The organism is Desulfosporosinus meridiei DSM 13257 (assembly GCF_000231385.2).
Lineage (GTDB): Bacteria > Bacillota > Desulfitobacteriia > Desulfitobacteriales > Desulfitobacteriaceae > Desulfosporosinus > Desulfosporosinus meridiei.
Genome location: NC_018515.1, coordinates 4,284,205 through 4,745,577 on the forward strand (window position 1 = coordinate 4,284,205; position 461,373 = coordinate 4,745,577).

Here is a 461,373-nt window from a genome sequence, read left to right on the forward strand (position 1 = left end):
AATAAGCGATATAAGGAGCTGAGAAAAAAAGCAGCAAATACAATAGGCAGGAACCGGCAAGACTTAGGAAAAACACCGTGGAAAAATCGGTCTCGTCAACATCCTGGTTCTGTATAAGGGCCGAACTAAAGCCCCTTTGCAGAAGGATATTAGACAAATTGATAAAAATTGTCAGCAAAGCTATCGTCCCAAAATCCTCTGGCAGGAGTAACCTCGCCAGAACAAGCTGAATTATTAATTGGATTCCTTGAACTCCCAAGCTCTCAAGCAACTTCCAAAACAAGGATGAAATAACAACCTTCTTTGTGTCATTATTCTCGTAATCGTTAATTTCAACACTTCCCAACTATCATTGCCTAATAGATTCAGGCTTTGCCATACAACAGCCTATGACGCAAACCGCTGACTCTTGTCGTTACGACAAGGAAAGGGTACTTCAGCAAGGTAAGCATGATTTTGAAGGCAACAGAGGTTTTATTAGGAAAGACACTGCACATATATTGGAAGTTATCCCACTTATCTTTATCAGGCTTTATGATTGTCTTACCCAAGGCAATCGTGGTATACAAAATCAGAAGCTTTGAGTAATTCAGCTTAACCCCCAGCACATCTTTGGCAAAGTCCTGCATAGCAAGACATTCGTCGAAAACAAAGCGATTAACATTGATTTTAGACAGCTGGGCACTCCAGCTATCACCCCCCGCATAAATACGCCGGTGATGGCTCATGACTTCCTCGCAGCAGTAAGTATCCCCCCGTAGGGAAATGAGCATCGCTTTCTTGACATCCCCTGTTGCTTTGATCTTCCCAAATTTATCCTCCGCCTCAGGATCACTAAACTCAATGGCTTCTCTCCTGTGCATGAGAGTGGCAGTTTGCCCGAATAATAATCTCTTTTTTTGGTGGGTTTCCAAGGTGTAAACCCCCCGTTTTCTGTAGCCGTAAAAGTAGCGGCTGGACAACATTTTTCCCTTTTCATCGACTTCCCAGCATTCATGGCTGGTTGCCATATATTCAGGATGCTCTTCCAGAAAATCCACTTGCTTTTGCAATTTATACGGATCAGTCCAATAATCATCCCCTTCACAATAGGCTATATATTTACCCCTGGCTGCAGGAAGAATAAACTTATGGGTAATAGAAACATGTTGGGAATATTGATTTTCCCTTTGGAGTATGGGTTTAATGATCTCAGGATACTTTCCAGCGTATTCCCTGATAATTGCTGCTGTAGTGTCCGTTGAGGCATCGTCATGAACAATAATTTCATAAGCAAAGCTTGTCTTTTGCCTCAACATGGAATCAAGAGCTTGCCTTAAGTACTTTTCATGTTGATAGGTCAAGCAGCTAACACTGACCATAATCTTATTAATAGCTTGAATTTCATCACACATTAATCTGTTTCATCCTTTCCTTGCTGCTGATTTTTTGCTGCCTGTTCCAACTGTAGACCACAGCAATGGCGGCCCAGAACTCAGGTACATACCAATAGGAATCGGAGAGCAGCAGCTTTAAGGAGCAAACCAAAAAGATTAAAAACAAATCCAGCCAATCCTCGTCCCGGCATTTAATCAGTGTCCTGACACAATGGTATAAGAGAAAGAAGATTAACAATCCCCCCCCCAGGACACCAAAGGTTAGCAAAATTTCCAGGAAGATATTATGGGGGTACCCCCAAAAATAATAATTCCCGATGACATAGCGATCGCCGTACAGTCCGTAACCGAAATGACCCATATTTTTAAGCAGCTCGATGGACATCTCATAGATTGCTGCCCTGCCATTATCATCACCTATGGAGCCGGCTAAGAGCATGTTTATACTTCTCGCTGAGATACCATGACTTTGCAAAAAAATCACAAGCAGCCCGATTAGATCCTCAAGTTTTAGATAGATCAGCAAAAAGGCAGGTACCGTCAGTCCCCAGATGACCTTGACTTTACTCGTCATAAAACCTCTTATCAACATCACCGTAAAAAACACCAGAATCCACAACAAAGGTGCCCGCGAACCCGCCACTAAAATCATAAACAGACACATAATGCTAAGCACCCAGTGCCATAGTTCCTTATCTTTCATTGCGTAATACAGAAACACCATGGAAGGCAGCATCATGTCATAGCCAAAGCTCATGCTATAAGATAGTTCTTCATAGCCGTTGGCCGTCAATGCTAACCAACTGCCCACTCGCATGGCATTCGCAAACTTATACAAGCCATATACAACCAAGATATAGGAGATGGATTTTAGATTTTTTAGCAGCTGCTTCGGATCATTGACCAATCGCACCATAAAATAAGCATACAAGGCACGATCCGGTCTGAAGATGTAATTAAAGACCCCGTAAAGGGGATGGTGAAACCAAGCTTCATATTCAGGATGAACCATAATTGTCATTCCAAAGGCAACCAATGCCGCCGCCCAAAGCAGCAGGAAATCAAGCATACGTCTTCTCTCTCCACTTGCCAAGGGCATCAGCAAGAGAGGAAAGTATATAATAATAGAAGTTAAAATCCAGGCATAGTCTTCCAATCCATACAGCCTGAACAGCCGGGTCGTACAAAATGAAATCATATCTGAGGCCAAGAACATCATAAAACACAGATTAGCAAGAGTTTGTTTTGATAACCTAAATCCAAGGGCTGTTACATTTTGCTTCGGCTCCAGCTGCAGCTCCATATCCATCCTCCACTTTATCGAGTATCTAAACTTTTTAATTTTTCCGTCAAGCTCGATAAATAGCCTTATACTGAACCTTACCGGTCTCATTGCGGGGTATTCTATCCAAAACATCCACAGCAAAAGCAGACCTGATTATCCCGGTTTTTTTACTGATAAATCTTTGTACTTCATCTTTGTATTGCTCCTCTGTGATATAGATATCCATGCGTCGATCTGTGCCTGTACAGACACAATCGATCTGGAACTCATCCTTAATTAACCTTTCACACCGGTCCAGACTGACCCGCAGCCCATAAAGCTTCAAAAACCTGCTTTTCCTGCCGATGATGTAATAGCATCCGTCCCTATCTCTTCGGGCAATGTCCCCCGTATGAAATTCTCCCAGCCATTCATCACCCAACAGCAAATCTTCCCGGTCAAAAGCATACCCCATGGTCACATTCTGCCCTCTATAGCCCAACTCGCCCTCGGCTTCCTTTTCCTTTATTTCCTGACCCTTTTCATCCAGCAAAAACAACTCACCCCCGGGTATCCCTCGGCCAATGCTTCCGATCTTAGCTTTAGCCAGCTCCGCAGGTAAAAAGGCCAGACGGGCTGATGTCTCGGTTGTGCCATAAGTAGCGAAAAATCTTTTCCCGGTACGGCTGGCATAGTCCGCTATCTCGGCAAACATGGCAGCCGTCAGCTTTCCTCCTCCTTCGGCGAAGGTGGTTAAGTATGGCAAATCCATGCGCGTGAAACGTAGCTTAAATAAAACCTCATAACTGAAAGGAACTCCTGTAAAATTAGTGGCACGCTGATCCTTAATATTACGCCAGAAATCAGGACTCATAAGATTATGCTCCGTCAGCAGCACGGATGCACCTACGTAGAGATGACTGTTAATGACATTAAGCCCCATGGTATACTGCATGGGCAAATCCACAATGGCACGATCGTCCTTTGTCCAGCCGAAAAAAGCGGCAACATTTTTGGCGTTTGCTTCAAGATTACTGGTTTTATGACGCACCAATTTCGGGCTGCCGGTTGAGCCGGAGGTTGTGAGCAGCATGGCTAAGTCGTCATTAATGGGATATATGTCATGTTTCATAGGAACAAGAACAAATCCATAACTTTTATATAGGATGGATAAGTTAAATTTAGATACAAGGCTCTCGGGCATCCATAGGTAAGCCGGTGTGTATTCCCCCAGCAAATGGGCCAGTAACTTGAAGTCTATAGCTGCACCCAGCAAAAGAGGAACAACCTGATTAGCCAAACAGCCTATGTAGCCAGCCAGCCCGCCAATGGTATTCTTACACAGACAAAAAACGATGGACCGCCGTGGCAGCATGGCTCCGAAGGCTATGGTAAAGTCACACAATTCGCCATAGCTTAATGACCTGCCCGTATCATCAATGGCGGCAATTAATTCCCGGCTTTGTCTATCAATACCTAAATACATATCATTTCACCTCACATTATTGTGCAGCCATCGACGGCAAGAACTTGTCCTGAAACATACCCGGACAAATCTGAAGCAAAAAAAACGCAGGCTCGTGCTATATCTGAAGGTTCCGCCAGGCGCCCCATGCTGATGTTGGCAATTCTGCCTTTTAACTTTTCAATATCTGCACCCTGCATCATCTCTGTTTTGGTGAGACCCGGCGCAACGGAATTCACCCGGATATTTTTCGAGGCAAGCTCTTTGGCGGCAGATTTTGTCAAAGCTATCACCGCACCCTTTGTTGCCGAATAGACCAGTTGACCCGGGTTGCCTCTGATACCGACCATTGACGAGATGTTGATAATGCTGCCGCCCCTTTCTTGTCTGGACATCAGCCTGCTTGCCATTTGCAGCATTTCAATGGTGGCAAAGACATTAATGGAAAACATTCGTTCCATATTTTCCGGGGATATCATCCCGATCAGCTCGTTATATTCAACCCCTGCATTGTTCACAAGGACATCGAGCCGTTGTTTTTCCTTTCTTATCTGACTAAAAGCATTCCGAACCGCAGCCGGATCAGTTATGTCAAAATAAAGGGGGGTAATTCCCTGACGCATACTGCTTTCCGTAAGCCAGGAATCTAGCGAACCTTCTCTGGCGTCATTGGCATACACAAAAGCACCTTCAGCGGCCAAGCTTTCAGCGATTGCACGACCGATACCTCTTCCCGCACCGGTGACAATACATACCTTATCTCTTAATAAGCCTGTCATTCTTACCTCCTGAAATCATTCTAAAAATCATTAAAGGAAATCTTATACTTTTCCAGTATCCTCATACCGTTCTCATAGGAACCAAATGAAAGTATATCTTCAATTTCAAACAGAACATTAAAAGTATCTTCAAGCTCTGTTATCAAGGACAGGTGAGCAATTGAATCCCAATTCTCTACATTATTAAAGGTAAAGTCTTTGTTTAACTGACTGTCATTGATATTGAATAAGGTGGTGAAAATCTTGTTGTATTTTTGCCGGTTATTCATAGCTCGCATCTCCTTAATAAACTCCGTAAAACTCCTTAAAAACTTGAATTTTACCGTGTACTTCTGGCAGGATTCCCAAAAACCTTGGTATTGTTCTCTACATCATTGATCACAACACTGCCCAGACCAACATAAACGTCATCGCCAATTCGTTTACTGGGCACAATTGCTGCATGACTGCCCAGAAAAACCCTCTTGCCCAATTTGACCTCTCCATTAACACCACAGTGGGAAGATATGGTGGTGTAATCCCCAACCCAAGCATCATGGCCAATCTTCGAAGACAACAATGTGACAAAATCCCCTACATAGGCGTCGGGTCCTATCCCCGAATTGGGGTAGGCCACCAAGCCAATACCATAGCCTGCGCTTTCGGCAATTCTGGCGGTGGGATGAATAACGGATACAAATTCCGCACCCCGCTCCATAAGCAGCTGGGTTACCTTTTCTTTAAGCACCGGTGAAGCAATGCCCAAAGCAAAGCATTGATTTTCCTCAACCTTCCAGTCTGCTATTTTGCCGATGATTTGATAGCTGCTTTTTTTATCAGTCAATTTATCTAAATTGTCATCAATAAAACCCAACACATTCCAGGTAGGCTTATTTTCATTGATGTCCTTCACCCACTCCAGAACTTCCCGCCCGTGCCCTCCGGCACCAACAATAATCAGATCTTTCACATCATAACCCCGTTTATTCTCTAGCATTTTCGAACTTCTCCCATTCCAGGACAACCAGTTTTTGATTGATTCTTTGCTTTTTGGGTTTTAAATCCTCCGAATAGGCATTTAGGTCTAATAATCTCTTTTTCACGTAATCGTCAAAAATTCCTATAACCCTGGCCGGGTTCCCCCCAACAATAGTATTTTCCGGAACATCTTTGGTAACAACACTCCCTGCCGCTACAATTGCCTGAGGACCAATCCGGACATTATATAAAATGGTAGAATTAGCACCGATAAAGACATCGTCCATGATCTCAATACAACCGATTTTTTCTGTAAACTTATGATCAGGAAATGCTTTATTCAGTATGTTATGAGTTACATCATGGGTGAGAAAAGTCACATTCGAGGCAACCATAATATTGTTATGGAAACGAATTAATCGACCATAGAGGGGAATTTTTCTGGACTGAATCATAACATTCTCGCCCATGGCGTTGTAAATTCTTTTCTTTTTGGCAAATTCCGCCCGCCGAAATCCATTGCTGATCAATGCCATTCTCACCATCAGCCAATAACGCTTAATGTGCATCCTATTCTCCCTCATTATTAACGCCTATCCTTAATCCTTATATGGCAGAGGTTCATCTTACAAATATCTCAGGCCCTAAATGTTCTATTCTCAGCCCCACCAAACTCTTCCATGGTCTGATTCCCAGACTGATTAACCCCGCTCCTGAGCAGAACAATCGCCAAAGTCTTAAGGAAAATCCTTAAATCCAAGCAAAAGGAAATATGCTCAACATACCAGACATCATATTTAAAACGTGTCTCCCAGCCAACCTGATTACGGCCATGAATCTGTGCCCAGCCGGATATTCCCGGTGTCACTTCATGCCGCCGCATCTGTTCAGGCGTGTAACGCTCTAAATACTGCACCATCAGTGGACGGGGACCAATGAAACTCATATCCCCTTTTAAGATATTAAAAAGCTGGGGCAGCTCATCCACACTAAGCTTTCGCAAAATCCCACCGACAGGAGTCAGACGTTCCATATCGGCTAAGGGACGACCATCTTTCTCCCTCTCCAGGCGCATGGTACGAAACTTGTAAATCGTAAATACTACACCATCTTTACCTGGCCGCTCTTGTTTAAAGAGTAGGGGACCCCGAGATCCTAACTTAATGGCAATGGCTGCACAAAGCATAATCGGGGCTGCAATAATCAACAAAAGAATTGAAAACAATAAATCCAACACTCTCTTGACCTTAACGTAAGACGGCATGGTCACTCTACACTCCCAGTTCACATCATCTTCAGCCGTGCTTCAGAATCAGAGATAGAGGCATTGCCAATAGCTCTCCGAACCTCAGCCACAACCCTATCGATTTGCTCCTCAGTGATATTGTTAAAAAACGGAATTGCCAAAGTACCCCTGGCAACATGCTCTGTAACCGGCAAATCCCCTTCCTTATAGCCAAACATCTCTCGGTAGAAAGGCTGAAGGTGTATCGCAGTGAAGTATGGCCTGCAGCCGATCCCCCGATCTAAGAGATTTTGCATGACAAGATTTCGATCAATCCAGGGTTCAAACCTAATGACAAAAACAAACCAACTCATTTTCGCTCTCTCGTCAATGGCCGGAAGAATAACCCCTTTAACATTCTTTAATTTTTCCATATACAAATCTGCGGCTCGCTGACGTTTAGCCAGAATCTCATCAATACGTTCTAATTGGGCAATACCAAGAGCGCAACAGATATCACTTATCCGATAGTTGTAACCGAGCCGAACATGATCGAGCCACTGAGTATCAATGCCCCGTCCTTGATTGCGAAGACTGTAACATAACTCAGCCAGGTTTTCATTGTTCGTAACAACCACTCCGCCCTCACCCGTTGTCATTTGCTTATTCGGATAAAAGGCAAAGACCCCGGCATTAGACATCGTCCCGGCTTTCTTGCCATTCCACTCTGCCCCAATCGCCTCGCAGGAGTCTTCAATAATAGCTAAGCCATGTTTTAGGGCAATACGTCGGATGTCATTCATGTTGGCAGGCTGCCCAAAAACATGAACCGGTAAGATGGCTTTGGTTCTTGCGGTAATCTTCTCTTCAATTTGTGCTGTATCCAAGTTATAGGTCTTCTCATCAATATCTACAAACACAGGTTTAGCCCGTTCAAATAACATACAATTACTGGAGGAAATAAAACTAAAGGAGGTAGTAATTACTTCATCACCATCCTTTATTCCCAGAGCAGCTATAATCATATGTAAACCACTGGTTCCGCTATTACAGGCTATTGCATACTGGGTTCCGGCGTAAGCTGCCATTTTTTCCTCAAACTCATTTAATTTGGGCCCTAAACTTAACTGATTGGAGTCTAAGACCGCCAGTACGGCTTGTTTTTCTTTCTCTGTGATATCTGGTCTTGCTAACGGAATCATCTAAAAACCCTCCCTATCTCTTGCTTCCCCGGAAGTTGTTGGAACCCCGGCACAACCTCAGCCAACTCTTGGATGATCTCTTCCCTGGTCAAGTACGAACCCCTTTCCCTAATCAACTGAACCAACCCCTCAATCCCTGCAACATTAATTCCATTGGGCTTTGCGACAAAAATTCTCTGATGTTTCGTACTCGTAGTCCCCTCTTCCGCCGTGAGCAGCTCCTCAAATAACTTTTCCCCGGGACGTATGCCTGTATATTCAATCTTAACGTCCACATCCACATCGAACCCTGACAACCGGATTAAGTCTCTTGCCAAATCAACAATTTTGACCGGCTTTCCCATATCCAGAATGAAAACCTCCCCGCCCCGAGCCATGGCACCGGCCTGAATCACCAGCTGGGCCGCTTCCGGAATCGTCATAAAGTAGCGAACCATCTCAGGATGAGTCACTGTCACGGGACCACCCTTGGCAATCTGCTTCTTGAACGTGGGAATGACACTTCCCCGGCTCCCCAGGACATTGCCAAAGCGGACGGCGACAAAACGAGTCTGGGATTGTTCGTCGAAACTTTGAATGATCATCTCGGCTACACGTTTGGTGGCCCCCATAATACTCGTCGGATTGATGGCCTTATCTGTAGAAATAAGGACAAAAATTTTAACATGGGCAGCATCCGAGATCTCTGCCACGTTATAAGTTCCTAGGATATTGTTCTTCAAGGCTTCTTCAGGATTTCGCTCCATGAGCGGAACATGCTTATGAGCAGCGGCATGAAAAACAACTCCCGGTTTGAACCTGCGAAAAACCAATTCCACCTTTTCTCGATCCTTCACGTCCAGGATTTCTGTAACCAGGTTAATCTCGGGACATTCCGAACGCAGTTCTTGCTCGACATCAAAAATGCTGTTCTCGCCCCGTCCCACCAGGATAAGCTTCTGCGGGTTAAATCGACATATTTGCCGGCAGAGTTCCGAGCCGATGGACCCACCGGCTCCTGTAATTAAGACGGTTTCTCCCTCTAAATAACCCGCTACTTCCTCAATATCAAGATTCACCTGCTCCCTTCCCAATAAATCTTCGATCTGCACTTCGCGGATTTTTAAGCTGTCCACCAATCCGCTGAAATAGTTGTAAATGCCGGGAATGATCCTAATGACAATCCCACTCTTTTCGCAAATCTCCGTCATATCCCGAATCACATCCCCCGGCGCTGAAGGCATGGCAATAATGACCTCTTCAATTTCATGGGATTTGACAACTCGTGTGATATCCTTCCTGGTTCCCAAGACGGGAATTCCCATCAATTTAAGCTTTTGCTTTTCCGGAGCATCATCGATGATCCCGATGGGGTAACCTTCACGATAATTGCTGTTTTTCAGTTCACGAACCGCTAAGGCCCCGGCATCTCCTGCCCCAATAATCAGCACTCGCTTCGGTATTCCGGACAAATGCAGATTGAAAACACTATCTTGTAATATCCGTCCCAGGAAACGAGAGCCTCCGATTAAAAACGTGGTGGTCAGCCATAATAACACGGCTACCGTGTTGGGATAACGCATCGGGGCTAAAAAATAAATGACGAGTATTACACTACTCGTTCCAACCGTTACGGCATAAACGATTGAAAGAAGTTCATTGATACTGGCATACTGCCAAAGCCGTTTATAGAGGCCAAATAATGAGAAGATGACTAAGTAAATGAGGGTTCCGGCCCAAGCTGTGTGATAATATGTCAAGAAATATTCCTGAGGAATATCTCCTTCAAAACGCAGGTAGAAACTTCCAAATGCCGCTAAGTTAACCAGTACTCCATCAATTAACATTAACGCTAAGGATTTCCGGTTAAATTTCATGAATAAACCTTCCTTTACAGTAGTACAATACGGAATCATCGCCTCCTTACTCAAATTTTTCTGCTTCGTTCAACGTTTTGTTGATATCATCGAGAAAGACGGCTAGATAGTTCTCTTAGAATATTAAGGACTCAATCGATTCTCAAATGCCTTCGTCTGTTTTAGTACAGTTATGAGCCAACCCTTTGGTTTGAATTTATTATAAGTCGCTTCCAATATTTGTACATCCGTAGAAACTACGGGAAAAACAAATAAATTTCCAGTATTTACTACAGGGTGCCTTCGGGGTCGGGCAGCTTCGCCACATCCGCTCACCAGCATTCCGAGGCTCGCCTACTCGCCAGCGCGGGAGCTCCGCCAAACCTCCAGGTAATACCTGATGTGAACCCGTGGCTCCGCTGCCCCGCGCCGGCTTGCAGGCTTCACCGCCTCTCCATGCAATGGGTTCACTCCTGTGGACGAAGCTGCCCTGACTCTCGGGTCTGACTGGGGTTTTTCAGAGTAGCCTTTCATGCCGCTTACACTCCCAACAAACTGGCTGAAGGAGCGCTTGTCTGCTAAGCGGATGCGTCAGTGGAGCCGCGCTAAGGCGAGCGCCGACGGTTCGCGTCCCCGTAGCGCGCCGCAGGTTCACATGCAGAAATATGGAGCAGTATCATTTTAGTTGAGTCAGAAAACTCGTAAATCTGGAAAGAATGGTTGTGAAAGGATGGATATTCCAGATGCGAGATTATGACGATGACTTTAAAGAAGAAGCTATCAAATTGTCCTATGAATTAGGACCCACCAAAGCCTCCAGACAATTAGGCATACCTTCAACGACATTACGTACATGGCGCGACAAATTAAATAAACATGGCGATCAAGCCTTTGTAGGTAGTGGTCACCCGCGTATCGACCCTAAAACTGCAGATATAGCTGCATTGGAAAAGAAGATCAAAGAACTGGAATCAGCTAACGATATTTTGAAAAAAGCATTAGGTTTTTTCGCCGAGAGCCAAAAGAGATAGCTGCACGAGAACTATTCAGATTTATACGGGTACAAAAGATTAAAGAACCAACTAAGCATAGTATCAAAGAATTTTGTAAGGTACTAAAAGTTAGTGAGGCCGGTTATTACAAATGGCTACGCCTCCAAAATCGCCCCTATAAATATAATGACCTTTTGGCTAAAATCCTTGAGATTCGTGCAGAAAATCCGGACTATGGACCCTATCGAATTTATTTGGAGTTGAAGCTTTTTCACAATTACACCCAAAGCTATTATCTGATCCTGAAACTTTGCAAAGAGCATAAGCTTAGACTCAAGAAGAAGTTCTATGCCAAAGGGATTACCAAGGCAGATCCATCAGCACAAGCCAGTGAAAACTTGATTCAACAAGATTTTAGTGCCTCGTTACCTAATCAGAAGTGGCTGGGGGACATCACAGAAATCCCAACTTCTGACGGAAAGCTCTATCTTGCTGCAATACTAGACTGTTTTGACGGAAGCATTGTCGGGTTTAAAATGGCTGATAACATGAGAGCTGAGCTTTGCGTCGATGCCTTCTTATCTGCCGTCAAAAAATATCCAGCTACTGGAATGATCTTTCATAGCGACAGAGGAAGTCAATATACCAGTAAACTTTACCGAGAAACTTTGGCCCGGTATGAGGCAGTCCAAAGTATGAGCAATACCGGGAAATGTTTTGATAATGCTAGAATGGAATCGTTTTTTGCTACACTAAAGAAAGAGAAAATCTATAAGTACAAAACAGAAACCATGAGCATGAATGTTGTTAAAAGCATGATCTTTAGGTTTATAGAAGTCTACTATAATCGTAAAAGAATTTACACGACTAATGACGGCTATCCTCCTCTGATCAAGCGTTTAAACTATTACAAAGAGCAGTTAATAAAAGCATCTTAAAAAATGGGCAGTCAAGGTCTTGCTCCTCAAAATTGTCGCAAGACCCATCTCAATTATTTTATGGTGAAGTTCGTCAAGGTCAGGTTGTATTTTCCAGAGAAAAGATTTCTGGAAAATCTCCACCTTACCCTTGACTTCACACCAACTACCGGATATCAACAAGGGCAATCTTATGCCAGAATTACGAGTTTAGGGACTAAACTAAATTTGACAATTCCAATACCCAGAGGTTCGGACGCGCTCGCGAACCGTCCAGCGAGCCAGCGGCGCAACTCGCAGACGCGTGCAGACAAGCGCTCCGCCCCAAAGCTAGACAGAAGAACCGTCCCCTGTCTCCCAGGAGGTGTCTTCAGGCTAGTACAAAAAAAAACGCTTTGAACGGGCTTAAAAAGACGTTCAAAAGCGTTTTTTCTCACTATTAAGAGTCTATAACTGGATTGCTAATCATTCTTTAGCTAATCCTATCCCCCATCCCCTGATCCTTGGTATAAATCAATACCGCCTCTAAGCGGGATTTAGCGCCTAACTTTGACAAGATATTGCTGACATGGAAATCCACAGTGCGGTTTTTAATCTCCAAGGCAGCTGCGATCTCTTTATTGCGCAAGCCCTGGGCAATTAATTCGATGATTTCTTGTTCCTTGGGAGTCAGAAATGTACCGGATATTTTTTTTGACTCCATGGTATTCGTTCTCATCTCTTCGCCGACAATTACAGATCTAAGATAGGGGGCCATGTTTTGAGAAAAATAGTACTGACCACTACTGCTTGAGACCTGCAAGATTGCCGCTGTCATTTCACTTTTTGTACAGTCTTTAAGCAGAAAGCCATTAGCGCCTTTATTTAAGGAAGCATTAACATACCCCTCCGGGCTTTGTCCCGTAAGCATAATAATCTTAACATTGGGAGCTATCCCTTTAATTTTTTCGATCAAATCAGTTCCGCTGAAATCCGGCAGATTAATATCCAGTAATACCACGTCCGGATGTTTTGTCTGCACTAGTTTTAAACATTCACTGCCATTCTTAGCCGTTCCCACGACAGAGATATAGGACTCAGACGAAAGCAATGATACAGTACCTTCCGCAAAGAGTGTATGGTCATCTACTACTACAACTCTTAAAGATTCCTCCAAACTAGAAGCCATAACTTCCTCCCTCAGTAATTTTAAGTAAGTACACTATCGTAATTAGACTATAACCTGTGAAACCCTGACTCTGTGAAATTGTCAGCTCTATCACACTCTAAATCAGAATAGACGCCTTAAGCATCACTCCCTGACCGATCTTTGAAGTGATAGAAAACTCCCCACCCAAGCTTTCTATCCGTTCTTTCATGCCAATGATTCCGAAATGATGGCCCGTTAATGACCAATCGGCTATCTCCTGGGGGTCAAACCCTTTACCGGAATCCTTCATAATCATTTCGATTTTCTGATTGACCAAGGAAATGGTGACATTAACTCTGGATGAACCAGAGTGCTTGATAACGTTATTAATTCCCTCTTGCAAAAATCGAAAGGCTACCAGTTCAATATCCTCTTTAAACCGAGCCTCTCTACTCATTCCCATGACTTCCAGGACTATAACCAAAAGCTCTTTTTGCATTATTTGCTCAAACATGACCTCGACAGCAGGAATAAGACCCAAATCCCGCAAAGAAGATGGGCGCAAATTACTGCAAATTGAACGAAGTTCATAATTCAAATCCTCTATCATATCCTGCATTACTGAGATCGCTTGAAAACTATTACTTTCACTGGAGAAATTAGTAATTAATTCTTTCATCCTGCGGTTTAGATCTAAGCCTATCTGTAATGATCCGTCATGTATTTCCCGCGCCAGAACTTTCTTTTCTTCCTCAAGGTTACTAAATAATAAGCGATTAATGACTTCCAATCCCTGGCTTCTTCGTTGTGTTTCCCGAGACTTTTTCTCCATGACATTTATTTCCCTGGACAATTGCTTCATGAGATGGATCACTTGGAGGCGTTGACCTAATTGATAACACGCAGTAGTGAGTAACAGTACTTCATTTGCTTTAAATTTGATATAAGAACGACGATGGCCCAGGAACATTCCGCAGGTAAACTCTTCGGAAACAAAGGGTATGTACAATTCCGCAGGAAAATTGCCAGAAAAACACTCGATGGAATGCCCCGTGTTTTTAGCTATTCGATAATAATCTTCCATGATGGATTGTTCTGTTGTATTGCCCAGATATCGTCCTGCCGCACTTTTTGTGTACCACCCTTTCTGATCCTCTGCTATAACAAAGGCACCTTCCAACCCCAGCTGACTCACTAACTCTTCGACGATTAAAGCTTCATTCATCGAGGATGGATTCCCGTGTAATTCAACAATTTTAGTTTCAATCCCACAACTTCCCTGAGTAAAGACGCACTTATCAGCGGCATAATCCACGAAAGCTTTAAAAAGGTTAAAGATGACCAGGGCCATCCCGGTTAACGACAACCATAATAGAAAAGTCTCAAGGTTTAAATCCTTAATCACTCCTATTAGAAATAAAAAATAAGTAAAAAGCACACATGTCAAAATACCGGAAACCAGAGATATAATGAGGGACTCGAGAAACATACGGCCATCCGGCAAACTCTTATTTAGGACAACATAACTAAGGGTAATTGGAACAATTACAATAAAAAGAGCACTAACCTTCGGATTAGCGATAAGCGGGGCATCAATAAGGATAGGAACCGCTGTAAGGATTACAAAGGGCAGCAACCCCATGGCCAGACCCGCAAGCACAATGGCTCCCTGATTCTTCTCCGGCTTATCAGCGGGTAATTTAATAAGCCAAACTAAATTCCCTAAAACTGTAACCGTACCGATCAGCCCATTAACGAGGGGGAGCTTTCTAATTTCAACAACCTCAATAACAACCCCTAAGCCATTTAAAACAAGGATCGTAACAACAAGGGCTGAAATAAGGCCTAAGACCCAAATGATAAGTTGGTTTAATCGATTAACCTTGTTAGTAAAGACAGAAACAAACTTCACTAATAGGACCGGTACGAGGGAGAAACCAATGGCCTCTAATTCTCTCGCCAAGACTAATCCACGACTGGAGACTGGGGCTAAGATTATGACCAATCCGGCCAGCCAATTTAACCAGAACAGAGCATGAGCTTTTATAAGGAAAGGACGCTTTAATACTGTAACCAGGCCTATCAGCCAAAAGATAACTCCTAAAGCCGCCATCGGGAGTTCACTTAACAATGTATAGGTAAAAGGCGGGTTCTCTATTTGGACAACACTCATGGGCATTTCAGGACTTTTTACCGTAAGGGTTGAAGCTCCTTCTGCCTCCCCCCACTTTTTAGTAGAAGGATACTTTCCCGGTTCGTCGTTGTTAACTTTTATAACCATATCCCCTGCACGAATTCCCAATCGATAACCCTCGCCATGGGGATCACTAAACTTTACGGTCCAGTTACCGTCAATACTTTTAAGGCTTAGGCCTACATAGGGTTGATTGAACAGAATAACAACATAGACAAGACAAACTATAATAAAGGCGACATTAGCAGTTCGAAGTGCTAGCCGCCTAAACATTTTATCCAACAAGCTGAATCAACTTCTCTTTTCTTTTTTCCGAAATTGGGATACGGTTTAAAATCTCCAGCGCACGCTGCTTATACATCTCGTGAATTACTGAACAATAATGACCAGCCCCCTCATTGATAACCAATTCTCTTAACTGTCTTTTTTCATTGGTCCCGAATTTAGCTAAACCTTTGCTTGCCAAAGTACTAAGGTACTTTAACTCTTCAGCTTCTATCTCATTAAGAACATTAAGAAGATAAACAAAGGGGAGAGTTTTCCTGCCTTTAATGAAATCACTTTTAGTTTCCGGATTTAGAAAGTCATCGAGATCATTTTTGATTTGACTCATGATTCCTAAACACATTCCGAATTGTTCTAACTGATCGACAAGTGCTTGATCAGCTCCTCCTAAGATCGCCCCAATTTTACAAGCGCCGGCAGTTAAGCCGCCAGATTTTTTATGAATAATCTCAAAATATTCTTCAAGAGTAATTTTCTCTTTACTGTCATTCAAAAACTCCTGAATTTGTCCGTCACAGGCTTGTAACCCCATCTGGTTAAGAACCTTGCTTGCTTCCTCGAAATACCTGGAATTAGATAAAGTCGAAAGGGCTTGGTAGCTAAGAACCAGGATACAAGCAGCGAAATTAACCGCTTGGGCAGGAGGAACTTTACGCCAGGGCAGACTGTTATTATCTTGGTCTTGAATATCGTCCAAAATATCAGCTGCCAAGGCGTAGAGTTCCATAGCAACGGCTCCCTGCAAACCTTCTTCTAAGGCCCCCCCAGTGCTGTCGCAAGTTATAAGCGTTAATTGGGCCCACCCATACCTGCCCTTGATTCTAAAACCGGCATCAAGCCAACAATCAATTATGCTTACGACACCCTTGCTAAGCCCTGATCTGCTCAAAAGCAGTTCTATTTCCTTCGCAATATTTCCGTCCATATTCATGGTATAACTTTGTCCCCTTTTATACCCAATAGAGAGTCGGTTTCATGATAGCCGCTGAAGAATTACCCGACAATTTTTCTTGCGAGAACACTTTTGCTATGGCGTTCAATTCGCAGTTAGTCATTTCGCGGTTAGATTTTAACTTTGGTATTTCTACTGAGCTGCGATTTGGGTTTTTAGCTAATTCGTGAACTAATTCAGCAATGTTGTCAAAGTTCAATTAAATTACCCCTTTCTCTTTAAATAAGTTTGACATCCTTTCCTAAATTCCTCCTATTTCGGGAAATATTACGAAAATCTACATATTTGTTTCCTTCTACTCCACTCATTATCTACAGATCAGACATCTTGTTCCCCTTCTTCTTCCTATCCTCTAAAGAGTTATAATAGTTGTAATAGTAATACTCATTGGTATCCATCTCCACTTTATTGAGAACCGCCCCGAGGATCTTAATCTCCAACTGATCCAGCAGTCCCTTGGCTTTTTGCGCATAACCCTTGTCCACTTCCCCCGAGGCTAAGACCAGGATGACACCATCAACCTCCTGGGCGAGAATCAGTGCATCTGTAACGGCAATAACGGGAGGAGTATCGATGAGAACCATGTCAAATTCCCCACTGACTTCCTCGATTAAACCTTTCATCCGGTTGGACCCCACAAGCTCGGCAGGATTTGGAGGAATGGGACCAGCTGGAAGAAGCCGAACACTTGGCACAGCTGTATCCCAGACAGGTTTTCGATAGTCCTGATCCTCAACCAGGTAAACCGATAACCCCACTCTATTATCTACCCCAAATAGTTTATGTTGAGTGGGATTACGTAAATCAGCGTCAATAATCAGCACAGATTTTCCGGATTGAGCGATACTTACCGCAAGATTAGCGACGGTATGAGATTTTCCCTCCCCGGGACCTGAGCTTGTTACCGCTATTATTTGAGTGTTTGAATCCACACTCGTAAACTGAACATTTGTTCTAAGCGCCCGATAGGCCTCCGAGATTGGAGATTTTGTTTGCTCAAAGGTGATTAACGAATAGACCAATAAAACCGTCTCCTCTTGCCCTTATTTTCCTATTTTATAATCTGGAATGATTCCCAGCACTGGAATCCCTAAAAGCTTCTCAATATCACTTGAGGTCTTAACCGTGTTATCCAGATATTCCAGCAGGAAGACCAAGCCAAGAGACGCCATAAGACCCGCAACAAAGGCAATCAGTATGTTCAGCAATTTATTGGGCTTAATGGGCTTATCCGGGATCACTGCAGTATCCACAATGCTTACACTATCTACTTTTTTAATTTCAATGACAGCCTTAGAAAACTCTTGCGCCATTGTGTTGGCTATCGAGGCTGCCAGCTCAGAGTTTGTATTGCTCGCCTGGATTTCCAAGATTTCTGTCGTCTTCACTGGATTTATGGAGATCAGACGGTCGAGTCCTTCAACCGTAAGCTCTAAGTCCAGTTCATCGATCACTTTTTGTTCGACGGTGCGACTCTGCGCGATCAGAGCATAGGTTTTGGCAAGTTGTTGGTTCGCTAGAAGTACATTATTATCGAGCATCTTGACTGCCTCTTGCCCAGACTCCGCAGCTTTCTTTCCCACGATCAAGGTGGTTGAAGCTCGATAAACCGGTTTTATGACATAAAAACTAATAACCCCACTGGTGAGTGCCGCGATGAGTGGCAGAGCCACCACGATGATCCATCGTTTTCGCAACAAATCCCAATACTGCCTTAAATCTACTTTTTCTTCCATGTCGACCCTCCCAAAAGTTATACTTTCTGCCTAGTACAAAAAAAGCAGAGAGCTGGAATCCCCAACTCTCTGTATAATCCGATATGTCTCCCGCAACCAGCGTATGCAGTACATGCGTTGAGGCAATCAAATTAATTAACAGTCACTGCGATCCTAATTAATTCGTTCGCTTCTACTTGTAAGTCATTCCTCCTATAGGCAGTAATGAATGTTGTACCTTTTGTAGTACCGGCTTTGATAGAAGAGCCGTCCTCAGCAACCGTTACAATTGCTGAATTATCAGATTTCCAAAACAGCAGACTTCCAACATTTAAGGAACCGGTATCTATCCCTTTAAGAGAAAGAGCAAGTTTGGGTTTATTAGCACGTTTCTTCAAAGTAAGCGGCGTCCAGGGATCAGTGATAGTTCCATTGATTTTGCATTCGATCTGAGAACGGATAACAGACATAGCCATTGCCTTTTGAGCGGCATTCGTAGGGTCAATAACCGCCCCTACCTGTTCTTGGGTTTCAACAAGTAACTCGATATTCCAGTCAATATCTGCAAGCTTTTGATTAAAAACGTAATACTTACTATTTTCACGATCCGTAACCTTGTGTAGGGCTGTTCTCAGTAATTGAACTAATTTGCCCTTGATTAGCTCAGCCGAGATTTCTGTACTGGAATAGCCTAGGATTGCCATTAAACCGAAGGGATTTTGTTTGACTTCTTGTTTGATCTCTTTTTGCAGCTCATCTTGGGTAGCCAGTATAAAACTATAGAATAGTTCAATTTTAAAATCATCTCCGAAAAGCGTCCTGAATGTTCTCCCATTCTCAGTTTCAAACGATATGAGCGCACTTTCCATAGCAGCCTTATCATCAGAATAATTGAGCCCTTGAAGATCTAGGAGGGATTTAACGATTGCCGCTTTTGCATCCTCTCTCGTAGCCCCTTTTGCTTCGAATCTTGCAACCACTTGATCCGTCAAAAGTCCATCCAGGGCACTGCTTAACGTCCCATCTTGCACTGCAATCAATAAGTTTGTTCTAGCTTCCTTCAGGGAATCTTTTTCACTGGGATTAAGATAGCCACGGTAGGACAGCATTTCAGTTACGATTTCCTGAAGAGATGCCGTATGTGAGAAACCACCACGTTGGGCGATTAGGGACCCAATTTGGGTTTCAGTTTCTGCGCTTGGGCTAGGGAGAGTTGGGACTGTACCCTCAGCCACAGCATTGAATGGAATCATAGTAAGTACCATACCCGCAATAGCTAATGAAGCTAAGGCTTTTTTTGTTTTTTTCATGAAGTGAATTTCTCCTCTCATTACTTTGAAGATTATCCTCTTACCATTTATTCACTTAAACTACATTGTTTAAAATTTATTATAGGATTGATCCGATCTTTGTACATCCGTATAAACTACAGGTAAATAAAAAAAGAACCCGGTGGTTCCTACAGGTAGAACTATATTCTTATGATATTTAACTTTAAAACTGCCGTAAATAACTCTTTTTTTATTTACAGTATTTCAATTAACCCTTCAACGTTATAAGATGCAAAGAAGAATAAATCATATTTAGTTTAGAAAGGGAGTATAGAAAATTGTATAAGAAGCTTCTTAGCTTGGTAGCCGCAATAAGCCTTATCGCAACTACGTTCATTGCTCCAGCTGGGGCAGCTCCGACAAAAAGCACTTACACGATTGCATTCCAGCAACAAATTCCCTCTGACTATGATCTAATAATTTCTAAAGCCGGCGGCAAGGTACTTAGGGTATTGCCTGAGGTGTCAGGACTTGAGGTACAATCCGATAACCCATACTTTTTAGATAATCTTAAAATGGTTAAGGGAATCCAAGCCGCAGATGTTGCCATGGATTTAAAATTAGATATGGAAATGAACTCAGTAACTGCTAACGCTCAACCTGTTACAGATATTCCCCAAGGGGATCAAATAGCTAGCTACTGGGACTATCAATGGGATATTCAGCGAATTACACATAACGGAGATTCTTATGCACTGGAGACCGGCGGTGTGGAAAACCTTGACGGAACAGTAATCCACAAGGCGGTTGTCGGTATCATAGACTCAGGGATTGATTTTAACCATCCTGATCTGAAGCCTAACATTGTTGGCGGGCAGAACTTCGTACCGGCCAATGCGGAGGGAGACCTGACTGAAACCGGTGATCCTAATGACTATAGGGATCGCTTCGGACACGGTACCCACGTTGCCGGTTTTATTGCCTCAAATGGCAAAATGAAAGGGACTGGGCCCAATTTAGGAATCAGGGCTTATCGGATCTTCTCTGCAGGCGGGAACACGTCAACTAGCTGGATTATTGAGGCTATCCTCCAAGCGACTAAAGACAAAGTAGACGTCATTAACATGTCCGTGGGTGGATTCGATAGTATCTCTCGTTATACCTACCTGGATGACAAAAATGCCTATAATGACGTTGCCGATGCACTCTTATACAGGCGAGCCATTCAATACGCAGTCAATCATAATGTCACAGTTATCGTTGCAGCTGGGAATGAGTCTCTTAACTTAAACAACCCAAAGGAAATCACAAATTACATGAACCAAGCCTACGGGTACTTAGGACTCCAGTTTAAAGGGGCTGCACGCCAAGTCCCGGGACAGATCCCGGGAGTTATTACCGTATCCTCTTCTAACCAATGGTCTAAGGATAAAATTGCTTTCTACTCTAATTATGGATCCCGCTCCATCGATGTAGCCGCCCCGGGTGGTGACAATGGATCCATCTATGCCCAAACCGGTGATCTCAACCTACGGGACTTCCACTACCACACCCTTAGCACCTACCCGACCTACCTCGAGCCCTATTACACATCAAATCTGCGGGGCTATGCTCTATTGCAAGGTACCTCAATGGCTTCCCCGAAAGTTGCAGGGATTGCAGGAGTCATTAAAGCCCATAATCCAGGATTAACCCCAGCCCAAGTCACTGCCTTGATTCAACAGACAGCGGTCGATTTAGGCAAACCCGGAACCGATGCTCTCTTTGGCGCGGGCGAGGCCAATATTTACAATGCCTTAACCCAGCGCACAATTTCACAAGCTCCTCATATACAACAAAAAGGATCTCTTCATTGACCATGTACTAAGTCTCTTGCTTCAAACTAGTTTCCTGTCTTGAATCTTAATGACGCGGCCAGCGGGGTGTTTGTCGTGGGTAACAATGACAAAAGCGACACCGTACTCTTTATTTACTTGTTTAAAAATGCCATAAACATCTTCTGAACTATGTAAATCCAGGTTTCCCGTTGGCTCATCAGCCAGGATGACCTTAGGGTTATTAATCAGCGACCTGGCAATGGCGACACGCTGCTGTTGACCCCCGGATAGATCAAGGACATTGGAGCAGCGATACTTATATAGCCCTAACATATCTAATAAGCGATTCGCCCTTTCCTTTATCTCAGATCCGTTGTTTCTTTGTATTGCACTAGGCAGGAGAACATTGTCAAAAACATTGAACTCCTGTAATAAAAAATGGAATTGAAAAATAAACCCTATAGACTGATTCCGTAACTTAGCCAACTTATGCTGCTCCATAGTTTTAGTATCAGATCCGTCGATGATGACTTCCCCACTGGTGGGCCTATCCAGAGTACCCATAATATTTAGAAGGGTCGTTTTACCGCTTCCGGAGGCCCCGACAATCGAGTTAATGCTGTGTTCCTTGATTTCTAAATTAATGTCGTAAAGAATTTGCGTCTTTACTCGGGTTCCAAAGATCTTGTTAACATTGATTAATTCAATAACATTAGGCATATTTATCCTCACTCACAAACTGAACATACATTTGTTCTTATTTTCTCATTTCATTGTATGAAATTCTATCTTGACCTCCCTAGCTGTCTAAAGCTTTATGGTCATCGATAGATTTCCCAGAACACTGCCATTTTTCTCGAACTTCCCTTGAATTTTAACACTCTTGCTGTAAAACGTCCTAAAGCTTCTTAAGCTAATTCCATCTCCGCCTTGGGTTCCCGGAATTAAGTCATCGAGGTTTATTAAGGTGGCCTGTCCTCCTGAAAGAGGAATGGTTTTATCGATCATATTCAATTTCAAGTCACATGACTTGTCGACGGTGATACTAAAGCCGGTCACTTGAGTCGTATCCGGAGCACCACTCAGGTTAAAGGTTGAGTCATTACTCATGTCACTTGAGTTGTAAGCAGGAACGGTTAACACTTGAATGTTAAGAACCTTAATGGGCTGAGTTGGAGTCAACGTTGCGGGGAAGAAGATTTCTACTGATAACCCTAAAACCCACGCCAGTCCAATAGCCATGCTTATGTAGAATAGTCGTGGCCATTTTTTACCCATGTTGTAAATTATCCCCCTAAACATCTGATAAGTTAATGCGAATCAGTCTCTAAAGACTAATTCAAAAACAGAGAGCTGGAATCCCAACTCTCTGTATCATCGGATATATTTTCCCCAACCAAAACTACATGCTCAATACCTATTATAGGATTGTTCCGATCCTTGTACATCTGTATAAATTACAGGGAAATTAAATAAATTTCCAGGCAGTTTCTACAGGGTCACCTATAATTCCATTGTTGGAAATCCATATAGCTTAAGGTTTCTAGAATCCCGTTCTCAATCTTTTTACTTGCTTCCTCAATTGCAGCCAAAGAATATACAGGCTAAGGCGGCCATCTCAGAGGAAGTAGCCGCTCAACTCCCCAATGTCAGGCGTTTTTTGGCTTAGATCAATATCAAACAGGTATAGCCATAGCCACGAAGCTGATGAGAATTGCTCCTTAAGGATCTTGCTATATGACGAACAATAAAAACCAGGAACCTTCAAGCTTCTCTTGAGGGCTCCCAGTTCTTCCCTTGCGCTGATTCAGAGACAAGGGATTACTCCCTGAGTTCCTGCAACTCTACTGTTCTAGTTTCTTACTATAAACAGTCTTAAATGAAAGTAGTCTTTTTTGCATAACATATGCTCACTTTAAGCTAACATACGTTTCTCTTCCATTAACTTGCCATCCCGAATCCTAAGTACACGTGAACATATGCTCAAGGCCGTTAATCTATGGGTAATAACCAAGCAAGTACAGGGATAGCCCAAATTCTTTATCCCCATCAAAACATCCATTTCTGTCTCCATATCCAGAGCAGAAGTAGCTTCATCTAAAATCATTACCGGGGCTTGCTTTAGGAAAGCTCTGGTAATGGCAAGCCTTTGGGCTTGTCCCTCAGAAAGCCCAAGACCATGCTCCCCGATGACAGTGTGTAAACCTTCAGGCAGCTCTTCTATGAAGCTCCAAGCACATGCCGCACGGGCAGCTTTTTCGATCTCTGCCAATGAAGAATCAGATTTTCCACATCTTATATTATCTTCAATAGTCCCACTAAAAAGAGTGTTTCCCTGTGGTACATAAGTTACCCATTCTCTGGTAGCTGCCGAAGCTTCATAACATCCACCCGAAGTATCTGTAAAGTACACCGTCCCTTCTGAGGGGCGAAGCAAGGCCAGGAGAAGTCTGACAAAGGTCGTTTTCCCCTCGCCGGAGTGACCAATTAATGCAACTAGTTGACCCGGCAATATTTCCGTTGTGATATTATCCAACACCGGTTCACCAGCAGAATAATAGAAGCTAACCTTATGAAAACTCACTCCCACATCTTTAAGTCTCGGAACATCATCTGAACTATTTTCCATTGGCATTGTTTCCAGTTCCATCAACCGACCTGCTGAAGCTATCATTGTAATAATCTGAGGCACAGTCCTGGCCAGTCCTACAAATGGGGTTTGAACCTGCTGTACCAATTGAAGAAATGCAGTCATGGTACCAAAGCTGATCGCCTGCTGAGAAAGCCTAACTGCCCCCCACCCAAACGCCAAAAAATATCCTGCCCAATATCCTAAGGACATTGCATTATTTGCAGCAAGGGTTATCCGATTTCGTTCAAAAATCCATTTCATGCGATTTTCATGAAGGGCTTGTAAGGAATCGTGATTGTGTTTCTCCAAACCAAAACTCTTAATAATAATGAAATTTTGAATTGCTTCTTGAATATAAGATCGATAAGAACTCTCCGATTCCTGAACCTTCACCTGAAGGTGTTTAAGCTTTCTCCCCCATAGCCGACTTAAAATTACGGTAAAAGGCCCTAATACAAAGGCCATAACTGCAAGCTTCGGTTCAAAATAAAGTAAGGTTAAAAAAGAAGCTCCTAGTTGAACCCCGAGAGCAAAAAAGCCCGGTATAACATTGACCAGACAATTTGTAATGTTATTCACGTCACTAGTCAACCGTGTTAAAAGATCTCCACTATGATACGCAGAAAGGGGTAACCATTCCGTTTTTAACAATCGGTTAAAAAAGCGTTGCCGTAAAACATTGGAAAAGGACTCCGAGATACGTACCGAAAGAAGTGATTCCCACACCACCATTAGCATACTCATAATAACAAGCCCGGCAAAAATTGCTCCCGCTATACCCGCCATATTAAGCTTAGCTTCCACGGCATAATCCACCATATTTTTCGAGGCAATAGCAGTGGCTACACTCATTAAGGCCCCTAAAACATCTATCAGTAGAATAACCGCAATACCTGGTAAAAATGCCTTAATTTCAGGCTTGATCCATCCTGCGAATTCCCATATTTTAAGTATTTCACTTTTTAGGATCATACTCTTATTTTCTCCCCACTATTTCCGGAATACCAGTATGAAGCCCCTAACCTTGAATTAATTTCCGCTGGAATCTTAAAATAAAGCCCCTGAAGGGCCGTAGATAAAGCCAAACCCTAGAAAGCACAATCCACCTAAAGTCTTGGCAGGCAATTCGATTATCTTTTCTCCATATTGCAGTTACCATCGCTACCACTTGGTAAGGATATAGTGGTCCCTCAATCCATTGTTGAGCATCACCAACCATGAAGAAACAATTCTTGTCTTTCCGAATTATTCTGTGCATAACATAGTGACCATCAGTTCTATGAACGATAGCAATGTCTCCCTTAGACAATTTCTCAAAGCTTCCTTTCGTTAATTCCACACTATCAATCCCTTCCCGCAAGAAAGGATACATACTATTGCCGGATACAGTGATTCTGGCGTTCTGACCCAGTTCAAGTATTCCTGAAATTAAAGGAAGCATGCCAGCAGCTTTGATCGTCTTTATCGGAAACATTTGTAGACCAACTCCAGCTTCTTATTATTCAATTAACTCTTTTTCCCTTATATCTTCAATAAATTCTTGCACATCCCTTTGGGCAGTCTCTGCGTCAATGCAGTATTCCGTGAGTAGGGCTTGAACCAACTCTTCTGCCGAAGCATCTTTCTCTAATAATTTCCATAATAATGATCCGCTCTCACTAAGCATCATGATCCCATTAAACTTCACAACTCGTTCTCCCAAAGGTACTATCACCCACTGTCCTGCAACTTCATGCAGCATAAATCCATCTCTAACCTTCAAGATTCTTTCCTCCCAGTACTTTAAAAAATCTAAGTCACCAAAACTATAAATTACCTCGACATTGCTTCTCTTTCTACATACTACAATATAAATATCGTTGAATATTCGACTGTTAGCGTACACGAGTTAGAGGAGGAATCTCTATTGAAGTATCCTGAAATGCATTATGAGTCAAACATTCGTGTACTAACTCTACTGCCTGGAAATCCGGTCTGCACTTGAGCAGATAGACAGGAGTCTTCGCAAGCATCTGTCCTAAGTTATTAAGACACTTCTCCATGATTGCCTGATTATAATAAGGCAAAAAACATCTTGGCATAATATACGGAACTACCTTAGTTACAGGCATTCTACTAATTGAATTTTGCGACGCCTGTTCTAAGAGAATTATAGCTGTCAAAGGAGCACTCTCGTTCAGAAATAGTTCCTTTTTTCCGCTCCAGGGTGTCCCGTGAACATAGGTCTTATCATTGTCTAATCTTAAAGCCGGTCTGTCATCATTTAGAATCCGAGCACCCTTGTACTTAGTCCAAAGCTCCGCCTGTGTAGACTTTCCCGTTTCAGATGGAGCAGTAAAAATAATCCCTAACCCCTCCCAAGATATCGCCGCAGCATGAATTACTATGCCTTGGTAGAAAATAATACGATTTCTTAAAATTATTTCACTAAAAAAATTAAAAACTCCAACTTTAGCGGTTTGATTATGTTTCAAAAAAGTTATTTCCGCCCGACTCCAATCTTGATTCGCATCTGCCCTGCCTAAAATCTCGCCAGTATTTTCATCACAAACATAGATTGAAGTATTATAATAACCTTCAGAAAGGCAAACCCATTTGGCTTCATTATCAATTAAAAGTAATCCTTCGGGCTTTATTATTTTTTCACTGTCTTTTGTCACTATTTCCAGATTTATTTCTTTGGAGCCTTCTGCCAAAAAAGGTTCCAGCGAATTAAAAATTTCACTTTGGTAGGATAATATCCTTACTGAAACACCGGCGATATTATATGAATTTACCCTGATGCTTATCCCCCCTCTCCATAAAAATATGACCTGACATATGTGCCAGGCTGAGAATAGAGTTATCTTTTCCCCGGACGGCCCGGATGACCGGGGTGACCAGGATGACTGGGGTGACTGGGGTGCCCGGGATGTCCGTGACCTGGGTGACCGGGAAAACTCGGTGGGATTGGTGTTGAGGCTGTACAAGCCAAACTTTCTTCTGCTCTAAGTTCAACATAATATACCCTGGGTTTAGTATAAGTCTTCATTTTCGCTCCTCGTTTCTTTTCTTATTCTAAAGTTAATCATTTGAGTTTCCATTACATTTAAGATTCACCCTGTTTCCTCTGTCTTTTAAAGAAAATATCTATTTACGAAAAACTTTCATCCAAAAAAGTACAGAGTTCTCATTATTTAGTGGTTCCGATAAAGAACCTCTTTCCCATAAAACCGAATTGGAAGCCATACTTGCCAAGCTTTCTTCTACTCTAAGTTCAACATAATTAGTTGTCGGTTTAATATATTCTTTCATTTTTAAACCCTTCTTTATCAATTGTTAGCAAATTATATGCTGATACTCAGTTTAAGTATGCTAACTCTTCCTCATAACTTGGCTGCATTCTGTGGTGGTGCGATGTTGTTATAAAAGCGCTTAGCATTGAAGAAGTAATTGTAAGACCCAAAATACTTTTTATAATCACGTTTCTTAACTCTATTTAATACAACTCCTAAAATTTGAACATTCGAGTCTTCAAGCTGTACTTTGACACGCTTTAAACATTTTAGAGTAGTTGAACCCATTCTCACAACCAACAAAGCTGCGTCAACGTTTGAAGCCACAACAGCTCCATCACCAACGCTCATCAGGGCTGGAGTATCAAAGATTACGATATCGTAGGCATTTCTCACGTTAGCCATTAAAATCTTGAAATTAGTTGAGCATAACAATTCAATAGGATTCGGATGTGCATTACCGCAAGAAAAGTAAGTAAAATTCCTAATGTTAGTCTCACTGAGGGCATCAGTCAGTTCAACATCACCCATGAGATAATTAGAGAGTCCAACATTTAACCCCTGATTCATCCTCTTTGCAGCAGCCGGCTTACGCATATCCGCATCTACAAGCAGTACCCGCCAGCCTGATTGGGCCATCGAAATAGCAACACCAATGGCAAGCGAAGTTTTCCCCTCTTCTGGACTGCAGCTTGAAATACAAATTGTCTTTAAAGGTTTCTGGTCGTTACTAATAAGAATGTTAGCAGTTAACATCGCGTAGGCGTCATGAACAGCTTGATTTTCATGATCGTATACATAAAATGTTTTCGTTCCCATTAAATTATCTCCTCAATCAGATATTATTTTCAGGAATAATTCCGATTACCCTTACTAGCAAACCCTTCTCAATGTCTTCTGCCGAGCGTACTGTCGTATCAAAGTATTCAATAATATAGATTATCCCCAATGCGGCTAATAATCCCAGCAGCAACCCTTGAATAATCTTCTGCACACCCTTATTGACAGGATAGTCTGGTACCAAAGCTTCATCTAATATTCCAACACTATCACTATTCGAAAGTTGACGAATCTGAGTTGCAAATACACGTCCCGTTGCATTTGCAACATCCGCAGCAATAGTTGGTTCATACCCTCTGGCGCTAATAGTGAAGATATTAGAATCTTTCTTAAGCTCTATACTAATCATTGACAAAATTTCGCGTTCCGACAGGTTATGTTCCTTAACCTCCTTGGCAACTAGTGAAATAACCGATCTACTATAAACAACTTCGTAATACTCCTGAACCAATCTCTGACTAAGTTCTAAATCCGAAAAATCCAAAAACCTATTCTCTGCCGACACTTTATCGAGATTCATTATGTATAATCTTGTTTCTGCCTGGTACAACGGCTCTGTATAATACACATATAATGAGCTTATTCCACCACCTAGTACTACTAAAAGAACAATCAGCCGCCACTTACGGGCGAACGAATCTAAAAGCCTACTAATCTCCATTTCATACATCCCTTCGTGATATGAATACTATAAGTTGTCTTACAAAATGCAAACATACTAACTGGTAAATTTTGTAAGTTATTAAGTTAAATATTCCATATCAAGGGCTCATATCCTTTAAGAAATCTTGGGATATTTTGCTATTCTTTGACTAAATCTTTGGATTCCTATGTCTCAAAACCTTGACCCAGCCTAGTGCTAAAGACGACAATATTATAATATAATTAAGTTTAGTACTTCATTTAAAGAAATCTCCACAATAAGAGTAGACATGGAGGTCCCTAATGAATGCATCTCAGGAACAACTCTTACATTTACTAACATTAATGATTCATGGTGGAGAACCAAACTCCGGATTGTTTTCCAAAGTCAATGAAAACGAACTCTTTGAAATAGCCCTTCGACAAAATGTGTCTTCCTTATTACACCCTATCATAGAAGCATATTCAGCAGAACTAAATTTGGATGAACAGATTAAGAGGGATTGGAAGAAAAGCACAATCCTTATAGCCGTTCAGCAATTGCGCATTACTTCTCAACTAGATCCTATTCTCAACCTTTTTAAAGAAAATAATGTATCCACAATATCTCTTAAGGGGCTTGTCTTTAAGCAGCTATATTCCCAGCCTGAACTTAGAACTATGTCTGATCTAGATCTGCTAATTAGCGTTGAGGATATTCCAAAGTCGATTGAACTATTGAAGAGGTTGGGTTATGATGTACCCGATAATTTCAACGTTAACGACCCTGGCCATATGCATATCGAAATGTACAAGCCCGGATCCCTGCCTGTAGAACTCCACAAAACTCTCTGGAATCCTCGATATATGAAAAAAAGGGATAATCAACAATGGACAAATCAGCTATGGAAGAATAAACGTCTTACCGAAGTTGGGGGAATTCAATTTACTGCTTTAGCTCTAGACGATGAACTGATAAATTCGGTCATACATATGGCAACCCATCTAATCTACTCTGGTATCAAGCTTCGGCACCTCTGCGATTTTGCACTGTTTTTAAAAACCTACCGAGATAAATTCGACTTTGAGTATATCAATAGCACTCTAAAATCCATGGACCTTTTTTCGTTCTTCAATTACCTTCTCCTAACCTGTAATTCTTATTTAGCTTTGGAAGTCCCTATTGCTATTATTCAAAAAAACCAATGTAAACTACTAATAAATGATATATTCGCCACCAATAGTGTTGCAGAAGCTGAAGGTTGGTTAGAGCTTTCAGGTCGTTATCCTTTTTATAGAAATAATCGTCTTCTTTTCCCTCTTGCCTTTTTAATAGAAGTTTGCAGACAACTAATTAAGAAACGAAAAAGCATGTTTATTAGTATCTCCTACTCAAAGAGATCTTTCAAAGCATTTAGTACAAGAACCCACCTATTACGTATTATTGGATTACATGTCAGAATTAATAAATTCTAAATGCCGGATATCCTACGGGCTTGTTCCCTTCTTGAGATACTGGTACTGCGCAAAAGTATATTGCGAAGAATTACGTAAACTAGATACATAGAATTATATATCTTTCTTTGTTGCCCAATTAGCTTTAGACTAAACCTCTCAAAATTCCCTAAGATATTCACAGCTTTATTCATGCTATGTTCGTTGATAAAAGTAACTATCTCTTCTATTCTGGGTTCATCTTCACCTGATATTTTTACTATCAAACACTTGTTGTAAAAAGCTAACGCAGAGGAAATCAACTGTTTGTACATCTGATTTTTGTATTGCGGTATCACTTCTTTCAAATCATTATAACGGTTCTGATAAGCTTTAAATAAATCGTAACTGTTATCCAGAGTCTTTTGGTTAGAAATGCCCTCTTTTCGAAACAAATAATAATATTTATATTCATTAATTAGAACAATCTTCTCAGACTTAGCAAACAATTTATAGGTAGTTGCCATATCTTCAAATTTAGCCCCAACGGGATATCTTATTTGGGCAAATAACTCTTTTCTGTATAATTTATTCCAAGTGTAGTTCTTTACTTTTGTGTCATGAATTAATTCCTTTAAAGCCTCTTCCTGTGAATAAACCATGTCTGTTTGAAGAACGTAAGGTATCTTTATCTTATTTTCTTTTACTATATAATAGCCGCATATAGTAATATCGGCCTTAAGCATAATAGCGTTTCTATGTAATACCTCGAACATATCACTTTCTACCCAGTCATCACTATCCACAAAACCAATATAATCACCAGTCGCTATATCAAGTCCGCAATTACGAGCTTCAGATAACCCTCCATTCTTTTTATGGATCACTCTTATCCTATTATCACTGCAGGCATATTCATCGCAAATTGAGGGACAGTTATCTGGAGAGCCATCGTCAACCAGTATAATTTCTAAATTAGAATATGTTTGCTTAATCACAGAGTCGATACATTTTCTTAGGAATTGTTCCACCTTATAAATAGGTATTATTATGCTTATCTTGCAATTGCTGAATTCTAGTAGCTTGTTACCCATTTTATTTCTCCCTGTGTCTTTATATACATTATTAATGTCCTATCCATAAAGAATAAGGCAAACAGCCTTGAGCATCTCGAACCAGATCAAGGGCAAACAGCAAAATAGCATATACATAAGGAACCACCTGATAGTCATACCTTAATCCTTCTTCTGGCCGACTTCCCGACCTGGCCAACATTGATAAGGCAATTATTATGAATATCTGGAAATATAACGAAACTCTCCCTCCAAAATTAGCAAGACGGTATTCCGTAAGAAAGAATATAGTAGCCAAAATTGTAATTTGGACTGTAAAATACTGAAACTTTTCTGAACTCCTTAACAAGCCTTGCTTGTAATTGTTATAAAATAATAGGCAAATTATGAGCATTGCCATAAAGCCAGAACCTATTGTCATATCTGAGGTTATTTGGTAGGTAAGAGAATACTTTTTATAGGGATCCCATAAATTAATAAGTAAATCAAATAAGGTAATTAAATAGTTCATAAAGAATAAAATAATTACGGGAAGGATATATTTTATAACTCGAATAATTTTTTTGATATTTACATGATCTAAGGCGAGGGAATAAAGAACAAGGGCAATTATTGCAGATTTATGAAAAAAGACAGCCAACAATACAAATAGCAAGTATTTTAGAAAAGACTTATTAATAATATATTTACTTGCAAAGAAGATGATTGAAACAGCTAACATCTGCCTAGTAATATTCATCGTTAAGAAAAAAAACAAACAACTATACATAAACATCATTGTGCTCATCTTAGTTTCTTTGCGATAAAAGTAAATCCCTAACAATATAAAGAAATTTGTTAATGCTGCATAGACTGCGAATAACAGTTGAGGTGAACCGATCAAAATATATGAAATAAGAGATAATACTCTAAAAGAATACTCTATAGAATATTGGGGTATGTCCGCAAGGCTGCCAGATCTTACTATTACGTTATACATATCAATATACCCAAGGTAATCTATGCCCACATCGTACCTTAAAGCAGATGGTAATGTAATAACTAAAAATGCCAGAATTAAATATATTTTTTGAGAACTCCCTCCTTTTTCAGCCAGACCCATTAATACTGTAGAGAGAATTACTATAGTAATATACAGCAATACGCTTTCGAGTACTGACAATTCCATGTTTCGTCCCCTAACAAGTATTTAAGTTTACTTATAACAATCGATAAATTCCAAATGACTTTATTAATTGAAGAGTCCGATTAAAACCCATTCTATTAGTAGCATATCTATTCTCCTTAAAACGTTTTTTATATAGGTTGTAACCTTCACCATAATCTCTCAAGCAGAATTTGCATAATTTAACTATACGCAAATAAAACATAACCATCGAAATAGCTAATAAGGCTCTTGGTAGAGTAAGTTTTTTAACAACAAACTTATTAATTAAGATATTAAGATTAATTTCAAATTCGTTAGCACGGGTAAGAAGGCTCGGATTATGTATTACCTTGATATGGGGATTGTATTCTACGTAATATCCTTGGTTATACGCACAAATACAGGCAAAAAGTTCCTCACAACCATAAAATAGCTTTTCCGGATATAAGTGTTTCGTTGTGACATAATCCTTCCTGATGAAATGACTAGCTCCAATAAACGAAAAAACGTTATTTGGATTTTCCCTACTCCCTATATCTCTAAGCAGACATTTTTCCTTCAAATCATATATTTCCGTGGCAATTGCAAAAACACCATTATTCTTAAGCATATAATCATAGGCATAGCTTAACTCTTTGCTATTATCATCAAAGTAAGCATCGTCATCCAAAAAGAAGACAACCCTGCTACGGGCCATATTAAAACCATAATTTCGGGCTCCGGCTACACCAAGATTGCTATTCATAAAAAAAGGCCGAATCTTAATATGGGGCGGCGTGATAATTTTATTCAGCATTTCCTTGGTATTATCACTAGAATTGTTATCCACTATAATAATCTCGCAGTTCATATCTGCGAAGGTAATGCAGGAATCAATGGCTCTTTTTAATTCCTTTTCTCGATTACATGTAATAATTACAATGGATAATAAGTCGTTGGTATACACTTTTCTCACCTTTATCCTTTGAATCAAAACTTGTTCTTTTCCAGACCCTCAAACTTGAGAGAAATATTCATTTATATGTTCAATATGTGTTTTGGCAATATTCTTCATGGTATATCTTTGAATTTTATTGAGATTATTTACCGACATCATGCTTGCAAGGCTGTCAGTTTGCATAATTTCACTAATCTTTTCAGTCAAGGCAGTTGCATTATCAACGGGAACAATAAATCCATTAATACCATTTTTAATTAGTTCTACACCGCCTATACACTGATCTGTCGATACAATGGGCAACCCACAAGCCATAGCTTCATTAATCACAAGCCCCCAAGTATCCTTTCTCGTTGGTAAGACAAATAAATCTGCTGCTTGATAATACTTAAAAAGCTCTTCTTTAGGCAGGTATTCTATTAGTTTCACATTTTCTAATCCATTAGTTCTAATAAACTCAAGATAACTACTTTCCATACTCCCCCCTCCTATCATAAGGAGCTGATAGTCACCTTTAACGTTTTTCCAAGCCTCGAGTAAGACATCAAATCCTTTTCTATAAACAAATTGACCTACGGTTATAACAGTTTTTTTATCCTCTAGCTTTAACTGTCGTTTCAAAATTTGTTTTGCTTCTATTGATAGAGGCTTTCTCAATATGTCTGCCTCCGTCAAAGAGGTAAATTGATGATAGCGAATATTTTCCTCTCTGGCACCAAATGTTCTAAAATATCTCCTGGAAGATTCGCCGGATCCAAAACATAAGGCGGCTCGTTTTATTAAAAACTTTTTAATAGTATTTTTGAAAAAGTTCTTTTGAATAAATGCACCATCGTTATTTATAAAACACGGGACTTTATGATAAATACTGGCTAGCATTAACCGCACCCCATTAGGCACAGCAAAATGATAATCTAAGACAAAATCGTATTGCTTTAAGTTCTTAAGGCTCCGGTTAAATCTCGCTAAGGCCTCTGGAGTATCAAGCACACAATAATTCAGACTGGAATCTTTCACCATATAATCCACATGTCTTTCTTGATTAATATGTTGATTAAAATAGACAGACAATTCATATTCCTTGGCAAGTTCCTCAAATACTCTCACTCTATATGGTGCAGGAATCTCAGCAAAAACTATGGCTCTCTTCATACTTCCCTCCGAATAGGACTTCGAAAATTGTAATCCGCGTCATCAATTCATAAAAGACATGTCTGACCATCGTATTTATTTACACTAACAGGATACATAACAATACGATCACGTTTTTGTCCATCCGGGAACTGTATGTTTCCGAACTGACATAACCCCATTGGCAGAAAATCCTTTTTGAGAGCAATTATGTCCTGGAATCCTTCGCTTAAGTTCCCTACTATAATATGAGATTTACGGTCCTTTACGCCTTTCGCTAACTCATAAGAGAACAAATTGCGTATTCTTCCATATGCTCCGCTTGGTTCGACAGATGTAGAAAAGATAAACTTGTCAGCATTTTTAGTACCATACATACAAGCACCGGGCATGTCATAGAGTATCTCTGTTTTCCAAGCACTTGAATCTAATGAGGCTAATACAATTGAATTATTTTTGTGAGCTGAATCCATTGCATATAATATCCCTTCCTCAATTGGAAAAGCTACACAAACCCGATAAAGTTGACTTCCATAAAGAATTGGTTCAACCTCACGGAAATCATTTCTTGCCCTCCATATTCCAGATTCGCTATCCTTGTCTCCAGTTAGTATAAGTACACAATCCCTGTACTTATCAGCAATGATGCCGTGTATATGCCTAATTTTTCTTTTCGGAAAGGTGAATTTTTTCTCCCAGGTCATGCCTCTTCTCGTATATACTGAAACCTCTTCCCTACCTGCATTTCCCCAGTATTCTCCATAGGCAATACAATCATGGAAACCCGTAATTCCTTCTATTTTGCAAAAATTCAAAGGATTACTCATCCCTTGACGAAATCTATGTTCACAAAGTATTTTTCTCTTTTGAATATCTACGAAATATATTGCTCCGGCAAAAGATACTAAATATTTTCCTTCGCTTATTTCTAATGTCGTTCTGGGCTCTAGGCGCATTATTCTTTCAGTTAACCTTTGCTTAGATAGGATTTTCTGCATTTTGGTCATTGGAAGGGCTCCCAAATAGATAGGCTTATCAGTAATCGAAGGGTGGTAGTACAGTTTGCCCATTCTAAAGGATAAGCATTGTTTATCTCCAATATATAAGGGCTTAAAATTATTAACTATCCTGACTCTCATGCTTTCCTCCTTCGACTAATAGACCAAGACCCGTACTAAGACCTAGCCCAGTTTTTTAAGACTTAACCATTTGTAACAGTTTCATGAATAAGCGATCACTATTAAAGTTTTCAACGGCAAAGGTATATCCTTTTAAGCCCATTTCATAATTTGGCTCTTTAAGAAAATTAATTAAAACCTTGGCAATTGCTTCCGGAGAATCCGGTTCCACAACAAATCCGCAATCAGCCTTCTCGATTATCATCTTACCTTCCCCTCGGCCTGCATAAACTATGGGTCTGCCGGCAACCATGTAATCCATTATCTTGGACGGCAGAGCTGAATCATACATGTTATTCCCCCGCAGGTGGGCAAACAAACAATCGGCCTCCAGATAAAATCCGCTCAGCTTACTCTTGGGGACGGAAGGATAAAATTCCACGTTGGTTAGCTGAAGACGTTTAACCAACTGAGTTAAATACTCTTTTTCAAGACCATCACCAACGATCTTATAGATAATATTGTAATCTTTGGTCAGCTTAGCAGTTTCTATCAAAACATCCAGCCCTTGAGGAATCCCTACTAAACCTGTATATAACACTATAAAGGCGTACTCATTAGCTGACTTAGGAGTATAAGGCTTAAGTTCACTTTCCATAAATCCATTGTATAAGATAAAAACAGAGTCTTCGGCAATACCGTTCTCTAATAGAAAGGACTTTTGTATTTCGTTAGAAACAACGACAATTTTACTAGTTGACGCTAGTTTTAACATGGACTTCTGAACTATTTTTCCAACTATGTTTAGCTCCCCAACCTTATTAACAAACGCGTAATTCCAAATTAAGTCGCGAATTTCCAATATGAAATAGCTGCCCTTTAACTTCGCCAAAAACCAACCGGCATACCCTAACATCACTGAGGGTGTACTAGCATAAACATAGTCTGTCTTCTTTGAGAATAAACCCGTAAGAAAGCTAAAAAACCCTAACCATAGTTCAGATATCATTCTTTTGAACATCTTTTTTCCGATAATGGGTTTGAACCGCATTATCTTTGCAGAAATTTCGGACTCTTCCACAAAGAACTTTCCCTTGTATCTCTCTGGCAAAGTTCTGCTGGGATAGTGAGGAAACCAGGTGATCACTGTAGTGTCTATTTTGTTCTTTCTAAGGCAATCAACCAGGCGAAAAGCTCTGTAAGAGGCAGCGCCTGTCTCTGGCGGGAACATTTGGGTCAACAATGTCACAGATTTCATCGGACATATTCCTTTCAGACCATTATCAAGATATATCCATATCAAGGTAATAGTTCTTTTTATCTAAAGACAAGTGAATTGACCCCTGCTCTTGTGCTATTTTGAAACATTCCACTTGATAAGCTATGAGTACATAGCCAAAATACAAAGCACTCGTACCCATACGTAAAGTCGAACGTTCTTGTTTTAGTCCGAATTCCGGGAAATACAGACTCTTTAATATATCCAGCTTAAATCCGGCATCAATAGCAAAAGGCTGAATTACTAATTGATCTGCAATAATACCCGTTGGAGTTAGGACAGGATCTAAATCAGGATGGAAATGTAAATGGCTGAGATGCAATCCATCTCCTTCTCCTTCTTCCTCTCCCTGAACCCTATCCAAAATAACCCAAAACCCATCCTGGTGCCCTATTACAGTCCTCCTATGTAAAGAGTCTTTGGAGTCATACTGACTTCTTTCAGCACTCACAATGCAGTATTCATTTCCTTCCTTCCAACCGCAGCTTTTAATTTTCCCACGCCTTGCCATTCGAAAACTTGCCCATAGTTCAGATTGTTCCTTACCATTGATTGCAACAGTATTATGACTAAAGGTAGAGCGACAATTATCTCTGAAAATGCCCGGCTGGTACTCATATACGCCGGTATCAACGAGGTAACGTTTATCCTTAAGAGAAAGCTCAAAACTCAACATATCATTATGGGCGTGGGCCGGTAAATAATCCGGAGCTAAATCACCACAGTCTAGAATCATTTTGCCGAAGTTATTATTCAAGCAAAAATATCCGGTATCCGGTCTTGCCGCCAATCCTCCGTGTCTCAGTTCGCTCAAGTAATTCATGTTCTTCGTCGGATTTGACAACAAGTAACTGATCCTGCCTGGCCGGGCATAAATTGACGGGGTTTTATTCAGCAATCGAGCGCCTACAAAAAGGATATCTGATGATTCGGCAGCTATATTAAAAGCTGAATCATTGAATAAGCTAATATCTCCATCCGGGTGGGTCATTACCTCTAGAAAATCCAGCATTAATCCTAACTTCTCTATTAATTCTTTAGGTACCGGTATATCTAAGAGCCTCATAAAATAAATAATCTCAATCATATCCTGGGTGACAATAGCTTGGTACATTGGCGATCGTTCAAAGTGACCGCCATCTTCTAAAATCTGCTCCTCTAATTCTTCTAAGAGTTTTGATACAGATTCTTGAGCTATTTGAATAGACTTTTTAGTTTTGAAGAAAAACCCCAGCACGATTAGAGCTTTTAAATTTTTGAGAAGATGATTACCTTTAATGTCCAACTCCAGATTTTCAGATAAATAGAAGAAATCCCTATATAGATAGGTCATTAAACTTGATGCCGAGTTGAAAGGGGCTTTCATACAATTATTCGTCAGCAAAATCATAAAAAGGAAATTCACTAGCCTTAGGCTTACCACATACGGTGAAGCAATTACCTTATGTTTATAATCGTAGGCCTCTATCCAGTCACCTAAAATAGATTTTAATTTTTCCCACTTCACCATATCTTTTTCTACATTGATATAAATAGATATAGGAAGTAAAAAATCAAAATAGTTTAGATTGTAACCCCAAAGTGTCGAGGGGTAAGCATTTGTCCAATTTATTTTATTTGAGAATCTGACCTTATGATTTAAGAACTTGAATACCCTATTTTCAATTATCTCTTCTGCTGTAGTAACAATTTTTTGATATAGATCTTTATCTTTAATTTCCTTATCAACTTTAATTGAGCATTTCTTAATGTTTTTTTCAACTATTGCTTCGTTAAACCTATGGTTAAGGAGTAAATTCTGGCACCTCTTTGAGGGGTCAAAGATTCTATAATAAATATTTCTTTTGATTAATAGTTTAATCCGAAAATATATTTGACTAGCTTTATAATGTCTTACTGTATGGAGATATAAGAGAATTCTATTCTTCACATTACTCTCTCTTTCTAAATATCCCATTATAGTCTAAGAATCTAATATATGGATAATCCACAAGCTTTATTGAATAGAATTCCGAATGACTTACCAGAACGACTACGATTGTGGCCTTAAGTAAGGCTTCTTCTAAAGTGCATAATTTAACATGACTTAAATTGATATCATCTGGTAGATTCTTAATATGTGGTTCAACTATCAAAAAATCTCTATCATCTTCTGATAATACATACTTCCTTACAATCTCTAAGGCCGGCGATTCTCTAAGGTCGTCTATATCGCTTTTATAGGCCAATCCCAAAAAGGCGATTGTCGATTGTCTATCAAATCCCAGAGCTACTTCTTTAATTCGATCATAAACCCACATCGGCTTCGAATCATTGACCTCCCGAGCGGTACGAATTAGCCTTGTCTTATTGGGCATTGAATCTACGATAAACCACGGATCGACGGCAATACAATGCCCACCTACACCTGAACCCGGCTGAAGAATGTTAACTCTGGGATGTTTGTTGGCCAAATCTATCAAGTTCCAGACATTGATATTATACTTTTCACAGATGAGTGAGAGCTCATTGGCAAAAGCAATATTTACATCGCGAAAGGCATTTTCCGTCAACTTAGTCATCTCAGCAGTTCGGGCATCGGTTAAATGAATCTCCCCTTTGACAAAAACCTTATATAAATCCTTTGCCCTCTCCGCTGCTTTGGGGGAAAGCCCTCCGATAATCCGGTTGTTGTTAACTAGCTCGTGAATTATCTTGCCGGGTAACACTCGTTCCGGGCAAAAGGCAAAGAGCAAATCCTCTTTACCTAAATCCGGCCGAGCGTTAAAAATAATGTCAGCTACTCGTTCAGTTGTGCCGACAGGAACAGTTGACTCCAAGATTACAAGGTTATCCTTCTTCACAACCTTTGAAATACTTAGAGCGGCAGCCTCAACGTATCTTAGGTCAGGTTGCTTATATTCATTAAAAGGAGTAGGTACTGCTATGATATAAGCATAAGCTTCTACCGGATCTAATCTGCCAATCAGCCCACCGGATTCAACTGCCGAAGCGACTACGTCTTCGAGATCTGGTTCAACTATGTGGATTCTACCTTGATTAATAGTATCAACAACTTTAGGCTTTACATCCACACCTATCACCGTAAGACCATTCGCCGCAAACATTGCGGCAGTTGGCAATCCAATGTATCCCAGACCAGATACACATAACGTTAAATTCATAATCTTCTCCCCACGTTCAAGAATTCACACTAACTAGCCACCTGACTGCAACTATTCGGAAATTATGTCTGTACTTTCTACACAAATTAAGGATTAATGTAACTGTAAAATTTTGTAAGTTTGCAATGAACTACTTCTACGTTAATATAAATAATCCTTGTTAATCTATAAAACTAATTATTTCTATATTTATACATATAAAAACAAGATTCTGTTTTCTTGATTATCAAAATTACAAAATTTGAGTATCTATTATCACTTTCTTATTTAATACAAAAAAAATACCGCCATACCAGCGGTTTAAATTGACGACCCTCATATTTATGGATTAGAAATATGTCTTCCCAGAGAAAATAGTCTTACAAATAGTTTTCTAGTTAAATCTTGCAATTCACGACGATATAAAACAAAAAGGCATCCCAATATAATCATTTGTATACCTAAGAATCTATTACCGTAGTAAGCAAGCATCATTTGGACAATCAATAGCAAATATGTCGCAAGTTCTTTGGGCAAATTATTCTTTATTCGTATATATTTAATCATGATATTATACCGTATTGCCCAAACAAGAGTAAAACCCACTGCTGTTGCAAGGGCTGCACCATAACCGCCAAGTTTCGGGATAAACAGAAAATTGCCTGCTGAATTGATCATTGCCCCAACCATTGCAGTATGGGCAATAATTTTTGTTTCCTTAATTGCTACAAATATATGTTCACAAGCAAGTGAAAGTTGGCTCATACACGCCGCAATTAAGAGTGGGGGTACAAATTTCCATGCCACATAAAAATCTTTTGCAAAAAGAAGCTGGGCAAGGGGAATGTTAAAAACCATAATTATCGAACAACATGCAACCATCCCAAAACTGATTGCAGAATAACTATTTCCTAGGAAATGATCTGAATCCTGTGAATCGAATTCTTTAATTGCAGAGATGGAAAATGCTTTTGCTATTACATTTCCCAAAACAGAAAGAATTGTTGGGATTTTATAAGCCACAGCAAGGACACCTGTAGCAGATACTCCACAAAAAAAGGTCAAAACGAACTTATCTAATGAATCATTAATCCACCAGGATAGCGCACTAAATATCATTGGAATACTAAAATATATCATTTCTTTTCTAAAGACGCTGTCAGCAAAACCTATACGCACGTAAAGGAAGAGCCTAGCCCCAAAGAAAAGCAGTAAGACACTTGCTGCAGAACCAATTGAATTTGCCATTAAATAACCAAAAATTCCTAAATTTAAAACTAACAAGAATAGAAGATTGCAACAAATATTAATTACTATCGCTACAACACTACTGACTGTTAATATTTTGATCTCATTAATTCCACGACAAAAGTAAGAAAAAATATTATTCAAGGCACCTAAAAAATAACTAATGATAATGAACAACAGATAGATCCAGTTTAATGGAAAAACGTCCAGCATTTTTAGACAAATGCATCCAACAATTAACACTGCTCCACCAATAAAAGATATTGTTATACCCACGCCAAATACATCACACTTATCGTATCTATTATCCATGGCATAACGCATAACTGCATCTTGCACTTGTAATGTCAAAATCGGCAATACAAGTTGAACTACATTCGTCAATAAATCAACAGTGCCATAATCTGCCGTAGAGAGACAGCTTGTATATAAGGGAACCATAAAAAAGGATAAAACACGCGGCAAAAATCCGGCCAAAAAAAAGAGACCTATGTTCTTGATAAGATAACTATACTTTTCCTTCATTATGTTTGAATCCGTCTTTCTTAAGTAAATCCATAACCATTTCCGTATTTGCCCTATGTTTAATAATCAACCGAGTTTGTTAGCTAATCCAAGCTTTTTAAGCATATATAACACTGTGTTTTTTAATCCTATAGTACTAATTTTTTTCTTAACTCTAAACGGGAAATCAATTATACGTGTAATTATGGAAGCACATTTCTGTCCAATAAGTCTTCCTAACTTTCTTTCAATATTATGATACATAATTTCTTCTTTTTGCTTCCAGGACATCTGATAATGGTGTATTGATCGTGTATTATTTGTAATTTTTGTATCTCCCGTAAAGTAATCCATAGGACAAAAATACTCTTTCGGGTATATATAAATACCCTTCACACATTGTATTCCCTCTCGATTAGTCAATCCATGATGTTGGAGTATTTGGGTTGTGTGCTTAACAATTGTTGTCTGATTTAATGACCCATCGGCATTTCTAAAGTGTATATCATTATAATACTCAAGTATTGCTCCATATAAGTAATTGCGCTTTTCAGCTGCTAACCCCAGGCCTGGAGCTACAGTTCCAGGTACACTATCTGCCATATCTACTTCGAATCCCATAAAAGGCCCCCGCGACACAAGATCATCAATGTTTCCGATTAGTTCAACATCTGTGTCAAAATACAACCCGCCTTCATGAAACAAAATCCAAAACCGCGCATAGTCGCTTACAAAAGCCCATTTTTTGGCCTCGTAAGCCTCCTTTACATAGTCACAACAATCAATTTTAAAGTTGCTTTCATTCCACTCTTTAATAACATAATCAGGACAATACTTCTTCCAACTTTCAATACACCTCATAGTTAGTTCCGGTAAAGGATTCCCCCCAAACCAGCAGTAGTGAATAACTTTAGGTATCATAATTTCTCCTTAGATAGGGTTAATAAAAATGTAAAATTTTTCAAATTATCATTAAGCTACTTCTACGCGAACATAAATAATCCTTGCAAATTATCAAAATTAAATATTTCTATATTTATACATAAAAAGACAAGATTCTGAGTTAGCAATAGAGCGAGCATAAAAATAAGTCACCTACTAGCATTATTTGCTTGAGGGTGACTTATTTTTATAACATTCCCGCCCTGTTTTCAAAATTTGTGGGTATCTCTTCTACTTGGTAATATTGAACGAACTAGCTGGCAGTACGGCATGAAGATTTATCTTGAGCATCTAGAGAGAAACTTTTCCCATTAAATGAGAATGATTTTGACACATTAATACCGAGTGAGGTTAGTAATTCTGATGTTGATCCCAAGTCTGTTTCATTGTATTGGTTAACTGAAATAGACCCATTTGCAACTGAATAATGAAGTCTAAATCTATTAGCCATTAAGCCCGCTTTTTCCTGTTGAGCAGGTGAATAACTAAAATACACATCGGTAGCCAGCTTATTCCTAGGACTATCAATAGGTTCCTTATCGGTAATTGTCATTGAAAAACTAGTTGAAGCCATACATTACCATTTATGCACTATATCGTCTCAACCTTTTAATCAAAGGGTAAATCAATGCACAGTTCAACCAAACAGCATAAATTATGCAAACCATGCAAAGAAAAATGCAAAGAATCAAGCTATCAAAAAGCATTGTAATCCCAATCAATACCAGACATAGTCCCCCTAAGAGGATGAACTCCTTCCAATTCACTGCCAGAGTAAAATACCGTTTCGTATGCTTGAGCCGAATGATAAACAGGAACTGATATGCCGCAAAAGTTGAAAAACTTGCTGCCTGCAAACCAATGAACCGAATCAGCGCAATATTGATAGCGACATTCAATAACGCAGCCAATATTGTTGTCGCAAGACTTCGCTTCGTTTCTTTAGAAATCTGATATCCCAAACCCAGAAAACTACACAATGCACTAAACATAGCTCCCATAAATAAGAAGCCTGTATAGAGCCAAGCCGATTTATATTCAGTAGCTACGAACAGTTCGATGACGAGTTTTGTTGCAGGAATAGCACACATACACAATGAGAACAGTAGCACATAATATCTGTGAAAAATATTGCTGAAAAATTCATTGCGGTTCGATGTTTTGTATTCTTTAATAGCTGACTCTTGCCATGCTAAGTAAAAAATGCTTGTAATGGTCGTTAGTATGGTTGGGAACTTGTTGGCCATAGAATAAATTCCGTTGAACTCCATGCCTAAATAGAACAGGATTATATATCTGTCACATGAGTTCACCACCCACCAGGAAATCGCGTTTGGAACCAAGGGTGCAGAATATCGCAGCAGTTTTTTAGCTACAACCTTGTCCAATCCGTATTTCAGAACGCCGCGCAGTTGTTTTATCCAGACAAACAGAAAGACAATGCATGCAACATTTGCAATAATCATGGAAATCAGCAATGCAATCACGCCAAGTCCCAGTACCATTAGTCCAATGACCTGACAAATCAACATTATTAGGCTGTTCAATATACCGCAGAATGCATATACCTTGCTCTCACCCAGGCCGCGAACAGTGTCTTGCAAATAGGTAAAGAACATCATGCTTGCGAAATATAGTCCGATCCAGCCTGCATATTCCAAGTGATATACCCATACTAGCGCAATAAAACATAGTCCAGCTGCACTTGTAGTCAGGCAAAGGAACTGAAATCCGGTGCTTAGAATTTTCTGCCTATTTTCATTTTCTCCGCCTATCAGATAACGATATACGCCGTCATTGATTTGAAAAATGATAAGCGGCTGCAGCAATGCAACAGTAGCAAGGATCAAGTCATAGTATCCCATATCATCCGGCCGGATAAAATTAGAGTAAACCAACACCATCACATAGGCAAGGACTTTCGAGCCAAAATTGCCAATTGCAAATACAACAGTTTTTTTAATTAGCGTTTTTTCCCTATTCATTAAATATCCCTTTTGTTATTTTTGTTAATATTCTTCCATTACCATTTTTAGTGCACGTTTATGTACATCAAGCATTCTTTTAACTTAGTGTTACTCACCTGCGCTATAAATCTCCTTCTGCCCCAACTTAGTTTGGCAAATCATAAGAAGTTTATCTCATTGAAGCTGTTCTAATTAAATTGGCCAAAAATTCTTATATCGTTTCAAGGTCTATTTGCTTGGTGTTACGGATTAAACAAATCGACTGCGTTTTTGCTACCGAACCGAAAATGATCTGTGTGGGCCAATAGAAATAATCAAGGTGAAGAGCTAGCTAAAGGCAAGCTGAAGAAACACAGTGTCTGCAAAACTGAGAGGTAAAGCCAAAACGAGTTAATAATAACCGTAATAAGTTTCTTCCACGAGGTGCAACCAAACAAAATCGGAGCTCTGCTTATTGTCTTTATTGGATCCTCACCACGTTAAAGAACTCCTTACACATCCATAAGTCATCATACGAACATCTGCGAATTGTGTGAACTCCCGTAATATTGATATAAAAGCGCCGTCGCGTAGATAATCAGTCCTTAAACCGTGCCTCAAATCACAAGAGTTAGTTCCACCCGCCTAATTTTTCTTGTAGCAAGGCGACGTACCGATTCATTACATTCTTTTTGTGTTCTACCAACTGTAAGGAAAGTGTCTCCACCTTCTTCCCCGCTTTCATTTCTTCTATCAAACGAATGACTTCCGATATTGGTGTGCCAATGTCTATTGAAGAAGCTAAAAAACCATCCGTCGTCTTAGATCTACTGTCGTGCCGAATCATGATTCCTGGTATGCCTAAAGAAGCACCCATACCTATGCCATGCACACGGCCACCAATCACCAAATCAAAGGATTTGAAAATATTAGCATAATCTTTCGAATCATATGAATAGTAAATATCAACTCCAGGAAATTCCCTCATAGCCTGATCCAATTCGTCGATATAATGACAGACAATACCAACATCATATCTTTTGATAATTTCCGGGAAGAGTTTCATCAAGTAGTTATGCATCACATTTGAAACGTTATTCCCAGAAATCGTGTAGCTTGTGGCGTAGATCAATCCTATTCGATTAACATGCGTTACGACATGATTACTGTTTGCGGCCAATAATGCTGGACAAGGAACATATTTCGCACCATACTTCTCCAAAAGTTTTTCCGTATCTCTTTCACGAGTCGTTATTATTTTTGCTTTTTGCAAGACACGGTCAACCGCAGGAATAGCGGAGGAAAACGCCGATCGGTTGCCTGCGCCCAGTCCTAAAAAAATTGTTGGAATACTTGCAGCTTCTATTGCTTCGTACATAGGAATCAATCTACTCCCGAACCATTCTGGAGAACCCGCAAACAAAGCTAAATCGATGTTTTCTGGATTCATGTCATCCTTATAAGAATTGTCAAAGTGGCCAATCCTTAATGCTTCTTGAAGAATGCCTTTTCCCCTAAAGTTTTTCTTGTCCCACCAATGTGTCAACCTCATTTTTCTGGATGGATTTCGCCATTTGCTTCCTCCGCGAATGTCTGGATTTCGATTAAAAATAATGGGATTATATCTGTCTCCAAAGGCTTCCGTAAGTATATTCAATGTACCCTGCATAATGAATTCATCCCCAGGATTCCATTGACGTGTCGTTGAGATCAACACATTTTTTCTCATTTCTTACCTCCTAAACCGTCAAAACCCATTGCCGGTTCTCTTCACCATATCAACGTAATCTTTTACTGATTGTTCCAGATTGAAATTCCGCTCAATGACTTCGTGCTGATTTTCCAAGAGTTTTTTAAGGTCAATTTCACCACTAAGCAATTTACAAATGATCGTAGCATAGTCTACTGGATCAATGCAACGGAAATAGCTGACGCCATTTTCTGCAGGTATTCCCTCAATCCCGATGTCGTTGGTCAAAATCGGTATACCCGCAGAAAGCGCCTCAATCACTTTTACCTTTATTCCTGCCCCAGTCAGCAACGGAGAAACAAAACACATACTGTGGGCGAAATAAGGCGTTTCGTCCTCAACAAAGCCGGTTACAATTACTTTTTCGCTTTGGCTGTGAATAAGTTTTGCCGGCGGCCGGTTTCCTGCAACAATGAAGCGTACATCCTTATCAACCAACAACGGCATGACATTTTCAACAAACCATATTGCGGCCTCATAGTTTTCCGGTCGGTACATGGCACCCCAAAACAGGATATCGTGATTGATTTCAGTACGCACAATATAACGCATGTCGTGGAAGTATGGTGTCAAAACATGGATTCTATCACTATCAATACCGTGTTGAACCAGAAGAGCCTTATCTTTATAACTGTGTGGCATTACGACAGAACAGCAATTGAGCGCAGATAATTCCGCCTTTTTTAATTTCATATAATGAGATTTCAATCTTTTTTGCTTATATCCTGATGCCTGTAAGTACTTTCGCTCTGCACCCAAAAAGCTGACATCATGTTCGGAAGCAATCAGCTTAACCTTCGGATAGGTTCTATAGATTACCGTCGCAAGCAAGGCGAAATCTGTCCACTCCAGTTCAATTACATCCGGTGAAGCATTACTGGCAGATAATTTTGCTAGATGTTTCATAATCTCGGTCTTTTTGTATGTTGAGAACAAAGCGCCATATGTGGATATTTTCCCCATGGCATCCACAAGTACTCTTGTTACATTTATATCCATTGAACCACTGCTTAGCAGGATGGTATGTGGAATCTGATATTCTTCCAAATCATATAGATGCAAATCACTTTTCCGGCTGAATCCGAGAATTGACACCTCGATCCCCGGCTCAGCTGCCAATCTTTTAATATAATAATTATAAGTTTTACCACCCGCATGGCCAATCCTTTCGTATGGAATGACCGGCGAAATCGATAGAAACCTCATTATTCCGCTCCCTTACTGCACTCCTATGGTAATCGATGCAGCATCTCTTCCAATAAAGCACATACTCTATCTACAGTTTATTCTTCTTAATAAGTCCAAACACAAGAATTCTTAGCTGGTTGATGAACGTGTAAGCTATGTAAGTCTACGGATCAAGCATAGAAGCAAATATGCAACGATGATGGTTCAACAGAATCCACAGTATTTGTCTTGAAAAGCATATACCGATACGACCATAAGATAGCTAGAATAAGCAGTACATCCAACCCATCATTCGTTTTTTGATTATCTTCTCAATTCCTTTCTCTCCATGCAGCCCTTCCCTTATTGAACAGCATATTTGCTACCAGCGGTATCCCAATTTCTAGAATACAATAAGCTATCCACCAAAAACCCTCCTTTTCAAGTACGGTGTATGCGGCAACATAATAATCAGGGAGCGTACTTTATACAACAGCTATATAGTTTAAACTACTGTTAGAATAGATAGAGATTTTCCCAAGTTTATTATAAAAAAACCTGGATGAATGTTTAATGGGAAAACACAAACAATAATATAAGTGATGAATTCAAGCAAGATGCTGTAGACTATTATCATTCATCTGGCAAAAGCCTAGTACAAATAGCCAGCCATAGACCTTAAAGTTAGCAAGTCAGCCTTAAGTAAATGGATGACAAGTGCTATTACAAATAATGGCACTATTAATCACAGGGGTCGGGCTTTCATCGATTCTGATTTCGATAATAAGCTTAAAAACGTTCTTAATAGAGACTTTAATCCGAAGGCAGCCAACACTGTTTGGGTTACGTATATACGTATGTTTACACCCTATCTGGATTTGTTTATCTGACGCGTGTGATGGATCTGTCCTCTATGAATATCATATGCTGCAGGTATCGGATAGTTTATCCACAGAGCATGTATTAAAGGCCATTGAAAAAGCTAAAGTGATTCAAAATCAGCCTGTAGTGACCCATAACGATAGGGAGTTCAGATCCAAAATCTTGATAGAAGACTAAAGTTTTAACATAGCAAATGGATCAGCAAGATTAGCATATGCTTGCCTAAGCTAATTGTTCTAATTATTGCTTTGTTTGAAACTCACGCTATCTGCAAAGCCTGAAATCGAACAAGTACAAAAAACAAAGGATTTGTAAACACCCAGCTGAGCTCAATATACCACAATCATATACTTCATATGCTTACACGTACACGCTTACTTATAAGACTTAAACCAACAGCTATAAAATAGAACAGTGGCACTATAAATATAAGTTTATAACGTGGGGTTAAATATTCTATACTGTACGGAATCGAATAAAACATTAGGCAGTTAAGAAATAGTATGCTCCAAAAACTCCAGTCACTAGTTCTTTTCCTCATTAGTATAAATCCCAAGAAAGCAAGAACTACATATGGTATATTCCAAACAGACTGAAGAAAATATTCAATCGTCACCCATGATGGGTCTCTAGCCAGATGAACCAAGTTCTCAAATTGATTCATCACATTTGGGAACAGAAGTAAATGCACCATTTCAGACAGGTTTACCGCACCAATATTATATGCCCATCCTAACAAATTTCCGATGTAATGCACTATTGAAGAACCAGCAAGCAAAATCCCGCATAGAGCCATGTTTACTATGCTGCCAATTCTCTTGTGGAATATGTAATATGCTAAAAGCGGTACAATATATACAATAGTAAGTGGACGTATCAGTAAACAAAGAGTAGACAAAACTCCACACTTCAAATATTTTTTTCCTGTATTTTCTTGAATAGCAATAGCTAACAACTCAACCATGAGCAGCAAATAAATTGATTCTCTCAATAATTTGTAGGCACTAAACTGTATAATTGGGCAAAACAGGAAAGCAAAGCAAACCGATATATACGGAATTTTTTTTGGCTTCTCAATACGATTCTGTATTGCAAGCACTGTATTCGACAAATCAATTCCTGCAATGAATACCATCATGCATTGGACCACATAAAACAGATATAAGTTCACATGTATATCAAATATTGTCGGATAATATATTGCAGAACTCACCCAAGCAGCATATAAGTATTGCCCTAGATTACTTATTGATAATGCCCTATTGCTTAAATCGTAGTCTAAGCTACTTGTAACTAGTAGATATAATCTATCCCACGATATCCCTGAATGCATTGCATCAGCTGCTCTAAAAATCCAACCTGTATCATTATCATATGGTATACCATACTCCCAACCCACCGAATTTTCGACATACAGTTCATATGCAACCATTGCAACTATGTAGATAATAAAAAAAGAAATTAGAATCTGACGCTTATACCTGCTCAAGGCATGCAATTTCTTATAAAAAATATAGCCAAAAATCCACATATAGAGCAGTATCATCTTATTTCTCCATTCCATTGCTTTATGATTAAAACTTAGTTATCCTTACCCCATCATTCTCCGACAAGCTTGTACATTTTCAATCGCTTCTAGATATGCATAAGCATTTTTCTCATCTGGCTCTAAGTAAGCGCCCTCAGCCCATTCATTCCATGCGTTTATGACGATAAATGGAACCTGCTTTTCACAGCACTTGTCCATCAATAGTTTTAAATATTTTCTAAATTTTATTGGATCAGCACCCTTTATTATTTGAGCATTATATCGCTTACGCGCTGTGTTATCCCAATCTGCAAATGCTCCCGGTATGACAAGCGGCCCTATATCTTCACGAGTAATAATGCTCTGCCACGCTTTGTCATAGTCACAGGTATAACCGATGAGGCCTTTCCCTACTTTGTTCAAGACTCTGTTTAATAGCTTACTTGTTCGCGTGCGAAGCAGCCGCAAGACAAAATCAAATTTGGAAAAGCCCTTTGCAAAAGTATAAAAGGGTTCCCTGCGGTACACGGCGTCAAACTGGCCAAGTTGGTCTGACGTATGCGCATCTTCAGTTTTTACAAAAAATATCCCATCAAAACCATTTTCCTTCGCCCATTGATTCCAACAATCCATAAATTTCTCAATTTCCTTGAAATGCCAAGCCGCAAAAATAAAATATACTGGTTTATTATTGACTTTTATATATCGATTATCTTTGAAATAGGCAAGATTGTACAGAAAGAACTCCTTCCAATCCGCTTCGTCTCCATAGTATTGTGGCCATAGCATTTTGGGGTTCTGCCCAAACCACATTTTTCTCCAATCGTGATTGGCCCAGTACATGCAGAATGGAATATTAAGTTTAGGACTTTCACGAACAATTTCAGTAGGTTTATTCAAAAGCATGCTACCATGAATTCCATTTTTGTCCCCATATTCGCTTTCATTGCAAGAGTAATATTGATAAATCACAAATCCATCGATGCCGTACTTTTTTGCCATTTCAATCTGTGATTGGATTTCTTCTTTTCTACTTAGGTCATAATAATGATTATTTAGGGGGACTTTAGGCTGATAATGCCCTTTGAATAAAGGGATTGCCTGTTTACAAGCTGTCCATTCTGTGTATCCTTGTACCCACCAATCGCTATTGTAGTTTGTCTCATAATATTGCGGCAGATACAGCGCCAAGATTTTTGTCTTATCCATCTTCTCTACCCTTTCAGTTTCTCATGGCAATTCTTAACAACCCCAACAAATTTATCCGCTACAGCCTCCGCAGCGTACTTTTTGTATCCGAACTCATACGCATTATGGGCAAATCTAGCCGTTTCCTCCCGTGAAAATCCATTCGCTTCCCTCACTGTCTCAGCAAATCGTTCAATGTTCCCCGCAGGAACAAGAAAGCCCGTTTCACCGTCAGCCACCTGTTCACTGATCGCTCCGACGTCAAAGGCAATGACCGGCCGTGAAAAGCGACAGGCATCCGTAATTACTCCAGACTGCGTTGCACTGAAATATGGTAATACGATCCAATCTGCATTTTGAAAACACGCCTCCATCTCAATATCAGATACTTCACGATCCACTATTTCCACATTGGGATGCTGCTTGAGCTTCTCAACAATTTCTTGGCTCTCTTCATCCGGTTCGCCTACGATGTGATAATTAATATCCGGCGTCTTCTGCACAATTTGATCCAGAAGATCAAACCCTTTGTATCGGCGAATGCGGCCGAAGCACAGGAATGTTTTGCTATATGTAATTGGCTCTTCTTTTCGAAATGAGCGCCACAGCTCAAAGCAGGTTATATGCTCTTGTTTGATATGATATTTTTGGGAAAGTAATTCCTTATACTTGTAATTCCGCAAGATGACACGGTCAGCCAATTTACTGGTAACGTAATTACAAACAGCCATTGCTTTATTTCCATCATGAGGAATCACATCATGTACAGCCTGAATTTTTACAACTTTCCTGCAGGCTATCATCAGAAATGCGTTCCACATATGCATATTTTCAAAATATATATATCGAATCTGCTTCTCCCAAATCAAGCGCACCATCTTCATAATAATATCAAACCGAAAAGAGCCTTTGGCAAATCCTGGGCGCAAAGGGCACTCAAAATAGAAGTTATTATCCGTATGCGGCGCAATCGCAGATTTAGGATTGTTGATGCCAATCGTATATACTTCATGTTCAGGATAAAGTGCTTGAAACATACTGTATAAGGTGTTCTGATGATCAGCATTGTTTGAAAATGTAATCAAGCAGATCCCGTTTCTTTCCATGTGCTTACCCCCGTTTATAATACCTTTCTCCAACAAACCAGCATGTTAAAACAGCTACTTCATGGGAATCTTCTAACTCCATCCAGTTTACGTTTCAACTTTGAACATCGCCAACGATATCATGTCACCAATATGTTCATATATCATTGTTCTTTCTTTAGCCTTATTCAGCAATATTTTTCTTTGTTCCAAAACTTCGCTCTTGCTTCTTGCTTTCTGGTATATTGCCAAATGTGCTACATTTACTCGCTCACCCAAAAAACTTGTCTTCCAGCATGAGACACCAGCAATGATAAATCGGCAGGTGCATTTCCTGAATCATATAGGTTTCCGTTTCCGGCACCTTTACAGCCACGTCAGCTACTGATGCAAGTTCTCCGCCTTTAGCTCCAGTTAATCCAATCACCTTGATACCGGAAGCTCTGGCAACTACAGTGGCATTCATAACATTTTTACTATTTCCTGAAGTTGAAATTCCCAAGAAAACGTCACCCGGTCTACCATATCCGAATAGCTGCTGTGCAAATACACTAAGCCCATCTACATCATTGATGTATGCCGTAGTCAATGCCTCATGGCCAACAAGAGGAATCGCCATTAGGGAACATTCGAGGTTGCTTGCCAACGCTATACCTCTTTCAGTGTCAATTTTCTTCAGCTTTTCCGCAAATTCTGCACTGACGGGACGGGGGATTTTAAATCGTTTCATAAGTTCTCCAACAATATGTTCGGAGTCTGCAGCAGAGCCTCCGTTTCCGGCAATCAACATTTTGCCGCCACTCTCATAACATTCTTCCATTACAAGATACGCATCTATAATATCTTGACTGATACCTTCAAGTACTGGATACCGCGAAATGAGTAAATCAATGTGCTTTTTGAGCTTCTCTTTTAATCCTCTCATGCTCTTATTGTCCTCCGAATTTTTCTTCAGAAAAATCCATCAAGCCGTCATACTTCTCTATATCATCTATTTCAACCCGACCACCCACCAACGCTGTGTGACAGCCGCCGGCGTTTCCAGCCTTCATGTCGCTCTCTCCATCGCCAATCAACCAAGACTGGCTCAAATCAATATTAAAGCCTTCTGCCGCTTTCAAAAGCATCCCCGGCTTTGGTTTGCGACAATCACAGTCGAACTTTAATTCTGGAATCTCTCCCTCATACCCCTTGTGTGGATGATGAGGGCAGAAGTAAATTGCGTCTATGTAGGCTCCTTCCTGTCCAAGCAGTGTCTCCATTTTATTATGGATTTCTCTGAGTTGCTCATATGTGACTTCGCCTCGTGCAATAACCGGCTGATTGGTAACAACTATTACAAGGTATCCGGATGCGTTAATCTTCTTTATAGCCTCAGCTACACCTGATAGCAATTCAAAGTCATCAATATTTCTCAGAAAACCCATATACTTATTGATGGTGCCATCACGATCTAAAAATACAGCCTTTTGTTTATGGCTCAGGTTTTTTGCATGAACTTTTCCAGATTTAATGTCTTCTGTAACTTTACGGAAGCGATCTGGCGTTCCCATGTCCTTTACATATTCGGGGCTGTCATATATATAAAGTTGACCTGTAGGAATAAGCGGCTCCAACACATCGCGGTCGAGATCTGTTTTTTTAAGTTCCCTAAACAATCCAATGCCTGCAAAATCCTCAAAAATACGTGCCGACAACAAGTGAATTCCGGCATTGACTCGGTTGCGATACCACAACCGTTCATCTTCCTTGTGTAACCAGTTCTGAACACAGCTGGTATCATCCGCAACGATGATACCGCTATCATACGGGTGATCGTTGGGGTGAGTAAATAGAGTGACTACCCCTCCACGTTCCTTGTGGTATCGGTAGAAGCGATCGATGTTAATATCAAAGATGATGTCTCCATTAAGAAGGAGAAAGTCTTCCTTCAGTTCGTCTTTTATCAGGTACAGTGCACCAGCAGTTCCTAGGGGTATGTCTTCAATGACGTATTTGATGGACACACCAAATTTAGAGCCATTTCCAAAGTAATCAGTTATGACATCGCCTAAGTGTCCTACTACCAGGATAAGATCTGCGTATCCCTGTACTTTTAGACTTTCAATTTGATATTCTAATATCGGCTTATTCATTATCGGGATCATTGGTTTCGGCACTTCAGAATTGACCGACGCAATTCGTGTTCCTTTGCCGCCCGCCATGATAACTACTTTCATAAGAGTCCTCACCTTTTATCCGACTTTCACTCGCGGTTCATAGTTTTCAGATGTGTAATGAATTACTCTCGTCCCGCTGTTTTCAAACTCAAAAGGAACGTACAACTGATCACACATTGCTTCCTTTACTGCAGCTTGATAATCATGTTGCACATAAAACACAAGGAAACCACCACCACCGGCACCAAGCAATTTGCCGCCCAATGCACCAGCCGCAATCCCTTTGGCATAAAGGCCATCAATGCCGTCAGTGGATACCTTAGCACCGGTCTGACGCTTTAATCTCCAAGTGTGATCGAGCAGGCGACCGAAGTCGTCTAAATCTGCATTCTTATCTTTCAACACTTTCTCTGCTTCATCAACCAACGCATACATCTCTTTTAGCTGTACGAGCTTATCTTTCGCTGTAACAGCATTGGCTGCCTGAATCTCAGCAGAGAATCTGGTGAATCCAGTAAAAAACATCATTAGATTACTATTGAGCTGGTATTTTCTCTCCGGAGAAATAATGACCGGCAGTACCTCATACCCATCCGCATTAAAATTAATACGATTGAAACCTCCAAACGAAGCCGCAATCTGATCCTGCCAACCACCAGCCTCATTACAAAGAACACGCTCAAGATAAATTGCTTCATCTGCCAGCCTCTTTTTGTCCGCATACCTACCTTTAAGAGCATAGAACGCATTCAGCATCCCTACTGCAAATGAACTGCTCGTTCCTAATCCGGAACGAGCGGGAAGATCAGCTTCATAGGTAAGACGAATCTCATAGATATCCAGCATCCTCATAGCATTACGAATAGCCGGATGCTGGATATCTTCAACATCAGAAATTCGCTCCATCTTGGAATATGCTAACTCAGTACTATAATCAAAGAATTGAGGCAGATGACGGACGTTCACATAGCAGTATTTGTCAAATGTAGTGGACAACACTGCTCCACCATGCTCCTTGAAGAACTTTTCCATATCTGTTCCACCACCAAAAAATGACATACGGAAAGGTGTTCTTGTGATAATCATCTTTCTTTCTCCTTATCATTTTATTGAAGCCCTTTACGACCGCAATCCTCATACCAGTCCCTCAGCGTTTCCTCAAAAGAATAATAGAACTCATATCCGCTGGCGGCTAACTTTTTACCGCAAATATTGGTGGAAACCATCAGTTTCTTTACACGTGCAGGATGAAGCCCCAACTTCATTCCCCCAAAGGGAACCATACACACGGCGGCAGTCATCAGTATCCATCCAGGAATCAATGGAACAAAACGTTTCATGTCTGTGGCTTTTTGCATCTCCCTGCAAATCTGCCCAATAGTGTAGGCTGGCTCAAAGGTGCAGTTGAAAACGTCCACTCCCGGAAAATCGTTGTCAATCATTCGATATTTCATGAAGCGGGCAAGTTCTTTCACATAAATACAGGATTTCACCGTATCCTTACGACCGGGATAGAAGAAATAGTGCTTCCTCTGTCCCCAATACAGACGGGTAAAGTTGCCATGCTCTCCTTTACCGTAAACCACGCCGGGACGAACGATGGTGAGTTCGCGCTTCGGGTCTCCTGCCTGCCATTTCTCGTGAATCTGTTCCGCAACAAGTTTGCTGGTGCCATAGGCAGTATTCGGAGTGGGGAGTGTTGTTTCTTCTTTGAGTTCCTCGGCTGCCCCATAGGGCGCAATAGAACTGGTAAACAGGATTTTTTTGATGTCGTGCTCCACAGCAAAAGCCGTCACATTTTCCGCACCATAAAGGTTAGTTTCAAAATACTGGTAATCCAGATGACCAGGAGTGCGATGTACTGCGGCAAAGTTGAAAATTATGTCATCTGTCGTTGCCGCGATATCGAAATCTATGGGTTTCCGAACGTCACAGCGTATATACTCAACTCCCTCGATCCTCTCTACAATACCGGGGACAACACCTTCTTCTCCTGGCATGACAATATCAAGGGCATAGATTTTATCGCTGGGGTTCACTGCTTCTGCTTTGAGCAGATTAATCAGATGGGTTCCGATGAAGCCGGTTCCTCCAAATATGATATAGTTCATTGTTCACTCCTAGACCGAAAAAATCTGAATGTACTTTTCAATCCCAGCAACTTTTGGTCTTTATCGCTGAGATTCAGCTTGGTGCCATCTTCTAAGCGATAACCTTCAATACTGGCCGTCCCTGAATATTTACCCACAACCTGCGGCCAGATAATCCCGATTTCCGGATCATTCCAAGCAAGTCCTCCCTCGTCACCGGGATGATAGAAATCTGTAACCTTGTAACAGAACTCCGCAGCTTCACTTAAAACAAGAAATCCATGCGCAAATCCTTCGGAAATATAAAACTGCTTTTTATTCTCCTCCGTCAATTCAACTCCAAACCATTCGCCGTATGTTGAACTGCCGGAACGAAGGTCAACAGCAACATCAAAAACACTACCTTTAATAGCCCGAACCAGCTTACCTTGTGGAAATTGTTTTTGAAAGTGCAGCCCTCGCAGCACACCTTTTGCAGACATGCTCTGATTATCCTGCACGAACACCATATCTAGCCCGACTTCATGCATATCGTTCCGGTTATAGGTCTCCATAAAATAGCCGCGGCTGTCACCGTAAACTGCTGGTTCTATAATATACAATCCTTCGATTGGAGCTTTTGTTACCTTAATCTGACCCATAAATCTTTTCTCCATCTGCATTCTTGTTGTTTAATACTCAATCTCTTTCAAATATCTACTCAAAGCATCCTGCCATGTCGGAAGCAGTTTAAAGCCGTTTTCGACCAGCTTGTTCTTGTCCAGTCTGCTGTTAAACGGACGTGCCGCTTTGGAAAGACCATATTCTTCCGTAGTCACAGGTATGATGTTTGTCTCGTATCCTGCCTGTTTGTAAATCTCGCAGGTAAAGTCATACCAAGAGATGTAGCCGCCTTCGTTTGTCGCATGATAGTAACCATATTTTTCCGTTTCAATCATATCTACCAGTAGGCACGCCAAATCCAATGTGTATGTCGGTGTACCGATCTGGTCGTTGACCACGCGAACTGTCTCATGTGTCTTACCGGCTTTCAACATGGTTTTGATGAAATTCTTGCCATGGACGCCAAAAACCCAGGCGACTCGGACGATGAAGTATTTATTAATGTTGGAAGATACATCCAACTCGCCTTCCAATTTAGTCTGTCCGTAAACATTCAGCGGTTTATAATCCTTGCAGTCCGGCCGCCAGGGTTCAGTACCCTGACCGTCAAAGACATAATCTGTAGAAATATAAATCTTTTTAATATCAAGCTCTTTGCAAACCCTAACGATATTTTTAGTACCCGTTGCATTGACCAGTCGGCACTTCTCCGCATTGTCCTCAGCCGCATCCACCTCGGTCCAGGCAGCACAATGAATTACGCCCTCCGGATCAGCCTCCGTGATTACTTTTTTAACGGCTGCTGAATCTGTGATATCCAGTTCATCAATATCAACACCAAGAGCTATGTGTCCCCGTCTTTCAAGTTCCCTAACAACATCAATGCCAAGCTGTCCTTTGGCTCCTGTTACAAGTACTTTCATACAAATTCTCCTCTTATACAGGGCTTAATTTAAACTTACAAATCTGTACAAATAGGGATTAGCTAAGTCTTCCACCATACATTTTGTCAAAATACTTAGTGTACTCTCCGGAGAGAATATCTTCCCACCACTTCTTATTAGCTAAATACCACTGAATAGTCTTACCGATACCATCCTCAAACTTTGTTTCAGGAATCCAACCAAGTTCTTTATAGATTTTGGTCGGATCGATGGCGTATCGCTTGTCATGACCTGGGCGGTCAGTAACAAATGTTATAAGACTTTCAGGCTTACCTAACTCACTCAGAATCGTCCTTACTACCTCAAGATTAGTTCTTTCGTTATGACCGCCTATATTATAGACTTCGCCCAAACGACCTTTTCTCATTACCAGATCTACCGCCTTACAATGATCCTTTACATAAAGCCAGTCTCTGACATTCTCACCTTTTCCATAGACCGGCAATGGCTGATCAGCTAAAGCTCGGCTAATCATAAGAGGAATTAACTTCTCTGGAAAATGGTATGGCCCATAATTGTTTGAACATCGTGTGATCGTAACAGGCAGTTTATATGTTCTATAGTAGGCAAGAACCAATAAATCAGCGGCAGCTTTACTAGAGCTATATGGACTGCTTGTGTGAATTGGGGTGTCCTCAGTAAAAAACAGATCCGGACGGTCTATGGGTAGATCACCATATACTTCGTCTGTAGAAACTTGATGGAAACGATTAATGCCATATTTTCTGCATGCATCCATTAGAACTCCGGTACCGATAACGTTAGTCTCGAGGAAAATTTCTGGGTTTTCTATACTTCTATCTACATGACTCTCGGCTGCAAAATTGACCACAATGTCCGGACGTTCTTCTTCAAAGATTGTATAAATAGCTTCCCTATCAGCAATATCAGCCTTTACAAACTTGAAATTGGGATTCTTCATTGCCTTTTCCAGTGTCAAAACATTTCCCGCATACGTTAAATTATCAACACAGATGATTTTATCTTCTGGATGTTCTTCTAATTCATAATACACAAAATTAGAACCGATAAATCCGGCTCCACCGGTTACGATAATTCTCACAGTTGTTTTCTCCTATTTATATTGCTTCTATCTTGTCAAGATACTTTCCATCTAGCACATCCATCAAATAAGCACCATATCCGTTCTTTTTCAGAGTTTGCACTGACTTTAACAACTGTTCTCTGTCAATCCAGCCATTTAGATATCCGATCTCTTCAAGACAAGCAATTTTACGATGCTGATGTGTCTCCACAGTCTTTACAAAATTCGTAGCTTCGACAAGACTCTCATGAGTACCTGTATCTAGCCAAGTAAAGCCTTGACCGAGCAATTCAACATTAAGTTTGCCTTTTTGAAGATAAATTCGATTAACATCAGTTATTTCAAGTTCTCCACGAGCAGAAGGCAATAAGCTTTTAGCATATTCAATCACACGATTATCGTAAAAATAGAGACCCGTCACACAGTAGTTTGATTTTGGTATAGGTGGCTTTTCTTCTATTGATATTGCTCTCCCATTCTTGTCAAACTCAACGATACCAAAACGTTCTGGGTCGTCTACATAGTATCCGAATACTGTAGCAATCTTGTCATCAGCATGCGTCACAGCCGCTTTAAGACGTTCTTTAAGACCATGACCTGCAAAGATATTATCCCCTAATACCATAGCTACATTGTCATCACCTATAAACTCCTCACCGATGATAAAAGCTTGGGCCAAGCCGTCCGGACTTGGTTGAACTGCATAAGACAGTCTTACCCCAAACTGGCTGCCCTTACCTAGAAGGGCCATAAATCTTGGAGCATCTTCGGGAGTGCTTATTATGAGGATATCTCGTATTCCTGCGTCCATTAGAACACTTAATGGATAGTAAATCATTGGCTTATCATAAATCGGCAGCAACTGTTTTGAAGTTACCATTGTTAAAGGATAAAGCCTGGTACCGGAACCTCCTGCAAGAACTATACCTTTCATTCTCGTCCTCCTGAATACCCAATACTGGAGTAATAAGTTTCTAACTCGCACCCTTCCTCCCCAACACCACCGGCACCGTCCTAGCCAATATCCCCAAATCCAACCACAACGTCCAGCGATCTACATACTCAGCGTCCATCTCCATCCACTGATCAAAGTCCACTTCATTCCGCCCACTAATCTGCCAAATACATGTAATTCCCGGCTTCACTGCCAACCTCTTCCGATGCTTAGAATCGTACAAATTAACTTCGCTGAGCAAGGGCGGCCTTGGCCCAACTAAACTCATATCCCCTCGAAAAACATTGTATAACTGAGGCAGCTCATCAATACTTGTTTTACGAATAAACCTGCCCACTGCTGTCACTCTCGGATCATTGGTAATCTTAAACACTGGTCCACTCATTTCATTCAAATGTGCCAATCGTTCCTTAAGCTCTTCGGCATTTACAACCATGGACCGGAATTTATAAATATTAAAGGCCCTTCCATTCAACCCAACTCTTTCTTGAGCAAAAATTATTGGCCCCTTGGAGGTTAACTTTATAGCTATCGCTACTAAAGCGAAAACCGGAGTAAGAACTATAAGACCGGCACCTGATAAAATAACATCCATCCCCCGTTTTGCTACCTCATGCCAAGGCCGTCTGGGGTGGCTGTCATACACAACCATTGAGAGCCCCCCAAAATCCATGGGCCTGCTGCGAGAAACCTTCGTCACAATGTCGTCAAGAAGTACCGCCACCGTTTTACCCATGACATCTAGAATTTCAATGGACTCTTGAACACCCTTTTCCGTAATCAGCGCTGTAACAACCGTTAAATCTACGATGTTCATGCGAATAATGGATTCGAGATTCGAGTAATCCCCCAGATAAGGTATCTCAAGACCGTTTTTAGCAGGGGCGATGTACCCTATGACTCTATAGCCTAACTGTGGATTATCCTTAAGTTTCTGTAGGTAAAGCTCAGCAGCAGAGCCTGCACCCAGAATCAGCACATAACGTGTATTTCTGCCTAGTTTCCTTCCTGCTTGCAAAGCCAACCGGGTCACAATATGCATTCCAATGGTTAAACCCACTGCAAAGGCCCCAAAGTAAAAAAAGAAGCGTGTGCGCAGTAAATACGGGCTATGAAGATAAATAGTTGTCATACTGACTGCGAATGAGAAGAAGTGGGCTTTCAGAATCTGGCTTAGTTCACGCCGCGCAGACATAAAGCGGCGTGATTGATAGACTTTTAAGGCATTACTGGCAATAATCCAAGCTACTAAGTAAATTAAAAATATCGCAAAGTATCCTGGCCAGCTATTATTTGTCACGACATTCTTGATTTGATAGATTTCTATGACCAAAGAGAAGGCCAATGCTATTAGAACAATGTCAACGAGTTCAGATATGTTTTCAATGATCCCCCTGTCCCTTAGCACTGTCTCACTTCCCTTTTCCATTTCCTTTTTCTATACATAATCTTATCCCATCTAAAACCGATTGATTTAATAGGCCCTCCGTCCTAGGACTAACCGCAACTCCATATATTTCCCTATAAGAAAGTAATATCCTTCACGAACTTTTCACAAAATTCCAACACCATACCCACAATTCCAGTAATCTTCGTCACAATCCGATCTGATCCTACGCTTCTTCTTCCCAATATCCTTCTATCCTCGAAATAACTCCCAAAATTTTCTCTTTTTCTTCTTATTTGGTTGCTGTAGGAAATACTCCCTTTCACCTACCAAGCCTTCCCCCGTCAAAATTGCCTGAGGGTTCTCCAACGTAACTTCCCGAACCCCCTCTTCTCTCGCGATCTCCTTGACACTTCGCAGTGCTTGAAGATAAACCCCATCCTCCTGCGAAGTCCGATGCGCATCCGACCCAATAAAGTGAATCAAACCACTCCTCAGCATCCTTTCCGCCAACTCCTCAGCCTGGGGCCCATACCTCCCGCTCAGACTTCTCAGGTTCAGCTGAAAAAGCACCCCTTTATTCGCCCAGTCAACCAAGTACTCCGGCCTCTCAATCAAGCCCTTATTCCGCTCCGGATGAGCCAGCACCGGAGTCAGCCCCTGCACCTGCAAGTCAAAGAAGACTTGTTCCGTATACTGGGGAATCTCCAGCATGGGCAGCTCTAAGAGCAGATACTTGCCCGTATTCCCCAGGGTCATCAGCTTGCCTTCACGAGCCCATTTGCCTAGGTCGGGGCAAATATAGTTCTCTGCCCCAGGCAGAATTTCCACCGGGATTTCTGCCTCAGCCACATGCTTGCGCAACAGCTCCACAGCAGCCAGGATCTCTTCAGGGCTTAAGAATCCACTGCCTTCCATAACATGAGGAGTAACAATCAGGGTCTGGAATCCGGAATAGAACAATTGACGAACTATTCCCAGGGAGTGGGTCATGGTCTTGGCGCCATCGTCAAGACCGGGGAGGATGTGGTTGTGTGTATCAATCATCTGTCTTCTCCTAACCTTTAAGCTAAATTCTAGCAAAACTAAGTAACAAATCTTCGAACATATGTTACAATAATGTAAAATATCTAATATTATCTAATTTACACATTTTAATGAAGCAGAAGAGGGAGTACTATGGCAAGCAAGAATATCTTAATCGTTGATGATGACCCCATTGTTTTAAGAATGCTGGAGTCTGCCCTGAGCAAAAACGGGTATCATACGTTTAAGGCAGAGTCCGGTGAAAATGCTCTGAGGATTCTGGATGCTCTGGCCATTGATCTAGTTCTCTTAGATGTGGTCTTACCCGGGATGGACGGACTGAATACTCTTAAAAAGATAAGAAATCACCCCACCTATGGCTTTGTCCCGGTGCTCATGCTGACCAGCAGGGATAGTGAAATTGATCACGTCATCGGTTTGGAATTGGGAGCTGATGATTACATTTCCAAGCCCATCCGCTTCCATGAGCTGATTGCTCGGATCAAGGCAGTTCTGCGCAGGGCGGATTCCAATCGGACATCCTTCTCTAAGGTAGTCTTCCGCGGTCTGGTCATGGATCTGTCCAGTCGACAAGTCACCGTCAACGATCAGGAGATAGAGCTCTCCTTCAAAGAGTTCGAGCTCTTATGCCTTTTAGCCAAAAGACCGGGCCGAGTCTTCACCCGAGCTGAAATTCTGGATACCGTCTGGTCGGAAGAAGGCTTCTGGGAAACTCGCACAGTGGATGTCCATATCCGCAGAATTCGCAAAAAGCTGGAGGAGATAGGCCAGAGTCCCCTGCTCATCGAGACTGTCCGGAATGTGGGCTATCGTCTGCCAATGTCTCTTTAACCTCCTGAAGCTCCTCCACTAAAGGGGGCATTAATTCCTTGAGTTCCTGGTAGTGTTTATGGGATTTGTTCCACTCCCCAGCCTGGGCTGCCCGCTCCAGTTCACCGGCAGTCTTAAAAACCTTCATAGCATACAGACAGGATAAAGCGCTGGCCAGTCGATGGGCGCTTTTTTCTAATTTCCCCAAGTCATAGGCCTCCAGATCTGTCCTGATGATCTCCAGCCAAGTCTGGTAATTTTCCAAGAAGTTCTCAATACTTAAAAGCATGACTTCCTGACCAAAAAGCTTTGCTTCCTGGCGGAATATCTCCTGATTGATCAGTGTACCTGCCTCTGGGATATTTGCCGATTGCCGGCACTCTTCCCCGCACCTCTGACCGGGTTCTTCGTCGGGTATTTGATTCTCCAAGCCTGCTGACCGGCGAATCTGCTTTAGGATCAGCAGCAGTTTTTCTTCTTGGATGGGTTTTGCCAGATAGAAATCCATCCCTTGCCGGAGAAGTTTGTCTCGATCCCCCAGAATAGCCGAGGCCGTCAAGGCAATGATAGGGACATGCTTCCCTGTAGGTCCTTCCAGGTCCCGGATAATTGTCGTCGTCTCTAAGCCGTCCATAATAGGCATATTCTTGTCCAGCAAAACACAGTCATAGTCCTGAATTTTCAGGGCTTGAAGCAATTGCAAGCCATTATTAACGATGGTCACCGCACAATTATGATAGGTTAGGATGTGCTTGATATAGATCTGATTAGCCAGATTATCTTCGGCGGCTATGACTCTTAAGCTCTGCAGATCCTCTCGCTCTTGATTCTCCGTGCTAACTGCTGCCTCGTCTAGGGCTATCTCCTGGGGATCGGCTATGCCTAAGGGCAGGAAGAGAGAGAAGGTACTGCCCGCCCCTTCCTGACTCTCCACTTCAATTCGCCCGTGCATTAACTCGGCCAGGTGCTTGACAATGGTCAGACCCAGTCCCGTACCGCCGTATTTTTTGGTAATGCTGCTGTCGGCTTGGGAAAAGCTTTGGAAGATGGTCTGAAGCTTTGTTGCAGAGATACCGATGCCCGTGTCCTTAACCAGGAATTGTATTTCCAGTCTGGTTTCTGCCAGAGCCAGAGATTTGAGCTTAAGCTCCACAGACCCATGATGGGTAAACTTGAGGGCATTATTCAAAAGGTTATTGAGAATCTGACTGATTCGCAAAGGATCTCCCCTCAGATAATCCGGGAGGTCAGAGCTTACCTCCGTATGGAGGCTAATCCCTTTTTCTTCCGCCTGGGCTTTATAGGTTTTCAGAATAGGTGTGAGTAAGTCCTTCAGGCCAAAGGCTCTCTCTTCGATCACAATTCGGTTGGACTCAATTCTGGAAATATCCAAGATGTCACTGATGATTCCCTCCAAAGATGCTGCCGAGGATTGGATTAAGTCTACATAGTCCTCCTTATATTGGCCCTCTTTTTTCAAGAGACTGGTCATTCCTATGATCCCTTGGAGGGGGGTTCTGATTTCATGGCTGACATTGGCTACGAAGCGGGTCTTATTCTCGTTAGCCTCAGCGAGCTTGCGGTTGCTCTCCTCAAGGGCCAGGTTTTTTTCCTGCAGGGCTCGGGTATGATGGGCAACAATCTTCTCCAGGTTTTGATACTCTTTGGCATTTTCCAAGGCAACAGCGATCTGGGAGGATAATACCTGTAAAACCTGCTGGCGTTCGCTGGTGAAAATACCGGGGGCCAGGTCGTTTTCCAGATAAAAGAGGCCAATCACCTTTCTTTTGATAATCACTGGCAGACAGAGGACGGAAGCTGGCTGCTCTTCGCCGTCTAAGGTCACTGTTTCTCCCGTTCTGGCCACATAGGTTATGAGCTTAATAGGCAGATCTGTGCTTTGGGGGTGGATATCCAGGGAATCTAAGAGGCGGATGGAGTTATCATCGGCTTTCCCTTCCGCCTCTATGGTTAACTTGTTGTCATAATTCTGGATGAATACCACTCTTCTGGCCCCGGAATTTTGAAGCATGATTCGAATGAGCAGCTTGAGTAAGTCCTCCAGGACGATTTCGCCGGAAATGGCCTGACCGATCTTCAGAATCGCAGTCAGATCAATATCCGGGATCTCAGCGGTGCCTGTGATGGCCAGAGGATTCTGCAGGAGGAGCATGGGATAACGGTTTTGCAGGTCTGCTACTTTAGCCTTGGCTCCCCATTCCCGATAGCAGCTTATGGCATGGTGGAAATAGAACTTGGCCAAGACCTGTCGGCCTTCGGTGAGATAATATTCCCCTGCTAATTCATTAGCTAGGGCTTCTTCCTGGATAAAATGCTGGGTTTCCGCATGCTGGATAGCTAAATCGTACCAATCGGCTGCCTTGAGGTCTTCTTTGTTCAGCCGGGCAAACTCGGCTTTCACTAAATACAGCTTATGCAGAATATTTTCCGGTGCTGACCGAGATAGCTTTTCTAAGGCCTTAATACTTTTTTTAATTCTTCTTATGCTCAAAAGCCGTTTGGAATAGCTTAGTCTTTCATAGTTGGCCACAGCGACCAAGGCCCCGTAAAAATGCAGCAAGGGCAAGCAGAAGGTTCCCAGAACTCCATCCAGGTATTCGTCGAGGAAGGGCAGACTTTCCAGGGCTTTCTCCGGCTGCCGGAAATAGTAGTACTGAATCAGCCGGTGAAAGTAGATATTGAAAACAATGGTCCGGTCATTAGACTGGGTGTAGATGGGCAGCAAACTGCGTTCATCGAAATCCTCTCCTACCAGGGCACAGGGGTCCGGAGATAATCCGGCAAAATTCAAAGCAGTCTGGCGATAAATCTGACAGAGGCGCTGGGAGGTTTCATGTCCGGTCTTGATCATGGCCTGGCGATGGGCCTGCATTTCTGCTTCGATCAGGGAGAGCTGACGTCCGGAAAAATAGGAACAGACAAAGTACTGCATGATGGAGTGTCCGGCGGAGAGTAAGTCTCCGGAGGTAAATCCGCTCAGATAGGTCTGAGGAAAGTCCTCCAAGGCATCCCGGAGAGGGTCTTTGCAATGCCGAATCACCATGTTGAAGATCATCCGAATCTTGCTGTCAAAGCGATATACTCCCAGCTTATCCTGGAGACGGAGGGCCAGTTCTCCGAATTCATAGCCTTTATCGGCTTGCTTAAAGAGCATGTTGATGATATAGCCATAGGCAGAATAGGCGACGATGGTTTCTTCGGTGATCCCATGGTTCAGGGAAAGGCGCAGGGCCTTTAAGACCATCAGGATTACGGCGTAATAGGAGGCGGAATAACTGCAAATCCCCGTGGTGTTGAAAATTCGCATGGCGGTTTTATACTTTTCGTCCGTCATCAGGGGCAGACTTAACAAGTCTGCACTTTGCTTCCCTCTTAAGGCCCAGATGGTTCTTAAATACTCCAGGATAATATGACCCAGATGGGGCCTCCTGGGAAAGGGAACCCCTAATAACTTCAGAGTGTTTTCGGCGAGGGCCATGGCTTTTTCGAATTCATTCTCAGCGGTATAGGTAGCAATCATGATTTCTGAGATTCTGGCCTGAGCCAGGACGTCTCGGCAGTGCACCAGGGTTTCTGCCGCCACCTCTTCCATCCGCTCAAACCGGGTGCATACATAGGCCATTTCCGCCAGCTGAATATGGAGCTCCAGCATGAAGGGATATTCCGTCCTCCAAGCTTCTGAGGAGGTAAGCTGTTTAGCCAGGTTGAAATAATCCAGGGCTGGTTCATAAGCGGAGGAGGCCTTGGCCTTCAGGCCGGCGCGAAAATTCAGATTGGCCAGAAAGGATCTCTCAGCGAGGTCTAGGCTTAAATCTACCGCCAGGTTAAGGTGATCGACGAGTTCAAAGAGACGGTTTTCCAACTCCTGTCCCTTCAGCTTACTATAGAGGAGCTTGCCAATCTTGCCATGGGTGGCAGCTTTTGTTTCTTTTGCCAGGAGGGAATAGGCCGCCTGCTGGACTCGGTCATGTAAAAAGCTGTATTGGCTTTCTGCTCCTTGAATCAGTCCGGACTCCACTGCTGCCTGCAAAATATCCTTAAGCTCTTCGCCGGGCTTTCCCGTGACGATCTCCAGGGTATGCAGATCAAAGCTGCTGCCGATACAAGCGGCCAGTTTCAGGAGGTCTACCATGGCAGGAGAGAGCTTGCTGATTTTCGAAATCATCAAGTCCACCACATTGTCCGTGACCTTACACCCTAAGATAGCCGGCAGATTCCAGGTCCAAGCCGACTGCCGGGCCTCCAGACTCAAAAGCCCTTCCTCCTTCAGCATGTATAAAAACTGAATCACAAAGAAGGGATTCCCCTTAGTCTTGGCGTGACAAACTTCAGCGATGGCTAAGGTCTCTTGGCGGGGACGGCTCAAGGAGACTGCCAGCAAACTATTGACATGATCCAGAGTCAGGGGCTGCAGGTTTATGGCCTCAGCCTCTAACCCTTGTTTTTCCAGTTGGCGAAAGAGCAAATTCAGGGGGTGAAGGGCAGTAATCTCCTGATCCCGATAAGCGCCAATGATCAGGATGGATCCGAACCTGTCTACAATGAGTTGTTCGATAAGGCGAAGGCTGGATGGGTCAGTCCATTGCAAATCGTCGAGAAAAAGGACGAGGGGGCTTTCCGGGGTGGCGAAGAGTTGAATGAACTTCAAGAAGACATCGTTGAGTCTGTTCTGAGCCTCCGAGGGAGCAAGCCGGGCGGCAGGCGGCTGGGGGCCGATGATCAGGCTGAGCTCCGGGATGATCTCGACGATGAGCTGGGCATTGGGGGAGAGAGCACTGACTAACTTCTCTTGCCAGGCGGCGAGGGTTGTTTGATTTTCTGATAGTATTCGTCTTAAATGAGGTTGAAATGCCTGAATAAAGGCTGTGTAGGGTACATTGCTTTTATACTGATCGAATTTACCCACTAAATAGATTCCGCCCCCTTCCCTTACATAGTCTAAGAATCCTTTGACGAGAGAGGTTTTTCCCACTCCGGAATAACCTGAGACGAAGATAAGCTCCTGCTGGCCTTTGAGCACCCGTTGATAAACCTGCTTAAGAGTTTCCAGCTCTTTCTCCCGGCCAAACAGCTGATTGGGTATGGCCAGACCTCTGGGCTTATCCAGGAGAGCGATTTCGAAGGGTTCGATCACCTCGGCTCCTCCCTGCTCTTTCCTCTCCAGGGCTGCCAGACATTTTTGCAGGTCATGCTGAAGGGCGTAGGCAGTTTGGTAGCGATCCTCCAGCTTCTTCTGCAGGAGTTTGTGAAGGATGTGGGATAGGACTAAGGGGATTTCTGGGTTCAGCCGATTTAGGGGGCGGGCTTCTCTGGCCAAATGAGCGTAAACCAATTCCAGAGGGTCTGCTGCCTTAAAGGGGGGTTGGCCGCTGAACAGGTGATAGAGTACTGCTCCCAAGGAATAGAGATCTGTCCGGGTATCAACCTGTTGATTGATTCTGCCCGTCTGTTCCGGGGATATATAATGCAGGTCGGAAGGAGGTAAACCCGGCAGACTCATGTCCTTCAGCTTAACTCTTCCCCTGTCGGAACTAACCAAAATATTTCCCGGGTGGATATTCTTGCAGATAATTTTCTGGTCGTGGAGAAGAGCTACGGCTTCAACCGTCTTAAGTCCGATGGTTAAAGCACTCCGAAGATCTAAGGTAGTCTTTAGCAGTTCCTGAAGCTCTTCGTATAATTCCGAAGAAGACTCTCCTCTTTTATCTGCCGGAATAACTTGCAAATCTGTTGCGTCCTTCATACTCTCCTCCCTTCCCAGAAGTTAAATGACTCAAATTACACCATTTTGCCTATCTCTTCCTAGTTATGTTCAATCCAGGAAATTAACTGTTGGAAATAATTCTACTTTTGTAGTAATTTTCCTGCTTCTTTCTTACTAGATCCTCCTTATTTATTTAGCCAATTAATCAAATTATAGATTATATTGCAATAATTTTAATCACCCAGGGGGTGATCTCTGCCATAATATTGATTAAAAGTAAAAAAACAACTTCCTCCTTAGGGAGAGAAGTTGCTTCTAAGCTTTAATTGCTTTCATTAAACTGGTCTCAGAGATTATTAGGACTTCTTTTTCTTTTTCTTGGGATCGTCTGAGCCATGATAGTAATAGTAGTAGTAGTATTCGCTGGTCTTCAGGTCTGCCTTATTGATTACTGCTCCAAGGATCTTAGCCCCTACCTTGTCCAATTGTTCCTTGGCCCGTTGAGCGTATTCTTTGTTGACTTCTCCGGAAGCTAACACCAAGATGACTCCATCGACTTCCTGAGCCAGAACGGCGGCATCCGTCACGGCAATGATGGGAGGGGTATCGATCAAGACCACATCAAATTGTTCACTGACTTCCTCGATCAAACGCCTCATCCGCTGGGAGCCTACGAGCTCAGCGGGATTCGGGGGAATAGGGCCTCCGGTGAGGACTTTGACGCCGAGTACAGGGGTTTCCTTGATAAAGTCTTTCTCCTGATCATCCTGAACCAAAAAGGTTGAAAGGCCCTCATGATTTCTCAGTTCAAATAATTTATGTTGGGTGGGATTACGCAAATCAGCGTCTATCACTAAGACGGATTTTCCTGACTGTGCTATACTCACTGCCAGGTTGGCAACGGTGGTGGATTTCCCTTCCCGGGGGCCTGAACTTGTGATCATGATTTTTTTGGTCTTTGTATCCACACTAGTGAATTGTACATTCGTCCTGAGCGTCCGGTAAGCTTCTGAGATGGGGGATTTCGTTTGTTCGTGCGTTATTAATGAAAAAGCCAAAATAAACTTCTCCTCTTATCCTTGTTTTCCTGCCTCGTAGTTTGGAATAACCCCTAAAACCGGAATTCCTAAGACATTCTCCACATCTCCTGAGGTCTTTATTGTGTTATCCATGTACTCCAGTAAAAAGACCAATCCCATAGAAGCCATCAAGCCTACCACAACGGCAATTAAGATGTTTAATTCTTTATTGGGCTTAACCGGCTTATCCGGAACCACAGCTGTATCGACTATACTGACACTGTCTACTTTTTTTATTTCAATGACTGCTTTGGAGAACTCAGAAGCCATTGAATTGGCAATGGCAGTAGCCAGATCCGGATTAGTGTTCGTAACTTGGATTTCCAGGATTTCTGTTGTCTTCACCGGGTTGATGGTGATCAGTTCATTCAGCTCAGCAACAGTCATGGCCAAATCCAAGTCATCGATGACACTTTGTTCAACAGTGCGGCTCTGGGCAATGGCTGCATAAGTCTTAGCCAGCTGCTGATTAGCCAGAAGGACACTATTATCCAGCATCTGTACAGCCGCTTGTCCCTCTTCGGAAGCTTTCTTGCCAACAATTAAGGTAGTGGAAGCTTGATACACTGGCTTTATGACAAAATGACTGATGATTCCGCTGGTCAGAGCTGCGATAAGCGGCAGAACCACTACGATGATCCAACGTTTCTGGAGCATTTCCCAATACTGCCGTAATTCTATTTCCTCGTCCATTTCTACCTCCAAATTAGCACAGTTAACTAGTTGACGTTATATTATTCTAGATAATTTCCATTTTTCCTTCAACTAAACTTGAATCCTTGGTAATCCTTTAATAATTTTGGAAATAAATTTATAAATTTGCTTTTACAGGGAGGAGTCCCTAGTTGAATGTCGAAGATTGTTAAGTCTATGGGAAAAGAGCCAGTACATTTTTAGGGGGAAAGGGTTTCAATGGTACGAATTGCTAAACTGGAATTATATATCATCTTAGCTGCCCTGATCATAGCATCCTTGATCATCGCTATATTCTGGGCCCTGAATCACGGAGAGGCAACTGCCGCTGCCTTCAAACAGCCTCCTCCGGCGGCGGCTGACCCAGCAGATCCAGATAAGGATTCGGATGAGGATACAGATGCGGCAAGGCCCTCAGATTCTGCCTCTGCTTCAGACTCTGGCTCCGGCTCTGCTACTGGCTCTGGCACTGGCACTGCTTCTGGCTCTGGCTCTGAGAAGTCAGCTCCGAATCCGGTTATCGAGGAAAACAAGGTTACCCAGCAAGGGTTAGCTCAAATCACTGAGCCGACCACCGTCAAAGCCCTTGTCTTCGGAGATGCTGTGGCCGCAAGTCAAGGCGCTTCCAATAAGGATGAACTGGGCTGGCACGCTTTAGTTGCCAAGGAGCTTCAAGCTAAATACCCGGGAAATTTTCAGTGGGCCTTTAAAACCACGGATCAGGCCACTGTCAATGATGTGTCGACTTATGTTCCTGAAGTGACCCCGGATACAGACCTGATTATTCTTTGCTTGGGCAGAAATGACTGGACTGTGCTGACTACAAAAAATTTCAAGCAAAAGTACGAGGAGCTGCTCAGCGAACTTCAAGCCCTGAATCCCAAGGCGGACATCCTCATAGTCATTGAACCGCCTGTGAAAAACATTGAGCAGAATAATAAGTTTTTTCCCTATCGGCAGGTTCTAATTGAGCTGGGGAAAAAGCATCGGCTTCCGGTTGTTGACCTGTGGGCAGCCTTTATCCAGGATCCGGCTCCTCTGGCTGAGTTATTGGCAGATGGAGTTAATCCCAATGATCAGGGGTATAGGATTTTTGCGGATGGGGTGTTGAAGGGGTTGGAGAGGGTTTTGGGGAGGAAGAATTAACCCCGCGGAGAAAGGATAGTCCGAATATTACTAAGCCGATTAAGGTTTATACATTACTGAGTAAGGAGCCGTCTGCTATAGCAGTCGGCTCCTCATATTTGCCCGGAAAAATAAACATTAAAATTTTAAGTCCCAGCTTAGCTAAAAACTATCGTCCATTGAACAGAGTTTTGATCTTTAAATTTAATTTCTTCTCCCCTAAGATTTATTAGCTTAGCTTCCCCCCAGGACTTACCCAGCATCGTCCCTATGGCGTTTCTAATATCTTCTCTCCCATCCTCGTTGCTGGGACTTATCCATGTGCTGCTTCCGGCTTTCACATAGGTTGGCAGAACTCCAATGGAAGAGGTCAGCAGGTTTTTGATTCCCATGGTACTTAACAGAGTATCCTCTTCACCGGCTTTAATATTGGCCGTAATGGTGTGAGTAGTGTTATTGATTGACATTGTTGCCCATTCGTTATTTAAGTTTCCTGTCGAGGTTCCCAAGTCAAGTCTCAAACTGACACTACTGGAGCTATAGTCAGATTTCGAGAGAGTGCCATTCAGAGTTACGTAAGAACCAAACAATGCACGTAATGAACCTACACTAACATCTCCGCCGCTAATTGTACCGCCAAGCAGGTTAGACATAGTAATCGGACCACTTAAAGAGAAGGTTTTGTTAGAAAAGCTAACTGTACCTAAGAAAGGGGAAACAAGGCTATTGAGTTGTAAGGTACTACCCGCAGGATCGGAATTAATTTGAATGCCTGTAATCCTTTGATCGGGATTAGTAATACCACTCAAATCTGCCGTTTTACTTGTACCATTTACTGTAACAACCGGTATTACATTGGCTGAGCCGTTCTTGATGGCGAAATCGGAAATCTTAGTAGAAGTCGTTGTTCCCCCATTATTTCCACCGCCACCTCCACCGCCGCTGCTTCCACCTGTGGAAGGCGTTCCGGGAGGTGTACTGGGCGTTGAGGTCGTATCCTTACCATTTACTTTTCCGCCGCCGCTGACCAATGTCCCCGTTGAACCCGAGTCTAATTTGCCGATGCTCGAACTTTTCGGAATCGTAATCTCAGCTTTCACATCAGTTTTCATGCTTTCAACAACTGTTTTTTCTGCCAAGGCCAGTTTCCCTTGGGATTTTACCTCTACCGCTTTAAAGCTTCCTTCTATAGTAACCTTTTGTTCCGGAGTTTCTGTGTTCACAACAACATTTGGAACAACCGCGTCTGCTGCGGCCTTCAGAGTAACCTGACTCTCTACCACCACAGGCTCAGTGAAAGTTCCTCTTAGTTCAACAACCGGCTCTTGTCCCGGGGTACTGGTAATTGTAACGACTCCCATCTTAGCGCCATTAGCATCAAGGATGGCGAAGCTGCGAACCACTGTATCCCCAATGTTTGTAGTCCCTGAGGCCTCAACCCGTACATCACTGTCACTGTCTACCGTAAGAACCCCGGCAGTAGTATTCTTGATATGAATACTGTCTGATGCTCCGGAGAGGACGACAATGTTAGCAGCAGTTACGCCGTCAATCGTTGCTGTTCCTTTCTCACCCGGATCTACGAAGACGGTTCCTTTGACGGTGAGGTTTTTGAGGGTAATATTATCTCCCTTAACATAGACGCTGTAATTGGCCTTAGCATTTTGTAAAGTGATGTTATCACCTATGAGCATAACGTTATCCGTTAATACTGCAGGGGCAGCAGCATCTGCAGAACCGACGGTCTCTTTAGCCGTAGAATATGAAAGAGCAGAAGTCAGAGCATTCATTCCCGCAGTAGGTACTACAGCCTCTCCCCCTACGGCAATCATATCATCTGTCGCGAGGTTCAACTTCACAAATTCCTTGGTGGAATTGTCCAGTTGTTGATTAACCAGGACGACAGGCGATCCCGTTGCAGCAGCCAGAGGCACAACGGCTAAGGCGTCAACTAAGGTTTCCCCATTAGCGACATAGACCTTGTCATTTTTGTAAGACTTAGTAAAGCCCTTAAGGATTTGGACGTTAGTGTCATACTTGGAAAGACCGGAATATCGCTTGACGCTCCCTTTTAATTGACCTTTGACTGCATCCGACACTACGGCAGTTCCGCCCACTACATAGGATTCCTTAACCTTATCACCAAGGCTATCCAGATAGGTTTTGACCGAAGCAGGAAGCTGTCCTTGAGTCGTGGTTAAAATCGGCATTTCCTGAGCGGCGGCGATAGGGGCAACAGATAAGGCATCCGCCGGGGTTAGATAACCGGCAGCAACTACAACTTTAGAGATGTTGACTCCTTGTTTGCCCATTTCCTTAGCTATGTTAACTGAGGTTTCGTATTGATCATAGCCACCGAGCTGAACCGGGGTTATGCCCAGAGCACTGATTTCATTAAGCACAGATTGTTTAATCACCGCTGTACCGCTGGTGATATATACTTTTTTCGGTTTTAAACGAAGTAATTCAGCTTTTGCAGAAGCATTTAAGGTCTCACCGTTATCCGTCAACAAGATAGGAGCCTTTAATTTGGTTGCCAAAGGACCTGCAGCGAGGGCATCCACCAGGGAATAGCTCATCCCGGCTGAGAGAACCACACTATCACTGGTTCCTGTCCAACCCTTTTGGGCCATCAGTGCGGCGGTTGCATATTGGTCATACCCACCAATCCTGGTCACTGCGCTGGGTGTTGCAGCATTTGCCACAGCAGGTGCTATGGTTGCTGACAAAGCAACTGCCACAGCCATGCAGCCATTCAACACTTTTTGTTTAGTCTTTTTCATGATTTACCTCCTCTTACTGTTCGTGTTCTGATTACTTTTACAATGACAATCTATAGGTGGTGCGGAACCGTCATATATAATGATATAAACCAATTAAGGTAAAATGTCCCTCACCTGTAAAAAGTTATTCCATTTACTTCGCTATTTCCATGGATAATCCTGCAAGGAATATCTAGATATTTCTATATTTTTGACTTTTAGCTATTTTTTTGCGCATAAAAAAGAAAGAACAATTTCATAACAATCGTTCTTTCTCCGTTGTTTCCATTAAATTCATAGGATTGATTATCCTCTAGCTCATATTGACCAGGAAGACAATTCCGGTAATAATCCCTGCTAATACTACAGCCATAAGTATGATATACATATTTTGCTTCTTGCGACTAAGCTTATGCCAAGGTAAGCCCATGTGCTGACTGCCTCCTTCTGTAAAACGACTCACAAAGATACCTTATTACAGAATACGACAATAATCAATATAACGCTGGGAAATTTTAAACAAAATAATATCTATATCTCCCCTCGCACCCGGCCGCTCCCATCACAGTTAGGGCAGGGGGAAGTATAGCGAACTAGCAAGGTCTGACCCACTTTCTTCCGAGTCATTTCCACCAGTCCAAGTTGAGTCAGCCCTAAAACCTGAGACTTTGTTTTATCTCGGGCGCAGGCCGTTTCCAAGGCCTCAATCACCTGTTTTTGAGACTCTTCCGTGGTCATATCGATAAAGTCGATAATAATAATCCCGCCTAAATTCCTCAGCCGCAGCTGACGGGCAATTTCCCAAGCAGCCTCCAGATTCGTGTGAACCACAGTTTCTTCCAAGGATCTCTGACCCACATATTTTCCCGTGTTGACATCAATGACGATCAAGGCCTCTGTTTGCTGAATGACCAGATACCCTCCGCTTTTCAGCCAGACTTTAGACCGCAGGGCTTTACGGATCTCATCATCCACACCATAGTTGGCAAAAAGGTCTTTTGCCGGAACTACAAAAACCTGTTTAGCAGCAGGATGTTCAATGTCCCGCAAAGCTTTGCGCAAAATTTTCCCTACTTCATCCTGATCAACGGTGATTTTCTCAACATCCTGATCAATCCAGTCCCGGATCAAGCGAGAAATCAGGTCAACATCTTTATGCACCAACCCCGGTACAGAGACGTGAGGAATTTTGGGCAATAAAGCTTGCCAATAAGCAACCAGTTGGGTAATGTCATCCTTGATCTCGTCACCATCAATCCCTTCCGCCAGAGTCCGGACAATCACCCCCATACCTTCCGGCTTGGCTGCGGCAGCCAAGTCTTTCAATCTGGTGCGTTCATTATTATCCTGGATCTTCCGGGACACCCCAACATAATTGACCTGGGGCAAAAGAACCACATATCTCCCCGGCAAGGTGATGTTAACACTAATCCTGGCCCCCTTAGTACCCACGGGTTCCTTGGTAACCTGCACCAAAAGCTCCTGCCGAGGTTTAAGAACATTCTCAATCCTTTCCTGGATAATCGGCGCTTTATCCTCTTCATCAAAGCGAGGAGGAATAGCATCTCCCACATACAGAAAGGCATTCTTATCTAAGCCAATATCCACAAAAGCGGCCTGCATACCGGGAAGGACATTCTCAACTCTCCCCCGATAAATATTCCCCACCATGTGGGTTGAACCGCCCTCATCCTCAAACACTTCCATGAGTTCACCCTGCTCAAAGACAGCTGCTCGGATCTTTTGAAATTGGTTGGAGCCAGATCCTTCGCTTTGGCTTTGCAGAACGATTTCCTTCCGGTGGGGCTCCGCAGCTCGGTTTTTCATTATGTTAACACCTCCTCGTTGAACTTGCATTACAACGCTCACCTCATGACGTCGTGGGCCAAACTAAGGCTCAAGGGGTTTATGAAAGCGGGCGGGGTTCCCGGCCAAAGCGGCGTCCTTGCCGCATGGCCGGCAGTGTACGTCCTGTACACTGCCCCGCTTATGCAAGCACCCCTTTCGCCAAGTTTGGCTAGCCACTCCGTCAAAGAGGATCGCTCTTGTAAAGCTGCGTTCTAAGCCGGGTCACGATTATGTATTTCTTATAAGCACCTTGGTGAACTGCTTATTCGGCACCGATTCAGAGGTGCCATGCATGAAGCATGTCCCGCTAAGTGGCCTGAGATCGTCTCCTGCTCCCGTTCGGCCTTACAAGCCGACAGCCCGCCGCTAATCCTGCGGCACCGATTCAGATGGTGCACATGCATGAAGCATGTCCCCCCAAGCGGCCTGAGACCGTCTCCTGCTCCCGTCCGACCCTTCACGCCAGCAGTCCACCGCTTTATCCTGCGGCACCGATTCAGATGGTGCACATGCACGAAGCATGTCCCACCAAGCGGCCCAAGATCGTATCCTGCTCCCGTTCGACCCTACAAGCCGACAGCCCACCGCTCATCCTGCGGCACCGATTCAGATGGTGCACATGCACGAAGCATATCCCACCAAGCGACCTAAACCGTCTCCTGCCCCCGTCAGTCTCCAAGCCAACGGCGCAACTCCCTTTCGGAGCCCCGCCCGCACACTACCCCAGAGACCTCAGAGGGAGGGGCACGAACACCGACGAGAGGCCTATGCGAGAGTCGTAGCCAAACTCGGCTTTAAATCCGCTTTCATCAAGCAGGGCGGGAAACAGGACGTTTCCCGCCGGCCATGCGGCACGGACGCCGCTTTGGCCGGGAACCCTGCCCGCTCTCATCCGGATTTAAAGCCCTAGTTTGGCACGACGAACGCATGGCCGAACAAGGTGTCGCGACCCTCCCGCCCCAAAGCCAGGGCCCTCAAAGCCCACTAAGCCGTCTCAAACGGCGAGCTCTTCCCGCCCTCATAACTCACATGCACCCCTGTCCGAATCACCTGCAGCTCATCCAACTCAATGGGCAGATTCTCAAGTTCCCTCAGACTGGCCAGCACTTCCTCCGGACGCACACTTCCCGAGTTCCCCATCTCGACCTCCAGATCAAAGAGAACCTCATCCCCTTGAATCTTTCCTGCCAAATGTTTGACCCAGGGCCGGATATCCTTATCCGTCGGCCCTTTTTTCGAGTAACGAGAAAAAGTCACATGCTCCCGTCCCAGCCAAGCGCTCACCGCTTCCTGCAACCGCTCTGCTTGAATAGGCAAAGCCATAGGGACTCGGATGCGATAACTGGCAGCATTGAGCACCGCCATTAAGGACTTAGCTCCCTGGTCCATGGCCCGCCCTTGGAGCAACCGTATCCCGGGAGGCAGCTGTTCCTGAACCCGAGCTAACACTTCCCCTAAATCCATGTCTTCCCGGAGCTCCACATCCACATACTCCCGCTCCCCCTCGGTTCCTACCGCTAAGGCAAAACCAAAGGAGATCTTGGGACGAGGATTAAAACCTTCGGAATAACTCATATGGATTCCAGACCTTCGGATGGCCCGCTCAAAGACTCTTGTCAAATCCAAGTGGGCAATATATCTGGCATCCTCAATTTTCGTATAGGCGATTCTTAGCCGCATGGCACTCACCCTTTCAACTCAATCTGAACTCCTCTGCTCGGACAAACTCCGCATCCGGTACAATCATTATGCCGGCAATCAATAGTCTTAGCTGCTTGGAGTGCCCGATGGTGTTCTTCAATTAAAAACTGTTTTGACACGCCGCTCCCTATATGCTCCCAGGGTAAGACGTCATCATAATCTATCGCTCGATTGGCGTAAAAATGGGGGTCAATTCCTAACTCTTTGAAGCCCTCCATCCAGACATCCTCTTTAAATTGGTCAGACCAACCATCGAAACGACAGCCATGTTTCACCGCCCATTCCAGGAGCTGGGCTAGTTTGCGGTCTCCTTTGGCAAAGACAGCTTCCAGATAACTTGTGCTCATATCGTGATAGTTATATTTCAAGCGTCGATCTCTCAGCTTTTCTCTCAGGTATCTCTGCTTTAGCTCTACAGAAGAACCTGCTTCCTGTGGTTCCCACTGAAAAGGAGTATGACTCTTGGGAACAAAGACGCTGGTAGAGATCGTCACTGTGATATTTCTGCGGCCTAACTTGGTTCCCAGATTAGCGACTTTTTTGGCCAGATCCACAATTCCATCGATGTCTTCCTGGGTCTCTGTCGGCAATCCCACCATAAAGTAGAGCTTAATTGTCGACCAGCCTTTTTTAAAGGCGGCTTCTGCTGCTTCCAAAAGGTTTTGCTCCTCGACGCCTTTATTGATGACATCCCGCAAGCGTTGTGAACCTGCTTCCGGAGCAAAGGTCATGCCGGATTTTCGTGCCTTCTGGACAGTTTCAGCCAGCTCAACATCAAAGGAATCGACTCTGAGTGAAGGGAGAGAAACCCCTACCCCTTCTTCTCCGTGCTTTTCTAAAATGCCGTGAATGACAGGCTGAATGCAGGAGTAATCCCCGGTGGAAAGTGAGGTGAGAGCGATCTGATCGTAGCCGGTGGCCCGCACTAACTCCTCAGTCTGCCTGAGCAGAGTCTCCGGTGAACGTTCCCGAACAGGTCTATAAATCATGCCCGCTTGGCAGAACCGACATCCTCTGGAGCAGCCCCGCATTACCTCCAGCATCATTCGGTCGTGAACAATTTCCAAATACGGTACCACTGGATTGGTAGGATAATAGGCCTGATCTAAATCCGGTACAATAGCCTTTTCCACCAGAGCCGGGAATCCTTCTTCGGCTTCGATTTTTTCAATACGACCATCTTCTTTATAGGTTATATGGTAAAATTCCGGAACATAGACCCCTTGGACTTGAGCAACTTTTCGTAAAAACTCTTTACGGGAAACCGGGTTTTTCTTCTGCTCACCCACTAAGCGCAGGACTTCAGGCAGTTGTTCTTCACTTTCTCCAATCAAAAAAAAGTCAATAAACCCGACGAGAGGTTCAGGATTATAGGCACAGGGGCCTCCGGCAATGACCCAAGGATCATCCGGTCCCCGCTCCTCTGTTCTCATGGGGATTCCCGCCAGATCCAGCATATTGAGAATGTTGGTAAAGCTCATTTCGTACTGGAGAGTGAATCCCACCACATCAAAATCTTTGATGGGCTTAAAAGATTCCAAGGCATAAAGGGGAATTTCTCTGTCCCTCAGTTCTTTCTCCATATCCACCCAAGGGGTAAAAACTCTTTCGCAAAGAAATTCCGGGAAGGAATTAACCAGATGGTAGAGGATTCTGGTTCCCAAATGGGACATACCCACCTCATAAACATCCGGAAAGGCAAAAACCATCTGAACATCAGTTTCCGCCCAATCTTTTTTCATGACATTCCATTCTGATCCGATATATCGGCTAGGCTTTAATACTTTAGGTAAAAAGCGTTCGACCTGCCGGCGTATATCCGCCGCAGTATTATTACTCATGGTGTCAGTGAGGCCTCCTTGTAGTATATTGTGAACTTAAATTATATCATATATAACCGTAATTCCCTAAAAATCCTAGGTATTAAGGATTTAATATTGAGCAATTAGTTTTTCAAATCCTCTATTCTTAACTCTGTCAGAACTACTAGTTAAAATTAGAAGATTTTTGCTATGCTATCTAATTTTAACTTGATAAACCTCTAAATTATTTATACTTTGTATATACGATATCAAGTGAAAGAGATGGAATCATGAAGACAATTGCCCGAAAATGGGGAAACAGCATCGGTATACGGATTCCTGCTTCAATGGCTAATTCACTAAAAATTAGCGACGGGACTCCCATTGATGTGGAACTTGATGGAGAAAGGATCATTGTCACCCGAAAAAAATACGATTTAAAAGAATTACTCGCCCGGATTCCGGATGAATATGAGCCGGAAGAAATCGATTGGGGAGAGCCGGTGGGAGGGGAAAAATGGTGAATAAAGCCCTTAATATTCTAACGCTAATTGCTGAAGTTCAAACACTTGGGAATATATAATACTTGCGTATACAACGTCTAATAAAAAGCCCCCACGTTCTTTTTTCAGAAAGTGGGGGCAGAGTTGGTGACTAATGAAAAGCACACCACTACTTTAAGTTTAATTCCAGTCGATGTCCGAATGGTTAATGGTATCTCCATTGGCTATTTCTTTTTCAGATTGGGTTAATCTTTCTCTCTCCAGAGGCGTCAGCTTTGTGAAATCACTGTCCCAAGCAAGGACTATTCTTTTAATCATTTCGAATGCTAACTCCTGTTCAGACTCAGGAAGCATATCAATCATATCAACGATTTGCTTTGAAACTGCAGACATATAATCATCCCCTTACTTGTAAATGTCCCCTCGTAATCCAATATCCTTAATCAGTAAAATTTCTTCGTCATTTAGATGGGTATACTCATATAATACTCGATACTTACCTATGCGTAAACGAAGAACAGAAGGGTTTGTGCCCTGCATCTGCTTAATATCACCCTTTGGGGGTACTTCAAGCAGTCCTTCTATTCCTGTTTTAATTCTCTGCTTTACAGACTTATCAAAACTATTAATTTTTATCATAGCTTGCCCACCGGATAATGAATACCTTCTCGCAGCATCCCTTCGACAATATCTGTTTCCGTAAGAATTTTCTCCATTCCCGCCTTTTCGTTGCTGAGATTGACCATGGCATAGCGATCAGGGGTAAATTCTTCGACAATTCTCACCAAGGGAGTATCTTTCTGCACTGTAAGCCAGTGACTGCGCATCAGGCCCTTTTTCAATAATTCTTCTTTCTTACGAGTTAATTGCCTGAGAAAGGTAATATGAGCTGAGGAGATTTCCTTACTCCCTGCAAACCAAAAGAAGCCTCCCAGGATTAAGAGAGAAAGGGGCCCTTCTGAAAATTTACCCTGAACCCCTAAGACAATTCCATAGAGAGCAAAGGAAACCCCTAACCATCTGCCCGCTTCCGCCAAAAACTTTGTGGTACGTACGTACCCGAAGCTTTCCACGAATAGTGCCCGAATCACCCGCCCCCCATCTAAAGGCAACACAGGAATTAAGTTAAATGCTGCCAGCCAGAGATTATAGCGGATAAACTCTTCGGAGAGCTCCCCCCACCATAGCCCGTTCCAGCGTAAGGCCTGAGCTCCAAAGAGAAGAACCAGGTTAAAAGCCGGACCGGCCAAAGCCATCAAGCTCTCTTCCACCTTGCGGCCTTCAAAGAGGCCATCACAATAAGCGGCTCCTCCAAAGGGAAATAACTCAAGTCCTTCAACTTTAAAGCCATAGGCCTTAGCAACCAAGAGATGAGCCAATTCATGCCCTACCACCAGGGCGAAGATGAGAAGAGCCTGGGCTAATAAACCCAGGACTCCATATAGCACTAATACTACCAGAAATGTGGGGTGGATTCGGACGCTTACTCCGGATATCTTAAATAGCTGCATTTATTGACTCTCCCCCTTAACTTGCTCCAATTCAGACACTTATTTTCCAGGAAAATCCAGAGACCTGAAAGATCTCGTTCACACAGAGTTCCGAGGCTCGTAATTCGCTCACAATGTGCAGATTCTGCAAAGCCTGACCTAAGTCCCTCAAATTCTGCTTACACCCCCAGCTGGAGGAGCGCTTTCCGCTAAGCGGATGCGTCAGTGAAGCCGCGTTTAGACGAGTGCCGACGGTTCGCGTCCCCGTAGCGCGCCGCAGGTTAACATTCAGAAATACCCGGAGGTTCGGACGCGCTCGCGAACCGTCCAACGAGATAGCGGCGGAACTCGCAGACGCGTGCATCGAAGACACTGTCTTCGCACGGGTTAACACAGCTAGCAATGCGCTCCGCTTACTAATTCTTCACCTCAGGCGGTATCAAGTAAGGGATAGGATTAAGAGGCTGATTATTCTTCCTCAATTCAAAGTGAAGCCAGGGCTTCTTGAGGGGTGCAGAAAGCCCCACGGTTCCTACGGTCTGCCCCTTCTCCAGGCGCTGGCCTTTTTGAACCTGAACTTCGCCGAGATTGCCAAGAACAGTCGTCCATCCGTCACCAAAATCAATTTTAACCAATTTACCTAACTGGGGATCTTCCCCGACTGACGTCACAACCCCGCCAGCTGGGGAAAATACCGGAATTCCTAAGGCACTTCCCACATCCAGACCTTGATGGACTGAGCCGTCACTGGCCTTATCTCCAAAGCCGGCCATGACCGGACCGGAAATGGGCGGCAAGAACTTGCCTTTCATCTTCAGATCGACAGCAACGCTTTCGCCGGAAACCCCTCCCAGAGATAAGGCTTCCTTCGCCATATTATTGAGAGCTGTGTAATAATTGCCTGAATCCATCCCTCCCCGATAAATGGAATGCACTATTCGGGAGACATGATCCGAACTGTTAGCGCTGAAAAAAACCATTAAGAACAGCAGGGCGGATAAAAGAGTTCGCTTCTGGGTGCTATTCCAATGGTTAAAGAAGCTGCCCCAGTCTCTCTTTCCATTACTGCGATGCCGAGTATATTGATTATTACGCGGAATGGATTTGCCTCTTCCCTGCTCTTTACCAACTTCTTGAATGGCCCGTTCCCATTCCCAATCATCCCAACGTTCAAAAGGATTCATCCGGCAACCCCCTTATCGAACCACAATTACAGCTCGTACATTCTTTAGTAAGTCTATGAAACAGAAAAAAAAATAGAACCGCTTAGCAGTTCTATTCTATGATTGATTTATTATTGTAATGCCAGTCTGAAGAAAGAAAGTACTCCCCTTCAACCTCATGCTTCGTGCCTCGTACATCGAGCCTCGCTAAAACATCAGCCTCCGGTGCCTTAAGTTAACACTAAGTAACAGCCCAATAGCCGCCATATTCGACCACATAGCACTTCCTCCGGCACTGATCAGGGGCAGAGGGATTCCTGTGACCGGCATAATTCCGGAAGTCATACCCACATTGACCAAGATATGAAAGGTGAACATGGAAACGATTCCTGTTGAAATCAGCATTCCATACATATCCCTGGCCCTTAAGGCTATATAAACACCGCGCAAAAGGAAGATGAGGAAGAGGAACAGTAAGGTGATGGTTCCAATGAAACCAAATTCTTCTCCTACTACAGAAAAAATAAAGTCTGTGTGGTGCTCAGGCAAAAAATTCAACTGCCCTTGAGTACCCGCCCGATAGCCTTTTCCCCATAACCCCCCTGATCCTATGGCCCAAAGTGATTGCAGAATATGCCATCCATCCCCGGTCTGATCAGCTGCCGGATCCATAAAGATAACCAGACGATTCAGCTGGTAATCCTGTAAGGGCAGGGGCAGTCCCTGAGCCCACTGCAGCCATCCAGGTAAGTCTTGGGAAAAGTGCAGCCAAAGTGCTATTCCTACTATGACCGCCCCGCCAACTAATAATCCTCCAAATTTATAAGGGTTAGCCCCCGCCACGAACATCATGCCAATAAAGATTGCCACAAACACTAGGGTTGTCCCTAAATCCGGCTGTTTAAAGATCAAAAGCATCGGAACCAGAACAAATAAGAAGGGCACAATAAAGTCCTTGACATTATTCAGTTTTCCTTTACGTTTGACAAGAAAGTCGGCGAAAGTAAGAATTATAAAGATTTTAGCAAACTCTGAGGGTTGAATTCCGATAGAGGGGGTGAAATAAATCCAGCGAGTAGCACCTTTAGCTGCATCTCCAAAAAAGATGACCGCTAAAAGCAGCAGCAAATTAAAGCCGTAGATCCACCAACGAAAATGCTGCCATTTAGTATAGTCAATCACTGCGAGAACCACTGCAATCACGATACCCGTCAATATCCAGACAGCTTGAGTTTCCACATAGTGAAACGGATCTGATTTCATGACATTAATTGAAGCCGTACTCAAAATTATGAGACTGGCTGCTAATAGTAAAAAGGTAAATAGCAGGAATAACAAGTCTAGATTTCTTAACGATCGTCTATCCACGCAATAAATTCCCCTTAGGCAGTTTATTTTCGATACAATTCTTCATCATTATATCACACTATTTTGGGGGTCCCAAAGCCTTTTGGTCGGCTGTCATGAGATAAGGTAAATTAATCAACAAACGGCTATTAATTCGAAAATTGTTCTAAATACCGCTTAAAGCCTGCACTATTAAGGGAACCTAGCTTGACGTATAGTATTCTACGAATATAACATTGCTATAATTATACATAAAAGATACCCTCCGCTTTTTTCAAAGTGAGGGTATCTTTCTTTATCCGATTTAGCTATTCAGTTCTTGACCCTTAGCAGAATAATCTCGCTTCATTTTTACGACAGGAATGTTGGCAATTAAAGCTACTTCACGGTCGTCTTGACAAAGATTAAATTCCAAGGCAGCTTCGTCGATCTCCATGTAGTTAGAGATTACTTTAACAAGATCTTCTCTTAATTTGTTAAGCATGGCAGGCGAAATGCTGGCACGGTCGTGCACTAAGACAAGCCGTAGACGTTCTTTTGCTACCGACTTGCTTGAGGCACTTTCCCTGCCTAGCATCCGGCTGATAAATTCTAACAAGGACAATTCCTCCTCTCAGTACAGAACGGTCAACCTAGGCCAATGAGTTTCTTCAATCTATCCATGAGTCCTTTAGGTACTTCGAGGTTCATCAGGGGAACCTCTTCCCCTTGGATTCTCTTTGTAATCCGTCGGTACGCTTCTCCTGCTTTTGAGCCCAGATCCATGACTGCAGGTTCACCACGGTTCGTGGAAACTACGATGCTCTCATCTTCGGGAACCACCCCAATAAGCTCGATGGCTAGGATATCTAAAATATCTGAAATATCCATCATGTCACCGCGTTTTACCATATCCGGGCGCAGACGGTTAATGATTAATTTTGGATTTCTTAGTTCCGATGCTTCCAGTAAGCCAATAATCCGGTCTGCGTCCCGGACTGCACTGACTTCAGGTGTACAAACCACAACCGCTCGGTCCGCACCGGCAATGGCGTTACGGAAGCCTTGCTCGATTCCTGCCGGACAATCTATAATTGCATAATCAAATTCTTCTTTAAGCTCCTGGCAGAGGGCCTTCATTTGCTCAGGATTGACGGCTGTTTTATCTTTTGTTTGGGCAGCCGGCAGCAAAAAGAGATTGGTAAAACGCTTATCTTTGATAAGTGCTTGTTTCAAACGGCAATTACCACTGGTTACATCCACCAAATCGTAAACAATTCTATTCTCTAAACCCAATACCACATCAAGGTTACGCAAACCTATATCTGTATCAACAAGAACGACTTTATGGCCATTATTGGCTAAACCAGTGCCAATATTAGCCGATGTTGTCGTCTTGCCTACGCCCCCTTTTCCAGAAGTTACTACGATTACCTCACCCATAGTTAGACCTGCCTTTCACTATAGACTTATTCTCTTATTAACGGGCCTTGCCGCGCCAACCGCTCAGTCCGGCTGCTTCTACTACTAATTGGTCATCCTTGATCTTAGCAATCTCCGGCCCTCGGATTTCAGTTCCGTCATCCGGAGCCCTGGTGACCAAATCCGCGATTCGCAATTGAGTAGGGGCCAGATGATAGGCGCTTACCGTGGCCTCTCGATTTCCTGTCGCTCCTGCATGAGCAACCCCTTTAAGGGAACCCAGAACGACAATATTTCCAGTCGCAATTATTTCCGCTCCTGGGTTAACATCACCCATCACTACAACATGCCCCTCATACTGCACACTCTTTCCCGAGCGCATTGAGCGTTCTACAAAGAGACAATGTCCTTCAACCATTCCTTCTTCCAGACGTGCCTCTCTTTCCGCATATACTGAGGGCCTGGGCTTAGGAAGGTAGACTTCATCCTCGGTCAGCCAGCCTGCAAGTTCTAACCCAGATTCCTTCAAAGCGGCGGCTATACCAGCGATTTCCTCCTCTGAGAACTCTCTTTTCCCGGCGTAACACCGAACGGCTGCACCTTGGAGGAATTGATCCGAGTTCTTCATAAGGGTACTAAGTTCATTGATCAGCAATTCAAAGTCCGCAGCCGGATCCAGGTACAAGACCAGACCGTCGCGGGTTCCTTTAAGTGCCACATGATCTGTCCGTGTCAACGTGCACAATCCTCCATTGCTTGTCATAATTAAATGCTCTCTTTAAATTCTACAAGCCTGTCCAATTTCCCTTTATCGAAAAGAAAAAAACGAGGATAAATTTCCTCGTTTTTCAGCCTCCATTCGTGCTCTTCCAACCAAAATACTTCATAAAAGCCGCCTTGGCGACCAAACCTGCCGTTTCTCCTCCATGTCCTCCAAATTCAACCACTCCGGCAAAGGCTACCTGGGGATGGTCATAGGGAGCAAAAGCCACAAAGACCCCGTTGTAGATTTCCCCTGATATTGTATTTTTGGAACCGATCTGAGCGGTACCTGTTTTTGCGCCTCCAGAGTATTCCGGTACATCTGAGAAGAGCCAGTTAGCGGTTCCTTCTCCTTGGGTTACTTCCCGCATCCCCAGCTTGACCTGCTCTAAAACTTCAGGAGACACCGAGACATTGTTCAGGACTTTTGATTCAAACTGTTTAACCGTCTCCCCGGTGAGGGGATCCAAGAGCTTCTCAACCACAAAGGGCTGGAAATGCTTTCCTCCGTTGACCATGGTGGCGACATAATTAGCTAATTGAATAGGAGTATAAGCATTATATCCTTGCCCGATAGAATTGTTATAACTGTCATAGGGCCGCCAATCAAGAGGCTCAGCAGTTCTTAACTTGTATAAATCATTAACCTTTTTAATTTCAGCGTCTTTTTCATTTTGAAGTTGCTGCCGGGTAGCTTCATCAGCAGCTTGCTCCAGTCTGGGAGCATACTCGCTGTCAATCTTAGTCAGGGATTCATCCCGAGATTTAGCTGCATTCTCATGGATATTTGTAAAATAGCTTTTCTTCCATTCCGCTGAAGGGGAAATTCCTTTGGCTTCTCCCGGCAAATCAATGCCGCTTTCGATACCTAAGCCAAATTCCCGGGCGATTCGACCGATAGTTTCCGGGTTTTCGTCAAAAACCCGACGCCCCATAATTTCAAAATAAATATTGGAGGATTTAGCCAAGGCACGGTACAAATTGACCTGACCGAAGTAGTTCCCGCCCCATTCGGCGATTCCTTGTTGTTGAGCACCCAGGCCCCCTAATGAGGATAGTTTATCGTCAATACGTTCATTCGGGGTGGTGAGGTTCATCTGCAAAGCAGACATGGCTGTCACCATTTTAAAAGTAGATCCAGGGGGATACAAACCCGTCAAAGCCCGATTAAGGGAAGCTGCCTGGGAAGCATGTTTGGGGTCTTGGGGCCAATATTTTTCTGCTGTCTCTTCGGAGATTAAGCCAATCAATTCATTAGGGTTCATTCCCGGACGAGAAGTCATGGCTAAGATCTTGCCGGTGTTGACATCCATGACAACTGCTGCCCCGGCATGAGCAGCGGGATTTTCTTTTTGAATATTAGTGATGACTTGATCTAAGGTATCATCGACTATCTTCTGCAGATCAGCGTCGATGGTCAGTTGCACGGTTTTTCCGGCTTGGGCAGGATGGAGTATTTGTTTAGAAACAGGGCGGGCATTGTTATCCACTTCTACCTGTTGTATCCCTTCCTTGCCCCGCAGCCAAAAATCATAGGATTTTTCTACCCCCATCTTACCGACCATATCTCCCTGGGCATATTCAAATCCCGCCGCTTGGGCATCGGGATTTTTATTAAATTGGGTTATTTCCGGATCGGAGATTTCTCGGACATAGCCTAAGAGCTGGCCTAATAAGGTAGCTTGCGGGTAATCCCGAACAGGAATAGCATCCACACTTACGCCGGGGAGTTCCTCCTGGTGTTCCGCAATGACGGCCTGAAGTTCGGGGACAACCTCATCAAGGATGATAACCGGGCGATAACGTTCCCATTGGTGATTCTGAATATTAGCCAGAATATCTTCAGTGATGGACTCGACGCTTTGATTGGCATTGGGCCAATAGGGTTTAATATACTCGGCTAATTTTCTGACCACATCTATCCAATTACTGCTCTTAGCTTGTTGTAAATCCATCCAATCCAAGTGAAGAACGAACTGCGGAACACTGGTTACCAGAAGGGTTCCGTTTCTATCCACAATATCTCCCCGGGTAGGAGGTACCTTAACCAGCTTCATAACATTGCCCTTGGCCATAGCTGTATAATAGGAACCTTGGGCGATTTGCAGCCGCCAGAGGTTAAAGCCGAGAATTAAGAAAACAAGAATAACCACTGCGCCTAGACTCCAGAGACGATACATGTAGGGTTTGCGTTCTTTGTCATCCATTCGTTTGGCTCCTTTCTCGATTTCGGGAGAAGGTTGGGGGGACTTTTCTGGGTCCAATTTTGGATACTATTTGGGGTCCTTTTCTGGGGAGGGATCGCGTCACACTTGCTCTGCCATGCGGTCATCGTACCAAACTAGGGCTTTAATCCGTTATGCATGAGAGCAGGGTTCCCGGCCAAAGCGGCGTCCCTGTCGCATGGCCGGCGGGAAACGTCCTGTTTCCCGCCCTGCTTGATGCAAGCGGATTAAAGCCGAGTTTGGCTACGATTCCCGCATAGGCGTCGCGTCGTGTGATCGCGACCCTCTCTGGGTTTGGGGGACGAAGGGGAACGAAACCTGGGAACGGGGGTACGAGAAGCTTTCCCTGCATACTCCCATATACGCCTTTACATCAAAGAGGGTAAACAGCCTCGATAGCAAGGGGACGGTCCTCTTACCTCCCACCGCTTCCTCTCATAAACGCCTTTGCTTCAAAGACGCAAACAGCCTCTAAGATATCGTCCAAGCTCTCGTCATTCTGAGCCCCCGTCGTTCCAAGCCTTAGTCGTTCTAAGCCACCGTCGACCCCCTACCTAAGCCAGAGGAAGTTTCTTAGCTTAAGGAGCACTTTAGTGGAATCGCGTCAATGAGCGCAGGCGATAAGGCGTGAAGAAACGCAACGGTTCACATGCAGAAAAGCCCGGAGGTTTTGCGTTTTAGCCTTAGCGGCAAGTGAATAGCACGATAGTGTCCGGTGGACACTATCGCCGGAGGCGCAGCGCCATAGAGGAATACTTTCGCGCCGTAGGAGTGTGCGACTGGGCTAAGAAAGTTCCTCACTAACGTTCATATCTCGGGCGATACCTTAACCAGCCCCTTACAAAGGACTGATGAATCCAAGGGTAAGTTAAGGGTACTAAGATGGCGTTATATAAGGAGACTCCTATGACCAGTCGGCCCAGGTCCGCCAGAGACCAATGGAGTCCGGCACCTAAGCTTAAAAAAGCCACTAAGATCTGCCCCACTGCGGTGACGATAAACACCATGAAGGTAGTCAAAGGAAAGTTTTCTCTATACCAACGTTCGGCCAGCCAATAGCTTAAAAAGGCGACCACCGTAAGGGTCAGAGTGTACATTCCGATGTAACGGCCTAAATATAGGTCTTCTAACAAGCCCGCAGCCACACCCCAGATTAAACCTGAGTGAAGTCTATGATGCATGGCTATATAGATGGTTAAAAGCATGAGTAAATCAGGCTTGATCCCTGACCAAGACCAAAAGTGAAAGAGTGTGCCCGGTAAAATCAGGCTTAATAAGAACATTACCGCGATCAAAATATAACGCACTATTATTCACCACCCATTTTTACGATGTAAACCTCTTCAAGAGAGTCAAAATTGACCAGTGGTTGAATATAGGCCGTCTTCAATAAACCTGAAGGATCTAATTGGATTTCCTTAACCTGCCCCACGGGAACGTCTTTAGGGTAAACCCCTCCCAGCCCGGAGGTCAGTACTAAGTCTCCAGCATTAACACTATCATCTCTGCGAAAAAGCATTTGTAGATTACCTTGTGAGGTCAGGCGAGAGCCTCGTGTATAGTTCCCTTGTACGATTCCAAAGGTACCGGTACCGGTGCTGCCCCCTACCTTGGCGCTGACTTGCCCTTCCCCATCGAGGATCAATAAGACTTCCGAGGTGGTTGGGGTAACGGATACGATTTTCCCCACAATTCCCAAATCCCCAATAACCGGGCAATTAATGGCCACCCCATCTTGAGTGCCGCGATTTAAGGTTAAAGTACGATACCAGGTTGTTGGATTACGGTTAATGACACTGGCTCCAACCTTTTCAAATTTATCCAGGGTCGGACTGCGAAATTGACCTTGGTCCAGCTCGTTATAACGCATCCCGGCCAAGATTTCTGTTTTCAGCTTAAGGTTATCTCCGGTCAACTGGTCAACCTTCTTAAGGAGTTCCTCATTTTCTTTGGCGACTTCCTCAAAGTCCCAGATTGCCCTGGTATTATCTCTTATTGCATTCCCTATTTGGAGAATAGGGGATTCTAAGGGACTAAAAACTCGCTGCATAACTCCCCCAACAGGATTAGGGAAATTGCTCCCCAACCCTGTGAAGCGGATTGCTATCAATACCCCCAACAAGAGAAAGAAAACGAGAACCGCAATTCCCGTTACATTTACTCTTTTCCTCACCATAATTCCTCCCCGCTTTTTTTAGCTCTTTTGCGAGGCGGCGATTCTACGAAGGATTTCAGCATGTTCTAAGACATTTCCTGTGCCAATAGCGACACAGGACAAAGGATCCTCCGCTATGTGGACAGCAATACCCGTTTCTTCTGAGATTAGTCGATCGAGATTACGTAATAATGACCCACCGCCTGCCATCATTATGCCCCGATCCATGATGTCGGATGATAATTCTGGTGGAGTCTTTTCTAAACAGGATTTCACGGCATCTACGATTGCCATGACCGGCTCCTGAAGAGCTTCCTGAATTTCTTCCGAAGTTACTTCGATGGTTTTTGGAAGTCCTGTCAGCAAATCCCGTCCCCGGACAGTGTACATTCCTTTTTCCGCTTTGTAAGCATAGCCGATTTCGAATTTAAGGGTTTCAGCAGTCCGATAACCGACCATTAAATTATAGCGTCGTTTTATGTGGGCAATGATGGCATCATCCATCTCATCCCCAGCTACACGAATTGAACGGCTGGTTACAATTCCCCCTAAGGAAATTACAGCAACTTCTGTTGTCCCGCCACCAATATCCACGATCATATTTCCTGTCGGTTCACTGACCGGGAGTCCGGCACCGATGGCCGCTGCCATAGGCTCTTCTAAAATTATGGGATCTTTGGCTCCGGCAGCCATAGCCGCTTCTTTGACTGCCCGTTCTTCCACAGGAGTGACTCCCGAGGGTACGCAGATAACCACCCGAGGGCGGATAAAGGGATGCTCCGTTCCTAAAGCTCTGCTGATAAAATACTTGAGCATTTTTTGAGTTACGTTAAAATCAGAGATAACTCCATCTTTTAAGGGGCGAATTGCCACGATGTTGCTGGGTGTCCGGCCAATCATTTCCTTGGCACTGTCTCCCACAGCCATGGGGGTCTTCGTGCTTATGTCCATAGCCACTACTGAGGGTTCCCGTACCACAATCCCTCTCCCCTTGGCATGAACTACTGTATTCGCAGTTCCTAAATCTATACCTAAATCCTTGCTAAAAAAATTAAACATGGTGTTATTACTCCCTCCGTATTCGTGGTTCGTAGTTAGTGGTTCGTGGTTCGATATTGAAGCGAACAAAGTTCGCACAGAAATTTAGGCTAGAAAGTCTATTCCGTCCTTCGATTCGTAGAATCGATTCAGAGATCGTACCACGAATATCGAACCACGAACCACGCTATAGGATTCCCCGTTCTTTTAAGCTAATATAGCGATTATCCCCGATAATCACGTGATCTAATACTTCAATTCCAAGTATCTTTCCCCCATCTGCCAAGCGACGGGTTACTTCAATATCTTCTTGACTAGGGGTCGGATCTCCACTGGGGTGATTGTGCAATAAAATAATGGCGTTAGAGTTGCGCCGTATTGCCTCTTTGAAACATTCCCTCGGATGCACCAGGGATGAATTAAGCGATCCTATTGAAACCGAGCTGATCCCCAACACATGATTTTTGGTTGAGAGGGACACTACCCGAAAATGTTCACGATCAAGGTACCTCATTTCTTCCATAACAATATGAGCGACATCTTGAGGAGAGTTGACCACCGGTCTGGACAGTGGGTCCACTGAAACTGAACGACGCCCTAATTCCAGGGCCGCCTTTACTTCTGCGGATTTCGCCCGTCCTAAGCCATGAATTTGTGCTAACTCATGAACCGTCAGTTTTCCCAGACCCGCAAGCCCACCAACACTGGCCAAGATTCGTTCTGCTAAGGTTAAAACATTTTCACCCTTAATACCTGTCCGTAAGAGAATGGCCAGAACTTCATGATTTGATAAGGCCTCAGGCCCTAACTGACAAAGTCGTTCACGGGGTAAAAGCTCCACCGGCAAATCCTTCAAACGCCGATAATCCATCATCCACCTCGCGTGAGGTGATGTTTGTCTGCTCAATCCCCCACGTCTTAAGCTGTTCCGAGAGATATTCCATTGGTAAGCCAATGACGTTTGTCAGGGAACCTTCTATGGAAGTTACGAATTTCCCGGCTTCTCCCTGAATTCCATATGAGCCTGCCTTATCCATCGGTTCTCCACCGGCTATGTAGGCTTTTATTTCATCCACACCAAGTAGGCGAAAATTTACGACAGTTTCAATCACATCAGCAACAAGTTTTCCGGATCCGGAGATTAAGGCTACGCCGGTTAGAACTTTATGAGTACGACCGCTCAATCTTAGGAGCATCTCCTCTGCTTCCAGAGCAGAGCCGGGTTTGCCTAAAATACAGGAATCGAGAACGACCATTGTATCTGCGCCCATTATTACATCCTGCTTGTCCCCTCCAAGCTCCAGCCAATTGGTTAATCCCGCTTTAGCCTTGCGTTCAGCTAAGAGTTTAACCCCTATGAACGGAGAAATGCCTTCTTCCAGTTCTTCTGAGACAGAAGCCTGAACCGTTTCAAAAACGTATCCTCCCTGACCTAGCAATAAAGATCTTCGTGGAGATGAAGAAGCAAGTACGAGCATGTGTTACACCTTCCTTGATAGGATATACCCTCCCATAGCCCCTAAGAGCGTTGCAATCGTAATACTTATGCGACAGCCAAAGGAAAGCGAGAGAAAAAAGAAATCTACGTAGGTGTGTGAAGGTATGTCAATGACAGCAGGCCGTAAAAACGGAGCAAAAAGCCCGTATTTATCCAAGCCAAACCCAACCAAAGTTCCCAGGGCCGCCCCAATCATGATCAGCAAAAGGGCTCTACCAGTCCCTGAGGAATTCCGTCCAACTGCCATTATTTTCTTCCCCCTCCGTTACGTAGCAAGTCTGCATAATTAATCTAGTTTATCTTCTCTTAGCTCATAATAAGTGTAGCATCTTAACATGTACTAAGCAAGTTCGACACGGTTCTTCATTTGGTTTTAGTTTCGCAATTTGGCGGTTGCTTCTCAGGCAAAGGAGAGCGGTTCTTTTAAGTCAGGATACGGTTTTTTGGGCTTGATTTTTGGGGGTTTCGTGAAAGTAAGGAGCGAATTGCCCGTTCACACTCGTTGCGTTTGTTCGCTCTTTGGATGCTGAAGGAATTGCGCCAACCTCTGGGCTGCACAAGATGTGAACCCGGGCGTAATTAGCCCTTCAGCATCGGCATTCGCTTTACCGCAAACTTCACTAAAGTGTTCTCTTGGCAATTGGCTCCTTAATTTCTAGTCTGTGGGGGGCTGAGGATGGACATTAGGGCGTGCGGAGCAGGTCTGGGGGGGGGCCTAACGACTGTAAGCGATTCTTCTAAGTCAGGGAAACGGTTCTTGGGGCTGGATTTTGGGGTTTTTGTGAAATTAAGGAGCAAATTGCCCGTTCACACTCGTTGCGTTTCCTCGCTCTTTGGATGCTGAAGGAATTGCGCCAACCTCTGGGCTGCGCAAGATGTGAACCCGGGCGCAATTAGCCCTTCAGCATCGGCATTCGCTTTATCGCAAACTTCACTAAAGTGTTCTCTTGGCAATTGGCTCCTTAATTTCTGGTCTGTGGGGGCCGAGGATGGACATTAGGGCGTGTGAAGCTGGTCGGAGGGGTCATTCTACTGAGGCGGTTAGTTTTAAGCCAAGGAAGGGCGGTTTTTCTCAGTCAGAGAGGGGTTCTTAAGGCTCGATTATAGGGTATTTGTTTTATTTTTGTCCCTAATTTCAAAAATCTTAGCAAATCCCCATCTATACGGATGATATATAATATAAGAAAACGCTAAGGCCCACATGCTATACTTCGATCTTACAGAAAGATCGGTAAGAAAATAAAAATACAAGCCACTCAAATATATGGTAGCTGATGTAACTAACTTAGCAATCAATTTGGCCTTTAGATACGATGGCTTACTATTAATGCTATAGGATAATGAAAACGTTGGTTTTAGTTTTTGAACTACTGTTTGAACTACTGCAGCTAATAAAAAGATAGTCGCTATCATAAATATAGTTTTTATAGTATTCAAATTGTCAAACCTAATGCTTTCCTCTAAAGACATTATATCCCACCTCCTCCACCTATCTTATCATCGAATAAACAATTATTAAAACAACAACTAAGAAGAGGAATGTGCAATGATAAACCTTTACGATCCCTTTCGCGTGTCTTAATTTGAAGTTGGTTAAGACAGTGGAGGATTCTTTCATTGATATTTAGGGGTTGGTGAAAGCAAGGAGAGTGAAACATGGTATTACCCAAAATATCAAAAACCCTTATTTTTATTATAATAGGTATCTTCTTAAGTATTAGTTTTTTCTTCTTAGGAACCCCTTGGGGATATCTAGAATATAAAATCAAATTTCAAGAGTACCTGAAGGATAAGTATAAGAAAGAGTTCATTATTAAGAAGATATCTTATACTTTTATACATGGAGGACTCTATGACGCAGAAGCTTATGAAATAAATCAACCCGACATAAGTTTTTATGTCGGGCAAGATTACAGAACGAAAGCTATTGAAGATGGTTATTATTATACCATGTGGCATTATCAAGCGAATGCAGATTTAGCTCCAATTATAGAAAGTCTCTATCCAGACAGCAAGTATTCCATTGAAGTTTTCTCTAATGCTGATAGATCTATTTTTGAGGGATCTGAAATGCCTAATTACAAAAAGGTTACAACTCTAATCCTAGGGATTTCCTTGGCTAATGTTGAATTCACTGATGAAAATGCCTTAAACGAGGTTGAAAAGGTAAAGTATTTATTAACCACACTTAAAGATCAAAATCTAAAACTTAGTGATTTTGGTTTGCACTATAAAAATAAGGCTATGATTCTGCACTCTCAAGACATTGATTTAATCCATAATGTTAATAATCCGACAAATTATTTGGTTGATTATAGATAAGTTACGTAAGTTACATAAATTTCAAAATCCTTAGATCTAAATTTGGCGGATGATGACAAAGGATATTACTAGTTCATGGGGGCTCATGACGAGCTCAGAGTCGAGTGAGTGAGTGTCCGCGACGCATCCCACCGTTTCCCTGAAGGGGGAACGAACGATACACTCTTACCTCAAACCCCTTCTAAAGCCATAAGAAGACCGCGCCCCAAATCCCCGACCAAAGTCCGCGATCCCAAACCCCCGTCTCCCCCAAGCTTCAGAGGGTCGCCATCACACGCAGCGACGCCTTTGCGCGAGTCGTAGCCAAACTCGGCTTTAATCCGCTTTCATCCAGCAGGGCGGGAAACAGGACGTTTCCCGCCGGCCATGCGACAGGGTCACCTCCCGCCGTCCATGGCTCCGGTGACACTTGGCCATCCATGGCCGGCGGACGTCGCTTTGGCCGGGGACCCTGCTCTCATCCATAACGGATTAAAGCCCTAGTTTGGCACGACGACCGCATGGCCGAGTAAGTGTCACGCGAACCCTCCCTTTACTTCAACAACTCCACCCCGGCAATTCCCGGTCTGGTCATCTCATAAGGGTTTAAGATCAGATCAAGTTCCTCTTTGGTCAAAATACCTCTTTCCAAAACAAGCTCTGCAACCGGCCGACCGTAAAGAAGGGCCTCTTTGGCGACGGTTGAAGCAACTTCATAGCCGACATGAGGGTTAATTGCTGTAACCAAGCCCACACTGTTTTCCACCATCACTCGGCAGCGCTCTTCATTGGCTGTGATTCCTGAAATGCAGCGGTCACGAAAGACCCGAATCACATTACGCAGAATGTCTAAGGATTGGAGGAGATTGAAGACGACGACGGGTTCCATCACATTGAGTTCAAGTTGCCCGGCACCACAGGCTAAGCCGATGGTGAAGTCATTCCCTTGAACCTGAAAGGCTACTTGATTGACCACTTCAGCAATTACCGGATTAACTTTTCCCGGCATGATGGATGAACCAGGCTGCATTGGCGGCAAATTAAGCTCATTAAACCCGGTCCGCGGCCCGGAGGCCATGAGACGCAGATCATTAGCAATTTTCGAAAGGTTGACAGCCAAAGTCCTTAGAGAACCTGAAACCTCCATGAATGCATCTGTGTTCTGAGTAGCATCCACCAGATCTTCAGCAAGCCGCAAAGGCAAACCCGTCCATTCTTGCATCAGCTCCGTCACTTTTTCAATATATCGAGGATCCGCATTTAAGCCGGTGCCAACAGCTGTAGCTCCCATGTTTATAACTTCCAAAGATTTAATGGCTGCTTTAATTCTATTAAGATCTCTGCCCAACATATGGGAATATGCTCCAAACTCTTGGCCTAAACGAATAGGGACAGCATCTTGGAGATGGGTTCTTCCCATCTTAATGACACCGTCAAATTCTTGAGCCTTATCTTCAAAAGTCTGACGCAATTCGTCCAAGACCGTAAGCAAATCATGAGCTACATTCAAACAAGCGATGCGGATTGTGGTGGGGAAGACATCATTCGTACTTTGGGCCATATTCACATGAGTGTTGGGGTGGACTCTAAAATACTCGCCCTTTTGACCGCCAATAATTTCAATAGCGCGATTCGCAATGACTTCATTGGCATTCATATTAAAAGACGTACCCGCTCCGCCCTGAATTACGTCTACCACAAATTGCTCTTGTAACCTGCCCCCTACCAATTCCTTGGATGCTGCGATTATGGCATTTCCAATCGTAGGACTTAGTGCGCCAATATGCATATTTGCTTCCGCCGCCGCACCTTTGACCATTCCGATAGCCCGAATTAATTCTCGATGAGGGTGATACCCGGTAATAGGAAAATTCTCCTTAGCTCGGAGTGTTTGAATACCGTAATACACGTCATCAGGGACGTCATGAACTCCAATCAAATCCTTTTCTTGCCGCATATCATATCTCTCCTCATTAGTTTCATTAGTTTTCTGAAAGTTTGGGGTCAAAGGAGGCATTGCTTTCTGGTCGACCGGGCTGGTTTTGTATGTCTGTTTGGGCGGGAAATTAAGGGGAAATTGCACGTTCACACACGTTACGTTCCCTCGCTCGTTGGATGGTGAAGGAATTGCGCCAACCTCTGGGCGGCTCAATGATGTGAACCCGGGCGCAATAATCCCTTCACCATCTCACTCGCTTTACCGTGAACTCCACTAAAGTGTTCACTTTGCAATTGCCCCTTAATTTCTGGTCTGAGGGGGGCGGGGACGGGGACAGGAGCGGAGGAGGGAAATCCGAGCTGCACTCCACCGTTTCCACAAAGGGGAAACGAACGATTCACTCTTACCTCAAACGCACTCTAAAGCCAGAAGGAGACCGCGACCCCAATCTCCGACCAAAGTCCGCGATCCAAAATCCCCGTCTCCCCCAAGCTTCAGAGGGTCGCGATCACACGCAGCGACGCCTTTGCGCGAGTCGTAGCCAAACTCAGCTTTAATCCGCTTTCATCCCCGGGTGAAAATCCCAGCCGTCTCCCACCGTTTCCCCAAAGGGGGAACGAACGATTCACTCTAACCTCAAACCCACTCTAAAGCCAGAAGAAGACCGCGACCCCAATCCCAGACCAAAGTCCGCGCGCTCAAATCCCCGTCTCCCCCCAGGCTTCAGAGGGTCGCGATCACACGCAGCGACGCCTTTGCGCGAGTCGTAGCCAAACTTGGCTTTAATCCGCTTTCATCCAGCAGGGCGGGAAACAGGACGTTTCCCGCCGGCCATGCGGCACGGACGCCGCTTTGGCCGGGAACCCTGCCCGCTTGCATAACGGATTAAAGCCCTAGTTTGGCACGACGAGCGCATGGCCGAGTCAGTGTGACGCGTCCCTCCCCATCCAAATCGTCCAATTAATCGCATCCAACAAAGCCTGAGCACTGGCCCTCAAAATATTCTTCGACACCCCAATGGTCCCCCAAACATCATTCCCCAAACGAGTATCAATAATAACCCGCACAATAGCTTCTGTTCCATGAGCTCCGTCTAATACTCTAACCTTATAGTTGACAAGTTCGCTTTCCTCCAAGATCGGGAAAAACTTGGCTAAAGCTTGACGTAATGCAGTATCTAAAGCGTTTACCGGGCCGTTGCCTTCGGAAGCGATTTGCACGGTTTCCTCTCCGACTTTGACTTTAACGACAGCGACAGAATCCAGTTCTCCTCGCAAGGGGTCACTCCAGACATGATAATCCAGTACCTCGAACATTGGAGTTGTCAGTTTTCCCAGAGTACGCAGAAGGAGTAAATCCAGGCTGCCTTCTGCCGCTTCAAACTGGAATCCGCTATGCTCTAATTCTTTGATTTCATTCATGGCAATTTCCACGCGAGGATCATCTTTGCGCATGTCAGGCTCGAACCGGCATAACCTTTCCAGGATATTAGCTTTCCCCGCTTGGTCTGAAATTAATATACGACGTTCATTGCCGACATCGGCGGGATCCATGTGTTCAAAGGTGCGCTGGTTTTTAAGAATTGCATCCACATGCATTCCGGCTTTATGAGCAAAGGCACTTCTTCCTACAAAGGGTTGCTTCTCATCAAAAGGTGCGTTGGTTAATTCTGCAACATAGCGGGAAAAGGGAGTGATCTTGAGCAGAGCTGCATCTGATACCACCTCATATTTTCCTGTGAGCTGAAGCAAGGGAATTAAGGTACTTAAATTGGCATTCCCGCAGCGCTCTCCAAATCCATTCCAGGTTCCCTGAATTTGAGCAACTCCGTTTTCCACAGCAATCAGAGAGTTAGCAACAGCAAGTCCCCGATCATTATGGACATGAATCCCCAGTTCCTGGGGGGAGAGTTCCTGCTTGACTGCTCTTACCCCCGCTGCAATTTCTTCCGGAAGGCTGCCTCCATTGGTGTCACATAAAACAATAGTCTTGGCCCCGCCTTCCAGGGCAGCAGCAATACACTTCAGTGCATACTCAGGGTTTTCCTTAAATCCGTCAAAAAAGTGTTCCGCGTCAAAGAAGACTTCTCTTCCTTGTTGCAGTAAAAAGGATACTGACTCGCGAATGATGCGAAGGTTCTCTTCCAGAGTTGTCCTCAAGACATCTCGCACATGTAAATCCCAGGATTTGCCGAAGATTGCGATAGTTTTGGCTCCCGAGGCCAGCAATTTCAGCAAGATATCGCTCTTATCCGGGGGCTCCGAAACCTTACATGTACTACCAAAGGCAACGATATTGACCAGCGGGGATTGGAGCTTGGAGCACTGTTGAAAGAATTCTTCATCCCGAGGGTTTGCCCCGGGCCAACCGGCCTCCACATATAAATTTCCCATATCCTCGATTCGTTTCACATAACTCAGCTTATCTTGAGTCGAGAAATGAATGCCTTCCCCCTGAGCCCCATCTCTCAAAGTTGTATCATAAATAGTGATCTTTTTCTTCCCTTGGTCTCGATTCATTGTTCTCCTCCTCTTATTTTTCCAGCCCAACCTATTAATAAAGTGTTGCATTAACTTTAGTCAATAAGGTTGTTACACCAAAGCTGCATAATAATGTACTCGCTTAAATAACTTAGTAGAAAATAATACTCAAAAGCCCCATAACGAGTTCCTAAGAACTTGCCACGGGGCTTTTTTCCCACACGGTGTAGCTGGTGCTTTTCCAACCTGTATCGCTCGGTCCAGACCCCTGCGGCGGAACCCTAGATACACTTCTTATGTTGCTATTATACGACAGATGTACTTTGTGGTACAACAGTATCTCGAATTAATAGCACCTTTGCCCGCAAACATTGAAGGTTAGTACTTCAAGGTTTACAGCTAAGTCAACATTCCGAAGTTCAATCTCCGGAGGAACGTTCAAGACAACAGGAGCAAAGTTCAAAATGGCTGATACTCCGGCCTTAATTAGTTTATCAACGGTTTCCTGAGCAACTGATGCAGGCACGGCAACAATTCCGATCTGAGTATTATTTTGTTTTACAACTGTTTCTAATTGTTCAATAGGAAGTACTTCTACGTCTTCGATTTTAGTTCCGATTTTTTTAGGATCTGCGTCAAAAATACTTGTGATAACAAAGCCACGATCTCTGAACCCTTTATATGTACTCAACGCCAAGCCTAAGTTTCCGACCCCTACTAAGGTTACGCTCCAATCGACACCTAATCCAAGAATTCTCATAATATGTTGGCGAAGATCTTTGACATTATAACCAACGCCTCTGGTACCAAACTCACCAAAGTAGGCTAAGTCTTTCCGTACTTGAGCAGGACTAACGCCGACTCCATCAGCAATTTCCCCTGAAGAAGTGGTTATAATTCCTTTGCGATCGACATCCGTGAGGTGACGTGAGTAAACAGAAAGTCGAATAATTGTTGCTTCTGGAATTTTTAGCGTTTTCAATAATTTCCCCCATTTCTTTGCTGGATTTTGCCTTAAGGTATGTTAATTATAGCACTATCCAAAAAAAACGCAATTTTAATCTTAGGTCTTTTTTCCCATAAAGCTAAATAAATGGATGCCCCTCCACCTATTATTTACCAGAAAACTTATAAATAACCCTCTGAGACTCAAAAAATAATGATAAACCTAGAGCCTTTTGCTCTTCAGGGGTATTTTTGGCACGTAATTGACCATAAAGCTGGTGAAGGCGATCCAGATCAGGCAGTGGGTGTTCCCCGGCTTGAGCTGCCCAGAGCTGTTCTTCCTTTGCTAACACCTCTTGATTAAACCCGGTTTCTAAAATAGTATTGACATTCTTTAAGAGTTCTGCAGTCAGCTGCCCCCCGGTTCCGGCCACCCGAAAGGATCGTTCAGGGAGGGAAATTGGTTTAGGAATCGACAAAAAACCTTTTTCTTCTAAAGCTTGCCTTAACCCCTTTAGCTCATCAGCCGTTCGTCCCAAGCCGATAGCAACCATCCAGGGATCGGCACTTATGACTTCTGCTTTAAAGCCCATGACGATAAGCTGATCTCTGAGGAGTTGAGCATTGTGTTCATTTTGAAACAGCCCTAACTGACAAGTCCAAAATCCCGCTTTAGGCAGAACTAAAACTGTGTCCGGGTTGTTTTTATCTAAAGACTGGACTTGTCTCGGGGCAGTAGCTTCATGACCGGGTTGACTCAGAAGTTCCAAATAGATCTTTCCGATTCCCCAGGTTAATAGCGCTAATGCCATAATTCCTAGAATCAAGACTACAAGTACTTTAAATTGATCGATAATTTTCATTTTCCATTCCCCCTCCGTGCTGCCTAGGACAACTTCTCTACCGGAAGATATGTTGCAGCAGGTGGAAATAGACCTTAGAACGACATAGAAAAGATCTTGGCACGAGGGCTAAGATCTTTTCCAATTGACTATAATTATGTGAGAATAATTAGATAATCCATAATAAGAGCTTCGGAAATACTAGAGGAGTTTAGAAAGTATCGTGTAAAGAAGAGCTGCCAAGAGTGATGTGGTGGGAATAGTTACCACCCAGGCCACAAGCATTTGTTGAGCTACGCCCCAGCGTACGGCAGAAACTCGCTTGGCACTTCCAACTCCCATAATTGATCCCGAAACCACATGAGTAGTGGAGACCGGGAGATGCAGACCTGGGAAAACCGTTGCTGTCCAAATAACAAGCGAGGAAGTCAAATCTGCTGCAAAACCATTAATAGGCTCCAGCTTAAATATTTTCCCTCCCATGGTGCGAATGATTTTCCATCCACCGGCAGCAGTTCCGGCGGCCATAGCCAAAGCACAAGCAAATTTTACCCATAGCGGAGGAGCCAAAACTGCTTGGGATTGCAGTCCTGCCGCAATAAGAGCCATGGTGATAATCCCCATGGATTTCTGAGCATCATTGGAACCGTGGTTAAAGGCCAGCAAACCTGCAGAGAGAATCTGCATTTTTTTAAAGCCGTGATTTAATTTAGAGGGTGAGAAATTCCCAAAAATATTAGAGAGCAATTTCATAATCACAAAGCCCAGGCCCATACCAATGATCGGAGAACAAACTAACGCCGCAAGTATCTTGCCGATACCGTGCCATTGCAAAACACTAAACCCTACTTTAGCCACTGCAGCCCCGGCCATCCCCCCAATCAAGGCATGAGATGAGCTGCTGGGGATTCCAAAATACCAAGTCAGAAGGTTCCAGGCAATTGCACTAAGCAAAGCTGCAATCACAACTTCTTGGGTTACAAACTTGGGAGACACAATGTCTTTGGCAATAGTCTGAGCAACTCCCGTACTATAGAGGGCTCCGACAAGATTAAGAGTTGCGGCGAGCATTACAGCCCGTTTTGGGGACAAAGCTCTGGTCGAAACACTGGTGGCAATGGCATTGGCAGTATCATGAAAACCGTTAATGTAGTCGAAAGCTAAGGCCAGAAATACTACGATAACTAACATAACCCCAAGACTAGTCATATTTCAAGACCACACTTTTGAGAAGATCCGCAATAGATTCACAGTGATCTAGAGTAGATTCAATATGCTCCAGGATTTCTTTCCACTTAATAATCTCAATAGGGTCTTTTTCATACTCGAATAATCTAGCCACCTCTTCACGATAAAGCTTATCACCGGCACTCTCCAAATGATAAATTTCTTCAGCGGCAGCCAGGATATTGGACTTTTTGGAATGTAAATTGCCTAAATAGGAAAAGGCCTGTTGAATCTGTTCTGCAGCCAGCTCAACTAAGTGAACAAGTTCTTGAGCACCCAGTGATGGTTTGCCTGTGCGATAGAGAAGCATGCGTTCTACGGTACCTTCAGCAAAATCAACAATATCATCCAGGACTTGGGCCAGTTCATAGATGTCTTCACGATCTAAGGGTGTGATAAATGTACAGTTGAGACGCTCTAAAATTTGGGTCGTAATGTTGTCTGCTTCGTTTTCGAAGCGATGCATTTGAGCAGCATCTTCTGAGGAAACACACTCTTGCTGCATAATCCCATAAAGTCTCTTAAGAGATTTAGTAATGATTTCTGTACTTTGGGAAAAGAGTTCAAAGAACTTATCTTCTTTTGGTGACAACTTAAACATAATTAACCCCCAGCATAAGAATTGTCAAAACACAGGAAACCTAAGCAACCTCAAAGTTCGAATCCATTACTGTTCAACCTAACCAAGTGCTTGTCTGCATACAGTATTCATATCCCACGGAGTATTATATCAAATATAAAAATCTTTGTGTTAAGTTTATGTTAAATTTTTAACATTGTTTTAATAATTGTCTTAATATACCTCACCAAACAAGAAAATTCGTCCTTGGTATAAGGTCATTAAATAGCAACAATAATTGCTTCTGATGAGTTATTTCTTAAATCTGTTTTAAATGATCAATTAATGCTTGGCGAGCATCTGCCAACATGTAGATTGAACCGGTTACACAAAGCATATCCTTTTCTTCCAGACGCCCCAGGGCAAAAACCACTGCCTCTTTAGGGTCTTCAATGCAGGTTACCGGTCTGCCGAATTGTTCTGCTAAACTCCCTAAGGCCTTCCAGTCTCCTGCCCGAGGAGAGTTGGGCCGGGTGACAATAATTTCATCCGCCATAGGAACCAGCATTTTAACAACTTTTTCCCGCTCCTTGTCCGCCAGCATCCCTAAGCAAAGGATAAGACGATTGCGAGCATAAATGGGGAGAGCCCCTGCTAAGGCTTGAGCTCCATCCACATTATGGGCTCCATCAAGGAGGACTTTAGGAGTTAAAGACAAGAGCTCTAAGCGTCCGATCCATTCTACTTCACGTAAACCGGCATAAATCGCTTCCCTGGGAATATTCACCAAGTGTTCACTCTGCAACACTTCGCAAACTGTCACAGCAGTCGCTGCATTACGGAGTTGATGGGAGCCCATGAGCCTTAAGCGTAACTTGGAATAGATAGAGTGCAAGCCAATAAGGTCGAATTCCTGCTCTAACTCGCCGCTCCATTTGCCTTCCCAGCGAATATCTTCCCCTACTATCCACAAAGGAACCTCCATAGCCTTGGCTTGATCCCGTAAAACTTGAATCACATCCGGGTCTGCGGCGGCAGTAACCACTACAGAGTTAGGCTTGATAATCCCAGCTTTGACCTTGGCAATCTCTACCACATTCGAACCTAAATAATCCATATGATCCATGCCTACATTGGTAATAACGGAGACCAGAGGGCTAACCACATTGGTAGAATCGATTGCCCCTCCCAAGCCCACTTCTATCATGGCATAATCTACATTTTTCTCAGCGAAATAAAGCAATGCTAAAGCTGTACTCACTTCAAATTCCGTGGGGTGCTCAAAGCCTTCGGCAACCATGTCTTCTAAATGGGGACGCACACGACTGATCATCTGAATAACATCTTCTTTGGAAATCATCAGGCCGTTGATCACCATACGCTCCCGATAATCATGCATATGAGGGGAAGTGAAAACTCCAACTTTATACCCTGCTTCCCGCAAAATCCGGGCAATCATTACGGTGGTCGAACCTTTGCCGTTAGTGCCCCCGATATGGACTACACGCAAAGAGCTTTCCGGATTTCCGATTCGTCTCAGCAGTTCTTGGATTCTTCCCAGCCCAAAATTAATACCGAAGGTCGTTAGGTTAGCCAGATACTGTAAGTTCTCTTGATATTCCCGGTCAAGATTGTTTTCAGACATTGCAGCGCGCTCCCCTCCAAATAGTGGCGTTCTCCTTAGCCTTGCTTTAATTCTTTGATTCGTTCTTCTAAGGTGATTTTACGAACTAAAAGAGCTTCCAGCCGTTCACGTTCTTTGGCAACTACCGGAGCAGGTGCTTTATTAGTGAATCCTGGGTTATTTAGTTTGGTTTCTAAAACCTGCTGCTCCTGGATGGCTAGGGAAATTTCTTTTTCTAAGCGGGCAATTTCTTTACCTAAATCCATCATCCCTTTGAGAGGGAGATAGATTTCTACTCCACCCAGAACGGCGCTGGCGGATTGTGAAGGCTTCTCCGGCAGAGATTCAAATAATTCAACACTGGCTCCTCCCGCTAATTTCAAGATGTCAGCCTTGCCGTTTTCCAGTACAGCCCGCTGGTTCTTATCTGCAGCCAGCATGATAATCTCAACCTTTTGCCCCGGGGCTACTTTCATTTCTGCTCGAATGTTGCGAATGGCTTTAATAGCTTCCATAAGCAGGGTCATGTTCCCTTCGGCTACGGTATCTTGATAGGCGGGAATTCCCGGCCAAGACTGAGTCATGATACTTTTTCCTGCCACAGGGAAGTTCTGCCAAATTTCTTCCGTTAAAAATGGCATGAAGGGATGCAAGAGACGCAGAGTTCCTTCGAGAACCTCCAGCAGCACGGATTGAGCAGTGTGCCGGGCCAAGACGTCTTCTTTATTATAGAGCCGGGGTTTGGTCAGCTCGATATACCAATCGCAGAACTCATTCCAGATAAATTCATAGAGCAATCGTCCTGCTTCACCCAGATCAAAATTTTCCAGAGCTTTAGTGACGTTCTCTATAGTGGAGGCATAACGGGTCAAAATCCAGCGGTCAGCTAAAGCCAGCTCGCCACGGGGTCCTTCTTGATAATCTTCTAAGCTCAAGAGCACATAACGTGAGGCATTCCAAATTTTATTAGAGAAGTTTCTGGTGGCCTCCAGCCGTTCCGGATGAAAACGCAGGTCATTTCCCGGTGTGTTTCCGGTGATTAGCATAAAGCGCAGAGTATCTGCACCATACTGTTCGATAACCTCAATGGGATCTACGCCATTGCCTAAGGATTTACTCATCTTACGTCCTTGAGCATCCAAAACCAGTCCATGAATCATGACTTTGGGGAAAGGTACTTCCTTCATGAATTCCATAGCCATAAAGATCATCCGAGCAACCCAAAAGAAAATGATATCTCGTCCCGTAACCAGCACGGAGGTAGGATAGAACTGTTCCAGCTCCGGTGTTTTTTCCGGCCAACCTAAGGTGGAGAAAGGCCAAAGCCCGGAGGAAAACCAAGTATCTAAAACGTCAGGATCTTGTCTTAGATTCTCAGATCCACAGGTCGGACAGCCGGAGGGATCCTCTTTGGCACAGATCTCTGCTCCACACTTTTCACAATACCAAACCGGAATCCGGTGTCCCCACCATAACTGCCGAGATATACACCAATCCCGGATGTTCTCCATCCAGCCCAGGTAGATTTTATCAAAGCGCTCGGGTACAAATTCTAAGCGACCGTCCCGGACAACCTCAATTGCCGGTTTAGCCAAGGGCTCCATTTTAACAAACCATTGTTTACTGACCAGAGGTTCGATAATCGTCGTACAACGATAGCACTCACCTACGGCATGAGCATGGGGATCAATCTTAACCAAAACCCCGGCAGCCTTGAGGTCGGCGACCACCGCTTTACGGGCCTCGAAACGATCCAGCCCTTGATACTTGCCGGCAAACTCGTTCATCTTAGCATCTTTATCCATGACAATTATCTGCGGCAAATTATGACGAAGTCCCATTTCAAAGTCATTGGGATCATGGGCAGGGGTTATTTTCACCGCCCCGGTTCCAAACTCCTGATCTACATAATCATCCGCAATAATCGGGATCTCCCGATCCATAAGGGGTAAGATCAAAGTCTTGCCGATTAAATGCCGATACCGCTCATCCTCGGGATGAACCGCCACCGCCGTATCCCCCAGCATAGTCTCAGGTCGGGTGGTAGCCACCACCAGGGCCTCCTCACTATCTTTTACAGGATAACGTAAATGATACAAATTCCCATCCCGATCATTATGTTCAACTTCAATATCCGAAATCGTCGTATGACATTTTGGACACCAATTGACAATATAATTCCCTCTATAAATCAGTCCCTTGCTATAGAGATCAACAAAAGCTTCTCGAACCGCCTTTGAGCACCCTTCATCCATGGTGAACCGCTCACGTTCCCAGTCACAAGAAGATCCTAACCGCCGGAGCTGCTGGGTTATCCGCCCTCCATACTGGGCCTTCCAATCCCAAACCCGCTCTAAGAACTTCTCTCGTCCCAACTCATGCCGGCTTGTTCCTTCCTTCGCTAACTGCCCCTCAACCTTGGCCTGAGTCGCAATTCCGGCATGATCCGTTCCCGGAACCCAAAGAGTATTAAACCCCTGCATCCGCTTAAAACGAGTCAAAATATCCTGAATCGTACTATCCATGGCATGCCCCAAGTGGAGAGCCCCGGTAACATTCGGAGGAGGCATAACAATACTAAACATCTGCTTGTCTTTATCTACCTCTTCATGGAAAAAGCCATTCTCCTCCCAATACTTATACCATTTACTTTCAACCGAGCTGGAATCATAAGCCGTGGCCATTTCTACTTTAGCAGCTTTATTATTCTCATCCATATATACACGAACTCCTTTCGTTCTAATATCAACTTTCTGATTTAACACCAGTTCTTATATCCACTTTTGAATTGACACTGTATGTAAGTTATCTCTTACTCTCAGTCCCTTACTATAGTCTAACCTAGGATAATGTTGAACAACCCTGAAAAGGCACTCAAGATAATCTTAAGTCCCCATCCTGATTGAGGATCACGTAAACAAGCAAAACAGCAGAAACATTCATGCGCCTTTGCGTCAAAGACGCAAACAGCCTCCCCAGCATAACGTCTCCCATCCCCCGTCGACCCCTAAGCCTAGAGGAAGTTTCTTAGCTTAGGGAGCACTTTAGTGGAATCGCGTCAATGAGCGCAGGCGATAAGGCGTGAAGAAACGCAACGGTTCACATGCAGAAAGCCCAGAGGTTTTGCGTTTTAGCCTTAGCGACAAGGGAATAGCGATGAATCACGTAAGTCTCCAGTGGAGACTTACGCCGGAGGCGCTGCACCATTGACGAATACTTTCGCGCCGTAGGATGTCGCGACTGGGCTAAGACACTTCCTCGCCCTCGACAAAAAAAGCCCTTCCCCCATCAAAGGACGAAAAGCTTCCGTGGTACCACCTTTATTCTGAGAAGAAATCCCAGCTCTTGGCATCGCTAACGGGTTTTTCCGTCAAAGAGTACTCTATTCCCCTCTGCCCCTCCTGTGCGACCTTAGTGTATTCCCGAAAAGACCTTCCAGCTTTGGTCTTTCTCTCTGTACGGCAACTGTCACTATTCCTCACATTCTCTGGGTTTATCTTCATATTTACTATTAATCTATTATACTCAGCATCATAAATATTGTCAAAATCAGTCCCTATTTTCTAATCTTCCCAAGAATACGCCAGTTTAACACCGGTTACCTTAGCGGTCCATTCGTCTAAGGCAACGAGATCATTAGGACCCAGCTCAGACAGAGAGGTTTTCCCCAAAGCTCGCACTCCCTCTTCCATTTCCAGGGACATAGATTTGAGGACATTAGCGACACTTTTGCTGGCCAGGGGGATATCTAAACGATTCTTATAAGGTGAATCATACCAAATTAGCTGAGTCAACGGCTCCCAGGGAAGAACTTTGTGAATTTGGTTATGAACTAATCCAAAAAGAGGGACAGTTCCCAAATAGATTGCGTCCGCTCCTAAGGCTATAGCTTTTAAGCATTCCCCGGGGGTGGCGTATCCTCCTGAAACCACTAAGCTTACATCTTTGCGAGCTCCTTGTTCTCGCAAAAAGCGTTCGGCCCGAACTAAAGCCAGCAGACTTGGAATTCCCATATCATCGCAAATCACCGGAGACCCTCCCGACGCCCCCCCTTGGGATCCATCAAGGACAAGTACATCGAAATCCGCTTCCAAACAAACCGCCAGATCCCGCTCCAAGGCCCCGGTGGCCATAATCTTAATGGCAATAGGTTTTCCCGCTGCTTCTTTGCGCAAATCCTTAACATACTTTGACCAGTCCCAAGGGGTTGTGATCCCGGGAATTACGGCTGAGGTAATCACTGATTCTACGGGGGATATACCCATTAATTTTTGGGCTTTTCCCTTCACAGCACTGGGTTCTTTGGCATAGTAGCCCATTCTGGCCCCCTGTCCCATCTGAACTTCCAACATATCCGCTGCGGAAATTGCCTGGGGATTGCGCCCCCATGTACTGCGGCTTACTTGCCAGATAAACTTTCCTGCTTCGTCACGTTCCTCCTCTAAAAAAGGGCCTTCACCGGAATTTGCTGCAGTACCCACTTGTTTGGCGGCTCTGGCTAAGGCAATTTTAGCTTGTTCACTGAGACCTAAACCATAGCTCATGCCGGAGACCATGAGGGGCATTTCAATCTCCAGAGGCTTCTCAGCTTTACCTCCCAAGGTTACCTTCATATCCACCGGAATCGTTCCCTCTTTTGGCAGACGTGCCATCTGAGCGGCGACAAACATTAGGGTATCGTAATGAGGCAACGGTTTTGGCGATCCCAGGGGCCTTTGAATAATCTTGCCTTCTTCAGCTCGCAAACTAATTTCCAAGATGTTTTGAACCGATGTGCGTCGAACAGCACCCCAGAGTTCCATCAGATTCTCCGGATATTTGTCTCTTAGCAGCCTTTCTATGGCTACCCCAAAAAATCGTTGCACAATCGTTCTAAAGGAACGTTTTCCAACGAAGTAAAAAAGGGCAAGAAATATCCCTAAAGCAATAAGAGTTCCAGTGACTGAAAGTATCACAATAAGCAGAGCGGTCTGTAACAACAAAGGTCAATCCTCCACTATTAAATCTCACAATCTAAACTTAGCCATAACAAGCTTAGTCTGTACTGGTCAGTTAATAATATTCCCGAAATGGGTCTATGTATAAAAATATTACCTTATTTTTTCCATCTATGGAATCGAATTACCATTTGTAAGAAAAAGGATTTTCTCTTTTTTAGCGAATTATATCAAGTAATCATTTTTCAAAGGCTCTGATAACCCATAAATCCCGAAAACCGTTTTGAAAAATTTGCTGCAAAAATAATTCTTTTAAAAATTAGGAGGAACAACATTCAATGAGAAAGACCAAAAAAGCCTTAGCAACTTTAGCCATCGCAGGTATGACCCTAAGCATGCTTCCCTTCAATGCACTTGCTTCCGGTATGCCCCAACGTTTAGCAGGATTAACCGCAGCAGATACAGCGGTTAAAATTGCTGATCAAACCGGCTGGACAGGCTCTGCTATTTTAGCCTCTTCCGCCTCTTATGGGATGGTTGATGCTCTGACTTCCGGCCCTCTCGCCTCCTTCCTGGAAGCTCCGATTCTGCTCCAAGAAGCCGGATCTGAACTTAATGAAGCTACTAAAGATGAACTGGAAAAACTGGAAGTTAAAACTGTCTATGTCACTAGTGGAACTGCGGTAATCAGTCAAGCTGTCTTAGATCAACTTGAGGAAATGGATATTACAGTTGTTCCCCTAGGTGGAAAGGATCGCTTCGAAACTTCAGCTAATATTGCTAATAAAATGGTTGAACTGGGAGCCTCAATTAATAAGGTTGCCGTTGCTTATGGCTGGTTAAATCAGGATGCCCTTTCTATCTCCTCCATCGCTGCCGCTCAAACTCAGCCAATTCTCTTAACAGAAGTTAATTCAATACCTGAAAGTGTCCAAGATTTCCTCTCTGAAAATGAGAGCATTGTTGCCACAGATGTTATCGGCGGAACTGCTGTAATCAGTGAAGATGTTGAAGCTGAATTGCCTGATGCTACCCGTCATTTCGGAGACACTGCCTATGACACGAATCTAGAAGTGCTCAAAGCTTTTGACGATGTTTTGGAATATGATAAGGTTTTCTTAGCCAATGGGGAAACTGCCATTGATGCTTTAGCAGGAGCTCCTTTGGCTGCCCAGTTTAAGGCGGGGATTGTTCTGACTAATGGTGATGCTAATGAAGGCACGGAATATATCATTGATAAATTGTCAGCTAGCAGTATTGTAACTGCCTTAGGCGGTACTGCTGTTATTGCAGACAGTGTTCTCAGTGACATTGCTGATGCTCGTGAAGCAGCAGCTGCAAAAGCCGCTGCCATCGAAAAAATTGACAGCATTGTCCTAGGCGCAGACGCTTCAGGCATCACTATGCAGGATTTAATTGCTGCCGGGGTGATTGCTACTGACGTTCTGGAAGATAACCTGGCCGACTATCAAGCTGCAATTTCGGCAGCAGCAGACTCTGCCCTTAACAGCACCGCAAAAATTCAGGAAATGGTTGCTGCTATCAATGCTGCTAAAGAGGCAGCCGAGGCGAAAGCAACAGCCATCGCCAAAATCGAGGGTATTGAGCAAAGTGAATCCGCTGCAGCGATCAGCCTGCAAGACCTGATTGCTGCTGGGGTCACTTCTGAAGATGCTATTGAAGCTAATTTAGAGGCTTATCAAGCTGCCATCTCAGCAGCCGCTGACGAAGAGCTGGACAGTACTGAAAAAATCCAACAAATGGTATCTGATGTGAATGACGCTGAAGCAGCTGAGGTTCTAGCTGCAGCCATCGCCAAAATCGAAGATATTGAGCAAAACGAATCCGCTGCAGCGATCAGCCTGCAAGACCTGATTGCTGCCGGGGTTACCTCTGAAGATGTTATCGAAGCTAACTTAGAGGCTTATCAAACTGCTATCTCCGCAGCTGCAGACGCTGAACTGAACAGTACTGAGAAAATTCAACAAATGGTTAGTACTGTGAATGCAGCTCAAGTCGTTGAAGAGACAGAAGCAGAGGTTCCAACTGAAACAGAAACTCAAGAATAATTTGTAATAAAGCCTAAAAGGTAGAAGGTGTCTCTTAACTTGTAAGTTAGGAGACGCCTCTTTTTACATGCTATTTCAATATCCATCAACGGTTTTGGTACTAAATTAAATCCGAAACTCCCACTTCTCAAGTTAAGGGGATCAGTTTTTAGCTATGCTAAAAAAGTGCTAAAAATCAGCCTATTCATTTTTAAACTGAAAATCTTTGTAGTAAATGGGAAGTTAAAAAAATATTATTATTTGTCCAATAAGAAAATACTTTATTATTTTTAATCTTTTTTCTGTACACAGAAAAAAGATATTGACAATTGTAATTTTTTGGTATATACTCATGTGTGAAACGAGGTGTTTGAACGTGATTCAACGCATAGAGTATCTAAATCAGCTGATCTCCGGACGCGAGAAACAAATCATTAAGGTTGTAACCGGCGTTCGACGCTGTGGAAAATCCACTTTATTTACCTTGTATATTGACTTTCTAAAATCTGCTGGCGTTTCCGAAGAGCAGATTGTTTCGATTAATCTTGAAGACGTGGAACATGAAAAACTATTGAACTACAAAGCGTTATATGACTACGTAAAGGAACGTCTATGTGAGGACAGGTATACTTATGTTTTTATTGATGAGGTGCAAAATTGCAAATCTTTCGAGAAGGCTGTAAACAGCCTTTTTATTAAACCAAATGTAGATGTCTATATAACCGGCTCAAACGCTTACATGCTTTCTGGCGAGCTAGCGACGCTGCTCTCCGGACGCTACATCACTATTGATATGCTTCCCTTATCTTTTAAAGAGTATTGTGAATCATCTTGCAGTGCTGGAAAAACTATACCGGAGAACTTTAATGATTATCTTCGATTCGGCTCTTTCCCTTATATTGCCATGATAGAACGGAGGGATACAGTCGTTAGACCGTATTTGGAAGGTATTTACAGCACGATTTTGTTAAAGGATGTCGCTAAAAGGGAAGGCATAACCGACGTTTCTCTTCTGGAAAACATAATAAAATTTGTCGCTGCAAGCGTGGGAAGTCCTATCTCTTCTAAAAAAATCAGCGATACTATTAACTCTAGCGGACGGAAAATTTCGGTCAACACTGTTGAACATTACCTGCGCGCCTTGACGGACAGTTATATTTTCTACAAAGTTGAGCGTTACGACATCAAAGGCAAACAGCATCTAAAAACACTGGGCAAATACTATCTTGTAGACTCTGGTATTCGTAATTTGTTACTTTCCACTTCATCCTCCGACCTTGGTCATATGATTGAAAACGTGGTATACCTGGAGTTACTCAGGCGCGGATCTAAGGTCAATATCGGCAAACTCTACGAAAAAGAGGTTGACTTTATTGCCAGCGATATGAATGGAAGAACCTACTACCAGGTATCTGCCTCGGTACTCGATGAAAGCACTTTGAACCGCGAACTGGAACCTCTACGAAAAATTGCGGACAATTATCCTAAAATTCTTTTGACCCTTGACGATATTGGCGTCGGAAGGAATTTTGCAGGTATCCGCCATCTCAATCTGCTTGACTGGCTTCAGAAAGCGGAATCATAAAAACTTTGGTTTAGAAGATAAAAAAATTGCCAGATTTTGTTTTTCAAAGTCGTGGCAATTTTTTATGTTAAAACGTGGGAATTAATTACTAGGCTTGACCCCATTTTTTATGGAATACTATTTCAGACATAGCCTTACGTGGGCGAGGACGCCGTTCCTCGGCAGCATAGCCCAAAGGAGTCATGGCTACAACCCGAACATCATCCGGGATATCCAAAGCTGCTCGAATTGTTTCTTCTGAAAAGAGTCCTTGCCAGCAGGTTCCTAAACCTTGTTCTGTCGCGGCCAGAATCAGATGCTCCATGGCAAGTCCTGCATCAAGCATCATATTATCCTTGCCTTCCCAAACTTCCGATTCTTTAGGGACTGCACAGAGTACCACAATAAGCGGTGCAGTCATTAAGGCTTTGCGTCCGGGATTGCTTTCCCCCATGCTTTGGGCCACGGCCTCCCGCCCTTCTGCTTCATCGATTACGATAAAGCGCCAACACTGCATATTCTTCCAAGAAGGTGCAAGCCGAGCACATTCTAAAACATATTCCAGCTTCTCCCTCTCAACAGGTTTGTCCAAATAGGTTCGTAGACTGCGACGAGTTTGAGCTATTTCTAAGAAATTCATTGTTTCGTCCTCCTTTTGTTTCATATATAACAAAACCAAAACTTATGGCTGTTAATTTGCTTTTTCAGATTACCTAAGCTCTAATATGAATTTGTATTCATTTTTTCAGCATGCCTTATTTAATAAAAAAAATTTCCTAAATCATCTGATCTGCTTCAATTATTTATTGGGTAATTCTCCATAATTCATCATCATTAAAATAATTCTCAATCAATCCATCAAATTCCTGCTTTAAACATAATTTTACGCTAACTTTATTTCGAGACTCCCACTCTTAAGTGGGTGTTCCTTATTCTGCTTCTGTTGGGGCAGAGTTATACTATGGCGAAAAGTATTCGTCAATAAGCTCTGCTCCTTCGGCATAAGTTATCCTCAGGCGTTGAGTACTCTAAGGAGCATAAGTCTCCAGTGACGATAGTGTCCACCGGATACTATCGTCACTGGAGACTTATGTCACCGAAGTTTCTATGTTCAGCTATAGCTAAACAAGTTTACTATCATGGTTTTTATCGTTTACTCCCACCAAGGCTTTGCTTGTTCTTTCCCTCTATTCAGTACAACTATATCATTTGTCTCTAACCTAGGCTCTGTGGTCTCTGTCCAATAATTATTTTTACTCCTATCTGTATAATTATGTATATCTTGATTTGCATATTTACTTGTAGTTGTAGTTTGATTTGTATTTCGATTCTCATACTCTATAGCAGGCTCTCTATCCCAGGGCCACTCTACCACTGAATCAGACGTTGTTCGGGGTAACTCCGGCAACTCGCCATCCGTCCCTTCAAGCCATTTTGGCCCGGAAGTTTTAACCCTCGGAACATATTCCTCTTCTCTATCCCAATCATTGTCGCTGTCGCTATCATAGTTATTATCTCTATCATAGCTATACTTATTGTAGTTATTATCCCTGCCATAATTATTATCCCCTGCATCTTTGCCATATCCAGCATATGCTAGAGCGTAATCCTGGTTCTCCCTCCGCTCATTCCATACACTGGCAGCCTTTCTGCTATTTCCCGCTCCAAAGGCTCCTGCCACTAGACCAATCAAAGTTCCTTCGGCTAAAACTTGAATAAAACCCATGACACTAATTGGCAAAAACAAGGCTAATAGGAGGGTTCCTACTGCCACATATCCTGCTCCGGTCACTCCCCCCAAGAACCATAGTTTACTTTCTTTTGCCGTACGATAACCACCTATTAGGCAACTCGCCAGGAGCCCAATATCTATGAGTTGGGAAATGCTTAATCCTTGTAGCCCCATAGAACTCCAGGCTATGCCCGCAAAAAGAGTCAAAACCGTTATAAGCAAGGCTGTTGTAATTCCTCTTAAGACATATGAACCCACTTTTAATCCCCCTTTTTAGTTTTTGATACTGTTATTTAGTCAGTGATTTAATCTCCTATATAAATACGTTCGTCTTGTCCAATACATTCCGGTATTAAGCCAATATTACCCATTATCATGTTTCTTCCCCCCTGAATATATTGTGCTAATGAACCACATAAGGGAGGAATCCTCAATGGATTATGCACGATATATTGTTAATGCCGGGGACACCATCTACAAGATCGCTAAAGCCTATAATGTAGAAATGTCAGAAATTATTCAGCTTAACCATTTGAAGCATCCCGATCGAATCTATGCCGGTCAAGTTCTGCTGCTGCCCTTCCCCGAAAGCTCCGAACCACCCTCACGGCCCGCACCTGTACAAATTCCTGAACCTACCTTTACATATGCAATGTGGTTATATGAAGCCTATGCAGGAAAGGATTCGGAATTAACCGCCATTACTACCTATCTCTATCAAGCAGTACTCCTTGATAGACCGGAATTTGACGCCTTGCTGCGTCCTATTGCTTATGACGAAATGCAACACCTTGAGAAATTGGCCTTGGCCCTCCGCCATCTGGGTGTGGATCCCAAGTATGGTGCCTTGAGTAATGGTCATTGGGTGGATTGGCGATCCCGTTTTGTCAATTACACCACGGATCTTTGTCAACTTCTTGACTCTAACATTGAGGACGAGGCCAGAGACCATCGCGAATATTTGGAACTGGCGGCCAAAATTCCTATTCCGGAAATTCAATGCATTTTAACTGAAATGGCGGCTGACGAAGAACGACACTACCATTTATTCTGTCAGGCTAAGCAACAATATTGCACTGAATTTTGTCCACCACCGCCTCCCTGCTCTCCCCCCCCTCTTTATACTCCAATCGAGGAACCGGAGCCCGAACCGGTAGTTTGTTTACCGGGACCTCACGACGGAGGGAGAGGTTAGTAAATACTTCTTTTCAGTTGGATTTAGATCCGTTATACTATAAATATCGTAAACCAGTGCCACACCAAGCTTTCTGTTTTAATTTCTGGGTTAATCAGAAAAGGTCGTTGCGTATCTTACGCAACGACCTTTTTTCATATCTATATTCATAGTTTTGGCTGGGCTGCAGCCAATTTTTCATAGATTTTATAGTACTAAGTACCAAGCTCTTTTTCGGAAAGGAAGTAATTAATTTGCTTAATAAAAGCTATTGGGCAGATCTATCTCTGCTCTTGATTACCCTTGTTTGGGGATCAACCTTTGTCATTGTTAAATGGGCTATTGTAGATCTCCCGCCTTTTCCCTTTCTGGCGGTTCGCTTTGCCATCGCCTTTGTGAGTTTATTACCATTCCTCTGGTTCCAGAAAAAGTATCTTAACTGGGATACTTTACTTAGAGGAGCCGCGATTGGGACTTTCCTGTTCTCGGGCTATGCTTGGCAAACCGTGGGATTGCAATATACGACCTCCTCAAACGCAGGTTTTATTACCGGACTCTCTGTCGTATTTGTTCCGACTCTAGTAGCTGTAACCACAAGGAAGCTCCCCAGCCGAAGTCTCGTACTTGGGGTTCTCTTCGCTTTAATCGGTCTGGCTTTGCTTTCCCTAAGTAATAGTTTTCAACTCAACAATGGAGATCTGATGATTCTGGTTTGTGCCATTAGCTTCGCTTTACATATTTACTTTGTTGGGCGTTATGCTCCTTCAACTAATGCTACAGTATTAGCCAGTATCCAGATCCTTACGGTAAGTGTTTTAAGCGGCATTTCATCGTTTATTTTTCCCCAACCATCCATTAACTTTAGTTCAACGGCTTGGGTCGGCTTGTTGGTAACTGCTATCCCCGCCACTTCGATTGCCTTTTTTGTGCAGTCAAAAATGCAGCAGTTTACCAGTTCTACTCATACAGCCCTTATTTTTTCCATGGAACCTGTCTTTGCCGCCATCTCAGCCTATTTTCTGGCCGGCGAGTTTTTAACACCCAGAGGATTTCTTGGCGCAGGCTTGGTCTTAGCAGGTATGCTTGTTGTGGAGTTTAGTGGATCGAAAAACGAACAACTGTCCAAATGAAGGATAGGTAAAAGGCTCCTCCTATCAGGAGAGTCGTAGGAAGAATCTCCCCTCTGCGCCGCAGAGATATAAAGGGAATTACGGCTGCACCTAAGGCCAGCAGGGCACTCCACAAGGCTAAAGGATCCAGCTTCCAGGGAGTTAAGGCAATTCCGATTGCCGGAATCACAGAGCTTTGAAAGACCATTGCTCCGGTCAAATTCCCCATGGCCAGAGTATCCTTTCCTTTACGTACCCAAAGCACACTATTGAACTTCTCCGGCAGCTCTGTGGCAATAGGCGTGATAATTAAAGATAGCACAAATACCGGAACCCCAATTGCCACCGCAATCGGTTGTACAGCATTGACAAAACGATCCGCTCCAAAAACTATGGCTACTAAAGCCAGGGTAATTTGTACCAAAATCATGCCTGTTGAGGGGAAACTAGAGTTCCTTTCCATATAAAGGGGCGCTAATTCCTCATGCTGGCAATCATCCTTGCAATCACGGATTGTTTGGTAGACATAAACACCATAGGCTGCAACCAAGCACACTGCCGTAGCATTTTTAAGGTTTTGGGTGGGTAAGAAAGATGCTACAATGGCCAGAAAATAGACAATCAGAAAAAACTGCAGATCATGATTGACAACTTTAGGATCCAAACGCAAAGGCAGATTCCGACGGCGAAACACCAGGGCTGAAACACCGGTTATGAAGAAGGCTACCGTCGCCAGCATAAAGGGAGCACCCAGAATAGCACCTATGCCAATTTCTGCTCCTTCGGGGCCTACTCCTCCTAAAATAGCCATGATGGGTACCATGGTTTCAGGCAAGGCAGTTCCGACAGCTGCAAAGATACTGCCCACGGCACCTGCTCCCAGCCTTAGTCTCTTTCCCAGCCACTCTATCCCATTAGTAAAGGCTTCCGCTCCAATTAAGATGATTCCCAGACTTATTATCAACATTCCTATATCTCTCAACCCTTACCCTCCCTTCTTCTTACTAAAAACTCCTGAGGGTCTACCAATAATCAGCTTTTTGCAATTCTCGCTCTATAACTATACGAAGGCCAGAATTCTTTTATGATAAAACGAGCCTAATGTTTAAGGCTGAGGCTGTTTTGTAAATGGTTTACTTTAGAGGTATAATGACTGGCAGTGAGTTCAAATTCTTGACTCTACAGGAGGGATAAGCTTGAATAAACGGTGGAAAGGTCTATTAGAAGCAGTTGAGGTTCTGGCGGTTGCTCTCATTCTATCCTTGGTAGTAAGAACGTTTATTTTAGATAATAGGATTGTGCCTTCAGGCTCCATGCTGCCAACTATTCAACTTCAGGATCGATTGCTTGTCGATAAACTTCTCTTTAAATTTAGTACAATAGAGCGTAAGGACATAGTAGTGTTTCATCCTACTCCCAGTTCCGGCGAAAAAGATGATCTTGTCAAAAGAGTTATTGGACTGCCCGGAGAGAAAATCGAAATAAAAAATGGGCACGTTCTCGTCAATGAGACAGCCCTTGAGGAGAATTACCTTCTGGATAAGCCTGATTACCAATACGGGCCGGTTACAGTTCCAGCCGACTCTTATTTTGTTCTCGGGGATAATCGGCCCGCCAGCAATGACAGCCACATGTGGGGCTTTTTGCCTAAGGAAAACATAACGGGGAAGGTTTGGGTTCGCTATTGGCCGCTTAGTAGCTTTGGGAAGCTGGATAGGTGAAATAAACCAAGAGGGTGTTGCTGACTACTTTGCAGTAGTTGGCAACACCCTCTTGGTTTAAAGGGCACTCGGGTCGCTGGGAGCTCCGGGGTCGGGCAGCTTCGTCCACATCCTGCAAGACTAGCTAATTCGTGCGACGAAGACACTGTCTTCGCACGGGTAAACACAGGGAGTGCGGGGTCTGGGGCAGAGCCTCATTCGGTTTTCTTTTTATATCTCGTTTCTAGTTATCCAAACTCCTATGAATTTCAACTATAACATTGTTCCTAAGTAAATCCCTGCTATTACTGGTAGTTATATTGCTTTCGCTTATGTTATTATTATTTTAATGCTTTCATATCATAATTTATCACATCCACATTCCTTTAAAGGAGGAATTTTAATGAAGAAACTTAAAATCATAGAACGGCTTTCTTTTTACATAATTATTGCATCAATCTGGGTTAAACCCCAATTAGATGCTTATCGTTCGGCTAATGGCGAATCGTTCACTAATTATTGGATCAATGTAGCTAACTTTACAATGATTGCTGGAACAATTATTCTTATTGTTTGCTTACTTTATGAAATAATTAATAAAAAACATGATTAAGATTGTTTTTTGGGCGTAATGGCCATAGTCTCAAGTAAAAACACTTTACCCAATCACTTGATAAGGATGAACTGTCCCTCTGTCTATAAAAGGGCCGTCGCGTAACTCCTAAAATAGTTACACGACGACCCTTCTGCTTGCAAGGAACTAAATAATTTGATTAAGAAATCACTCCCGGTCAGGCCTTCTCCGTCCCCCCCAAATCTAACCCCAAGATCTCCTCAATAGCCTCATTTAACTCCTTTTTCCCAACCCCTGTTTGTGCGGAAAAGGGTAGGATCAGGGAAACATCCGGAATTTCCAAAGCATTGGCAATAACCTTTAAATGCTTAGGCAACTGCCCCCGTGAGATTTTGTCAACTTTAGTTGCCACAACCATGGTGGGAACCTCCATTGTACGCAGCCACTGCTGCATTTCCACATCCTCAACACTGGGGGCATGTCGAATGTCCACAATTTGAATGACCGCCCGCAAGGGCTCACGTTTTTTGAGGTAATTCTCCATCATTGGACCCCATTGAGCATTTACCGTCTTGGCCACTTTGGCATAGCCATAGCCCGGCAAATCCACAAAGAACCAGGCATCGTTGACCCGATAAAAATTCAAGGTTTGGGTTTTCCCCGGGGTATTTCCTGTTCGGGCCAGATTACGGCGTCCCAAAAAACTGTTGATCAGGGATGACTTGCCAACATTTGACCGTCCCGCCATGGCTATCTCCGGCAATCCATCCACTGGATATTGCTCATATTTTACAGCAGAAGCTACATACTCTGCTTTTTTAATGACGATCAAGGTATCCTCTTCCTTTCGGATATATGTATTAAGGCAATGGGCTATAAGGAGCGCGGAGGTCCACCCTCTCACGCTCCTTGACAAAGCAGCATCTAATTTATCAATTCCGAAAATCCCACTTCTTTAAATGGACTTTCCTTATTTCTGTTTAAAAAGCCTGCTGCGACTTTTTAGCAGGTCGTCGGCCGTTCTTCTCGGATTGGTTGGGTGTCCGGTATTCCGCTTTGGCTGTATGAGTGTACCGGGACATTTTCTTGGACTTTATCTGAATGGGCTAAGGGTAAAAGCGCCAGTTTCAGGACTTCCTCGATTCTGCTTACGAAGTGAAACTCAAGGACTTTTCTCACGTTTTCCGGGATTTCTTCAAGGTCTTTACGATTTTCCTCAGGAAGAACGACGACTTTAATTCCCGCTCGGTGGGCCGCTAAAACCTTTTCCTTCACACCGCCGATTGGTAAGACGTTGCCCCGCAAGGTAATCTCACCTGTCATGGCCAAATCATGGCGTACATAGCGTTTGGCGATTGCCGAAGCTATTGCTGTGGCCATGGTAATCCCGGCTGAAGGGCCGTCCTTGGGTGTCGCACCTTCGGGGACATGGATGTGCAGATCCGTTCTATCATAAAAGTCTTCTTCAATCCCCAGCTGATTGGCATAGGCCCGGACGAAGGTCCACGCAGCTTGAGCTGATTCCTTCATCACATCTCCTAATTGTCCGGTAATGGTTAACCTGCCCTTGCCCGGTAGTGGAGTTACTTCTACGGTTAGTACTACACCACCTACCTCGGTGAAGGCCAGGCCGGTTACGGCACCGATTTCCGGGGATTTTCCCGCTGCTTGGAAATGATAACGGGGTGCCCCTAGGGTGGATTCTAAATCTTCAACCGTCAAGGTATGAGGTTCCCATTCCTGCTTCACCCAGCGAACAGCTATTTTCCGACAAAGGTTTGCTACCTGTCGCTCGAGACCTCGCACCCCGGATTCTCTGGTATACCCTTGAAGCAGCTTGAGCAGGACATCATCCTCCAAGGTAAATACATCCTTGCTAAGTCCATGGGCTTCCAGTTGTTTAGGCACTAAATATCGACTGGCGATATTTAGTTTCTCATCTTCTGTATATCCGCTGATGTTGATTATTTCCATTCTGTCCAGGAGTGGACGAGGAATTGTATGCAATGTGTTAGCCGTTAAAACAAACAGAGTTTGGGATAAGTCAAAGGGTACTTCGAGATAGTGATCCGTAAAGGTACTGTTTTGTTCCGGATCCAAGACTTCTAAGAGAGCTGAAGCCGGATCACCACGAAAATCTGAGGACATTTTATCAATCTCATCGAGCAGGAAAACAGGGTTTCGTGTTCCTGCTGTGCGTACTCCTTGAATAATTCGTCCCGGCAATGCCCCGATATAAGTACGACGATGCCCGCGAATTTCAGCTTCATCACGCAAGCCGCCTAGGGACATACGCACAAACTTGCGATTCAGGGATCTGGATATAGATTTGGCTAAGGAGGTCTTTCCTACCCCGGGAGGCCCGACCAAGCAGAGAATTGGGCTTTTCATTTTTGGAGTTAATTTGCGGATAGCTAAGAACTCCAGAATTCTTTCTTTAACTTTTTCCAGACCATAATGATCTTGATTTAGAATCTCTTCCGAACGAGTTAAATCTATTTTATCCCTAGAGGATTTTGTCCAAGGGAGAACTAAAAGCCAATCTAGGTAGGTACGTACAACAGTACCCTCTGCTGAGGATGGAGGCATCTTTTCCAGACGTTCAATTTCTTTGAGAGCTTTTTCTTCGACTTCTTTAGGGCACTTGGCTTTGGCTATCTTTTCCCGGTATTCATCTGCCTCGGCCTGTCGTTCATCCTTGTCCCCAAGCTCTTTTTGGATGGCTTTTATTTGTTCTCTCAGATAATATTCTTTCTGAGCCTTATCCATTTGCTTGCGCACTCTTTGCCCAATCCGGCGTTCCAATTCCAGGAGCTCAATCTCCCGCATGATCAGTTCCGTTAGGCGCTCTAAGCGAAGTTCTACAGACATGGCTTCCAAGATGGTTTGTTTATCCGGAACTTTTAAGTTCAGGTGAGAGGCCACAATATCTGCTAAACGCCCCGGTTCTTCAACTGCTAGTACTGTCCCTATGGTTTCTAAGGGAACCCGTTTACCTAGTTTGGCATATTCCTCAAATTGATGAGTCATTCCTCGAACTAAGGTTTCTAATTCCGGAGTCATGGATCTTTTTGCTTCGGCTAACTCCTCAACACTAACTCTGAAATACTCTTCTTCTTCGAGGTATTCAATAATTCGGCCCCGCGAAATCCCTTCAACAAGAACCCGCATGGTGCCTCCCGGAAGTTTTAAAAGTTGCTTAATTTCGGCTATTGTCCCCATCTCGTACAAATCATCCGGATTTGGGGAATCAATCTCGGTCTCTTTCTGGGACGTCAAAAGTATTATGCGATCATCAAGCATGGCTTTTTCAATTGCCGCCATAGACCGTTCCCTGCCTACGTCCAGATGAATAACCATATACGGGAAAACAAGAATCCCACGCAACGGGAGTAATGGTAATTCACGTTCATTTGTCAACGAATATCCCCCCATTTTTGAAAAAATCTTGTGAAAAAAAGACACACTACAGCTAGTGTGCCAAACTTATCTTGAACTATTCTAACATGTTTTGCCCTGTTCAGGCAAATTAGCAACGATTTTTGTTACTGCTTTGTTAACCGAGGCAAAATCCAAGCGGCTCAAAACCTCCTCGATGGGTGGCCGTGTCTCCACTTTCTCCAGCTTGATTTCCGGGATAAAGGCCTGTTCGAAAACTTCCGATAGCTCTTCAACGGCAATTATTTCTATCTCATCTTTCAGCTCCGAAAAGCGCTCTTGCCAATTTTCTTTAGGTATTAAAACTTTTTTACACCCGGCCTGCTTCGCAGCTTCAATCTTGGCTGTGACTCCACCAATTGGATTAACTCCTCCGCGAATGGAAAGTTCCCCTGTCATGGCCAGATAATTATCAACTTTTTGCTGACGTATGGCAGAAACAATGGCAGTTGCGATAGCAATCCCTGCCGAGGGGCCATCTACCGGGCCGCCGCCGGGAAAGTTAACATGGATATCGAAGTCTTTAGGCTCTAAGGCCATTTGCCTTCTTAAGACTGTCAAGACATTCTCTACAGAACTTCTGGCCATGCTCTTGCGCCGAATTTTCTTGCCTGAGTCTCCTTGTTCTTCTTCCTCAACGATCCCGGTGACCAACAGTGCTCCCTTACCCGGATTGACAGGAAGGGCAGTAACTTCTAACTCCAAGAGTCTGCCCATATTAGGGCCATACACTGCCAGGCCATTTACCAAACCGATACTGGGCTCTTTGGGCACCTTCTTATCCGGGCGGGGTGTATACTGCCCGGTTTCCACAACCCACTCTACAGTTTTCACGTTGATCTCCGGAAGGCCCTCAGTCAAAGCTACTCCCGCAGCAAGTTGAACCATATTGACGGTTTCTCGGCCGTTGCTGGCAAATTGTTTAACCACATTAACAGCTTCCGGAGTGATGGGAATTTCCATCTTTGCTGCAGCAACCCGAGCAATTTCGGCAATTTCATCAGGCAGTAACCCTCGAAAGTAGACTTCCATACACCTGGAGCGGATGGCCGGTGGAATTTGTTCCGGACTGCGTGTCGTCGCCCCCACAAGTCTAAAGTCGGCGGGCAAGCCGTTCTGAAATATATCGTGGATGTGTTGAGGTATATTAAAGTCTTCAGAGCTATAGTAGGCACTTTCCAGAGTTACTTTCCGGTCTTCCAAGACTTTTAAGAGCTTATTAATTTGAATTGGATGGAGTTCGCCAATTTCATCAATAAATAAAATTCCGCCATGTGCTTTAGTGACTGCCCCCTGCTTGGGCTGAGGAATTCCGGCCAGGCCCATTGCTCCGGCCCCTTGATAGATAGGATCATGCACTGAGCCTATTAGAGGATCTGCAATTCCCCTTTCATCAAAACGTGCTGTGGCACCATCGATCTCCGTAAAATGCGCGTTAGCCTTAAATGGAGATAGTGGATTCATTTTAGCCTCTTCCAAGATCAAGCGGGCAGCAGCAGTTTTACCAACCCCCGGTGCTCCATATATTAAGACATGTTGTGGATTCGGACCGCATAATGCAGCCCGCAGGGCTTTAATTCCTTCTTTTTGGCCTATGATTTCTTCAAAGTGTACCGGTCGTGTTTTTTCTGACAAAGGAGTGGTTAAGGCGATTTTACGCATAGTTTGAAGTTTTTCCAGCTCTTTTCGTGATTCTCGCTCTACGGAGACTTTATTTCCTTGCTGAGACTTGAGCATTCCCCAAAAATAGAGCCCAATCACAACCGCGAATACTAACTGTACTACCATAACTATTCCGCTGAGTCCATTCATGTACAAATTTCCCTCCTAGCAATCTCTCTTTTTAGTATTGCCACAAAATGGAGAAAAAACCCTATGAATGAATTTTTCTGAAATAGGGTCGTTCGGGTCGGGCGGCTTCGTCCACATCCTGCAAGACTAGCTAATTCGTGCGACGAAGACACTGTCTTCGCACGGGTTAACCCTTCTTGCATTGCGCACGTCGTGCGCTTCATATATATTTCTTTGAAATCATCGCTCCTGCGTTGCGATGTAAGACAACCGACTTACCTCATGCGAAAGCCTCTGGGGGACAACAGCATGTCGGTAAAGTCAGGATTAGACAACACATGTTGTCAAGTAGCCTGGCGAGTCAGGCCATATATGGTAAAGCCTGTGGGCTGAATCCGGGTCTGTGGCTGTAGGACGCTGCCGGACTAAACACTGGTATCAATGGTTACACCCAATATCTGCGAGATTGGGTATAAGCAGGCCCATTGACGCACCTGCGGTAAGCAGGGTAACGACCAACCGGATACCTACGTATGGATACACTATATGAAGCTGTCAAACGTGACCTGCCTAAGTACCACTTCGGCATAAGGCAGAGAGCCCTAATAGTAGCCCAACGGCCTTCTGTAATAGATGGCACATGGTGAAAGGGGGCAGTATTCTGAGTTCCAATTTTGAAAGGGGTTGCTTTGAATGGAGCCATCAAAACTCGTAGAAAAACTGGAAGGTTATCGCCGTCGAAACAATGCCAACCATTGCTATGTTAACGATGACCTTTATCGATTGTTCTACAGCAGAGACTTGTACATCATCGCTTATAACTTTGTCAAGTCCAACGACGGAGCAGAAACCTCCGGTGCTGATGGCACCTCCCTGCATGGTTTTTGCGAGGAATGGATTACGGAACTTATCGCTTCCATGCGTGACGAGTCCTACCAGCCTCGGCCAAACAGAACAACGATGATACCAAAAAGCAATGGTAAATTGCGCAAACTCAGCTTTCCCAACGGAAAGGACAAGCTCGTTCAGGAGGCTGTCCGCATTATCCTGGAGTGCATCTACGAACCTACCTTCTCAAATCTCTCCCACGGTTTCAGGCCAAAGCGGTCTACTCAAAGCGCCATAGCCGAGGTAGAAACGTGGAGAGGTACGATTTGGTTTATTGAGGGTGACATCTCCGCCTGTTTTGATGAAATTGACCATCGCACACTTGAGATGATACTTCGTGAGCGTATCAGCGACGAACGTTTCATCCGGCTTATCAACAAGATACTCAAGGCCGGTTACTTCGACATGCAACACATTTATCATGGAACCAAAACCGGAAACGCACAGGGATCTTGCTGCAGCCCCATACTCTGCAACATCTATCTCGATAAACTTGACAGATTTATGAAAAGCATTATCGAAATGGACACCTCAGGTAAATATCGTAAGCAAAATCCTAACTATACCAAGGCAAGATACCAATACAATAAGGCAATCAGCAACGGCTGCGATCCGGAAACTATTAAGCACCTGAAGTATGAAATGGAAAACATTCCGAATACTGATAGATACGACCCCAATTTCCGAAGAGTGAGATACGTGCGATACGCTGATGACTTTCTGATTGGATTGATTGCCCCAATGGCTTATGCAATTGACTTGAAGCAGAAAATCAAGGAGTTCCTGAAAAACGAACTCTGCCTAAGGTTGAACGATGAGAAAACCAAAATCACACATGCTGCAGATAAGGACGTCACCTTTCTCGGATATATCATCCGCAAGGGCCCTGTCAATCACAGCAAATTTCAAACCAACCCTTTTGTCCAACCATCCGTGTTTATATGAATACGGATGGAGTCCTGAAAAAGCTACGTGAAAACGGTATGTGTAAAGGAAATGGCTATCCCATTGGTATCACTCGCCTCCTTAGAAAATCTCCGGAAGAAATCATCAAATACGGCAACCAGGTACTCCGTGGACTTCTGACTCAACAGCGAGGTTGCACCAACTTCTATAATGGTTGGCGCATACAGTACATCGTGCAATTTTCAATTGCAAAAACTCTAGCGCGCAAATTTGACATTAGTACAAAGAAAGTATTCGCCCGGTACGGCAAAGCTCTCATGGTCAACTATACAAATTTAAAAGGTAAAGCACGCTCAGTCAGTCTGGCACTATACAAATCTTTTTCGAGACAAAAGGACTTCTTCAACAAAATCAAGGTAGCAGTTAAATCGTTTCTTTTCCTGCCTAAATTCAGCTTGATAAACCCGCTTTCCCGAGTCTGCTACATCTGCGGTAATCCGCACTCCCATGTCAGCATGTATCACAGGAAAACGAAGAAGAAGCTCGACAAGCCTTACTCACCGATTGTTACTGTAATGCTGAATATAAATCGGCGTCAGATCCCCCTTTGCGCACAATGCTTTATAAATGTTGAGGTTGGCAGGTTTCAAATTAATCAGCTAAAACGACGATAACTCATTTGGAATATGGAGAGCCGTATGCGTTCGAAAGTCGCCTGTGCGGTTCGGGAAGGGGCGGGTTACTTTGCTAATCCGCCTATTTCATGCAGTGTCTTCGAAACTCAGCATTCCGAGGCTCGCCTACTCGCTTGAGCGGGAGCTACGCCAAACCTCTGGGTAATACCTGAGGTGAACCTGCGGCTCCGCTTCCCGCCCAAGCTTTGTAGGCTTTACCGCCTCTCCATGCAATGAGTTTCACTCCTGTGGATCGAAGCCGCCCTGTCTTTCGGGTCTATTATCCTTAAGCGTGTTTTTGTGTGTTAGGGGTGTGTGTTATGGGGACGGTCCTTTTAACACGTTTAAAACGTGTTAAAAGGACCGTCCCCATAACACACTAACACGAAAACACCGGTGGTTCTTACGAACTACCGGTGTTTAATATCGCTTTAAGCTGATTCTTCTTTCTTGCCCTTCTTAACCTTTTCGGTCATTACGAGGAGCGGCTCTTCTTTCTTCAAGACCACTTCCGGTGTAACAACACATTTTGAAACATCATTACGTGAAGGCAAGTCATACATAACATTGAGCATCATATCCTCTAGGATTGACCTCAGTCCTCGCGCCCCGGTATTTCTACGAATTGCTTCGGCAGCTATACTGGTGAGGGTTGCATCTTTGAACTCTAAGGTTACCCCGTCAAGCTCCATTAGTTTTTGATACTGCTTAACCAGGGCATTCTTGGGCTCGGTTAAGATACGTACTAATGCTGCTTCATCCAGTGCTTCAAGGGTTACAATGACAGGCAAACGCCCAACAAATTCCGGAATCAACCCAAATTTTTGCAGATCAACCGGCAGTATTCCCTTTAGGACTTCACCAACATTTAAGTTTACCTTGTTGGGAATAGCAGCACCAAAACCCATGGTTTTTTGTCCGGCACGGTTTTGAATGATTTTCTCAATTCCATCAAAGGCTCCGCCAACAATAAATAATATATTGGTGGTATCTAACTGGATAAATTCTTGGTGCGGATGTTTGCGGCCGCCTTGAGGCGGTACACTGGCAACCGTTCCTTCAAGAATTTTCAGCAAGGCCTGTTGAACTCCTTCACCTGAGACATCTCTGGTAATGGACGGATTTTCTGATTTACGAGCTATCTTATCAATCTCATCAATATAAACAATACCCTTTTCAGCTTTTTCCACATCGTAGTCGGCAGCTTGAATTAACTTCAAAAGGATATTCTCAACATCCTCACCGACATAACCTGCTTCGGTCAATGACGTGGCATCGGCAATTGCAAAGGGAACATTAAGAACTTTGGCTAGCGTCGAGGCCAACAAAGTTTTCCCTGACCCTGTAGGTCCCAACATGATGATATTAGATTTTTGCAATTCAACATCATCGATTTTCATGCCCAAGTTAATCCGTTTGTAGTGATTGTAGACTGCTACGGAAAGCGCCTTTTTAGCGTCTTCTTGACCGATAACATACTGGTCAATGATTGCCCGAATTTCTTTAGGTTTTAGAATGTCTCCAATCTCAACACCCAGATCATCCGTTAGCTCTTCCTCGATAATCTCATTACAAAGTTCAATGCATTCATCACAAATGTAAACCCCCGGGCCAGCTACCAGTTTTTTGACTTGTTCCTGGGTTTTTCCGCAAAATGAACACTTGAGTTGATTTTTGTCTTCAGTGTACTTTGCCATCCTCTCACCTCTATACCTCAGAATTCCCCCTAAGGCGTCGGGTTTTAAGTATTTTGTTCTACTAAGAAGTTGACTGTCTTCTGACTGTTCATGCTTTGTTTGTAGAACTGTAGCTCCCCGCGCGCTATAAGGGTTCGTTTGAGCAGTGCTGCGTCTTGTCCGTGACGCTCACTTGCTTTTTTAAGCTCTTCATCTAATTCGTCTTCAGTGATCTCAATTCCTTCTACTTTGGCAATAGTTTCTAAAACTAAATCGGTCTTGACACTCTCAGCAGCTTGAGGACGCAGCTCCTCTTTCATAGCTGCTTCAGTTGAGTTTGTAAATTGGAAATAATGTTCTAGAGTCATTCCTTGCTGGGCAAGATTGCGACTGAGATCATCTACCATTACATTGATTCTTTCGTTAATCATAACTTCAGGAATCTCAACGCTGGCGTTGTCAACCACTTTAGAAACGATGGAGCGGACATGCTCATCTTTAACTCGCATTTCAGTTGTCTTCATTAATTTATTCCGCAAATCGGTTTTCAATTCATCCAGAGTCTCAAATTCGCTGACATCTTTTGCAAATTCATCGTCTAGAGCGGAAAGTTCTTTGCGTTGAATTTTTTTAATGAGAGTTTTAAAGACAGCCTCTTTTCCAGCTAGCTCTGCACTATGATATTCAGCAGGGAAGGTAACGTTTACTTCAACAGGTTGTCCTATTTCAGCTCCAATTAAACCTTCTTCAAAACCGGGAATAAATGTTCCTGAGCCAATGACAAGCTCGTAGTTCTCAGCTTTACCGCCAAGGAAAGGTGTTCCATCTGTAAATCCTTCAAAATCTAAGGTTACAGTATCATCATTCTCGACTTTGCCTTCTTCGAGGGTAATCAGACGAGCGTGTTGCTGTTGCTTGCTTTTAAGTGCTTCTTCAACTTCTTCTTCGGAAATAATGGCTGCACTTTGTTCGATCTTGAGGCCTTTATATTCACCAAGCTCAACTTCCGGTTTAACCATAACTTTTGCTTTAAAAATCAGGTCTTTTCCTTCCTCAATTTGAACTAATTCAACACTTGGGCGGTCTACCGGGTCGATACCACTTTCCAGAACTGCTTCAGAGTATGCCGGGCCGACTAATTGATCTAAGGCTTCGTCATAAAGTGATTCTTTTCCTACATGCTGTTCAACCATGCGACGTGGTGCTTTTCCTTTACGAAATCCAGGAACGTTAACTTTCTTGGCCAACACTTTAGCTGCTTGATTCACCGCACTGACAAATTTTTCGGCTTCTACGGTAACTTCCAGAGCTACAAGATTTTTTTCTAGTTTTTCAACTGAGACTGACATATTATGTTCTCCCCCTTAAACACTATTTAAGACTATGTGCAAGGCAGCTGTGGATACTCGTTAGTCTTACCGTTTTTTTAAGACTACAAACCCCCGCTTAAGCCAAATACATCTATGAAATTCACTAATCAATTATAACAGACTTACTTCTCGTAATCAAATTGAAGAACCCCTCCGCAGACGTCACGGATAACTCTTGCTATTCAGGGCAAAATACCCTATCAAAAGATCCTAAACATTTAGGAAAGGGAGAACAAGCATGCTTATCATTGTAGTTAGAACCCTTATTCTTTATTTAGTGGTTATTATCGCCCTGCGCTTGATGGGAAAAAGGGAAATCGGCCAGTTACAGCCTTTTGAGTTAGTTGTTATCCTCATGATCTCTGAGCTCGCGGCTGTGCCTAGTGAAAACATTGGGGTTCCACTCCTCAGCGGCATTATTCCCATTCTGGTTCTCCTATCAGCAAGCCTAACTTTAGCCTGGATTTCTCTTAAAAGCGAAACGGCACGAGATATTATTTGCGGAAAGCCAAGCATCCTTATTGATCGCGGTAAAATTTCAGAAACCGAACTCAGGAGAAATTGTTACAACATGAGCGATTTGCTCGAAGAACTCCGCCTTAATGATATCCCTAACATTGCTGATGTCGAATATGCAATCTTAGAAAACAATGGTCAAGTTAGTGTTATGCCTAAGGTTCAGAAAAGGCCCATCATTCCTGACGATTTAAAGATTACCCCCGCTTATGAAGGCTTACCCTTAGCTCTTATTATGGATGGCAAATTGAAACGGAATAATCTGGAGCGAAGTGATAAGGATTTGGAATGGTTGATGCGAGAACTTAAGAAACATAAGCTTGACAAGATCGAAGATGTCCTGATTGCCAGCTTAGATTCTTCAGGTAAACTTTTTATACAAGAAAAAGAAAGTCAAAACAAAAAAAAAGTTAAACCATTACAGACTCAAGTGTGAGGTGAATAGATTTGAGAACCCTGGGAACCATTATTGTTATTGTTATTTTTTTACTGGGAGGCTCTTATGCTTCCTATGAATTTGTAAAAACCACAACTCAAGCAACTGAGGCACACTTAAAGACGGTTGAACAATCTATTTCAGCTCAGCAATGGGATGAAGCTAAAAAGGAATTAGGGATTGTTCAGGAAAGTTGGAAGAATAACGCTAACTGGTGGAGTATTATTCTTGATCACCAAGAAATTGACACCATTGATCTTAGCATTGGTCGATTAGAAAGATTTATTAGCACAAAAGACATTCCCCTTTCTATGGGCGAATTGTCTGACTTACAACTATTATTCTCTTATCTTTTTGATGCTGAGAGGTTTAATATCCCAAATATCTTTTAAGATAATCCCTGTTAAAATCTCACACTTGTCATATCTTAAAATTTATGATAGAATTCTCTCTGTTGCAACAATAATAAATTTGCGAGAGTGGCGGAACTGGCAGACGCACTGGATTTAGGTTCCAGCGGGAAACCGTGGGGGTTCGAGTCCCTTCTCTCGCACCACATTATGAGGCTAAGTCCGCCTGACATTAAGTTGTCAGGCGGATTTTTTGACTGTCTTTTTTGGCTTGGCAAATCGCACTTAATTCCCCCTAGTTCAGTTTGTTGGGTTTTGGTTGAGTCAACAGGGAACTATTAAATGAATTATAAAATTGCAATCAGGAATAATAAACAAGGGCATAATGATGCAATTTCAGTAAAATCCAATACCATTTTGAAAAAACGGACTATGAATTCATTGCGAGTTCCTCTTTATGCATGCAACTTTGTCACTGATTCAACACATACCATTTACACAAACAATAAGATAGGGGGAAACATTATGAAGGATAGAATGTATTTTGGTTTTGTCGTTGGTTTAATTGCAGGAATTCCTTTAAGTATCTGGACGTTTTTTTCATACTACGTATTAGACTTTACTCAGACAAGAATGTTGGATTATGCTTCAGAAATATTATTTGGACGATTACCTCTTAATGCATTGGAAAGCATTATTGCCTGGATTGGGCAAATGGCATTTTGCGGATTTGTCGGAGTAGGCTTTGCGTATTTAATCCCTATTGTTACCAGTAGACATTACTTAGCTAAAGGATGGATATATTCGGCTTTTATATGGTTCAGTTCATATGCAGTTGCTACTTTATTCAAAATGCCTGATTTATTTTACACAGCACCATACACAGTTGTTTCAAATCTTATAGGGGCAAGTATATATGGATTGGTACTTGCAGAAGCCACCAGGCGGTTGATTAGTACTCCTAAATGCCCTGGAAATTAGTACCTCAGCCTTTCGACCTAAGCTATTGCATAAAATGGTCGTAATTTCCTCTATTTAACATTGACCAAATCAAAGAGTCTTGCTACAATAGTCCTTGTCCAAAACACATGCCGATGTAGCTCAATTGGTAGAGCAGCTGATTTGTAATCAGCAGGTTACAGGTTCGAGTCCTGCCATCGGCTCCAGTTAATTTAATAATCAGTAGAGGATAGACCTTAGGGGTTTCTATCCTCTATTTTTCTATTCCTTTATTTGCAGTTTCCATTTTGTATCTTAGCAAAGGAGTATTCTCCCGCCTGGTTTTTATATTCATTGCTTTTCACCCCCCTTAAATTATTTCACCCAAACGTATAAGGCTTTAAGAGAAACTATAATTCACAACGAAACCTAAAGATATTGCGCATGCCTCCGGACGCGGAGGTTTTTTTGAGATTAAACATCAAATTTAGATTTTAAAACTTTCGCTGCAATTTACATCTAACTAATTACATATTTTAACTGGTATCGCTTCGACATAAATCACAAAACCTAAACTGTCAAAATAACATACGAGGAGGTTTTGTGAATGTTTGGCATAAAAAAGAGAACTAGTAATCCAAATAGTTTGTTTAGTCCACCTTCGTTATTTCTCCATGCCCTTACTATTGGAGCTGCGGTTTGGGTAGGCAAAGCTTGGGGAGATAAAGACGATCTTTAGGGTTAACCTCCCCTACCTAACCTTCAAGGTTATACAGCTAGGATAGATGTAATGACTTAAGCGTCATTACAATGGCAAAAGACTTGGAGAATCCCGAATGATGGAATATTGGGGGTAAAATAAACTTGGAAAACAACCGATTATATTTTACCCAGACTAAGAAATTAGCGTAAAAGGAGAGTATTATGGCAACTTTAGGCAAAGAAAATAATTTTAAATTTGTACCAGAAGGAAACGCTCAAAAGCCTCAAATACTAACACCAAAAACTAATGTAATCGCTAAAAAGACGGATGTTTTAAATAATGAAAGTTCAGATCCTAGTCATAGTTGATTGTTGTAAGGGACAGCCTTGGCTGTCCTAAAATTTATCCCCCCAACCCCTTAGCTGCCTCTACAATAAGCAATAAGCAAAAAGCAGAAAAAGCGGTAACTAAAAAGAACCGTTTAAAGCGGTTCCATGAAAGGTCGTCAGCCTAAACTCTGAATCAACCAAAAATATTCAAAGATCAAAACCATTAGATCCACTCCGATTAAAACCAGTAAGTTAGCCAGCCAATTCTCGGGATATTTCCAAAAGTAAAACATAATATTGAATAGGATAACGGCGGCTGAGCAGACACCCCAGCGCATGTACAGTCCTGGGTCATTTGAGAATAGGTGAATGAACCATATCACTGGGATAAATAAAAAGACGCCTAAAAATGTAATTATTGAGTAACCGATTAAGCGGCGCAAATCGTCGGGACCGGGCTTTGCTTTACCCATGGTTTCTCCCCCTTCACCCTTGATTTTATGGGATAAATAAGTATATCACGAATAATCTGGAGTTTGTAATAACTCCGTTTTTTGAGGAGAGGCTAAGGTCTTACCTACTAAAGGCTTAGTTGAGACATTCAGAAAAGCGACCTAAAAGACTTGCTCTTAGGTCGCTTCCATTTTTCCGGTAAATTTTATTTAGCAGGCATTCACTTATTATCCCTCAGATTTTTGTTTCTAATGCTTTTTGTTGTCACTTTTTTCTTTAGCCTTATCATTTCCATTGTCAGCTTTTTTGTTCTGCTCTGTCTTTTCCTTCTTAGAGGATCTATCAACAGTTGATGAAGACTCTATACTAGCAGGAGCAATTGTTACAGATGTTGGCTGAGTATTGGCCAAGGAAGCTTCTTGAGAGGATGCAGGTTCAGTCACAGTCACTTCGTTTGTTGAGGCCTGATCCTGGCTATCCTCCTGTTCAGCATCCTCTTGATCGTCCTTTAGCTGGAGCTTTCCGTTTTCTTTAAGTGTCTTCTTAAATTCTTTCAAGGCAACCTTAGCTTCTTTTTCTAAAGCTTTGTTATGTGCTACACCTCTGACTTCTGACTCTGTTGAATCATCGCCGGTTCCCGCTGCTGTCTCTTCAGCAGCCACTGCATTGCTTCTAGCCTCTTGCTTCTCCATCTTTGTAACCGCTTTTTCCATAGAACGTACTACATTAAGAGCCAGCTTTTGAGCCGCCTGGGGAGGGAGTTTTTCGAGCAGATTACCTAATACTTTTATGTTGTTTTGATTGACATTCGTAAGAGCGATTGTCAGCTTTTGGGCCTCTTCTGAGTCAGGATCTTCAATTTGCTCTAAAAATTCCTGAGCCTTGGTGATTTTGTCTGCGTACTCTGTAAAAGCCTTCTCAGATTCTTCGGCTTCACCAGCAGTCATCAATTTCTGAGCCTTAGCCAGCTTCTCCAATGCCTGCTCCTGAGTCAACTCGGCCTTATGAGCGGGATCAAAGGTCAAAGCCAATTTGAGTTTACCTATAAGCTCTGATAACCAATTGGCCGGATCAATTGCGTTGCCGTCTGCATCTACAACAGTCGTCGATTCGGTATCTTCCTTATCAGTGTCTTGATCCTCGGAATTTGTTGCATCCTCACTATTAGTGTCCGTATTATCGTCCTGGTCGGTTGTTTCTGTACTTGTATTATCTATTGCTGATACGTCCGTACCTGATTCATCTGTACTTGTGGTATCTGCGCTTGTGCTTTCAGTGCTATCTGCATCCGCACTCACTACGTCTACGGCCGTTGTCTCCGCAGTTGTGGATTCTGTAGTTCCTGCACTTGTGGTTACGGCATCTGCACTTGAAGTGGTCTGGGCAGACGTTTCAGCTAAGACAAGGGTCGCGCTAAGCGGAAACGCTAAAAGTGCTGCTGTGACGGCAACAGCAAGTTGCTTCTTTAATTTTTTCCCTTTTGTGATTGATTTCAATGATATCTACCTCTTTCGTTATAAATCTTGAATAATGCGCACCTTTCATAATATCTTTACGAAGCCAGAACTATTTTTAGGGGGGTCAAAAAGAAACTTGGCCATTTTACGTCTAACATGAGGGAATTTAACAAGTTAAAGAAAGGACAGATTCTTAATATGCATAACTAAGAACCTGTCCCCTTGTAAAATAAAGTGGCAGCCTTGTTGGCCTGGATATTGTAGAAAGTCTGCGCTAAAAGCTAACTTTCTAGAAAACATAAAAAAACACCGAGAATTAATTCTCGGTGTGCTTTTTCTTTATGGGGTGGGTGATGGGGTTTGAACCCACGAATGCCGGAACCACAACCCGGTGCGTTAACCACTTCGCCACACCCACCATAAATTTGTTTGTTGGTGCGCCTGGAGAGACTCGAACCCCCGACAACCTGCTTAGAAGGCAGATGCTCTATCCAACTGAGCTACAGGCGCATCTTAAAAGGGCCAGCTCAAACTCCCAGGTCTACAAATTTACAGCTTATCGAGTACTCCTATTGTCAAACAACAGCTTGTACCACTATAAATTTGAACCTCGAACTTCGTCTTGAAAAAATGGTCGGGGCAGAGGGATTTGAACCCCCGGCCTCCTGCTCCCAAGGCAGGCGCGCTACCAAGCTGCGCTATACCCCGTTGGTGACTTGATTAGTATAGCTCATCTTTAAGGTTTCGTCAAGAAAAAAATCAAAAAAAGTTTTAAAAAATTTAAGAGTCATTTTCATCTGCTTTTTCGGCTTCCCAGTGCCTAACCCGAGTCGTTATCTTCTGGAGTAGAAAAGCGGTGCTTATGCTTAGGCTAGCTTTTACCCTTTAGAGTTTGAAGGATGGGGATTGCTTTACGGAATGCCTGGGCCCGGTGACTGAGGCGGTTTTTCTCGCTCAAAGTCAGCTCGGCCATAGTTCGCTGATACTCCGGCACAAAAAAGAGAGGGTCATAACCGAATCCGTCCCTTCCACGGCGTTCAGTTAAGATTTGTCCTTCGACAGTGCCCTCTGTAAGAAATTCTTTTCCATCCGGAGTTGCTATGACTAAGGCACAACGAAAGCGAGCCTGTCGTTGGGAATCAGCAACCTCTTTCAACTCTTGAAGCAGCTTATCATTATTTCGCTCATCATCTTTAGGTTCTCCCGCAAAACGGGCAGAATATACACCGGGGCTGCCAGCTAAGGCATCTACCTCCAGCCCGGAATCGTCGGCTAAGGCTATTAAACCGGTTTTCTTAACCGCGGCTTTCGCTTTGAGGGCTGCATTGTCTGCGAAGGTTATTCCGTCCTCCTCGACATCTTCCCAGTCTTCAATATCTTTTAGCGAAAGCACTTCAATGTCTGCGTCTCCAAGCAGTTCTTGGAGCTCTCGAATTTTCCCCTTATTCTGAGTGGCCAATATTATTTTCATACAGATGTCTCCGCCGCAGCTTTCTGAGCATCCATTAGGGAACGTATCCCCTTTTCAGCAAGTTCTAAAAAATTATTCAGATCCTCGCGATCAAAGGGAATATCTTCTGCCGTTCCTTGGATCTCCACGAACTTTCCTGCACCTGTCATGACAATATTCATATCCACTTCCGCCTGAGAATCTTCTTCATAGTCTAAGTCTAAAACTGCATTTCCCTGAACCTTACCCACGGAAACTGCAGCTAAGCTATCCTCTATCGGATTTGTTTTAAGAAGTTTCTTATCCAGCAAATATTGAACTGCATCGACTAAGGCCACATAAGCTCCGGTAATTGCCGCTGTTCGGGTTCCGCCGTCCGCTTGGAGGACGTCACAATCAAGCCAAATTGTACGTTCGCCAAGTTTCTTCAAGTCAATAACCGATCGCAAAGCACGACCGATTAAACGTTGGATCTCCATAGTTCGGCCGGTGAGCTTGCCTTTACTGGCCTCACGCTGAGTCCGAGTTTGGGTTGCGCGAGGAATCATGGAATATTCTGCTGTAACCCAGCCTTTCCCTGATCCCTTCTGAAAATGCGGTACTTTTTCTTCGACGCTGGCAGTGCACAAAACCCTGGTTTCTCCGATCTCTATAAGAACCGAACCTTCGGGGATGTTTGTAAACTTTCGAGTGATTTTCACCGGACGTAAATGATCATTTCCTCGACTATAAGAACGTTGCATATTAATACCTTACCTTTCTACGGCAGTCTTTTATGTCAATATTTAGTTTATCAGAATCAGAAGAGAAACGCTAATCGCAAGGCTTTAAAAGTAAAATTTTTACTAATTTAAGCCAGACTCACTTCCTTGCCCTACCCAGAAAATGTCCCAAAGCATTCTTAACGAATAGACCCGAAAGAAGGGCGGCTTCGATCCACAGAAGTGAACCCATTGCATGGAGAGGCGGTAAAGCCTACAAGGCTTGGGCGGGAAGCGAGCCACAGGTCCCCTCTCGCCGTCCTGCAAGTAGGCTAATTCGTGCGAAGACATGTCTTTTAAGAAGGGTAATCCGTGCGAAAACAGTGTTTTCGTGGGCTACGGGGACACTCGGCCAATCCACACTGCAGGAGTATGCTTAATATGTTTGCAGTGTGGCGATAAGCTCGTCCGCTTATCGTCATGGCCAGCGGTTCACATCAGGTATTACCCAGAGGTTTGGCAGAGCTCCCGCCTAAGCGAGTAGGCCAGCCTCGGAATGCTGGGTGTGCGGATGTGGGCGAAGCCGCCCTGCCCCGAGCGACCCTATTTCCATCCTCCAGCATCCCAAAGCTAGACGCACCCACTTCTTAACGCAGGGACTGCCTAGCCACACTTGATAAATCCAGTGACCGAGCCGGTGTTACTTCCTCCCCGACAATTCCGGCGATGGTGTAAAGCTGAGCAATCGGGTCAAACCTAAATTCCTTTAGTAGATTAAAACCTTTGATTTCACTGGAGCGCCGAATATGAATTCGAGGACCTGTACAAGGATAAAGCATTTCCCCAACCCGTATGTGATCGTCATTGGCAAAACAAATCGGTAAGTCTGCCTTGATTAAATCCAGAACTCGTTGTTCCACCAAATCCAAATCAATATCGGGTTTCTCGGGCAGCTCTAGGACAAAGCCGTGTTTTATGTCACTATGTACTTCCGGCTTTGGCAAACCCATTTCTTCCAAAATCATCGATGTAATGTCCTCAGCACTGTGGGCCATGCGCCGGTACTTTATAGAATCAAAGACAATGTCCGCTATACTTTGGGGCTCCGGACCGAAAACCGTTGGCCGGGTTACGATTACTTCCTCCCCCACTCCAATCATCACTTCGGCATTCATTTCCAGTTGAGGGTAAACCAGGTCAAAATGCTCAACAACCACACGACGCCCTTTAGATATTGCTTTCTGAATCGCTTCAGCTATTTTCCAAGGTTGAGTAAACGCCGACTCAAATCGAACATCTAAGTGATAAGTGTGAGAACGAAAATGCCCCCGGTCTGCATCATCCATCAGGGGTAAAGGCCGAATATTAATCCCATCGTCGTCATTGGTGAGCTCTAATCCCGGAAACATTCCGCGAATAAGCAGGGATTTCCCAGCCCCGGCATCCCCGACAAATCCTATCAGCTTATCCTCAGGACTTAAATAGCGTTGAGAAATATTTGTCCCCAAAAAGAGGAGACGCTTCTTTCCTCGAGGAGCAAAGTAGACTGCCTGCATCAAATGTTCATGAACAAACATGGCCATATCCGTGACTCCCTTCCTATTTCCCGAAAATCATTGGTTAGTCCTAACTGAACGAATTACTAAAAAAGTCCGATCAAGTGATTCCTGGCTTCCGATGGAGTTTGCCTGAGAGGAATGCTTACTCCAGCTGAAGCTAAGAAGAACCTATCCAGGGACGTAGCAGCCGTTATCTCCTCTTCACCGCTAAAGTTGTTCTCTGTAGTTTGCAGTTCGGCGAAAGCAACCCGCGCCGTTATGCTTTTCTTGGGTGCAGGCGGCTTGGGCGAAACCCTCACCCGGGTTTCGTACTGGATGCTTTCGTACTTATAGAAGATGGGAGTCTTACGGCTGGTAGTCATCGGATAAATTTAAAACCGAAAATGACAAAGAGAATAATGGGTTGATGCACCAAATAAATCATTAAAGAATTTCGGCTCAACCAGATAATAGGCTTAGAGTTGAGCTGCAAAGCGAATACAGGCTCTGATTCCTGAGCATAAAAATGCCGATAAGCAAGAATTCCTAAAAAAGTCGCACTGCCATAGGGTAATAGAGGGTAATAGTCAATCGACCCAAACCCCTTATATAAGAGACCAAAGGGAATCAAAAGACTTGTTTCAACCAGTACCTTTTTAAACCATAACCCCAGCAAGACAGAAGCACCCGCAAGTGCCCAAAGAATCGAGGAAGCTAGAGAGTATAAAAATGGTGCTAAAATCATTGTTACACCTAAGAAATGAAGAATCCCAAAGCGTACGTACATATCTCCCAGCGCTAAGTAAGTTACTCCCGTAATCCCCATCCCCAAAAGCAATACCTTAACTCCTCTCCTGATGGGAGATCTGCTAAAGCCACTGGCCAGACCTGAAAGAAACATAAAAAGTAGGGCCGATGTTTTTCCGAGCAGAAACCAAAATGGGTCTTGATAGTTAATCTTAACACCGGCAAACTCTCTCAAATCATAAACGAGATGAAATATAACCATTAAAACTATGGCGATTGCCCTCAAGAGATCAATTTCTCCAAAACGTTGCTTAGAAGTCATGTATCTATCCGCCGACTAACCGACACTCCATCACCAAAGGGCAATACTGTGGTAGAAAAATCCGAGTTGGAAGACAGCTCCTGCAAAAATTGCCGCAACCCACCCACCATACGATCATATTTAGAAGCAAAGCTGCTTCCCGGCACGACCCAGCCCCGAAAGAGGACATTATCCACCACCAGCAGTCCCCCCGGGGAAATTAATGGGTAAATTAAATTTAAGTACTCTAAGTATTCTCCTTTTGCTGCATCAATAAAGACAAAGTCAAACATTGAATCGAGGGTCTTTAGAATTTTCCGAGCATCCCCTTCCAAGGCAGTGACATGATTAGTAAGTTCCGCACGTTTAATATATTCCTGTGCTCGAAATAAACGATCCTTATTCATATCAATGGTGGTAACATGCCCGCCGGTCTCTTTAGCTGCCCGGGCTAACCAAATTGTCGAATAACCAATTGCAGTCCCCACCTCTAGAACAGCCTGTGCCTTACTCATATGTACCAGTAAATTGAGAAAGTTGCCAACCATAGGGGTCACAACCGGAATTGTTTCTCTTAAAGCCTGTTCTTCCATTTCACGCAACAGAGGATCCCGTTCACCTAACAGTGTTTCCAGATATTGTTCCATTTCAAAAGGGTAAAACAAGCTAATCTCCCTTTCCTGACTGTTTCATTTCATTGCTACTATTTTTGCCTTTCTCCCACTTTATCATAAATCATTTCCAAAAGCTTGGAAAAGACATAAAAAACATCCTTTCAAATTTAATAAAATTAAACTGAAAAGATGATATCATAGAACGAAATAAGGCTTGCTAATTTAGTGAAAAGTCTAGACTTCTCAAGGGTTTACGGGTAGTTTCTTAGTGAACTCGTTCAGCTAAAGCTGAACATCGGGGCTTCGGTAGGGGATTCTACCCCCACCGAAGTGGAAATCGGAACACTCACTTATAGATGCGGGAGTCTCGGATTGATAACTATGCAACTGAAAAACAGCCTTTGGCGTCAGAAACCTTAAAATCAAATGGTGCATCGATGCACCATTTGGCCTCTCTTCCCTGGCGGGGGAGTAACTCTCTCATTCAGCCAGCCATTTGAGCCACTCTTTTACAGATGTCTTTTCATACCGCTATAGGATATGCAAACCCCAGAGAAGCGTGCGGGCTATAGAGCTAATAAAAAATCCGATTGGGTCAAGTTAATTTGCTCTGCGTTGTAAGACCGAGAGCTGTGTCACACGAGTCCCCTAGTTTCCCCCTAAAGTACCCGTCTAGCCACTTTAATCAGACCCGGATCCAATATCGTCCCCATTCCGCGCTCAATTATAGCTAGAGCCTCACCTGAACTCATAGCAGGTCGATAAGGTCGATCCTCAGTTAACGCTGCAAAAATATCGGCGATTGCCATTAAACGGGCACCTTCATCAAGATCTTTTTCTCCCAAGGCGAAGGGATACCCTCTGCCATCAAGTCGTTCATGATGATGAGCTGCCCATTCTACGATACGTGTAGGCAAGCCTGCTTCAGTCAACAAGCGGTGTGTATAATATGTATGCGTCCTGATTATATCTACTTCAGCCGGATCAAGAGATCCGGGTTTATCTAAAATCTTCCTGGGAATTGATAGCTTGCCCAAGTCATGTAGTAATCCTGCCACATAAATCTCATGTAACCGTATTTCTTCCCATCCGACCCCTTTAGCTAAACGTTCAACTGTTGTGGCAACCGAACGAGAGTGACGTGCTGTAAACTTGCTTTTTTGGTCAATCAGATCAGCGAAGGTTTCCGCCAAGCGATAAGTGAAACTAATCTCTAATTCCCGAGTGGCTGGCAACGACCACTGATCAAATAAGAGTCCTAGGGCTATTTGTAGCAGATCCGGCTGCTCTAAATCTAACCAAAAGGCCTCTTTCTTAGCAACTTGCCTAAAGGCCTGCGCTACTTCCGGGAAAAATAATGTCCCCGTTTGATCATTAATCCATTCAATAATTTCTTCTCTCTGTCGACGACTGGCTAACTTCCGTTTTAGCATAAGATCCACTTGATCCGATAAGGACAAAATTCGGGCCATTATGGTTACTTCTTCGTTCGGAGCACCTAAAGCACCGTACATAGGATCAGGTGTTTCATGGTGATGTTTAATTGCATTGGCCAGGGTTTTGCCGGAGGGAAAACGCTCTACAATCAGAGCGCCGGACAAACAATGTCTCTCGAGGACATGTCTGTTCCCGTTATATTCACCGAAGTATCCGAATGCCCCTATGTCATGAAGCAGTCCCGAAATTGTAAGATGAACAAGCTCTTGCTTGTTGAGCCCCAGGAAACGACCAAGACGCATGGCAATATAAGCAACTCGTTCTCCATGTCGCTCTCCCAAGGTAACATCCAAGCCTCTTTCAATTTCTTCATCGATCAAACCCAGATCAAGTGCCCGGGAAAAGCTCCACATCTGTCGAATGTAGAAAGCATCTTCAAACAATTTTGCTGACCTCCCATTAGACTAACTACTGATGCTAATCGCGCAATCCCATTTGCGCAAGTGATGTTGCTGAATTAGCAACGTCTTCAGATGCCGCTCCAATTTGGCTGGCGGTAAAGGATAAAGCATCAATCTGTTGAGCGATTCCCTGTACTTGCTTGATGCTGGCGTTGATGGCAGCCATTATTTCCCCGAAACGATCTACTACTTGCCCCGCCTCTGAGGCAGCGCCCTGCATGGCCTCAGTTGTCTGGGCAATTGAGTTATTTACGGCAACGGTATTTTGTTTGGTTATTGTGATTAAGGCGCTGATTTCTTTAACGGATTGTTCAGAGTGGTTAGCGAGTTTTTTGACTTCCTCAGCTACTACTCCGAAACCTCTGCCGCTATCCCCGGCCCGAGCCGCTTCGATAGCCGCATTTAAGGCCAAAAGATTAGTTTGAGAAGCAATCTCCTTAATCACATCTGTTACAGAGGCTATCCGGGCAGAACTTTTATCAAGTTCGCTCATTTTATCTTGCATTTCAGCAGTCATACCGGCCAAGCGCAAAATTGTGTCCGAGATGGCTTGAATCTTTCGAACCCCCTCTTGAGCCAAGACATCCACCTGACGGGAAAATTCTGCCGCCTCAGAGGCATTGCCCGAGATTTGAGCGGTTGCTTGATTCATTTCTGCTGCCGAGGCTGCAGTTTCTTCCGAGGTTGCAGCTAAAGCTTGGCTGGCTTCACTAACACTGCGTTGTAAGCTGTCTATTTCTGTTAAAGCCTTCTCTAGCTCAGCCTTCTTGTCAATTTCCGTCATATAAGACTGGATATAACTAGCCATAACCACTTGCTGGTCAAAACTCAGGATGCGTTGAAAGGCTAAACTAGCCCGAATGGCCAGGTCAGTTTTCTTACGATAGTGTTTAAAAATCCGGGGAATAATCTCGTCACAAAACGCTTGATTGGCGCTTAAATAGTAAAAGGGCGGCAAGTTAATTCGACTATGAACTTCCCCGATCGTAACTCTCCACTGCAAAAACTCTTCATCAAGCTTATCGGGAAAGAGTGAAAACAAATACTTTTTCATAGTCACTTTCAGCTTTTCTACCGAAGAAAATCGGTCAATGATTGCTTTTAAATTCGGTAAAGTCGTTACATGAGCGTAGAAATTGCGGATAATTTCTTCAGAATCTTGCTCAATAATTGGTCGAATCTCTTTGAGAAGGGTCAACTGTTCTCCATCAATTCTCAGTAATCTTACAGCTTCATCCAAACTAAATTGATGCAAATTTATCAATTTATTCACCCTTTCTATGCCCTTTTTGAAATCCGAAGACCTTATTCTTGATCTCAATACCGGGATTGATGACCGTCTTTGTCTTTAAATGCTATTGCATTTCCTTATCTTTTTCCGTTATATAATCTTTGCCTTCTAAAATAATTCCCAGAGCAGTTAATACAACATTAACTGTGCAGAAAGCGTCATGCTCGTCGGTGGCACAGTTATCGCAGATACTTTGCACCTCAATGAATGCTTCTTGCAGGTCTATATTTTTATATCGTTCAGGAATTACCGGAACACTGCGGAACATATCCAAAATATCCTCAGGAATCTTGTCTGAGAACTTCTCCCCGGTCTGAGCAGATAAACTCAAAAATTCCTTGGCCATAAACAATTGACACAGCACCGAACATTTACATCCATCTGCACAGGATTTATCCATTTTAGTAAAGGCTTTATAAGCACTAAGCTTACTGAATCCTTGGTTTGCCATATTCTCGCTCCTTTCTTAAGTAAGCAGACACTTACATTAGGCCTAGTTGCTTAGTAATTCTTCAACCTTAGTTTTAAATAATTCAAGTCCAGTCTTCTCAATAACTCGATAAAGACGAGCTCGAGGGCCGAGTTCTTCCTTGTATTCCTCAGCCTTTGAGTTATAAGTATCCAAAATTCGCCTTACGACAGGGATCACCTGTTCTCGTGGGATTCCTTTACGGATTAAGACTCCGTGTACAGGATCCATTCCTGACTCTTTGCCGCCAAGCCAAAGAGAATATTTTCCTCTGGGCTCAGCCATCAGTCCAAGATCGTTGCACTGGACACCTGTACAATTTCGAGGACAGCCCGAAATCCCAATTTTAAAATCCCAAGGGAGAATCGTTCCATAAAACTCTTCATCCAGCAGCCTGGCCAGCTCTAAAGTATCTCCCCGTGAATTCGAGGAAAACCCCTTACCTGGGCAGGAAGTAATATTGCGAACACTTTTATGCAAATTTGCTACCCGAAGCCCCACCTCTTGAATCTTCTCTAAAGCTTGAGCGACCTTTTCTTTAGGAATAAGCAAAAGCGAGGTCATCCGGCGGGTGTTCTTGATAACTCCATCATCGCCTACGATCTCGGCCAAAACACGCACTTGCTTGCCGGTTAAGATTCCGCCGGGAGAATTAACAATAACAGCAAAAACTCCATTGGCTTGTTCCTCAATAGCCCAATGAATTTCACTTGAACATTCTACTGATTCGCCTGTCCATTGATAACTAATATCTCGTCGAAGTTCAGTCACAAACAAACTCTCCTCTAACTACTTTAAAGTAATTCCTATATGCTGTACATTTCTAGGCGACTCGACGAAATCCTGCAGTAAACCCTAAATTATTTATTCATAGTTTTAATCAATTTGCCAAACAGCCCATAATCTAGAAGGATGATCAAAGCCCGATACAAGCAAAAGAGAGAGCCTAACAGCTCTCTCTTCCTTAGATTGGAACTCATTCATATGTTCTTTCCACAAAAATTATTTAAGTTCTTGTGTAAACGTTTTATCCTGCACGCCGACGGATAATGGAATGTGATGATAAGGTACGAGCATATGATTCTGGTTCAGGCTTAGTTTCCAAGCGTTCTACCGATCCATCTGACAACACCTCATAGATTTTAACAACTCCATCGCCTTTCGTCCATTCATGGCAGCACTCTCTGCAGTAATAACGTTCACGGCCAATCCGACCGACATCTCGCGCTTCACATAGCGGGCAATTCATACTCAGCATCTCCTATCAAAGGGTTTTTGCGGTATCTTAATGAATATCCTTATTATACCGCAAAAAACCCTTCTTTTGCCCCTTATAATTGTGAAGCTTTTGTGATTGTTACACTCTTCTGTATTGAGCTTTTCCAAGATCATAGAGATTATTGCCCTCGTGATCAATGATTACCATAACCGGGAAATCTTTAACCACTAAACGCCGTACCGCTTCAGGGCCCAGCTCCGGGTAAGCGATAACCTCTGCTGATACAATCCGTTTAGCAATCAGTGCACCCGCGCCGCCAATTGCCCCAAAGTAAATGGCCCCATGTTTCTTCATCGCTTCAATCACTTCCGGCGAGCGAAGACCTTTACCGATCATCCCGGTTAATCCTCGTGAGATAAGCTTGGGGGAATAGGCATCCATGCGTCCGCTGGTGGTTGGCCCGGCGGAACCAATCACTTGCCCTTCTTTAGCCGGTGTCGGGCCTACAAAGTAGATAATTTGATCCTGCACATCAAAGGGCAGTTCTTCCCCTCGTTCTATGGATTCAACCATTTTCTTGTGGGCTGCATCTCGCCCTGTATAAATAACCCCATTAATCAAGACATTGTCTCCGACTTTTAGGAATCTGAGCTTCTCTTGGGTTAGCGGCGCTTCAATTCGGATAATTCCGTTCACTGGGCATTCCTCCCTTGTAAGACGATTTCCTTATGCCGAGTGGCGTGACAGCCAATGTTTACTGCGACAGGCATTCCGGCAATATGGGTGGGATATACTTCTAAGTTGACCGCCAGTGCGGTAGTAACTCCGCCAAACCCTTGGGGCCCAATCCCTAAGCGATTGATACGATCTAATAACTCTTCTTCGATCTTGGCCAGACGTTCCTCAGAATTATGCTTGCCTACTTCTCTTAATAAACCTTTTTTAGCTAAGAAAGTAGCTTTTTCCATGGTTCCGCCTACACCCACCCCCACAATAATGGGAGGGCAGGGATTTCCACCTGCGCGATCAACGGTGTCCACAACAAATTGCATCGCCCCTTCAAGTCCTTCGGAAGGCTTACACATCTTTAAGCCACCCATGTTCTCGCTGCCAAATCCCTTGGGAGCCACTATCAGGCGTAATTCCTCACCCGGGACAATATCGTAATGAATAACTGCCGGGGTGTTATCACCGGTATTAACCCGATCAAAGGGATCTTTGACAACAGATTTGCGCAAGTAACCTTTATCATACCCACGCCGAACCCCTTCATTGATGGCCTCGGTCAGGCCTCCCCCCACTACATGGAGGTCTTGACCAATACTCACGAAGAGTACAGCCATCCCTGTGTCTTGACACATGGGAACTCTTTCCTCTTTAGCAATTTCTGCGTTCTCGATTAGGCGTTCCAGTACTTCTTGACCTAATGGAGAGGGCTCCTCCTTTAAAGCTTGCTGAAACCCGGCCATTATGTCAGAACCCAAGTTGTAATTTGCTTCAATACAAAGATTTTCCACGGCAGAAATTATTTCTTCGACAGTTATTTCCTTCATCTTGCATACCCTCCTCCATGATTTTCTTCAATGTTTTTACTTCATGCTTTTTCTTCATTGGAATAGATACCGCCACAAGACACAGCATCTTCTGAATATTCTTAACACCTGTTTTTATTTTACACTCATCCCAAATAAATGCAATAGCTTAAAGAAAACCCGGCTTCGCCGAGCCTTAAACGCATACTCACAAATGAGGCGAAACCGTTGGTTGCCCTTATACTTTCTGGTAGTAGAACAAAAGGGCTTCGAATAGCACAATGCATCCGAAGCCTTTCATTTGAGAAACTGAATAATGGTTTAGTCAGGCAAATCCGTTTTAGCATAATCCATTGCTGAGTCAGGGCTTGAGCCGGCACTGTTTACCGCTCTTACCTTGTAATAATAGGTTGTATCCGCCCATAAGCCTGTATTCGTATAACTGGTGGTGGACACTGTGGCAATATGAGAGTAGGTTCCGGAAGATGAGGTGGCACCGTAAACATAATAGGATGTAGCATCACTCACTGAATCCCAGCTTAAATTTATTTGACTGGAACTTACTGCAGTTGCCTTTAACCCTTTCGGAGCGGTTGGCGTATCGTAATCATCATAATCTTTTTGATCAATGTTGATTAGAATACTGTTGGGTACAACAACTATTCCTCCAAAAATAACTTCTTTCTTAATACTCCTAATCTTGCTCTTAAAGAAGTTAATGGTAACCGGATCTACAGGATCACTGACTAAAAACACAGGGGAATTTGTTATAGAGGCTAAGGCGGCCCCGGCTAGGGCATCGGCATAGTTTTCCCCGGTTGATACATAACATGTGCTGAAATCGAGTTGATCCGCAAATTCTTTAATAATACTTACATTTGTATCATACCTGGTATTTCCGCTCAATCTTCTGGGAGAGGGAAGTTGTTTAAGGACATTATCACTGATGATCCCTGTCCCTCCCACTACATAGGTGCTTTGAACATTCTTTTCTAAAAACCCTTCGATGTTTGCAGGCAATTTATCTTTGGGGGTAAGCAAAATAGGCATGCCTTTCATGGCAGCTATGGGCGCAATTGATAAAGCATCGGGAAAGGTTTCTCCACTGGCAATCACCGCTTGGTCAAATTCCCCCATTGCCTGGGCAATTTTGATCGATGTGTCGTATTTATCAGTCCCGGCGATCCTGGTTACCCCAATCCCTAGGTCTTTGATACTTTGCTCAACTCCAGAGGATATAATACCTGTTCCACCGATGATAATTACTTTTTTCACCTTTAAACGTTCAAGCTGAGTCTTTGTTTGTTCGTGCAAACTATTCTTAGTGGTTAGTAATAAGGGAGCGTTATATTTTTGGGCCAGAGGAGCACTGCATAAGGCATCCGAGAAGTTCTCCCCGCTTACGATAACGGCATAGTAAGAAGTGGTCCATCCTGACTTAGCAACTTCTGCAGAGGTTCCATACATATCCTCGCCGGCTAAGCGATCAGACTGGATATCTGAGGAAGGTTGTGAAGGAGTAGTAGTGCCGTCTGTCTTAGCAGTGGTTGCATAAGCACTGGAGGAATAGCTGCTGCTGCTCCAGTTGTTTACAGCAGTGACTTTGTAGTAATAGGTAGTATTCGGTGACAAGCCGGTATCGGTATAGTTCGAAGTCGTTGTTGACGAGATCTTGGAGTATGCTCCTGAGGAAGTCGTCGAGCTATAGACATAATAGGATGTTGCTTCACTCACGGAATCCCAATCCAAATAGATTTTGCTGGAACCCTCGGCCCTTGCGGTCAGATCTGTAGGTGTGGATAGATCTGACTCGTCAGATTTATCAGTGGTTGCGTAATCTCTAGAAGAATATTCACTCGTTTTTGAGTTCCTAACAGCCTTAACTTTATAGTAATAGGTGGTATCTGATTTCAAATCACTGTCTGTATATTTTGAGGATGTCGCTGTCGCAATCTTAGAGTAGGTTCCCGACGAAGTCGTTGATCTGTACACATAATAAGATGTTGCGTCACTGACTGAATCCCAATCCAGATAGATTTCGCTGGAGCTCTCGGCCCTGGCCGTAAGGTCTGTTGGGGCTGACAATGAGTCATCTTCGTCGTCATCTTCATCAGAATCCAGGGTCTTGGCATAGTCTTTGGAAGAATATTCACTTGTTTTTGAGTTCCTAACAGTCTTGACCTTATAGTAATAAGTGGTGTCCTCGTCTAAATCACTGTCTGTATAACGAGAGGATGTGGCTGTGCCAATCTTAGAGTAGGTGCCCGATGATGTGGTTGATCTGTAAACATAATAGGATGTTGCCTCACTGACCGAATCCCAATCCAGATAAATTTCGCTGGAGCTTTCGGCGGTGGCGGTAAGATCTGTTGGGGCTGACAATGAGTCATCTTCATCGTCATCTTCGTCTTCGTCTAGGGTCTTAGCATAGTCCTTCGAAGAAAACTCGCTTGTTTTTGAGTTCCTAACCGTCTTGACCTTATAGTAATAAGTGGTGTCCTCGTCTAAATCACTGTCTGTATAGCGGGAGGATGTGGCTGTCCCAATCTTAGAGTAGGTACCTGATGATGTGGTTGATCTGTAAACATAGTAAGATGTTGCCGCACTGACCGAATCCCAATCCAAATAGATTTCGCTGGAGCTTTCGGCGGTGGCGGTTAGATTTTTTGGTGCTGACAGGGAGTCATCTTCATCATCGTCATCAGAGTCCAGGGTAGTTTCAGAGGTTCGAGAAGAGTAGGCGCTTGTTGTACCGGCACTGTTTACTGAAACTACTTTGTAATAATAGGTAGTTTCCGATCTCAAATCGGAGTCTGTATAACGAGAGGTTGTGGTTGTGGCGATCTTGGAATAAGTACCTGACGACGAAGTTGCCCTATAGACATAATAGGATGCTGCGTCACTGACAGAGTCCCAATCCAAATAAATTTCACTGGAGCTTTCGGCACTGGCCGTAAGGTCGGTGGGTGCTGAAGGAATACTCGCCGCAAGGGTTACTTTCGGGACTATTAGGACAGCAAAAAAGAAACAAAGTACTAGGGTTAATAATCTCAGACTGTTTTTTTTCATTAATCTACCTCCTATATAAGAGTTTTTTCTCATATCTTCCCTAATATGCTTTTTCTATGGTTGGTTGAAATCAGAATCCTCCCCGTTTCCCGCTTACTTTTACTTTATTCTTTTTATATCTTCATAATCCTTCCTGTGGAAGAAACTATTTCTTTAGGAAGTGAGAAATAGTTAAGTTTAATTTTTCAGTAGACTTTCAGTTAAACCTCAGCTACATTTCAGAGTCTTATTGCATAATAACATTGTCAAAAGGAGGTGAACGCTTTTTAAACCATTCCGCTAGCTACTGCTTCGTTCCAAGAAAATCCAACCAGCAATGTTTTAACCTTAATCATTTCACGATTATTCTCTATTAAGGTAACTCTATAAACCAAAAATCCCCCGTGATTTTCTTAGCTTTGTTACTACATAAGGAATCATTTCAGTGGGGATCAAAACCTTACCCTCAGATTAAGTACGTTTATTGTAAATATTTGAACTTGCACCTTATAACTCGTAACTCTAAAACAACACATTAAAGGAGGCCCCTAAACTATGAAAAAAGCTCAAACAATCTTAATAGCCACAGCCCTTACCACCCTTTTATCGGCATCTGCAGTATTGGCAAACCCTATGAACTTTCAAGCTCCAAATTCTTCTCAAGTTAAGTCCGAATTTAATCATAATGCCAGAGGAAATGCCGGAGGGTTTAAGACTGTTTTGGATAATCTTGAAACTTCTGGAACCCTTACTCAAGACGATGTTACTGCTATCCAAGCCGCTCTCGAAGCTGCAAAGCCTTCGGATTCTATGTCTGGGGAAAAGCAAAAACCTACCAAACCTAATGGGAATAGATTTACGACGATTTTCGATAGCCTTGTAACTTCCGGGGCACTCACTCAGAGTCAAGTTGATGCCATCCAAGCTGCTCTTGAAGCGACCAAACCTGCAGAACCTGCTGCCGGGGAACAGCCTGCCAAACCCAGCGGTAACAGATTGGCGACTGTTCTCGCTGACCTTATGACATCCGGAACACTTACTCAAGACAACGTTGATGCCATCCAGGCTGCTCTCGAAGCAGCTAAACCCACGAATTCTAAAACCGGTGAACAGCCCACCAAACCCAGCGGCAACAGATTTAAAGCTATATTCGCTGACCTTGTGACTTCCGGGTCACTTACTCAAGACAAAGTCGATGCGATCCAAGCCGCTCTCGCAGCTGCTAAACCCACGGATTCCGGGGAAAATCGGAACCGAGGTAATGGTGGGTTTAAAACGGTCTTAGATACTCTAGTAACAACCGGTACTCTTTCTCAGGCCCAAGAAGATGCCATTAAAACAGCCCTCCAATCAGCTAGACAAAAAGGTAACAACGAGGGTGGATTGGAGACTATTCTGGATAGTCTCGTAACAGACGGTACACTGACTGAAGATCAAGTAGAGTCAATTATTGATTCTATGAATTAATTACAGATACGATCCATACTAAAAGCAAGGCTAGGATTTGACTCCAGCCTTGCTTTTTTGCGTCTTAATGATTATCTTCCATTGAAAAGGTCTTCTAAAAGAGCCACAAAAACCGTAACTCCTAAAAGATCAGCACTTCCACCCGGGCTTATCCTTCTTTGACGAAAGTCTTTATCCAGATCGTCAATGGCTTTACTTCCGGCCGGTGTTTTCATACCGCCAAGAGCAATGATCCTCACGGCTCTTGCCTGCACTTCTCTTAAGGTTTCCATCGAATGCCTATGTAAAATATTCGTATCTTCACAAAACTGCATAATGGCTACCAAGGTTTGGATTAACCTGGAGTTTAGGCTCAAGTCACGGTTTTCCTGATAAACATTTAAGGCTATATCAAAGACAATGGGTAAGCCCCGTTGTACTTCTCCACGGACACCTTCAACCTTGTGGGTTAAATAGAGCCTTTCACCATGAGTCAGCGTTGTAGGATCTGTGCTTGCCAATTCTTGGTTTCTGGCACTTAATTCCCCTTCCACTAACCCTTCAGTCATAGCTTGAATAATACTCCGCAGGGAGGCAAAGCCAGCCCCTGAGTATAAGGCCTTTCCGGCTGCGGCACAACAGATTCCCAGTAAAAAAATTGTGCCTTTATGAGTGTTAACTCCCCGAGTCTTAGCAAACATTCTCTGCTCACCTAATCGTCCGATGGATCTTATCTTTTGAAATATTTCCTTCGGACTCTCGGGAGAAAGACCTGCTTGGGCACACTGAATCAGGGGACTTATCAAGGCTGAAGCACTGTCTAAAAACGTAAAATAATCCATGTCGCTATGAGCGCCGGTTGAAATCGCAGAAACTAACCCCGGCGACGGATGACAGGAAGCCTCATAGAGAATTGCTTGTACGGCCAGACTGGCTATCTCAATTGCTTGCGCCTTAAAACTCTCGGTTCTTCCTTCTCTCTCCATAGTTTGAGCTCCATTTTCTTTTCTTTGATCGGTAAGCTAAGACATTTGAGGGTTTCAGGACTATCGATCTTATTCGTTTCTATGTTTCATGTTTCATATTTGTGTTTATTTTGTTTTATTTTTGTCTATTTTTTTGTTATCTTCGCTTTAAAATGGCTTAAGGTTTGTGTCAGTCGGTCTGACCATAAAGTATGGCCTTACCGTCTTTCTTACGCTCCCTCCAGTGTTTTTTGTTTTTAGATCTTAGCGTTTAGAGCCGTACTGACTTTTAAACCTCGATAGTTTCGAAACTTCTCTTCAATATAATGTATAACCTCATGTTCCGGATGCCTTCGTGCTCTTACGCAATGCTGGGCATAATCCTCGCATAGATAACATTTTCTCTTGGGGTATCCCAGCTCCTGCCGTGACACACTTCTCCCCGAGTGATCATAAACATCGAGATCCAAACATCGTCCCAGAACATGGTTTTCTTCGAACTCAACAGCTAATTTTTTCAAGGCAAAGACATCCTTTTGGACTACAGCCATGAAAATCGGCCCTTCTGCCCCTTGCCGCAATGTCTTATAAGCTAGTTTTAGCTCAAACATTGAGGATAGCAGCTCACCCATTTCCCGAATGATGGTCATGGTAAGCTCATTGGTCTTTTTAAGCCCCGGGTAGTTTACTCTCAGCGCTAAGAGAGGATTTCCATAACCTTTGATAAGCTGTTCAATTTGTTGAACCCTCTTCTCTCTGGCTTCGAGTAAATCCCCGACAGTATAGTTTCTCATAGCTTAATGTGGAGAGTGGGTTTGTCGGATTTTCTCCACTATCTCCCTTCCTGGGCTGGTGTCCAGAAATTTTAAGGTGACTTCAGGCAGAAGGTTGATCAGATTAGCCGCTTCTCCTTCCCTGAGCAGGCTTCTAACCCTTGAAGCACTAATCGGTTCACCGGCAAAGGGTATCCTCTTGACTTCTTCCAGCTCGACCCCGTAAATTGGCAGCACCTTCTTCAAAGTCTCATTATAGGCTTTTGTCACCGGACAATAGAGTTCCTCTCCAACATAGCGTTTTAGGATCTGAAAGCTGCTGCAAAAATATTTGCCAAATATCGAAGCATCTAACTCCGCATAAGCTTGAAGTCGTTCCCCTTCTTCTCTTAGGAAGTAGGCAGGAAAGGTAGCAGATGAGATTATATACTCTCCGCTTGGTATGATCTTAACATTAGGCAAATGCTTGGTTCCTTCAGTAACTAGGGCCAGCCTGACAGCAAAAGGGAACAGGGATTTGTCCTCTTCCACAATAAAGACAAGAACCTCTCGATGGTTACGGGCTGCTTCTTCAATCAAAAATTGGTGCCCCAGGGTAAAGGGATTGCAGTTCATTACCAAAGCTGCCCTTTCAGCAGTCCCAATATCATATGTAGTTTTTAGTTCCTCTAAATGCTGGCTAATATCATAAAATCCATTTTCTAAGAGGGCAACCCTTTGGTTCTGATGAATAAGCTTAAACCCCAGAGCCGAAAAAATCTTAACCTGGCAGGGATTGGTATACACAAAATAGTGATGTATCCCTTCACTGAAGAGTCTATCGATTAAGGCTGTGACTAAGGTGGCAGCCATCCCCTCTCCCCTCAGGTCATGGGCTATGGCAAAACACTTTAAAACATTTTTAGCCTTTGAGCAAGTAGCGACAATGGGAGCCCTCTCCGTCAGTGAGAACTGGGAACTTGGTTCTTCATCCCGTACAACGCAAGTATAGTCTACATCCCCCTCTAAGATTAGGCCGAATTCCCCAAGAAAGCTGTCAACCTCTTTCCGCTCCGCCCTATCCTTGAGATTTACTCTAGCGACTTGAGCACCATATACCATCCTTACTCTCTCCTTTTAAACCATCCCATCCTTTATTTTAGGTTGGAGGAGTTACTCCTGGACCTTCCTCACAACGTCGATCACTGTACCATCCCGATATTCTATCACTGCCACGATCTCCTCTGAAGTTTCAATCGGTTTAGGAATTCCCGTGATTTTCTCCGCCAGTTGTTTCAATTCCCCAATGGTCATCAGCGGAAGTTGAGCCTGGCTTAGTTGTTCAAGCAGATCCAATCTCCTGGGGTTAACGGCTATCCCCCGTTCGGTGACCACGGCATCAATGCTTTCTCCCGGAGTGGTTGCCGTCAGCACTTTATCTCGAATAATCGGAAGCCGAGCCTTCATCAAGTTGGTTACCACAATAGCCAGCTTGGATCCTGCCGCAGTATCACTATGTCCTCCTGAGCCGCCCATAATCACTCCACTGGAACCGGTTGTTACATTCACATTAAAATCCAGGTCGATTTCTGTAGCTCCCAGGATCATGATATCCAGATTATTCACCACTGCTCCCTTAGTATGGGGATTGCCATACATTGAAGCTGACATAAATTGATGGCTAGGATTGTCTCTATAAGATTCCACTGCTTTTAAGTCAAAACATTGGACATCTAAGAGGCTTCGAAAAAGCCCTTCTTCCAGCATTTCTACAAGATAGCCCGTAATTCCGCCGGAAGCAAAACTCCCCACGACTCCTTCGTCCTGCATGATTTTTTTCAGCTCCGCAGCAACAGCCAGGGAGGTTCCACCCGCTCCCGTTTGAAAAGACATACCCTCTCGGACTAAGCCTGAGGCTTTAATCAGCTGGGCAGCTCTTTTGGCAATAATCAGGGCCACCGGATCCTTAGTGATTTTGGTAGTTCCTGAAACAATACCCTGAGGATCTCCGATAGAGTCAATCTTAACGACATAATCTATATAAATTTGGCTTATTTCAATGGGATTGGCGGGATAAGGCACTAAATGGTCGGTTATAGCAACGGTTACATTGGCATACTCCGCGTCTGCCACCGCATACCCTAATGAGCCACAGGCAGACTTTCCGTAGACTCCGTTAATATTTCCATAGGGGTCTGCGGTAGGGGCCGCCAAAAAGGCCACATCAATCTTCAGATCTCCACTTTCTATGGCCCTGGCCCGCCCACCATGAGTCTGCATGATTGCCGGTTTAAGAAGTCTCCCCCGGGAAACTGCTTCCGCCACAGGTCCGGATAGATAATTAGTGATTAGTCCGGTGACTACTCCGGTTTCCATATGTTTGACCAGAGGGGCATGGATTGGAAAAATCGAACTGGCTGCTATGGTCAGCCCCTTTAGCCCTCTGGCTGCCAATTTCTCCATGACCATATTTAGAACATAATCCCCATTTCGTAAATGATGGTGAAATGAGATGGTCATTCCGTCGGTTATCTTTAACTTATCGAAGAGATCATCAAGGCTGGGCAGCACTTTTTGATCATTGGGAAGCACACTTGTCAGCTTTACAGCAGATCTTGTTTTCACCCCGCAATTACTGAAGGATCCTTGAAAGGGCTTAACCGGCCCGTGCCCGTCTATATAATCGGGAATTTCCCTGCCTAGTAGATTTTTCATTTTGCTCCACCTTCACCACTAATAAGTCTCAGTCTGATCCCTTGGTCGACAATACGCTTGGCCCGATTGATGACCGGGGCATCGACCATTTTACCATCTAAGGAAAAGACTCCCTGACCTTCTTTCTCCGCTTCCTCCCTGGCTTCAAGTATCCTTAACGCCCTTTTCAGCTCATTCTGAGTCGGTGCGAAGACGGAGTGAATTGTCTCGATCTGTCTCGGATTAATGGCTGCTTTCCCAGTCAGACCTAATCCTTTTCCTCGGGCTGTATCCTTTTTGAGCCCCTCATGATCATTGGTATCTGTAAAAGGGGTATCTATGGCATCAACTTTTAAAGCTCGACAGACAGTGGCGACTTTATTGCGGGCATAAAAGATTTCCTCCCCCTCCTTAGTCCTTTCTATGCCTAAATCTGCAGTTAAATCTTCTCCCCCCAATAAAACCCCGACGGTTCGCGGAGAAGCTTTAATGACGTTAAAAACATTTTCCAGACCCAGAGCGGTTTCTATGAGAGCAATGATCTTAATCCCTCCGGCAGGAAAGCCCTCTTCTGCTTCGATTTTAGTAAGAGTCTTATCCACCAGCCTTATCTCATCTTCATCAGCCTTAGGAATTAATAAGGCATGAGGCTGAACTCTGGCGATAACCTCTATGTCCGGAGCTCCAAATTCCGTATCTAAGGGGTTAACTCTTACTACGACTTCCACGGCTGAGTAATCAATTGTTTTAATGGCTTCTCTGACTAAGATTCTGGCACTATCTTTTTCTGTCAGACTTACTGCATCTTCTAAATCCAGAATGATGGAGTCTGCTCCCAGTATAGCGGCATCTTGAAGCATTCTCGGACTGTTTCCGGGCATGAATAGCATACTTCGTCTTAAGGCTTGCACTCTCATCCCCCCTTATCTTGTTATCTTGTTATCTTGTTATCTTGTTATCTTGTTATCGCGTTCGCGCAGCAAATTATCCCTTTTTAAAACCCTGTTCAATATCCACCTACGTGAACACTTAATTCTTATCTTAAATTGCCCTGTTTAGAGCAGTTTCTACTCTGGCCGCAATGGTGTAATCTAATGCCCCTCGATCTTGAGCCTTGATCGAGACACCCTCTACTCCCATTTCCTGTACTTTATGTAAAATCACTTGCTCGATAACCTCTCCGAATTGCTGCATTACAATACTCTCTAAATCAAGCTCAATTATTCCCCGGTCCTTAGGGCTGACCATGATTAGAATATCATTGGACTCTAAAGTCCCAGCTTTTGCAACTTTGGTAATCTTCACTTGCCTACCTCACTTCTCAAAGAATACTCTTTCAGCCTTAATATGCCCTAAAATTACACATTCCGAACACTAGTCATTAAAAGACTGGTGTTCGGAATATCTGTTGAAAGATCAACTTAACCTTTTCCTAGTTATTAGTTAGATAATTTGAACTCTCCGGTTTCATAATCGAAGATGAATACCTCTCCTGTTTCAATCATATAGTAAAAACCATAAATATTCAGTTCTTTGTTAAGATACTTCTCTTTAATGTAGGGATAAGTCAACAGATGCTTGATTTGCTCAAGTATGTTTATTTGTTCGGTTAACCATTCTCTTTGGTATATATCCGATTCATCTTTGAGATGTCCCATAACCCGTCTCTTAACGTTTTGAGCCAATTCCAGCCATTTTTTAGTATCCGGCAGGTTGTTGAGAATCTCATCGGGTAAATATATTGAGGCACAGCCTCCACAGTTGGAGTGACCACAGACAACGATATTCTCAACCTTTAGGGATTTGACAGCATATTCAATGGCAGAAGTCGTTGCCACATAATCCTGGTGAATGTCTTTGTAGGGAGGCACGATATTGGCAATATTTCGTACAACAAAAAGTTCTCCCGGTAAGGACTTAGTTATCATTTCCGGCATTACACGTGAATCGGAACAAGCGATAAATAGAGTGTGCGGTTGTTGACCTCGTTTTAATTTACTAAATAATGCTTTATGCTCTTCATAGTCTTTCTGTCTAAACTTAATCAGCCCATCTAGTAATCGTTGCATAAGTCGACCTCCAAAAAAAATTTTTCTTCGGCTCCTTGGCCCATACAGTCTTCAGCACCTATAATATTCATTTGTAATTTCTTGCACTAACTTATTATAAGGCTTTTTTACTTAAAATAGGAGACTAGTTTTGGCATTTTTGATGTTTTTATTATGTTTTTTTATTATGGTAATATTATTTTTATATTAGTTAAAAAACCCTGAATTAATCCTAACCGGCTTACCTTTCATGGTTTCTGCTTTAAAAGCTTAAGGTTTCTTGATCGCTCAATATCATTTGCCATATAAGAGCCATTTAATTTATCTATATTCAATCCAAGCAAAAGCTGGGTTAAGGTTTCTGCGCCACATAAGTTGGCAGCCGTCCTATTTGCGAGAATTTTCTTAGCAGCTTCCTCTTATATATAATTCCATTAATAAGCTGCCCAATATTCCGGGTTTTATCGGGTAGCGTATACGCAGCAGCCAATTGCCCCATTATATTGGGGTTCTGGGGGTATAACAATCCGACGGCCGGAACCCATTTCCAACAGTTTGGCTACTGCCTGGTTGTGGGCTACTCCACCGGTAAAAACTATGACCTCTCCCCGGAAGGAACGCAAGAGAGGTAAAATTCGTCTCACGATGGTAGTGTTTACTCCGGCAGCCAATTCCGGCAAGGGAAATCCTTCCACAATCTTACCGATTAACTCACTTTCACCAAATACGGCGCAGGTGGAATTAAGCTCCACCGGAGCCTCGGTGTATTCCCCCAGTTCATCCAGGGAAAGGTCGAGGATCGTCGCCATATTCTCGAGATAACGTCCGGATGAGGCAGCACACTTATCGTTGGTCAAGAAGTCGATCATCCTGCCTTTTTGAACCTGAATTATTTTACTATCTTGCCCACCCAGATCTACCAGAGTGAAATCCTGCAGACCGGTTTGGAATATGGCTCCCCATACATGAGCCTTTAGTTCAGGAATTGCTTCTCCACCGGCAAGTTCCAGAGTATTTCGACCATATCCTGTAGAGACTAAGCGATCTACTTCAGGCAGCCCCAAGGCTGTAAAGTCCACAGCTAACTTGTCTCCTTGTTTTCGTCCATATTCCCGATAGAAGCGGATGGTATCCAGACTTTCCAGGCGAATAATTTCCAGCTCTTCCCCTTCAGCCTTTTGCTCCATCAAAGCAATTTTAACGCTCCGACTTCCCAAATCAATTCCACAAATAGTTTGTTGTCTCGACATGTTGTCCATCCTCTCATGACAAGCCTAACCTTAGTCTTCGATCATACTTAGAAATGATTCTATCCGCATTTTGTTACGGGCATCCAACCCTGTTGGATTTTCGCCTTCTAAGGTTAAAATTGGATAGTCCAGCTTTTTCCTAATAATTTGATCCTCTATCTGTCGATAACAAAAGCTTTGGGTGTAATGAATTATGCCATCAAGTTGACGACGCTCTGCTTCCCTGGCAATATCTTCTAAGCGCAGAAACACTTTATAAGGATAAGTATATAAACGATACTGTTCAACAATGTCCGGGGTATTAAAAGGCATGGCGAATTGCCTTTGAACTTCATTAAAGACTACTCTGGCTCCGTGGTCTTCTAAATAATCGTATAGCTCCGGGAAAATTGGCGGAACCCCGATATAACCTAGGCGGATTTCCCGCTTTTTCCCCTTCACGGCACCCGGAGAGGATGCTGAGAGGGGCTCCCTCATGCGGGCAGTCTGAATAAACTCCTCCATCTCAGAGGCAAAACCTTCAGGGTTACCATTAAAATCTGAACAGGATACCTGATAAAGGTGATTCTCAAACCCGCTGACTCTGTTTTCTTCCCAAGTTAAGCGATCGATCTCCCCAGCCAGGGAGCGAACCTGGTCAAGCCGTTTCTTTTGCTCATTGACATCTTGCCATGTGGTTCCCAGCACACTTATCAGTTTGTCCATTTGGAGCCGCAGCATGTCCGGATCTCGATCATAAGGAAAGGCAAAAGGAATAATCTCAATCCCCTCAACTTCCCAGGTCTCCATCAGAGCATGGGTGTTGCTGCAATCCCCTTGGGTTACAGCAACTATCTGCCTGATATCCGGATTTTGCAAGGCTGTAGAATACAGGCCCTTAATCCAGCCACAAACATTGCGAGGATACCCCGCCAGCTCAGCTTCTTCTAAGCGTTTCATCGCATCCGAGCCGGTAATAAAGATATTGTTCAAATCAACGGGCGTATGCCCTGCAGCATAGATAACTTCAACCGGTACTGTTGTTGTTAACCCGATTTTACTCATTGGTGTCTACATACTCCTTTGGTTCTTTAGGTCTTTGGGTCTTTGGATCTTAGGATCTTAGGATCTTTGACCCTTTAATAATAGCTTCATTATAATAGTATGTTTCCCATTTAGGAAGGCAATTGGGCAATCCGCTTTAACACGGCCAATGTTCTATTCATCTCATTGTGTACGATCATATATCCCTCATCGACTCCCATACCCGGTTTGGCCAACATCTGATCCGGACGAGTAGCCAGGGCTACATGGACAGCTGTCCGTCCTCCAGAATCCGTCTCATTGCAGGATCCACCCACATAAGCACCCACGCCGAATTTTTTGGAGTAGATAACCGCTTCAATGGTATTTTGAATCCCACCCAGATCCGGAGTTTTGATTTGAACCATATCCGCTGCCTGAGCATCTACAAATTTTACAATATCTTCGTAAGTATTGCACCACTCATCAGCTACAATTTCAACCTTTACTCCCCGGGCCTTCAATGCCAGCCTTAATTCCTTAAGCTGGGCAATTTGCCCTTCAAGGCTTCCGGCATCCATGGGGCCTTCAATTCTCAAGTGCAAGGGAGCCGCAGCCTCTTCCAAGGCTAGGAAATACTCTACCATCCGTTCTACATTATCCTCGAAAGCTAACCCAATCGTCCCGTAGACATCTATATGCAGGATCGGCCGATAGTCATCCCCACCCAGGGACAAAATCCGATTTTTAAGCCAAGTAACATAATCCAAGAGGAGCTCACCATTTTTGCCTAGCTTTGTCTCCACGTTATTGATCAATGCATGAGGTAAAACCCCAGCACGCTTAATAATCGCTTTATCCGCATTTTCATAGCGATCATCCCCGGTTTGGGTAAAAATCGGGACCGGTTCCAAAACCATGGGCAGCTCGTATTCATCTAAAATCACTTCGGTCATGGTCTTTCTCTGGGCTTTAGCTACTCCATCCAGAATAGCTTGACTCACACCGTAGCGGATGGCGGTATGGTAACCTTCACCATTCTCTCGTTTGGAGTTTTCCACCAAGCCCACTAATTTTCGAAAGGAATCTAACTCTTGCCCAATGAGCTTAGGGGCAATTTCCTCAAGGATAATCGGTATAAAATCATTGGCTAGAAAGAGGGGGTCCCTGCCTCCGGCACCTGAATATTGTACCGCAGCACAATCTCCTGAAGCAATCTGCCCATCTTCTAAAATAAGCATCACGGAAATCGACTCACCCCGTTGGCGAACCGCCTGAAAACCGGGAGTCTTAGGCTCTCCTACATATGTAAAGCCATCATGCTTGACACCGGATTTGATGGCAAGCTGATCATCGAAATAAAAGCCAGTGAGTCCCGGCGAAGCAATAACGTCAATAATTTTCATCAAATAGGCCTCCTTAGAATTTAAAGCGTATGGGGCTCCGTTCTTGTCCGGCTCTGGGGCGGAGCGCTTTTCACCACGCGCCTGCGAGTTCCGCCGCTGGCTCGCTGGACGGTTCGCGAGCGCGTCCGAACCTCTGGGCTTTTCTGCATGTTAACCTGCGGCGCGCTACGGGGACGCGAACCGTCGGCACTCGCCTTAGCGCGGCTCCACTGACGCAGCCGCTTTGCTGAAAAGCGCTCCTTCAGCCAGCTTGTTGGGAATATGAGCAGAACTTTTGGGGACTTAGAGTGTTAGAGGGACAGAGTGTTAGAGGGACGGTCCTTTTAAGTGTTAGAGGGACGGTCCTTTTAACACGTTTTTTACTATCATGAAAAATCGATTCTAGACGGGGGACGATCCTTATGTCTGGCTCTAAGGCGGAACGCTTTTTAGCTATGTTAACCCGTGCGAAGACGGTGCTCTATGCCGTCTATAGCGCATGCGCCACTAGGACCATCCTGTTCTGTCGCATGTTGGGTTAACGGTTCTTGTCCGGCTCCGGCTCCGGGGCGGAGCGCTTTTCAGCCAGCTTGTTGAGAGTGTAAACAAAGCTTTGGGGTGCTTAGGGTAGACAGCCGGATATTTTTTCTGTATGGCTCTGGGAGCGGAGATGTTGCCGCCCTAGCAGAGTCATGTCAGGCTACAGAAAAAAGCCCCAAACCATTCTTAAGCATAATAGACCCGAAAGACAAGGGCGGCTTCGATCCACAGGAGTGAACCCATTGCATGGAGAGGCGGTAAAGCCCACAAAGTTGACCTGGGGAAGCGTGCCACGGGTTCACATCAGGTATTGCCCAGAGGTTTGGCACGAAAGTGTCCGGTGGACATTTTCGCTGAAGCGGCTATCTCCAAAGAATACTTATCCGCTGAAGATCGCTCCCAGGTCAACGCGTGGGCGAGCCTCGGAATGCTGGGTGTAGCGGATGTGGTCGAAGCCGCCCTGCCCCAAGCGACCCTATATTCATCCCTAGATGGTGCTAAGCGACCTATGGAATTGTCAAATTTAGTTTAGTCCCTAAACTCGTAATTCTGGCATAAGATTGCCCTTGTTGATATCCGGTAGTTGGTGTGAAGTCAAGGGTAAGGTGGAGATTTTCCAGAAATCTTTTCTCTGGAAAATACAACCTGACCTTGACGAACTTCACCATAAAATAATTGAGATGGGTCTTGCGACAATTTTGAGGAGCAAGACCTTGACTGCCCATTTTTTAAGATGCTTTTATTAACTGCTCTTTGTAATAGTTTAAACGCTTGATCAGAGGAGGATAGCCGTCATTAGTCGTGTAAATTCTTTTACGATTATAGTAGACTTCTATAAACCTAAAGATCATGCTTTTAACAACATTCATGCTCATGGTTTCTGTTTTGTACTTATAGATTTTCTCTTTCTTTAGTGTAGCAAAAAACGATTCCATTCTAGCATTATCAAAACATTTCCCGGTATTGCTCATACTTTGGACTGCCTCATACCGGGCCAAAGTTTCTCGGTAAAGTTTACTGGTATATTGACTTCCTCTGTCGCTATGAAAGATCATTCCAGTAGCTGGATATTTTTTGACGGCAGATAAGAAGGCATCGACGCAAAGCTCAGCTCTCATGTTATCAGCCATTTTAAACCCGACAATGCTTCCGTCAAAACAGTCTAGTATTGCAGCAAGATAGAGCTTTCCGTCAGAAGTTGGGATTTCTGTGATGTCCCCCAGCCACTTCTGATTAGGTAACGAGGCACTAAAATCTTGTTGAATCAAGTTTTCACTGGCTTGTGCTGATGGATCTGCCTTGGTAATCCCTTTGGCATAGAACTTCTTCTTGAGTCTAAGCTTATGCTCTTTGCAAAGTTTCAGGATCAGATAATAGCTTTGGGTGTAATTGTGAAAAAGCTTCAACTCCAAATAAATTCGATAGGGTCCATAGTCCGGATTTTCTGCACGAATCTCAAGGATTTTAGCCAAAAGGTCATTATATTTATAGGGGCGATTTTGGAGGCGTAGCCATTTGTAATAACCGGCCTCACTAACTTTTAGTACCTTACAAAATTCTTTGATACTATGCTTAGTTGGTTCTTTAATCTTTTGTACCCGTATAAATCTGAATAGTTCTCGTGCAGCTATCTCTTTTGGCTCTCGGCGAAAAAACCTAATGCTTTTTTCAAAATATCGTTAGCTGATTCCAGTTCTTTGATCTTCTTTTCCAATGCAGCTATATCTGCAGTTTTAGGGTCGATACGCGGGTGACCACTACCTACAAAGGCTTGATCGCCATGTTTATTTAATTTGTCGCGCCATGTACGTAATGTCGTTGAAGGTATGCCTAATTGTCTGGAGGCTTTGGTGGGTCCTAATTCATAGGACAATTTGATAGCTTCTTCTTTAAAGTCATCGTCATAATCTCGCATCTGGAATATCCATCCTTTCACAACCATTCTTTCCAGATTTACGAGTTTTCTGACTCAACTAAAATGATACTGCTCCACTATGCGACCTATGCGACCTAAGCGACCCGAGCGAAACTACGCTCTGGGCCGCCCCACAAGCATCCCCTTCCCAATGGCATAAATATCATCAATCACCATCTGAAAAGACGGATCCCGCTCCTCATCTCTGCCCCGCTGGGCTATGCGTTCACGATGAAAATCCTTAATTCTTTCATCAAAGGGAACATTACCAAAGTCTAATAAACGCACCGCACCTGAGGTGTCGCGAGCCGGGAGGATCTTGCCGGCATTATAGCGGCTAGGTGCAAAGGGTACATCAATGACGCCCGCCTGGAAGGCCCGAACTGTTCCCACAGCAGCATCTCCTTCTCCCAAATCCAGAACCCGATCAAGAATCGCTCTTGTCTCGGCTAAGATCATTTCCTCTTCCAGAGCTAACTCCGGAGTCATAGGCAGGGTCTGGTCTTTCAGCATGGTTAAAATTTGCTTCGTAGTGCGAATACCTGCTGCATTGGCTTCTTTGGTGGGAATTCCCAGTGCTTCGTGAGGAGTCTTGACAATAACTTTTGTAGCCTTACCTAAAGCTGCAGTCACTGCACCCCAGGAAATGACCCCAAAGGCTTTCGCTTCATCCTGGGGAAAACCACCCATCCATTGGTGGAAGACTGTAGTGATCATTACTTTAGGCAAATTAAGTTTTGCTAAATACTCTTCCGCAAGAACCGGTAATGTATGCAGAGCAGCCACGTCTTGAATGAGGTTACCGCATTGTCCGTAGCCGAGGGTCAGACTGCGCACACCTTGAGCCACTGCCAAAATCCCTTCAATGACGGCAACAGCATGGGAAATTGAGGGGGGAACCAGGGTTCCAGTCAAAGGACCAAAGGGCTCCCGATTGATTTTTACTCCCTGTTCTTCGTAGAGACCAATGAGGCGATCTACATACTGCCAATATTTGATGGTACTTTCAATGGAAACATCTTTGGAATAGGGAATATTATAGGAAATTCCGCCGCCTTCGTAGTCCGTAAATCCGCCGGCAATAGTAATCTCAGCGAGCAAACGGGCATCGGGAGTCCCATGCCGAACCTGAACAGGAACTTGGACACTCTCCACGATCTGCCGACAAGCAGCTACCCCGTGATTGACTGCCGGAAACCCGTTAAGCATAGAGCGGCCGATCATGGCACTTTCTTCAATTCCCGCTTGGGCTTCGGTATAACGATTTTGTCGAGTATAAGAATCTATCGTGGAGGGCAGAAAGTCAGCCCCACCTTCGTCTTGTAAGAAGCGCAGTAATTCTATATGCTCACTAAGCAGGGCTACCCCGGCTCGGGGCTGGGCAAAGGTGAGGCCTTTAGCTTTACCTTCAGCCAGTTTCTCGGCAAATATCTTACTTTTAGGGAGAGATTTTTGATAGGCAACCGCTTCTTCAAAGGATACGTCCTTACCTGTTGGCCATTGTCCTAATACTTCTTGCCTCTGGCGCTGAAACTCTTCAGTGTCCATTTGTCGGACTGTTAGATCCATTAATAAACCCTCCTAAAGCTTTACAATATATTTCTTCATCATTCTGAGAGCAATCTGAGGTGAAACTTCTCTGAGCAAGCCCATGGCCGCTAAAATATACTCTTTGTCTAAAAAGAAAGCAGGATTTTGGGGTTTCAAAATCGTCGGTTCCTGAGTATTAAAGACTGCCCCTTTTAAAATTTCCGCCGGGTCTGGATGATGGAGAAGAACCCCTCCCGTCCCGATAACCACTGTCAAGGGGGTTAAATCCTTACCATTTTGGATATAGCTTGCACCAAAGGGGGTATAAACCACCTCAATCGTCCCTGCGTGACGATCCACCGCCAGACCCACAGCCATTCGACCCATAGCCACATCAAACTTTGCTTCTTCGACCGTTTGAGGAATTCGCCAGGGATTCTCTTTTAACAACTCCAATTGGCCTGAAACTTGTTCCTCCGTCCAGCCCAAGTAGTCCATTAAACGTCTCCCGGCAATTTCCACCAGAGCCTCTGAACTGTAGCGCATCCCCAGATCCCCTTCGACTGTTCGTTTCACATAAGGTTCCGGCAAGCCCTTCAGCATGACACTGGGTTTACTCGGATCTCCTTTGGCCACGGAGTGGACATCTGTGGTAGCCCCCCCTACGTCTACAATCAGCAGTTCTCCCCAACCCGGTTCAGAACCTTCTCCCTGAGCCAGTAACTCTGCAGCGGAAAGAACCGCTGATGGTGTAGGCATCATAATTCTCTCTAAGTATTCTTCGGCCTTATCTAACCCTTTGGCCTTAATAATGTGAGATAAATACACCTCCCGAATGGCTAACCGCGCTGATTCTACGGATAAAACCCCCAAATCCGGCATCACATTATCTGCTACAACTACAGGATTATGTTGTTTCCTCAGCATTTCCTCAGCTTGTGCTGCGACGACTTTATTTCCTGCAAACACAACAGGGAGACTTATAGGTAGACTACTGAGCAGCTCTGCATTTTTAAGGATTACTTCCTTATTTCCGCCGTCGGTTCCACCCGCCAGCAGAAGGATATCCGGCTTAGAAACAACAATTCGATCCAAATCCTTTGGGGATAATTCATAACTAAAAACGTCAAGCACGCGAGCTCCGGCACCTAGGGCTGCCCGCCTTGCCGCCTCTGCAGTGAGTTCCTTAACTAATCCACTGGCAATCATTTTCAATCCACCGGCTGCGCTGCTGCAGGCCAGCTTACGAACAAACTTCCATCCTCCCCTTGGCTCGGGAATCTGCGCTAAAGCTGCTTTCATGCCTTCCATGATATTTGTTTCTATGGTTGTGCCTGCCCGAGCTGTCCCTACGATGATTTCCGCATCCAGGTCTACAACCGTTACCTTGGTATACGTACTGCCAAAATCAATGAGAAGGACTGCTTGCAAGATCCATCCCCCCTTAATTTATCGTCATACCCAAATCCTTACGGAGATCTTCAATAGGAAGATCCGGCAGAGTTCCCGGTGGATAAACTCTGTTAAAGCCCATGGCTAAAAACCGTTCTTTAACGGATTCAAACTCCTGTTTCCCACAAACTAAATTCCCGCCTACATACATAATGATGTCGCCAATTCCTTTTTCCTGACATTTCTCACGCAAGCCTCGACAATCCATTTCTCCGTGCCCGTATAAGGAGGAGACTAATATGGCGTCGGCATTAGTTTCTATTGCCGAGTGAATAAACTCCTCTTGAGTTGCCAGCACCCCGATATTAATCACTTTGAAACCGGCTTGAGTAAAAGCAAAATCTAAAATTCTATTACCCACCGCATGCACATCTGATCCAATAACCCCTAATACCACGGTCTTTTGTTCCATGATTCAATTCCCCCCGGTCGCTTTCTAAAACCTTTGTACTATTCGCCCAATACTACTTGCTCAACCTGACCAATCGGCTCTTGGAGGAGGGTATTACCTACTTGTCTAAAAAGTTCGGGATCGCCACTTACGTAATAGCGTACTCGCCAAGGTTTTTTTCCTAAGGCAGGCGGTGATTCAAGGAGTCCCGACCGCTCCCACTCATCCAGATGCTTGAGTAAATTCTCCAGTTCTTTGACAACAGCCTTGGCCGGATCAACAATGAGTACATCTTCACCTAAAATCTCATTCAGGACAGGCTCAAGAAAGGGATAATGTGTGCACCCTAGAATAAGGGTATCTACTCCCGCTGCCTTCAGCGGCGCAAGATAAGTTTTTGCTATCCCTAGGGCTTGTTCCGATTCAGCCAATCCCGCCTCAATTAAAGGTACAAAGAGAGGACAACCTTGGGCTTTAACTAAGGCAATAGGCTGCTCTCCATGCTGCCAGGATTCACGAAGTGTAGAATCTTTCGGCAGGGAACCTTTGGCCAGAGCTCGGCTTACTGCACCCGAATAAGCCTTACTGCGGACCGTGGTTTCCGTGGCAATCAGCCCAATCCTTCCGGCTATGGTTTTTTCTACAGCATAGCGGGCTCCAGGTTCAACCATGCCAATCATCGGTACGTCAAAACGTTCTCTTAGAAAAGGCAGGGCTGTGGCAGAGCTGCTGTTACAAGCCACGACAATTACCTCCGCACCTTGGCCGATCAAGAAGGTGACAATTTCCTCGCCGAAACGAATTAACTCCTCCCGGGAACGGTTTCCATAGGGAACCCGAGCGGTATCTCCAAAATAGACAATTCTAACATCCAATACTTGCTCTAATATTTCTTTCATCACAGTGAGTCCGCCTACTCCAGAGTCGAAGACACCGATGATTCGTTGCTTTTTCAAAATTTTTCCCCCTTTAGTTCCAATAAAGCCCCTCTAAGTAAGTTAAGACTGCCTGCATCCGGCTCAAAATGAAACTCAATACATTCCATATTCTCAGGAAGTACTTTTTCAACTCGAAAACGAAGTCGCGGTGCTAAAATTACCGCCCCACATTGAGGTAAGACCTCGCGTAAATTAGTCTCGTTCGGTTGAATCAGGGTTCTAAAAGCAGGATATATGCCCGCTTGTCTAAGGGCCAACTTTATTTTCTCCGCATATTGGTTGCTTTCACAAACCAGGGCGAACTCTCGGCCAATACTCAGCTTAGCGATGCGCACTATTGTATCAAGCCTGGGCTGCAGGGAAATCCCCAAAATTGGAATATGCTGTTTCCCTAACAGGATCTTAACTTCTGCCAGACGGGATACCCCGGTAATAGCCATATCCATTCCGGATATACATTCCTGAGCACGAAGGGATTCTTGAAGTTCGGAAAGCAGTAATGGGAAGAGATTAACACCGGGACCGAGATTCCAATTGACATCAGCCAATTGTTCAGGATTGCTGACTAAATAGGCCACTTTCATCCGAGATAGCTGATCTTTTTTCTCCATACCACGCACATGCACGAAGGAGACAAAATCATCGATACTAAAACCCAGACCCACTGCTTCCTCCATAGCCAAATCTACAATCCGCAAGACCTTCTCTTTACGACTTTCCTGCTGCATGATCAGGGCAGTATCCTCCACGAAGGTTCCCTTTCCACGGGCTGAGGACAAAACCCCTTCGCCCTCAAGCTCCTTATAAGCCTGACTGACAGTATTTCGGCTGACAGCGATGCTCTTAGCCAATTCCCGTTCCGGTGGTAATTTTGTCCCCGCAGGCCAAATTCCTTGAGTTATTCGCCGACGAATCTGCTCTTTAAGCTGGATATAATAGGGCACACCACTTTTTCTATCTAGCTCCATATAATCACCTTCTAACCTTGTTACCTTCTGAATCTTTTCGGCCCCATCTATCCTATGTAGGCGTAATCCTTTTTGGCCCAGTTGACTAGTCCAATTAAAGATTTACTTCTCCACTTCCTTATCTATTCCCTGCTTTATATAAGTATTATCAATAATTATTTTTCTTTATGGATGAAGGACTATCAAAAAGAAGAACTCGCCTAGCTGAAGGCAGGTTCTTCTTAAGAGGCTATATGAATTCTTAAAGCAAAAGGACTTGGGCGCTACTTCTAATTTTGATGAACCTATTGTCTGTAAATGTTAAATCATATCATCCTGATATTAGCTGATTCTCCATGGGAGTAGACTATCTATCTCAGATAACTCTTCATCTGTCGTCCTACGGTATAGGCATGAACCAGGGCATAGGCGGCTTCTGCTCGGGTTGCCTTTTGGTTTGGGGAAAAAGTATTTTGGTCAATCTTTATAATCCCCAACCCCCAAGCAAGAGCGATATACCCCATAGAGTCAGGATTAATCACGCTGGCATCGGAAAAAGGCACCCCATAAATTCCTTGGACTTGGGCTGATGTTTCCATATTCAGGAGGCGAATCATTACTTTGCATAAATCTTCTCGACTTAATTCCTGTTCTAGTTTTGCATCCTCAAGCAGCCAGCCCCGCTCTTTGGCGACTTTTAGAACATCTTCATCACCTATAGTCCTATCCCAGTTGCCTGCTTCAGCCGTTAACATGGCCCGCATGAGAGCACCAGTGGTTATTTTTTCGCCGGGACAAAACTTATCTCCGTATTCTCCAAAGGCTCCGGTCAGACCTAATGTGCTGATTTCTTTTTCGGCATAAATACCTTCAATATCCGTATAAGTATTGGCTTTAAACCACTGTGCTTGGGGGTTTCCCAGCCAATCCATGGAATTTCCGGTTTTGGCATCAAGAAAAACAGGCAGGTCTAGATCATAATTTGAATTTGCTTGATAGACTAAGCGGACTTGCAGTTGACCACCGGGTTCAAAAACCACAGTGTATTTCAAGGCCAACGGACAGATTTGTAAGAACTGCTCAGCTGCCCGATCAAGAGATAAAACATCAGCAGCTATTGGGAACTCCTGATTAGACCAGTTCATTTCGTAATTTGTTACTTGCTTGGCTACTGTATCAACTGCCAAGATTATTCCATTACTGGAAACCGGAATCCCATCAACAAGCCTGACATAACTGAACAGCTGAGTATTGGGCGGCATTTTGCCGTCATAGGGATTTTCCGCTTCCGGCTTAACCATCTCAAAGTGCTCAGGCTGAATACGCTTGAGAAAGTCTTCGGCAATTCTTTGGGCATCTCGGCGATTAACGGGTTTAGCTTGGTTCTTAGCACTCAATCCGTAGGACAGATTAAAACTGACCAGATCACCGGTCTGAGCATTGACCCGAGCACTGAGAAAACGTTGATCTCCCGATTCATAAGAGTCGGTATTCCAATTTAAATCCCAGACCTGCTCATTGGGATTCTGCCAGTCCGGATTTAAGTTTGAATTGCGAAGAATGAAGTCCTTGGGAATAGTGACTGCTTTTTTCACAATCTCAACCGCTTCTTTTTGAGTAATTTGATGATCTGAAGGGTTTGAAGAATCTTGATCCGCTGGGGATACACTGATTGGGGTATTATCTTCAAAGGCTGATATCTTTAACCTTGATTCTGCAATGGATGCTGCCGATAATGAGCTGTCGGTTTCTGCAGGGATGGTGGTAGAGGCGAAAACTGGTTTATCCAGAGTAAGCGGTTTCCCTGTCAGCGCATCTATGGCTCCCCCGAAATAGTTTTTTGTCAACTGATACACAAGAAGAACCTGCTGTTCTTCCTGGGCTTGGGGGTTAAGGATTGGCGGCAAAAAATACTCTAATTCAAGCATTGGCGTTGCGGTAAAAACTTGACGAGCTTTTTCCAAGGAAATAATCTTGGAGGCTGAGGGGAAAACAAGATTTTCTGTCCAATTATAATTGTAGCTTATAATTCGACCATCCTCTCCACTGACTCTCATGGCGACTCCGTTTTCCGGGAAGGTAATTCCATTCACCATCCGCGTCCACCGATAATTATAGGTGAAGGGTTGAGAGTCGTTAAAGACATAGACCTGTTGCTTTTCTTTGGCCAGCTGCATTTCCGGCAAATGATGACCTGCTAATTTAGTCATTAGATCTAATGCAATTTTTGAGGCATCTTCCGAGGACAAGACAGGAAGTTTGAAGGACGAGGTTTGACTTTCATTCCATTGATTAATGCTTAGAATTTCTCCGCTGATTGCATCTACCTCTGCCTGAAAGCTTCCGTAGGGTGCCTGGTCTGAATTCCAGTTTAACGAATAGGTAGTACGGTCGGAATACTCTTTATACTCTGTCGAAAGCTGGGAATAGCTTTCCGGCACCTCAAAATTATCTTTGACTAATTGGATGGCTTGCTCAATAGTAATGCCTTGCTTGACATTTCCTAGAGCATTTACCGGATAGGCCACCATATGTAGTAGTAGTATGCAGATAACCATCAGGTTTAAAGGCAGGGTTTTCCTTACCAAATTTTATCAGCCCTTTCATCTTAATCCCTATATCTAAGGGTCTCTCCGCCGTTGCCTCCTTCGTATACTTTTTTGAATTACTTCGGCTGTCTTAGTCCACTGAACTATATATTCAATAAATTCCATTAATATCCTTCTCGTAGTCAGGTAGTTCTCTTAAATTTATACATATGGAGCTGTCAATAAAAAACAAGCGGTCTCCCCACTTTGTTAGTGAAAGGAAACCGCTTTAATGGCTGTAACACGTTGGATTTGGAACAGTAGTTATTGTATCAGGGGGATTTGCTAAGTTAAAGAATCTTGATTTAATGACTAAGCATTTGCTGAAGTTGTTGCTCTAAATTAAAGGATACTCCATTGTTGTTGCCGACAACCGCTGACTTGGAAATATAGCCTTTATTATAGAGTAAAAAGTAGTTCAAACTTGGGGGAAGAGAGTTTGGTTGAGTCATAGCTACAAATCCTCCATTTTTTGCGGCCAAAGCGGCTGTCAACAAAGCATCAGCATAGGGTTTTCCTGAACTGACATCATCTTGACGAACCAGCCCTGAAGTAAAATAGAGGGGGGATTGAGGATTATCTTTGTTAAGGAGATTTTGGAAAATCAAACCTTGAGTATCATAGCGATCATAACCTCCCCAGCGTTGAACCAAGAAACGGTCGCTTAGTTGACTTTCCACCGAATTACTGATCACTGCTGTTCCTCCAAGGAGGACAACATTTTTGGCATTTAGATTAATCAAAGCCTGCAGCGTAGAAGCCGGCAGAGTATCTCGATCCGTTAGTAAGATTGGGTTTCCATGGGCCCCTGCAAAAGCACTGATAGCAATAGCATCAGGTATCGCGGAGCCATTAGCCAAATATACGGTTTGAGTGGAATCAATTCCCACCTGGGAAGAAATCAAGGCCGCTGTATCATATCCTTGCAGCCCGGCGATCCGAGTCACTGTAAAGTCTTTACTTAATGTATCTTCAATGGTTTGGGAAACAGCGACGGTTCCGCCAACAATGTATATGTTCCTGGCTCCTAACTCATGTAACGCAGTTAATGTCCTAGAATCTAAGGTTCCAGAAGCGGTCATAAGAATTGGGGCATCCAGCTTTTTGGAAAGTGGGGCTGCAGCAAGGGAATCAGAAAACTGATCATCTCTTGCTAAAATCACATTTGGCGCACTGGTCCACCCTTGCTTAGCAATCTCAACGGAAAGTGCAACATTATCCGAAGCCTGGGAACCGATGCGACTGCCCGTTTCATAAGCAGCCTCAACAGGTATGGATTTTATGACTTTTCCCCCAAAAATGATATCCACATTGCCTGCTTTTTCCGGGGTAATGTTTAGGATAAAGGTTCCATCACTTAGAGTGGTATAGCTTTGGGTTGCCGGATTGGCATCAACCTTTGTCCCGTCTACTGTCACCGATCTTTGATCCAAAACCTTTCCCTCTGAATCCGTAAGTTTTACACTTACGGAATTATCATCATTAACCTTGAGTGAATCTGCTACGGTTGCTACGGCGTCCAAGACCTTGATTATCCCCGTTGCCGAACCCTTGTTGGGGGAAACAGCACTGACCTTTAGGGTATATTCTCCGGGAGTGTACAAGGTGAGATTGGATAAACTGTAATAACCACCGCCCCCGGATACGGAATAGTAAGTCACATTTCCTTGGGAATCTGTTAAGGTAGCATTGACAGACCCCGTAAAGAGCTTACTTGTGGGAATACGGTTTAGTTTAAACTCGACGTCCGTCGTTTCTCCAATAATTACGGTAGACTCTTCTTCGGACACAAAGGTTAACCCTCTTAAGGTAGTGTAAGACTCACCATTACTGTTAGTACCACTTTCATCAGCTGCCAACAACATCCCCGGCAACATACCAATCAGCAAAAGAGCCATCATAAGGATACTTAAAACTGTCTGAGTGCGTTTCTTTTTGATCACTAAATTTCTTCCTTTCTCTCTCCTAATTAGCCTCCAACGAGCGAGGGAACGTAACGTGCGTTAACGGGCAATGACCCCTTACTTCCTCCACACTCCCCCGTTCCCAGCCCCCGTCGCCGCAACTAAGAGGACAATTGCTTAGTGAACACTTTAGTGGAGTTCACGGTAAAGCGAGTGCCGATGCTGAGGGGATTATTGCGCCCAGGTTCACTTCCTTGAGCGACCCAGAGGTTTGGCGCAATTCCTTCAGCATCTAACGAGCCAGGGAACGAAACGTGTGTGAACGGGCAATTGTCCTCTTACTTGCAAGACCCCTTATTCAAACCTTAAAGCATCGATAGGATCCATGGCGGCTGCTTTACGTGCCGGGAAAACACCGAAAATAATTCCTATACCTGCGGAGAAACCAAAAGCCATTACCACTGAAGCTAGAGAAATACTGGTACTCATGGATAAGGCCTTCCCGACTAGGTTTGATCCTCCATACCCCAGGGCAATGCCTATTCCTCCGCCTAAGATACTCAGTACGACGGCTTCGATAAGAAACTGGAGAAGAATATCCGTACTTTTAGCTCCAATGGCTTTCCTGATTCCAATCTCCCGGGTTCGCTCCGTTACTGAGACAAGCATGATATTCATGATTCCGATTCCTCCAACCAACAGAGAAATCCCGGCAATTCCACCCAGGAGCATGGTTAGAGTCTGCGTAACACTTTGCATAGTTTCTAACATGTCCGCCTGATTCTGAACTCTAAAGTCATCAGCTTTACCCTCCTGAAGATTATGGGCCTTGCGTAAAGCCGCAGTAATTTCGTTCTGAGCAGTCTGCATAAGATCCTCAGATGAAGCAGAAACCAGAATATTACGCACCGTCTTTTTCCCGATCAAGCGAGCCTGAACCGTTGAAATAGGAGCAGTGATCATGTCATCACTACTTTGAAATCCCGTCGACCCTGTTGCAGTCGTCACACCAATGACTTGAAAAGGTACATTATTGATTTTTATGTTCTTGCCAATAATATCCCCATTGGCATCTCCCAGCAGGTTTTCCACAACGGTTGGACCGAGAACAGCTACTCTTGCGCTCTTATTCACATCTTCTTCAGTGATATACCGTCCCCGGGCAATTGTAACATTTTTGATGGTTTCATAGTCTGCAGTGGTACCATTAATGCTGGTAGAGGTGTTCCCACTTCCTAAGACTACTTGGGCGCTAGCATTAGTAACGGGAGCAACTGCTTTCACAGCCGTCCCGACTCGAATCTTAGAAACGTCGGTCATGTCTAAACTGGAGGAGCTGCCCACTCCGCCTTTAACCCCTCCGGTATTTGACTGGCCGGGGCTAATTGTCAGCAAGTTTGACCCCATGCCCTGAATCTGTGATGTAATTGAAGCCGTTGCACCGTTCCCGATTCCGACCATGGCAATCACCGCAGCAACTCCAATGATAATCCCGAGCATAGTCAACATGGATCTTAGTTTGTTGGCTCGCAAAGCTCTGAGAGAGACTCGGATACTTTCTAAAAAGTTCACTCTGCTCTTCCCTCCTCGGTTTGCACTTGTGCCTGGCGGGGATTTTCTACGATCTCATCCCCTTCAATGTGACCGTCTCGAAAACGAACAATCCGCTGGGTAAACTCTGCAATATCCGGTTCATGGGTTACTATGATAATAGTATTTCCCTCGGCATGGAGACGCTGGAAAATGGCCATAACCTCTTCACTCGATCGACTATCCAGGTTCCCCGTAGGCTCATCCGCTAAGATGATTGAAGGCTTCGTGACAAGGGCTCGAGCAATAGCTACCCGCTGCTGTTGTCCACCGGATAGTTCTTTAGGACGGTGATGAATTCGTGTGCCGAGGCCGACGGATTCCAACGCTGCAACAGCGCGAGTACGTCTTTCCTTAGTACCCACTCCTGCATAAAGCAGGGGGAGCTCTACGTTTTCAACAGCCATGGTTCGAGGGAGCAAATTAAAGCCTTGAAATACAAAGCCGATCTTACGATTGCGAATTACGGATAATTCATCACCGCTGGCCTTTGCCACATCAGTTCCATCAAGGTAGTATTCACCCTCAGTGGGAGTGTCTAAACAGCCAAGTATATTCATCATCGTCGACTTGCCCGACCCGGAAGGTCCCATGATGGAAACGAATTCGCCTTCCCCTACGTGCAAATCCACGCCGCCTAAGGCCGCAACTTTAATATCCCCATTAGCATAGATCTTTTTGATTCCTTTTAGCGTTATCAAATAACATCCCTCCTCTATCTGAAAAATTCAGAGACGGATCATTCTCTTACCTTGTTCCCGGGGGTGGGCCGCCGGCTGCTGCCCCTCCTCCACCTATTCTAAGTCCTCCTGAAGATTTCGCTGCTGTGGCGGTTGAACCACCAACTATAGTAATAACCTCTTGCCCTTCCTCTATCCCACTTTTAACCTCGATATTTTCACCATCGTCCAAGCCAAATTCTACCGGAACAAATTGACCATTGGCTCCGGTCTGTCCGGATTTAGCTGGGTCTGAGCCAGGAACCATGACCCCTTTTTTGTCGCCCCTGGTTTTAACTGCCTCACTGGGAACGGTTAGAACGTTCTTGGCTTCTTCTACCATAATATCAATATTAGCGTTCATTCCCGACCGCAGCTTATCGCTGGCTTGTTCTACTGCTACTGTAACTTCAAAGGTTGTAACGTTGGAAGTGGTTGTTCCTTGAGGAGCAACCAAGCTTACGACTCCCGTACTATGATCATCCGCATAGGCATCAAGGGTAATGTCCACTTTCTGTCCTACTTTAACTTGGGCAATATCAGCCTGGTCAATAGAGGCATTTACTTCAAGACTACTTCCGGTGGATCCTGAGGGAGTAATGGTAATCTTGGAATCCTCGCTTGTATACTGATACAGCTGTAAATTGGAATCAATAATAATAGCATCCGTTGGGGCAACAATAGTCGCTCCTGACAACTTAGCCTCTACACTATCAAGTTGAGCCCGGGCTTGGGTTACATTAGCTTGCGACGATGCAATATCAGCAGCTGTCGGCCCCGCCTCTTGCTGATTCATTTTGTATTCAGCAGCGGCCACATCCGCTTGTGCCGCTTCTAAGGCCTTTGCTGCTCCTCCATTTTGGGCATTTTTGGCTGTTGTTAAGGCAGATAAAGCATCATTTAAAGAGTTTTGAGCAGACTGAATGGATGAAGTTTCTCCGTTCCGCTGCGCCTTAGCTAAAACATCACTAGCCTGTTTAACTTTCTCATTAGCTAAGGTGACTTGGTTTGCCAGATAGGCCGAATCCGCATCCTGCTGGGCTGCAGTCAAATTCTTCTGTGCTTTGGCAAGTTCTGACCGAGCTTGAGCCTTTGTTTGTTGATTATAGCTATCATAAAGAGATTGAAGCTTAGCCTGGGCCACTGCCAAATTGGCTTGCTGCTGAACAACATCCGCTCTAAGGTTTGTTTCATCAATTTTAGCGAGAACTTGGCCTTTTTGAACGGTATCTCCCACCTTGAAATTCAGCTCTACCACCTGTCCCCTAGTCACATCTCCATTGTTGGAAAACTGCAACGGTATGGACTGGGGATAATTAACGGTTCCGGTTGCCGTGATAACCCTGCTAACATCTCCCATTTTAGCCTTTGCTGTAATACTCGTTAACATTACTGGTTTGGCCGTAAACTTTTTATAGCCCCAATATCCTCCTCCTAAGACCAAAACACTCAAAACCCCGATGGTCACCCATTTTTTGTTCATACGCTCTCTCCTCTTTTATGTATTCTCAAACAGTGGGCGTAAAGCCCGACTGAGACAAACTAATCCCAGTCCCCATCTCCATGAAACTCATAATAGGCGTCCACTCCGAAGCGACTAAGATAGGAATCTCTCATTTAATAGAAACTCCATTAATATAGAAGGAAGAATAAAACGTCTTTAAATACCGGTTAAATTTTCCTAAATCAGAATATCACAGTAATATGATCAAACGACGATAAACTTCTTAAGATCTTGTCAGGTTCCGCTGAGTATTTGCTGAAGAATGCCGGGATTTTACTGAATAGAAGTATTGCCTTTCTGCCTTACGGGCAATAAGATTTTAAAACAGCTTCCTTCTCCCAGGGTACTTTTTACTTCGATTGCCCCCCCATGGGCTTGGATAAATTCTTTGGCAATAGCCAGTCCTAACCCGGTTCCACCGCTCTCTCGCTCTCGGGCTTTATCAACTCGATAAAAGCGATTAAAAATATGCTCCAGTTCTTCTTGGGGAATACCTTCCCCAGAGTCTTCTACCGTTACTTGAACCCAACTATTTAATTTTAAGTTATCCTTACTCTTAAACACTTTTGGATTCCCTTCTGCAGCTTGTTCAGGCATTCTTCCCGAATCATTCAGTTTCTTAAGTTTCTCATGTTTTTCTGGTTTTTTAAGTTTCTCTTGCTTCTCTAGCTTATCTACTTTACGCTGGAAGACATCTCGTAAACGATGTGTGTTCCTTTCGGCCAATTTCCCTTCTTCAGCATACCGTTCTATCTCCGCTAAGGTCACGTGTAGACATCCGCCTGGGGGGGTATGTAAAAGGGCATTGCCAATTAGATTAACAAAGACTTGAGTCAGGCGGTCGGGATCCCCTGTAATATCCGGTGCCTCTCCCTTGATCTCGACAACTAATTCTCGCTCCTCGAATTCAATGGCAAATTGCTCTGTGATCCGTTCTACTAACTTCCTTAGATTTACCGGTTTTGAAGACATGGGTAATTTTCCCGCTTCCGCAAGATTTAACTGTTGGAGATCCCGTACTAAGCGAATAAGTCTTAAGGTTTCATCTTGTATAGGTAGAATGGTTTCCGGAGTTGAGGGTAAAACCCCTTCTTGGATTGATTCAAGTTTTCCGAGGATGACTGAAAGCGGTGTGCGCAATTCATGAGCAATATCTGCCACCATGTTGCGACGTACTTCCTCGTTGCGAGCTAATTGTTCCGTCATTCGATTAAAGTCTTGAGCTAAGATTGCAATATCTCCGTTGCCCTTGACATCAACTCTGGAGGACAAATCCCCATTCCCTACATTGCGAACAGCTTTCATCAAATGATTAAGGGGTTTCGTAAAATGCCGGGTTAATAACATTCCCAAGATTAAGGCTACAAAGGATGTAAGCCCTAAACCAATAAGCATAGCTTGAATAATCGAGGTTCCAATGGTTTTGGCCAATCGATTATTGGTACCTGCAACTATCGGGGTTTCCTGCCAATAATACCCTACTGTCTGTTCCTTAACCTTGATCTCTTCCCATTGCTTGGGGATTTTATTACTGTTGGGTAATTGCGAAATAGTCTTACCTAGGTCTTCATTCGCTGAGTCCCCTACAACCTTACTCTCCAGATCAAATACCCAAAAGGGCGGGCCTTCACGTCGTGTTCTTATTCTCAAGTCCTGTCCGGGAATAGTTTGTTCCGGGGGAACTCCAACGACAAAAAGCCGCGGCCTCCCTTCCAGATCAACACCTTCAAAATTCGGCCCAAACCGGCGTTCTGCCTCGCTAACTTTGGTGATATACCCCTGAACTCCATCCCAGCTGTTATGAGCTTCATAGTAGCCACTTAAAAGCCGCTTCCAGCTTTCACCATAGGCTTGTTGGACATAGGTTTCCGCATGCCCAAGTAAAGATTGGGTTGTGATTAAGGCAATAGCTGTAAAAAAAACAGCCATAAAAAAAACCATGCCTATTAAGCTGATAATAAACTTCCTGCGTAAAGTCACAAGTCTTCACCAAACCGATAGCCCACGCCAAAAACGGTTTCAATATACTTTGGCTCGCTGGGGTTGTCCTCAATTTTCTTACGCAGGTTGGAGACGTGGGTATCAATGGAGCGTTCATAGTAAAGATATTCTTCCCCCATGGCCTGCCGTAAAAGCTGCAGACGACTGTAGACAGTTCCCGGGCGTGTAGCAAGTAAATGCAGTATGTTAAATTCTGTAGGCGTTAGAAGGACTTCCTGCCCCCGCTTTAAGACCTTATGACTGGAGACGTCTAAGCTAATCTCTCCTCGAATTATTACTGAAGAGGTGTATTCCTGTGAACCCCCTGATGAGCGGCGAAGTACAGTTTTGATTCGAGCGACTAATTCCCGAAGGCTAAATGGTTTAACAATATAGTCGTCAGCACCAAACTCTAAGCCAAGAACTCGATCAATTTCCTCGGATTTTGCCGTCAGCATGATAATCGGTATGGTACTGGTTTCACGCAAACGTTTGCACATGTCCAGCCCACTTATTCCCGGAAGCATCCAATCCAGCAAGACAAGATCCGGCTTTTCCCGTTCGATAAGCTCCATCCCTTCTACTCCATTGACTGCAGTTAGGGCGTTATATCCTTCCCGCGAGAGGTAATCCCTCACGAGGGTTAGAATTTCCGGTTCATCATCGACTAAAACAATCTTCATTTTCATGCCACCACTTTTCCCCTTTTGTTGTTGATATAAGTATAACGTTAATCTTTGGGATGTATCTAGGAAAGTTTTGAAGATTTTATGAAGAAATAAGAAAGTAAGGGGCGAATTGCCCGTTCACACTCGTTGCGTTCACTGGCTCATTGGATGCTGAAGGAATTGCGCCAACCTCTGGGTCGCTCTACGATGTGAACCTGGGCGCAATTGGCCCTTCAGCATCGGCATTCGCTTTACCGTGAACTTCACTAAAGTGTTCTCTTGGCAATTCGCCCCTTAATTTCTGGTCAAACGAAGGGGGCGAGGAACGGGGAGAACGGTTTTGGTTTTCTTTGGATAGAGAAAGTAAGGGGCCGATTGCCCGTTCACACTCGTTACGTTCGCTCGCTCGTTGGATGCTGAAGGAATTGCGCCAACCTCTGGGCCGCTCTGCGATGTGAACCTGGGCGCAATTGGACCTTCAGTATCCGCACTCGCTTTACCGTGAACTTCACTAAAGTGTTCTCTTGGCAATTCGCCCCTTAATTATTATCAATAATAATGCCCTCGCTTAAGACTTCTTAAACGAGGGCGATTTTCGAGAGTTAAACTTCTACTAATTCCATTTTCTCAGCAAGGAGTTTTGAGCTGCGAGACAGTTCTTCGTATTCTTCATCGGTATAATCTTTGATGATTTCGCTGATAAATTTTTGTCTTTCTGCGATTACTGCATCCAGTGCTTCATTCCCTCTTGATAACAAGTGAAGCGCGACTACTCTCCGATCCTTTTCAGCTCGTACACGTTCGACAAGCCCTGCAAATTCCATTCGATCTGCTAAATCCGTTGCTGTACTGCATGCTACATATAAGTTTTTACATAGATCACCCATAGTTAAAGGCCCATATTCTCGAATGCATAAAAGTGCATTGAACTGAAGCTCAGAAATATCCATATCTACTAGAACCGATCGGCCACGCTTAAACAAAATTGCATTAGCTCGTCTCAAGGTTTCCTCCAGCTGCTTTATTATTTCCTCGTTTGCCAGTCATCCCACCTCCAATTTCCGAAATATTATAACAATTCTATATTATCACAGTTTAGGATAATATTCAGTATAAAATAACCAAGTTGGCTAAAATACTGTTTAGAACTAAGCAAGCATTCTAGTCTAATATAAACTACTCGTTCATTTAAAGCTGAACGTCTTCATATTACTCTATTTATTGCATATATTAGCTCGATTTCCTCTTTAAATATCGTTCGATTTTTGTGTAATGAAACCATCTAATATTTAAGTTAAGGGGTTCAGTTTTGGAGTGAAAAATTAAAAAATCGCACCCAAGAACACAGTATTTTAGCAGATTTTCATCATGGCGATTCACGCGATTCCAACACAAAAATAGCCTGGATTTTAGCATTGCTCAAATCCAAGCTATCTCTAAATTTTTTAGTATATAAAAAATAAATAGAACTAGCATCGTCACGGACGGCGGCCCCTTGAATGAATCTTACATTTCTTTTTGATATTTAACCGCAAAGAAAATTGATATTAGGTAATATAAAAGGAAAATTCCAACGGTAATTCCAAATAGCCATAATGGATAATCAAATAAAATCATAACATATGCTAATCCTAGGATAAACCACTGGGTAATATCAGCCGCACTTGCCTTTGCTCTGTTCTGAATTATTTTATTGCGTTCATCATTAAATTCAATTTCAAGCTGCTTCTTAATTTTAGGGTGTTTTTGCTGGACGTAATTCGTATATAAATAAAAAAGACTGCTACCCAATAATGACAGTCCAATCCCAATCAAAACTGCTGAGATATTTTTACCTTCTGCCCAAAACAAAAAACTTGTACCGATCAGTCCAATTCCCAATAAAAGTTTAAAGACATAAAATGACGTTTTCTTTAGCATTATTATTCCTCCTCATAAATGAAAATTTCTTCGATTGGCATATCAAAATATCGTGCTATTTTAAATGCTAATATAATAGATGGATTGTATCGACCATTCTCTAATGAACCAATTGTCTGTCTAGATACTTCTAAAGCAGACGCCAATTCTTCTTGTTTAATTCCTTGCTGTTTTCGAATTTCTTCTAATCTATTTTTCAAAATTACATCCCTTTCTTAAATTGTGGAAAGCATGCTTTACATCAAGATAACACCTAATAATTTATATGTCAAGCTAACTTTCCATGAAACAAAGAAAATAATAGGGGTCTTTTGTAATAAGCTATCAATACATAATCCATAGTTTCCCCAAGAAAATCCGCGCATGGAGGCACGGCGTCATTTCGTACGGTTTCGTATAACGGTTCTTTACGAACTTCCCTAATTATATGTCTAATTGACTTAATGCGAACCTGTTCGTATATTTTACCTTTGGAGACCAAAGTCTAATTTAATATTCTCATATTCTAGTTTAATATATTGCTCATAAACTTCCCATTAGCCTAATTGTTATAAAAGTTTACTTGAGATAAAGCCGTTTACCCCTACAAAATTGCAGTTGGGTCTTTTGACATTTTTGAGACCAAATAAACAGGAATAGCACATTTTTAGCACAGCGAATCGCAGGATTTTTGCAAATTTTTATCCGTAGAAATAAATATTCTGATGCTAATTTTTTGCTAAAACTGTGTTGAAAATCTGCTAATTATAAGGATGCCCCCGCTATTTACAAGGCCTCCAGAGTTTTAATTAATGCTATTTTCATGTAAAGCAATTTCCCCTGATGACTTCCTTACTAATTACTTTTTATATAAGCAACCTTATTCTTTTAGAAATGCTTTAATGAAAATAGCCACAACTTATTGAAATCAAGTTGTGGCTATTTTTTCAAATTCCGAGAGACTATTCATTTCATCGCTCATCTAAATTCATACTTTGGTCAGGTTGAACTTGGAGGATAATTAAAGAGATTAATTGAACTGGGAGAATCTTTGAGAGCTCCGTTAGTCTTGCTTTCAATATTACTACTATTCTTATTACTACTATTAGTGCTGCTGTTACTGTTATTACCACTATTAGTACTGTCGTTATTATTATCCGGGACTACTATCCCTAAACCTGAATTTCCAGTTCCGGTATTGGGAGTCACCGTTTTTCCCGAAGCCTCTGTCTTAACCAGATTGGCTTTGTAGACCAAATTTGATGCGTCAATGGTTCCATATTTACTGATGGGTTGACCATCGACCCGAATTTGAACTTGCTTTATTGTGGAAAACTGGGTCAAGGTATTAACTAAGCCATACAGCGCAATCTCAGGGGCTACTTTAGAGTTAGGCTGCAAGAACTCTTTACTTAAATCTACAATAACCACATTGTCTCTGATGGCAATATCTCGCAAAGTTGTAGTTGTAGAAACCGAGGCTAGCAAATCATTTCCCGAGGGACCTTTTAGCCATTGAACAACTGTCTCTCTGGCGAGGCTCACTGTTTTTGGCAAGGTTCGCTCTTCCTTGAGTAGATACTTTCCACTGGCATCAGGATAATAAAGGGCTACGACCTTTCCTTCTCCTGTTGTGGTTGATGCGGGAATTGTCGTTTCTTTATCCGCGTTTGATCCTATCCAGTCAGCCAATGGAGTTGAGGCTCCATCCTTTTTCACAAGTGTTTCTAGCGTTCCACAGCCGGTCATCAGGATCAAGCTGAGTAAAACTACTCCCAGAAGACTAAAATTCCGAACCCGTACTTTCATAATTTCTGCCCCTTCCTCTGACAAATTAAAGGCTTGTAGAAGAAGATTACTTCTCGCGCTGAAGTCTTCTATTCTTCTTTTTTAACTTTATGCTTTGTCCAAAAAAATAGTACAGGTTCCGGCAAAAAAGATCTGAGATGATCTATAATAAGAGCCAATTTCTCTTGACACCTAAATCTCACACTAGATCAAGAATTCTTTTATCTTCTCCCAGAAGAATAAGCGCACCTTGGGCGGGCTTTTCAAGGCATATTCTGTCTGACTTTTTCCATCCACTTGAACTGCGGTGGAATTCTCGATATCTACAAAACAAAGGGCCGGAAATAGCACACACCACCAATTCGATCCTTGTCCCTCACCAATCACCACTCGAAGTGCTTCATATTGCCCGGCAGGCAGCACCAGGGTTCCATAGGATTTAGTGGGAAAGGGAAAATGCCCGTAATCTGTGTGAACCGTGTAGCTTTTATTCCATGAATGAATTACCGAAAGTGCAATCTCTTCCATGTCAGGTCTAATCCTTTGGACAATTTCCCGAGATTCTTCTAAAGAACGAGCAGCAGCCAACTGAGGTGACAATTCCTTCAAGATTGCATCTCTGACCGCTCTCTTTAAAGCTTGATCTTCCTCACTATCTGAATTAGCCAGTACGTGAAAACGAATTAATTGATCCGGTGTCTGAGCCAGTGTCTCTTCTTTGCCCAGTGTATCTTCTTTGGCAATTCCCACGAGAATAGGTTCCCGAAGTACTCCAAAAGCCATAATTCCTATCATACTAAGTATAATTGTTAAGGCAATAAACCGAACCTTCATTTCCGAACCCCTCTCCGACATTCTTTCTCTATACAAAGCCTGTCCAGGAATGTGAAGGTTTAAACAAAGTAGGCAAGCAAATTATATTATTCTAAGGGACAAATTTTGAGATCAGTATAAAGAACCCTTTTCGGCCATAAATATGTGTATCCGATGATTCGTAGAAAGGAGTTCCTTATGAACGACATTTTGGAGATTGTCTGGATTAGTATGATAGCCGGATTGGCCACAACATTAGGCAGCCTGCTGGTCTTAATGTTTGGGAAGCCAAAAGAGCGTATTTTAGCCTCCCTGTTAGCTGGTGCCGGCGGAGTGATGCTGGCGGTGGTGAGTGTCGATTTGCTTCCGGAGGCCTGGGAAGTTGGTCCGCCATATCAAGTGGGCTTGGGGTTTGTCCTGGGTCTGATATTTATGTACTTGGCAGACATTCGTCTCAATACCACTTCAAATACTCTTCCCTTGTCCAGAAGACAACGTCTTAAAAGAACCGGACTTCTCGTCGCAACAGGAATTGCCTTACACGATATCCCCGAAGGAATGGCCATAGCGGTTAGCCAAGAGGCTGCTCCGGGACTGGGATTTTTGATCGCCTTTGGTATTACATTACATAATCTTCCCGAGGGAATGGCAACAACAGCTCCCTTAAAAATGGCTCAGATCCGTTGGTGGAAGATTCTTCTTCTCAACATCGGAATTGCCTTTTTTACCCCCCTGGGGGCCATAATGGGCCTTATCGCTTTGGAAAGTGTCCAAAATTCCCTGGCCTTTTTTCTGGCCTTTGCAGCCGGCGCTATGACCTTACTGGTTTTCGCGGAACTAATGCCCCTTTCCCGGGAGCGACATCCCCGTTATGCCTTACTGGGTGGGACCATAGGATTTATTGCTTTTGCCTTGATCAGTCTGATGCTCCCAGCGTAATTTAGATGTAAGCAAAAGCAGGGCTATAATGGTAAAAAAACAGCCTTGGCGTCAAAAACCGTGGCGCACGTTAAAGTCAAATGGTGCACCGGTGCACCATTTGGCCTTTCTTCCCTGACGGGGGAGTAACACACTGGTTCAGTTGGCCTTAAGCTACTCTCCACGGGATGTTAGCTCATCGGCGTTGCTAAACAGCATTTTGTCGTTTTTCCCACACAAAATAAGGACGCAACGAAAAATACAATCTCGTTACGTCCTTACTTTTTGCACAAACAATTATGGTTTTTTAGGCATCTATTATTCTCTATTTATACTATTCTTTTCTAACAGGTAGGGAACCAACCAGTTAAAATGATTATTTTATTGTTAATTTACTTCAAAACTTGAGCAGCATAATTCCCCATGGCCTTATATCCTTTAGCGTTTGGATACTTTCCATCAATGGTTAAACCGTCTTTATATTTGCCTTCCGAATCAAACAAGGGATTGGAAAAATCTAAAGTTAAGATTTCCTCCTCTTGAGCGTACCCCAATTCCCACTCTCGAATCTCTTCAATACTATCGCGAACCCCCGGGTAGCCGATTGGCAACGCCAAGATTGGGGTAATATGATTAGCTTTTGCTTTTTCCACAATCGCTTTGATATTCTTCTGGATTTCTGTGAGGGGCACCTCTTGCAGGGCATCTCCGATTCCGGCAAATATAATGACTCTACCGGGCTTTTCGGCAACAACGTCTGTGTCAAAACGATCTAATAGGTTCTTGGCATTTTGCATTGTCTTTCCCTTATTCACCACGGTCACCTTAAGAACCTCTGCCAAAGTTGTTGTCCAAGAATCTTTTTCCGGGTCTAAAGGATATCCTAAAGTAAAGGAGTCTCCTAAGGCAACAATCTTGGGATTGCTTAGTGTTGAATCAGTTTCTGATTGGTTCGAATTCTCCGGAACATTCGACACCTTAGCACCCTCGCCCCAAAACCCTGTAAAGCCCGCGATCAAGACAATAAGGGCTAGCCCCACTGCCACTTGAATTAAGCGTATTTCCAACCGATACGTACGCATTAATATTCCTCCTTCCTTTATCAATATTCTACATCCTCGACTACTTTCCTTCTTCTTTCTACAGGCATTCTTTGCCGATCAGGTGCATGCGTTATACACCAGTATGCATTCAAACGCATATTTTGTAGTAGGAAAAAAGGAGGTAGCCCTATGAATTACATTGACAAGGCCCGCGAACTGGGGGAAGCCCTGTCCCAAACTCCCGAAGTACAGGAATTAAAAGCTGCTGAGGCTGCCATTATGGCTGATCCAGCCAGCAAGGAAGCGTTTGCTCAGTACCAGGAAAAGGAACGCGGGATTGTAACCACTCAAATGATTAGTAAAATCGCCCCCGAAAAAGACACTATTTCCCTTCTTGATCTTAAGGTTAGATTAATGAACAGATATCCTCTTATTAAAGCCTACTTTATTCAACAGCAAAGCTATGAAAAACTAATGGCTATGGTAAACCTAACCCTGACTACAGCGATGCATGGGATGCCGTCTGCTAATGACCTGCCAATTCCAGAAGAATTGAAAGGCATGGCTCAACAAATTCTCGACAAAATAAGTGGCGGAAACGTAATGGAAAAGATGCAAATCTCGCCTGATATGTTAAAAGGGATTAAACTCCCCCCTACCCTCTAATCTTGTGAAAGGTAGTAAGAGATGAGGCCCCCCGGATATCAGGGACCACATTTTATTAACGACATTACGCATCCAGTCACCTTAATTGCCTTTCTAATTGTCATCGTCTTAGGGGGATGGGTAACTATATGCACTTGGTTCTGATGATTAGCAGAAAGGAGGAACGCCGTTATTAATCATCCTGAATGCTTGCCACCTTTCCCGGCGACTCCTTTTTCCTTTTCAATCTTAGTGACAAGCCCCATCCGCCGAAACCTCTTCTTTTGTCCTGTTAGTTCTATGATATTTCCATTGGCGAAAACAAAACTTCAGTTTGCCGCAATGATCGTGGCAGGCGTAGATATTCTTATGGCCTTTCTCTTTAAACGTTCCCTGGCCCACCCACCTATTCCAAATCGCCCACCATCGGGTCAATACCCGATAACTCTGACCATGCCCCAATTGAACCAACTAATCCAAGCTGCCATCAAGGGGGAAATTCCTCTGCCTGCACCTCAACAATCCATCCCGGGGCAAGGCTTTGGCCCAGTAGGCCTAGATGAACCCCTTTTTCCTGATAACTTAAGTGTCTCATTAATTATCTCTGCCCCCTTTGCCCCCTTTGATGGCAGCCCTGACACATCATTTAACGTTCCTTTGTTCGAAGTTCCAGGTGTCCCGGGAAACCTAATTATTGCTGTTAGTTTACTGATTGCTCAATTCTTTATTGAAAGAGCAGGCGTCGGGACTCCCAACGGAGATGGTTCAAAGGTCAATACTACTGTAAGTCTCGCCGAGGGAGGGGTCTTCTATGTCGTGGCCGTTTAAATCGAGATTATCTCCGAGGAGTTCCCCCCCCCCAACTAGGGCCTGTTCAAACCCGCCTTTGAGTTCAACCGTTCTGAAGTCTTGGGATTATGGTTTCAAGCGCCTTGTACCTCTTCTGGAGTATCCGACGCTTGGAACCGGTCTTCTGGCCTGTACTGTGTTCTTATTTATTGCTTTCTTTTCTGATGTTATCTTGGCTAATATAACCTATATGAGCTTAGGGATCGTCGTGACAATAAGCACATTTGTCTTGCTTCTGTTTCTAATCTTTATTCAGATACTTTTATAGGGCTTTGCTTAACGAGCAATAGGGTCGCTTGGGACTGGGCGGCTTCGTCCACATCCTGCAAGAAAGCTAATTCGTGCGACGAAGACACTGTCTTCGCACGGGTTAAACCTTCTTGCAGCAGTGTCTTCGTCACCCAGCACTCCAAGGCTCGCCCACTCGCTGACCTGGGAGCGATCTTCAGCGGATGAGTATTCTTTGGAGATAGCCGCTTCAGCGAAAATGTATCCTACGCCGGTAGGGATTCCTTAAGGGATCACGGCTTCGGCGATACTCTCCGCTGGAGACTATCGTACCGGACACTTTCGTGCCAAACCTCTGGGTAGTACCTGAGGTGAACCCGTGGCTGCGCTTCCCCAGGTCAGCTTGTGGGCTTTACCGCCTCTCCATGCAATGGGTTCACTCCTGTGGATCGAAGCCGCCCTGTCTCTTGGGTCTATTATTCTTAAGTATGTTTTGGGGCTTTTTCCGGGCATTCATACCACTACTTAGGCGGAACCATCAGATTGTGAAAGCTGCTGAACACGCCTAATTTCTGCGAAACCTTACCTGAGCCCCTCAAAATTCTGCTTATATTCCACAAGTTAGAACAGCTAAAAAGTGCTCCCCAGAGCCCGACAAAACCGTACCTTGTCAGGATGCTTTTTCAGATCAGAATAATTAATGAAGGCTGTAACAAAACTCAGAACGAGTTTTGTTACAGCCTAAATATTTAACAATTATATTTCTAATCTATTTTACCTTCTACTGAGATTTAAGCCCTCCGCTCTTTTAACCTGACTATGAACCGCCCATGGGAGGGTTTGTTGGCGGCAGCGAGGGGGCATCGGCTTCAGGATTCACTCCCATCTGATTCAAGGATTGCATTAGCTCCGGACTCATGGGAGGCGCTTCGGGATATATAGGAGCCACTTCCGGATTAATTGGAGGCTTTTCCTTATTGCTAAACAAGCCTGTAATCTTACCCCAAATAGAGGTAGCCGTTGACTTTACCGGGCGCAGAAATGTCATCACACCCATAGGGTCTTTAACTTTTAGGATTAAGGGACCATTGGGGGCTTGTGCCAGGTGGGCAGGATTTTCTGCAGAGACTACCACCCGGTCGTAGTGATGAAGGGGGACAGGGCTTTGAAAATGAGCACGATAAACTCCGGTGCCAACCTGACGTAAGGTTCCCACCAAAAATCCGCTCTTCCCTTTTTCATCGACCAGATATGCTGCATATACCCCCGGTTGGCCAAAACCCAGGTAGGTTTGGGGCACGGGCAGATTAGCTATAAGAAGAAAAGTATTATCAGGTGATATCGTTGCCACGCCATTACCGTTTATCCCTGCCTGGGCAGCTTGCAAAATAAGCTGCCTCGCTTGACCTTGATTATAGGGCATCCCTTGATTGTAACCTTGTTCCGGCATGTAACCCATGTTTGGATTAAAACCACCTTGCTGTCCCTGAATCGGACCTTGCCACTGTTTTCCTTGTCCGGGTGGCTGCTTAGCTCCTATGAAACCGCCTCGTAAGTTATGAATTTGTCCATCCTTTTGAAAAACTCCACTGGCTTTGAGTCCTGAACCTAGGGTATTGCGTATCGCACCCGGAGAGTATCCCGAGCCAAATTGACCATTGGGTAATTGACTAGGGAACCCCTGCTGTCCGATGGGCTCATAAGGATTATTAGGCTTATCCCCAACGAACCTCATTATGCTCCCTCCTTTATTCACTTCAATGTGCTTTTATCTCATGATATGATAGTGAGTATTGAAGGGTTCTGAAAGGAGAATTTAATGGCTAAGAAATCAACACCTCTTGCCAAAACAATATCTCGCCGCAGTTTCTTCCAAAAAATTGGCGGTTTTATTGCACACCACTGGCTGCTTAGTTCTGTTCCTGTTGCGGGAGCTGGGGCTCTGGGCTGGGCAGAATTTGATACTCTTTCTTTAAAACTCCAAAAATGGGATCTCTCTTACCCAAATCTGCCCTTGGCTCTAGAGGGAAAAACCATTTGCCAGCTGAGCGATTTGCACCTTGAAAGCTTACGGATTTCTCCGGAAAAAATCCAGCAAAGTGTGATGACTCAAAAGCCTGACCTCCTGGTAATAACAGGGGATATTATTTCAACCAGGACGGATTTGGATAAATTAGCACCCTATCTCAGTGGGCTGACTGCTCCTTTCGGAAATTATGTGGTTATGGGTAACAACGATTATAGTCATTTATCTCGGACTCTTTTGAAACGCTACCTCCAGGAGTTTGAAACCCTGGGCTGGATTCCGTTGCTGAATGATGCCATTTTTCTCAAACAGCTTAATCTTTGGGTTATTGGAATTGATGACCCGGCAACTGCGCATGATGAAGTAGATTTAGCCTACCAAAAGGTGCTATCTGCCCAGTCAACTCTATCCAACTCTCCCTTTCGCTTAGCCTTGGCTCATTCTTCAGATTGCCTGGACGATGTGGCAAAACACGGAGCAGATCTTCTACTTACAGGCCATACCCATGGCGGTCAAATCCGTCTGCCGGGATTCGGCCCGCTAATCACTAATACCTACCTGGGAGATCTAGGGTTTTATGAGGGATATCATGTCATTAATGGAGTACCCTTATATATCAATACGGGCATTGGCGAAAGTATGATTCCTCTCCGTTTTAATGTTCCCCCCGAAATCGCTTTCTTCACCTTGCATCGTGGGAATGAGCAGCCTAAGCATGAGACGGGTTAAGTTAACCGAGTAAATTAAAGAGAGGCCCCAGAACTTTTTGGTTGTGGGACCTCTCTTTGTTTCTGCACTTATTATTGTGCTCATAAAACAGGTATTTTCGAACATTCTCTCTGTTCTCCAAGCCCAGAACGCAGTATGAGACAGCGTGACGTCTATACATAAGTAGAAAAGCAAACTTCCGTTTAAGCGACCGACCCCAGATGGGGCAGTGTACAAGGATGTACACTGCCGCCAGTGAGCCAAGGTCCCTTCTCGCCGTCCTGCAAGAAGGCTAATTCGTGTGAAGACAGTGTCTTTTAAGAAGGGTAACCCGTGCGAAAACATTGTTTTCGTAGGCTACAGGGACACTTGGCCATCCATGGCCTGCGGATGGCTCATCTGGCACGATAGTCTCCAGTGGAGATTATCGCCGTAGGCGGGTTCTTCAAAACAATACTATCGTGCCGAAGGATGAACCCCTCTCCACAAAGCCGGGAGCTTGAACGGTTAGTTTGCTCTGCGAATGTATGACAGAACGATGGCTCATACAAGTCCGCCTAAATACTAAAAGTATGGTTGCCAATCCGTTTGATGACAGTACGACTCTTAATCCATTTGTCCGTAGCTGTTTGTGGGTTGTAGTAAAAGATTGCCCCGTTTGTCGGGTCCAGGCCAGATAGAGCGGCTTCGGCTGCTTTGTAGGCTTGATCATCGGGATCCAAATGAATTTGCCGATCGTCAACCGCTGTAAAAGCTCCGGATTGGTAGACAATTCCTTTGATTGTTTTAGGAAAACGGGGATCCTTGAGTCGATTAAGTACAACCGCTCCGACAGCTACTTGCCCTAAGAAATCTTCTCCGCGAGCTTCTCCGTAGATGACCCGACTCAATAGCTCTACTTCCTCTTTGGAGACCAGACGTCCCAAACCACGGGAGTGAATTTGACTGTTGTCTTTAGGATCAGGGAGCTGGCTAACCTGTTTGTCAACTTTCTTTGTGTCTTGAGATACAATTATCTCATATGTCTGAATATCTGATTTCGGTTGTTCGGAAGACAGTTGGCTTGAATCAGCAACTCTGGACTCTTGTTTATAAACTGTTGCTAACACTGGGATACTTCGTAAGATATTAACCCACCACGGCGTGTCTTCGGCAACTTCTCTTACTTTCTTGTCAGAGATTACCGGGGTAGTTGAAACTGCTACGACTTCCTTTGTATACTCCTTAACATCCCTGGGCTGGAGATACTCAGGTTTTTTGTGAACGATTGGGTTGGGAACCCATAAGGTCTGTCCCTCCCGAATTTGATCAGGACTTTTTATCCGGTTAAATTTTACGAGTTCATCAACCGACGTTTGATACCTTTCTGCTAAATGCCAAAGAGTTTCACCACGCTGAACCGCTATCTTCATGGTAGTTGACGAATTTGCATAGATCCCGTTATTATCATTGTTAACGATTTTGCTCCCGAGTCCTAGAGCAGGATAGATATTGGCCTGCCATAAACACAAACACATTATCCCACATAGGAAAATCGCCAAAGACTTCCGACATCGTCGGTGTGGTAATAAAATAAAAATCACCTCTTGTTATAGACTATTTCTAGTCTTTCCCAATTAAGGTGGGTTTTATAACTACCTGCTTAAATGCTTAATAGTGGCAGAATGCTTTTTCCTTATTTGTCATATGCTACTGTTGCATACATATACTATTATGACTGAGCAAAGATAGATTAGTCTCATCTTTTGTTTTGTCGATTATTGTAAGTGAGGTGAGGTTGACAACTTGAAGGCTTTTATTAAAAACCTATTATTGTCGTTATCTCCCCCTGAAGATCCCCCGCTCAGCGAGGAGGAACGCCTGCTTGCGGAAATCGAAGAAACTAGAGAAAAAATGGAGCACGCCTGGAACCGCTTGGACTATGCGGCTCCAGAATATGTAGAAATTGCCGTACTCGAGCTTCTGCTCGCTGAAACCCAATATGGAATTCTCAACAAACGCTATCGTCTAATGTTAGGGTTAAAAGATGCCTCTTACTTTATTCCCTCCAGGGCCAGAGCTTTATCCACAACTCTAGAGGAGAGCTGTCTAAATCATGCATTTTATAGATCACTTTCAAATCCCTCTAGAGAGAATCCTGCTGTATCCTTACCTCAGTTAACTTCTCCAAATTCATAGAGATTCATCAGAGGATTATTCAGGAGATTTTTCAGAGAGTAGAAAAGCGTGTTAAAAGGACCGTCCCCCTAACACGAAAGCTCCGCCGATTTTCGGCGGAGCTTTCTTTCGGCGGAGCTTTCTTATCTTAGCCCGGTTAATATCACGTCGACCATTGCCTGATGATCTTTGTCCTCTAAGGGTCGTGGTTTTATAAAAATCCTCTGCATACAAAATTGATCCAGAGTACCCATGATACAACAGGTTGCTAATTCGTCATCGAGATCAGGCCGTAATTGCCCTTTGGCCTTGGCCTCTTTAAGCATCTCTTTGTAATACTCGATGATAATTGACTGAGCTGCCATGTGATGGACTCGAATTTCCTCAGAAAGGATTTTAACCTGCATGGCAATATGGACAAATTCCATATGATGGTTTAGAAACTGGGCGAGGAAGTGTGAGCAGTTGAGAATTTTTTCCTCGATGGTTTCCCCCTGATCCATGCTTTCTTTTAAGCCTATTCTAAATTGATCCACACTGAATTTGAGTATTTCTTCAAATAAGCGATCTTTACTTTCAAAGTACTCGTAGACTGTACCTTTACCAATCCCCGCCTCTTTGGCGATATACTCCATCTTTGCGCCGTCGAAGCCGTGTTTAGAAAACACACGGATTGCAGCTTTAAGGATCTCTGTCTGTTTTTCTTCTCTCGACGCCGTGGGTACCATCTCCTTTACACAGATTGTGTTAGCTGAGGCGTGGATTTTTGCTTTTTCTTTTCCTTCTTGTTCTTTCTGGAATCCCGAATATCTTCAAAAATTGTATAGATAACGGGCACAAGAAGTAGAGTTGATAGGGTGGAAAGGGTCAGTCCGAAGATTACCACGATACCCATGGGAGCCATGGTTTCTGAACCTTCACCAATACCCAGGGCCATTGGGATAAGTCCCAGGATAGTTGCCAGAGTCGTCATCATAATCGGCCTTAACCGAATCGGCCCGGCGTTTTCGATGGCCTCTTCCCGTTCTTCCCCCCGCTCTCGACGTTTAATAATATAGTCTACCAAGACAATAGCATTACTAACGGCGATACCTACCAAGAGAATCAAACCAATAAACGAGGGAACACTTAAGGTTGTTCGGGTAATGAATAATCCCAGCATTCCGCCGGAGAATCCCATGGGTAAGGATAGAATAATCGTAAAGGGGTGGAGTAAGGATTCGAACTGAGCCGCCAAAATCATGTAAACCAGCAGAATTGCCAGAACTAAGGCCATGCCCAAATCAGCGAAGGATTCCATAAGCTCTTTATTCTCACCTAAGACTTCATAAGTATAGCCATCCGGCATCTGATAATCTTTTAGCTTTGTTTCGATATCGGTGGTTATACTCCTTAAATCCCGATCAACAATTTGACTGGTAATATGGACAACGCGAGTCTGTCCTGTTCTCTCGATCTTAACCGGTCCCCGTCCGATCTCAACATCCGCCACCTGATTAAGGGGAACCGTTGTTCCTGAGAGGGTGGGAATTGGCGTTTGGCCTAAGTTTTCCAGACTTGTCTTAAAGGTCTCGTCCCCTGTCAGCACCACATCAATCTCAGTTCCTTCATAACGATAGGTGGTTGCAGTGGTTCCGGAAATAGTCCCTTTTACCGCTTGGGAAATCTGAGCTGCCGATAAGCCGAATTGGGCGGCGTTGGGACGGTTAACTTTAACAACGACTTCCGGAACTCCGTCCGTCATGCTTGTTTTGACTTCCCGGGTTCCATCAACCGAGGAAATAATCCCTTGTACGTCCGTACCAATCTTCTTTAGATCCTCCAGCTCTTCTCCTTTAATCGCAATGTCAATGGGAGTTGTTGAACCACCCATTTGCATATTATCCGTTACCGTTACTTTGATCTCAGCACCAGGAATGTCCTTGGTTAGAGAACGTATCTCGTCACTGACCTCCCCGACACTCCTGGACCTTTTGTCCAGATCCACCAGCTGAACACTAAGGGAGCCAGTATTGGCAGTATCCCCTCCCAGGGAAAAACCACCGTTAGTTCCTATTTGGGTAAAGACTGTTTCAATTTCAGATATGCCTGCCAGCTTTTCCTCGATCTTGTTCATGGTATCTTCAGTGTCTTCAAGTTTAGCGCCATCCGGCAAGGTTAGGTTAACTGTCAATTGACCAACATCTGACTCAGGCATGAATTCTGCACCTAAGCTGAGAGCAGAGGCAGCTGACAGCACAAAGATCAAAGTGGCTGTCACCATTACCGTCTTTCGATGGTGTAAGGCATAGTGTAAAAATTTCTTATAGACCCCTTCAATCCGGGCAAAGGCTGCATCAAAGCCACGGCTCATTCCATCAATCAGCCCTTTAATTCCCTTACGTCCCTCGGGAATCTCCCCAGATTTCATAAGCTTAGCAGAAAGGGTGGGAACTAGAGTCAGGGAAACCAGCAGGGAAGCCATCAACGATATGGCGAAGGTCATGGCTAACTCTCGGAAGATTGTGGATACCACGCCCTCCACGAAGACGATGGGGAGAAATACAGCAACGGTTGTCAAGGTGGAGGCGAAGACAGCCATGCCTACTTCTGATACCCCTTTGACAGCAGCTTCATATTTAGAATATCCTTCCTGGCGATGGCGATGGATGTTTTCTAAAGCGACGATATTGTCATCCACCAACCGACCCATTGCCAGGGTCAGTCCGCCAAGAGTCATCATATTGATAGTGATCCCGGCAAAATAGAGAACTGCAAAGGTGGCCATCATAGCAATTGGAATCGCTGTAGCAGTGATGAAGGTTGTTCGGATATTATGAAAGAACAGAAACACCACGACAATTGCTAAGACACCACCCAAGATTGCTTCGTTTTTAACGGTTTTAACGGATTGCTTAATGTCAATAGATTGATCCATAACAACATCGACCTTAAGATCCGGGTATTCTTTAGCAAATGCTTGAACAGTGGCATTGACCTCATCGGCTACTTTAACGGTATTGGTTCCGGATTGTTTTTGCACAGAGATGCTGACACTTTTTTCGGAATTTGCCTTAGTAATGGCATTAACATCTTTATGCACAATCCCTACATCAGCAATATCTTTTAATTTGATCTGTCCGCCACTGGGAAGTGGAATCAAGACATTTTTGATTTCGTCTAAGGATTTAAACTCTCCGGTAGTCCGAATGGTTAGTTTTTGGGTTCCCTTATCTACCTGACCTCCTGGAGAATTTAGATTTTCCGCACCAATCAATTGGGACAATGAACCGATGGTTAAGCCATAGCCATTCATTTTTTCCAGATGGGTTTTGATTTCAACCTGATCTTCAAAGCCACCGACGACAGATACCGAGGCGGCTCCGGAGACCCGTTCCAGCTGAGGCTTGAGTTTATCCTCGGCAATGGACTGCAGTTTAGCTAAGTCTGCGTCATGTCCGCTGATGGTTAAAACCACCACAGGCATGGCATCCAAATCCAGCTTCATAACCATTGGTGCCCCTGCATCATCCGGTAACCGACTCTTAATCTGATCAACCTTCTCCCGCATTTGCAGGGTGGCAAAGTCCATATCGGTTCCGTTTTTAAACTGGGCTATTACGATTGAACTACCCTCAGAGGTTGTGGAAGTAACCGTATCAATATTTTCAACGGTAGAAACCGCCCCTTCTAAGGGATTGGTTATGAGTTTTTCGATCTCTTGAGGCCCGACCCCGGAATAATTCGTCACAACGATGGAAACAGGGATTTCTATGTTCGGCAAAAGATCAATGGGGAGGCGTGTCAAGGAGATACCGCCCAAGAGAATGATAATGAGCATCACCATGATGATGGAGACAGGGCGTTTAACTGAAACCTCTGCTAGCTTCAAGACTCTTCCCCTCCCACAATTTTCACCTTATGGCCTTCGTCAACTAAGGTCTGCCCTTTAACAATTACCTTATCACCCTGATCCAACCCTTTAAGGATCTCAATGTCCACCCCCGTATCCAGGCCAGTGGTAATTTCTTTGGCAGTGGCTTTATCATCGACAACCACATAGACAATGGTCTTTTCGTTTTTCAGAACAACTGCCTCACTTTTGATGGCCATAACGTCCGGCTTTTCATCGGTGGTCAGTTCTACTTTGGCAAACATCCCGGGCTTAATTAAACCATCCAGATTCTCAATTAGTATTTTAATGGGATAGAGCTGGGTTTTGGGGTCGGCGGCTGGGCTGACATTCTCAATTCTTCCAACAAAGCTTTCCTCCGACACTGATGGAACCGTAACCTTGACTTCGTCATTCATTTTTAAACGATTGACTAAGTTCTCTGTGACACTAACTGTGGTATAGACACTGCTGGCATTGGTCAGGTTGACTCCCGCTTGAGCACTGCTGGCCATATTTCCTATTTGAACATTAACCTGAGAGACAACTCCGGCGACAGGGGCAGTGACAACTGCATTGTCTAAGGATTCTCGGGCTTGGGTAAGCTGAACTTCCACTAGATTAAGGCTGCTGTCTGAGGCCTGAACCGTTAATTGTTCAATCTGGCCTGCATAAGAGGATTCTAATTCTTGAAGACCTAACTCTGCCTGATCCAGTTGAGATTTTGAAGCTGCACCTGCATCATAAAGAGCTTTAGTATTGGCCAGGGTCTTTTTCGCGTCGGCTATTTTTTCTGCGGCTATGGCTTGAGTTCTTGCCAAAGAGGACTTTGCACTTACCCACTGTTCTTTGCTATTTTGGTAGCTGGCCTCAGCTAATTGATAAGCTGTATTCAGATCTGTGGTTTCCAGAGTAAACAAGACATCTCCTGCCTGAACTGTATCCCCTACTTTGACATTCACAGACTCAACCTTACCTGCCATCTTGGGAACTACTGATACATCTGTCTCAGATGATATTTTCCCACTCAATATCGCAGTATTGATAAGCGTCTTGTGGCCGGCCATTTCCACCTCTACCGGTATGTACTTTTCTTCGACAACGGCAACGGGTTTATTTCCGCTGCACCCGGTCAACACTCCAAACGTCATCAGCGCTACGAGTAAGATCCGAACCTTTCCCATGTTCCTAATTTTCTTCAACGCCTATCTCCTCCACTTTGCCCATAAATTCTCAATCTTTTCAGAACCGACTGTTCGGTCACTTAATTAGTTATACCTTGATTAGCTTTGAAAATCAAGCTATCCAGGAAATAATCCTTTAAGAGCAGAGGTTATTTCCCAGATAAATAAGATAAAATCCAATAGTATTACTATTGGATTCATTAGACCTGGGCTTAACATTTTTTAGTATTCTGCATATGCTTTATTTAAACAAAAATTCATTATTAGTCTTCATAGTTTTGTCTTTAATGTCTTTAATGTCTTGACAGCCTTCAGCTATCTGATGATTCCCGGCTTCGTCTGCGAATGTCCTGCCATAGGGCTGTCAATTGCTTAAACCGCTCTAAAAAAGTAACAATAAAATTCAATGGGTTCTTTCTCATAGAGTCTAGTCCGACTGCTACTTCATTGATTGTTCCGCCAACTTGTTCACTGGTTTGTTTTACCACGGCGGTGACTGACTGAATATCCGCCAGCAGATAGGGCAAATGGGCATTAATATCCCGCACTGTCTGCTTTGCTTCATCCGTCAGCTTGCGCAAGGAACGTACCCAAAGCATTACTTCAATTCCGATTACCCCTAAAATGATGGTCGCCACAAGAGCACATACTTCATAAATCATAGACCCACTCCCACTCGGTTTCATATGAGTTACGGTAAATCTTTAATTGCTGTACCATAGTCCGGATCAGTCGGGCTTAGCTTGTTCATTTCTGTTACTCGCTTGTTGACTTGAATGGACTGGATCCTGGAGGTTCCACTGATGTCAGCACCCCTCTGAACTGTCTTGGCAATGGCCAAGCCCCCCTCTTGCAGGGTTTGGCCTGAAACTCCAAGAATGTCAGGATGAATAACCAGCCAATAGGTGGTATCCGGGATCAACTCAGCCTGAGGGATCACTTGCAAACCTGAAGTTCCTATATGTTCAAGTGTTGTAGGCGTTCTCTCCCCTGTGCTGCTATTGATCAGCTCAATGCTTGAGCTATTTACAGTCTGCCAATCAATATCTCCGGAAAAATTTACGGTGAATTTTTTATCTAAGGGAATATCCGTTAATTTCGCAACTTGACGATAGTTAGAAAAATAGTGGATAAAATTCATAGACGATTGGGTTTCTTGTGGAGTGTTGGCCGCAACTCCCGATAATTCTCCCCAGGCTTCCCAGTAGTCATCAGTCCTGGCCATTTTAAGCGCTTCATTGGAGTCTGTTAGCATAAGCTCTGCAGCCTTGAGAGGATCTGAATGTTCAATTACTACATTGGGGCTAACCCCGACTTGATCAATTTCGTGACCCAGAGGGGAATAGAAATGATCAACGGTCATCTTCAAGACACCACCACTTCGGATCGGAAACATGCTTTGAACCGTACCTTTGCCATAGCTGGTAGTTCCAACAATAGTCGCCTTCTCATGATCCTTCACCGCTGCACTCAAAATCTCTGAGGCACTGGCACTGTTTTCATTGACCAGAAAAACAATCCGTTCCTTAATTCTCCAGCCCGGATCTTCAGCCTCAATGGGATGAAGTACTCCGTTCCGATCTTTAACCTTAACTGCAACATCCGATCCGATAAAGTAACCCGCCAACTCCATTGCCGAACTCAGATATCCCCCACCGTTATCCCGCAAGTCAACAATCCAGCTATCGACATTTTCAGCTTTTAACTCTTTGGCCGCCACCTCAAATTCTTTAGGTGTATCGCTGCCAAAGGAATTCAAATCCAGGTAGCCAATATGTCCATCCAGGACTTCGCCGGTCACTGTGGGCTCAGAAATCTCTCGGCGCGTAACCTTCAAATCTCGGGTCTCTGTCTCACGCTTGACCCTAAGCTGTACTGAACTCCCATCCGGTCCTCTGAGTATGCTTACAGCCTCTTCTGAGCTAAGCCCGGCTAAAGATTCCCCAGCAGCGCGAATAATCACATCTCCCGACTTTAACCCCACCTCTTCAGCAGGCGAGCCTGGAATAACCCCTAGAATCTGAACACCTTCAGGGATCATCTCAATGTGAATCCCAATTCCCGAGAAACTTAGGTTAATACTGCCGACGAACTCTTGAAACTCCTCTTCAGTAAAATACCTTGTATGAGGGTCTCCCAGCCTTTCCAGCATCTCATCCACTGTTGGAGCATTTAAGACATCCTCTGACACCTGATCGACATACTGATTTTTTAGAAGTGTACGGACTTCCGTGAGAACTCCACTATCAGACGCCAAAACCGACGCTGAATTGCTCAGCACCAGCAATAGGATGAGCATTAAGTTTAAAAGAATCTGACCGGCTGCTTTTTTCAGTAATTTTTTCTCAAATTTTTCTTTAAATGTTTTCTTAACAAATAAAACTGGCATGGTTTAATATTATCTCCTCTCCAGGTTGCCTTTTTGTTAAAGCTTTATGCGTATAGATTCGACGCTTAAGCGAATTTACCTTCGCCTAGGCAAAACTTCTTCCAATGCACAAAAATGCCCCCTCTAGTTATATCTACTAAAGAGAGCATCGTTACATGCTTATTTGCCTATTTAGATGTTTCATTTATATCGCCTTTCGTTTTGTAATTACCTCACCGATGGCATTGATTGTACCTTCCACATTAGCTACCGAATGCCTAAGATTATCTATCTCAGCTCGATGGACTTGCTGGTTGTGTTCTATGGCTTTTACGACTAAATAAATCTCGTCTTGTCTAGATTCCAGATGATCCACTCGTGACTCTAGGCTATCAAGTCTTGACTCTATTCTATCTAACCTTACCTCTATGTTCCCCAACTTATTGAGGATAAGTCCAAACATCTCTTTGATCTCATTCTCCATTACTTCACCGCCTCTCTTCAAAATTATACCATTGCCTGTCCGCTCTAACAAGACAAGTTCTAATATCTAAAACCCAAGTTGACTCATTCTGCTAAAACTGAACATCGTGACTTCCGTGAAATAATTACCCACACTGAACTAAATTAGAACACCCACCTAAAGAAGTGGGTGCCCTATCAATCAAAGGAAAAGGCTTGCACAACCCTTTCCAATGTTAATTCTATTACTATCCGTTTCTCTTAGGGTCTCTGCCTCTTTGAGGCCCTGCAGTACCGCGGAAGTCGTTGCTTTTTCTTCTTGACCAGGTATCCACCTTTTGGCCATAGTTATCTCGTGGATAGCTGCCATGAGGTGGTCTGGCGTTGCCCATATTTCCCATACCTCTGCCGCCGCTTCCCATACCCCTTCTTCGGGCAGGAGCTGCTTCAGTCAGCTTTACTTCAACATTATCCGGTTCTTTAGTGATAATCTTGAGAGCCGCTGATAAAAGTGTGATGGAATCATTTTCGGCGAGCAATTCTTCAGCAACGGATTTGTATTTTTCGATATCTTCTTCTGCAATAACCCGCAGGATCTCGTTCATGGTTAAACGCTGTTGACCTTGTACTGCTTCAATGATCGTAGGAATGGGTTTGCGGACGATTCTCCGCTTAATCACGGATTCGATCAAACGCAGCATCCCTATCTCACGTGGAGTGACTAAGGTGATGGCCAAGCCTGATTTTCCAGCCCGACCGGTTCGGCCAACCCGATGGACATAGCTTTCCGGATCCTGAGGAATATCAAAGTTGAAGACATGGGTCACTCCGCTAATATCTAGACCTCGAGCTGCCACATCCGTGGCAACCAATACTTCGATGGTGCCATCTTTAAATTGTCTTAAGACGCTGTCACGCTTACTTTGAGTTAAGTCACCATGAATTCCTTCTGCCGAATAGCCACGTTTGCTTAAGGCTTCAGATAGCTCATCAACCCGGCGCTTGGTTCTGGCAAAGACAATGGACAAATCCGGGGATTGAATGTCCAAGATACGGGATAAGACATCGAACTTTAAGCGTTCAGTAACTTCTACATAGTGCTGCTCAATATCTGATACTGTAACACCAGTAGCCTTAATGCTGATCAGCTGAGGTTCCTTCATAAAGCGTTGAGCAATATTTTGAATCTGGCGCGGCATTGTTGCTGAGAAAAGTAAGGTTTGACGTTCCTCCGGTACTTCCTTGAGAATAGTTTCAATATCCTCTAAGAAGCCCATATTTAACATCTCGTCTGCTTCATCCAGGACAACGATCTTGATGTCATGCAGGCGAATGGTCTTTCTTCTCATATGATCCATCAAACGTCCCGGTGTAGCAACAATAATGTGAGGTCTCTTCTTAAGAGCGCGAATTTGCCAGTCGATACCTTGTCCCCCGTATATAGGCAAGGCATGAATGCGTTTAAACTGTCCGATCTTGTTTAATTCCTCGGCAACTTGAACTGCTAACTCACGAGTAGGTGCCAGAACAATCCCTTGAATATTCTCGGATTGCCCCATAATTCTCTCCACCAAAGGAATTCCATAGGCTGCTGTTTTACCGGTACCGGTTTGAGCCTGTCCGATCAGATCCTTTCCTTCCATCGCTGAAGGAATCGTCTGTTCTTGAATGGGTGTCGTTTCTTCAAACCCCATGTTGATAATCGATCTCATAACTAATTCGCTTAAATTTAAGTCTGTAAATGTCGCCAATACTTTCATTCTCCTTTATTTCTTTATATCTCTAAGTTTTCCAATTGCGTCCTTATCTATAACTGCGAATCAACCTATAAATAAATTATCTCTATCTATCTTTTACGCCGTAACAGAATATCCGTGATAGCGTGTGAGTTCCGCCAACGTGGGAATAGACGCTTTATAGCACCAACTACATATTATATCATAGATATTGAACTATAGGAAGTCCAAAGGATTTCACATATTTTCTGACACAATAAAGGATCTCCGCGTCCGGAGATCCTAATTGCGCAAGTCATTTGGTTCAAATGGGTCTAACTGACTTACAAAATTAAATTAGCACTAAAAATAACGAAAGTCAAGATAAATCCACAGATTCGGGGTCAGATTGTGGATATCTGCTCATTTTTTTAATTTGAAAGGGCCATTCCTTTTAAAAACCAGTCATAATTGCATTTTGCATTAAACAAATCGATTTGCTTCGTTTTGACTGTATTTTCTTGAGCAAGATAGTCTTTTTTTGCGTCATCCATCTCCAACTGTGAGATTATCCCTAGTCCTTTCTTTAATTGCGCTTCAGAAAGATCAACTTTTTTATCTTCTAGCATTTGTTCAGCCAACTGAAGATCGCTCTGTAATTCTGCTATGTTATCAGTCATAGTCTGATAGCTTAGTCTAACCTTATCTTTTAGCTGAGTAAGCTTTAAGTTTGAATTTGTTAAATCGTAATTTGCTTTTTTATACGCCTTCGATGAACCAATATCCTTTTTTGCTCTTTCAACTGCTGCTTGCTGAGTTATAATCTGAAGTTCCTGTAATTTTATAGCATAGCTATTCTCAAGGGCCTTTTTCAGATCAGCATCTTCGTCTGCATTAAACTCTTCATCAGCAGTATTGACGCTTCCAATGCTAAAGGTATTCTCTTGATCATTCAACAAATTGCTAAACTGACGTTCCAAGGCAAGTTGTTGAAACTTTATACTTTCAAGTTGGGTTTGCAAATCAACTATTGTAGTTCTAAGATCATTCACGCTATTATGAGAAATCATCCCCAGGCTCTCTTGCAATTCAAGTGCTGATAATTTCTTCTCCAAGTTTCCTATGTTAGTAGTGATCGACGAAATTGCCGAATTTAGCTTGTCATAGTTGATAAATATTCCTTGTGCAGATAGCACTATCGAGTCATTACTCATTTTATTTTTAAGATCAATTATAGCCTCTAAAGTCGGACGGTCAACTAAACCTCTCTCCGCTTCTTTTAGAGCATCGAGTAATGCACGTTTTACAGACAAGATTGCTGAGATCTGAGTGGGGTCACTCGCCTGATCCCTTTGGCCATTTACATTATCCAGATCATCTTCTAAGTCTTTTATCGTTCTCTTTAAATCAGAAAGATCAACTTTATCTTTTAGGCCAGAGTTCTCATTAATTTGAATATCAATATTGTGCTCAGCTATTGCACCCTCAATATCTTCAAAATTAATCACCTTCGAGATTGTGGTATCAGCAAAAACCATCATTGGTTGCCCTAAAAGTAACATGGTTGATAATATGGAAATTCCTAATATTTTTTTCATATGTAAACTTCCTTTCTTTTACCTATGTGCATATTTTAGTTTACACATTTTTCAATGTCAATTGGAATAATAGGTTCCTTTGTAACTATTTGTGAGAATTCGAATATACAAGGGAAGCTATTAATACACCTTCCCTTGTATTTCTACTATTTCAGGGTTGTCTGCTTAATCAGTTTCCCTTCTTTTACAATAATTATATCAATAGTTCTGTCAGGATATTTTTCTTTAATCACCGTACTGTATTTCTCTATAACTTGATCAGCTGTCAACTCTTGCTCATTATTGACCACAATATCAACGTTTACAGCACGTTGCTCTCCTTCTACCACTTGAACCATGACACTTTCAATTCCCTTTTCTGCCTCTAGCTGTTTAGCTAGATCTTTATCACTCTCTAACTTAGTATCAGGTTTCTTTTCTTCAACTTGTGTTCCTTGATTGGGTTCGTTATCCTGTTGGTTTGAATTATTAGTTGAACATCCAGTTACCATAAAACAGATTATCAATATACCGAGAAGCCTTAACCACTTAAACTTAAACATCTTAATTACCCCTTTGCCCTTATATATGGTAGATACTAGCAGATGAAAAGTATAATGTAAAGTAAAAGTAGCAGTTCTACGACTATTCCCTGACTGGAGTAAATGGCCTCACGTTAAGCGAAGCCTTCTACTCTCAATTCTAAGCTTAAGATTCTAACACCTTAATATTCCAACTTGATAAATCGATATTGCTGCCTTGTTTAACGGAGTCAAAATTAAATGTCCATAATAGTGCCTTAAACGGTTCAATGGTTATGTTCTTAACATCGAATATCCCGCGAGCTAACTCTACCTGATTAACATCAATAAAAGCTAAAGGTATTTGCTCCAAGACTATTGGCTTATCGGTAGTGTTCCGGATTATAACTGTAGCTAAAAGATTATTTTCTGTTGTCAGTTTTGCACATAAGGGAGAAAAATCTGCTTCTCCACGCTTTATCGGCGGAAGTGTTTTTAGAATCCGTTCCAATTCTTGTTTTTGGTTTAGTGAAATATTATCGGGAAGGTTTTGGTACTTTATTTCAATACTCTGTGGGCGGTTAGCTTGCAGATCAAAACGCACTTGACAGTCTTCAGGAATATCTGGTGAATATACATTTTCCGGAAGAAAGCGAACAACACAAGCCTTCATAGTACCACCAGCTACTGTCCCGATTGTCTCTCCACCAAAGGTTTGCCGCGCCAGTATCTTCCTGTCAGAATCAAGTAATACTAAAGGCACTTTGTTGAACTTTGCCTTCTGTCTATAGCCATTACCAATAAAGAAGCCCATCATAAGACCCCCGGCATCAGACGAAACATTTGAAAAGTGAATGGTGACCCGACCTTCAGTTACTAATGGTAACTCTTGATCATTCTGACCTTCCGAATTCTCATCTAATGGGCTTGCCTCGACAATATCATTTTCAGAGAATTCAACATCTAGTTCTTTACCTTTAAAAATTTTTGGGAAATTCAATATCATAATTTAATCCTCCAACTGTTAATACTCGCGATTATTATTTTCTCACATATTAGGTCATTTTACCACACAGAAATGTAATTGCTCATTTTATCTAACCACTTTCACCAATTACACAGTTTCATATATGCAATCATTCTATTGGTTTTAAAGCCATGTCATATTGTTCATGTAATCTCCCCTCAAAATAGGCGTAAGCATACTTCGAAGCGGTTCAGATATATCTCTCAATCTTTGATTATCGATTTTCAATATGTCTACAGTATCTAGCTTTAGTTTGTCAGCCAATTCCGATGCTGTAAGGCTCTGATTCTTTCGAAGTTCTTTTACTGTTTTCTTAGTTTTAAATTCCAATCCAAAAAACATAGATATCCCCCTTCTTACAAACACTCCGCCTGGAAGGCTATTAGCTACTTACATATATTATTTAATTCTATTGGCTTTTAGCGAATACTACAATACTATTTTATACACGAATGCACCTGATTGAGCTCCTCTTTTCGTATCCGCGAACAACTATCATTTCCTTATATTAACAAAAGTTCTAGTGAGTTTTTCGCTCGTTGTCCAAAACATTGGATTAGGAGCGTTATGCCTAGGTAACTGCGTAAGCGGTGGCTGAAATAGCGTTCACCCCAAAAATGTTGGCCTCGACTTTCATTAATTGAAAATCGGGGCCGACTTACGTTCTTTGAAAAATCCTTCACTTGCGGCATCCTTGATGTACTTATATTGTTTGCAGATCAACTTCCCACTTTTTCTGGTTAAGAAAATCCAATCATCCATCTTTCTATCAGGACGATATATATTGCAATATCCTTGAAACAGTTTTATTACATCTTTGGAAATCGGTGTCACTCTGTACTTTCGCCCTTTCCGACTATGTAATTCAGAACCAGCGCCTGTAATGACAAAGTCTTTATTTTCAAATCCAGAATTTCCTGGTTTCTACATCCGCTGTCATAGTGTAATACCAGATAAAATTTATCACGTATACCGGATTTCTTCTTAATATCCGGTTGCCCCAATACAAGTTTTATCTCCTCAACCGATAGATAATCCAATTCATCTTCTTCGGATCCGCTTCCTTTGCAATCTGCTGGATAAATCAGTGTTCCGCATATGCTATCATGTCAGACGACATCAGGTAATTGCAGAATTGTCTTATATGCACCAGACGCTGGCTGCGTGATGCAGTACCATTGCCTCTTTCTCCTTTTAGTCATGGGGCGAGTTTTTTATACGCTTTGCAGCAGAAAGGTATAAACACTGTTGATGCGATTACAGAATCGGCTGTATTCTCCGTTTTCATAGTCGAGGACGACATTACGCGCCGAAGCTGCTCGTACAAAAAGGACATCTCAGCAGTTTTCAAAGCCTGTATAAGAGAGAACCCTGACTGTCCGGAACCGCTCACGAGAATATTGGCTTACCTACCTGAACTACGCGAACGACGCAAGAACATTGCCATACGTCACCCGATTCACTTGAAAAGTATCTGAGGGCCGACTTTAATCATCTCAAGAAGTGCGCAATCAGTATAGAACGGTTCAATGCCTGAGGGGGTGTTTGGGAATGAGTGAGTCTACATCCTTCCTTGCGCCGCTCATGCGGGCGTTTGTTTACTATCGGAAGGCTTCCGGACGCTGGAATGAAGCCAACCGACACAAGAGCGGTGTTGCACGTTTCACAAAGGCGTTCTCGTTCATCAAGAGTACAAATACTTTTAACCATGAGGTATATCCTTCAAAAGTTCCTTACGCTGACCTTTGAATTTCTTTTTTCGGTAACCCTGTACTTCCTTAAGATCAGGCTCTGGCGCCAGTGGATCCGCTTGGGTTTCAACCTCATCAAAAAGAGACATCTGCCCCAAAGCAAGGGACGATGTCTTCTCGGTACTTCTGCCGAAGAGCTTGCGAGTCAAATAGTCAACACTATCGTGGAGTCGTTTGTTTTTTTAGCTCCAGTTCACCTATGCGTTTTTCGAGTAGGATTACCTGCTCTTCTGCACTCATGAATTCAGTTCCTTTAGCGTTTCCTACTGGTTTCGCTTTACCACAAAAATGTACAAAATCCAGCATTGATGTGCGTTTGATGGACTTTTTTCCGCTAAAAAGAGGCCGTAATATTAATCTTTTTTACAGCCTTAGATAGGTCTATAGAGAGACCGTCAAGAAGCCATCGGAATACCTGGGAGGCGATGGAGCCAACGGCTTCGACACTCATTGGCCATTGAAACCGTCCGCTTTCCAGTCGTTTATAAAGGTGACTGAATCCATCGCCTTTTCAGGGCTTTGATGGCGGTATGGCGTTTATTGCAAAACAAAATCAGCGTCGTGCCGGAATAGGGATCCAGCTTAAACTTTAGGGCCACCATCGCTGTTAAGTCCGTAATTTGTCTCCTGAAATCCGTATATCCAAGGGCAAGATAAATATGTTCAACATGATCGGCCATATGCTGGATCATTGCTTTCGCAAAACCTTTACCAGTTCCGCTAAGGTTGCAGGATTAAAACCATCGGGTATACCAATACAGTAGCCTCCAAACGATAAGAAAAGTTTCGCCTTAAGCGAGGTTGTTTCTTTTGTACTGTTTTCGCGTTTAGGGAGGAGAACCACTTCCACAAAGGGATTATCTCCTGACTCAAGCTGTTCCTGAAGTTTAAACTTTCTGACCCAATAATGATAAACTGTTATCTTCAGCCCGTTTTAACGCACCAATTCTTGATACTCAGCCCACTTTGGCAGCATTCTTCAATGCGGTCTCGCTAACATTGTTCTAGGGCTAAATCACCAGCCATAACAAAACCTCCTGGCTTCTAATATTCACTGTTGTTAACAGGATACCAAAAGACAGAAGGTTTTTACGAGTCGCTATTTTATCCATCCACCGCTTACTGTTTTTTACGCCCTCTCCAGATACAGAATCAGAATAAGAACAACCCCTTTGGATTCCTCCGCCAGGGTTGTTCTTCGTCATCTAAAACCGAATTTCTAAAAGCTCAGTTTAGATTATTGACCTTTAACTGTTACAACAAACACTTTTGTAACTGATACTGTATCATCTAGGTCTGATGTGATAGTTGCTGTTAAAGTAACTTGTACGTCAGCACCATTAGGTCTTGTTACTGCACCATTATTAGCTAATACAGCTGTATTACTTGATGCCCAAGTAATAGTTGTATCAGTGGATGCACCAGCTGCGGCCAGAGTTAAGTTAACTGTTACACTGTTAGCATCGTCTGCTCCACCGAAACCTAATACTAAGGCAGTTTTGTCAGATGCTACATCTATTGCACCTTGTAGATTATCCATTTTAGCTAATAAGCCATTTAACTTAGTTACGTTAGTTGCTTTTACAAGAGCTTCTTGAGCATCTGTTAATGCAATAAATTGAGTATTTGCAGCGTTAATAGCGGCTGCATCTCCAATTACTGCACTTGTAACTGCTGGCAATGCTTCAATTGCTGTATCTACTGCACCTGCCGCTGCTTGATTAGCTGCAGCGTCTGAACCAGCTTGTAAAGTTGCAATCTTAGCTACTAACTCATTTAACTTGGTTAAGTTAGCTGCTTTTACAAAGTCTTTTGTTGCTGGTGCTAAAGTATCGTAGCTAGCTTTTGCAGCATCAACAGCTACTTTATTTGCAAGTGTAACACTTGCAGCTGCTGGTAATGCCTCAATTGCAGTGTCTACAGGATCTGCGAGAACTTGAACGCTTGCTACTTCAGTACCAACCAATGATGTCACTACTCCACTAGTAACTGCGATATTTTTAACTTCGTCATTTGAAGCTAAAGCTGTAAAGATTGCACTATCGCCAACTGCTATAACACTGCCTTTTGATGTCTTAAGGGCCGTAGTTGCACTTAATACATAAGGAGTATTATCAACATAAAGCACTTTATTTCCAGCGTCTTCAAATGTTACTACACCTGTAGGTGTGGTAGGAGTGACAGCTGCACCATCTCCGATAACAAATAACTTAACAAATGATGTATTTTTTGCATCTAATACTACAGTCACATTTGTCTCGCCACGAAGATCAGTTAGGCTCTCTTTAGTGATGTCTGAGGTATCGGTAGCATCAAGTACTAAGCCGTTGTCAGCAAGTTTGTACTTAGTGCCATTACTTAACGTTACTGTTTTGTTACCGACGTCAACACCATTACTAGGAACGCTTACTGTGGATACACGGCCAGAGTAGTTGCTGTCAATATCGTGACCAGTTCTAGCAAATCCCTTGACTAAGTTCATATTATCTTCGTCAAACTCAAGGATTACTACTTGACCTTTAACGATATCGTCAGCTCTAACATCATCCACTTTTATTGTTTTTAGTTCTCCACCAGCATATACAGTGATACTATTAATTTCTTTATCCGTATTACGAAGAACTTTAGTAACTACTGCTTCGTCATAAGACATATCGTCACTGGTTGTACTACCATACCAAATTGCTACTACCTCAGCATCATCATTAAAGATGTAAGATCCACCATCAATTTCAGCACCAGTGTAGTCCCCGAAATTCGATACGATGTAATCGTCAGCATCAGTATCTTCTTGGTCTTCAGTTGCATCAAACATAATTGTGCTCGAAGTTAACTTCTTACCATTAATATACTTATCGCCAGCTTCAACGGAATTACTTGGAGTGATAGCACCTACACCCACTAAACCTGATGAACTACTGAAGAATTCGAGTTCTTCAATGTTACCATTATCATCTAAGTGAAGCTTGACTAAGCTACCAGCATCACCTGCAACATCGGTACCAGTAAACATAACTTGAACATCTTCATTAGCCAGAGTCTCATTATCATTTAATGTGATACCAGTTATAACACTGCCAGACTTAACGAAGTTCACATCCCAATCGCTTGAACCGTCAACATCAATGTCATATTCTTCACCATCAATAGTAATGGTATCCAAATCTTCTAAATTCATGTCAAATGAAAGTTCATCCGAGTCTTGGGTCAAAACTTCAATCTCAACTTTGTCTCTAGATGTTGTATAACCTAGAATATCCTTAGTCAAGACTGCAACTTTTGAATTACTTTCTACATCTGCTAAGTCCCCACTGATATAAATCAAGTTACCAGCATAGTCGCCGTAAAGTACTACGTCACCAGCAGCTTGAAGCTCTTCTGCTGCATCAGAATCTACATTGTCAACTTCGCCGTCTTCATTAATGTAAACAGCCGTTCCATTATTATATTCGAATGCATCAGCGTCATAAACATAGTCGTAGGTCTCTCCATCTACTTCGATGGCATCATCATAGACTTCTTCAATCGCACCAGAGGCAATCTTATTATTCAGAACTACAGCATAACCATCTTCATCATCAGCGTCCTCGCTGTAGAACAATAAATCACCTTTTTCGAGATCATCAACAGCAATTACTTTACCATCTTTTACTATAGTAGCATCTTCAGCGTCGAATCCGCCGCTTCCATCAATGCCAACAACTTCTTCGTCATCGATTGAATCAACAACCAAGACATCTTTTAAAGAATATGCACTAACGAATTCGATGTCTCCGGAAGCGTCAAAACCAACTTTAGCAAAGTTAAACTTCTCATCAACGAAGTCAGCAATATCTTCCTCTTCGCCATCTACATAGAAAGCAAATTTTTCTTTAGAAGAAGAGCCGTATGTTTCTTCAGAGATATCATATTTTTTATCTTCTCCAAGAAGTTTGATCTCATCCGTATCGGTCACTTCGATTGAATCAGTTACTCCTGTTGTTGTCAAAATCTTATAGTTAACTAATTCATTATCTCCGTTATACCAAACTTGGACGAGTTCACCCATTGCAGCTTGATAATCAAATTTAACATCATCAGGCACATCTAAAGTTACTTTTCCGCCGGCATTAGTGCCTTTATCAACATAGCATACGATTTCTTTATCGCCTACATTGATATCCTGCACACGGACTTTAAAGGAATACGGACGATTAAAAGTAGCAGTTAGAACTGACCCATTTGCATTTACTGTAACAACATAGTCTTGAAGGTATTCAAGTACTCTCTCGGCATCATCTTGCGCGTATAATTCAACAGTCGCAGTTAGGCTGTTAGAAGACATCTGTACATCTTTAATACCATAACGTGCCATTGTATCAGCGTTTTTCACTGTAATGTCTGAAGTTTGAAGTCCATATACAGGTTTACTGAAAACAATTTCAAGATACTTGTTAGTATCATCAAGTGCAGATACTGAAACGATTTCCAACTTGTTGGAGTCAGGTGTAACTGCACCAGCAGCAACTCCAGCACGAACAGTTTCAGGAACAACGAATTCGCCACCGAGAGCAGTTACAACAGCATCAGCATTCTGGCTGTGTGTGAAAGCAGCTACAGCAGGAACGGTTTTTCCGTCAGTAAGTACGATAGCGGATTTAGTTTGAGCTGCAAGTGGTGCACCTGCAAGAGCATCAATACCGGTTACACCGTTTGCAACATAAACATTCTCAAATGAGAGGGCAGCAGCAAAATCTTGAATAACTTGGTTATTAGTGTCATAAGCAGTCATGCCAGCGTGGCGAGTTGCGCTTGGAAGTCCAGCTACTACTGCATCACTGATAACGCCTGTTCCACCGATAACATCACTTGATGTAACACCAGCACTTGCTAAGTAAGCAGCTACGCTAGCAGGAAGAGCATCTCTGTCAGTTAAGAGGATTGGCTCATTTGCAGCAGAAGCAACTGCAGCAATGGAAAGTGCGTCTACAACAGTGTTAGCAATTGCAACTTTGGAAAAACCAGTCATTTTCTTAGCGATATTGACGGATGTTTCAGCGCGGTCATATCCGCCGAGAGCAACAACTTCGATACCCATTCCTTTTAACTCATCAATAACACCTTGTTTAATAACAGCGGTTCCGCTTGTTACATAGACGGTTTTAACTGCGAGTTTAGTAAGTTCAGCTTTAGTAGCAGCGTCGAGAGTGTTTCCTGCTCCGGTTAATAGAATAGGAGCTTTCAAAGAAGCTGCGAGCGGTCCAGCAGTTAATGCATCAACCATACCATAGGAAGTGGAGGAAGCAAGAATTGCTGATCCAGTGTAACCTGTTTGCTCAGCGATTTGAACTGCAGTTTGTTCAGCAGTTACACCAGCAAGACGAGTTGGAACTGGTGAAGCAGCGAAAACGTTAAAAGGAACCATGCTTAATGACATACCTGCGATAGCTAAGGAAGCTAAGGCTTTTTTAGTTTTCTTCATGTAGTGAATTTCTCCTCTCGTAATTGGATCTCTTTCTTTTGGAAAATGAACCATCTCTCTGTAACTAGGACGTCTTTTGGTCGCCCCTCACCCCCTTAAAATGTGTAGCACAATCTTTAGACATTGCGCAATATCTAAAAGCATCCACAGAATAAGCGGGAGCGTCCCCCCAAGGATGACGGTGTTCATCCCTCCTGTGGCGTACCATTTAGAACGCATAGGAAATGAAGAAACCACAAAAAGGTCTATATTAGCTATATATATTCTTCACAATAGCCAATATTCCTGCTTGCTGTCCGATTTTTTTTATAAGGAACTTGCGCTGGCATTTCCCCTCGGACAAGTTTCCAATGTTACTTGTCTTAGTTTACACTAAAACTCAATAGTTTTCCACCTTTAGTCATAAAATATACATAACTTTAATGGAATAAAACGAGTATAGCATAAAATTTGACTCAAGTTGTGAGCATTTTGTGGAGTTTCTACAAATAATTCATTGACCTTGCAGAGTACGTTACAAATTTAACATGCTTTGTCTGAAGAATCAATGCTTAATTTTGAGGCATACTAATTAGTTGCTTAGAAACCTTTATAGCTGAGAATTCCTTGATATATACCTTGGGCCGCAGTTCTTTGAAACTCTGATGAACCGAGAAGTATTTCTTCGCTTGGGTTAGATAGGAAGCCAAGTTCAACCAGAACCGCCGGCATTTCTGTATTCTTGATGACATAAAAGGCTGCATCTTTCACCCCTCGACTGGGCAAGCCGATTGCCTTGACCAGATCAGCCTGAATGCTTTCTGCTAAGGCTTTAGATTGAGGAGACAATGGGTTGACCGAGCTATAATAGGTTGTTGTTCCGGAAGCAGCAGGGTTACTGAAGGAATCGTTGTGCAGGCTGATAAACAAATCCGCCTTGGAGTCGTTGGCTATTTTAGTTCTGGCTTCAAGATCAGCCCGTTCTGAATAGACCCCCTCTGCCGGTGTGACATCAGTGCTGCGGGTTAAGATGACGTGAGCCCCTGCTGACCTCAGTAATGCGGCCAGATTAAGTCCCACAGGCAAAGTGTTATTTTTCTCAAGGGTTCCTGATGAACCCGCAGCACCCGGATCTGGGCCGCCATGTCCCGGATCAATGACGATGGTCAGATCCGCCAAGAGATAAGGTGGCTGCTCAGAACCTTCCAGCATCAATTTCACTTTGTCTGTGATTACTGCCACTCCGCCGATGATTACAACTTGAAGGGGACTTTCTGACGGTCTGGACAAAACAGAATAGGTGGGCCCCGGGAGATTTGCCCTTTGGGTCATAACAATACCTGCGCGGCGTTTTGCTGCTAAGCCGCCCGCTGCCAGAGCATCCGGAAAGTTCTCGCCGGTTACTAAATATGCTGTTTGAGAGGATAAGGCATCCCTGGCAAACTCATAGATTTCTGCAGAGGTTTCATAGCGGTCGTTGCCAAAAATTCGTTGGACATTTCTCAAGCTGCCTAAGGTTGCAGACGACACCACGGCTTCTCCGCCGACGACAATCGTCTGCAGATCCCCTTCCTCTTGCAGATCCTCAAGTGCTTGCTGAGTATAACTGGGCATCTCTTTGGATTTTGTCAGAAAAATGGGGGTCTCTGTCACACCTGCATAGGCTGATATGGAGAGTGCATCGGGAAACTGTTCTCCGCTTGCCAGAATGACTTCTCCCTTAGCCCCTACCCGTTCGGCGACCTTTTGGGCTGTTTCGTATTGATCATACCCATAGATTCGTTCGGGCTTGTCTAAACCTGCTTTCAGAATATCTTGCTCCACCTTTTGGCTAAGAGCAGCCACTCCCCCTAACAGAATAACTTTCTGGGCACCCAATCGTTTAATTTCTGCCATAACTTTGGCATCTACCCCACCGGTTGGGGTCAGCAGAATAGGTGCGTCCAGCTTATGGGAAAGGGGTGCGGCAACTAATGCATCGGGGAAATTATCACAATTGGCGAGCAAGACCGTCTCTGCATGATTCCACCCTTCTATAGAGACGTTGATAGCTGTATCAATCTGACGGGTACCAAAAATTCTTGCTGTCTCTAAATTTAATGGAGTGGCACTGGCCACTTTCTCAACCCCCATTAGAAATCCTAAGCTTAAAACCAATATTCCTAAGAGTCTCCATTTTAACTTTGCCACTTCATCACTCCTAATTAATCGATTCCGTTATTTGCTTTTAGGCTTAGAAAGATAATTTTTTAATCTTGATTTAAATTTAGGAAAGGCCTTTTATTATTGTCTAGGTTTATTTTCTGAGAGTGTCCCCTAGACAAAGACGGAATTACTGAACCCAATCTTGCACCCTTTGAACTATATTTTCCGGCAAAGCGTAAATTCCCCCTAAAGCTTCAATCTGATAGCCCTGCCAGGATTTCAGGAGAGACGCCAAACTGGCAGGAATCTCAGACTGAGTTGGAACCAAGGCGACTCTGGATCCGTAAAAAGCTGCCCTTACTGCTCCCGTTAAGGCATCCGGGAAGTTTTCTCCGGTAGCTAATTCCAACTTTGCTGAAATCGGCGGATAATTTTGCAAAACTGCCGCTGCAGTGTCATAGGCCGTCATTCCACTGATTCTCTTAGGAAGAGGCAGTTGCTCTAAAACTTTGGCACTGACTACCGCCGTTCCTCCAATCACCAGAGACTCAGTAACTTTTAGCTCCTGCAAAGCAGTTTGGGTATCTACTGATAAAGTTTGGGGCAGGGTCAGCAAGATAGGGATCCCTTGCCTGGCTGCCCAGGATGAGATGACCAATGCGTCTTGAAAGTAATTGACACTTGCTATAACCGCTTTGCCCTTGGTGCCAAGTTCTTGGGCTATTGCTCGGGCAGTTCCTTCTGCTGTATAGCCATAGAGACGTTTTACTTCATAGGTTTGGTTAAGCTCTGCTTCAATCTGGGCTGAGAGAGCCGCTGTACCCCCCAAGAGATAGACCGTTTTCGGCGCTAGTCGCTGTATTTCTGTTCGCACATCTTCTGTAAGCTCCAAGTTCGAAGATAGCAGAATTGGTGCCTGAAGTTTATAGGCTAGGGGCGCTCCGGCCAAGGCATCCGGGAATTGATTGACCTGGGCTATGATGACTGTATCTGCGCCGGTTGTAAATGTTTCCTGAGAAATCTGGACTGCTGTCCCCTCGGCGGTTACTCCTGCGAAACGCCGGCTCTGCTGACCACTGTTCTGGGCTGTCCCATAGGCGTAAATACCCGGCAGGTAGAGGCCAAATCCGGCTTCTCCGGGACTGATTTCCCCACCAAGAGAAATCCAGCGTGAACCATTCCAGCGATAAAGTGCCCCCTCAACCTCCTCGTTAAACACGGGGTTCTTCCATTTCAGCGAGAGCATTTTCTGGGGAGTGATATTTCCCCAGTTAACTTGAAAGACCGGGGTTAAGAAGGCGGCCCCATTGGGTAATTCCCTGGGAGCTGGTATAGCCTTTAAGGATACATTCGTTGTTTGGTCGAAGGCCTGAGGGGGGATTGTTAAAGCAACTTGGGTTGTCCCACCCATCCCTTCGACAATTCCGCCCAAGGAATTAATCACCGCCGGGGAGGTTTTAGTCTCCAGTGTTTGATTGCTGAGATTTAAGGCTAACTGCACATCCACCAGTCCGTAACCGTATTGATCGTCCTGTCCCGCTGAGCCTAAATCTTCCGTTCCTTGCTCCAGGGCTTGGATCACTTGATCTCTTGACCATTCAGGGTGCTGGCTCCAAATTAGTGCGGCCTCCCCCGAGACAAAGGGAGCGGCCAGAGAAGTTCCGCTGGCGTAAGTGTACCCCGATCCTCCCCTTCGACTCCAGCCGTCTGTCGGAATATAGTCTCCCGGTGCCGCTAAATCGACTTCCGAGCCTGTGGCGGAGTAGCTGGTCACTTTACCGGTTTTATCCGTTGCCGTGATGGCCAAGACCCGGGAATCCGCGGCAGGGTAGCTCACTCCCGGATTTGCTTGAGACTCCGGATCATAATTTCCGCTGGCCGCAATTAATAAGCAACCTTTATCATAAGCATAGGTCACTGCCTGCTTTAAAATTTCCGAGGAGGTGGCCCCATTTTCTGAGCCTAAGCTTAAATTGATTATCTTTGCCCCGTGATCCGCAGCCCAGATAATTCCGTCCGCTATGGCATCATCATACCCAACTCCCGTAGCACCCAAGGCCTTGATGGGCATAATCTTTGCTTGATAAGCTACTCCTACAATCCCTATACTGTTGCGCTCGGCAGCTGCAATTCCGGCAACTTCCGTACCGTGACCATTATTATCCTGATTCCCTCCGGCTGCTGCGCTACCTGTTATTGAGTTATAGCCAGGGACTAGATTAGCTATTAAATCCGGGTGGTTCAAGTCTATACCCGTATCAACAACAGCTATAGTCACACCCTCTCCCGTTGCCCCCATTTCCCATGCTCCCGGTACATTTCTGCCGATTAGTGACCATTGCTTCATATAAAGAGGGTCATCGGGAGGGGGCTCGGGAAGGCTTTGGATGATCCGAGCATGATTTTCTTCAGCGCTAATAATCCCAGGTGTACTTTTTAACTCTCCAATAGCTTCTTGAATATCTCTCTCCAATAATTCTAAGGTGACAAAGTTTAAAGGGCCTTGCCTCACAACTTTGGCACCAAAATCTTCAGCAATCTGATCAATATTTGTCCCCGGCGTAAAGGAAAGGACAACTTGGTGTAGATCTGAGTTGCTTAATTCCTCCTGAGTGGCACCGCGAACCTCTGCTATTGCAGGAAACGGAGCTATTCCTAGATTTAGAACCATCATTCCTACAATCCCTAGAGATAGCAGCGCAGATTTGGTTTGATAAAACCAGCACTTGTACATCTTTTCCACGCCTTTCTACGCATGTTAGTGTTAGTGGATCAGTTATTTGAAGGTAGACACTTAATTAGGTTGTAGTACTTTTATTCGACAAATTATCTAACTTTCCTTTGCCTTCCCTTGTTTTCCCTTGCTGTTATAATTTGGAGGTTTCTGAAGGAAGGATTTTAGCTTGTTTTTAAAGAATATTTAACGATGTGAACAGAATCGATCCTTATTTGTAATTCCCTGTAAACAACTGACAGATCAACTCGGTTTTAAATGTTTAAAAGAAAGAGGTTTACCTATTAATGAAATTTATCACAAAAAAAACTTTAAGTCTTTTATGCAGCCTTCTAATCCTATTAAGCCTGACGCCTCTGCTTCCATTTAAGGCCCAGGCTGCTTCTAATGAATCCCTCACAGACCGAATTTATGGGAATACACTGTATGATACGGCAGTGGAGATTTCTAAGCAGGGCTGGGATTATGCTCCTATCGTTGTGCTGGCAACGGGAAAGAATTTTCCCGATGCTCTGACGGGAACCGTCTTGGCTAATAAGCTCAATGGACCCTTGCTCTTGACTGAGTCAGATCGTTTAACTCCCGCCGTCGCCGAGGAACTCAGACGCCTCAATACAAGGGAGGTGTATCTCCTCGGGGGAACCGTTGCCTTGAGTACCGGGATCGAAGAAGCTCTTAAAAGCCAGGGAATTTTGCCCCGACGTCTGGCGGGCTGGGATCAGTACGGTACTGCTGCAGAGATTGCCCGGTCAGCCACCTCAAGTTCCAGTCAAGCCTTTTTGGTCAACGGTGAGCTTTTTCCCGACGCTTTAAGTATTTCTTCTTATGCAGCTGCTCAAGGAATTCCGATTCTACTTACCCGCTCGGATTCACTGCCCCCAGAAACAGCTAAGGTAATCAATGATTTGGGGATTTCCGAGGTGACAATCATCGGCGGTACGGCTGTCATTAAAGAGAGTATCGAGGAACAATTGAGTAAACTCCCTCAGCCGGTAAAAGTCACCGCCCGTTATGCCGGGTACGATCAGTACGAAACGAATACGGTGGTTTTAAATCAGCTATCCTTTGACACTTCTAAGGTCTATGTTGCAACAGGACAGAATTTTCCCGATGCTTTAGCAGGAGCTGCTTTGGCTGCAAAGACTAAGGCACCAATTCTCCTGATTCCCAGTACTCAGTTAGGTAGCACGACAACCGGTTATCTCACACAGAAGCGAGCTTCCGGCTCAGCCTTTACGATTTTTGGGGGGTGGGGTGTTATCAGTTACGCCATGGAAAGTATCATTCGTACCGGCAATGTTCAGGCGCGAGTTTCCCTGCAGTATACCCAAGGCGGCTTAGGCGGTATTAATGGTATGCTCAATCAGGTCAAGTCGATTCCTTCTCCGGCTACGGATTATGCAGATATCATAGCACCAAGTTGGTATTATCTTGATGATACCGCGGATGGCAATGTCGTGGGCGGGTGGGATGCCACGCCTAAGGACTATAAGGAATTTACTTCCTATGTGCAATCCCGTAATTTGAAGGTTCTTCCTGTTTTCCAATCCTCGTGGAGTACCCCTAAGACAGTGGATACTGTCATGGCTTCTCCAACAGCCCGAGCAAAACTGATTGGACAAATTATGAATTTAGTCAGCAGTGTCAATGCTGACGGGGTTGTTATTGATTTTGAATTTATGAGCAATGAGACCGGCCCCTATCTTACCCAGTTCATGAAAGAACTTTACGCTCAACTTCATCCTCTTAATAAATTAGTTATTCAGGCTGTAATGCCCCGCACGGGAGCCGAAGCATGGCTGGCGGAATTTGACTACCCTGCTCTCGCTCAATATGTGGATTACCTCCACGTTATGACTTATGACTATAGCCACGGAACCCCCGGACCCATTGCTCCCTTGGACTGGGCCGGCAAGGTTATGAAATACACCCGGGATCAAGGGGTTGATATGCACAAGGTACTCCTTGGAATCCCCTACTACGGGGTAGATTGGACAGCTACGGGCAACTCTTCCGCTCCCTATAACCGTCGCCCTCGCGGGCTGCACACACTCTTCGGAACAACCTCAGATAAAGACTTGAGCGGCATGATGGAACTGATCGCCAAGTATAATAGCGCTGTCCAGCGAGACGCTTCCCAGGTACCCTATTTCAGTTATACGGATGCTGACGGTATCCATACTGTCTACTATGACGATGCCCAAAGCTGGCAGGCTAAAATGGAGTTGCTTAGTCAATATGGTCTGGGAGGAATCGGTGCATGGTCCTTATATTGGGCAGTTAACCCGGAAAGCTCAAGTGTGATCTTTTCGGTCTTAAAGCAACATCTGAGATAATTTAAGAGGATCAATCCAGTTTAACTACCTCCTAAATATGAGAAGAATAATTAAGCCGTTCACTAAATTTCCAAAGTGAACGGCCTTTTAGTATTCATTTATCGGTTGTCTCCCCCCATGATTTTGTTAATAACTCTTTAAGATCAGTTCACAAAATGTTCACGAATTCAAACAGTATCATTCTTAACCTTATATTTGCGAATTTTTATTACTAATATACAAGTCCATTTTTAATGTCATTTCAGTTTATTGAACTTTAACTTACAAAATAGTAATTGTAAGCAATAACTGGAAACATATCCAAAATGTTTGGAATGTATTTTTCTGTTTAATATGTTAATCTTCATATTGCAACGAGGAAATAACAAACAGCGAATCTAACCTTTAAACTTTCAAGTTCTTTTGTTGCTCTAAAAAGTATCTGCTGGGCTGAAATGCAATTTCAGGGAGGGACGCTTCCGGAAATCCAGTAGCATATTTTTAGATAATGCGCAATGTCTAAACATTTAACTACTAATCATTGGGGGGTGAGGGACGGATAACCGGGTTTCGTCTCTAGAAAGAACTGGTGGATAGTATTGTTAATTACAAAAGGTTTTCAAAATTGAGAGGAGAATTTACTAAATGAAAAAGACCAAAAAAACTTTAGCATCTTTAGCCATTGCGGGCATGACATTATCAATGATCCCTTTTAATGTTTTTGCAGCTTCTCCAATTCCAACTCGTTTATCAGGTGTAACTGCGGAACAAACTGCTGTAGCAATTGCTGACCAAACAGGTTATACAGGCACTGCAATTCTCGCTTCCTCCACATCCTATGGTATGGTTGATGCATTGACCGCCGGTCCACTCGCTGCTAGCTTAAAAGCTCCTATCCTATTAACCGGAGCAGGAAACACTCTTGACGCTGCTACTAAAGCTGAACTTACTAAACTCGCAGTTAAAACCGTTTATGTAACCAGCGGAACTGCTGTTATTAAACAAGGTGTTATTGATGAGTTAAAAGGTATGGGTATTGAAGTTGTTGCTCTTGGCGGATTTGACCGTGCTGAAACATCCGTCAACATCGCTAAGAAAATGACTGGCGTAACCAAAGTTGCTGTTGCTAACACTGTTGTTGATGCACTTTCCATAGCTGCAGTTGCTTCTGCCGCTAATGAACCAATCCTCTTAACTGACAAAGATGCTCTTCCTGCAAGCGTTGCTGCTTACCTAGCAAGTGCTGGTGTCACATCAAGTGATGTTATCGGTGGAACAGGCGTTATCAGTGATGCAGTAGTAGCTGGACTTCCAAGCGCAACTCGTCACGCTGGTATGACTGCCTATGATACCAATCACCAAGTTATCCAAGACTTCGCCGCCGGCCTTGCATTTGACAATGTCTATGTTGCAAACGGTGTAACCGGTATTGATGCTCTTGCAGGTGCTCCACTTGCAGCTCAAACCAAATCCCCTATCGTACTCACAGATGGAAGCACCGTTCCTGCCGTAGCTGCTTTCACATACAGCAAAAACTCTAGCGCAGTCGTCACTGCTCTTGGCGGTACAGCCGTTGTTCCTGAAAGTGTACGTGTTGGAGTTTCTACAGGTAACGTTACAAATGTACCTGGCGATTTGGCAATTGTCTCAATTAGTGCCCTTGACGACAGCAACCGTTTCATTGAAGTTACTTTCAACAAACCTGTATCCGGACTTCAAGCTTCTGATGTTGTGATTGAAAACGCTGACACCTTAGCTCGTTATGGAGTTAAAAGTGTACAAATGTCTTCCAACAGTTTAACCGCAACCATTGAATTGTATGCATCTGATGATGCTGAAGAAGTACTTCAATATCTTCAAGATTATAACGTTACAATCAATGCCGGTGGAACAATTCTAAAATCTACCTTTAATCGTGCCTATTCCAGCAAAGTTCGTGTCCAGGATATCAACGTAGACGATAAAGAAATCGTAGCTTATAACGACAAAACCGGTGAGTCGGTTACTCTAGATGTACCTGATAGCGTGAAGTTTGATTATCAAGGTGCTTTGGGCGAACTTGTACAAGTTTGGTATAATGGGGACAAAGAGTTAACTAACTACAAAATTGTAAGTTCAACTGCTAAGAATGATGCCATTGAGATTACAAAGGTAAATCAAATAAAACTTCTCTCAGAAGGCAAAAAATATGATACCTCTGCCGAAACCTATGCTAATACAAATAAGAAGTTTACTTTCTATTTAGATGGTGAAAAAGTAGATATTGCCGACCAACTTAACAAGAAGTTTAACTTCGCCAAAGTTGGCTATGACAAATCAGGAGACATCGAATATGTCAGCGCCTATTCCTTAAAAGATGTCTTGATTGTCGATTCAATTGAAAAGGACGAAGTTATTGGAGTCGAAGGCTCAGCTTCAGCCGGTTCATTTGATGCAAAAGATGCGACTATTGTAAAAGACGGAAAAGTAATTTCCATTAATGATCTTAAAGCAGGCGATTTATTATTCTTTAGCGATAGCGCTGATGATAACGACGGATATGCTGAAGTTTTGAATAACAAAGCCGCAACCGGTGAGATCGACACAGTCTATGAGGACTCCATTGAAGTCGGTGGGAAAATTTATGATTTCGATTATGACGCTGACGTAGCAGCTGACTTCGATTATTCCCAACAAGCAGTTTATATTGATGAAGACGGTGATGTTACGGATGTAGACTCTGATGCAGCAAAGGATCTTCAAGCTGCCGGAGAAGTGGCACTTTATACCGACTATGCGGGTAACCTGATCTTTATCAGTGGAGACGTTGTTAATGTTGACAGTAATGAAAAGGTTTCAGTTCTAACTAAAGATATCATTGGTTATACAACATCAAGAGATAAAGTTGAAATTGAAGCTTTAACTCAAGATGGAGATGAACTCTCCTTTGATATGGATCTAAAAGCTTTTGAAACAATTACAGTAGATGGTGTCGAACATGATATTGATAACGGCGGTTCAAAAGATTGGACAGCATCGTTAATCGCCGGCAATACTGGTATTCGACTAACCGATAACGCTTCAGTAGCAGCTCCTGTAGATATCATGTTTAATAACGAAGCTGATGCTGGAAGCTTAGTCAAATTACACTTAGATGACAATGGTAATCTCGAGGAAATCGAATTCTTTAGTAGCAGTTCAACTGCCATTGGTTATGCCACAATTACTGCTGCAAACAGCGTTGAAGCTGGCGATAAGTATCTTAGCGGCTACAAGTTGACATCAGACACACTTCTGTTTAATGCAACTGACGATAGTGTTGATACTGATGCAGATGATATTGTAGTATCTACCTTCGGCAATTACAACGGTTCTAAAATCGTTAACGGAAACTTCATCTATAATGCTGATCAAGAAGTAGTGGCTATTTGGTATGATACCACAGATAGCTCAGATGTCACTTATGATGAAGCTGTAGTTACTAAAGTCCTTCGTAATACAAAGCAAGAAATAGTCAGCGTTACTGTATACGCAGGCGGTCAATTGCAAACATTTACAGTCGATAAAGTTACTGATAACAGCCTCGTTAAAGGCGATGTAGTAGTGCTTGAACTTGACAAAGATAATGCTACGTTAGTAAAAGGAATTGCTACAGCCACTTCGGATATCACTAATGATGGCACTGATGAGTATGCAAGTCGTGTAACACCTGGCTTGACTGTTGAAAGCGTTGATGTTGGCAACAAAACAGTCAAATTTACAAACGGCGACACCTACAAGCTTGCCGATGGCGGTTTAGTACTTGATGGCAAAGATAACAACGATATCACAACTAAATCCTTATCCGATCTCCGCGGCAAGACTAATGTAACTGTAGTTAAAGATGCAAAAACTGGTTCATTCGCTAAGTTCTTTGTTATTGAAAACTAATTGTTTCTACTAGGATCAAACCTTCATCAATAGGTAACGTTCCGAAAACTAAACAAGAGAGTCTCTCGCCTTTCATTTAAGACGAGAGGCTCTCTTAACTATTGAGGGACTGTTCCCTTTCCCCCTGTCCTTTACTAAGAGGGATACTCTCCTTTACTTACTCCCGTAAAATAAAGTTGTTTTTGCTAACGGTGTTTTCCTTGTTTAATATTCTTCCCTCTGTGTTAATGCCATAGCAGCATTTAGAATTATGTGCGGGAGAGAGGACTAATAAGCGTCTCTAAGAAAGAACTGAGATACATCAAACATAGTTTTCTTAAATTGTGAGGAGAAATTCAACTATGAGAAAGATAACAAAAATCATAGCATCTTTAGTTATTGTTGGAATGGCACTCACATTGACCCCTTTTAACTCATTCGCTAATGGACTAATTCCAACTCGTTTAGCGGGTGTAAGTGCCGAACAAACTGCTGTCGCAATTGCCGATCAAACAGGTTATACAGGCACTGCAATTCTCGCTTCTTCAACATCCTATGGTACGGTTGATGCGTTGACCGCCGGTCCACTCGCTGCTTCTCTACAAGCCCCCATCCTCTTAACCGGAGCAGGAGACATACTGGATGCTGTTACTAAAGCTGAGCTTACCAAACTCGAAGTTAAAACTATTTATGTAACCAGCGGAACTGCTGTTATTAAACAAGGCGTTATTGATGAGTTAAAAGGTATGGGCATTGAAGTCGTTGCTCTTGGCGGATTTGACCGTGCTGAAACATCCGTCAACATCGCTAAGAAAATGACTGGCGTAACTAAAGTTGCAGTTGCAAACACTGTTGTAGACGCACTTTCCATTGCTGCAGTTGCTTCTGCTGCTAATGAACCAATCCTCTTAACTGATAAAGATGCTCTTCCTGCTGGCGTAGCTGCTTACTTAGCTGCTAACGCCAGCATCACTGCCAGTGACGTTATCGGTGGAAGTGCTGTCATTAGCGATGAGGTAAAAACTGGACTTCCCGATGCTACTCGCCACGCTGGAATGACTGCCTACGACACCAACAACCAAATTATCCAGGACTTTGCCGCTGCCCTAGCATTTGACAACATCTATGTTGCAAACGGTTTAACCGGTATTGATGCTCTTGCGGGTGCTCCACTTGCAGCTCAAACCAAATCCCCTATCCTACTCACAGATGGCAGCACCGTTCCTGCCGTAGCTGCTTTCATATACAGCAAAAACTCTAGCGCTGTCGTCACTGCTCTTGGCGGTACAGCCGTTGTTCCTGAAAGTGTACGTGTTGGAGTTTCTACAGGTAATGTTTCAAAACCTGTAGAGTTAGCAATCGTATCAGTAACGGCTCTTGACGATAGTAACCGTTTCATAGAAATTTTTTTCAGTAAACCTATAACCGGACTTCAAGCTTCAGACATCGTTATCCTAAACGCTGACACCTTAGATCGTTACGGGGTCAGTAGCGTACAAATGTCTGCAAATGGTCTGACTGCAACCATTGAATTGTATGCAGGGAGTAATACTGAGGCTGTACTTAAATATGCCCAAGACTATAACTTTACTGTAAAGGCAAATGGGATCATTCTAAAAGCTATTTTCAACCGAGCATATTCCAATAAGGTTCGTGTACAGGATTTCAACGTTAGGGATAAAGAAATTACAGCTTATGACGATAAAACTGGCAAGAAGTTTACTTTAAAAATACCTGATAGCCTAAATTTTGATTATCAAGCTGCGCTGGGTGAACTTGTACAAGTTTGGTACGATGGAGATAATGAATTAACTAACTATAAAATTACGAGTTTTATTTCAAAGACTGATGCGATAAAGGTTGCCAAAGCAAATCAAATTGAACTTCTTTCTGAAAAAAAGATTTATTATGTTTCTAAGGAAAACTATTTCAATACAAATAATCAAAAATTTGATTTTTACTTAAATGGTCAAAAAGCAGACATTGCTGACCAGCTTAATAAAAAGTTTAATTTTGCTAAAATAGTCTTTGACAAATATGGAAACATTGTGTTTGTCAGTGCCTATTCTTTAAAAGACGTCTTAATAGTCGATTCTGTCGACGAAAGCGAAGTTACAGGAGTTGACGGCCCTGCTTCAGTTGGTTCATTTGATGCAACAAATGCGTCTATTATAAAAGGTGGAAAGGTTATTTCCTTAGCTGATCTCAAAAAAGGAGATTTATTATTCTTTAATGATGACGCTGATAATGGTGACGGTTACGCTGAAGTGTTGAATAACCAAGCGGTGAGTGGCGAGATCAACACAGTATATGTCGACTCCATTGAAGTGAATGGAGAAATTTACGATTTCGATTATGACGATGATGTGGCAGCTGACTTCGATTATACGCAACAAGCGGTATACCTCGATGAAGACGGCGATGTTACTGACGTAGACTCTGATGCAGCAAAAGAGCTTCAAGCTGCCGGAGAGGTTGAACTTTATACCGATTATGCCGGAAACCTTATCTTTATTGACGGAGAAGTAGACAATCTTGGCAGTTATGTGAAAATTGCGGCTCTAACTGAGGATATCCTAGGTTATACAACAGCTAGGGATAGAGTAGAGATTAAAGCTTTGACACAAAATGAGGAAAAACTTTCCTTTGATATCGATCTGGAAAGTCTTGATAAAATCACAGTAGATGGCATTAAATACGCTATCAATAACCGTGGTTCAAAAGATTGGACAGCATCTTTAATCTCTGGTAACACTGGAATTAAACTAAAAGATAATACCACTGTGAAGGCTGACGTAAATATTTTGTTTAATAACGAGGCTGACGCAGGAAGTTTAGTCAAGTTACACTTAGATGATGAGGACAATCTTCTAGAAATCGATTTCTTTAGTGGTAATGCTCATGAGATTGGCTGCGACACAATTACGGGAGCTGACAGCCTTAGGGGCGGTGACAAGTATCTAAGAGGTTACAAGTTGACACCCAGCACACTTATGTTTGATGCAACTGAAGGTCATGAAGATACCGATGCAGATGATTACATCATATCAACTTTCGGTGACTACAAAGGTTCTAAAATAATTAGCGGAAACTTCATTTACAACGCTAATCTAGAAATAATGGCTGTTTGGTACGATGCTGTCGATACTTCAGATGTCATTTATGAGGAAGCTGTGGCTACTGACATTCTTCGTAATACAAAGCAAGAAATTGTTAGTGTTACAGCATATGCAGATGGCAAACTGCAAACATTTTCAGCAGATAAGATTACAGGATTTGAAACCAGTAGCGGTCTTGCCAAAGGAGATGTAATAATACTTGGACTTGATAGAAATAACAATATGCTGATCCGAGGATTCGCTACAGCCGGTTCGGATATTATCAGTGATGGAACTGAAGAATACGCTGCACGTGTCATAACTGATTTGACAGTTGCTAGCGTTGATTTTGGCAACAAAACAGTCAAATTTTCAAATGGTGACACCTACAGGCTTGCCGACAAGGGTTTGGTACTTGATGGTGTAGACAATAACGATATCACCATTAAATCCTTATCGGATCTTCGCGGCAAGACTAATGTAACGATTGTCATGGATGAAAAATCAATTTTATTTGTTAAGTTTTTTATAATAGAGCCCGTAAATTAGCAACAGGGGGACCTTGTATGCCCCCTTTTAGGAGGCTCCCTCTTTTGCTCCATCCTTGCTTGCTCATCTCGCCCTGGCCTTTCATCTTATTCTGCAAGGCAGGAATCTCTCAGATGCCGCTATGGCTTACCTCAGCAACTAATACTAAACCGTTCACTGGATTGTTCGCAGTGAACGGCTTAGTATTATGGAAATCTCATGTCCAGTTTTAAAACTCAAAAACTGTGTTTAACGTAATAATCAGGTCGGGAAGAATCGATACTTTGACATCATTTAATTCGATATATAGTTCCGGCCTTCCATATCGCTCATTACTCTGCAATATGAATACACTTACCAGCTTCACATCCGGCTCAACAATCCAATACTCTTTAACTCCAAATTTTTCATACCTATTAAATTTCAAAAGCCTGTCCTTCTTGGCAGTTGAGGGGGAGATTATCTCTATGACTAAATCCGGCACTCCAAAATAGCCCGTCCCCTTTAACTTATCTTTATCACAAATTACAACCAGATCAAACGATGTAAGGAAGCATACCTATACTGACTACTTATTATTTCCTGGTGATGAGCGATGGGAAATTATCGATGGGGTGCCCTATATGCAATCAGCACCCTCTTGGCAGCATCAGAGCATATCCAGGGAGTTACTTAGACAGTTTGCCAATTATATGCTGGGTAAACCTTGTGAAGTATTTGCAGCACCCTTTGATTTAGGACTATCGGAGGCCGGAAAAAAAGATAAAGACATTACAGACGTTTATCAACCGGAAGCCAAATCTATATATCTTAATTTGTCATTTGACTTGCTTAAAACCTCTCAAATTGTATAATGTTTTAGAAGCCATTCTAGATTAAAGAAGTATGAGGTGGACATTTTGCTGGTTCTCCTAACCATCGTTAATTCGGTGCTCATGGTCTCCGGGCAAACCCTTTGGAAATTAGGGGCATCCGGGAAAGAGATACATAGCCTCGGTCAGCTCCTGCGCCTTTTCTTAAGTCCTTATGTGATTTCCGGACTTATGGTGTATGCAGTTGCTTCAGTTCTTTGGATTTATATTTTGAATAAAGGTGAACTTAGCTACGTCTATCCTATTCAAAGTACGGCCTTTATTTTTGCCCTTCTTATAGGAACAACAATTTTTAAGGAGCAGCTCACCGCCTCGAAAGTCATCGGGGTAATTGTAATCTGCCTGGGCGTAATTATTATCACTCGAAAGTAGGCATCAATAATGTGGAAATCCCTTAAATATCAGCCTGAGAATCTACCGGAAACTATTGAAATGACCCGTGAATATTACGGGGATTCTTGGATTTCCGATTTGCAGTTTTTAAAATGGCAATATGAAGAGAACCCCGCCGGATCAGCCATGATCCGCTTAGCCCGAGATGTGGAAAGTGGTCAGCTGGCGGGGCAATATGTAGTCATCCCCATGAATTTTAAAGCTTTTAATGAGCTGATTCAGGGAACCCTCTCTTTAAACACTCTGACCCGGCAAATCTATGGTGGGCAAGGAATCTTCACAGGTTTGGCCAAGGCGGTCTATCAGGACTGTGCAGAGGAAGGATCCCGCTTCTGTTATGGGTTCCCCAATCCTAATTCCTATCCGGGATTCTTAAAAAAGCTGGGTTTTACGGACTTGGGCCGGGTTCCTCTCTTACTCCGCCCTTTAAACACTAGAGCCTTGGTCAGAAAGAAACTGGGTCCAGTACTTGCTCAACTCGCTTGGCCCTTTGACCTCTTCTATAAGGTAAGGAATACCTCCGATGACCGTTATGTTGTTTATCCCCTCTCCGTCTCAGATCTATCTGGAATGGATGCTTTCTGGGCTAAGGTACAAAACAAGTATCCCATAATAGGAGTTCGTAATGCCAACTATCTCCGTTGGCGGTATTTTGATATTCCACTGCGTGATTATAAAGTTTATGGTGTTCGCCGGCAGAACTCTTCAGAGCTGCTGGGCTATATTGTCGGACGGTGTACTGAAGTCGCCGATATGTCTTCCGGGATGATTGTGGATTTCTTAGTGGACTCAGAACACCCCGCCGCCGGAAAATGTCTGGTCAATTCACTGCTTCGCTTCTTTGTTGATAATAATATGGACTTGGCCGGGTCACTGATGCTGGCCCACACCGAAGAATCTCGTATCCTTAAGAGCAGTGGATTCCTCACTTGCCCAAAATCCTTAGAGCCTCAGCCCTTCCCCGTGATTTACAGAAAGCTTGGAGCCACAAATGATATTAATCGTGAAGGAGAAAATGGCTCTGATCCCTTTCTCCAGCTAAATCAGTGGTTCTTAACAATGGGAGATTACGATGTCATCTAGGGGATTTCCTAAGGTTTTCATAAAATACAATCGTTGACTAGATTTCCTGTGGTCTCTTTCTGCTCTAAATTCTTATTAAATCGAAAAGGTTATGTAGTAATTGCTAATTATCGAAAAGTCTAGACTTTTCAAGGGTTTAGGGGTAGTCTTGCGTAATATATGTGGATGGCTTGTACCAAGAATCTTACGCGCGTAAGATTCTTGGTACAAGCCCCGGAGCAGCCTCACACTCTTATCGGAATTACCTAAAGTCTGAGTTGGATATTCAGAGGAAAAATCATAAGATTCTGATTGCCTAAGAGGGTAAATGAGGTTTGTTAGCAAGCCTAATAGGAATTAAGATTTTTTATGGGAAAATCTATAACATTATTTCAATTCAATCCTATATAATTGTAGATGTTAGCTAAAATGTTTTTGGCGGTAAGCATTTATGAAAGTTGAGTAGAGTTAAGCAATGAAGAATATTCTAACCATCGATCTGGAAGAGTGGTTTCATGCCAACTACCATGAAAACATCTTTGATAACCAAAACTCATACGAAGTGCGTATAGTCCAAAATACAAAACGTCTCTTATCTCTCTTTGAAGAATATAATGCTAAGGCCACTTTCTTCGTCTTGGGTTTTGTCGCCGAAAAGCACCCTCAACTGATCAGGGATATTGCTGCTTCAGGCCACGAAATTGCTTCTCATGGCTATGGGCACCAACTTATTTATGAGCAAACACCTGATGAGTTCAAAGCAGACGTCAGTAAAGCCAAAATACTGGTGGAAGACATTATCGGCAAGAGTGTCAAAGGCTACCGAGCTCCTTCGTGGTCTATTACTCCAAAATCCCTCTGGGCCTGGGAGATCCTGCAAGAATTAGGCTTTATTTATGATGCCAGTGTCTTTCCTATTGAAACTTATCTCTATGGACTCCCCTCCTCTCCCCGCTTTCCCCACCACCCAAAGCATGAGGGCAGATTACTTAGCCTGCTCGAGGTTCCTTCCTCCACAGTGCGTATTTTCAACCAGAACATTCCCTTTGCCGGAGGCTTTTACTTCCGAGTACTTCCGTACCTCGTAATCTCCCAGTGTATTAAAGCCGTCAATAGAGAAGGGCAGCCGGTGCTTGTCTATCTTCACCCTCGTGAGATCGACCCCGGGCAGCCTCGTCTTAAACTCAGTCTCAAAGAAAGCCTCATCCATTACTATGGGATTAAAAGTTGTGAACAAAAATTGATCCGCACCTTGAAGGAGTATGAGTTTACTTCGATAGAGCAATATTACGAACTTTAATGAAACAACGAAACGAGATGGTAGGGTTAAACCTGCCATCTCGTTTTTTATTGTAGTTCTTAATTCTACCTCCGTATCGCAAGTTAAAAATCAAAAACCTTGTCTAAGTCAACGACTAAAAGATCCGGTTGAAAAACATTCGTTGCATCTTTATCAGTAGATTTTTCTCCGATCTCAGGTAACCTTAGGTCAAAGGGTGCAGCAAATATCTGACATCGTTTGTTACGTAAATACTCGCCGAACTGCAATATTAACTCTCTGGATATGCTTTGATGCTGCCAAGTTGGAGCCGACTGCATTAAGGGTGTTCCATCGATAATTTCCCAGCGTTCATCCTCCGGAAATTTCAAATAGTCCGCATAAGTATATTTCTTACGTTCTTTAGATAATGTCACTTGTCCACCCCCTTAGGGATTATTATACCAAGTATTTACATTTATTTCATCATTATTTACTCTATGCTTTTTTCAAATTCGTCAGCACTGACGAATTTGAAGGGATTCATAATTGAGGTTGCTCACATTTAATTATCATCAGCCCGCCATTCTATTTATCCATATAAGAACAAAACTCATGAACCCAAAAGGCTCTTACAGTTACTTTATGCACAGTATACAGCCAAGGTTCACGAGTGTGATCAATCTCAACTACTCATCCCAAATCCTGCTCATCATCGAATTAAGTATAATCGCCAGACTCACTTTAAACATATAATACCCGCTCTTAAAGGGCGTAATTGAAGAGCTTCCTGAGAGGCGGGGATCCATTTCCACAGATATTTCCATCACCCGCAGCCCATTTTTGAGCAAAGTAACAATTGCATCCGGCTCCGGATAGTCAGTGGAATAATGGGCGGCCACAATCCTTAAAGCTTTCTTATTATAAGCCCGAAATCCCGAAGTAGGATCCGTAAAATTCTTACGCACCACGGACTGAATTGTTTTACTTAGCAGATAGATTCCCAGTCGCCGAGGCCAGGCAGATCTATAGGATGTCTTCTCAACAAATCGAGATCCAATAGTGACATCCGCTTCTTTGAGAATGACAGGATCTACTAACTTCTTGATTTCTTCTCCCCTATGCTGTCCATCGCCGTCAACCTGCAAGGCAATATCATAGTTATTCTTTAAGGCATAGAGAAAGCCGGTTTGAACCGCACCTCCGATGCCCAGGTTCACCGGCAAAGAAATCACTTTGGCCCCATGTGCGCGAGCTATCTCCGCTGTCTGATCTGTCGACCCATCATCAATGACCAGGACATCCAGCCAAGCAGACGTGGTCAGCAGATTTCGGACTACGGAACCAATATTATTTGCCTCATTTAAGGCGGGAACAATTGCTAAAATCCTCATGACTTATCCTACACGTCCTTACCGTATTGGCTTACCAATGTCCATAATCTGTTTTGTCTTAATGAGTTCTCTCTCCTGACCGCCGCAATTCTCTTCTAGTTTTTTTAGATCATCCTCGAGAAGGGCAATCCGTTGTACCAAGACTCGATTATTCGAACTCAACTTGGATATCTCCAGGGAGAAATGAACACATAACACAAATACCATAACCCCAAATATTACAAAGATGGCAGAGGGCGCATAATATATGCCCATTAAATCCGCTATATACTCAATCCCATCTTTCCAGAGGGATAAGACAATCATTCCCATTCCTGCGACAATCCAGATCAGGGAATATTCTACAGCTAAGCGCCGGCGTCGTACTTGCTCTACAATAAAGCCGGTTACCAATAGACTGGTTATTAAGACGACCAATTGGACACGTGACATTAGCCTACCCTCCTGCCTGCTCCACTATTAAGCCCAGCTAAACGGCCTATCTCTTTAATAGCTATAACTAAAACTAAAGATCCTAACAAAATCATGGCAGGCATAACCGGCAGACGATAACGAGCACCCTCAACTACAGTGATCATGCTCACTATAAAGCTATAGTAAACAACAAAGAGCAGGAGGAAGCTGTATCTTTTTAAACTGAACAAGCTAAATAAGACCCCTAGCAATCCCAAAAGGAGGTACCACTTATCCAGGAACACTCCTTTCATTTTGTAGAGTTGACCTTCTATTGGAGATATAGGTTGCCAAAAGAGGTTTTTTTCTTTCTCAAAGGTTCGCTGGATAAATAAAAACGGATGTTCAAGTACATAAGATACTGCCAATTGCTTGTATTCCTTTTCTTGTTCCGGAATGGGCAGCTTTTCGATCCGAGCTTTAACCTCAGGGTCATAGCTGGGCTGAGCATAATAAAAGTACTTATCCGTAATAGTCAAAGGATTATTCCCCAGGTACAATTCATAGGAACCGTAATTTGATACGGCAATAAACTCATGATATTTGATAAAATTGCGAATCCACCATGGGCTCATGACCGCCACAGTCATCATAACAATGATGACGAAATCCCGCAGGGCTATTTTCAGTCGCCAACCATGAGACCAAAGAATCCAAAATCCCAAGACCGGAAAAAAAAGCAGCAAAAAGGGACGAACGAGATTCGACACCCCGATTGCTGCTCCCAGGTACAAGATAGTCCTTAATTTCGGCCGCTGAATTTCTTTCCCATAGCGTGCCAACAGATACAGAAATAGTGTAATTGTAAAAATGTAAGTGGTTTCAGTAAGAACGTACATCCCCCAGAAGGCAAAGATTGGGTATCCCAGAGTCAGACCAAAGGGTATCCAAGCGTATCCTTTGCCAAACAGAAGTTCCCCGGTCTTGTAAGCGAGGATAGCACTGGCAGCACTCAAAATAGAGTGCAGAACTAGAATAACCATCTTGAAATTCATTAAACCAAATAGCCCGTAGATCACTGCCAGGAGGATGGGATAAACCGGACCCACTATATACTCTCGGGTTTGGATGGCTTGTCTAATGATGTCACCGTCATCCTTTTGAACAAAGTTCGCTGTATTCACCAGCCCTTGACCCTTGAGGAAATTCTCGGCTATGTTGGAGTAGTGCAGTCCATCCGGCGAAATGAAATATCCAACATTATAAGATCTTATATATAGCAATTGTATCGTTAGGGCGATGAGAAACAAGAGTCCAGTAACCCACCACTTTTTGCGAGCCATAAAGTTTGATCCTCGAGATTCAAACCTATCTTTTCTTTTCTTTACTCTCTCCAAAACGTCCATCCTCTGCAGATTTAGGATCATTGGGAAGTCAAAAGACTCCCCATAGTTTTTTCATTATTACTGGGAATTACCCCAGTACCGCCCAAAATATAAACTCTTTTAGTCTTGCCGTTTAAACTCTTTAAGAAGGCAGAGGTATCCGAATTTAGATCCCCTTTAGGGATAAGAAGCATTGGGCTCCCGGTCAAGGCAGCAAAAGCTCCGCCGGATAAACCATCTGGGAAGTTCTCTCCCGTGGCCACTACAAGGGAACTGGTATCCTGTCCAAAATGCTTAACAATTTGTAACATCGTATCATATTTTGTCTCCCCAGCCAAGCGCATAGGACCATAGCTTTCCAGTGGGCCGCCTTTTGCATCAAAGGCTGAAGATATGGCAAATTTTCCTCCTACGATGATCGTTTTTGTTACCCCAAAGTCTTTAAGAATTTGCTTGGTGGCAGCAGGCAATTTGCCTTGTTCCGTTAATAAGATGGGAATCCCCAAAGCTGCGGCGGGGGCAGAGGCAGAAAGAGCATCCGGGAAACTGGTGCTGGAGGCTAAGATCACCTGGGTACTTGGCCCAATCTTTTTGGCAATCTCGGCAGCTGTATCAGCCGCGGAGTCTCCGAAAATTCGTTCATAAGATAACCCTTCTTTGACCAAAGCATTGGTGACCGGCTTGGTTAGGGCTCCCTCTCCCCCGATTACATAGACCTTCGCACTGGGGGACAGTCGTTTAATTTCTTGTAAAACCCCATTATCCAACTGATAAGGAGAAGTTAACAGCAAGGGTGCTTTTAGTTTCTTGGCTAAAGGAGCCGCGGCTAAAGCATCTTGGAAACGATCTACCCGGGCGAGAAGTACAACAGGAGCAGAGCCGCTTGCCCAACCTGTTTGAGATATCTTGATGGCTGTATCTTCAGCCCGATTTCCATAAAGGCGTTCGATGCATAATTCTTCACCGGGTTGGGGGGGCGGTGTAGGTGTTGGGGTTGGGGTTGGAGTCGGCGTTGGTGTAGGGGTCGGGGTAGGCGTTGGCAAAGGGGTAGATCCCTTTATTTTTTCATAACCTATTTTTGCCCGTTCAGTAAGACTGGCATCCAGCACCAGTCCCTGCATTACTGTTGCATAATATTTAGCCGCACTTTCGTTAGAAGCTGAGGTACCTTCCAAGGCCAGTTTATCAGCTTCTGCTAAAAGTTTAGTATAAGCACTAAGAAGTCCTGCTCTTGCTTTTTCTTTAAGATTTGCGTCCAGGTCAGAACCTTGTAAGATTATTTCATAGTTTTGAGCAGCTGTCGAACAGCTGGTGCTGGCACCGGTAAGAGCTAATTTATCCGCTTCAGTTAGGAGCTTAGTTAAAGCATTAAGATGCCCGGTCTGAGCACGTTTTAATATAGCTGTATCTAGCTTGGGCCCTTGGGCAACTGTCCAATAGTATTTAGCCGCCGTGGCATAGGATGTGTCCTTTTTCTCAAGAACTAATTTGTCAGCTTCCGTTAAGAGTTTCCCATAAGCGTCAAGGATTCTATCTTCAAAGAGGTCTTTATCTGTAACGGATGGGCTCTTATAACCGGTAACATAAAACCCTAAAGCATAGTAGGAACTCCACGAAGCATAATTGTACCAATAATCACCACAGGCCGATTCTGCACCGGATCCTCCACCGGACTTCATTAACCGATCTGAATCAATCTTCAAATCTCCTAAATGAATGGAATCAGGAGTGCTCCAACGACTGGATAAGTAAGGTGGATTTACAGGGGGTAAAAGTTCTTTAGGGAATTTTGTTGCTCCGGGAGCAAAGGTAATGGCGCTGTTGTACTTTTGACCCATTAGACTAAACACGGAATCCTGATAAGCAGATTTGCCGGTTAGGGTATTAGGATTATTTCTGGTTGCCCAACTGTTGTAACCCCACACAGCAAAATACCAGTTTTCTAAGACATTGCGATCTCCATCGCCAATCTTGGGATAGGCCCGCCATTTCTGGTTGAGCATTTGACAACCGATTTCAATATTATAGTCAATGTCGTTCTTTAGTTTCTCAATCGTTGCTGTATCCTTGGGATCATAGGAGGAGACCTGCATAATCCCTATCCCAATCCCATCCCGGCCAATTAAAGGTTTATCCGTTATCGGCTGGCCGGAACTATCCAATTCATATTGCTTCCAGCCGCTTTCCATCCAAGCAACAGCTTTGAGCAGCACCGGGGGGATATTATATTTGTTAGCCATATCCTCCAGCTTTTCGCCAATCTCCTTATAATAAGCAGCCTTCTGATCGACTGCCGCCATGACCGGCCTAGCCGGGACAAGCTGCATAATAATCAACCCGATAATAAGTACTGCCATAAACTTTCTGCAGTACTGTGCACCTTTACTCACACTCAACATATTCCTACCCCTTCCTCTGTGTCTATGACAAATCTCATTTCTTATTCGACACTAAAGGAAAGGATTCCTGCCCATAATCTACGGAACAATATATAGAGGGAAAATTTGGCTGAGATCGCAGGCACTGTCTTCGCAGATGTCAATTTAACGAAGAAGGGGGCGTGTTGAAACTTTAGTTTCTCACGCCCCTTAATAAGTTTCGAATAGGGAAGGCTAAACTGGCTGACCGTCTATCCCAAGACGACAGCCAGTTTTCTCATGTTATGGGCAATACAATGTAATCCCCACTCCAGCTTGACCTTTTCCAATCCTTTAAGGATAAATCGTCGCACACCAAAATTGCCTTTGATATCTCCAAAGACACTTTCCACCTCTATAGGTCTTAAACTGCGCATTTTTAGCCCGTATTCGCTCGTCAGATTAGCCCGTGCCTCTGCTTTTAGTTCATTGCCTTTAGGGTTAATGTAGATCTGCTTCTTGAAATCCGGATTATTACTTTGTTTGATACAACGTTTGAGGTATGGACAATCTTGACAATCATCACTTTGATAGACTCGAATGGTACTTCGGTAACCCCTCTTGCTTTTCTGAGTTTTTATGTACTTGAATCTTAGAACTCTCCTAAACCCGCACGTGTATTCATCCTTCTGTTTATCATATAGCCAATTTTGAACCAGGGTCGGATCAGGTTTCCCCTTGGCTGTTGCTTCCTTATGAAAAGTATTATATTTGACATAGTTCCCAAGGTTCTCTTGAGCTAGATATTCGTAATTCTCTTCACTGCCATACCCCGCATCGGCAACGATGTTGGCCGGAAGCTTACCCCCTAGGTTTTTCTTCAACTCTTCCAGGTGTTCTTTCAGGCAACTGGTATCGCCCGCCGATTGATGGATGGAGTATCCTACGACAAATTGATTTTCTGTTCCTATTTGGACATTGTAACCTGGCTTCAGTTGCCCGTTTTTCATGGCATCCTCTTTCATACGCATGAAGGTTGCGTCTGTATCCGTTTTTGAGTAACTATTGCGCTCTGCCAGCAGTTCCTCTTGTTTTTCGTATTTCTTCATACGAGGTAAGTAATCTTTCAGCAAGACTCTTTTAACTTTAATAAATTTCTTTTCCTTTGGGTTTTGGGTTAATCGTTCGTCGATCTTTTTAACCGCTTCTTCTATAGCCTGGGAGTCAATCGGTTTTTCTTCTCCTAGTTCTTCTAGGTTCCGGTCCCCATACTCTTCATTTTCTTTCTGATTGGCCAAATCCACAAATTCAAAGAGTTCTCGGCACTTTTCCCGCAACTTTTCTTTGTAGCGCTTGGTCGATTTTCCCCAGACCCAGCTGTACTTATTAGCATTAGCTTCTATTTTTGTCCCGTCTAAGAAGTAATTTTCCAGCTTGATATAGCCTTGTTTATGTAAAAGTTCAACAACCTCACTAAAAATCTCAACCAACACATCTTTCATACGTTCGCCCCGGAAGCTGTTGATGGTTTTAAAATCCGGACTATTTCCTCCGCACAACCACATATACATGATGTTTTCGCGGGCTGCCTTTTCTATGCGGCGGCTAGAAAACGTTTTATCGGCATAGGCATAAACGATCAGTTTGGTCATCATGACGGGATGATAACTCGAACGTCCACCTCCAGGATATTTAGCTAAAAGAGGTTCTAGATTCATTTGATCGAGAGCAGAGTTTACCACTCTGACCATATGATTGGGAGGAATAAGACATTCCAAATCTATTGGTAAGCTCAGTTGATTCTGATTGTACTCTTTGAAAACAACTTGGTTATGTACTTTCTTACCCGGTTTTGACAAGGGAAAACACCTGCCTCATTCGTACTTTCCTTGTCTTAATTATACCATTTTTCTTTCAAATACGCGGAAAAACCGCCGAAATCTAATGATTTCTAGCGGTTTCTCTCGGCTGTGTTTTCACACAGCCCCTTTTCTGAAAATACCCCAAAGCATTCCTAAGAATAATAGATCCCTAAGACAGGTCGGCTTCGATCCACAGGCGTGAACTCATTGCTCTAAACCAATCGTCCCGAAAAAATCAAAAACCCAAACATTACAAAATTGAAAGTCACTACCACAGCCATCAGATCCCAGATGGGCCCTGTTCCCCAAAACTTCCTGGTTTTGTTCTTGCGGTCGAGAAGATCAAAGCCAATCATCAGCCCTGCATGATACAGCCCGTAGAGGACGTATTGGGGCTGGGTTCCGTGCCACACTCCCATGATTCCGAAAAGCAGGAAGTAGCCCACATAAGAAGCAGTATAGCGATTACTGAAGCGCTTTTTCTTGGCTGAATCCAGCACAAAGCGCATATAGATGTAATCCCTGAACCAAAATGAGAGAGATATATGCCAGCGATTCCAAAAATCTTTAATATTTTTGGAGATAAAGGGCTTATCAAAGTTCATGGGTGTTTTTATACCTAAAAGATAACTGACCCCCACAGCAAAGGCACTGTACCCCGCAAAATCAAAGAAGAGGTATAAACCATAGGCATACATGTAGTTTAAGGTTGGCAAAAAGCCAAAAGACTGGTTCAGCGGATCAAGCCAGTATTTATTAATCAGATAGGCTATTATAAATTTATACAAAAAACCTCGAAAGATCAGATCCATTCCTGTGATGGCAAGTTCACCATATTCTTGGCGAGTTAGAGGTTTATTGAGATCACCGACAAACCGTCGGTAGCGATCAATAGGGCCGGAGGCCAGGGTAGGAAAAAAGAGCAGGAAGCTAATGAAGTCAACAATATTCACCTCTTTGATGAGGCCATCCCGGATTTCTATAATGATTCCAACGGATCGAAAGGTTAAATAAGAAATTCCTATAAAACCGATGACCGTTTGCCAAAAACCCAGCTCAATAAAGCTGGGATTTAATTTGACCGCCACCAGAGGCAGAAGAGCAAGGAAAATTCCCAGATAAAAGACCTCGGCTCTGTTCTTTTCGAGAGTTCTCAAGCGATAGGACAAATAGATCCGGACAATCAGCCATTGAAAAATTAGATAAGCCACAATTTGAAAGAGTACACTCAGCGGACGCCCGATTAATAGAAGCATCCCCAAGGTGGAAAGAAAAACCCAGGTGGCTCGAGCTTTGGCTGAGACTCCCATCCCCCCCAGCAAGGCCGCCGGTACTAAGGGAATGAGTAAATAGAAAAAGAAGGTGAAGTTTTCAAAAGGAGTCATTTACAATCCTCCTAGCAGAGCACGTCGATCTGCCTTGCCGTTGGGGGTTATGGGCATCGCAGCCAGAAATTTAACACGCCGAGGGATCATATACTCGGGCAAGCGTCCGCGCAAATCTTCCTTTAAAGCAAGAATCTCTTGGAACTCATCCTCTACAGGCTTACTCACTGTCACAAAGGCCTGTAAATACTCAACCTTCCCTCGTCGTTCAATGGGTAAAACCACCGCATTATCGACTAAGGGGTTACGCCTTAGATTTTCTTCGATTTCTCCTAACTCAATCCGATAACCGTGGAGTTTAATCTGAAAATCTAAGCGGCCTTGGTAAAAGAGAAATCCATTTTTAAATAACCCGGAATCTCCGGTCCGGTAAGCATTCCAGGTTTGGCCCTTCTCTTGCCAGCTAAAAAAGGCCTTGGCAGTTTGCTCCGAATTGTTCAGGTAGCCCACACTGACATTGGGGCCGGCGATTACCAATTCCCCTGCCTCCCCTTCCGGCAATATTTCGGGTCTGGAGTGCAGGACGCTGGCCTCAGCAATAATTGCAGCGTTAAGCTGATCAGAATTACAGATTAAGACCTGAGCATCCGGTTTGACTCTGCCTACAGGAAGTGGATTAAAAGTGTTAAGGATCTCCGGGCTGATGGTTAAATTCGTTACCGCCACTGTTGCTTCCGTGGGTCCGTAAAGATTTTCCACTTTAGCTTGGGGAAAGCGCTGAGTAAGTTTTGTCGCACAATCATGGGTAAGTATCTCACCACAGAAGAGAAACCTCTTGACCATTGGCAGCAGGGCAGCATTGAAACTGGGGTCCATTAGACATACCTCGGCAAAGGAAGGTGTGGATACCCAGTAACTGGTCTTTGAAGCAGCCAGGGAGGCAAAAAGTTCCTTGGGATGAGAAATTTGATCCTTATCCACACTCCAAAGAGTTCCCCCGGTACTTAACGACATATATAAATCCATTACTGAAAGATCAAAGGAAAATGGTGCCTGATTAAGAAAAACCTCCTGCATTTCTTCCGGCTGGAACTCTGTGTTAACCCAGTTCAGAAAACTCTCCAGAGCCCCCAGGGTAATCTGTACCCCTTTCGGAACACCGGTACTGCCCGATGTAAAAATTATGTAGTAAACTTCATCAAGTTCTACTTGCCAAGAGGAGTGTGGTGCTTCCCTTTGATAACCTTTTAGAATGCTGTCTTGACCTTTCAGTGAAATCATTTCTTTGATTAAGACATTAGAGGAGGCATCCCCTTTGGGAACCATCTGAGGGGAAAGAACCACCCGGGCCCCGGATGCCTCAATAATTTGCCATAAGCGTTCTTGAGGCACAGAGGAATCCACAGGGATATAAGGATGCCCGGCTCTGATACAAGCCATAAATAAGACCGGCATTTCATTTTCTTTATGTCCATAGACCACTACGGGAGTCTGACGAGGTATCCCTTGCTTAAGACTCAGTTCATGAAGCCATACAGCCGCTGCATTAGCGCTGCTTTCTAAAGCAGCATAAGTTAAAACATTATCCCCATGACAATGGGCTGCCCGTTCCGGACATCTGATAGACCACTCTTGAATTTTTTGGCTAAGCATAAAAACACATTCCCCATTCGCCTAAAAGTTGTTATAAATAAACGGAACTGCGGTATGTTGCTTTTCTACCAGATAGAGGATAAACAAAACTAACAGGATGATGTAGTAATAAGCAACTCGTCCAAACCAAATTAAAGCAGGATGTCTATCCCTGGAACCCTTCATGATAAAATCGATCCAGCGTTTCATTGATACTTACCCATCCTTTCCAGCCTAAGTGCATGGTGTCCTGCAAAAAGTAGGTGTCATATTCATGATCTCCGAAATTAGCCACCTGAAACCCTTGTCCCTTAATCATCTTCTCAGCTCGCAGATAGTAACCCCTTCGTTCTCCAAGAGGAAATCCCGTATAATCATACCAAGCTCCATTTACCGGCACAATAATAAACAATGGCCGGGCACCTGTCTCTTGAAGAATATTTAAGAGGAGTTCTAAATCCTCGTATTCCGGGGAGGGATAAAACCCGGAGTGAGCAGCGGAATTCCTGTTTTCTTCAAACCCGGGTTGGATATTGGCACTAAAGTAATCAGCCAAGATACCAAACCGATTATTTTGAGTCATTGTTTTTCCTTGCTCACTTGCTTGATCTTTCAATTCTAACCAGGGAGCCAGAGGCGGTGCTGTGACTGAAGCATTTATTGAAGCGCTTCTTGGGCTGATCAGTCTACTGTAGTCTATAGTTTTCAGGGCGTCTTGAGCTTCGTAAGCTGCCATTTCCACTCTGCCCTTAGTCTCTAACAATAAACCTCGAAGACTTGCTTTCCTGCTATCTTGTGACTTCTGGGCCAGAAGTGCCTGCAAAGTAGGGGTCTCCGCAAAGGCTCCCGGAAATTCTAAGAGCCGTTTTGCCAATTGATTTTTGCTCTCTGCAGACAAAGAGGAGTTGAAAATCATCCGATAGGCTTGGAGAGGAGAAAAATTTTGTTGAAAATAGGCGGGGCTGATTCCTTCCGGAGTAAACCATTGGGCTGAAAGGATAACCGCAATCTTCTTATCCTTTAAGGAACCGCCTAAGGCTCCCAGGTTTAAGGCATGAATGAGGTTCTGAGTCCCCCCTCTGCCCACCAGAAAAGGGGCAAACCCAGTGGGTTTTCCCTCAAAGAGAATTGACGGGTGAAATTCTGAGACAGCTGAAAACTCGGAAGAACCGTAAACCGGTAGCACATCCGGTAATTCCAAAGCTTTTTTCTGCAATATCATACCCTGAAAACTTACGGGAGTTTGGGAGCCCCCAATGGTTTGGGTAACACCCGGCCTAAGCCAAAAAAGCCCCACAACCTTTTGGGTCAGGGGGCCCATCAAAACTATGGTTAACCCAAAAAGTATCAGGGCCGCAACCATTGATCCCAGTCGATTTCGAATCATTAACCCTTACGCTCCTCCAGGTACGCGATAATTTTATTGGCGGTCTCCCATTCCTCACGTTCCATTTCAGTTGGGGCCACCTCAATGGCCAGTTGTTCTTGAATAGCCACAAATAATTCTATGATCCCAAAGGAATCCATTAATCCACTCTTAAACAGTTCTTGGTCTGGGTTTCGCTTTATCTCATCGGTTCCACAAATATCCGTCAGTATATCAAGGATTTTTTCTCTGATCATGATCTCCTTACTTCCTTTCATGATAGGTATAAAGGCTAAGGCAATTCTAATTTGCCTTACTAAAATTCTAGAACATGTCGTAACTAACTACGGCTATGGTTACGGAAGTGCCAGCAGTGACTATTAGGCTTGAGCGTGTTTGAGCGGAGTCTCAATTTTGTCTATCGTACCTAGGTGAACCTTCTATCTAACTAATCAATAGGTTTTGTCTAACGAAAAATCAAGGTTTTTCAAGGGGTATAGGGATAGTTTTGTGAAAATATATCTGCAAGAAAAAACAGCCTTAGCGAAATCCCTGCACATGATCTGTCTTTTACCTATTCGACAAGCGCAAAGCAGTTCCTCCAGATATATCCTGCATTTTGTCATTTACTCTTTGAAATATCATAACCATAAATTGGATATTTATCCCTTATTTTCATCCCTAACAATTTCCAAACCTTCACCAAACTAAAGTATAAAGCCGCAGTAATAAACCTTACCCTGCTAACCAAGGACCCGGAGTGTTCTCAGCCTTCAAATCCTGCTTGCGCGAGATGATCTGAAGCAATTGTTTCATGCTCCTTTTAAGCAACAAGCTTCCTCCAACTAACGCCAGAACATAAAGTCCCAGGGATAGTCCCTTGTTAGGCAAAACATAGGGAAGAGCGAGCTTGTACATAAACACAGCTTCTAATAAATACACCTCATAGGAGATTGAACCAATAAAACCAAGCAACTGTGAATGATACCCCAGCTGCCCTAAAACGATTATGACTGAGAAAGCAACAAGAGCAAAGCCTAAATTCGAGAGCATATAAGGCCCCAAGCCCAGGGCATTGTCCTGGAGGTTCAGGAGATAAGCTGCCAAGCCCATTATCCCCATCAACCCAAACCCCATCTGCAAAGTCTGCTTACTAAATCTCTCCAGGGGAACCAGAGCAAAGAGTGACCCTAAGGGGAACATGATAGCGTGAAGACCCCACTGCCAGTACACCACTTCTGTTAAATTGGACCTGGAGTGATAGCGTAAAAGGTAAGCAAACCCAAACAACAATCCAACCTTCAGGATATTGGGAAAGCTAAAACTGAATATCAGGTAGAATAGGAAGTACCACATTAAAATGAAGAATATGTACCACATGGTTCCGTCCATAGTCAGCTTAAAATCCAGCCCAAACAATGAAAGCAGGATTGTCCTCAAGGGATAGACTGTACTCCTGAAATAATCATAGACAAACCAGACAAGAGTTACCAATGAATAAGGAAGCAGTACAGTTCGCAACCGCCGCCCAAGGAAACTCTTATCCATTCCCTTGGTTAAATAGGATGAAGTAATCCCATAACCGGAGAGAATTAAGAAAATAGCCACACCCTGGGCTCCCAAATAATTAAAAGCCGGGTTTGTGGTATTAATGAATTTTGTCACAAACAGGTGTCCAATAACAACTAAAAGGATGGCGATTCCCTTTAATTGCTCTGTTGATTCTTTGTTCATTTAGTAAGCACCTTTACCCGAGAAGACAACAAAGAAGGTCTTCCAAAGGATAGATAAATCCAGCCATATATTCCAACGCCGCACATATTCCACATCATAGGCCAGGGTCTCTCCCAAGGTTAATTCACTCCGCCCATTGACCTGGGCCAAGCCTGTAACTCCCGGCAGCACATTAAGCCGCAGCCGTTGTTGAGGGGTGTAATGCTTGGCTATATCCGGAACTTCCGGACGGGGCCCTACCAGACTCATATTTCCCAACAAAATATTCAGGAGCTGAGGAAGTTCGTCTAAACTGGTTTTACGCAAAAACTTGCCGCTGCGAGTAACCCGAGGATCATCCTTCTCCTGGAAAACGAAGTTATCTAAGCTTGTCACCTTTTCCAGCTTTGTTTTCATCAAGGCATCGGCATTGGTGGTCATAGTACGGAACTTATAAATAGTATAGGGCTTTCCCCAAAGTCCCACACGTGTCTGGGTAAAGATTGCCGGACCGGTAGAATCCAGCCTAATCCATAGCACAATAAAAAGCCACAAGGGAGATATAAGCACAAGCAGAACAGCAGCAACTAACAGGTCAAGCATACGCTTCAAAACAAGTTGCCACCGAGGATAAATAAGCTCATTACTTTCTGCAGATGCCGCGAGCCTCTGACTCATCCGACTGTCTCCTTTCAAAACCACTAACTCTGTTTTTGATAAGATCCTACTTCGTTCTAACCTTGATTCCCCCCTGCAAAACAAGGGAAAGATAATTACTTGCGAAACTTCTCCACAATCCTCTTGACGGCATCAACAACGTCCTCGGCATCCTGCCTACTCATCTTCGGATAAAGGGGCAAGGATATAATGCGTTCAAAGGTCTTTTCTGCTTGAGGGAAATCTCCTTTTTGGTAACCAAAGGTATCTCTGTAGTAAGGATGCATGGGAACCGGAATAAAGTGCACACTGGTACCGATCTGTTCCTGCTTTAATTCCTCAATAAACTCTGCCCGATCTATGGTTAGTTTCTCCAGATTTAGCTTAAGGATATACAAGTGCCAGGCATGGCGAGCATATTCCTTTTCCGGGGGAATTTCCAGTTCCGGCATCTGGCTGAACTCTTCATTATATCGCTCAGCTATTTCTTGGCGGATTCCCTGCATCCGCTCCAGCTTGGCCAGCTGAGTAATGCCTAGAGCAGCTTGAATATCCGTCATATTATATTTAAACCCAGGATGGAGAATTTCATAGTACCAGGATCCCGCTGCCGAATAGCGATTCCAGGCATTGCGGCTCATACCATGGGAACTCATAATCCTGATTTTATCAGCCAGGGCCTCATTGTTGGTAGTAACCATCCCGCCCTCTCCCGTCGCTAGATTCTTGGTGGCATAGAAAGAAAAGGCCGTGGCATCTCCAATGGTTCCGATTAGTCTTCCTTTATACTTAGTATACACTGCATGGGCAGCATCCTCTAGTACAAAGAGATTGTTTTCCCGAGCAAGTTCCATAATCTCATCCATTTCACAGGGATGCCCGGCCATATGGACAGGAATAATGGCCTTCGTGCGCGGGGTTATTTTTTGGCGTACTTGATCGACATCAATGTTCATGGTTACAGGATCGATATCTGCGAAGACCGGCGTGGCTCCTGTATGGAGAATAACGTTGGCACTGGCTGCAAAGGTCATGGGGGTTGTAATCACTTCATCTCCGGCACCCAGGCCGGCTGCCACTAATGCCAAATGAAGACCTGCTGTACAGGAGTTCACGGCGATAGCGAATTTTGCTCCCACATACTCAGCAAATTGCTTTTCGAACTCATTGGTTTTAGGACCCTTGGTAATCCAGTTTGATTTAAGACTATCGACAACTTCAGCAATATCGTCTTCTTCGATGAGAGGTATTCCATAGGTTAAAAACTCTTGACGCATTGGGTAAAGTCTCCTTTCAAGTACGCGGGTGGAGCAAGCGTTGATAAACGGCTTCCATTTGAGCAACGTTTTTTTGCCAATCATAATTCTTCAGTACATTAACTCTTCCTTGTTGACCTAACCTCTCCCTTAGTGTGGGATCATTAAGCAAACCTTCCATAGCACTGCTTAACTCTGAGATACTTTCTGAAGAAACCAGTAATCCCGTTTCTCCTTCAACAATAACTTCAGTCAGGCCGCCAATTCTGCTGGCAATCACAGGCCGGGCGCAGGCCGACGCCTCTACTGCTGTCACACCGAAGCTCTCCTGACGAGAAGGAATCACCACAATATCAATACTCTGATAGAAGCCGGCAATTTCAGCATTGGGAAGTTGACCCAACCATTCTATATGTTCAGAAACCCCAAGTCTTACAGCTAAGTCCTCTAAGGAGGCCCGCTGGGGGCCTTCTCCGGCGATCCGCAGAAGAGTCTGGGGAAAACGCCGCTGAACCAGAGCGAAAGCTTCAATTAAAAGATCTAACCCGTAAACAGGATGCAGGCCTTTGGCAACTCCAAACACCACAGGAGTGTCTTGCTTAACTCTTTTTAGACTAGAAACTTGCCCCTCCTCCGGAGGAGAAAATCGCTTCGTATCCACTCCAAAAGGAATTATTTCAATAGCTTGCTGCGAATCCAGATAGAGTTGCATCTCTTGGGCCATAATTTTACTGCTGGAGCATAAAACATCCGCCTGAGCTAAAATCCATTTTAACAGGCGGGCATGGAAAAATGAAGTTTTGGGGAAAGAAAAAATATCACTGCCCCAAGCAGAAATTACCAAGGGATGTTTGCCGGTTAACGCTCCCAGCAAGCCAAAGCTTGTTGCATAATGGGAATGAATCAGATCAGGCTTGATTTCTGCGACCTTTTTCCTTACCCAGTTCTGACGCAGGATTACATCGATCTTATCCCCAGCCAGGCGAGGAATCAGATGAACCTTGACCTGGGGGATCTCAGCGGGTAAAAAGCTGAGGATTTCCAGCTCCCAACCACCCTCGGCTAAAGCTGTCGCCCATTTCTCTGTGTGAGTACTGGCTGCATTAGCCAATAAGCAAAGTTTAGCCATCCCAGCCCTCTCCCCAGGGTTTCCATTGAATAGCTAAGCTCAAACCCCAGAAAGCCCAAATCATTGGGTCTTCGAAGAAACGACCTTCTCCCTGGGAACTGAGCCAGATCACGAAAACACCCATTAATATAGTTTGCGCAAAAACATTCATCTGATTCAAGACACGCAAATTCATGCTCACTAAAACAATCAAAAAAGCGAGCATGCCAATAATTCCTAAAATACCCATTTCCGCTGCAACTGTCATTAAACTGGTATGGGAACGAGTGACTGCATCACTCCACGGCACGAGATAATGGTAGGGCTGCTCTAGGGCCCACTGAAAATTGCCTAAGCCAACCCCGGTCAAGGGGTTTTCGATAAACATGGCCCAGCCGCCTTTAAGCAAATGCTCTCGCTGGCCCAGGGCACCAACCCCTGTAAATAGGGTTTCAAAGCGGAGGCGGATACTTGGGATTAGAAAAAGAGCCACCGCTCCTAATCCGCCTAATCCGAGTACACTCCAATGGGTCCGGCGATTTCGCAATGAGCTGACAGCCAAAATTAGAATTCCAATCAGCAAAGTCAGCCAGCCGGTTCGGGAAAAGGTAACTCCCAGAGCCGCCAGTTGAACAAAAAGTGCCAGGGCTGTCCTGATACTTAAAGTCCATTCCCTACGTATAAAAAGGAGCAAAGATCCCAGGATAGAGATATCCAAGTATCTGGCGAATAAATTAGGATCGATGAAACTGGCATTCACTCTACGCACACCGGAAATATTAATCCCTCCGCCCCAAATCCAGTTCCCACTCAGGTATTGGATGAGGCCGAAGATGGCTGTAAGAGTGGCCATGGCAAATATTACCCTAAACACTCGGTCAAAGACTGCTTTGCGGTCAGCACCTAAAGCAATGCTGACTCCGCTGGCCAATAGCAGCAGTAAGCGCAGTCCTTCTGTCAGAGTTGTCTGAGGCTGCACACTAGATAGCAACGAAACAAGTACTGCCAAAAATAATGGAATGACCGCCCAGATCAATGGAACTTGACTAAGGCGCTTCGCGGTCTTCCCTATTCCCTCTTGTACAAAACGGGCTGCTCCCCAGGCTAACAAAAGAATCATCCCAATGCGCAAAAAGGTTAAAGAGGTCGGGGTTTCCGGAGCACTTTGATAGGGAGGAAACAGCACCTTACTAATATCCCAGGGCACTAAGGCAAAAAACAAAGGAATAATCCAACCGCCCCACCGTTTCATACAATCACTTCCTCTCCACGGCCTTGAATGGCCAGTTTCCTATTTTAGTTCCTTAAGCCATTGACTGACAATACTATCCCAGGAATAATTCTCTTCCACATAACGCCGGCCATTTTCCCCCATGGACTTCCCTCGGTCACTCAAGTTATAGAGGGTGCGAATGGCCTGAGCCATCTCTACCGGGTTCTCCGGTTCAACAGTAAGTCCCGCCCCGGCATCTCGAATCAGGTCGACAGCTTCCCCTTCTCCGCTGTAGATTATCGGAACCGCGCACCCCATTGCCGGAAACATCTTCGAAGGACGGGCCCCTTCAAAAAGCTTTAGCTTCTTTAAGGGGATTATACTGCCTGCCGCTAAAGACATATAACGGGGCATATCCGTAACAGGCTGAAATCCCAGAAATTGCACATTGGACAGCTTCATCTCCTTGGCCATTTCCTCAAGCTTTGGTTTTTCCGTACCATCCCCTAAGAAGAGGAAATGATACTGGGGCTCAGAGCGCAGCAGATTAGCCGCTTCTAAGACAGTTTCTAACCCTTGAGCATACCCCATGGTTCCAGTATACGCTAAGATGAATTTATCCTGCAGCCCCAACTTATCCATGAATTCTTGATCTGGGAGCAGGGGGCGAAAGAGATCCAAGTTAACGCCGTTAGGTAAAAAAGCGATTTTCTCAGCAGGGATGCCCCGGTTAATCCAAGTATCCCGAATTCCTATGGTCACCGCCGAAAGCTTCCAAGAACGATTATAGAGCCAGGTTTCTAATCCTTCTGTCATGCGGATCATGGTCTTATTGGTAACTAATCCTAAGGCAACGGCGGATTCAGGCCAAAGATCAGAAACATTGAATACCAGCCGGGCCCGTTTAAGCCAGCTTCCCAGCACAGCGGTCATTCCCAGAAATAATGGCGGAGACTCTACAAAAAGGACATCACAAGGCCCTGCCTTTAAAATTCCCCATAAGGAAGAAAAGGTAAAGGAAAAATAATTTAACAGGCGTTTCCAAAAACGTCCCCTTTGCACAGGATATACCCAGGTCCGATAGACGGGTAATCCTTCTACCTCATCTTTCATCGACCAGTATCCTCGATACTTTGGCGGAATAACTCCCGAGGGATGATTGGGAAATGCTGTAACAATAACAACTTCATGCCCCTGGCGCTCCAAGCCTTTGGCCATCTCTTTAAGACGAACTTGAGCAGCGCCTGTTTCCGGCGGAAAGTATTGAGTTAAAATTAAAAATCGCATGATTTACCTTCCTTATTAACGTACTAACCCCTTACTGAGAGTAGCCACAATGTGCTCAGCCGCCTGACCATCGCCAAAAATGCCGGGACGATCTGCAGGAGGGCTAAACTTCTCTACCGCTTCGAGAATTTTCTCTTCATCAGCGCCGGTCAAGCGGTTCCAGCCCACATCGACGGTTTCCACCCACTCTGTTTCATCTCGCATGGTGATACAAGGTACAGCTGCAAAGTAGGCTTCCTTTTGGACTCCCCCTGAATCAGTCAGCAGCTTTTGACTTTGGGCTTCCAGGGTAATCATATCTAAATAACCTACCGGCTCCAGAACCTTAACCTTTTCAAGTAAGGAGCTTAAACCTAATTCCTGGACAATCTTGCGAGTTCGGGGATGTAATGGCAGGACGACTGGGGTGGAAATTTTGGCTAAGGCCTTTAAAATCTGGGTTAACCGTGCCGGATCATCGGTGTTTTCCGCGCGGTGTATTGTACAGAGAATATAGGATTTGGGATCTAAGTTAAGAGTCTGTAGGATAGTTGAGCGTTCTTTAGCCAACTCCAGGTTATAAAGGAAGGCGTCATACATCACATCTCCGTCTTGCGAAACTCCCTCAGTAATTCCTTCTGCTTTAAGGTTTTTTACAGCGGTTTCTGTGGGGCAGGAAAGACAGCTGGAAAGATGATCCGTTAAAACTCTGTTAATCTCTTCAGGCATTCTGCGATTAAAACTGCGCAGTCCCGCTTCGATATGGATGACAGGAATATGGAGCTTAGAGGCCGCCAGAGCCCCTGCCAGAGTGGAATTCGTATCCCCATAGACTAGCAGAGCATCAGGAGTCTCCCGGATTAAAACTTCCTCAACTTTTTCCAGGATGGCTCCAGTCTGAGCACCATGTCTGCCGGATCCGATTCCTAAGTGAAAATCCGGTCGCGGAATATGCAGTTCATCAAAAAAAATGTCGGACATATTAGTATCGTAATGTTGCCCGGTATGAATTAGTATTTCTTGATGGTCATTTCTTAAAACACGAGAGACAGAGGCTGCCTTAATGAACTGAGGCCTCGCTCCTACGACAGTTGCGATTTTCATAGTTTAGTATGTTCCTTTCTTATCTGTAGGTTGGCCAGCTGGGAGATTGAGACTAACATGGCCCAAAGAAGCCAAAGTAAGGGTTCTTCATATAATCTGCCTTCTCCTTGAGCGCTGATGAATATTGCTATGATCCCAGCAACTATACTGGCACTCAAAAAGCGCAAGCGCTCATCTTGCAGTTTACGGGCAATCCCCCACCCTCTCTGGAGAGTCTTCCCAAACAGGAAATACAGAACCGTAAAACCAACAATTCCCGTTTCTGCCAGAACAGTAATTACGGCAGTATGGGAAAGAGATACGTAAAAGGTCGAGTAAGGATTAAAGTAAGGATAGATCGTAGTAAAGGCTACCCCAAAGGCCCCTACTCCCACTCCAATCACAGGATGATCCCGGATCATAGCTATGCCTGAACGCCATAAATACTCCCGAATCCCGCCTGAAGCATTTAACAATCCCGCCCGTAGACTCTCAATACGTGCCATGATGGACGGATTTAAAAGGGCCGCAGCGATAATCGCCAAAATCATAACCCCCATGGCGGAAAGTGTTAATTTACGCCGCGGGATGAACAGTACAAAGATAAGAGAAGAAACTCCCAGGGCTAAAATTCCGCCTCGCGAGCCGGTGATTCCCAAACCCGCCCCTTGAAACAAAATAGCAATAAGGGGGATAACCCGAGATGACCAGGTTGTGCGACGTTCAAACTCAGCCACAGAGAACCAGAAGGTGACAACTAAGAAACGAGCAAAGATATTAGGATCAGCAAACGTAGTATTAGGACGGTTACTCACCACAACAGCTGACGTGGGGAAGAAAAACCACTTAGTAAGGTACTGCAGGATTGCAACTCCTCCCAGAACCGCCCCAACTGCAATCAATGTATAGCCTAAGCGCTGCAAATCCTTTTCATCTTGGACATAAACTATGGCCAGGTAAAGGGTAATAATCAAGGAAAGTAAACGCACGGTTTCCGCAAAGGAGTGTGCCGGGGCAATGGAAAAGGCCGTTGATAACAAGTAGACACCCAGCAGAACTATAGGGAGCCATAAGAGAGAATCTGTTTTTATTCGTTTCCAAACCTTAAACTTATCTGCTATGTAGGCTTGATTATTTTTGTGACTCAGCCACAAGTCATAGAGCCAACGCAATCCGATGGCTAGTTGCGAAAGGCGGAAAAAGTCTAAGATAGAGACATTGAAAGTAGCGACTCGCTCAGGTAGGCTGTAAGCCGGAATAAACATTTTTGATACTTCTATAGGAAAGGTAATAATCAGAACTGCCGGTAACCATCTGGGACGTTTTACGGCAACCCAGACTATTCCCCAGAGATAACCTAAGGTTATTAAAGTCGATGGATAATAGATCCAGCGAAGAACCATGTATATCCATAAAAGAGTCACAAAGACTTCGAGAATTATGAGCAGACGATTTTCGCTTAACTTACTTTTTTCCATCTTGCACCGCCCTTCCTCTCGAGACCCATTTATTTCTGACCTGCTTAACAAACAACGTCATCTCTTTTATGTCCTCCCGCGTAAAAATCACAACCGCTTTAAGCTTTTCTCCGCTTTCACGGCGATAAAAGGTATAATTCAGGGTAAAAAGTGATAAGTATACCAGACTTGAGGCTATAGAAGCTCCTGTAATGCCCCAAAGTGGAATGAGTGTAAAGTCAAGGATGAGGGTTACTACCACCGTAATACCGGAAGTAATACTGGTGTAAATCGGCTTTCCTCGGGCCATTAGATCACCGGAAAGCACTGCAGAGCCGCCAAGGGCTACAACCCCAGGTAATAGCAGCAGCAAAGGATAAAAGGCTCCACTAAAACGGGCTCCAAAAAAGAGTACAATCAGTGGGTAGCCGATAACGGCCATGCCAAGTGCCGCAAGAAAAGTTAACAAGATTGTTAGGCGCGCAACTTTTGGGGTCATGGAAAAGGTAAGGTTGTCTTTCCCTGAAGCAAGTTTAGGGATCAAAGCCGTATTAACTGCATTCCCAACATACCCCACCATTTCGGCGAGAGTAACTGCAGTTGTGTAAAGACCAACTTGGGAGAAAGGCAAAAAGCCTGCGATAATAAAGAGATCCAGTCGATAATTTATGACCATCATGACATTAGCTAAATAGGACTTAGCTCCATAACCCAGGGTTTGGCGAATATAGGAAAGGCTAAAACTGGGAACACGCCACCGTGAAATCTTCGCCATATCAGGGAGCATATATAAAGTTGTCAGGATATTTCCGGCAACCCATATTCCAAATCCCATGGTCACTGTTAAACCGCCCCAGAGGGCTGCTATGGAGACTCCCGCCGAAAGCACTATGAATTGAACCAGTAAGGCTAAATTATACTTACCGATATAGTCCATTCCCCATAGCACACTTAGCCAATAGAGATTTAGCAAACCAAAGGGAATTGCTATCAGAATAAGCCCCAGTTGAAGAGGGGTTACCGCTTGCATGTAGCCGTTTTTCAAAAATTGATAAGCAATCCCTACAACCACTACCATAAAGCCACCTAATAAAGCAGCCATTCCCAGTGAACTCCCGACAGCTTTTTTACCATCTTCGGGATTCTTGGCAATGTAGTAAGTATTCGCATAGTTCAACCCTAAACTACAGAGTGGCACTAAGACCGTAGGTATCTGGACAAGAAAGGCATACAATCCTTTTCCCACCGGTCCAAGGACACGAGAGATGACAATTTGAGTTATCATGGAAAAAGCAACGCGCCCTATGGTTCCAAAGAGAGTCAGAAAACTATTGCGAACAAAGCTCATGGATTTTCACCATCAGCCTTACCCGCTAAGACATCTGGATCCACACTCTCCCGTGTCACAGTGATACTGTCAGGGAATATTGATGAATATTTAACCTCTAAAACATTCCCGAGTTTAACCATATCCTTCTGCTCTTTCGTCAGATAGAATGTCCAGGTATATTTGGCATTCGGCCTGGGAGCCAGAGTGATATAGTAGGGATATTTATCAAAGTCGAAATCTCTTTCCAGTTCCAACCCTTTGATCATGTTTGTCAGCCAAAGATCTGTAATATAGCCCTTAGCCACTTTTTCCGTGTTGGCAACGGGTTGGACAAGGCTGTCTCCCGGTGAGTGATAGGTTACATGAACGCTGTTTAGGGTTCTAAGAGTTGCTAATTTAGCAGCATCTACAACAAAGCGCTGAACTGTGTCATCGCTCAAAGCGTGTACAACACAATAGAATTGATCATTGTTTTTGGGAGAAATTCTTTCTAAAGAAATAATTTCTCCATCCATGATCTGCTCCTCAGGAGAGACGGAGGTTACGGCGGAAGTGTAGTTGTCTACCCCTACCCATTCCACCTTTTCCCCGGGGGTGGGTTTGGCTTGGGGTGTGACAAAGGATATTAGGTTTTTTGGGCCCTGAGGTGTTTCTACATTATAAACCGTGCCAACGAAGAAATAATGCTTTATATCGATAAGCTGACCTTGGCCAATCTCTAGCTCTCCGTTAATAAACCGGGTTGCTCCAGTCTGTGCTGACTGGATTTCTGTCTCTGCAAAGGGCCCTTTTACCTGTTTATAGCCGGAAAAGATCCCCAGGAGCACAAATAGAAAGACACCGATCAGAACTATATTTCCTCTGCGCAATATTCCCATCTTCCTAACACTACTAGCCACGGTATACTCCTTCAATCAGGCGGATAATTTCTTCTTGTTCAGCTCTGGATAGTTCGGGATAACAGGGAATCGCCAAAGCTTGTTGACAGGCTTTTTCCGTGATCGGAAAAGAACCCTCTTTATATCCCAGATCATGAAAGGCCTTCTGTAAGTGAAGGGGCACCGGATAATAGATAGCGCAGGCGATATCCGCTTGTTTAAAGGCCTCCATAAGTTCCTCACGACGGTCTGAGCGTAAGACATAAAGATGATAGATGGGGATACCCGCCGGATCCTTCCCCGGCAAAGTGAGGGGCAAATGGGCTAATTCTTTATCGTAGACCGCGGCCTTTGCTCGACGTCCTTCATTCCATTGATTTAAATAGCCTAACTTCACTCGTAAAATCGCTGCTTGAAGCTCATCAAGACGACTGTTATAGCCGACTTTATCATGGTAATATTTCACTTGACAGCCGTGAAAGCGCAGCATACGGAGTTCTGCCGCCAGATGCTTGTCGTTAGTGACAATCATTCCTGCATCTCCATAAGCTCCCAAATTTTTCGTCGGGAAAAAACTAAAGGTTGCCGCATGTCCTAGGGAACCGGCTTTTTTCCCCCGATACTCTGCTCCAATGGCCTGAGCGGAATCTTCAATAACCTTCAAGTCATGGCGGGCCGCGATTTCCATCACTCTTTCAACGTCCAGCATCTGACCGAAAATATGTACGGGGATAATAGCCTTAGTCCGCGAGGTTATTTTCTTCTCCAGGAGATCTAAGTCCATGTTTAGGGTTACCGGGTCAATATCCACAAATACCGGAGTCGCTCCCACCATAGCAATGGTTTCAGCTGAGGCAAAAAAGGTAAAGGGCGTGGTAATCACTTCGTCTCCAGGGCCAATGCCGAAGGCCTTAAGTGTCAGCACTAAAGCATCCGTGCCATTAGCGACTGCCACAGCTTCCTCCGTACCACAGAAAGCAGCGATCTCTTTCTCCAAGGCCTTCATCTGGGGTCCTAAAATATATACGGATGAATCAAGCACATTCATGATGGCTTGGTTGATTTCCTCTTTAATGGTTAAATATTGGGCTTTAAGATCCAATAGGGGAATTCGCATGGGGCATCTTCCTTTCACTTAGTTTTGTCTTAGGGGGCTTTTGGAATGAGCGTTAGTTTGGGGTCCTAGAAAGTAAGGGGCAAATTGCCCGTTCACACACGTTTCGTTTCACTGGCTCGTTAGATGCTGAAGGAATTGCGCCAACCTCTGGGCAGCGCTAGGAGTGAACCTCGGCGCAATTGCCCCTTCAGCATCAGCACTCGCCTTAGCGTGAACTTCACTAAAGTGTTCTCTTGGCAATTGGCCCCTTAATTTCTGGTCGACGGGGCTGGGAACGCGATGGATACCGGAAGACCGAATGTCTGAGGATATGTTCGCCCGCAACCATTGACAGTAACGAACTAATAAACTGGGTCACTAATGAGAGCCGCGTACTTTGCGCGGAAGTTAGGGCAACAGCTCTTCTTCTGGCACCTCTCGGAGATCCTTGGCAGGAAAACCTTTGATGACTCGTTTTTCAGTGGTATCTTTCGTAACCAAGGCCCCTGCGGCCACGAAGGTTTCCGGGGCTACTTTTACGCCGGGCAGGAGGATTGCTCCTCCGCCGATACGGGCCCCACGTTGGATGGTAGCACCCTTTATTTCTTTAAAGCGTTTTTCTGTTCGTCCCATATAATTGTCATTTGTTGTTGTGACCATGGGAGCTATAAACACTCGTTCTTCAATTTCCATATAGGCGGTAATATAAGAACCTGTCTGTATCTTTGTGAATTGGCCTATCTTAGTATCATTTTCAACCACTACACCGCTGCCAATCACTACGTTTTGCCCTATTGAACACCTCTCACGAACGACGGTACCGTCTCCGATAAAGGCTTTGTCCGCATAAGTGGTTCCTGCGTAGAGAACAACCGAGCACCCGATTGTAAATCCGTTGCTCATCTGTAAGGAGGGCAAATCCGACTGGGCTTTTACCGTACTTGTGGCTGAAGCCTTAGGCAAGCGTCCGATTGAAGAGTTACTGCCAATGAAACCATCCTGACCCAGGATCGTCTTCGGGTAAATGGTGGAATGATCACCTATGCGAGTTCCTTGACCTATCACCGCACCTTCCCCGACACTAACATAGTTGCCAAACTCAGCACCATCTTCAACCCTCGCTCCATCGCCAAGAACACACCCGACTCCTAAGATAACATTCTCTCCGAGAACGACATTTTCACCGATAACACAAAATGGCCCAACGGTTGTTGTTAAAGGAACGGTTGCACTGTGAGAGATTAGATTATGATTCATTTCTTCTCGCTCCATTTCCCTACTCTAATAACACCCCAAAACAATCTTAAGAATTACAGACCCGTAAGACGGGCGGCTTCGATCCACAGGAGTGAACCCATTGCATGGAGAGGCGGTAAAGCCTACAAAGCTTAGGTGGGAAGCGGAGCCACTGGGTCCCCTCTCGCCGTCCTGCATGAAGAATAATTCGTGCAAAGACAGTGTCTTTGGGCTACGGGGACACTCGGCCATCCATGGCCAGCGTTCACACCAGGTATTACCCGGAGGTTTGGTGAAGCTCCCGCCTAAGCGAGTAGGCAAGCCTCGGAGTGCTGGGTGTCGAAGACACTGCTGCAAGAAGGTTTAACCCGTGCGAAGACAGTGTCTTCGTCGCACGAATTGGCAAGTCTTGCAGGATGTGGACGAAGCCGCCTGACCCCGGCGACTCCTTCTACTCCACCAACGGAAACACAACCGGCTCTTTCGTTTCTTGGCATTTATAGATCGCCAGAATAATTTCCAGCGCCTTACGTCCCTCTTCTCCGGGAATTGCAGGTGTCCGATCCTCCCGGATAGCTTGAATCATATCCGAGATGATCTCCCGATGTCCGTATCCGTAGACATTCGGAGGATCCCCAGCTTGGCTGGCAAAGATCTGGGCCTTTTCTTCGGCACTCTCGGGGAACTCCCAGACTTCAATACGGTTTACGGCGATTCCGCCAACGATCACAGATCCTGTTTCGCCAAAAACATTAAAGGTTTCTTCAATATTCGTTGGATAGATGGTCGAAGCTGCTTCAATAATTCCAATGGCCCCATTCTTAAACTTAACAACAGCGGCTCCCATATCTTCCATTTCAATTTTGCGCATAAACGTCTCTGTATATCCAAAAACCGACTCCACTGGGCCAAATGTCCACTGTAAGAGGTCGATGTTATGTATCGATTGATTCATCAATACCCCTCCATCGTGGAGCTTAGTTCCGCGCCAGGGTGCCTGGGTATAGTAGTTATCATTGCGATTCCAACGTACGGTAGCTTGTCCGTGAGTTAACTTGCCAAAGCGGCCATCTTCAACAGCTTTACGAAGAAGTTTGATGGAGTCATTAAAACGGTTTTGATGGATAACTCCTAACTTCACACCGGCTTTACGGCAGGCCGCAATCATGGCATCCGCTGTCTTCAAGGTCATGGCCATTGGCTTTTCAACCAAGACGTGCTTGCCTGCTTCAGCTGCTGCAATTCCGATCTCTGCATGAATTCCACTGGAAGTTGCGATAGTAACAACATCAATGTCTGATCTTTTCAGCATTTCCAGATAATCCGTATAAGGCTCAGCTCCATATTTATCGGCAAAGGCCTGAGCTAACTCCGGCACTATATCACATACTGCAACTAATTCTGCTTCCGGAAGGGCAACGATAGATTCCGCATGTTTGGGAGCAATCCGTCCACAACCAATAATCGCAAACCGAGTTTTGTCATTTCCACTCATTTAAATACAACCACACTTTCCCTAATTATTTCAAAGTCCAAACCATATACAGGTTTAAGGGGAATCAGCTGATTCCCCTTAAACCTGGGTCTCTATACTGAAATCGCTATTACCGCCTATTTTACACCTTTAATTAGATTTTGGCGATTTTCTCACGATTTCTTAAAACATTTTTAGTGGCATTTCGAGTGTCTACTACGAGCTTAGCCTTCTCAACGACCCTCTCATAATCCACAGCAGTGTGATCTGTTAAGATTAATACTGTATCGGCATCAGCTAAGGCAGCATCTGTCAAAGGTACGCTTTCTAAGTGAATTGTGCTTCCTCCATGGGGCTCAATCACCGGAATATATGGATCATGATAAACGATATTGGCACCTTGCTTACGCAAGAGTTCGATAATTTTCAAGGCCGGGGATTCACGCATATCATCAATATCTTTTTTATAGGCAACCCCGAGGACAAAGATATTGGAATCCTTTAAGCTCTTATTAACACTGTTCAAGGCCCGCATGACCTTATTAATCACATAATAAGAGACTTCTACATTAATCTCCCCTGCCAGCTCAATGAAGCGGGTGTGAAAATCGTATTCCCGGGCTTTCCAGGTGAGATAAAAAGGGTCAATGGGTATACAATGCCCTCCCACTCCAGGACCGGGATAAAAGGTCTGAATCCCAAAGGGTTTGGTGCCGGCAGCTTCCACCACTTCCCAGATATCAATCCCCATGCGGTCGCAAAGCATCATTAACTCATTCACCATAGCAATATTTACTGCCCGATAAGTGTTTTCAAAGACTTTTGTCAATTCTGCAGCAGCCGGTGAAGAAACAGGAACAACGTTGCTGATTGTTTGGTTATAAAGAGCATAAGCAATCTCTAAGCAATAAGGCGTCATACCGCCAACCACTTTAGAGGTGTTTTTCGTAGTAAAGCGTTTATTACCGGGATCGACCCGTTCCGGAGAGAAGGCCAGAAAGAAGTCCTGTCCCACTTTTAATCCGGTTTTTTCCAGTAAAGGAAGAATAACTTGCTCTGTGGTTCCCGGATAGGTGGTGCTTTCTAAGGTTATGATTTGACCGGGGCGCAAGGATTTTCTGATTTCTTCCGTTGAGGCCTGAATATAGGAAATATCCGGATCTCGGGTGATTGTCAGCGGTGTGGGAACACAGATAATTACCACGTCGCATTCTGCTAATCTTGAAAAATCGGTGGTTGCCTGTAACAGCCCTTTATCAATCATTGCCTTAAGGTCTTCATCTTTGACATCTCCAATATAGTTGTCCGCAGCGTTTACACGATCCACCCGGGCCGGGTTGATGTCAAACCCCAGTACAGGAAAGCCTACCTTCCCTTTTTCAACGGCTAAGGGAAGCCCCACATAACCTAAGCCGATAACGCCGATTTTTGCTTGATGTTTTTCTATTTTTTCTTTAAGAGTTTTGGCAACCACATCTTCATTGGTAATTACATTTTTAACGGTTAACATTTCCGTTTTCCCCCTTACTGATTAACGACTACTTTTTCTGTTTTCTTACGAAAGGCCGGAATAACTGTCTGCAACAACTTGATAACTTCATCTCTGGTTAAAAAGCTACCCCGTTCTCGAATAATATGGGTTAACTCTTCCAGGAGCTTAACATCAATATTATTGGGCTTGGCAACGAAGATTCTACTATGTTTAGTAGAAGTGACTCCCTCTTCAGCCGTCAACAACTCTTCAAAGAGCTTTTCCCCCGGCCGAATTCCTGTGAATTGTATCTTAATATCAACATCCGGTTCAAACCCAGAAAGCCGAATTAAGTCTTTAGCCAAGTCTACAATCTTAACAGGTTTCCCCATATCCAAGATAAAGATCTCTCCGCCGCGAGCCATAGCTCCGGCTTGGATAACTAACTGAGCTGCCTCAGGGATTGTCATAAAGTAACGCACCATATCAGGATGTGTGACTGTAACAGGACCGCCTTGGGCAATTTGCCGTTTAAAGGTTGGAATTACGCTGCCACGACTCCCCAATACATTCCCAAACCTAACTGCAACAAACTTTGTCTGAGAACGAAGGTCTAAGCTTTGAATAATCATTTCTGACGTACGTTTTGTGGCCCCCATAACGCTTGTTGGATTAACCGCCTTATCCGTAGAAATTGAAACAAAGGTCTTCACTTTTACTTCATCAGCAGCTTCCGCTAAATTTTGGGTGCCGACAACGTTATTTTTAAGAGCTTCTTCCGGATTTCTTTCCATCAATGGAACATGTTTATGAGCCGCCGCGTGGAAGACAACCCCGGGCTTATAGCGTTCAAAGATTAAGAAGACTTTTTCCCGATCTTTAATATCCAAGATCTCTGTAATATAGTCAATTCCCGGGTGCTCAGAACGCAGTTCTTGTTCGATGTCAAAAATGGTGTTTTCCCCATGCCCCAGTAAGACCAGCCTCCCGGGATTAAACCTGGCGATTTGACGGCAGATTTCCGAACCGATTGAACCCCCTGCTCCGGTAATAATCACCGTCTCTCCTGCAACGTAGCCTGCTACTTCCTCTAAATCGACCGAAACCGGGTCTCGACCGAGTAAATCCTCAACTTGAACCTGGCGAATCGGTTTAACATTCATGTCACCGCTAATAATGTCATAGACGCCGGGCATAATCTTCAGAATAACCCCTAATTTTTCGCAGATTTGGACAATCTCGCGAACTGCTTCCCCTGATGCTGAAGGCATGGCAATAATAACTTCATCCACATTATGTCCTTTTACAACCCGGGCAATATCCAGACGGGTACCCAAAACAGGAATTCCTAACAGCTGGAGCTTTTGTTTAGAGTGGTTATCGTCGATAAACCCAATCGGACGTCCATCCCGATAGTTCCGATTTTTCAATTCCCGGGCCGCTAATACCCCTGCATCCCCCGCTCCAACAATGAGCACCTGCTTTTGGGAGCCCGGAACATGGCGGTCAAAGGCGTTTTCCTGCAAGATCCGCCAGATGAACCTAGATCCTCCAATTAAAAAGACCATGGCCAGCCAAAGAAGCACTGCCGCAGTATGGGGCATCCTAATATAGGAAAGGGTGTCCGCATTTGATAAACCATAGAAATAAACTGCCGCGACGGTTCCGCCGGTTCCAACGGATACTGCATAAACAATCGAGAGTAATTCCCCGGTACTTGCATACTGCCAGAGACGGTTATATAGCCCAAAGACATAGAAAACAGCCAGATATAAAATAGTTCCCCCGATGGCTGTGTGATAATAGGTCTGATAATAGTCCAGAGGTATGCCTTCATCAAAGCGCAAATAAAAACTGCCGAAAGCTGCCAAGTTGATTAACAAAGCATCAATCAGCATTAAAATCAACGTCCGTTTGCGGAATAACACGTAGCTCAACCCTTTCTCGATAAACCAACATTAAACTTTATCGTTCTAAAGTTTACTACAACTTACATGCTTTTACAACTAAAACAGAGGACAGTGAAGCAAGGACTTGATCATAGTTCACTACCTCTTTCCAACAAGTTGCAGTCTAATTCCAGAGTCATCTCTTCTTGTTCTGGGATCCTATTAAATAATAACTATAGGGAATAAAACTGATCAATCTTACACTAATATAACTTAGAATAAGTGTGACTGCAAAAACAATTATGTAAAAAGCCCAGTTATCAAAATCTATTTGATAGTTCCTGAGAAATTTTATAGCTGATTGATTGAAAAAGATATGGATTAAGTATATCCCAAAAGAATAATCTCCAATTTTATTAATGACTCTGGCAATGACACTTTTCTTTTTTTCCAAAAGGCTGCTTGAAACAGCGAAAAGCAGGAGAAATGTTATCGTTCTAAATGCCGGGTAGATCAGTTCCGGCCCCATAAAGAAGTATTCCGGTATTGTACTATAGGAATGCCCTGTCTTTAAGCCAATTATAATGAAAAAGCTGCATCCTAATGTTAAAGCCAGGGACATGGCAAATAAGATGGAAATCGGCAGGTTAAAGTTTTTTTTATAGGTCGAAAAATAGTCCTGCCAATAAAGCCCCAAACTAAAATAGAAAAGAAAGCCCATAAAGTTCAGCTTTGTCCCTGCCAAATAGGAAGAATGAATACCAACCATATAAGCAGTCTGGATAACTAAGAATATTACAACCAGCAATCCCGCTTTGTCTCTCTGCCTGAAAAAAGCATATAGTTTTACGATTAGAGGGTAGAGAAGGTATAATTGGATGATGATTGAAAAAAACCATAAGTGATAGGAGGCTTCCGCCTGCCAAATATTTTTAGCAATTAATTCAAGATTCTTGCCCCACGAGTTGTTATTCATAACAATCCAATTGTTAAAGGCTGTATATAAGACAGAAAACAAAAAGTACTGCGGAACAATTGAACGCATTCTTTTTCTGTAATAAACTCCTAACGAAAACTTACCATAATAGTTCTTGGCTAATACAAATCCCGATATCATCACAAACAAGGGCACGGCAAATTGAGAAAAGATATCTGTCCATAAATTCACTAATACCAGGGTATTAAACTCTTTGACTTCCGTAAAATAACCGGTTGTGTGAATGGCTATGACCGCCAAAACCCCAAACCCTCTTAAATAGCCGATTTCTTCGATCATACCCGGTTTGCCATGATTAGCTCTGCTATGAATCATTTAAAATATATCCCCCATATATTTATTGATCCTCCTAGTGTCAACGGTTTGAGAATCCCATCAGATACAAAGCATGTTTTATGAGCTATAGTGTATCATACGCTTTGGTTTTATGCACAGACAAATAAGAATGAGCTGCTTGTCATTAAGACTGCAGCTCAGTTTTTCTTACTGTATTGTACTCTCGCCGGTAATCAACCACCGGGAGTTTTGTTTTATAAGATTGACCCGAACTTGAACAATCTGTTCATGCTCTTCCCCGACGGGAGTGCCATCCGTTAGACTGTAATCTCTAGCTGTGTAGCGATAATCAACTCTCAAGGTAGCTGTATTATCCGTGACACTTTCTACGTCAATTTGATCAAAGACTATTTGACTTACATCCAGCCCTATCCCTTGAACCAAATATTCTTCTGCCCGGCGGGCGTGTTTCTCAAACAAATCTCCCGTGTACGCTTTGCCAAGTTTAAGACGGAAGCTAGCCATATCCGTTGATTTCCAAGCTCCAAAAAAAGTTCCTATGTTTTGTTTATAATCAGTGATGACTTGTTGGGCCAAGAGTGATTGTTTATTGGAAAGGGTATGGGAATCGCTTTCAGTTAAGTTATCTGGTGCCAAATCTGAGTCCGGGATTAAGGTCTGATTCGGATCACTAACTGTGCCGGAAACTGTTTGTATCTTATCTTGGCCACGTAATTTGGAGATGAATGAGGTTGGGGAACTCGAATTCGTGAGTAAAGACACACCCAGTGTCCCAACAAGTACACCAACACCTAACGACAATACTCCAATCAGATAATTCATTTTACGCATAAAGACCAGAATCTCCTTCGAATGATTTTTATTAGTATCTTGACCAAAGGAAGGAGATGTTAGACATTTAGCTGAGAATATTTGTTTAATCCGCCGAAAATGCCCGCCTAAACAACAAGGCCAGCCTGCTAAAGACTGGTCTTGTAATAAACATATTCAGTTTTGCCATCTGGTTAGTATAAACCTCGCCATAACCAGGTTAATTCCTACTAACCACAATGTTTATTTATTTGTTTTTTGGTTTTATATTATTTTTTTCGGCGCTCCCTCCATCTTTTACGGATCTGCTAATCCATAAACTAACCAATTTAATGGATCATTCTATCTAAAATCCGAGTATAGTGCTCATCGACTCCAGTCATGAGCTTTTAACATGAAATTAAATACAAGAGGCCATTGTGCACCTTGAATATAATTTAGCGTAGTAGTTGTAAAGGATAGTGCTGTAGATAAGCTTCATACCATTCCTAGATTTATTGCTTTAGTAGATGCCTAAAATTATGTTCGTTTGGTTGCAAATGGCGTCGCCCCGTATACTTTAGAACTTGTGTCATTACGCAATAAGTGAGCATCGAGATCATGAATTCCTTGGTGGAATTGCTCAATTCGAGTTTTATCCTTCGAATCAAAGGCATCGATTCCACTATTCAAAAGTACATCCAGGTAGCCTGTAAAGGCGGCTGCCTTAGCAATATTCGCTTCGTTCTTATACTGCTTGTCCAATAATGTCTTATGGAAAACAATATACTTCTTAATATCTTCCTCATTCATCTGTGGACCTGCTGCCGGTCCATAGAGATAGCCATCTACATACTGGTGGATATTCCAGGCAGATCCAAAAGCTAATGTTTTAGCATCGTTACTTAATGCAGCTTCTCCAAAGTAAGTAGCGATAGACGGCGCCATGTCTATCTGCTTAGTGTCCGGCTCTTTATACTTATTCTTTGATCCGGAATCACTTTGTGGAGGTGCATTGAGAGTATTAGGTACTGTTGTTACTGTAGGTGTGGTTTCCGCCGCTCCTTGTACTGCAGGTGGAGCAGTCCCTTCCGGCAACATCGTGCCATTAGTACCGCTAATGTTTTTATCATCAACGGTTGGTGTCTGAATAACTACCTGATCTGTGATAGCACTTTGCTGCCGGAAAACTTTCCAGACGCTAGGGCCATATACCCCTGCTGCAACAACAGCTCCTGCAAGAACCAAGGTTCCTGCTAGGGTTACTATCCTCTTTTTGTCGATTGGTATCATTAGTCTCTTCCCTCCTTTAGTCTTTTTTAGTACAAGTGCATTTTACCAATTATTGGGAGAGAAGAGTGTCGCTTTCGCTGTAGAGTTTGATTCATTTTCCGTTCTCAATTTCCATTAAAAGTCACAAGCCCTCATGCTGTCCATATAATTCGCGATTAAGGCGCAGCATTATGGAAAATAATTAGCTAATTTCTCGGCTAAAGTGTTGAAGTTATTAATAGAAAAACCTCACCTTAAGCGGTGAGGTCATCATCTTAACTACTTTTATCGGCTTTCCTAACAATGTCCCGCAGATAATTAATCAGATCCTCAGAAAGATCTCCTCTCCGTAAGGCATAATCAATGGTTGCTTCCACAAACCCCAGTTTGTCTCCAACATCATATCTGCGACCCTCAAATTCATAAGCGAGTATTTCCTGAAATCGACCCAGTTCTTTAATACCGTCTGTCAGCTGTACTTCTCCGCCCCTGCCTGCCGGTAATTCCTCTAGAATATTGAATATCTCCGGGTTTAAGATGTAACGTCCCATGATGGCTAAACGAGTTTCCGGTGCTTCTTCCGGACGGGGTTTCTCCACCATGTTCTTAGCTCTGTAAAGTCGATCGGCGAATTTTTCTCCATCGACTATCCCGTATTTGATTGTGTCCTCATAGGGAACCTCTTGTACCCCGACAATACTTGCTCCGTAGCGCTGGTAATGATTAATCATTTGCTTTAACGCCGGTACTTCTGAGTAAATTACATCATCACCTAAGAGAACCGCAAAAGGCTCATTACCTATAAATTTCCGGGCACTATAGATTGCGTGACCTAAGCCTAAGGCTTCCTTTTGCCGAACGTAATAGATATCAGCCATTCGAGCAATATCCTGAACAAGGTCTAAGAGCTCATCTTTAGAGTTTTTTTCCAAAAACCCTTCAAGTTCCATAGAACGGTCAAAGTGATCTTCTATAGCACGTTTGTTTCGTCCTGTTACGATAATAATGTCCTCTATACCGGATTGGATAGCTTCTTCTACAATGTGCTGAATGGTTGGTTTATCCACAATCGGCAGCATCTCTTTCGGTTGGGCTTTAGTGGCCGGTAAAAATCGAGTTCCCAACCCAGCTGCCGGTATGACTGCTTTACGAATTCTGCGCATGCTAATGTCTCCCTTCATCCACGTTTAAGCTCCCACTTTATGTGGAGTCATCAGGCTTCAGTTACCTCAGCCTGATGTTAAAATTATCAAGATGCTTACCCTACATGTGCACTTATTAACTATATCTTTGAGTTTTGAAATAATTAGATCTATCTTCCGAAGATAGGATTTCGACATAAGATATTAATTACCTTCCTAATTAGAAATATATGTAAAATAATATAAAATATATGCTCTTTCATCATAATCCACCAAAATATACTATGAATCCCTTGACTCTAAGTTGAACAGCAAAAGCGACCTCCTTAACCATGACACTGAAAGGAGACCGCTTTTTTGTGGTATCAATTTCTATGAAGTTTTGTATGTCTCGATTTTGGGAACCTTCAGCTTTGCGCAGGCAAAACAAAACGCAAGGGCAAACTAGCGCCTTGCGTTTTATATAATCTCTTTATTATTTACTTTTCTGTAGCAACTTCAAGCTTTTCCAGCACTTGATCCACCAGACCATATTCTTTAGCTTCTTCGGCAGTCATGTAATAGTCACGTTCTGTATCCTTTTCAACCTTTTCAATGGGTTGACCGGTTCTCTCGGCAAGAATTTTGTTCATTTTTGCTTTAGTCCTCAGCAGTTGCTTGGCATGTATCTCAATTTCTGTCGCTTGTCCGGAAAGTCCATGCCCGCCGATTAAAGGCTGATGAATCAAGACCTCCGAGTTTGGTAAAGCGACTCGTTTTCCTTTTGTTCCACTTGCCAGCAGAAAGGCTCCCATGCTTGCAGCCATTCCAATACAAATTGTCCGCACGTCAGAGCGAATGTATTGCATAGTGTCATAAATAGCCATTCCCGCGGTGATAGAACCCCCAGGGCTATTAATATAAAGATTAATGTCCTTCTCCGGATCTTCAGCTTCGAGGAAAAGCATTTGTGCTACGACTAGGTTAGCAACATCGTCATCAATGCCACCCCCCAGGAAAATAATCCGGTCTTTGAGAAGACGGGAGTATATATCGTAGGAGCGTTCCCCACGATTTGTTTGTTCAACGACCATTGGAACCAGATAACCCATTTTCAATTCCCCCTATTTACTCTTATTAGGCGTCCTTACTTTAACTATTATATTCTTGCCGATTAACTTTATTTTAGTACAAAAGGTCAGTTAAGGTCAAATGATTTGTAGTAAAAAACCTACACTAACCATATATTTTATTAGTTTCGTCAAATAACCTTCTGTGATCTCCGGCCACTGAAATCCTATTTGGGCCAGATAGGCTTGAGTAATTGTACTCTCCACCGCAATACTTTCTGCAATTCCCTGATCTTCAGTAAGATCTAGAACAAACCCACTCAATGAATGGGGTGATTGTACATAACTGTCTATCAGTTGGTAAAAGGACTTCGTATCCAGAATTTGAACTTTAATACCTAGTAAATAGAGGATCTCAATCAGTTTCGTCATCTTTAGCTTTTTATGATTAAACATGTGAAACACTCGGCTGGGCTGAGTATTTGTCCTTATTATATCGACTATTCCTTGAGCGCAAGCATCCACGGGTGTAAATTCAAGCTCCTGATTCAGCATATCTTGAGATATGGCCTTTATTTCGAGGAAAGATTTTAGTTTCTGATAAAAAGCATTCTCCTGGATATTCTCCTGAAAATGTCCGTCAGAATATCTTCCGGTCAGTATCCCCACTCTGAAAATTGCAGCATGCAATCCTAACCTTGACGCTTCCAAAACTCGTACTTCCGCCTCGAATTTGCTTCTAATATATAAGTTATCCAGATAGTTTTGACCGATATATAGCTGAACTTCGTCAAAATGCCCATTAGTGTAATCCCCGGTTAAGCGATTTCCGGCAATGCTGATTGTCGAAATATGCTGTAAAGGCCTGCTAAAGGTTATACAAAAATCGATTACTTCCTGAGTCCCCTGAACATTTATCTTCTCAAAATCAGAGTACTCTCCATAATGTTTAACAAGCCCTGCTGCATGAATCACCGAATGAACATTCTTCCCCAATTCAGAATATCCTTCAGGGGTCATTTTAAAATGCTTTTGCGAAATATCTCCCTTTATAATTTTGATCCGCTGAGAGTATGCTTGAATCCTACCGGGAAAATAGCTGTCAAATAAGCGTTGAAACCGTTTCTCCAGATCACTTCCGCGCATTAAACAATATATTAGTCCTGAGGTACTGTTTAATAACTCCCAAAGTAAGTGTATCCCCAGAAATCCGGTTGCCCCTGTTAAGAGCACATTCCCCTGCCACTCCGGCTTAGAATCAGGCATCCCTTGAAGTTCATAGTGCAACGGCGGGCGGGGGAAATCTTTCCTAGAATCTACAACCTTCTGCCCCTTGAGCTTTCCTCTTACTTTGTCAGAGAGCTGTCGAACTGTTGGATAATCATAAAAGTCCTGAGCCTTTAAATCCCACTTTTTGGACCAAACCTCGGTCAAAATCTCGATAATAGCCAGCGAATCTCCTCCAAGGAGAAAGAAGTTATCTTCAACTCCTACCTGCTCTACATCTAATACTTTAGTCCATAGCCTAACCAATTCTTCTTCAAATAGATTCTCAGGTGGGGCCAGTTTGGTATCTTGTATCACCGCTGTTGGGGCAGGAAGGCTCCTTTTATCGACCTTCAAATTTAGAGTAAGTGGAATCGCATCCAGCCAAAGAAATTTTGCCGGAATCATGTATTCAGGTAACCTTTGCTCTAAAAAAGTTCTTATGTCTAAAACAGAACAATCCTTATCCCCAACCAAATAAGCACACAAATAGTTCCTCTTTTTCCCATCAACATGGGAAATAACAACTGCCTCCTGAACATCCACATGCTCGACTAGGACTTTTCTAATTTCGTCCAGCTCAATACGAAACCCTCTAATCTTAACTTGGTCGTCATTTCGCCCCAGATATTCTATCTCTCCTTCCGTTGTCCATCGTCCAAGATCCCCCGTTTTATAGATGATTTGTCCTTCATGAAAAGGATTGGGAATGAATCTTTCTTGCGTTAGATCGTTACGATAGAGATACCCGCGGGCAAGTCCCTCTCCCCCAATATAAATTTCCCCCGTGACTCCTTGTGGTACTATTTGTTTCCCTTGATCAAGGATGTAAATTTGAGTATTGGCGATGGGTTTTCCTAAAGTTATCTGAGTTTCTGAAGTTAACTCCTTGTACATTGACCATACTGTTGTCTCAGTAGGCCCATACATATTGTAAATTCTTGCAGCAGGAGCCACATTTTGCAGTTTATGGAGGACAGTTTCAGTAAGTGGTTCTCCGCCAATAAACATATCCATTATTGGTGCCAATCCTTCTGAACATTGAGGATCTTTTAACAAAGACTGAATTTTAGACGGTGTAGCTTGAAGCATCTCAATATCATTCTTTTTGATAAGATCAAACAATAGTGCAGGGCTTTTTTGTTCAACTTCGTTGGCTATTACTAAGGTTAACCCATAAGAAAGAGGCACGAGGGTCTCCATAACAAAAATATCAAAAGCAACCGTGGTCAGTGAGACAATTACCTTCTTCTCAGAGAAATAAAAAAACTTCCATAAAGCGTGAATTAAATTATTTACAGAGCGATGTTCAATCATTACCCCTTTAGGCGCACCTGTTGACCCCGAAGTATAGATAACATAGGCTAGATTATTTGGCCTGATAAAATTGATCAAGTCCGATTTAGATACTGTGTATAAGGACGAATCCTTAAGATCTAGTATTTCTAGTTCTAAGTTCTTTGAAAACATGTCGAAAAGCTCTTTTTCTTCAATACTTACTGGGTTTGTCAGCAACAAATGCGCCCTGCTATTACACAGCATTTCCTCAATCCTAGCAAGAGGATACAGAGGATCGATTGGAAGGTAAGCGCCTCCTGCTTTAAGGACTGCCAGAATGCTAATCATTAGTTCAGGAGAACGATTCATCATAATTCCTACAATACTATCAGGGGTTAGGCCTTTTAGTCTTAGCCTTTTAGCTATTTGATTCGCCCGTCCATTTAATTCAATGTAGGTTAATTTATGACCATTGACAACTAAGGCTATTTGCTCGGGCGTTTTCTTCACCTGTTCTTCAAACAACTGATGAATGGTCTTTTCCTTTGGGTAATCTAACGATGTGAGATTTAGTCCATGAATAAGTTCATACTTTTCTTGACTTGTTAAAAGAGAAATCTTTGACAACGGTATGGTTGGCTCATTAATTAATTCCTTCAAAAAAGTTATCAAATAACTATGAATTCGTTCAATATCCTTATCGCTTAAAGCTTTAATTAAGTAGTCGTAATCAAGCCTTAACTCTCCATCGTCCTTCCAATCACTTATGCTTAAAGATAGTGTGTTAATTTCATGACCATTAAAACTCCAAAAGGGTTCTAGGTCTATACCTTCGACATCTAATTTAGAAATCTGATATGAAAAAGCTACATCGTTTATAGCCCCAGAAAAACCTTGCTTTACTCGAAGGTCTCTCAGAATTTCTTTGTATGGATAGCGTTGATTTTTTAATATTTTTTTCCACACCTTAGAAATATGGTTTATGAAGGTCAAAAAATCCCATTGAAAATCTATCGTTATAGGAAAGGGTACGTTGCTAATAAACATTCCAGCGGTATTTCTCTGTTGAAAATTTGCCCTGTTAAGTACAGGCGTGCCAATAACCAAATCCTGCTTCCCTTTTGCCTTTGATAGGTATAGGGCAAATACTGCGAAGAAGACTATAAATTCCGAAACATTGTGTTTGTTCGAAAAAAGCTTTACGGCTTCGCTGAGGTCATGGGCCATTGTGAATGTCATTCTCTTAGCTCGGCTATCCTTCCTGCCGTGAATTTTGTCCTCCGAAGTAAACTCTGAATTAGCTTGAAATACCTGTTGCCAGAAAACCTTCCGTTCCATAAACTTAGGAGAATTATAATAATCAATGTCCTCTAAAATATAGCTTAGATAAGAAGGTTTTTGTTCAGGTATAAAGGGTTCACAGTTCATTAATCTCTTATAAGCATTAAGGACTTCTTTTATAATCATAGTTAAACTCCACGCATCTGAAATAAGATGATGAAATTTAAAATATATTGCCACTTTAAAGTTAGTTAATCTCACAGAGGCAATATAAAACAAGTCATTCTCTAAAAGGTTAAAAGGTATCCTTGTTTGTTGATCCTTCCAAAGTTCAAACTCTTCTAGTCCGTGTTGATGACTAAAATCCAGTCGATTAAGACGATATTCCTTGAACACTGCTACATACTGGCGGGGCTCTCCATCTACCATAATGAATCTTAAACGAATGGCTTCATGCTCTTGTAGAATTATGTTCACTGCTTTTTCAAGCATATCTATATTAATATCGTCTCGTAAAATTACACCGACTCCTAGGTTTCCATAACTTGTATTCTTATAGAACGTTTCAATATCCCAAATAGATTGCTGTGAAAAAGTCAGAGGGTAAAGCAACTGATTGTTCATTTCATCCTCCTAATATTCTTTATTCGGCCAATCTCACCATTTTCAATTATAAAAGAAACTATCCCCTACATTGTAAGGTCAGCAACTTAGATTCAAAGATTTTTTAAAATATATCACTCGTTTAGGAAGGAAAGATGTTTAATTATGTCGAATCTTAAAATGTTGGCTGTATCTCATAAATGTCATTTTAGAAAGGTGCTTTGCAGATGCTTTCTCCTTTTAGAAAACTACTACCTGAACAGTATAAACAAGAGTTTTTTGATGAAATAACGCGCCATAACTTTATTCGTTCTCGTAATCTTGCAAGAGTCCTTTTCTTCCTCAATATTTTCTTTCTTGTTTTCGACATAATTAATTATCAGGAAGGTCTTTGGGATTGGGATACCCTCTCTGGATATTCGGCACTATTCTATCTTCATCTATTCTTAGGACTTGTTATATCAGTTTTTCTTCTAATGTCCTGGGTCAATAGGTTAAAAACAGATGATCAGAACTTAACTCGTTGGCATTCCTTCTTAGGTACTTATTTTTCTTCTTTCATCATAGTTTTCAGTTCATGCATATCTATAAATGACCAACTGCTTCACAATCAGATCACTGTCTTTATTCTCGGATCTATTATAATTGCAGCTAACAATTACATAAAACCTTTGATAAGTCTAATCACCTTTGCAATTGCATGGGTCTTATTTATGATTGGGATTAGCTATTTGCAAACGGATTTAGACGTCCTTAAAGGAAATTACATTAATGGTACAATTTTAATGGTTTTTGCTTGGTTCCTTTCTTATACATTATATAAAATGAAGATTCAAGATTTTATTAGCCAAAAAACAATTCAACAAAAAACTAAAGAGGTAGAAGAATACAATAACGACCTTATTGTAACTAATAATCGTCTTGAAGAGTCTCTGCAAGCTTTAGACGAATCTCAAAATGTAATATTCAGCTTAGCCTCGGCCTTGGAGTCTAAGGATACATATACACGAGGTCATTCTGAGCGAGTTGCAAACTATGCTCTGCAGCTAGCACAGGCCCTTAAACTTTCAGTGCCTGAACAACAAACTGTTTGGCGGGCAGCCCAATTACATGATATTGGTAAAATCGGAATACCCGATTCAATCTTAAATAAACCTGGCAAACTAAATAATAAAGAATGGGAAATAATGCGTTCACATCCTGAAATGGGAGAAACCATTTGTTCTACACTTAGTTTTGCTCGTGATTTTCTCCCCCTTATTCGCCATCATCACGAGCGATTCGATGGAACAGGTTATCCAGATGCTTTAAGAGGAGAAACAATTCCTTTTTTGGCGCGAATTATAACGGTCGCGGATGCAGTTGATGCAATAACTTCACAGCGTTCCTATCGGCCCAGTCGAACCATCGATTATGCGTTAGAGGAATTACTCAAAGGAAAGGGATCTCAATTTGATCCTATTATCGTTCAAGCCTTCATTGAGTTATTTAATTATTCTTAGTTATTAGATATAGGTACTGTAAACCTTACAAAGAATGTCGATCCAGTCGGACACGTTTGTATCGTGATCATGGCATTATGACGAGCAGCAATTCCATAACAAACTGCTAGGCCTAATCCTGTACCTGTTTCTTTCGTAGTGTAAAAAGGCGTTCCTAACTTATCCATTATTTCAGGCTTGATACCTGTCCCTTGATCTTGGATAGACAAGATAACTTCGCTATTACTCATAAGTGTCTTTATGCTGAGCACCCCACCGTGATCCATGGCTTCAAGTCCATTTCGCGCTAAGTTAAGGATCATCTGGCGCATCTCTTTTTCATCTAATATTAGATCTGGAATCTCCTCTAGTTCAGTTATTACCCCCTTATCGTTTCTGATCGCATCTACTTGAACAAGAGGAAGGATGCTTTTAATAATATTATTAAGATTATGTACTGCCACCTCGGTTACTTTTGATCGACTGATAGATAGAAACTCAGAGATAATTTGATTGGCCCGATCAAGTTCACTAATCATGAGCGGAATATAGTTACTGTATTTTGAAGAATTGCCATCCTCGCCCAGAAGTTGTAAAAACCCTCTTACTGTTGTCATGGGATTTCTAATTTCGTGGCCAATACTTGCGGCCATTTCACCAACCAGACTCATCTGGTCCATTCGTGTCATTTCTTTTTCTATCTTTTTTTGAGCAGTAACGTCTTTGACAATTGTTGATGCTCCAATTATCCTTTGTTGATCGTCCTTAATCGGGGATACAGTTAAATAGACATTAATAATTGATCCATCTTTCCTTTGCCGAATACTCTCATAATGTGAAACTGCCTTCCCTTGAGAGATGGTTAGCAAAATATTATCTAACTCGGACTTGTTATCTGGGGGGAAAAGTTTCCTAACTGACTGACCCACTATTTCTTCCTCAGAGTACCCATAAATACACCCAGCACCTCTGTTCCAATCGATAATCACTCCGTCAAGATCCATTCCTATAATGCCGTCTTCCGTGGACTCTACAATGGAAGCTAACCGGAAAATCTTACTCTCAATTTGCTTGCGTTCTGCCATTTCTAGCATTAGTCGTTGATTAGTGTTTTCCATCTCTTTCGTGCGTTCTTTAACCAATCTTTCAAGGTGGTTTTTATGTAGAAAATCCTTAACCTTAGCATTATAAAGGGTCAGTGATAAGACCCACGAAACAAATATCAGGAGCAAAGTATTAAGGTAATGCCCATTTAGTATCAGAGAATTAGGCTGATATCTTTGTATTCCCAGAATGACAATTATATAGGATAGAAAATAAACCAAAAAGCTAACTTTTGGACTCAAATTGAAAAAGACAGCTACTATGAAGCAGACAATAATATAAACCGTTAGTTGTCCGTGGAGCATTTGATCAATCCATCCAGTGATCACTGCAGAGATAACTAAGCAAAAGACCGCAAATAAGATCTCATAAGTGTTATGGACAGGACGGACATCCTCTACCGAATTTAGGTTAGTTCGCCAGTATAGTCCTGAAATTATTATCATCCCTAATCCTAATGCAACATGCGAATAAAACAACCACTCATAGCCGGGAGTGCTAATCCAAAGGCCCTCTTTATAATTACTATAATCTGTAAAAAAAAACAGTATGTCTAAAACGAGTAGCACCGTTGCTAAAATTCTCAGACGGGAAAAATTTGAAATAACTTTATACTTAGAGAACTCTTCTTGATGTTCTGTGAAAACGAGATTTCTTTGTACTCTAGTAATCTGTACCATTGCTATCTCCTGTCACTAATAACGTAATTATTTTACATTTAATTTTATAATTCTCTTTAATCCACTTTAATCCTTCTTTTTGTTATTGATATAAATATATTTTAACTACGTATTCCATCCTTAACCATCTTCTTTCTAAGGAATATAATGGAGTATACTTTAGAAAGGCGGTCGAATCAGAAGTGGCTCAATCAAAAACCCAGCCTCCGCAAAATCCGCCCTATTTTATGCCCTATCCATTAAACCCCAATTCACGAATTTATAAGCCTTCAGGCACCCATAGTTCTCCGACTGTTTGTGCACCGCTTCTCCGTCCGACACCTAGGTTTACGCCAGGATATTGGGAATTGTTAACACCTGCTTTTGGTGGGGCTGCGGTCGCATTCTTTTTAAGCCTTTTTATCGAAGGAAAGAAGGAAAAGAAAAATCACCATAATCCTTATGAGGGAACTCTTTTAAAGATCAGTCTGATTGGATATTCAATCTTTGCTTTGGCAGCAGCCTATTATGCAATTACAAAGGCCGTAAAAGAATCTCGACCCTCCTATAATAATCTATTTACACCGATTGCTATAGCACTGGTGGGAGTTATACTACTTTTCACCTCCGAATACCTTCTTCTCTACAGATATTTGCCTTCGAGTTTTGAGGGAAAGGTCGGAGATGACTTATGCTTACAGTATTTCTCTTTCTTATATTTTAGTTCGACAACAATTGCTACCGGAACTTTAGGGGACATTCAGCCCAACAATCTGACAGCACGCGCCTTGATTACTATCGAGATTATGTTTTATGTGTTTGTGATGGCAACTGCGCTTCCTCTCCTTCTGGTAGAGAAAGTCGACTAGTAGCTATTGTAAAAATTCTTCCACACAAATACCTTTTTACCATGTATTCAGTATACATGGCAAAAAGGTATTTTTATTCAGGTGCCAATAAAGGTATCATTAGAAGGAATTAATAAAAATTTTAAGGAGGGCATTATCAGATGTTACAATGGCGTAAATCTAATGATGTTTTAGGAACTGCAAATCGAGGAAATCCAAGTGAATCAGGACTATGTACTCTATGTCGAGCCGATTGCCAAGGAAAATGTGAAAACTGGATGTCAAGTCTCAAAGGCAGAAAAATGTTGTACCCGCGGGATTTTGGTACAGTAACTGCCGGTAGTTCGAACACGACCCATATCGGCGTAAATTATAATTCCCTTCGTATTCAAGGCTTTAATTATGGGGCATATGGTTTACCAGGCTCTTTGACAAAGAGTGCCGATGATTGCATTTTCCCGAATGTAACTACTGAAACAGAATTTGGTGCCCAAGTTAAGACGAAGGTTAGAGTACCTATTATGACCGGAGCTTTAGGCTCAACCTTCATTGCGGCTAAGTACTGGGATTCCTTTGCTATCGGTGCTGCCTTAGTCGGGTTCCCGATAGTCGTCGGTGAAAACGTTGTCGGGGTTGATAAAGAGTCTGTACTGGAAAACGGGAAAATTATCAAAGCACCTGAATTAGACCGTCGAATTCAAACCTATCTCAATTATTACGATGGGTATGGAGCTATCATTGTTCAAATGAATGTTGAAGATACTCGCAATGGAGTTGCTGAATATATTATTAATAAATATGGGAACGATGTTATCCTGGAGCTAAAATGGGGACAAGGAGCAAAAGACATTGGCGGAGAAATTCAGGTAACCAGCCTAGACTACGCTCTGTTCTTAAAAAATAGGGGTTATGTGGTTGATCCCGATCCAACTAAGCCTGAGGTGCAAGAAGCTTTTAAAAATGGTGCCCTTAAGTCTTTCGCACGCCACAGCCGCCTGGGCTATACCGATCTTTCCAATTATGATGAGGTTCGGGCCGATTTCATGAAATCCGTAGATTATCTCAGAAGTCTAGGCTACAAACGAATCTCTCTCAAGACAGGTTCTTATGGGATGGAAGCTTTGGCTGCCTCTATCAAATTGGCGACTGACGCTCAACTTGATTTGTTAACTATTGACGGCTCCGGCGGCGGTACTGGCATGAGCCCATGGAACATGATGGAGACTTGGGGGGTTCCTTCCATCCTTCTCCACGCAAAAGCTTATGAATACGCCAGTATTCTCGCAGCTAAAGGCCACAAAGTTGTCGATATGGCCTTTGCCGGCGGTTTAGCCAGAGAGGATCATATCTTTAAGGCCCTAGCTTTGGGGGCACCTTTTACGAAATTAGTCTGTATGGGTAGAGGGGTCATGATCCCAGCATTTGTTGGTGCAAACATTGAGGGTGCCCTTCATCCCGAACGTAAAGACCTGTTAAATGGCAACTGGGATAGCCTGCCAAAGACTGTGTTGGAACACGGTTCGAAAGCTGAAGAAATTTTTGCGGGCTACTATGATATTCAAAACAAAATTGGTGCAGATGCCATGAAGAACATACCTTATGGTGCCATTGCAGTCTGGACATTAGCGGATAAACTAGCCGGTGGTCTCCAGCAATTCATGGCCGGAGCACGCAAGTTCTCACTCAGTCAAATCGCTCGAACGGATATTTCCTCTGCTAACCGCGAGACGGAAATTGAAACAGGGATTCCTTTCATTACTGATTTCCAAGATGAGTTTGCTAAAAAAATCCTAAATAGTTAATACATGAATAGCTCTAGCTCATACTCTAAGACGGGCAGGTAATACAAAAAGTTCTCCCAAATTGAGGGGGAACTTTTTGTATTACGGTCTACTTTCACTATTAACTTTTTTTACGAGTAAATCGACTAAGGAACTCTTTAATTCCTCCCTGTTTTTCAGTTGGTTCCTGCACCTTAAGATCCTTCAATTGACCCCTGATCTCTCCTGGCAGATTAGGGCCTGGGTAGTTTGAGTTTGGGAAAGTCATTCCTCTTTTCTGCATAAAGCGCTCCAGGCCTCTCATGGGCAATGGGCTTTGTCCCATAGATTGCCTAAGGTTCAAAGCATTAGGATTATCAAACAGCTTAAATCCTCTGATTGACATTCTTCACCCTCCTTATTTATTAATTTCAGCTTACAAAGGGGATAACAAAAACCGGTGCCTCCTAATCATCAGGAAGCACCGTCCTTTAGATAACTTAGAAGATAACTCCTAAAGCAATGAAGATTAAAATCGTGATAGATATAAGTGTGGGGCTAAAATACAATTCCCATTGCGATGAGGAGCAAAATAATAACAACTACAACCGCAATGCCAGCTCCAAGTCCGCCACTTCCGCCAGTTCCGAATGCCATTTTAAATCCCCCTTTCATTCTTTCTACAATATACGAATTACTTTTCCAATTGTTAACATGTATTGGATATAGTTCAGTTATTTTCTTTTTAAATTTTTAGCAAACTTATTTTACTAAAGTTGTCCTCCCCTCCCACTTAAAGCGGGAATCTCCAGATTAAATATAAAATAAGACCGTTCCCATAATGAGAACGATCTTTACAGCTGAGAATCATTTTTGCTCCAATTATTTTCAGGATACCTTTGAACTCTGATAATATCCCCTTCTTGTTCATTAAGAATTATAAAGCGTTGTCTCCACTCGCTCCTGTTCTTATTGTATAGACATTTTCTACTGAGGATACAAAGATTTTACCATCGCCAATCTCTCCAGTTCGGGCTATTTTTGTAATTATTTCAATGACCTTATCAACATCTGTATCACGAACAACAACTTCGATCTTCACCTTTGGAATGAGGTGAATTGTATACTCCACTCCCCGATAAACCTGGGTATTCCCTTTTTGTTTTCCACATCCGATTACTTGAGTCACAGTTAAACCATTGACTCCATTAGACCCTAACGCATCCTTAACATTGTCTAATTTTCCGGGTCGGATAATAGCCTCAATCTTTTTCATAATAAATCCTCCACTGATTTATTTTGCTTTTAATCAAGCACTTAGGTGGTTCCTAATCTAGAAGTTAAATAAACTCTGAATAAGCAGTTTCTCCGTGTAGTGATAAATCTAAGCCATTGGCCTCTTGTTCTTCATTTACCCGTAGCTTGGTTACCAGACCAATAACTTTTAAGATTATGAATGTAGCCGCGATAGCAAACACCACTGTCACTAAAACACTTGTCGCTTGGATTCCTAACTGGGCAGGATTTCCGTAAAGCAGTCCATCAGCGCCGGCGGAATTGATTGTTTTCGTCGCAAAGAGTCCTGTTGCCAGAGCTCCCCAGGTGCCTCCGATTCCATGACATCCAAAAGCATCAAGCGCGTCATCATAGCCGAATTTTGCTTTGAGTATACTGATAGCAATGTAACAAACTAAACCGCCAATTAAACCTATTACTATAGAGGCGAGGGGGGTTACGAATCCGCAAGCCGGAGTAATAGCAACTAAACCGCTAATAGCTCCACTGGCTACACCAAGCATCGTGGTTTTTCCCCTATGCATTCGTTCTACTAAGGCCCACGCGACTGCAGCTGCAGCGGCGGCTGTATTCGTATTAACAAAGACCATACCTGCTAACCCATTTGCACCCAAGGCACTCCCGGCATTAAAGCCAAACCAGCCAAACCACAGGAGCCCAGCACCTAAAACAGTCATTGGCAGGTGATGGGGTGCCATGGATTCTTTACCCAGGCCTTTACGCTTTCCAAGGACTAAGGCAGCAATTAAGGCTGAGTATCCTGAGCTAATATGAACCACATTTCCTCCTGCGAAATCAAGTGCTCCAAGATTTCTTAAGAACCCGCCAATACCCCAAACCCAGTGTGCTACTGGATCATAAACAAAGGTTGCCCATAAAAGAATAAATAATATAAATGCTGGAAAACGCATCCGTTCCGCAATTGAGCCGCTAATTAAAGCAGGGGTTATTACAGCAAACATCATTTGAAATCCCATAAAGACAATTGCAGGAAGAGTGGCAGCATAGTCTGGATTAGGATCCATTCCAACTCCATTTAAACCCAACCAATCTAGCCCTCCAATTAAACCATGTTGATCAGTTCCAAAAGCTAAGGTGAACCCTATTAAAATCCATTGCAGCGAAATAAGTCCGATAGTAATCCAACTATGCATAAATGTCCCAAGAACATTCTTTTTACGAACCATACCTCCATAGAAAAGCGCCAAACCAGGGGTCATCAGCAAAACCATAGCTGAGGATACTAGTATAAAGGCTGTATCTCCCGTATCCATAATTATTCCTCCTTAATAGAAAACTAGTTACACCATGCCCTCCCATAGGCATATTCTTAGTCCCACTTATTTTTCCAGAAAAAATCTTAGAAAGACCCATACATTTCGATTGCATAAGGCAACCCGACTTAATCTAGGCTTAAGAAACAGGCCCTTACCCTCGTCAAAACTAAAGGCGCTTTGAGAGTACTCTTTACGAGTATCTCAAAGCGCCATTGCTTTGCCTAACTTCCAGATATCTTATTTTTGGTTGTGCACAACCTTATGATAGGTATTCTAGCATAAAGGTCAAACCAATTACAATACTTTCTTCCTAAGAATCCTGTATACCTACTAGAACAGAGGTCAGAAGCCGGAGGCCGGAGGTTAATTATCTAGCGAACAAAGGAGTGGGCAACGTATCTATCTTAGTTGCCTAATAGATTTTTGGTATATAATTCATCAATGCAGGCATGACGAAGGGATTATAGATAAACTCTAAGAATAGAAATAAGCTAAGCCCTACAAAGCCACCGATCATTGAACCATTGATCCGAATCCATTGCAGGTCGTTCCCGGCTTTATCTTGGACAAACTGATTGAGATCCTGATCCGTGTACTCTGCTAACGTCTCCCTCACCATGTTTCCGATGACATCATGTTCATTGTAAATCACTCGACAAAGGATATCCACGAGAAAGGAATTGGCCTCCTGGCAAAAAGCTTGATCGTTTTTAAGGTTATGCCAGATTTTCTCCATATAATGCTTAAGCAAGTGCTCCAGCACAGTTGGCTCCATGGTTTTCGATGGCGTAATTGCAGACTTTATGGCTGTACTAATCACAGTTTCCAAGAAGCGCTCTGTCAATGGGTCAGCTAATACTGATTCTTTCCAAGTATCCATCCAAGTGCAAAATTCCGGATCCTCGATCAACAACTCCACTTCTTCCACCAGCTTGTCCTTTAAACTGAGACGCAAAGGATTATTATGATCTTTTAATCTGCGTAAGGTCAAAAGCAACTCAACCTGCAAAGCGTCAGCAGCTTCATCCAGGTTTAAACCGTCTGACTTTTCAACAAAGCCTAACAAAGTACGAAATATTGCTCCTCCGTTGCTTACTTTCTCTTGTTTTATTTTTTCAAGGTATTTAATAATAATTTGCCGTGTTTCCATTTGAGAGGCTTTATCCCATAATCCTTCTGCTATCTGATCCAGGCCTTGATCAATATATCCTTTATTTAATGCCCATCGGCTTCCAGCCTGCAGCCTCACGGCTAAGTTCCAGGCCTGAGAATTAGCTTGTAAAAAGTCTGAAAGCCTTTTTGCTAATTGGTTGGGAGCTTGTTTCTCTAAATATCCCTGAAGATAGGGTGCCAGCTTCTCCGCTAGATATTCAGAACCACCTTTCCGATCAAGGTATTTAATAAGGGAATCCATAACGGGAACCTTTTCAATCCTCTGACGAATAAGATCCATTCGCAAAAGCTCAGATTGAACCATGGAAGCAACCGCTTCGATAACTTTTTCTCGGTTCCGAGGAATAAGAGCTGTGTGAAAACCCCAGCCCAGGGGCTTTTGGAAAATCGCTGTCACCGCAAACCAATCTGCGATTCCCCCTACCAATGCTGCTTCTAAAACAAAATTCACTAGCCTGATCTTTAAGTCATTGGGATTGTAGTGTTGTATTACCGCTGCACCAATAAAGAGTATAAAAACCGTTGCTAAAGTGAGATTAGCCTTTTTGTGATAATTCATTATCGTAACACCATCCCAAGTATGTAAATCAACATTCCCGCTAAACCACCCACAACTGAGCCATTAATCCTGATCATTTGCAGGTCGTTGCCTGCTTTATCCTCAATCAACTCAACTAGCTTGTCATCGGTCAAAGGGTCTAAGCCTTCACGAACAATGCGCCCGATGGCATTATGATGGTTATTAATCTGTTTATCAAGGAAGCTCTTGACTTCTTGATTAACCCTCCCTCTCAGATCACTATTTTGTTTATATTTTTCCAGAAGTCTGGGCCAATTGTGGTTTAAATAGCCTGTTTCTATGGAGCCAGCAAAAACATTATTTATCTCCAAGGTTTTCAACCCCGAATCTAAGGCTGCAAAAATCAAGCCATCAACTCGTTCTTGAAGTAAAGTCTTAGTTTTAAGTTCCAAAGCAAATTTAAGTATTAAATCCCTAAGCCACTTTTGCACTGTCCCATCCTCTAAAGTCACTTTAACCTTTGCCTGCAAACCTTGGGCAAGCTCAGCTGAGGATGGCAGAAACATGCCGATCATTTTTCTTGTTGAGTTATTATCTTCGTACCTTTTTAAGGCCGCTTCAATCATGTCTTTCAGGGCATCTTGAACCGCCGGTTGATCTATGATACCGGAGATTGTATGGCAAATAGCCTGCAAAACATTATCCATATCTCGGTGTTCCATTGAAAACTCAATAACCTCGGCCAGGGTTTGGGAAAGATTTAAATCTCTTAGGTTATCGTTAAGCAATTCTTTAATTTGTCCTCTAAGTTCTTCTTGATTCTCCCGGTTCCGGATAGCTTGCAGCAAATTAACCAGCATATTACTCATCTTTGCTTGAACTTCCTGCTCCTGAAAAACACGCAGTAATACGCCGGAAAAATCCCAGGCCGAGAGTTTACGTTTAAGCAGCTCCTGTGAGATTAATTCATTTTGTACCATATCTGCCAAAGCTGCAAAAATACGTTCTCGGTTCTGAGGAATAATCTCAGTCCGCAAAATCCTACTGGGGCGAATACCCAACGGTCGCCGAAAAAGAGCTGTTACAGCAAACCAATCAGCAAGCCCTCCAATCATCCCTGCACTGCAGCCACTTGAGATAAGTCCTCCAATAACGCTCCCTTGAAGATAAAAGGGATAACTTACGAAGAAGCCTAGAGTAATACCCCCCAGAGTCAGATTTGCACTCCGAGTATTATTTTTCTTGATCATTTCTTTCACCTACAATAACTTTATCGACAAATTAAGGTTCTTTCCAACTTATTTTAATCTATTTTAGAATATAGTACCAGTTGATCAAGGAAAATGTTGGTTAGCATAAGTCTCCACCCTAAACACTCCAGTCACAGCTTTGACAATGGCGTTATAGAGTAAGCTTCACATAGGTTGTCAAATCAGCAGCGATAAACTTAATTGCTTGTAGTTCTCTTTTCAGAGAAAAAGGCTCTAGCCAATATTTAGCCAGAGTCTTTTTTGTGTTTTTGTTATGTTAAAAGCTTAAGCTTACTCATAAACCTTTTCTTCACTTAAATGGGCATTTAGGGCATCCTCTTCAATGAGCCGATGATTCAATAATTCTGTTTTTAATTCTTTATAATATTCATGTTGAATGATCAAATCCATAACTTCATTAGTTCCTGTCCATATCATGATTAGCCGTATATCCCGTAATAACCTTTCTATGGGAAATACATTTGTATAACCTATCCCCCCCATTATTTGCATAGCATTGTTGACCACATCCCAAGCTGTGTTTGTTGCAAATTTTTTGGCCTCTGAAACTAAGCGTCTGCCCTGAGCTGCAGGAACTCCAGAGTCAATAGCTCTGGCTGTAGTGTAAACTAAAGCACGAGCAGCATCCAAGCGAGTTATTGAATCCGCGACCTTAAAACTCACTGCTTGAAAATCTTTGATTGTATGGTTAAAGGCCTTACGCTTAGTACTATATGCCGTTGCTACTTGAAGTGCGGCTCTTGCCATTCCTAAAGCCCCCGCCGCACTTGTCATTCTTTCTGGAATCATCATTTGATAGAAGATCTCAGCGGCTCGGTTTTCTTGGCCTAAGAGATTCTTACCGGGAATTCGAACATCTTTAAAGACAACTCTCCCCGCTCCCCCACCCCTTGTTCCCATTAGTCCATAGACATGCCCTACCTCTACCCCAGGGCCACGGTCAACGATGAAAGCACTCATGCTTTCGTGGGATTTTCCCTCAGGGTTGGTCTTGGCATAAACCATGAAATAATCTGCACCTTCCGCACCCACTACAAACCGCTTTTGCCCGTTGAGAATGAAGTCTTCGCCATGACGCACAGCCACAGTAGTAGCTCCAAAGAAGTCTGATCCCCCTCGAGGTTCTGTCAGGGCTTCGGCAGTATAGATTTTCCCTTCTAAGGTTGGCTTTAGATAGCGCTGCTTTAAGTCTTCCGAACCAAAACGAGCTAGAGCCTCTCCGACAATAGACGGGAGGGAATAAAGGCACGCAAGGCTTGTTCCTAGAATCCCGATTTCTTCTAATACTCCAATTTCGTCAACCCAATTTAGGCCACGGCCGCCATACTCCGGGGAAAAACGCAAGCCTAAGAGATTAGCCCGGCCCAGATCCTTTAGGTATTCTACTGGGTAGACGACTTTTTCTTCATCCATATCCAGAATCAACTGCTTGGGAACTTTTTCTTTAACGAAGGCTATAGCCTCATTTTGTAGTTCTTTCTGGGCTTCAGTCAAGAGAAAATCAAACATTCGAATATCCTCCCCTTTTGGACAGATTTTACACAGCTACCTTTCCCGTTGATAGGTCGATCAGCTCATAAATTAGTGACTGTCTGTTAGTCTTCCAAGGCAGTGTTTGCATTTTTGTTCTTACGTTTCTTAAGTAAGTCAGTAAATTGTTGCTGATAGTCTAATAATTCCGCTTTCAAGAGAGTTAGCTCTTGGATCTTTTCGTCAAGCTCTCGGAGCCGCTTTTCTCCGTAAGCTACTGCACGTTCCAGCTGGAGCCCTTCTGTACGATCAATGTCATAGAGATCGATCATTTCCTTAATTTCTGCAAGAGAAAAGCCTAACCTTTTACCTCGCAGAATTAGGATTAAGCGGGCCCTTTCCCGAGGGCCATATAAGCGCTGGCTCATCTTTTCAAGGTGTAGTGGAGTGAGCAAACCCATTTCCTCGTAATAACGAATAGTTCTGGGGGTAATACATAGTTCTTGAGCCAAACTAGAAATACTCACGAGGGGCTGACCAACCAAATAATTGCACTCCTTTCATAATTAATTAGGTAAGTAATATTATAAATATTCTGACACCAGTTTACGTTAACGTCAAGACCTTTTCTAGGAGAGGAAGCTGTCTTTCTCTCTCTAAGACGGGCGAGCAGTTTTTTTGTCTGGATTTTAGGGTCTTGGTAAAAGTAAGGGCTAATTGCCCGTTCACACTCGTTGCGTTCCCTGGCTCGTTGGATGTGCAGGAATTGCGCCAACCTCCGGGCAAATAAAACTTCATAATTAATGCTTAGCCTATACGTAAATCTTGGAAAATGGGGAACTATAAATAAAGTTCTACCCCCAATGAATCAGATTAACCAGTCTATTTACCTTTATTAAGGAGGACACTCATGTGTAACAACCCATTACTTAAGGATCCCTATCAACAATTGGATGACTATATTGACAGCATTCCCTATAAAAAAGAAAACCTTATTCTAATACTACATAGAGCTCAACAAATTTTCGGTTACTTACCAGATAAAGTTCAATGGCACATTGCTCAGAAGTTGGATCTCCCCTCGGCTAAAATTTATGGCGTTGTGAGTTTTTATTCCTTCTTTACTATGAAGCCCCGGGGAAAACATGTGGCGAATGTTTGTATGGGGACAGCTTGCTTTGTCCGAGGATCTGAAAAGTTGCAAAAGGAAGTTGAAAGCCAGTTAGGGATTAAAACCGGACAGACCACTGAAGATCAGCTTTTCTCTTTGGATTCGGTACGATGTATTGGGGCCTGTGGCCTTGCTCCTGTCATGACAGTGGATGGAAAAGTCCATGGACGATTAGAAACTACTGCAGACATAAAACAAGCCCTTGCAAAATATCGCCCTGAAGGGACGCCTGAAGAGGCCAAAGGTACAAATAGTAATATTTGAGCGAGGTGCAATTCTTGGAATGGTAAAAGGAAGGGATCCAAATGAAACTCAAAGACACTGCAGAACTTAATGAATTGAAAACTCAAAGCCTTGCTCTTCTTAAAAATCGGCGTATTTCCAGCCCCCTAACAACCCTTGAGGCCCTAGGAAAACCTCGACACATTATGGTTTGTGGAGGAACCGGCTGCCATGCTTCGGAAAGCCCGGAAATTGCAGCTTTACTTAAAGAGGCGCTCAATCAGCGAGGGTTATCTGATCAAGTAGAAGTGCTGCAGACAGGGTGTTTTGGCTTCTGCGAAAAAGGCCCCATTCTTGAAATCCATCCTGACAATATTATGTATGTCCAAGTTTCCACCACAGATGTTGCTGATATTGTTGAGGAACACTTCATTCAAGGGAAACAAGTGGAACGTCTTCTCTATGTTGACCCCAGCTCGGAACAGCGTTTAGCCTCAGATTTCCCTTTTTATCACAGTCAGCTCCGCATTGCCCTGCGCAATTGCAGTTATATTGCTCCTGAGGACATTCGAGAATATATAGCCGCCGATGGATATCAGGCCTTAGCTAAAGTCCTTTTCAACATGTCTCCTGCTTCAGTCATTGAAGAAATCAAAAAAAGCGGCCTCCGGGGGCGGGGAGGCGGCGGCTTCCCTACCGGGGTGAAGTGGGAATTAACCAGTCAAGGGGAAGCTGCTCAACGCTATATTATTTGTAATGCCGACGAAGGGGATCCGGGTGCCTTCATGGACCGATCTATCCTGGAGGGGGATCCTCATAGCGTCTTAGAGGCCATGCTTATTGCCGGCTCAGCCATTGGGGCAACTCATGGCTTTATCTACATCCGGGCGGAATACCCCCTGGCCATTCACCGCTTAGAAATTGCCATTAACCAAGCCAGAGAGTATGGCTTGCTGGGGGAAAAGATATTAGGCAGTGATTTCAGTTTTGATGTGGACATTAAATATGGAGCCGGGGCTTTTGTATGCGGAGAAGAAACTGCCTTGATTCATTCCATCGAAGGTGCGCGCGGAGAACCTTCTGTCAAACCCCCCTTCCCAGCTCAAGAAGGTCTGTGGGGTAAGCCAACTTGTGTGAACAATGTAGAGACCTTTGCTAATATCCCTCCTATTATTTTAAGAGGTTCGGACTGGTTTGCAGGGATTGGCACGGAAAAAAGCAAGGGAACTAAGGTATTTGCCCTAGCTGGAAAAGTTAACAATGTTGGACTGGTTGAAGTCCCAATGGGAACCACCCTCCGTCAAATAATTTTCGATACTGGCGGAGGAATCAAGAATCATAAGAGTTTCAAAGCAGCGCAAACCGGGGGGCCTTCCGGTGGATGTATCCCAACCAAGTATTTAGACACTCCGATCGACTACGAGTCCTTAATCTCCATTGGCTCTATGATGGGCTCCGGGGGATTAATTGTTATGGATGATAGCGATTGCATGGTCAATATCGCCAAGTTTTTCCTAGAATTCACTGTGGACGAGTCTTGCGGTCGATGTACAGCCTGCAGAGTAGGTACAAAACGTCTTCACGAAATTCTGACTAAAATAACGGAGGGCAAAGGAACTTTAGATGATTTAGATAGTTTAGAGCAACTTAGCAAGATTATCAAGGACACCTCTCTTTGTGGACTCGGCCAAAGTGCTCCTAACCCCATTCTTTCTACGATAGAGTATTTTAGAGACGAATACCTGGCTCATATAGTTGATAAATCCTGTCCGGCTGGAGTCTGTAAGAGTTTAGTCAAATACAAGATTACTGATAAATGCAAGGGTTGTACTCTTTGCACCAAACATTGTCCGGCTAATTGTATTAGCGGTTCCGTCAAGGAACCTCACATCATCGACGAAGAGCGTTGTCTCAAGTGCGGTGTATGTATGGAAAAGTGCCGCTTTGGTGCCATTGTACACCAATAAGTTACCCCCAAAGGAGGACTCTGTCATGGATATACAACTTACAATCAATGACATACCGCTTACTGTTCCGGCAGGAATGTCCATCTTAGATGCAGCCAGAACTATAAACATTGATATTCCAACCTTATGCTATCTCAATCTTCATGAGATGAGACTAAATAATCATATTGCTTCCTGCCGAGTCTGTGTTGTCGAAGTTGAAGGCCGGCGAAATCTTGCGCCAGCCTGTTCTACTCCTGTATTTGACGGTATGGTGGTTAAGACAGATACTCAGCGTGCTGTACTGGGTAGAAGAACTATGGTGGAACTCCTGCTCTCAGATCACCCTAAATCATGTTTAACTTGTCCTAAAAATCTGGATTGTGACCTTCAGGCTCTGGCAGCTGATCTAGGAGTCCGAAATATTACTTATGAGGGGGAAGAATCCGAATTTCCGATTGATAAATCCAGTCTGGCGATTATTCGAGACCCCAACAAATGTATTCGCTGTCGACGCTGTGAAACAATGTGCAACGACGTTCAAACTGTAGGAGTCTACTCTGCGGTGGGCCGGGGTTTTGAAACAGTTGTTAAAACCGCCTTTGATCTGCCTCAACACGAAACGTCTTGCACGTTTTGCGGACAATGTGTAGCTGTCTGCCCCACCGGTGCCTTAATGGAACTCGATCAAGTGGATAAAGTCTGGAAGGCCCTTAACGATCCAACTCGTTATGTCATCGTTGAAACAGCCCCTGCAGTCCGGGTCGCCCTTGGAGAAGGCTTCGGTCTGGAACCGGGAACCATTGTCACTGGAAGGATGGTTGCTGCACTTCGCCGGCTGGGCTTTGACCGGGTTTTTGATACTGAATTTGGAGCAGATGTGACAATTATGGAAGAAGCTACGGAGCTTATTCATCGTATTGAACACGGCGGACGCCTACCCATTCTGACAAGTTGTTGCCCTGCTTGGGTGAAATTTTTTGAACATCAATTTCCGGATTTATTGGACATCCCCTCAACCTGCAAATCTCCGCATCAAATGTTAGGAGTCTTATCTAAAAGCTATTACGCTGAGACTTATGGTATTGATCCTCAGAAAATCACCGTAGTTTCAATTATGCCTTGTATTGCTAAAAAATACGAAGCAGCTCGTCCGGAGCTGGGCCAAGACCCTGTCACTCCGGATGTGGATATTGTCATCACAACCCGGGAACTTTCCCGAATGATCCGGGAAGCTGGAATTCATTTTGATCATCTTAAGGAAGAAGATTTTGATCATCCTTTAGGGGAATCCACCGGTGCTGCCGTGGTTTTCGGAACAACCGGAGGGGTTATTGAAGCAGCTTTAAGAACGGCTTATGAATGGTTAACGGGAAAACCCTTAGAAAATGTGGAATTCGAGCCTCTTCGAGGGATGGACGGAATTAAGGAAGCCATTATTCCCATCGGGGAGCGTGACTTCCGCATTGCGGTTACTCATGGCCTGGGCAATGCCCGAACCATTCTTGAGAAGATTCAATCAGGGGAAAGTCATTATGATGCTATCGAGATAATGGCTTGCCCCGGAGGTTGTATCGGGGGCGGAGGACAACCCTATCATCATGGAAACCTAGCAATCCTGGAAGCCCGTGCTAATGCCATTTACCAAGAAGATCGCTCCAAACCTTTGCGCAAGTCCCATGAAAACCCTGCGGTTCTCAAGTTATATAGAGATTATATCGGCGAACCTTACGGAGAGAAAGCTCATCGATTACTTCATACTAGCTTTACCAAGCGCCCAAAAATCTAAAATTCCGCCGTTTGACAGTGGTTGCCCTAAAACTTGCAAAAACTTGCCAGACTGGCACATCTCGTTTCACATCTCCCACATTTACTTCTATAAAAACAACAGAGCAAAAGCGGTCTCTTTCACTTTACTTTTTAGTGCCAGTGAAAACAGACCGCTTATTTGAATCGCATTAACCCCTTTAAATTAAGAGAGCCAAGTTTTCAGACCATCCCTGTATTTTTATATTAGAAAGGTTATGATAAACTCTAAGGGTAATTATTTGAAAAGTGGTGGAAATATGCAACACAAATTCTCTAGAACAGAGCTTCTTATTGGCCCTTCCGGTCAAGAAAAGCTGCAGCAAAGCAGTGTGATGATATTTGGGATTGGTGGCGTTGGCTCTTTTACAGTCGAGGCCTTGGCCCGTGCCGGAATTGGTCACTTAATTCTGGTTGACTTTGATGATATATGTCTGACAAATATTAACCGACAACTACATGCCCTCCATTCTACAGTTGGAGAGGCCAAAGTGGAGGTCATGAAACGACGGATTCAAGAGATTAATCCATCTGCCAAGGTAGAAGCTTTTAAAGAGTTCTATTCAGTGACAGATGCCGACCGTTTTCTGGATAGCAATCTAAGCTACGTCGTTGATGCCATTGATACTGTATCGAGTAAAGTTAGTTTGGCCAAAGAATGTTTACTTCGCGGTATACCTTTCATTTCCAGTATGGGGGCCGGTAATCGCCTTACCGCCGAGAACTATAGAGTTGCCGACCTCTCTAAGACAAGTGGGGACCCCCTGGCTAAAGCTATGCGTAAACTTCTGCGTAAAGAAGGTATCACCAAAGGGGTAAAAGTTGTATTTAGTCCTGACCTGCCATTAACCCCCTTCACTTCCGATGAAGATTGTTCAACAAATTGTATCTGCCCGGGTGGAGATGCCCCCTGTGCTGTGAAACGTCAGATTCCTGGAAGCATATCTTTTGTCCCGTCTGTTGTGGGTCTCCTTATTGCCGGAGAGGTTATTCGGGATTTACTGAACAATTCTACAACTGCTCAAGTTTAAGCAGTTGTAGAATTGTGTGCTTTGGGGGTAGATTTGTCTTGCTTTCTCACCATAGTTTTAAATACCAGCAGAAAAATCCCTAAATCAACGAGCAGATCTCCCAGACTAAAAACTTGTTTGCCTATTCCTATAATGGACAGATAAAGGCGATCCGCCAAAAAACTCAGGTGTGTCGTCGCAGTCATCAGTCCATGAGTCCCCTGCCCTTCCAGTAAAGCTTTGCGACTTTCTGCCGGAAGAAACGAGGGATCCACCGGCATTACCCCTCCATTCAAACCAATTACGATAGTGTTTAAAAAAATCCCCAGAGCAATCCAGCGCATGCCCGGACATGCTCTATTTCGCCATGTGAAAAACAGCAATAAAAAATAGGATCCTGTTCCAAGAAGTTGAGTGAGCCAATTAGAAGCAAGCCCAATTTCTTTAACAGCAACCCAGTAGAGACCACTTTGAATTATCAGGGCAACCGGAACCAGCCAAGATTCTCGTAGAGCAAGCTGACCTAACCGACTAAGTTTCCCCCCGCTAAACAAACTGAATAACAACGCAATAATTAAAGTTTCGATTAGCATATTTCACCTCTTAGACTAGGATAAAGCCGGTTGCACATGCTCTGCATGAACTTCCAGGGCTACTTCATTTGTAACCACAACACAGAAGATCTCTACAAGTTTGGGATCCAGCTGAGTTCCGGCAACTCGTTTTAATTCGGCTATTGCTTCAGAATGCGTACTTCCTTTGCGGTAACTTCGATCCGAAGTAATCGCATCATAGGTATCAGCAACTGCAATGATCCGTGATTCCAAGGGAATCTCCTCACCCTGAACCCCATCAGGATAACCTTGGCCATCGAAACGCTCGTGATGATGACGTACAACTTGACCTATATCAAATAAGAATTTAATGCCTTTAATAATTGTTTGCCCAATCACAGGATGACTACGAATTGCTTCCCACTCAGTATCAATAAGTTTCCCTTCTTTATTTAAGATCATTTCGCTAACGCCTATTTTGCCGACATCATGCAACACTGCAGCGTATTTAAGAAACTCAATTTTTTCCTCGCTCATTTTGATTGCCTCTCCGATAGCAACTGCAAGCTTCCCAACTCTCGCAGAGTGTCCACTGGTATATTTGTCTTTGGCCTCTAAAGCTTGTACTAAAGCTTCGACTGTATCCAGATAATTTTCCCTCATGTCAATATAGAGTTGAAAGGCATGGCGAGAAATCAATAAGGGAATAAAGAGTAAAAAAAGTCCCAAGGGGCCCCAGTTCTTATAGAGCAGAGCTAACAAAAATCCTAGAGGAACGAGTGCCATAAAATTAGGCAAGGCCCAACGAAAGTTAACTACCCATACAGCCAAAGGGGATTTATTAGATATAAACCCAAGAACAAGCGCAACAATTGTCATATTCATTATCATATAGATAAGTGCTGCTAGAATATAAATTAGGATTGATTTAAAGTCAAATTGGAACGAAGTTATTTTAAAAAAATATATAGCAGTATAGGCGACGGTCAGGGATATAACGTATTGGGATGCATTAAAAACCCTTTTGTATAATGGCTGCTCAACGGCAACTTTCCCAAAAATCAGTAACCCGGATAAAGCCATTGCAGTCAATGTGACTCCTAACGGGAATAAAATAAGTGATGATAGAAATATAGAATAGCTGACAGTTACATACCCTCCTTTGGGCAAAGCAACAGGTAAAGACTCACATGAGATGGCTAAAATGCCAAAGATCAAAAGATTTAATAATTGTTCCATGGTCCAATTCGTATGGTAGATATTCCATATTAAACTGATTGAGGCAGACAAGGTTATTATTGCAAAAAACAGTTTAAATTCTTTTGATGAACTTTCCACGACCCACCTCAAATATATTTCAGCCGCCAACTTAACTATCTAGATCCGTAGCCGCTCTTCAGAGAAGAACAATGCTACTTTGTATTTAACTATCTAACACGTTCTACCATCTGAAAGTTGCGCCACCGGCGAGTACGAGAGTAACAAGAACAGAGATTGCTTTGAATAATTTGCTCATATCGGTAAACCTCCTTGATTTTTTTATCAAAAGGACAGTATTACCGCTTCGCTCCCTTTCCGTTCCGCTGTTTTTTCGCTTCGCTATAGTGAAATAAAACAGATGTACTCTAGGATCTAATTGTTAAGTTGGTCGGCCAAAATTAGTAAATTAATTGCTGCTGAGAAACCTCAGCTTTCGATTAACAGCGTCAAGAGTTGCCTTAACGACGGCTTCCCGATCATCATTTTTAACTAAGGCACACCCTGTAAGGGATTGTTCGCCCGTAGAAGCAATTAAAGTTATTGAAACCAGCGCAATCTGTTGTTTGGCAAGTTGGGTTATCCCTACATCCTCAGTGACAAATAAAAGTTTCCCTAAAGTGAGCGGCTCTAAGGCCTTTAATGTAGCCTCAACAAACAACCGCAATTTATTATGAGCTGAAGAAGGACCTTCAGCCAGCCCTTCAATTAACTTATCTCCCTTTAGCAATTCCACTTTCACTTCTGCCATCCCGTTAACAGTTCTAAGGGTTACCCCTACCAATTTAGGCCGGGCTGAAACTTCTACAACTGAAGTCCCTTCTTCATCCTCTTCTACTTGGGCAACACTTATTTTCTTATGATCAATTTGCAAATCAAATTGAGCTGCCAAAATCGATTCAACATCCCGAACAATCTGCTTAGGTGCTCGTCCCGCCCCGGCAAGAACATGTACCTCTTCAATTATCCCTTGACTATTAGTATTAATGCGAGCAGCAACTACGGATTTAACCTGTTTAATGGCCTGCTCCCAATCTTTAATTGGATAAGGCGTTTCTGACATGAAAACACTCCTTAGTTTCTGATTCCTATTTAGGGCTTGCTATTTTATCGAAAAATCCAGACTTCACAAGGGTTACGGGTAGTGTCTTAATAAATATGCGAATGAAAAACCAGCCTTTGGGGTCAAAAGCCCTACACATGGAGTTAAATCAAATGGTGCATCAATGCACCATTTGGCCTGACTTCCCCGACAGGGGAGTACCTAACTGACAAAAAAGAGGTTGGTTTAGCAAGCCCTATTTAAATGTAATTGAATATTTTCGACGTCTATTTGTATTTTCCTTTATTAATACCATATAAAAAGTGTCAAAGTCTAAACTTTTAGCAATATGCTAACTTTTCATATTCTTTTTGCAAATTTTAACCGATTGAGGCCCCTAAAAAGACACAAAAAAACAGCCCCTTACCGATTCTGATATGCTCCCCTTGTAGTAACTTGACAGGGAGCATATCATTCTGTAGAGGGGGCTGTTATCTGAAGGATTAAATTCTTCTTAAGCCATAAACATCTTAACATCCTCTTCAACGCTGGAGATTCCTGCTATGCCAAAGTTTTCTACCAAAACTTTAACCACATTCGGAGACAAGAAACCAGGCAGGGTTGGTCCTAGGTGAATGTTCTTTACACCTAAGTAGAGTAAAGCTAACAGCACTATGACAGCTTTTTGCTCATACCAGGCAATGTTATAGGAAATTGGTAGTTTGTTGACATCGTCGAGGCCAAATACTTCTTTTAGTTTTAAGGCAATTACTGCTAAAGAGTAAGAGTCATTACATTGTCCGGCATCAAGTACTCTTGGAATACCTCCGATGTCACCAAGGTTTAATTTATTGTATTTATATTTCGCACATCCTGCTGTTAGGATTACAGTGTCTTGAGGCAGGGCCTTAGCAAAATCCGTATAGTAGTCTCTGCTCTTCATGCGTCCGTCACAACCAGCCATAACGAAAAACCGCTTAATAGCTCCGGATTTTACTGCATCGACAACTTTATCTGCCAGAGCCATTACTTGATTGTGGGCAAATCCTCCAACAATTTCTCCGGTTTCAATTTCTGTTGGTGACGGACAGCTCTTGGCATGGGCAATCAAAGCTGAAAAATCTTTGGCCTTTCCTTCAGCACGATCAGGGATATGCTTAACTCCTTCAAATCCCACAACTCCGGTAGTATAGACTCGATCCTTGTAAGATTCCTTCGGAGGAACAAGACAGTTGGTAGTCAAGAAGACCGGTCCGTTAAAAGAGTCAAATTCTTTGTCTTGCTTATACCAGGCATTTCCGTAATTGCCTACAAAGTGATCATACTTCTTAAAGGCCGGATAGTAATGGGCTGGGAGCATTTCTCCATGGGTATAAACGTCAACTCCGGTTCCTTCCGTTTGTATCAGTAATTCTTCGAGGTCCTTCAAGTCATGGCCGCTAATGAGGATAGCTGGGTTGTTTCTGACTCCGATATTGACTTTTGTGAGCTCAGGATTTCCGTAAGTGGTTGTATTGGCTTTATCTAAGAGAGCCATGACATCGACACCGAATTTTCCAGCTTCTAAGACGAGGGCCACTAGGTCACCAGCTTCAAGTGTATCATCAAGGGTAGCTGCCAAGGCTTTTTCAATGAAAGCAAAAATACCAGTCTCTTGATACTCGAGTGTATAGGCATGCTCAGCATAGGCGGCCATCCCTTTTAGTCCATAGGTAAGCAACTCGCGGAGTGATCGAAGGTCTTCATTTGCCGTTGCTAAAATTCCAATTACTGCAGCCTTGGTCTCAAATTGATCTGCCTCCTCAGTCCAAGTTGCCGCATCGTGCAGATTCGCCGGAATAGTACCACCGGCTTTGATAATCTCTTGTTTTAGTCCATCACGTAAGGCAAGACCCTCTTGGATTCGTTCTACAAAACGACTTTTATCAAAGTTTGCATTGGTAATAGTGCTAAAGAGGCTTTCCATGATGAATTTATCAATATCCGGTCGGACAAGATTAATTTCTCTGGCTTGAACAGCATAAAGGGCTATTCCTTTCAAGGTGTAAATCAAAAGATCTTGTAAGTTAGCAACATTCTCAGTTTTCCCGCAGACTCCTTTAATTGTACAACCGGTTCCCTTTGCTGTTTCCTGACACTGATAACAAAACATACTCATATTTGTTCCCCCTAAAAAGTTTTTTATTTAAATTTTTTGTTTAACTCTCGTTGACTAAGGTTAGTTTATAGTAATTTCTATAGAAACACTGTGATTAGAAGCCAAGTTCATGTGTGAGATAAATCACACTTACTTAGACTCTTATCTTTGTATGCTTACAAAGTGCCTAGCATTTTAGTTCGTGTCGATTTATAATTAGAGTGTTTTTTCCTATCGCCCAGCTAAAATTTTTAAAATCCGCTGTCCAAGGGTATTTCATTAACAATAGCAGTACTTAACCGAACTTTGAATATCTGCGTTTTGACTGGAGGAAGGAATACATGATAGAAGATCAAAAAAAACCTCAAATAGCTGACAATGTCTATCTTGCTGAGGGCTGTAAAGTGATCGGAGATGTCCATATTGGTGAGCGATCCAGTGTTTGGTATAACTCCGTCATTCGAGGTGACCTGTCGAAAATCAGCATTGGCAAATGTTCCAATATCCAGGATTTAGTTGCCATTCACGTCAGTAAAAATCAACCCGTAACCATTGAGGACTATGTTACAATCGGTCATTCAGCCATTCTCCACGGCTGCACGATCCGCAAAGGATCTCTGGTTGGCATGGGAGCCATTGTTCTTGATGGTGCTGTTCTCAATGAGGAAACATCTGTTGCTGCCGGAACCCTTGTTCCCGGCAATAAGACTTATCCTCCCCGGGTAATGCTGATGGGAGTTCCGGCAAGAGTAGTAAGAGATCTTACGGAAAATGAGATATTAGCCATGCGTGAAGCAGCAGAACGTTATGTCGCTAAGACTGAATCTGCTCTGAATCAGAAATAAGCATTGGTACAAAGACAAACTAGGCGTATTCCTGACTTATACCTGTAGGGCTAAGTTCATCAGCTAACCCCTTTAGCTGGTTTCGTTAACTCACTAATAAAAAGATCTATTAGTGAGGGATCAAATTGTTTCCCGCTTCCTTGTTTTAACTCCTGGATAGCTTCTTCTTTAGACTTGGCTGGTCGATATGGCCGACAATGGGTCATTACATCATAGGCATCCACTATCGCAACCAGTCGTGAAAGCACCGGTATTTGATCCCCTTTTAATCCACGCGGATACCCGGATCCATCCCAGTGTTCACGGAGAGCCAAGATTGCTTTCGCGACAACTAATTCGTCGATAGATTGGGCCATACGAAAGCCAATTTCGCTATGCCTCTGCATGATTTCCCACTCTTGATTGGTCAATTCGGTATCCTTACCTAAAATCTCTTTGGGAATGCCAACCTTACCTATATCATGAAGCCTTGTCATCAAGTTTAAATTATCCAGATCAAGTGACCCCGGGCTCAATTTAGCTGCCTTCGCCAAATTAAAGGCCAAATATCCAACCCTCTCAACATGCCCCGGGTCTTCGAAAAACCTTTTATGCAGTTCTCTTTCTACACTTAGAATCAGTCGATTACGTACATTCTTGCTTTTTAACAATTTGTCACTGTACATTCTATTTTCAGCCACACGGAATAAATCCGAAATATTCTTTGTGAATTTTTTCTGAGTCGCCATACCTAATGAAACACTAAGCTCAGTCGGTAATCCCTCCTGCTGATTACAGCTGGCAATTATTCGTTCTGCCACTTTTTCACAAGCCTGACTATCTGTACTGGGTAATAGGATTAAAAATTCATCCCCTCCCCAACGAGCCACTATATCAGTTTTCCTAGTACATTGCAGCAGTACTTTTGCCAGGCGTATTAAAAGTTCATCCCCCTGAATATGCCCAAATACATCATTAGATAATTTTAGGCCATTTAAATCAGCCATGATAACACTCAAGGGGAAGGTATCCTCCATTTGAAGCTCTTCCAACCAGGTATCAATATAGGCCCGATTGTACAAGGACGTAAGTTTATCATGGAAACTCAAAAAAGCAACTTGTTCCTGGGCCTTATGCTTCTCTGTAACATCAGTAAGTATCAACATACATAGAAGATTGTCATCTTCATAGCTTGGGGGAATTGGTTTCAGTTCGATAGAAAGATATTGGTCTTCTCTTTTTATAACTTTAGGCAGTTTACTAATGGTTTGGTGTAATATCTCATGTTCTGTGGATTCTAAGACTGTTCTGAAAACCTCTGCAAAAAGAGCATTTTGTTCTTCGTCTTCGCTTCTAAGTAAATCAAGTATATTCAGTCGGCTAATTTTAAAGCCAAATATTTTCTCGCATTCTACACTGTACTCTCTATTAATAATCAGATCCTGCCCAAAAGTGAGAAAACCTTGACCAGCGTTATTTAAAATGTTCTTGATTTCATTTTCTCTTTGTAAAAGATTGTGGGCCTGAATATCGCTAATTTTAAAAATTCGACGTGTAAAGGTTAGCAGCTTTTCGTAATTTGCTACAATCAACTTATAATCTGTTAGAAACTCATTTCCCTCATACTTACCGTCAGCAATGTCGAATAACGCCTGTTCTAAAACCCTTAGTTCCTTATCAAACAATTGTCTCTGAAAATCTCTCTCGATCATTAGAGAAGTCCTTTCTATTTTTAGCTGGGAACATGGTCTTATTCTTATCCACGGAAAACAGATAGAGCCCTCGGAAGATTAATCTTCGGCTTTAGCCAAAAATTCACTAAACCTGAAAGCCAATTACTGTGATATCGTCTCTTTGAGATTCCTCTTGACGAAAATCAACTAATGCTTGATTAACGAGGTTTCGTTGTTGTTGGCTACTAAGATCACCGCATTTCTCTAGCAACGATAAAAATCGTTTGCGTCCAAATGAATGGTTTTTTGACCCTCCATTCTGGTCAAGAAATCCATCCGTTGTCATATAAAAGAAATCATCTTTTGAGACTTCTACAACCCAATCACGGAATGTTTGGTTGGGATCTGATCTCAGGTATCCAATACTATGCCGATCTCCCTGAATCCTGAGAACACCTCCTGGGGTTTTGTGATACAGATCAATTTTGGCCCCTGCAAATACTAAGGTGTTTTCTTGATATATACATATCCCTATATCCAAACCATCATCCGTAATACAAGTACCCTGTTTATTCATTGCCGATCTCATTCTGAGGTTGAGTTCCTTGATAATTTCACTGGGACTCAAATGTTGCTCTGCCTGAACAATATGATCAAGAACGGGGGCTACTGCCATGGTCATTAAGGCGCCGGGCACGCCATGCCCGGTGCAATCTGCCACTGCTAAAATGACTTTATTGTCCATTTTCCGAAGCCAATAGAAATCACCGCCTACAATATCTCTTGGCTGCCACAAAACGAAACTGCTTTTAAATGCTTCACTCATCTCTTGATCTGAGGCAATGATTGTCTCTTGTAGTTTCTTGGCGTAATCTATGCTATCCATAATCTTGATATTTTGTTCTTTTAGCTCCTGAGTTCTTTCGTTAACCTGTCGTTCAAGCTCCTGGCTTATCTTAATAGCTCGTTTCAGAGGATTAGCTATTCGAGTGGAAACCAGATAGAAGACAAAAGTTATTAGCACCAGAACTAATACTGCCGCAAGAATAGTATTTGTCATAATGGTCTGTAAAAATCCAATGGTTTCTTTTCTGGGAACCTGCAAAACTAACTGCCAGTCAGTGGATTTTAGGGTCTGATGCACAAGATCAATAAGTTCACCGTCAGAGTTCTTGTATTCCATAATTTCAGGTTGATCCATGCCGTTATTAACACCATTCAAAACCATTTGACAAATATCTGCCGGCAATATATCTTCTAGCAGCTTCCCCTGATCCTCTAAATTAGCTGCCAAGTGAATCTTTCCTAAGCTGTCGACCAGCCAGATAGTTCCGATTTCTCCATATCGATAAGAGGATAATTCCTTAGAAATATCACCAAGATCCAATCCGACACCTGTTACACCGATAGGTTGTTCAGGATTCCCCATTAAGGCATCAATAAAGACAAAGGTGTTTTTCCGTTCTTTATTGTAATCAATATTTACATAGATAGGATTCTTTGACCGAATCGTTTCAAAAAACCACTTGTCCTCTGGATTAGCTTCAGATAATCTGCCTGCTACTCCACCTTCGGCCCAATAAGTATGTGTCTTGACACTGGCCAAGAAAGTATTGCTGTAATCATAATCCTTTGCTATGCTGTTTAACTTTTTCAAGGCTAATTCTCGAGCGTTGAGATCAATTTCCCCGTTGGAAACCCATTCCATTAAAAAAGGATCCCGAGCCATTGTTAAGGACGTTTCTTTAGCCCTGGCCATCCTACCATCGATTTTGCTGGCTGCCGACTGAACGATAAAAAACAAATCCTTGGTCTTAAGCTTTTCAATCACAGCCTTTTTGGTGATGTTATAGCTTAAGGAACCTGTCAAAAGCATGGAGAGGGCAATACTAAGACAAGCCAATATAATAACCCACATCGTCCCTTTGTCATATAGGCCTGATCTTTTAATCTCGTTCACATTCTTACTCCTGTCCTACCGTATATTTATTCTTCTGCCCTACCAACAAATCATATTTTACTAATTCTTCTCTGCCTCCGGTATTATTTCAAAGGGAAAAGTCATATCTTCTTTAAACTCTTCAGCGCATTCAACTTCACTTTCATTTTCCATATCACAGTACCAATTAAGTTGGAGATTAACTCCCCGCTGAAATGCCTTCTCAAAGCTTTCCAGAAGCATCATGATACACTTAGAACTACTGGTATTCACATAACTAAGCCGAACTTCAATGTGAATTTCATGAGGATTAGTGGCTAAATAAGAATCTATCCAATTAAACACTGGATCATAAAATTTAAAGGCATTCTCTGGATAAGATTGTCCTTTAAGTACCAGCATGCTCTTATCTGAATCAAAATCTATTAGGGGCGTTGCTTTTGTTGACTCTATTAACAGCTTTTCCATAGTTTCCACCTCTCATTAAACCATAACTGTAAGGGTAAAGAATTCTAAGTCCTGCATATCCCGCATGGAATAATGCAAAGGCTTGCTGGATTTTCTGGCTATATCAATGAGGCCCAGACCTGCTCCGGTGCTTCCAGGCGGAAGATCTTTTTTTCTTTGTTCTTTATAACACTTTTTAAGCTGGTCTTTATCTAAGGGAATCAAAGCGTCCAGGGCATTTGCCAACTTCTCTGCATCGGTTTTCTCAACTAAATTTCCCGAGCAAATAAAATATCCTTCTTCATTTCGACCGATAGTCACAATTCCCGAACTATATATCTGATCATAAAAATCACTACCTAGCTTTGATTGAGCATATTTTTTAATATTATGCGTAATTTCAACGAAAATCGCGAAAACATTATAGATATCATTCCGGGGACGATCCTCTGCCTTCATATGTTCCATAATAGCTTCCCCAAGCTCCTCTATAATGCCTTGGGAAAAACGGCCAGAAAAGCTGATTAAAATTCCGTGAGAACCTAATGTACTTTGTAAATCTAAGAGCATCTTTTCGTCAAACATTTTATTCCTCCTTAGCGCAAACCTCAATAACATGCATCTTTCGACGCGTGATATTACTATTCCTGCATTTTCTCATTCGTTGTTCTTAAAATACTGTCAAGGAGCGGCCAAGATATAAAATAACTACTGTTTAGTAAGCAAAGGTATTTAATCTTTATAGTGTGAAACACTCTCTTAGGTTACGAGGATCTCCTCTCTATATTAAAGGTGTATTGTAAGCAAAAAAGATATCGTTCTGTATAAAAGACACAGAACGATATCTCAGAGAACGGAGACCGGAAAATCAGAACAAACCTCACCCAATATTACAGCGAAGGCTTATTAGGTCTTTTGAATCGAGTAAACACGTTAGTCATAGATACTAACAAGGAACTATCAGTATTTCCTACTTGTTCTGCTGAGAATATCCCGTCAATTTCATTGATGTCTTCGATAATTTGCTCCATGTCAATTTTCCGAAAGGGCGTCCTTACTTTATATTCAATGGTAGTTCTATTGTGATCTTCTTTCAATAGGGTCATAGAAATGTTTTGCGGAACAATACTGTGAGATTCAAGCAAACGATTAATATCTTTTACTTTACAGGTTCCATTAATAGCTTCAACTCTTATAGTTTGACTATTCCTGAAAAAGTATGTTTCCACAGAACGTTCTAAGGTAAGAAAAACTAGAAGTGTTACAAAAAATGATGAGAAATAAAATCCTGCTCCAGCCGCTAACCCTATCGCCGCAACTACCCATAACGAAGCTGCCGTCGTTAAGCCTTTAACCGAGGTCTTATCTCTTAAGATTGTACCAGCTCCCAAAAAGCCGATACCGGAAACAACTTGGGCAGCCAGGCGAGCAGGGTCTTTATTTACTGTCGCAAAGTCATTAAATCCATACATTGATAATATCATTACTAAAGCAGAGCCTAAGGAAACTAAAATATGAGTCCTAAATCCTGCGGGACTATCATTTTTTTCTCTCTCAAAACCAACCACACCACCAAATACACATGCTATAAAAAGTCTAAATGCCATCTCATACTCTGTAATATACATTTACTTTCACCTCTTTTCGAAATGGAGGATTATCCCGACTTTACAGAAACGACCTAAACTTGCATTTTTGTTAGTTTAATATATCTATACGCTAAAACATATTATAATTCCTTTTATTACTTAAGCAGCATAATAGAGTTTCTTAATAGAGACTTGAGAAATAATCTCCTAGCGAACAATAATCAGGATTATTCTTCCATTTCCAAGCCAACAGGGCAATGATCTGAACCCATGACATCATTATAAATAACTGCAGCTTTCAATCGATCTTTTAAGATTTCTGATACACAAAAGTAATCAATGCGCCATCCGGCATTATTGACTCTTGCATTGAACATATAAGACCACCAAGTATAGGCATTTGTCTTATCCGGATAAAAATACCTAAATGTATCTATAAAGCCACTCTTAATGATTTCTCCGAATTTATTTCTTTCTTCCATTGAAAATCCCGCATTCTTTCTGTTAGAACTCGGATTTTTAAGATCAATTTCCTCATGGGCAACATTCAAGTCTCCACAGAAGATGACGGGTTTGTTTTTTTCGAGATCTTTAATGAACTTTAAAAATTCTTCTTCCCATTTCATTCTGTATTCCAGTCGTGCTAACCCTCTTTGAGAATTTGGAGTATATACCGTTACTACATAGTGTTTTTCAAATTCCAGAGTTATAACTCTTCCTTCTTTATCATGCTCTTCCTGGCCTATTCCATAGCAAATCTTCATCGGCTCCTTCTTAGTGAAAATGGCCGTTCCTGAGTAGCCCTTTTTTTGAGCAAAATTCCAATACTGATAATAGCCCTCCAAATTAAAGGGGATTTGATCTGCCTGAACTTTCGTTTCCTGAAGACAAAAAATATCCGCATTTTCCTTCTGGAAAAAGTCCAAAAAACCATTTTTTACACAAGCCCTAATTCCATTAACATTCCATGAGATTAATTTCATAATCTTAGTTCTCTCCTCTTATTTTTTAAATCTGATTGCTAAAAATATAATCGGATTTTTAGGTTTTTCGGCTAGTCTACCTCTTTATTTTAGTATACAGCAATTTTATGTATATTTAATATACTAAAAATAGCCAAAAGTGTTTTCTTTTGATACTTAAGCACACTAAGCTGAACTACTTACACTATGCCCTTTAAAAAAAGTAGACTTTAATCATAAAGAAAACTTTTTGGGCACCTGTATAGTATAACAAAAACAGCCCTGTTTTTAGGGATGCTTCTGGATTTAAACTATGTCTCTAATCTGACGGTATTACAATTACTTAAATATATTATTGGCTATAACAACTCGTTGGATTTGGTTAGTCCCTTTAGTCCCTTAGAAAATGTGCAAATTTGATGCCATATCTAATAGTTGATCACCCTAATGTTTGCGGCTTATCCGGAAAGGAAGAGCTCTTCATAAATTTTAATACCCCGTATTTCTTGGATAAATTGTCATATCCAAAAAATACGGGGTATTCTTGATAATTTCACACTTCACTATCACACAGATGTTTTCTGCGGTAAGCTTTAGGAGTCATGTTCATCTGCTGTACAAAAACACGATTAAAATATGAGGGATCTGTAAAGCCACACTCACTAGAAATTCGATAGGCTGGATAATCCGTTGTTTCTAATAATTTACAAGCATACTCTATCTTTAATTTATTGACATAGTCTATATAGCTGACTCCAACTTCTTTTTTAAAGATACGACTAAAATACTGGGGGTTCAAAAATACTTTCGAGGAAACTAACTGCAGGGGCAATTTTTGTTTAAAGTTATCATGAATGTATTTTAAGGATTTCTCGATAAGATAAATCTGATCTGTTTGTTGTTCCACAATTTCCTCGTCAGAATCAATCTTGTTGTCCGCAACTGTTGTTAATAAGTCGTGAAATACCTGTTTGAAGACAGAGGGTTTGATTGGTTTCAAGAGGTAGTCCTGAACACGGAGCCGGATTGCTGTTTGAGCATAGGAAAAGTCCGAACAGGCTGATAGAATCACAACACATACCTGGGGGAGGAATTTCTTGATTTCCTGAAGGGCCTGCAAGCCATCCATCTCAGGAATGAGTATATCCATTATTATAACATCCGGACGGTATTGTTTGGCAAGTTTGACTGCTTGAATACCGTTATCACAGGTGATCAGTTTATCTTCAGGGTGCAGCTCTTCTGCTACAATCGATTTGAGAAATTCTAATTCGAGTAATTCATCTTCGACAATTAAAACTACGCTCATCCCTATCTCCTCGCATTAGGTTTGGTGGGAATCGAGATGGTGACAGTACTTCCACTATAGTCGGACTTTGCAATTTTCAAGCCGTAATTCTCCCCGAAATATCGTTTCAATCGGTTGTCCGTGCTGCGGAAACCTATGCCCAATTTATTTTCCGAATCTTGCAAGCTTTGTAAGACTTCTTTAGGAAAACCGTTACCATTGTCCATGACCGAAATATTAATATCATTTTTATATTTTTCAGCGGTAATTTTTATCTTACCCCCATCCCTTTTAGGAGTAATGCCATGGATAAGTGCATTCTCAACAACCGGCTGGATGATCATGTTAGGTATTCTATAGGGCTTAATATTATCCGCAATATCGATCTCATATTCTAAACGATTTTTAAATCTTATCTTCTGAATATAGAGGTATTTTTCAATGTTATCTATCTCTGCCCCAATGGTGTGTAACTCATCGTCTTGCTTTAAATTATAGCGCAATAAATCTGAGAGACAGTAAATTAGTTCTTCTGTTGTATGAGATTTTTCGAAATAGGCAATTCTGGCAATAGAATTTAGGGTATTAAATAAAAAATGAGGGTTAATGAGCAAGGACATATTTTTGGCTTCAAGATCGATGATCTTTTTTTCCAGCATTTCTTTTTCAATGGATAAGCGCGCAATCGCTTTATCTGCAGTGTTAATACTTTGTGAAAAATCATAGCTTATGTTTTGGGTAATATGGTTGCAAATTTGTTCGTGAATTTCAATTTTATTTTCTTCAATCGTCCGTATTGCCGCAATCGATTTTGCGATAAACTCCGGTGCTAGTTCTTTCTCCTTCGCCAATTCGTTTATATCAATAAGATACTTCTGATACTCACTGTCTGTTGAGTAAACCTGAGCTCCGACAACATAACCTATGGTTTGGTTATTAATCTCAACCGGCAAAAGAATATTCGCCAGTCCATACCGGCAGTTGAAGCGTAATTTCTTACCTGGTTCTAATCTTGAGTTATAGTCTGAACATATTCGAGTCTCATCTTCCTGGCAGATAAATTTACAGAAATCCGGAGAGGGATTAAACTCAAGTAATATTTGTCCATTAGTATCAATCAGTTGCAGGGATATATTAGAAAGTGATAGTAGACCACTATATCTTGAATACAGATTGGCATCTAATAAGTTTTTTAAAGTTTCATTTGTCTTGTCCATGGTTTTAGCAAAACTTCCTTCTCGATGATTGATTCTAATTTCTCCTAGCGGATAAACAGGCTTCTTAAATTGAAGTTTTTTCAGATTCCTGCTGAGTTATGCTTGTCAATCTGCCCCTAATAAATAAAAAAGAATCAACCACTGTCGCCACAGTAGTTCAATTCATCAGATACATCAGAACCCGGATTTCATAAAAGAATCTTGTAACATAACCACTTTTTTTGCCGTTACGGGCAGATATATGTCACAGATTCAGAAACATTTCAATTCATAATACAACACCGTCATTAAAATGTAAATAAAACGAAGGTCAAAACCTCGCCAAGAGATTTGACCTTCGTAAAATTCTGTCTTATAGGTTATTAAGCTTTTTTACCACCGGGAAGCATCATCTCTACGTCACCGTGTGGACGTGGAATAACATGAACTGAGATTAATTCTCCAACACGTTGAGCGGCAGCAGCACCGGCATCAGTTGCAGCTTTTACAGCCCCAACATCTCCTCTTACCATAACAGTTACCAAAGCACCACCGACTTTTTCATAACCCATCAGCGTAACATTGGCTGCTTTAACCATAGCATCTGCTGCTTCAATTGCTCCTACCATACCTCTGGTTTCGATTAATCCTAAAGCGTCTGATTTATTCATTGTTGTTTCCTCCTAATAATTTATTTTAGAATCGTTATTTTTGAACTTGATGTGAGAGCCATAGCATTTGCTTCTTCAGTGTCAATGTGAAACTCAAGGGCTGAAGTATTGGTAGCTCTGATGACGACATTCGAGTAAGTTCCTCCTCGAAGTCCGTCTATTTGAATAGTTACTCTATCCCCATCATTTACCTCAAAGTTTTTAGCATCTTCCAGGCTCATATGAATATGCCGCTGGGCAATGACCAGACCTTTGGTCAGAAGAATGCTTCCTTTGGGGCCAATGAGTGTGACTCCAGGAGTTCCTTGCAGATCTCCAGACAACCTCACCGGAGCGGTAATGCCAAGTTTAAAGCAATCTGCCTGGAGTATTTCCACCTGTGATTCACTTCTTGCCGGCCCAAGGATACGCACTTTTTCAATAGCGCCTTTGGGTCCAGCTATGATCAGAGTTTCTTTACAGGCATACTGCATAGGTTGGGATAAATCCTTGGTCTTTGTCAATTGGTATCCTGCCCCAAATAAGGTTTCTAAGTCTGCTTGGGATAGATGAATATGACGGTTTGATATTCCTACCGGTATTGAACTTAAGTCCTTGTTCAAATAACCCCCTTCTTTGATTGCTTCCAGCACCAGTGCTGCTAACTCCTCATAGTTTGCCACTTTTAGTTATCACCTCTTTTTTTCAGCAGAGAAATGACTTCATTCACAACGCTCATGATCTGATCGTCACTGATAGCGCCAGGCATGCCGCTTTGAGCTTCGCAAGCTGAATAGGCGGGGGGTTGATTTTCGGTAACATCTTTGATTCCATAGGCAACACGTTTAATATTGATTAAGTGCATGGGGGTTACATTATCGGAGGTTGCACTTCCGCCCCAAGTACCGCAACCCAGTGTAAAGGATGGTGAAAGACCTGTACTTGCACCTACGCCGCCCTGACTGGAGGCTGTATTGACCAAGATCCTGAAGACAGGTTTTTCGGCAAATTTAAGAGCCATTTCAGGATTTTGAGTATGAATGGAAAGGCTGTGTCCGACACCACCGTTATTCAAGAGTTTAATGCACAGATCACAAGCTTCTTCCCAGTCTTTTACGGTATAAAATGCCAATACGGTGGTTAATTTCTCGTAGGATAAGGGGTATTGTTCACCAACACCGTGTTGTTCTCCTAGCAAAACCTTTGTTCCCAAAGGAACTGTAATGCCGGCACCTTCTGCAATAACAGCCGCGGATCTTCCTACCATTTTGGCGTTCATGGCATGATTGCGAGTAAATAGGTTTTTGGCAACTTTACTTGTTTCCTCAGGTGTCATGAAGTAGCCGCCCTGACGTTTGAACTCTTCCATGACCTGGTCACGAAGGCATTCTTCAACAATAACCGATTGCTCAGAAGCGCAGATAGTTCCATTGTCAAAGGTTTTACTGGCTATGATATTTTTGACTGCTTTCGGGATATCTGCTGTTCTCTCAATATAAGCAGGAACGTTGCCTGGGCCTACACCCAATGCTGGTTTTCCCGCGCTATAAGCTGCCTTAACCATGGCTGAGCCACCTGTCGCAATTATCAAGGCCACTTCATCACATTTCATCAGCTCATTGGTAGCACCCATGGAGGGTTTAGAGATGCATCCAATAATATTGGCCGGAGCACCTGCAGCGACGGCTGCATCATTCATTAGTCTTGCAGCTTGGAGGGTGCATTTCAGAGCCGAAGGATGGGGGGAGAATACAATCCCGTTGCGGGACTTAATTGCAATAATCGATTTATAGATAGTCGTAGATGTGGGATTCGTTGATGGGATAATTCCCATCAGTAGTCCTACCGGTTCAGCAATTTCGATAAGTTTATTGACCTTATCATCTTTGATGACTCCAATGGTTTGCATGGGTTTGATGAATTCGTAGAGTTCTGTAGAAGCAAAACGATTTTTAAAGATCTTATCCTCTACTTTACCAAAGCCGGTCTCCTCTACTGCCATTTTTGCCAGTGAAATTGCATTCTCTTCAGCTACTTTGACCATATTCCGGATGATTTTATCAATCTGCTCAGCATTAAATTTTGCCAGCTCACTTTGAGCTAGTTTAGCTTGACGAGCAATATTTCTGGTCTCTTGTACGGATTGTAAATCATAATCAAAGTTTTCCAATTTACTATTCCTTCCTCACACTATCTTTGGCTTTTTTAAACACTCTTTACTGTTTGTACTCGTGCCTGGGTTATTCTTAGTTTGTAATTTCCTCTATCCCCTAAGATCAGCCCAGTTTGCCGGGTATGTTACATAAAAAAGTTTGGCATAATCTGATGAACTCCAGGTTACTTTAGAACCTTTAGGTACCAGGAGGGCATCACCCTGATGAGCGTGATAAGTCTCTCCATTGATGGTGATGGACAGGCTTCCTTCGAGAACTACATCTATCTCTTCATAGTCTAACTCCCACTCAAAGGTGGATTTCTCAATGGTCAAAAAACCTGCGCTCATCTTAGATTCGTCTTTACTGATCACTTCACGATAAGCTACGTTGGTGCCGGGACTACCTGTGTCAAAGGTCTCAAGCTTCACGGTTCTGCCCCGTACAACTTTCAGTCCGCTTTTTGATTCGCGATCACTGCTAAAAGGTGTTTCGGGAGCTGAAGCAGGAATATCTGCCATGAGCTTGTTGGTTAATACAGCTTTGACAACTTGAAAGATCATTTCCGGATCAATCTCGTTTTCACCAACGCTTTTTTGCTGAGTTACGCTGTTATTAGAAATTGGATTACCTACAGTCATTGGATTTGCCGTTGATTCTGTCGTCGTAAATTCAATTCCCAGATCTCTAGCCAAATCCTTAGCTGCCAGAGTAATAATAGTATTACTGTCAACGAAGTATTGTTTTTGCCCCTTTTTTGCTGCATCTTTTACTTCGTTTGCACTAATGAGTTTTTTCAAGGCCGCACCTCCTTTCGCTGGAATTATTTATAAAAGTTATGGGATTAGCTTTAATTAGAATAAGGATTCCCATAATCTGTCGGAGGGCGCAGGGATTATTTCAGTATCCACTAACAAGCCTTTTTCCGTAGCGATAGCCTTTCCGGCCTCGATGCTTGCTTCTACGGCACCTACATCACCGGTAAAGGTGAAGTAAGCTTTGCCCCCCAGCCCGCTGCCTAAACGCAGCTCCAGAGCTTGGACATCGGCAGCTTTGAGGGCTGCATCAGCTGAGATAATCATGGAGGCCATTGAAAAGCATTCCATAATTCCCAAAGCCCCTACTCCATCAGGCATTGACGTTGCAGTAATGGCAGGAAAGACCCCCGGATGAACATTAGCAAGAACAAAGCTGTCTACCAGATATTCCCCTGCGGTTTCTACGCCGACACTGATTGAGCTTTCCACGGCAGCAACATCCCCTTTAATGATAGCGATATACTTGCCGGGACAAACGGGGGTTGCACTAACCACTTCAACGTAGGCAGTTTTAAGCATCAAGTCTGTGGCATTTATCCCTCTGGCAATACTCGTAAGCTCAATCATACCTATTGCACTATACATTACGAACCCACCTTTATCAAAATAGAATTGTCCTTAATTTCTTTCACAGTTCCGTTGCAGCTAGCGTGAACCGTGGCTCCGAGACTGCCATCCGGAATTTTGCCGATAAGCTGTCCGGCTTTTACCTTTTCGCCTACTGCGACGGTAGGTATTGCCGCTGCCCCAATGTGTTGTCGAAGGGCGATCCGAATGGTTTTAGGCCGAAACTCAACCTGAGTCAGAGGTGCCGGCTTATCGAAAGCTGTTAAGCCAATTTTGATAATTAAACGTTTGCTTGGGATAAGGCGGTATTCTCTGCTAGACCTAGCTTGAAAATCCATCTGAACAGGCTGATACTTGATCCCTTGTTCTGCCAGCTTTTGCTTGTACAAACTATTGACGGATCTGGGATGTAGATTGACGGGACAGGAGTATAATTCACAGGCATTGCATTCACAACATAATTGAGCAATTTGTTGTTCTTTGACATCCTCTAGGTTGTAACTCAAGGCTCGCATGACTTTATGAGGCTGCATATTATGACCCAGTAAATAACGAGGGCACAAATCAGTACACATGCGACATTGTTCACAGGCCGTTTTTCCTATTACTCTGGCGCGCTCAAGGCTTACGGTTTTTTTACGAATTAGAAAGTGGTCTTTCTTGAGGAGTACATAGCCTTTGCTTTTTTTAGTGACATAACCATCAATGTTGTTCATGACCGAGCCCATCATAGGACCGCCGTCTATTACGGCATAGTCGTCCAGATTTTTAACCCCACATTGTGCGATAACATCACGGATAGCCGTCCCTACCGGAACTTTTAGGGTCAGGCGTTGGGGAATATCTCCAGCCACAGTAATGTAGGTTTCTGTCACGGGTTTTCCTTCCAGAGCGTTCCAGATATTGAGGGCCGTCTCCGAATTGATAACGACGCAGCCGACTTTCAGAGGAATGGACACTTCCGGGACAATTCTTTGAGTCAGCTCATGAACTAAAACCTGTTCATCTCCGGCGGGATAAATATCTCTTAGTTCCATAACTTCCATGTAATTGGAAAGTCCTAAAGCAGCGATTCTTTCTCTCATGAGAACGATGACCTTTTTGTGTTTGCCTTTTATGCCAATGATGGCTTTGCGAGCTTCCACGTATTTTCCGGCTGCTTCCATCCCTTTAATGATTTGATCTGGAAACATCTCCATCAGCTGTTGATCCACTCTTAGCAGCGGTTCACATTCAGCTCCATTAAGCAAAATATATTCAGCCTTCGAAGTTAGTTTAGCGTGTGTGGGAAATCCGGCTCCTCCCGCCCCAATAACTCCTGCTTCCTTAACAATGTTTAGTAGATCCAACGTCTACCACCTCCGGTTTCATTAAAACGTACAGTCTTCGTCGATAATTCCTACAATTGCGGAATCAATGGGAATATCCTCACGATCAAACATTTTACGGGCTGAGCTGCCGTTACAGACAAGTACTCGCTCTCCAATTCCGGCACCGATGGTGTCGGCTGCTATCATGATCCGACCGGCATCAATTCCACCCAAGACTTCTATCAACATGAATTTCAGACCTATGAGGGAATCGGCTTTACGTGTCGACCATATACTATCAATTACTTTTGCTGCAATCATCGAATTTCACCGACTTTATCTTTATTTAATTTATATTGAATCTCATTAATAGCGGCTTCTACCGATGCCGTATCTCCAAAGATAGCAATCATAATCAGATTTTGGGGACAATGCCCTTTGATGTCTTCGACTGTAACTCCGGCTGCCTTTTCCGCTACATCAGCGGCAAAAACCATATCAATCAACCGCCCCTGCACCAAACCCACAGCATCATAGTTCTCAATAGGGATTGTTGAAGCTGAGCCTTTGCGCCGAAAGAGAATATCTAAGGTACCACTGGACGGAGATTTTATAATTCGATATTCCATGGTTAAACCTCACTCCTGCCTATAGTTCTTCTTGAGTGCAGTTAAGGGCAATTCCCAAAGGGGTTACAAACATAGGATTCTGAGGTTTATAGGTAGGGAGTTTAGTTTGTTTGGCAATGATATCTTCAATTCCCTCCAAGCAACAGGTTCCGCCTACCAGATATAGTTCTTTTACGGAATATTTTTTAATGTGACGACTAATAATGGTTGAGACTTTTTCTATAACCGGGCGGATTACCGGAATCAATTCTCTGTGGTTTTTAAAATCACGTTTATAAACATCTGCTTCGTCAAAGCTCATTTTGTAGGCTCCGGAAATGACCAGAGAAAAATGAGTACCACCTGTCGGCTCGTCAGCGACGTAAATCACTTTGCCATCTTTCAAGATGGCAATCCCTGTTGTTCCCCCACCAATATCGATAATCGCACCATCTTTAATTTTTAGTACGGCGTTAGCTGCTGTTGGTTCATCTAATATATTGGTAATTTCAAAACCTGCCGCCTGTACCACATTTTTAATGGCTCCTGAGTCCAGAGTATCAGTTCCTGGGGGCAGGGCTGCTGCTGCATAAATCAGTTCAGTGCCAAGTTTTTCTTCAATTTCTTGTTTTAACTCTTTGACGATGCGAATAGCTCCGATATAGTCCACAACCATACCATCTTTAACCACACTGGCAAAGCGATAGGCACCGGCAACCGGTTGATAATTCTCATCAAGGACAGCTAATACAATATAGGCTGTTCCTAAATCAACCCCTGTGTAATAAACTGAGGATTTATTGATTATGGGTGTTTCAATAACCTTCTCAAAATCACTAACAAGCTGGTCGCAGTATAGAAAGGTTGAATTTACTGTATCCATTTCTTCCCCCCCAAGCATTTCCAGATCATCATACCGAGTATGTTAATGATCAGATTAACTGAATCAATTAAGTCTTGTCGTGAGCAGCTTTGCTTTTCCTCGTTCCAGTAGGCTTCTAAGATTGCTGGTTCGATCTCTCGTAGGGAGGCGCGCAAGTAGTTTAACAAAGCAACTTCTTTGCTATTCTCCGATCCAACTTGAAACTCACTAAGGTCAACTTGCTTTTCCAGCTTAGCGGAGCGTTCGTTGATTTCTTCTTCCGACCATCCCCAGAATTGAATGCTGTCCGAGGTAACCTGCTCTCGTTCAGCCTTTTTCACATTTTGGAAGCATTTTCCCAGTTCTATGACTTCCTCAGACAGGATTGCATTTCCGAAATGGAATAGTTCTGCGGCGATTAGCAGGAATAACGACTCCAGACAATCTATTTTGCCTAACAATCTAAGGATTGTCCAACTCTCCCTTGATTGTGCCTGGTTGGCCTTGTCAATAGTTTGTGTCTTGTTAACATTTGACTGAGTCTGAACCAGCGTGACTCGTCGATCCACAAGAAACTGCCGAGCTCCGGGTGTAATCTTGGTATCCGGTTCCAAAGAATAAGTTGTAAAGGGCTCTCGTCTGTATAAATCTCGCAGTTCCATCTCTGTGATGAATTTCATTGCCTCACCTCACCTTCCTTGAATCTCTTTCGGATAAATCTCCCGGACTATCATTTCTGCAAACTAGAATTCAGAAAATATATATTGTTTCAAGGCTTCTACGCCGTTATTGTCTTTTAAAGAAATTCTGAAGTAAGGTTCGTTAACCCCAATTCTTTTCAACTGTTGAATACTCAAATCGGCAAATTCCTGAGCCAAATCGATCTTGGTAATTACTCCAAGTACAGGACAGTTAAATGATTTGGCAAAAGCGGGCGGATATACTTCAATCAATTTAGATTGATCAACAAGAATCAGTAAATGAGATGCGGTTTGGGCAGTGGCAATTAGGTATTTGTACATCGAAGGGTTTTCTAAATAGGAGCTCGGTGTATCAATGGTGTTTTTCCCGTAGATGATATCCTGGGTCTTTTTTAGAGGCCTGCTGGATTCGTTTAAAACATTGGCTAAAGTGGATTTTCCGGATTGGGTTGGCCCGACGATCATAATTCGCTTCTTCATGTGCGTGTAATTCTGGCCGGTGTAAAGCCCAATAATTTTTCTAAAGTGTCATTAATTGCACCCATTGCTGCTTCGACACTTGCTACATCACCGGAAATAATCAGGGCACCTGTAAAACGATCCAAAAAACCTATCTCTACATCAGAGGCCTTTGTGGCAATGTCTGCAGCTATAATAGCCGTCTCGCCTGGAGTAAGGGTTGATATCCCGATGGCTCCTGTTTCCTCAATTCCCAGACGTTCATAGATATCTGGGACAGGTGATGCTATGATGTGAGCCAGAGTGACTTGCTTGCCTGGTACAGATTCCTGGATAATTCGTTTTCTGTCAAACTCATCGGCCATACTCATTTTATCCCTCCTGTCCCGGTATCATCGTTAATGTCTTATAACTTCCACCTGAAAGTCATACCCTTTGATTAACTCTTCGATTTTATCTAATTCTTCCGGTTTGTAGCTTAAATCTTCGGTGATCGAGTAACTCATGTCTAATTGCTTGTATTTGTTGATCCCTAATTTGTGATAGGGGAGCAAGTCAACACCCTGAAAGTTCCTATAGTTTTTAAAGGGCTTTAGATACTCCAAGGTTTTGACGATAGTTTCTTCACTATCATTTAATCCCTTAAGGAGAGGCATCCTGACTTTAACATTAAAACCTCGGCGTACGAGCTCTCTTAGGTTGTCCAGGATACGTTCATTACGTACTCCGGTAAGTTCATGATGCCGATCAGAATCAATGTGCTTAATATCATAGAGAAACAAATCCGTAAACTGGGCTATCATGAGCAGGGAATCCAGTTTCACATAGCCTGAGGTTTCAATGGCAGTGTGAATACCTAAACGCTTGCACTCGGTTAGGAGGTTGGTGGCAAATTCCGGCTGAGCTGTGACTTCCCCTCCCCCAAGAGTCACTCCTCCACCTGAACTCAGGTAGAAGAGCATGTCTTGCTGGATGATCTCCAGAACTTCAGAAATTGTTTTGTCTGAACCGACAATGGAGAGTGCCTGTTTAGGACAGACAGTTTCGCATTTTCGGCAACCGATACAGTCAATGCTCCGATTTACTCTATGCCTAGTTGTTTTAGGTTTAGGTTGTCGCAGCTTCTCTCCTTCGTCCTGGAAATAATGGATTTGGACGGGACATTCAGTAATACAGAGGCCACAATCAATGCAAAGATCCTCTTTGAACATGACTTGATACTTTCTTTCAAGCCCCTCAGGATTTGAGCACCATTTACATCTGAGGGGACAGCCTTTGAAAAAAATTAATGTTCTAACCCCCGGCCCATCATAAATGGAGTATTTCTGGACATTGAAGATTTTCGCTTTTCTTTCCAAGATTTTAACGGTTTCTGTACTCATAATGTCCCCATCCCTAGTATTCTCCATCTTGCAGCTCATAAAGATCTTAATCTATATCCAATTAAAAATGCTCTAAGACGGTTCTGCTTATGATTTCGTCCTGAACTTCTTTGCACAGTTCAACGAAGTAAGCGCTGTATCCGGCGACACGAATAATTAAGTCTCTATACTTGTCCGGTTCAATTTGAGCTTTCTTTAAGACTTCGTTGTCAACATAGCTGAACTGCATTTGGCCATTGCCGAGGATAGATGCTGTTCGTAGTAAGGTGATCAAGCCATTTTCTCCTTCAGGCGTTTCCAGAATGCCTCGCAGAAGTTTAAAGTTATGCACCATACCTACATTCATAGATTCGTTGCTCAGCTTACTGACGGATTTAATGATAGCCGTTGGGCCTAATTTGTCCGCCCCCTGCGTCGGGCTGATTCCATCTGAAAGAGGTGTCCACGCCAGTCTTCCATTAGCTGTCGCACCGGTAATTTCTCCAATAGGGGTGTTATTAGAAATAGACAGGGTACCATGAGTCAAGTGAGAATAGAGCATTTTAAAGGTGTGATGAATCCGCTCTGTCCAGATGATGATATCTGAAGCTATTTCATCGACATAATCATCGTCATTCCCGTATTTAGGTGCATTGAGACAATCTGTCCGAATGGCTTCGTACCCTTCAAAATTCGCACCTACGGCGTCCCTGATTTGTTTCAGTGTATACTTCTTGTCTTCAAAGACCAATTTTTTAATCGCAGCCATGGAATCGGCGTAGGTTCCTAAACCGGAGAAGATAAGTCCCGGACCATAATTGATGAGCGCTCCGCCGTGGGTAACATCGGTGCCTTTTTCCATACAGCCTTCTACCAAGAGAGACATCAGCGGTTTGGGGGCCAGGTCTCGGTGTACCCGCTGGCTGACGACAGTTCCAATAGCCGACAATCGTATAATATGCTCAAGCTGTTGCTTGCAGGCAGCATCAAATTCTTCGTAGGTCTTGATGTTGTCCAGATCTCCCGTGTCAATTCCCTGCATGGTACCATGCCATTTCATCATACCGCGGTTGAGAACAAATTCTATGGCAATGGGCCACTGGGTATAGCCTGTGGATGTCCATTGATAAATTCTGCCGGATTTTTGTGGCTCAACACAACCCATGAGACAATAATCCCGTGAATCTTCAATGGAGAACCCTTTGGCCAGCATCATTTTTATATGAGTATCATCAAAGTGGCAGGCAGGGAAGCCCAGTCCTGCTTTAACAACATCAACGATTTTCTTCAAATATTCTTGGGGGGATTTATTATGAATCCGACAAGCTAATGAAGGTTGATACATCTTCGTGAATCGAACGGCATCCATGATCAAATAGGTCAGTTCATTAGTTGCATCACCACCGGTTCTCTTCTGTCCGCCAATGGTCAAGTTGATAAACGGTTGATAGCCGGCGAAATATTTAGCACCCAATTCACTGGAAAGCCACATGACTTCCGAACATTTAATAATAAAGCTGCTTATTAATTCAAAGGCCTCGAGTTTATTCATTCTGCCGGCTTCCATATCGGCTTTGAACATGGGGTAGATGTATTGATCTAAACGTCCGAGAGAAATACCAGTCTGATTTTCTTCCACTACAAACAAGGATTCTAGTGTCCAGACAGACTGAAGTGCTTCCTGGAAGGTGCTGGGAGGATTAGCCGGTACTCGGGTTAAAATATCGGAAATATTGTAAAGTTCTTTTTGCCGAGCTGCGTCATACTCTCTACCGGCCAGTTCCCTGGCATAATCCGACAGCCGTTTGGCATAAGCCAAAATTCCATCGCATGTTTCGATCTCTGCTTTATAGAAATAAATCTTATCAATGTCCTCTGGATTTTCCATGGACAATTTGCTCAGTTTGTCAACGGCTTCCTGTCTTACTCCATTAATACCTTTTTTAACGAGTATGACATCATAACCCGGGCAAGTGTCCCCACCGCCATTTACCTGGTGGTAAGAGAGATCACTGACGAAGGATTCTCCTGAAAAAGACCATACTCCAGCTTCTTCATATTGCTGCTGACATATTTCATCTAAGCTTCTGCCTTCCCAGTAAGGGAAGATCTCTTCTCGCAAAATCCGCTTATCTTCCTCACTGATTTCAAAGGGATCCTGCGGCCGGGTTGACATAGTGTCCAATTCATCCCGAATCCAGCGCCAGGCGATATCCGGGGATACTGCACCTGCTCTCGCTCTTCCACAGGGATGACCCACAATCAATTCATCATTTTGAATCACCAAGGGAGCTGTCTCACAAGCTTTTCTAAAGCACTTAGCCCGCAGGAGAATTTTAGGCAGCCCGGCATTTTCCTTAGTTACTTGAGTGAAAGCCCGGGCCCGATAGGTACTGACACTTGGCTTAACTTTTAAATAAGCTGCTTTTAGTCGCTCTAAACGAGGGGTTAATCCTGTAATTTCCCCTTCATAGACTGGGGATTTTGTCACACTGTTTGTCGTTGCAGGGTGTGCGGCCAGTCCCTTGGAAATACCCTCAAACAGTTTCATAACCAAAGCTTTTTCATCTTGTGACAAGTGTTTTGTGGCATCTGCAAATTTAGTTGAAAACTCTTTTATATCCAACGTTTTATCCTCCCTCTTTCGTCATCAGCAGGTCATTTTTTCTTAAGTTAGGTGAGTTGTTTTAGTAATTTTTCAAGCAGCTCAACCAGATCAGTGGAACTCTGATCAGACAAACTACTAGTCTTACTTACTTTAGCGTCTTTCCCCACCTGTGTGCCATTGGTTATATCCTCTAGCTGTCGAACGCCATAACCGACTTTTCGAATGTTAATTAAGTTCATTGGGCTTACATTATCGGAAGTGAACCCACCGCCTGCTGCTCCGGAACCCAAGGTTAAGGCCGGGAAGAGATTAGTTGTCGCTCCTATCCCGCCTAAGGTGGCAGGAGTATTTACAAGCACTCTTGATACCGGTTTTTTTAAGGCAAACTCACGAACTACTTCTTCATTTTTTGAATGAATAATCAGAGTATGTCCCCGCCCCTCATTGACCAGCAATTCAATGCATTTTTCACAAGCGTTGATCCAATCTTTTTCTACATAAAATGCCAGAACCGGGCAAAGCTTTTCTCTTGAATAAGGATTAGCGGATGAAACAAATTTTTGTTCCGAAACTAACACTTTGGTATCTTCCGGAACACAGATACCGATATGACCAGCTAACTCAACAGCGGTCTTTCCTACAATCTCCGGATTCAAACTGTCATCAGGCCGAAAAAACAGCTTACTAAGTTGTTCTGCCTCCTGTCCAGTCATAAAGTATGCGCCAATTTTCTTGAGTTCACGCCTTACTTCATCGGCAATACAGTCTTCGGCTACAATAGATTGTTCCGATGCTGAGACAATTCCGTTATCAAAGGTTCTGCTGCTGACAATATCTGCTACAGCCTTTCTTATATCTGCGGAACGTTCAATAAACGCAGGTCCATTGCCCGGCCCGCCATAAATCGTTGGCTTTCCGGATGTATATGCGGCCTTGACCATCTTGGGCACACCCGTAATTAAGATAAGCGATGTGTCTTTGTGGTTCATTAAAGCAACTGTTCCGTCCACAGCAATGGTTCGCAGATAGCCAATGGCACCACTTGGCAAGCCTTTTTCCTCTGCGGCTCGAATTAATATATCAAGCACCTTCGTAATGGTTTTTTTGGCTTTCGGATGAGGTGCAAAAACAATTGCATTGCCGGATTTTATGGCAATCAGGGTTTTATATATTGTGGTTGAGGCAGGGTTGGTAGAAGGTGGCAAGGCAGCAATAACTCCAACAGGTACGCCTATATCTATAGTCTTATTTTCTTTGTCTTCACTGATAATACCGACAACTTTCATATCCCTGATCTTCTTGTAGAGAAAATCACTGGCAAAAATATTTTTAACTAGCTTGTCCGGCCACTTGCCAAAGCCTGTTTCTTCCTGAGACAGAACTGCCAGTTCTCTGGCATATTTATATACCGTTTCAGCCATATGTCCGACAATTTTGTCCAACATTTCCTGAGAGAAGGTTGCCAGTATCTCTTGAGCCTCACGGGCATTTTCCACAAGAATTCGAGCCTCTTGGACGGAGAGCAAATCGTTGTCTATTCTATTCATATTTTCAATCACTCCCCCTTTCCAACGGCTGAATTATATTACTCAAGTGCCCTTTTACCAATCAAGAACATATCTGGCGATAATTTTTTCAACGTCAGGGTGCGGCCTGGCAATGACATTGGAGGAATAGATTTTTCCGACTTTGCTAGCTTCTTTAACGCCGGCTTCAACTGCTGCTTTCACCGCACCCACATCGCCGCGAATTACTACAGAAATCAAACCGGAAGCCACATTCTCATATCCTACTAATTCCACATCTGCTGCTTTGCACATTGCATCTGCAGCCTCCAGCACCGAAACCAGGCCATACGTTTCTATGAACCCTAAGGCACCATTTGTGTCCACGCGGACTCCCCTTTCCAAAAAACAATGTCACTCTTCATCAATGTCATGAACCGAAACAATCTTACCTACCCGACTGACGGGACGTGGCATCACATGGGAGGCTGTCACTTCGCCTATGGCTGCTGCTGCCGCTGCACCACTTTCTACAGCTGATCTCACTGCGGCTACGCTCCCTTTAACCATCACTGTAACAAGTCCCGAACCAACATTTTCATAAGAAACAAGAACAACATCAGCTGCTTTACACATAACATCTGCTGCTTGAATTGCCGGCACCATACCTCTCGTTTCCACAAGACCAAGTGCTTCTTCCCCAAAGTATTTCATCGAAACAACCCCACTTTTCTATAATTTAACGCACAAGGATTGTCGCATTATTGTCTTTTTCAACAAATTATGTACTTTTATAATATCGCATAGGCATATTATTTTTTTGAAGAATCAATATGTCTAATTGCATTATTATATCCAGCAAAAATATTTTATTGGACTTATAATTGTTTCTAGCACTTTATTGACTAATATTCTTGGATTGCCCTGTCATAACTTTTAAACATCCCTATGTACAAAGTAAATAAAAGGGTTACATAAGAATATAAACTTATGACCTGGCGTAGGATAACAATCAATACTTGCAAAATTGTTATTTAAAAAGCAGTAAAACCAATAACTATAATGGTTTTTACTGCTTTTTAAAATCTTGTACAATTTAAATTTAACTAGCTTAGTTTAACCATAGGAATACAGCATTCCAAATGCATTGATTTTGCTATTTTTTTTTGCTAAAGTTAATTACAAATAATCACAAAATCCAAGTTCAATTAAACTTGGTGGAGATATGTATGGAAATGGAAGAATTGGTTCAAGAAAAGCTGCGACAGGCTTTTCACGACGAAAAAATTGTGTTCGACAAATCAAGATTTGCCGGCGGGCTTACTAACTACAATTATATAATGGTTATTAATGGTATCGAGTATGTTATCCGGCAGCCTGGCGGTATGACCGAACAAATTATTGATCGTAAGATTGAAAGGGTCAATAACCATATTGCCTCAGAGTTAGGTGTGAACTCTGATTGCATTTTTTTTGATGAATCAAGCGGAATCAAGATAAGTACCTATATAAAGAATAGCTGTAATATGGCTCAGGCCGATCCCGGTTCTTTCCGCAACTTGGATTCGGTCTGCAGCATCATGAAAAAAATACATTCCTTTCCCAGAGGTTTTACAAATCATTTTGATTGGCAAAAGGAGCTTTCTAAGTACGAAGGGATCATCCAACAATTACACGGGAGTTTTTTCTTTGACTATCAATACTTAAAGGAACAGCTAATCTTCTTTGTCCAAAAAAATATCGAAAGTACAATTCTTACGCCATGTCACAATGACACAGTGCCGGAAAACTTTATTATGGATGGCAATGGCCGAACGTATTTGGTCGACTGGGAATATTCCGGAATGAACGATCCTTGCTGGGATGTAGCAGCCTATATTCTTGAATCAAAACTAACCGAAGAAGCTATCCAGTATTTAGTCCAAAACTACTTTGGCTATTCACTTACCACAATGGAGGAACTTAAAATAAAAGGGTTTATGATGGCCCAAGATTTACTTTGGACAGTTTGGGCCTTAATCAGACATTACAATGGCGAAGATTTTCTGGAATATTGTTGTTTTAGGTATGAGCGCTTTCGAAAAAATATCAGACTTGTCCACCAATCTCCCCAGTGCTCTATAGCCAGTATGGTTACGGGATCAAGTGATTCTTAGCTTCAGAAAAACATTGGGCCATTCTTATTGAACTTAACACTATCTGTTACCCTGCCTGTCATATGGCAGGGTTTATTTTTTCCATGCAACCCACTCAAGCAGAATAAAGAAGTTGCCGCAAGAATTTAGGGTTTGAATTTCCACAAAAATAAGAGCGTTGTCTAGGCGCTCTCAACATAATAACCTTTTTTTCTACTTTTTGCTTCATACAATATTTGATCCGCTTTGTTCAGAAGATCATCGTACTTAAGGGTCCAGTCCTCAATCCATAAAAGTCCGCCTGAAATCGTTATTGGCTTGAGGGAACCGTCTGGAAATGCGTTTAAATCTTTAGTCAAGCCCTCGTAAAAGTTATCCATCTCCATCCTTATAGCATCCTTATCCTCAAAGCCAAATAGGAAAAGAACAAATTCATCTCCGGAACGTCTCCCTAAAACACTGGATTTTCCTCCTATTTTAGAAAGATGTAATACCGCTCTGTTGATATACGAGTCTCCCCATTGATGCCCATAAGTGTCATTGATTTGCTTAAGATAGTCAAGATCAAACATGATTAGTGCGGCCGTGCCCTGTGAACTGGCGCTTTCTATAATATTTTCAATGCGGCGTTGAACTGCCTTTCTATTATATATCATGGTCAGGGGATCATAATCCCGTTCCATTTTAATCTTGTTTTTCTCCAGAATCTCTTGTGTTACATCGCTTACAACACCCATAGTACTATTCTCGTTTTTTACCAACTTCACTTTGACATATTTAGTGGGATCCGCACCTATTTGGTAAACATTCTCATCCTCTTTTTCTGGATTATTGAGTTTTTGCTTAATGTGTGCTATAAATTTCTCTTTATTCTGAATAATCTCAGACATGAGAGCACTGTCTATTTCAAGAATTGATGGCAATTGATCCGTCATGAACACATGGCTGGAATCACGTTTAATTTCAAAAACACCAATTGGGAAATCAGCCAAATCGATTATTTTTGACATCTTGACGGTAGACTCAAGCAATTCATTATTGGCATTTTCCATTGCGCTGGACAAACCATCAATTTCGGTCAACCCCGTTGGGTTAAGCCTAAGTGCTTTGTTGTTAGCGCTTTCTCGCACCTGCTTAACAAGTTGAGTTATTGGTTTTGTGAATCGATAGCTGATGAAATACCCTCCAACTATTCCAATTGCAATGGATGCCAATAGGGACATTCCTAGGATTTGTTGGATTTTATGGACATAATTAAGAAGATGATTTTCTGTCATTAAGCCTACTAAGTACCAAGACTCTTCCTCAAAGGGTGTATTGAATTTATAAAGTCCTATTCGTTCCAGACAAGCGTATATCTTTTCTTCACTATTGTGATTTTCTACACGATAAATATTTCGATTCTTATCAACTTCAGTCAAGGCGAATGATTCCTCTGCTCTGATCATCCGTTTTTGTAAGGCACCGACCATTAAAATCGGCTCAATTTTGTTAGCTCCTGCATTGCTGTAGCCGATCAAATAGCCCATTGAATCCCTGGGCTGTAAGTCTATGGCGGGTAAAAATTGATCAAAGTAATTCACAGATATTTCTACACCAATGACACCTCGTAAAACTTTATCCGCATCAAAAAGCGGCATTGTGTATGTTATTATCGGCAAATCATCAGGAAAAAGTTTAAAAGGAGGACTCCAGTAGCCCAACAAGTTGGCATTAAAGGTTAGAGGAGCCTTAGAAAATGGCTTTTCAAAAAACTCTCTGTTGCTTTCATCAAATTTCATGTCATATTTCCAGGATTGATCCATTGGTATTTTTTGTTTTTTTGCCAAATCTGAAGGCCCAAGAAGCAGGTATAAATCTTTACTTGTATAATCATTCCAAAGTGGATCATAGTCACGAATATACAGGGCAGGATACTTTTCCGATTCTTCTTTTTTCAAAATAATAAAGGCACCCGTGGTCTGAGTCGTCCTCAGCATATTAATCAATTCGTCAATTGATTCATCGAAAAAGGCCTTACTCGATGAAGTATCAGAGAGATTTCTGGAAAACTTATTGATAAAGGGTGTCATATTAGTCCAGCGGTTTTTCATTTCCCTCTGGACACTATCATTACGATTGTGAACTTTGTCATAAAATGACTGGTAAGCATTCTCTTGGGCCTGACTGAGCACCCCTCCTGCTATCAAGGTTCCTGTCAAAAGAATTGCTTGAATAACTATCAATACAATAACAAAACTGGTCATACGAAATAATATTGATTTTTTATCCATCCCAATTTTCTTCATTACAAGCTTTTCTTTCATCACTCACCCAAGATCAAAGACCCTTCTTTTTTTATTTGCTCATACCACCTGTCAAATTGAGAATCTGAAACTAAAGAATCAATAACTTTTGTGCGCTCTTCTCCGTTTGCGACACGTTTATCCAACAATTCCAGATCCCGTGTGATTTTATTGAACAGATTACTTTCCAGAAGCAATCGCATCTCATAGCTTCCCTTAAAAGGTTTATTGAAATATAAGATGTGTGTTTGAAACATTTGAAGAGTCGAGTCTATCATCTCCGGGATAGCTCTATTGCTTGAACCTATTTTTGTCTGTTCTTCCTGCAGCAGCTTCCCATTTAGCGATTCATTCATAACCGGGAAATAACCGGTGGAAACTGCAAACTCGATGTTTTGTGAGGGTTCCGTAAACCACTTGAGAAAGACCCCGGCAGCAAACTCATGGGCCTTGTCACTCTTAGTCACACACATCCCAGCACCTTGCTGAAAAGCATAGGGTTTACCCTTGCTAAAATAAGGATAAGGCAATGTCATAGGTTCAATGGGATAAACTTCATCCTGCTGCACCGTCACTTCCGTGGGAAAGTAACCGGATCCAGCCGTAGAACCTGTATAAGCCAGCACAGTGCCGGTTTTTGCGTCATCAGAGCTGAAACGGCCACTCTTTTCAAAATAACCTTTTATGTAAGGAATATAATAGTAATCCCAGATAGTCTTGGCCACGTTTTCAGTAAAATTCAGGCGAACTGAGTCATCTTCAAAGCTGTAGATTTCCGTTCCCAGCTGCATTCCGGATAGAAGCATATAATTTGCGCTGGAATCGATACCTAGGAATGCTTTGCCTGTATGTTCCCGATACAATTTAGAAATCTCGATTAAGCCTTCCCAGGTCTTCAACTTTTGGATATCAGCACCTGTTTCTTGAGAAAACTTGTCCCAAAATGTTTTGTTAACATACAATATTTCAGAAGATTTGGCGATGGGGAGAATCTTCAAATGCTGTTCTTTTCCAAAGCGCCCCTCCTTCAAGAACTCTGCTCTGTATCGTTCTAATTCCTCTTTAGAGAAAAGTTCCTCCAGATTTGCCAGTTCGGTAACCGTTTGGATTCGATAGGCATTGTCGGGATAGGCCATAAAAATATCCGGCAACCGTTGAGAACCAATATTTTTATTGGCAGCGTCGTAAACTGCGTTGGCAAGTTGCTCTACATCGCCTAAACTTTGTGCGTCCACGACGATCCCTCTTTGCACTCCTACTGTTTCATTAAAATTTGCCACTAAGGCGTCAAATGTATCTTTGATATGACCATTATAATAATGCCATACAATAACTGTAACCGGTTTCGAAGGATCCAGTGGTTCTTTGTCATGATGAATGAGATTACACCCGGGAAGGAGTAGCAACATTGCTGCTACTACGAATAGAATCAGCCCTTTTCCCCTCATATGAAGCCCCCATTACATATATTTCGCACATGGTTATTACTATATTGTACCATTCAATCTACCTCCTTTCTACAAGATCCATTCTTTTTATTCCAAATATGATTTGAGGCACCAGAAATGAATATTGCCAATAACATAATACGATTCTTGTGAAAGATACTGGTAATATCAAATCGCAATTCGCCAATAGTAATGACGAAGTGGGCTTGCGGGTAAAAAAATAAAGAAATAACTCAGTGAAACTAGCAAAGTAAAGGGTAAGAACTCTCTGAGCATTTCGCACAGTGGATTCTTACAATTATGGAGGGGGGAGCTCAACCCCTCGTCAAGCGTTCTACGAATTTTTTATATATCCTGCCAATAAGTAGTAAGTTTTATAGGAGTATACATCGAGCATTAAGAATACTTACTCCGGCCTATATTCACCCTTTTTTCCAGCTGGAATCCCAGCTCACTGAGCTTAAGGATTCAATAGTATTTGAGATTTATGAACCTTCCCGTTAAAAAATGTATAGTATTGCCATTATGTAAAATACTACCATGTATACTCTAGAGAATTGGAAGGAAACCTCTTTGAAGTTACGCACTCTGTTATTACTAAGCATCCCGTCCTTCATATTATTTGTAGGAATTACCTTAATTTCAGCAAGGCTCCCAGCTTCCATGCCGGAACAAGCTGTGGCTGGAAAGCTCATCTGGCAAAAAAACAACTGCGTCAGCTGTCACACTTTATTTGGTCATGGTGGCTATGAAGCAGATGATTTAACACACATTACCGCTACGGAGACTTCTGAATACCTTATCAACTATCTTGTTCAGGCTCCTGTTATGCGCCCTCATAAATACGCCCGTCACCCGGCCTTGGATGAAATTGATGCCGAGAACTTAGTGAACTATCTGGAATTTGTACACACTATACCCACTTTGGGATGGCCTCCTCAACAAGAACAAGTGGAGGATGACTCATGAATCAATCCATTGCCTCAAAGCAGAAATTTTTGGCCCAAGTAATTAGTCGTAGGTATTGTTTATCCGCAGTATGCTTATTTGCCCTGCAAAGCGTTGTGGCCTTGATGGGAGCACTGGATTTAGTGATATCCGATTTGCCTTCGCCTATCCCCTTTGAGTACGGAAGAGCAATTCATCTGGCTCTGGCAGATTTTTGGCCACTCATCGGTACTATGGGTATGGTTTACTTTTTCATCACGGCTGAGCTTAATCGGGAGATCCATTCTCCCAGGTTAGCCCGCTGGCAATACTGGGTAGTCATGTTATTTACCCTCTCTATCTTTGGAACCCTAGCCCTAAGACTAGGTAATGGCCGAGAATTCCTCGAAGGGAAACCCATTTTTTACCTCGGCATATGTCTGGCATTGACACTGGCCTCATACAATCTAATCCGAACCTTATTAACAGATAGACAAAACATTACTCCTGCTGCTGCGACTATGACTGTAGGAATGATCTTCCTGTTGTTGCTGTTGCTGCCTAACACAATCACTTTCAGCAACCCAATCGTAGATGAAGCAACCAAGTTCTGGGTTGTTCATTTATGGGAGGAAATGGCCTTTGAATTGACTTCCGTAGGTTTTATTGCCACCTTTTTCATTGTTTCTGGCCTAGCCAATCGTACACAAATTGAAAAATGGCTTTATTTAGAGGCTGCTTTAGCAATAGTCGGGGGGTTGTATGGTACCGGACATCATTATTACTGGATCGGGTTTCCTGCCGTTTGGTTAGTACTGGGCTCGTTAGTAAGTCTAGTAGAGGTTATTCCTGTGGGCATGTTGGTACATATGACTTATAAAGGTTTAAAATCAAAAAAAATTCGCAGTCGGCGAGAAAAGCTTACTCTGTGGTTGTTGCTTAGCAGCGTGTTTTATCATATTACGGGTGCATCACTTCTAGGCTTATTTATTACCATACCTTGGGTTAATCTTTATATGCACGGAACGTATTTTACATCTGGTCATGCTCATTTAGCCTTATTCGGAAGCTTAGGATTCGTAGTCTTAGCAGGGTGTTATTATGTCCTGAGCCAAGGGAGTGAACCAACACTCAAAGAGTATAAGGGCGGAGTTCTGGCCGTGATAATTCTCAATATTGGCCTGATAATCATGTCCTCAGCTCTACTGGCTGCTGGCCTCAAAGAGACTTATCTCTGGCGGGTCTTAGGTATGGATTTTATGGATGTCCATTTGCTCCTTAATCCCTATTTGATCGTGCGAGTGCTGGGTGGGACTATGTTTGCATTGGGGGATCTTCTTTTATCTTGGTACATTTTTAAGGTCTGGCGGGCGACAAAGTCTCATAAGTAGTGAAGGCAAATAATTCAACGTCAGTTACGAGGTTAAGAAATGCAGATTACCATAACAAGTTCATTCTGGTTGTTGCTATTAATCCTGTTGATAGCTCTTCAATTACTTCTGGTAATTATCCTTATTACGAAACCCTTTTTGCGCTATCTAATAGGGTTGCAGATCAAGGGTTTTTCGGACAGACTCCTTTCTGATAAATATACTCAAAATCTCATGGAATTGTGGCCAGCAGGAAAACGAATTTCAGTTTTAAACATTCTGGAAATAGGCCTTCGTGCTCAGAATGGTAAAATCATAACCCGGCCTCTTGGTTCCCCTAAGCATTTTCCCGGCTTCGATAGTCTTATGTTTGCTCCACAGATTATGACAAGGCTCTCCTTACCTGAAGGTACTCAGATAGACATGCAGGTAACTATTGGTCCAAAAGCTTATAAGCCCATGACTCTCGATATCCCCATTATAATTGGGGCAATGGCTTATGGCATAGCACTCAGTGAAGAAGCCAAAAGAGCTTTAGCTAGAGCTGCTAAAACTCTAAAGACTTCCACCTGTTCTGGGGAAGGCCCCTTTCTGCCCGAGGAGCGAATGGAAGCAGGAAAATACACGTTGCAAATTTCCCGCTGGGCCTGGGGGGCTAGGACTCAGGAACAAATTGACTCTGCCGATATGTTGGAAGTTCAAATGGGGCAAGGTTCTGATATGGGGGCAGTCACTATCGATGCCGTAGAATTTCAAGGTCGGGCGCAAGAACTCTCGGGCCTAGCCCCTGATGAAATGGCTATTGCTTTTCCGGCACCTCCCGGTGTTCAAAAACAAAGAGATTGGCCTAATTTCATGAAAAGTCTACGGGAAAAAGCTAACGGCATTCCTATTGCCTTGAAAATTATGGCAACAGGACACCTTGAGGATGATTTGGCGGCTGCACTTAAACTAAAGTTTGATGCAGTTATTATTGATGGTGCCCAAGGCGGCTCCCACGCCACCACCCCCATTAAACAAGATGATTTTGGCATCCCCAGCCTGTTTGCTTTAGTTCGGGCTGTACGGTTTTTGGAGAAAGAACGCGCCCGAGACCGGATAAGCTTAATCATTGCCGGAGGGTTCTTTACTCCCGGAGAGTGTCTAAAGGCTATGGCTCTAGGTGCAGATGCAGTCTATATGGCTACTGTTCCTCTCCTAGCCCTGACTCATAGCCAGGTCAGTAAAGTAATACCCTGGGAGCCTCCTACGACATTAGTGTTTTATGACTCTCCCTCTAAGGGTAAACTTGATATTGAACAGGCAGCGACAAGTGTCGTTAACGTCATAACCTCTATGGTTTTAGAAATGGAAGAAGGCATGCGTGCCCTTGGAAAGGCGTCCTTAAAAGAGCTAAATCCTGATGACTTAGTTGCCTTAGATTCTCTGAGCGCCGAAGTAACTGGCGTGAAGCGAATATACTAGTAGGGTGCGTTATTCATAACGCACCCTACATTTTTAACTAGTGAATTCTGTCCAAAACCTAATAGTCGCCAATCACGTTAAGGGTTCAATGGCATTAGATTTATAGACTCCAATAAAACGCTCTACCAGGACAGGGTCAAACTGGGCACCAGAACATCTTTCCAATTCTGCTATTGCCTGTTCCATTGTTCTTGGTTGTGATCTATAACTTCGTGGGGAAGTAATCGCGTCAACAGTATCTGCAACACTTACGATTCTGGCTAAAAATGGAATAGAACCCCCTTTTAAGCCTTCTGGATAACCTCTACCATCAAAACGCTCATGATGATATTTTATAATTGGTAAAATTTCACGAGCAAATTTTAACTTAGAACATATTTCCACACCACGTCCAGGATGAGATTTCATGATAGACCATTCGTCTTGGGTTAGCGCAGAAGGCTTATTTAAAATAGCATCGGGAATACTTATTTCCCAATGTCATGCAAGATAGCTGCCCTTCATAGATTAACCTTTTCCTTATCACTTAACCTCAGGTTCTCTGCAAGCGCCATAGGAAACTTCGCGACTCGTTCCGAATGTCCATGTATATGGGTATCAGGTTATTGTTCTTTATTCTTTTTATTCAAACTTCGAGTTTGCACTTTTTGGGTTTTCATGCAAAAACCCTACCTGTTTCATGTTTTCAATAATTTTCCCAAGATATCCATGAGTCAAATCAGGCCACTCAAAATCAAGGCTTTTTAAATAGTTAATAGTTTTTAACGAATTAACGTTGAAAGAAGGAGTAAGGGTTAACGTTCCTTTCATAATCAAATCCGTTACAATTCCATTTATCACTACTTGGTCACTTTCAGATTTTGATAGGGATATGATAGCTTCAGTATACTCTTTCAGGGATATACATTTTATGTACATCCCATATAATTCCAATATTTTCAAGAAACTTTCTACTTTAATTGTTTTATGGTTGAACAAATGAAATATAAGCAGTTTTGGAGAACTACTCTGCAATATAGAAATTATTGCTCTTGCACAGGAATCTACAGGTGTGAATTCGATGTATTCGTCGAGAATATTTTCAGGAAAAAGCCTGATTGTAAAGATACTTTTCAATTTCTATAAAATGCATTTTCTTCAATGTTGACCTGAAACTGTCCGTCAGAGATACGGCTAGTTAAGATCCCCACTCTAAATATTGTAGCTTTTAATCCTTTTTCAACTTCTTCCAATATAAGGCTTTCCGCCTCAAATTTGCTTCTTACATAAACATTGCTTTTGTAGTCCTGACCATTATACAAGTCATTTTCAGTAAAGTCTTTTATAAATACTTTCTCACTCATAAAGTTGCCTGAGACACTGGTGGTAGAGATAAAGCTCAAATGCATATCATTTTCACGGCAAAAATCAACTATTTCCTGAGTACCATTAACATTTATTCGTTCAAAATCTGAATAACTGCCATAATGCTTGACCATAGCAGCAGCATGGATCACAGATGTTACATTTCCAACTAGTTCTTGATACTCATCTGATAGAAGTCCAAATCTTTTCTTGGTGATGTCCCCGTTCACCAGAATGATTTTTTGATTGATCAATTCACTGGCAACTTGAGGAAAATAGAAGTAAAGCGAATCTCTAAATCTTCTTTCAAAGTCTGCCCCTCGCACAATACAATATACCTTAGCCACCAGTTGATTATTTAAAAGCTCTTTCAGAATATGGATACCTAAAAATCCTGTCGCTCCCGTTAATAAGATACTCCCAGTGTTAACCTCGCCTTGAACAATAAACCGATTTAAGACTTCAAAATAACTCGGAACATGACTCATGTAAACGCTTGTTTTTTTGTTTTGATAGGTAACATAATCCCGTTCCTTAATTTCTAAAGAAAGGCTTCTGATGGTGGGATGTTCGTAAAATTCTTGGGCAGATATCTTCCAGGCTTCAGATAATGAAGAGGAGAGTATTTCTAGAATTGCCAAAGAATCTCCACCGAGCTCAAAAAAATCATCATCAATTCCTACTTTAATTACATTAAGAGTTTTACTCCATATATCAGCCATTCGTTGCTCGATACCATCCCGCGGTGCAATATATTCATTAGCCTTAACATCTTCGCTCCAAGTAGGATTTGGCAATGATTTACGATCAACTTTCCCGTTGGGGGTTAAAGGAAGTGCCGGTAGCCAAATAAACCGATTGGGAATCATAAATTCAGGCAAGTAACCCATCATATGTTGTCGCAACTCAGATACGGGCAGTTCTACACTGCCAACCAGAAAAGCACAAAGCAATGCCCTATCCAGATGTTGATATGTGGTAACAACAGCTTGTATAATATCTTCATTTTTTAATAGACATTCTTCTATCTCACTCAATTCAATACGAAAACCTCTGATTTTGACCTGATTATCATTTCGCCCAATATATTCGATCTCGCCATTTGCCAGCCACTTTCCTAAGTCACCGGTTTTATACATTCTCGTCCCTGGAAAAAAGGGGTTGGATAAAAATTTCTCATTAGTTAACTCAGGCCTGTTAAGATAACCCCGTGCAACGCCTTCCCCTGCGATAAATATTTCACCTAATATGCCGATGGGAACAGGCGTCTGATATTTATCTTGAATATAAAACTTGGTATTCCCTATAGGTCTTCCGATGGTAAGTTGGTCTGCATCATCAAGTCTTTTTGTTGAAGACCAGATTGTTGTCTCCGTCGGTCCATACATATTGTAGATCTGGGCTTTCGTAATCTTTTTAAGCCTTGATAATAAGGATTGAGGGAAAACTTCACCCCCAACCATTATTAGCGACAACTGGTTTAGGCAAGTTGAGGAATTCAGCATTATGTTCAGCCTTGCAGGAGTTGCTTGTAGCACGTCCACTTGGTATCTTACTATCAAATCAGACAACAAGCGTGGGCTTGCTAGTTCCTCGTTATTGGCGATTATCACTCTCAGACCTACAATTAGAGGCAATAATGTTTCCATAAAAAATATATCAAACGATAGAGTAGTTATTGAAATTATCGTCTTATAGGTAAAGTCAATTTCCTTAGTTATAGAATGGACGAAATTGCTTATAGCCCTATGCTCGATCATTACACCTTTAGGCATTCCAGTCGATCCTGAGGTATAAATAAGATAGGCCAAGTCATTGGGCCTCAGGGTACAGACTAAGCCATCAGCAGTGCCTTCCCATATTTCCGAATTACTAAGATCAATAACTTCTACCTCTGTCTTCAAGTGATTATGGTTAGAACAATTAGTCAAGAGGAAGCGACAATTGCTATCTCTTAACATATGCTCGATTCTTTCTCGGGGATAGCTGGGATCAATAGGCAAATAAGCTGCTCCAGACTTTAATATGCCTAATATTCCAACAACCAGATCAAAGGATCGGTCCACGCTAAAACCAACTATCTCCTCTTTGGCGACACCCTTCTTTAACAAGAACCTGGCTAATTTATTTGATCTATTATTTAATTCCTGATAGGTTAATTGATTATTTTCGAAAACAAGAGCAATTTTTTCAGGAATCTTTCTTACGGTTTCCACAAACAGATGAATGATAGTTTTCTCTGGTTGGAATTCCATTTCCGTTTGGTTAAACATACTTAGAATTAGCTGCTGTTCTGAGTCAGACAACATATTCAAATTACCAACACTTTTATTAGGGTATTTCATACCGTCTTGAACAAGGTTTAATAAAGATCTGTTGATATCCTCTATCTCTGCTTCTTTCAGTACATCTGTTGAGTAATCATAATCTAGATGAAATAATCCGATACTTTTCATTTCATTGATATTCACGCGTAAAGCATTGACCTCTTGACCATTGAAGTGGGATTCTAATTCAAATTCTATTTGACCCGGATCCAGATTTGCGTTAAGAAAAGTCAGCGTAAAATCAAATAAGTTGTCATTAACTTTCTGTGTTTTCCGAAATTGTTTGAGTATATTTACATACGGATAGCTACTGTACCTCAACATTGTAAGCCATTCAATGTTCAAATAATTCAAATATTCTTTAAAGCTTAAAGAAGGATCTAGATCAACTATAAAAGGTAAATTATTAAAAAATGCTCCTATAGTATTTTTTTCTTTTAGAGTCGTTCTATTTAAGACAGTAGTACCGATTACAATTTGCTCCCGGCCCTCTTTCTTCCAGAAATAAATTGATAAAACTGAACAAAAAAGGATAAATGGCGAAATCTTGTTTTGGTTACACACCTCATTTATCCTTGAAGAAATCTCTAGCGGTATACGGTAACTTTTTCTTCTAGCTTCAAGACTGCTAGATCCTCTCTTCATAAACAAATTAGTATCGGGCAGCACTTCGATTTTCCGCTGCCAATAATCCCTGTCAGTAAAAAACCTCGAGGAGGATAAATAATTATTTTCCTTTTTTATATATTCAACATAAGAAGGTTCATGAATTTCAAGAACCGCTTCATTGACTGAGCGTTGACAATTTTTAGCAACCTGATTTACTAATAAAATAATTGCCCAAAAATCTACAATAATATGGTGACATTTTATAAACAATCCACTTTCGTTGTTACTAAACTTAAGCATTGCAAAATAACAGAGATCGGAATCATAAAATTGAAATGCTCTTGTGGTGACATCTTGAGCCCACTGATAGTAATCTTCCAAACCTTTTTTATAACTAAAATCCAGTAATTCAACGGGATGCTCATTGTATTCCGGAAAGTATTGAAAAATATCATTAGATTCATTCTTCAGCCGAGTACGCAACGCATCATTTTGCATTACTACTAGGTTAATCGCATTATTCAAAAGATTGTTGTCCAGTTGGCCCTTAAATCGTATAGTAATCCCTAAATTTACATAACTAGGATTATGGTAAAATTTATCTATGATTGAGATTGACTTCTGGGCACTAGTTAGAGGATAGATGGTTATCTCTTTTTTCATGCTGATTCCTACCTTGCGTACTTCAGATATGAAAATACTTAATGATTTTCCCTATGTAAGATGTTAAGCTAACTGTTTTTTATCAATTTTTCCGGTGGGGTTTTTAGGTAAACTAGCTAAAATGACGACTTGCCTAGGACATTTATAATTTGCTAAGTGCCTGCGACAGTATAGTATGAATTCTTTAGGTTCTGCAGACTCCTGCCGTTTTAATACTATAAAAGCTTTCGGTACTTCACCCCTCTCTTTGTCAGGGCTTCCGATCACTGCTGCTTCCAAGACTTGAGGATGATTAAAAAGACATTGCTCTACTTCACCGGGATAAACATTCATGCCTCCAACGAGTATCATGTCTTTCTTTCTTCCTACAATATATACATAACCTTCCTCATCAATTTTAGCTAAATCTCCGGTGTGGAACCACCCTCCCCTTAATGCTTCAGCAGTTGCCTCGGGCAGGTTTAAATAACCTTGCATTACATTAGGTCCTTGAACACAAAACTCTCCAATTTCTCCTTGAGGAAGTTCTTGATCATGATCATTGACAACTTTCACATTAACGCCATCTAAGGCCGGTCCTACAGAACCAGGTTTAATGGCCTGATATGACCCAATACATGCAACGGCCTCAGAAGGGCCACTCCCTTCAACAAGGGGAATACCATATCTTTTTGTGAATTCCTTTATTATCTCTACGGAGAGAGGCGCTCCTCCGCTCAGGCAAATTCTCAAGGAGGACATATCATAATTGTGTTCTTGGGAAAGAGCTGCTAATAAAGCCGAATACATAGCCGGAACTGCACAGAAATAGCTTATTTTCTTTGAAGCTATTTCACTTAAGACTGCATTTGGTATGAACCGAGGTAAGATTGTAAAAGATCCGCCTATGAAAATTGGCATTAACATATTCGTAAATTGTGAAAATGCATGAGAAAGAGGAATGACACACAAATTATGATCGTCTTCTCTAATATCCATCCTTGTTATTAAGGCATAGGTAATAAATATCAGATTACCATGCGATAAAAGGGCACCTTTTGGTCTGCCACTTGTACCCGAGGTATAAAGACAAACTGCTAAATCGCTTTCTTCAACATTCCTATCAACTGGCTCGGCTTCTTTTTTTAGGAGCTCTTCAAAAGAAACAATTCCCTCTTCTTTTCTCCCACCGATTGCGATTATGTTTAAATCAGATTTCTCAGCTCTTACTTCTCTAATCATAGGTAGCAATTCCTGATCTATTATTAGCAATTTGACTTTGGCATCATTTAAGATGTAATGTATTTCATCAGCTTTATATAAAGGGTTTAGTGGCACTACAGTACCAGCTGCTCGAAGAATGGCAAAATACATCCGTACAAAATTAGGACAATTGCCCAGGACCAGAGCAACTTTTTCATTTGGTTTCAACCCAAAGTCCATGAGCCCTTGAGCTAGGTTATTTACTTCCTTATCTAATTGACTGTACGAAATACTCTCATTTTCATAATACATAACTGTTTTATCTGGAAGTATTTGAGCAGTTTTACTTAAGATTCTATCAACAGACTTAACATTTCCCATAATTCATTCCTTCTGGTATTTTATCTTGGATAATGTTCATTAAATCACCGATGGTTCTAATTTTAAATAGCTCTTCATTACTAATTGCTATTGCAAACTCATCCTCTATGGCATTAACCATGACTGGGATATCCAACGAATCAGCGCCTAGGTCATCGATTACTTTTGTTCGTTCATTTAATTCTCCTTCGTAAATAAACTGCTGGTCAACAATTTTTTTGATTTTTGCTAAAATCATCCCTTTTTGAACCTCCTAAATAGATACAGTCTTCCTCGTATATCATTTAATTTAGCAATTAGTACTTAGCTTTCTTGATCCTGAGTATCCTCACAGCTCGTATCCTATTCAATTATATCAGAAGTTGGGTTTTTAGGAAATAAAAGTCAAAACTTCATAAAAAAACAGTCCTTTCGGACTGTTATTAGTAATTTTCATAATAGCACATTTGGTCATCTGCGAAAAACTTCTGATCAAAGGCTACTCTTATGCGAATATGGCTCCCTCGACAGCCTTAATCAACTGAGATAACTAGATTATTACTTATACAAATGACAGGCAACAAAGTGTCCCGGAGAAACTTCTTTAAACACCGGTTCATGGTGCTTACATTGATCAAGTTCCTTAAAACATCGAGAACAGAAACGGCAGCCTGCGGGAGGGTTAATTGGACTTGGTACATCCCCCTGCAAGATAATCCGTTCTTTTTTATTTTTCGGATTAATTACCGGAATAGCAGATAACAAGGCTTGAGTATAAGGGTGCATTGGGTTAGCATAAAGCTCCTTTTTTGGTGCAATCTCCACCAACTTACCCAGATACATTACCCCCACTCGGTCACTGATATGTTTAACTACGTTTAAGCCATGAGCGATAAACAGATAGGTAAGCCCAAACTCTTCCTTCAAATCACTTAGGAGATTTAACACCTGGGCTTGAATGGATACATCTAGAGCTGAAACCGGTTCGTCACAGACAATCAGCTTTGGTTCCACTGCCAATGCACGAGCGATGCCTACACGCTGGCGCTGACCGCCGGAGAATTCGTGAGGGTAGCGATTACGTTGGTGACGAGCTAGTCCTACACAGTTCAAGAGATAAATAACTCGTTCTTCAACTTTATTCTTCGGCAGCAGATTGTTGATGACAATCGGTTCAGCAATAATATCTCCAATTGTCATTCTAGGATTCAAAGAAGCATAGGGATCCTGAAAGATCATCTGGATATCCTTGCAATAGGAACGACGCTTCTCCTCATCGAGAACTGTTAGATCCTTACCTTCAAATAATATTTTACCATTTGTCGGTCTGTAGAGATTTACAAGGATTTTGCCCAGGGTTGTTTTACCACAGCCAGATTCTCCAACCAAGCCAAAGGCTTCCGTTTTGTTAATGGTAAACGACACTCCGTCAACTGCTTTTAAGGCAGTTACTGGCTTGCCAAAAAAGTTAGTGTCAATAATGAAATGTTTTGACAGGTTTTGAATATCCATCAACACTTCGTTCATTTTATAGCCAATCCCCCTTCCATTGCGCCGACAGAAGCTGAGGTTGCACCTATGCCACCACAAGTTATACTTTCTGATTCGTATAAAAAGCAGCGCACCTTGCGTCCCGACATTTCTCTCAGCTCAGGGATTTCTTTAGTACAGCGTTCCGTACTGTGATCGCAGCGATCGGAAAAAGCACATCCCGACGGCATATTGAGGGGGTTGGGAACCATGCCTTTAATCATATACAAGCGCTCATCACTGTCATCGTCAATCTGAGGAATAGATTGCAGCAACCCCACTGTATAAGGATGTAAGGGACGTTCAAACAAGCTTCTGACATCTGCCTCTTCCACAATCTTTCCACAGTACATAACAATAACCCGATCGGCTGCTTCGGAAACCACGCCTAAATCATGAGTAATTAGTAAAACAGCCATATTGAACTTTTCTCTCATACGATAGAGCAATTCCAGGATCTGGGCTTGAATAGTAACATCTAAGGCAGTAGTAGGCTCATCTGCTATTAACAGTTCAGGCTCGCAGGCCAGAGCCATAGCTGTCATTACCCGCTGACGCATACCACCGCTCATCTGATGAGGAAAATCGTTTGCCCGTTGGGCAGCTGATGGTATTCCTACCGTATCCAGCATTTCAATTGTCCGAGCCAAAGCCTCTTTCTTGGAGATCTGCATATGGGTCATAATGCTCTCCATAATCTGATCTTTAATGCGCCAGACCGGATTCAGGGAAGTCATTGGTTCCTGAAAAATCATGGATATATTGTTGCCACGAATTTTTTTCAGTTCTTTATTACTCATCTTATTTAAATCCTGAGATTTAAAGAGAATTTCCCCATTAGCAATTCTGCCGGGCTTCTGTAAAAGACCCATAATGGAAAGGGAGGTTACACTTTTTCCTGAACCGGACTCGCCGACAATGGCCAGAATTTCGCCTTTATCTATCGTAAAGCTGATATTATCTACTGCCTTGACAATGCCTCGTTTCAGCTTAAACTCCGTACTTAAATTTTTAACTTCCAGCAACATCCTGTACACCGCCCTTATTTTATTCTGGATTTGGGATCAATGGCATCCCGCAGCCCGTCCCCGAGTAGGTTAAAGGCCAGCACAGTGATCGTGATGGCGATACCGGGAAAAATCAGTGTATAAGGCGCGGTAAAAATAAAGCCTCTCGCCCGGCCAAGCATGTCACCCCACTCAGCGAATGGAGGCTGAACGCCCAGACCCAAAAAACCAAGAGCTGCGGTATCCAGCACTGCGCTGGAAATACCTAAAGTAGCTCTGACGACAATCACAGAAATGACATTCGGTAAAATATGCTTATAGATAATGCGGCTTGATTTATTTCCAATGACTTTAGCTGCTTGTACAAAATCATTCTCTTTAACCGAGAGAATACTGCCTCGTACAATTCGCGCATACTCGGGAATGGACACCAAGCCAATGGCAATAATCGCCTTGTCCAATCCTTTACCCAAAGCTGCCATGAAGGCAATAGCCAGCAAAATCGACGGTATAGCCAGCATCATATCCATTACCCTCATAATGACCGTGTCCGTCTTGCCACCTCGGTAACCGGCCACAGCACCTAGAATAACACCAATTGTCAGGGAAATAGCAACCGCTGCAACCCCAACAAAAAGAGATATTTTCGTCCCATCAAGGATTCGGCTGAACATGTCTCGGCCTAATTGATCTGTCCCAAACCAATGGGTGGAATTAGGATGAATAAAGGCTTTACTCATATCAGAATAATTAGGATCATAAGGCAATATTTGTTTGCCCATCAGCTCACTGACCCAGACTGTAAAAGCTATAAGCACTAGGAATGCAATTATTATCAGGCCGACTACTGCAGCTTTGTTCTGTCTGAGAGTTTCCCACATGACTTTCAGCTGCGATTCCGGTTTCTCCACGTATTCTGCAGCCTGCAGCGAATTTTCATTAGGATTCGAACTATCCTTTGTCTTCATACAAGCTACACCTCTTTCTTAGAATATTTAATACGCGGATCAAGGAATCCATAAACCACATCGACCAATAAATTCATTAGGACAAAGATAGTTGCTACAAGCAAGACCACACCCTGTACTACGGGGAAATCCGACTTGAGAATACAGGCCACAGTATAGGCACCAATTCCCGGCCAGGAGAAAACCGTTTCCGTGAGCACAGCTCCACCGAGTAAACTCCCCAGCTGCAAACCGATAACTGTTATGATTGGAATTAATCCGTTACGTAAAGCATGTCTGACGATTACGCGGTTTTCATCAATTCCTTTAGCTCTGGCAGTGCGAATATAATCCTGCTGCAAAGTATCTAACATACTGGAACGAGTCATTCTGGTGATTATGGCCATAGAATACATGGCTAGGGCACTGGCAGGCAAAATTATGTGCCGCAAAGCGTCCTTAAAGGCGTCCATGTTACCGGTCATCAGACTGTCCACCAAATAAAATCCCGTAACTCGGATAGGCTGTAAGAGGGGATCGATCCTCCCATTGGAGGGAAGCCAGTGTAAAACCCCCGAAAAAAGGATGATAAGCAGAATACCTAGCCAGAAAATAGGCATGGACACTCCGACCAGCGCCAACAACATACCGGCATTATCAAAAATAGAGTTCTTTTTAACCGCAGAAATTACACCTATAATGATGCCAAATATGGAGGCTAGGACGATTGCTACAAGAGCCAACTCGATGGTGGCGGGAAAACGCGTCAAAATCTCTTTAGTCACTGAGGTTTTAGTATAGTAGGAGGTACCTAAGTCACCTGTCAGGGCACCTTGCAGATAATTGAAGTACTGTAGGTAGATCGGATCATTCAGGCCATTAGCCTGACGCCAGGCATCCACAGTTTGCTGCGTTGCGTGCTGTCCCAAAACAATCGGGGCGGGATCAGGTGAAAACACGCGCATGATGAGAAAAACGATAATGGATACCCCTATCAGCACGGGAATTAACATCAAGATTCGTTTTAAGATATATTTGAGCATCAGCAACAACCTTTCGACAAAAACAAAACCGGGAACCGGAGTTATCCGGTTCTCGGCAGTCTTAAATTATTTAGAAGTATACAAAGATCTTATTTCTTCGCTACCCCGGCAAACGGAGTGATGCCAGTCATATGGAAATAGAAATTCTCGACATTAGGTCTGTAGGCACAAAGTGTTTGAGCATGAGAAATTGGGAGCCAAGCAGCATCTGTAGCAGCTATTTTTTCCAGTTGAGTGTAAACTGCGTTTCGATCTGCTCCTGCAGGAATGGTTAGACCTTTGGCAATTAAGCCGTTGAATTGCTCATTTTTATAGCGGGCAATGTTCATAGTTGGGTCTTCAACTGATAAGAGATTTAAGAAATTATCTGGATCTCCATTATCCCCAATCCAGCCGTAGAAAGCTAAGTCAAAATCTCCGGCTTTAACTTTTTGCTTGTAGGTGGTCCAGTCGAAAGAATCAATTGTAACTGTAACACCGACTTTAGAAAGGTAGCCTTGAATTGCTTCAGCTAAAGATTGTCCGGTAGCTGAATTATAAGGTCTTGGGTTGGTATAAGTGATCATGTGTACTGAAGTCACTCCGGCCTCTTTCAAGGTCTTAGCCGCAGCTGTTGGATCATAAGATACTTGAGCGATACTCTTGTCATAACCTTCTACAAAGGTTGGCAGAATAGAATTAGCTGGTTCGGAATAACCTTGATACAAGCTCTTAACAAGTTCCGGAACGTTGATAGCCTGAGAAATGGCTGCGCGAACTTTTGAATTATCGAACGGCTTCTTAGAAGCATTATAAGCCATATAGTTAATATTCATTCCAGGAGCCTGGAAGATCTTGTTGCCAGCGTCTGTGATCTGTTTAACAACTGTAGAATCGATACCATCAATGATATCAGCTTCACCGTTGTTTAAGGCAACAACACGAGCTGAGTTGTCTTTAATGAATTTGAAGATGACATTTTTAGTAATTGCCTTGGTACCCCAGTATTCTTCATTGCGCACTAAGACTATGTTTTGATCTTTTTCCCATTTGACAAATTTGTACGGACCGGTACCTACAGGTACTTGGTTAACATTATTATTATTTTCTTTTAAGGCTTTTGGGCTGATGACAGGTGCACCCATAATCATTGCTAAATTATTGAGCAGCGGTGTGCTGGGAGATGTTAAATTAATTTTAACTGTATTAGCGTCAACAACCTCGACGTTCTTTACAGAACCGTAAACGAAAGGTGCATAAGGCATATCTTCGGTCACTTGTGGAGGCAACTGACGGTCAATGTTAAACTTTACAGCTTCAGCATTAAAGTCGGTGCCATCATGAAATTTGACCCCTTCTTGAAGGTGGAAGGTATAGGTAAGACCGTCGGGACTAACTTCCCAGCTTTTCGCTAAGGATGGTTCTACTTTGGTTGAATCCTGGTTGTACTTTAAGAGACCTTCATAAATGTTGCTCATCACCTTTGCCGATTCACCATCGTCAACAAGTGCAGGATCCAGTCCTCTAGGCTCAGCACCCTGAGCATAAATTAGGGTATCGCTAGCTTTTGGTGCGGTGCTGCCCTCTGAGCCTGCTTTGCTGCCTCCACAACCCGTCAAGGAAACTAGGATAAGGGTTGCAGATAGAGCAAGGGCCATGATTTTCTTAACTTTTCTCATTTTCTTCCTCCTACTTTTTCTTTGAATTAGAAAATATTTCATATTTTCTGTGAATTTGTAGTCCCACCCCTAAATGTTTTCCCTAATTATAACAAAATGCCTAGGTCAACTAAAGAAATAAAAAAGAGAAAAAGTATAATTGATTATTACATGTCGAATCTAAAGAGATTAAAATCCCCTGAGGATCCTTCCTTAGGGGATTTTCGTGAAATCAGATCCAACAATATCGATTCTTCGGTCTTCCTATCTTTTGATAACTAGGAATTGACTGCACCTTACCATTTTGCACAAGATAGGTAAGATATCGGTACACTGTCGGAACAGCTAACGATAATTCTTTGGCTATCTGTTCCACTGTAGTAGGTTGTTGGCAGTCAGTGAGATATCTCTCTATATAGGAAAGGGTGGATTTGCTAATTCCTTTAGTTACAAAGACTTCGTATTGCATTTTTGGAGGTGCTTGAACTGCCTTGGTCATATCTAACAACCGCATATGCAATTGGACGCGAGCAATTAAGTCTGGTGCTTTCACAGGTTTAAGGGCAAAATCAGTGGCCCCTGCATCTAAAAAACGATCAGCAATTTCCTGCCTTTCATCGACTGTCAGTACTAGAATAGGTATTTGCTGATCTTTTTCGCGGATCAAGCGAACTGTTTCTAAGCCATCCATTTCCGGCATATGATAGTCCACTAAAATAATATCCGCTCCATGACTTAGGAATCCCTTAATTCCCGCTCTCCCATTAGGATAGGCAACGGGATCCCATCCGGCAAATGTAAATATTTCGCTTAAAGTATAGCGCAATGACTGCTCATCATCCATAATTATTATTCTCATTGGCTTTCTCCCAGTGGCAGGGTTATCCATACCTTTGTTCCCTGACCGACTTCACTTTTTATATTAACATATCCCTCATGTCCTTCCGCAACCTGTCGCACAAAAGCCAAACCAAATCCGGGGTGGTTTTTAGTGCTGTATCCTGTCTTCCAAATTCGTTTTACGTCATTTTCCGAAATACCATTCCCATTGTCTTCTACCTCTAATTCCACAGAGTTTTCTAATGTTTTGGCGCGTAAAACAACCCTTCCGTTCTCTTGATCTTGAATGGCATCCAAGGCATTATCAATCAAATTTATAATTGCCCGAGTTAATCTGATTTTATTAATGTATAGATTTGATTGAGGCTCTCCATCCAACTCTATATCTACCGATAAATTTGTGCCGCTTAAACGACTAGCCCGAATATAATCAATTAGCTCTTTAAGCTCACACCAATTCTTCCGATCCTCGTACAAAATTTCCGAAACCATTTTGCTCATTGAAGTAATGGAGCCATAGATAGTTTGACAGTATTCCTGCATCTTAGGATCAGGCCATCTGGTCTCCATCAATGACACCAGCCCCTCAATAGTTGCAAGGGGAGTCTTGAGATCATGAACAAGATGGAGAACTTCACGTCCCGAGCGAGATTCATTAGCTTCAAGTTTAGCACGAAGCAAATCTTGAGATATTGCCCACCTTTCCATATATAATATCAAGTAAATCCATAAAGTTATGGCACTGGCAACAAAAATAAAAAATAACACATTGGCATAAAGTGTTAGAACTTGACCAAATCCGATCTGTATAGCTACTTGTTTTATTTTAATAGATAGTGAACCTTGTCCGAAACCATAAGGCGTCAGAAAAGGAACCTGATTCAACCAGGCAACACCAAAAATTAATTGGGAGAAAACCAATAGTTTCATCCCCATATTTAATTTTTGTTTGCTCAATGCCTGCATCACTACAATCGATATCCAAAGAAAAATATCTGTGGCTCCAAAACTATAGTTTAAAGGGGTAAGTTGATTAACGATTATATAAGCAAGGGGAACAGCTGTCAGGGGAATGATGGTTTTGAATCTCGGGCAATTTAAGGCCTCCGCCATCCCGTCACCTAACATCACGACGCTTAGGAACTGTGGGATTGAAACAATGGTATTAATTGACACAATGAGAAAAGCATTAAACATTAACGCACTACCATCTGTTTTTTGGTTCATCGTTTGGAGTAATTGATCTAATCCGATAAGCTGTGGCTTTAACCAAAACGGAATCAATATGCCCAGCAGAAATAATCCAATTCCTATCCATATCTTCCTTGATTTAATAACTCTTCCCACAGAATTACCATCCTTTCTCCTTAGATTATAACATGTAATTAAAATACAGATAATTTTATTTCTGCCGTGGCCGTACTTAACCTTTTTCCATCTTTGCCAAGGTGTTCTGGCTTATTATTAATTCATTGCCTACCTCCAGCGAAGTAGAATAAGGACTCCTACAAGATTCTGCTCAGGCACCTCTGATATCTTCGCTTAGATAATTATGAAAAAGCTTTGAAACCATTAATCCTTATGGTCTCAAAGCTTCTAGTTAATTATGTTCATTTTAAGCTTAGCTTAAATAGCTAAAATAAAAGATTGCTTAAATCTTAAATTTACCAACCAAATAGGAAAGGTTTTCGCCTATTGTAGCTAAAGCCTCTGCAGATTGGCTTACTGAATTCATTGTAATCGCCTGTTCCTCTGAGGAAGCCGAAACCTCTTGGGTACTTGCAGCCGTTTGTTCAGCAATAACTCCAATCTCCTCGACTGATCTAACAGCCTGCTCACTCCCCTCAGCCATTAATTTAGTTGCTTCGGTAACTTGCTGGATTTGCTCAACCACCGTATTAATCTCCGAAACAATAGTCTGGAACGAATCCCCTGCTAGGGCAACAGCCTCTACGCCGGCAGATACTTCTGCCTTCCCTTTTTGCATAACTCCAACGGCGCGTTCAGTATCATACTGAATGTTTCCGATCAAAGTGGAGATCTGGGCAGCGGACATTGAAGACTGTTCTGCAAGTTTCCGTACCTCCTCGGCCACTACAGCAAAGCCTCTTCCTTGCTCCCCCGCCCTTGCTGCCTCAATAGCAGCGTTTAAGGCCAACAGATTGGTCTGTGAGGCAATCCCGGTAATCACATCAACGATTTGTCCGATTTGGCTGGACTGTTCACCTAACTGAGAAATAACTTCTGCAGTTTGGTCATTAACCTCCCGGATTTTCTCAATCTTCTCCACAGCATTTCTTGCTTGAAGGGCACCCAGTTCTGCCGCTTGAGCAGCGTTATCACTGCTATGACTGACAATCTCAGCATTTTCCGCAACTTGTTGGGCATGTGTGGAAAGTTGCTTGATTATTTTTCCGGTTTCCCCCACTGAAATAGCTTGATCTGACGCCCCCGATGCCAGTTGTCCCAGTGTACCAGCGACTTGTTCACTGGCAGCTGTAGCTTCTTCTGCGGCAGCCGATAGTTCTTCACTCGTAGCGCCCAGAGTACTTGCAGTGTCGGCAACTTCCCTGACAATACTATGAATATCTCCAATAAACTGATTAAAGTGTTCCGAAAGTTTACCTACCTCATCATTACTTATAATATTTAATCGTTTAGTTAAGTCGCCGTCTCCTTGTGAGATATCCTTTAACACATCGCTCGTCTTCACAATAGGTTTAGTAATTCTTTCTGAAACTATAAATATGACCAGCCCAATTGCGAACAAGGCGACCATAGCAACAATGATTGAGAAGTTCCGAATGGAATTGGCTTGCTCCAAGATCGTCACCATTGGAACATTAATAACAAGGGACCAGGGCGTTGTCGTTCGACCAATCGTCACTGGTACGTACAATCTATAATACTCATTATTGGATATCGTGTAATTCTTCCCTGCTTTAATTGTTTCCAACGCAGCTAAATCATCAAGATCATTACCTATTTTATTAGGGTCAGGGTTTGATACATACTTACCGTCATTTGAAACAAGGCACGCATATCCGGTGTCAAAAGGTTTTATCTCGGAAATTGTCTTCTGGATAGTGTCTAAAGCTATATCTGCTCCAACCGCTCCAACAAATGTACTGTCTCCATTAATCAGTATAGGTTCAACTAAGCTAATCATAAGGACTTCCTTGCCACGCACCGTGTACTGGATAGGATTAGTAACAGTCTCTTCCTGAGTTTTTTTAGGAGTTATGTAAAAATCCCCTACACCCGGCGTATCATAATCCACGAGAGCATCGACTTTAATTTCTCCTGCTGCTCTATTCCAATATGGGATAAATCGGCCGGTTTCATCATGGCCTGGTTGGTTTACATGATCCGGGTCTTTCCCGTCCAGGGCATTTGGCTCCCATACTGTCCAGGTTCCCAGAAAATCTTGGTTGTCATTTAAAACGCTTAGGATCATAGAATTCATCGTTCCACGATCAATGTTGTTTGCCTCCTTAAGGCCTTCAAAGGTTGAGCCTAAAGTTCTCACAGTATCCATAGGAACATTTAACTCATTCGTTACTTGATTAGCATATTCATATGCAGTGTGTGTAGCAGTTTCATAAGCAGCATTCTTAGCCATTTCGACAGATTTTGTCGATACAAGCAATATAACGCAAACAAACGAAACTAAAACGACCATGCCTGTTGAGAGTAATATTTTGTTCCTTAGTTTTAAATCCCTTATCACTTTTATTCCCCTTCCTAGAGTTTTAGATATTTGAAAAACAAGATTCCTTCAAATCTCATTTACATCCTAAACTAGTCCTCCCAATAAAAAAGCCGCCGAAATCAAACGATCGGCGACAGATTTTGTTCGGTAACCCGGCTATCTTATAAATAAATGAAGACCCGTGGCTTTGCGTCCCCAGTTCTCACTGGGTTTGCTCTTATCGCAGAATATAAAATTATTTACATCCATTATTGGAACTATCCAAGTGACCTAATATAATAAATCGCAATTTAATATAACATATATCTACATATTGTTACAATAATTTTATTTAGCAATTTTTTAGATTGCGATACTATAGCTTCCGGCCGGTACGACACATAAGTTTAGTCCCAAAAATAGTCCATAGTACATACCTTAGTATATAAATGAATGACATCCTCAGGTTTAATCTCCCATTAGAAGGGCTGGCAAACACTATGATAATTGGCATTCCCAGAGCACTTCTATATTACAAATACAAGCACCTCTGGAAAAGTTTTTTTAAGGAATTAGGCATCGATTATATCGTTAGTCCGGATACAAACAAAGAAATTCTTCGCAAAGGTTCAACCTACTCGATTGATGAATCCTGCTTATCTTCTAAGATTTACCTGGGGCATGTGGAATGGTTGTTGGATAAATGTGACTATATTCTCGTTCCCCGCTATTCAGATTATAGTAGAAATGGCACGGTATGTCCCAAGTTTCTCGCGATTTATGATTTAGTAGCCAATATTTTCAGAGACAGATCTATTAATTTATTATCTTATAGCCTTAATCCGAAGGTTACTCATGTTGAAATGGCCGCCTTTCTTAAATTGGGCAAAATCCTGGACAAAAAGAAGTCTCAAAGTTTATATGCCTACCTGAAAGCCAAACAGGCAGAAAAAAAGGCTCATTTGCTAGAGATAACTGAACAAGAGTGTCTGCTCCACGAAAATAAGCCGAAGATTTTAGTGATAGCTCACCGCTATAATATTTGTGACAAATATATTGGCGAACCTATCCTCAATATTCTACGAGAACAAGAGACTGTTCCGATTATTGGCGATATCGCTCCCCCAGAAGAGGCCTTAGCCAATTATGCCCAGATCAGCGAGACATTGCCCTGGGTCTGCAATAGGGAGCTTGTCGGCTCCATACCCATTTATAAAGACCGTGTCGACGGTATTATCCTTATGAGTGCCTTTCCTTGTGGACCAGACTCCCTAGTTAACGAGATCCTTATCCGACGAGTCAAGGATAAACCTATTCTAAATCTCATGATTGACGGACAAGAGGGAAAGGCCGGAATGGAGACCCGTTTGGAAAGCTTTATCGATATTATCCGGTTTAAAAAGGATGAATACAATGGAAGAAATTAAGGCCAGCTATCCTCAGCTAGGGAATTATTGCACTCCTCTAGAGCTCTTATTCACTGAAGGATTTGATGTCAAGTATATTGTTCCTCCGCCTATTACCAAAAAAACCTTAGCCTTAGGAAGCCGTTACAGCCCGGACTACGTTTGTGCACCTTTTAAATATCACCTGGGAAACTTTATCGAGACAATTGAGGCAGGTGCAAACACCCTTGTCCAAACCGGCGGAGTATGCCGGTTACAATATTACGGAGAACTTCACGAGCAGATTCTTCAGGATTTGGGCTATAAAGTTCATTTCGTAAACATGTCCAAGGTTCAAGACACTAATCCTCTTACCTTTTACAACGGATTAAAAGAGATAAACCCTCAGATGTCTTTGCAAAAAATCGCAAGAATTCTGCCTGTTGTTTTAAAGATGTTTGAATACATCGACGAGGCGGAAAACTTTATCCGCAAGAACATTGGTTTCGAAAGCAACAAAGGAGCTTTTGAGAAAGTTCATGCTGCCTTTCTGAGGGATCTGCGCACCGTCCGTAACAAGAAAGAGCTTAAGAACACTTACCGGGACTATATGAAGCTCTTTAAGGGAATCGAAATAAACAAGCCTGCTGATCCTCTTAGAGTAGGAATCATCGGAGAATACTACACCATAATGGAGCCTTTTAGTAATCATTATCTGGAGAAAGAACTGGCCCAAATGGGTATTGTGGTTGACAGATGGATGAACGTAACCAACACTTTGATCCATTATCCTAAAAAGCAAATACAAAAACGCATAAAAAACTATGCTCAGTATCCTTGGGTGGCTACCAGCATGGCAACCATAGACCGAGCTTTAGAGTTTGCCAGAAAGGGCTATGATGGCATCATTCATGTCAAGTCTTTCGGCTGTACTCCGGAAATCGATGCCATGCCAATTCTCCAGAATATCAGTAAAGATTATAAAATTCCTATTCTCTATTTTACCTTTGACACTCAAACCAGTGAAACAGGGTTCAATACTCGTCTTGAAGCTTTTTATGACATGATCATCATGAGAAAGGAAACAAAGAAATGAGCAAAGCATATTTAGGAATCGATATTGGCTCAATTTCTACTAAAGGGGTGATCATCGATGAAAAGAATAATATTAAGGCAAGTGAGTACCTGTGGACAGAGGGCGACCCTCTAAAAGCTGTCAAAAGGCTATTGTCCGCTCTAAAACTCCAACTTGCCGACAGTCAAATAAGCATTGTCGCCGTCGGAACTACAGGCAGTGCCCGGAAATTGATAGGAGCAATGACAGGGGCTACAGTAGTAAAAAACGAGATAACCGCCCAAGCCATCGGGGCAATGTCCGTTCATCCCGAGGTCCGCACGATTATCGAAATAGGAGGTCAGGATTCAAAAATAATTCTAATCGAAAACGGTATTGTTATCGATTATGCGATGAATACTCTTTGCGCTGCCGGAACCGGCGCTTTCCTCTCCAGCCAAGCACAGCGCCTGCACATTAATATTGAGGATTTCGGAAAAATTGCCCTGCAGTCTACTAAAGCCACACCTATTGCCGCCCGCTGCACTGTTTTTGCAGAATCTGATCTTGTGCATAAAGCCCAAATTGGTCATAAGAAAGAAGATATCGTTGCCGGCTTATGCCAGGCCGTCGTTGCTAACTATCTTAATAACGTAGGTAAGGGAAAGAAGATCACTTCTCCTGTTGTTTTCCAAGGTGGCGTAAGCAAGAACGTCGGTGTTGTTAAAGCTTTTGAGGAATTACTCGGAATGCCCGTCGCAGTAGGTCCTAATAGTCATTTGACCGGTGCTCTTGGGGTAGCGCTGCTAGCAAAAAAATCAAGAGTTGAAAAGGATTTCTTCTTTGACATCACTGATATCGAATTTAAAACAGTAGGGTATGACTGCAAAAAATGTTCTAACAACTGTGAAATTATCTGCATCTATAGAGAAGATCAAATCATTGATGCCTGGGGTAATAAATGTGAAAACGGAGCGATCACTAAATCTCCGCCTCATGATTAAGTGAACTCCTCCGAAAAGCTGAACACCGAGACTTCGGTGGGGTTGTCCACCACCGAATATACTAAGGAACACCCACTTGAAGAAGTGGGTGTCTCTGAATTGATTAACATTAGCTATTTGACTTAAATATCTAAGTTTTTTAGTAGAACCTTATTCTTCCCTAACCCCTTGTGACACACTTAATGCACCCCGTCCACGGAAATGATAGGACTCTCCAAATGCAGCACCACCTAAAATCAAAATCGCACCAAGGATTTGAACCATACTCAGATGTTCGTTGAGAATAATTGCTGAGAACACCAGAGCTGATAAAGGGTCAATATAACTGCAGATAGCCACTGATTGGGCTGGGAGCTCATGGATAGAGGAAAAATACAAATAACAGCCAACTCCAGTATTAACTATCCCAAGAATTAAAATCGGCATAATACTTGACCTGGTTATAGAAATTATACTTTCATGCATCAATAAAGTGTAGAGAGCTACTATCATACAGGAGGTAATCAGTTGAACAAGGGTTATTTCCAGTCCATCAAGTTCTTTCACCTTTTTATTGGAAATTATCATTGCAGCATAAAGCAATGCGGAAATTATTCCGCACATCAGTCCCCAGGACATTCCCCCTGTTAGAAAATCCGAACCGTTGACGAACACCATACCCAAAACAACCAGGATAATTCCAATCATTTTGTTGATCGTCATTTTTTCCCGGAATATGTAAGGCGCAGCTGCTATTACAATCACAGGTCCACAATAGTAGGCAAGAGTTGCGGTACTAACACTGGTTAGCCGATAGGCCTCAAATAAAAATATCCAACTTAGCCCCATAGAAAATCCGGAACCTAGCAAATAAAACCATTGTTTTTTAATCTGCTCAAAATGTGGTTTTTTCCCTCCGACTATAAAAACAAGGCCTAAGAACAGGCTGCCTATAATGGTTCTTGATAAGACTATTTCCGAACTGCTGAGCAAAATATAACTGGCCACGATGCCATTTGAACCAAAAACAAGCAGCGACAATATGTATTTCAGGTATGATCTCGTCATAAATTCTGCTTTCCTTTCGAACTTCTTCTCCTATTGTCTTAATCTAACACGCCCTGCTTCTGTTGTGTAGCATAAAAGTACTACACGGGAAAATTATCTTCTCCTAATCATGAAATTTCAAGATACCCTATGCTAAGCAGTGTCAGCACAGGGTTAATGTAAAGACGGCCAAAAAGTTTAGCTACAAAATAAAAAACAGCCCTTAACTATTAACTGTCAAAAATATAGGCCTAGACTTTAAACTTATGTATACTTTCTAGTAATTCTGCAGCCATATTAGTTTTGGCTCGATGCTGCGATCTGTTCCATAGAGGCAGTTTGTTCTTGAGTAGTCGCAGAGACGGTACGCGCCTGATCTGCTGTACTGACGCAAACATTGGAAACTTCCGAACTGAGACCGTGATTTGCCGACTTCCACTAGCTATATGTTCGATGAAGCTGAGATTTCTCTCACTTTCTCAGATACCTGATTGATTACTGAATTGATGCTTTTCCTCCGTTTAGGGCTGATAGATCTGTCTTATCCGATTCGTCACATTAGGCTTCCTTATTCTCTAACTTGAAGTATACGTAAAAACTGGTACCTGCCGGTCCAGTTTCAACACTTATCCTGCCATTGTGACGTGCAACTATACCATAACATACAGCCAGCCCTAAACCTGTACCTTGCTCTTTCGTCGTATAGAATGGTGTGCCTAACTTCTCAAGTGTACTCTGATCAATTCCATTACCTTCGTCCCTTACGACCAGGGCTACTTCGCTTTTAATAGTAAAAGTTCTTATTAGTAAATGTCCGCCTTTAGACATTGCTTCAAATCCATTTCGAACAAGATTTAATAACAACTGACGAATTTCCCCACAATTAAGTTGTAAATCCGCAACAGTATTTAGCTCAGTAGTTAGTAATTTATCGTTAGTATTAGCATCTGCTTGAATCAGCGGCAATGTAGATGTGATTATATCGTTAATATTATGCCATTCCAACATAGTTGGTTTGTTTCTACTGATTGAAAGAAACTCCGAAAGAATTGAATTTGCTCGATCTAGTTCTTCTATCATAAGGTCAAAGTATTCCTTGTCCTTTAACTCTTGTTTTCTCTTAAGCAATTGCAGAAAACCTTTTACTGTTGTCATTGGATTTCGAACCTCATGACTAATACTAGCTGCCATTTCACCAATCAAATTTAATCTATCAAGTTTGACAATCTCCATCTCAGCTCGTTTGCGGTCTAAGATTTCCTGTGTAAGTAATTCATTAACTGCTTGCAATTCTTTAGTTCGCTCTTTAACTAAATCCTCAAGATAATACTTATGCCGCAGATCCTGATGCTTAAGCTTAAAAAGCAAAAAGGATATAAAATATGATATTAAAACTACTGAAAAAGTGTTTATATAGTTTCCCTGACGAATGTCCGGATTCTCTTGATTAATAGTTAGGAAAATCGTTAACGTAGCAAAAGATGAACCATACAAAAATGCCTTGAGCTTTAGGTTATAATTTGAGATTACGGCTACAATAAGGCATCCGATTATGTAAACTGTAACTTGCCCATGGATCTTTTGATCAATACCAGAGACTACTGTTGTTTCAAATAGGAGAAAAAAAGAATAAAACACGACGTAAAATTTGTGAGCTAAAGTTATCTCATTAGCGGTTTGAACCATTATTTTATAGGAAACTAAAATACATAGAATTGACACCAACCCCAAACTGACATGAGAAAGGAATAAATAGTAATAACTATTATTAATAGTCCAAAGACCCCTGGTTATGTTTAGATAATCAATCGAAAGTAACCCTAAGTTTAATAAGAACAAAACAATTGAAAATTTTCGTGTTAGATTAAAATTTTGATAGGTTATTATCTTTTCAATGGCGATTTCATTGTCTTCCGTTATCTGTTGTAATTGTAATAAACTCATGTAGTACATCTCCTACTTCTATCCCTCACAACAAATATTCAATTCAATTAACGTTTATCCTCTTTTTCCCCCTCTTCTTTTCTACACGGGCCACATTATTAACTTATGTATACTTGCCACAAACCCAATAAAAAAATATCATAGGCTTTTCCATGATATCTTTTTATTAGGTTTGTCTATTCAGTTGGAGCTGCAACGTAAACTTGATTATTAATCATTTGGCTTCTACTTTTTCTAGACCCTCAATTGTGCACATTTTATCTTCGAGAAATTATTTCCAGGTCGAAAAATTAACTAAGGCAGGTATAAGAAACCGAATGCCCCCAGGAATAGAATGCTTTATTTCTATCGTTCCACGAAATCCTGGTAAATGAGGTTCCTTTTTATCTTGACTAAATGTATTTGAACCATGGACTTTTGTCAATACAAGACCCCGCTAAGGCTACTCAATATAATCCACTGCGCTTCTTAACAATAAGCAATGAAACAGTTGCATAAATACAGATTGTTTTGTATCATTATATTGAACAATCAACATTGGATCAGGCATTTTAATTCTTAGTCCATTTGTAAAATCGAACAAAAAAGTCCTTGTTTTTTTGTAATAAGTTACAAAAGACAAGGACTTTTATAATTCTGTCGGCCTTGGCGGTTTATAAAAGACCGCGGGCTGTGTAAGACGAAGACTCGGCGTTTGTGCTGTTAGACGCAGAAGTTGATTATTTTCCGTTTGCCGTATTTCATGTAATTGTAAGGCACCGGTTAGGCAGGCTTGAACACAGTGAGGAGATTTGCCTTGGTCAAGGCGGTCATAGCAGAGCTGGCATTTGCCCGCTTTTTGCGTGAAAGGGTTTAATTGCGGGGCATTAAAAGGGCAGGATCCCACACAGGACTGACACCCGGTACACTTCTCCGAGTTATGCAAGACAATACCGTCCCGTCGTTTATAGTAGGCTCCCGCAGGACAAACCTTCAAACACTCAGGATTAGCACAATGATTGCATGCTGTTGATAAAAAAAACCTTTGAATCTGGTTATCGCCTGCTTTTTCAACCTGCCGGATCTGCCGCCATTTCAATGGCGCAGGTAACTGATTATTGATTTGACAGGCTTTGATGCAAGCACCACAACCGAGACAACGGTTCGTATCCAGGATAAAACCCAGTTGCTTAACCATTCTGGAACACCTCATTTAGTTAGGATATTGGAGAGAATCAATTGAGTTTACGCAGATTAATGAAGGTTTCATTGAGGGCAAAGCCCGGTGCTCCCAGGGCTAAATTCCCCATGTCCGTATTAGGCGTTCCCATTAGGCTGTTGAGGGGCAGGTTAGATTTCACCGGTTCCTGATAAAGAATGACGGCTTCTCTTGGAAGCCTGTTCTCAATTTGGACAATCCCCTCCAGTCTCCCAAGCTTATTCCAAACTAGTACCCTCTCCCCTGTCTGCAAGGCATAGCGCTCTGCAACTTCAGGAGAAAGATGAACGATAAAGTCTTCCTTCTCAGTCTCCGAGGAGTAGACTTGGGAATTAATCGTCGTAGCATGATGGGGGGTTAAGAGGCGAAGGGGAAATTCTTCAGGGGGTGAAAGAGGCGGTCTATAAACTGGGAAAGCGGGTAATCCTGAGGCTTCTGCCCTCGCCGAGCCAAATTCAAAACGGCCGGAAGGGGTTTTAAAACGGCGGTTTTCCCAGGCAGTGGCAGGAAATCGAGCGCGGACAGGGCCCTTGAAAATTTCTTCCGGGGTTTCTAAACCCAGGATTTCCAACATGTCTGGCCCAAGTTCTTTGAGCAGGGTCTCCTTTTCCTCTCCACCCGTCGGAAAGGCACAGCTCCCCGGGGCCAGTTGATTCAGTTTATGAGAAACAGCCCAGGCGATTTGGAGATCCGAGCGGGATTCTCCGACAGGGGCAATAGCCGGCTCATTGACCCCAACCCAGTAATGCCAATAACTGGCGTGAAGATCCCAATGTTCGTAATGAGTTGTAACGGGAAGAAAAAGGTCTGCAGCTTGAGAAGATCTAGAATGAAAAAGATCGCTGATAACAATAAAATCCAGCTTTTGAATCAAGGCCTTCCAAAGATGCAGATCCCCATCCTGGGATAAAGGATTTCTGCCGGAAATCCAGAGCATTTTTACCGGAGGTTCTGAACATTGCAGAGCTTGTTTCGCAAAATTATTGATACTTAATAAGCGATCTTCTCGTTTCTCTTTATCCTGAGAGACGGACTTCAGCAGCCCCTTCGACTCTGGGGTTTGTTTGGGGTGAAGGCCCTGGAGCTGGCCTGCAAACTGCCAAGTTTTAAATTGACCGTATTGCACCCCTCCGCCGGGTTCGCCAATATGTCCAGCCAAAGCTCCCAGGGCATCAATAGCCCGCAGAATCTGTCCTCCATTGGTGTAGCGTTGCAGACCAAAGCCCGCCCATATACAGGCAGGATGAGTTTTAGCGTAATCTGCCGCTAACTCCCGAATGGTTTTAACCGGAACTCCAGTGATTTCTGCACAGTGATTCAGATCAATATGCCTACGGAGATACTGAATAAATTCTTCATGCCCTAAGGAATAGGAAGCCAGGTCGGGATCAAGAAGATTTTCTTCCACAATAACCTTAGAAAACCCCAGGGCCAATAGACCATCCGTTCCCGGACGAACTTGAATAAAATGGCTGGATCGTGCGGCTGTCGCACTAAAGTAGGTATCAAAACAAACCACTTTTACTCCCCTGTCCATGGCATTTAAAAGAAGGGGCATCTGATGGACAGCTGTCCAAGCGGGATTAACGCCCCAGAGCCAAATCAGCTGAGACTTTTCCATATCCCCGGGATCTGAGCAAAAAAACGTCCCAAAATCATAGGTCTGGGCATCGACACCTGCCGACCAACAAGGGGATCCGATAGCTCTTGTTGTTGAACCAAGACCGGAAAAGAGGCCTTCCATAGCATTATGCAAAACCCCAAAATTCCCCGAATATTTATTCATAGCCAGGGGCAAGGCATTTCCATACTCCTCCCTGAGCCGGAGTATCTTGCCGGCGATCAGATTCAGGGCTTCATCCCAGGAAATCCGCTCCCAATATCCGCTGAAGCGACCTCTTTGCTTCATGGGGTAACGTACACGTTTCTGGCTGTAGACTTTCTTGACATCTTCCAAGGCTTTAGCACATAATTTGCCTTTGGTATATTCATGGAGAGGATCCCCTTCAACGGAAATCAAACTTCCATTTCGCGTAGTACTGAGGATACTGCATGTATCGTAACAATTGCGCGGACAAATATTCCGATGGGTCTGATACATAGGGTTACCTCCTTCCCTTAACTAGTCTTCCTATTTAATACTATTATAATCTGTTTTGGGAATTCAGGAGGAAGAAAGCTCCGAACCATTTACTAAAATGATCAGGAGCTATGGATAACTTATAAAAAAGCTCAGAAGTCTTTATTGGAACAACGCTGAGATATGGATACCTACTGCACTGACATAAAAAAGGGCGCGTCCGAGAATTTCCCCTACTCCAACCAAGGCAAACACCAGGTAAAGGGTATTAGCCGCAAATATTTCCTGAGATTTGAGCCCTGTCAGCAGCAGAATCAAGGGTACTAGCCAACCTAACCCGGCCCGGAGCCAGAACAGAGGGCTTGAGAGGAGGAATTGGACAGTTGCCGCACCTTCAGCATTAACCTTAATTAGGGATGCGTACAAAACAAACATAAAGATACTTACAATGATACAGCCCAAAGACCAGTTCAGCAAACTCTTCTTTTGCTCAGATTGAAGCTCTTGGCCCCCTAAAATCACTAGAGCCAGAGCCCCCAATAATCCGGCTGTCAGGATGAAGAAAAATACAGGTGCAACATTATTCCAAGCCGGCACTCGGGGAAGAACATAAATCATGGCACTGCTGATGATACCTAATAACCCCAGCACTGAAGTAATCAGCAAGGAGCTCCGACGTTTACCCGTAGGATGAAAGGACAGCCGCAAGAGATAGAGCCAGCCGACAAAGGTAAGGATAAAGAAAAGGATTTCCCGGCTTAACCAGGAGGAGTCGAGATGAGTGATTGCCCGATAAGCCGCCTCCGGATGCCCTAAGTGGAATAGAGAGGCCAGTAAGGCAATCATTAAGAGAATTCCGGAGACCACGACACCTTGCTTGAATAGCTTTTCCTTGAGCCGATTGCGGCGATCCAGGCCTAAAAGGCCAACGATTATACCAATTGAAATCTGACTGAGTACCGTAAACACTATTAAAGGCCATTCCCAAGTTCCCATGGCTTAATCCCTCCTAATCTGCTTGCCTTGTTTTGGTCCGATGAAACGAATGGCCGGCTGAGTAATGTCCGGACTTGGCAGGCCGGGTAAGGTTTTTAGCACACCCATCTTTTGATCCAAGCCCTCATTAATTTCAACCAATTGTAAGGCTTCCGGAATGCAAGCGGCGACACAGGCAGGTTTCTCTCCTTTATCAATCCTTTGATAGCACAAATTGCATTTTTCAACCTTCTTTTGAGCAGGGTTAAATTGTGGGCGATCATAGGGGCAAGCCATGAGGCAAAGACGACAGCCTATACATCGGTCATGATCGTGGACAACAATCCCGTCCTCCCGTTTTGTGTAGGCTTTGACCGGACAAACTCTCAGACATTCCGGATTAGCACAGTGATTACAGGCCATAGAGAAGAACATCCGGGTGGGCAGGGAATAATCTTCTTCACGAAGTTGGAAAACCTGACGCCAACGGGGAGCTGCATCCGTTTGATATTCATTTTTGCAGGCCATCTCGCACCCCCGACAGCCTACGCATTTTTCTGAGTTATGCAAAAAACCTAATTGCTTAGTCATTTAGATCCCTCCTTAAGCTTTTTCAATCGTAACGAAGTTGTCATGAAAAGCCACACCATTATTACCGGTGGCTTGTTTTCCCATGTCGCTGGGAGTAGCCTTCAAAGTGTAATTAACATTGAAATTGGAATCCTTATACCAGGCCTCGTAGGAAACAATCACCTCCGGCGAAGTCGTCCTGGTTAAATGGGCTTTAACGATAATTGAGCCCAAATCGTTGTAGATTTTAACCTTATCTCCTTCAGAAATTCCGTATTTTGCTGCAAGCACAGGGTGTATTTCAACTTTCGGTTCAGGGTTTGCTGCCATCATCCAGTCCAGATTTTGAAACTGAGAGTGAAGGCCGTGTTGGGGGTGAGGTGTAAAAAGGCGGATTGGGTATTTTTCCGGTGCCTTCATGTCTTCGACCCAAATCGGCAAAGCCGGTAATCCATTCTTCTCAGCTAAATTACTGTGTATCTCGATTTTATTAGAGGGGGTACGGAATTTACCGTCAGCCCAGGATGCCGGCGTCATTTTCGCTTTGCGGGGGCCTTCTATTAATTCCTGATAATCGCTGATTCCGAGTAAACTATGGATGCTCGGATTAAATTCCTTAGCGACCCATTCTTCCGGAGTTCCGCTGGTTGGGAAGGTACAGGAACCGGGGTCTAAGGCATTCATTTTTTCCGAAAGCAGCATGGCGATTTCCACATCGCTTTTGGACTCATACAGGGGATCAATAGCCCGCTGATTGATTCCGATCCAATAGTGCCAATAACTGGCCATGACATCCCAATCTTCAAAATGGGTTGTAGCCGGGAGAACAATGTCGGACATTTGCACGGTTTTGTTAAAGAAGGAATCAACAGTCACAACAAATTCCATGGCTGCAAACATTTTCTCAATAGCATTGGTATCCGGATCTTGGGAACCTGGGTTTCGGCAAGCCAGCCAGAGCATTTTGACCGGGGGATCATTTTGCGCCATCACATCATGGGCAAAGTTATTCATGTTAATGTTGCGGTCACCCTCTTTGCCGTCAGATCCGATAAATCCTTTGGAACCTTTGGGTGCTGGATTAACCATAGCGTTGTAGTTAAAGCCCCAGGTTTCCAGATGACCGTAATTGACCCCTCCGCCGGATTTGCCTACATTCCCTGTCATCACACCTAAAGCATCGATGATCCGTACGTTCTGACCGCCGTTGATATGCCGCTGCATACCATAACCCACCCACATTGAGGCCGGTTTGGTTGTCGCATACTCCCGGGCAATTTCCTTGATAATATCTTGGGGAACGCCGGTTTTTTCACTAGCCCAGTCAAGGGTAATGTTAGTCTTTAGATAATCCACCCATTCATCGAACCCTACACTATTGTTTCGAGCATAATCCCAGTCGACCCAGTTGTTGTCCAGAATATGTCGGGCCATTCCCAGGGCCAGAGCACCATCCGTACTCGAGTTAATTTGAATATACAGATCCGCTTTAGAGGCTGTTGAGGTGAGAACCGGATCGATTACAACCAGCTTGGCACCGCGTTCCCGAGCCTTATTGATAAAGGGAAGGCTGTGAATTGCTGTCCAGGCAGCATTTTGCCCCCACAGGATAAGATATTTGGTATTGACCATATCCTCTGGATCATTGCTGTAAAGGGTTCCAAAATCGTAGGTTTGGGCATCGATCCCTGCCGGCCAGCAAGGAGTGCCCAAGGCGCGCGTCGTGTAACCGATGCTGGACATGGTGCCCTCTGCTCCATAATGCACGATGCCAAAATTCCCGGAATATTTGTTAAAGCAAATCGGGAGAGTCGAGCCATAGCGGCTTTTTAGTTCAAGAATCTTTTTAGCGATGGTGTCCATGGCTTCGTCCCAACTGATGCGTGTCCAATTGCCTGAACCCCGGGGAGTTTGCTTCATGGGATATTTGACCCGATCCGGACTGTAAACCCGCCGAGTATAGGTATACCCTTTAAGACAAAGCTTGCCGTTGGTGTAACCATGCTTAGGGTCACCCTCAACCTTTTTGAGAATTCCATTTTGCACATAGGAAATTTGTCCGCAGGTATCATAGCAGTTTCTGGGACAGACGTTGCGAAAGGTTTTCATCTCTTCGAGGGAGTCGTCGGCTGCTGTAACAGATTTGGTTAATAGATTAAAGTTGAATAACGCAGCACCTGCCGCTGCTGCTGCAGTTCCGCCTATAAATTGACGACGCGATAATTTCATAATGAACCTCCTTACTTACAAAAGCTTGATTGTGTTCCGGCTACGAGGATTTTACTAAGGGCCGTGTATAGTGGATAGTCGGTTGACTTGCCAATGGCTTGGGCAAAAGCTTCTACCCATTGCTCCATGTGCTTGGAGCAAAACTCTTGGTGAAGCTCCAAATAATACTGGACTCCAGATAGATTTTGCTCTTGCTCGGAGCTAAGAGCTCTGGACAGGAGATAAGCCATGAATTCCAATTCAGTACCTATGAAATCATCCGGTTCATGCCCCTGCTCTTGGGAATGCAACCCTTCCCGGAGATACATCTTTCGTACCGCCAGGGTCTGCTCTTGCATGACTAAACCTTCTGCCGAACGATAGACTGATTCATAGGGAGGGGCTTTGGGGGCAGCTGGGCCCACAAATAGACGATTAAACTCATAGGTTAAAGCTTGGTATACTTCCGGACTACTGTTTAGGTATTCCTCTAATATTTTTACAGCGGATTCCATTTCTTGGGGACCTTCACTTTGGAGGAGGACCGCTGCAGCCTTGGTTAACGGTTCTAAAGTCTTTGCCAGCTGCTCTCCGCCTTGGTCGAAAAATCGACTTAAGGCTAATAATAGGTTAATCTTAGCTCGATATTTCTCCGGGGTTCTTTGCTTGGCACATTCTCTCATTAAAAACACCTCCCCTTTTGTTTGTACCACAAATCACTTCCTCCCTTGTAATTCGGTTTTCCCTGATTTCTTCCTTTGTAAGAAAAACTGAAAATACTCCCCACCCTTTGCACTAAACTACAAAAGCCTTTCAACCCTAAGATTGAAAGGCTTCCGCCGAAAGCGAGAAGTTTTTATTAAAGTTTATTCCGGCCACAAGGTTTTTAATTTGCCGATTTTCAAAGCGATAAATAGATTCATTTGGTTTTCCAGAACTGATAAATCACGGCCTAAAATCTCCGTGGCCTTTTTTAGGCGGTAGCGCAGTGTGTTGGGATGGAGGAAAAGCTTTTCCCCGGCAGCATTAAGATCCGTACTGGAAGTCAAATAAACTAGTAGAGTTTCTTCTAAGGCTAAATTGTTTTCTCTATCGAATTTCAACAATGGGCCTAGAATCTCATTGCGAAAATCCTCCAATTCCTGCCGATCCAGTCTATAGAGCAAGCGCATTACTCCCAGATCTTGAAAGGCAATAAGGGGTTCGTTCAAGTCAAACAATTGACCCAATTCCAAGGCCGAGCGTGCCTCTTGAAAACTCCGATGAATAGACCGGGCTGTAGGATATAGATTTCCCATTCCCCAAGAAAGCTGATGTTCTTTAGGATAAGCAGCCAGCAACTTTAAAACAGGCCGCAGAAGGGTTTGAGCTTGTTCAATCCATAAGTTTGCTGGAATCATGTCTGCTTGGGGGAATAGCATAACAATTTGGCCATTACGTTCCAGGCAAATGGTTTTGGGGCGGTAGCTTCTTAAAACAGACATGATTTCTGACATAATATCCTCGAAAATCTCTTGTTGGGGTGAGTCGGGGTCAAAACCGGGGATCTCCCCTACCACAACTAGGTGGGGTTTAGAAAAATCCCATCCCCATAATTTACCTCGGGATATAATGACCTCCAGAGAATCAAAATTATTATAAAGTAAGTCAAAAAGAAAATCCCGATGGTAATGCCGTTCATTTTCCTGGACGCACTGGGCTTTGGCCAATTCAAGAAGTAAGAGAGTTGCGGTTTTATCTAAAAATAGCCGTTCGATACTGCCCAGGGAGTTTAGTGAAGTGGCCATGCCTAGGTAACCGAGTATCCCTTGCCCCCCTAATAAAGGATACCATGTGAGAGGGACGTTGAATGGCTCAGCCCATTTGCCAGAAAAAAGTTCTTCGGCGGGGTCACATAAATTTGGCAAAGACCGCTTAGGAGATATGAAGGGTAGGGGGTTTTCAGGGAGCTCGTTTCCACCTGCCCATTCTAAGATCTCTAACTGTTTATTGAGGACAAATAGATCAAACCCTAATATTTCACGCAGATTATGCAGAATGGCAAAACTTCTTCCATGGGCCAATTGTTTTGCCAACTCCTGAAAATATTGTTCGCTTACCGCAAGAATTCTCCCCTGTTCACGTTCAATCCAGCTCACTGCACGTTCACAGAAAGCCTCCCAAGACATCTGTTTGTTAAAGGCACATTGTAAAACAATTCCATTGTTTGGATCTTTTGAAGGGTCACAACCCTTTTTTATAATACTAAGCTTTATGTTACCGTCTTCGGGTTGGAGGCTGACAAAATGACCAATCCATGGCAAGGTGATATGGCCGTGATCTTTAAATTCAAACTTCTGAACCGACCACTGCTCACATTCTTTCACTGCTGATTCATTGGGATCAGCAGGATATAAATCAACAAATTCTAAAAAACGGTTCAGGGTAATTGCGTAGGGCAACTGTTGTTTGCTCATATAGTTCTTTATCCATCCTTGTCCAACTTTTTCTTTTCATTGTTTTCCAAAAAAAATCAAGAAACTATTTAGATAGTTGATTAGAATAGTTGGCTTTTATCCGTTAAAAACAAGGTCCCTCCTGAATTTGATAATATCATTATTACCTCTCCCCTGATTTGCTGGCATTAATACATTTATAAATTTGACGCTTAGTTAACTGTGCGCCTATCTTAACATTTCTCTTATTAGAATTATAGAAAATTTTTTAATAGTCACTTTGGGAAGAATATTAAAATTGTGTTCAGCTCCCTCTTACCTCACTCTTATACTCTTCATGAGCTTCCGGATCCTTCGGCTACTTAGTCAGTTCCTTCAGCAGCTCTTCGAATTCTTTGGCTCAAATTCGGAATCGATTCCGAATTTGAACTGTCCTGTTCGGCGGTGAGCTTGGCCCCATACTCTTCAAAGATGCGCATGAGTTAATTGGCCATTCTCCATGATTGATCATGGATTTGGCCTCCGTCAGGCACCCTCCGATTTGACTGAACTGTAAAGCAGCATTCTGTTGGTCTGATTTTTAATACTGTTAATTTTCGGCCGCGATAATCTGCGGCGTCCGCTCGCTTATTTCCTTCGTCATGATTTTCGAGCTCCTCTGCTTATTCATAAGCTTTTCCGGAGGAAAAGCTCCCATAAGACAAGATGGATTTGAACAATCTTACTCATAGTTTATGTGTTCAAGCTCTCACTTGTGACAAAATACTGGTAAGAGCGTAAAGCGCCTAGGCTCTTTACGCTCTTGCCAGTATTTTTTAAACACCCTAGACAGGGGTAACCCCTGCCGGACAAGGTGCATAAGATAAAAAGGAATAACCAAGGCGTGGCCAGTCAAAATCCAGAACAAGGGGGATTTATAGATGGCTATCATTTCGTCAGGACTGGAAACCGAGATGATTGTCCGTTATCAGATCGGTATGACTGCCGACGATTCCCCGGTATTCCGAAAAAAAGCCTTTCCGGGCTGAAGATGGACGTGTCCGATGAGGATTTTTACGAAATAGCAACCACATTATACGATTTGATATCCGCAACCCGGAGTAAACGCTTTGACCTGACTGAGGAATAGATCCCCATTCAATCAATCATACGAGGGTATTGGTATGCAAATACGCAGCAGAAGACCCTTCGGCTGACCTTTGTTACAAACATGGGGAAGCACATTTACCCTTGCGCTGCCGGCACCACGGACAGCCCTGATCGCCACTGAAGTTGAGGCCGCTATGGAACTGATTATTTCCAAAAATATGTTTCTCACAACCGGCGGTGAATTGATCAACAAAAAGATATAAAAATAACAGATTCAACAACAACCGATTTGTATGATCCGCCCCTGTATTAAAGCCTACCAGAGGGGAAAATGCCTCGCCTGCCGATGGCTGTTGATTTTGCGGCCTAGGGCCGCTGTTATAAATAAAGATTCGGCCCTGCTGCGACCATGGCAGCTCAAATTCGGAATCGATTCCGAATTTGAGCAGAAACCAAGCGGTGATCCTCCAGAGATAATGCTTAAAAATTAGTTTCCTCTTTCTGTAGATAGTCAATAACCCTCTGGATTCCTGCAACTTCATAACACACACAACTGCTTCTGCAGTATTTCTAATGGTCTGTTCTAGCTCCTGAGGCAAATGCCCACTTTTATAGAGTTGCTGCGCTGAACGAACTTCAGTTTGAATACCTTAAGAACCCTATCAAAGAATTATCCCCAGGGTAAAAAACGAAAAACGCCCCTCGATAGGAGTGGTGTGACAGAGGAGGCAAAGAATTGCTATCCGCATACTGCAGTGGGCCGTTTATTCTTGCTTGGTTAGAAATTTACAACTCCCTTACAATATTGCCGAAGGGAACGTGTTAAACTATGGTCGAGGTGATTAAATGGCACATATTCTGATTGTTGAGGATGAAAAAGCAATCAATGATCTGATTGCTATGAATCTTGAATTAGTTGGACATACCAGCCAGCAAGCTTTGGCAGGGGATGAAGCACTTGAATATATAAACAAACATACTTATTCACTGATCATTATGGACATCATGCTGCCAGGGCTGGACGGATTTGACTTGATGAAGCATGTCCCGGAAAGAACTCCCGTAATCTTCCTTACAGCTATGGGCAATCTGGCAGACCGGGTTAAAGGATTTAAGTTAGGAGCAGATGACTATATTGTAAAACCCTTTGAAACCATCGAGCTGCTGGCCCGTATTGAAGCCGTGCTTCGCCGTACCCATCAGGAGTTGAATGTCTTTACCTTGGATAATACGGTGGTTAATCTGGCCAGCAGGACTGTGACAGTGGAGGGCAGGGAGATTGAGTTGGCTCTGCAAGAATATGAATTATTGGAAATCCTCATTAAAAATAAAAACATCGCTCTGTCTCGGGAAAAGCTCCTCAAAATGGCCTGGAATTATGACTACTTAGGAGAAACGCGCACCGTAGATGTGCACATTCAAAAACTGCGCAAGAAATTAAACTGGGAAAACCGAATAAAGACGGTGTATAAATTAGGCTATCGGCTGGAGGTAGACTCGTGAAATTTTGGCAGAAGGCTTTTTTAGGAATTTTGGTGGTCTTCATTATCTCCATCAATATCTGTTTGTACCTAACTTCGAATTACAGCTTTTCTCTCAACCTTAAGCGCGATAGTGACCGAGCCTTGGGTGAGTATCACTTCATTATCAATGGCGTTCAGGATACGATGAACAGCATTTACTATCGGGAAGACGCTTTCCCGACAGCTGCTTCCATTGAAAGCTTCATGCGTTCCTATGCTGATTACTATCAACAGCAAAACGTCTTTTTTGAGCTCAGTCGGTCGGGAGAGGCACTATTTAGCAATATCCCTTTTGGTGCCAAAGCCGATGTGAAGGCGGAGGACAGTGCTAAGAATACTTATACTGTAAAAGTGCTGCAGAATAACGGCATTCACTACCTGTCCATCGCAGGAAGCATCGGCGGGCAGTATGAGGATTATACCCTCACATACTTCCGTGACCTCTCGGAGTTGTATAAAGCTCACGCTCAGCTCACCCGTTATCTGATTACGATCAGCGCTTTGGTCGAAACAGTGCTCGCGTTGGTACTTGTGCTCATCCTAAAGAGACTCACTCGCCCAATCAGCATTATGCAAAAAGCTACCCGCAAAATAGCAGGGGGAGTATACGATGAACGGATCTCTATCCCGGGCCGGGACGAATTCCATGATTTGGCCGATAATTTCAATCAGATGACTTCAAGTATCCAGGAGAAGATTAACGAACTTAATCAAAATGCCCGAGACAAGCAACGTCTCATCGACAATCTGGCTCATGAATTAAGAACACCTTTGACGGCAATCCGCGGCTATGCCGAATATCTGCAAAATGCCCATACCAGTGAACCTAAGCGCCTTAAAGCCGCCGGCTATATCATCAGTGAAGTTGACAGAATGAAGAATTTAGCCTTTAAGCTCTTGGACCTGGCCTTGGCTAGAAACAGTAAACTGGAGCTGCAGGAGATTATTCCCCTGGATCTGCTTAATCAGGTTAAAGCGGCGGCGGAAGCCAAGTTAAACGAGAATGGCCAACGCCTGATTGTCCACTCCACCTTAAATAAATTAAGAGGAGACCCTATTCTACTGCAGTCATTGCTGTTGAACCTCATCGACAACGCAGCCAAGGCCTCTACTCAGAATTCCACCATTGAACTCTCCGCTTATTTTTCCTCCGCTCCTGTTCTGGAAGTCCGAGATGCGGGCAGCGGTATGGATGCCGAAGAGCTTTCCTTGATCTGTGAACCTTTTTACCGGGTGGACAAAGCACGTTCCCGCAGCTCCGGCGGTGTTGGCCTGGGCTTGTCCCTTTGCCGGGAGATTGCCCGTTTGCATGAAGGGGAGCTGAGAATTCACTCTTCTCTCAGCAAAGGAACTACGGCTCAAGTGGTTTTTACGACTCCTTTACAACCTGCTGAAAACTCCCTGATGCCTGACGAGGTATGATCTGTATGTAGCTACAAACAAATTAGAGAAAAGGAGTTTAAAACATGTTTAAGATTATACCTCATGCTAAAAAGTTCTGGATCTACGGGGCAGCAGCCGCCATGATTATCGCCAGCAGCTCAACTATGGTCTATGCTCTCAACGACAATATACCTGCCAACGCCTCAGCAAGTACAGCTTTATCCACTGCCGTCCAGACGAATGACCAGACTCAGCCCACTGCTCCTCAAGTTACTCTTGGCTACAATCTTGTTGATCTATCCAAGGGTTCCCCTGATCCGGAAAGAAAACAAGCTTTTAAAACTAAATTAAGCCTGAACAAGAATCTTACCCCAGAAGAAATTGAGGAAAAATACCAGGCAGTTCTTGCCAATACCATTCCTGGCGACAAAGATATTTCCGCAGAACAAGCTGCCGCTTATGCGGCCGAAATCCTGGTAAAAGCCTATAGAGTGGATTTTACCGGCTATACGGCTGAAGCGAGTTTCGCCAGAAGTTCTGTGCCTAATTCAGACAATTGGACCGTCGTCTTCCACACCTCCAACGATGACAAGAGCGCCAAAAGGTACTTAGCTTCGGTTGACTCTGTGAGCGGGGCACTCCTTACTGCCAGCTGCTATAACTTCTCCTACGCTGACGTAATCAGTCAAAATCCCCAGGATCCGGCTTGGGAAAAGAAGGCCCTAGCAGACATCACCCAATTATTGCCAGAAAACATCTCCATTGTTAGCAGTAAGGTCATCGCGGCAACTCCGGAAATCGGTGTTTCAGTTGTCAGCAGTTTATCCGACGGCTCAGCCTTTGCAGTCCGTTTGACAGGTGAAAACAAAGAAGCAGCTACTTATCAGTATTTCCCCGGCGGTTATGACGGAAGTTGGGATATTAGCCCAGTAACAGTTAACGGGGTCGGATAAGCCTGTTTTCTCAGCTCATCCCGCTCAGAGGTTATTTCTGTGACTTCACCCTGGTTGGCGGTCAGAGCAATTCTCCTCGGGAACTCCCCAAAGGATCATCGCCTGGATGTAGCTCAAATTGGGAATCGATTCCGAATTTAAGCAGAAACCCGGCGGTGATCCTCCAGAGATAATGCTTTAAATTATAGTTCCCTCTTTCCTCTGAATATCGAGGCGTGGCTCACTCACCCAAACCCAACAAAAAACCAAATTTATAGCAGACCCAAAGCCCCTGCCGTTCTCACCCGCTCGAGCTGCTTCAATACTGGCGTTTAGGGCTACAAGTTGACGCCTGCCGGCGTATCCAAATCAAGCGAAAGAGCATAACTACGTGAGGTGATAAATCATAATATAATTAATAATGGACAGTTTAAAATTGATTTCATTCTAGAATGCAAAAAAGCCTTGAGCAGTACAATTTTGATGATGTACCTCAAGGCTTTCGTTTTTATGTATCTCCACCACATTCGAGGGTTTAGATGGTGGAGGCGAGGCGGTACTGCTGGTATCCCTAAACAAATACCCTCTCGTCCTTTTAAAACCCACCCTCTTATATGCATCTTAAAGTTTTGTCATGCCCGTTAGTAGTTTTATGTACTGTTGAAAACAAGCAACATTCTCTAAATGGGAGTTTAGCGAACTAAACTGCAGAGTTATATTAACTCACTTAAAAACCGTTTACCACTTAATTAGTCAGAAATTTTTTAAGTAAATTTACACGTTTTATACGATTGTCTTTTCTTTTAGTTCCCTCTAAGGATAGTTGTCTATATTCGTTAATTTTTCCTAATTCTGATTCTTCTATATAACTGTCGTTATTATTAATTACTGCATCTGCAAAAATTTGCAATCTAACCTTGAATGATTCATCCTTAACATATTCGGGAATTTTTCCCAAAAAATAATCCAAAACTATTATCAAAGTATAAAGGTGTGTCACCCTTTTCATAAACTTATCAATTACCGGAGTATCTACAAAATCTTGTAATGCAGAAATTATTTTGGTAAATCTTACATAATCTTCATCTTTTTTATCATATTTTTCATTAAACATATCGTATGCTTGATTAATTGCCTCTTGGCTTAATTCGTTTTCGATTCCAAATCTAAAATAAACTAGTATTTGACTTATAAATTCAATATCAAGCATACGTCTAGTTTTACTTGGTGTAAAAATACACTTCCAAAATTCTAAATCGGCAATTCTTTCAGCTTGTTTTATGAATTCTCCGTTAAATTCGGCATTTCTAAGTTCCTGAGGATTCAATGTTTTATCTGTTGCATTTAATCTTAAAAACAACTCCACTATATGCTCTCTATCAATTTCTGTATTAATCACTCTTGAAGTGAAGGGGTAACTCCAAATTATTTTTTTCTCATCTACACTTAATTCATTAAAGTATTTATTTGAAAACGATGCATTAGAATCGCTTAGATATTGCGAGGATAAGGCGAACTCATTATTAATATAGTCTGAAATTGACCCTATACGTTGTTGGCCGTCGATAATGCTAGTTATCATCACGCCAGAGTTAGGATCAACAGATACATTATATAAATATATCTCAGGAATTGAATATCCTAGTAAAATGGTCTCAACAAGCTTAACCTGATCCCTTTTTGACCAAACATAATTTCTTTGAAATGAGTTATCAATTACTAGCGTTCCATTTTTTCGTGCATCAATAAGCCATTTAGATGTCTTGATCTCTGTTTGCATTTTTTCAATTATTCTCAATTTATTTTCTCCTTACATTCTTTTATTGACTTTTCATAATAAGATTTAACTGCATCCCAAGATTTAAATATTCTATAATTAATATCATTACCTAATTCATAATGTATCTGTATATCGGATTTGAAGCTTCCTGTTTTCTCGATCCACTTAATATACTCTTCATTCTTCTCTGTAAATCCATCAAAGATAATAAACCTTCTGAATATCGCACTGGTTACTTTCCAATGCTTATTATACTTATACTTATTATTATAGAATCCCTTAATGTATGCTTCTCTAAACATTCTATAATGTGTGTCACTAATTATTGCAATATCAATATCTGATTTATCATCAAAATCCTTCAAGTTCTTCACAGGGTTTAAACTAAATCCTAGCTTTCCACTTCCAAATATATGAACATTACTTTTATGTACATCTAATAATTTGGCTACATCGCTTTTAAATTGATCATATTTGTTAATGGATTCCATATTTGCTTGTTGACTAAAACAATATGCGTTATTGCTTAATAGATATCGTTCATAAATCTCTGTAATTTCTTTACCTAAAATCTCTCTTTTTTCTTCTAGTGAAAATGACATTGTCTCTCCTTCTCTCTCAAATTCAAAAATGCAGTGTCAAAATAATTCTACATTTCATGACATATTCCTTCTAATAGCAATATTTCTTAATTTTCATAGTTCATAAACCATGAGGTAAAATATCTTCGCTAAAGACTGCAAGAACGAACTTTCAGAGGTTACCTGAAGTAAATGATCGCAAAACAATTAATCCTGTCGACTGGCAGGATTATTCTGTGTTTTATTGAAACTTCTTAAAAAAACAAAGGAAGTGGTCATAAGTGGTAAAAGTACGGCCAAGCAGGCCAAGATTAAGAAATCGTTTTTATGTATTAGCACTTCTATTCACATTGCTCTTTCAAATGATCTTTATCGGGAACGTTTTCGCCTCCCCATCTAATCATCGAATAGCCGGCTACACTCAATACGATACCTCTGCAAACATTGCCAAAGAAGGATGGACCCAATCTGATTATGCAGTCTTGGCCTATGGTGAGAACTTTCCTGATGCCTTAGCTGCAGCACCGTTGGCCAAAAAATACAACGCGCCGATCCTTCTAACCGAGAAACAAGCCCTTACTCCAGTAATCAAACAAACTCTACAGAGCCTAAATGTAAAAAATGCCTTTATCGTAGGCGGCACCGCAGTGGTTTCTTCAAATGTTGAAAATGAACTAAAGGCAATGGGGGTTACCGTTAGTAGGTTCGCCGGCAATGACCAATACGACACCGCTATAGAGATCGCCAAACAATTGGGTTCCGTTCAAGAAATTTCTGTTGTTACGGGTAATGACTTTACTGATGCATTATCTATTGCCTCAGTAAGTGCTGTAAAAAATGTACCAATTATTTTAGTCCCTAGTGATTACATTCCCGAGAGTGTAAGTTCATATTTAAGCTCAAATACAAAAATAACAAGATCAAACATTGTTGGCAATTCATATCAGATTAGCGAGTCAGTATCAAGCAGGTTTCCTTACCCTGAAAGAATATCCGGAAACGATAAATATGCAAGAAACATCGCCATTTTGAGACACTTCGATTCCAACTATAACTTTAGTACCATCTTCATGGCTACAGGTAATGGATTTGCTGATGCTCTTTCAGGAACTGCTTATGCGGCAAAAATTTCGGCTCCAATAGTTTTGGTTGATAAGAATACTCTTTCTAGTAATACTCAAGAATATTTAAGGACTAAGGTATCTTCATCTAAAGATCTAGCTATTCTCGGCGGCGAGGCTGTCATTTCCAGTTCATTAGTAAGCTCAATCCTTGGATCATCATCAGCTACAGTCCCCAGTGGACAGGATCTGAAAGTATCTTTTATAAACGTTGGCCAGGGAGATTCCATCCTAATACAAACACCCAAAGGGAAGAATGTCTTGATCGACGGAGGTAAAACCGATCAAACCACGACCATTGAAAACTACTTAAAGTCTGTCGGAGTATCCACTGTCGATTATGTCATTGCAACACATGCTGATTCCGACCACATCGGAAGTCTTGATTCCGTCATCAAAGACTTTACTATCGGCAAGGTTTACATGCCCAACGTAACTAATAACACCTATACTTTTGAGGACTTATTGGCCGCTATGCAATCAAAGAGTTTAACCTTTAACCTAGCAAAGGCTGGTGTCGCCCTAGATCTTGAAACTGGCATAGAGGCAAATTTCGTTGGGCCAACTAAAGACTCATATGACGAGGGAAATGAGTTTTCTGCAGTCCTTCAATTAAAATATGGTTCAACCAGTTTTCTCTTTACCGGCGACGCTGAAGCTGGATCCGAGAAGGATATGATAGCATCCGGAGTCAATCTTAAAAGCACAGTACTTAAAGTTGGCCACCACGGATCAAACTCTTCAACATCGGAAGCATTCCTTGATGCAGTTAATCCGAAATACGCCGTCATCTCAGTAGGATCTAATAGTTATGGGCACCCCACCGATGAAATCCTAAATCGTTTAAGTCAGCATGGAGTTAGTGTTTATAGAACAGATATATCTGGAACAATTGTAGCCACTACCAACGGAACTTCAGTTTCATTTAACACTAATCCATCCGTTACGCCAACTACTCCTTCTACTCCTGCAACATCTCCTGTGTCTTCTGATTCCGTTAAAATTACAAGTATTGACTTAGGTGCGGAAGTTGTATCTATTAGTAACGCGGGACCCCACGAGGTTGATCTGACAGGTTGGAAACTCATAAGTGAGCAAGGTTCACAAACCTTTGCATTCCCATCCGGCACAAAGATTCCGGTTGGTGGTTCTTTAATGATTGTAAGTGGCCCTAACGCAGCAGCAGGTGCTAATACTCTACTTTGGACGCAGAGTAATATATGGAATAACAGTGGGGATCCCGGAACATTATATAATTCACAAGGTCAAGTCGTATCGAGATATCCCCAATAAGGAGGGCTGCATGATAGTTGTAGTTGATAGATTCGAAGGGAAATTTGCAGTAATTGAGTTTCCAGATCGAACAACAAAAGATGTTCCCTTAGATAATCTTCCAAGTAGCTTAAAACCAGGTGATTGCCTATTGTTTGATGATGGTAAATATTCAGTTGCACCTGAAGAGACTGAGAAGAGAAAAGCAATAATTAGGGATATGATGAAATCTATGTGGAGCGATAAATAGACTAAAAGGCCCCCAGCAACACCGCCGGGGGCTAATATTCTGGAAAGGATGATCCTATGCAAGATTCACTTAGATCAGCCGGCCAGATCGTCTTTTTGATTGTTTGGATTTTCTCCTTTGCCCTACTCTACTATTTAATCAAGACAGCTGTTACTAACGGAGTGCGCGAGGCAAATCAGCAAATCCTTGAGTCAGTTAAGCAAATAGAGAGGTCGGTCATTGAGCTGAATATGAGGATAAGCAAAAAGGAGAGCAAATAAAGCTCTTCTTAAAAAACAGAAGCCCGGTGCCACCACACACCAGGTTTCTGTCCCTAAGAAAAAACTTCCAACTGATCTACTACACTATATGACCATGTCCATAAAAGTGTGACAAAGCGCCGGCTAACACCCGGCGTCTTTTTTGTGCTCAAATATCTCACCTATTCCAACATCCAAAAAGTTACAGAGCTTATCTAAGGTTTCGAGATCAACCCTTTTAGCCCGGCCATGATAAAGCTCAACAACTGTATTTCTCGCAAGCTCAGTGCCCTTAACCACATCAGATATTTTAAGCCGTTTGCGGCCCATGATTTCGCTCAATCTATTTTCGACCAATATAATCAACTCCCTAATCCAAGAATAACAAAGTTAATAAATTTAGTCAAGAAGTTAATTGTTTTAGTTGACATCTTAGTGGTTTAGACGTATATTATGTATAACAAGTTAATTAAATTAACCAACAAAATGGTTAAATAAGGGAGGAAACGGAAATGACAGTAAAGTTTGAAGGTAATGAGTTTGCCTTACAGGTGATCGCAAAAGGAGCGTTTGTAGACAAAGGGACTTATGTCGACAGCTCGTATTTAGTAGAGGCAACCACTGTCTGCCTAAACCATATCGCCCTGAACGCCTGGATATTTATACCCGAGATTGCTACGAAGACGGCGAGAAAGGTGACGCCGAATGGAAAGCACATAAGGCTGAGTATGAGGAACGCCGAAAAACTTGGAAGGATCAGATTCTTGAAGCGTTGGAACTAGAAATTGATACGGAAAATGAGGGCGTTAGCATAACACAATCGCAATCAGAAGTATTTACGGTAGTGCGCATTAGTAAAATTGCATAGCGGAGGAAAAGCTGAAGCCGGGCAGCTGAGCCCGGCGCGAAAGAAAGGATGATATGCATGAAACGGAAAAAGATTTGGGCTTACTTGGATGGGAAAAGACTGGTCGAAGTGATACAGGGAGCGTTGGATAATAACATGACGGTTACTGATATGAAGGCTCTGCTGGTTAAGGAAAACCCCAGTAATGAAGTCACCTTCAAAGTAGTTTAACCCCGCCTGACGATGGCCACCAGGGACGTGGTCGAAACCGATCCGGACAAGCACTGGGGAGGTCGCGGGATCCCGCTTCGAGGGAGGAGTACAACTCCCCTTTATATATTTGATCTTTGACAAATAAAAAGAGCCCCCGCCGTTTAGCGAGAGCCTAAGCTTGTAACCTTATTGGACAATCCGGCATTTGGATGACAACCATAGTAACCAGATCCTTTCGAAAAAAGGAGAGCCGCTAAGCTCTCCTTTCTACACTCCCTTATTCTTATCTACTAGCGACTTTAAGACTTTATAATACTCATTCAAGACCGCATCAAGCATCTGGCTTGCAGTGATAACTTCCTGATCCGTGAGGGTGGTTTTCCCATCTTTTATCCTGACCATACTTAATCGTAATTCTTCAATCTGCTTCATTATCTCCTCTAGCTCGCGCATACAGTATCCTCCGATTAGTTTTGAGGATTAGTATACCCAGTTATGCCTCACATCTTCCATAAAAGCCACCTGCAGGTATTAAGTTCATATTTGATCTCGAAAATTTGTACTTCACCTTTGATCTCGCTCTGACATTTAAAGATGAGCATACGATTGCCAGCAAGTTTTTCTTCGGACACGGAAACTACTTTATCAATTTTAAGTTCTTTTTCATCAAGCTTGAATCTTAAGGGGTGGGGTTTGCCGTTCTCAAACCAAGCTAAGACCTCGATGGGGGCTGCTAAGAGTTTCACTTTTCTACCCCCACTTCGTAATTGCTAATGAGTAACTCCCCGGCCTTACTACTTTTGTCAGTTCTGCAGACCGAATATCTTACTTCAATCGGGTTAATGTTAAACCCGGTATACAGCTCTCGGATCTCCGGATGGTCATTAATACTCAGCAAGAACTTTCCTTGAATTTTTGCAAGGCATTCCTTAAGCCTGATATGATCTTCTTTCGTGAATGGTTTGCTCCCTTGGCTTTTGTAGTCAGCTAGGCCGTAATAAGGCGGATCGCAATAGAAAAACGTTGAGCTTCGATCATAACTGGAAATAATTTTTTCGACATCTCTATTTTCGATGATTGTATTTACCAGTCTGTCCCTCACGGATGTAATGTTATCCCTTACCCGCTCAAGAACCATTGGCGGCTTTTTCAAAGGAGTAATCATGAAGTCCTTCATCAATGCTCCAAAGCTGAAATGAAGTAGGTAATAGAATCTGACTGCCCTATTTACATCGGATGTACCGGCGAGGCTTAATGCTTTGTATTTCTGGAAGATCTCTCTTGAAATAAGCAAATAATCAAAGGCCTGAATGAATTGTTCGGGCTTTTCTTTTACGACTCGGAAGAAGTTGACCAGTTCAGAATTTATGTCGTTATAGACCTCCACTTCGGAAGGAGGCTTTTCAAAGAGTACCCAGCCAGCTCCACCAAACGGTTCACAATAGCATATATGCTCCGGGATCATTTTTACGATGGTCTTTCTTAATCTATATTTGCCACCCATCCATTTGATTGGACTGTTCATGGTTGTTCCTCCTATACTAGAACATATGTTCTATTATAGGGTATTTCAAGGAAAAAGAAAAGACCCCATAAGGGGCGTTTTCGAACAGGCTGGGACTTGAATTGGACAACGTTATTATAAAATTGAGTATTAAATTAAAACAACAAAGTATTTATTGCAATAGTAATAAAAAGTTATATTATAAGATATATACCTATAATACAATTGTAATATATTCCCACTCTTTTGGAGGTGAAAAAATGTTCGAATTAGAAAAGGAGATGACACCAGTAGTAACAAATAATCTAGGGATCTTTTCTCAAAGAATTGCAAATCACGAGAATCTAGCTTTAACCTATGAATTACCAGTGAAATATCGTCTTATTGATATGGCAATTGCCTACGCTCTTCCCGATGGGTATTTCAATAATGTAGAATCATATAGCCCATTAAAATATATCAACAATATCCTTATGGAAATACTATCTATATTTTACTTGTACCCTCAAGTTACAATAAAACGTCTCCAGAAAGAGCTCTTCATGAACCCGGATGAATTAGAAAAACTTTTATATAAGCTTATTAAGCATAAATTAATCAAACAAGTATCACGAATGTCATATCAAATTAATGATTTGGTTAAAATAGACAGTCTTGGTATGATATCTATAGAACTTAAGTTGTGTAATTGGAGAGAAGCTTTAGGACAAGCAGAATATAACCTTATGTTCTCTGATTACTCATATGTTGCCCTCGACAAAGCTAGAATTCCTAATAATGGAGTAGATTTGATTCCATTTTTTAATAGTAGAAATATTGGCTTATTATCCGTTTCAGATGATGGTAATATTGAACTACTTTTTAATCCTAAGAAAAACCGGAAAATTGATAAACGTTTATACACAATGCAACGTTTGAAAATACTGCAAAGTATTATCTCAAGTCAAAAATGGTACTTGTATTCGAAAATAGGAGAACCTAAGTAAATTACTGTAGGTTCTCCTATTTTATTTATAGGTATTCATCCACAAAATTATCCAAAACTTCTCGCCAAACACTTATATGATTTCCATTTTCACTTAAGGGATTTCCTTTCAGCCTGCCCTTCATATATTCCATTTTTGCCTCTGCATCCTGAAGCCATGTTTGAAGATACCCTATTCTATCCCCTATAGAAGGTATTTCCCGAATATGCTCTGCTTGTTGAATTAAACTAATTACTCTGTGCTTACTAGCCGCACTTGTATTACTACGGCTTTCTGTCCAAGATGGTGGAACCACAATTTTTTTGCCTTTTACTCCTAGTGATTGAAGTAGTGGATCACTATGAATAGTTATAATATCTGACTTAAGGTACCTTAATAATTTTAAATTAACAATTTTCTTAAGATCTCTTTCTGAATAAAAATCCCCGATTAGACTTGTTGAATAATACTTCGGTAATGACATGCCTCCATCTTTATCTACGAAGTCATTCAAACATAATCTTCGCTCTTTAGTTGAATATCCACTTCCAAATGCTGTTGCACCGACAGCCAAGCACAATAAACCGAATGCATCTGCAAAATTTATAATTACTTTTTTATCTTCCACGTACCCTAAATTATATGAGAGTTCTAATAGCACCCTCGCAATATTGGCCTCAACAATCTGGAGCGAAGAAGTACTCTGCTCTACAACAATATAGTACCCATCTATTTCTGATAAAACAGACGCATTGTCTAATAATGTTTGAACCATTTGATTATCATTAATATCACAATCAAGTAAAGCCTTATCGGATATTGCAATTGTTGCAAGGAATGGCTTACTGTAATTACCTTTCAGCTTACTTGCTGCCTTTAGCCATTTAAGTTGTTCACTGAACTGATCTTCGCGATTAACAACAAGTGGTGTGGGAATAATTAGATCTGTAACTCCAACTAGTTCTTGAAGAGCAAAGCAGGACTTTATACATTCTTGAATTTCTAATTCGGAAGAATACGATGATAGACTAACACTTAAATCCCTTGAAGAAATAATATTAATCTTTCCAGATATACTCTTGGTCGTTCTTACTTTTGGCTTTGAACTCTTCGTTTTTTCATACCAAGGATAAGAACAAAGATTTGAAAATGTTTTCTTACATCTATCCTTATCGATACCATGAAGGTAATATTGAGGATCAAGCAGTACAGTAGATAAATCATACGCTTGCCTCTTACATAGCTTGTCGCTATTAATTGAAGAGCTGGCCATTATAACCCCCTGAGGGTCTACCCCATCTATTGTACCGAAATGACCTCGATTATATAAAAACAATGTCACTCAACTCCTAAAATATCAAATATTTCCGTCCAACCTTTTGGTCGCTTAAAAGCACGAAGTTCTGTTAATTTATAAATAACCTTTTCAAGAGTATTAATAATATTTACTTCTTGCGGAAACTTCGGTATAGGGGTATTCAACATAATATCCTGCCTGAAATTATAGGGATGATACCCAGCCAAGCATTGATATGCAACAATCCCAAGTGCGTACAGATCAGCCCGAAGAGTAAGATTCTTTCTCCCAAGAAACTGTTCCGGAGCAAGATACCCTTTTGTCCCAAAAATAATTCCGTATTCAGTTAGTGATTCAGCATCGGCATCAAGATGTTTTGCAAGCCCGAGATCAATCAATATAAAGTCTCCATTAGTATCGAGAATAATATTTTCAGGTTTAATATCACAATGAACCACATCTACCGCCCATAATGCCTCAATCGCTAGAGAAATACAATGAATCAATCTTATAGTTTCCTGTTCAGATAACTTTTTTCCCGATTCCAATAGTGCTTGGAGATTATCGCCACTAATAAAGTTTGTGATTATATAATAGCAATCTAAACCCCTTATTACCTTTTTTCCACTTCCGTATAAAGTTACGAGGTAAGGAGAATCAATTTCTTTCAATTTAGCAATTTCAAGTTCAGTTCTACGATGCTGATGATCAGGACCATAAATTTTCAACAAAATTTCGCGTTGTGAGTTATTATCAATTGCTTTAAAGACAGCTCCTTCTGCCCCTGGCTTAAGACTATCAACAGATTTAAGGTTAGGAAATAATGATATAACTTCAGCCTCTAATAAAGGCGGCAAAAAAGGCGAAATCATTTTAGGCCTCCTTAAAATTTTAATAAGTTTATAATAGTTCAATAATTTACAATATACTATTATGGCATAAAGTTAATGACGAATTCCCACGAAATTAGTCTTATAAATTAAAAAAAGCCCTCTCGCTTTGAAGAGGGCTTTTGTCATAATAATTATACAGATTGTTGTACTGGTTTTAACTCCAGATTAAGCACCTGCGATGGTGTTTCCGATATAGATAGCACAGGATCTGGCTTCTGCCCTTGTTGCTTCATCACAAAGACAGCCGCCTCAGCCGTACTACGAATAACTTGTTTTAGATCCGGAGTAATCTCGCGGCCAGTAAGTTTAATCATATTCATAGCATATTCGGTGGCCTGATCTTTTCTCAGTTCCGGAGGTAATTGCCCACTATTATAAAGTTGCTGCGCCGAATGTACCCCAGTTTGTGTAACCTTGAGGATCGTATCAATAACGTTATCTACCGGATCAGGAATAATTGGTTCTAATACTGCATGTACAGATTCAACGGTATCCACGACAGCACCTGCAACCTGCAGCTGCTTCCCTGTATCCCTGCCCTGTTTGACTAACGTCTGGATACCGTACATCGTCCCAAAGAAACACATCAATGATAAACCAGCAATTAATAATGTAATCGTTTGAACACTCATCTTATTTCCTCCTTTTTAAGTAAATTGGCAAGCGCTTGGGAATATTAAGCTCCAGTAGCGCTGACTGCAGCTGCAGTATCTCCCCAGGTCTTTCCGGAGAGAATCGTTTCGTTTGGATGGCCAACGGATCCCCCGCCAACGATAGTTAAATGCTCTGCCTTATAAATGTCTGCCGGGGGAGTTTTATCATCAAACCTGAGAAACACTGCACAGTTTCCAAGCTTAATTGACTCTCTTCGCGCCGGTACCAGGTAATCCTCAATTCCATGAGCTAAGACCGCCTCTTTCATCTCATAGACCTCCTTTTTAATAACATTCGCGCTGACACTTACGCCAAAATGATCACCAATCCCCTGAGCGATGGCCAGAGCAGCCTGATCTATTTTGGCTAAGATCACGCTTTCCTCAGAATTAATAAAACCGTACTCAATGAGCACGGCCGGCATATCTGTCCACTTTAATACATACCAATTTGCATATTTAACTCCGCGGTCAACCATTCCCAGTAAAGCCATTCTCGCCCGGATAGCCTTGGCCATCTTCTCTCCTTCACCACCGGCTGCTAAAGCATAGACTTCGTTCCCGTAAGCTTTCACAGCTGCCGAGTTATTATGGAAGGAATAGAATGCATCGCCGCCCAAGGCATTTGCCACTTTTACCCGATTCTTTAAGTCGAGATCATCATTGTATGGTGCTGGCTCACAGAAGTCTTTATCTGTAGCCCTAGTGAACTTTACTTGGAAGCGGCCGGTTGCTTCGAGGATCGCCGCCGTTTTCTTGGCCAGCATTAAGACGTTATCCTTTTCCTTGGTCGTTGGGCCTACTGCTCCCGGATCCGGGCCGCCGTGGCCCGGGTCGAAGACCAGGTCATATATTTTCAATTCAGCCAAATTACTCACCTCACTTTCCAAATATGCTAGCTAAAAACTCAGGGTTGACGTTCTGTCCAATGGCTGCAAGCGTGATAATAATGGCTATAATTACAAAACCCTTGATGATCCATTGTCCCCCTGGGGTTTGCCAAAAACCTGCTTCTTTTGATGACTCTTCGTGTAATGTTTCTAAGGTTGAAATCCGCTTTTCCATCGTTTCTAATGTCTTAGAGGTTGTCTCTAACAGCTGAGTAAGCTGAGTGATAATGATCTTTAAATCTGTTATTGTCTCACTGTGCGCGTTTAATCTGCGTTCAGCTACCTCAAGTTGCTTATCTAAGCCTTTATGAGTTCGTTCACAGGATTGCTCGGTGACTAAGTTTTCCCCCACCATAGCCCCACCCCTTCTTTGATTATTGCTACCAACAACAAGCTCCCAATACCGTTAACTTGGCCTTGGGAACTTATTGTGCGCTTTATGATTTATTGGTGTCCTTAAACTTAGCCAAAATGTTGCATGCAGTATCACAAGTTCCAACTGCACAGATTCCAATTAGTAACCCTTTCGCAAAACACTCTAATATTGAGGCACACTGCAGCAGGCCAAAGCTGCTGAGGATACCTAAAGGAATTGCGAGCAAGTGTGCGATTCTTCTACTTAAGCCTAACTTCTCGAGAGACTCTACAATTGCGTAGACAAATCCGATCAATATTATCAGTTCAGCTGCCATAGATTACCACTCCTTCACAAACCAATAAGGCTTGTTCTCCTTCTATGGCATAGTATGTTGATGATTCGGAATCCGTGAAAACACTCTAATTAAGCCCTTCTTCGAGATATAAAGCAGCATTAGTATCTTCTAGGCAATAAAAATAACGCCCCAAGGCATTTAACTTCTCTGGAATCTTCACTATGCATTAGCCCAGTATGGCTATCTCCCTCGTAGCTACTTCCATCTCTACCTCGGTTCTCAATGTTGTGTTTGTTCCGTTTAAAAGTTCCCATTCGGTATTGGGTACGTCTTCGATGGTCATTCTCTTACCCATTACTAACGTCGCATAGGCGTTTACGAGTCTTTTTTGAACTGCTGTCATATTAATCCTACCTCCATCAAAATATTTATAATCAATATCTCTGTCTCAGCTTTTGCAATTTCATCTCTGGACGGGATAAGGCTATCCAGTAATTCTTGCTCCTCATGTATTGCCTCCACCTGTGCCGAAGCCTCCTTCATTTCAGCCTGTGAAGGCAATTGGAGGTCATGGTTAAGCATAGTCACAGTTGTGATGTCGTTGGTGGTAATTACGATGAAGTCAACATTATGCTTAGCCTGGGGGTAAATATGGGATACAGCCTCTACGTAGTTCATAGCATCGCCTCCAAAGAGCTTAGCTGGTATTCAATGAGGATTCCCATTCCCCCATTAGTTGCTGACACAGCCGGAACGGTGCTAACGTTGCAGGTACCATTTACGCCCTTAACCCCACCATCTAGGACAATCTGTGACGGTAGGATATCGGAGTCGGTAATGGTTATTAGGAGTCCTCCCCCACCGCCTCCACCGCCTCCACCCGAAGCACCCCAGGTATTCTGGTTCAAATTAGCCCCATTGGAACCAGCTGTCCCGTTGCCTCCGCTAACATCAAGGGTGATGGTATTGACGATGGAGGGGGATATGACAGTCAGGAATCCTCCCGCTCCACCTCCGCCACTTCCCCCAGCGCCCTCGTAAGTGAGGGATCCATTTCCACTACTATTATATCCCCATCCACCTTTACCGCCTGCACCTCCGAAGGATCCTCCTGCCCCCCCGGGTCCACCCTGACCCCCAGAGTTACTAGAGCTGGTAGTCCCCCCGGCGGATCCACCCCCACCGCCATCCGAGATGGGTACCTCGGGAAACTGAGTGGTTATTAGGGCTGGAATGAACAGGTAGTTTAAATATTGCCATAGCCACCCCTCGGGAGCTATACCGAGAAAAGAATTACTGCCTATGCTACTATATGAGGCTCCTCCGGCATTATTGGGGGCTGATTTCAGCCCCAGGGCTGATATCGAGCACCCGGAACTGGGATTGCCCGCCTGGGGATTAGAGTTGTCATTGGTGTTAGAATAGGATCCAGGACTACCATTACCTCCAACTGATCCTTTGGCGGTTATAATACCAGTACCAACTATGCTATTGGCAATAATTATTAATGATCCTCCAGCAGCACCACCAGCTCCCCCCTGTCCAGCGTATGAGAAGCCGTTTTTTGCTAAACCTCCGAGGGGTCCTGGGGCCACGGTGAGAGTTCCGTTTACGCTTAGGGTCCCCTTCACAAAAACCACAGACCTGTGGGGAAAGGTTAGAGTAACTCCAGCGTTGATGGTTAAATTATCGTAATGATAGACTGAGTCCGTTAGGGTCTTATGCGTTGAGATCGTTACATCCCCGAGTATTCCACTTCCGTAATACAATTTTATTCACTCCCCTATAATTTAATAATCTCAAGGGTACTATTGGCTCCCCCATGTTTGTAGCCTGCGTTGGTGGCCGGAGAATTGACAGCGGTATTTACCTTATCTTCGCTTTTCAAATAGACTACCCGGTGCATTTTAAACATAAATTTATTGCCACTAGCTGTTGGGGGGTCAGAGATCCAGATGGTATCCACAATGCTTTCCATGAGTCCATTAATAAATAACCCGTAATTAAACTCATACCTATCGGTAGTGGTATCGAATATAAAATCAAGGTTGGATAATATCAAGTAATATCCATTCTCGGGGGCAGTATAAAATTGCCCGTTTGTTAAAAGTGACTCCTCGTCGCTAATGGTGTTGCCGAAGGTTACGGTATTCCATCCAACATACGATGTAAAGGTAGTAGTACCTTTGGCCTTTAAATAGTGTCTTGGGGCTAGCTCTAATTTTAATATTCTCCGAAGTAATCCCATCTGATTAGCAAAAAACATCTTCATCGAGGGGGCTTTTCTTAGGAACTCCCGAGGAACTTGTACATCAGCTCCGAGAGGAGTAATGCCACCTGCTAGTCCCTTTCTGTGGGGAGTTGAAGTCACCATGTGAGCGTTGATGACATCCGAAGTATCATCGAGGTCTTCGGTAAGTGAGTCAATTTGGAGCTGGAGGTTTCCAGCGGCATCAACGCTTAATTGATCCTTCATGCTGTTAAACCAAATGATAAAATCATCCTGAAACTGGGCTTCCACAGCATCCTGATCAGCCTCGATGGCTAATACCCAGGCGTCATAAGCATCTTTTTTGTCGGTAGTCCACGTGCTAAAATCCCCATCGTATTCTGTTTGCTTAGCTGCGTACCAATCCATGTACTGGTTAAAGATTGCCGTGGTATCTACTTGAATTAGGCTGTTGACCCATCCGCATTTGGTGGTATCCATTCGCAGATCAGTAATATTAGCTTGTGTAACTTCTATTGCACCGGCACCGATATAAATCTCAGCCAGGGCCAATTCATAGATATCAGCATCCCTTTGAATCGCCGGGGCCACCGGCAAGCTGGCAAACACGCCTTTTTTTATAACCGATGTGATCTTTCGTAGAACGGTATCCAGCCTGACCACTAATAAATCTTTCCGCTTTAAAGCACCGTCAGCGACATCTATTGGGATTACTAGATCGGAATCGTTAAGGTAATAATACCCGTTTATCCATGCCTTGCCCGCTTTTAAGAGAACAGACATCCCCCCGTTGGCCATAGCTTGAAGGCTTGTCGTTGGGTTGGGGAATACGCCGGTCGTAATAAAGCTGTTAAAATACGCCGCGTAGTCAGATGCTTGGTATTTTCGATCGCCACTGACTGAATTAAAAAAACTTGATTTCTCCGCCAATTCTTATCACCTCATTTTCTGTTTGATTTTATCGAGTAATGTTGGGATGCTGTTTCCAAAGGTGACATTAATCCTTACTCCAGCTTCCTCGTAGACCTCTTGAATTTCAGTGATTCGTGCATTTATAGTAACGCCCCATTTTTTACGAACACAAGTCACTATATCCCCAAGATCAAAGTCAGTTTTGTAAACCAGGTTAGCATTTAGATTTATGACACTGTCAAAGGTTCGGTTCTCTACTCCTTCAGAGAGCTTAGAATTACCTCGCTCCGTTAAAGTTTTCAAATAATCTGCATCCGACAAAGTTACGCCATTAACAACGTTCGTAAGATCCTTGGCGTCCACAAAGTCCTCGAATCGGTTTAACCCTGTGGAGGATCCAACGGTTACGAGCTTTCTAGCTGTACCTTCACCCATACCCCCTACAAGGGCTGTATCCCGATAGTTATTGATGCTCTCGGTATACTGTTGCGTGAGAATGTTCTCAAACTCTTTACTGAAGACCGCCCGCGGATTAACGCTTTGATTTATGGAACGATCTAATCCCGCGTACACATCGAACACTAACTTTTTATTGGATGTATCAAAGCTAACCCTATATCCCAAATCAGAGAGTGAGCATAGGTTCTCAATTTCATCCAAGAGGTTTTTATAACTCACTTGATAGTTAACTGTTTGAGAATAGCCTTTTAAGGTGCCTAAACTAAGGTTTGGTATGATTCTTTTATTATCCGTTGGAGTAATGCTGTGCTTGTTTACAAGGGTTCTCATGGCATTTTCTGCTGTGCTCTGAAGTATCTCCTGGCCCCATACAATGCGTCTGTTCAGATAGGCCGAGAGAAATTTTCCCTTAACGACGAGAATTTCTTTACCTTCCACGTCTTGATCCATTTGCCTGAATTCAATGTACCCTGCTTCATCATCGTTATTCTTCCAAACGACATTCCCCCTTTGGAGCATATCAAGTGTGTAAGCATCTAAAGAACAATGCAGCTCGAAATCGCCGCATTTAGAATAACGGCGATTCCACTGCAAGGACGTGAAATTATCCATAACCCCCAAAAGGTTAAGGTCTGAATTGTAGATATACAAATCCATCATTACACCCCCAGATACTGAGGCATGTAGTAAATGGTTACCTCAAGGTTGTCTAGATTTGTGTCTGAGTTATACCTAAAAAGATTATCCCCTACATCCAACTGTAAAAAGGTACTGCCAACGTCGATGTAGTTAAAAGCGTTCGTTGTGACACCATTCAAATCACTCCTAACCTTTTTGTTGCCAAAGTATGTGGAGACCGTAATTGTTTCGCCAGCAATCATTTCTTTATTAATTTTGATGAATTCCTGAGTGTTCACATTGAGGATAGATGGATTCGTAAGGGTTGCAAGCGCCTTAAACTCTACTCGCATTCCACACTCAACATCGCCGCCATTAAATACATTCACGATCAAAGACGGTTCTCTATGTCCCATCTCAATGCCGTCTTCAGTTAACTCTAGCTCAAAGCTAAAATCACCCACCCAAAGAGCGATCTCTTCCTTTGATTCATCGATATCAGTCCAGAAAGGATTACTGGCAGTCATGGAGATTAAGCAGTCATCGTATGAAGTGTCCGTTATCTTGAAAAATGGCATCTTGTTAATGAGGCATTTTACTTTTCTCTCCTTAACATTATCCTTGTAAATTAGATACCCCTCTCCGTATTTCGGGTTAAATATGGCGTTGATTTCGTCTCTATAGGCCGTCAGTTCGTCCTTAGATTTAGCCAATAACATAACAGTAAGGGTTATGTCCCTCTCGTTTAAGGTATTGCCTAGGTATGTCCTCCCATCCTGGTTAACCCCTTTAGAGTTATAAATGGTTACATTGTTAGTCGTCTCAATTTTCTGCAGCAAAAAAGGAGCAGTATTTGATAGTTCAATACTTACCCCTTTTGCATTGACATAGGTCACCTTCCGCACAATACCCCCCCTAGAATGCTAACGCTAACTCTTGCAGGGCTCTTTTGTTTTGCCTTGCTGTCTCGGCAGGGCTTACAGCTGCAGGGCTGTAGATGTTCACCGTTTGATTGATAGCCTTCGAATTATCGGCATTTCCTGCAGAGGCTGAACTTTTAACGCGACCTTCAATCATTTTTTTACTAAGAACAAATTCACCCCTTTGGGCGATAATCGGAACCTCATCGGGTCGAAGGTCTAGTCCAACCCACCCACCCTCGTGGAACTTCGCATAGTTTTCTTCATACTCTTCTTTTGAACCGTTTCGGTATAAAGTTTGACCAGTTTTATAATTAGTAATCGAATATTGACCCGTCTTTTCATTATACGAACCAGATTTAGTGTTAATGGTTACTTGACCATTCGTTTCAACAACATTACCTACACCTTTGACATTAGTAATACTAGTACCACTTGAGCCTCCACTGCTTCCTCCTCCTGATCCAGAAGAATAAGTTGGTTCTTTGATACTAGATTGCAATGCCTCGGAAAACTGTTGGCCAATGGTTGTTCCGGCAGTAACAAAGGCCGACGCTTTACTTGTGACCGTGCCCACTATGTTATCCATAGCGGCACCCACGGCAGAGGCTTTATTTCCAATGCCCAGAATTAAGCCATCAATGGTGTACTGACCAACTTCTTGAAGTACCGTTGAAGGCGAGTGGATACCCAGTATTTTCTTAATCCAGTTAGGCAGGGATGAAGCCATTTCCTCTACGGTGCCTTTTAGTGATGCAAGTTTATTGCTGATTCCATTAATTAAGCCCCGAATGATGTCTTGACCGATCTGCATTAGGTCAATATCTTGAAGAAATTGTTGCGATTGATTCCATTTTTCAACGATGGTTGTTCTGACAGCTTCCATTTTGTTGTAGATAGCTGTTTTGATCGCTTCCCAGGCATTTGAAATATCTGTCTTTATTTCGAGCACCTTCGCCGAAATGTATGCCTTAATAGCCTCCCAAGTGGTACTGAGCCAAGTCGATATACCCCCGAAGATCTCAATAGTTTTGGTCTTGACCGTTTCCCAATTCGCAATAATCAGCACTGCAAGTGCCATTACTGCTGCCGTGACCCATGCCACTGGCCCCATAGCCATTACCCAAGCCGACGCCATCTTTGCGGCGTGTAATAAACTCTGTACGCCCATCCATGCCCATTTTGCCACCACGATGGCTGACTGCACTACTAATATAGTTACCGCTGCCACTGCTCCCACTCCTGTTGCAGCCCATGATGCTACAACCACTAAAGCGTGCGCAGTACTCTTTAGGCCCATTAAAAGCCAATCTGCAACTACCTTGGCAGATGCTATTCCATTGACAATTGCTGTTTTTGCTGCTTCAATCCCCATGACTATCCAGGCATTAATCACGACCGCAGCGACCGCTCCAACAATAGGTACTATAATAGCCTGGTATTGGACAAACCAATCAATAATCCCACTAATAGTTTTTGCTGCTTCGTCAATGGCTCTCCCTGCCACGGTAAACGCATATTCGATCTCATTTTTGATCAGCGGCATATTGGTAATAATCAAGTTCGTAAATTCATTAACTTTTGGCATTACTTTTTCACCAAGGGGGATGAGGATAGACGTTTCCATGTTTCGTTTTATGCCTTGAATTGCGAGACCAAAGGTATCATACTTGACTTCGTTGATTTTTCCGAGTGCATCCGTTGTCTTACTTATTCCCCCCTGAGTATTCGTTAGGGCCTCCATGCCTTTTGCTCCAATATCTTCCCACATGGTTCCAAAGAGAGCGACCCCTGCTGCTTCCTTTGCAAGTGGATCCTCAAGTGCAAATATTGCCTGAGCCGTCTTGTCAAATGCCTCTTTTGCACTATCTCCACCTTGAGCAAAGGCCAGTGACATTTTGCCAGCATCTAAACCTAACGCTTGAAACGCTTCGGTAGATGCTTTGCTTCCATCCTTGGAACGTATACCAAACTCTTTCATGGCATCGCCTAGTTTGTCGATATCAAAAACACCGGTAGCTGCCCCGTTCGCCATCATGTTGAACATTTCTTCGCTATTAAATCCAAGCTGTTCGAAATGAACACTGTACTCATTAATAGAGTCCAAGAGGTTCCCGTTTTTGTCGAGACCCTGTTGTGCACCTTGGGCTATAAGGTTAAATGCTTCATCGCTAGTAATCCCAAATCGCTTCATCATCATGTCTGCAGTTCTTGTGCTTTCCGCGACCTCAAATTCAAAGGTATCTCGCAGCATTAAAGCATCTTTGGTCATGTCTTCAAGCTCTTCGCCTGTTGCACCAGTTTGCTTTCCGACTTCTGCCATTGCCTTAGCGATGTCCTCAAAGTTCTCGCCAAGATTAGCATTGTAAATTTCAAGCAACGTATCTTTCATGCCGATCATGGCTTCATCGGTTACCCCGGTTTCGGCTTGAATTCCATTAAGTGCCTTTTTTAAATCATCACTAAAGCTAACTGCAAGTCCACCAACCGCCAGAGCCGCCGTACCCATGGCCAGGACTATTCCGGCGCCCACCTTCGCAGCGCTGGACACCATTTCGCCGAATGTTTTTGCTGTGCCCTGAGCGCGTCTGTCGGTGTCGTCTATACGAGCATTCGCGGCATCATTGTCGATTAAGATTGATCCAAACAGTCTAAATATCTCTATTTTTACCACCTCCCATTCAATGGCATAAGAAAAACAACCCTTGTTAAAAGGTTGTTTGTTTTGTGTCATTGCTTTTTGGCTTCATGCGCTACAATAATCGGTAGCAGCTCATCAATAATCTCCTCGGCCGTTATTTCTGTGTGCTTCAGTTGTGGTTTGAATAATTCGTTCTTATAATCCTCAAAGCTTTGAGGGTGGATATACCCCAGTACCATATAAGGATAGAGACTGTTCCACATATCCCAAGCCCATTCCTCTTGCTCTTTGGTAACAGCTTTTGCAAGTAAGCGCACCAGGTGTTTGAGCTGTATTTTGCTGGCTGAATTAACACCATAATGGCTATACAGTAGGTTGATTGTTTTTGGATAACCTACCGTATAGCATCCTTGAAAAAACCAACGGCTTCTTTATCTGAGAAGATTTCTTTGAAAGAATTCATGGTCGTAATAAAGTTCTGTGCCTTAATTTCCTCGACTGCCTTGTCCTCGAAAACAGCGACAATCTCAAAGACTTCGTTTTTAACTTTGCCTGAGTTCTTAAGGACAAACTTAAACAGGTTAATCCCTGCACTCATTTGGTCAAGGCTCTTGCCTTTGTTTTCTTCCGCAACCTTTTTGCGGTATCCGTCGAGGTCTAGTTTATCGTATAGATCCACCACATTGGGGAGCATGTCAAAGGCTTTTTCCGTTGTTAACATATTTAATTCCTCCAAAATTAGGCGGGGGGTCCCCGCCTTTTGTTATCCTGCTACAAAAGGATCTACAATCGCTGCAACATCTTCGATTTTGTACAGGTCTGCGGCATCATCAAACGCATCCCAATGCGCCATGATCTCAAGCCCAATCTCAGCTTCGCCCTTTGGCTTTGCAGCCAACTCGAAGGAGGATTCGCTCATCGCGTTATACAGAGTGATTTTTTTGTACTCGTTATTCATGAGCTTCGCGAACATAGTCACATTGTCCAAGTATGCGGTGTCTTGTATCCCGCCAATATTTGCGCTCTTGGCTGTGATTGTTTTCGCCGTGCCGTCGTAGGTCGCCCAGGGCATTGCGATAGCTAGGGTTTCCATGCTTGTGTCTAGGACCGTAACGCTCAGGCTTGCCGTTACACTCTCTAGGACTTGCATGCCCTTGCTTTTGCCATTGCCTCCGTCATATTCGATGTCCCTGATTGTTGCATCGACCTTAAAGCCCCCGCCCCCTCTAGTGGGTCCTAATCTGCGCTGTGTCGCTAGGCCGTAGTCCGCAAAGACGATTCCGTAGTCGACTTGGACGTTTTCGAGTTGAGTTTGTGTAAGTGCCATATTTATCACCCTTTCCTAAATAGTTTTCCTGAGAAGTTGTACTGGCGACGCTTGATAGTTTTGTCATCATCGATCAGCGGGAGCATATTTTCGAGGTAAAAAATTATTGCCATTTCAGGGTTTGTGACCGTTGTTTTGTCCAGGGTTTTAACGCTGGTCATAAGATTCTCTAGTTCGGTAGTGTCAGGGTTTTTGCTCCATCCATCCACACTTAGAGTACATAACTCGAACCCTTCGCCATCAGGATAGAGCTGGAAGTCGAACACTAGGTAAGGAAAAACCGCTGTCGATGGTGCCTCTTGGAAGTAGGCACGAGGGTGGATTGTTTTGAGGAAAGCCGTTAAGGATTTCCTTAGTGCGATCATGAATCCGCCTCCTCATCCGCTACCTCTGGTAAGCCGTTTTCTCTTAGGCTCTCGATTTGCCTGATAGAGTCAGCTTGCAGTTCGCGAATTTTGGCAAGGTTACTGAGAACAGGAGCACGAAGGTAATCGGTTCCCTTCATCCTTACCGTACCGAATTGCACTAGGTGGGCATGGAAAGCATATTTATAACCCTTTTTCTTAGCTCTCGCCCTGCTGTAGACTCCGATTTGAAGAACGGGGGTTTCATTCGCCCTTCCTTTTACCCATGAGCCAACATTCTTTTTAAGCACACCTTCATGAATAGGAACTGTCCTCTTGATTTCCTTTCTCAAAAACTTTGCGGTTTCCCTAAGTGCTTGTTTTTCCAACTTCGCTATGGCCCCTTTTACGGCTCGGGCATTTGACTCAAACTGCACACCCATTTACACCACCCCATTCACAAGACCCTGACAGGTAAGCTCTGTGTCCTCGCTGTTAGGCTCAAACGTGCGAATAATGTTGTACTCCTTGCCGTCGAATTCGAGCTTTCCTTCTCCTGCATATTCACGAGTCCACACAACAAAGCTTAGTTCTGGTCGAAGGCCGGTTGCTTTCGCCTGGTAAAATTCAGACTGGCGTATTGACTTTTTTTCGGCAAACACTAGGCGCTTTGTTTTGGCTTCGATAAAATCGCCCATATCATTTTCGCTGATAGTAGTACTAATCAGGTAGATTGCTTGATCCGGTCTATTCATGGCATACTCACCGCTTTAAGTTGAGTCATAAGAATATCAAATGCTAAGCTGAATTTTACTTCTCCGCTTTTTAGATACCAAATATCATTTACGCCAACGGTAAGCGTTGCAATCCCTAACTCGTTCTCGACGTTCTCAATCGTTACTCCAGCATTCATCATGTACTGTTTTACTGCGATTGCTTTGATTGAGAGAGTCGAATCTGTATACTCGCCAGTAATCCCTAAACCGGTTTTTACTTTCTCCAGTAATTCTTCGTTCGTCATTTACTCACCCTCTGCGGGATCTAAGGAAAACGGGACTAAGACAATAGTTAGCCCCGTTTTTTCCATCTCATATCGAAGCTTTTGAGATAGTTCCTCATGCTCCCGGACCGTGAGTGGCCTTGTTGCTTTCAAATAAAGAACGCCCTCAGTCTGCTTTACTTCAACAGCTTCAGGCGTCTTGCTTTTAGTTCTAGCCATTTATGCCACCGTCCTTAAACAAATTAGGTTCCGGAGTAGCTGTAATAGGCAAAGGTGTTCTTAGCAAACAATGGTTTACCTCCGGAGTACAGCTTGCCTCGCCACACGGTTTTATCCTCGGAGAACTTCTCAGAAGCATTGGCTTCGATGACAAAAGCCTCTGATTCATTGACAATATAGGTTGAAAGATCACCGTACAGCACAGAGTCCGTATCCGGCATTTGGGAAGTAAACACCACCGGCTGCCCGGCAATTAAGTAATTGGATTGACCAGGACCGCCTTGCACTGGAAGGACGGATACTAAAGGCTTCCCGGCGGCATCGGTGATTGCGAAAAACCGCTTAAAGAAGGTACTGCGCTTCATGACCCAGGTAGCATTATCTCCATAGGGACTCTCCACCTCTGAACAGATCAAAGCAATCTGCTGCCAATCCATCAAGGAATAGGTTTTGGCGGCTGAGGGTGCAACTTTAAGGGCTGCAATAATTCCTTGGAAGGTCGAGGTATCCACCGCGCCGTTTAACACGTAGTTTTCAAGTAAGATCCCAATGTACTTACCAATTTCCATGGCAAGGAACTTTTCAAAGGCCGGAATGCTGTTTCTGAGCAGCAGATTCTTAACAACAATCGTTGCCACAACGGCCTGCTGTGAAATTTTCACTTCGGTAAAGGTGAAGTTGAGGGTTACTGTGCCGTCGGGATTCTCCGTCGGTGCCTCCGTGGTACCAATTGGCAGGGACACGTCCCCTGTAAAGCCAAACTTTGTGATAGCCGTGTACAGTCGACCGTATTGTTTGATGACGGAATAGACATTATCGAGAGTGGTTTGGGGAACCAGGTATTCAGCACCGCTGGCCACACTTTCGCCGTTCATATCCGTTACAGAGCGCTTACCAAAGGCCATAATGTCGGCGTCTGCTTCACTGATTTTCCCATTGAGATAACTTCGATAGAAAGCATCCCTGTACTTTGCGCTTGAGCGATAGTTCTCTTCCGTTAGATCGCTATGGTTTTGCTTACCGAACATAAATCCTCCTCGTTTCTCGGTCTCCGGTGCTTCCTGGAGCCTTTCATTGATCTCGTCCAAGCGTTCAGACATACTTCTAAGGTTGTCGGCGACTTCGTTCATGTCTTCGGTGGACATATCCCGATGATTTTTAACCTTGCTCTTCAGCTCCAACCGCTTTTGTTCCAACTCTGACTTTTCTCTGCGGAGTTCCGCCGCCTCTTTTTGGGTTAGTTTCATGGATTCGTTCCTCCTCTTTCTTCGTTATCTTGTAGGGTTTATAACTGACTGATCAGATTCATTAAGGCCAATTTAAGAGCAGTATCGTCAGCCGGTGCAGGTGTCTCAGGCGTCTGCTCTTCGGTAATAATGACCGTTTCTTCATACGCCGGGAAAACGACGATACTTACCTCATAGACATCATTAATCTTGAGGATGACGTCAATTTTGTTTTCCCAGTCCGTGGCGATCATGGCATTGTTATCGAACCAAAAGGACATACCATCCACAATTTCATTTTGAACTCGGTCAAAGACGTAATCGTCCAACCAGGTATTTCCTAAGGTTACCTCAATGAACAGGCCGACTTCGTCTACAACCGTCCTCATATTCTTCCCTGCTCTACCGAGCACCCAGGACGTGGCATGATCCCACAATAAAACAAGCTTTGAAAGATCAACCCCTTCCAAAGCTTTCTTATCAACCTTCTCGATCCACTTACTCCCGCGATAGGGGCGTCCCGGTGTGTCGAAGAGAATTGGGTACCCCCGCAATCTCCTGACGTTTTGGCCATCTACCTCTTCGCTGATCGCTCGAAATTTTGACCGATCATCATCAAAGAGCATGCGCTTTTTAGACTGCTGACTCAGGGGTGACTTTTTCTCCGCTTCCTTGCTCATCGCTCTCTCCTCCTTTCTGCTCTACCACATAGCTCCCGGGACTTAGGACTTGAAAGTTTTTGTTTTCCAAGAACTTGTCTAATTCCGGCGGCCCTTTGGTGATGCCGAGCCGTTTTCTGATCTCATTGCGGTTCATGATGGTTCCATAGACCATTTCTTTGTAAAAGGCGGTCTTAGCCGCCAGGGTACTGATTTCCAAGTCCACCAATTCTGCCTGAACGCAATTTCCGTGAAAGATTTCTGTTTCACTGAATAAGGCATAGGTGGAGGTTTCTTCGATTTGCCACACCCAGGGTTTGATGGTGTTGTCCACAAACTGTTCAAACTGAAGTTCTGAGGCGGTTCCGTTAATGATTTCGTAACTGACTCCAAAGTAGTTATAGAGTTTTCGGGTGATGTCATCCAGCAGCTTGGTATCCAAAGGGTTGAGCTTCATGTCAAGATTGTGGACTTCATACTCAGCGCCGATCATTCCGAAACCGGTTGTGTTTTCAGCCGTGAGAAACAGCTCTTTAAACTCATCCAGCTTTTTCTTCATGTCTGAGCTCTTCAGTTGAGATTTAACTTGCAGCAGAGCAGCAATTCTCTGGCTGTTTTCGCTGTCCTTGACTGCTTGATTTTGCATGGTGTTGACAATTTGAACATAGTTTCCGGAGGCCTGTTTACTAGATCCTTGTTTACCGTCCGGGAAGCGCTGCAGGTGAATTAAGTCGTCATAATAAAAGGGATAGCTTCCGCCTAACGTGACGATAATTCTCCCCTGGGCATCTTGGTTGAACTCACCAAGCGTAAAGGGTAGTGGCCAAAGCCAGCGCAATTTGCCGCTATGTTCATCCCATTCAGGCATAATAAAACAGTTATTAGTCAACAGCACTTTCGTCATGCAATGAGTCCAGAAAACCTGGGGACACTGATAAGGATTGGTTCTTACCTTCAGGACAAACCCCAGGCGGTCATTGACTTGATTCATGTTACCTTCCGTGTCTGCCCGGATATGGTAGAAGGGAATGCTGGCCACTTTTTCGGCGATAAAGTTAATGGCTGTCCGGATTTCCGGGATGTTGTAAATATTCCCCCCGAAGAGCTGCGTCAGAGAATATCCCCGGTTCAGCAAATCAATGACCTTGGCAGCGGTTACTTTTTCTTTCTGAAAGTAACCGGCCACATATCTTAAAAAACCCAAATGATCACCTCTTTTCTACGGCTGAACTCTAACTTATCCCTTGCTAATCGTTGGCCAACCATGAGCCGTTATGCATAGGCGCTCTATGGTGTTTGCGACAGAGCAGGCTGCTTCTGCATTCAGGGGTTACTTTGCTTTCAAGATACTATCTTGTACTTTCTCCAAGGCTTCAATCTGCTTTTCGATGATGGCTTTATATTCCATAAACCTTCCTCTCTTTCTACGACTGATATTCTTCGAATAAATCCTGTACTTTTTTATAAGCAATATAGGCCATTAAATAGCTCATATACCCGTCAATTCTCGCCTTACTCTTTGCCTTATCCGGCTGAATGTTTGCGTTGGTGTCGATCTTAGCTGCCGTATTCGTGGTACACCACCGGAAAAGGCCATTGTGTCTGCTGAACTGTACCACTTTGTCCTCAAAGAGCGATCTCGTTTCCTTCATGGGTTGGGAAAGACTTTTTGCTCCCATGGCCACGGAAAAAACCACACCGCGACCTTCCTTGTTCTCTCGCGGAAAGCCTGCTATCTCCATGTCGCTGGCGAAGTCCTCATAGTGCCAGCGGTCTGCACCGATCTTCCAGAAGGTTACCCCATAGGTTTCGGCCAGATCAACGTACCATTGGACAACATCCTTCCTGCTTACCATGCTTCCCTCGCAGATATGCAAGAGCTCATGGTTAAGTCCATCGCTTGCCCCAGTGCTGGTAAAGCTTTCGTAGGCCATTTTATCGGCCTTGCTGTTTTGCTCAATCCTTGACCGGGCAATGAAATATTTTTGAAAGAGATACAGCTTACCTTGGATCGGTACCAGGGCCGAGGATGCACAAAGGTCTGTGGTCTCGGAAATATCGCTGGCACCAACAGCATAGCGATCCTGTATCATATCCTCGATCATATCGATGGCGCATTGATCAACAATGGGGAGATCAAAATAGATCATGCTTAAGGAGCTGGCCCGGTTAAGATGCTTAGCCAAGAACGATGGCATTTGCGCTGGATCTTCCAGGGCTTTTAGATATTCCCCTTCGAGGTAGCTCATAGTGGGTCTGGCTTCCCCTAATCCTGGGTTAGCCTTGATCCAGCACTTACGATCCTCCGGCTTGTCGTCATCGTCGATCCGGAAGATCATCGGGAAGACACGTTCTTTACTTTTTCCGTTTAAGACCTTTTTGCAGCGCTCGAAGATGCTGTCAAAGATTCCTTCGCGGACAAAGCCAAAGGTTGAGATGATAACATTTAGTGGTTGAGCTCGAGCTCCTTGGGCCGATGAGAAGACATCGTAAGTGTTACGGTTTTTGATGGCATGAAGCTCATCGATGACAACTCCATGAGGATTTAAACCGTCCTGTCCTTCGCTATTTTTACTGCCGGCTTTCATGTATGAGTTGGTGGCAGGAAACAGGATCATCTCAGTGTTGTCTTTATCCCTCTTAGTCCGCCAATGTTTTTTGGGATTATCCTTGGGGGTCAGAACATCGCTAGTCTGCAAAAACGATTTCGCCGCTTCATAGACGATGGCTGCTTGAGTCTTCATGGTGGCCAGACACCAGACCTGAGCAGCCGGTTCTCCATCGGCCATTAAGAGAAAGTCTGCAATGGCTGAAATGAAGGTGGACTTGCCCCATTTTCTGGCCACGAATAGGATCATTTCCTTGAAGTATCGAACCGTCATCTGCAGTTCGGTGTCGTAGATCTTAAAACCAAAGATGCAGGCGGAGATATACTTTTGCTCAATGGACAATTCAAAGGGCTGCCCGGCCCACCGGCCTTCCTTGTGCTTAACCAGCTTGCAGAAATCAATAAAGGCCTCTACGTCGGTATCGTCGTAGAAGACCTTTGGGTTTTTAAGTAAGGATTCAATGAGTTTCTTTAACTTTTTGATGTCTTTACAATGCTTTTTGGGCTCTCGATCAACATAATCATGCCAGCTTTTTATATATTCCGGAGCAATAACCTTAGGCTTAGCCACCTTTCCCCCGCCTTAGGATAATCTTTTCGAAGGCATCCGGCTCCGAGGCTTTGGGTGGAGGACCCTGCGGCGTTAAGTCTGTCAGCTGCTTGATTATGCTCATGTGGTTCTTCACCATCGTGTTGTAGATCTCAACCTCAGGCGATTTCTTTGTTCCGTGTTGGTTTTCTCCGTTCTGATATTCAGAGACTGTGCCTTCTCGGTTGATGGTTTCCTGCAGATCCTCAAGGGTTATCGTCATGAAGGCGGCGTTGGTGATCAGCGATAAAACTCGGTTCATGGTATCTTTGGGCATATTCTTGAAAAGACGCTTAAGTCTTTGGATCTCTTTCTTAATTCGCTCTTCTTTCGATAAGTCTTGAAGTTCCTTTTTCATGGTTTTATCACCTCCCCACCACACCCCCCTATACAGATCTGACTCGCGTAATAAATAACCTTCCCTCCCCGGTCCCTGGAATTTATTATTTGTTTTCAGAACCCGGGGGGGATGATTTCTTAGGCAACATACTTAAAGGAACTACTGTTCCCGAACATTTATTACATCTTAATCCATCTATTATCCATGGCTTATTATGGCTGATTGTATATCCGCAATCAATGCATTTATGCGTGGGCTTTAGCTTCTTGACCTTGATTGGATATCCTTCTGGATAGTCCCTTTGTAATACACGCATACCTAGTATCTGTTGGCATTGATGTATCCCATTTGTAAAATCAGTCATATCTGAAGTGTGAGTTATCTCTAGTTTTGCAAACTCATTCCATGCTGCTTGAAGCGCATCCATAACTCTGCCCTCATGCTCCGTTAATCCGTCTTTTCTCATTAATATATCAACTCCCTTCTTGGCTAATTGGCGGTATTAAAAAGTCTTGCAATCCTGTACTTCTTCCGCTTTTATGGTTATGACAATCAGTGCAAAGGTATTGCAAGTTTTCCGGATTATATGCTATGTTCCAGTCATGCTTGTTTGCATCGGTTAACTCAATAATGTGATCTACTTCCTTGCCTGGCTTAATGATGCCTTTGGCATGGCATTCTTCGCAAAGACCGTTAGCTCGGATTATGACAAACTGCCTCGCTGGTTCCCATTGTTTATTCTTGTAGACTTCTGGATGCCTTGCCATTTACATTGGCCCAGATATACCTTTGTTCGACCTCATCAACCGATCAAGCGCTTTAAATCCCTTTGTATCCTCGAACTTAATCTTTGGATGAGGTTTAATTGGCTTTTTCTTTAGAGCCTCATTAGCCATGTTGCCCTCCTTTTAGGCATAAGAAAAAAAAGAGCCTCTCGGCTCTTGATCCCTTTGGTATTAGTGAACACATCAAAGACATATTTCAAAAATCTTCACAGCTATACATTAACATATAATCGAGGTCTTTTAGTGCCATGGCACTGCCACCTTTATGCCATCTTACTGCCAATCGATGAACAATTAAAATTTAGCTAAAAGTATTGTCATTTATCAAAGGAATTGGAAAGTTATTGTAGAAAATATTTTAGATGGTTATCTAGAAAAACTGAACTATTATGCTATTGGTATCTACTATTTCATGTGCTGATAATGGGAGCATCCCGACACATGTCTTGTATTCATAGAGTGATCTTCCGACACCTGTGAGAGAAAAGCAGTTAACAAATTTTCGATATTCAATTCAGAGGAAGATGAGGATTTTCATGAGTATTAACAAATAACTATTTTTGTCAGTTCGTGGGACAGGGAACTTCACATAAACAGTGAATTTGCAAAACTTGAGAGGATATGAATGTAATAGCCAAACTTCGCAAATTCACAGAACGTCAGGCACCATTAATAAAACCTACTATAAGAAAGGAGACTTTATTTGTTTGGGACAATAATTCTAGATGCGTTTACTAAATCTGAAACTATGGAAATTATCGAGGCTTTGGATGAATTGGTCAATCCATTAGATAACTATGGTTGGGCTTCAGCAGGTATATATAGTTTTTGGAACTATTACACCAAAGAATTGCTTTACATTGGATTAGCTGTAGACCTAACGGAAAGATTTAAGCAGCATAATGGTATAATCCCTATGGATCCAAACGGATGCAAAAAGGATAAGATAGAGGAATATTTTGGGTCATGCGATAAACTTGGCTATACAATATTTGTACAATCCTCAATGTCTCAACCTGCTACTCATAGAAATAAACAACTATGGAATGGACTTGATATTAAGATGTTTGATGTTCAAGATTACCGTGATGACCTGGTTAGGGATGACATTCGAAGAGTTGAAGGTATACTTATTGAATCATACCGAATAAAACATGGGGATTTGCCACCATGGAATAGAGTTGGGGGATCAATACTCGGTCAGCAATCTGTTAATCCAGGGAACTATAATGAAATTGTTGCAAGTTTTAGTTCTATGGATCCTAATTTATTAACGGCTAGGTATTCTCTAAGGGAAATATCTAATAACCCAACATTTGAGAGATACGAGAACACTATGCATGCAATTAGAATGCATATGTTATTATGGGGGATGTCTTTTGGTGAGGCACGAAACCTTATTAAGAGATCTGATAGTACTGGTTTTTTCGAAAAAACAATACAGGAAATGAACCGTGCAGGATATTTTAAGCGACTTCTAGCGATATAAGAGATTTATCTGAGCTCACATTAAATTATAGACAAATATTTTAGTAGGGACTATATAAACGAAATAATCTATTACAAAGTTAAATGATGGAGACTAACACGGGATTCCCGACACTTAGAGGAAGATACATCCCGGTTGGGATGCGTTGGGAATCCTTGGACATTGCGCGTTAATGCTTTAGGGTTTTAGTTTAAATTGAAGGAGAACGATTATGGATTTTTTGGGAACATGGGAATCTGTGTTAAGCATTGGAGGAATTATTCTAGCTATATTTGGTATATTAGCAACTAAGTATTATTATGATAAAAGTGAAAAAAAGTTCATTAAAGCATTAGAAACTGAAAGAGCTCGGATAAAAGAAGAGTACAGTAATTTTCTTGCGAAGAACTTAGTAAAAATGAAACTTGAAGAAGAAGAAATCATTCTATCAAGAGAAACAGTAAAATTAAGTATTCTGGGTAAGTTTAATAGAACAAATATACTATCAGAACCAAACGATAAAGAAATTGATGAAATAATTACAAGAACTTATTCCATCATAGAAGAACAGGAATTTGTTAGTACCTCGGTTAAAAGATATATTCTAGAATCTCTTTCAAAGACTATACAACAACAACATACTTTAAAATCTGAAACTATCGAAAATAGGTCAGAAATAAGTAATTATCAACATCTAATAGATATTTCAAGCACGCAATTGTTATATATATTATCTGGTTTCAGTTGTCTCTTACTAATAATATATTATGGGATAAGTCATTATGGTATTAAATCCGAGTTTTTGATGAGTGTTTTAATAATGGTTTTTATCGCTATCCCTTTTATGTTTATGGCTAATATGCCTTTTAATTTTTTTAATCCGAGTTTATCGTTTTACTTCAAGTTACATTCATATTTTAATATTGGTTTAGTTACAGTTCTTATGTTAATAGGGAAAACATTAAATAAAAATGATCCTTTATACAATGTATTCAGTAATATTATAATGTGGAGTTTGGCTACTCTGCCAATAAGCTATTTCTTGTTTATTACCATTAAGAAATTTAAGAAAAAAGATTAGTTGTCTTGTAACATGACAAACATTACCCCGTATAGTTGTTTTACTACATCCGAATTACATTTAGGGTAGTAAAATTATAATAGCTGTTTTAACCAAATTTTTTACCATCTCTCATATCCAACAATATTAGGGCTAGTAATTTTCCAGCCAACTTATAATTATTCAAATTTAGATGAAGAAAATTTCTTTAACTTAAGTGAATGCAATTTAAAGACTCGCACAAACAGGCGGAAAGGCGTCTATGAAAGAGTAAATTCATTCCATCCCCACTCTTCGAAACTAATCTGCTCCCTACTAACATATCCAAACATCTGAGCAGCCATCACTATCAACTCCTCTTTCATCCTGTAATACGACCTTACAGCCATCCCAATTTCCCCGGCTATCCAGAAATCCTTATTAAACCGCTGCATATACTTAAGCTCTATCAGCTTTCTCTCCGTTTTCCCCAAGGAGCCAAGAATTATATCAACCTCATGGATCTTGTGCCTCAGCTCCCTAATCTCGGTTTCAAGCTCCACTCTCCTATCTACATAGCTGCCCGTCTGATCGCCTGTCTTTCCAACGGAACGTCCAGGGCTTAGGCTAATCTGAGCCGTATTACTAGGAAATTCGTTCTCAAGTTGTGCATTAAGTATCTGTAGACGAAGTTTGTCCTGCGTGTAGGTCGTAAACCGACGGATTGTTTGTCGGTACCACAACGGCTTTACACGCTTTTTCTTTTCCTCAGTTGCGGCTTCAGTTGTCTCCAAGCCCCTTACCTCCTTATTCTCATTTAACTAACATCCTGTCCTTAGAGTTATTCACTTGACCCACAAGCAAAGCAATGCATACTAGCGCCAACCTTGACAGTCTTACCCCCACACTCTTTGCAGCCAGCACCTTCCCTGTGGTAATAACAATTTTTCATCTTCGGATTCTTAGCAAGGCTTTTTGCCCTGCACTCCTGGACATCATTTTCAGTCTTCCTATCCGGATTGCAGCAGAATTTATGTCCACACTTAAGCACCTTTCTTGCCTCCGATCCGCACCCACCGGCAATCGTCCGTATACACATATTTGCATTTATCCTTTTCCACACAATCTTTGCACTGACAAGCGCCAGCTTTACATTTGCGGCATTGACACATTCTTTTCCCTCCTTGCCAAATCCTGACCAGCTTCCCACTCTCGATAAATCGCGAACCAATCCTCAGCATCCATGCAGACTTTCCAACGTTCCCGGTCTCGTCTAAATGCCACAATGGGCATTTCACCCTCTTTGGCATCCCTTCGACTTTGAATCATGGCTTTTTCGATATTGAGGGCTTCGACTCTTTTACATTCGATGTGGATCCCCGGGAGGCCAACGACATCGTCTCCTTCGAGCCCACTAAATTGCTGGCCACGTCTGCAATCATATCCTTGATCCCTACAGAGCCGAGCAAACTCGCGCTCACCGGCTGCACCCTTTTCTCGACTGTTTGTCATTGCGCTCTTTTCAACTCCTGTTCGTGCTCAGCATCGTAGATCGTCATTTGATACTCGGCTTCTCTAACGGCCTCAGCAAACTTCTCAATCCCGTGTTCCCAAAGCCCGTGCCGGTGGATGACGTCGGAAAACTCTTCTACGTCATGTTCGCGAAGATACCAATTGTCCGGATCATCTTTCTTGGCCCATTCTTTTCTGATGATCTTACCGGTTGAAGGATTGATGACTTCCATGCCTGTTTTTCTTTGAATATGGCAGAGCTCATGGTCGAGCAGGGCTTTAAGCTTTTCTATTTGCCACGCCTCAAATGCTAGCTCAATAATAAAAATGTGGAACATCTTGCCTGTTAGGAATCGCTCAAAGCTTGTACACTTCTTGCATTTGCCTGTCCAGTCAACACCGCTGTCATCCCGAACGTAATACTCTATAAGTTCCTTGGCATCCTTGAGATGTGGGTGATGATCATCAATTAATGCCTCAGCTATTTCTCGAACTCGAGGTGATTTTTCGTAACCCATCTCTTTCCCTCCAATTCTTATTTTTACAGGTAAAATGCATCGTATTTCCCCGGCTTTGGCGGCTCAGGAGTCTTGTCCCCTGGGTCTCTATTGCGTTTGTAGTCTTTTTGGCGATTACGCTCAGCCTCTCGAGCATGAACCTGATCAACGGTCAAGATTCCAGATTCACGCCAGTCTTTGAGTACGCCCCTCAGATAGTGCATATTTCGTGCATTAGCATCAAGGCAACACTTAAGGGCTTCGATTACAACCGCGTCCGGATCCGGACTTCCCCGAGTGAAAAACTCATCACAATAGGCCATAATCATGTCAGTCTCACCTTTGGGGATTAAACGCCCCCAGTTCTTTTCTGCCCAATTGACTGCCCGGGTACCAATGGCCAAGGATACGATTTCGCTCAAATTGTTCACGTTTTTAGGGGTTTCAGACACAGTTTCCTCGGGTTCGTTCACGCTCTGCCTAATTTCCTTACTTCCGTTGTTGTCGTCATTCTCGGCTTCGTTATGAGGGAAACAACAATCAACATTCAATATAGGGGATTCAACATTCAATAAGAGGGATTCCGCCGGGCTCGTCATAACTTTTTCACGGCTAGTAAATACCTTTAAATTTTTAGGTTCGTCCTTGCCGTTTATTTTCACGGCTCGTTCATACCTATTTACGGCTTGGCCATTTTCGGGCATATTTGGCAAATCAGACTCACCCTCTTTAGGGTGTGGTTTCTGATGTTTCGAAAAATTAACAATCTGAATGCATGAAATCCCATCAACTGTATAGCGAACTATAAACTCCGGATCTAATAGGTTAAGGAGTTCATCAACGTTGCAATCGTCATAGGGCAAAACTTCAGCTTTAATCCGCTTAGGCCGATCTTCGAGCTTACCCTTACGGTCAGCTAGTCCCCATAGTCCGATAAATAGGAGGCGGGCCAGAGGCGGCAGCTCCCCTAATTGGTCGTTTGCAAAAAAGCTTGGTTTAATGTTTCGTGCCCTGGCCACTCTTAATCTCCTCCTTAAACCTCAACCAAAAGCATGCTCCCGCAATCCGGGCAATGCTCTTCTTTCCAGCAATCAGCAAGGCCAATTCTTAAATGAATTTTCACCGGCCTGTAGGTCGTGTGGCGACAGTCCATGCAGATCTTGCGCTTACGGGCAAATAGGCCCCAAAGTAGATGTCTCATCAGTTTCATAAGCCTCCTCTAAAACGGACACATTTCCAACTCAATAACCTTCCCTGGCTCCGCGACCTCAACGTCCTTGCCCGTTAATTCCCGAATCCCTCGAACCATCCTAAATGCATCTGAATTGCCATCAGAAAGGTGAATCAAAACGATTTTCCGAACCTTTGTTAGGTCATTTGCTTGCAAGAAATCCTTTACATTGTCTAGGCTAAAGTGGCTCTCGATCAGCCGGTTCTTTAATGATTCCGGGATCCGCCCGGCCTCAATATTTTCCTCAAGGATATCTCGGCAATAGTTGCACTCAACAAGAATGTAATTTAGGTCCCTGAATCTGTTCCGGATGTAATAGGTGTCTGTGGCAAAAAGCAGCTTTTCACCGGTCGGCCAATATTGTATGAGATATCCTAACGGTTCAGCACAATCATGTTCAGTTCGGAATGGCAGGACTGTAAAGTCCCTTGTTATAGGGAATTGCTCCCCTGCCCTTACTACTCCAAGACGATGACTTTCAATTCCCAACTTATCGGCTGTCCCCTTACTTAAAAAGGTGTTTACTCCGAACTTAGTAAGCTCCTTGACTGACTTTGCGTGATCCATATGTTCATGAGTAATTAAAGCTCCGCGCACATTGAACAGATTAAAATTAAGTCCCTTTTGTATCTCTTTGAAGGGGACGCCTGCATCCAAGAGCAGGCTCCCCGTTGGTGTTTCTAAAATGTAACAGTTCCCTTTGCTTGATGAGCCGATTATTTTAAGTTTCATATTAGAAGTCCGGCCCTGTAGATTGGTGCTCTACCTTGTCATTTTGAGACTCTGGAGCGGGAGGAACCTCAGGCCCCGCTGCTGGTTCGGCATCAATATCAACAACCTCTTGATTCGCCTCTTGGGCTATTTCGTTAGCAGCACGACTTTCTGCATCCTCATCTTTGTCAGAGGTCAAAGCTGTAGCCATTTCAGTGGACAAAAATCCATAGTGGGACAAGAGCTTTCGCATAGCTGTCTTGATGGCCATCTCATCAAAATTCGATTTCCAGGCCGATGAATCATAGCTGAAGCTTTTGCTGTAGCGTTTCGCATGCGCAAGTACTTCATCTGCTGTCATGTACACTGTTTTGGTAAAGCCATTAGTGAGCTGCATATAGGCAAAGTATCCCTGGGCCTTTGTGCTGGTCGGCTCACCAGTAAATTCAACTTCTCCCGTGAGAATGTTCTGCTTAATTTTTACGCCTTCTAATAAAACACCAGCATTCAAGAACTTATATTGGCCAGTCCTCATGGCGAGCTGGATGTATCCTTTGTATCCAAGTTGGAACTGAGGGATGTAAACACCCTTTGATTTATAGGGAACAACATAAGCAAAGCCAAGCTGTTTGTTGATAGGAAGCTTAAGTGTTGCTGCCTTTAGGCACTCCATAATAACGGTCTGAGGATCGCATTTTTGCAAGTAGGTATCACTACCATATAGATCAATGATTGAGGCCAGGAAAGCCCCGGAATTCTCATTGAGTGCGTTTTTAAACTGTTCCTTGACGCTATCGACGTTTAAGACAGCCTTAAGTTTGTCCATTGGTTTAACTGTAATGTTGGCCATGTTTATTTAACCTCCTTATTGCTTTTCAGATTTGCAATTTGTTCTGTTATTTGTGCCTTGACAAGGTCCCATGCCTCCTTGTAGGCATCTTCTACAGAATTACCAAGGCACAATTTCAGCGGTGACTCCCGCCTCGGCAGTAAACGATTGATGGTTTCCTAGGTTTTTAACATACTTTGAAGAAACGCGAATCTCTTTACCGTTCATTCAGCAACCTCCACTCTAAGAACCTTATCCAGTTCACTCTTGAAGAGGTTGATAACTTGGCTCTCGGTTTCAATAATTCGGGACACCGACTCGCGGAAGTCGATAAAAATTGGGGCTGTAGAACCGTATTGGGATGCGAGTACGTTGATACAATCCAGACCGGCATTAACCTTCCCTGCGTGGTTCACATCTGACCACGTTACCCCATCCACCATAGCCTCGCACATTTCCTTTACGCCGCCATTAATTTGGTCATCAAAGAGCTTCCACTTGACCATCTTGAACCGACTATTGAGGTTGCCTTCCAGTAAATTAACTTTGGCCTTGATAAATCGCTCGAATAAGAATTTCTGCCTCTCAAGCTCACTCAGATGGGCTGCAAGGGTTCGCTCTTCGTCCTTGAGCTCTTCGATCCGTTCTTGAGTCTTAATCTGTACATCTCGGTTATTCAGAATCTTATTGAGCGAATTAATCTGTTCTGCGACCTCATTCTTTTGCTTGAGGAGTTCGGCGGTCGTGTCTTCGACCGGCTTGTCCAGCTCGTCTTTAATTACTTGCTGCCGAGACAAAAGACTTGTATATTCGGTATCGGCATGATAATTAACTGTGCCAGTAAGGCCCTCCATGTCTTTGAGTTCTTTATCAATCTCGGCCAAGCGTTCAGCTATTTCCTGAAGCTTTGCTTCTTTTTGCAAAAGCTCTTCGCCGAACTTCGCAGTATCTGCCTCAAGCTTTTCTTTTCGGGCCTTAAGGGTCTTCCCTTCTGTATTAATCTTAGTAAATTCATTTTGCTTAGTAGTATTAAAGGCCTCGCGCATCTCATAGATCTGTTGCCCAATGTCATCCTCTGGCAGCTCCCTCCTGCATGTAGGACAAATAAAGTTGCTGGGGTCAGGCTCTTCAAAGCCTTTCGAGCTTACCTCATTCCATTTCGTCCGGAGGTCAGCCATATTTTTAGATACCCTTTCTATTTCACTTGAAGAACTTTCGATCAATTCCTTAAGGGAATAACTTGTGGTCTCAAGCCGGTACTTTTCATTCTCAAGCTGCATCTTCTCGTCAGTGAGCCGTTTAGATCCGGCCAAGGCTTCTGTGTCTAATTCTTTTTTTCTTGCCCAAATGGCCGTATCAAGCTTGAATAATTCCTGCTGCTTCTGGCGGTATTCATCCGCTGCCTGACTGGCATCTAACATGCTTTTCTCGATCTTCCTGAGGACTGCTTTATGTTCGAGCAACCTTTCTTCGACTGCTAAATAATTAACATCTTCACTTAGCAGCGTCCGTGAAAGTTCGTTTATCTTAATTGGTATTGACTCAATATCTTTGTTAAGCTTCTTAACACCTTCGGCAATAATCTTCTTTTGAGAATCTATCGATTTTCCGTCTAAGATGTCCTGCAATGGTGCTAGGTCATCACTTGAGTCAATTACATCCTGATCCGTGACGTTCCCGCAGATCTCCATAAGTGTTTTACGCCGATCCTCCCACTTGAGCTGGGTGCAAAAGTAAAACGGATTCGTCAGGAGCTTGAAGACATTTTCGTCGATGATAGCGTTGATTTGATCGGTATACTCCTTCTTTTTAACAGGTACAGTGTCAATCCAATAAGAGGTTTGATGCCCTGTAAATTCCTTCGTGGATTCACCGCGTTTTTTTGTCCAAACCTCTTCGAGCATCTTCCTGAGAATTTTAGGCTTGCCGTTAATGAATAGATGCAGCACAACTTCTGTCTCAAGATAATTAATATCGTTACCGTTCTTATCTTGGGGCTTTACTGAGAAGTCAGCACGGTTAGCAGAATCCTTATTAAATAGCGCCCACAAAAAGGCATCATACAAAGTCGTCTTTCCTGCCCCGTTCTCACCAAAAACAGTGGCATTTTGCCCGTTTATATCGAGGGTAAACTCTTTTATACCCTTGAAGTTCCGGAGCTCCATCTTAGAGAGCGTTATCTTGTTCATTTCATTCCACTTCCCAACGATTCAAATTCTTGAAGTTCTGTGCTACAATCAAAGTGGTTAACTTCTTTTTGAGCTTCCGCGCCAACGGGAGCTTTTTTCATGCAAAGATTTATGAGTGTTTCACCGTTATAGTCAATAAAATGGAATTCACTCGGTTCTCCACCAACAATCTCAACGCCGACATTGCCTCGGTATTCCATGCCTGGGAACATATCCTCTAGGACTCCATTAAGATCCTCCTGGTCGGCATCTAACGTTGAGATGATCGTAACTCGCATAAGTCCATTCCCGTGGAAATCTATACTTGCCTGGGACACTAAATGGTTATGGTTTTTGGCCAGGCCCTGAATATCTAAAAGTTGACCTGCTGTGAGTTGTTTCATTTCATCCCTCCACCTTTAATTTTCAATCCAAACTTCCAATTCCCATATTCCGAACTCTATAGCATCACTCCGTTTCTCCATGTAAAGGTCTAGCCTATTCCCTCGTATTGCGCCGCCCCGATCCGTGACCGTGTAGGTATGTTCAAGCTTTGGGATATAGATCTTGGTTCCGAAGGGTAAGCTCGGATCGGCAGCTATCGTCCAACCCTCTTTGACCGGTTCACCGCTGGCTGTGATTCCTTTGCCGTCCCTTCCTCTGTCATTGGCCGTGTAGGCCGTGACGATCATAATTCGTCGTTCATGTTTTGTAGTTGTTCCTCGGCTAATTGGCTTTACGGAGACCAATACCGGCGGAGACTGTTTGATTGATTGCGGCAGCTCTGGACAAATAGCGTTCGATGGTGTTAAACATAAGATCGCTGCCATTAATGCGATAACAAAAATCCTTCGAACTTTTGATCACTCCTTTTCTAAAGAGTTTTTCGACGTAGGCGCATACTATTGCAAATTGGCATTTTGTCTTATCACGCTGCCCTGTGCATCCCCCGCATGTTTCTAGATGTTTGAAAAAGCGTTCACAGGTCATTATTGAGCCTTCTTCCCTTTGTATTGTCCCTCCATCGCATATACTTTTGATAGTGATTTAACTTTCGCTTGGGCTGCTCAGTGATAATTGGGGTAAATGTAATTGTGAATAGTCCTGTTGCCCAGTATCCTTCTGGCCCACGCTCCCACCTCATCCCACATCCATCAATTGGACACCTAGCTCCTGTTTTACCTACCGGAAACATCATGGCTTGTCCACACTTACAGAGTGGAGTTAACCCAATTGCTTCACTCAAAGTACCTCCCTCCTTTATGCAACATCGACTTCTTCCTTCGCCTCTTCCTCGGAATCAAAACTTCCAGCAAACTTTCCGTCTATCCAGAGCTCTACATATCCCCGCTTCTGGATGATCGTATACGACATGGCATCACCTCCTTAATAAATTGTTTTCCCTACTTTCCCCGGATGACCTATTCAAATAGATGGCATTATGAATTAATCACATATTGCCCTTATTTTCCCCTCTCTCGGCATCCTCTTTAAGCAGTTGTTTAAGAACCAATCCGGCTAACAAATTGATTCCTCTTTCTGGGTTAGGGTGTGGGATATAACTGACCGTAAGATTAACTGTGATTACCTGGGGCTTACGTGGCATTCTCCCTTCCTCCTCTCGTGGAATTCATTTTCGTCGGATTCGTAACGCTTCGCTTTGTTGCTATTTTCCTCAAAAAAAAGAGTCCATTTAAAGTTCAACACTTCTCCAATTCTTTGAGCAACTTTTACGCTAGGCGTTCTTTCACCGTTCTCAATCATGCTATAATATTGCCTTTTTACTCCAACCATTTTTGCGACCTCTTCATGCGTCATATCAGCATTTATGCGTATGTTCGCTAGCCAGAATCGAGTCATCATCACCACATCCGTCTGTAAATTCCTAGCAACACTAAGTTGCTGTGCCTTCATTATATAGCAACATAACGTTGCTGTAAATATTTATGGCAACAATTTGTTGCTAAGTCTTTACGCAACATAAAGTTGCCATTATAATGAATTAAAAGCAATAATATTACAGGAGGCCTAGAAGATGTTTCCTGACAGACTTTGTACGCTAAGAACTTCAAAGGGTTTAACACATCAAGATATGGCTGATATGTTAGGAATTACGCGGCAAGCGTATAGTAACTACGAGGCAGGGAAAAGAGAACCAGATCACAGCACTTTAAGAAAACTGGCTGAGTTTTTCATAGTCTCAACGGATTATTTACTTGGGCAAGACAATGGTAAGATCGTTCCCTCATGGGCAACAGCTAAAGATAAACGAGATTTTAAGAAAATGCTCGAAGATGATGATGATTTAATGTTTGATGGAGTTCCTATTGAGGGTGAGGATCGACAACGGATTAAAGATGTTCTTACCGGCCTTTTCTGGGAAGCTAAACAAATGAACAAACGAAAAAAGAAATCTGACAGCACGAACGACACCAAGAAATAATTCCAGGTGCCGTTTTTCATAAAGGGGTGCTTATTAAAATATGGACAAGCTTATACATACTTTAACCCGTAAGTATAAAACCAATTGTCCTTTCACAATCGCTGAACATCTTGGTATTCATATCCGGTATGCCGATCTTGGTGAACATACACGTGGCATTTATTACAGTAAACTCAGGCGCAGATTTATCGTTATTAACTCAAGGCTAAATTCTCATTGGCAGCGTTTTATCTGCGCTCATGAACTAGCACATGATAGACTCCACAGAGGTTTAAATCGCTTTTTCCTAGATGAGTATTCTCTCTCCAATGCCAATAAATATGAACGGCAGGCTAATGAGTTTGCAGTTCAACTGCTCTTAAAATCTACAGTTATTCGCCCTGGCGAGACTCTTGAACAATTTTTTCGTAAAAATTATGTTCCAGTTGAGATGCTGAAATATTATCGCTAAATCCTTTGTTTTTTTGCAGAATCTTTTTGCATATATATTTTTTTACCATTTTAACGGAACATATGTTCTATTTACTAAGAAAGGAGAATTACAGTGACCAGAATTATCCGCGCAGCATCCTACGCTAGATACAGCAGTGATAATCAACGCGAGGAATCAATCGCAGCTCAAGATAGGGCCATTGAAGAATATTGTAAGAGGAAAGGCTATGTATTAGTTAAACGATATGCCGATGAGGCTAAAAGTGCTACAACGGATAATCGGTCTGACTTCCAGCGCATATTCGAGGAAAGTATGTTAGGGGCTTTCGAGGTGTTGGTTGTCCATAAACTTGATCGTTTTGCACGAAACCGATATGACTCGGCTCATTACAAACGAAAGCTAAAACTTAATGGAATCAGGTTAGAAAGCGTTTTAGAGCAATTGGACAATTCGCCAGAGTCTGTTATTCTTGAATCAGTATTAGAAGGAATGGCTGAATATTACAGCAAAAACCTTGCCCGAGAAGTACGTAAAGGACTAAATGAAAACGCAATTAAGGCAGTCCATAATGGGGGACGTCCGGCCTATGGTCTTCAAGTCAACCCTGAAACGCGCATGTATGAAATCGATGAAAAGAGATATAGGGCTGTTCAAATGTACTTTGAAGGGCTTGACGCTGATTTCACTAGAGCTGAAATTGCTAGGCAAATAAATCGTGCTGGATTCAGGACTTACACCGGCGATGAGTTTAAGATTACGAGTTTTGATACATGGGCAGGAAACCAAAAATACAAAGGCGACTACGTATGGAATGCCAGCTCATCGAAGGATGACTCAGGCAAGAGAAACAGCCACCTAAAAAAACCTTCTGAAGAGCAGATTGTCATTGAAGGAGCTATTCCAGCAATCGTTTCAAAAGAACTTTGGGAAAGGGTGAATGCTAAGTTGAAAAAAAGACAAAGTAATAGCGACAAAGCCCGATTGAAAGCAAAAGAAGTTTACCTTCTTAGCAGTTTACTTTTCTGTTCTCTATGCGGTAGCCAAATATCTGGAGAATCATACACTAGCCGCGGCCGGAAGTATTCTTACTACAAATGCTCAAGTAAGTGTGAAAATAAAGGTATTCCAAAGGAACTTCTTGAAAAAATCGTTATCGAGAAATTAATAGAAATTTGTTTTTCTCCAGAAGCCGTTCAACAGATAGTGGAGAAAGTCAAAAAGCTTTATAAAGAAAGGCAAAGCGAAGTTGCCGATGATGCCACTCCGCTTAAAGAAGAAATTGCTTTGCTCGACGGAAAAATTAATAATTGGATCGATGCAATTGGGGACGGTGTGCTGGATCGGAATACTCTAGCCTCTAAAATAAAAGAAGCCAACGAAAAGAAAGCTTTTCTTTCTTCTCAGTTAGCTCAAGTAGAAATTATTCAAAAAACACCAGAAATAGATGATGCAGCAATCGTAAAAGTATTAAACGATAAAAAAACCCACCTTTTATCTCATAATCAAAAAGATCAAAAGGCGGTCATTCAGGAATATGTGGACTCTATTAACGTTCACTTTACTAGTGATAAAAAGCTTGATATGGAGATCATCGTCAAATTCGATATGTTAGGTGTACCAATGGTGGAGGCGAGGGGACTTGCACCCCTGTATCGAAGAACGACCACAAAAGCGTCTACGCGTGTGTCCTTTAATTTAAATTTCGCCAGTCTTGACTCCTAAAGGCAAGGATTCAGTTCAGGCTAGCTCGATGATCTTAGCTAATGTCTCCGAGCATTGACATTAGAGCGTCCTACTTAAGTGACACTCTGACCCTTCATCGTAGGTTCTGAAGGCAGAATGCTAGCGGCACTTAGGCAGCTAGAGCGTAATTGTTTTCGTTAACTATTTTTGCCCACCGTTTAACGAGACCAGGTGGAATCTCGACGCGCAACTCTTGCCACCGCTTCCCCGAGCGAGTCTAAAACGCCCCCGTAAAAATTAACTACAAACATAGTATACCACATTTTTGTTCAAAGCAAAGTGAATAACCCTGGAATAATTACTTCTTTATGGAAAAGGCATTTTGGCAACTACTAATCTTCTGAAGTCTTAGATTTAACGTTTTTTTATTTTATCCCAAACAAGCTACTGTCCATTCCATATTTACATTATATCAGTTATATAATAAGGCAAGTTAATTTCTAATAATTCTTATTCCGATCTCTTAAGGCACGCTCTATATCACGTTTTCCTTCACGTTCAGCAAGAGCCTGACGTTTATCATAATTTTTCTTCCCTTGGCCAACAGCCAATTCTACTTTGGCCATCCCTTTTTTTAAATAAATTTTTATCGGGATCAAGGTTAACCCTTGCTGCTGAATTTTACCGATTAGTTTACTTATTTCCGCTCGGTGAAGTAGCAGCTTACGAGGCCTAAGTGGATCGTGATTGAACCGGTTTCCCTGTTCATAGGGGCTAATATGCAGCTGGTGAACCCAAATTTCACCCTCGTCTAATTTTGCATAGCTATCCTTTAAATTAACCCGTCCATTACGAATGGATTTAATTTCAGTTCCGGTGAGAATAATCCCAGCCTCGATTCTATCCTCAATATAATAATCGTGGAAAGCCTTACGATTTTCAGCAACAACTTTAATTCCTCCAGAAGGCATATTAATCCTCCTCTCATCAAGTACTTCAGTATAACACACACTTCCTATTATAACCAAATGCTGAGAATCAGCGACCTAATACTTTCAGCCATCCTCTAGCCGATAACTCAAAACAAAAAAGTTTAGCAATGAGAACCTAACAATTATCCTATAGCTCTAATTCCTTCGAAATCCCCTGCATTCCCTCTAAGCCCAATCCTAAAAACTCCTCTAACGTAAGTCCCAGCTCACTGCAGCTGAGAATCTGCTGTCTATTTGCCCCCTTGGCAAAGGCCTTTTGATCGAATTTCTTAAGGAGGAAAGGCACATCTACCCCAGAAAGCTTTTTATCCGGTCGGATAAGAGCCCCAGCTACAATCAGCCCTGTCATAGGGTCTGTTGCATAAAGGGCCTTGTCTAATAAGGAGTTACGGGGTAGTCCGTGCCTCTCATTGTGTACCTTTACAGCATAGATAAGATCATGGGTAAAACCTAGGTTCTCTAAGATTTCCGCTCCTTTTAGAGAATGGACTTCAGGCTGTTCTTTAGTATCCTCATAATCAATATCATGGAGCAGGCCGGCCATTCCCCACAAATCAGGATCTTGATCAAAATGCTTAGCTAAACGAATAAGGACTGCTTCTGTTGATATCATATGTTTTAGTAGATTTTTATTATCAACATACTTCGTTAATTCTGCGTATGCTTCTGCTCTTGTCATCATTGATTAATCCCGCTTCCTTTCATTTCAAGAACTTTCCTTTTTCCTCACAGGATAGTTATTCTTGCCAACTATGTATAAGACATAATCAAACTATTATTCCTTAACCTAATTCAAGGCGGCTTCAATCGTATTCTACTTAATATTTCTTCTGATCAAACTGTTGAAGAAACTCATGAACCTTTAAAAAAACCTCTTCGCGTTCTTGACCAAGCGTTAAAATATGTCCGGATTTTTGCCAATAGATTACCTCAGGCTTGACCTGGCTGATTTTCTTCCTAATAATCTCTACACTGACAGGTTTAACGGTTAAATCCTTTGTGCTTTGCATTAATAAACAAGGGCATTTAATTGTCTGAAGTTTATTGCGTACTTGACGTATCCCTCTATTTAATGAAATTAAGGCATCTACCGGAACCCGTTCATAGACAAAACGCTCAGCTGGCGGATCATTTTTTAACAAAGTTGGTTGATCCTTTGCCGCTTTTCCGGGATTCAAATTTTTCACTCTCGAGGAAAACGGTTTATTCTTGTCAACAAACCTCATAAATGGCCTAATGAGCCGCACGAAACGAGTTCTCCTATCCGCCAGGATCATGGGAGCATTCATACTGATAAGTCCATCGATTAGACCAAGAGTTCCTAGATAAAGAGTCAATAGTCCTCCCATTGATAGGCCTACTCCAATTACAGTATCACAAGTTTCTCTGAGCTTTCTAACACCAACTACTGCGTCTTTAGTCCAATCCTCCCAGCCGGTTGTTGCCATTTGTTCCGGAGTTGTCCCATGACCTGAAAGTTGGACTCCAAGGATTGTCCAGCCAAGCTTGGCTAAGCGTTCGCCCATTAGCCGCATTTCTGAAGGAGAGCCGGAAAAACCATGAATGAGCAAGCAGCCAACATGATTCCCGGGGAAAAAGAAAGGCTCTACTAAGCGTCTTTGTGGTTCCATCAACTACACTTCCTAACCGATTTTCGTGATTCATCATATGAGTTCGATTATTATGTCGTGGTATCGAGAGAATCCATAAGATTATGCCCTAACGCAGCTTTTTGACCTTCACCTGGAGAAAGAAAAAAATATTATAATAATACTGTGAAAATCACAATATCTAACAGTATTCTTTTGCACTGGACTTATTCAATTAACTAGATTAACCGGATAGAAAAAAATAGCACAGAAGGGCACCTCATACGAAGTACCCCTCTTTGTTGACTTTATAAGCTTAACTACGAAACCATGGCTAAACCTAAAGAACTCAGCAAAAAGACTGCTGCTAAAACACCTGTAACTTTAGCAAATAATTCGTCCATGCCTTTCTTCTTGCCGAAAATAGCTTCTCCGGCACCAGTAATAGCTCCTGATAATCCTGCACTTCTTCCGGACTGTAGCAAGACAGCTGCAATCAGCCCTATCGAACTGAGTATTAAAAGAATTATTAATGCAATTTGCAAAATAACTCACCCCCTAAGATACCCTTCTCATACATCCCTGCGATTTTATAAATGCTCAATAGGCTCATTTTAGCACAAGCCTAGATAAAACTCAATAAATCTTCGACTTGGGCAATCTATCTAGCCAAAGCTTTCCGCCCACGATAGACGGCGCTTTCTCCCAGTTCCTCCTCAATTCGAAGGAGTTCGTTGTACTTGGCAACCCGCTCTGTCCGTGCCGGAGCTCCTGTCTTGATCATGCCGGCATTGACTGCAACTGCGACATGCGCCAAGGTGACATCTTCCGTCTCACCGGAACGATGGGAAATCACCGAAGTATAACCGGCTCTTTTGGCCATTTCAATAGCGTCCAGAGTTTCTGTTAAAGTTCCGATTTGGTTAAGTTTAATTAGAATCGAATTGGCACATTTCTCTTCAATTCCTCGGGCCAGGCGTTTGGGGTTGGTTACAAACAAATCATCTCCGATAAGCTGAACCTTATCTCCTAAGCGCTTAGTCAGTTTGTGCCATCCTTCCCAGTCCTCTTCATCCAAGCCGTCTTCTATAGAAAGGATCGGATAACGCTCAATCAAACCCTCATAGTAATCAATCATTTCGTCGGAAGTTTTCTTAACCCCTTCACCGGCTAAGTTGTAGGTTCCATTCTCATAAAGTTCGGTTGCTGCTACATCAAGGGCTAAGGCAACATCTTCGCCAGGTTGATATCCGGCCCGTTGAATAGCGTCAACTATGCATAACAAGGCATCTTCATTAGACTCGAGGCTAGGTGCAAAACCACCTTCATCTCCTATTGCAGTTGCCAGAGATTTTTCCTTGAGAACCGCCTTAAGACTGTGATAAACTTCTGTTCCCATACGCAGAGCCTCGGCAAAGCTGGAAGCTCCAACAGGCATAATCATGAATTCTTGAATATCCACATTGTTATCGGCATGTTTGCCACCGTTAAGGATATTCATTAAGGGTACCGGAAGTTCTTTGGCGTTCACTCCCCCCAGGTATTGATAGAGAGGAATTCCTAATGACTCTGCTGCTGCTTTAGCAGCTGCTAAGGATACACCTAGAATGGCATTAGCCCCCAGTTTCCCCTTGTTCTCCGTTCCATCAAGTTCAATTAACAGACGATCCAGACCGGGCTGGTCAAATGGATTTAGTCCCTCTACTTCCGGAGCTATAGTCACATTAACATTTTCGACTGCTTTTAGTACCCCTTTGCCCATGTAACGGGTTTCATCGGCATCCCGAAGTTCAACTGCTTCAAAGGCACCTGTAGATGCACCTGAAGGAACTGCTGCGCGACCTATTATTCCATCCGTAAGTACAACATCAACTTCTACTGTAGGATTTCCTCGGGAATCCAGAATCTCCCGTGCGTAAACATCTGTAATAAAACTCATTGATCAATGTCCCCCTTTTTTTATTAGAAATCTCATACTGAGAAGTTCTAGCTTAAAGTAACTTAAACCTTAACATCTGCTAATGCTTAATTCTATCGGTCAACTAATGGATATTAGGAGCCCAAATTATTGCTTCCTAAATCAAAATTCCATTAACGATTTCCCAGTCATTTCATTAGGTATAGGGATTTGAAGTAGTTTTAAAATTGTCGGAGCTATATCGCATAGTGCTCCACCCTGGCGCAGTGCTTGTCCTTTGAACCGTTCATCTGCAAGAATGAAGGGCACACAGTTCGTAGAGTGAGCGGTTATTGGCAACATTGTCTGGGGGTCTACTTTCTCCTCAGCGTTTCCATGATCTGCCGTCACGATGAGTGATCCCTTATGTTTTCGGAGTTCATCATAGATCCGACCTAAACATTCATCGATCACCTCTACCGCTTTGACAGTTGCATCAAACACACCCGTATGTCCAACCATATCTGGGTTCGCAAAATTTAAGATGATCACGTCATAAGTTGACTCTCTGAGCTTTCCAAGTACCGTCTCGGTTAATTCTGGAGCACTCATTTCAGGTTTTAGATTATAAGTAGCGACTTTTGGCGATGGAATAAGGATACGCTCCTCCTTGGGATAGGGTTCTTCAAGCCCGCCATTAAAGAAGAAGGTGACATGGGCATATTTTTCTGTCTCAGCAATTCTTAATTGTTTTAGCCCTTGATCAGAAAGCACTTCACCTAAAGTATTATCCAAGTTTTGTTGAGGAAATGCTACTGGTGCCGGGATAGTTTCCTCATATTGAGTCATACAAACGAAGTGAACCTGTGGGTGATTGGAGCGCTCAAATTCAGAGAACCCTTCATCAACAAAAGCATGTGTTATTTCGCGGGCACGATCCGAACGGAAGTTATAGAAAATCACACTATCCCCTTCTTGAACCTGGCCCACTGGATTTCCTGCTTCATCAATCACTGTAGGTATTACAAACTCATCCGTCACACGGGTGTCATAGGAAATCTCCACAGCAGATAAGGCCCCGGCTGCATGCTTGCCTTCGCCATTGACTATAGCCTGATAGCCTTTTTCTAAGCGATCCCAACGTTTGTCCCGATCCATTACGTAGTAACGACCGCTGACTGACGCTATTTTCCCTACGCCCAGTTCTTTAATCTTCCCTTCCAGCTGGCAAATATATTCTTTGGCACTTTGTGGTAAGACATCTCGTCCATCCAGAATTACATGGATATAGACCTCCGTCAGTTCCTGTTTCTTAGCCATTTCCAGAAGGGCAAATAAGTGATCGATATGAGAATGGACTCCGCCATTGGAGAGTAAACCCATTAGATGAAGTCTCTTATTATTTACTCGGGCTTTGTCCATAGCTTCCAGCAAGACGGGGTTTTTAAATAGGGTTCCATCCTGAATCCCTTTATGTATTCGAGTTAATTCTTGATACACCACCCTCCCTGCCCCGATGTTCAGGTGACCTACTTCGGAATTACCCATTTGTCCGCTTGGCAATCCTACGGCTTCACCGGATGCCTGAAGAGTAGTATAGGGGTATTCTCCTTCAAGGCGCTTGAAGTTTGGAATATTTGCTGAGGCAATTGCATTTCCCTCATGAGTTTCCCGACAGCCCCACCCATCTAAAATCATAAGGAAAACCGGTTTGATGTCCATTTTATATCCTTCCTCGCAAGTCTACATTGGACTTGCATTTTTGATAAGTTTCGCAAAACTAAGGGGATCAAGACTTGCCCCACCGACTAAAGCCCCATCTACATCAGGCTCCTGCATTAGTTCCCCAATATTTTCAGCTTTGACACTGCCTCCATAGAGTATAGGAACATTCTCAGAGGCCGATCCCATCAGCTCCGTCAAAGTCGCACGGATATTAGCACACATCTCTTGAGCATCTTGACTGGATGCGGTCTTACCGGTGCCAATCGCCCAAATAGGCTCATAGGCCACAATTATCCTCAACAGATCATCTTTGGATATTCCGGAAAGAGCGCTGGCAACTTGGTTTTTGACCCACTCGGCTGCCTTCCCCTCTTCACGAAGTTTCAAATTTTCCCCGCAACAAAAGATAGGAGTTAACCCTACCGCCAATGCCTGCTGAACTTTCTTAGCAATGTCCTGATCTGTTTCTCCAAACATCTCCCGGCGTTCAGAGTGACCGAGTATTACGTATGTACAGGCGACATCAAGCAGCATACGTGCTGATATCTCTCCGGTATAGGCGCCCTCTTCCGCCCAAGCCATATTCTGCGCACCCAGATGGACAATGCTTTCTTCCAACTCATTTTTTAGAGCATGGAGAGCCGTAAACGGAGCACAGAGGACAACATCTAGGTCTGTAACATCCTTGACTTCCTCTAAAAACTTTATGGCATAGTCCTCGGCTTCACTGACAGTTTTAAACATTTTCCAGTTTCCGGCGATAACCTTTCGTCGATTAGCCACTATTAATACCTCCTTTTGTAAAGCCTAGGCCTCTTCTAATGCAGCAACACCCGGTAAGATCTTGCCCTCTAAAAACTCAAGTGAAGCTCCACCCCCTGTGGAGATATGAGTCATGCGCTCCCCAACCTTCATCTTTTCCACAGCTGCCACAGAATCTCCTCCACCTACAATCGTGATTCCCCCACAGGCTGCAACTGCTTGAGCGACCTTCTCAGTTCCTTTAGCGAAGGCTTCCATTTCAAAAACCCCCATGGGACCATTCCAAATCACGGTACGTGCTGTCGAAATGCAAGCTTCAAACTTCTCAGCGGTGGCGGCTCCTATGTCTAAGGCCATTTCTTCCTCTCGGATTTCCGAGACCCTTACTGTACGATGAGCAGCATCGGCTTGGAAAGCAGTCGCTGCAACAACATCTATCGGTAATTCAAGTTCGACTCCTTTAGACTTTGCCTTCTCAATAAGTTGCTTAGCCAATTCTACCTTTTCCTCTTCGAGAAGGGATTTTCCCACGTTATATCCTTGGGCCTTCAGGAAGGTATTAGCCATCCCCCCACCAATGATTAAAGCATCAACCTTTTCCAGCAGATTTTCGATGACTCCAATTTTATCGCTCACTTTTGCTCCCCCAATGATTGCAACAAAAGGACGTTCTGGCCGTTCTAAAGCGTTACCCATAAATTCAACTTCCTTTTGCATTAACAAGCCGCAAACCGCGGGAATATAGTGGGTTACCCCTTCGGTTGAAGCGTGAGCACGGTGTGCCGTTCCAAAAGCGTCGTTAACAAACAACTCGGCCAACCCGGCTAGCTCCCTGGCAAAGGAAGGGTCGTTTTTCTCCTCTTCTCCATGGAAGCGGACATTTTCCAATAAGAGGACTTGACCATCTTGCAGCTTACTGACTGGTTCCATAGCCGAATCCCCAATGCAGTCCTTGGCGAAAACAACCTCCTGCGCTAACAAATTACTAAGGTGTTTGGCGACAGGTGCTAAAGAATACTTGGGATTAACCTGGCCTTTGGGACGCCCCAGATGGGAAGCAAGAATAACTCTTGCTCCTTCCCTAACTAAATACAAAATCGTTGGCAAGGAGGCTTTAATTCGTTTATCGTTAGTAATTTCCCCTTGTTCATTTAACGGTACATTGAAATCCACTCGAACAAGTACTCGTTTTCCACGCACTTCTACGTCTTTTACACTCTTTTTATTCATGCCAAAATCCCCTTTCACTTGACCCAAGGGTTCGGGGCCGTAATTTTTTCACCCTATAATCAGTCCCTTGATTCCCGCTAAGATGTTCTGAGCCTAGACTCCAGTTCATCTGTAGTACCAGATAAATATGTATTAGTATACCAAAAGTTCCTACTCTTATGAACTTTAATTAGCCTATTTTGTATCATTCTCTAAATAAATCCAGTTTCCTGCCATAAAACCATGTCCATTTACGATGACTATTTAAAAACCGCCCTTGACCATTAACCTTTTCACTAAATTAATCTTCCCAATCCTTACTTCGTTCAACAGCCTTCTGCCACCCTCGGTAAAGCTTAGTTCGCCTCTCCTCTGACATATCCGGTTTAAAACAACGATCCATTCTCCAGCTTGAGCAAATTTCCCCTTGATTCTTCCAAAAGCCCACTCCCAGGCCGGCTAGATATGCCGCTCCCAAGGCAGTAGTCTCGATAACTTCAGGTCGTTCTACCTTCACTCCTAAGAGGTCTGCTTGGAACTGCATTAATAAATTATTCGCTACTGCACCTCCATCAACTCTCAATGCCTGAAGGGTTATCTGAGCATCCTTTTCCATTGCCCCCAAAACATCTTTTGTCTGATAAGCCATTGCTTCCAAGGTTGCTCGGATCAGATGGGCCTGCTCAGTTCCCCGAGTCAAGCCAAAAATTGCGCCTCGAGCACGCATATTCCAGTGTGGGGCGCCAAGTCCCGTAAAAGCCGGTACTACATAGACCCCATCAGTATCCTCAACAGTACTTGCCATATACTCAGAATCCTGAGCTTTTTCGATCATCTTCAGTCCATCTCTCAGCCATTGGATCGCCGCCCCGGCGATAAAAACACTGCCCTCCAAAGCATACTCGACCTTTCCGTTCAATCCCCAAGCTATAGTTGTAAGCAGGCCACTTTGGGATGCTACAGCCCGTTCTCCTGTGTTCATCAGCATAAAACAGCCCGTTCCATAGGTATTCTTAGCCATCCCCGGTTCAAAACACATTTGCCCAAACAAAGCAGCCTGTTGGTCGCCGGCTATTCCGGAAATAGGAATTGAAGCATCACCGAATAGACTGATTTCCGCTTTCCCGTATATCCAACTTGAGGGCTTAACTTCCGGGAGCATGCTTTTGGGGATGCCCAGCTCAGCGAGGATTTCCTCAGACCAGGCTAAGTCATAAATATCAAACAATAAGGTTCGAGAAGCGTTAGAATAATCCGTCACATGAACTTGGCCCTTCGTCAATTTCCAGATTAGCCAAGTATCTATAGTGCCGAACAAAAGCTTTCCCTGATTTGCTTTTTCTCTGGCACCCTCAACTTGATCCAATATCCATTTGACTTTTGTTCCTGAAAAATAGGCATCTAAAACTAACCCGGTCTTCGAGCGGATGAATTCTTCCCATCCTTTAGCTTTCAGATCTTCTACAATCTCTGTTGTACGGCGACACTGCCAGACAATTGCCGGCGAAATCGGTTTTCCTGTAGTTTTATCCCACACAACGGTAGTCTCTCTTTGATTAGTGATCCCAATACCGGCAATATCCCCGGGGGAGACTCCTGTCTTAGCTAAGAGTTCTGCGATAACCCCGTATTGTGTACTCCAAATCTCCTCTGCATCTTGCTCCACCCACCCTGGTTTCGGATAAAATTGAGTAAATTCCTTCTGTGAAATTCCAACCGGTTTACTCTCATGGTTAAACAAAATTGCCCGACAACTCGTAGTACCTTGATCTAAGGCTAAGATATAGGTTCTTGGCATTCCAATCTTCTCCCCCTTTTTGCAGGCAGTACTTGGCCTAAAGAGCAAACAGCCATTTAATATGGCTGCTTATTCCTTAATTATACTATACTTCATGCTTCAGCGAGTCGTCGATTACCTGTTTGGACGTACAAAAGTGTTTCAGCCACATTTACAAGATGATCCCCCATGCGTTCAATGGTTCGGGCAATCACCAGGCATAAACCTAATTGGCCATCAGGGCATCTGGCTTGACTCCCTTTAACTAGGGCTGACTTAAAATTGTCGTAAGCTTCATCTAATACATCGTCTTCATCTGCCAAGTCCATCAGGATTTCTTTATCCCCCTTTAAGATCTCCACCGTGTGTTCGATCATCCGGAGTAGTTGCTTAGCCATCTCTTGAATATCCCCCGGCCAATTACGCTCTGGCTTTAGCTCGCTCAGTTCAGCCAGGTCACAAGCGTAATCAGCAGAACGTTCAAGTTCCTGAGCCATTCGCTGAAACCCCAAAATCCACCTTAAGTCTTGGCTTCTTAATTGCTGCAAACTCATAATATCAAAACTTTGATTGACGATGTTATCCCGCAGTTGATCAATCACATCATCTCTTGTTTGCCAATCCTGCACTGTACCTCCATTTTCCAAGGCCTCAATCGCAGCACATAAATGCCTTTGGACAGCTTCTGCCAACTCCACTGTCATTACACGCAAATTCAGCAGAACCCGATCATAACCTGATGTTCTAAGCATTCCTATGAATCACACCTCTTTCTGTAAAGCCTTCTTGATGCCAAACTCCTGCGTGCAAAGTAGCAGAGAATTCGATTAGATTATTATATAGAGCCTTATATGGAGTGGAAACCTTTTATTTAATTATTAATAAAATTTTCTGATAATTAACACTCTATGTTTAGTTGCTTTAATTTTAATATTTAGCCTCTGCTGGTAGCGACTGAATCTTTCCTTTCACCATTAATACCCATTCTCAGTCTATAAAGGTTCCGGGCTTAATCCAATCCATAAGCTTGCATAAACACCCAAATCGGATGCTTCGTTGCAATCCCCGAACCATGCTCGATTTGAACCTGGCATCCTCCACATTCCGTTGCCATACTTTGAAACTCCCCAATACGAACACCCACTTGAACTCGCCGAAACAAAGGTTCTCCAATTTGCCTGGCTATATCATACTTCTCCTGTTTGTATCCATAACTGCCGGATAAACCACAACATCCAGTGTCTAAATCCAACACCCGTACCCCCGGAATCAAACGCAATAGGCGAACAACGGGGGTTCCAATTCCTTGCGCCTTCAAATGACAGGGAGCATGATAGCCCAGGGACACAGGAATCTCTTGAAAGTCTTGCTTTAATCCTCCTTCCTCGTGCAGCAGCCACAAAAACTCAAAAAGATCATAAGCTTGACGGCCTATGAGTTCTGACCCTGAAACCTCTAAATTAGGATATTCCTCCTTTAACGCTAAGCCGCAGCTCGTACAGCCAGTAATAACAGGTACCCCTGATTGCAAATACGGATTCATGAGAGCCAAGTTTTTTTTGGCATTTCCCCTAGCTTCGTTAAACTTACCATTAGCCTGCAGAGGCACTCCACAACAATGAAAGTTAGGTATGATCACATCATACCCATTGTGTTCTAAGACTTTAATCACGGCCTGCCCTGTCAAACTGTCATTGTAGTTAATAAAACACCCGGGAAAGAAAACCACTGCTTTTGATAGCCTATGGTTTGGCACGAGCTTATTATTCCTTATCCCTTTAAATTTTGCCTGATACGGCGGCAACGGGGCCCTTCGACTAATTCCCAGAGTTTGCTCCATTAAGACTCTCACTCCAGATACTTTTAGTAAGCCATTAGTAAGCCCCGGCCAGATCGTTCCTAGGCGTCCTAGGTACTCTGCTCTGCCTAAAACAAGGTCACGAACCTGCAGTCGGGTTGTCCCGCTTTTTTGACCGGCCAAAGAGGCCTTCTCTCGCGCTCTTAAAATAATTTCTGTAATTTTAACTCCGGAAGGGCAGGTCACTTCACAGGTTTTGCAATTCGAGCAGTAGCTCAAACACTGGGGATCTATGTCAATACCCTCCAGCCGGAAACGCTCTGCATCAGGCCCCACACTTTTGGGCCCTGAAAAAAGGGGCTGCACCGTCGCCACAGGGCATTGGGAGGTACAGGCGCTGCACTTAATACAGGCATCTAGATTTTTAACGGAATCCAGTTTTTCCATTTTAACCTGCATCCTTTCTATATCTGCTCTCCCGCGAACCATCCTGAGGCCAGAGAGACTCCTCCTCCGCAGTGCTCCACCCACGGATCCCAATGGGCCAGCATACGACCGATAACCCGAACATTTTCTAAAAGGACTTCTTTAGAAGCGAAATCAATGGGCCGCAGCTGATTATCGGTTTCAACCCCCATCCGGGCATAAGGCTGTTCTCCTAAAAACTCTGAATTTGTCCATCCTGATGGCACAAATGGCGGCAACCCAAACACCATCTCTTTAGCTGCTTCAAGGGTCACCTCAATCCCCCCCCCAAATATCCCACCAGTGGCCAGCACAAAAACACGAGCGGAAAACTCCGAATCCTTCCCTTTACTGTTCACAATAATTTTATGACACTGCTTACCCTTAAGCTCAACCTTCTTGACACCTGAGCCCACTAGTAATTCTCCACCTAAAGCCTTAAATTTTTCGACTAACCCCCGGTAAAGATAATGTCCGCCGGCAGACGGCGGGAAGGCAGTCATTTCTATCACCGAAAAGGGCAAATTGAACTGAACCTCTCTTAATAGTTGGGAAAATACACTTGTCAGTCCCGGAAAAATAACCACTGCTTTGTCCGGTTCAAATGAGTCCAGGGACTTCCAGACACCCTTCAGAGTCTCGATCCCGGAAGCAGTACGCCAATACTTCCCACAGTCCATCCCTGTGATTGATTTTCCGAGAGTATACCAGGCTTCAAATCCCTCTACTCGAAAGGGATGCAGCACTACCTCTGCTTGAGGATAAGCCTTTAACAAGTTACTTCTGGCAACCTCCGGGAAAAAGTCCTTCATTCCTTCAAGAGCCATTAGGATAATTTTATGAGTTTCCGTGAGAGCTTGGGTGTTCAACCCGCGAGGAATAAGTCCCGCCTTTCTGGGGGTTCCCAAAGGGGTCAAAACAAACTGCGGCTCCCTCCAATTTCCTGAATAATCCGGAAAGAGAGTTTGAAAATATTCTGCAGCGCTGCGAACCACCTTTTCTCCCAATAAAGCATAAGGATGACTTTTCTGATTCATGAGTCTCTCTACATCCCCCAAATCGATTACGCCGGAACTATAGGTCAAGCTTCCAACCCCTTCAGAAACAATCAATACCTTTTTGCCTCTTTCAGCAGCCCGTATTCCTGCTAAAAGGCCGGCTAAACCCCCGCCAATAATAATGCCATCCCACACTTGAATTCCTCCTTCAAATATCCCTGATCTCACTGAGCTGAAGTATGCTTGTATAGATGGCCCGGGTTAACTCTGTTTCACGCAATTGCTGACCCCAAAGAATCGGCCGTATTCCCTTCCAACGTTGATTGATAAATCGTTTTAATTCATCCTGTAAGGGATCAAATTTAGCATATTCCAATCCCAACAGCGGCAAAGCACGATAGGTACAGAAAGCTCCCTGGCATGTTCCCATTCCCAGTCTGGTCTTCCGCCTTATGTCCGCCAAGTGGTGAGCGTCGGCATCCAAGGCCACCTTTTCAACCTCTGCAACAGATACCATTTCACACTCACAAAGCATCTGCCCTTTGCGGGGGTCATTTTGGATTTCTAATAACACTGCCCCAGCCTCCTCTCCAAGCCGCTTAAGCATCTTCTCGGCTGCTGCACAGGGCAAAAGTTGGAGGGCCCGTTTTTTTAGATCATCTGAAATCTCTGGTAGTAATTTCTCCTGAGCAGTAGAGCAGGGCCTTAGATTTCCGAACCGTTTCGCCACCCAATCTGTAACCTTCTCAGCCATCAAACGATAGGTGGTAAACTTCCCTCCGACAATACTGATCAGCCCTTGCACCTGATCATGGATTTCATGATCAATGAGCGCGAAGTTTCTGCTGACCTCTCGCCCCTCATCCATCTTTCCTGAAACTTCACTATCTTCACGATGAAGAGGGCGTACACCGGCAAAGGCCCGTATTACTCTTCGCTCCACAATCTTAGGAAGCAGTTCCTCTCCCGTCATTAATAAACGTCTGATTTCTTCCTCCTTAGGCTGATTCTCCCTTGGGGAACCTACTATTTCCGAGGTTGTACCTAAAATTGTTATAGTTTCATGAGGAACAAAAATATCCCCATCACTAGGTGGATGCAAGCGATTGATCACGCGTTGAAAGAGCCGCTGATTGAAGGCCAACAAAGTCCCCTTGTCACAGATCACGTCTAAGTGGACACCGATTGAACCAGCTATCTCTGAAGCCCAGGCCCCGCCTGCATTGACTACCACTTGACAGCCAATTAATAATTCTTCCTCATTTAAAAGATTCTTGGCGGCTACCCCTACAATCCGCTTGTTTTCCAGAATAATCCTTTCCACCCGGTGATAGGTCTTATAGTCTCCTCCGTAACGTTTTGCCGATTTGGCATTGGCCCAAACAAGCTTAAATCCATCTACTGTAGCATCGGGCACTTCGAAAACTCTTAAAATATTCCTCTTCAGCAAGGGCTCTTTCCAATAGGCCTCTGACAAAGATATTTCTCGCAGGGGAATCCCAGCCTTGGCACATCCTCTAATCCACTGCTCTACATAGTCGGGATCATCCTCATCAGATTGCACAAACCACCCTCCCGTATCCGAAATGCAGTGGGCCGCTATCTTTTTAAGGATAATATTCTCAGAGATACACTCCGCAGCAGACAGCGGATCCTTAACGGCATAACGTGCTCCACTGTGTAATAAGCCATGAAAACGGGAGCTAGTTCCGTGGGCTAAGTCCCCTTGCTCCAGTAATAGTGCAGAAATTCCTCGCATACTCAAATCCCGCAAAATCCCTACTCCCGTCGCGCCACCACCGACAATTACAACCTTATACTCCTGCATATTGCCTCCCCCATATCAAAACAAAATGCCACCGGTGGAACCGTCTAAGACGCTTCCCCCAGTGGCTTCTCTTTTTCCCTTTTAAGGTCTCTTTGAAAGCATTTATATTCAAACTTATCCATCCAGTTCTTCCATCTTCTTAGTACCTTTATCCTGTACAAAATAGCCAAACATCTTTAACCTCAGGGAATATCCACGCTTAGGCAGAGGGTTCGCTTAACGGCCAAGAATCGTACATACCTTTTTATCAATCAACAATCCAACTTCTTCTTTTAAAGCGAACTTTGGGCCCTCAAAACGATTAAGATGATCAACTATAATTATTCTGCCTTGAACAAGTACCTCAGCCCTGGCAGTATTGCCTAAGATATAAAAATTCTCTAAGGTTCCGTATAGCTTTATCCTCTCTGAGTCCCCAATTTGAGGGAATTGATCTTTGCTAACTAACAAAATATGCTCAGGTCGAATACAGATTTCAGTTTCCTTATCTCCTATACCAACTAGGGAACTGGGCAGGAAGTTATAGGTTCCTATAAATTGAGCCACAAATTTATTAGCAGGCCTGTGATAAATTTCTTCAGGGGTACCATACTGCATGACTTCCCCGGCGTTGATAACTACGATTCGGTCTGACATAACTAAGGCTTCTAATTGATCATGGGTCACAAAAATCGTAGTAATTCCCATCTGCTTTTGCACATCCCGAATCAGGATTCTAGCGCTCTCCCTTACCTTGGCATCAACGGCACTCAAGGGTTCATCTAAGAGCAACAAATCTGGCTTAACCACCAGAGCTCGAGCCAAGGCTACCCTTTGTTGCTGTCCTCCCGACATTTGGTGGGGATAGTTGTTTTCCTTACCTGAAATACTGAGAATATCCATAATTTCTTCGACTTGTTTTCTGATATCTTGGGTAGGTAACTTTTTAATTTTAAGCCCAAAGGCAATATTTTCAAAGGCCGTCATGTTAGGAAAAAGGGCATATGACTGAAAAACCATACCAATATTCTGTTCCTTCTTGTTCTGCCCTTCAATAATTTCCCGACCATTAACAATAACTTTTCCGCCATCGCCACGTTCTAAGCCAGCAACGATTCTAAGGAGGGTTGTTTTTCCGCATCCACTGGGCCCTAATAGCGTGACAAATTCCCCTTTTTCGATTTCCAGTTCAATTCCTTTCAAGACCTGACGGCCCTGAAAACTCTTATCAATGTTGACGACCTGAACATAGCTCACTAATCATACCCCCACACCCTAAACTCGTTCCTCTTTCTATAAAGACCAAATCATCCCTTAAGTCTACTGAACTCCAATTTAATTGAGTTTGTAATAATCCTTCCATTCCAGCCTTATGGTTGACAAAATTCTCGAGTTATCAATCCTCTTACAAAGTTAATTTTAATGAAACTGTTTATCTTGCCTCAGTCTTCTGTCCTCTGACCTTAGTCTCCCGGCGAAAAGCCAGCCAAATCAAGATCAACGACATCAACAAAATAACCATAAAGTACGATGCTACTAAGGCATTGGCTAAGTGACCGTCAACCTTTTGCAGCTTATATAAATATATCTGAATGGTCTCATAGTTGTCACCTACCAATAAATTAGCCAGGACAAATTCTCCAAACAACACTGAGACAGAAATCAAGGCAGCTGAAATAACCCCTCTCAAAACATTGGGGAAAATAATTTTGATAAAGGTCTCTAGTTTGCCACAGCCCAGCATTATAGCGGCCTCGGTCAAAGCCTTAACATTAATGGTTCTGAAACTATTTTTAGTCGCCTGATACATAAAAGGTAAAATCAAGACAAAATAAGAACCAATCAGAATCCAGGGAGTATTAGTAATCTGCAGGGGCCCTCTCGAATACATTTGAATTAACCCAATGGCTAGAATAACTCCAGGCATGGCAAAAGGCAAAATTGACAAAATTTCAAAGAGCTTCTCTAGACTTGGATAATAAACAATCGCCAGGTACATTGACGGTATGATAATCATTATTGACAATATTACGGTGGCAAAACTCACGTTGACGGTTCTTAATAAAGCATGCCCAAACTCCGGACTGCTGAAGAGCAGCTTATAATAGGACAATGTATATCCCTCAGGCAAAATTGTGGTACTCCAGCTAGTTGCTATTGAGAATAGAAGAGTAGCCACAATGGGGAAAAACAGATAGACAAAGATTAGTCCTAAAACTATTTTAGACATTATCCCTCGTTTCATTGCCCAATCCCTCCGCCTTGCTTCTTCAGCCTCTCATTAATAATAATCGACACTACCAAAAAGCCCGCCATAATAACTGCTAAAGCACTGGCTAAAGAGGGCTCGGGGAAAATGTCCCCCGTAACTAAATTGGCTATGGTAATAGAAACCAGGCTGTTGTTAGAGTTTGTTAGGGCATAGGCCGTAGCATAGGCTCCCAAGGAATTAGCAAAAAGCAGGGTGAAACTCCCTAACATTGACGGCAACAAAATAGGCAGCCCAATTCTACGCCAGAAGTGAAATCGACTGGCCCCCAAGATCTGAGCCGCTTCCTGAATATCCTGTCTAAGAGCATAAACTGCAGGATACATCAGCATAAAAGCTAAAGGAACACTGAAATATATATACACTAGGACAATCCCTGTCCAACTGAATAGGTTAAAACCCATTCCGTACAGATCAAGCCCCATTTTTTCTTTCATCAAGACCGTCACCAGTCCATTAACTCCTAATAAAACAATATAGGCAAAGGCTAAAGGCACACCAGAAAAATTGGAGGTCATGTTAACTAATGTCAAAAGCTTTTCTCGCCAGGCCTCACCTACTGAGCGCAGGGCAAGAGCACCAGTGGTTCCGATAAATAAACCAATAATACCAACTGCTACCGAAACTAGTAAACTGTTTTTTAGGGAAATGACATAATATTTGCTGTGGAAAATTTGAGTATAGCTTAGAAAATTCAATCCCTCCGAGTTATGTATACTGCTGTAAATGATGTACCCCATGGGCAGGATTTCGAAGGCTAAAGCAAAAACAATTAAAGGAATAAACGGAACCCACAGGATTCCACCACGCCGCAACTCTTGACCGAGCCGAGTTACTGGGTTGTTTTTCATTAGTTAGGCCTCCTTGTCGCCGACGTTGCAGAAAAAATCTAGGTGAAAGGCCTGAGTGGGGGGTATCCCGGAATGGATAACTCCCACTCAGGCTCCTTCCTTTCAAAGTGCAGGACAGTGACCTCAACTATTGGGAAACGATGACATTATTTCTCCATAAATCCGGAATTGTCTTCATATTCTTTTCCCAAGCGGCGAAATCCTTAATTGGTTTGGCAGAGGCATATTGTTCCTTAGACACCATCATTTTAGCAATATCCTCCGGAATTTGGACTTTTTCTCGAATCGGACGAGCAAAACCCTTAGCCAAGAGAATTTGACCCTCATCACTTAAAAGGTAATCCTGGAAGGCTTTTGCCGCATTGGGATGAGGTGCGTACTTATTAATTATAGAAACGTAGGCACTAGCCACCGTCCCATCACTGGGGATAACAACCTGGTAATTTTCCTTATCCGCTAAGCGGGAGCGATAGCCAAGAGCGTTGAAATCCCAAAGGATTCCTACCGGAATCTCACCTTTTTGGAAGATACTAAAAATATTATCACTGGGTTTAAGGTTTCCTGATTTAGCGAGCTTGGCGAAATATTCCACACCCGGAGTCAAATTGTTCTCATCCCCGCCATTAGCAAAAGCAGCTGCTAAGATCGCAGCTTGAGATTGGGCTGCTTTTAGCACATCTCCAGTGACAACTGCTCCTTTATATTCCGGTTTAAGTAAATCGGCCCAGCTATGAGGAACTTCCTTAACAAGCTTAGTGTTTACTAAGAAGGCAATTGTACCCACATACTCTCCTGTCCAAAGACCGTCTTTATCTTTAGCCCAATCCGGGATCTCTTCCCATTTGGGACCTTTGTGGGGTTGGACAACATCTCGTGCTATAGCTACATTACCAAAGGTAATTCCTACATCTCCAATATCAGCCACCGGGCTGCCCTTTTCAGCATCGAACTTAGCAATTTCCTCAGCACTTGTCATATCCGTGTCAGAGTGAGTAACCTCGTATTCCTTGGTAAAATTACTCCAAATCTCACCTAGATTAGCCCAGGCATCAGGCATTCCATAGGAAACGATCTTTCCTTCTTTTTTAACAGCATCCTTTAACGCTTGTCCAGTCAGTTCCTTTGCCGGTTCTTTGACGGGTTCAGCTGTTGGCTTTGAACCACAGCCTGTTAAAAAACTACCCATCAAAAGTGTACCAATCATACTGAACGCAAGGGCTTTTCTCGTCCTCTGAAACATGTCTTTCCTCCCCCAAAAGTATTTTAGCAACTTGACCTCTGAACACAAAACCTCTCAATCTTTCCCAGATCCAGCGAGAAAGTCTCACCTCCTCTTACGCATTTGTATGCAGCTTAATTCAGGTATATCCATTCACTGTCCCTAAATTCAATTTCATGGGATTCCTCTCCATCTGACCTCAGGGTCAATCATGAAAGCCCAAGTTCTTTCACTCTGAACGCAAATGTGAAAACCGCTCCGGATAATTTGTAATGGCTATATCTGCACCTGAAACAATGGCACGTTCAATTTCCCATTCCTCGTTGACAGTCCACGTATTTACTCCGATTCCTCGCGCATGACATTCTCTCACCAATTCAGGGCTTATAAAGGCGTAATGGGGATGCAGATGACTGGCTCCCATATCCTGAGCATATAGCCAAGGCGAGATTAGCCCACACTCATAAAGCAAACCCGTTTTAAGATTGGGAAAGTCCTTAATCACTTCGACAATGGTTCTATGTTCAAACGAAGAAATTATACTTTGATTTGTCACATTATATTTTTCCAGCAAGCCAGCTACCTGAGCGACAATTCCTGGGTATTGTATCAGCCCAGTTTTGATCTCGACATTTATGATAAGCGACTTATCTTGGAACATCTCCAGTAATTCCTCTAAGGTTGGAATTGGGGCATAGGTCTTAAAGCCAACTCCAAAATTCAGGCTCTTTAACTCCTTGAGTGAGTAATCTTTAACCCAACCAATACCATCACTGGTTCGATCAACCCGTTCATCATGAATGATGACAACTTCTCGGTCCCGCGACAATTGCACATCGAATTCGAAGCCATCCACTCCCAGCTCAAGCCCTTTGACAAAGGAAATCAACGTATTTTCCGGGGTCGTGCCCGCAGCCCCTCGATGACCTAAAATCTTCATCTAACCCTCTCCTAACGGCCCACTATGGCATTATGATCATAACATATCCACGTTAGTTTATTGTTAATATATAGTAACATTTAATAAAATTGGAAATATTGTTTTAAGCCCTTAGACAATTCCCATCACAACTTTAGCAATATTGACTGTATGTTCATCCACTTGATACAAGAGATTTATTGAATCTAAGGTAGCATAGCGATACATTTCTTCGATTTTCAGGTTGCCTTCTTGGCTGTTTAGTTGTGGACATTGGGCCAGAAAATTAAACTGTAAGTCTCTCTGGATTCGAGAGGTTTCCGGATGCTCACGTATTACTTCCGCCGCGATTTGAGAATCCCATAGAGTGAGAGCCTGCATTACCTTAGCAAAGTTACAGCTTACACGTTGATATAGCTCATCAAGATGTTTCCAGTTTTCTGCAGGAACTTTCATGGTTTCTCGAGGCAATTTCTTAGCTAAAAGCGCCATGGCCATCACTGCATCTCCGATATACTCAAATTCCTTAGCTATAAACTGGATTTTCATACTCTCTTCAGCTTGCTCATCTGTAAGTCCTCTCTGAGAAAGGACAGCCAGAAAACGCATAGTATGTCGGTAATACCAATCCACTCCTTCTTCAACCTTAGAGATCTCTTCAACCAAATTATCACTATTGGCAAGGAGAATAGCAGGAATTTTTTGCATCATTCTTGTGCCAATGAAATCACCTAAAGCTCGCATTTCACCGTTAGCCTGTTTAAGGGCTACCGCAGGGACTTCTATCGACACTTCATCGATTACTTGAAACTTTAAAGGGCTATCTTTGTCCCCCCGATCCGGAACCATACGCTTCAGGCCTTTGGCTATAAGGCCATTGAGGGGGAAGAAAATTATTACCATCAGGACTGCAAATAATAGATGAGCATTGGCAACCTGTCGCTGCAAATTCCCCGTAGTCCATTGGATGAGCTGAGTAAATTGTGTCAAAAACGGATACATTAGCACTGCTGCCAATACCTTATAACCTGTGTTCGCTAAAGCTGTACGTTTAGCATCCATCTTTTTAGCCGTTAAACTTGTCAGCAAGGTTGTCACTGTTCCCCCTATATGAGCTCCAATCACCAAAGGGACAATCGCCTGCAGTTCTAATAGACCTTGCCCGGCAAGGGACATCATAATCGCAAAAACTGCAGTACTGCTCTGGATTATAGTGGTTAAGATCAGTCCTACAAGGATTGCCAAAAAGGGATAACTTCCCAATCGAGCAAGGAAGCCAAAGACTTCAGGAATATTTCGGAGGGGAGCTGAAGCGTTTGACATATTAGACATCCCTACAAAGATTAGGCCAAAACCTATCAGAGAATGTCCTAAATGCTTCCACTGCTTCTTACCTGAAAAATAAAGAACAAAGCCAATAAAGATGGCCCCCAGAGCTATATCGAGAATTTGAAAAGCTATGAGTTGAATAGAGACTGAGGTTCCTACAGCCGAGCCTAAAACCATTCCTAATGCCTGACCCAGACTCATCATTCCCGCATTGACGAACTCCACCACCAATACTGTGGTGGCTGCACTGCTTTGAAAAGCAACTGTTATAACCATACCCAGCAGAACAGCCATAAAGGGCTTCTTCGTCAGTGATTGCAGAATTTGCTTAAGTCGATGTGCAGCAAACTTTTGCAAGGCATCTGAGGTTGTCTGTACCCCATACATAAAAAGACCCAACCCGCCCAAGAAAACTAAAATTGTACCCATCCAACCTATAAGCTTTCAACTCCTTATGTCATCCCAAACTAAAAATTTCCTAATAAACTTACTTTAAATCAACTACTCCTGGAAGGATAATTTCATTTCTAAATACTATGAAAAAAAGCCACAAATAAACCTGCCTAAAACAGATTAATTTGCGGCTTTCTCTATAACTCCAGCCTTAAATATCAAGTTCAGAATTAACTGACATCAGCTGCTTTATATAATATACGCATTCTGATAAATTAGCAATTAACTTTTTTGGGGGCATTTCCCCCGTATTCCCGACCTCTTAATTTCAAAGCAAGTTTTTCTAATATCTCTTCCTCACCGAAGTTGCTCCAATACCTAGCTCATCTCGATACTTGGCAACTGTGCGTCGAGAAATTTCCATGTCTCTAGCCTTGAGCATTTCCGCTAGTTTCTGATCGGAATAGGGAGATTTAGGATTTTCCGAAGCGATGATGTCACGCAGAACGAGTTTAATCACATCCGTGGTTACCCCGGAGTCATTATTATTACCTCGACCCATACTGTTGGCAAAGAAGAATTTGAATTCGAAAACCCCCCGGGGAGTTTGGACATATTTGTGAGCAGTTGCTCTGCTGACTGTTGACTCATGCACTCCAATTTCTTCGGCAATATCTCTTAGCGTGAGGGGTCTTAGATGACGAATTCCATTACGAAGGAAATCACTTTGCCACTTAACAATGGCATCTGCGACTTTATAGAGAGTGAGACGCCGCTGTTCAATGCTTCGAATGAGCCAAGCAGCTGCATTTAGTTTTTGTTCCACAAATTTACGTGTGTCACTTCCCTCCTCCTGTGATAAGGCATCTCGGTAAGCCTTATTCACCCCTAAACGAGGGACAGTGATATCATTAACCAGGATTATAAACTCTCCTTCAATCTCCTCAATGACCACATCCGGAACGATATACCGTACTTCACCAGGGCCTGAAAACCGAAGTCCAGGCTTTGGATCCAGCTTTCGGATAAAATCAGCTAACTCTTGAACCCTACTTAAAGAAATTTTTAAGGAATGAGCAATTCGTTGCAGCCGTCCTGCCGCTAAATCTTCCAGATGTTTAATAAACTCTGGTAGTTCAGGTGGACAGTCGGGCAGAATTGGTAATTGGAGCAATAAACATTCCTCTAGATTCCGAGCCCCAACGCCCAAGGGATCCAGACTCTGAACAGCCGCCAGTGCTTTTTCCGCCTCACCCTGTGAAACATCCATTTCACGAGCTACATCCTCGATAGAGACTGTGAGATATCCCTTTTCATTCAAATTCCCAACAATATACTCGGCGACTTCTAAAGAACATGTGACTTTTTGGACATGCAGTTGTTCAAGCAAATGCTCTAACAGAGTAGGCGCAGCTGCCACAAAAGGATCAAACCGTTGTTTGTCCTCGGTGATCACTCTTTCTTGGCGCACCCTATTTTCATCCTGATCATGGACATAGTCCTGCCAGTCTACTTCCCATTTATCAGTGGCCGGGCTTTCCTCCACTACCGCAGGTGGCTCCGCTTCAACCTTACTGTCCATACTTTCCTCTAGATTCTCCAGTAAAGGATTCTCTAAAAGCTGTTCCTCAACATACGTGGAAAGGTCAAGTGCGGACAACTGCAAAATAGTAATTGCTTGCCGTAACTCTGGAGTCATAATGAGTTTTTGAGTTTGCTCGAGACTCAGACCATATCCTAACCGCACCTTATTCCCCCCTATACTGATTTGAAAATAATCCTTACTAAATCTTAAGTTCCTATTTTCTGGTTCCTGATTCGATCTGCTAGCTCATCAATTTTACGCATACGATGATTGACACCAGACTTTCCCACCTTTGGTCTTAACATATCTCCCAGTTCCTTCAGGCTGGCTTCAGAGTATGCTAAGCGGAGCTCGGCTATTTCCCGCAAGGTAGGCGGCAAAGACTGCAGGCCTACCGTATCCGCAATGAATTGGATGTTCTCCAATTGACGTACCGCAGCATCGACAATTTTATCGAGATTAGCAGTCTCACAATTAACGAGACGGTTCACTTGATTTCGCACATCTTTAAGAACTCGGACATTTTCAAATTCCAGGAGGGCATGATGTGCTCCAATAAAGCCTATGAAATCCACAATATGTTCACTCTCTTTGAGATATACAACATACCAATTCTTTCGCATACTTACTTTGGCACCTAATTTGAATCTATTGATCAGTTGACATAATTCTTGGGCATGTTGTTCATCATTACTGACTATTTCAAGATGATAGGTACCTTCAGGATTATTGATAGATCCCCCCGCTAAGAAAGCTCCTCTCAAATAGGCCTTTTGATCACAACGCTTTTTGATAAGATTTGGCGCGATTCCCAGGTAGATCTGCCCCTGATTATCAAGCAGCCCTAAGTTCTGAAGGTCTTCTAACCCCCGGGGATGGATTCTGACCAGATATGAGTTGTTCTTTCGCAGCCTTAGCTTACGTCGTACGACAATGTCCACCTGGCGTTTTAGCACATCCTTGGCTAAGCGATAGATCTTACGCGCTACTGGCGCACTCTCCGTGATCACATTTAAGGTGAATTGTTGGTTTGAACTAATTTGGAGTGTTCCATCCATGCGAACCAAAGCGGCTAATTCCGCTAAATCACAGCAAGGTTTCTCGCTGCCTAAACGAGCAAGCTCTTCTTTCGTAACAGCACTAAAGGACACAATCTCTAGCCCCCTTTTCGTGGTTCGATGTTCCAAATTCGTTGTTCGTGTACGAATTCAAGATCGATTTCACACTAGGGTTAATCCTAGCAGTTCAACAAATTCCTAAAAATCTTATATCTTCTATAACTCTTTTCGGAGCTTTCGGGTGAGCAAATATGAATCGATCAGAGCAATACGCTCTCCCATTGGTTTTAAGCGAAAAAGCAGCCTGATAAGCTCCCTTGCCAACCGATCTGAATCGTGACGCACCACATTTCTCTCTTGCACTAAATTCGCTTCGAAATATTTGGCTCCTAAATGGTGAACCATTTTGGGGTCAGCCATAACCGGAGCAGCTTCTTCCTGACTATAGCGCTTTAAAAGTGGGGCGGTTATTTCGCCACGTGAAGCAAGGACTGCATCGACGAAGCCTGAACCACAGTGGTCAATTATTGCTTGAAGATGATCCGAAACCTTGTAACCATCTGTTTCCCCTTTTTCTGTCATAACATTACATACATAAACACAAGGGGCGCTGGCTTCCCTAATTCTCTCTCTAAGCCCTAAGACTAATAGGTTAGGCAAAACACTGGTATAGAGACTTCCCGGCCCTAAAACTATCAGATCTGCTTCATCAATTGCCTTTAAAGCATCAGGCAAAGGAGCACAATTGCTAGGTTCCAGGTAAACTCTCTTAATTTTCCCTTCAGTAGTTCGGATCGTAGTTTCCCCAACAACACGAGTTCCGTCTTCCAAATCAGCGGTCAAAACAACTTGTTCCAGGGTGGTAGGAAAAACCTTTCCACGAATAGCAAAGACTTTGCTGACTTGTTCAATTCCTTTTTGAAAATCCCCAAAAGTATCCGTTAACCCTGCTAAAAGCAAATTCCCTAAACTATGCCCCTTTAGAGCTCCACTTTCAAAACGATAGGAAAAGAGCGTATTCATAGTATCCTCTGTCTCTGCCAAGGCCACCATGCAATTGCGCACATCCCCCGGCGGCTGGATTCCTAATTCGTCACGCAGCTTTCCCGAACTTCCTCCATCATCAGATACCGTAACAATTGCGGTGAGATTGCAAGTGTATTTCTTTAGTCCACGCAAGAGAGCCGAAAGCCCCGTTCCGCCACCAACCACTACAATTCTAGGTCCTCTGCGTAAATGATGTCTTGAATAGATCCTATCTACAATTCTAACTTCGTTCTCAGGGATTACCGTAGAGATTATCGAATAAAGCATTCGTTTAAAACCAACTATGATACAAATAATCCCTAAAGTGCTGATAATTGCCCCTGTTGGCACGGTAGCATGCTTGGTACTGCCCGTCAAACGATAAATAACTTCTCGAAATTGCAGCTCGGCATAGCCGATAGCCACTCCGTCGTTCATGACGGAAAAGCCTGTTGCAAAAAGGAAGATTCCCAACACTGCGAGAATGAACCACCTTTTTACCTTCAAATCAGGGTAGAGCCATTTTAAGTAACGATATATTTGATCGTATTTTTTGGAGTTCATCGCGTTTTTCCACGCTTTTGGTTCTTTGTGGCGTCCCGATGAGTTACCCTAATCGAATAATCACGTTCTATTAAAAAACTCCCTACTCTTTCCGCAATAGCAACGGAGCGATGTTGTCCACCTGTACAACCAATCCCAATAACCAAGTGGGTCTTTCCTTCTTTAATATAATTAGGCAGAATGTATTCTAATAAATCCAAGTATTTTTCCATAAATTCTCTGGCCATTTGATTGCCAAAGACATACTCTCGAACGGATTCATGTTCTCCTGTAAAAGGGCGTAATGCTTCTACGTAAAATGGGTTTGGCAGAAACCGCACATCCATGACTAGATCTGCATCCATTGGTATTCCATATTTAAAGCCAAAAGATATAACTGAAACAGCCATCTGTCCCAAACCCTGGGTTTTGCAGAATAGCTCTGCAACCTGACTGCGAAGTTGTTGGGCACTTAAGTTCGTTGTATCGATAATGTTATCTGCTCGAATTCTTAATTCTTCCAATTGCTGACGTTCTGCCTGAATCCCATCTAATACTCGTCCCTGAGGAGAAAGGGGATGCCTGCGCCTTGATTCCTTATAACGACGAATTAAAGTTTCATCTGAGGCATCCAGGAAGAGTACTTCCAGCCGAAAGCCTTCCTTTTCTAAATTATTTAATGCTTCACTAAGAGAGGAAAAAAACTCTCCGCCGCGCAAATCACAGACGATTGCTGCTTTAGAGACCTTTCCCCTAGACTGAGCACAAAGCTCTGCAAACTTAACCAGAAAGGTAGGGGGTAAATTATCCACACAGAAAAATCCTTGGTCTTCAAGACTTTGCATCGCTTGAGTTCGACCTGCTCCTGATAAACCAGTAATAACAATTAGTTCAAGTCCTTGTTTATTCATTCATTTCACCTCCTCTTATTATATTATGGCTGCTCCTTTACCGATAAAACTTTTCCAGCTTGCTCTTGAGCAATATTTAAGGCATCCTCAGGAGTGATATTACCTGTCAAAACATTATTCCACGCCTCATTTTGCAAAGGAATCAGCTTCCATTCCTGACTGTTTCCCTCCAAAGACCAGGCCTTAGCTAATGCTTTACTTGCCTGAGGAAAGACACCTTTCTGAGCTTCTGGACGTCCGTAAAAGCTCATGTTAGCGGGAAGAAGACTGACCGCATTCAGCATTGCTTCTTCAGCTTCTGGGGTGAGCAATGCCTTTTCAACGGTTTGAATCGCAGGGATCATTGCCGGGGTGGATTTAATGGCTGAATTAGCAATCCCCAGTGTTGCCCCAATCAGACCTTGCCCCTGTCCCCCCGTCAAATCGGATAGAGGAATACTTCCCCATGGTACATTTAACTGAGTAAAATACTTGGCCAAACTTGCACCTGCTATTAAATAAGGCGTCTGTCCATTAGCAAATGCCGCAGGTGCCGTCGGGTCAATACGTAAAAGCTTGGCATTTTTCCATGCTAAGAGTTGTTGAATAAACAGCAAGTTATTCGGATCGTTTAGGCTGATATTTTCCGAGTTAAGCAATCGCCCTCCCTGCCCATTCCACCAAACAGCTAGGGTAGCAGTATCCGGAGAGACCATTGAAACCCCCTTAGCAGCGAATATGTCTGTGAGAGCAGCCGGGGCTTCAGTAAGATCTGTTCTAAAATAAAGCAAAGGGATATCTGTCAGCCAGGGAAGAGCATACTCCACCCCTCCAAACCTAAAAGCAGCCAGAGTTGCCGGATAGGCCTCTGAATCAGTGTGAGCAACGGTTGCTAAAGCCCCTTTACTATAGAGCTCATGAATAATCTCCCTTGAAGCAATGAATATCTCTGGCCCTTCCCCTCCTGCTTCCGCTTGGTAGGAGAAAGCTGCAAAGTTTGCCGCAGAAACATAGTTTAGTTTAACGATAACCTCGGGATTTGTCTGTTCAACGGCTTGAACCTGCCCTTTTAATGCCTCTGCCTCAGCCCCTTGCAAAGAATGCCAAACATCCACAACCACAGGGGCCGGACCTCCGGGTTGTCCAGTCTGAGGGGCTGAAGAACAACCGGTTACAAGTATTATGCTTACAATTACTATGAGTAAAAACCTTCGAGAAGTCATAATAGCACCCCATTCACGATCCTTCATATCGGCAGGCTGTGGCTTTGCCATGTTGATAATAAAAAAGATACCAGCAAGACTCAGCGGCGGCCTCATCATCACGCTGTAAATCCGACATAAAATGTACAACTGCAGTATTGCGATTCCACTGCCGACGGTCCATCTTCTTAACCTCAGGAATTATCGGCTCCCAACAGGCATCCTTGCGGATAGTTTCTTGGATTCTTTTCCATTGATCTGTTTTTTCCATCTCTAAGGTATCTTCATCCTGCAAATAGTCCGGAATGACACTCGGGCGTTCCCACAGGTAAAAATCGAACTTCAGTGAATCACGAATTTTAGGCCAGGAGATAAAATCTATCCTCTCGTTAACTCCAATCTCTAGTTGGCAGCGAATAAATTCCCAAATTTTTTCAAAAAGTGCCTTGCCTTGCCACTGACGACCAAACCACTCCTGCTTATGCCAAAATTCCGCAAACTCATGATAAAAGTCAAAGGGGGTAGGAAAAAGTTTGAGAACCTCTCGTAAAGTATATCTGAACTTTCCTGAATTATAATATTTGTCCAGAATACTTTCCAAGCGATGTAATTGGAGTAGTTCATTGTGGGATAAGACAGCTGTCTCCAAAATTGTATAAGGAGGATCAGGCATAAACAAGAGCCCATAACCACCGCTTTGCCGTCGGAGGCCTGATCCTTTAAGAACTTTGAGAAAGCCTAATTGGAGCATATCCGGTTCTACCTTATAGACATCATTAAAGGATGTCCGAAAGTCTATCCAGTTTTCGGCGGGAAGCCCTGCGATAAGATCCAGGTGGAGAGGTATTCCTATAGACTTCATTTCAATAATATATTTTTTCCAGTCCTCAAAGGCTTGAGGACGTGAAACTATCTTAAGAGTTGGCTCGTGGGTTGATTGTACTCCGATTTCTAATTGAACTAATCCCTGGGGATAATTCCTGAAATAATCCATCCATTCGGCATCAAATAGATCTCCTGCCATTTCGCAGTGTACACGAATCTCCTCAGAATCAGCGAAAAACGCACTTTCCTCACGCACAATGTCTAAAATCTTTAGAGCATGTCGCTTGTTAGCATTAAAGGTTCGGTCAACAAACTTTACGGTTCGAGCACCATTTTTTAAGAGTTGACGAAACATCCTGCGAAAGTTTTCGGGTTCTAAAAATCGAACTCCTTGGAATGTCGAGGATAGGCAATATTGACAATTAAAGGGGCATCCCCTTGTCGTCTCTACATAGACCAGTCGTCCCGTAAAGTCTTCATCCTTGGCATAGGGAAAAGGTAAGTCATTTAAGCTTAAGGGTTTAACTTGCGAAGAATTAAGCATAATTCCCTCTCCCCTTCTCCAAGCAATACCTGGAACGTTGGAGGGATCTATGTTTTTTTGCCATGCCTTAAGCAGCTCTAAAAATATTCTTTCCCCTTCGCCAATAACCAGAGCATCCACCTCCGAATGCTCCGTCAGAAACTCTTCTGCCTCGAAGGATACCTCCGGGCCACCCAGTACAAACCGCACATTTGGACAAATCGGATGAAGCCTTCTAATCACAGCCATGGTCTCATTGAGATTCCATATATAGCATGAAAAACCGACAACATCAGCCTTAGCTTCAAATATTTCTCCCGCGATACGATCAAGATTATCATTAATGCTATATTCTTTAATTAAAACATTGGGATACTCTGTACAAATATCTTCTCGTAAGTAGCGTAGAGCCAAATTCGTATGGATGTATTTAGCATTGAGGGCAACTAAAAGAATACGCAAAATTCGGAACCCCCTTCGCCTTTAGTATAGCGGTTTAAGCCCGCCAATGCAATTGTTATGCCAGATTGATCTTCTTTTGTACTTATTCGAACTAGCTAAACTAAACAAGTTTTAGCCCTTCTTTATAAGATTTACTAATAGTAAATTCAAAAGAAAGATGCTTCAAATTTAAGCACCTTTCTTCCTGTAACCTTTTATTACTATATAAAGTCTGAATCAATTTAATGGTTAAATCCACCGGGAAAAAGTATGGGGGCAACCTGTGGCGTAATCACTCCGAAGGAATACCCTTGTTCTTTCAGGTAATGAACAATTCTCGGCAGTGCATCAATCGTTGTGGTTTTGCTTTTCGAATCATGCATCAAGATAATAGCTCGTGATTTCCCGGGGACTTGGGCCTTAATATTATTTACAAGTTGGTCCGCCGGCACAGTTGGTGCAGCAGCGTCCCCACTGCTCACATTCCAATCGTAGACTAGGTAATCCTCAGAATCTATCAAATTATAATAATTAACACTAAAATGCCCTTGGGTTCCGCCAGGTGCACGGATAATTTGAGGGCGAACTCCAATTGTTTTGAAGATAGTTTCTTCTGATTGTTTAATCTCTGCCAAAAAAGCATCCGGACTTTGATAAACCAGGCTGTAATCATGAGAATAACTGTGATTTCCAATACCTTGCCCTTGTGTATATTCGTCCTTTAAAAGCTCCGGATAGCGTTCAACTTGCCGCCCTAAAACAAAAAACGTGGCTTTAATCTCTTCCTCTTGAAGGATTTTAAGAATACGAGGGGTAGTTTCCGGATAAGGGCCATCATCAAAGGTGAGATAAACAATCTTCTCCGGTTCAGCATTAAAATCCCTCATGCGCATTGCTAGCCCCGGAGCACTCGGCGGAGTTCCGTCCAAGCCATAAAAAGGATGAATTGGAGTATTAGGAGGGGATTTTTCAGGGGGTGGAAGATTAGGCTTCTCATCACTTTTTTTATCAGGTACAGTTGAGACTTTAGAATCAGAGCTGGGTTCTGTTTTAGGATTTTCCTCTGCTTGTGGGGGTTTCGGTGTGGATATTTCTTCTTGCTTATTTGTTATGTCGGTATTGGGAGGGACTTCAGGCGTTTCTGATAAAGAAACATTTTCTTTGAGCAATTTTTCGGATTGGCATCCGCTCAGGAATATACTTGTTAGGATCATTAAAGCAATTAAAGGCACTCTCCAAATTCGCCAATGTTTTATTATCATCCTTATTTCTCACTTTCATAGGGTATAAGCAGACTGATTCAAACACCATCTACTTCTACTTTGTAACGGTACCCTTGAGGCGAAGAAAGAGTCATTAGCACTGCAGTAAAACCCAAAAAACTTTCTTTCTAAAGGGGAGACTTATCTGATTTGTCATTTTGACAAAACTCAGGTGGAGTTTTATCTCCACCAATATCAATCATTCTCTAATAAATAGTATTCTCCAACCTCTAATTAGAAACCATATTTTCCATTTTCCTGCGTTCCTTTTTCTTCTAAAAAAACACATCCATTCCAATATCGTCAAGGGTTTGACAGCCTGTCAGTACCATTGCCTGTTTTAATTCGTTAGTCATTCTCCTTAACACCAAGGCTACTCCCTCGGCCCCTCCGCCGTAACCAGCAATAATTAGAGGTCTTCCAATCATAACCGCATCGGCTCCTAAAGCCAACATCTTCAGAACATCTACCCCCGTTCTCACCCCTCCATCAACGATCACCGGAATTCTTCCTGCTACCGCCGCCGCAATTTCGGGTAATACTTCTGCGGTTCCGGGAGTATAGTCAAGAACTCTTCCGCCATGATTTGAGACAACAATAGCGGCAGCACCGACTTCAATAGCTATTTCAGCTTCATCCACAGTCATAATCCCTTTAAGAACAAAGGGCAGGGAGGTGTTAGCAATAATTGTCTTCATCTCTTCTTTAGTCTTTGGGCTCACCGGGATGGTAACTAATCCTGCCGCATCTACGTCCATACCAACTGCAAGAACTCCGGCCTCTTCCGCAAGACGCAAATAGCTAAACACTTCTTCTACTTCTCTGGGTTTCATAAAGGGAATGCCTAAGCCTTGAGCCTTGGCGACAACACCAATTCCAGCCTTATACATGGCTGGGTCAGGTGCGTCGCCGGTGGATCCCAGGGTTCCGGAACTAAGACAGCCTTGAATCATGGCTTCCGCCCATTCCTCTTCATTTAAAGCTCCACCCATGTTGAAATTATTACCTGTTATTGGAGCCCCAAGGATTGGAGTTTTTAATTCCTGACCAAAAAGCTTTAGCTGGGTATTGGGTTTTTTGACACCATGAAGTGTCCTTAAATTGATTCGGTAGCCAGCTAGTGCTTCAACATTACTTTTAAAGGACATCCCCGTGCCCATTCCCCCCATACCGGGAACCTCTCCTGCACAGGCCTTACCATTACATTGGGGACAAACTCGACAAAATCCCTTTAGCTTTTCCCTTGCGGTTTCGCGAACTGATTTAATGTTCATAAGTAATCCTCCTCAAACCTTCTGCTTAATTACCTGACATTTAGTACAAACCGTTCAATAGCTTCCGCGACTCCGTCTTCCTCATTGGTAAAAGTGACAAAATCTGCTTTTTCTTTGATCTCAGAGCGGGCATTTCCCATGGCAACCCCCAGGCCTGCATACAGAATCATTTCTAAATCGTTAAAGCTATCCCCTATAGCCATGACTTCTTGCTGAGCAATCCCATATCGTTTTGCCAAGGCATCTAGAGCTACCCCTTTGTTTACAGTACCCTCGGTAATCTCCATGAAATGAGGCTTGGATTTCGTAATATGGACCCTTTCCCCATAGCTTTCTAGTAAAAGGGGAGCTAAATTTCCTAAAGCGGTTTCTTCAGCAATAACAAGTATTTTTTCTACTCCCTCGGGTTCCTGATTAAGTAGATTTGACAAATCTGTTTCCTCAATATGAACACTGGCAATCCTAGCGTACTCTTGGGACCATTCATTAAGAGTTTGAGCAATGACACGATTCTTCAGATAAATTTGAGCATAAAATCCCCTCTTATAAAGATCTTGGATTATCTTAGAGGCTAAAGGACTGGGAATTACACGTCTAAATAAGATTTCCCCACTTATTACCTGCTGGATCATCGCCCCATGGTAGGTAATTATCGGTACATCTAATTCGAGTTGCTCTGCATAGGGACGTGCGGAGATGGGCATCCGTCCTGTTGCTATTGTCACTTTTACTCCCTGTGCCTGAGCTTTTTGAATCGTCTTTACCACTCGCGGAGAAATCGTCCAATCTTCTCTAAGCAATGTGTCATCAAGATCCATAGCTACTAAACGAATCGCCAACCCCTTCACCCTTTCGCCATGAGCGAAGTTCGAGGCTCGATATCTGTATAATCTCGCTTCTAGCCCGCTCCAAACTAAATGTTAGTACTAATAGACTTTTATTTACACCATAGACCTTTGATCTTTAGCTTAGATAACGTTTTAAATACTGCCCAGTATGGGATTCCGGCAGAGCTGCAACCTCTTCCGGTGTGCCGGCAATCAGCACTTCTCCGCCTCGATTTCCACCCTCAGGGCCCAGGTCAATTAGCCAGTCTGCTGTTTTGATAACATCAAGATTGTGTTCGATGACAAGCACTGTGTCCCCCCCGTCAACTAAACGGTGAAGTACATGAAGAAGTTTATCGATATCTGCTGTGTGTAAACCTGTTGTCGGTTCATCCAGGATATAAATTGTTTTTCCCGTGCTGCGTCGGCTTAGTTCAGTAGCCAGCTTAATACGCTGGGCCTCTCCGCCGGAAAGAGTTGTTGCAGGCTGCCCCAAACGAATATAACCGAGTCCTACATCCTGAAGAGTCTGTAGTTTTCGGGCGATTTTGGGAACAACTTGAAAAAAGTCCACCGCTTCATCAACGGTCATATCAAGGACTTGGGAAATGTTCTTACCTTTATATCGTACTTCTAAGGTCTCTCGATTATAACGTTTTCCTTCACATACTTCACAAGGGACATAGACATCCGGCAGGAAATGCATTTCAATCTTAATTATCCCATCTCCCCGGCAAGCCTCACACCGTCCTCCCTTAACATTAAAGCTAAACCTTCCTTGTTTGTAACCACGCATCTTGGCTTCAGGAGTTACAGAAAAGAGTTCGCGAATAAAGTCAAAGACTCCTGTATAGGTGGCAGGGTTTGATCGGGGTGTTCTCCCTATGGGAGATTGGTCAATATCAATTACTTTGTCCAAATATTCCAAGCCTTGTAGCTGGTCATGGGCACCTGGACGAACCCTGGCTCGCCCAAATTTAGCGGCCAATCCCTTAAAAATTATCTCATTGACTAAGGTACTTTTGCCCGATCCCGAGACCCCGGTCACACAGGTCAATAAACCCAAAGGGATGCGTGCATGGACATTCTTCAAGTTATTTTCTCGAGCCCCCACAACCTCCAGCCACTTACCGTTAGGTTGACGCCGCTCTTGAGGTATAGAGATCTTCTTGACCCCGCTCAAGTACAGTCCGGTCATAGAATCCCTATTGGCCTTAATTTCCTCTATAGTCCCTTCAGCTACTACTCGTCCGCCATGGGCCCCTGCCCCAGGGCCAATATCAATGATATGATCTGCAGCAACCATCGTATCTTCATCATGCTCGACAACAATTAAGGTATTTCCCAGGTCACGCAGTCGCTTAAGGGTTGTCAGCAGGCGGGCATTGTCCCTTTGGTGAAGGCCAATGCTAGGTTCATCTAAGACATAGAGAACACCCATTAAGCTTGAGCCAATTTGTGTCGCCAAACGAATGCGCTGAGCTTCTCCACCTGAGAGAGAACCGGCTGAACGGGCCATGGTCAGGTAATCTAACCCTACATTCATTAAGAATCCAAGCCGTTCTTTAATTTCTTTGAGAATTTGGTGAGCAATCGTCTCTTCCTTAGGAGTGAGCACGAGGGTGTTCACAAAGTTAATCGCTTCAGTGATGGAGAGGCGGGACAAATCATCAATGGAGATCCCGCCCACCTTTACAGCCAGAGCTTCAGGTTTCAGCCGCTTCCCAAGGCATTCCGGACAAGGGTGCTCACTCATATATCCTTCAATTTCAGCTCGCACCATATCCGAGGTGGATTCACGATAACGACGCTCAAATAAAGGAACCAGCCCCTCAAAGTTGGTACTATAGGTTTTTAATTGATCAAAAATATTTTGATACTGAAAGGTGATTGGGGTATCTGTTCCATAAAGAAGCCCCTTCCATTGAACTTCATTTAAATCTTGTAAAGGGGTATCCATTTCAAATTTCAGGTTTTGAGCAACGGCCTCCATCATTTTAGGGTAGTAGGTGGATGTTGACTTAGCCCAAGGTGCTATTGCCCCCGCAGCAAGTGACAAAGATCGATCCGGAATAAGCAGATCAATATCGACCACCAGATTAGCCCCTAAGCCCGTGCACGCCGGGCATGCTCCGTAAGGACTGTTGAATGAAAAAAGCCGGGGCGAGATCTCGTCAAGGGCAATTCCGCAATCCGGGCAAGCAAAGTTCTCGCTAAAGCGCAGCTCTTCACCATCGATAATGTCTGCAATGACGTTACCCTCTCCCAATTTAAGGGCGGTTTCCAAGGAATCGGCCAAACGTTCTGCACTTTCCGGTTTTAAAGATATTCGATCGACCACAACTTCAATAGAGTGCTTTTTATTTTTTGCCAAAGTTATTTCTTCACTGAGGTCTCTAGCCTCTCCATCCACTCGCACCCGAACATAGCCGGCCTTCCGAATATCTTCCAAGACCTTTTGATGTTCCCCTTTTTTCCCTTTGATCAGCGGGGCTAGAATCTGTAACTTAGTTTGTTCTGGAAAACTGATCAATTGATCAACCATTTGCTGAATTGTCTGCTGAGAAATAACTCGACCACATTTGGGACAATGGGGATGCCCAATGCGAGCATAAAGTAAGCGCAAGTAATCAGAGACTTCGGTTGCAGTTCCTACTGTCGAGCGTGGGTTGCGGTTTGTCGTCTTCTGATCAATGGAAATTGCCGGAGAGAGTCCCTCGATAGAATCCACATCCGGCTTGTCCATTTGACCCAGGAACTGACGGGCATACGCAGAGAGAGATTCTACATATCTCCTCTGCCCCTCAGCATAAATCGTATCAAAGGCTAGAGAAGATTTTCCCGAACCTGACAATCCGGTGATAACCACCAGTTTATTGCGAGGAATATCGATATCAATGTTTTTCAAATTATGAGCCCGTGCACCACGCACGCGTAAATAGTCATGGGTCATGGTTTTCCTCCTAATGACCAAACAAATTTTCGGTATTAACCGAACATATACGAACTAATTATAAAGTATTCGATATTAATATACAACCATTCCAATTCCTATTTCTTGCGCTTTTGGGAAGATCCCTTCCTCTGAGCTTTTTGGTCGTAGCGAGTATTTCTTTTGCTTCCCCCTTGTTGACTGGTCATTTTATAGTTATTCTCTTCTCCCTTTAGTTCTATCATAGCATCTCTGATTTCAGCCGCTCTCTCAAAATCCAAATCTCTAGCAGCAAGCCTCATTTCTGCTTCAAGACTGTTAAGGAGCTGGGCAAGTTCTTCAGGAGGCAGCTTTTTCCCATAAGTTTGTTTCATTTCAGCGACCTTTGTTGCCTCGGGGACATTATGAATGGCCTTACGAATAGTTTGGGGAGCAATTCCCCTTTTTTCGTTCCAAGCCATTTGGATAGCCCGACGTCGATTCGTCTCATCGAGAGCATTCTGCATAGAATGTGTAATTTTGTCGCCATACATGATAACTTTGCCTTCTGAATTTCGAGCTGCCCGACCTATGGTCTGAATAAGAGAACGATCCGATCTTAAGAAACCTTCTTTATCGGCATCGAGAATTGCCACGAGAGAAACTTCCGGTAAATCTAACCCCTCTCGCAATAGGTTAATTCCCACAACGACATCGATCTCGCCTAAGCGAAGTTCTCGGAGAATTTCCACACGTTCAAGGGTCTTAATATCTGAATGAAGATACTTTACCTTAATTTCTAAGTTTATAAAGTAATCTGTGAGATCCTCGGCCATTTTTTTGGTTAGGGTTGTTACCAGGACTCGTTCATCTTTGGCAATCCGCCTCCGGATTTCCCCCAGCAAGTCATCAATCTGCCCTTTAGTCGGACGAACAATCACTTCCGGATCTAATAACCCTGTAGGCCGAATGATCTGCTCTACGACAGTCGGACAATGTGCTAATTCATAGGGTCCAGGTGTGGCACTGACATAAATACTTTGGTGGATTCTTCGCTCAAATTCCTTGAAGGTTAAAGGTCTGTTATCCAGTGCGGATGGTAAACGAAAACCGTAATCTACCAGTGTTGTCTTACGGGATCGGTCTCCTTCATACATTCCCCTTACCTGAGGAAGGGATACATGGGACTCATCGACAAATAATACAAAATCATCCGGGAAATAATCAAGTAAGGTATAAGGAGTCTCTCCGGCTTCACGAAAGGTTAAGTGACGAGAGTAATTTTCTATGCCGTTACAAAAGCCCATCTCCCTTAGCATTTCCAGATCATAGCGAGTTCTTTGTTCCAGACGCTGTGCTTCCAGGAGCTTGTTTTCGGAATTTAAGCTCTTCAGCCGTTCTTCCAGCTCTATCTCAATATTCTCCGCCGCCAGCATCACCTTATCTTGCGCGGTTACATAGTGTGAGTTTGGGAAAATTGAAACATGATACCTTTCACCTAAAATCTCCCCAGTAAGCATATTAATCTCGTAAATGTGCTCGATTTCATCACCAAACATATCCACGCGGAGCACTTTCTCACTGGATGAAGCAGGATAAATCTCAACGATATCTCCCCGTACTCGAAAGGTTCCTCGTGTAAAGGCTATATCATTACGGTCATACTGAATAGCTATTAACTTGCGTAGAATCTCATTACGGTCGACAACTTGTCCCTGGCGCAGGGAAAGCACCAAATCACGGTAATCCTCAGGAGAACCTAAACCATAGATGCAGGAAACACTGGCGACCACAATTACATCCCTACGCTCAAGCAGAGCTGCAGTTGCTGAGTGACGAAGTTTTTCAATCTCTTCATTAATGGAAGCATCTTTCTCAATAAAAGTGTCACTCGAAGGTACATAAGCCTCCGGTTGGTAATAGTCATAATAACTCACAAAGTACTCTACTGCATTCTCAGGAAAATACTCCTTGAACTCACTATAGAGTTGAGCTGCTAAGGTTTTGTTATGAGCTAAAATTAAGGTCGGCCTTTGTACCTTAGTAATAATATTGGCCATTGTGTAAGTCTTGCCTGATCCCGTAACTCCCAATAACGTCTGGTGGCTCAGGCCTGCCTTTAAGCCCTTTGCCAGTTCTTCAATCGCTTGGGGCTGATCCCCGCCAGGTTTATAGGGGGCATGTATTTGAAATTCCACGCTCCGCTCTTCCTTTCAGATGAACTCTATCTTACTTCTTTTACTACTAAGTTTATTTTACATCTCCCCTTGCGCTTATTCAAATAGATACGCCAAGTATATCTTGCCCACATTCTCCATTTAATGGTTCATTTCACTTAAATTTTATTAATATAAAACTGAGGACAGGTGCATCATTATTCCATAACACCTGTCCTCTAATAATTCACTTATTTCTTTTCTTCTTTCTTATCCTTCCCTTCCTCTTCTTGACCTTTTGAATCTCCTTTTGCCTGTTCTGCCTGTTGCTTTAACATTTCTGGTGGGACTGTCTTAGTTTGTTCATTGACAGTTTTTTCTGTACCCATGACTTTTCCATTGGCATCAAGATAATCTCTTGTTGTTTCGGTTTTTACGCGTTCGGTGACTTTATCTACTCCCGGAGGAACCGCATTCTGCTTATCTCCGGATTGCCCATTTTCTTTTTTGGCATCCGCTTGCTCTTGACCTTTAGCTTCTTGACCTTTCTTTTCTTCACCTTCCTTTTCTTTAGACTCTTGCTTAGATGACTCGTCTTTTTTCTTTTGCTCTTGTTCAGCACTCTGCAGTGTCTTAGTATAACTTTTCTGAATAACTGCCAGATTTGCCGGGGTTACTGCTTTTACTGCAACAATTTTTGCCGGTATTTCACCTTGCTCACTGGTAAGGGAATCTTCAATTTCCAAGGGTTCTTTATTGATTATCTTTTGCGCCCATTGATAAGCATTAGCCCCCTGCAAATAGGGAGAAGTGTCAACATCTCCTGTTTGAGAACCTTTAGCCATTCTATCTAGTGATGGAACATTAGCTTGTCCACCGATTAAGCTGATTTTTTTATCCAATTGATTTTGTTTGAGTACCTCGCTTGCCTGAGCAGCCAAGCTTTCATTATGCGCTAATATTGCTAGCACATTGTCGGGATTCTTCTGTAAAAAATCTACCAAGCTTGTCCTTGCTACCGATTCTGATCCTTTTGGACTTGAAATGGTATGTAGGGAAATCTTTGGATACTTACTTAGAATAGCTTTATTTCCCGATAACAGTTCTTGAGAGCCACTTTCATTAGGATCCCCTTGGAGTATAACAACTTGTCCCTCTGTGACTTTACCTACCAATGTCTGACCCATTAACTCGCCAACTTTTTCCTGATCCGGGATGATTATTCCTTCCGGTTTTACACCTGATGGGAGCTGAGTTAAGGCTAAGATAGGAATTTCCTGGGCTTGAGACTTTTGTAGTGTGCTTTCATCTCCACCTTGATAGATTAGAATTTTAGCATCTTCTAGAGCGGATTCTGCTTCTGATCCACTCTTTATATACTTTACTGTAACATCTTCTTTCTTAGCTAAATCGTCGATGCCTTTAGTAATTAGCAGCTTGTTAGGATCATTCTCATTTAACGAAACTGCAATTATTGTTTTGTTCTCTGTGGCTTTTGAAGAAGTTTTATTTTTATTTTTTCCTAAAAGATCTTGTAGACTACAACCAGTTATGGTTAAACTAAGACAAAGAGGAATTAAGATAATTAAGAATCGCAATCTCTTGGACATTTGATACACTCCTTTCGGGGTTCTTAAGCAATTCTTTAAATTAGTTTCCCCTTGTCTATATAAATAATCCCAGAGAAAAATTCCCTTTATACTATTTCTTTAATAAAGGAGGGCTTCTGTTTGACAATTAAATTGGAACATGTTCTAAAACGCGTACAAGCTCTTCCTCCCTTACCCACCTCTGCTCTGCGTGTCATTGCACTAACTAAGAATCCAGGTACCACTGTCAAAGAGCTAGAAACGGTTATTGGTAAGGATCCTTCCCTCACAGCGGGTATTTTACGACAAGCAAACTCTGCCTACTATGGGTACGCCAGACGAATTTCTTCTCTTCAGGAAGCAATTGTCATGCTTGGTTTTCAGGTAACCCAAGGGTTAGCGATGGCCTCTGCCGTCGCCCCTTTATTAAAAGACAACCTAGTAGGGTATGAGATTGAACAAGAGGGGCTTTGGAAGCATTCGATGCTTACTGCTATGACTGCTAAGCGATTATGCCAATATCGGAAATTCCCTTTTGGGGATGTTGCTTTTACTGCAGGCTTGCTTCATGATATTGGGAAATTAGTTATCTCCATTTATGTTCAGGAAGTTGGGCCTTTTCTTGTCGAGAAGGTAAAAGAAGCCAAACTATCCTATTTTGAACTTGAAGAGAAAGTAATAGGGTATAACCACGCCACAGTTGGCGGCTTTTTGGCTAGGACTTGGTTTTTACCCGAAGATTTGGTTTCTGCCATATCCTATCACCATACACCAGAAAATACCCCCAGTTATCCCGAGCTCGCCTGTGTTATTCATGTTGCTAATGGTCTTGCCAACTTACTGGGCATCGGTGGCGGTGTAGACAGTTTGTTAAATCCAATTCATCAGGTTGCCCTGGATAAAATTTCTCTTACAGAGTCTGATCTCGAAAGACTAATGGCAGACATGGGAGAATTCCTGGTCGATCCTACTCTATTTAGCTAATCTAACTAATTCTAATCAGCCTTTGACATGTAAATCAATTAAAATCTGATTTAGCACCGTTTCACGAAATCTATCAACTTGATCAAAATCAACAGCATCCATATATATACTCTTAAGCTGAGACCTGTACGTCTGCCATGACGCTAAGGTCTCTTTTAGAGTTTTACTCAAAGGTCGTTCTAATCCCTGGTCTTGCAGATTTTCCGGATTTCCTTGCCAGATTGCCAAATGCCTCTCCGGAAAAGCAATTCCAATCACTTCATCCGGGTTGAGAGGGTGCAAGACAATTTCGATTAGTTGCCCCAATTGCTGAGCCTCTCGTAGTACCCAATCTAAGGCGTCAAGAGTCTCATCCCCCTCTAAGCGGATCTGATCAAAATCCGTTAGGAAATGAGGAGCTAGATTCAACCAACCATCTGCAGTCAGGCCATGAAGAAAGAATGGGTTAATGACGCTTTTCTGAAGCAGTTTCAGAGCATTTTCAGCTAGTGGCCAAGGACCCGTATGCTCTTTTTTTACCTTGAGCTGAGCGGAGTTCCTCAAGATCCAAGAGATATTCTCTTTTTCTATAGGTTTCTTTGTGGCCCGGGCTTCTATCAATGACCCAAGTTCCGAAGCTAACTCGTCTTCCAGGGACATTTGCAGCCCTTGAAGCTGCTTTTCGAGCTCAATAATTGAAGAACGCTGTTTTTCCAACTTCTCTTCATCACAAAACTTAGTAAAGTCTGTAAACTTCTCAACTACACCGGGGGCCTGCCAACGCAGGGGCGAAACCTCCATAGCATCGATCATTGCTAATCCTATCTGAGGAATAACGAAACCTGCCATCGAATCCGGATCTCGCACTGACCGCAGAAAATCAATGTCATATCCCCGATCCAATAGTTCCAGGCCAATCACCTTAATGATTGTCGATTTACCGGTTCCAGGACCGCCTAAAAGGACATAAGCACGTTTCCAAGTCGGCATCATGTTTGGTAATAAGGATATGTACCCTCTGGTGGTCAGTCCTTCGGCAAAGTAATGTCGCACCCCAGTCTTATTTCTCATGCTTGTTACCCCCGTCGTTTTTTTCGGTCAGCGTAGTCTATGCAATTAAAGTTAGGAAGGCCACAAAAACGTGGTTCGATATTCGATATTCTTGGTTCGAATTAAGTATAATTTTAAGGCACGCTCCATTTAATAGAGCGTGCCTTAAAGGGTAGATAAATTTATTTTATTTTTTCTTGTAAGGTCAGTAGAGCTTTGCGTAGTTGAGAATCAAAATTTTTGTCTTGGGGGGTAATAGTAGCTTGTTCTCCCTTGCCTAGCTCAACTACTATATCTGGGTCAATCCCCTTTTTATGAATGTCCAGCTTATTAGGAGTTAAGTATTTGGCAGTTGTCAATTTAACACTGGTTCCTCCGTCTAGGGGGAAGATTGTTTGAACAATCCCTTTGCCAAAGGTTTTCACCCCTACTAAAGTTGCCGTGCCTTTATCTTTAATGGCACCTGCAACAATCTCAGAAGCGGAGGCACTCTCTTCATTAACAAGTACCACCATAGGTATTCCCAGATAGGTTCCTGTAGACATCTTTGTATCGACATTCCCTTGCTTATCAACAATGTACACAACCGGCCCTTCGGGGATGAAGTAACTGGCAACTTGTACAGCAGCATTAAGCTCCCCACCATGGTTATATCTCATATCTAAAATAAGACCTTTAAATTTTTTAATGTCCATAGTATCGAAAGTTTCTTTCAGTTCTTTCCCTGTATCCGAACCGAACTGAGTTATACTGACATAAGCAATATCCGGATTTCCCGGCAATGCTAGACCGTCAACGGTTGGAACGGTTATGTTTTCCCTGGTTAAGCTCACAGTGAAGGTCTTATTGGTACTCTCCCTGTATAAAGCTAATTCTACCTTTGTGCCAGGCTCTCCCCTCATTAGCCCAACAGCTTTATCTTGTTCCATCCCTGCAGTATCGGCATCGTCTATCTTACTGACAACATCCCCCGATTGAATCCCTGCCCTGCTGGCCGGTGAATTTTTGATCGGACGCAGGACTACCAGCTTTTTAGGATCTTTAAGGCTTAGGACAATTCCTATCCCCCCAAACTTTCCTTCAAGCATTTGAAACAATTCTTGGTTCTCCTGGGCATTCATGTACGTCGAATATGGATCTCCTAAGATTTCTACGATACCTTTTGTTGCACCTTCCACAAGCTGATCTGTCGTTACATTTTCTAAGTAATCCTTGCGAATAAGCTGCACAACATGTACTAGCCGCCCAACATTATTGACGTTAGTAATTACTACACCACTTACCAAAGTGGTCACTAATACAGAGAAAATCAGGAAGACGATTCCTACATGTTTGGCTATTCGTTTCATGTTCCATTCTTGCAATCCACTAAACTCCTTCCCTCTCTTGCACTAGTCCTTAGGCGCTGGTCCTCGCACATAAGTTCAACTTGGCATCCACTCTCTTTGGAAAGGCACACCAAGTTTCTAAGACTTGCTCTATTATATGCTTATCCCTCACTAGAAATACTGCTTATCTCTTTAATTAGGGAAATACTGTAAAGGGTCTGTGGTGTTTCCGCCTACCCTAACTTCAAAATGCAAATGTGCTCCTGTGCTCCATCCAGTTGAGCCCACCGCGCCAATTGCTTCATTGGCCTCAACAGATTGGCCCTCCCTTACATCTATTCGTGACTGATGTCCATAGAGAGTAGATATTCCACTTCCATGGTCAATAATCGTCATATTTCCATAGGCCGTATTCCAACCAGCCATAATGACTACCCCAGCACCTACCGCATTAATCTTTGTCCCGGTGGGGGCAACAATATCTGTTCCCGTATGTAAGCTACGTTTTTTGGTAATGGGATGAATCCTCCAGCCATAGGGGCTGCTAATTTCATAATATCCCGGTACCGGCCAGCTTGAAATTGTCCCATTTAAGTTGCCTGTTCCTTTTCCGGACTGGGCAGCTTGTAATTTTCGTATCTTCTCCGAGAGAGATTTGGACTCAGATTCCAGTCGCTCCAGCTCATCAAAAACAGCCTGTTGCGCTTTTAGGCTCTCATCTAAGGCATTGCGTTGTTTTGACTTTTTCCCCTCAAGATCAGCGCTTACCGAAGCTGCCTGTGCTTCAAGATCAGCAGCTTGATCTCTTTTGGCCTGTAATTCATTCTTTTTTTGGGCAATTTGTGCTTTCTGGGATTCAATATCTGCAAGTAGCTGTCGATCATTGTCCACTAGTCTTGAAAAATATTCCATGCGAGTAATAAAATCACTAAGATTCGAAGACTGAAAAAGAAGTTCCAATTGGCTAATCTGACCGCTCTCATATATTCCTCGCGCCCGTTTACCCAGGGCCACTCTCCGCTCGTCAAGCTCCTTCTGCTTTTGATCTAGTTGCTCTTGTGCTAAGGAGACTTGGTTTTGGGCTTGGGCAAAAGCAATCTTCTTCTGATTGAGGGCCTGCTGAGCTGTATCAATCTCAGCTTGTAATTGATTCAATTGAGCTTTTATATTATCTGTTGTATAAGTAATCTTGTTTAGTTGACCCTGAGCCTGATCTTTCTGTTTTTCAATATCATTCTGTTGCTGAATACTATCCCCCAGTTGATCAGCCATTGAAGGCAATGCCGCCGTCCCAAGCAAAAGAAGGCTTACTATGACAACTGGAATAACTTTCTTCCTGAACAAACGACCCCTCCGTCCTTAAGTTTACTAGTAAGGCTAGTGCCAACATCAATCTGTTGATCAAAAAGTCATTAAAAACCCGCCCCCACATAATAGTGGGGGCTTAAATACAAACACGACTCTCTTCTTAAGCACGCAGAAACTTCTGTAAAGAAAATACACTTCCTATAGCACCCATGGCCATCCCTGCCAGTAATAATCCTAGGGTTACTTGACGAAAAAGGACTTGGTTTTGCACTACCGGCAAAAAAGTTAAGGTTGATTGGACATACACGGTAATCCAATTGTAGCCAACTCCAACAATGACAGCGGCCAATGTTCCTCCAACCAAGCCTAGGGCTAACCCTTCAATCAGAAAAGGCCAACGTATAAAACCATTGCTTGCACCAACTAATTTCATAATCTGGATTTCTCTTCGCCGGGAAAAAACATTAATTTTAACATTAATAGAAATCAGTACAACTGCTGCAACTCCAAAGGCAGCAACTACACCAAAACCAATCCACCTCAGCCACTGGGTGAACTTGAGCAGTTGATCTACAAATTCCTGTCCATAGCGGACTTTGTACAGCCCCGGGTTAGTTTCCAGCGACTGAGCCAGAGTTTTAACGTTCTGAGGATCCGTTACCTTGACCGTTAACTTATCCGGAAAAGGATTAGTTCCTCCTACATCAGCAACAATGCTGCTTTGAGTTCCTCCGATAGTTTTTCCAAAGTCCTCAAGGGCTTGTTCCTTTGTTACCAAGGACACTGACTCTACTCCAGGCATTTGTTCAATCTGGTTTTTCAAGTCTTGAACCTCTTCAGGCGTATAGCTCATTTGTACAAATGCACCAATTTCCAACTCGGATTCAAAAGATTTTGCCATATTAGCGGTGTTAGCTAAGAAAAAAATCGAGTAGCCCAAAATTACCAACGAAACCATGACAGTTATAACAGACGCAAGACTAAGCCAGGGATTTCGCCTCATGGAGTTAAATGTCTCGCGAAAAATATAGCCCGAGGAATTAAACATCGTAGCCGTATCCCCCCTGTTCCTCGTCGCGAGCAACTCTGCCATTTTCTATGGCAATAACACGCTTTTGCATTTTGTTAACAATAGCTCTGGCGTGAGTAGCCATAACAACAGTCGTACCTCGTTTGTTGATTTCATACAACAAATCCATGATGTCCCAGGCAGTATCCGGATCCAGATTGCCGGTGGGTTCATCAGCGACCAGTAAAGCCGGATTATTAATAATCGCCCTGGCTACACAAACTCGCTGTTGTTCACCCCCGGATAGTTCATGGGGATAGGCTTTTTCTTTTGCCTTGAGACCAACAAGATCTATCGTTGCCAGAGTACGACTTCTTACCTCACGTTTAGGAACTCCAATGACCTCAAGAGCAAAAGCAACGTTTTCAAACACCGTTTTGTTCGGTAACAGCTTAAAGTCTTGGAAGATTACTCCAATGCTGCGCCTTAAATATGGCACTTCCCGCTCTTTCATTCTCACAAGGTTTCTACTGTTAATTTGGACTTGTCCGCGGGTAGGTATTTCCTCTCGATACAATAACTTAATCAACGTAGATTTACCGGCCCCACTGGGCCCCACCAGAAAAACAAAGTTCCCTTTGCCAATTTTCAGATTGACATCGACAAGGGCTCTGGCACCATTCGAATAAATCTTGGAAACATTGGTTAATTGAATCATGTTTTCCTCCTTGATTATACGCCACGCCCTATTTTCTCTATAACTCTTATTTTATTCGACACTTGCCGCCGTTTTCCTGTTAAACCGCTAAACATTCTTATGTTTTGTCAGGTCTTAGATTTTCGGAATACAAAAAGAGACCAACACTCTGAAAAGAATGTTAGTCTCGATCATATCTTATTTAATAGCTTTTTAAACGCCAAAGTCTCTGTGTTAATTACTTCTGTTTTTTAAGTAGCACTTCCTGAACTGCTTTAATTAAGGCATCCTTGGTTAATCCATACTTTTCAAGAAGTTCAGTAGGTTTCCCTGATTCTCCAAAGGTGTCTTTGAGACCTACACGCACCATAGGGGTTGGCTCTTTTTCAGCAAGAACCTCTGCGACAGCACTTCCCAGTCCGCCGATAATGTTATGTTCCTCTGCCGTGACAACGGCTTTGGTAGTTTTAGCAACCCTAAGGATTGTTTCTTCATCTAAGGGCTTCACAGAAGCTACGTTAACAACACTCACGCTGATCCCTTGGGCAGCTAGTTCATCGGCAGCCTCCAACGCCATAGAAACCATAACACCATTAGCCATAATTGCTGCATCTGTACCTTCTCGTAAGACATTTGCTTTACCAATCTCAAACTGATAATCTTCACCAAAAAGTAATGGTACATCTAAACGCCCCATACGAATGTAAACAGGGCCATAATACTTGGCAGCTGCCAGAATAACTTGGCGTGTTTCCTCTCCGTCTGCAGGCACCAAAACAACCATGTTGGGAACAGCGCGCATAATTGCCACATCTTCAATGGCCTGATGAGACCCGCCGTCTTCACCTACTGTTATACCTGAATGTGTTGCAGCAATCTTTACATTAAGTTTAGGGTAAGCAATGGAGTTACGGATTTGCTCAAATGCTCGTCCAACAGCAAAAATTGCAAAGGTGCTGGCAAAGGGAATTTTGCCTGCTGCCGCTAATCCCGCTGCCGTTCCGAGTAAATTTGCTTCGGCAATTCCCATGTTGAAGAAACGTTCCGGATATTTTTTGCCAAAGTCAGCAGTCTTGGTCGATTTCGATAAGTCTGCATCTAAAACAACAACCTTAGGATTTTCCGCTCCTAAGACCAATAGTGCTTTACCATAGGCTTCACGTGTCGCTACCTTACTAGCCAAGGTTTTTCGCCTCCTCTCGAAGTTCTTTAAGAGCCTGCTCAGCTTGTTCAAGGGAAGGTGCGTTGCCATGCCAGCCAGCTTGATCTTCCATGAAAGAAACCCCTTTGCCCTTCACAGTCTTGGCAATAATCATTGTTGGTCTGCCTTTAACTTGCTTGGCCTCAGCAAATCCGGCGAGCAAAGCATCAATATCGTGCCCGTCGACTTCAATTACATGCCAACAAAATGCCTGCCACTTCTGGGCCAGGGGAGCCGAACACATAACACTGTCCGTCTTGCCGTCGATTTGCAGACCATTATAGTCCAAAATAGCTGTTAGGTTATCCAGCTTGTAGTGTGCGGCAGCCATAGCTGCTTCCCAGATTTGTCCTTCAGCCATTTCGCCATCGCCTAATACTGTATACACGCGATAGTCTTTTCCATCTAATTTACCTGCTAAGGCCATTCCATTAGCAGCGGATAGCCCTTGCCCCAAAGAACCTGTGGACATATCTACCCCAGGAGTCTTCTTCATGTCTGGATGTCCTTGCAGCATATGTCCCGTTTGGCGAAGTCCCTGCAATTCCTCCTTGGGAAAATACCCCTTTTCCGCTAGGGCTGAATAAAGTACCGGAGCTGCATGTCCTTTGGAAAGGACAAAACGATCTCGATCCTCCCAGTGGGGATCATTTGGATTAAGCCGCATTTCGTTAAAGAATAATGTGGCTACAATATCGGCAGCAGATAAGCTGCCACCCGGATGACCCGATTTAGCAGCAGCAAGCATGGATATTATATCTTGACGAATAACATTCGCGACTCGCTTTAGTTCAAGTGCGGTCATACACAATTCCCTCCTTTAACAGATCTTTAATCTTACTTGTTATTAATCTTTTACTGTACAGTTTTAGTCTTCTGAAGAAAGGCAGCAATAAATTCGTCAATTTCACCGTCCATTACAGCCGAAACATTTCCTGTTTCCACATTAGTACGATGGTCTTTGACTAAACTATAGGGATGGAAGACATAGGATCGTATCTGGCTTCCCCAAGCAATTTCTTGTTGCTCACCTCGGATTTCTGAAATCTCAGCTTCCTGCTCTTTCCGCTTAAGCTCCAGCAACTTTGCCTGTAAGACCCGCATGGCCGCAGCCTTATTCT

403 protein-coding genes, 5 tRNA genes, 1 other RNA gene, 6 pseudogenes, 1 riboswitch and 1 other annotated feature (2 of these 417 cut by a window edge) are annotated in these 461,373 nt (G+C 43.0%); of the genes and pseudogenes, 69 read left to right on the forward strand and 346 right to left on the reverse strand.

The window, feature by feature from the left end:
- The 11 genes from DESMER_RS19795 to DESMER_RS19845 form a co-directional block, all read right to left on the reverse strand.
- Positions 1-346, reverse strand: the start of a protein-coding gene (locus DESMER_RS19795; RefSeq protein ID WP_014904848.1) for a lipopolysaccharide biosynthesis protein. 1,151 nt of this gene lie to the left of the window's left edge; 346 of the gene's 1,497 nt are visible here — the first part of the coding sequence; its start codon is at positions 344-346; its stop codon lies beyond the left edge, outside the window.
- Between the two features lie 19 nt (positions 347-365).
- The gene (locus DESMER_RS19800) at positions 366-1,394 is read right to left on the reverse strand and encodes a glycosyltransferase (RefSeq protein WP_014904849.1); all 1,029 of its coding nucleotides are present in this window, start codon (positions 1,392-1,394) and stop codon (positions 366-368) included.
- Positions 1,387-2,679: an O-antigen ligase family protein gene (locus DESMER_RS19805; protein WP_014904850.1), complete on the reverse strand. Its 1,293-nt coding sequence runs from the start codon at positions 2,677-2,679 to the stop codon at positions 1,387-1,389. Before DESMER_RS19805 ends, DESMER_RS19800 begins: the two co-directional genes overlap by 8 nt.
- 46 nt (positions 2,680-2,725) lie before the next feature.
- Positions 2,726-4,126: an AMP-binding protein gene (locus DESMER_RS19810; protein ID WP_014904851.1), complete on the reverse strand. Its 1,401-nt coding sequence runs from the start codon at positions 4,124-4,126 to the stop codon at positions 2,726-2,728.
- Positions 4,127-4,137: 11 nt separating this feature from the next.
- Positions 4,138-4,884 (reverse strand): SDR family NAD(P)-dependent oxidoreductase, encoded by a 747-nt coding sequence (locus DESMER_RS19815; RefSeq protein WP_014904852.1) that lies wholly within the window; start codon positions 4,882-4,884, stop codon positions 4,138-4,140.
- Between the two features lie 20 nt (positions 4,885-4,904).
- The gene (locus tag DESMER_RS19820; protein ID WP_014904853.1) at positions 4,905-5,153 is read right to left on the reverse strand and encodes an acyl carrier protein; all 249 of its coding nucleotides are present in this window, start codon (positions 5,151-5,153) and stop codon (positions 4,905-4,907) included.
- A 50-nt stretch (positions 5,154-5,203) separates the two neighbouring features.
- Positions 5,204-5,860 carry an acetyltransferase gene (locus DESMER_RS19825; protein ID WP_014904854.1) on the reverse strand — a complete coding sequence of 219 codons (657 nt, stop codon included), beginning with the start codon at positions 5,858-5,860 and terminating at the stop codon, positions 5,204-5,206.
- Positions 5,847-6,410: an acyltransferase gene (locus tag DESMER_RS19830; RefSeq protein WP_014904855.1), complete on the reverse strand. Its 564-nt coding sequence runs from the start codon at positions 6,408-6,410 to the stop codon at positions 5,847-5,849. The genes DESMER_RS19825 and DESMER_RS19830 overlap by 14 nt, the downstream gene beginning before the upstream one ends.
- A gap of 68 nt (positions 6,411-6,478) precedes the next feature.
- On the reverse strand, positions 6,479-7,105 hold the full coding sequence (locus tag DESMER_RS19835; RefSeq protein ID WP_042334028.1) for a sugar transferase: 627 nt from the start codon (positions 7,103-7,105) through the stop codon (positions 6,479-6,481).
- Between the two features lie 20 nt (positions 7,106-7,125).
- A complete protein-coding gene (locus DESMER_RS19840; protein ID WP_014904857.1) occupies positions 7,126-8,268 on the reverse strand; it encodes a DegT/DnrJ/EryC1/StrS family aminotransferase in 1,143 nt (380 codons plus the stop codon).
- Complete coding sequence (locus tag DESMER_RS19845) at positions 8,265-10,124, reverse strand: polysaccharide biosynthesis protein (RefSeq protein ID WP_042334031.1); 1,860 nt, start codon at positions 10,122-10,124, stop codon at positions 8,265-8,267. The genes DESMER_RS19840 and DESMER_RS19845 overlap by 4 nt, the downstream gene beginning before the upstream one ends.
- A 722-nt stretch (positions 10,125-10,846) precedes the next feature.
- Between DESMER_RS19845 and DESMER_RS19855 the strand changes: the two genes are divergently transcribed.
- Together DESMER_RS19855 and DESMER_RS19860 are read left to right on the forward strand one after the other, a co-directional pair.
- The gene (locus DESMER_RS19855) at positions 10,847-11,134 is read left to right on the forward strand and encodes a transposase (RefSeq protein WP_014902934.1); all 288 of its coding nucleotides are present in this window, start codon (positions 10,847-10,849) and stop codon (positions 11,132-11,134) included.
- 38 nt (positions 11,135-11,172) lie between these two features.
- Positions 11,173-12,033 (forward strand): IS3 family transposase, encoded by an 861-nt coding sequence (locus tag DESMER_RS19860; protein WP_083856473.1) that lies wholly within the window; start codon positions 11,173-11,175, stop codon positions 12,031-12,033.
- 451 nt (positions 12,034-12,484) lie between these two features.
- On the opposite strand, the gene DESMER_RS19865 is transcribed toward DESMER_RS19860, so the two are convergent.
- The 7 genes from DESMER_RS19865 to DESMER_RS19895 all read right to left on the reverse strand — a co-directional run bounded on the left by DESMER_RS19865 (position 12,485) and on the right by DESMER_RS19895 (position 19,597).
- On the reverse strand, positions 12,485-13,180 hold the full coding sequence (locus DESMER_RS19865; RefSeq protein ID WP_014904861.1) for a response regulator: 696 nt from the start codon (positions 13,178-13,180) through the stop codon (positions 12,485-12,487).
- A gap of 97 nt (positions 13,181-13,277) precedes the next feature.
- Complete coding sequence (locus DESMER_RS19870) at positions 13,278-15,608, reverse strand: sensor histidine kinase (RefSeq protein WP_014904862.1); 2,331 nt, start codon at positions 15,606-15,608, stop codon at positions 13,278-13,280.
- Position 15,609: 1 nt separating this feature from the next.
- Positions 15,610-16,551, reverse strand: coding sequence for a polyprenyl synthetase family protein (locus tag DESMER_RS19875; RefSeq protein ID WP_014904863.1), 942 nt, complete (start codon positions 16,549-16,551; stop codon positions 15,610-15,612).
- A 19-nt stretch (positions 16,552-16,570) separates the two neighbouring features.
- A complete protein-coding gene (locus DESMER_RS19880) occupies positions 16,571-16,771 on the reverse strand; it encodes a hypothetical protein (protein WP_042334033.1) in 201 nt (66 codons plus the stop codon).
- Positions 16,772-16,883: 112 nt separating this feature from the next.
- Positions 16,884-17,594, reverse strand: a complete 711-nt coding sequence (locus DESMER_RS19885; protein WP_014904864.1) for a CpsD/CapB family tyrosine-protein kinase — start codon at positions 17,592-17,594, stop codon at positions 16,884-16,886.
- A gap of 21 nt (positions 17,595-17,615) precedes the next feature.
- Positions 17,616-18,308 carry a YveK family protein gene (locus DESMER_RS19890; protein ID WP_014904865.1) on the reverse strand — a complete coding sequence of 231 codons (693 nt, stop codon included), beginning with the start codon at positions 18,306-18,308 and terminating at the stop codon, positions 17,616-17,618.
- 131 nt (positions 18,309-18,439) lie between these two features.
- Entirely contained in the window at positions 18,440-19,597 is a 1,158-nt protein-coding gene (locus tag DESMER_RS19895) for a hypothetical protein (protein ID WP_014904866.1), read from the reverse strand.
- 299 nt (positions 19,598-19,896) lie between these two features.
- Between DESMER_RS19895 and DESMER_RS19900 the strand changes: the two genes are divergently transcribed.
- Positions 19,897-21,414 carry a S8 family serine peptidase gene (locus tag DESMER_RS19900; protein WP_014904867.1) on the forward strand — a complete coding sequence of 506 codons (1,518 nt, stop codon included), beginning with the start codon at positions 19,897-19,899 and terminating at the stop codon, positions 21,412-21,414.
- Between the two features lie 21 nt (positions 21,415-21,435).
- On the opposite strand, the gene DESMER_RS19905 is transcribed toward DESMER_RS19900, so the two are convergent.
- The 10 genes from DESMER_RS19905 to DESMER_RS19945 all read right to left on the reverse strand — a co-directional run bounded on the left by DESMER_RS19905 (position 21,436) and on the right by DESMER_RS19945 (position 28,783).
- Entirely contained in the window at positions 21,436-22,095 is a 660-nt protein-coding gene (locus DESMER_RS19905; RefSeq protein ID WP_014904868.1) for an ABC transporter ATP-binding protein, read from the reverse strand.
- Between the two features lie 87 nt (positions 22,096-22,182).
- Complete coding sequence (locus tag DESMER_RS19910; RefSeq protein WP_014904869.1) at positions 22,183-22,653, reverse strand: hypothetical protein; 471 nt, start codon at positions 22,651-22,653, stop codon at positions 22,183-22,185.
- A gap of 637 nt (positions 22,654-23,290) precedes the next feature.
- A complete protein-coding gene (locus tag DESMER_RS19915) occupies positions 23,291-24,979 on the reverse strand; it encodes an ABC transporter ATP-binding protein (RefSeq protein WP_014904870.1) in 1,689 nt (562 codons plus the stop codon).
- Positions 24,980-25,025: 46 nt separating this feature from the next.
- A complete protein-coding gene (locus DESMER_RS19920) occupies positions 25,026-25,481 on the reverse strand; it encodes a S24/S26 family peptidase (protein ID WP_014904871.1) in 456 nt (151 codons plus the stop codon).
- A gap of 24 nt (positions 25,482-25,505) precedes the next feature.
- A complete protein-coding gene (locus DESMER_RS19925; protein ID WP_014904872.1) occupies positions 25,506-25,769 on the reverse strand; it encodes a PqqD family protein in 264 nt (87 codons plus the stop codon).
- A 112-nt stretch (positions 25,770-25,881) separates the two neighbouring features.
- The gene (locus DESMER_RS19930; protein WP_014904873.1) at positions 25,882-26,703 is read right to left on the reverse strand and encodes a hypothetical protein; all 822 of its coding nucleotides are present in this window, start codon (positions 26,701-26,703) and stop codon (positions 25,882-25,884) included.
- A gap of 146 nt (positions 26,704-26,849) precedes the next feature.
- Entirely contained in the window at positions 26,850-27,038 is a 189-nt protein-coding gene (locus tag DESMER_RS19935) for a hypothetical protein (protein WP_014904874.1), read from the reverse strand.
- 98 nt (positions 27,039-27,136) lie between these two features.
- On the reverse strand, positions 27,137-27,301 hold the full coding sequence (locus DESMER_RS24080) for a hypothetical protein (RefSeq protein ID WP_014904875.1): 165 nt from the start codon (positions 27,299-27,301) through the stop codon (positions 27,137-27,139).
- Between the two features lie 71 nt (positions 27,302-27,372).
- Positions 27,373-28,101, reverse strand: a complete 729-nt coding sequence (locus tag DESMER_RS19940) for a CpsD/CapB family tyrosine-protein kinase (RefSeq protein ID WP_014904876.1) — start codon at positions 28,099-28,101, stop codon at positions 27,373-27,375.
- Positions 28,102-28,117: 16 nt separating this feature from the next.
- Positions 28,118-28,783, reverse strand: a complete 666-nt coding sequence (locus tag DESMER_RS19945) for a YveK family protein (RefSeq protein ID WP_014904877.1) — start codon at positions 28,781-28,783, stop codon at positions 28,118-28,120.
- Between the two features lie 284 nt (positions 28,784-29,067).
- Between DESMER_RS19945 and DESMER_RS19950 the strand changes: the two genes are divergently transcribed.
- On the forward strand, positions 29,068-30,219 hold the full coding sequence (locus DESMER_RS19950; protein WP_014904878.1) for a nucleotidyltransferase domain-containing protein: 1,152 nt from the start codon (positions 29,068-29,070) through the stop codon (positions 30,217-30,219).
- Here the strand turns inward: DESMER_RS19950 and DESMER_RS22680 are convergent.
- From DESMER_RS22680 to DESMER_RS20085, 27 genes are all read right to left on the reverse strand, one after another.
- On the reverse strand, positions 30,216-31,271 hold the full coding sequence (locus tag DESMER_RS22680) for a glycosyltransferase family 2 protein (RefSeq protein ID WP_014904879.1): 1,056 nt from the start codon (positions 31,269-31,271) through the stop codon (positions 30,216-30,218). The genes DESMER_RS19950 and DESMER_RS22680 overlap by 4 nt on opposite strands.
- A 31-nt stretch (positions 31,272-31,302) precedes the next feature.
- Positions 31,303-32,418 (reverse strand): EpsG family protein, encoded by a 1,116-nt coding sequence (locus DESMER_RS19960; protein ID WP_014904880.1) that lies wholly within the window; start codon positions 32,416-32,418, stop codon positions 31,303-31,305.
- 31 nt (positions 32,419-32,449) lie between these two features.
- A complete protein-coding gene (locus tag DESMER_RS19965; RefSeq protein ID WP_148275308.1) occupies positions 32,450-33,343 on the reverse strand; it encodes a glycosyltransferase family 2 protein in 894 nt (297 codons plus the stop codon).
- Positions 33,344-33,391: 48 nt separating this feature from the next.
- Positions 33,392-34,486 carry a glycosyltransferase family 4 protein gene (locus tag DESMER_RS19970; protein ID WP_014904882.1) on the reverse strand — a complete coding sequence of 365 codons (1,095 nt, stop codon included), beginning with the start codon at positions 34,484-34,486 and terminating at the stop codon, positions 33,392-33,394.
- A gap of 47 nt (positions 34,487-34,533) precedes the next feature.
- Positions 34,534-35,604 (reverse strand): hypothetical protein, encoded by a 1,071-nt coding sequence (locus DESMER_RS19975; RefSeq protein ID WP_014904883.1) that lies wholly within the window; start codon positions 35,602-35,604, stop codon positions 34,534-34,536.
- Positions 35,605-35,659: 55 nt separating this feature from the next.
- A complete protein-coding gene (locus DESMER_RS19980) occupies positions 35,660-36,841 on the reverse strand; it encodes a glycosyltransferase family 4 protein (protein WP_014904884.1) in 1,182 nt (393 codons plus the stop codon).
- A 25-nt stretch (positions 36,842-36,866) separates the two neighbouring features.
- The gene (locus DESMER_RS19985) at positions 36,867-38,792 is read right to left on the reverse strand and encodes a heparinase II/III family protein (RefSeq protein ID WP_042334040.1); all 1,926 of its coding nucleotides are present in this window, start codon (positions 38,790-38,792) and stop codon (positions 36,867-36,869) included.
- A 1-nt stretch (position 38,793) separates the two neighbouring features.
- Positions 38,794-40,026, reverse strand: coding sequence for a UDP-N-acetyl-D-mannosamine dehydrogenase (gene wecC / locus DESMER_RS19990; RefSeq protein WP_014904886.1), 1,233 nt, complete (start codon positions 40,024-40,026; stop codon positions 38,794-38,796).
- A 321-nt stretch (positions 40,027-40,347) separates the two neighbouring features.
- Entirely contained in the window at positions 40,348-41,778 is a 1,431-nt protein-coding gene (locus DESMER_RS19995; protein ID WP_014904887.1) for an oligosaccharide flippase family protein, read from the reverse strand.
- Positions 41,779-41,844: 66 nt separating this feature from the next.
- Complete coding sequence (locus DESMER_RS20000) at positions 41,845-42,678, reverse strand: glycosyltransferase family 32 protein (RefSeq protein ID WP_014904888.1); 834 nt, start codon at positions 42,676-42,678, stop codon at positions 41,845-41,847.
- Between the two features lie 274 nt (positions 42,679-42,952).
- Complete coding sequence (locus DESMER_RS20005) at positions 42,953-43,273, reverse strand: hypothetical protein (protein WP_014904889.1); 321 nt, start codon at positions 43,271-43,273, stop codon at positions 42,953-42,955.
- 10 nt (positions 43,274-43,283) lie between these two features.
- On the reverse strand, positions 43,284-44,684 hold the full coding sequence (locus DESMER_RS20010) for a lipopolysaccharide biosynthesis protein (protein WP_014904890.1): 1,401 nt from the start codon (positions 44,682-44,684) through the stop codon (positions 43,284-43,286).
- A gap of 592 nt (positions 44,685-45,276) precedes the next feature.
- The gene (locus DESMER_RS20015; RefSeq protein WP_014904891.1) at positions 45,277-46,374 is read right to left on the reverse strand and encodes a polysaccharide pyruvyl transferase family protein; all 1,098 of its coding nucleotides are present in this window, start codon (positions 46,372-46,374) and stop codon (positions 45,277-45,279) included.
- An 18-nt stretch (positions 46,375-46,392) separates the two neighbouring features.
- Entirely contained in the window at positions 46,393-47,601 is a 1,209-nt protein-coding gene (locus DESMER_RS20020) for a glycosyltransferase (RefSeq protein WP_014904892.1), read from the reverse strand.
- Between the two features lie 1,195 nt (positions 47,602-48,796).
- A complete protein-coding gene (locus DESMER_RS20025) occupies positions 48,797-49,990 on the reverse strand; it encodes a hypothetical protein (RefSeq protein ID WP_014904893.1) in 1,194 nt (397 codons plus the stop codon).
- 45 nt (positions 49,991-50,035) lie between these two features.
- On the reverse strand, positions 50,036-51,181 hold the full coding sequence (locus DESMER_RS20030; RefSeq protein ID WP_014904894.1) for a glycoside hydrolase family 99-like domain-containing protein: 1,146 nt from the start codon (positions 51,179-51,181) through the stop codon (positions 50,036-50,038).
- 5 nt (positions 51,182-51,186) lie between these two features.
- Positions 51,187-52,266: a glycosyltransferase family 4 protein gene (locus tag DESMER_RS20035; RefSeq protein WP_014904895.1), complete on the reverse strand. Its 1,080-nt coding sequence runs from the start codon at positions 52,264-52,266 to the stop codon at positions 51,187-51,189.
- A 250-nt stretch (positions 52,267-52,516) separates the two neighbouring features.
- A complete protein-coding gene (locus DESMER_RS20040; protein WP_014904896.1) occupies positions 52,517-53,170 on the reverse strand; it encodes a D-sedoheptulose-7-phosphate isomerase in 654 nt (217 codons plus the stop codon).
- A 4-nt stretch (positions 53,171-53,174) separates the two neighbouring features.
- Positions 53,175-54,464: an HAD-IIIA family hydrolase gene (locus tag DESMER_RS20045; protein WP_014904897.1), complete on the reverse strand. Its 1,290-nt coding sequence runs from the start codon at positions 54,462-54,464 to the stop codon at positions 53,175-53,177.
- Between the two features lie 15 nt (positions 54,465-54,479).
- Positions 54,480-55,490, reverse strand: coding sequence for a GHMP family kinase ATP-binding protein (locus DESMER_RS20050; protein WP_014904898.1), 1,011 nt, complete (start codon positions 55,488-55,490; stop codon positions 54,480-54,482).
- A gap of 20 nt (positions 55,491-55,510) precedes the next feature.
- Positions 55,511-56,515 carry an NAD-dependent epimerase/dehydratase family protein gene (locus tag DESMER_RS20055; RefSeq protein WP_014904899.1) on the reverse strand — a complete coding sequence of 335 codons (1,005 nt, stop codon included), beginning with the start codon at positions 56,513-56,515 and terminating at the stop codon, positions 55,511-55,513.
- Positions 56,512-57,135 carry a dTDP-4-dehydrorhamnose 3,5-epimerase gene (gene rfbC / locus DESMER_RS20060; RefSeq protein ID WP_014904900.1) on the reverse strand — a complete coding sequence of 208 codons (624 nt, stop codon included), beginning with the start codon at positions 57,133-57,135 and terminating at the stop codon, positions 56,512-56,514. The genes DESMER_RS20055 and rfbC overlap by 4 nt, the downstream gene beginning before the upstream one ends.
- Before the next feature lie 30 nt (positions 57,136-57,165).
- Positions 57,166-58,020, reverse strand: coding sequence for a dTDP-4-dehydrorhamnose reductase (rfbD, locus tag DESMER_RS20065; protein ID WP_014904901.1), 855 nt, complete (start codon positions 58,018-58,020; stop codon positions 57,166-57,168).
- Positions 58,021-58,078: 58 nt separating this feature from the next.
- Complete coding sequence (gene rfbB, locus DESMER_RS20070; RefSeq protein WP_014904902.1) at positions 58,079-59,104, reverse strand: dTDP-glucose 4,6-dehydratase; 1,026 nt, start codon at positions 59,102-59,104, stop codon at positions 58,079-58,081.
- A gap of 16 nt (positions 59,105-59,120) precedes the next feature.
- A complete protein-coding gene (gene rfbA, locus DESMER_RS20075) occupies positions 59,121-60,020 on the reverse strand; it encodes a glucose-1-phosphate thymidylyltransferase RfbA (RefSeq protein ID WP_014904903.1) in 900 nt (299 codons plus the stop codon).
- Between the two features lie 40 nt (positions 60,021-60,060).
- On the reverse strand, positions 60,061-61,449 hold the full coding sequence (locus DESMER_RS20080; protein ID WP_014904904.1) for a sugar transferase: 1,389 nt from the start codon (positions 61,447-61,449) through the stop codon (positions 60,061-60,063).
- A gap of 231 nt (positions 61,450-61,680) precedes the next feature.
- Positions 61,681-62,475 (reverse strand): tyrosine-protein phosphatase, encoded by a 795-nt coding sequence (locus DESMER_RS20085; protein WP_014904905.1) that lies wholly within the window; start codon positions 62,473-62,475, stop codon positions 61,681-61,683.
- Positions 62,476-62,607: 132 nt separating this feature from the next.
- Between DESMER_RS20085 and DESMER_RS20090 the strand changes: the two genes are divergently transcribed.
- Positions 62,608-63,306: a response regulator transcription factor gene (locus tag DESMER_RS20090; RefSeq protein WP_014904906.1), complete on the forward strand. Its 699-nt coding sequence runs from the start codon at positions 62,608-62,610 to the stop codon at positions 63,304-63,306.
- Here the strand turns inward: DESMER_RS20090 and DESMER_RS20095 are convergent.
- The 3 genes from DESMER_RS20095 to DESMER_RS20105 all read right to left on the reverse strand — a co-directional run bounded on the left by DESMER_RS20095 (position 63,257) and on the right by DESMER_RS20105 (position 70,782).
- Positions 63,257-69,049 (reverse strand): AAA family ATPase, encoded by a 5,793-nt coding sequence (locus tag DESMER_RS20095; RefSeq protein WP_014904907.1) that lies wholly within the window; start codon positions 69,047-69,049, stop codon positions 63,257-63,259. The two genes, DESMER_RS20090 and DESMER_RS20095, sit on opposite strands and share 50 nt — an antisense overlap.
- A 317-nt stretch (positions 69,050-69,366) precedes the next feature.
- Positions 69,367-70,068, reverse strand: coding sequence for a CpsD/CapB family tyrosine-protein kinase (locus tag DESMER_RS20100; protein ID WP_014904908.1), 702 nt, complete (start codon positions 70,066-70,068; stop codon positions 69,367-69,369).
- A 15-nt stretch (positions 70,069-70,083) separates the two neighbouring features.
- Positions 70,084-70,782 carry a YveK family protein gene (locus DESMER_RS20105; RefSeq protein ID WP_014904909.1) on the reverse strand — a complete coding sequence of 233 codons (699 nt, stop codon included), beginning with the start codon at positions 70,780-70,782 and terminating at the stop codon, positions 70,084-70,086.
- 219 nt (positions 70,783-71,001) lie between these two features.
- Here DESMER_RS20105 and DESMER_RS20110 point away from each other — a divergent pair, with 219 nt between their 5' ends.
- Entirely contained in the window at positions 71,002-71,928 is a 927-nt protein-coding gene (locus DESMER_RS20110; RefSeq protein ID WP_014904910.1) for an SGNH/GDSL hydrolase family protein, read from the forward strand.
- Positions 71,929-72,065: 137 nt separating this feature from the next.
- Here DESMER_RS20110 and DESMER_RS20115 read toward each other — a convergent pair whose 3' ends face one another.
- The 4 genes from DESMER_RS20115 to DESMER_RS20135 form a co-directional block, all read right to left on the reverse strand.
- Positions 72,066-74,690: a cell wall-binding repeat-containing protein gene (locus DESMER_RS20115; RefSeq protein ID WP_014904911.1), complete on the reverse strand. Its 2,625-nt coding sequence runs from the start codon at positions 74,688-74,690 to the stop codon at positions 72,066-72,068.
- Between the two features lie 510 nt (positions 74,691-75,200).
- The gene (locus DESMER_RS20120; RefSeq protein WP_014904913.1) at positions 75,201-76,496 is read right to left on the reverse strand and encodes an Rne/Rng family ribonuclease; all 1,296 of its coding nucleotides are present in this window, start codon (positions 76,494-76,496) and stop codon (positions 75,201-75,203) included.
- Positions 76,497-77,501: 1,005 nt separating this feature from the next.
- Positions 77,502-78,206: a TIGR03936 family radical SAM-associated protein gene (locus DESMER_RS20130; RefSeq protein ID WP_085931670.1), complete on the reverse strand. Its 705-nt coding sequence runs from the start codon at positions 78,204-78,206 to the stop codon at positions 77,502-77,504.
- Complete coding sequence (locus tag DESMER_RS20135; RefSeq protein WP_014904915.1) at positions 78,203-80,059, reverse strand: TIGR03960 family B12-binding radical SAM protein; 1,857 nt, start codon at positions 80,057-80,059, stop codon at positions 78,203-78,205. The genes DESMER_RS20130 and DESMER_RS20135 overlap by 4 nt, the downstream gene beginning before the upstream one ends.
- A 251-nt stretch (positions 80,060-80,310) precedes the next feature.
- Here DESMER_RS20135 and DESMER_RS20140 point away from each other — a divergent pair, with 251 nt between their 5' ends.
- Positions 80,311-80,544 carry an AbrB/MazE/SpoVT family DNA-binding domain-containing protein gene (locus DESMER_RS20140; RefSeq protein ID WP_014904916.1) on the forward strand — a complete coding sequence of 78 codons (234 nt, stop codon included), beginning with the start codon at positions 80,311-80,313 and terminating at the stop codon, positions 80,542-80,544.
- Positions 80,545-80,703: 159 nt separating this feature from the next.
- Here DESMER_RS20140 and DESMER_RS20145 read toward each other — a convergent pair whose 3' ends face one another.
- The 16 genes from DESMER_RS20145 to DESMER_RS20220 all read right to left on the reverse strand — a co-directional run bounded on the left by DESMER_RS20145 (position 80,704) and on the right by DESMER_RS20220 (position 95,072).
- A complete protein-coding gene (locus DESMER_RS20145; RefSeq protein ID WP_014904917.1) occupies positions 80,704-80,916 on the reverse strand; it encodes a hypothetical protein in 213 nt (70 codons plus the stop codon).
- A 12-nt stretch (positions 80,917-80,928) separates the two neighbouring features.
- Entirely contained in the window at positions 80,929-81,162 is a 234-nt protein-coding gene (locus tag DESMER_RS20150; RefSeq protein WP_014904918.1) for a type II toxin-antitoxin system RelE family toxin, read from the reverse strand.
- On the reverse strand, positions 81,159-82,034 hold the full coding sequence (locus tag DESMER_RS20155) for a M50 family metallopeptidase (RefSeq protein ID WP_014904919.1): 876 nt from the start codon (positions 82,032-82,034) through the stop codon (positions 81,159-81,161). Before DESMER_RS20155 ends, DESMER_RS20150 begins: the two co-directional genes overlap by 4 nt.
- Before the next feature lie 395 nt (positions 82,035-82,429).
- On the reverse strand, positions 82,430-83,197 hold the full coding sequence (locus DESMER_RS20160; protein ID WP_014904920.1) for a murein hydrolase activator EnvC family protein: 768 nt from the start codon (positions 83,195-83,197) through the stop codon (positions 82,430-82,432).
- Between the two features lie 186 nt (positions 83,198-83,383).
- Positions 83,384-84,544 (reverse strand): rod shape-determining protein RodA, encoded by a 1,161-nt coding sequence (gene rodA / locus DESMER_RS20165; protein ID WP_014904921.1) that lies wholly within the window; start codon positions 84,542-84,544, stop codon positions 83,384-83,386.
- Between the two features lie 283 nt (positions 84,545-84,827).
- A complete protein-coding gene (gene minE, locus DESMER_RS20170) occupies positions 84,828-85,121 on the reverse strand; it encodes a cell division topological specificity factor MinE (RefSeq protein ID WP_014904922.1) in 294 nt (97 codons plus the stop codon).
- Positions 85,122-85,150: 29 nt separating this feature from the next.
- Complete coding sequence (gene minD / locus DESMER_RS20175) at positions 85,151-85,945, reverse strand: septum site-determining protein MinD (RefSeq protein WP_014904923.1); 795 nt, start codon at positions 85,943-85,945, stop codon at positions 85,151-85,153.
- A gap of 37 nt (positions 85,946-85,982) precedes the next feature.
- A complete protein-coding gene (minC, locus tag DESMER_RS20180; RefSeq protein ID WP_014904924.1) occupies positions 85,983-86,660 on the reverse strand; it encodes a septum site-determining protein MinC in 678 nt (225 codons plus the stop codon).
- A 112-nt stretch (positions 86,661-86,772) separates the two neighbouring features.
- The gene (mrdA, locus tag DESMER_RS20185) at positions 86,773-88,893 is read right to left on the reverse strand and encodes a penicillin-binding protein 2 (RefSeq protein ID WP_014904925.1); all 2,121 of its coding nucleotides are present in this window, start codon (positions 88,891-88,893) and stop codon (positions 86,773-86,775) included.
- Between the two features lie 818 nt (positions 88,894-89,711).
- Positions 89,712-90,218, reverse strand: coding sequence for a rod shape-determining protein MreD (gene mreD, locus DESMER_RS20190; protein ID WP_014904926.1), 507 nt, complete (start codon positions 90,216-90,218; stop codon positions 89,712-89,714).
- A 2-nt stretch (positions 90,219-90,220) separates the two neighbouring features.
- On the reverse strand, positions 90,221-91,087 hold the full coding sequence (gene mreC, locus DESMER_RS20195) for a rod shape-determining protein MreC (RefSeq protein WP_014904927.1): 867 nt from the start codon (positions 91,085-91,087) through the stop codon (positions 90,221-90,223).
- A gap of 18 nt (positions 91,088-91,105) precedes the next feature.
- Complete coding sequence (locus DESMER_RS20200; RefSeq protein WP_014904928.1) at positions 91,106-92,125, reverse strand: rod shape-determining protein; 1,020 nt, start codon at positions 92,123-92,125, stop codon at positions 91,106-91,108.
- Positions 92,126-92,291: 166 nt separating this feature from the next.
- Entirely contained in the window at positions 92,292-92,975 is a 684-nt protein-coding gene (radC, locus tag DESMER_RS20205; RefSeq protein WP_014904929.1) for a RadC family protein, read from the reverse strand.
- Positions 92,926-93,582 carry a Maf family protein gene (locus DESMER_RS20210; RefSeq protein ID WP_014904930.1) on the reverse strand — a complete coding sequence of 219 codons (657 nt, stop codon included), beginning with the start codon at positions 93,580-93,582 and terminating at the stop codon, positions 92,926-92,928. The genes radC and DESMER_RS20210 overlap by 50 nt, the downstream gene beginning before the upstream one ends.
- A 3-nt stretch (positions 93,583-93,585) precedes the next feature.
- Positions 93,586-93,849 (reverse strand): DUF4321 domain-containing protein, encoded by a 264-nt coding sequence (locus DESMER_RS20215; RefSeq protein ID WP_014904931.1) that lies wholly within the window; start codon positions 93,847-93,849, stop codon positions 93,586-93,588.
- An 854-nt stretch (positions 93,850-94,703) separates the two neighbouring features.
- Positions 94,704-95,072, reverse strand: coding sequence for a hypothetical protein (locus DESMER_RS20220; protein ID WP_014904932.1), 369 nt, complete (start codon positions 95,070-95,072; stop codon positions 94,704-94,706).
- A gap of 186 nt (positions 95,073-95,258) precedes the next feature.
- Here DESMER_RS20220 and DESMER_RS20225 point away from each other — a divergent pair, with 186 nt between their 5' ends.
- The gene (locus DESMER_RS20225) at positions 95,259-95,924 is read left to right on the forward strand and encodes a hypothetical protein (RefSeq protein ID WP_014904933.1); all 666 of its coding nucleotides are present in this window, start codon (positions 95,259-95,261) and stop codon (positions 95,922-95,924) included.
- Positions 95,925-96,456: 532 nt separating this feature from the next.
- On the opposite strand, the gene aspA is transcribed toward DESMER_RS20225, so the two are convergent.
- The 9 genes from aspA to DESMER_RS20270 form a co-directional block, all read right to left on the reverse strand.
- Positions 96,457-97,860, reverse strand: a complete 1,404-nt coding sequence (gene aspA / locus DESMER_RS20230) for an aspartate ammonia-lyase (RefSeq protein WP_014904934.1) — start codon at positions 97,858-97,860, stop codon at positions 96,457-96,459.
- 905 nt (positions 97,861-98,765) lie between these two features.
- The gene (gene cimA / locus DESMER_RS20235) at positions 98,766-100,361 is read right to left on the reverse strand and encodes a citramalate synthase (RefSeq protein ID WP_014904935.1); all 1,596 of its coding nucleotides are present in this window, start codon (positions 100,359-100,361) and stop codon (positions 98,766-98,768) included.
- Between the two features lie 307 nt (positions 100,362-100,668).
- A complete protein-coding gene (locus DESMER_RS20240) occupies positions 100,669-101,304 on the reverse strand; it encodes a redox-sensing transcriptional repressor Rex (RefSeq protein ID WP_014904936.1) in 636 nt (211 codons plus the stop codon).
- A gap of 130 nt (positions 101,305-101,434) precedes the next feature.
- Positions 101,435-102,130, reverse strand: a complete 696-nt coding sequence (locus DESMER_RS20245) for an SPOR domain-containing protein (protein WP_014904937.1) — start codon at positions 102,128-102,130, stop codon at positions 101,435-101,437.
- 180 nt (positions 102,131-102,310) lie between these two features.
- The gene (locus tag DESMER_RS20250) at positions 102,311-103,318 is read right to left on the reverse strand and encodes an inorganic phosphate transporter (protein ID WP_014904938.1); all 1,008 of its coding nucleotides are present in this window, start codon (positions 103,316-103,318) and stop codon (positions 102,311-102,313) included.
- Positions 103,311-103,937, reverse strand: a complete 627-nt coding sequence (locus DESMER_RS20255) for a DUF47 domain-containing protein (protein WP_014904939.1) — start codon at positions 103,935-103,937, stop codon at positions 103,311-103,313. Before DESMER_RS20255 ends, DESMER_RS20250 begins: the two co-directional genes overlap by 8 nt.
- 277 nt (positions 103,938-104,214) lie before the next feature.
- The gene (locus tag DESMER_RS20260; protein WP_014904940.1) at positions 104,215-105,540 is read right to left on the reverse strand and encodes a bifunctional folylpolyglutamate synthase/dihydrofolate synthase; all 1,326 of its coding nucleotides are present in this window, start codon (positions 105,538-105,540) and stop codon (positions 104,215-104,217) included.
- Between the two features lie 35 nt (positions 105,541-105,575).
- Positions 105,576-108,236 (reverse strand): valine--tRNA ligase, encoded by a 2,661-nt coding sequence (locus DESMER_RS20265; protein WP_014904941.1) that lies wholly within the window; start codon positions 108,234-108,236, stop codon positions 105,576-105,578.
- Between the two features lie 571 nt (positions 108,237-108,807).
- Positions 108,808-109,016 (reverse strand) — a binding site (T-box leader).
- 66 nt (positions 109,017-109,082) lie between these two features.
- Complete coding sequence (locus tag DESMER_RS20270) at positions 109,083-110,501, reverse strand: FMN-binding glutamate synthase family protein (protein ID WP_014904942.1); 1,419 nt, start codon at positions 110,499-110,501, stop codon at positions 109,083-109,085.
- 293 nt (positions 110,502-110,794) lie between these two features.
- Here DESMER_RS20270 and DESMER_RS20275 point away from each other — a divergent pair, with 293 nt between their 5' ends.
- A complete protein-coding gene (locus DESMER_RS20275) occupies positions 110,795-112,525 on the forward strand; it encodes a cell wall-binding repeat-containing protein (RefSeq protein ID WP_014904943.1) in 1,731 nt (576 codons plus the stop codon).
- A gap of 355 nt (positions 112,526-112,880) precedes the next feature.
- Complete coding sequence (locus DESMER_RS20280) at positions 112,881-114,089, forward strand: ATP-binding protein (RefSeq protein WP_014904944.1); 1,209 nt, start codon at positions 112,881-112,883, stop codon at positions 114,087-114,089.
- A gap of 88 nt (positions 114,090-114,177) precedes the next feature.
- Here DESMER_RS20280 and DESMER_RS20285 read toward each other — a convergent pair whose 3' ends face one another.
- A complete protein-coding gene (locus DESMER_RS20285) occupies positions 114,178-114,708 on the reverse strand; it encodes a nitroreductase family protein (protein WP_014904945.1) in 531 nt (176 codons plus the stop codon).
- A gap of 513 nt (positions 114,709-115,221) precedes the next feature.
- Positions 115,222-116,058: a TIGR04086 family membrane protein gene (locus DESMER_RS22685; protein ID WP_014904946.1), complete on the reverse strand. Its 837-nt coding sequence runs from the start codon at positions 116,056-116,058 to the stop codon at positions 115,222-115,224.
- A 175-nt stretch (positions 116,059-116,233) separates the two neighbouring features.
- On the opposite strand from DESMER_RS22685, the gene DESMER_RS20295 reads away from it, so the two are divergent.
- Positions 116,234-116,995, forward strand: coding sequence for a LysM peptidoglycan-binding domain-containing protein (locus tag DESMER_RS20295; protein WP_014904947.1), 762 nt, complete (start codon positions 116,234-116,236; stop codon positions 116,993-116,995).
- A 233-nt stretch (positions 116,996-117,228) separates the two neighbouring features.
- Positions 117,229-118,104, forward strand: a complete 876-nt coding sequence (locus DESMER_RS20300) for a DMT family transporter (RefSeq protein ID WP_014904948.1) — start codon at positions 117,229-117,231, stop codon at positions 118,102-118,104.
- Here the strand turns inward: DESMER_RS20300 and DESMER_RS20305 are convergent.
- A complete protein-coding gene (locus DESMER_RS20305; RefSeq protein ID WP_014904949.1) occupies positions 118,070-119,065 on the reverse strand; it encodes a sodium:calcium antiporter in 996 nt (331 codons plus the stop codon). The two genes, DESMER_RS20300 and DESMER_RS20305, sit on opposite strands and share 35 nt — an antisense overlap.
- A 214-nt stretch (positions 119,066-119,279) precedes the next feature.
- Between DESMER_RS20305 and lepB the strand changes: the two genes are divergently transcribed.
- Entirely contained in the window at positions 119,280-119,804 is a 525-nt protein-coding gene (gene lepB, locus DESMER_RS20310; protein ID WP_014904950.1) for a signal peptidase I, read from the forward strand.
- 382 nt (positions 119,805-120,186) lie between these two features.
- Positions 120,187-120,396: a hypothetical protein gene (locus DESMER_RS20315; protein ID WP_014904951.1), complete on the forward strand. Its 210-nt coding sequence runs from the start codon at positions 120,187-120,189 to the stop codon at positions 120,394-120,396.
- A 178-nt stretch (positions 120,397-120,574) separates the two neighbouring features.
- Here DESMER_RS20315 and yihA read toward each other — a convergent pair whose 3' ends face one another.
- The 3 genes from yihA to lonB form a co-directional block, all read right to left on the reverse strand.
- The gene (yihA, locus tag DESMER_RS20320) at positions 120,575-121,189 is read right to left on the reverse strand and encodes a ribosome biogenesis GTP-binding protein YihA/YsxC (RefSeq protein WP_014904952.1); all 615 of its coding nucleotides are present in this window, start codon (positions 121,187-121,189) and stop codon (positions 120,575-120,577) included.
- A gap of 170 nt (positions 121,190-121,359) precedes the next feature.
- Complete coding sequence (gene lon, locus DESMER_RS20325) at positions 121,360-123,777, reverse strand: endopeptidase La (protein ID WP_014904953.1); 2,418 nt, start codon at positions 123,775-123,777, stop codon at positions 121,360-121,362.
- 81 nt (positions 123,778-123,858) lie between these two features.
- Positions 123,859-125,607: an ATP-dependent protease LonB gene (lonB, locus tag DESMER_RS20330; RefSeq protein ID WP_014904954.1), complete on the reverse strand. Its 1,749-nt coding sequence runs from the start codon at positions 125,605-125,607 to the stop codon at positions 123,859-123,861.
- A gap of 672 nt (positions 125,608-126,279) precedes the next feature.
- Here lonB and DESMER_RS24870 point away from each other — a divergent pair.
- A pseudogene (locus DESMER_RS24870) lies at positions 126,280-128,054 on the forward strand (reverse transcriptase/maturase family protein).
- A gap of 431 nt (positions 128,055-128,485) precedes the next feature.
- On the opposite strand, the gene clpX reads toward DESMER_RS24870, so the two are convergent.
- Positions 128,486-129,751 (reverse strand): ATP-dependent Clp protease ATP-binding subunit ClpX, encoded by a 1,266-nt coding sequence (gene clpX, locus DESMER_RS20340; protein WP_014904955.1) that lies wholly within the window; start codon positions 129,749-129,751, stop codon positions 128,486-128,488.
- 44 nt (positions 129,752-129,795) lie between these two features.
- Positions 129,796-131,079, reverse strand: a complete 1,284-nt coding sequence (gene tig, locus DESMER_RS20345) for a trigger factor (protein ID WP_014904956.1) — start codon at positions 131,077-131,079, stop codon at positions 129,796-129,798.
- A gap of 259 nt (positions 131,080-131,338) precedes the next feature.
- Here tig and DESMER_RS20350 point away from each other — a divergent pair, with 259 nt between their 5' ends.
- The 7 genes from DESMER_RS20350 to DESMER_RS24085 all read left to right on the forward strand — a co-directional run bounded on the left by DESMER_RS20350 (position 131,339) and on the right by DESMER_RS24085 (position 134,412).
- Complete coding sequence (locus DESMER_RS20350; RefSeq protein WP_014904957.1) at positions 131,339-132,052, forward strand: DUF421 domain-containing protein; 714 nt, start codon at positions 131,339-131,341, stop codon at positions 132,050-132,052.
- Positions 132,053-132,063: 11 nt separating this feature from the next.
- Positions 132,064-132,444: a DUF4363 family protein gene (locus DESMER_RS20355; RefSeq protein WP_014904958.1), complete on the forward strand. Its 381-nt coding sequence runs from the start codon at positions 132,064-132,066 to the stop codon at positions 132,442-132,444.
- A gap of 81 nt (positions 132,445-132,525) precedes the next feature.
- Positions 132,526-132,608, forward strand: a tRNA-Leu gene (locus DESMER_RS20360).
- A 136-nt stretch (positions 132,609-132,744) separates the two neighbouring features.
- Positions 132,745-133,383: a hypothetical protein gene (locus DESMER_RS20365; protein ID WP_014904959.1), complete on the forward strand. Its 639-nt coding sequence runs from the start codon at positions 132,745-132,747 to the stop codon at positions 133,381-133,383.
- Positions 133,384-133,492: 109 nt separating this feature from the next.
- Positions 133,493-133,568 (forward strand) — tRNA-Thr (locus tag DESMER_RS20370).
- Between the two features lie 380 nt (positions 133,569-133,948).
- Entirely contained in the window at positions 133,949-134,080 is a 132-nt protein-coding gene (locus DESMER_RS24800; RefSeq protein WP_014904960.1) for a hypothetical protein, read from the forward strand.
- Between the two features lie 185 nt (positions 134,081-134,265).
- Positions 134,266-134,412, forward strand: a complete 147-nt coding sequence (locus tag DESMER_RS24085; protein WP_014904961.1) for a hypothetical protein — start codon at positions 134,266-134,268, stop codon at positions 134,410-134,412.
- A gap of 137 nt (positions 134,413-134,549) precedes the next feature.
- Here DESMER_RS24085 and DESMER_RS20375 read toward each other — a convergent pair whose 3' ends face one another.
- The 18 genes from DESMER_RS20375 to DESMER_RS20460 all read right to left on the reverse strand — a co-directional run bounded on the left by DESMER_RS20375 (position 134,550) and on the right by DESMER_RS20460 (position 151,112).
- On the reverse strand, positions 134,550-134,846 hold the full coding sequence (locus DESMER_RS20375) for a hypothetical protein (RefSeq protein WP_014904962.1): 297 nt from the start codon (positions 134,844-134,846) through the stop codon (positions 134,550-134,552).
- A 228-nt stretch (positions 134,847-135,074) separates the two neighbouring features.
- Positions 135,075-136,322: a DUF5667 domain-containing protein gene (locus tag DESMER_RS20380; RefSeq protein ID WP_014904963.1), complete on the reverse strand. Its 1,248-nt coding sequence runs from the start codon at positions 136,320-136,322 to the stop codon at positions 135,075-135,077.
- A 303-nt stretch (positions 136,323-136,625) separates the two neighbouring features.
- Positions 136,626-136,701, reverse strand: a tRNA-His gene (locus tag DESMER_RS20385).
- Positions 136,702-136,716: 15 nt separating this feature from the next.
- Positions 136,717-136,793 (reverse strand) — tRNA-Arg (locus tag DESMER_RS20390).
- Positions 136,794-136,914: 121 nt separating this feature from the next.
- Positions 136,915-136,991, reverse strand: a tRNA-Pro gene (locus tag DESMER_RS20395).
- Positions 136,992-137,154: 163 nt separating this feature from the next.
- Complete coding sequence (locus DESMER_RS20400) at positions 137,155-137,754, reverse strand: XTP/dITP diphosphatase (RefSeq protein WP_014904964.1); 600 nt, start codon at positions 137,752-137,754, stop codon at positions 137,155-137,157.
- Positions 137,751-138,476, reverse strand: coding sequence for a ribonuclease PH (gene rph / locus DESMER_RS20405; RefSeq protein ID WP_014904965.1), 726 nt, complete (start codon positions 138,474-138,476; stop codon positions 137,751-137,753). The genes DESMER_RS20400 and rph overlap by 4 nt, the downstream gene beginning before the upstream one ends.
- Before the next feature lie 605 nt (positions 138,477-139,081).
- The gene (locus DESMER_RS20410; protein ID WP_014904966.1) at positions 139,082-140,017 is read right to left on the reverse strand and encodes a hypothetical protein; all 936 of its coding nucleotides are present in this window, start codon (positions 140,015-140,017) and stop codon (positions 139,082-139,084) included.
- A gap of 334 nt (positions 140,018-140,351) precedes the next feature.
- On the reverse strand, positions 140,352-141,041 hold the full coding sequence (locus DESMER_RS20415; RefSeq protein WP_014904968.1) for a heparan-alpha-glucosaminide N-acetyltransferase: 690 nt from the start codon (positions 141,039-141,041) through the stop codon (positions 140,352-140,354).
- On the reverse strand, positions 141,038-141,685 hold the full coding sequence (locus tag DESMER_RS20420; RefSeq protein WP_014904969.1) for an O-methyltransferase: 648 nt from the start codon (positions 141,683-141,685) through the stop codon (positions 141,038-141,040). Before DESMER_RS20420 ends, DESMER_RS20415 begins: the two co-directional genes overlap by 4 nt.
- 608 nt (positions 141,686-142,293) lie before the next feature.
- A complete protein-coding gene (locus DESMER_RS20425) occupies positions 142,294-143,514 on the reverse strand; it encodes an HD domain-containing phosphohydrolase (RefSeq protein ID WP_014904970.1) in 1,221 nt (406 codons plus the stop codon).
- A gap of 34 nt (positions 143,515-143,548) precedes the next feature.
- Positions 143,549-144,796, reverse strand: a complete 1,248-nt coding sequence (locus DESMER_RS20430; protein ID WP_042334054.1) for a globin-coupled sensor protein — start codon at positions 144,794-144,796, stop codon at positions 143,549-143,551.
- Positions 144,797-144,887: 91 nt separating this feature from the next.
- Positions 144,888-145,274 carry a hypothetical protein gene (locus DESMER_RS20435; RefSeq protein WP_014904972.1) on the reverse strand — a complete coding sequence of 129 codons (387 nt, stop codon included), beginning with the start codon at positions 145,272-145,274 and terminating at the stop codon, positions 144,888-144,890.
- Positions 145,275-145,316: 42 nt separating this feature from the next.
- Entirely contained in the window at positions 145,317-146,063 is a 747-nt protein-coding gene (locus DESMER_RS20440) for a nitrite reductase (RefSeq protein WP_014904973.1), read from the reverse strand.
- A gap of 256 nt (positions 146,064-146,319) precedes the next feature.
- The gene (locus tag DESMER_RS20445) at positions 146,320-146,541 is read right to left on the reverse strand and encodes a hypothetical protein (protein ID WP_014904974.1); all 222 of its coding nucleotides are present in this window, start codon (positions 146,539-146,541) and stop codon (positions 146,320-146,322) included.
- A 108-nt stretch (positions 146,542-146,649) separates the two neighbouring features.
- Positions 146,650-147,207 carry a Fe-S-containing hydro-lyase gene (locus DESMER_RS20450; protein ID WP_014904975.1) on the reverse strand — a complete coding sequence of 186 codons (558 nt, stop codon included), beginning with the start codon at positions 147,205-147,207 and terminating at the stop codon, positions 146,650-146,652.
- Entirely contained in the window at positions 147,204-148,064 is an 861-nt protein-coding gene (locus DESMER_RS20455; protein ID WP_014904976.1) for a fumarate hydratase, read from the reverse strand. The genes DESMER_RS20450 and DESMER_RS20455 overlap by 4 nt, the downstream gene beginning before the upstream one ends.
- Before the next feature lie 300 nt (positions 148,065-148,364).
- On the reverse strand, positions 148,365-151,112 hold the full coding sequence (locus tag DESMER_RS20460) for a cell wall-binding repeat-containing protein (protein ID WP_014904977.1): 2,748 nt from the start codon (positions 151,110-151,112) through the stop codon (positions 148,365-148,367).
- Between the two features lie 534 nt (positions 151,113-151,646).
- Between DESMER_RS20460 and DESMER_RS20465 the strand changes: the two genes are divergently transcribed.
- Positions 151,647-152,558: a hypothetical protein gene (locus tag DESMER_RS20465; protein ID WP_014904978.1), complete on the forward strand. Its 912-nt coding sequence runs from the start codon at positions 151,647-151,649 to the stop codon at positions 152,556-152,558.
- 71 nt (positions 152,559-152,629) lie between these two features.
- Here the strand turns inward: DESMER_RS20465 and citG are convergent, their stop codons facing one another.
- From citG to DESMER_RS20515, 10 genes are all read right to left on the reverse strand, one after another.
- Positions 152,630-153,523, reverse strand: a complete 894-nt coding sequence (gene citG, locus DESMER_RS20470) for a triphosphoribosyl-dephospho-CoA synthase CitG (protein ID WP_014904979.1) — start codon at positions 153,521-153,523, stop codon at positions 152,630-152,632.
- A gap of 236 nt (positions 153,524-153,759) precedes the next feature.
- Positions 153,760-154,296, reverse strand: coding sequence for a citrate lyase holo-[acyl-carrier protein] synthase (gene citX, locus DESMER_RS20475; protein WP_014904980.1), 537 nt, complete (start codon positions 154,294-154,296; stop codon positions 153,760-153,762).
- Positions 154,297-154,299: 3 nt separating this feature from the next.
- On the reverse strand, positions 154,300-155,376 hold the full coding sequence (gene citC / locus DESMER_RS20480; protein ID WP_014904981.1) for a [citrate (pro-3S)-lyase] ligase: 1,077 nt from the start codon (positions 155,374-155,376) through the stop codon (positions 154,300-154,302).
- A gap of 51 nt (positions 155,377-155,427) precedes the next feature.
- Complete coding sequence (citF, locus tag DESMER_RS20485; protein ID WP_014904982.1) at positions 155,428-156,969, reverse strand: citrate lyase subunit alpha; 1,542 nt, start codon at positions 156,967-156,969, stop codon at positions 155,428-155,430.
- Positions 156,966-157,859, reverse strand: coding sequence for an HpcH/HpaI aldolase/citrate lyase family protein (locus tag DESMER_RS20490; RefSeq protein WP_014904983.1), 894 nt, complete (start codon positions 157,857-157,859; stop codon positions 156,966-156,968). Before DESMER_RS20490 ends, citF begins: the two co-directional genes overlap by 4 nt.
- A gap of 130 nt (positions 157,860-157,989) precedes the next feature.
- Positions 157,990-158,253, reverse strand: a complete 264-nt coding sequence (gene citD, locus DESMER_RS20495) for a citrate lyase acyl carrier protein (RefSeq protein ID WP_014904984.1) — start codon at positions 158,251-158,253, stop codon at positions 157,990-157,992.
- Positions 158,254-158,387: 134 nt separating this feature from the next.
- Complete coding sequence (locus DESMER_RS20500) at positions 158,388-159,017, reverse strand: carbonic anhydrase (protein WP_014904985.1); 630 nt, start codon at positions 159,015-159,017, stop codon at positions 158,388-158,390.
- 440 nt (positions 159,018-159,457) lie between these two features.
- Positions 159,458-160,246 (reverse strand): acyl-CoA dehydratase activase, encoded by a 789-nt coding sequence (locus tag DESMER_RS20505; RefSeq protein ID WP_014904986.1) that lies wholly within the window; start codon positions 160,244-160,246, stop codon positions 159,458-159,460.
- A gap of 30 nt (positions 160,247-160,276) precedes the next feature.
- Positions 160,277-161,290 (reverse strand): 2-hydroxyacyl-CoA dehydratase family protein, encoded by a 1,014-nt coding sequence (locus DESMER_RS20510; RefSeq protein WP_014904987.1) that lies wholly within the window; start codon positions 161,288-161,290, stop codon positions 160,277-160,279.
- Positions 161,291-161,400: 110 nt separating this feature from the next.
- The gene (locus tag DESMER_RS20515; RefSeq protein WP_014904988.1) at positions 161,401-162,654 is read right to left on the reverse strand and encodes a methylaspartate ammonia-lyase; all 1,254 of its coding nucleotides are present in this window, start codon (positions 162,652-162,654) and stop codon (positions 161,401-161,403) included.
- A gap of 841 nt (positions 162,655-163,495) precedes the next feature.
- Between DESMER_RS20515 and DESMER_RS20520 the strand changes: the two genes are divergently transcribed.
- Positions 163,496-163,705, forward strand: a complete 210-nt coding sequence (locus DESMER_RS20520) for a hypothetical protein (RefSeq protein ID WP_148275310.1) — start codon at positions 163,496-163,498, stop codon at positions 163,703-163,705.
- A gap of 196 nt (positions 163,706-163,901) precedes the next feature.
- On the opposite strand, the gene DESMER_RS20525 is transcribed toward DESMER_RS20520, so the two are convergent.
- The 19 genes from DESMER_RS20525 to spoIIR all read right to left on the reverse strand — a co-directional run bounded on the left by DESMER_RS20525 (position 163,902) and on the right by spoIIR (position 185,820).
- Entirely contained in the window at positions 163,902-164,834 is a 933-nt protein-coding gene (locus tag DESMER_RS20525; RefSeq protein WP_148275275.1) for an IS3 family transposase, read from the reverse strand.
- Positions 164,801-165,088 carry a transposase gene (locus DESMER_RS20530; protein ID WP_014902934.1) on the reverse strand — a complete coding sequence of 96 codons (288 nt, stop codon included), beginning with the start codon at positions 165,086-165,088 and terminating at the stop codon, positions 164,801-164,803. The genes DESMER_RS20525 and DESMER_RS20530 overlap by 34 nt, the downstream gene beginning before the upstream one ends.
- 114 nt (positions 165,089-165,202) lie before the next feature.
- On the reverse strand, positions 165,203-166,657 hold the full coding sequence (locus DESMER_RS20535; RefSeq protein WP_014904989.1) for a methylaspartate mutase subunit E: 1,455 nt from the start codon (positions 166,655-166,657) through the stop codon (positions 165,203-165,205).
- Positions 166,658-166,669: 12 nt separating this feature from the next.
- Complete coding sequence (glmL, locus tag DESMER_RS20540) at positions 166,670-168,049, reverse strand: methylaspartate mutase accessory protein GlmL (RefSeq protein WP_014904990.1); 1,380 nt, start codon at positions 168,047-168,049, stop codon at positions 166,670-166,672.
- A gap of 13 nt (positions 168,050-168,062) precedes the next feature.
- Positions 168,063-168,482 (reverse strand): methylaspartate mutase subunit S, encoded by a 420-nt coding sequence (gene glmS, locus DESMER_RS20545; RefSeq protein WP_014904991.1) that lies wholly within the window; start codon positions 168,480-168,482, stop codon positions 168,063-168,065.
- A 38-nt stretch (positions 168,483-168,520) separates the two neighbouring features.
- Positions 168,521-169,417 carry a glutamate racemase gene (locus DESMER_RS20550; protein ID WP_014904992.1) on the reverse strand — a complete coding sequence of 299 codons (897 nt, stop codon included), beginning with the start codon at positions 169,415-169,417 and terminating at the stop codon, positions 168,521-168,523.
- Positions 169,414-170,367: a GntR family transcriptional regulator gene (locus tag DESMER_RS20555; protein WP_014904993.1), complete on the reverse strand. Its 954-nt coding sequence runs from the start codon at positions 170,365-170,367 to the stop codon at positions 169,414-169,416. The genes DESMER_RS20550 and DESMER_RS20555 overlap by 4 nt, the downstream gene beginning before the upstream one ends.
- 350 nt (positions 170,368-170,717) lie before the next feature.
- Complete coding sequence (locus tag DESMER_RS20560; protein WP_014904994.1) at positions 170,718-172,934, reverse strand: YcdB/YcdC domain-containing protein; 2,217 nt, start codon at positions 172,932-172,934, stop codon at positions 170,718-170,720.
- A 305-nt stretch (positions 172,935-173,239) separates the two neighbouring features.
- Positions 173,240-174,877, reverse strand: a complete 1,638-nt coding sequence (locus DESMER_RS20565; protein WP_014904995.1) for a cell wall-binding repeat-containing protein — start codon at positions 174,875-174,877, stop codon at positions 173,240-173,242.
- Between the two features lie 315 nt (positions 174,878-175,192).
- Positions 175,193-176,410 carry an ABC transporter permease gene (locus DESMER_RS20570; RefSeq protein ID WP_014904996.1) on the reverse strand — a complete coding sequence of 406 codons (1,218 nt, stop codon included), beginning with the start codon at positions 176,408-176,410 and terminating at the stop codon, positions 175,193-175,195.
- Complete coding sequence (locus DESMER_RS20575; RefSeq protein WP_014904997.1) at positions 176,407-177,129, reverse strand: ABC transporter ATP-binding protein; 723 nt, start codon at positions 177,127-177,129, stop codon at positions 176,407-176,409. Before DESMER_RS20575 ends, DESMER_RS20570 begins: the two co-directional genes overlap by 4 nt.
- A 46-nt stretch (positions 177,130-177,175) precedes the next feature.
- On the reverse strand, positions 177,176-178,630 hold the full coding sequence (locus tag DESMER_RS20580; protein ID WP_014904998.1) for an efflux RND transporter periplasmic adaptor subunit: 1,455 nt from the start codon (positions 178,628-178,630) through the stop codon (positions 177,176-177,178).
- Positions 178,631-178,924: 294 nt separating this feature from the next.
- Positions 178,925-180,631: a HAMP domain-containing sensor histidine kinase gene (locus tag DESMER_RS20585; protein ID WP_014904999.1), complete on the reverse strand. Its 1,707-nt coding sequence runs from the start codon at positions 180,629-180,631 to the stop codon at positions 178,925-178,927.
- A complete protein-coding gene (locus DESMER_RS20590; protein WP_014905000.1) occupies positions 180,628-181,314 on the reverse strand; it encodes a response regulator transcription factor in 687 nt (228 codons plus the stop codon). The genes DESMER_RS20585 and DESMER_RS20590 overlap by 4 nt, the downstream gene beginning before the upstream one ends.
- Positions 181,315-181,901: 587 nt before the next feature.
- Complete coding sequence (locus tag DESMER_RS20595) at positions 181,902-182,303, reverse strand: MarR family winged helix-turn-helix transcriptional regulator (RefSeq protein WP_242831014.1); 402 nt, start codon at positions 182,301-182,303, stop codon at positions 181,902-181,904.
- Between the two features lie 502 nt (positions 182,304-182,805).
- Positions 182,806-183,219 carry a DUF2178 domain-containing protein gene (locus DESMER_RS20600; protein ID WP_014905002.1) on the reverse strand — a complete coding sequence of 138 codons (414 nt, stop codon included), beginning with the start codon at positions 183,217-183,219 and terminating at the stop codon, positions 182,806-182,808.
- A gap of 2 nt (positions 183,220-183,221) precedes the next feature.
- A complete protein-coding gene (locus DESMER_RS20605) occupies positions 183,222-183,419 on the reverse strand; it encodes a helix-turn-helix transcriptional regulator (protein ID WP_014905003.1) in 198 nt (65 codons plus the stop codon).
- Positions 183,420-184,197: 778 nt separating this feature from the next.
- Complete coding sequence (locus DESMER_RS20610) at positions 184,198-185,007, reverse strand: GerMN domain-containing protein (RefSeq protein ID WP_014905004.1); 810 nt, start codon at positions 185,005-185,007, stop codon at positions 184,198-184,200.
- A gap of 183 nt (positions 185,008-185,190) precedes the next feature.
- Entirely contained in the window at positions 185,191-185,820 is a 630-nt protein-coding gene (spoIIR, locus tag DESMER_RS20615) for a stage II sporulation protein R (RefSeq protein WP_014905005.1), read from the reverse strand.
- Between the two features lie 177 nt (positions 185,821-185,997).
- Here spoIIR and DESMER_RS20620 point away from each other — a divergent pair, with 177 nt between their 5' ends.
- Complete coding sequence (locus tag DESMER_RS20620) at positions 185,998-186,738, forward strand: ZIP family metal transporter (protein WP_014905006.1); 741 nt, start codon at positions 185,998-186,000, stop codon at positions 186,736-186,738.
- Between the two features lie 371 nt (positions 186,739-187,109).
- Here the strand turns inward: DESMER_RS20620 and DESMER_RS20625 are convergent, their stop codons facing one another.
- The gene (locus DESMER_RS20625) at positions 187,110-187,799 is read right to left on the reverse strand and encodes a GDSL-type esterase/lipase family protein (RefSeq protein ID WP_014905007.1); all 690 of its coding nucleotides are present in this window, start codon (positions 187,797-187,799) and stop codon (positions 187,110-187,112) included.
- A 150-nt stretch (positions 187,800-187,949) separates the two neighbouring features.
- On the opposite strand from DESMER_RS20625, the gene DESMER_RS20630 reads away from it, so the two are divergent.
- The 3 genes from DESMER_RS20630 (at position 187,950) to DESMER_RS20640 (ending at position 189,522) form a co-directional block, all read left to right on the forward strand.
- The gene (locus DESMER_RS20630) at positions 187,950-188,426 is read left to right on the forward strand and encodes a YlbF/YmcA family competence regulator (RefSeq protein WP_014905008.1); all 477 of its coding nucleotides are present in this window, start codon (positions 187,950-187,952) and stop codon (positions 188,424-188,426) included.
- A 291-nt stretch (positions 188,427-188,717) separates the two neighbouring features.
- Complete coding sequence (locus tag DESMER_RS20635; RefSeq protein WP_427854266.1) at positions 188,718-189,233, forward strand: hypothetical protein; 516 nt, start codon at positions 188,718-188,720, stop codon at positions 189,231-189,233.
- Positions 189,217-189,522, forward strand: coding sequence for a hypothetical protein (locus DESMER_RS20640; protein WP_014905010.1), 306 nt, complete (start codon positions 189,217-189,219; stop codon positions 189,520-189,522). The genes DESMER_RS20635 and DESMER_RS20640 overlap by 17 nt, the downstream gene beginning before the upstream one ends.
- Before the next feature lie 777 nt (positions 189,523-190,299).
- On the opposite strand, the gene DESMER_RS20645 is transcribed toward DESMER_RS20640, so the two are convergent.
- Positions 190,300-191,217 carry a hypothetical protein gene (locus DESMER_RS20645; RefSeq protein WP_014905011.1) on the reverse strand — a complete coding sequence of 306 codons (918 nt, stop codon included), beginning with the start codon at positions 191,215-191,217 and terminating at the stop codon, positions 190,300-190,302.
- Positions 191,218-191,301: 84 nt separating this feature from the next.
- Between DESMER_RS20645 and DESMER_RS20650 the strand changes: the two genes are divergently transcribed.
- Positions 191,302-192,237 (forward strand): metallophosphoesterase, encoded by a 936-nt coding sequence (locus tag DESMER_RS20650; protein ID WP_014905012.1) that lies wholly within the window; start codon positions 191,302-191,304, stop codon positions 192,235-192,237.
- Positions 192,238-192,773: 536 nt separating this feature from the next.
- On the opposite strand, the gene DESMER_RS20655 is transcribed toward DESMER_RS20650, so the two are convergent.
- Positions 192,774-193,733, reverse strand: a complete 960-nt coding sequence (locus tag DESMER_RS20655; protein WP_083856520.1) for a cell wall hydrolase — start codon at positions 193,731-193,733, stop codon at positions 192,774-192,776.
- 268 nt (positions 193,734-194,001) lie between these two features.
- Here DESMER_RS20655 and DESMER_RS20660 point away from each other — a divergent pair, with 268 nt between their 5' ends.
- Positions 194,002-194,394 (forward strand): hypothetical protein, encoded by a 393-nt coding sequence (locus DESMER_RS20660; protein ID WP_014905014.1) that lies wholly within the window; start codon positions 194,002-194,004, stop codon positions 194,392-194,394.
- Between the two features lie 122 nt (positions 194,395-194,516).
- Here the strand turns inward: DESMER_RS20660 and DESMER_RS20665 are convergent, their stop codons facing one another.
- The 18 genes and pseudogenes from DESMER_RS20665 to DESMER_RS20740 form a co-directional block, all read right to left on the reverse strand.
- A complete protein-coding gene (locus tag DESMER_RS20665; protein WP_014905015.1) occupies positions 194,517-195,101 on the reverse strand; it encodes a TetR/AcrR family transcriptional regulator in 585 nt (194 codons plus the stop codon).
- Between the two features lie 5 nt (positions 195,102-195,106).
- Positions 195,107-198,244 (reverse strand): efflux RND transporter permease subunit, encoded by a 3,138-nt coding sequence (locus DESMER_RS20670; RefSeq protein ID WP_014905016.1) that lies wholly within the window; start codon positions 198,242-198,244, stop codon positions 195,107-195,109.
- The gene (locus DESMER_RS20675; RefSeq protein ID WP_014905017.1) at positions 198,241-199,446 is read right to left on the reverse strand and encodes an efflux RND transporter periplasmic adaptor subunit; all 1,206 of its coding nucleotides are present in this window, start codon (positions 199,444-199,446) and stop codon (positions 198,241-198,243) included. The genes DESMER_RS20670 and DESMER_RS20675 overlap by 4 nt, the downstream gene beginning before the upstream one ends.
- A gap of 293 nt (positions 199,447-199,739) precedes the next feature.
- On the reverse strand, positions 199,740-200,090 hold the full coding sequence (locus DESMER_RS20680) for a hypothetical protein (protein WP_014905018.1): 351 nt from the start codon (positions 200,088-200,090) through the stop codon (positions 199,740-199,742).
- Between the two features lie 29 nt (positions 200,091-200,119).
- Positions 200,120-201,817 carry a S41 family peptidase gene (locus DESMER_RS20685; RefSeq protein WP_014905019.1) on the reverse strand — a complete coding sequence of 566 codons (1,698 nt, stop codon included), beginning with the start codon at positions 201,815-201,817 and terminating at the stop codon, positions 200,120-200,122.
- A 184-nt stretch (positions 201,818-202,001) separates the two neighbouring features.
- A complete protein-coding gene (locus DESMER_RS20690; RefSeq protein WP_014905020.1) occupies positions 202,002-202,280 on the reverse strand; it encodes a hypothetical protein in 279 nt (92 codons plus the stop codon).
- A gap of 226 nt (positions 202,281-202,506) precedes the next feature.
- The gene (gene cshA / locus DESMER_RS20695; protein ID WP_014905021.1) at positions 202,507-204,009 is read right to left on the reverse strand and encodes a degradosome RNA helicase CshA; all 1,503 of its coding nucleotides are present in this window, start codon (positions 204,007-204,009) and stop codon (positions 202,507-202,509) included.
- A 395-nt stretch (positions 204,010-204,404) separates the two neighbouring features.
- Positions 204,405-205,571, reverse strand: a complete 1,167-nt coding sequence (locus DESMER_RS20700) for a TolC family protein (protein WP_014905022.1) — start codon at positions 205,569-205,571, stop codon at positions 204,405-204,407.
- 146 nt (positions 205,572-205,717) lie between these two features.
- Positions 205,718-206,113 (reverse strand): hypothetical protein, encoded by a 396-nt coding sequence (locus DESMER_RS20705; protein WP_014905023.1) that lies wholly within the window; start codon positions 206,111-206,113, stop codon positions 205,718-205,720.
- Positions 206,114-206,258: 145 nt separating this feature from the next.
- On the reverse strand, positions 206,259-207,077 hold the full coding sequence (locus tag DESMER_RS20710) for an SLAP domain-containing protein (RefSeq protein WP_014905024.1): 819 nt from the start codon (positions 207,075-207,077) through the stop codon (positions 206,259-206,261).
- Positions 207,078-207,221: 144 nt separating this feature from the next.
- Entirely contained in the window at positions 207,222-207,440 is a 219-nt protein-coding gene (locus DESMER_RS20715; protein WP_014905025.1) for a hypothetical protein, read from the reverse strand.
- Between the two features lie 488 nt (positions 207,441-207,928).
- The gene (locus tag DESMER_RS23685; RefSeq protein ID WP_148275311.1) at positions 207,929-208,138 is read right to left on the reverse strand and encodes a site-specific integrase; all 210 of its coding nucleotides are present in this window, start codon (positions 208,136-208,138) and stop codon (positions 207,929-207,931) included.
- A gap of 580 nt (positions 208,139-208,718) precedes the next feature.
- Positions 208,719-209,089 (reverse strand): annotated as a pseudogene (locus DESMER_RS23285) (transposase domain-containing protein); the annotation flags it as partial.
- 94 nt (positions 209,090-209,183) lie between these two features.
- Positions 209,184-209,345: pseudogene (tnpB, locus tag DESMER_RS24985) on the reverse strand (IS66 family insertion sequence element accessory protein TnpB); the annotation flags it as partial.
- Positions 209,332-209,541, reverse strand: coding sequence for an IS66 family insertion sequence element accessory protein TnpB (tnpB, locus tag DESMER_RS24990; protein ID WP_083856522.1), 210 nt, complete (start codon positions 209,539-209,541; stop codon positions 209,332-209,334). The pseudogene tnpB (DESMER_RS24985) and the gene tnpB (DESMER_RS24990), both read right to left, overlap by 14 nt.
- A 545-nt stretch (positions 209,542-210,086) precedes the next feature.
- On the reverse strand, positions 210,087-214,310 hold the full coding sequence (locus DESMER_RS20730) for a cell wall-binding repeat-containing protein (protein WP_014905027.1): 4,224 nt from the start codon (positions 214,308-214,310) through the stop codon (positions 210,087-210,089).
- Between the two features lie 579 nt (positions 214,311-214,889).
- Entirely contained in the window at positions 214,890-216,479 is a 1,590-nt protein-coding gene (locus DESMER_RS20735; RefSeq protein WP_014905028.1) for an N-acetylmuramoyl-L-alanine amidase, read from the reverse strand.
- A 142-nt stretch (positions 216,480-216,621) separates the two neighbouring features.
- Positions 216,622-219,168 carry a S8 family serine peptidase gene (locus DESMER_RS20740; protein WP_042334071.1) on the reverse strand — a complete coding sequence of 849 codons (2,547 nt, stop codon included), beginning with the start codon at positions 219,166-219,168 and terminating at the stop codon, positions 216,622-216,624.
- A 287-nt stretch (positions 219,169-219,455) separates the two neighbouring features.
- Between DESMER_RS20740 and DESMER_RS20745 the strand changes: the two genes are divergently transcribed.
- From DESMER_RS20745 to DESMER_RS20755, 3 genes are all read left to right on the forward strand, one after another.
- Entirely contained in the window at positions 219,456-221,504 is a 2,049-nt protein-coding gene (locus tag DESMER_RS20745) for a cell wall-binding repeat-containing protein (protein WP_014905030.1), read from the forward strand.
- 624 nt (positions 221,505-222,128) lie between these two features.
- Entirely contained in the window at positions 222,129-225,392 is a 3,264-nt protein-coding gene (locus DESMER_RS20750; protein ID WP_014905031.1) for a cell wall-binding repeat-containing protein, read from the forward strand.
- 341 nt (positions 225,393-225,733) lie between these two features.
- Positions 225,734-229,018: a cell wall-binding repeat-containing protein gene (locus tag DESMER_RS20755; protein WP_014905032.1), complete on the forward strand. Its 3,285-nt coding sequence runs from the start codon at positions 225,734-225,736 to the stop codon at positions 229,016-229,018.
- A gap of 208 nt (positions 229,019-229,226) precedes the next feature.
- On the opposite strand, the pseudogene DESMER_RS20765 reads toward DESMER_RS20755, so the two are convergent.
- Positions 229,227-229,535 (reverse strand): annotated as a pseudogene (locus DESMER_RS20765) (Uma2 family endonuclease); the annotation flags it as partial.
- On the opposite strand from DESMER_RS20765, the gene DESMER_RS20770 reads away from it, so the two are divergent.
- The 4 genes from DESMER_RS20770 to DESMER_RS20785 all read left to right on the forward strand — a co-directional run bounded on the left by DESMER_RS20770 (position 229,522) and on the right by DESMER_RS20785 (position 232,624).
- Positions 229,522-229,851 (forward strand): Uma2 family endonuclease, encoded by a 330-nt coding sequence (locus DESMER_RS20770; protein WP_148275312.1) that lies wholly within the window; start codon positions 229,522-229,524, stop codon positions 229,849-229,851. The pseudogene DESMER_RS20765 and the gene DESMER_RS20770 sit on opposite strands and share 14 nt — an antisense overlap.
- Positions 229,852-229,887: 36 nt before the next feature.
- Complete coding sequence (locus DESMER_RS20775; RefSeq protein WP_242831016.1) at positions 229,888-230,241, forward strand: EamA family transporter; 354 nt, start codon at positions 229,888-229,890, stop codon at positions 230,239-230,241.
- 9 nt (positions 230,242-230,250) lie between these two features.
- A complete protein-coding gene (locus DESMER_RS20780) occupies positions 230,251-231,345 on the forward strand; it encodes a GNAT family N-acetyltransferase (RefSeq protein ID WP_014905034.1) in 1,095 nt (364 codons plus the stop codon).
- A gap of 454 nt (positions 231,346-231,799) precedes the next feature.
- Positions 231,800-232,624 carry an XrtA system polysaccharide deacetylase gene (locus tag DESMER_RS20785; RefSeq protein WP_014905035.1) on the forward strand — a complete coding sequence of 275 codons (825 nt, stop codon included), beginning with the start codon at positions 231,800-231,802 and terminating at the stop codon, positions 232,622-232,624.
- A gap of 83 nt (positions 232,625-232,707) precedes the next feature.
- Here DESMER_RS20785 and DESMER_RS20790 read toward each other — a convergent pair whose 3' ends face one another.
- The 32 genes from DESMER_RS20790 to DESMER_RS20940 all read right to left on the reverse strand — a co-directional run bounded on the left by DESMER_RS20790 (position 232,708) and on the right by DESMER_RS20940 (position 273,418).
- A complete protein-coding gene (locus DESMER_RS20790) occupies positions 232,708-233,019 on the reverse strand; it encodes a Uma2 family endonuclease (protein ID WP_083856524.1) in 312 nt (103 codons plus the stop codon).
- A 252-nt stretch (positions 233,020-233,271) separates the two neighbouring features.
- Positions 233,272-233,976 carry a glycosyltransferase family 2 protein gene (locus tag DESMER_RS20795; RefSeq protein WP_014905036.1) on the reverse strand — a complete coding sequence of 235 codons (705 nt, stop codon included), beginning with the start codon at positions 233,974-233,976 and terminating at the stop codon, positions 233,272-233,274.
- Between the two features lie 18 nt (positions 233,977-233,994).
- On the reverse strand, positions 233,995-234,408 hold the full coding sequence (locus tag DESMER_RS20800) for a DUF2304 domain-containing protein (RefSeq protein WP_014905037.1): 414 nt from the start codon (positions 234,406-234,408) through the stop codon (positions 233,995-233,997).
- Positions 234,408-235,775: an ArnT family glycosyltransferase gene (locus DESMER_RS20805; protein WP_427854290.1), complete on the reverse strand. Its 1,368-nt coding sequence runs from the start codon at positions 235,773-235,775 to the stop codon at positions 234,408-234,410. The genes DESMER_RS20800 and DESMER_RS20805 overlap by 1 nt, the downstream gene beginning before the upstream one ends.
- Before the next feature lie 17 nt (positions 235,776-235,792).
- A complete protein-coding gene (locus tag DESMER_RS20810; protein WP_014905039.1) occupies positions 235,793-238,153 on the reverse strand; it encodes a cell wall-binding repeat-containing protein in 2,361 nt (786 codons plus the stop codon).
- A gap of 230 nt (positions 238,154-238,383) precedes the next feature.
- A complete protein-coding gene (locus DESMER_RS20815; protein ID WP_014901678.1) occupies positions 238,384-239,970 on the reverse strand; it encodes an IS1182 family transposase in 1,587 nt (528 codons plus the stop codon).
- A gap of 215 nt (positions 239,971-240,185) precedes the next feature.
- Positions 240,186-241,358, reverse strand: coding sequence for a D-alanyl-lipoteichoic acid biosynthesis protein DltB (gene dltB / locus DESMER_RS20820; RefSeq protein ID WP_014905040.1), 1,173 nt, complete (start codon positions 241,356-241,358; stop codon positions 240,186-240,188).
- A complete protein-coding gene (dltA, locus tag DESMER_RS20825; protein WP_014905041.1) occupies positions 241,359-242,951 on the reverse strand; it encodes a D-alanine--poly(phosphoribitol) ligase subunit DltA in 1,593 nt (530 codons plus the stop codon).
- A gap of 21 nt (positions 242,952-242,972) precedes the next feature.
- Positions 242,973-243,140 (reverse strand): teichoic acid D-Ala incorporation-associated protein DltX, encoded by a 168-nt coding sequence (gene dltX, locus DESMER_RS24995; RefSeq protein WP_148275313.1) that lies wholly within the window; start codon positions 243,138-243,140, stop codon positions 242,973-242,975.
- Complete coding sequence (gene dltD / locus DESMER_RS20830) at positions 243,097-244,317, reverse strand: D-alanyl-lipoteichoic acid biosynthesis protein DltD (RefSeq protein WP_014905042.1); 1,221 nt, start codon at positions 244,315-244,317, stop codon at positions 243,097-243,099. Before dltD ends, dltX begins: the two co-directional genes overlap by 44 nt.
- A complete protein-coding gene (dltC, locus tag DESMER_RS20835) occupies positions 244,317-244,553 on the reverse strand; it encodes a D-alanine--poly(phosphoribitol) ligase subunit DltC (protein ID WP_014905043.1) in 237 nt (78 codons plus the stop codon). Before dltC ends, dltD begins: the two co-directional genes overlap by 1 nt.
- Before the next feature lie 478 nt (positions 244,554-245,031).
- Positions 245,032-246,030, reverse strand: coding sequence for an acyltransferase family protein (locus DESMER_RS20840; RefSeq protein WP_014905044.1), 999 nt, complete (start codon positions 246,028-246,030; stop codon positions 245,032-245,034).
- Positions 246,031-246,687, reverse strand: coding sequence for a sugar transferase (locus DESMER_RS20845; RefSeq protein WP_014905045.1), 657 nt, complete (start codon positions 246,685-246,687; stop codon positions 246,031-246,033).
- Positions 246,688-246,782: 95 nt separating this feature from the next.
- Positions 246,783-247,943, reverse strand: coding sequence for a UDP-4-amino-4,6-dideoxy-N-acetyl-beta-L-altrosamine transaminase (pseC, locus tag DESMER_RS20850; RefSeq protein WP_014905046.1), 1,161 nt, complete (start codon positions 247,941-247,943; stop codon positions 246,783-246,785).
- Between the two features lie 16 nt (positions 247,944-247,959).
- Positions 247,960-249,051 (reverse strand): glycosyltransferase, encoded by a 1,092-nt coding sequence (locus tag DESMER_RS20855; RefSeq protein WP_014905047.1) that lies wholly within the window; start codon positions 249,049-249,051, stop codon positions 247,960-247,962.
- Positions 249,044-250,282: an O-antigen ligase family protein gene (locus DESMER_RS20860; RefSeq protein WP_014905048.1), complete on the reverse strand. Its 1,239-nt coding sequence runs from the start codon at positions 250,280-250,282 to the stop codon at positions 249,044-249,046. The genes DESMER_RS20855 and DESMER_RS20860 overlap by 8 nt, the downstream gene beginning before the upstream one ends.
- A 39-nt stretch (positions 250,283-250,321) precedes the next feature.
- Entirely contained in the window at positions 250,322-251,530 is a 1,209-nt protein-coding gene (locus DESMER_RS20865) for a glycosyltransferase family 4 protein (RefSeq protein ID WP_014905049.1), read from the reverse strand.
- A gap of 15 nt (positions 251,531-251,545) precedes the next feature.
- Complete coding sequence (gene wecB / locus DESMER_RS20870) at positions 251,546-252,613, reverse strand: non-hydrolyzing UDP-N-acetylglucosamine 2-epimerase (RefSeq protein ID WP_014905050.1); 1,068 nt, start codon at positions 252,611-252,613, stop codon at positions 251,546-251,548.
- A complete protein-coding gene (locus DESMER_RS20875; protein ID WP_014905051.1) occupies positions 252,610-254,070 on the reverse strand; it encodes an O-antigen ligase family protein in 1,461 nt (486 codons plus the stop codon). Before DESMER_RS20875 ends, wecB begins: the two co-directional genes overlap by 4 nt.
- The gene (locus DESMER_RS20880; protein WP_014905052.1) at positions 254,057-255,397 is read right to left on the reverse strand and encodes a flippase; all 1,341 of its coding nucleotides are present in this window, start codon (positions 255,395-255,397) and stop codon (positions 254,057-254,059) included. The genes DESMER_RS20875 and DESMER_RS20880 overlap by 14 nt, the downstream gene beginning before the upstream one ends.
- Positions 255,394-256,278: a hypothetical protein gene (locus DESMER_RS20885; protein WP_014905053.1), complete on the reverse strand. Its 885-nt coding sequence runs from the start codon at positions 256,276-256,278 to the stop codon at positions 255,394-255,396. The genes DESMER_RS20880 and DESMER_RS20885 overlap by 4 nt, the downstream gene beginning before the upstream one ends.
- Entirely contained in the window at positions 256,271-257,374 is a 1,104-nt protein-coding gene (locus DESMER_RS20890; RefSeq protein ID WP_014905054.1) for a DegT/DnrJ/EryC1/StrS family aminotransferase, read from the reverse strand. The genes DESMER_RS20885 and DESMER_RS20890 overlap by 8 nt, the downstream gene beginning before the upstream one ends.
- A 387-nt stretch (positions 257,375-257,761) precedes the next feature.
- Complete coding sequence (locus tag DESMER_RS20895; protein ID WP_014905055.1) at positions 257,762-258,610, reverse strand: N-acetyltransferase; 849 nt, start codon at positions 258,608-258,610, stop codon at positions 257,762-257,764.
- Between the two features lie 430 nt (positions 258,611-259,040).
- Positions 259,041-260,084 (reverse strand): Gfo/Idh/MocA family protein, encoded by a 1,044-nt coding sequence (locus tag DESMER_RS20900; protein WP_014905056.1) that lies wholly within the window; start codon positions 260,082-260,084, stop codon positions 259,041-259,043.
- Positions 260,085-260,217: 133 nt separating this feature from the next.
- On the reverse strand, positions 260,218-261,573 hold the full coding sequence (locus DESMER_RS20905) for a nucleotide sugar dehydrogenase (protein WP_014905057.1): 1,356 nt from the start codon (positions 261,571-261,573) through the stop codon (positions 260,218-260,220).
- Between the two features lie 14 nt (positions 261,574-261,587).
- Complete coding sequence (locus DESMER_RS20910) at positions 261,588-263,462, reverse strand: polysaccharide biosynthesis protein (protein ID WP_014905058.1); 1,875 nt, start codon at positions 263,460-263,462, stop codon at positions 261,588-261,590.
- Positions 263,463-263,619: 157 nt separating this feature from the next.
- A complete protein-coding gene (locus DESMER_RS20915) occupies positions 263,620-264,735 on the reverse strand; it encodes an acyltransferase (protein ID WP_014905059.1) in 1,116 nt (371 codons plus the stop codon).
- Between the two features lie 168 nt (positions 264,736-264,903).
- Positions 264,904-265,548, reverse strand: coding sequence for a hypothetical protein (locus DESMER_RS20920; protein WP_014905060.1), 645 nt, complete (start codon positions 265,546-265,548; stop codon positions 264,904-264,906).
- 498 nt (positions 265,549-266,046) lie between these two features.
- Positions 266,047-266,799 carry a hypothetical protein gene (locus DESMER_RS20925; protein ID WP_014905061.1) on the reverse strand — a complete coding sequence of 251 codons (753 nt, stop codon included), beginning with the start codon at positions 266,797-266,799 and terminating at the stop codon, positions 266,047-266,049.
- A gap of 254 nt (positions 266,800-267,053) precedes the next feature.
- Entirely contained in the window at positions 267,054-267,941 is an 888-nt protein-coding gene (gene galU / locus DESMER_RS20930) for a UTP--glucose-1-phosphate uridylyltransferase GalU (protein ID WP_014905062.1), read from the reverse strand.
- 458 nt (positions 267,942-268,399) lie between these two features.
- Positions 268,400-269,011, reverse strand: a complete 612-nt coding sequence (gene clpP, locus DESMER_RS20935; protein ID WP_014905063.1) for an ATP-dependent Clp endopeptidase proteolytic subunit ClpP — start codon at positions 269,009-269,011, stop codon at positions 268,400-268,402.
- 96 nt (positions 269,012-269,107) lie between these two features.
- On the reverse strand, positions 269,108-273,418 hold the full coding sequence (locus tag DESMER_RS20940) for a non-ribosomal peptide synthetase (protein WP_014905064.1): 4,311 nt from the start codon (positions 273,416-273,418) through the stop codon (positions 269,108-269,110).
- A 692-nt stretch (positions 273,419-274,110) separates the two neighbouring features.
- Between DESMER_RS20940 and DESMER_RS24595 the strand changes: the two genes are divergently transcribed.
- Positions 274,111-274,899: an HD-GYP domain-containing protein gene (locus DESMER_RS24595; protein WP_242831018.1), complete on the forward strand. Its 789-nt coding sequence runs from the start codon at positions 274,111-274,113 to the stop codon at positions 274,897-274,899.
- Here the strand turns inward: DESMER_RS24595 and DESMER_RS20950 are convergent.
- The gene (locus DESMER_RS20950; protein ID WP_014905066.1) at positions 274,896-276,662 is read right to left on the reverse strand and encodes a PAS domain S-box protein; all 1,767 of its coding nucleotides are present in this window, start codon (positions 276,660-276,662) and stop codon (positions 274,896-274,898) included. The two genes, DESMER_RS24595 and DESMER_RS20950, sit on opposite strands and share 4 nt — an antisense overlap.
- Positions 276,663-276,844: 182 nt before the next feature.
- Between DESMER_RS20950 and DESMER_RS20955 the strand changes: the two genes are divergently transcribed.
- Both DESMER_RS20955 and DESMER_RS20960 read left to right on the forward strand, forming a co-directional pair.
- A complete protein-coding gene (locus DESMER_RS20955; RefSeq protein WP_014905067.1) occupies positions 276,845-277,510 on the forward strand; it encodes a potassium channel family protein in 666 nt (221 codons plus the stop codon).
- Between the two features lie 140 nt (positions 277,511-277,650).
- Positions 277,651-279,291, forward strand: coding sequence for a glutamate synthase-related protein (locus tag DESMER_RS20960; RefSeq protein WP_014905068.1), 1,641 nt, complete (start codon positions 277,651-277,653; stop codon positions 279,289-279,291).
- Between the two features lie 100 nt (positions 279,292-279,391).
- On the opposite strand, the gene DESMER_RS20965 is transcribed toward DESMER_RS20960, so the two are convergent.
- From DESMER_RS20965 to DESMER_RS20995, 7 genes are all read right to left on the reverse strand, one after another.
- Positions 279,392-279,655, reverse strand: coding sequence for a hypothetical protein (locus DESMER_RS20965; protein ID WP_014905069.1), 264 nt, complete (start codon positions 279,653-279,655; stop codon positions 279,392-279,394).
- 531 nt (positions 279,656-280,186) lie between these two features.
- A complete protein-coding gene (locus DESMER_RS20970) occupies positions 280,187-280,525 on the reverse strand; it encodes a P-II family nitrogen regulator (RefSeq protein ID WP_014905071.1) in 339 nt (112 codons plus the stop codon).
- Positions 280,526-280,589: 64 nt separating this feature from the next.
- Positions 280,590-281,819, reverse strand: a complete 1,230-nt coding sequence (locus DESMER_RS20975; protein WP_014905072.1) for an ammonium transporter — start codon at positions 281,817-281,819, stop codon at positions 280,590-280,592.
- A gap of 415 nt (positions 281,820-282,234) precedes the next feature.
- Positions 282,235-283,554: a DUF445 domain-containing protein gene (locus tag DESMER_RS20980; RefSeq protein WP_014905073.1), complete on the reverse strand. Its 1,320-nt coding sequence runs from the start codon at positions 283,552-283,554 to the stop codon at positions 282,235-282,237.
- Complete coding sequence (locus DESMER_RS20985) at positions 283,554-284,765, reverse strand: DUF445 domain-containing protein (protein WP_014905074.1); 1,212 nt, start codon at positions 284,763-284,765, stop codon at positions 283,554-283,556. The genes DESMER_RS20980 and DESMER_RS20985 overlap by 1 nt, the downstream gene beginning before the upstream one ends.
- A gap of 291 nt (positions 284,766-285,056) precedes the next feature.
- Positions 285,057-286,295 carry an acyl-CoA dehydrogenase family protein gene (locus DESMER_RS20990; RefSeq protein ID WP_014905075.1) on the reverse strand — a complete coding sequence of 413 codons (1,239 nt, stop codon included), beginning with the start codon at positions 286,293-286,295 and terminating at the stop codon, positions 285,057-285,059.
- Between the two features lie 86 nt (positions 286,296-286,381).
- On the reverse strand, positions 286,382-286,801 hold the full coding sequence (locus DESMER_RS20995) for a MerR family transcriptional regulator (protein ID WP_014905076.1): 420 nt from the start codon (positions 286,799-286,801) through the stop codon (positions 286,382-286,384).
- Positions 286,802-287,166: 365 nt separating this feature from the next.
- Here DESMER_RS20995 and DESMER_RS21000 point away from each other — a divergent pair, with 365 nt between their 5' ends.
- From DESMER_RS21000 to DESMER_RS21015, 4 genes are all read left to right on the forward strand, one after another.
- Positions 287,167-287,691 (forward strand): NADH-quinone oxidoreductase subunit NuoE family protein, encoded by a 525-nt coding sequence (locus tag DESMER_RS21000; RefSeq protein WP_014905077.1) that lies wholly within the window; start codon positions 287,167-287,169, stop codon positions 287,689-287,691.
- 41 nt (positions 287,692-287,732) lie between these two features.
- A complete protein-coding gene (locus DESMER_RS21005) occupies positions 287,733-289,616 on the forward strand; it encodes an NADH-quinone oxidoreductase subunit NuoF (RefSeq protein ID WP_014905078.1) in 1,884 nt (627 codons plus the stop codon).
- Between the two features lie 25 nt (positions 289,617-289,641).
- Entirely contained in the window at positions 289,642-291,384 is a 1,743-nt protein-coding gene (locus tag DESMER_RS21010) for an NADH-dependent [FeFe] hydrogenase, group A6 (RefSeq protein ID WP_014905079.1), read from the forward strand.
- A gap of 277 nt (positions 291,385-291,661) precedes the next feature.
- The gene (locus tag DESMER_RS21015) at positions 291,662-292,432 is read left to right on the forward strand and encodes a tRNA threonylcarbamoyladenosine dehydratase (RefSeq protein WP_042334080.1); all 771 of its coding nucleotides are present in this window, start codon (positions 291,662-291,664) and stop codon (positions 292,430-292,432) included.
- Here the strand turns inward: DESMER_RS21015 and DESMER_RS21020 are convergent.
- The 4 genes from DESMER_RS21020 to hcp all read right to left on the reverse strand — a co-directional run bounded on the left by DESMER_RS21020 (position 292,429) and on the right by hcp (position 297,422).
- Complete coding sequence (locus tag DESMER_RS21020; protein WP_014905081.1) at positions 292,429-293,004, reverse strand: DUF5317 domain-containing protein; 576 nt, start codon at positions 293,002-293,004, stop codon at positions 292,429-292,431. The genes DESMER_RS21015 and DESMER_RS21020 overlap by 4 nt on opposite strands.
- A 15-nt stretch (positions 293,005-293,019) precedes the next feature.
- Positions 293,020-294,303 (reverse strand): HD-GYP domain-containing protein, encoded by a 1,284-nt coding sequence (locus DESMER_RS21025; protein WP_014905082.1) that lies wholly within the window; start codon positions 294,301-294,303, stop codon positions 293,020-293,022.
- 328 nt (positions 294,304-294,631) lie between these two features.
- Positions 294,632-295,285, reverse strand: a complete 654-nt coding sequence (locus DESMER_RS21030; RefSeq protein WP_014905083.1) for a hypothetical protein — start codon at positions 295,283-295,285, stop codon at positions 294,632-294,634.
- A 493-nt stretch (positions 295,286-295,778) separates the two neighbouring features.
- Positions 295,779-297,422, reverse strand: a complete 1,644-nt coding sequence (gene hcp, locus DESMER_RS21035; RefSeq protein WP_014905084.1) for a hydroxylamine reductase — start codon at positions 297,420-297,422, stop codon at positions 295,779-295,781.
- A gap of 320 nt (positions 297,423-297,742) precedes the next feature.
- Between hcp and DESMER_RS21040 the strand changes: the two genes are divergently transcribed.
- Positions 297,743-298,246, forward strand: coding sequence for a gamma carbonic anhydrase family protein (locus DESMER_RS21040; RefSeq protein ID WP_014905085.1), 504 nt, complete (start codon positions 297,743-297,745; stop codon positions 298,244-298,246).
- A gap of 59 nt (positions 298,247-298,305) precedes the next feature.
- Here DESMER_RS21040 and DESMER_RS21045 read toward each other — a convergent pair whose 3' ends face one another.
- The 25 genes from DESMER_RS21045 to DESMER_RS21165 all read right to left on the reverse strand — a co-directional run bounded on the left by DESMER_RS21045 (position 298,306) and on the right by DESMER_RS21165 (position 321,635).
- Positions 298,306-299,937, reverse strand: a complete 1,632-nt coding sequence (locus tag DESMER_RS21045; RefSeq protein ID WP_014905086.1) for a diguanylate cyclase domain-containing protein — start codon at positions 299,935-299,937, stop codon at positions 298,306-298,308.
- A 106-nt stretch (positions 299,938-300,043) separates the two neighbouring features.
- A complete protein-coding gene (locus DESMER_RS21050) occupies positions 300,044-301,858 on the reverse strand; it encodes a SpoIIE family protein phosphatase (RefSeq protein WP_014905087.1) in 1,815 nt (604 codons plus the stop codon).
- A gap of 60 nt (positions 301,859-301,918) precedes the next feature.
- The gene (locus tag DESMER_RS21055; protein ID WP_014905088.1) at positions 301,919-302,305 is read right to left on the reverse strand and encodes a DUF1987 domain-containing protein; all 387 of its coding nucleotides are present in this window, start codon (positions 302,303-302,305) and stop codon (positions 301,919-301,921) included.
- Between the two features lie 15 nt (positions 302,306-302,320).
- Positions 302,321-302,869, reverse strand: a complete 549-nt coding sequence (locus tag DESMER_RS21060; protein WP_014905089.1) for a SiaB family protein kinase — start codon at positions 302,867-302,869, stop codon at positions 302,321-302,323.
- A 305-nt stretch (positions 302,870-303,174) separates the two neighbouring features.
- Positions 303,175-303,912 carry an MgtC/SapB family protein gene (locus DESMER_RS21065; protein WP_014905090.1) on the reverse strand — a complete coding sequence of 246 codons (738 nt, stop codon included), beginning with the start codon at positions 303,910-303,912 and terminating at the stop codon, positions 303,175-303,177.
- Positions 303,913-304,100: 188 nt separating this feature from the next.
- Entirely contained in the window at positions 304,101-304,856 is a 756-nt protein-coding gene (locus tag DESMER_RS21070; protein ID WP_014905091.1) for an exodeoxyribonuclease III, read from the reverse strand.
- A gap of 532 nt (positions 304,857-305,388) precedes the next feature.
- The gene (locus DESMER_RS21075) at positions 305,389-306,144 is read right to left on the reverse strand and encodes a response regulator transcription factor (protein ID WP_014905092.1); all 756 of its coding nucleotides are present in this window, start codon (positions 306,142-306,144) and stop codon (positions 305,389-305,391) included.
- 2 nt (positions 306,145-306,146) lie between these two features.
- Positions 306,147-307,340, reverse strand: a complete 1,194-nt coding sequence (locus DESMER_RS21080; protein WP_014905093.1) for a histidine kinase — start codon at positions 307,338-307,340, stop codon at positions 306,147-306,149.
- A 362-nt stretch (positions 307,341-307,702) separates the two neighbouring features.
- A complete protein-coding gene (gene eutM, locus DESMER_RS21085; RefSeq protein ID WP_014905094.1) occupies positions 307,703-307,990 on the reverse strand; it encodes an ethanolamine utilization microcompartment protein EutM in 288 nt (95 codons plus the stop codon).
- A gap of 20 nt (positions 307,991-308,010) precedes the next feature.
- The gene (locus DESMER_RS21090; RefSeq protein ID WP_014905095.1) at positions 308,011-308,652 is read right to left on the reverse strand and encodes a phosphate propanoyltransferase; all 642 of its coding nucleotides are present in this window, start codon (positions 308,650-308,652) and stop codon (positions 308,011-308,013) included.
- A gap of 2 nt (positions 308,653-308,654) precedes the next feature.
- Complete coding sequence (locus DESMER_RS21095) at positions 308,655-310,139, reverse strand: acetaldehyde dehydrogenase (acetylating) (protein WP_014905096.1); 1,485 nt, start codon at positions 310,137-310,139, stop codon at positions 308,655-308,657.
- A gap of 93 nt (positions 310,140-310,232) precedes the next feature.
- Positions 310,233-310,922, reverse strand: a complete 690-nt coding sequence (locus DESMER_RS21100) for a cupin domain-containing protein (protein WP_014905097.1) — start codon at positions 310,920-310,922, stop codon at positions 310,233-310,235.
- A gap of 54 nt (positions 310,923-310,976) precedes the next feature.
- Positions 310,977-311,525, reverse strand: a complete 549-nt coding sequence (locus tag DESMER_RS21105) for a BMC domain-containing protein (RefSeq protein WP_014905098.1) — start codon at positions 311,523-311,525, stop codon at positions 310,977-310,979.
- Entirely contained in the window at positions 311,525-312,856 is a 1,332-nt protein-coding gene (locus DESMER_RS21110; protein WP_014905099.1) for a 4Fe-4S dicluster domain-containing protein, read from the reverse strand. The genes DESMER_RS21105 and DESMER_RS21110 overlap by 1 nt, the downstream gene beginning before the upstream one ends.
- A 21-nt stretch (positions 312,857-312,877) precedes the next feature.
- Positions 312,878-313,138 (reverse strand): EutN/CcmL family microcompartment protein, encoded by a 261-nt coding sequence (locus tag DESMER_RS21115; protein ID WP_014905100.1) that lies wholly within the window; start codon positions 313,136-313,138, stop codon positions 312,878-312,880.
- Complete coding sequence (locus DESMER_RS21120; RefSeq protein ID WP_014905101.1) at positions 313,135-313,446, reverse strand: BMC domain-containing protein; 312 nt, start codon at positions 313,444-313,446, stop codon at positions 313,135-313,137. Before DESMER_RS21120 ends, DESMER_RS21115 begins: the two co-directional genes overlap by 4 nt.
- 19 nt (positions 313,447-313,465) lie before the next feature.
- Positions 313,466-314,308 (reverse strand): ethanolamine utilization protein EutJ, encoded by an 843-nt coding sequence (gene eutJ, locus DESMER_RS21125; protein ID WP_014905102.1) that lies wholly within the window; start codon positions 314,306-314,308, stop codon positions 313,466-313,468.
- Positions 314,296-314,967, reverse strand: coding sequence for an ethanolamine utilization cobalamin adenosyltransferase (locus DESMER_RS21130; RefSeq protein WP_014905103.1), 672 nt, complete (start codon positions 314,965-314,967; stop codon positions 314,296-314,298). Before DESMER_RS21130 ends, eutJ begins: the two co-directional genes overlap by 13 nt.
- Before the next feature lie 63 nt (positions 314,968-315,030).
- Entirely contained in the window at positions 315,031-315,468 is a 438-nt protein-coding gene (locus tag DESMER_RS21135) for a EutP/PduV family microcompartment system protein (RefSeq protein WP_014905104.1), read from the reverse strand.
- The gene (gene eutS / locus DESMER_RS21140; RefSeq protein ID WP_014905105.1) at positions 315,465-315,818 is read right to left on the reverse strand and encodes an ethanolamine utilization microcompartment protein EutS; all 354 of its coding nucleotides are present in this window, start codon (positions 315,816-315,818) and stop codon (positions 315,465-315,467) included. Before eutS ends, DESMER_RS21135 begins: the two co-directional genes overlap by 4 nt.
- Before the next feature lie 27 nt (positions 315,819-315,845).
- Positions 315,846-316,829, reverse strand: a complete 984-nt coding sequence (gene cutD, locus DESMER_RS21145; protein WP_042334090.1) for a choline TMA-lyase-activating enzyme — start codon at positions 316,827-316,829, stop codon at positions 315,846-315,848.
- A gap of 61 nt (positions 316,830-316,890) precedes the next feature.
- Complete coding sequence (gene cutC / locus DESMER_RS21150) at positions 316,891-319,434, reverse strand: choline trimethylamine-lyase (RefSeq protein WP_014905107.1); 2,544 nt, start codon at positions 319,432-319,434, stop codon at positions 316,891-316,893.
- A gap of 47 nt (positions 319,435-319,481) precedes the next feature.
- Positions 319,482-320,963 (reverse strand): acetaldehyde dehydrogenase (acetylating), encoded by a 1,482-nt coding sequence (locus tag DESMER_RS21155; protein WP_014905108.1) that lies wholly within the window; start codon positions 320,961-320,963, stop codon positions 319,482-319,484.
- Between the two features lie 54 nt (positions 320,964-321,017).
- A complete protein-coding gene (locus DESMER_RS21160) occupies positions 321,018-321,308 on the reverse strand; it encodes a BMC domain-containing protein (RefSeq protein ID WP_014905109.1) in 291 nt (96 codons plus the stop codon).
- Positions 321,309-321,335: 27 nt separating this feature from the next.
- Positions 321,336-321,635 (reverse strand): BMC domain-containing protein, encoded by a 300-nt coding sequence (locus tag DESMER_RS21165; RefSeq protein ID WP_014905110.1) that lies wholly within the window; start codon positions 321,633-321,635, stop codon positions 321,336-321,338.
- Positions 321,636-322,150: 515 nt separating this feature from the next.
- On the opposite strand from DESMER_RS21165, the gene DESMER_RS21170 reads away from it, so the two are divergent.
- Positions 322,151-323,077, forward strand: coding sequence for a choline kinase family protein (locus DESMER_RS21170; RefSeq protein ID WP_014905111.1), 927 nt, complete (start codon positions 322,151-322,153; stop codon positions 323,075-323,077).
- A 161-nt stretch (positions 323,078-323,238) separates the two neighbouring features.
- Here the strand turns inward: DESMER_RS21170 and DESMER_RS21175 are convergent, their stop codons facing one another.
- Both DESMER_RS21175 and DESMER_RS21180 read right to left on the reverse strand, forming a co-directional pair.
- Positions 323,239-325,362, reverse strand: a complete 2,124-nt coding sequence (locus DESMER_RS21175; RefSeq protein WP_014905112.1) for a diguanylate cyclase domain-containing protein — start codon at positions 325,360-325,362, stop codon at positions 323,239-323,241.
- Positions 325,362-326,789: an extracellular solute-binding protein gene (locus DESMER_RS21180; protein WP_014905113.1), complete on the reverse strand. Its 1,428-nt coding sequence runs from the start codon at positions 326,787-326,789 to the stop codon at positions 325,362-325,364. Before DESMER_RS21180 ends, DESMER_RS21175 begins: the two co-directional genes overlap by 1 nt.
- 573 nt (positions 326,790-327,362) lie before the next feature.
- Here DESMER_RS21180 and DESMER_RS21185 point away from each other — a divergent pair.
- The 3 genes from DESMER_RS21185 to DESMER_RS21195 are packed head-to-tail and all read left to right on the forward strand — an operon-like array spanning position 327,363 to position 330,550.
- Positions 327,363-327,758: a c-type cytochrome gene (locus DESMER_RS21185; protein WP_042334092.1), complete on the forward strand. Its 396-nt coding sequence runs from the start codon at positions 327,363-327,365 to the stop codon at positions 327,756-327,758.
- A complete protein-coding gene (locus DESMER_RS21190; RefSeq protein WP_014905114.1) occupies positions 327,755-329,107 on the forward strand; it encodes a cbb3-type cytochrome c oxidase subunit I in 1,353 nt (450 codons plus the stop codon). Before DESMER_RS21185 ends, DESMER_RS21190 begins: the two co-directional genes overlap by 4 nt.
- Before the next feature lie 39 nt (positions 329,108-329,146).
- On the forward strand, positions 329,147-330,550 hold the full coding sequence (locus tag DESMER_RS21195) for an FMN-binding glutamate synthase family protein (RefSeq protein ID WP_014905115.1): 1,404 nt from the start codon (positions 329,147-329,149) through the stop codon (positions 330,548-330,550).
- A 72-nt stretch (positions 330,551-330,622) separates the two neighbouring features.
- On the opposite strand, the gene DESMER_RS22695 is transcribed toward DESMER_RS21195, so the two are convergent.
- The 13 genes from DESMER_RS22695 to DESMER_RS21255 form a co-directional block, all read right to left on the reverse strand.
- Positions 330,623-331,021, reverse strand: a complete 399-nt coding sequence (locus DESMER_RS22695) for an HD domain-containing phosphohydrolase (RefSeq protein WP_083856525.1) — start codon at positions 331,019-331,021, stop codon at positions 330,623-330,625.
- Between the two features lie 150 nt (positions 331,022-331,171).
- Positions 331,172-331,666, reverse strand: a complete 495-nt coding sequence (locus DESMER_RS22700) for a hypothetical protein (protein ID WP_052314861.1) — start codon at positions 331,664-331,666, stop codon at positions 331,172-331,174.
- Complete coding sequence (locus DESMER_RS21205; protein WP_014905116.1) at positions 331,663-335,493, reverse strand: non-ribosomal peptide synthetase; 3,831 nt, start codon at positions 335,491-335,493, stop codon at positions 331,663-331,665. The genes DESMER_RS22700 and DESMER_RS21205 overlap by 4 nt, the downstream gene beginning before the upstream one ends.
- Positions 335,494-335,556: 63 nt before the next feature.
- On the reverse strand, positions 335,557-337,056 hold the full coding sequence (locus DESMER_RS21210; protein ID WP_014905117.1) for a long-chain-fatty-acid--CoA ligase: 1,500 nt from the start codon (positions 337,054-337,056) through the stop codon (positions 335,557-335,559).
- The gene (locus tag DESMER_RS21215; protein WP_014905118.1) at positions 337,043-337,294 is read right to left on the reverse strand and encodes an acyl carrier protein; all 252 of its coding nucleotides are present in this window, start codon (positions 337,292-337,294) and stop codon (positions 337,043-337,045) included. Before DESMER_RS21215 ends, DESMER_RS21210 begins: the two co-directional genes overlap by 14 nt.
- 299 nt (positions 337,295-337,593) lie before the next feature.
- Entirely contained in the window at positions 337,594-338,562 is a 969-nt protein-coding gene (locus tag DESMER_RS21220) for an ABC transporter ATP-binding protein (protein ID WP_014905119.1), read from the reverse strand.
- Positions 338,559-339,593, reverse strand: a complete 1,035-nt coding sequence (locus DESMER_RS21225; RefSeq protein WP_014905120.1) for an ABC transporter ATP-binding protein — start codon at positions 339,591-339,593, stop codon at positions 338,559-338,561. The genes DESMER_RS21220 and DESMER_RS21225 overlap by 4 nt, the downstream gene beginning before the upstream one ends.
- A 14-nt stretch (positions 339,594-339,607) precedes the next feature.
- On the reverse strand, positions 339,608-340,540 hold the full coding sequence (locus DESMER_RS21230) for an ABC transporter permease (protein WP_014905121.1): 933 nt from the start codon (positions 340,538-340,540) through the stop codon (positions 339,608-339,610).
- 5 nt (positions 340,541-340,545) lie between these two features.
- Complete coding sequence (locus tag DESMER_RS21235; RefSeq protein WP_014905122.1) at positions 340,546-341,562, reverse strand: ABC transporter permease; 1,017 nt, start codon at positions 341,560-341,562, stop codon at positions 340,546-340,548.
- Positions 341,563-341,651: 89 nt separating this feature from the next.
- The gene (locus tag DESMER_RS21240; protein WP_014905123.1) at positions 341,652-343,220 is read right to left on the reverse strand and encodes an ABC transporter substrate-binding protein; all 1,569 of its coding nucleotides are present in this window, start codon (positions 343,218-343,220) and stop codon (positions 341,652-341,654) included.
- A gap of 211 nt (positions 343,221-343,431) precedes the next feature.
- Positions 343,432-344,058 carry a response regulator gene (locus DESMER_RS21245; RefSeq protein ID WP_014905124.1) on the reverse strand — a complete coding sequence of 209 codons (627 nt, stop codon included), beginning with the start codon at positions 344,056-344,058 and terminating at the stop codon, positions 343,432-343,434.
- Positions 344,055-345,386: a sensor histidine kinase gene (locus tag DESMER_RS21250; protein ID WP_014905125.1), complete on the reverse strand. Its 1,332-nt coding sequence runs from the start codon at positions 345,384-345,386 to the stop codon at positions 344,055-344,057. The genes DESMER_RS21245 and DESMER_RS21250 overlap by 4 nt, the downstream gene beginning before the upstream one ends.
- Positions 345,387-345,690: 304 nt before the next feature.
- Complete coding sequence (locus tag DESMER_RS21255; RefSeq protein WP_014905126.1) at positions 345,691-347,769, reverse strand: methyl-accepting chemotaxis protein; 2,079 nt, start codon at positions 347,767-347,769, stop codon at positions 345,691-345,693.
- Between the two features lie 125 nt (positions 347,770-347,894).
- A riboswitch (cyclic di-GMP riboswitch) is annotated at positions 347,895-347,977 on the reverse strand.
- Between the two features lie 253 nt (positions 347,978-348,230).
- Here DESMER_RS21255 and DESMER_RS21260 point away from each other — a divergent pair.
- The 3 genes from DESMER_RS21260 to DESMER_RS21270 are packed head-to-tail and all read left to right on the forward strand — an operon-like array spanning position 348,231 to position 351,173.
- On the forward strand, positions 348,231-349,157 hold the full coding sequence (locus DESMER_RS21260; protein WP_014905127.1) for an acyl-CoA dehydratase activase-related protein: 927 nt from the start codon (positions 348,231-348,233) through the stop codon (positions 349,155-349,157).
- Positions 349,144-350,211, forward strand: a complete 1,068-nt coding sequence (locus DESMER_RS21265; protein WP_014905128.1) for a hypothetical protein — start codon at positions 349,144-349,146, stop codon at positions 350,209-350,211. Before DESMER_RS21260 ends, DESMER_RS21265 begins: the two co-directional genes overlap by 14 nt.
- Positions 350,208-351,173: an acyl-CoA dehydratase activase gene (locus DESMER_RS21270; RefSeq protein WP_014905129.1), complete on the forward strand. Its 966-nt coding sequence runs from the start codon at positions 350,208-350,210 to the stop codon at positions 351,171-351,173. Before DESMER_RS21265 ends, DESMER_RS21270 begins: the two co-directional genes overlap by 4 nt.
- A gap of 150 nt (positions 351,174-351,323) precedes the next feature.
- Here the strand turns inward: DESMER_RS21270 and DESMER_RS21275 are convergent, their stop codons facing one another.
- From DESMER_RS21275 to DESMER_RS21315, 9 genes are all read right to left on the reverse strand, one after another.
- A complete protein-coding gene (locus DESMER_RS21275) occupies positions 351,324-352,220 on the reverse strand; it encodes a DMT family transporter (RefSeq protein ID WP_014905130.1) in 897 nt (298 codons plus the stop codon).
- A 537-nt stretch (positions 352,221-352,757) separates the two neighbouring features.
- The gene (locus DESMER_RS21280; RefSeq protein WP_014905131.1) at positions 352,758-354,143 is read right to left on the reverse strand and encodes an ATP-binding protein; all 1,386 of its coding nucleotides are present in this window, start codon (positions 354,141-354,143) and stop codon (positions 352,758-352,760) included.
- Between the two features lie 628 nt (positions 354,144-354,771).
- Positions 354,772-355,320, reverse strand: coding sequence for a 4Fe-4S dicluster domain-containing protein (locus tag DESMER_RS21285; RefSeq protein WP_014905132.1), 549 nt, complete (start codon positions 355,318-355,320; stop codon positions 354,772-354,774).
- Between the two features lie 37 nt (positions 355,321-355,357).
- Positions 355,358-357,442: a molybdopterin-dependent oxidoreductase gene (locus DESMER_RS21290; RefSeq protein WP_014905133.1), complete on the reverse strand. Its 2,085-nt coding sequence runs from the start codon at positions 357,440-357,442 to the stop codon at positions 355,358-355,360.
- A 141-nt stretch (positions 357,443-357,583) separates the two neighbouring features.
- Positions 357,584-358,417, reverse strand: a complete 834-nt coding sequence (locus DESMER_RS21295) for a dimethyl sulfoxide reductase anchor subunit family protein (protein ID WP_014905134.1) — start codon at positions 358,415-358,417, stop codon at positions 357,584-357,586.
- Between the two features lie 3 nt (positions 358,418-358,420).
- Positions 358,421-358,987, reverse strand: a complete 567-nt coding sequence (locus DESMER_RS21300) for a 4Fe-4S dicluster domain-containing protein (protein ID WP_014905135.1) — start codon at positions 358,985-358,987, stop codon at positions 358,421-358,423.
- Positions 358,988-358,999: 12 nt separating this feature from the next.
- Positions 359,000-361,195: a molybdopterin-dependent oxidoreductase gene (locus DESMER_RS21305; RefSeq protein WP_014905136.1), complete on the reverse strand. Its 2,196-nt coding sequence runs from the start codon at positions 361,193-361,195 to the stop codon at positions 359,000-359,002.
- Positions 361,196-361,206: 11 nt separating this feature from the next.
- Entirely contained in the window at positions 361,207-361,887 is a 681-nt protein-coding gene (locus tag DESMER_RS21310; protein ID WP_014905137.1) for a TorD/DmsD family molecular chaperone, read from the reverse strand.
- 153 nt (positions 361,888-362,040) lie between these two features.
- Positions 362,041-363,630, reverse strand: a complete 1,590-nt coding sequence (locus tag DESMER_RS21315) for a PucR family transcriptional regulator (RefSeq protein WP_014905138.1) — start codon at positions 363,628-363,630, stop codon at positions 362,041-362,043.
- An 899-nt stretch (positions 363,631-364,529) separates the two neighbouring features.
- Here DESMER_RS21315 and DESMER_RS24600 point away from each other — a divergent pair.
- The 5 genes and pseudogenes from DESMER_RS24600 (at position 364,530) to DESMER_RS21340 (ending at position 368,557) form a co-directional block, all read left to right on the forward strand.
- Positions 364,530-364,637: a DUF1659 domain-containing protein gene (locus tag DESMER_RS24600; RefSeq protein WP_242831019.1), complete on the forward strand. Its 108-nt coding sequence runs from the start codon at positions 364,530-364,532 to the stop codon at positions 364,635-364,637.
- 119 nt (positions 364,638-364,756) lie between these two features.
- Positions 364,757-365,011 (forward strand): annotated as a pseudogene (locus DESMER_RS23305) (DUF2922 domain-containing protein).
- Between the two features lie 533 nt (positions 365,012-365,544).
- Positions 365,545-366,201 (forward strand): response regulator transcription factor, encoded by a 657-nt coding sequence (locus DESMER_RS21330; RefSeq protein ID WP_014905140.1) that lies wholly within the window; start codon positions 365,545-365,547, stop codon positions 366,199-366,201.
- Entirely contained in the window at positions 366,198-367,643 is a 1,446-nt protein-coding gene (locus DESMER_RS21335) for a sensor histidine kinase (protein WP_014905141.1), read from the forward strand. Before DESMER_RS21330 ends, DESMER_RS21335 begins: the two co-directional genes overlap by 4 nt.
- Before the next feature lie 44 nt (positions 367,644-367,687).
- Complete coding sequence (locus tag DESMER_RS21340; protein WP_014905142.1) at positions 367,688-368,557, forward strand: hypothetical protein; 870 nt, start codon at positions 367,688-367,690, stop codon at positions 368,555-368,557.
- A 724-nt stretch (positions 368,558-369,281) separates the two neighbouring features.
- Here the strand turns inward: DESMER_RS21340 and DESMER_RS21345 are convergent.
- On the reverse strand, positions 369,282-370,334 hold the full coding sequence (locus DESMER_RS21345; protein WP_014905143.1) for a DUF262 domain-containing protein: 1,053 nt from the start codon (positions 370,332-370,334) through the stop codon (positions 369,282-369,284).
- Complete coding sequence (locus tag DESMER_RS21350) at positions 370,331-370,918, reverse strand: hypothetical protein (protein ID WP_014905144.1); 588 nt, start codon at positions 370,916-370,918, stop codon at positions 370,331-370,333. The genes DESMER_RS21345 and DESMER_RS21350 overlap by 4 nt, the downstream gene beginning before the upstream one ends.
- 260 nt (positions 370,919-371,178) lie before the next feature.
- Here DESMER_RS21350 and DESMER_RS22705 point away from each other — a divergent pair, with 260 nt between their 5' ends.
- Genes DESMER_RS22705 through DESMER_RS21370 form a run of 3 tightly spaced genes read left to right on the forward strand, consistent with a single transcriptional unit; the run spans position 371,179 to position 373,800 of the window.
- Positions 371,179-373,311, forward strand: a complete 2,133-nt coding sequence (locus DESMER_RS22705) for a cell wall-binding repeat-containing protein (RefSeq protein ID WP_014905145.1) — start codon at positions 371,179-371,181, stop codon at positions 373,309-373,311.
- Positions 373,312-373,321: 10 nt separating this feature from the next.
- Positions 373,322-373,540 carry a DUF3006 domain-containing protein gene (locus DESMER_RS21365; RefSeq protein WP_014905146.1) on the forward strand — a complete coding sequence of 73 codons (219 nt, stop codon included), beginning with the start codon at positions 373,322-373,324 and terminating at the stop codon, positions 373,538-373,540.
- A 56-nt stretch (positions 373,541-373,596) separates the two neighbouring features.
- On the forward strand, positions 373,597-373,800 hold the full coding sequence (locus tag DESMER_RS21370; protein ID WP_014905147.1) for a hypothetical protein: 204 nt from the start codon (positions 373,597-373,599) through the stop codon (positions 373,798-373,800).
- Between the two features lie 123 nt (positions 373,801-373,923).
- Here the strand turns inward: DESMER_RS21370 and DESMER_RS21375 are convergent, their stop codons facing one another.
- A complete protein-coding gene (locus DESMER_RS21375) occupies positions 373,924-374,136 on the reverse strand; it encodes a helix-turn-helix domain-containing protein (protein WP_014905148.1) in 213 nt (70 codons plus the stop codon).
- A 155-nt stretch (positions 374,137-374,291) separates the two neighbouring features.
- Between DESMER_RS21375 and DESMER_RS21380 the strand changes: the two genes are divergently transcribed.
- Positions 374,292-374,561, forward strand: coding sequence for a hypothetical protein (locus DESMER_RS21380; RefSeq protein ID WP_014905149.1), 270 nt, complete (start codon positions 374,292-374,294; stop codon positions 374,559-374,561).
- Positions 374,562-374,704: 143 nt separating this feature from the next.
- On the forward strand, positions 374,705-374,857 hold the full coding sequence (locus DESMER_RS23840; RefSeq protein WP_014905150.1) for a hypothetical protein: 153 nt from the start codon (positions 374,705-374,707) through the stop codon (positions 374,855-374,857).
- A gap of 249 nt (positions 374,858-375,106) precedes the next feature.
- Here DESMER_RS23840 and DESMER_RS21385 read toward each other — a convergent pair whose 3' ends face one another.
- From DESMER_RS21385 to DESMER_RS21395, 3 genes are read right to left on the reverse strand one after another with little or no spacing between them, the layout of a single operon-like run.
- Positions 375,107-375,292 carry an aspartyl-phosphate phosphatase Spo0E family protein gene (locus DESMER_RS21385; RefSeq protein WP_014905151.1) on the reverse strand — a complete coding sequence of 62 codons (186 nt, stop codon included), beginning with the start codon at positions 375,290-375,292 and terminating at the stop codon, positions 375,107-375,109.
- Positions 375,293-375,339: 47 nt separating this feature from the next.
- The gene (locus tag DESMER_RS21390; protein ID WP_014905152.1) at positions 375,340-375,585 is read right to left on the reverse strand and encodes a hypothetical protein; all 246 of its coding nucleotides are present in this window, start codon (positions 375,583-375,585) and stop codon (positions 375,340-375,342) included.
- A complete protein-coding gene (locus tag DESMER_RS21395; RefSeq protein ID WP_014905153.1) occupies positions 375,582-376,364 on the reverse strand; it encodes a DNA adenine methylase in 783 nt (260 codons plus the stop codon). Before DESMER_RS21395 ends, DESMER_RS21390 begins: the two co-directional genes overlap by 4 nt.
- Before the next feature lie 239 nt (positions 376,365-376,603).
- Between DESMER_RS21395 and DESMER_RS21400 the strand changes: the two genes are divergently transcribed.
- The gene (locus DESMER_RS21400; protein WP_014905154.1) at positions 376,604-377,329 is read left to right on the forward strand and encodes a PCI domain-containing protein; all 726 of its coding nucleotides are present in this window, start codon (positions 376,604-376,606) and stop codon (positions 377,327-377,329) included.
- Between the two features lie 25 nt (positions 377,330-377,354).
- On the opposite strand, the gene DESMER_RS21405 is transcribed toward DESMER_RS21400, so the two are convergent.
- The 29 genes from DESMER_RS21405 to DESMER_RS24805 all read right to left on the reverse strand — a co-directional run bounded on the left by DESMER_RS21405 (position 377,355) and on the right by DESMER_RS24805 (position 398,682).
- Positions 377,355-378,644 carry a hypothetical protein gene (locus tag DESMER_RS21405; RefSeq protein ID WP_014905155.1) on the reverse strand — a complete coding sequence of 430 codons (1,290 nt, stop codon included), beginning with the start codon at positions 378,642-378,644 and terminating at the stop codon, positions 377,355-377,357.
- Positions 378,645-378,646: 2 nt separating this feature from the next.
- Positions 378,647-379,477 carry a serine/threonine protein kinase gene (locus DESMER_RS21410; protein ID WP_014905156.1) on the reverse strand — a complete coding sequence of 277 codons (831 nt, stop codon included), beginning with the start codon at positions 379,475-379,477 and terminating at the stop codon, positions 378,647-378,649.
- Positions 379,478-379,629: 152 nt separating this feature from the next.
- Positions 379,630-380,130: a hypothetical protein gene (locus tag DESMER_RS21415; protein ID WP_014905157.1), complete on the reverse strand. Its 501-nt coding sequence runs from the start codon at positions 380,128-380,130 to the stop codon at positions 379,630-379,632.
- A gap of 44 nt (positions 380,131-380,174) precedes the next feature.
- A complete protein-coding gene (locus tag DESMER_RS21420) occupies positions 380,175-381,020 on the reverse strand; it encodes an N-acetylmuramoyl-L-alanine amidase family protein (RefSeq protein ID WP_014905158.1) in 846 nt (281 codons plus the stop codon).
- Between the two features lie 10 nt (positions 381,021-381,030).
- Positions 381,031-381,396 carry a hypothetical protein gene (locus DESMER_RS21425; protein ID WP_014905159.1) on the reverse strand — a complete coding sequence of 122 codons (366 nt, stop codon included), beginning with the start codon at positions 381,394-381,396 and terminating at the stop codon, positions 381,031-381,033.
- Between the two features lie 82 nt (positions 381,397-381,478).
- Entirely contained in the window at positions 381,479-381,733 is a 255-nt protein-coding gene (locus tag DESMER_RS21430; RefSeq protein WP_014905160.1) for a hypothetical protein, read from the reverse strand.
- A 187-nt stretch (positions 381,734-381,920) separates the two neighbouring features.
- Positions 381,921-382,097 (reverse strand): CD1375 family protein, encoded by a 177-nt coding sequence (locus DESMER_RS23845; RefSeq protein ID WP_014905161.1) that lies wholly within the window; start codon positions 382,095-382,097, stop codon positions 381,921-381,923.
- Positions 382,094-382,372 carry a hypothetical protein gene (locus tag DESMER_RS21435; RefSeq protein WP_014905162.1) on the reverse strand — a complete coding sequence of 93 codons (279 nt, stop codon included), beginning with the start codon at positions 382,370-382,372 and terminating at the stop codon, positions 382,094-382,096. Before DESMER_RS21435 ends, DESMER_RS23845 begins: the two co-directional genes overlap by 4 nt.
- Entirely contained in the window at positions 382,369-383,463 is a 1,095-nt protein-coding gene (locus tag DESMER_RS22710; protein WP_014905163.1) for a hypothetical protein, read from the reverse strand. Before DESMER_RS22710 ends, DESMER_RS21435 begins: the two co-directional genes overlap by 4 nt.
- Positions 383,464-383,477: 14 nt before the next feature.
- The gene (locus tag DESMER_RS22715; RefSeq protein WP_014905164.1) at positions 383,478-384,854 is read right to left on the reverse strand and encodes a hypothetical protein; all 1,377 of its coding nucleotides are present in this window, start codon (positions 384,852-384,854) and stop codon (positions 383,478-383,480) included.
- Positions 384,855-384,860: 6 nt separating this feature from the next.
- Positions 384,861-385,955 (reverse strand): siphovirus ReqiPepy6 Gp37-like family protein, encoded by a 1,095-nt coding sequence (locus DESMER_RS21450; protein WP_242831020.1) that lies wholly within the window; start codon positions 385,953-385,955, stop codon positions 384,861-384,863.
- Entirely contained in the window at positions 385,955-386,818 is an 864-nt protein-coding gene (locus DESMER_RS21455) for a phage tail family protein (RefSeq protein WP_014905166.1), read from the reverse strand. The genes DESMER_RS21450 and DESMER_RS21455 overlap by 1 nt, the downstream gene beginning before the upstream one ends.
- A gap of 10 nt (positions 386,819-386,828) precedes the next feature.
- Positions 386,829-389,567, reverse strand: a complete 2,739-nt coding sequence (locus tag DESMER_RS22720) for a phage tail tape measure protein (RefSeq protein ID WP_014905167.1) — start codon at positions 389,565-389,567, stop codon at positions 386,829-386,831.
- Positions 389,564-389,791, reverse strand: coding sequence for a hypothetical protein (locus DESMER_RS21465; protein ID WP_042334104.1), 228 nt, complete (start codon positions 389,789-389,791; stop codon positions 389,564-389,566). The genes DESMER_RS22720 and DESMER_RS21465 overlap by 4 nt, the downstream gene beginning before the upstream one ends.
- 77 nt (positions 389,792-389,868) lie before the next feature.
- Positions 389,869-390,195 (reverse strand): hypothetical protein, encoded by a 327-nt coding sequence (locus DESMER_RS21470; RefSeq protein ID WP_014905168.1) that lies wholly within the window; start codon positions 390,193-390,195, stop codon positions 389,869-389,871.
- Positions 390,196-390,237: 42 nt separating this feature from the next.
- Positions 390,238-390,801, reverse strand: a complete 564-nt coding sequence (locus tag DESMER_RS21475; RefSeq protein ID WP_014905169.1) for a hypothetical protein — start codon at positions 390,799-390,801, stop codon at positions 390,238-390,240.
- A 5-nt stretch (positions 390,802-390,806) separates the two neighbouring features.
- Positions 390,807-391,166: a hypothetical protein gene (locus tag DESMER_RS21480; protein WP_014905170.1), complete on the reverse strand. Its 360-nt coding sequence runs from the start codon at positions 391,164-391,166 to the stop codon at positions 390,807-390,809.
- Positions 391,163-391,588, reverse strand: coding sequence for an HK97 gp10 family phage protein (locus DESMER_RS21485; RefSeq protein ID WP_014905171.1), 426 nt, complete (start codon positions 391,586-391,588; stop codon positions 391,163-391,165). Before DESMER_RS21485 ends, DESMER_RS21480 begins: the two co-directional genes overlap by 4 nt.
- Complete coding sequence (locus DESMER_RS21490) at positions 391,589-391,900, reverse strand: phage head closure protein (RefSeq protein WP_014905172.1); 312 nt, start codon at positions 391,898-391,900, stop codon at positions 391,589-391,591.
- Complete coding sequence (locus tag DESMER_RS21495; RefSeq protein ID WP_014905173.1) at positions 391,897-392,166, reverse strand: hypothetical protein; 270 nt, start codon at positions 392,164-392,166, stop codon at positions 391,897-391,899. The genes DESMER_RS21490 and DESMER_RS21495 overlap by 4 nt, the downstream gene beginning before the upstream one ends.
- Entirely contained in the window at positions 392,167-392,364 is a 198-nt protein-coding gene (locus DESMER_RS21500; RefSeq protein WP_014905174.1) for a hypothetical protein, read from the reverse strand.
- Between the two features lie 23 nt (positions 392,365-392,387).
- The gene (locus DESMER_RS21505) at positions 392,388-393,611 is read right to left on the reverse strand and encodes a phage major capsid protein (RefSeq protein ID WP_014905175.1); all 1,224 of its coding nucleotides are present in this window, start codon (positions 393,609-393,611) and stop codon (positions 392,388-392,390) included.
- A gap of 38 nt (positions 393,612-393,649) precedes the next feature.
- Positions 393,650-394,270 (reverse strand): HK97 family phage prohead protease, encoded by a 621-nt coding sequence (locus tag DESMER_RS21510; protein ID WP_014905176.1) that lies wholly within the window; start codon positions 394,268-394,270, stop codon positions 393,650-393,652.
- A complete protein-coding gene (locus DESMER_RS21515) occupies positions 394,224-395,453 on the reverse strand; it encodes a phage portal protein (protein ID WP_014905177.1) in 1,230 nt (409 codons plus the stop codon). Before DESMER_RS21515 ends, DESMER_RS21510 begins: the two co-directional genes overlap by 47 nt.
- A gap of 220 nt (positions 395,454-395,673) precedes the next feature.
- Complete coding sequence (locus DESMER_RS21520; protein ID WP_014905178.1) at positions 395,674-397,428, reverse strand: terminase large subunit; 1,755 nt, start codon at positions 397,426-397,428, stop codon at positions 395,674-395,676.
- On the reverse strand, positions 397,421-397,804 hold the full coding sequence (locus tag DESMER_RS21525; RefSeq protein WP_014905179.1) for a hypothetical protein: 384 nt from the start codon (positions 397,802-397,804) through the stop codon (positions 397,421-397,423). Before DESMER_RS21525 ends, DESMER_RS21520 begins: the two co-directional genes overlap by 8 nt.
- Before the next feature lie 85 nt (positions 397,805-397,889).
- The gene (locus DESMER_RS21530) at positions 397,890-398,252 is read right to left on the reverse strand and encodes a hypothetical protein (protein ID WP_014905180.1); all 363 of its coding nucleotides are present in this window, start codon (positions 398,250-398,252) and stop codon (positions 397,890-397,892) included.
- A 7-nt stretch (positions 398,253-398,259) separates the two neighbouring features.
- Positions 398,260-398,553 carry an HNH endonuclease gene (locus tag DESMER_RS21535; RefSeq protein WP_014905181.1) on the reverse strand — a complete coding sequence of 98 codons (294 nt, stop codon included), beginning with the start codon at positions 398,551-398,553 and terminating at the stop codon, positions 398,260-398,262.
- Positions 398,554-398,682, reverse strand: coding sequence for a hypothetical protein (locus DESMER_RS24805; RefSeq protein ID WP_282433042.1), 129 nt, complete (start codon positions 398,680-398,682; stop codon positions 398,554-398,556). It abuts the gene before it with no gap.
- 592 nt (positions 398,683-399,274) lie between these two features.
- Here DESMER_RS24805 and DESMER_RS21540 point away from each other — a divergent pair.
- Positions 399,275-400,060, forward strand: coding sequence for a GIY-YIG nuclease family protein (locus tag DESMER_RS21540; RefSeq protein WP_014905182.1), 786 nt, complete (start codon positions 399,275-399,277; stop codon positions 400,058-400,060).
- Positions 400,061-400,271: 211 nt separating this feature from the next.
- A complete protein-coding gene (locus DESMER_RS21545) occupies positions 400,272-401,120 on the forward strand; it encodes a hypothetical protein (protein WP_014905183.1) in 849 nt (282 codons plus the stop codon).
- A gap of 239 nt (positions 401,121-401,359) precedes the next feature.
- Here DESMER_RS21545 and DESMER_RS21550 read toward each other — a convergent pair whose 3' ends face one another.
- The 14 genes from DESMER_RS21550 to DESMER_RS21610 form a co-directional block, all read right to left on the reverse strand.
- Positions 401,360-401,872, reverse strand: a complete 513-nt coding sequence (locus DESMER_RS21550; protein ID WP_014905184.1) for an ArpU family phage packaging/lysis transcriptional regulator — start codon at positions 401,870-401,872, stop codon at positions 401,360-401,362.
- Between the two features lie 355 nt (positions 401,873-402,227).
- Positions 402,228-402,590 (reverse strand): putative PDDEXK endonuclease, encoded by a 363-nt coding sequence (locus tag DESMER_RS21560; RefSeq protein WP_014905185.1) that lies wholly within the window; start codon positions 402,588-402,590, stop codon positions 402,228-402,230.
- Positions 402,587-403,108, reverse strand: a complete 522-nt coding sequence (locus DESMER_RS21565) for a putative metallopeptidase (protein WP_014905186.1) — start codon at positions 403,106-403,108, stop codon at positions 402,587-402,589. Before DESMER_RS21565 ends, DESMER_RS21560 begins: the two co-directional genes overlap by 4 nt.
- Before the next feature lie 23 nt (positions 403,109-403,131).
- The gene (locus tag DESMER_RS22725) at positions 403,132-404,106 is read right to left on the reverse strand and encodes a DnaD domain-containing protein (protein WP_014905187.1); all 975 of its coding nucleotides are present in this window, start codon (positions 404,104-404,106) and stop codon (positions 403,132-403,134) included.
- Positions 404,107-404,120: 14 nt separating this feature from the next.
- Entirely contained in the window at positions 404,121-404,288 is a 168-nt protein-coding gene (locus DESMER_RS23850) for a hypothetical protein (RefSeq protein ID WP_014905188.1), read from the reverse strand.
- A gap of 18 nt (positions 404,289-404,306) precedes the next feature.
- A complete protein-coding gene (locus DESMER_RS21575; protein WP_014905189.1) occupies positions 404,307-405,050 on the reverse strand; it encodes an MBL fold metallo-hydrolase in 744 nt (247 codons plus the stop codon).
- Between the two features lies 1 nt (position 405,051).
- On the reverse strand, positions 405,052-405,879 hold the full coding sequence (locus DESMER_RS21580) for a recombinase RecT (RefSeq protein ID WP_014905190.1): 828 nt from the start codon (positions 405,877-405,879) through the stop codon (positions 405,052-405,054).
- 203 nt (positions 405,880-406,082) lie between these two features.
- Entirely contained in the window at positions 406,083-408,047 is a 1,965-nt protein-coding gene (locus tag DESMER_RS21585; RefSeq protein WP_014905192.1) for an AAA family ATPase, read from the reverse strand.
- Positions 408,044-408,430: a hypothetical protein gene (locus DESMER_RS21590; RefSeq protein WP_014905193.1), complete on the reverse strand. Its 387-nt coding sequence runs from the start codon at positions 408,428-408,430 to the stop codon at positions 408,044-408,046. Before DESMER_RS21590 ends, DESMER_RS21585 begins: the two co-directional genes overlap by 4 nt.
- A 15-nt stretch (positions 408,431-408,445) precedes the next feature.
- Entirely contained in the window at positions 408,446-408,718 is a 273-nt protein-coding gene (locus tag DESMER_RS21595) for a 3D domain-containing protein (RefSeq protein ID WP_242831021.1), read from the reverse strand.
- A 34-nt stretch (positions 408,719-408,752) separates the two neighbouring features.
- On the reverse strand, positions 408,753-409,016 hold the full coding sequence (locus DESMER_RS21600; RefSeq protein WP_014905195.1) for a hypothetical protein: 264 nt from the start codon (positions 409,014-409,016) through the stop codon (positions 408,753-408,755).
- Complete coding sequence (locus DESMER_RS21605; RefSeq protein ID WP_014905196.1) at positions 409,006-409,272, reverse strand: hypothetical protein; 267 nt, start codon at positions 409,270-409,272, stop codon at positions 409,006-409,008. The genes DESMER_RS21600 and DESMER_RS21605 overlap by 11 nt, the downstream gene beginning before the upstream one ends.
- A 204-nt stretch (positions 409,273-409,476) precedes the next feature.
- Complete coding sequence (locus tag DESMER_RS24090; protein WP_014905198.1) at positions 409,477-409,632, reverse strand: hypothetical protein; 156 nt, start codon at positions 409,630-409,632, stop codon at positions 409,477-409,479.
- Positions 409,611-409,940 (reverse strand): helix-turn-helix transcriptional regulator, encoded by a 330-nt coding sequence (locus tag DESMER_RS21610; protein WP_014905199.1) that lies wholly within the window; start codon positions 409,938-409,940, stop codon positions 409,611-409,613. Before DESMER_RS21610 ends, DESMER_RS24090 begins: the two co-directional genes overlap by 22 nt.
- Positions 409,941-410,061: 121 nt before the next feature.
- Here DESMER_RS21610 and DESMER_RS21615 point away from each other — a divergent pair, with 121 nt between their 5' ends.
- The 3 genes and pseudogenes from DESMER_RS21615 to DESMER_RS25000 form a co-directional block, all read left to right on the forward strand.
- Positions 410,062-410,469 (forward strand): helix-turn-helix domain-containing protein, encoded by a 408-nt coding sequence (locus tag DESMER_RS21615; protein WP_014905200.1) that lies wholly within the window; start codon positions 410,062-410,064, stop codon positions 410,467-410,469.
- 40 nt (positions 410,470-410,509) lie between these two features.
- Entirely contained in the window at positions 410,510-410,920 is a 411-nt protein-coding gene (locus tag DESMER_RS21620; RefSeq protein WP_014905201.1) for an ImmA/IrrE family metallo-endopeptidase, read from the forward strand.
- 93 nt (positions 410,921-411,013) lie between these two features.
- Positions 411,014-412,006 (forward strand): annotated as a pseudogene (locus DESMER_RS25000) (recombinase family protein); the annotation flags it as partial.
- A 517-nt stretch (positions 412,007-412,523) separates the two neighbouring features.
- Here the strand turns inward: DESMER_RS25000 and ssrA are convergent.
- From ssrA to DESMER_RS21780, 32 genes are all read right to left on the reverse strand, one after another.
- Positions 412,524-412,875: a transfer-messenger RNA gene (ssrA, locus tag DESMER_RS23320) on the reverse strand.
- Positions 412,876-413,085: 210 nt separating this feature from the next.
- Positions 413,086-413,556, reverse strand: coding sequence for an SsrA-binding protein SmpB (smpB, locus tag DESMER_RS21630; RefSeq protein ID WP_014905203.1), 471 nt, complete (start codon positions 413,554-413,556; stop codon positions 413,086-413,088).
- Positions 413,557-413,704: 148 nt separating this feature from the next.
- A complete protein-coding gene (locus DESMER_RS21635; protein WP_042334882.1) occupies positions 413,705-414,256 on the reverse strand; it encodes an HDIG domain-containing metalloprotein in 552 nt (183 codons plus the stop codon).
- A gap of 139 nt (positions 414,257-414,395) precedes the next feature.
- Positions 414,396-415,208 (reverse strand): alpha/beta hydrolase, encoded by an 813-nt coding sequence (locus DESMER_RS21640; protein ID WP_014905205.1) that lies wholly within the window; start codon positions 415,206-415,208, stop codon positions 414,396-414,398.
- Between the two features lie 278 nt (positions 415,209-415,486).
- Entirely contained in the window at positions 415,487-415,711 is a 225-nt protein-coding gene (gene secG, locus DESMER_RS21645) for a preprotein translocase subunit SecG (RefSeq protein ID WP_014905206.1), read from the reverse strand.
- A 116-nt stretch (positions 415,712-415,827) separates the two neighbouring features.
- On the reverse strand, positions 415,828-417,105 hold the full coding sequence (eno, locus tag DESMER_RS21650) for a phosphopyruvate hydratase (RefSeq protein ID WP_014905207.1): 1,278 nt from the start codon (positions 417,103-417,105) through the stop codon (positions 415,828-415,830).
- Positions 417,106-417,246: 141 nt separating this feature from the next.
- Complete coding sequence (gpmI, locus tag DESMER_RS21655; protein WP_014905208.1) at positions 417,247-418,785, reverse strand: 2,3-bisphosphoglycerate-independent phosphoglycerate mutase; 1,539 nt, start codon at positions 418,783-418,785, stop codon at positions 417,247-417,249.
- 21 nt (positions 418,786-418,806) lie between these two features.
- On the reverse strand, positions 418,807-419,571 hold the full coding sequence (gene tpiA / locus DESMER_RS21660) for a triose-phosphate isomerase (RefSeq protein WP_014905209.1): 765 nt from the start codon (positions 419,569-419,571) through the stop codon (positions 418,807-418,809).
- A 24-nt stretch (positions 419,572-419,595) separates the two neighbouring features.
- Positions 419,596-420,780: a phosphoglycerate kinase gene (locus DESMER_RS21665; RefSeq protein ID WP_014905210.1), complete on the reverse strand. Its 1,185-nt coding sequence runs from the start codon at positions 420,778-420,780 to the stop codon at positions 419,596-419,598.
- A 280-nt stretch (positions 420,781-421,060) separates the two neighbouring features.
- Positions 421,061-422,557, reverse strand: coding sequence for a glycerol kinase GlpK (gene glpK, locus DESMER_RS21670; protein WP_014905211.1), 1,497 nt, complete (start codon positions 422,555-422,557; stop codon positions 421,061-421,063).
- 92 nt (positions 422,558-422,649) lie between these two features.
- Entirely contained in the window at positions 422,650-423,288 is a 639-nt protein-coding gene (locus tag DESMER_RS21675) for a phosphate signaling complex PhoU family protein (RefSeq protein WP_014905212.1), read from the reverse strand.
- Positions 423,289-423,545: 257 nt separating this feature from the next.
- Positions 423,546-424,781 (reverse strand): anaerobic glycerol-3-phosphate dehydrogenase subunit C, encoded by a 1,236-nt coding sequence (locus tag DESMER_RS21680; protein WP_014905213.1) that lies wholly within the window; start codon positions 424,779-424,781, stop codon positions 423,546-423,548.
- A 17-nt stretch (positions 424,782-424,798) separates the two neighbouring features.
- Positions 424,799-425,992, reverse strand: coding sequence for an anaerobic glycerol-3-phosphate dehydrogenase subunit GlpB (gene glpB, locus DESMER_RS21685; RefSeq protein WP_014905214.1), 1,194 nt, complete (start codon positions 425,990-425,992; stop codon positions 424,799-424,801).
- Positions 425,993-426,005: 13 nt separating this feature from the next.
- A complete protein-coding gene (glpA, locus tag DESMER_RS21690) occupies positions 426,006-427,625 on the reverse strand; it encodes an anaerobic glycerol-3-phosphate dehydrogenase subunit GlpA (protein WP_014905215.1) in 1,620 nt (539 codons plus the stop codon).
- A 216-nt stretch (positions 427,626-427,841) separates the two neighbouring features.
- A complete protein-coding gene (locus DESMER_RS21695; protein WP_014905216.1) occupies positions 427,842-428,861 on the reverse strand; it encodes an ABC transporter ATP-binding protein in 1,020 nt (339 codons plus the stop codon).
- 175 nt (positions 428,862-429,036) lie between these two features.
- Positions 429,037-429,849, reverse strand: coding sequence for an ABC transporter permease (locus tag DESMER_RS21700; protein ID WP_014905217.1), 813 nt, complete (start codon positions 429,847-429,849; stop codon positions 429,037-429,039).
- A complete protein-coding gene (locus DESMER_RS21705; RefSeq protein ID WP_014905218.1) occupies positions 429,846-430,724 on the reverse strand; it encodes an ABC transporter permease in 879 nt (292 codons plus the stop codon). Before DESMER_RS21705 ends, DESMER_RS21700 begins: the two co-directional genes overlap by 4 nt.
- Before the next feature lie 127 nt (positions 430,725-430,851).
- On the reverse strand, positions 430,852-431,964 hold the full coding sequence (locus tag DESMER_RS21710; RefSeq protein WP_014905219.1) for an extracellular solute-binding protein: 1,113 nt from the start codon (positions 431,962-431,964) through the stop codon (positions 430,852-430,854).
- Between the two features lie 208 nt (positions 431,965-432,172).
- A complete protein-coding gene (locus DESMER_RS21715; protein ID WP_014905220.1) occupies positions 432,173-432,883 on the reverse strand; it encodes a glycerophosphodiester phosphodiesterase in 711 nt (236 codons plus the stop codon).
- Positions 432,884-432,994: 111 nt separating this feature from the next.
- Positions 432,995-434,620, reverse strand: coding sequence for a Na/Pi cotransporter family protein (locus tag DESMER_RS21720; protein WP_014905221.1), 1,626 nt, complete (start codon positions 434,618-434,620; stop codon positions 432,995-432,997).
- A gap of 307 nt (positions 434,621-434,927) precedes the next feature.
- Positions 434,928-436,331, reverse strand: coding sequence for an RNA polymerase factor sigma-54 (gene rpoN, locus DESMER_RS21725; RefSeq protein WP_014905222.1), 1,404 nt, complete (start codon positions 436,329-436,331; stop codon positions 434,928-434,930).
- Positions 436,332-436,375: 44 nt separating this feature from the next.
- The gene (whiA, locus tag DESMER_RS21730; RefSeq protein ID WP_014905223.1) at positions 436,376-437,320 is read right to left on the reverse strand and encodes a DNA-binding protein WhiA; all 945 of its coding nucleotides are present in this window, start codon (positions 437,318-437,320) and stop codon (positions 436,376-436,378) included.
- A gap of 123 nt (positions 437,321-437,443) precedes the next feature.
- Entirely contained in the window at positions 437,444-438,817 is a 1,374-nt protein-coding gene (locus DESMER_RS21735; RefSeq protein ID WP_014905224.1) for a gluconeogenesis factor YvcK family protein, read from the reverse strand.
- A complete protein-coding gene (gene rapZ, locus DESMER_RS21740; RefSeq protein ID WP_014905225.1) occupies positions 438,814-439,707 on the reverse strand; it encodes an RNase adapter RapZ in 894 nt (297 codons plus the stop codon). Before rapZ ends, DESMER_RS21735 begins: the two co-directional genes overlap by 4 nt.
- A gap of 23 nt (positions 439,708-439,730) precedes the next feature.
- Entirely contained in the window at positions 439,731-440,909 is a 1,179-nt protein-coding gene (locus DESMER_RS21745; protein ID WP_042334113.1) for a type 2 periplasmic-binding domain-containing protein, read from the reverse strand.
- A 13-nt stretch (positions 440,910-440,922) separates the two neighbouring features.
- A complete protein-coding gene (locus tag DESMER_RS21750; RefSeq protein ID WP_014905227.1) occupies positions 440,923-442,698 on the reverse strand; it encodes a B12-binding domain-containing radical SAM protein in 1,776 nt (591 codons plus the stop codon).
- A gap of 221 nt (positions 442,699-442,919) precedes the next feature.
- Positions 442,920-443,939: a polysaccharide deacetylase family protein gene (locus DESMER_RS21755; RefSeq protein WP_014905228.1), complete on the reverse strand. Its 1,020-nt coding sequence runs from the start codon at positions 443,937-443,939 to the stop codon at positions 442,920-442,922.
- A gap of 275 nt (positions 443,940-444,214) precedes the next feature.
- Positions 444,215-445,213, reverse strand: coding sequence for an alpha-hydroxy-acid oxidizing protein (locus tag DESMER_RS21760; protein WP_014905229.1), 999 nt, complete (start codon positions 445,211-445,213; stop codon positions 444,215-444,217).
- Between the two features lie 29 nt (positions 445,214-445,242).
- On the reverse strand, positions 445,243-446,052 hold the full coding sequence (locus DESMER_RS21765) for a Cof-type HAD-IIB family hydrolase (protein ID WP_014905230.1): 810 nt from the start codon (positions 446,050-446,052) through the stop codon (positions 445,243-445,245).
- Positions 446,053-446,176: 124 nt separating this feature from the next.
- Positions 446,177-448,993 carry an excinuclease ABC subunit UvrA gene (gene uvrA, locus DESMER_RS21770; RefSeq protein ID WP_014905231.1) on the reverse strand — a complete coding sequence of 939 codons (2,817 nt, stop codon included), beginning with the start codon at positions 448,991-448,993 and terminating at the stop codon, positions 446,177-446,179.
- Positions 448,994-449,091: 98 nt separating this feature from the next.
- Positions 449,092-451,149 (reverse strand): excinuclease ABC subunit UvrB, encoded by a 2,058-nt coding sequence (gene uvrB, locus DESMER_RS21775; RefSeq protein WP_014905232.1) that lies wholly within the window; start codon positions 451,147-451,149, stop codon positions 449,092-449,094.
- A gap of 209 nt (positions 451,150-451,358) precedes the next feature.
- Positions 451,359-452,717, reverse strand: a complete 1,359-nt coding sequence (locus DESMER_RS21780) for a sugar ABC transporter substrate-binding protein (RefSeq protein WP_014905233.1) — start codon at positions 452,715-452,717, stop codon at positions 451,359-451,361.
- A 120-nt stretch (positions 452,718-452,837) separates the two neighbouring features.
- On the opposite strand from DESMER_RS21780, the gene DESMER_RS21785 reads away from it, so the two are divergent.
- Entirely contained in the window at positions 452,838-453,680 is an 843-nt protein-coding gene (locus tag DESMER_RS21785; protein ID WP_014905234.1) for an HDOD domain-containing protein, read from the forward strand.
- Between the two features lie 15 nt (positions 453,681-453,695).
- Here DESMER_RS21785 and DESMER_RS21790 read toward each other — a convergent pair whose 3' ends face one another.
- The 8 genes from DESMER_RS21790 to prfB form a co-directional block, all read right to left on the reverse strand.
- Entirely contained in the window at positions 453,696-454,730 is a 1,035-nt protein-coding gene (locus DESMER_RS21790) for a hypothetical protein (RefSeq protein WP_014905235.1), read from the reverse strand.
- Positions 454,731-454,891: 161 nt separating this feature from the next.
- The gene (locus tag DESMER_RS21795) at positions 454,892-456,073 is read right to left on the reverse strand and encodes a S41 family peptidase (RefSeq protein WP_014905236.1); all 1,182 of its coding nucleotides are present in this window, start codon (positions 456,071-456,073) and stop codon (positions 454,892-454,894) included.
- Positions 456,074-456,229: 156 nt separating this feature from the next.
- Complete coding sequence (locus tag DESMER_RS21800; RefSeq protein WP_014905237.1) at positions 456,230-457,381, reverse strand: murein hydrolase activator EnvC family protein; 1,152 nt, start codon at positions 457,379-457,381, stop codon at positions 456,230-456,232.
- Between the two features lie 124 nt (positions 457,382-457,505).
- Complete coding sequence (ftsX, locus tag DESMER_RS21805) at positions 457,506-458,393, reverse strand: permease-like cell division protein FtsX (protein ID WP_014905238.1); 888 nt, start codon at positions 458,391-458,393, stop codon at positions 457,506-457,508.
- Positions 458,386-459,072 carry a cell division ATP-binding protein FtsE gene (gene ftsE, locus DESMER_RS21810; RefSeq protein WP_014905239.1) on the reverse strand — a complete coding sequence of 229 codons (687 nt, stop codon included), beginning with the start codon at positions 459,070-459,072 and terminating at the stop codon, positions 458,386-458,388. Before ftsE ends, ftsX begins: the two co-directional genes overlap by 8 nt.
- Before the next feature lie 217 nt (positions 459,073-459,289).
- Positions 459,290-460,234, reverse strand: coding sequence for a transketolase family protein (locus tag DESMER_RS21815; protein ID WP_014905240.1), 945 nt, complete (start codon positions 460,232-460,234; stop codon positions 459,290-459,292).
- A complete protein-coding gene (locus tag DESMER_RS21820; protein WP_014905241.1) occupies positions 460,227-461,057 on the reverse strand; it encodes a transketolase in 831 nt (276 codons plus the stop codon). Before DESMER_RS21820 ends, DESMER_RS21815 begins: the two co-directional genes overlap by 8 nt.
- Positions 461,058-461,107: 50 nt before the next feature.
- Positions 461,108-461,373 (reverse strand): peptide chain release factor 2 gene (prfB, locus tag DESMER_RS21825; RefSeq protein WP_193787719.1) (it continues 842 nt past the right edge of the window). Within the gene, positions 461,108-461,373 belong to an annotated coding region that runs on past the window's edge; the region does not span the whole gene.

Coding starts and splice junctions, on each gene's coding strand:
- DESMER_RS19800 (WP_014904849.1), bottom strand. CDS start 1,394: ATGTGTGATGAAATTCAAGCTATTAATAAGATTATGGTCAGTGTTAGC.
- DESMER_RS19805 (WP_014904850.1), bottom strand. CDS start 2,679: ATGGAGCTGCAGCTGGAGCCGAAGCAAAATGTAACAGCCCTTGGATTT.
- DESMER_RS19810 (WP_014904851.1), bottom strand. CDS start 4,126: ATGTATTTAGGTATTGATAGACAAAGCCGGGAATTAATTGCCGCCATT.
- DESMER_RS19815 (WP_014904852.1), bottom strand. CDS start 4,884: ATGACAGGCTTATTAAGAGATAAGGTATGTATTGTCACCGGTGCGGGA.
- DESMER_RS19820 (WP_014904853.1), bottom strand. CDS start 5,153: ATGAATAACCGGCAAAAATACAACAAGATTTTCACCACCTTATTCAAT.
- DESMER_RS19825 (WP_014904854.1), bottom strand. CDS start 5,860: ATGCTAGAGAATAAACGGGGTTATGATGTGAAAGATCTGATTATTGTT.
- DESMER_RS19830 (WP_014904855.1), bottom strand. CDS start 6,410: ATGCACATTAAGCGTTATTGGCTGATGGTGAGAATGGCATTGATCAGC.
- DESMER_RS19835 (WP_042334028.1), bottom strand. CDS start 7,105: ATGCCGTCTTACGTTAAGGTCAAGAGAGTGTTGGATTTATTGTTTTCA.
- DESMER_RS19840 (WP_014904857.1), bottom strand. CDS start 8,268: ATGATTCCGTTAGCAAGACCAGATATCACAGAGAAAGAAAAACAAGCC.
- DESMER_RS19845 (WP_042334031.1), bottom strand. CDS start 10,124: ATGAAATTTAACCGGAAATCCTTAGCGTTAATGTTAATTGATGGAGTA.
- DESMER_RS19855 (WP_014902934.1), top strand. CDS start 10,847: ATGCGAGATTATGACGATGACTTTAAAGAAGAAGCTATCAAATTGTCC.
- DESMER_RS19865 (WP_014904861.1), bottom strand. CDS start 13,180: ATGGCTTCTAGTTTGGAGGAATCTTTAAGAGTTGTAGTAGTAGATGAC.
- DESMER_RS19870 (WP_014904862.1), bottom strand. CDS start 15,608: ATGTTTAGGCGGCTAGCACTTCGAACTGCTAATGTCGCCTTTATTATA.
- DESMER_RS19875 (WP_014904863.1), bottom strand. CDS start 16,551: ATGAATATGGACGGAAATATTGCGAAGGAAATAGAACTGCTTTTGAGC.
- DESMER_RS19890 (WP_014904865.1), bottom strand. CDS start 18,308: ATGGAAGAAAAAGTAGATTTAAGGCAGTATTGGGATTTGTTGCGAAAA.
- DESMER_RS19895 (WP_014904866.1), bottom strand. CDS start 19,597: ATGAAAAAAACAAAAAAAGCCTTAGCTTCATTAGCTATTGCGGGTATG.
- DESMER_RS19905 (WP_014904868.1), bottom strand. CDS start 22,095: ATGCCTAATGTTATTGAATTAATCAATGTTAACAAGATCTTTGGAACC.
- DESMER_RS19910 (WP_014904869.1), bottom strand. CDS start 22,653: ATGGGTAAAAAATGGCCACGACTATTCTACATAAGCATGGCTATTGGA.
- DESMER_RS19915 (WP_014904870.1), bottom strand. CDS start 24,979: ATGATCCTAAAAAGTGAAATACTTAAAATATGGGAATTCGCAGGATGG.
- DESMER_RS19920 (WP_014904871.1), bottom strand. CDS start 25,481: ATGTTTCCGATAAAGACGATCAAAGCTGCTGGCATGCTTCCTTTAATT.
- DESMER_RS19935 (WP_014904874.1), bottom strand. CDS start 27,038: ATGAAGACTTATACTAAACCCAGGGTATATTATGTTGAACTTAGAGCA.
- DESMER_RS24080 (WP_014904875.1), bottom strand. CDS start 27,301: ATGAAAGAATATATTAAACCGACAACTAATTATGTTGAACTTAGAGTA.
- DESMER_RS19940 (WP_014904876.1), bottom strand. CDS start 28,101: ATGGGAACGAAAACATTTTATGTATACGATCATGAAAATCAAGCTGTT.
- DESMER_RS19945 (WP_014904877.1), bottom strand. CDS start 28,783: ATGGAGATTAGTAGGCTTTTAGATTCGTTCGCCCGTAAGTGGCGGCTG.
- DESMER_RS19950 (WP_014904878.1), top strand. CDS start 29,068: ATGAATGCATCTCAGGAACAACTCTTACATTTACTAACATTAATGATT.
- DESMER_RS22680 (WP_014904879.1), bottom strand. CDS start 31,271: ATGGGTAACAAGCTACTAGAATTCAGCAATTGCAAGATAAGCATAATA.
- DESMER_RS19960 (WP_014904880.1), bottom strand. CDS start 32,418: ATGGAATTGTCAGTACTCGAAAGCGTATTGCTGTATATTACTATAGTA.
- DESMER_RS19970 (WP_014904882.1), bottom strand. CDS start 34,486: ATGAAGAGAGCCATAGTTTTTGCTGAGATTCCTGCACCATATAGAGTG.
- DESMER_RS19975 (WP_014904883.1), bottom strand. CDS start 35,604: ATGAGAGTCAGGATAGTTAATAATTTTAAGCCCTTATATATTGGAGAT.
- DESMER_RS19980 (WP_014904884.1), bottom strand. CDS start 36,841: ATGAAATCTGTGACATTGTTGACCCAAATGTTCCCGCCAGAGACAGGC.
- wecC (WP_014904886.1), bottom strand. CDS start 40,026: ATGAATTTAACGTTATGTGTATCTGGTCTGGGATACATTGGATTGCCA.
- DESMER_RS19995 (WP_014904887.1), bottom strand. CDS start 41,778: ATGAAGGAAAAGTATAGTTATCTTATCAAGAACATAGGTCTCTTTTTT.
- DESMER_RS20000 (WP_014904888.1), bottom strand. CDS start 42,678: ATGATACCTAAAGTTATTCACTACTGCTGGTTTGGGGGGAATCCTTTA.
- DESMER_RS20005 (WP_014904889.1), bottom strand. CDS start 43,273: ATGGCTTCAACTAGTTTTTCAATGACAATTACCGATAAGGAACCTATT.
- DESMER_RS20010 (WP_014904890.1), bottom strand. CDS start 44,684: ATGAATAGGGAAAAAACGCTAATTAAAAAAACTGTTGTATTTGCAATT.
- DESMER_RS20015 (WP_014904891.1), bottom strand. CDS start 46,374: ATGAGAAAAAATGTGTTGATCTCAACGACACGTCAATGGAATCCTGGG.
- DESMER_RS20020 (WP_014904892.1), bottom strand. CDS start 47,601: ATGAGGTTTCTATCGATTTCGCCGGTCATTCCATACGAAAGGATTGGC.
- DESMER_RS20025 (WP_014904893.1), bottom strand. CDS start 49,990: ATGATACTGCTCTATATGTGGATTTTTGGCTATATTTTTTATAAGAAA.
- DESMER_RS20030 (WP_014904894.1), bottom strand. CDS start 51,181: ATGGATAAGACAAAAATCTTGGCGCTGTATCTGCCGCAATATTATGAG.
- DESMER_RS20035 (WP_014904895.1), bottom strand. CDS start 52,266: ATGGAAAGAAACGGGATCTGCTTGATTACATTTTCAAACAATGCTGAT.
- DESMER_RS20040 (WP_014904896.1), bottom strand. CDS start 53,170: ATGAGAGGATTAAAAGAGAAGCTCAAAAAGCACATTGATTTACTCATT.
- DESMER_RS20045 (WP_014904897.1), bottom strand. CDS start 54,464: ATGAAAGTAGTTATCATGGCGGGCGGCAAAGGAACACGAATTGCGTCG.
- DESMER_RS20050 (WP_014904898.1), bottom strand. CDS start 55,490: ATGATTATCACAAGAACACCTTTCCGTATGTCATTTTTTGGTGGTGGA.
- DESMER_RS20055 (WP_014904899.1), bottom strand. CDS start 56,515: ATGAACTATATCATATTTGGAGGAACCGGCTTCATCGGAACCCATCTG.
- rfbC (WP_014904900.1), bottom strand. CDS start 57,135: ATGGGTCAGATTAAGGTAACAAAAGCTCCAATCGAAGGATTGTATATT.
- rfbD (WP_014904901.1), bottom strand. CDS start 58,020: ATGAAAGTACTTGTAACAGGAGCCAAAGGACAGCTTGGCATTGATGTT.
- rfbA (WP_014904903.1), bottom strand. CDS start 60,020: ATGAAAGGTATAGTTCTTGCAGGAGGTTCCGGTACCAGGCTTTATCCT.
- DESMER_RS20085 (WP_014904905.1), bottom strand. CDS start 62,475: ATGATTGATACACACAACCACATCCTCCCCGGTCTTGACGATGGCGCC.
- DESMER_RS20090 (WP_014904906.1), top strand. CDS start 62,608: ATGGCAAGCAAGAATATCTTAATCGTTGATGATGACCCCATTGTTTTA.
- DESMER_RS20095 (WP_014904907.1), bottom strand. CDS start 69,049: ATGAAGGACGCAACAGATTTGCAAGTTATTCCGGCAGATAAAAGAGGA.
- DESMER_RS20105 (WP_014904909.1), bottom strand. CDS start 70,782: ATGGACGAGGAAATAGAATTACGGCAGTATTGGGAAATGCTCCAGAAA.
- DESMER_RS20110 (WP_014904910.1), top strand. CDS start 71,002: ATGGTACGAATTGCTAAACTGGAATTATATATCATCTTAGCTGCCCTG.
- DESMER_RS20115 (WP_014904911.1), bottom strand. CDS start 74,690: ATGAAAAAGACTAAACAAAAAGTGTTGAATGGCTGCATGGCTGTGGCA.
- DESMER_RS20120 (WP_014904913.1), bottom strand. CDS start 76,496: ATGAAAAACCGAGCTGCGGAGCCCCACCGGAAGGAAATCGTTCTGCAA.
- DESMER_RS20135 (WP_014904915.1), bottom strand. CDS start 80,059: ATGAGTAATAATACTGCGGCGGATATACGCCGGCAGGTCGAACGCTTT.
- DESMER_RS20140 (WP_014904916.1), top strand. CDS start 80,311: ATGAAGACAATTGCCCGAAAATGGGGAAACAGCATCGGTATACGGATT.
- DESMER_RS20145 (WP_014904917.1), bottom strand. CDS start 80,916: ATGTCTGCAGTTTCAAAGCAAATCGTTGATATGATTGATATGCTTCCT.
- DESMER_RS20150 (WP_014904918.1), bottom strand. CDS start 81,162: ATGATAAAAATTAATAGTTTTGATAAGTCTGTAAAGCAGAGAATTAAA.
- DESMER_RS20155 (WP_014904919.1), bottom strand. CDS start 82,034: ATGCAGCTATTTAAGATATCCGGAGTAAGCGTCCGAATCCACCCCACA.
- DESMER_RS20160 (WP_014904920.1), bottom strand. CDS start 83,197: ATGAATCCTTTTGAACGTTGGGATGATTGGGAATGGGAACGGGCCATT.
- minD (WP_014904923.1), bottom strand. CDS start 85,945: ATGGGTGAGGTAATCGTAGTAACTTCTGGAAAAGGGGGCGTAGGCAAG.
- mrdA (WP_014904925.1), bottom strand. CDS start 88,893: ATGGATGACAAAGAACGCAAACCCTACATGTATCGTCTCTGGAGTCTA.
- mreC (WP_014904927.1), bottom strand. CDS start 91,087: ATGGTGAGGAAAAGAGTAAATGTAACGGGAATTGCGGTTCTCGTTTTC.
- DESMER_RS20200 (WP_014904928.1), bottom strand. CDS start 92,125: ATGTTTAATTTTTTTAGCAAGGATTTAGGTATAGATTTAGGAACTGCG.
- radC (WP_014904929.1), bottom strand. CDS start 92,975: ATGGATTATCGGCGTTTGAAGGATTTGCCGGTGGAGCTTTTACCCCGT.
- DESMER_RS20210 (WP_014904930.1), bottom strand. CDS start 93,582: ATGCTCGTACTTGCTTCTTCATCTCCACGAAGATCTTTATTGCTAGGT.
- DESMER_RS20215 (WP_014904931.1), bottom strand. CDS start 93,849: ATGGCAGTTGGACGGAATTCCTCAGGGACTGGTAGAGCCCTTTTGCTG.
- DESMER_RS20220 (WP_014904932.1), bottom strand. CDS start 95,072: ATGTCTTTAGAGGAAAGCATTAGGTTTGACAATTTGAATACTATAAAA.
- DESMER_RS20225 (WP_014904933.1), top strand. CDS start 95,259: ATGGTATTACCCAAAATATCAAAAACCCTTATTTTTATTATAATAGGT.
- aspA (WP_014904934.1), bottom strand. CDS start 97,860: ATGCGGCAAGAAAAGGATTTGATTGGAGTTCATGACGTCCCTGATGAC.
- cimA (WP_014904935.1), bottom strand. CDS start 100,361: ATGAATCGAGACCAAGGGAAGAAAAAGATCACTATTTATGATACAACT.
- DESMER_RS20245 (WP_014904937.1), bottom strand. CDS start 102,130: ATGAAAATTATCGATCAATTTAAAGTACTTGTAGTCTTGATTCTAGGA.
- DESMER_RS20250 (WP_014904938.1), bottom strand. CDS start 103,318: ATGACTAGTCTTGGGGTTATGTTAGTTATCGTAGTATTTCTGGCCTTA.
- DESMER_RS20255 (WP_014904939.1), bottom strand. CDS start 103,937: ATGTTTAAGTTGTCACCAAAAGAAGATAAGTTCTTTGAACTCTTTTCC.
- DESMER_RS20260 (WP_014904940.1), bottom strand. CDS start 105,540: ATGTCTGAAAACAATCTTGACCGGGAATATCAAGAGAACTTACAGTAT.
- DESMER_RS20265 (WP_014904941.1), bottom strand. CDS start 108,236: ATGGATGAGAATAATAAAGCTGCTAAAGTAGAAATGGCCACGGCTTAT.
- DESMER_RS20275 (WP_014904943.1), top strand. CDS start 110,795: ATGAGAAAGACCAAAAAAGCCTTAGCAACTTTAGCCATCGCAGGTATG.
- DESMER_RS20285 (WP_014904945.1), bottom strand. CDS start 114,708: ATGAATTTCTTAGAAATAGCTCAAACTCGTCGCAGTCTACGAACCTAT.
- DESMER_RS20295 (WP_014904947.1), top strand. CDS start 116,234: ATGGATTATGCACGATATATTGTTAATGCCGGGGACACCATCTACAAG.
- DESMER_RS20315 (WP_014904951.1), top strand. CDS start 120,187: ATGAAGAAACTTAAAATCATAGAACGGCTTTCTTTTTACATAATTATT.
- lonB (WP_014904954.1), bottom strand. CDS start 125,607: ATGAATGGACTCAGCGGAATAGTTATGGTAGTACAGTTAGTATTCGCG.
- clpX (WP_014904955.1), bottom strand. CDS start 129,751: ATGGCAAAGTACACTGAAGACAAAAATCAACTCAAGTGTTCATTTTGC.
- tig (WP_014904956.1), bottom strand. CDS start 131,079: ATGTCAGTCTCAGTTGAAAAACTAGAAAAAAATCTTGTAGCTCTGGAA.
- DESMER_RS20350 (WP_014904957.1), top strand. CDS start 131,339: ATGCTTATCATTGTAGTTAGAACCCTTATTCTTTATTTAGTGGTTATT.
- DESMER_RS20365 (WP_014904959.1), top strand. CDS start 132,745: ATGAATTATAAAATTGCAATCAGGAATAATAAACAAGGGCATAATGAT.
- DESMER_RS24800 (WP_014904960.1), top strand. CDS start 133,949: ATGTTTGGCATAAAAAAGAGAACTAGTAATCCAAATAGTTTGTTTAGT.
- DESMER_RS24085 (WP_014904961.1), top strand. CDS start 134,266: ATGGCAACTTTAGGCAAAGAAAATAATTTTAAATTTGTACCAGAAGGA.
- DESMER_RS20375 (WP_014904962.1), bottom strand. CDS start 134,846: ATGGGTAAAGCAAAGCCCGGTCCCGACGATTTGCGCCGCTTAATCGGT.
- DESMER_RS20400 (WP_014904964.1), bottom strand. CDS start 137,754: ATGAAAATAATATTGGCCACTCAGAATAAGGGGAAAATTCGAGAGCTC.
- rph (WP_014904965.1), bottom strand. CDS start 138,476: ATGCAACGTTCTTATAGTCGAGGAAATGATCATTTACGTCCGGTGAAA.
- DESMER_RS20410 (WP_014904966.1), bottom strand. CDS start 140,017: ATGGCCATGTTTGTTCATGAACATTTGATGCAGGCAGTCTACTTTGCT.
- DESMER_RS20415 (WP_014904968.1), bottom strand. CDS start 141,041: ATGACTTCTAAGCAACGTTTTGGAGAAATTGATCTCTTGAGGGCAATC.
- DESMER_RS20435 (WP_014904972.1), bottom strand. CDS start 145,274: ATGGCAAACCAAGGATTCAGTAAGCTTAGTGCTTATAAAGCCTTTACT.
- DESMER_RS20445 (WP_014904974.1), bottom strand. CDS start 146,541: ATGAATTGCCCGCTATGTGAAGCGCGAGATGTCGGTCGGATTGGCCGT.
- DESMER_RS20455 (WP_014904976.1), bottom strand. CDS start 148,064: ATGAAGGAAATAACTGTCGAAGAAATAATTTCTGCCGTGGAAAATCTT.
- DESMER_RS20460 (WP_014904977.1), bottom strand. CDS start 151,112: ATGAAAAAAAACAGTCTGAGATTATTAACCCTAGTACTTTGTTTCTTT.
- DESMER_RS20465 (WP_014904978.1), top strand. CDS start 151,647: ATGAAAAAAGCTCAAACAATCTTAATAGCCACAGCCCTTACCACCCTT.
- citG (WP_014904979.1), bottom strand. CDS start 153,523: ATGGAGAGAGAAGGAAGAACCGAGAGTTTTAAGGCGCAAGCAATTGAG.
- citX (WP_014904980.1), bottom strand. CDS start 154,296: ATGAGAAACTATACTGTCGGGGATTTACTCGAAGCCAGAGAGAAGAGG.
- citC (WP_014904981.1), bottom strand. CDS start 155,376: ATGGTATATGGTGCTCAAGTCGCTAGAGTAAATCTCAAGGATAGGGCG.
- citF (WP_014904982.1), bottom strand. CDS start 156,969: ATGAAAAATCTACTAGGCAGGGAAATTCCCGATTATATAGACGGGCAC.
- DESMER_RS20500 (WP_014904985.1), bottom strand. CDS start 159,017: ATGCAACGATTACTAGATGGGCTGATTAAGTTTAGACAGAAAGACTAT.
- DESMER_RS20505 (WP_014904986.1), bottom strand. CDS start 160,246: ATGTCGAGACAACAAACTATTTGTGGAATTGATTTGGGAAGTCGGAGC.
- DESMER_RS20510 (WP_014904987.1), bottom strand. CDS start 161,290: ATGAGTAAAATCGGGTTAACAACAACAGTACCGGTTGAAGTTATCTAT.
- DESMER_RS20515 (WP_014904988.1), bottom strand. CDS start 162,654: ATGAAAATTATTGACGTTATTGCTTCGCCGGGACTCACTGGCTTTTAT.
- DESMER_RS20530 (WP_014902934.1), bottom strand. CDS start 165,088: ATGCGAGATTATGACGATGACTTTAAAGAAGAAGCTATCAAATTGTCC.
- DESMER_RS20535 (WP_014904989.1), bottom strand. CDS start 166,657: ATGGATCTAACAGTCCGACAAATGGACACTGAAGAGTTTCAGCGCCAG.
- glmS (WP_014904991.1), bottom strand. CDS start 168,482: ATGGAACAAAAGACCGTGGTATTAGGGGTTATTGGATCAGATGTGCAT.
- DESMER_RS20555 (WP_014904993.1), bottom strand. CDS start 170,367: ATGGAGCTAGATAGAAAAAGTGGTGTGCCCTATTATATCCAGCTTAAA.
- DESMER_RS20580 (WP_014904998.1), bottom strand. CDS start 178,630: ATGAACAAAAAATGGGTGACCATCGGGGTTTTGAGTGTTTTGGTCTTA.
- DESMER_RS20590 (WP_014905000.1), bottom strand. CDS start 181,314: ATGAAGATTGTTTTAGTCGATGATGAACCGGAAATTCTAACCCTCGTG.
- DESMER_RS20600 (WP_014905002.1), bottom strand. CDS start 183,219: ATGCTAAAGAAAACGTCATTTTATGTCTTTAAACTTTTATTGGGAATT.
- DESMER_RS20610 (WP_014905004.1), bottom strand. CDS start 185,007: ATGAAAGTACGGGTTCGGAATTTTAGTCTTCTGGGAGTAGTTTTACTC.
- spoIIR (WP_014905005.1), bottom strand. CDS start 185,820: ATGAAGGTTCGGTTTATTGCCTTAACAATTATACTTAGTATGATAGGA.
- DESMER_RS20620 (WP_014905006.1), top strand. CDS start 185,998: ATGAACGACATTTTGGAGATTGTCTGGATTAGTATGATAGCCGGATTG.
- DESMER_RS20625 (WP_014905007.1), bottom strand. CDS start 187,799: ATGCGTACGTATCGGTTGGAAATACGCTTAATTCAAGTGGCAGTGGGG.
- DESMER_RS20630 (WP_014905008.1), top strand. CDS start 187,950: ATGAATTACATTGACAAGGCCCGCGAACTGGGGGAAGCCCTGTCCCAA.
- DESMER_RS20640 (WP_014905010.1), top strand. CDS start 189,217: ATGTCGTGGCCGTTTAAATCGAGATTATCTCCGAGGAGTTCCCCCCCC.
- DESMER_RS20645 (WP_014905011.1), bottom strand. CDS start 191,217: ATGAGGTTCGTTGGGGATAAGCCTAATAATCCTTATGAGCCCATCGGA.
- DESMER_RS20650 (WP_014905012.1), top strand. CDS start 191,302: ATGGCTAAGAAATCAACACCTCTTGCCAAAACAATATCTCGCCGCAGT.
- DESMER_RS20655 (WP_083856520.1), bottom strand. CDS start 193,733: ATGTGTTTGTGTTTATGGCAGGCCAATATCTATCCTGCTCTAGGACTC.
- DESMER_RS20665 (WP_014905015.1), bottom strand. CDS start 195,101: ATGGTACCCACGGCGTCGAGAGAAGAAAAACAGACAGAGATCCTTAAA.
- DESMER_RS20680 (WP_014905018.1), bottom strand. CDS start 200,090: ATGATTTATGAAGTATGTGCTCTTGTGGCGACCATCATTTTAGGGGTA.
- DESMER_RS20685 (WP_014905019.1), bottom strand. CDS start 201,817: ATGCCAGTTTTATTTGTTAAGAAAACATTTAAAGAAAAATTTGAGAAA.
- DESMER_RS20690 (WP_014905020.1), bottom strand. CDS start 202,280: ATGGAGAATGAGATCAAAGAGATGTTTGGACTTATCCTCAATAAGTTG.
- DESMER_RS20700 (WP_014905022.1), bottom strand. CDS start 205,571: ATGAAAAAAATATTAGGAATTTCCATATTATCAACCATGTTACTTTTA.
- DESMER_RS20705 (WP_014905023.1), bottom strand. CDS start 206,113: ATGTTTAAGTTTAAGTGGTTAAGGCTTCTCGGTATATTGATAATCTGT.
- DESMER_RS20710 (WP_014905024.1), bottom strand. CDS start 207,077: ATGATATTGAATTTCCCAAAAATTTTTAAAGGTAAAGAACTAGATGTT.
- DESMER_RS20715 (WP_014905025.1), bottom strand. CDS start 207,440: ATGTTTTTTGGATTGGAATTTAAAACTAAGAAAACAGTAAAAGAACTT.
- tnpB (WP_083856522.1), bottom strand. CDS start 209,541: ATGATCCAGCATATGGCCGATCATGTTGAACATATTTATCTTGCCCTT.
- DESMER_RS20730 (WP_014905027.1), bottom strand. CDS start 214,310: ATGAAGAAAACTAAAAAAGCCTTAGCTTCCTTAGCTATCGCAGGTATG.
- DESMER_RS20740 (WP_042334071.1), bottom strand. CDS start 219,168: ATGTACAAGTGCTGGTTTTATCAAACCAAATCTGCGCTGCTATCTCTA.
- DESMER_RS20745 (WP_014905030.1), top strand. CDS start 219,456: ATGAAATTTATCACAAAAAAAACTTTAAGTCTTTTATGCAGCCTTCTA.
- DESMER_RS20750 (WP_014905031.1), top strand. CDS start 222,129: ATGAAAAAGACCAAAAAAACTTTAGCATCTTTAGCCATTGCGGGCATG.
- DESMER_RS20755 (WP_014905032.1), top strand. CDS start 225,734: ATGAGAAAGATAACAAAAATCATAGCATCTTTAGTTATTGTTGGAATG.
- DESMER_RS20780 (WP_014905034.1), top strand. CDS start 230,251: ATGTGGAAATCCCTTAAATATCAGCCTGAGAATCTACCGGAAACTATT.
- DESMER_RS20785 (WP_014905035.1), top strand. CDS start 231,800: ATGAAGAATATTCTAACCATCGATCTGGAAGAGTGGTTTCATGCCAAC.
- DESMER_RS20795 (WP_014905036.1), bottom strand. CDS start 233,976: ATGAGGATTTTAGCAATTGTTCCCGCCTTAAATGAGGCAAATAATATT.
- DESMER_RS20800 (WP_014905037.1), bottom strand. CDS start 234,408: ATGTCACGTGTCCAATTGGTCGTCTTAATAACCAGTCTATTGGTAACC.
- DESMER_RS20805 (WP_427854290.1), bottom strand. CDS start 235,775: ATGGACGTTTTGGAGAGAGTAAAGAAAAGAAAAGATAGGTTTGAATCT.
- DESMER_RS20810 (WP_014905039.1), bottom strand. CDS start 238,153: ATGTTGAGTGTGAGTAAAGGTGCACAGTACTGCAGAAAGTTTATGGCA.
- dltB (WP_014905040.1), bottom strand. CDS start 241,358: ATGACTCCTTTTGAAAACTTCACCTTCTTTTTCTATTTACTCATTCCC.
- dltA (WP_014905041.1), bottom strand. CDS start 242,951: ATGCTTAGCCAAAAAATTCAAGAGTGGTCTATCAGATGTCCGGAACGG.
- dltX (WP_148275313.1), bottom strand. CDS start 243,140: ATGAAACGCTGGATCGATTTTATCATGAAGGGTTCCAGGGATAGACAT.
- dltD (WP_014905042.1), bottom strand. CDS start 244,317: ATGATTCGAAATCGACTGGGATCAATGGTTGCGGCCCTGATACTTTTT.
- dltC (WP_014905043.1), bottom strand. CDS start 244,553: ATGATCAGAGAAAAAATCCTTGATATACTGACGGATATTTGTGGAACC.
- DESMER_RS20840 (WP_014905044.1), bottom strand. CDS start 246,030: ATGAACAAAGAATCAACAGAGCAATTAAAGGGAATCGCCATCCTTTTA.
- DESMER_RS20845 (WP_014905045.1), bottom strand. CDS start 246,687: ATGAGTCAGAGGCTCGCGGCATCTGCAGAAAGTAATGAGCTTATTTAT.
- pseC (WP_014905046.1), bottom strand. CDS start 247,943: ATGCGTCAAGAGTTTTTAACCTATGGAATACCTCTCATCGAAGAAGAC.
- DESMER_RS20855 (WP_014905047.1), bottom strand. CDS start 249,051: ATGGCTAAACTTTGCTTATTGGCTAATGCAGCCAGTACTCACACAGAG.
- DESMER_RS20860 (WP_014905048.1), bottom strand. CDS start 250,282: ATGAAACGGTGGGGCGGTTGGATTATTCCTTTGTTTTTTGCCTTAGTG.
- DESMER_RS20865 (WP_014905049.1), bottom strand. CDS start 251,530: ATGCGATTTTTAATTTTAACTCAATACTTTCCGCCGGAAACAGGCGCT.
- wecB (WP_014905050.1), bottom strand. CDS start 252,613: ATGAAAATCGCAACTGTCGTAGGAGCGAGGCCTCAGTTCATTAAGGCA.
- DESMER_RS20875 (WP_014905051.1), bottom strand. CDS start 254,070: ATGGAAAAAAGTAAGTTAAGCGAAAATCGTCTGCTCATAATTCTCGAA.
- DESMER_RS20880 (WP_014905052.1), bottom strand. CDS start 255,397: ATGAGCTTTGTTCGCAATAGTTTTCTGACTCTCTTTGGAACCATAGGG.
- DESMER_RS20890 (WP_014905054.1), bottom strand. CDS start 257,374: ATGCGAATTCCCCTATTGGATCTTAAAGCCCAATATTTAACCATTAAA.
- DESMER_RS20895 (WP_014905055.1), bottom strand. CDS start 258,610: ATGAATCATAATCTAATCTCTCACAGTGCAACCGTTCCTTTAACAACA.
- DESMER_RS20900 (WP_014905056.1), bottom strand. CDS start 260,084: ATGAGTGGAAATGACAAAACTCGGTTTGCGATTATTGGTTGTGGACGG.
- DESMER_RS20905 (WP_014905057.1), bottom strand. CDS start 261,573: ATGTTAACCGTTAAAAATGTAATTACCAATGAAGATGTGGTTGCCAAA.
- DESMER_RS20915 (WP_014905059.1), bottom strand. CDS start 264,735: ATGATTCATAGCAGAGCTAATCATGGCAAACCGGGTATGATCGAAGAA.
- DESMER_RS20920 (WP_014905060.1), bottom strand. CDS start 265,548: ATGCGTAAAATGAATTATCTGATTGGAGTATTGTCGTTAGGTGTTGGT.
- DESMER_RS20925 (WP_014905061.1), bottom strand. CDS start 266,799: ATGATACCAATCGACAAAAAGAGGATAGTAACCCTAGCAGGAACCTTG.
- galU (WP_014905062.1), bottom strand. CDS start 267,941: ATGCGCAGAATTCGTAAAGCAGTCATACCGGCAGCTGGGTTGGGAACT.
- clpP (WP_014905063.1), bottom strand. CDS start 269,011: ATGGGTTATCTGGTTCCAATGGTCGTTGAACAAACAAATCGTGGGGAA.
- DESMER_RS20940 (WP_014905064.1), bottom strand. CDS start 273,418: ATGAACAATCAGTTGCTTTACCCTCTGACTTTTTCACAGCAATCTATT.
- DESMER_RS24595 (WP_242831018.1), top strand. CDS start 274,111: ATGATTGGGATTAGCTATTTGCAAACGGATTTAGACGTCCTTAAAGGA.
- DESMER_RS20950 (WP_014905066.1), bottom strand. CDS start 276,662: ATGGTACAGATTACTAGAGTACAAAGAAATCTCGTTTTCACAGAACAT.
- DESMER_RS20960 (WP_014905068.1), top strand. CDS start 277,651: ATGTTACAATGGCGTAAATCTAATGATGTTTTAGGAACTGCAAATCGA.
- DESMER_RS20965 (WP_014905069.1), bottom strand. CDS start 279,655: ATGTCAATCAGAGGATTTAAGCTGTTTGATAATCCTAATGCTTTGAAC.
- DESMER_RS20970 (WP_014905071.1), bottom strand. CDS start 280,525: ATGAAAAAGATTGAGGCTATTATCCGACCCGGAAAATTAGACAATGTT.
- DESMER_RS20975 (WP_014905072.1), bottom strand. CDS start 281,819: ATGGATACGGGAGATACAGCCTTTATACTAGTATCCTCAGCTATGGTT.
- DESMER_RS20980 (WP_014905073.1), bottom strand. CDS start 283,554: ATGAATTATCACAAAAAGGCTAATCTCACTTTAGCAACGGTTTTTATA.
- DESMER_RS20985 (WP_014905074.1), bottom strand. CDS start 284,765: ATGATCAAGAAAAATAATACTCGGAGTGCAAATCTGACTCTGGGGGGT.
- DESMER_RS20990 (WP_014905075.1), bottom strand. CDS start 286,295: ATGTTTGATTTTCTCTTGACTGAAGCCCAGAAAGAACTACAAAATGAG.
- DESMER_RS21000 (WP_014905077.1), top strand. CDS start 287,167: ATGTGTAACAACCCATTACTTAAGGATCCCTATCAACAATTGGATGAC.
- DESMER_RS21005 (WP_014905078.1), top strand. CDS start 287,733: ATGAAACTCAAAGACACTGCAGAACTTAATGAATTGAAAACTCAAAGC.
- DESMER_RS21010 (WP_014905079.1), top strand. CDS start 289,642: ATGGATATACAACTTACAATCAATGACATACCGCTTACTGTTCCGGCA.
- DESMER_RS21015 (WP_042334080.1), top strand. CDS start 291,662: ATGCAACACAAATTCTCTAGAACAGAGCTTCTTATTGGCCCTTCCGGT.
- DESMER_RS21020 (WP_014905081.1), bottom strand. CDS start 293,004: ATGCTAATCGAAACTTTAATTATTGCGTTGTTATTCAGTTTGTTTAGC.
- DESMER_RS21030 (WP_014905083.1), bottom strand. CDS start 295,285: ATGTCAGAAACGCCTTATCCAATTAAAGATTGGGAGCAGGCCATTAAA.
- hcp (WP_014905084.1), bottom strand. CDS start 297,422: ATGAGTATGTTTTGTTATCAGTGTCAGGAAACAGCAAAGGGAACCGGT.
- DESMER_RS21040 (WP_014905085.1), top strand. CDS start 297,743: ATGATAGAAGATCAAAAAAAACCTCAAATAGCTGACAATGTCTATCTT.
- DESMER_RS21045 (WP_014905086.1), bottom strand. CDS start 299,937: ATGATCGAGAGAGATTTTCAGAGACAATTGTTTGATAAGGAACTAAGG.
- DESMER_RS21055 (WP_014905088.1), bottom strand. CDS start 302,305: ATGGAAAAGCTGTTAATAGAGTCAACAAAAGCAACGCCCCTAATAGAT.
- DESMER_RS21060 (WP_014905089.1), bottom strand. CDS start 302,869: ATGTTTGACGAAAAGATGCTCTTAGATTTACAAAGTACATTAGGTTCT.
- DESMER_RS21065 (WP_014905090.1), bottom strand. CDS start 303,912: ATGTATATTACAGAGTATGAGATGGCATTTAGACTTTTTATAGCATGT.
- DESMER_RS21070 (WP_014905091.1), bottom strand. CDS start 304,856: ATGAAATTAATCTCATGGAATGTTAATGGAATTAGGGCTTGTGTAAAA.
- DESMER_RS21075 (WP_014905092.1), bottom strand. CDS start 306,144: ATGAGCGTAGTTTTAATTGTCGAAGATGAATTACTCGAATTAGAATTT.
- DESMER_RS21080 (WP_014905093.1), bottom strand. CDS start 307,340: ATGGACAAGACAAATGAAACTTTAAAAAACTTATTAGATGCCAATCTG.
- eutM (WP_014905094.1), bottom strand. CDS start 307,990: ATGAATAAATCAGACGCTTTAGGATTAATCGAAACCAGAGGTATGGTA.
- DESMER_RS21105 (WP_014905098.1), bottom strand. CDS start 311,525: ATGTATAGTGCAATAGGTATGATTGAGCTTACGAGTATTGCCAGAGGG.
- DESMER_RS21115 (WP_014905100.1), bottom strand. CDS start 313,138: ATGATTGCAGCAAAAGTAATTGATAGTATATGGTCGACACGTAAAGCC.
- DESMER_RS21120 (WP_014905101.1), bottom strand. CDS start 313,446: ATGGAATATCGAATTATAAAATCTCCGTCCAGTGGTACCTTAGATATT.
- eutJ (WP_014905102.1), bottom strand. CDS start 314,308: ATGGATACAGTAAATTCAACCTTTCTATACTGCGACCAGCTTGTTAGT.
- DESMER_RS21130 (WP_014905103.1), bottom strand. CDS start 314,967: ATGAAATTCATCACAGAGATGGAACTGCGAGATTTATACAGACGAGAG.
- DESMER_RS21135 (WP_014905104.1), bottom strand. CDS start 315,468: ATGAAGAAGCGAATTATGATCGTCGGGCCAACCCAATCCGGAAAATCC.
- eutS (WP_014905105.1), bottom strand. CDS start 315,818: ATGAGTATGGCCGATGAGTTTGACAGAAAACGAATTATCCAGGAATCT.
- cutD (WP_042334090.1), bottom strand. CDS start 316,829: ATGAGTACAGAAACCGTTAAAATCTTGGAAAGAAAAGCGAAAATCTTC.
- DESMER_RS21155 (WP_014905108.1), bottom strand. CDS start 320,963: ATGAATAGAATAGACAACGATTTGCTCTCCGTCCAAGAGGCTCGAATT.
- DESMER_RS21165 (WP_014905110.1), bottom strand. CDS start 321,635: ATGAAATACTTTGGGGAAGAAGCACTTGGTCTTGTGGAAACGAGAGGT.
- DESMER_RS21170 (WP_014905111.1), top strand. CDS start 322,151: ATGGAAATGGAAGAATTGGTTCAAGAAAAGCTGCGACAGGCTTTTCAC.
- DESMER_RS21175 (WP_014905112.1), bottom strand. CDS start 325,362: ATGAAAGAAAAGCTTGTAATGAAGAAAATTGGGATGGATAAAAAATCA.
- DESMER_RS21180 (WP_014905113.1), bottom strand. CDS start 326,789: ATGAGGGGAAAAGGGCTGATTCTATTCGTAGTAGCAGCAATGTTGCTA.
- DESMER_RS21190 (WP_014905114.1), top strand. CDS start 327,755: ATGAATCAATCCATTGCCTCAAAGCAGAAATTTTTGGCCCAAGTAATT.
- DESMER_RS21195 (WP_014905115.1), top strand. CDS start 329,147: ATGCAGATTACCATAACAAGTTCATTCTGGTTGTTGCTATTAATCCTG.
- DESMER_RS21205 (WP_014905116.1), bottom strand. CDS start 335,493: ATGAAAAAAGAGATAACCATCTATCCTCTAACTAGTGCCCAGAAGTCA.
- DESMER_RS21210 (WP_014905117.1), bottom strand. CDS start 337,056: ATGGGAAATGTTAAGTCTGTTGATAGAATCTTAAGTAAAACTGCTCAA.
- DESMER_RS21215 (WP_014905118.1), bottom strand. CDS start 337,294: ATGATTTTAGCAAAAATCAAAAAAATTGTTGACCAGCAGTTTATTTAC.
- DESMER_RS21220 (WP_014905119.1), bottom strand. CDS start 338,562: ATGAACGAAGTGTTGATGGATATTCAAAACCTGTCAAAACATTTCATT.
- DESMER_RS21225 (WP_014905120.1), bottom strand. CDS start 339,593: ATGTTGCTGGAAGTTAAAAATTTAAGTACGGAGTTTAAGCTGAAACGA.
- DESMER_RS21230 (WP_014905121.1), bottom strand. CDS start 340,540: ATGAAGACAAAGGATAGTTCGAATCCTAATGAAAATTCGCTGCAGGCT.
- DESMER_RS21235 (WP_014905122.1), bottom strand. CDS start 341,562: ATGCTCAAATATATCTTAAAACGAATCTTGATGTTAATTCCCGTGCTG.
- DESMER_RS21240 (WP_014905123.1), bottom strand. CDS start 343,220: ATGAGAAAAGTTAAGAAAATCATGGCCCTTGCTCTATCTGCAACCCTT.
- DESMER_RS21245 (WP_014905124.1), bottom strand. CDS start 344,058: ATGAGAATAATAATTATGGATGATGAGCAGTCATTGCGCTATACTTTA.
- DESMER_RS21260 (WP_014905127.1), top strand. CDS start 348,231: ATGATAATTGGCATTCCCAGAGCACTTCTATATTACAAATACAAGCAC.
- DESMER_RS21265 (WP_014905128.1), top strand. CDS start 349,144: ATGGAAGAAATTAAGGCCAGCTATCCTCAGCTAGGGAATTATTGCACT.
- DESMER_RS21270 (WP_014905129.1), top strand. CDS start 350,208: ATGAGCAAAGCATATTTAGGAATCGATATTGGCTCAATTTCTACTAAA.
- DESMER_RS21275 (WP_014905130.1), bottom strand. CDS start 352,220: ATGACGAGATCATACCTGAAATACATATTGTCGCTGCTTGTTTTTGGT.
- DESMER_RS21280 (WP_014905131.1), bottom strand. CDS start 354,143: ATGAGTTTATTACAATTACAACAGATAACGGAAGACAATGAAATCGCC.
- DESMER_RS21285 (WP_014905132.1), bottom strand. CDS start 355,320: ATGGTTAAGCAACTGGGTTTTATCCTGGATACGAACCGTTGTCTCGGT.
- DESMER_RS21290 (WP_014905133.1), bottom strand. CDS start 357,442: ATGTATCAGACCCATCGGAATATTTGTCCGCGCAATTGTTACGATACA.
- DESMER_RS21295 (WP_014905134.1), bottom strand. CDS start 358,417: ATGGGAACTTGGGAATGGCCTTTAATAGTGTTTACGGTACTCAGTCAG.
- DESMER_RS21300 (WP_014905135.1), bottom strand. CDS start 358,987: ATGACTAAGCAATTAGGTTTTTTGCATAACTCAGAAAAATGCGTAGGC.
- DESMER_RS21305 (WP_014905136.1), bottom strand. CDS start 361,195: ATGAAATTATCGCGTCGTCAATTTATAGGCGGAACTGCAGCAGCAGCG.
- DESMER_RS21315 (WP_014905138.1), bottom strand. CDS start 363,630: ATGAGCAAACAACAGTTGCCCTACGCAATTACCCTGAACCGTTTTTTA.
- DESMER_RS24600 (WP_242831019.1), top strand. CDS start 364,530: ATGGCTATCATTTCGTCAGGACTGGAAACCGAGATGATTGTCCGTTAT.
- DESMER_RS21330 (WP_014905140.1), top strand. CDS start 365,545: ATGGCACATATTCTGATTGTTGAGGATGAAAAAGCAATCAATGATCTG.
- DESMER_RS21340 (WP_014905142.1), top strand. CDS start 367,688: ATGTTTAAGATTATACCTCATGCTAAAAAGTTCTGGATCTACGGGGCA.
- DESMER_RS21350 (WP_014905144.1), bottom strand. CDS start 370,918: ATGTCATTTTCACTAGAAGAAAAAAGAGAGATTTTAGGTAAAGAAATT.
- DESMER_RS21365 (WP_014905146.1), top strand. CDS start 373,322: ATGATAGTTGTAGTTGATAGATTCGAAGGGAAATTTGCAGTAATTGAG.
- DESMER_RS21370 (WP_014905147.1), top strand. CDS start 373,597: ATGCAAGATTCACTTAGATCAGCCGGCCAGATCGTCTTTTTGATTGTT.
- DESMER_RS21380 (WP_014905149.1), top strand. CDS start 374,292: ATGACAGTAAAGTTTGAAGGTAATGAGTTTGCCTTACAGGTGATCGCA.
- DESMER_RS23840 (WP_014905150.1), top strand. CDS start 374,705: ATGAAACGGAAAAAGATTTGGGCTTACTTGGATGGGAAAAGACTGGTC.
- DESMER_RS21385 (WP_014905151.1), bottom strand. CDS start 375,292: ATGCGCGAGCTAGAGGAGATAATGAAGCAGATTGAAGAATTACGATTA.
- DESMER_RS21395 (WP_014905153.1), bottom strand. CDS start 376,364: ATGAACAGTCCAATCAAATGGATGGGTGGCAAATATAGATTAAGAAAG.
- DESMER_RS21400 (WP_014905154.1), top strand. CDS start 376,604: ATGTTCGAATTAGAAAAGGAGATGACACCAGTAGTAACAAATAATCTA.
- DESMER_RS21410 (WP_014905156.1), bottom strand. CDS start 379,477: ATGATTTCGCCTTTTTTGCCGCCTTTATTAGAGGCTGAAGTTATATCA.
- DESMER_RS21415 (WP_014905157.1), bottom strand. CDS start 380,130: ATGAGTGTTCAAACGATTACATTATTAATTGCTGGTTTATCATTGATG.
- DESMER_RS21425 (WP_014905159.1), bottom strand. CDS start 381,396: ATGGTGGGGGAAAACTTAGTCACCGAGCAATCCTGTGAACGAACTCAT.
- DESMER_RS21430 (WP_014905160.1), bottom strand. CDS start 381,733: ATGGCAGCTGAACTGATAATATTGATCGGATTTGTCTACGCAATTGTA.
- DESMER_RS23845 (WP_014905161.1), bottom strand. CDS start 382,097: ATGACAGCAGTTCAAAAAAGACTCGTAAACGCCTATGCGACGTTAGTA.
- DESMER_RS21435 (WP_014905162.1), bottom strand. CDS start 382,372: ATGAACTACGTAGAGGCTGTATCCCATATTTACCCCCAGGCTAAGCAT.
- DESMER_RS21450 (WP_242831020.1), bottom strand. CDS start 385,955: ATGATGGATTTGTATATCTACAATTCAGACCTTAACCTTTTGGGGGTT.
- DESMER_RS22720 (WP_014905167.1), bottom strand. CDS start 389,567: ATGACACAAAACAAACAACCTTTTAACAAGGGTTGTTTTTCTTATGCC.
- DESMER_RS21470 (WP_014905168.1), bottom strand. CDS start 390,195: ATGTTAACAACGGAAAAAGCCTTTGACATGCTCCCCAATGTGGTGGAT.
- DESMER_RS21475 (WP_014905169.1), bottom strand. CDS start 390,801: ATGGCACTTACACAAACTCAACTCGAAAACGTCCAAGTCGACTACGGA.
- DESMER_RS21480 (WP_014905170.1), bottom strand. CDS start 391,166: ATGATCGCACTAAGGAAATCCTTAACGGCTTTCCTCAAAACAATCCAC.
- DESMER_RS21485 (WP_014905171.1), bottom strand. CDS start 391,588: ATGGGTGTGCAGTTTGAGTCAAATGCCCGAGCCGTAAAAGGGGCCATA.
- DESMER_RS21490 (WP_014905172.1), bottom strand. CDS start 391,900: ATGAATAGACCGGATCAAGCAATCTACCTGATTAGTACTACTATCAGC.
- DESMER_RS21495 (WP_014905173.1), bottom strand. CDS start 392,166: ATGACGAACGAAGAATTACTGGAGAAAGTAAAAACCGGTTTAGGGATT.
- DESMER_RS21500 (WP_014905174.1), bottom strand. CDS start 392,364: ATGGCTAGAACTAAAAGCAAGACGCCTGAAGCTGTTGAAGTAAAGCAG.
- DESMER_RS21505 (WP_014905175.1), bottom strand. CDS start 393,611: ATGAAACTAACCCAAAAAGAGGCGGCGGAACTCCGCAGAGAAAAGTCA.
- DESMER_RS21510 (WP_014905176.1), bottom strand. CDS start 394,270: ATGAGCAAGGAAGCGGAGAAAAAGTCACCCCTGAGTCAGCAGTCTAAA.
- DESMER_RS21525 (WP_014905179.1), bottom strand. CDS start 397,804: ATGAAAAAGGAACTTCAAGACTTATCGAAAGAAGAGCGAATTAAGAAA.
- DESMER_RS21530 (WP_014905180.1), bottom strand. CDS start 398,252: ATGAGAAAAGACGGATTAACGGAGCATGAGGGCAGAGTTATGGATGCG.
- DESMER_RS21535 (WP_014905181.1), bottom strand. CDS start 398,553: ATGGCAAGGCATCCAGAAGTCTACAAGAATAAACAATGGGAACCAGCG.
- DESMER_RS24805 (WP_282433042.1), bottom strand. CDS start 398,682: ATGGCTAATGAGGCTCTAAAGAAAAAGCCAATTAAACCTCATCCAAAG.
- DESMER_RS21545 (WP_014905183.1), top strand. CDS start 400,272: ATGGATTTTTTGGGAACATGGGAATCTGTGTTAAGCATTGGAGGAATT.
- DESMER_RS21560 (WP_014905185.1), bottom strand. CDS start 402,590: ATGACAAACAGTCGAGAAAAGGGTGCAGCCGGTGAGCGCGAGTTTGCT.
- DESMER_RS21565 (WP_014905186.1), bottom strand. CDS start 403,108: ATGGGTTACGAAAAATCACCTCGAGTTCGAGAAATAGCTGAGGCATTA.
- DESMER_RS23850 (WP_014905188.1), bottom strand. CDS start 404,288: ATGAGACATCTACTTTGGGGCCTATTTGCCCGTAAGCGCAAGATCTGC.
- DESMER_RS21575 (WP_014905189.1), bottom strand. CDS start 405,050: ATGAAACTTAAAATAATCGGCTCATCAAGCAAAGGGAACTGTTACATT.
- DESMER_RS21580 (WP_014905190.1), bottom strand. CDS start 405,879: ATGGCCAACATTACAGTTAAACCAATGGACAAACTTAAGGCTGTCTTA.
- DESMER_RS21585 (WP_014905192.1), bottom strand. CDS start 408,047: ATGAACAAGATAACGCTCTCTAAGATGGAGCTCCGGAACTTCAAGGGT.
- DESMER_RS21590 (WP_014905193.1), bottom strand. CDS start 408,430: ATGAAACAACTCACAGCAGGTCAACTTTTAGATATTCAGGGCCTGGCC.
- DESMER_RS21595 (WP_242831021.1), bottom strand. CDS start 408,718: ATGATCGTCACGGCCTACACGGCCAATGACAGAGGAAGGGACGGCAAA.
- DESMER_RS21600 (WP_014905195.1), bottom strand. CDS start 409,016: ATGACCTGTGAACGCTTTTTCAAACATCTAGAAACATGCGGGGGATGC.
- DESMER_RS24090 (WP_014905198.1), bottom strand. CDS start 409,632: ATGCCACGTAAGCCCCAGGTAATCACAGTTAATCTTACGGTCAGTTAT.
- DESMER_RS21610 (WP_014905199.1), bottom strand. CDS start 409,940: ATGAAGGCACAGCAACTTAGTGTTGCTAGGAATTTACAGACGGATGTG.
- DESMER_RS21615 (WP_014905200.1), top strand. CDS start 410,062: ATGTTTCCTGACAGACTTTGTACGCTAAGAACTTCAAAGGGTTTAACA.
- DESMER_RS21620 (WP_014905201.1), top strand. CDS start 410,510: ATGGACAAGCTTATACATACTTTAACCCGTAAGTATAAAACCAATTGT.
- smpB (WP_014905203.1), bottom strand. CDS start 413,556: ATGCCTTCTGGAGGAATTAAAGTTGTTGCTGAAAATCGTAAGGCTTTC.
- DESMER_RS21635 (WP_042334882.1), bottom strand. CDS start 414,256: ATGACAAGAGCAGAAGCATACGCAGAATTAACGAAGTATGTTGATAAT.
- DESMER_RS21640 (WP_014905205.1), bottom strand. CDS start 415,208: ATGGAACCACAAAGACGCTTAGTAGAGCCTTTCTTTTTCCCCGGGAAT.
- eno (WP_014905207.1), bottom strand. CDS start 417,105: ATGAGTTTTATTACAGATGTTTACGCACGGGAGATTCTGGATTCCCGA.
- gpmI (WP_014905208.1), bottom strand. CDS start 418,785: ATGGACATCAAACCGGTTTTCCTTATGATTTTAGATGGGTGGGGCTGT.
- DESMER_RS21665 (WP_014905210.1), bottom strand. CDS start 420,780: ATGAATAAAAAGAGTGTAAAAGACGTAGAAGTGCGTGGAAAACGAGTA.
- glpK (WP_014905211.1), bottom strand. CDS start 422,557: ATGCCAAGAACCTATATCTTAGCCTTAGATCAAGGTACTACGAGTTGT.
- DESMER_RS21675 (WP_014905212.1), bottom strand. CDS start 423,288: ATGCTTAGAACATCAGGTTATGATCGGGTTCTGCTGAATTTGCGTGTA.
- DESMER_RS21680 (WP_014905213.1), bottom strand. CDS start 424,781: ATGGAAAAACTGGATTCCGTTAAAAATCTAGATGCCTGTATTAAGTGC.
- glpA (WP_014905215.1), bottom strand. CDS start 427,625: ATGCAGGAGTATAAGGTTGTAATTGTCGGTGGTGGCGCGACGGGAGTA.
- DESMER_RS21700 (WP_014905217.1), bottom strand. CDS start 429,849: ATGAAACGAGGGATAATGTCTAAAATAGTTTTAGGACTAATCTTTGTC.
- DESMER_RS21705 (WP_014905218.1), bottom strand. CDS start 430,724: ATGAAAAACAACCCAGTAACTCGGCTCGGTCAAGAGTTGCGGCGTGGT.
- DESMER_RS21710 (WP_014905219.1), bottom strand. CDS start 431,964: ATGTTTCAGAGGACGAGAAAAGCCCTTGCGTTCAGTATGATTGGTACA.
- DESMER_RS21715 (WP_014905220.1), bottom strand. CDS start 432,883: ATGAAGATTTTAGGTCATCGAGGGGCTGCGGGCACGACCCCGGAAAAT.
- DESMER_RS21720 (WP_014905221.1), bottom strand. CDS start 434,620: ATGGGTACAATTTTAGTTTTCTTGGGCGGGTTGGGTCTTTTTATGTAT.
- DESMER_RS21735 (WP_014905224.1), bottom strand. CDS start 438,817: ATGAACTCCAAAAAATACGATCAAATATATCGTTACTTAAAATGGCTC.
- rapZ (WP_014905225.1), bottom strand. CDS start 439,707: ATGAATAAACAAGGACTTGAACTAATTGTTATTACTGGTTTATCAGGA.
- DESMER_RS21745 (WP_042334113.1), bottom strand. CDS start 440,909: ATGACTTCTCGAAGGTTTTTACTCATAGTAATTGTAAGCATAATACTT.
- DESMER_RS21755 (WP_014905228.1), bottom strand. CDS start 443,939: ATGATAATAAAACATTGGCGAATTTGGAGAGTGCCTTTAATTGCTTTA.
- DESMER_RS21760 (WP_014905229.1), bottom strand. CDS start 445,213: ATGAACATTAAATCAGTTCGCGAAACCGCAAGGGAAAAGCTAAAGGGA.
- uvrA (WP_014905231.1), bottom strand. CDS start 448,993: ATGACCCATGACTATTTACGCGTGCGTGGTGCACGGGCTCATAATTTG.
- DESMER_RS21780 (WP_014905233.1), bottom strand. CDS start 452,717: ATGTCCAAGAGATTGCGATTCTTAATTATCTTAATTCCTCTTTGTCTT.
- DESMER_RS21790 (WP_014905235.1), bottom strand. CDS start 454,730: ATGAGAAATAAGACTGGGGTGCGACATTACTTTGCCGAAGGACTGACC.
- ftsX (WP_014905238.1), bottom strand. CDS start 458,393: ATGTTTAATTCCTCGGGCTATATTTTTCGCGAGACATTTAACTCCATG.
- ftsE (WP_014905239.1), bottom strand. CDS start 459,072: ATGATTCAATTAACCAATGTTTCCAAGATTTATTCGAATGGTGCCAGA.
- DESMER_RS21820 (WP_014905241.1), bottom strand. CDS start 461,057: ATGACCGCACTTGAACTAAAGCGAGTCGCGAATGTTATTCGTCAAGAT.